Genomic DNA, 461,373 nt, shown 5'->3' with positions numbered 1-461,373 from the left:
TTGTTTTTTCATTTGTATGAATTTCTGAAAACAATCATTGCTCCGTTTGCGGTAGCGATGATCATCTCCTATGTACTTAATCCTGTTGTCAATATGCTGGGCGGTCGCAAGGTGCCTCGAAGCGTAGCTGTGCTGCTCATCTATGCTGTATTTTTGGCCAGTCTCGTTGTGATTCTGATGAACCTGATTCCGATGTTTATTGAACAACTGGATGAGCTGAATGAGCATCTGCCTGAGCTGACCATGCATGCACAGGGATTAATGACGAATATGGATAGCGGCATTTTGCCCCAAGGGGTGCGAACGGGTATGAATCAATGGTTTTTCCAACTAGAGAATCGGATGGCAACCGGAATTTCTACCTTTATGGATAACATCGGCGGGATGATCAACATGCTGTTCAATGTATTCATTGTACCGTTCCTCATTTTTTATATTTTGAAAGATTTTGATGTGTTCGAGCGGACGATTGTGTCTTACCTCCCGCGTTCTCGTCGTAAGGCGATTGTAACGGTACTTAAGGAAATTGATCAGGCGCTTGGCAACTATGTCAGGGGACAATTACTGGTATGCGTCATTATTGGCGTGCTGGCTTATCTCGGATATATGCTGATTGGCATGCCTTATGCGCTGTTGCTGGCAGGAGTGGTTGCGGTTTTTAACATCGTTCCATATTTGGGCCCCTTTTTGGGAGCCGCTCCGGCAGTAATCATGGCTTCTACAATCTCCTTCAAAATGGTGCTTTTGGTCGTGGTCGTTAACACTTGTATTCAAGTGTTGGAAAGCAATGTCATTTCTCCCCAGGTGGTAGGACGAACGCTGCATCTGCATCCGATAGCCATTATTTTCGCTCTGCTAGTGGGTGGTGAAATTGCGGGAATTACCGGCTTGATTTTAGCGGTTCCCGTGATGGCGGTATTAAAGGTAGGACTTCAACATTTTTTTGCTTATTACGTGAAGCGGAAAACGATCTGATTTTGTCCTTACACCGTATGTATCTTGTCTGATATCGCGTTGACACGGCTAAATGACACGGATATACTGAATTGAGTATGTTTAAATGTGTTTATCCAGTAGGGAAAGCTCATTTCGAAGTGCGGGCTGAACCCGCCGGGATGCTCCCGTTACCAGTGAAAACAAGGCGATCGATCGTCCGTTAAGCAAATGTTGGTGTGCAGCTTGCGCATGGGCATTTCGTACAGAGGGGACGGCGTTAACCAGGGTGGTACCGCGATACAATCGTCCCTGATCCGTTCAGGGGCGTTTTTCTGTTTTTTTATGGCCTGTGCCAGGAACCAGTGACACCATAATTAGGAGGCTACTTATATGAAAGCTAGTGAAATCCGCTCCAAATGGCTGGAGTTTTTTGAAAGCAAGGGACATGTGATTGAACCAAGCGCGCCGCTTGTTCCACATAAAGATCCTTCCCTGCTGTGGATTAATGCGGGTATGGCACCGCTTAAGCCTTATTTTGACGGACGTGTGAAGCCAGAAAATCCACGTATCGCCAATTCGCAAAAATGTATTCGGACGAACGATATTGAGAATGTCGGTAAAACGCGCCGCCATCACACCTTTTTCGAAATGCTCGGCAACTTTTCTATTGGCGACTATTTTAAGGAAGAAGTCATTACATGGGCATGGGAGTTTCTGACGGATCCAAAATGGATTGGTTTTGATCCGGAACGTCTGGCTGTAACTGTGTATCCTGAGGATGAGGAAGCGTACAAGCTGTGGAACGAAAAAGTTGGACTTCCTGCCGAACGTATCATCAAACTGGAAGATAACTTTTGGGATATCGGTGAAGGTCCTTGCGGACCTTGTACGGAAATCTTTTATGATCGTGGCGAAGCCTACGGTAGCGACATGACGGACCCTGAAATGTATCCGGGGGGAGAAAATGAGCGTTATCTGGAAGTGTGGAACCTCGTTTTCTCACAATTCAACCATAACAAAGACGGTAGCTATACGCCGCTTCCAAACAAAAATATTGATACAGGGGCTGGATTGGAGCGTTTTGCATCCATTCTGCAAAATGTGGATTCCAACTTTGATACGGATATCTTCCAGCCACTAATTCAAAAAACAGCGGCGATGGCAGGAGTGAAATATAACGAAAATGTGGACAGTGATGTGGCTCTTAAGGTTATTGCTGACCATGTTCGTACCGTAGCTTTTGCAATTGGTGACGGTGTGCTGCCTTCTAATGAAGGACGCGGTTACGTGATCCGCCGTTTGCTGCGCCGGGCTGTGCGCTATGGCAAAATGCTGGGCATGAACCGTCCATTTATGTTTGAGCTGGTGGAAACCGTTGGGGATGTCATGGGTGTGTATTACCCTGAGGTAGTGGACAAGCGTGATTTCATCATCAAAGTGATCAAAACGGAAGAGGAACGCTTCCATGAAACACTGACAGATGGATTGGCAATTTTGTCCGATATCAGTGCTCAGGCGAAGGCAGAAGGTCGCAATGTCATTAGTGGAGCAGATGCCTTCAAACTGTATGATACGTACGGGTTCCCATTCGATCTCACAGAGGATTATGCAGACGAGCAGGGCTTGAAAGTAGACCGTGAAGGCTTTGATGAAGCGATGCAGGAACAACGCAAACGCGCCCGTGATGCACATCAGGACAGCGCCAGCATGAAGATTCAGGGCGGAGCTTTGTCCGATCTGGCGGTTAAAAGTGAATTTGTTGGATATAATGACCTCGTAACTGAGTCTAAAATTGTGGCGATTGTATATGAAGATGTACTGGTGGACACTGTTAGTGAAGGGCAGTCTTGCCAGGTCGTGCTGGATGTGACTCCTTTCTATGCCGAAAGCGGAGGACAAGTCAGTGACCAAGGCTTGCTGCGTGGAGGTACGGTAACCGCGAAGGTCGAAGGATTGTTTAAGGCGCCACAAGGTCAGCATGTGCATCAGGTTGTTGTAGAAGCTGGTGAGCTGAACGTTGGCGATACGGTGAAAGCTGAAGTTGATCAAGCTTCACGTGGAGAAATTGAGAAAAACCATACGGCTACGCATTTGCTTCACAAAGCGCTTAAAGAAGTGCTGGGTGACCATGTCAATCAGGCGGGTTCTTTGGTAGAGCCTGGGCGTCTGCGTTTTGATTTCTCCCATTTTGGAAGCATTACACCAGAAGAACTGGCGGATATTGAACTGCGTGTAAACCGTGCCATCTGGAGCCAACTGGACGTTAATATTGAACTGAAACCGATTGATGAAGCCAAGGCTCTCGGAGCAATGGCGCTGTTCGGTGAAAAATATGGAGATATCGTGCGGGTCGTTAAAGTAGGCGATTACAGCATTGAACTATGCGGTGGCTGTCATGTCAGCAATACTTCGCAAATTGGCTTGTTCAAGCTTGTCAGCGAGAGCGGCATTGGATCAGGTGTACGTCGTATTGAAGCGGTGACCGGACGTTTTGGTTTTGAATATATGGAAGGTCAATTAGAGCTGTTGAAGGTATCGGCTGGACTTGTAAAATCCAAGCTGTCTGAGGTACCAAAGCGTATCGAATCATTGCAGCAACAAATTAAAGACCTTAGCCGTGAAAATGAATCGCTGCAGAGCAAGCTGAGCGTTATTGAGGCAGGCCAGCTGACCGATCAGGTCGTGCAAGCAGGCGGGGTGCAGCTGCTGGCTGCGCGCGTGCAGGCTTCCAGCATGGACGCGTTGCGTGCGATTGCTGATGAACTGAAAGGGAAACTTCCGGCTGCTGTGCTGGTGCTCGGCGCTGCAATGGACGATAAAGTTAATTTTGTCGTAGCAGTTCCGGCAGAGCATACCAAGGCCGGACTTCATGCAGGCAAGCTCGTGAAAGAAATTGCTGCCGTATGCGGTGGCGGCGGTGGCGGACGACCTGACATGGCGCAAGCCGGTGGTAAGGATGCCAGCAAGCTGGATGAAGCACTTCAACGTGCGCATGAACTGGTGGCGGCAGCCTCACAAGGATAAAGTTCGATATTTTTTGCAGATTTTTGGGAAAAAACGGGCTTAGATATTTCCTTGTAGGGCTTTGCTTATGGTATGATGTAAAAGAATAAGCTGGCATAAACATGTACACATGTTTTGTGGAAGCGAGGTGTCAACAATGGATTCCATGGACAAAACGGTCAAATTTAATGTCAAGGCAGATGAAAAGGAAGCTTCTGCTCAGGAGATTTTGTTGACCGTATATGATGCGTTGGTAGAAAAAGAATACAATCCGATCAATCAAATTGTCGGCTATTTGCTATCCGGTGATCCGGCTTATGTGCCACGGCATAATAATGCTAGAAGCCTGGTACGTAAAAAAGAACGCGATGAGTTGATTGAAGAGTTGGTTCGTTTCTATCTTGCTAAGCATCGTTAGGAGACAGGCATGAAAGTAATGGGATTGGATTACGGGGATCGCCGAATTGGGGTCGCCGTAAGTGATGCCTTCGGCTGGACCGCCCAAGGATTGGAAGTCATAGAACGACGCGGTGACGACAGCGAGTTCGGTAAAATTGCAAATTTGGTTCGTGAAAATGAGGTCGGCGAGGTTGTTGTTGGCTTGCCGAAAAACATGAACGGAACCGTGGGTCCACGCGGTGAGATTTGCATCGAGTTTGCGAACCGACTCAAGGAGTTACTGGGTTTACCCGTTCACCTTTGGGATGAACGGCTGACGACGCGTTCGGCGGAGCGTACGCTTCTGGAGGCCGACGTCAGCCGAAAAAAACGCAAGCAGGTGGTAGATAAACTGGCCGCAAGCCTGATCTTGCAAAACTATTTGGACGCACACAGTACAAGGTGAGGGGGATTTCGTAATGGCTGAAAATCAAGTGGGTATGGAAGAAGAGCCGGAAATTATTTATATTGCCGATGACGAGGGCAACGAGGAAGAGTTCGAGGTCATTATGAAGTTTGAGGTAGATGGTTCCGAAGCGAAGTACATGATGGTTGCGCCAGTGGACCCTGAAGCTGATGAGTCCGATGTGTACGCCTTCCGTTACGAGGAAGAAGGCGATGATATTAAATTGTTTGTGATCCAAGACGATGCCGAATGGGAAATCGTCGAAGAGACCTTTAATACATTCGTAGAAGAAGAGGAAGAGGAAGAGGAAGACGGGAAATGACGAGCTATTCACGTGAAGACCTGAGTTGGACCTCTGATTTGAAGGAAACGTTCGACGGCGATGTAGAGTTGCAGGATGAACGGGGCCATGCGATTCGCATGGAATTGGAAGCAGAGTTCAAGGTAGGGGAGCAACGGTACGCCGTATTGCGTAGACCCGGGGCTGCTGTTGGCGAACATGAACTTTACCATGTAAGCTCATCCACAGACGGCGAAATCTCTATCACCACCATTGAAGATGATGATGAGTGGGAAGATATTTCCGAACTGTACGATGAATGTACGTTGCCGGAAGAACTGTAAGTCTGGATAGCGATGAGATCAAACCTGAAAGGGCGGACCAGTCCGCCCTTTTTGGCTGTGAAGGAGTTGGGTGGATGTGAAGCGAAGGACGAGGATGTTTACGTTGTTGCTACTGCTTATCATTATAGCAGGAGGGGTAGCCCTCTATATTTGGAATGCCATGCAGCCTGTTCAGCCCCAAACACAACCCGTTGCTTTTACGGTGGTGCAGGGAACAGGAACATCGGCAATCGCAGATACGCTGGAGCAAAAGGGACTTATACGTAATGCGCTCGTGTTTAAGGCTTATGTAAAATTCAAACAGCAAGGAAGCGCATTTCAGGCCGGAAAATATGAGGCGCAGCCTGGCGCAACCTTTGATCAGTTGATTACTAAGTTATCGGCTGGAGATGTTGTCAAAGAGGAAATGATTCGTTTTACAATCCCGGAAGGTTTTACGATTAGACAGATGGCTGATAAGCTGCAAAAGGAAGGACTGGCAGACCGGCAGCAATTTTTGCAGCTGGCCAACGATCCGTCCGCTTTTGACGTCGCGCTGGTGCGGGACATTCCAAAGCAGGCGGGGCTTCGCTATGCGCTGGAGGGCTACCTTTTCCCGGAAACCTATGAGCTGAAAAAGGGCAGCACGGCCAAAGATATGATACAGGTGATGCTAGAACAGACACAAAAGCGGTTGGAGACTGTTTCCGATCTGGATGCCAAGCTGAAACAGCGGGGTGAAACGCTGCATCAACTGCTGACGGTTGCTTCTTTGGTAGAGCGCGAGGTGGTTGTGGAAGATGAGCGGTCTGTAGTAGCTGGCGTCATTTATAACCGGCTCAAACAGGGTAAGAAGCTGGAAATTGATGCTACGGTTCAATATATGCTGGACAAGCAAAAAGAACGGCTGTATTACAAGGATTTGGCTGTGGAAAGCCCTTATAATACGTATTTGCATCTGGGACTTCCACCAGGGCCGATTGCAAGTCCCAGTCTGAACTCAGTGATAGCGGCTTTACAGCCGAAAGCTACAGATTATTTATTTTATGTGACCAAAAAAGACGGGACACATGAACATTTGTTTGCCAAAACGTATAAAGAACATTTGCATAACATTCAGGTAAGTAACCGTAAGACAAATTAGGAGGTGAGCCTATGGCTTACAAACCCGAACTACTGGCAACTGCCAGCTCTCCGGAGGATGCCCGCCATATGCTGGGGGCTGGAGCTACTGCATTACTTATTGGAGATGACCGCTTTGGAATGCGACTGCCGGGACATTTTACACCGGACCAAATCCGTGAAGTGGTAGAAGAAGCACGCAAGCATGCGGCGCAGGTATATGTATCTATGACGAATTTGATGACGAACGAGCTATTGCCGCTCATTCCCGAATATGTGCAGACCCTAGCTGGATGCGGCATAGACGCCATTGAGTTTAATGATCCCGCAGTGCTTATGGCCGTGAAGGAGTATGCCCCGCATCTGAAGCTGTTCTGGAACGGTGAGATGATCTCTACCAACTTCGCAACCGCCAACTATTGGGGTGAAAAGGGGGCTTCCCGGGTCATTTTGGCTCGTGAGCTGAGTATGGATGAAATTACCGAAATGATACCAAAGTTGAACATAGAAGCACAGGTTCAGGTACATGGCATGACTAATATTTATCACTCCAAGCGTAAGCTTGTTCAAAGTTATATGCTGCACCAGGGACGTAATGTAGAAGGGGATTTGGGTAGAGGACGCGGCTTGTTTCTGATTGAAGCAGAGCGGAAAGAAGAGAAGTTCCCTATTTACGAGGATATAAATGGGACACATATTATGAGTTCAGATGATTTTTGCATCATGGAGGACCTGCATATTCTAATGGAGGCGGGCGTGCATAGCTTTAAGATCGAGGGCTTATTGAAGCCTACGGCTTACAATGAGGCGGTTGTTCGTGCTTATCGTAAAGCAATAGATAGTTATACAGCCGACCCAGATGCTTACGCTTATGATGAAAGCTGGCTGGATGAAGTTCGCCGTCTTCAAGATCCTGAACGGGAACTTTCCTTCGGATTTTTCTATAAAGAGCAGGTTTATTAATTTTAAAATGAATTTACAGAGGGGGGAACGTCATGGGGACGATAACCAAAGCGAGAAAATATATAGGTAAACGGAATCGTTTGGACAAGCCGGAGCTGTTGGCTCCTGCCGGAAATCTGGAAAAACTGAAGTTTGCCGTTCACTATGGCGCGGATGCTGTATATATTGGTGGACAAAAATATGGTCTGCGTTCTAACGCCGATAATTTCAGTTTTGAGGAAATGCGCGAAGGTGTAGAATTTGCGAACAAGTATGGTGCTAAAGTGCTTGTGGCCACCAACATCTATGCCCACAATGAAGATATTGCCGGAATTGAGGAGTACTTGCGCAATCTGTACGAGGCGGGAATTCATGCCGTTATCGTCGCTGATCCGGCTATTGTATCCGTGGCATTGCGCGCTGTTCCTGGATTGGAAGTGCATTTGAGCACACAGCAGTCCACGCTGAACTGGCAAGCGGTAAAGTTTTGGAAAAACGAGGGGTTACCGCGTGTGGTACTTGGACGTGAGACCAGTCTGGAGGAAATCGAAGAAATTAAAAAGCATGTGGACATCGAAATCGAGGCTTTTGTCCATGGTGCGATGTGCTCTTCATTTTCCGGCCGCTGCGTGTTGTCCAATCACTTTACAGACCGTGATTCCAATCGTGGGGGATGTTGTCAGTCTTGCCGCTGGAAATACGATCTGTTTGAGGATGCCCGCCCAGGTGAGGTTTGGATATCTGAAGAAGAGGCACAGGTTAGCAATGCACTGAAACAGTTCCAGCTCGGTGTTAACCAGCTTCCATTGTTTGAAGAGAGTGATAATGCTTTTTCTATGGGTTCCAAGGATCTATGTATGATTGAAAATGTCCCTGATCTGATTGATGTAGGTGTAGACAGTTTTAAAGTAGAGGGACGGATGAAGTCTATCCACTATGTGGCAACGGTCGTGAATGTCTATCGTCAAGCGATTGATTCCTATATGGCTGATCCTGAAAATTATGTGCTCAAACCAGAATGGATTGAAGAAATTAACAAGGCAGCTAATCGTCCGCTGAATACAGGGTTTTTCTACGATACACCGGATCATGAGGATCATATTTATGAGCCGGAAGAAAAGGCAGTCCCTTATGATTTTGCTGGACTAGTCATGGACTACGATGCCGCGAGTGGGATCGCAACTATTCAACAACGGAACCATTTTAAACCCGGTCATGAAATTGAATTTTTCGGTCCGAACGGAACATTCTTCAAACAAACGGTCGGAACGATCTGGGATGAGGAAGGCAACGAATTGGATGCTGCTCGTCACCCGCTTCAACGAATTAGAATGAAGGTAGATCAGCCCGTATCGTATTTTGATATGATGCGTAAAAAGAAATAAATAAGCCTTAAGTCACAGGTGAAAGAATCAAAAGCCTCTCCTATCGGTTGGAGAGGCCTTTTTTTGAATAGTTTTCTAGGAAAAAAGTTTCACAAAATTTAGTCGATGCTCAAAGGAAAGCTACATTCCTTGTCGAATAGTTCCGATAGAAGTTATATAGATAATAGATACATAATGGATGACGTGGAATTAGAAACTAATTATATGGTGGTAGGTGAGAGGAATGGGTTTACGGAAAAAAGAGGGGAATACAGTAAAAAGGCAACCCAAGAAAACGGATCAAATGCAGGGTTTGAAAGGCAGTAAAGCAACGAATAAAGGGGAACAAACGGTTGCGATGTCTTCGAAGGTTGCGCCCTGGTTAGCTAAGGCGATTCGTAAGGGTACACACAATTTAAAGCGTTTACTTAAGCCAGAAAGGTACAGTAAAGATTTCATGCATTTGGTCAAAAACTATAATCCGATACGTTCGGTTGGAATGAAGTTGTTTCTGATCTTTTTTGCGGCAATTATGTTATTTGTGGTCAGCTTGGGGATGCTCTCATACTACAAGGCTAAAAGTACGATTGAGCAAAATGCAGCAACGGCTTATCAGCAGACCGTTCAGCAAACTTCAGAAAAGCTTGACATTATTCTAGAGCGCTTTCAAGACACATCGACACAGGTATTTTTTGATACTGAATTAAGTGATCAGTTGCAAAAGGCTGTAAAGCAAGATAAAAATCCCTTTGCATCTTTTGTTGCTATGGGCGAAGTAAACAAGAAATTAACGAATATTGCTTTTACGAATAAAGCGATTGATTCATTGTATTTGTACCCGGAAGAAACCAAGTTTGCTGCTATGGGCACCGGAACACAAAAGGATGTACGGCAGGAAGCATGGTTTAAGGATATTTTGAAAAACAAGGGAATGGTTTGGCTACCTACGCAGGTGAATGACAATGGCAGCAAGACCTTTCGCCTAGCACGCTCCATGAACAGTATGTCCGGGTTGGGAGGGACTTACGTTCTGGTTATGGATTTAAAGTCCAGTGCGGTGGAGGACGAGTTGAAAGGTGTTAATTTGGGCTCAGGCAGTATGATTAGCCTTGTGACAGACAAGGGTGAGTTTGTAGGCTCTAACAATGAGAGCTTGGCTGGAGGAAAGACAAAGCTGGATTACGTTTCCAAGCTTGAGGGGATCGAAGGAAATCAAATTATGGAGCAGGAAGCAGACGGCAAAGAGCAAAATGTGCTTGCGGTTCATAATACGCTGGGAACTTCCAAATGGATTCTCGTGGGTGTAGTACCTGTATCTGAGCTGGTGAGAGACGCTAAGGGGATTCTAACCACGACCTGGATATTTGCTGCAGTGGCTGCACTCATTGCATTGTTCATTGGCCTATGGATCGTGCGTCTCGTGGCTCGTCCATTGACACACCTGAAGGATTTAATGGTCGAAGGCGCCAAAGGCAACTTGCAAATTCGAACGAACTATAAGGCTGAGGATGAAATTGGGCAGTTGTCAGAAAGCTTTGATATCATGATGGAGCAAATTACATTGCTGGTAGAGCAGACGAATGCCTCAGCTCAGGAGGTTCTGAAAACAGCGACGGAACTAGGCGATGCCTCGAAGAAGACAGCCATTTCAGCCAAAGAAATAGCAGCAGCAACGGAAGAAATTGCTCACGGCGCCGCCAGTTTGGCAACAGAGGCCGAACGTGGCAGCGGACTAACCGGGAATATATCTCAGCAAATGGATACGGTTATGGCTTCCAATCATGAAATGAGTCTGGTCGCACAAGAAGTTGAACAATCCAGTGAACAAGGGACAGTTCAACTGAAAACTCTATTGAGCAAGACTAAGGTTACGGAAGAAACTACGCATGCTCTGGTAGGCAAAGTAGATGAACTGAAGAAGACAACTTCCGATGTCTTTAAGGTGCTGGACGTATTACAGGATATTGCTAAACAAACGAATATTCTATCACTGAATGCGACGATTGAAGCAGCACGAGCGGGGACGGCTGGGCGTGGTTTTATGGTGGTAGCTAATGAGGTTCGGCAGTTGGCTGAACAATCACGTCAAGCTATTCGCACAGCTACGGGTATTACTAATAACATCGTCAATGAGATGAATGAAACGGTACAGGCATTATCTGAGGTGTACCCGCTGTTCCGGGAGCAAATGGGAGCCGTGCAGGAAACAACGGACATTTTCCAATCGGTGCAGCAGCAAATGGGAGAGTTCGCGCTTCGGTTGGGAACGGTCACCGCCTCCATTCATCATCTGAGTGAATCACAGACCACATTGTCCGAGGCAATGACCAATGTAAGTGCAGTAGCTGAGCAATCCTCGGCCACTTCACAGGAAGTCGCTTCACTCAGCACTGAACAGGCCAATATTGGTAATCAACTGGTAGGTTTGTCGGATAAACTGGAAGGAGTATCAGTGAACTTGAAGGAACAGCTTTCGCGGTTTACGGTGTAGATATAACTAAACCATGGGAATCAGGTTTGTCACTGATCTCCGTGGTTAACCCATTCAACGTTAAAAGTTGAGTGGGTTTTCTTTTTCAACTACAGGACATACTACTGGAAAAAAGATGAAAGAAGGATGGGTGTGCCGAGGCGTGGTAGCAGTTTCATACGAAAACGTCGAATTGCATATATGGCCTTGGGGGTGATGGCGCTACTGCTGATTTTATTATTCCGACTGGCTTGGCTTCAGGGGACAGCGGGCATTCATATGTCCGTTTATGGGGGGCATTCGCTTAAGGAAATGTCAGCACGTCAGCGACAGGAGGGCATTTCTATCGACTCTGGACGTGGACAGTTTACGGACCGGCATGGGCGACCCTTGACTGGCGGAGTAGTATGGACGCCAGTACTTTTTCCCGATGTAGATGGCAAAGCGGCTTTACATGGCGAAGAACTGGCCGAGCTACTGCGTACGAATAAGAAGCAACTACTGACACGATGGAAAAGGCTGCAATCCCCGCTCATATGGCGAGATGGGCGCGGAGAGCCCGTACAAATCAATCCGCATGAAGCAGGCAAGCTGCTGAAGTTAGCCCCTTCGCTTATTGAGCTTGTACCTTATGCGAAACGTTACAGGGATTTGCCCAATGGCAGGCAATGGCTTGGCTTTTTGTATGAACGTGCCGACCGAGCGAGTGAACTGCCGATGGGGGCAGCCGGGCTGGAAAGAACGCTGGAGCCGCTACTGAGCGGCGTCGGTGAAACGTTCGTCTCCCGATTTGTAGATGCGCAGCGTCGTCCATTGGCTCATGTACCGCTGCGTGTCAGTGCTCCATCCAATGGTCACTATCCATTACAGGTACAGACTACAATTGATCTACCTATACAGGAACAGATTGAAAAGCTGACGGAATCTAGTCATTTGGCAGAAGGGGCGGTGGTAGTGCTCGATGCAGGCAACGCGGATGTACTGGCGATGGTGTCTCGCCCTTTTTATAATCCCGGTCATGTTGATCCCCAGAAAAAAACAGACTGGTCTAATCGTGCACTTAAGGCGATAACGCCTGGTTCCATTTTTAAGTTGGTTACGGCTGCTGCTGCACTTGAATCAGGTGTTGTCCAACCGCAGGAACAATTCCATTGTCATGGAACTTATGGCAAGTACGGTTTGGCTTGCTGGAAAAAAGAAGGACACGGTACCCTGAACCTGGAGGAAGGGCTTGCCGTATCCTGTAATAGTGTGTTCGCTCATCTCGGTGAACGGCTTAATCCTGAGCAAATTCAGGCCACAGCCTCTGCACTGGGATTGGGCCGAACTGTGGGCTGGCAGGAGAGGAATCTTGCAGGACTACCTCAATTCAGACCGCTGGATCACGAAGAAAAGGGAGCCGTATTCGGCCCCCATACGAACGCGTCTGATCCGGGCGTACGTGTACAGACAGCTATCGGCCAACGTGATGTGCTGGTGACGCCTCTCCAAGCTGCCAATCTCATCGTTACCTTGCTGCATGATGGTCAAGTACATGCACCACGCGTCGTCAAACGCATCAGTTATGCAGATGGTAGCACCTTACTGGAACTACCTACTCACGCTGCACCTTCACCTGAGGGTAGCCGCTTGATTCATACATCGACGGCTCGCACGCTTCGTGAAGCAATGGAAAAGGTTGTGACACAGGGGACTGGTGCCTCGTTGCGTAATAAATCATGGAATCTGGCCGGCAAATCAGGTACGGCCCAAGCTTTGAAGAACGGTCAACCTATAAATCACCAGTGGTTTATAGGTTATGGTCCGATAGAGCGGCCTCGTTATGCGGTCGCCGTCCTTGTGCAAAATGCTTTAACAGATTCTACAAATCAAGCTACAGCACTGTTTGGTCAAGTGATGGATCTGTTAGCTCAATCCTCTTGAGTACCACGAGTAGCTTCACGATCCTCCTCCTGTATTTTAACGATAAACGGAGGCTCGTCAAATTCCTCTGTCGGAAACCGAATCCATTGCTGCAGATAGCCTTGCTGCCACAATTCCTTGAGCAAAATGATCAGAATGGGTGACAGAATTAAGCCGGCTAGTCCAAAGATGGACAACGATATAATGGCAAAGGAAAGCATCAGATAGGCAGATGAAACACCGATGGAATTACCAGTGATTTTAGGCTCTGCCAGCTGGCGGACGATCACCGTGACAGCCATGACAATAAGCAGGCCTACAGCCAGGCCGGTATTGCCTGTGATGAACAGATACACTGCCCACGGAATAAAAATAACAGGCACACCCAACAAGGGCAGGATATCAAACAAAGCTGCCACGAGCGCCAATGAGAGGGCATTATCCACTTGCAAAATGAGTAAACCTATAAATACGAGAACAAAGGTAATCCCTACCAGTAGAGCTTGAGCCTTGAGAAAAGCGGAGATAGCTTTAAGTACGTGGTTTTTCAGAAAAAGATAAGCAGTTTTTAGTGTCTTGGGTGTTTTACTACGGGCAATGCTCTTCCAAAGATTAATTTCCATACTTAAAAAGAACGCTAAAATGATTGCAATGGCAAAGTTGCCCATAAAAACAGTGAAAGAACTGAGGAACTGTATGAAAAAGGATAAGCCTAGCTGTGCCCATTTCGTAGCAATGGTGGTGGCAGTCGCAAAATATTCATTCACACGTTCGGTAACACCCGGAGGTAAAGCAGCGATTTTATCTTGAGAAAGATGAAGATACCGCGTGAATTCCGCTTGGATAATCTGAGTATACTGTGGGAGGTTTTGCGCGACTTTCGTAAATTGCGTAACCAGAATCAGACCCAATCCGAAAAAAATAGCAAGTAAAAGGATAATAAACAGCAATACGGAGAGTGCGGAGGCAAAAGGTTTTTTCATTCCTTTTCGATGAAAATAACGGGCAGCAGGTTCAATGCACCAGAACACGACGAACGAAAGGAACACAGGTGCGGCAAGTTGATACAGTTTGCTGGATACGAACATAATTAAATACACGGTTAATACGATCAAACCGATATCAAAAACGGTACGCCAATATTTTTTGTACAATGGAAGCATATGGATACAACGACTCCTTTTAGATTTTTATTTATTGTACACTAAATTGGACCTCAATGCTGACCATATGAAGTAGCGAAATCTCGGCATGTTTACATCATTGTGATAACATATAAGTAAGTGAGTTTTCCTCAGGAAGCCTGCTTGGGGAGTTCAGAATAGAAAAGTGGGGATAAAACGTGCAGACTTTGCTGTTATGGATGTTTTACATTTCAACTTTTTATGCTTTTATTCCGGCGCTGGTTAGTCGTATATTTGGTTTCCGGGTGTTCAGGCGCGGCAAAAGTGAACAAGAATATGCGCTCACCTTTGATGATGGCCCTGATCCAGTGTATACATCGCAGCTGCTTGATTTACTGAAGTGTTTTGATGCCAAAGCTACTTTTTTTGTTGTTGGGATAAATGCAGAAAAACACCCTGAGCTTCTGAAACGCATGCATGATGAAGGTCATCTAATTGGTATTCATAATTATGTGCACAAATCGAATTGGCTTATGCGGCCTGTTACTGTTAGAAGACAAATTGCCCAGACAGAGTCAGTCATTCGTCGAGTAACTGGCGAGGGAACGACCTTTTATCGCCCACCTTGGGGGATAGTGAACTTCTTTGATATTTCCAACACCAATGGTCGTCGAATCGTATTATGGTCTTCCATGTTCGGGGACTGGAAGGCAAGCATTGGAGCTAAACAATTGGCAGAGAGAATGCTTAAAAAGCTAAGGGGTGGCGAGGTGATGCTGCTCCATGACTGTGGTACGACATTGGGGGCAGACGCGGAAGCGCCACAGAATATGCTAATCGCACTGGAGAAGCTACTGAGGGTCGCCCAAGAACGACAATTACGCAGCGTGCGGGTGGATACATTGTTTTGCCGTCAGTCTGTCAATCAACCTACTGCCTCCGAGATGTCCAGTACGGGTTGGTATAAAAGAACGCTGGTATTTGGATGGCTTCAGTATGAGCGTCTATTTCATGTTTTGTTTCGTCTTCGTCCCGTAAGTCAGGAGGATACGATCTTTTATTATCGTCGCCGTATCTATCATGGGCCAAATGTAAATATGGAGAACAGCAGGTGGCTAAAAAAAGGGGACCCGGTAATCGAACTTCATTTTGATAATAAAAAGTTGTTCCAATTGGGTTCGACGGCAAAGTCGATGGTACATCTAGCTATTCAATTAATTCGGATTGTAAAAAAACAACTTCCTGATCTGACCCAACGCATTGTACATGATTCTGAAATGAAGGGTGTAAAGGCGATCTATGCAGTAAGTATGATTCATCGGGGACCAGAGAAGTTGGGATTTCAAGTTCGAGAGCTTCCCAAAGGATTGTTTAAGCATGTGTCCACTGTATATCTTAAGCTGTTATTTCGTGTTATCCATCCTTCGGGCTTAGAGAAATTGAATGAAAAAAAAGATGTAATGGTACCGAAAATAATTGTGATGCCACTGGATACCTTGTTTGAACGTTTTCATCAGGGAGACTCACACCGCTCAAACGAAGCTCTTGAGCAAACAGCTCAGAGAGATGATGTCCATGCACTCAACAGCGAGCTGACTGAATAGGCTAACCCTGATGACCTAATAAAAAAGCCTCTCGATCCTTTGTTAGGGATCGAGAGGCTTTTTAGCCGTTCATAAAGTAGTCCTATCTTAGCAAAGCATTTAGATTTTCATAATTCCGCCGTTACTTGCGTTCGTCACCAGCTTGGAATAACGCGCCAGGTAACCCGTTTTCACCTTCGGCTCAAAGCCTTTCCAGTTGGCGCGACGACGTTCGAATTCTTCGTCCGTAATCTGGAGCTCAATCTTACGATTGTTCAAGTCCAGCTCGATGATATCGCCGTCCTCAACAAAAGCGATAGGTCCGCCTTCTGCAGCTTCGGGGGAAATATGACCGATGGAGATACCACGGGAAGCACCTGAGAAACGCCCGTCTGTAATCAGACCCACCTTGGCACCAAGCCCCATGCCCACGATTTGTGAAGTTGGAGCGAGCATTTCAGGCATACCAGGTCCGCCCTTTGGACCTTCATAACGAATAACAACAACGTGTCCTTCATTAATTTTACCGTTGGCGATACCTGCCAGTGCATCTTCCTGTGAATCAAAGCAGATAGCAGGACCCTTGTGATAGCCACCAACCGAAGCATCAACTGCACCGACTTTAATGATGGAGCCTTGCGGTGCCAGATTACCGAATAATACAGCCAGACCGCCGCGTTCGGAATAAGGGTTGTCCAGTTTGTGGATGACGTTAGTGTCCAGAATTTCCTGACCCTCTACGTTTTCACGAATGGTTTTTCCGGTTACAGTAATACAGTCTCCATGCAGTGCGCCCGGTTTCTTCAACAATTCATTCAACACTGCGCTTACGCCGCCTGCATTATGAACATCCTCAATATGATAGTCGGAAGCAGGTGCCAATTTGGACAAATGAGGTACGCGGTTTGCGACTTCATTAATACGTTCGATAGGGTAGTCAACTTCTGCTTCATGGGCAAGTGCCAATGTATGCAATACTGTATTCGTGGAACCGCCCATTGCCATATCCAATGCAAATGCATTATCAATAGCTTCTTTAGTCACGATATCACGTGGTTTAAGATCCAGCTTAATCAATTCCATCAATTGGCGTGCAGATTGTTTAACGAATTCTTTACGTTCTTCTGCTACTGCAAGAATGGTGCCGTTACCCGGCATAGCCAGACCCATCGCTTCTGCGAGACAGTTCATGGAATTCGCTGTGAACATCCCTGAACAGGAGCCACATGTCGGACAGCCATATTGTTCTAATTCAAGCAAGCTTTGATCATCGATTTTACCAGCCTGATATGCACCTACGCCTTCGAAGACGGAGGTCAGGGAAATAGAGCGTCCGTTCTTGTCTTTACCAGCTTTCATAGGGCCGCCGCTGACGAAAATAGTTGGAATGTTAACGCGCAATGCGCCCATCATCATGCCAGGGGTAATTTTATCACAGTTAGGAATACAAACCATGCCGTCAAACCAGTGAGCGGACACGACAGTTTCCAGAGAGTCAGCTATAATTTCGCGACTGGGCAGAGAATAACGCATACCGATGTGGCCCATGGCAATGCCGTCGTCTACACCGATGGTGTTAAACTCGAAAGGTACACCGCCTGCGTCACGAATGGCTTGCTTGACAATTTTGCCAAATTCCTGCAAATGAACGTGGCCCGGTACGATATCAATATACGAGTTACATACCGCAATAAACGGTTTGTCAAAATCTTCTTCCTTGACACCCGCTGCGCGCAGCAAGCTGCGGTGAGGAGCGCGATCAAAGCCTTTTTTAATCATATCGGAACGCATTTTCGTCTTAGCTGTCATGATGCTGGTTTCCCCCCAAAGTATAAAAATAGTATGGCGTTCAATGGACGCCGTGATAGCGCAGATGTTTTCTAAAGAGTCTATCATAGATGTGAGCTTTTTTCTACATATATGAAGATATTGAGAAAATACAAGAAGTGTTCTGTAATCAACAATATATAGACATGAGCAGTTTTATTTCTCTATATATTGCATTTAGAAGAGGTTTTAATTTGAATCTATTAGAAATATCTAAACTGATAGGTTTGCGTATCAGGTAAAATATGAAAGGGCCCATTCCGCAATAAAGCGGATGGGCTCAAGCTTGTTTTTATGTTAAAGGAGGGCGGAAGAGGACATTACACCTTAATTTCTGCCGCCTTTACGACCGATGTCTCTGTAGAAATCTTTGTCATGCGACTCAGCTGTAGCATCGCCGCCCTTTTTGCCGATTTCCTGATAAAATTCTTTATCGTGAGAGTTTGCGGTTGCTTCCCCGCCTTTTTTACCAATCTCCTGATAAAATTCCTTATTGTGCTTCTTGGAAGTAGCCTCTCCACCCATACGACCTGCCTCTTCGCGACTCATTTTCCCCTGATTTTGATTACGTGCCATTACAAATCACTCCTTAATAAAAAAGTTGTTTTTTGTTGCGCGCATCCTTTACTTACCACGTCACGCCTGTATGAAACAGGCTCCAAGTGGAGTAAAGAGGGGGTAGACTCGCTTACATGTTGGTCTGTAAGTGGGTTGTGGCGTGTTCAATGTTAAATAAAAAATGGATAAAAAAATTACGCGGACCGTCTAAAGGGATAAGGAGCTGGCTTTAGCATCCACTCTACCTGTGGCTCAATCAGAGGTCGTGTTGCAGTTCGAACCCAAGGCATGGTCAACATACAGCACAGACCAGCAGCACACACTACAATCAACATGACTTCCACTGGAGTGTCTATATATTCGTAGACTCCCTTCGCAACGACGGTACGGACGATCAAGCCATGCAGTAAGAAGACATATAGTGTCCGTCTTCCCATCTCGGTTATACGTCCTGTGACAGCTGGAACAAAGCTTAGGAACGCCATGGATGCTATCCATTGAACTCCATAAATGCCGATGCGGTAAATTCCTGCGTACCATTCGGTATGGCCCAATTCACCGTAAGTCATATTGCCATACAGCCAGCCTGCCGGGATGTCGAAATACGACGTTCCCGCCAGTACCATAAGCAGAAGAGATATAAAGCCAGCGATTATGCGGACTGGAGCTGTGAAGAACCGCCGAACGTCCGCATAATTCAAATGATAACCTGCTACAAAGTAAGGCAAATAAACAAAGGTTCTGCATACGCTCAGCCATATACCATCCACAGGGAGATACCCGACGAGGATACCGAGCAGCACGGATATACCCAATTGGAGGACAGGTGGTATTTTCTGAAAAGACAGCATTAGCAGTCTCCAACAGATATGGCTGGCAAGGAACCAGAGTAGCAAATAAGGAGCAAAGAACGAATGATGGATATGGGGAACGTGGAAGAGCGCAACATCCAAGATCGAATAGAGCGATTGAAAAATAAGATATTGCATACCGATCTGAAGCAGAACTTTTCGGCCTGCAGATCCGGTCAAAGATGTTTGGGCAAAGTAGCCTGTAACGAGTACAAACAACGGCATATGAAACATGAATATCCAGCTGAACCATTGTTGAGCAATATGAAATGAACCGACTAGAGGTTCCAGAGCATTTCCTGCAAATACGCATATGATCAACAGAAATCGCAAATTGAGAAAGAAGCTTTCCCCTTGTACATCATGGCTTGTCGTCATGTGTTTCCCTCCGAGCGGCTTCTGCCGAATAAACTATTTAAAAAATAATTCTTTACAAGGAACAAGGTACGATACTCTGGACTTTATCATTGTGATTTTATTCACAATAGTAAGCGTTATCATAACCTTATTGTGTGGCGAAAGCTTGAACACCAGACAAAGACGGGCTAATACCTGGAAATGTATGCTGATTTGACCCTGTGTGTGCAACGATGTTACCCTAACAAGGCTATAGTTACGCTGAGAATACAGCGGCACATTTTATATTCAAATTACGAATTACGAGGTACGAAAGGCGAAAGGAACTTTTACAATGAGAAGAAGAACAAGAAGATCATACAATTCATATGGGACACGTGGTCCTCGGAGAATATGGAAAGTTCTCTTAGGCATCCTGATTATTATTGCACTGATAGCAGGGTGGGGAGCATGGAAGGTATTTACGCCTTATCAGCCTGACGAGACGGCGGCGGCTGCATTAGCCGAAGTAGCGGATGCTGTGAAAGTAAATGAACAAGAACATTGGGTTGGTTTTGAGCCTGTAAAAAGAAGCGGAGCTGGAGTCATTTTGTATCCAGGGGCGTTGGTGAAGCCCGAAAGCTATGCGCCTTTGGCACGCCGTCTGGCGGAAAAGGGTCATCATGTGATTATTGCAAAAATGCCACTCAACCTTGCATTGATCTCCCCGGATCTAGCGAATGAAGTGCTAAAGGCATATCCGAAAGAAGCGTTTTTTATTGGAGGCCATTCGTTAGGTGGAGTGATGGCGGCCCGATATGCAGCTGCGCATCCTGATCAGGTCAAAGGTGTATTTTTCCTTGCCTCCTACCCGGATAACAAAGGAAATTTAAAGGATAAAAATCTGCCTGTTATTTCTCTACTGGGAAGTGATGATGGAGTCGTCCAGATGGAAAATGTCCAAAGTGGTAGAACTTATTTACCAGCCAACACGCTGTATTTTACAGTCGAAGGGGGTAATCATGCTCAATTCGGCAGTTATGGTGCCCAAAAAGGGGATAATCCTGCAAAAATTAGCGCTGTCGAGCAATGGAATCAGACGGTAACGGCTTTACAGGACTGGATGAAAGAAAGTGTGGATGTGGCTCCTAAGAATCAGTAAAGGAGGTATGCTGCATGTCTGAGCTGATCGTGCAGGGGGAGCGGTACCCATGCCGTGGTATTTTATTGGATAAAGATGGAACGTTGCTGGATTTTATTCAGTTGTGGGGCCCCTGGGCTCGTTCTATACTGGATATGATGGAGCAGCATCTTGCCGTGGCGGGTGCCGGTTTTACGGTGGAAAAAGGTACCGTTCTAGGTACTGTTCACGATCAGGAGGGGCGTGTGATCGGTTACGATCCTTCTGGCCCGCTGGCCATGGGGACGGTGGACGAAAGTACAGGGGTACTGGCTTGGCAGCTTTATACTGCTGGTGTACCGTGGAATGAGGCTGTGCGGCTTGTCCGCGACTTTAATAAAACGGCGATGGCTGATATTCGGCGACATCGGGCAGCGAAGGTGTTTCCAGGATTGCGGACGTTGCTTGAGCAAAGCCGCCATGCCGGGTTGAAGCTGGCAGTTGTGACCTCTGACAGTACCGAGGCTGCACAGGAGCATTTGGAGTGGATGGGGCTGACATCTTATTTTGACGAGATTATCGGACATGATAGGGTTACATACGGTAAGCCTGACCCGGAAATGGCTGAAAAAGCCTGCGCGTTACTAGGACTGTCGCCGGCGGACGTGGTAGTCATCGGAGACAGCAATGGGGATATGCAGATGGGCAAACGTGCCGGAGTGCGGCTCGCTATTGGATTTGCGCCAGAAGCAGAACGTTCTGGTCATTTACTGGATGCGGATAAGGTTGTTCGTGGATATGAAGAACTGGAGGTGCGTAGAGTATGAAAGTTAATACGTTGGCGGAATGGATACAGCAATCGCAGAATGTTGTTTTTTTCGGCGGAGCAGGCACATCGACGGAAAGCGGTATTCCGGATTTTCGTTCGGCAGCAGGCCTGTATCAAAGTGAGGAGAAATTGCCTTATTCCCCTGAGGTTATGCTGAGCCGTTCATTTTTTGTGAAGCATCCTGAGGTGTTCTTCGACTTCTATCGCAGCAAAATGCTGCATCCCGATGCGGAGCCGAACGGTTGTCATCATTTCCTCGCGTCATTGGAAAAACAAGGCCGTCTAAAAGCGGTTGTGACCCAAAATATTGACGGTTTACATCAGGCTGCAGGTAGTGTGAATGTACTAGAACTTCATGGCTCGGTGCATCGCAACCACTGTATGGAATGTGGACGCTTTTACAGTCTAGATGAAGTGATGAACAGCTCTGAGGTTGTACCCAAATGTCCGATAGATGGAGGAATTATCAAACCGGATGTCGTTTTATATGAGGAGGAGCTGAATCAGGATACCCTTATTCAATCCGTTCAGGCTATTTCGCAGGCTGATCTGCTGTTAATTGGAGGAACGTCGCTGACAGTACATCCTGCTGCGGGCTTGATTACTTATTTTCGTGGTAAACATACGGTGCTGTTGAATACAGATCCGACCTCGTATGATCATAAGGCGGATCTTTTAATCACTGATCCAATCGGTAAAGTTATGGAAAAACTTGCTTATCAATTAGGTTTGTAATCGTTTTCTTGTCAACGCCTGGATAAAAGCGCTATGATGATGTTGTGATGGACATTACAATGTTTCGAGAGAGGCTGGGATAGCATGGTTTATTTAGCTGGCGAAGATCGTTATGAAAGTATGAAATATAACCGTACAGGGAGATCAGGTCTAAAACTGCCCGCTATTTCGCTGGGCTTGTGGCACAATTTTGGCGGGATTAACAACGCGGAGAATGGCCGTAGCATGATTACCCGCTCCTTTGATCTGGGAATTACGCATTTTGATTTAGCTAATAACTATGGCCCTCCTGCGGGATCAGCTGAGGAATTTTTTGGACAAGTTTTAGCCAGTGATATGAAACCGTACCGGGATGAGTTGGTCATCTCCACCAAAGCGGGCTACAATATGTGGGCAGGGCCTTATGGAGACTGGGGATCTCGCAAGTATATGATATCTAGTCTGGATCAGAGCCTGAAGCGGATGGGGCTGGACTATGTCGATATATTCTACTCTCACCGATTTGATCCTGATACGCCGCTGGAAGAAACGATGGGAGCACTGGATCATATCGTACGTTCTGGCAAAGCGTTGTATGTGGGTGTGTCCAATTATAGTGCGGAGCAAACAGCGGAAGCAGCTCGCATTCTGAAGGAACTGGGAACACCGCTTCTGATTCATCAGCCGAAATACTCCTTGCTTGACCGCTGGATTGAGAATGGATTACAAGATGTACTGGACGAAAACGGGGTAGGCAGCATTGCCTTTTGCCCGCTGGCGCAGGGATTGCTGACCAATAAATATTTGAACGGAATTCCTGAGGATTCACGTGCAGCGAGTACATCGGTTTTCCTGAATGAGAACCATGTGACGCCAGAGACACTTCGCAAGGTACGCGCCCTGAATCAGATGGCTGCTGCACGCGGGCAAAGTTTGGCTCAATTCTCGCTGGCCTGGGCTCTGCGCGGCGAACGTCTGACCTCTGTCTTGATTGGGGCAAGCCGTGTAAGCCAAATTGAAGAAAATGTTGCTACCTTATCCAATCTGGACTTTACTCAGGAGGAACTGGATCGGATTGATTCGATTCTGAATGCCGGGAACTGACAGGACGGCGGCACAGCCTAATGGCGAAAGTTAATTTGTAGTCATCGGCCTAATTTCGTGTTCTCTTATACAATATAAATTAACAGCCCGTATCCGTTTGAAGGATGCGGGCTGTTTAAGTCTGTTTTACGACTGTGGATACTGCTTAACCTTGCTTCGGTACTCGGTTGGAGACTGACCACAGAAGCGCTTGAATTGACGTGAGAAATATAAGGCATCAGTTAGTCCGACCGAAGCGGCCACTTGCTCTACCGATAGTTCAGGACGCTCACGCAGCAGTTGACGTGATTTGTCAATTCTTAGCTTAAGCAGATAGGTGACGGGGGAGATGCCCGTTTCCTTTTTGAATATCCGGGACAAATACGCACGGTTATAACCAAGTCCTTCAGACATTTGCTCAATGGAAACGGGATGTGCGTACTGAGTGGACATATATTGCACCATCTGCTTGACTGTACGTTGAATTTGCGAATCCGCCCCGGACGGATCAGTCCAGTCGCTCAGGTAATTGCCTGCTTCCCCCATAATCAGATACAAATAGCCCAAGGCTGATAAATGAGAACTAGATTTTCTGCTATAAAAGGCCAATTGCATTTGCTTCAAATAACCGGGGATGGGACTTTGACCGGAAGCATGGAAGACAGGCTGGTGAACACGCAACCCTGCCTCCTGCACCACCTGCTCAGTATGGTGTCCAGTAAACGCAGACCAACGATAACGCCACGGTTCCTCTTCATCAGAGGTATAGCTCACCAGCTGACCAGGATGGATAAGGAAAAAATCGTTTTCTTCAAGCTGATATGTGTGCTGTTCCGTTCGGAAGATGCCTTTGCCCGATTCTACAAAGTGAAGCAGATAGTAATCATAGATTTTCGGCCCTACGGCATGACCGGATTTGGTTTGGCTCTCTCCTGCAAAAAGCACATGCAGTGGGCTATTTTCATAAAACACTGGATTAGAGGCGACAGCATAACTATATGAATGCGCTTGCAAAATAGGGTCATCCTTCCTGCATTTGTGAATAGTTTAGCGTATGCGGTATACTTACATTGTACATATCCAAGTCACATTTATCCATAGCTTAAACACATGGATGCATTACATTGTGTGACGCTTTCATTTATACTGAAATCATAAGAGATGTCAACCTGATTAAGATGTTACAGGGAAATCAGGTGGCCTTTACTAACGGTATACGAGGTGGATGCGGATATGAACTCTACTGAATTAAAGAAACATTTTATTAAAAAATATGGTGAAAGCAGCAATGAACTGCGGATATTTCATGCACCTGGACGTGTCAATCTGATTGGAGAGCATATCGACTATAATGGTGGTTATGTACTCCCGGCTGCGCTGGAATTTGGAACGACGCTGATCCTTCGTGCGCGTAATGATGATGAGATTCATTTTGCTTCGACAAACCTGTCGTATGAAGTATCTATCTCCCGCGGAGAAATAGGTAAAAACAAAACGGATGAGTGGGTGGACTATCCGGTGGGCGTGTTGGTAGAGCTAGCTGATAAGGGAGTTTATCCGTCTAAGGGATATGACCTGCTCTATCACGGAGAAATACCGAACGGTGCTGGATTATCCTCTTCAGCCTCCATTGAGGTTGTTACAGGATACGCGTTCCTCACTATTGAAAAACAGAAAACAGATACGGTCGAAATCGCTTTGTTGTCCCAGCGAGCAGAAAACAATTACGTTGGTGTCAATTGCGGCATTATGGACCAGTTCGCTGTAGCGAACGGAGCAGCTGATCATGCAATTCTACTGATGTGCGATACGTTGGATTACCGCAAAGTTCCATTCCGTACGGGAGATTATAAGTTGGTGATCGGCAATACAAATAAGCGTCGCGGTTTGGTGGACTCGGCCTATAACGAGCGTCGTAGCCAATGTGCCGAAGCACTGTCCATTTTGCAGCAGCAGGAGCCGTCACTGGAATACCTCGCTCAGCTGGATGAGACGCGTTTCGGAGAACTTCAGCACCACATCACGGACGAAACAGTGCGTCGGCGGGCACAGCATGTGGTGGAGGAAAACGCTCGTGTATTGGCCTCTGTCGATGCTCTCGCGGCGAATGAACTTGCAGCTTTTGGTCAGTTAATGAATGCTTCTCATGATTCATTACGCGATTTGTATGAGGTCAGCTGCACGGAGCTGGACGTCATGGTTGAAGAAGCCCGACGCATTCCTGGCACGTTGGGTGCTCGTATGACGGGAGCTGGATTTGGAGGGTGTACGGTTTCGTTGGTTCATGAGGACGATGTTGAACGTTTTGTGAAGGAAGTCGGCGAAGCTTATCAGACCCGCACAGGGCTGGAAGCCAGCTTTTATGTATGCAAGGCAGGAGACGGAGTTAAAGAACTGAAGGAGGACGAATAACATGGCCATTTTAGTAACAGGTGGAGCTGGATATATCGGTTCACATACCGTAGCAGAATTGTTGAATCTGGGAGAAGAAGTTGTGGTGCTGGATAATTTGCAAACAGGGCACAAAGCAGCGTTGCTTGGGGGCAAGTTGTATGAAGGGGATTTGAGGGATAAAGAATTACTGTCCAAACTGTTCTCTGAAAATAGTATCGATGCAGTTATCCATTTTGCAGCCAACTCGCTGGTTGGAGAAAGTATGCAAAATCCTGGTAAATATTACGACAACAATGTATTTGGCACGCTGAGCTTGTTGGAGGCGATGAAAGATGCCGGAGTGCGCCGAATTGTATTTTCCTCTACTGCGGCTACCTACGGCGAACCGGAAAAGGTGCCGATTGAAGAGGGTGACCGTACAGAGCCAACCAACGTGTATGGTGAAACAAAGCTGATGATGGAGCGCATGATGTCGTGGTTTGATAAAGTTTTAGGCATCAAATATGTGTCTTTACGGTATTTTAATGCGGCTGGTGCGCATGAGAGCGGCAAGATCGGCGAAGATCACCGACCAGAAAGTCATCTGATCCCATTGGTGCTCCAGACAGCCTTGAAACAGCGTCCACACATCGCTGTGTTTGGTGAGGACTATGCGACACTTGACGGCACATGTGTTCGGGATTACATTCACGTAAGTGATCTGGCGGATGCTCATGTGCGTGCAGTAAATTATTTGCGCGAAGGCAATGACAGCAACGTGTTCAATCTGGGCAACGGACAGGGCTTCTCTGTGAAAGAAGTAATTGAGACAGCACGCAAGGTCACCGGGCTCGAGATTCCAGTTGTGACAGAACCTCGCCGCGCAGGCGATCCAGCGATATTGGTTGCATCTTCTGACAAGGCTCGTTCGGTGTTGGGCTGGAGTCCAGCGCGTACCCAACTGGAGGATATTATTAGCGGAGCATGGGGATGGCATCAGTCGCACCCTCACGGCTACGGCGACGAATAGACGGGAGACGATGACATATGAGCGAGCGCCAATCTGCAGATAAAGGCCAAGGCCGGGAACATTCCCGGCATCTGGCCCATGACATCGACGAAACTGTACAGCAGTCGGCTCTATATGCGGTGGAGCAACTGGTTGCATTCGCACAAAATAAGGGCTTGGTCGGTCCGCAAGACACAGATTACAGCCGTAATTTGTTATTGGATCAGTTTGGTTTTTCCGAGCCTTATTCAGGTAGGGATGTAGGGGGCATTATGGCCCCTGAAGCCCTCCAGCCTGTGCTTAATGTATTGATAGATTATGGTTTTGCCATAGGCCTTATCCCCGAAAACACAGATACGTATCGTGATTTGCTGGATTCCAAAATTATGGGACTACTGATGGCGAGACCATCTGAAGTCATCCGTGACTTTCATCAAACGGAGGCTGAACGTGGCATAGAGGCGGCGACTGATGCTTTTTATCAATTATCTATCGATTCGAACTACATCCGAATGGATCGGGTTGCCAGCAATGTGTACTGGAATCAGTCGACATCTTACGGAGATATGGAAATTACGATTAATTTGTCCAAGCCAGAAAAAAGTCCCAAGGAAATTGCGATGGCGAAGCTTTTGCCGCCGCCTGTTTATCCCAAGTGTCAATTATGCCGTGAAAACGTTGGATATGCAGGAAGAGTAAATCATCCGTCCCGTCAAAATTTGCGTATCATTCCGGTGGAATTGAATGGGGAACCGTGGTTTTTTCAATATTCACCCTATGTGTATTACAACGAGCATTGCATCGTGTTCCATCATAATCATGTACCGATGAAGCTCACGAAGGATACACTGCGCCGATTACTGGCCTTTACGAAAGCGTTTCCGCATTATTTTATTGGCTCCAATGCGGATCTGCCGATTGTCGGCGGATCGATTCTGACCCATGATCATTTTCAGGGTGGTCGTCATACATTTCCAATTGAAAAAGCGGGTGTGGACGGCGTATACCATAATGAAGCGTTCCCGCAGGTTACAGCAGGGATTGTAAATTGGCCGATGTCGGTCATCCGTTTTACGTCAACAGATGCCGAGGCGCTGTTGGAAGCGGGAAATGCTGCTTTTGAAGCCTGGAAAGCTTATAGTGATCCTGTAGCTGATGTCCTCTCTCATACAGAGCAAGAAGGGGAAACGATTCCGCATAATACTGTGACGCCGATTGTGCGCCGTGATTCCGAAGGCAGGTATCAGATGGATCTCGTACTGCGCAACAACCGAACGAGTGAAGAGTACCCGGAAGGTATTTTTCATCCTCACCGCGAGATGCATCACATCAAGAAGGAAAATATCGGTCTGATCGAAGTTATGGGACTTGCCATATTACCGGGGCGGCTCAAGGATGAACTGGATGGAATTGCAGATATTTTGTGTGGGGATGACAAACTGGCTGTGGCTGTACAGCAAGAAGGACATCCGCTGTTTAAGCATGCAGACTGGATTTACCAGTTAAACACTCGGTTCGGTCGTTTGCCTGACAAGGAGACGGCTGTTCGTACCATACAAAATGAGGTTGGACTGAAATTCAGTGAAATTTTAGAGCATGCAGGAGTATATAAACGGAATCCGTCCGGACAGCAGGCCTTTGGTCGTTTTATGAAACAATTGGGATATACTTTGGGAGAATAAAATTGCTTGCGAAGCACATACTATACTACGAGAACCCTCCCAAGATATGACATGGAACCATGCTCCTCAAGGAGTGTGGTTTTTTTCTGAAAACAAAGCAGATTTGTTTCCTGTAACCGAAAAGGTTATAATAGAGTAGTTTCTTAATATTAAACTTTAGAACTATTGGAGGCGAGCGTTTGCGATGAAAGCATTCGAATTTTATAATCCTACACAATTGATCTTCGGTAAAGGACAATTGGAGGCTCTCAAGCGTGAAGTTCCTAAATATGGTAAACGTGTATTGCTTGTATATGGCGGCGGCAGCATTAAGCGCAGCGGCTTGTATGATAATGTAATAGGTTTGCTTGGTGAAATCGGTGCAGAGGTAACGGAACTGGCTGGTGTGGAACCGAATCCTCGCTTATCTACAGTACATAAAGGCGTGGAATTGTGTAAAACACATCAAATCGACCTCGTTCTGGCTGTAGGAGGCGGTAGTGTGCTGGATTGTTCCAAAGCCATTGCTGTTGGTGCAAAATATGATGGCGACATGTGGGATTTTGCAGAGCGTAAAGCGGCACCACAGGCAGCATTGCCATTAGGTACGGTTTTAACTATGGCAGCCACTGGTTCTGAAATGAATGCGGGTTCTGTTATTACAAATGAAAAAACACAGGAAAAATTGGGCTGGGGCAGCGTATTTGCGTTCCCTGCGTTTTCTATTCTTGATCCAGTGAACACATACTCACTGCCGCAAAATCAAACGGTTTACGGAATCGTAGATATGATGTCACACACGCTGGAGCATTATTTCCATCTGGAATCCAATACTCCGGTCCAACTTGGCTGGTGCGAAACGATTTTGCGTACGGTAATGGACGCGGCTCCAGGTCTGGTCAACGATCTGGAAAACTACGAGCTGCGTGAAACAATTATGTATTGTGGTACGATGGCGCTGAACGGCTTCCTGAACATGGGGCTGACAGGTGACTGGGCTACTCACAATATCGAGCATGCGGTGTCTGCTGTTTATGATATTCCACATGGTGGAGGACTGGCTATTCTGTTCCCGAACTGGATGAAACACAATCTGCATGTGAAGCCTGAACGCTTCAAACAACTGGCTGTCAATGTGTTCCATGTAAACCCAGAAGGCAAGAGTGATGAGGAAGTGGCGCTGGAAGGTATTCAGGCGTTGCGTGATTTCTGGAACTCGATTGGTGCACCAAGCCGTCTGGCTGATTACGAGATTGATGCGTCCAAAATCGATGTTATGGCTGATAAAGCTGTGAAATTCGGATCTTTTGGTGGCTTTAACAAGCTCAATCGCGAAGATGTAGTCGAAATTTACAAAGCATCCCTGTAAAACGACATTTGTATCATTTAAAGCACGTTTGTGCGTCATTAGACGTACGAACGTGCTTTTTTGGGTTTGATTTGGGATATTGGAGGAAAATTTTGAAACTTTTTTAGGTTGAATACGTAAACATAGTTATAGACTGGAAACCAGACTGAAAAGGTACATGGAAGGAGGAGTCGCATGGAAACCATATTTTGGTGGCTATTGGCAGGGGGCGCTATCTTTACCGTGGTCAGTGTGCTGATCGGGGATGTACTCGGTAGTTGGCTGGATGGTGCATTGGAGCTGCCGGGCCTTGATTGGTTCAGACCTGTCGTTTTACTTGGAGCCATGACCGCTTTTGGCGGAGCTGGAGTACTGCTGACAAAGTATACCGGGCTGAGCACGGGATGGGTCGTCGTGCTTGCTTTAGGGATTTCGTTTGTCATCGGAATACTCGTGTTCTTTGCGTTTATCAAACCCATGACGAATTCGGAGGTTTCCAGCGGCTTCTCCATGCGTGAGCTGAATGGCCGGATTGGTGAGGTCACCATTCCTGTTCCTGAGGTTGGTTACGGGGAGGTTATGATCCGCTTGGGTGCAGGCAACACCATACATACAGCATCGAGCTTCGATCACAAACCGCTTGCTGCGGGAACCCGTATCGTCGTGGTTGAGGTCGCAGAGGGCGTCGTCCGCGTAGCGTACCTGGACACCTAGACGGCGCATTCGCTTAACTTGAAGGGAGCGTGATCGGGAGTGTCAAATTTGCAAGATATTGTGCTGGTCCCTGGGATTGTTGTTATCGTTATTGTCATATTAGGGATCGCCTTTTGGGCCCGCTACAAAACGGTAGGGCCGGATGAAGGAATGATTGTGACCGGTTCTTTTCTGGGAAATAAAAATATTTCCGAGGATGACTCTGGACGTAAAATTAAAATTGTACGCGGCGGGGGGGCCTTCATTTGGCCTATTTTCCAGCAGTCCGAATTCATCTCTCTGTTATCCCATAAACTGGACGTAACCACACCGGAAGTGTATACGGAGCAAGGAGTTCCCGTGATTGCGGATGGTGTGGCGATCATCAAGGTCGGCAGTTCTATTGAAGATGTGGCTACAGCAGCCGAACAGTTCATCGGGAAGCCACTGGAGGCTCTTAGGGGAGAGGCTCAGGAAGTGCTGGAAGGGCATTTACGCGCAATCCTCGGCTCGATGACAGTGGAGGAAGTTTATCGTAATCGGGATCGGTTTGCGCAGGAAGTACAGGGCGTGGCTGCTCGTGATCTAAAAAAAATGGGCTTGCAAATTGTTTCATTCACCATCAAAGATGTGCGTGATAAGCACGGATATCTGGATGCGCTTGGTAAGCCGAGAATTGCCGCTGTGAAACGGGATGCTGAGATTGCGGAAGCCGAAGCTGTGCGGGATGCCCGGATTCAGAAGGCGCGTGCGGAACAGGAAGGCCAGAAGGCCGAACTGCTGCGAGATACCAACATTGCCGAGGCAGCCAAAGAGAAAGAACTGAAAGTGGCTTCGTTTAAAAAAGAACAGGATACAGCGAAGGCAGAAGCCGATCAGGCTTATCACATCCAGGAGGCCCGTGCCAAGCAGACTGCCGTCGAGGAGCAGATGAAGGTCGAGCTGGTGCGCAAGGAACGGGAAATTGATCTTCAAACCAAGGAAATACAGGTACGTGAAAAGCAATATGATGCGGAAGTGAAAAAGAAGGCCGAAGCCGATCGGTATGCGGTCGAGCAGGCGGCGGAAGCAGATAAATCGCGTAAAATGCGTGAGGCCGAATCCCTGCAATACTCGATTGAGACCCAGGCTAAAGCGTCAGCTGAACAAAAGCGTCTAAACGGGCAAGCAGAAGCAGATGCAGAACGCGCCAAAGGTACGGCAGACGCAGATGTCATCCGTTTGCGTGGACTTGCAGAAGCGGAGGCCAAGGAAAAACTGGCGGAGGCGTTCCAGAAGTTTGGAGAGGCTGCCGTGCTCGACATTATCGTGAAAATGCTGCCTGATCTGGCTGGACGTATTGCCGAACCAATTGCGTCCATTGATAAACTCACCGTAGTTGATACGGGAAAAGGAGAAGGAGCAGCGCGTGTCAGCAATTATGTCACCGAATTGATGGCTACGGCGCCCGAGATGCTGAAAAGTGTATCTGGTATTGATGTGGAGCAGTTAATCAAGGGGCTGACCACTGGGAAAAAAGGCCTTCATTCCGTGCCGTCCTCCGGTGAAGCGAACAAGCAGCCTCTTCCAGCCTCGGTGGAGGCAGCACTAACAGATAAAGAATAACGATAAGTCTTTGGGAGCTTCTATCCCTAACCAAAAGACCGCTTTTCATCACAGCATTTTCCGGCAATGTGATGAAAAGCGTTTTCTTTTTATTGACCTTTAGCCGAATATTTGGTACTTTAACGTGGATTCCTCTGAGCTTCATGCTATAATTCTTAGGATCAAGGTTCTGATAAAAGAGGTGCGGATGTGAGCAGCCTAAAAGTGGCCAAAGCGCTGAATAACAATGTGATTATAGGAATGCACCCCGAGCATGATGAGGTTGTCGTGATTGGAAAAGGAATCGGTTTCAATCGCAGACCCGGCGATCTTATGCCGTTGGATTCAGTTGAAAAATTATTTATATTAAAAAGCCATGAAGAACAGGAGCAATACAAACGGTTGCTTCCTGAGCTGGATGAAAAGCTCATCGAGGTCATCGGTGAGGTGCTTCATCTTGTTCAGCTTCAAGCAAAGAAGCCTCTAAATGAGCACATTCTGATTGCTTTAACTGACCATATCGCTTTTTCCATCAACCGTCATAAACAGGGAATTACGATTCATAATCCGTTTTTGTATGAGACTAGGGAAATATATCCTCAGGAATACAAGATGGCTGAGCAGGCTGTTGCTTTAATCAGGGATAAGATGAATGTAGATCTGGGAGAAGATGAAATCGGATTCGTGGCCCTGCATATTTATAGCGCCATGACAAACCAGCATATTTCCGAGGTTAGGAAGGATTCTCGTCTGATTGCTGATATGGTTCAGGTTGTCGAGACGACACTGGATTATCGAATTCCTCTCCAATCCCTTGATTATTCTCGACTGCTGACTCATCTGAGGTTTGCGATTGAACGTGTGCGCCGGGGAGAGATTGTGCAGGAAATTTATCGATTGGACAAGCTTTTGAATGAAGAATATCCAGAAATGTATATGCTGTCCTGGAAACTGACGAAGATTATGGAAAAAAGGCTACGTAAACCTGTTTATCCGGCTGAGGTTAGTTATTTGACAATGCATCTGCAGCGGTTGTCCCAACGCAAAGAGCAGGGGGAGCAACAAAAAGTGATAAAACCGGAATAAAAAAGTATTGCCTCGCATTTAGCGGGGTGCTATAATCAATTCTGCAATGAGGAAGACAACAACTGAACATTTAACGTGTTACTGATTCGATCAGGCATGAGTTGTTTTAAGTTATGATTGTTTACAGCCTACTGGGGTAAGCTATATCCCAAGGTTGTTTTCAAACATACTTAAATCGGCTCATGCCTTTTTTGTTGTTTTGCCTCTGTTCTAAATTTCAGAGAAGGATGTGGAAGGTATGTTTAAAAAGCTTTTCGGCGTTTTACAGCGTGTCGGTAAAGCATTAATGCTTCCTGTAGCGATTTTGCCAGCTGCGGGGCTTTTATTGGGTATCGGTAACATGCTGGTCAATCCTGATTTTCTCCAGTACATTCCGGCATTAAATGCGGGCTGGGTTCAATCGGTTGCGACGATCATGATGAATGCCGGACAAATCGTTTTTGATAATCTGGCACTGTTGTTCGCAGTCGGCGTAGCCGTCGGTCTGGCGGGCGGTGAAGGTGTAGCAGGTTTGGCTGCCATCATCGGTTACCTCGTTATGAACATTACTCTGGGTACAGCCGTGGGTGTCACACCTGGTCTGATTGCTCAAAAAATACCGGGTTATGCGAACGTGTTGGGAATTCCAACGCTTCAAACCGGGGTGTTCGGCGGGATAATCATCGGTATACTGGCCGCAGCCATGTACAACCGCTTTTTCAAAATTGAGCTTCCTTCGTATCTGGGCTTTTTCGCGGGTAAGCGTTTCGTTCCAATTGCAACGGCGGTATCCTCACTTATTGTCGGACTAGCACTGGTTCTGATCTGGCCTCCAGTTCAACAAGGACTTAACGCAGTATCTCACTTTATGGTGTATTCCAACCCGACTTTGTCGGCGTTCCTGTTCGGGGTTATCGAACGCGCGCTGATTCCATTTGGTTTGCATCACATTTGGTATTCACCGTTCTGGTTTGAGTTTGGTGAATATGTTAACAAAGCAGGTCAAACCGTTCACGGTGACCAGCAGATCTTCTTCAGCCAGCTTCGCGACGGAGTGGCTTTGACAGCAAGTACGTTCCAAGTGGGTAAATTCCCATTCATGATGTTCGGTTTGCCAGCAGCAGCGCTTGCGATGTACCATGAAGCAAGACCAGAACACAAAAAATATGTAGCAGGTATTATGGGTTCAGCAGCATTGACTTCGTTCTTGACAGGTATTACGGAGCCACTGGAATTTTCCTTCCTGTTCGTAGCTCCACTGCTGTTTGCAGTACACTGTATATTCGCAGGTCTGTCATTTATGACCATGCAAATTTTACATGTCAAAATCGGTATGACCTTCTCAGGCGGATTTATTGACTTCCTGATTTTCGGGATTATTCCAACCCGTACGCCTTGGTGGTATGTAATCATCGTCGGTCTGATTTTGGCAGTTATTTATTACTTCGGATTCCGATTCATCATACGGAAATTCAACTTGAAAACACCAGGGCGTGAAGAAGCCACAGAAAATGTGGATGGCGCAGCAACTGGTAGTAGTGATGAGCTCCCACACAACATTTTGGCAGCTTTCGGCGGTTCATCGAATATCAAGCATCTGGATGCTTGTATCACACGTCTTCGGATCGAGGTTAATGAGAAATCAAACGTTGACAAAGCTCGTCTGAAACAACTTGGCGCATCGGGTGTCCTTGAAGTCGGTAACAATGTACAGGCAATTTTCGGTACACGTTCCGACACCATTAAATCTCAAATGGCTGATATCATGGCTGGACGTACACCTGCACCAGCTCCGGCGCAACCTGCTCCACAAGAGGAGAAGGAAGCTGGAGAAGAACAACAAACCATTATTGTAGAAGATATTGTAATGCCTGTTAACGGCGAATTGGTTGATATCTCGACGGTTCCCGATCCGGTATTTGCAGAACGTATGACAGGTGACGGCTTTGCGGTCGTGCCAAATGATGGAACGATTGTGTCCCCTGTTTACGGCAAAGTATTCAATGTATTCCCGAGCAAGCATGCGGTTGGTATCCAATCCGATGGCGGTAAAGAAGTGCTTGTTCATATCGGGGTGAATACAGTGAAGCTTAAAGGTCAAGGATTTGACGTTTTGGTGAACGAAGGCGATCTTGTGTCAGCTGGCCAGCCTATTATGAAAGTAGACCTGGAATACGTGAAGGCAAACGCTAAATCCATCATCTCACCTGTCATTTTTACTAACCTTCCTGAAGGTTCTTCGGTAACTTTAAACAAAACTGGAGTATTGAAGGCTGGCGAAGATGGTATAATTACGATAAAATAAACTCTATGTGTTTCGGATTAGTTGATTAGGCGGCTTAGGCCGTCTGATCAATTATTCGGTATACTGCGTGTAAACAAATATTATCTTTAGGAAAGTGGGAGGAACAAATTATGCAAACAACTTTTAGAATTACGGATGAAGACGGTATCCATGCACGTCCTGCAACTGCGCTGGTAAATACAGCTAACAAATTCAGCGGTGCTGAATCTTTTGCCGAAGCTAACGGTAAAAAAGTAACTTTGAAATCCATTCTGGGTGTATTGTCTCTGGGTCTGGAACAAGGCGATACTATTAACATTATCTGCGAAGGCGCTGAAGCTGCCGAAGCACTGAAAGCTCTTGAAAATGTAATCGTCAACGAAGGGCTGGGCGAAGTTCATGCTTAAGATTTCTGGGATTGCCGCTTCGGCAGGCATAGCCATTGCCCGGGCGTTTATCTTGGAGCATCCGAATTACGCTGTAGAGAGACGCGCGGTTGGTGATGTTGAAGCTGAAATCGCAAGATTGGATGCGGCTTTGGCACAATCTCAAACCGAATTGGAATCGATTAAGGAGAAAACGCTTAAGGAACTGGGAGAGAAAAAAGCAGAAATTTTTGCATCTCACCTGCTCATTTTGAATGACCCTGAATTGATCGATCCGGTTAAAGCTAAAATCAGAGACGAGCAGCTTAATGCTGACTATGCTTTGAATGAAGTAGCTACACAGTTCATTTCCATGTTTGAAAACATGAAAAGTGCCTATTTGCAAGAACGCGCATCGGACATGCGTGATGTAACCAAGCGGATCCTGAATCACCTGCTTGGTGTTCATTTTGTTAGTCCTGCAGAAATTGCCGAAGAAACGATTGTGCTTGCAGAAGATTTGACACCTTCCGACACAGCTCAGCTGAACCGTGAATTTGTTAAAGGTTTTGCAACGAATATCGGCGGACGTACTTCGCATTCGGCTATTATGGCTCGCTCACTTGAAATTCCTGCAGTTGTGGGAACGAAAAATATATTGTCTCAAGCTAAAAGCGGCGATTTGATTATCGTTGATGGTTTGGATGGTCACGTATTCGTGAACCCTACCGAAGAGATTGTTGCAGAATACCGTGCTAAACAAGTGGCATACGACAAGCAACGCGAAGAGTGGCGCAAGCTGCGCGGCGAAGCTACGGTTTCTGTCGATGGTGTCCATGTCGAACTGGCAGCCAATATTGGTACGCCTAATGATGTAGCTGGTGTCCTGGACAACGGTGGTGAAGGCGTTGGCTTGTACCGTACGGAGTTCTTGTACATGGGACGCGATAAGCTTCCATCCGAAGAAGTACAGTATACAGCGTACAAAACCGTTCTGGAAAGAATGGAAGGTAAACCGGTTGTAGTCCGTACTTTGGATATCGGTGGTGACAAAGAACTTCCTTATCTGGACCTGCCGAAAGAAATGAATCCGTTCCTCGGATTCCGTGCTATTCGCCTGTGTCTGGATCGCCAGGATATTTTCCGCACTCAATTGCGTGCTTTGTTGCGTGCGAGTGTGCATGGTAACTTGCGCATCATGTTCCCAATGATTGCTACGCTGAACGAATTCCGTGAAGCTAAAGCTGTTTTGTTGGAAGAAAAGGAAAAGTTGGTAGCTGAGGGTGTATCCGTATCCGAAGAAATTCAACTGGGCATCATGGTAGAAATTCCTTCTACAGCGGTATTGGCTGACCAATTCGCAAAAGAAGTAGATTTCTTCAGTATCGGTACAAACGATCTGATTCAATACACAATGGCAGCGGATCGCATGAACGAGCGGGTTTCTTACCTGTATCAACCATACAATCCATCCATTCTACGTCTGGTGAAAATGGTTATTGATGCTGCTCACCGTGAAGGACGTTGGGTTGGTATGTGTGGCGAAATGGCAGGAGATACAACAGCAATTCCGTTGCTGCTGGGTCTCGGACTTGATGAGTTCAGTATGAGCGCCACTTCCATTCTGCCAGCACGTAGTCAAATTTCCAAGTTGTCCCGTGCGGACATGGAAAAACTGGCTACAAAAGCTCTGGACATGCAAACAGCAGAACAGGTTGTTGAATTGGTTCAAAGCATCGAAGGCTAAGGAAGGGTATTACATTTCAAAGGTTATATCTTTTTCCAACAAAAAATTGCTGTGTACATACAGCAGCCGGTATCTAATTAGATACCGGCTTTTTTGCATGCTTTAAGTAGAATTTGTTTTAACTGCATGAGCAATTCAGTACAGGTTTGCGGGCTGCGGTAGTTTCGTCCAATCGTGTGACTGGAGTAGTATATGGTGCATTGAGCACCAGCTCAGGGTTCTCTTCTGCTTCCCGCGCAATATGAATCATAGTGTCGACAAAAGCATCAAGTGTTTCCTTACTTTCCGTTTCCGTGGGCTCGATCATGATGCACTCCTCTACATTCAGCGGAAAGTAAATTGTAGGTGGATGGTAGCCGAAATCAAGCAGCCGTTTGGCTACATCAAGCGTGCGCACTCCAAATTTTTTCAAGCCTCGCCCCGACATCACGAATTCGTGTTTGCAATGTCCAGGGTAGGGCAGATCAAAATGTGGAGCGAGCCGATGCATCATATAATTGGCATTGAGTACAGCGCATTCGGACACTCGCTTCAAGCCATCAGGACCGTAGCTGCGGATATAGGCATAGGCTCGGACGAGAATGCCGAAGTTTCCGTAAAAGGCTTTAACCCGTCCAATAGAATCTCCCTGTTCCCGGTCCCAGTGGTACACCCCCTGTGGATCCCGTGCGACAAGCGGCTTGGGCAAATAAGGGATGAGCCGTTGCTTTACGCCGACAGGCCCAGCGCCGGGGCCACCGCCACCATGCGGGGTACTCATCGTTTTGTGCAAATTGAGATGCACTACATCGAAGCCCATATCTCCGGGACGGGTAATCCCCATGATGGCGTTGGAGTTCGCCCCGTCATAGTAGAGCAGACCCCCCGCGTCATGCACGATGGCAGCAATGTCAGTGATTTGCTTCTCGAACAGCCCAAGCGTGTTCGGGTTGGTCAGCATGAGCGCAGCAGTGTCGTTGCCTACGGCTTGACGCAGCGCATCCAGATCCACTAGCCCCTCAGGGGTGGAAGGAAGGGTGACTGTTTCGAAGCCTGCGACGGTTGCACTGGCGGGGTTCGTTCCGTGCGACGAATCCGGCACGAGCACCTTGGTACGTCGCTCACTACGTGCTTCGTGGTATGAGCGAATCATCATCAGCCCGGTCCATTCGCCATGGGCGCCCGCGGCGGGCTGAAGCGTGACGGCATCCATGCCAGTTAACGCAGCCAAATCATTTTGGAGCGTATGCAGCAACTCCATGGCACCCTGGATGCTCTCCTCGGGCTGATATGGATGGATTTTGGCGAAGCCTGTATATCGGGCGACATCCTCATTCACCTTCGGATTGTATTTCATCGTACAGGAGCCGAGCGGATAAAATCCATTGTCCACGCCAAAATTGCGCCGGGACAAGGCGGTATAATGCCGAATAACGTCTACTTCGGATACCTCGGGTAATGCTGCAGGTTCGCTGCGCAGCGCATAGTCTGGCAAAAGCTCTGCCACCGGGCGACGGGGAACGTCGCACTCGGGAAGGGAATAGGCGATGCGACCCGGACGGCTCAATTCAAAAATGAGCGCTTGATCGTGTTCCTTTAACAGCTCTTGTTTCTGATCCTGTCCGGTATGTGTCATAGCAATCCCCCCAAGGTGTGCACAAATTGGTCAATCTCTTCTTTGGTTCTTTGCTCCGTCACGGCAATCAACATGTGACCAGCAAGTTCCTCATAGTCCCGGCCCAAATCGTAGCCAGCGATAAATCCAGCAGCTAGCAGCTCGGCCTGGAGTCTGCTCATATCTGTACCCTCAGGCAGTCTCAGGGCAAACTCGTTAAAGGTCGGTGCGTTAAACGAGGCAGTTACGCCCTTCAAGCTCAGCAATTGCTCTAAAGCATACCGGCTTTTATGCAAATTTAGCTCGGCTACTTCCTTGATCCCCTGTCTACCCATAACAGACAAGTATACAGATGCAGATAAAGCTAGCAACGCTTGATTGGAACAAATGTTAGAGGTGGCCTTTTCGCGGCGGATATGCTGTTCGCGCGCTTGCAAGGTCAGCACGAAGCCGCGTTTACCATTGCGATCAGTGGTCTGACCCACAATACGGCCGGGGATACGGCGCATATGTGCCTGAGAAACGGCAAAGTATCCACAGGTCGGACCGCCGAGAGAAGAGGAGATGCCAAGTGGCTGCGCGTCTCCTACCACAATATCCGCGCCCTGTTTGCCGGGTGTCTCCAGCAAGCCAAGTGCCAGTGGGTTGGCACTGACGACCAAAAGACCTTTGTGTGCATGGATGAGGTCAGCCATCGGCTGTAGATTTTCCACGGCTCCGAAAAAGTTGGGGCTTTGGACCAAAACAGCCGCGGTCTGTTCCGATACGGCCGCCGCTAACGCATCAGCATCCGTTACACCGTCCGAACAGCCGATCTCCACGATGTCCAAATTCAATCCGCGTGCATAGGTTGCCAATACCTGACGTGCCTCTGGATGGACGGACCTCGATACGATAAGCTGTTTACGGCGGGTAGCTGCGGCGGACAGTGAGCCCGCTTCCGCCAGTGCAGTCGCTCCGTCGTACATGCTGGCATTAGCTACAGCCATGCCCGTCAATTCGCAAATATACGACTGAAATTCGAAAATGGCTTGTAGCTCGCCTTGGCTTACTTCCGGCTGATAGGGGGTGTAGGCTGTATAGAATTCCGAGCGTGAAGTGATGTGCTGGATGACCGACGGAATATGATGATCATAAATTCCTGCGCCAAGAAAGCTGGCATGTGTGTCTGTATTGGCGTTGTGTCCAGCCAGCTCGGCCAAGTGGCGGGTTAAGGCTTTCTCATCGAGTCGAGAAGAAAGAGGGAGTTCCCCTTGATATCGAATGGCCTCTGGAATGTCACTGAATAAATCATCAATGGATGATACACCGACCACACGCAGCATTTCGGTTTGATCCTGTTCAGTCATAGGGAGATAACGATGCTGCTTCATAGGTTCTGGCTCCTTTCGAAAAGCAAAATTTTAAATCCGTAAATGAGCTAATAAAAAAGTGTGAGATGAAAACCCGGAAATACATATCTGACATGTTTGCTTTATAGAAATAAGGAGAGTTTAAGATCAGCGTGGGCGCTTATAAAAGGGGGCTGCCACCACCTCGGCACGCAGGCGTTTGCCACGAATCTCAACCTCCAGTGGTGTGGAGAGGGCGCTAAAACGACTGTCCACCAAGGCGAGGCCCAGATTACGCTTCAAGGAGGGCGACTGAGTCCCCGTTGTGACCTCACCGATGTGTTGTCCTTCTGCGAATACCGGATAATGGGCGCGTGGGATACCGCGGTCCATCATTTCTAGCCCGATCAATTTACGAGGAACCCCTTGTTCTTTTTGACGCTGAAGTGCTTCTCTACCGATAAAATCTCCTTTATTCAGCTTGACGAAGAAACCCAGACCGGCTTCGAGTGGTGAAATTGTGGCAGATAACTCCTGTCCGTATAGCGGCAACCGAGCCTCAAAGCGTAGTGTATCCCGAGCACCAAGTCCAGCGGGAATCAGCCCATACGACTCACCGGAACGAAGCAAACCCTCCCATACGGCGGGTGCTTCCGCGGCAGGTACGTAAAATTCAAAACCGTCTTCGCCCGTATATCCGGTTCGTGAGACGAGTGCTTTTGCTCCGAACAATGGCACGTTCTCATGAAAGTGGAAAGATGCCAGATTCGTAATATCCGTATCTGCCACGGCTGCGGCAATACGTGCTGCTTCCGGTCCCTGCAATGCCAGCAATGCTATTGCATCAGACACATTCTCCATGTGAACGGATGCAGGCACATGACGAAGTAACCAATCCCAATCCTTATCAATGTTGGAGGCGTTCACAACGAGCATGTAGCGTTCCGGTCCTTTGCAGTAAACAAGCAGGTCGTCTACTACACCTCCATCGGGGTAACACAGGAGTGAATATTGTGCCTGACCTGGTTCCAACTGGCTGACATCATTCGTGGTCACCCTTTGTAGAAAAGCTTCGGCCTCTTTGCCTTCAACCAAAAACTCACCCATATGCGATACATCGAATAAACCCGCACGTTGCCGGACGGCCTCATGCTCCTTTTGAATGCCGCTAAACTGAACGGGGAGCTCCCAGCCTCCAAAGTCAATACAACGAACCCCAGACTGCGTCCCGTAGGATGAATATAGCGGTGTTTTTCGCAAATTAGTCATGTTTCCACTCCTATCCGGTGTAATCGGCTAAACAAAAAAGACAGGCCGAAAAAAACGTATAGACAGCAGTCTATACTCTTTTTTCAGCTCTGTCCTTGATACCAGAAAGTTACCCCGGTATGTACCGGGTTTCCTCTTGGGTGATCCGCTCCAATAGCGAATGCTCTCCAGAGATGCGTCCGGCAGAGGTCCTTTTGCCTGAGAGATTCACCTGCAATGCAGGCTTACTCCTTCGGCGCTACCTTCGGGATCAGCAGTATATTACCTGGCTTTGCAGATAACAACTTGATCCGATTCGCGTGCACAACTGTCTCACAAGCGGCAACAGCTATGCGAATCTTTTTGGCAGTCTCTCCCTCTGCGTTCATCCGCGTTTGCAGTTGTCGGGTGTTTCCCAAAGTATTTGCTATAACCCATTAATACGCAAATTCATTCAAAATGTCAATAAAAATGTCATCAAAAACAATAGAAAAAACATTTAATATATAAATAAGGATATGTAAGCGTTTGTTATAAATTATTATATTTTTATATAGAGCGCTATAGGAGGTAATATGAAGTATTTTTGTTAGTATTATTGACATGAGTGTTCTTATTGTCATAATCTTAACCTGTCTAATACAGGTGAGCAAATGCGATTTTATTCATATGGAAGTGAGGGGAACAGAATGGGTGAAGTGAAGCAGCAACTTTGGTATACAGACGAACATGAGTGGGTTCAGCGGACAGAGAATGGAACGGTGCGGATTGGTATTACAGACTTTGCACAGCACCAACTGGGTGATATTGTTTTTGTAGAATTACCTGAGGCGGGAGTAACGATTGAGCAGGGAGCGGAGATCGGTACGATTGAATCGGTGAAGACGGTATCCGACCTTTTTGCTCCGGTGACGGGAACCATATTAAAAGTGAATGAAGCGCTGGAAGGTACACCTGAGCTAGTGAATGAATCTCCATATGACAAAGGTTGGATGGTAGAAGTAGAGATGGATAAAGATGTGGAGGAATCATTGGGCAAACTACTGTCGGCGGATCAGTATGAGCAGTTGATTTCGGAGTAATAAATAGAGCAATGCAGCATGAAATAATAGCGTGTTATTCGGAATTTTATATTGATTTTTAATTGAATAAGAGCATCGTTAGTTTGCTCGATTTTTGTATAAAATAGTCGCTATGATTTGACGTAGCGGCTATTTTTTTGTCTTTTTTTGAAAACGTAATTACGTGTGTTGTTCTGATATAGTGGGTTGTCCCCATATAGGAATCATACATAATCCAGCGCGGTTTTTCGACTAATTTCTATAGCTACAGGTCATATTAAGAAGAATTATGCAGGTATAATATCTTCCTGGATAATTTAAATTTAAATGTTGTCATCAACGTTCATGACGAAAGTACGTTTTCATTTCGTTGATGAAGATAGCGCTGTCATTTAGTATGAATTTTAAGAAAAGGTAGTGATGCTTACCTACAAGGAGGATTTGAATATGAGTACATTGGACGCAAAGCCAAGTTCAAAAGGAGGCACTCGTGTCGCCGTACAGCGTTTTGGCCGTTTTCTTAGCGGTATGGTTATGCCCAATATGGGAGCCTTTATTGCGTGGGGGTTGATTACGGCACTCTTTATTCCGACCGGATGGTTCCCGAACGAAGGTTTTGCACAGTTGGTTGATCCGATGAAAAATTATTTGTTGCCGCTGCTGATTGGTTATACAGGGGGCACGATGATTCACGGACAGCGTGGAGGTGTGATCGGTGCCATCATGACGATGGGTGTCATAGTAGGAGCCGATATCCCGATGTTCCTGGGCGCGATGGTAGCTGGTCCGCTGGCTGCGTGGATATTGAAGAAGTTCGACAAGGCCATTGAAGGCAAAGTCAGATCAGGCTTTGAAATGCTGGTCAATAATTTTTCGGCCGGGATTATCGGTGCCATTCTAGCACTGCTTGCCCATGTGGCGATCGGCCCGGTTGTACAAATGATCAGTCAAGTGTTGTCGGCAGGGGTACAGTTCCTCGTGAACGCGGGGCTATTGCCGCTTGTCAACCTCATTATTGAGCCCGGAAAAGTATTATTTTTAAACAACGCGCTGAATCACGGAGTATTGAGTCCGATTGCGTTGGAGGAAGCTGCAAGAACAGGCAAATCCGTACTGTTCATGCTGGAATCCAACCCTGGGCCGGGGCTTGGTATTTTGCTGGCCTACTGTCTGTTCGGTAAAGGCTCTGCGAAGTCGTCAGCTCCTGGCGCAGTCATCATTCATTTTTTCGGCGGGATTCATGAAATTTATTTCCCTTATATTTTGATGAAGCCGATTCTGATTCTTGCAGCTATAGCTGGCGGTGTTGTGGGAACCTTCTGTTTCATGTTGACAGGTGCCGGACTGGTTGCTGCTCCTTCACCGGGTAGTATCATCGCCTATTTTCTAATGACGCCAAAAGGTGGATATTTGCCAATGCTGAGCGGGGTGATCGCTGCTGCGGTCGTATCCTTTGCTGTTGCAGCAGTGTTACTCAAGACAGGTAAGCAACAAGAAGAGGGGCTGGAGGAAGCTGCATCTCGCCTGAAAGATATGAAAAATCAAAGCAAGAGTGCCAGTGCTAACGCCACTGTAATGGAAGATAACCACGAATCTGATCGTGCTGCCGAGATTGTCGCAGATCGAACGCTCAAGGATAAATCCGAAGTGAACAAGATTGTCTTTTCCTGTGATGCAGGTATGGGTTCAAGCGCGATGGGTGCCTCGATTTTACGCAAAAAAATGAAGCAGGCGGGCGTAGGCGTAACAGTTACGAATACGGCAATCAGTGAAATTCCACAGGATGCGGATATTGTCATTACGCAAAAAACGTTGACAGACCGGGCTAAAACAGTAGTCCCGAATGCTGAACACATTTCCATTGACAATTTTCTGAAGAGTCCTGAATACGAAGCGCTGGTTGAACGTCTGAAATCCGATTCTTAATCCCCGTCATAGTCAGGCGGACTGTATGCAGTGTACGTCTCCTGCTGGAGGGATGAGCTTGGGAAGGAACGGTATGCGCTTATGAATATTACGAAACGACAACGTGACATCGTGGAATATCTTCTGGAGCAGTCCAAAGAGGTTACTGCCGGGGAAATTGCCACGAAGATCAATGTCAGCACAAGGACGGTTCATCGGGAACTGGGCGCAGTCGAGCATTGGCTGGCAACTCATGAGGTGAAGCTGGAGAAAAAGTCAGGGATTGGTATCTGTATAGATGCAGACCCAGCTCAGCTTGTATGCCTGCGAAAGCAATTGCTGTATACGAATCCAGACGAATATTCGGCTGAGGAGAGAAAGATCGTGGTTCTCTGCATGCTGCTGGATACACGGGAGCCGATCAAGCTGCTGGCGCTGGCTTCAGATCTGAAAGTCACGGTAACTACGGTCAGTCATGATCTGGACGAATTACAAGACTGGATCGGAGATCGAGGGCTCGTGCTTGTCCGCAGACGGGGATATGGTGTCGAGATTACCGGACGGGAGATAGACAAAAGACGGGCGATTTCCGAGCTGGCCCTCGAACATTTGGATGAATCTGATCTGTTTTCCAGCCAGGGAGAGGTTCGTTCTGTGACTCGTGTCTCCGACAAATTGCTGGAGATGATTGGCAGAGGGAACTTGCTGATCGTGGAAAAGGCCCTCTGGCAGCCCCATGAAAAGTGGCTGGAAAACATGGTGGAAAGCAAATATATGGAGTTGCTGATTCAGATTTGCGTTTCGCTGGCACGTCTACGACTCGGGTATGTTATGGATCCTCTTCTCTCCTATTTAAAAACAGATTCGGATGAGAATATCATGCTGCGTACAGCTATGGTAGAACGCATATGCGCAGAATTGTCAGCGGCGCTGGATATTAACTTTCCGGACCCGGAACGATCTTATTTCAGGCTGCTGTTCCGTGATGCCGAGGATCATTCTACCCGGCTGCTGCCGCTCGATGATCTTGTACTGCTGGAGTCGGTTCATGAGTTGATTCGTCGTGTGGAGGAAGAAACAGGCACGCCATTGGAAGAGGACCGTGTTCTGCGTGAAGGACTGATTGCCCATATGGCTCCGGTATTCAAACGTTTGAAGGAAGGCAAGTCGATTCGTAATCCCCTCCTTCAGCAAATCCGCAAGGATTACAGCAGCTTATTCGACTCAGTGAAAAAGGCTGCGGCGGACATGACAGAAATGAAAGTCCCTGATGAAGAGATCGGATTTCTCGTCATGCATTTCGGCGCTTCGCTGGAGCGGCTGCGACAATTGCGGCGGGAGGTGCGGGCCATCGTAGTCTGCACGAGCGGCATTGGTTCATCCAGACTTCTGGCAACAAGGCTCGCCAAAGAGCTGCCACAGATCAAAATTGTGGATAGGGCCTCATGGTACGAGGCGGCGCGGATCCCCAAGGAGGATTATGATCTGATCATTTCGACAGTAGAGCTACCGCTTGAACCAGATCGCTATCTTAAGATCAGCCCGCTGCTGACGCAGGAGGAGAGTGATCGCCTGCGTCAATTTATCCAGCATATTACACTCAATCATCCTGATGACCATCAGCAGGAACACGTCGTTCAGCCCGGTCAGGACATGGAGTGGCTTACCGGTCTGCGGAAAAGTCTCGATGAAATTGTACACATTGTACAGCAATTTCAAGTGTACCCGCTGGAAAATCAGGAGATGGATATGGCGGCGACCGTAGAGGCTATATGCATGTTGGAGGCGGGGCGGGGGAATGTTACAGAGCCTTCTGCGGTTGCTGCACAACTCATGGAAAGAGAGCGCCAAGGTAGTCAGGTGATCTCTGATACCTCCATTGCTTTAGTTCATACGCGTAGCCACTATATTCGCAAACCTTCGCTTACCTTGTATAAGCTGGCAGAGCCGCTGTTGGCGGATACAGGCGAACAGGTAGAATGCGTGCTGCTCATGTTGGGACCTCGTGAGCTGCCGAGAGAAAGCTTGGAGGTATTGAGCGAGATTAGTGCATTACTCTTGCAGGAAGACATGGTTACGCTACTGGAACACGGTAGCAGGGATCATATTGTCAATTATATATCGAGTGAGCTAGCTGGATTTTTACACAGTAAATTAGGGACAGGGAGGAACCTACCGTGAGTATTATGACGATAGACAAAGTAAAAATGAATGCAACCGCCAAAGACAAATATGAGGCGATTCGTATGGCTGGACAAATCCTGCTGGATGCAGGACATATTTCAAGTGAGTACATTGACAAGATGCTGGAACGCGAGGAGATCGTGTCCACCTATATCGGGAACGGGCTGGCTATTCCACATGGCACCAAGGAATCCAAGACGCTTATTCAATCCACAGGCATTTCCATCGTCCAGTTTCCGCAAGGCGTAGATTTTGGGGGAGAAAAAGCATACATGGTAATCGGCATTGCAGCACAAGGCGGCGATCATATGGAGATTTTGACGAGTATCGCTGTGGTGTGTGCGGAGGAAGAAAATATGGATAAACTTCGCAATGCGGTGACCCCACAGGAAATTATAGATCTGTTCGAAAGTGAGCTGGAGCTATGAGAGCCGTCCACTTTGGAGCAGGAAATATCGGTCGCGGCTTTATCGGATTGATTCTGTCGCGTGCAGGCTATGAGGTTGTTTTTTCAGATGTCAACGACACCCTTGTATCCGAGTTACGCCGTCGTAAACAATACACCGTAGAATTAGCCAATGATACAAAGGATACGGAGCTGGTCACGAATGTGACGGCGATTGACGGCAAGGATGCAGCGGCTGTAGCCGATGCAGTAGACCACGCAGATCTGGTAACGACCGCGGTAGGGGTCAGCATCCTCAAGCACATAGCAGCAGGTATTGCGGAAGGAATCAAGCGGCGGGTAGAGAGAGGAGCGAGGCCGCTGCATGTGATTGCCTGTGAAAATGCAATCGGAGGTAGTGCGCAACTGAAAGAGCATGTTTTTGCGCTATTAGATGAGGCGACCCGTGCCAAGGCTGAGGCTTCGGTGTATTTTCCAAATGCTGCCGTAGACCGGATTGTGCCGATCCAGCAACACGAGGACCCGTTACATGTGCAGGTAGAGCCTTTTTACGAGTGGGTGGTGGATCGTTCGCAAATGGCATCTGAGCATGAAGAAATCGAAGGTATCCTGTACGTGCAGGATCTAGAGCCTTACATTGAACGAAAGCTGTTCACGGTAAATACGGGACATTGCGTGGCAGCTTATCTTGGTTATACCGCAGGTTATGCTACCATTCAGGAGGCCATGAAGGATAGCAAGGTGGTGGATTCGATACAAGGGTCACTGGAGGAAACGGGAGCGGTGCTTGTGAAGCGCTTCGGTTTGGATCAAGAGGAGCATAGGAAGTACATCTCTAAAATTTTGGATCGCTTCCGCAACCCTAATCTAATAGACGATGTTACTCGGGTCGGACGTTCACCATTACGCAAGCTGTCTCCCAATGACCGTCTTGTACGTCCCGCGCTCCAAGCGCAGGAGTATGGCATTCCGACGGATCATCTGGCGTTAGGAATGGCTGCTGCCTGTAAATTTGATATTACGGAAGACCCCGAGGCAGTCGAGCTTCAGCAGGTGATCCGCAACGAAGGGCTGGGTGTGGCGCTGACGCGTTATACTTCCATAACCGCAGACCACCCGTTACATCGGCAGATATTGGAGCAATATGATATTATAAATTCATAAAACAACGGATTACTAACATTAAATTTCGATAATCCTCTTGAAGACAAAGCATCCACATCAACACTAGCGTGTTCTGTAGAGATGTGCTTCAAGAGGATTTTTATATGCGTGATTTACATCACATAACAACCTGCTTAAATTGTTTATATTGATAATGATTATCATTATCTATAAAATGAAACCATTACTATTATAACTATTAGGGAGGATTATAGTGAAACCGATCTATATTACCTTAGGGTTTTTATTTTTAGCGCTTGGAGTTATTGGTGTAGTGCTACCGTTGCTACCGACTACACCGTTTCTGCTGCTCGCGACCTTTTTCTTTATGCGGGGGTCCGAAAGGATTCACCAGTGGTTTTCGAATACCTCTCTGTACCAAAAGCATCTAGAGAGTTTTGTTCAAACAAGGTCGTTGAAGCTGTCTACGAAAATCACGACATTGGGCTTAGCGTCAACGATGCTGATTATAGGCTTTATTTTCACCCCTAATGTGTGGGGCAAAACGCTCATCGTCTTGGTCATCCTTTTTAAATATTATTACTTTATATTCCGAATCGGAACAGTGAGAAACGCTGCAGCAAAAATAACACCATCATCTTCACCTGCACCTACTCCAAAAAAAAAGTCTAAAATGGTCGACAGCCGTCTGCTCGGTCTAGTGGAACATTCTCGAAAATATATCGTATGGGGTGTGCTTGTGCAGTGGATCGGTCTTTTGGGGAGTATAGCCGCTGTGTTGTCTATGGCCTTTGTTATGCAGCAGGCATGGGAAGGACAAGTGACTCGCAAGCTGATTCTATCTATGACGGTCATTGTTATTGCTGCTATTGCAGTTCGCTGCCTGAGCAATTATGCAGCCAGTATGTTATCCTATCGTGCTTCGGTAAATGCTAAAAAAACGCTGCGCTCGCAAATTTACAGCAAGTTGCTGAAGATAGGGCCCGCATATACAGATCATACCTCCACCTCGGGGGTTATTCAGGTTGCTGTAGAAGGGGTAGAGCAGCTTGAAACCTATTTCGGTAGATATATGCCTCAGCTATTTTACAGTCTGCTTGCCCCCGTAACGTTATTCATTACCCTCTCTTTTGTCAGCTTCAAAGCAGCCATTATACTATTGATCTGCGTTCCCTTAATTCCAGTGTCGATCATTGTCATTATGAGGATGGCTAAAAAGCTTTTTCGGAAATATTGGGGTAGTTACGTCAATTTGGGCCACAGCTTTTTGGAGAATGTGCAAGGTCTGACTACGCTCAAAATGTACGGAACAGACCAGGATAAACATCAGGAAATGAACACAGCAGCTGAAGATTTTCGCAAAATGACGATGAAAGTGCTGACTATGCAGCTTAACTCCGTGGCCATTATGGATCTTATCGCATTTGGTGGTGCCGCTGCGGGTGTACTGGTCGCGGTAAGCGAATATTCTTCTGGACGAATTGGCTTGGCAGGAGCAATCATCATTGTTTTGCTGTCGGCAGAATTTTTTATTCCTCTGCGTCTTCTGGGTTCTTACTTTCATATCGCCATGAACGGAATGGCTGCAAGTGACAAAATATTCCAAATGTTGAGCACAGAGGACCTTATCCAAGGACAAAAAAGCATAGAAACCACAGATATTCGTCTGGAACAGGTGAGTTTCGCCTACGACGAAAGAGATACCTTACGAAATGTATCCATGGATATTCCCCAGGGCAGCTTTGTATCCATTGTTGGGGAATCAGGCTCTGGTAAAAGTACGGTAGCCGGATTGATTGTTGGGCATCACGAGGGGTATCGAGGAAGCCTGACGATTGGAGGAACCGAGCTTACCGATATTTCGGAAGAAAGCCGCATGCGTCATATGACCTGGATCGGTTTTAACAGCTATATTTTTAAAGGCACCGTGGAAGCAAATTTAAAAATGGGCAATGAGCACGCGGATGAGCAACACATGCTGGAAGCTTTGCGACAAGTGAAGCTGTATGATTTTATCCTCTCAGAAGGAGGTCTGGAAGCAGAACTGGAAGAGCAGGGAGCCAATCTGTCAGGAGGACAGCGCCAGAGGCTAGCACTAGCCAGAGCATTGCTACATGATAGTCGTGTCAACATTTTTGACGAGGCCACCTCTAACATTGACAGTGAAAGTGAGGAAGGCATTATGGAGGTTATACATGCGCTGGCAGGTCAAAAAACAGTGATTCTTATCTCTCACAGACTGGAAAACGTAGTCCAATCCGACTGTATCTATGTGCTGCAAAACGGTTTGGTGGCAGAATCCGGGACGCACCATGAGCTGTTGAGCCAGCAGGGGCATTATGCGGAGATGTATCTCAGTCAACACCGGGTAGAGCAGTTTGGAAAAGGAGGGGCTGTATATGCGTAGACACGGATTACGGATCATGGGCCAATTATTGGTACTGGCGGGACCTCTTTTACCTGTGCTGCTCATCACGATTGTTACAGGAGTGCTTGGTTTTGTTTGTGCTATTGGCATTATAGTGTTTGGAGCCCTGGCTCTGCTTACAGCAACGGGCATCACGACAGGCTACACCCTATCGTTTTTGCTGACAACGATCGTGGTTTGCGCCGTACTGCGCGGGGTATTCCGTTATGGCGAGCAAATGAGTGGTCACTATCTCGCTTTCAAGCTGCTGGCTGTACTACGTGACAAGATGCTTCAAGCCCTGCGAAGACTCGCTCCAGCCAAATTGGAAGGCAAGGACAAGGGAAATCTGATCTCACTCATTACAAGTGATATTGAGTTGCTGGAAGTATTTTATGCGCATACGATAGCTCCTGTTATGATTGGCATCATCACCTCACTGCTCATGGTGTTTTTTATCGGTTCTTATGAGCCTCTGCTAGGCTGGCTTGCTGCGCTTGCTTACATAACCGTCGGTTTGTTTATTCCCCTACTTACGACACGTATGGGCAAGCGCCAAGGGATGGAATACCGGAGCAGCTTCGGCCAGCTGAGCAGTTATTTTTTGGACAGCTTACGTGGGATGAAGGAAATTGTGCAATATGGGCAAGGGGAACAACGATTAAATGAGATTAACCGTCGTACGGATCAGTTGGATGCCAAGCAGAAGGACTTAAAGCATCATGAAGGCATCACAAGAGCCATCACAGATGCGGCTGTAGTTGGATTCTCATTCTTGATGCTGCTGGCTGGATTGTACGGTATGTCTAATGGTCAGGTTGACTTTACAGGTATGCTGATTTCTGTCATTGCCCTGTTTAGTTCATTTGGTCCGGTCATCGCACTAAGCAATCTGTCCAACAATTTGCTTCAAACGCTGGCGAGCGGGGAACGAGTGTTGAGTCTATTGGAGGAAACCCCGGAGGTAGAGGAAAATATCGAAGGAATGAGTGTCGCCTTTACTGGGGCACAAGTAGACAAGGTGACTTTTGCATACGATGGTCAAACGGTGCTGAATGATGTAAGTCTCATGATACCGCATAAGCAGATTTTAGGCATTCAGGGTAAAAGCGGCTCTGGCAAGTCTACACTGCTAAAGTTGCTGATGCGATTTAGGGACCCGCAGCAAGGTGAAATTTTGCTATCCGGACACGATTTGAAGGAAATTGGGACCCGACATTTGAGAGGCTTACAGAGCTATGTAGACCAGCATACGTTCCTGTTTGATGATTCCATTGCAACTAATATCAAAATCGGAAAGCCTGATGCTACACATGAGCAGGTGGTGGAAGCAGCACGTAAGGCATCCGTGCACGATTTTATTATGACCTTGCCTCAAGGGTATGATAGCCGAGTTGGAGAATTGGGGGACAGGCTGTCCGGTGGAGAACGCCAACGCTTGGGGCTGGCCAGAGCCTTTGTCCATAATGCTCCTCTCTTACTGCTCGACGAGCCTACCAGCAATTTGGACAGCCTGAACGAGGCGATTATTTTAAAATCGTTAAAGGAACAACAGCAAGATAAAACGATTGTCCTTGTTTCTCACCGGAGTTCTACCATGCGGATTGCTGATGATATTTTTCAAATGGATAATCGAAGACTGTCCTGACTTTTCTAACTATTGTTATATCCTAAGGGCAAAAGTTGTAGCCTGTTCATGGTATTGTCATAAAATGGAGTGTGTGTTGAAATGGAAGCGTCATCCTTATTTAAATCATCCAGCTTTTCAAGCTTGTCTTATTTTGTTAGCCTATTAGGTGAAGATTTTATAAAATCCTAAGGTATATTGACAAGTCATAAACATCATAAATGATGGATGAACAGAGGCTGTAAGCCGATGTACAGAAATGGGTGGTGAACAGAAATGTCAGATTTCAATCAGCTTAAAGAGCTTGAGCACACAAAATATCCCATATATGAAGGCTATGATTTGGGTCTTACTTATACGCCTGCGGGCAGCAAGTTCAAGGTATGGGCCCCGACTGCGAAGCAGGTCCATATAGCGTTGTATAGCGATGCGGGGGCGTACGATCAGGAGGGGAACGTTCAGGAGCACGGCGGGGGTCAGGAATTTCTCATGATCCGTGATGATCAAGGGGTATGGTCTATAGAGCTGGAAGGTGACTGGAACAAATATTATTACATGTACAGGCTGGAGTGGGCGGACAACACTGTTCATTATGCTGCCGATCCATATGCCACAGCGGTATCAGCCAACGGGCAACGTACAGCGATCATTGATTTGGCTCAAACCAACCCGGATGGATGGGAATTGGATGCGGGGCCTACCCTTAAGCGGCCGACGGATGCCATTCTCTATGAGGTTCATGTGCGTGATTTTTCGATGGATACCTATTTTAATACAGGGAAAAAAGGCTTATCTGCTGCTCAGGGACGGTTTGAGGCCTTTACGTATACGGGATTGAAGGATCCTGAGGGGAACAGTATCGGGCTGGATCATCTGCTGGAACTGGGCATTACACATGTTCATTTGCTTCCAGTAGCTGATTTTCATACGGTGAATGACTTTGCGGAATTAGATACTGAATATAACTGGGGCTATGATCCCCAGCATTATAATGTGCCGGAGGGGTCTTATTCTTCCAATCCGGCTGATCCGGAGGCACGTATACGAGAGCTGAAACTGCTGGTACAGTCTTTGCATTCTGCCGGCATCGGTGTCATTATGGACGTTGTATACAACCATACGTATTCGGTGGAACAGGGGCCATTTGAGCCTGTTGTACCTGGATATTATTACCGCACGGATGAACAAGGGCAGCTCACCAATGGATCAGGTGTAGGCAATGAGGTGGCAACCGAACGTCCGATGGTGCGCAAGTATATCAAGGATTCACTACGCTATTGGGCAGAGGAATATCATATAGACGGCTTTCGATTTGATCTGATGGGTCTGATTGATACACCAACCGTGGTGCAGCTTACGCAAGAACTTCGCTCTGAAGTGCGTCCGGATCTGCTGATCTATGGTGAGCCTTGGACGGGAGGAAAATCTCCACAACCCTTGCTTACGCTAAAAGGAACACAACGGGACAAAGGCTTTGCTGTTTTTAACGACAACTACCGTTCTGCTATTAAGGGGGATAGCGACGGTACTGGAAGCGGGTTTGCCACGGGGGCAGAACATCAGGAGGAGCAGGTGCTCAAAGGTGCTTTTGGGGCTATTCATGATTTCACAGCTCAGCCATCGGAGACCGTCAATTATGTAACTGCCCACGATAATCTCAATCTGTGGGATAAAATTTTGACGGTAAGACATTTGCGGGAGCACTGTCGTTTTCCACAATGGGAGCAGGGGAAGCCACAGGATGGGAGGACACCTGAACATGCTGTTGCCGAAGCAGATCCGTATGGGGAACTGGATGAAAATAACCTGCTAGAGGACGAAACCGTGCGCAAGTCCCTGTTGGCCAACGGCATGGTACTCACATCTCAAGGTATTCCTTTTATTCATGCAGGGGATGAACTGTTGCGCTCCAAATATGGAGACCACAATAGTTACCGGAGCTCAGATGTGGTCAATGCCATTCATTGGGATAACAAGGCGAGGTTTCGCCCCGTGTTTGATTACTACCAAGGCTTAATTGCTTTGCGACGCAGCCACCCAGCATTCCGAATGGACCAACGTGAGCTGGTGGAGCAGCACATGGAAGTGCTGCAAAGCAGTGGGCATGTGGTGGCCTTTGCTTTGAGGCACCATGCTAACGGCGATGCCTGGAATCATATTGTGGTGATTTATAACGGCTCGGATACGGAGCAGACGATAGTATTGCCTGCGGAATCGGATCGTTGGCATGTGGTCGTGGACGCACACGGGGCTGGTAATGAGACACGGTATGAAGTCGTAGGCCATCGTGTAACTGTATCGCGCTGGTCAATGATGGTGTTATATGATCAGGAAGAACCTGCACGAGTCTCCTTTTTGACTGAACAAGATCAGGCTAATCGTCAGGCGGAGAACGAATTGGAAGACTCGGATGAGGGAACAGATCAAGAAATTGCAGGTACAGCCATGGCTTTGACAGATGTGCAGCTTGGAAACGATAATGAAGTCGCTCCATTTCGTACGATTGAACTGATCTACGAGCGTACGGATCGGCAATACACTGGCTGGAACGTATGGGTATGGGGAACTGGGCATCGCGACGGACATGTCGAATTTCGGGATTTGGATGACGGTCGTGCAATAGCGCGTATTCAGGTGGCTCCTGATATACAGCGAATTGGCTACATTGTCCGGCTTAATCACTGGGATGCCAAGGATGTTGAGGCAGATCGATATATTGATATAGACCAGAACCAGTCTGTGATGCAGGTACTGATTCATAGTGGCAGAGAAGAATATTTGTTACTGGTAAATGATAATCGGGCCGGTTAGACTTGCGTGCTTGGTTGCGTATATACACAAAAATAGCATTTTTCGATCATTTCGAGAAATGCTATTTTTTTATGCAAACGTGTGTCAGTTTCAGAAAAAAGGGGTAAAATAGAATTATGGACTTGTTTAGTTTTGCCAGCTAGCTGGCTTACATCCTGTAGTACGACTGGTAAACAGGCAAGATTCTTGGAGGAAAATCATTTGTAAGGTAACCTGAAGGAGGTTGTATATCATGAGTTCTAATGGAGGAAGTATTCAACTGACCGCCCAGCCGAGAACAGAGAAGAAGGGTTCGGCCATTCGTGGATTGAGGTTAAAAGGACGGATTCCAGCTGTGGTTTACGGCTCTGAGCTTGAAGGAACCCCTGTACATGTCGATGCCAAGGAATTTAATAAAGTAGTCAAAACCGGACGTTCAGAGGTGTTTAACCTCACAGTAGAGGGTGGAGAAACCATTCCAGTTATTATTAAAGATTATCAACAGCGTGATAACCAATGGTTGCATGCCGACTTTCTGAAAATCTCCAAAAACAAACCGCTTCGCGTGCGTGTTTCTATTGATTATCAGGGTACACCTGCAGGTACAAAAACAGGCGGTATTCTGCAAGTTCAGGAAACGGAAGTTGAGGTCGAAGGTCTTCCGGCTGATTTGCCATCTACCATTGAGGTGGATGTATCCGCGCTGGATGTTGGCGACAAGCTGAGCGCTAGCGACTTGAAACTCCCTAAAGGAGTAACACTGCACGTCCCTGAAGAAGAACTGCTTGCTTCTATTATCGTTCCACGTGCAGTTGAAGTAGAAAATGCTGCTGTGGAAGGTGATGCAGCGGCAACCGAAGGCGCTGAAGAGGCTTCTGAAAACAAGGAATCCTAATATTATCAGTGGTACATGAACCTTTTCCAATTGCAAAGATCATCAAAAATGAATTCAAAATCGCTCCCTGTCAGGGGGGCGATTCTTTGCATTCATTTATTTACAATTACATACTCTTTCCCTTTAAGAGTTGTCCTGTTGTAATTTGACGATTAAAGGGAATGTGGAGTGTTTGCATGATTTTCATTCACTACGTGTTCTGATATGACGATATATAAAGTATGGTATTTACATTTTTATTTTATAAATACCTAATATATATTCTAAGGAGCGCGTACACAATCATGGACAGAACGAGTGAATTGTTGTGGCAAAGAAACAAATTGGTGATCATTATTTTTTGGATTATGGCCTTGAGCGGCATCGTCCCGGCATTATCTAATCCCTCGATGTGGGTATCTAATGGTGTAGGATTTGTAGTCGCGGCAGTTTTAACGATCCTGAATGTGAAAAAGAAAGGAATCCGCCTTATTCCGTGGATTACTACGTTTTTTAGCGTATTAATGTGTATATTTTTGAACTTATCTAACGTCGAGGTAGGGACCACCATATTAATTTGCTCTTTGTTTTTGCTGTATCCGTCTTACCGGTATTTTCTGGTAGCTATGACCTTAAATCTCTGTAATATATTTGTGCAAATAACAATCGGTACGCCCCCAATTCCCCCGGCTACCGGTTCTTTGCGCTATGTGCATGAGTTTATTATTGTTTTACTCATTGGTTTGCTACTGTTAGTGGTATCGGTGTTAAATCAAAAGCAGTTTAAGAAAAGTGAAGAGCAAAATAAAGATATCGATGCTACAAGGCAACGAATTGAATTTCTGTTTGAGCAAGTTAGACAAGCAGTGGCTGGATTGCATAGCTTTACAGAACGATTCAGGAATCAAGTAGATGCGACGGGCAGCGTGACAAATGAAGTCGCTATCGGATTTCAGGAGGTTGCCAAAGGGGTAGAAATGCAAGCTTCGAATATCACCGAGGTTACGGATAACTTGGCTCAATCTGACCAGCACGTGCGAGAGGTAGCTGATCATTCCCGAGAACTGAAGCAGCTTTCCGAAGATACGAAAAATGCCGGGGACAGAGGGAGCAGTCAACTGCTTGCATTGACGTCTCAAATTAAGGATTTGGGTCAAGTCATGAGTCGTACCAAAGAAGAACTGGACGAGTTTAGAGTACAAAGTGATAACATGTCTGCCATGCTTAAAGATATTACTCAAATCTCGAAACAAACTAATTTGCTGTCCTTGAATGCATCCATTGAGGCCGCCAGAGCGGGAGAGCATGGAAAAGGATTTGCCATCGTAGCTGGCGAAGTGCGTAATTTGGCTGAAATGGTAGGGAACACCTCGGTGGCGATGGAAGCTATTTTGACTCAACTGAGAACTCAGATGGATTCTGTCGTAAGCCAATTTGACATGGGACAGCACAGGCTACAGCAAAGTATGGAATCGGCACATTCGACCGAAATTGTACTGGAAGACATCCTGCAAAACGCCAATAAAGTGCTGATGCAGGCCGTGGATGTGGAAAACAGTACGAATAGCATGCAGCAGTATTCATCTCAGGTTGTTCAAGAGATGACGGAATTTTCAAGTGTAACGGAACAGGCGAGTGCAGCATCAGAACAAATTTTGGCTGGAGTAGAGGAACAACGAAATATAACCTCCAATATGGTGACCGGGTTTAGTGAGCTAGAGGCGTTGATTATCCAATTAAAAGAACTGGTACATGATCAGAAGGAGTACAACAGTCCTACCGAAATCAGCAAAAGCAAATAACCGACAAGCTTCTTCATCGGACTAGAGAGCCGGGGAGTATCGCTATCAAGCGGTACTCTCCGGTTTTTTTCTGCGTTTGAAGAAGGGAAATGAAGAAGAGGCGATTTCTAGAAGCTATAATTAGATGGAAGTTGATGGTATAATTTGTGGCAGTTTAAATGCTTTGTAACTAAGGGGGGATAAATTCTTATGGAGCTTAAATATTTGTTATTCGGCGTGTTGAGCCTATTGGGTAGCGGAGTGATATATACGATGGAGCGCTTTATAGCGGTCATTCAATGGGCTGCGAATTCCGTACCTGTTAAATTGAATAGTTCGGGCATTTCTATGTCAGAACCTGATATGCCGAGTTTTGTTGACAATATATTTGTTATTATTTTATTCGTATGTGGCTTGATGATACTTGGGTATGGTGTGTATGAACGACGTACACGATAACATAAGCATATTCGTTTTTATTTGGGAGGAACGCAGGTGAACGCCTTGTTGGAAATGCTGATGCAGCTATTTGAGCGCGCAGCGTTGTTACTGATTTGTTTATTTTTTATTACACGTATCCCCCGATTTAAGGAAACCTTGCAAAAGAACAGTCATTCTCCGGCAGAGCTGGCCATACTAACATTGATTTTTTGCACGTTTGCGCTGTTTGGCACCTACACCGGGATTGAAGTCGAAGGTTCGCTTGTTAACGTTCGAATCATAGCAATTATGGCAGGCGGTATTTTGTTTGGACCCTGGGTTGGGATCGTTACAGGTATTATATCGGGTATCCATCGTTATCTGATTGATATCGGGGGAGTGACCTCGATTCCGTGTCTGATTACGAGTATTCTGGCAGGTGTGGTGTCAGGATACATCGGCCGCCGGGTCAATCGTTCCAAGAGATGGCTGGTCGGTATCGCCGCAGGTATGGTCTGCGAAGCGTTGACGATGCTGCTCATTATGGTGATGGCACAACCCCATAGCCTTGGAGTGGACATCGTTTCCAAGATTGGTCTACCGATGATTATCGGAGAAGTCAGTATCGGTTTAATCGTTCTGTTGATCCAGAGTGTGGAGGGGGAAAAGGAGAATATCGCGGCCAGACAGGCCAAGCTGGCACTGGATATTGCCAATAAGACGTTACCTTATTTTCGCTCCATTAATACCGAATCCTTGCATACGATTTGCTCGATTATAAAAGAAGACATCAAGGCAGACGCGGTGGCGATTACGGATACCAGAGATGTGCTGGCCTATGTAGGTTTTGGCGAAGAGCGTTATCACATCGGAGATGAGATCATTAGCGATGTGACTAAATCGACGATCCGCAGCGGTAAAATCACGATCCGCAATCATATTGCAGACGATAAAACACCCCAAATCCAGTCCCTGCTCATTATCCCGTTAGAGGAGCGGGGAGAAGTAACCGGAACGTTGAAGATTTATTATCGCAAAGCTTATAAAATCACGTACCCGTTGCAGACGATGGCGATTGGCTTGTCTCAAATCATTTCCACGTTAATGGAAGTATCGCGTGTGGAGCAAATTAAGGAAGCGGCGAATAAGGCCGAGTTAAAGGCACTCCAGACTAAGATCAATCCTCATTTTCTGTTCAACGCGCTGAACGCCATTGCCTCGACGACACGCACCAAGCCGGATAAGGCACGAGAGCTGATCATTAATTTATCGGGTTATCTGCGCTATAATTTGGAGCTGAATGATGATTTGATTGAAATTCATAAGGAGCTTCAGCAGGTGTCTGATTACGTAGAAATTGAAAAAGCACGCTTCGGCAACCGGCTTCAGGTAGAGTATGTAATGGATGAGGTGTCTGTGCGTATTCCAAGCCTTATTATCCAGCCCCTGGTTGAGAATGCGATTAATCATGGAATCCTCAAGAAAAAGGGGGCAGGTACAGTAACCATTTCTGTAAAGGATCGTGGAGAAAAGGTGCGTATTTCTGTGGCAGATACCGGGGTGGGTATACGCGATGATGTTGTGGATAACCTGTATCATGATCGGGTTCCGGCTAAACAGATCGGCTTGTACAATGTGCACAGACGACTCAAGCTTATGTACGGCGAAGGAGTTATTATTCTCAAGCATGAGCCGGGCACCGAAGTTTATTTTGACATACCAAAGGAGAAGTCATGAAGGCCATAATTGTAGAAGATGAACTTCCGGCGCGTGAAGAGCTGGAGTATCTTATTCAGACTCATAGCAACATTGAGGTGACCGATAGTTTCGAGGATGGGCTAGATGTGTTTCGGTTTCTGCAAGATCAGGAGACGGACGCGATCTTTCTGGACATTAATATTCCTTCATTGGACGGGATGCTGCTGGCACAGAACATTAGCAAATTTGCCAAAAAGCCCTATATTATTTTTACGACCGCCTATAAAGAACATGCGGCGCAGGCTTTTGAACTGGAGGCGTTCGACTACATCCTCAAACCCTATGATGAAAAACGGATCGCATCTATGCTGCGTAAGCTGGAAAATGCTTATGAGCAGCAGAACGTTCCAATACAGGAACCTGTCCAGACGGCGCAACCCCGAGCTGCTGAAGCCAGTGCCGTTGCTGCGCCGGGTCGAATAAATCTGCTTAAAAATGACAAAATTATTGTAACGGATGCGAACGATATTTACTATGCGTGTGCGCAGGAAAAGGTGACTCGTGTCTTTACAAGACATGAAGAATATACGATGCCGATGAGCATTTCGGAATTTCATGCCAGGCTACCACAGCAGGACTTTTTCCGCTGTCACCGATCGTACACGGTAAATCTGTCGCAGATCCGTGAAATTGTACCTTGGTTTAACCATACGTATCTCCTGCGTTTGCGTGGACTAGAAGCTGAAATTCCGGTAAGCCGTAGCAAGGCCAAGGAATTTCGGCAAATTATGCGACTTTAAAGGCATTTCATTCCGCTATATGTGCATTTCATTCCTCAAACGATTTCTGGCTAACATGCAGGGTTATAATAATCCATGTAGAGAGAATCCTTACAGACTTGCTCCTCCTCAGGCGCAAAGCATACTGGATTCCCGGTTATCATAATCACAAATTGACGCTGTAGAGCCGGAATGAAAAGAGGAGATTGAAATGAAAACAAACAGCGGAAATCGTTGGCTTGTCGTACTTGGAACAATAATTGTACAAATGGGATTAGGAACCATTTACACATGGAGTTTATTTAATCAACCGTTGGTGGACCGCTTTGGCTGGAACCTCAGTTCGGTTGCCATTACATTTTCAATTACCAGTTTTGCACTGGCATTTGCTACTTTATTCGCAGGCAAACTACAGGATAAATGGGGACTACGTCGTTTGATTTTGTGTGCAGGTGTCGTGTTAGGAGCAGGACTCATGCTCAGTTCGCAGGTAACATCACTGTCCCTGCTTTACATTTTGGCGGGTATTGTCGTAGGATTTGCGGATGGAACGGCATATATTACATCACTTTCGAATCTGATTAAATGGTTTCCTGAGAAAAAAGGACTTATTTCCGGTATTTCGGTTGGGGCATATGGAACAGGCAGTCTTTTATTCAAGTATATTAATGGTTCGTTGATTCAGTCCGTTGGCGTATCGCAAGCATTTTTATATTGGGGAATGATCGTGCTGATCATGATTGTGGGTGGTTCTTTCCTGGTAAGAGAAGCTGTAGTCGTGAACAAGCCTTCGGTACAAAATGGGGTCGTACAGCGGGACTACACCGTTAAAGAAATGTTGCGCACCAAGCAGGCATACCTGCTGTTCGTCATGTTCTTTACCGCTTGTATGAGTGGTCTCTACCTGATTGGAGTCGTCAAAGATATCGGCGTACGGATGGCCGGCCTAGATGTAGCAACAGCCGCGAATGCGGTCGCTATGGTCGCTATTTTCAATACGGCAGGTCGGATCATTTTAGGTGCGCTATCGGATAAAGTAGGTCGTCTGAAAGTAGTAGCGGGTGCTCTATTAACAACGGCGGTTGCAGTTACAGTGCTGAGTCTATTACCGCTGAATTATGGTTTGTTCTTTGCCTGTGTAGCAGGAATTGCTTTTTGCTTCGGCGGCAACATTACAGTCTTTCCTGCCATCGTAGCTGATTTCTTCGGTCTGAAAAATCAAAGCAAAAACTATGGTATTGTGTATCAAGGCTTTGGCCTCGGTGCGCTGGCGGGATCATTTATCGCAGCCTTGCTCGGCGGGTTCATCCCTACCTTTACTACGATTGCTGTGCTGTGTGTCGTATCGTTCCTAATTGCCCTCACCATTCGCACTCCGGAACAAGGTAAAGGCAAACTGCGCAGTGAACGGAAGAAAAATACGAACAGTGTGCGTAGCATGAAGCCCGGAACAAAACTGGGTTAAAGGATTTGAGAAAAAAGGACCAGATGAATGCCAAAAGACCTGTCATCATTTCTCTGTGGGAGATTATGGCAGGTTATTTGTTTTTCCAATAATCTATTTTACGGTATAATAAAAAGATGTGTAATAAGCCGATATATACAAAAGACATAAGCTAAGAACCTGACAGGAGGACGAGTCATGATCGTGGATACAAGCGGGAATCTGCTTGCCCGCAATACGAAGCTGCGAAATACATATCAAATTCGAAGCGCCTTGTCCCGCAGTGAGCTGGCCATCGTGTATACGGCAAGGCTGTTGGATAACCGAGAAAAGGTCATTGTGAAGGAATTTTTTCCGAACGCACTGGCTTTGCGGGGGATGGATCGAAAAACGGTCACTTGCGGTGCTTCTATGCAATCCAAATACGTGGAGTTTATGCATTATTTTTTGCGTGAAGGGCAAATGTTGAAGGAGTTAAGTCACCCGGGAATTGTCGGTTATATAGATCACTTTGAGGAAAATGGAACTGCCTATCTGGTCATGGAATACTGTGCAGGCAAGACACTGGATCGAATGATGAAAGAAGAGGCTGCGCCAACGTATGACCCCACTTTTTTGTACCATACGCTGCTACCTTTAATTGATGCCATGGAGTACATTCATGACAAAGGAATTATTCATCGGGATATTAAGCCGGGCAACATTATGATTGGGGAAAATGGCAACGTCAAGCTGATTGATTTTGGTTCGGCTGTGCATTTTGAAGGCAAAGAGCATCCGATTTTCACCACGGCGGGCTATTCTCCGCTGGAATTTTACTCTAATCGTTCGCAGCAGGGGCCTGTGTCTGATATCTATAGTTTGGCCGCCACGTTGTACTATTGCCGAAAAGGAACACCTCCGCCAGATGTGCCAGGCCGATTGTTTGCAGATCATGCTGAGCGGATTCAGATTGAAAATGCGGGACTTTCTCTGCTGCCGTATGTCATTCGGCGTGGTCTGGAGGTACAGGCTAACAAGCGCTGCCGCTCACTTCGATGGTTTAAAGCCGCACTACGTGCGGAATATTGGATAAAAAAAGGGAAGCGCCCTACTCTTACGGTTCGTTAATCGTAAGAGACGGCGCTTCTCTTTTTTTACGTTGTGACCGACATTATCCTGTCGGAGCTTGGATATGGTCGGTGTACACTGAAGTATTCGGTTTAATCGCTTTGTATCGCAGCTCGATTTCAGTGACACCATCCTCGAATGTAATGTACAGTTTGTCACTGTACTCCATGACCGCTTTTTTGTTGCGAGCTAATCTGATCTTTCCATGCTGTAAGGCACAGCGTGTATCATGTTTCACGATCAGGCTCCCTTTTTTACCTGCGGAAAATAGGATCCGTTCCGCTTCTGGCAACGGTTCGTGAACGTCAAGCGTACGGAACAACTCCTGCAAGCTGACCTTACGACCCGGAAAGGAGGTGAGCGGCCAGGATTTTACGGGAATCTCCTGCCCACTTGCTGTAGCGAGAAAATATCCTTCGATTCTTCCGGCAAACTGCGGCTTCGGCCGCAAGAACCAATACAGAAGAGCGGCTACCACGATACTGATGGCTACTGTCCATTTAATGGCTGTATACCGAGATTGTACGGTAACGGTTAGTGTAGCGCTGCTGGATGCTCCTTCCGGATCGGTGGCAGTAATCTTTAGCTGAGAGTCACCTGTGCGGAGCTCGGATAGCAGCAGATCATTACCGTTAATCTCAGCATGGATCGCATCCCCAGAGGATTCTGAATCCAACTTATAGTTCAGCTTGTCATGATTCGGGTCAACAATAAAATCCGAAACACTTCGACGGGAATCACCGTCTTCTTTCACCAGGTGAATCGTCAGGTCTTTTAAGACCTGTGGCGCTGCATTGGCCGCGTGAACTTTATGTACAGTTCCCTTACGGTACCATTGCGGACTATCCAGAGATAGCTGCCATGTATAATCCCCGGTTTGAGGGAACGCATATTCGGTATGGAAGGCTCCTGACTTATAGGTCATAGGCACCTTTTTGGCTGTGCCCCCCTTTGGAGTAACAATAATATGGGCTTGGAGAGACGTATATACGGCTTCATCCGTAAGCTTTTGACTGTCGGCTAACAGGAGCTGAGCTTGAAACGGTGTGGCTTGACCTTTCAGCAACTGCACAGGCTTGTCGCCATGAGTGGCTGATGCTTGCTTTCCTCCCATGGTTGCTTCGGCTTCCAGTCGGTAGCTGCCAAGTAAATTGATTTTCACCAAATCCCCGCGTATGCCCCGTAGTTTCAACTTCACTTTGCCTGCCTGTGGATGCTCGATTTTTAAAATCGCATATCGGCTCGACTTGTACCTGCGGACATTTTCTGAATTGGAATATAGCTGTGTTTCCAGAAGGGGATGCTCCGACAAAAGCACCAGATTGGCTTCCTCCATACTGGAATCAGGTAGAGTTACAGTTAATTCCTGCATCTCGCCAGTGGTCGTAATTGCAGCAATTGGAACGAGCTTGGAGCGAATTTGATTGGCGAAAATACGGTTCAGAATTTCCGGCAGATCCTCGGCACTACTCGTAATAAAAGAAGCTCCACCCGTTTGAGAAGCGATCCGTTCGAGTTCTTGTCGGTTCACTGTGCCATCATGGTTCAGACCAATCGTGTACACCGGATATCCTTTGGTCTGTGCAGATTTGATGACAGAGGATACATCGTTATTGGAGTCACCTTTGGATCGGGAACCAGAGGAGGCACCAAAATCAGTCTCTCCATCTGACAATAGAATCATAAAAGGCTGACGCCCTTGGGATGCTCCTGCCGCTAGAAGCTCTGAGCCTTTGCGCAACCCAAGTCCCAAATCCGTATAACCGGAACGGTTAAGTGTTCTGATTTCCTGCTGGATCTGGGATTTTTGCGCTGCCACGGCAATCGAAGTGAGTGGTTTCGAGGCGACCACGTGATGATTGTAGGCAACGAATCCGACGCGTGTGCGGTCTGCATCACTCAAATCCATAAACATATTGATGACTTCCGCGGCAATGCCCTCAGGATCGGTATCCCTCATGGAATAACTGGTATCCAATACAAAAACGGCATCATAACCCTCGATCGGGACAGCACCTAAAGATGCTGCATTAGCCTGATTTACAGTGCAAATGCCCCCATTTAAGCCTATTTGTAAAAATAGTACAAAAGTCATGAAAACGGTAATTCCTAGTTTCCTTATTCTGAACATAAGCTCCTCCATCGCCGAGGCCAACATGGGGGATCAACTCTCCTAATCCTTGGGATATAAGGGATAAAGGATCAAAACAGCTGATAAACCTCACATTAGCCATGAATTTGATTCTTTTACGCTTATCAGAAATATCCAATGGACTTCTATCGGTAATTGAGTTCCATTTGTGAATATTTCCCTGAAGAAACAGGTCTAACATATCATGAAAATTACGTATTCACGCATAAAATGAGTCAAAATGCCCTGTTTCAATCTGAGACTACAGAAATTGACAAAACTGAAGAATGCTTTGTATGATAGCTCTCGTATCAACGGCAAAAATTGGGATTGAAGTTAGGAATACGAAATCATAAATTTAAAATTTCTGTGTTATCTGACTTTGTGATTTTAGAAATACATCTCATTTGCATGCTTTGCCGTTAAAAGCCGAATAACGCTTCGGACCGATTTTCGAGGTTACATGCCTGTACCGTAAATGTGGTATAAGCTCAATCCTTTGACGAATTTAAATGTTAAGTAGGGGGGAGGAGGCAAAAGAACTAAAAATGAGTATTCGTCCGTTTCAAATTGGACATCCCGTGTCCGTATATGGAGCAATGGACCTATAACTCATACTTTATTCATTTGCCGACAGCGATGGAAATCATTTATCAAACCAACCGGACAATGCTTTTTGAAGAGATTAACCCGGAAAAGCTGGACCTGATCACCATTGTAGGTGATGTGAAGGGTATTGACAGCTTGAGCGATGAGAAGATCAAGGAAATTAATCAGCACCTTCTGGTGCGCAGCTTTGACGAATTTTTGGATAAGTTTTCGCCGACTGTGTATTCGTTTTTTAACGCGGCCAATCAAAAAGTCGTCTACACCCTTAAAAAGCCAGAGGGAATTGATGAGGATAGCATTTCTGAAATTCGTGTAAATCAAAGTAATGACTTTCTGAAAATGTTGTTTACGCTCATCGATACCAAGCGGAGTCAAGGAATCACTAATGTAGATTTCAAATTTGAAAATCTGCTGGATATGATTTCACCGAAAAAGGTCATGGATGATATTCGCCAAGTCCGCAAAGAAATTCACTATATGTACGGTGAATACGACAAGCTGGATGATGGTGACCCGAAGAAACTTGACATGGGTGACAAGCTGAATGGCATGTTCGAGGAAGCGAGTCAAAACTACAACAACGTTATGGCTATGCTCCCACTGGCAATTGAGGACATCAAAACCCGCCTTCTGCTCGGTGGCGCCCAAGAGGAAAACTCCGGTGAACTGATCCAGGTGGGCATGCTCTCCATCGGGGAAAGCGGCGAACTGAAAATTATTGAAGCGCCGAAGAGCGACAGCACTGAGCTGATGTTGTTGGATGAGAACAGCACTGGCGATCTCTCTCAAGTATTCGAAGAAGATTATAACTCTATCACAGATACGCCTTCTGATTATGTGAAGGATTTGGTAGTTCGCACGTTTGTGCCACTGCCAGCTGTTCAGACCAAGGTGGATACAGCAGTTGAGGTTCAGAACTACAACACGTATCTGGAGTTCTATAAAAATGCCAAGGATGATTTCGTAAAGGCGGTTAAGCCGCTTGTGGAAAAAATTCTCGGTGTCAAAATGTTCTTCGATCAATATGCAACGAAGAGCAAAGGCATGCTGCCGACAATGCTGGTGGCGAACAACAAGCTGGACATGCTGGTAAAAAGCAGCAATATCCCGCGCCTGGAAACGTACCTGAACACTGTGAATGCTAAGAATGAATTTAGCGACACGATCTGGTTCGGTATCGTTCCATCCGTCGAGCTGGAAGCGGGCGGTAAGGTAAAGGTTTCACGTGAACGCTTCAAGGGCAACGAGAAAGTTGTTAAGCAGGGCGGAAATTCTATGGAATCGCTCTCGATGCTGCTGCAAGTCGTGAAAGATTACAAAATTCAAATGTTCTTTAATTTTGAATCCGGTGAAGAAACGACTTTCAACAGTATGGCAACAGCAGGCATCGATAAATATGTCGATAAATGCGCCAGTCTCGTTCGCAGAGAATATAGCGAATTTGCAATTCCTTGTGTACCGAACTTTACGATTATTCCGAAGGACAAATCGGGTGTCATTATCGACAGCAAAATGCTACAGACCGAAGATGGTGTACAGCTCTCTAAGGAGAAAGAGGATATTCTCAAGCTGTGGATCGAGGGCGTTTATGTAGGTGCAGCCTACGTTGCCGCCGGCTTGGTCGCTTCCTATCAGTGTCCTGAATACCTGCGTGAGACGTTCAAAACGGTCAATAAGAACTTCCCTGGCGTACGCTTCGATATCGAAGCAGGAGACAACAGTCTGCGCACGGTGACGACGATGGCCAAGGAGATCACCGGTTTCACCAACACGATCAAGGATGCCATCAACCGTAAAAACTTCGGCTTTGTATTCTCGTCGGAGAATGCACAGATCCAGGATAAGGATATCCGCCGGATTACCGTCTACAAGGCGAGAAGCATGGCGATGTCCGAGGACGGTTTTGACTCCATCTACAAGACGCTGGTCAGCACGTATATTGAACGTATTTTGCGCTACCAGACAGGGGACTTCAAACACGAAAATATCGTCCGTTTCTTCAGTAACAATCCGAGCAGTCAGAAGAGCAAGTGGCTGAGCAGCAGAGGATCTGTTAACTCGATCATTCAGGACGGAGACGATATGAGCTTCATTATTGATGAGAAAAGCAATATGTGCCATATCGACCTGGTCTTCAACGGTAATGTGAAGAACCTGGAAGTCATGATCACTAAAGGAACCAGCTCGGTCAAATCATGATCCGAGCACTACGAAAGATGTTAGAGGCGTTTCTTTCCAGAACCGCCTTTATACATAAATCGCGAAGAAGCTCTGCTTCTTCCGCCATCATATTACCTAATTTCAAGGAGGCAACACACATGGGATTCAGATTGAAAGTAGAAGGACAAGAAACAATTGAGCTGGGCTTGGATAACATCCAAACGGTTATTTATGACACCGATACACCGGACGATTCCAATGCACGCTCCACTGACGTAGGCTCCACGCTGCGCATCAGCGGCAAAATCATCACAGCAGTAGACGGTGACAGCGCGGATGACACGCTGAAACTGGCTTTGTGGTCTCTGGTTCCTGCTGAAAAAGCAGACAGCTACCGTAAAGTAACACTGGAAGTTATCGCAGCTGATCAAGTTGTGCGTAAAATCCACTTCCCGAATGCTTTCGTTGTAGACTACAACGAGCACTTCGGCGACACAGAAGGTGTAGGTGCATTTACACTCTACATCAAACAAAAGAAAGACAAAACCGAGCTGGCTACAATCGACGGCGGATATCCGGTTTAAGCTTAACGTCTTCACGTTAAGTGCAGCTTAAACACACACTCACCCGGCACATAAGTGCAGGGTGGATAAATATTAAGAGGCCTACGGGTCTCTTAATATTTATTTTTTTCGGAGAGGGGAACATCACACAATGACTAACTACTATGAGCTGCTCGGTGTCAGCCGGGATGCTTCGGAGGCAGAGATTAAGCAGGCTTACCGTAAACTGGCCAAAAAGTATCATCCTGATACCAACCAGGGAAGCGAGGAAGCAACGCGCAAGTTTAAGCTGATTCACGAGGCTTACAATACATTGCGTGACGAAGCATTGCGGCAGGCATACGATGCCGAGCTCATCCGAAAAACCGAGGGAGCTGGCGGGAAACAGCAAGAGAGAGGGAGAGGGGCTTCATCTTCCGGCGGTGCGCGTACGGCAGCCAAAGGATTCAATCCGGCTGATATAGGAACTGATTTTGAGCAATTTTTTGGTTTTCATCCGAAAACGAAGGAAGGCTCACCAGGGAAAAAAACGAAAAAATCCGGTGATCCGACGGATACCTCAGCGATGTTTAACCAATTTTTTGGTATTCGTAAAAAATGATGATTTCAGGATAGAAATGGGGGAAGCAAGCAGTGAAAACGGCGCAGAACAGATGGGTTTTCATCATAGATGTTGCCATGTTCGGGCTGATGCTGGCGATCGCCTTTTATGTGTTTAATCGTACAGGCTACAGCGGTTTGAAAACCGTGGTCGCGACAGGTATTGGAATCGGCGTGCTTGTATACATACTGCGCAATCTGGTGTCCGTTGTACCTGTGGCCAAGTCAAGGGCACAACGTCAGCGGATTGCCAAGCTGGTGTTGATTGATGAAGAGGGCGAGTCCATTAAAGAATGGTATATCGAAGGCGAAACGTCGCTCTTAATCGGCAAAACGACGTCACGTTCGGAGGCGGATATTGATTTGGCAGGTACAGATTATGCCTCCCTGGTAAGTGTGGAACATGCGGTACTCAACCGGGTGAACAGCGACTGGTTTGTGGAAGATGTGGATTCCGGTAATGGTACAGGCTTGCGGTCTGCCAACGAAAGTGTAACCAAGAAATTGGAAAGCGGTGAGCCATACCGGATTTACTCAGGTGACTTGTTATATATTGCCAATACAAGGGTGCTCGTTAAATAGATGAGGATGCTGCAAAATCCTCAGATCGCTGAAAAGACAATCATGACAATGGGGGAAGGAACCGACTATGAGTTTGACAAGATGCCCGAACGGACACATGTTCAGTACACGAAAGCACGGAAATACGTGTCCTTATTGCAACACGGTAGTAAATATAGCTGCACCCAAGAGCGCGGAGCCAGCAGCGAAAACAAACGTCGCGGGAGATAATGACAAAACAATGCCGTATTTGGGTGAGACGGTGGGTATTCATCCGGTAACTGGATGGCTGGTATGCATCGAAGGAGCACAGGTGGGTCAGGACTATCGCATTATGGCAGAGAAGAACTTTATCGGACGCGCAGAGGAAATGCATGTCCGCATTATCGGGGACAACACGATTTCTCGCAGAAATCATGCGGTCATTGTGTATGATCCGAAGAAACGCAACTTTTACTTGCTGCCAGGCGATTCATCAGGTTTAGCGTACCACAATAACGAGGCGGTATATTCACCAGCAGAGCTGGCTGCCTATGACGTGATTCAGCTGGGACACAGCAAATTTATCTTTATCCCGCTGTGTGGCGCCCATTTTGAGTGGGATAACGAAAACTAGGATGGAATTGGGCAATGGTGCAGGGAGGTAACGATATGCAGCCTTATTTTGTTGTAAGTGGAGCTGCGGTACTATTCGCTGTTCTTCTCATGATCCGTATACGACTGACGCGAAGTTCCGGCAGCCGTACCGTAAGTGGAATTGAAATCGGAAATGGTCAAACGGTCGGGAGCCGAAGCGAGCAGGATGATTATTTCTCCAGTATGACGACACCTGTCGGTACGCTGGCTGTTGTCGCAGACGGTATTAGTGGACTGGCCAATGGACGTATGTCCAGTACCTTGGCTGTGACGACTTTTACAAAGGCATTTGCCAAGCTGGAAGATGCAACGAATTTGAACGGATATTTTGCAGAAGCGGCAACTCAAAGCAATCGCGGCATTTTGCAAAATTTGAATGGACAGGGTGGAGGAACGACGCTGGCTGCGGTCATTGTGTGCGGATATCAGCTGCATTACGGAGCGGTGGGTGACAGCCTGATTACGATTTACCGTAATGGTCATTTCCAAACAGTCAATTCCAAGCATACAGCAGAAACACTGCTGGAGGAACGAGTGCTTGCTGGACAAATGACCTCGGAGGAAGCCAAAACGAGTCCAGTGCGCAATCAACTGGTCAACTACTTGGGCTATGAGGGCTTTGAGAGCATGGAACTGGGGAGTGCACCGATTCGTCTGTATTCGGGCGATCATGTGCTGTTGTGCAGCGATGGCATTCAGGAGGCGCTGACGGAGATTGAATTGGAAGAGATTATGCGCAAGGGTGGAACACCGCAGGAAACAGCGGATGCCATGATCGACGCCATTAATGATAAAGGCTTTAAAAGTCAGGATAATGCAACAGTACTTATTTTGGCGATAGGATGAAACAAGAAAGACGGGGGTAGCGATGCGCAAGGACAACAGCGATTTTAGTACCGCCTTTGTGTCGGAAGCGGGCTCTTACATAGACAACCGGGACTATTTTGCATTCATGGAGACGGACGACATGGCCTGTTATGTCCTCGCAGACGGTCTGGATTCGGATCAGGAGCTGCGCAGCGCAGAAATGGTTGTCAAAACGGTGCTGGAAAACTTCATGGAGAAGCCTTCCATGTCCAAGCGGCGCTTGATGAGAGATCTGCGTGAAGCGCAGGAATGGCTGCAATTTGAAAGCCGTCGTGTTCGGCTCAAAGCCAGTCTGCTGATGGTAGTGACCAACTACAACAAAATGGTGTACGTTTCGTGCGGTAATGTGCGGCTATATCATTTTCGCAATGGAAGGCTTAATTTTCGCAGCAAGGATCATAGTCTGGCTCAGTCATTGGCAGATGATGGACGCATTCCAGACGAAGCGACCAGCACACATGAGGAACGAGGTAATCTGCTGGAATACTTGGGAAATCCGAATGGAGTTCATGCCCATTACGCCAAAAAGACCCAGCTTGCAGATGGAGATGTAATCCTGCTCGCCACATCCGGGATGTGGGAGGACGTTGAGCTGGCGGAAATGCTGGGGGCGCTAGAGGAAGCGAAGGATCCGGTCATGCTGACGGATACGTTGGAAGAGGTTCTGCTGAGCAAGCAGCGCCGGACGGTGAATAATTACACGGCTGCGGCCATTTATGTAAATAAAGTTTTCCAGGAAAAGCCTAAAAACCGCCGCAAGCTGATCAAACGGATTTTGCTTGCTTTGCTTATCTTTATTGTTGTGGGCGGGGGAGCATGGATTACACTGGCGCGTATGGCAGCGAACAAGGCGGCTGCGCTGGAAACGATGGTCGAATCGGCACAGGCCGCGGATGATTACGCCAGGGCAGGAGATTATGCGAAGGCACTCAAGTCCTACAGTGAAGCGAAAAACGCGGCGGTTAAAATTAACGATAAGATTCATAAGCGACTATATACAGCCGAGCAGAAACTATCTCAATTACTGGTGGACGGAGACGGCTACGTGGAAAAGGCGGACTTTACCAAAGCTGAAGCCAGCTACGAGAAAGCACGGAAAAGCGCTGGTCTGTACCCGCCTTTCAATGTGAAGGATATTGAGCATAAAATCGACCAACTGGACAGCTATGCTGAGACGGCGAGCTGGATGAAGGACGGAGATTTGAAATTTCAGGGCGGCGATTACACGAATGCACTCAAGCTGTACAAAAAAGCAAATAAGGCTGCGATGGAATCCGGTTATACGTCTGCGCAAAAAGAACTGGAGAAGAAAATTACCGAGGCCAACGATAAATTGACTGCTATTCAGCAGCAGCTCAAGGAGATTCAAGCTGGCAAGCTTCAGGCTAAAGGAGATCGAATGATGAAGGATCTCGATTATGAAGGAGCCATTGATGCCTATAGCGGGGCACAGGAAATTTATCAGGAGATCGATAAGCTCGAAAGTGTTCTGGCATTGGAGCGGAGCATAGCCAAGGCGGAGGAAAAGCAGAGCGCTGAGCAGCAGAAAAACGGTCAGCTTCCTGCTGGATTGGGATTGTCTGACGGAGCGTTGAACGACACGGACGCAGGGGACACAGCGAGCGAAGCTTCGCCTTCCGCTGCTGCAGAATCGCAAACGAAGGCTGCGCCAACGGCTTCAGCGGGTACTACACCCGCGAAGAAGGAAGCCTCTTCGGCTACAAAGAGCAGTGGTACGGGCGATGGAAATGCTTCTTCGGCCAAGGCGGACACCAGCAAAGAGCAAGGAACTGCTGATTCCGCTTCTAAAGCAGCAGGGGCGTCTGATTCAGAGAGCCAAGATCGGGCTGCTGCGAACGGAAGTTAAGTTTTTCATGTTCAATGAATGCTGGAGCCGGAAAGGAGTGAGACGTCGTGAAAGAACTGGTGCAGGACCGTTTGAGCAAGATGGACGATTTAGAGCAGAGACGTTTACTGAAAAATATGATGGCTGGGGTATTTATGAACCTCGTCGAATATCAGGAAGAAATGACCCGCCAGCTAGAACGGCGGGTATTTGAGGAAATTGAGAATACGGAAGAAAAGTTTGATGTGTACGTGTCATTGACATCGCGTGAGGACTATGACCCGATTCATGAATTTTTATATCCTGTGTTACCGTCCGATACAGAGGAAAAACAGGTGGACATCAGTCGTGTGGCAGAGGTGGTACGCGAAGGCGGGGCGATGCCGCTGTTTACGCTTTTTCTCGAGATGGAGACCGAACGAATCTTAGCACTGGTACGCAGCAAGCGAATTTTCTCAGGAATGTTAGTAACGGAAACCGGAAACTATCCGATTCGTTTTCGTCTGGAGCACAACCGTTCTTATATCTTGGAGATTGAGCAGCTATATCATACGTTTATGCAAAATGGCATGCCGTGGAAAACGATTAATCACCCGTACGCTTATAAATTTGTCGATTGTGTATTGATTGGAGGAGACGGCGAGCCAGCCGCCCATGAGGAAATTCATGAAATTACAATTTCATTGGAAGAATTCGACGTTTATAAGAAGGGCGACGTTTTTCCGCTTTGGAACATTGAAAGGCTGGCTCTAAAAAACAGCGGTTTTCCTATACCAGCTATGGATCGTGTGAACTATGAGCATGTGCTGCCTTTGCGTAAAACAGGACCTGAGCATGGGTACCTGATTGACGGGACTGAAGGCGATATCCGGTATATCAAGCGTACAGAAGAGGAACTGACGATTGTCACACCACGTGATAAATCTGGCGAATGGAATGTGTTGAAGGTTACGAAGCCAGTTACGACAAGACTTAGTCGTCAGACTTATCCGGTATTGTCCAATCGGCGACAGGACAGCTTTTTGGGTCGCTATGCTGGAAAACAGGCCGTGATTGTCCGTGCCAAAGCGGAAATCACGCGCATCGTAAATTCTTTTGAAGCAGCGCAGGGGCTGGAGCTGGAACGTGTGGACATCTGGGGAGGTACAGGGAGAAATGATGTAAGCAACCTTTTAACCAAAACCCAGACGTATCCGTTAAATCCGTTTGTCAGCGATAACGTGCGGACTGAGGAGGGAAAGCAGATCATGCGTTTGGCGTTCAGACGTGGTTCTGAGGATGTTTTGCCAGTCGCACCTGCTTATATTTTATCCGATTTGATGAGCTTTCTAGTATCGGAAGTGCAGATGTATTTTCCGGAGTACAAGTGTGAAGGAGAATGGGTGTGAATTACGTCTGGGATTTGCTCATGCGCGCGAGGGAACAGGGGCTGGATGTAGATAAATTCCGCTTCGTACCCGCTGTCAGCTACTCTCCGTATATGGAGCTTAGTCTGGCAGAGTTGAATACTTCCCATTTGGAGCAGGTAGTGGAAATCAATCCGTACTACCGCTTTTATTCTATTTTTCGGGATCTGTTTCCACCGGATGCTGAAGAGTATCTAGAGCTGAGAGAATCGCTATTTGATATTATGATGCATTTCCTGGCGGAAATGGACTTGTATCAAGGGATGAATCGGCGGGAGTACCATATCCGGTTTGTTCAGCGTGATATTGCAGAGGGCATTTTTGGCCCGAAGGTAAAGGAAGGCTTTGGACAATTAAACCGTGAGGATCAGGACGCGATTGCTGAAGGATTGCTGCGCCTGTATGAGACGGGAGAAGCCGTACATTTGCTAAAAGAAACGATGCGGCGCGTCTTTCATCGCTCAATCATTTACACCAATTGTGAGGAAAAAGACGAACTGCTCATCTATATCGGCCAAGAGGAGACACCATTGTCACGGATTAAAGTGGATTTGATTCTGGATTTGTTTCTTCCGGCACGTTTTACGACGGAATTGTATTGGACAAGTCATTTCGGCATTTTGGAGGAAGATCCTACGATGAAAATAGACGCTATCGCCCTCTATTAAGGCTAAATGGCTAAGAAAGGACATGTGAACGATGAACGGACCCTATACATACAGGTTGCTAGACCCGCTCACCGATCGAAAAAGCATACGCTTCACGGCGAAATACACGCGGGCGGAATTGGAGCAAATGACGACCTTTCAGTTACGCGGAATATGCGATAAGGAACGACTGGTCGAGGGCTTTGCCAATCGCCTGGCACGTGAAGAGTTGATTCGCGTGATTTTACGTTTTCGGAGCGCGGAAGAGCATTTACTCATCACAAGGCCAAATCCTGGCGGCTTTGAACGCATGGAATCGGCACTACAGCGAAACTGGAACGACCGTCGGCAGGAGAGCAGCGGCATCCGGGTTCCCGCCAAAATCACGCTGTATCAGGGTGTACGCACAGGTCGCATGGACAACTACCGGATTAAATCCGATTTGCCTTGGCTGAGCTCATCTAATGTGCTGCTGGTGAATGCAACAGGAGAACTGTGCGGTGTTTTGAATTTGGTGAAGGATGAGACACGAACAGGCGTATATTATCTTTCTCGTCATCGTGATGCTGAACTGCGAGAGACGTCCAATCATAGTTATAGCCTGCTGTTTCTGCGAAGACAGGAATCAGAATATTTTTATAACCTCTACTATGGAGATAAGCCAATGCTGCCGCTGAAGCTTCAAGGTCACCGGATTCCGGTGGCAGAGCTGATCATTCGGGGCACGGAAACTACAGATGCGGTACTTGCGATTGATTTTGGCACCTCGAACACCACAGCAGGTGCTTATTTGGATAGCTCCTACGTTACGGCTCCTGATACAGGTATGAGCAGCACAGTAAGGCTGAACGCCATCAATTATGTGTCATTCCCCGGCCCAGAAGGGGCAGAAGGCGACTGGATCGAAGTATTGCCGACTGCTATTCGCGTCGCAGATTGCTCCAATCCAGAACATATCCTTTATGTATTTGGGGAGGATGCACTACGTGGATCTGACGTGGCAGGAAGCCGTGCAACAGTATTGCGGGGGATCAAGCGGTGGGTCAACGATTATAAGCGAATTGAGGAATTAATGGATTCCGAGGGGAATACAGCAACCGCTTCCCGCAGTGATATTTTAGCTGCTTTTATCCGTTATGTGATTGCTACAGCCGAGCAGCAATTTAAGTGTCGGTTCCGCAACCTGCACTTTTCTGCTCCGGTAAAGCTGCAGCCCCAGTTTATAGAGATGTTTAGTGATATTTTGCCTGATTACCAGATTGAAGCGGAGGATGCGCTGGACGAAGGGCTGGCTGTGCTGTACAACACGCTGGCAGACCAGATGGAACGAGGGACTTTTGCGGACGGTGATGAGTACCAGGCACTTGTTATTGATTGTGGTGGAGGCACGACAGATTTGTCTTCCTGCCGATTCCGAATTGAGGACGGACGTATTGCTTACAAGCTGGATATTCACACAACATATGAAAACGGGGATACCAACTTTGGCGGCAATAATCTGACGTATCGGATTATGCAGTTTATGAAAATTGTATTTGCAGGTTATTATGCTGCCGAGACGCGTTTGCCTGACACCGATATTGATGCCCTGATCGGCATTCCTTCGGGAGATTTGTACCGTCATGTGGATGAGTTTGGTGTAGATGCTGTATATGCGGGACTGGAGGAGCGCTACCGAGAGGCAGAGGCCATCTTGCCTACTGCGTTCAAACAGTATGAGCATGCTACACGGGATGAATATCAGCGGGTACTGAGTAATTTTCATCTATTGTGGAGCGCGGCAGAAAATATGAAAAAGGAATTTTTTCTACGTACGGGGATCTTGCGCAGCCGCTTCGAATCCGAGCAGGTATTATCTGCTGAAAGCGACCTGAACATTGCAGTGATGGACCGTTGGCTGGTTTCAGTCATCGAGAACGGACGGTTTCGTGATGAATATGGTTTGCCTGATGTGGTGTTTAACATTCGGGAAATACAGCAGCTTCTTAAGGCGGACATCTACAATATTGTGCGCAAGTTTCTGGATGAGTTTTATCTGGAGGGACGCTTGCAGGATTATTCGATTATCAAGCTAACCGGGCAATCCTGCCGGATTGACGTATTTCGCGAAGCACTCAAGGAATTTGTACCGGGGCGCAGTATTGAGTTTCGTCAAAAGGCAGAGGACCTCAGCCGGGTACCTGAGTTGAAAATGGCCTGTCTGCGCGGGGCTATCCGTTACCTGAACGCTAAAAAAATGGGCACGATTGAGCCTGTCATTACCAATCATATTCCGGCTATTCCGTACACGGTCAGCGCATGGACGCATACGGGACGCGAGAAGGAGCTGATTGCGAGTTTGGAAAGCAATCGGGTACGCGGTTCTATTTCCCGGCCGTCTCATGCGGCTGAGGTGGAGTTCTTCCTGACGGCCGACGGCGGCAAGCTGCGTCAGCGCCATGTGTATCGTAGTCGGCCAGAAGCTTTTGAACCCATGCCGTATGAGGAAATTGCAGTGCTGTACGGGCGGGATATCCCGCAGGATGATACGGACTCCATCCGTAATGGGGAAACGAAATATTTTGTTTTTGTCGGAGATAGCCGCTGGGGCTTTTATGTAGTGCCGATTACTCGCCGAGATGAATTGCTGCATCTGGGACCCAAACGCTTTTTTGCCTTCGAGAATGATCTCTCCGAGCTGGATTTCTTTGACGGCACGAAATAGTAAATTAAGGGTTTTGCAAAATGCTGAAATTAGAAAAGTACACAACACTTGGAGGGGATAACGTGCTGTATGCAGGTTTTTGGAAACGAACTTTGGCTTATATCATCGATGGCCTTATTCTATGGTTTGTATTTTTAATATTTGGATTGATCTGGATGGTAATTCGGACCTTAGGGGATTGGGTACCGTCTCCGGCAGAAAGCTCTTTGCTCTCAGACGGATCGTCTTCTATTGTTACCATGAAAGTAATAGGACAGACCTTGCTGAATTGGGGAGCTATATGGCTATATTATGCGCTTATGGAATCATCGAAATGCAAAGCCACGGTGGGCAAGCTGGCTCTCGGCATCGTTGTAGTAGATGAGTTTAATCACAAGCTCAGCTTTGGACGTGCTAGTGCCCGCTACTGGAGTAAGCTTCTATCAGTCATCATTTTGTTCGCCGGCTTTATTATGGCAGCCTTTACGGCGAGAAAACAGGCTCTCCACGATCTGATTGCCCGTACCTACGTTGTGGACAAACGCGAGCTGAATTATATCCTTCGTGAGCAGGCTGGGCGCGGAGCTGGAATGTAACATTTAGGTTGGCACACAGATTCAAAGATTCTGATGAACAGCAGGCTTTAAACAGGAGGAGCAGTAGGATGTACGCTGGTTTTTGGAAAAGATTTTTAGCCCATTTGCTAGATTATACTATTTTATTTGTGACTATTCGTTTGATTGATACGTTGCCGTTTGTGACGATAGGGTTTGTCTCTGCGTTCGTAAAAATGCCGAATTTTTCGGAGTTTGTTTCACACTTAGACGATGTGTCGGTGAGAATTTTGGGAGCTATTATTATTTTTGGCCCTCTTTTATTGGATTGGCTTTACCACACCATCATGGAATCATCAAAATGCAGAGGAACGGTCGGCAAGCTGGCTGCGGGGATTGTCGTTGCGGATGAAAATAATGAAAAAATATCTTTCGGACGGGCCAACGCCCGCTACTGGGGTAAAATCATTAGCTTAGTCACTATATTTGTAGGCTATATCATGGCAGCTTTCACTGAAAAAAAGCAGGCGCTGCATGACAAAATCGCTCGTACCTATGTGGTGAACAAAAATTGGCTGGACTACTCTGAGTATATTAAGCAAAATCCATCGCTGACAGAGATGCCTGTCCCGGCTCCTGCACCCGGTGTGAATCGGTTGTCCGTTCCCTTGAATAAAGAAGAGCAGTAATGACGTCGCAGAGCGACCCGGCTGGCGCATAACGTTGCTACGCAATGTCATTACTGAGGTGCCGGGCGACACTTGTGCCGAAATCGGCACGGAGAGGAGGAAACCACATGTTAACCCATATCGTGCCGAAGTTCGAGAAAGGCCGTATTCTCAAAACCGAGATGCTAGAGAACCTGCGGGACTACCCCCGCAGCTTTCTCGATATCCGGTATCAGGATTATTCGGATGGCATCATTACAGGAATGAACGTAACTGTCGGGGAGTACACGCTAACCATTGGTAGAGGCATCGTGAAGCACAAGGGTAGATTGTATCTGCTGGAGCAGGAGCAGGAAGTGCCGTATGCGGCCACAGGGCGGCTGTCGGTGTTGAAGCTGCTCTTTTTGGAACAAACAGATCGCCCGGATTTCACAGCCCATCATGCAGATATCGTGCTGGAGGATGAGGCAGAAATCGGTCTGGATGAGATGGAGCTGGGCCGATTCAAGCTCAAAGAGGGAGCCGTGCTTCGCTCGGATTATCAGGATTTTGCCGACATGGCAACGGAATTCAATACATGGAGTGATATCCATGCTCCTTTTGCGGGTTTGAAGCAGAGTACATTGCGCCCGGAGACGATGCGCTACTTCGCATCCGAGCTGCTTAAAAGTGGTGCATCCGATCCGATGGATTGTATGTTTGCCCTCATATGCCTGAACTCAGAAGCCGTAGACAGGGAGTCCATTCAGCATTACATCGCAAACCGAAATGGTGCGGAATACAGAGATTATTCTCATGCTCAGTTGCATAGACAGCTAGTTCTTATTCTAGAAGGCGCCGGACGTGGAAAACGAACAGCAGGCCGTTGGCAGGGCGGCGGAGCCGGACGGATGATTGTGGATTAGAAAATCAGGTAGAGGAGTGTGCATTATGAAATATGAGGATGAAAAGATTTTGGATCAGCTCCGTGAGATGGAGAAGCTGAAGAGGCCTAACAATATTTTAGCAGGACCCATAATCATTGACGGTCAATCCTATGTGTTTGAAGAGCGGTCTTTCTTTAAGGGTCGGCTGAAAATGCATGTCCCCTCTATCTTTACTCCAATGCCCAAGCATTTGCAAAAGATTAAATATCCTCATGAGCAACGTCCAGAAATGATTTTGACGAATGATTTGGGCAGTGTGGATGTTACCCTGAATCGGGTGGACCAGACGCTACAAGATGAATGGGTGGAACAGCTCACTTCTGGCATGAAGGCAATGATGAAAAATATGAATCCTGCCCATGTATTTTATGAAGAAAAAATAGAAGAGGTACATGGTAAGCAGATTGGCTATTTTGACTTTAAAAGTCCTGCGCTGGACCAGCCCATCTACCACAATATGTTCTACTTTGAGCTGGAAGGAAAGACGGTCATGGGAACATTTTGTTGTCCGTATAAGCAGTATGCTGAATGGCGGGATGTCGCCCTACAGATGATACGCACCATTCAAACGGTTGACGAGGCAGAAAAGGAGGGATATGAATGAGTAACCCCATTTACACCACAGCAGATGTTCAGGTGGCCCCTTATCAGTTTCAACGTGTATTAAGTATCCATCTCATTAAACAGTTAAACGAACATGTGAGCTTCTGCATACGTGGAATTGTTTCGGAGGACAAGCTGGATCAATACGTAGAAAAAGCAGATGAAGATGAGCACATCGAAGTCTTCTTAAAAAGTGAAGGCAAGGAGATCCGGCTTTTTCAGGGAATCGTCACGAATATTGCTGTAAAAGCTGTAAACGGAGTACGCGAGCTTACGATTGAGGCTAGCAGTGAAACCTTAATAATGGACATTCGCCCCAAACGTCGTTCATTCCAAAAAACAGCGGAATCATATAACAATCTATTTTCGCATGTTACAAGTTCATATACTGATGCAGAAGTGATTGACGAGGCTTCTCATGGCGCAGCTATCGGTGAATTGTTAGTGCAATACAATGAAACGGACTGGGCTTTTGTCAAAAGAATTGCTTCTCGGCTGCATGCTGCTTTAATTCCAATTACGATGCAACAAGGATTGAAATATGTGATTGGTATCCCCCATTCTAGTGCCCCTCAACCGCTGAACGAACATAACTATTCCATAAAAAAAGACTTGAAGGAGCACAAGCTCATGTCCCGTAACGGACTGCCGGAATACGGTGAGTCTAACAGCTTGAGTTATGAAGTGACCAGCAACAAAGTGCTAGAGCTGGGCAGTTCCGTCATTTTTCATAGAAGAACGCTTTACATAGCTAGGGCGGAGACGACCACGGAAGGAAATCTGATCGTTAATCGTTACATTTTACGGGATGCACATGGGTTAAAATGCCCAACCGTCTATGCCTATGATCTTTCAGGAGCCTCTCTGTTTGGCAAGGTAATTGATATTTCCAAAGAAAAAGTAAAAATCAAGCTGGAAATTGATCAAGGCTCGACTGCATCCGGGGCTATGTGGTTTCCCTATTCTACGGTTTATTCTTCTCCTGATGGCAGCGGTTGGTATGTTATGCCGGAAGCAGGTGATCAAATTCGTCTGTACTTTCCGGATGAACGGGAGCAGCATGCTTTTGCCGCCAGTTCTGTCGATCTTGCCTCCTCTGATCCCGTTAAAAGAAGTGATCCTGCGGTCAAGAGTATCAGCACTAAATACGGTAAACAAGTCGTTTTCAAGCCTGGTGCAGTAGAAATTATCAACAGTGGGCAAATGCTCATGCGTCTCACGGATGAAGGCGGGATCGAAATTAACAGTAACAAAAAAATAACCCTGTCTGCTCAGGAAGATATCCAAATTACAGGGGGAGCGAAAATTATTATGGAGGGGAAAGAAGGCGTAAGTTTTATTCAATCCGGAGCCAAACTCGACATCATGGATGATGTGAGATTAACCGGGGGAAAGGTGAACATTGAATGAAGCTCATGGATCGGGATGCTGCGTTGCAGGATTTGCTGGAAAAGCACGTATTTACGGAATGGATACATGATTTGGCTCTTATTGAAAACAACTTTCTGACGCGCCAGCAAGCCATTGAAGACGAGCTTATAGCAGCTTTAGAGTCGCTATGCCAGCTCGCTACCCTTCAGCACGAGCAAGGTCGTAAGGGGGATATTCGATACATTTATATCTCCTTGCTCAGAACTTGTGTTAGGAAAAATAAAGCGGTTTATCGTATAGATGCCTATGATGAAAATTGGTTTCTGGATGAGACTGAATGCGCTGTGGAATGGTCGGCAGACTTTGTTTTCGAGCCTCTGTTCAATCGCATGACTAAGCTGGAAAAGCTTAAATCAGATTATGCCCGTAAGATCACGACGATGGATATTGAACAAATTCAACAAATTGAGGCGGTCAAATACCATCTGCTCACTGTTGAGTTCTTGAAAAGCCAGATGCCAGTTTTTATTGCTTCCCCTTCGTTAGAAAGGATGCCAAAAGCAAATGTATGCACGATATTTGCTGGAGAATATCGAGATGATAACGAAATATTGTGCCGTTTTACGCGTAGTGAGGGAGCCGAGACACGAGAGGGGGAATCTTCATGGATTATTTCCTCTTAAAGCAGGATGTGCGGTATACCCATGTTCCTACGCTACAAAAGGTGATGGAAACGATTGATCCATGGAAGCTGTATGATTTGCAGCCGGAGGATATTGTCAAGCCATTGATGTTTCACGTGAAGGCAGATGCAGAAAGTATTTTTATTGATTATCTAGAAGGTCCCATTCCACTCATTTCAGATGCTTTAAAGCGCCTTGTCCAGGCCTATGTGCCGGAGATGCCTATGAAATTAACGATACTTACTCAGATCGAACAGAAGATACAGAAGAATTACTATATTCCTTTTGTGGAGCGGCTTGCAGCAGTACATCCAGAAAGCGAATGGAATTTAGATCAAAGTGTGCTTAGAAAGCTGGTATTACGTGCAGATGCTATTCGGGGCCACAAGATATTTAGAATCCAGGAGAGTGCTATCCCGATGATCATCGTCCGTTTGGACATTGCGGAAAGTATATTGCGGCGTGATTATACCGGGATCGCTTTGGAGCAAATTCAGGTGAAATAGGGAGGGAAAGGGCACATGTCAGACAATGAGTATTATGTCGTACGGGGGGCTTGTATGCGTTGCACTTGCGGGACGCATCCTCGAAAGATCAATTTGCCGAACAGCCACGGGGCTTATGTTAACGGTAAACCCATGATGAATGAAGGAGATTATTCTCCTGAGAATGTCCCTCATTTTGGAATTTGTACCAGTCCAGAACAGCCGAGTGCCGAGACTATATATCTGATCGCCGAAGATGGATCCACAATCTCAGGGAAGCCATGCCTACCAATGCTGACGGATAAGTGGAAAAACACAAAAGAACCGACAAAGGTGGAAGGCCAGCCAGCCTTGACGACCTCTTCATTTCAGAGTTGTTTATATCATGGATTTATCGAATTTCATACGAATGGCCAGCAGGAGGAGTAGCTGGAAGGGAGGTTTGAAAACATGATAGGATATGATCAGATTCGAATAGATTCCCCCTACCCCATTCAGGTCTTAAAGGATGTTCAGATCGAGTGGAAGCCGGGTGAGCATGGGCGTATTACACTCACAGGCATTTGTAAGGAGTCGAGTCATGCCACGGCTGCGCTGAATGCGACCTCAGAGGATCAGCTACATGTGTATGCGCAGAATGGACAAGAGGAAATCAGCTTGTTTAAGGGTGTCGTCCATACGGTAGAAGTTGAGAACCATAATGGAGTGTATACACTTACACTGGAAGGAATCAGTGGCTCATTTGAGCTGGATATTGTCAAAAGAAAGCGGTCTTTTCCTGAGGAAAAACAAACATATAAACAGTTAGTGAATAAGCTTGCTCAAGGCTATGAGCGAAGTGATGTCTTGTACCAGACCGGAGAGCAGTCGGTAGGCGAAGCCATTTTACAGTATGATGAAACCGACTGGGAGTTTATGAAACGGATGGCGAGCCGTTTACATACAGTGGTGGTCAGCGACATATGGGAGTCCGCATCGCCGAAGCTGTATTTCGGCATGCCTGCTGGCACCCAGCGAACAATTCGGAAGGATACGCCATATACGGCAAGTAAGGATTTAAAGGGCTATCAGCGGGCAGGCGGAAAGTCAGCCGGGCTACATGATACCGACTTTTTCAAATACGAGATTGAAAGCGGAGAACGGTATGCTCTTGGAGACGAGGTGCAATTTCGCCATAAAATAATGATTGTAACTGAATTGCGAAGCCGCATGGAAAAGGGGCATTTGCTATTCAGTTATGTGTTGGCCCGCGCAGAGGGCATTCGCAGTGATTTCATCCCCAATCCCAAAACAATCGGAATTTCTCTGGAAGGAGAGGTCATTGCGGTACGGGGAGAGGAAGTGAAGCTGCGGCTGGCGATTGATAAGGATGATGGGGTATCCGAGCCGCATTGGTATCCGTTCGCTCCCCCAACGGGAAGTGCGATGTACAGTATGCCGAAGGTGGGAACACAGGCAAGCCTGTACTTTCCAGATGCGTCTGGTTCCAGAGCAATGATTTTGGGTGCGGTTCGTACAAATGGAGACGGTTGCGCGAAAACGAGTAATCCTAATGATCGATATTTTGGAACGGAGCATGGAAGTGAGCTGAAAATGGCACCGGGTCGCATCCATATCATGGGTGATCCGGGTGGGACATTGCAGATGAGTCTGGACGATGCTACTGGGATTGAATTAACTAGTCCCAAGAAGTTATCGTTAGAAGCAGAGCAAGAAATCATTCTGAATACGCCGAAGAAAATCATTATTGATGGAACCAGCCAGGTCATGGCGTATCAAACGGGAGGAAGCACGGGGCTTTCGGTAGAAAACGAATACCACGTGTTGGGAGGAAACGTCTGGGCGGACGGTAGCGACCGAACTGCATACCCGCCGTTTGATGATGAACCGAAGGAAGGCGAGCCACCTCCACCGCCGCCACCCCCTGAACCGTTTAACTGGGGCAAGCTGGGGATGAATATTTTGGGCGGTTTGGCAGTTGTGGCAGCCGTAGCCGTGGTAGCAGCCATTACGGTAGCGACGCTTGGAGCGGGTACGGTGGTCATTGCAGCGGTAGCCGGAGGAGCGCTGCTGGCGGGTGGCTTGGGTGTAGCAAGCTTGGCCGCATCAGATATCGCCCGAGGGGAAGTGAGCGACTTCAGCGACTATGCCCTGACCGGCTTGAAGGAAGCGGGAATCGGGGCGGTATCTGGAGCAATCTTTGGCCCTCTCGGTGTAGGGGGAACCTTACTGAGGAAAGCAGCGATCGGCGGTGTCACAAATGCCGCGGAAAATCTAGCGAGTCAGGTGCTGAGTGGTGAAAAGATCAACTGGGGCTCAGTAGCAAAGGACGCGGGATTGGGTTTTGTCACCGTAGGCGTACTGGATTCCAAAGTAGGCAAGGCCATTGGCGGATTCGCTGAAAAAGTAGGCAGCAAAGTTACACCGCAATGGATTAGCAAAGGTGTAGATGCAGTCGGGGCAGGCTTTGGCAAAGCTGTAACCAAGCTGGAGCAGGCCGGCAGTAAACTGGGCCAGAAGTTCAATGAGCAGCTGAGTAAAATGGCAGAAGGCCTCAGCCCCGGGAAGTTGGCCACAGCCAACGGAGCGCCAGTTCCGCACGTTAATAAGATGGACAGCGGACCACTTCCACAGACGGATGTGCAGAAGAATTACAACAAGGTCATGAAGGAAATGGAAGAGAACGCGGCGAAAAAGGTTGAGGGAACAGTAGGAAGTAAAGAAAAAGTAACTGTTAAGAAGTATGGTGAGTGGAAATATGATAAATCTGGGAAGCAAAAGCATCACCTTAATCAAGATGCTGCATTTAAAAAAGATGGGAATGGCAAACAGGTAATCCCGTCAGATGAAGGATATACTATCGAATTAGAGGGCAATGCATTTAAGGATGTTGGTTCACCACATTTTATGGCACATAAAACTATGGAAGAATTTTTTAATAGATATAGAAAAGGGGATAAAAAAGGTTTAATTCCTACAAATGCTGAATATAACGTAGCATTATATAAATCGTTGAGAAAGGCCGGATTAACCGAAAAACAAACCTTAGATGTAGTGGAGAAAGCTAGAAGCCAACGGTTAAAATATGGTTTACAAGATGATGATCCAATACCAAAAATACCAGGACAAATAAATTCTATATATAAATATTTATTTCAAAAAATAAAACTAAACTGAGGGGAAGAAAATGAACGAAGTAAAGGATTTTTACGATAATACAATATCTAAAATTGACTTTTTCAGTAACTGTGGGGATGCTATTAATGCTACACTCAATGTTAATGTTACGCAAGTACGTAACTGGGTTGATGTTGAAAAAAAAGTTAATTCTACTTGGGATAATGTTAGACTCCAAATAAGAAATCAACTAACTTCGACTCTACATGAGAATTGGCGAGAAGAATACAGACAGTGGAATAATATTACTATGGAGGCTAAATTATTACTTAAGGATGGAGTCCTTAAAAATATTTCTACTTTTATAGAAAGAAATAAATTAAACAATTGTATATATGAGAGCGTTGAGTGGGATTTGCTTACTGCAATGATGGAATATGCCTATAGCACGTATGTAAAACCAGGCTTTCATACAGAATTGTTGGAAATATATAATTCAGGACATATACCTTGTGGTTGGAAAGGGAAGTGGCCTCAAGGAAGCCTATTGGTATTCTAACAGCCTATGGGAGGACTTCAATACAAAGAGATTGCTTATAAGAGGAAGTGATAATATTGGATATAAATAATCAATTATTAGAACATTATAAGAAATACATTGGTGAGCCAGATTTAATAAATATAGAGACCGTTTCAGAAAGTCTAAATATAAACTTAATCATTTTTCGAGCAAACGACCAAAGAGACTTTCATACTATTATAACGTCAGGAATGAGCTTATTACCTGCACAAGTTTCAGAAGATAATAAAGATTGGGAATATACAGAACTTATCATGTATCTTCCGGCATCATGGCCTGTGGCTAAAGAGGATATTAAAGATTTTAAAGATTATTGGCCATTTGGTTGGCTAAGAAAACTTGGCAAGTTCCCGCATGAAAGAAACACATGGTTTTGTTATGGAGACACTATACCTAATGGGGATCCTCCAGAACCAATTGCAAATGACAATAATTTCACTTGTATGCTATTATTACCTCCTATTCGTGAAGATGAAGGGTTTAGCTCGTTAATGTTAAGTAAAGATAAAACAATACAATTTTTAGTTGTTTGTCCAATATATCAGGAAGAAATGGAATTTCAACTATCAAAAGGTTTTGGTGCTCTTCTTGAAAAGTTTGATGAATACAACGTAAATGATATTGTTGAAGTTAATAGATTAAATGCATGTAAATAAAGATATTAATAGCTAATTAAAAGAGCGAGAATAACAGATTGTAAAAAGAATTCACACAATTAATTGGGCCCAAAATTATAATTTATCTTAAAAAACTTATTTCACTCGAACATGAGAGGAATAAGTTTTTTTCTCGTAGAGAATAACCAGTTGTGCGCTATGGTGACACTATAAAATATTGGTGAATAGTCCCTAGTCTCCAAAACAAGCAGTGAACTCTTAGAAGGCTACTCAATGATTAGCTTATTTCTAATTAAATCGACTCTATGAAAGCCTATACATTCTTTTAAATAAAAAAGTTGACATATGTCTAAAAACAGGCAAAAAGTCACTAAGACTAAAGTCTCTTGTTAGATGAATTATGCATTCCTTAATCTGATGAAATTCGACATTTTTTATGCTAGATGGATTGTTCGAAATTAAGCTAGAAGTCAATGGGGTTGTCGTATCAAGGAATAAGCCCCGTTTAGGAATTCATAAGTAGGAAACTGGAACGGAGAAGCAGTGCTATTGCGCAATTGTGCTTGTCCTTTATGAGGTTTTCTAATCGTTCATTCACATTTTATTAATTCAGTTCGATTAGATTAGAATATTTGCATACATATGTATAAAAATGAGTATTAAGTCTCGGAAACTCCCTTTGCTACTGTGAATTGACAAAATATGAAGCAGTGGCTAATATGGTTGGGTACACGGGAGATATTGGAATTTATAAAGGGGTAATGAGTTTTGAACAAGAGACTAGATAACAGATGTAGTAACAAAATGAAATGGGGCCAAACGATTTTTGGAGCGCTGTTGGCGCTTAGTCTGGTGTTACTCAGTGGGGGTAATGCGTGGGCCTCATCCAATGAACAATTAAATTGGATTGAGGGCGGCCGAAAGGTAGATCTGGGAAAAATGGCTACGGTTGAACTGGACTCATCTCTTCTTTTCTTGGATGCAGCTAACACAGCAAAGGCAAGCGAGATGAATCATGATAAGCCATCTGGCAAGGAAATTGGGAGTATATTTCCGAAAGATGAAAATCAAAATTGGGAAGTTGTTTTTGAATACGATGAACTTGGACACATCAAGGATGATGAAAAAGAAGATATCGATGCGGATGCTATTCTAGATAGTTATAAAGAGGGGACGGAAGAGAGTAACAAGGAAAAAGCGGAAAGTGATCGCTTGTATGTTACGGGCTGGGATGTCGAGCCTTTTTATAATGAAGCGACCCATAATCTAACCTGGTCTATGTTGGCGGAGGATGGGAACAAGGAAAAGCTGATCAATTATAATGTTCGCTTGCTCACTCGTCAGGGTTATATCTCTGCAATATTAGTGTCCGATCCTGCGCATTTGGACGCAGATAAGAAGTTTTTGAATGAGAACATATTACCCAAGCTGACAGTCAAATCAGGTGAGCGGTACGAGGAATTTAATGCTTCAACGGACAAAATTTCCGAATACGGCCTAACCGGGTTGATTTTGGGAGGAGCAGGCTTGGCAGTAGCTAAAAAAGTAGGCTTGTTGGCATTACTCATTGCTTTTTTTAAGGGCGCGGGAATTAAGGTTATCCTACTTATTGGTGCTGCTTGTGCAGGTGTGTTTGGCGTGATAGGCAAGTTTTTTGCCAAATTATTTCGCAAGAAAAAATCGGAATCCATGCACAATGAAACGAACGCCCAGGATCAGTCAGAAACACTACAGTAAAGATAAAAAACACTCCATAAAATTGCTGATAAATAGGGGATGATGATTGAGCGCAAAACACAATCTGAGGCAGCCTGATAAGTACACACGAACATGTAGCTTGGGCAGAAAATTATGAACAGATGATCATGGTGACGTTAGACCCGTGAATCATCTGTTTTTCGTTTGTTTTATCCCTTGTAATACTTTCGGTACACCGCGGGCGTTGTGCCTTCATACTTTTTGAATATTTTGATAAAATACCCCGGCTCATTAAAGCCGAGCTCGCTACTGATCTGAGATACAGGAATATCTGTAGCTTCGAGCAACTGCTTCGCCCATCTAATCTTCAAGCGGGAAAGATAGCTGGAAAAGTTCTCACCCGTTTCCTTGGCAAACAGCCGACTAAAATAGCTTGGGCTAATGTGGCACAAGTCAGCCATGGCTTTCAAAGAAAAAGTTTCACCCTTGTGCTCAAAGATATATTCGAAGGCGGGTTTGAGTACGGGATTTCCGCACGGAATATCCACATCTTCTGAGGAATTCAGATAGGCATCTGCTAAGAAATTATTCATTTCTTTCTTAAGGTTTTCGATATGCTCCAGCGAGTAGCCAGGAAGGATCTCGGACAACTGCGGAGTGGAATGTGTGGCCGACGCCTTCTCGAACATTTCCGCGAGAAGATTTTTGTTCATGGCTTCTTCTACAATATAATTACACAATAAGGATAACATGTTGGAGATCGTCTGAATTTCCTGATAGGTCATGGAGGGCAGATCGGCGTAGTCGTTCTTAAGTTCCTCCCATTTGGAACTGTACAGTTTTTCATTTTTTGACGTGAGGATTTGCTCCAGCTGTAGGGCACTCGAAGGATCGGCTAAGCGGACCTGACCTGCCATGACGGCGCCGATGTACTTATCGTCAATAATGATCGGTACCGCGATGTCGACGATGTCATAATGACAGAGATAAATATAAGGTTTGTTGGAACGTACTGCTTCAAGTCCACCGCGAGAGTCACATTTTTGGCAGTAGGGAAGGAGATTCTCATTCTGACGAACCTTCTTGCAGAACGATTGGCATTGGCTGTGGCTAGTTACGGGATTCCCTTTATAATCGACGGTAAGAATAGCTAATTGGGTAACGGATGCTAATGAATCCTGCAACTGCTCCCACTTTTTCAAATCAAAGATTTTCTGGATGCTCAAATGTTCACGTATCAAGATCTCATCCCTTAATAGTAAATTATCCTGTAAGCGATAACAAAAAAGTACAATTCGTGATCCTTAGTGCAAAAAAATACGATTGTAGATTATAATATATTCCTTGATTCCTCCAATGTAAAGTTTACATGGTTCGGTTATAGTTTTAATCAGAACGAAGCCAACACAATCATAAGGAGGAATTATAGATGAGAAAAGCTTTTATCAGCCCAAGCAAATATGTACAAGGTGAAAATGAATTGTTGAATTTGGGTTACTATGTGAGCACCTTCGGCAAATCCGCTTTACTGATTGCGCATCCTGCCGACGTGGCGCGGGTAAAAGATAAACTTGATTCCACTTTGGGTAAATATAACGTGACTTTTATTGAAAGCGGTTTTATGGGTGAGTGTTCCAGACAGGAAGTATCCAGACTTCAGGAAATTGCTACTGCAAGCGGATGCGATTGTATCGTAGGTCTTGGCGGCGGGAAAGCGATCGACGCGGCGAAATGCGTAGCTCAAGGGGAAGCGCTTATCATCTGTCCGACGATTGCTGCGACAGATGCACCGACAAGTCACTCGGCCGTTCTGTACACTCCGGAAGGTGCTTTCGACGATTACGCCTATTTTAGGCAAAGTCCGAGTGTCGTATTAGTCGATACCACCGTAATTGCCAATGCACCAACCCGATTCCTTGTGTCAGGTATGGGTGATGCACTGTCAACTTACTTTGAAGCCCGTGCGACCTCCCGTTCTTACTCCAGGGTCAATGCCGGACTGCCTAATGGAGTACGCGAAGGACAGTGTGCGCCAGCAGTAGGCACAAATGCGGCGATTGCACTTGCAACGCTATGCTATGAAATGCTGTTGAAAGACGGTGCCAAAGCAAAAGCGGCATGTGATGAAAACCAGGTTACGCAAGCACTCGAAAATATCATTGAAACTAATATTTTACTCTCAGGCCTCGGCTTCGAGAGCGGTGGACTTGCGGCGGCCCATGCGATTCATGATGGACTCACGATTTTGGAAGGCACGCATCATTATTATCATGGAGAGAAAGTTGCATTCGGCACGATCGCACAGCTGGTGCTCGAAAACGCACCGACGGAAGAATTACATCAGGTACTTGATTTCTGTTTAGCCGTCGGTTTACCGGTCTGCTTGGCTGATATCGGCGTCGATCATATCAGTCAGGAAGAACTTATGGAAGTAGCTGCAAAGGCCTGCATTTTGGAGGAATCGATTCATTCCATGCCGTTTCCGGTCACAGTGGAGCAGGTTGCAGCGGCAATCGCTGCGGCCAACCGTATCGGGAGCCAGTACAAAGCGGAGGTAAAGTAGCATGAAAAAGGTCATCAACCGTGCGGAAAATTTGGTCCTTGAGATGTGCAGTGGTATTGCGCTCGCGCATCCTGAGTTGGAATTTCTGCCAAAATACAAAGTGCTCAAGAAAAAGGAATTGAACGCGGAGAAAGTAACGCTCATCAGCGGCGGTGGCAGCGGGCATGAACCCGCCCACGCCGGCTTCGTTGGCCAAGGGATGCTCGATGCCGCGGTCTGCGGTGATGTCTTCGCCTCTCCCTCACAAATTCAAGTATATCAGGCCATCCGAGCGACGACCGGGAAAAAAGGTGCGCTGCTGATTATCAAAAATTACAGCGGCGATATTATGAACTTTAGAAACGGCGCCCATCTGGCCACTGAAGACGGTCTGGAAGTGGACTATGTAAAGGTTGAGGACGACATCGCGGTAGAAGACAGCCTATATACAGTCGGACGGCGCGGAGTGGCGGGAACGGTACTCGTCCACAAGATCGCGGGTGCAGCGGCGGAAGAGGGCCGGAGTCTGGCGGAAGTTAAAGCAGTAGCCGAGAAAGCCGCTGCGAATGTACGCAGTATCGGATTCGCATTGACTTCGTGTACCGTGCCGGCGAAGGGCACGCCAACATTAGAGCTCGGGCATGATGAAATCGAGTACGGTGTTGGCATTCACGGCGAGCCTGGGACCAGCCGCGAGAAGCTGACGGATGCAGATACGCTGGCAGCCAGAATGGTAACCGATCTCCTTCGAGACATGCAGATCGAAACTGGATTCAGCGGAGAAATCGCCCTGTTGATCAATGGTTTCGGCGGTACGCCTCTGCAAGAACTGTACCTCTTCAACCATTCGGTCACTCGCGAACTAGCAGCGAAGGGGGTCAAGATTGATCGTACTTTTGTCAACAATTATATGACGAGTATCGATATGGCAGGTATCTCGGTTTCCATCATGAAGCTGGACAAGGAACTGAAAACGCTCCTCTCTCATGAAAGCAACGCGCCTGCGTTCAAGGTGGCTGGACCTGTTGATCATGTCGTATTCACGGATATTTCAACTGTAGCAGACGAAAAGCGGCAAATATCCTTTGAGGTAGAAACGGACCCTGCCTTCGCAGTTATTGAAAACAACAAAATTACGTTGAACAATCTTACCTACCTAGTCGATAAGATGAGTGAGGTTATCATCAAGAATGAGGTACCTTTCTGCGATCTTGACGCTCATGCAGGCGACGGCGACTTTGGCATGAGCGTTGCTAAGGGATTTCGTCAGCTGAAACGGGAATGGAGAGACATCCTGAATCAAGACTCTTTGACGATGGGAGCCTTTCTTCATTCATGCTCGCTCGTCATCATGGAATACTGCGGTGGCGCTTCGGGTCCGATCTGGGGCTCAGCATTTCGCGCAGCGGCACGATCTGCTGGCGAACGAACCGAACTCACCGTTTCCGAATTCGCAGATATGATGCAGGCTGCGGTGCAAGGCATACAATCAACAGGCGAACGTTCTTTCGGCAGAGGAGCCGTTGTTGGCGATAAAACGCTTATTGATGCATTAGTGCCATGTGCAGATAGCTGGTTGGAGAGCGCAAAATTAGATTTTGACGTGAAGACAGCCTTTGTAAGTGGTGCTCAAGCCGCTGTATTAGGGGCCAAAAAGACGGAAGACATCGTGGCGCGTATGGGCCGTGCCGGAACGGTAGGAGAGAGAAGCCTTGGTTATCCAGACGCGGGGGCTTATGCGCTTGGTGTGATTTTTACGGAGCTTGCTGATTGTTTGAACTGATTTTCTATAAATCCAAAATTACTGGCACGAACACTTCGTTTAGATTTCCATTCCTGCCCGTACCACTCGCTAATTCTTAAAAATTCAAGGTTTGTTCATTGCAATTGATGTGCATTAGGTTTATAATTTCAGACGGATTCAACGGGCTTATCCCGGAATCCATGGGAGTTCATCCCATCTGAGCTAGCTTACTGCATGCTCAAATATGAATTAAGCGAGGGATTTACAATGAAAACCTGCTGCACCATCCAAGTTGACGAAGACAGTTTAGTTATTGATTTGCCAGAAGAAGGAACCACGCTAGAGTCCCTGCTCGGTGATATTGAGAGCTGTGGAGGTAGTGAAGAACCTTGGCTGCAACTTATTGACAAGGTAATAGGTAACTCATCTGAGACTGTACTGACAGAGCAAGCGACGGATGGCGGCGATATGAAGAAAGATCAGACGACCAAAGAACCTCAAGCAACTGCTCAGGGGTAATAGGGAGATCATACGTTAAGACGATATTTGTAACATTATTCGATCACATATAAGATCATCTATAAGACTGCTACCGAGCCAAGGCACGGGAAGCGGTCTTTTTTTATTAAAATAACTAAAATTCTCCGAATTTTGCAATTAGTAAATGAGTCTTTTGTCCCTTTAGTACTCCATAGTAGCCAACCAAGTAGAACACATCCCAAAACCGTGACTTCCTGTTCATTTTCTATCATAAAGTCGAAATGTAACATGGAACTAACTATAATAGTAGTATCATCCATATACAGGTAAGTGACATCGATGTTTGGACCTGATCCTCTTGTTGTATAAAGGAGGGGGTAAAAGAGCAGAGAACAACGTACTGATAAGTCTCATCTACTTTATAAAAAGGAAGGAATGTGTAAATGATGAATGGGCAATGGATCCTGTCAAGGATCGCAAAAAGAGTAGCGGTGATGCTAACAGCAGTATTACTATTAACGTTAACGAACGGATTCAACTGGAATACGCAAACAGCAGAGGCTGCTGGGACGACACCTGTGGAACGTTACGGACAACTTTCAGTAAAGAATGGTAAATTGGTGGATAAAAACGGTAAACCTGTGCAACTCAAAGGTATTAGCTCTCACGGCGTCCAATGGTTTGGGGATCTGGTAAATCAGGACTCTATGAAATGGCTACGGGACGATTGGGGCATTTCCGTATTTCGGGTTGCACTGTACACTGAAGAAGGTGGTTATATCGCCAATCCTTCTTTGAAAAATAAAGTGAAAGAAGCGATTGAGGTAGCACAGAAACTGGGCTTGTACGTCATTATCGACTGGCACATTCTTTCAGATGGCGATCCGAACATTCATAAAAATGAAGCCAAAGCTTTCTTTAATGAATTTTCAACTCAGTACGGCCATTTACCTAACGTAATCTATGAACTTGCCAATGAGCCGAATGGAAATGTGAACTGGAACAATCAAATCCGACCTTATGCGTCTGAGGTATCTCAGGTTATTCGCGCTAAGGACCCGGACAATATTATTATTGTAGGAACAGGCACATGGAGTCAGGATGTACATGATGCAGCAGACCATCCACTTCCAGACAAGAATACAATGTATACCGTACATTTCTATGCGGGTACGCATGGACAATTCTTGCGCGATCGGGTCGATTATGCACTGAACAAAGGCGTGGGCATATTTGCTACCGAGTGGGGTACAAGCGATGCTTCGGGTAACGGTGGTCCGTTCCTGAATGAATCCAAAGTATGGACTGATTTTCTGGCTAGCCGTGGAATCAGTTGGACTAACTGGTCGCTGTCAGATAAAAATGAGACCTCTGCTGCGCTGATGTCTGGTGCTGACCGTAAGGGCGGATGGCCTGATTCACAATTGTCCGCTTCTGGAAAATTCGTAAAACAGGCGATTCTGGAAGGCTCCAGCAACATTGGTGGAGGCGGAAACAACGGTGGGGATAACGGCGGAGATGGCAACACTGGCGGTAATAACGGTGGTGGCAACAACGGCGGCGATAACGACAACGGAGGAAGTACACCAGGCAGTAACGATCAAGGAATTGTGCTACAGTATCGCACCGGTGACACAAATGCCAAGGATAACGCAATCCGTCCTGAATTTAATATCAAAAATAAAGGGAAAACAGCTGTGAAGTTGAGCGATCTAAAAATTCGCTACTATTACACAGATGAAAGCAAACAAGCTCAGCAGTTTTTTGTAGACTGGGCCAGGATTGGCAATGAGAAGGTAAAAGCAACTTTTGTAACATTGCCGAATCCAAAGGCCAAGGCTGATAAATATGTGGAGATTTCTTTCACAGATGGAGCCGGAACGATTCAGCCCGGTGGGGAAAGCGGAGAAATTCAACCCCGTATTCATGCTGCAAATTGGAGCAATTTTGATGAGACCAACGATTACTCCTATGGTGCTACCCAAAAAGCATTTGCAGACTGGGACCATGGCACTGTATATCAGCAGGGTAAGCTGGTTTGGGGTATAGAACCTTAGGAACCTTAGAATTTAACCGTTATTAACTTTATCGGAATGAGTAAAGAATGGGACTTTTGGGTGCAATTTTTCCAAGGTTTGGAGTATAGAATATGCGCCTTTGGTATATACGAACTGGAACTTTAGGAGGTAACAACTGGAACTTTAGTTTCGATGTGTATACTACCAAAGTACCATATGGTGTTAGACTTTTGTAGTGCTTGAATTACTTCCATAGTGTAGATGGGTTGGTTCCAATGAACCCTTCTCTACGACAAACCCCCGCTGTTGCCATTATAGGCTGGCGGGGGTTTTTTATGTTTCTGAAGCTCAGCCTCCGTTCAACGGCTGTCTATACCAAATCAAAAGCTTTGGCCAGCAGACGGTAGGACTGAACACGTTTATCAAAGTCATGAATGGATGAAACGACCAGTAACTCATCGGTACGATACTGCTCAGCCAGTCTTAGTAGCTGTTCCTTACACTGTTCAGGGGTACCAACAACACGCCATGCTGCGGACTGACGCAGCCGCTCACGATCCAACTCTGTGTATGGATAGGCCATTGCTGTTTTCACCGACGGAAGAGAACTCATTTCTTTACCTTGCATGAGCAAAAGGAAATACAAACTAGCACTGGACGCCAGCTGCTCAGCTTCTTCTTCGGTTTCAGCGCAGGCCACCGTAACTGCCGCCATGGAATGGGGCTTATCACCCAGGATCGAAGGCTGAAATTGCTCGTGGTAACGTGCAGTAGCTTCTACACCGCCTGGAGTCCCGAAAAATTGGGCAAAGGCATAGGAGGCCCCCATCATCGCGGCCAATCGGGCGCTCTCTCCGCTGGAGCCGAGCAACCATAATTCAGGAACGGTCGATATCATTGGGGAGGCATGAAGACCGGCAAACTGATGATTGTCAGGCACCGAATCATGGAAGTAGTCGATTAAATCGAGAATCTGCTGTGGATATTGTTCGACAGATTGGTACTTGCCTTCCTGCAGGGCGCGAGTAGCAAGCGGTAAACCGCCGGGAGCCCGCCCTATTCCCAGGTCGATACGTCCTGGATGGAGTGCCTCCAGCAAACGGAAGTTTTCGGCGACTTTATACGCGCTATAGTGTGGCAGCATAATACCGCCTGAACCCACACGTATGCGTGATGTGTGAGCAGCCAAATGCGCAATCAGCACCTCAGGGCTGGAATGCGCTAGTGTTTTGGAAGCATGATGTTCGGATACCCAATAACGGCTGTACCCCAGTTGGTCAGCTTCGCGGGCTAAATCTGTTGTATTGGATAATGCATCCTGAGCAGTACCGCCTTCAGGAATATGAGACTGGTCCAGTATACCCAGTTTAAGCATTTATAATCACCTCTTACACAACTCTATCAGACACAACTCACTAGGTCAAAATTCAAAATGGATAGGTTGGAGTTTGGGGACCTTTTCGTTATAATAAAGGATGTGTAAAGGATGAGAGTACATCCTTGCTAATGGAGAGGGGATTGAAATTGTGTTAAGAACACCTTTAGGGCGTGTCCGACTCATGCTCTGGATTCAAGCTATAGCTTATTTGGCGATACTATTCACCCACCAGCCGCTGCAAGCAGCGGGCATGGCCCAGGCGGTTATGGTGATTGGTAACATATACCGGGTGAGCTTTTTGTTGCTCCTCGTTGCTTTGATCTATGGGAAAACAGCACTGCATTGGTCTATACGGCGGCCTCTTTTTATTATGTTTGCCTCCTTCATTCCGTTTGGTCTGATGATTATGGATTTTGTTTGGGTGCGAAAATGGACAGGGGATTCGGCAGCAGAACAGCGAGCTGCATCGTAATCTTAGAAGTTTTGTTTTGTGTGAGTTGTCGAGGAGTTTGTCTGGCGTAAGCGGGACTGGCCCCGATGCAGCAGAAAAGAACATTACGCAGGTTGATGCGTGGTGTTCTTTTTTTGTGCACCGGAGGAATTATGAAAAATGCTGCACTAAAAATTCAACTGTTTTACGTCTTTGAAAGCCTTCAACCCAATGTCCGGTAAACGGATAAATTTCAATCGTTTTCGGTGATTCAATACGGTTATAAGCGGCGAAAATCGTCTCTGGCATACACACAGTATCCTTGAACCCTACCGATACCATGATCGGGATACGAATACGATGAGCAAGATTCATCACGTCAAAATAACTTAATGTATGTAGCACCTGCTCCAAATGCTCCGGAAATCGGTTAGCAAATTCAGCTGCTTCCGTCAGCGAACTGGTAGAATTCATCATACCAAAATCCATATGACACATATTGGGGATATCCGCTACTGTAATAGCAGCTTTATCGCTGAGCGCAGCCACCATTAATGAAAGTCCGCCGCCCTGACTGGCGCCACTGATTGCGATTTTAGCCGAATCGACATCCGACTGCTCCGCTACCCAATCTACGGCTCTAAGGGCATCAGTTGTAATCGTTTTGTAGTAGCAGGTATCTTTGTCCAATATTCCTTTCGTTACCCAGCCTTTAACCGTACCATGAGCATCACCCAGACGGTCTCCCGTTTCTCCACCTTGACCACGTACATCTACTGCCAATACAGCAAAGCCAAGCATAAGCCAGGAGGAATAATCTTCAGGATAGCCTTTTCCGCCTGTATAGCCATGAAACAGAACGATACATGGCAGCTTTTGATCTCCGGCAAATCGGGGGCGTACATACCAGGCATGCAGAGGCGTATCATCGACACCCTCAAAAGTAACCCGGTAGGCAAGGATATGAGGATATGGTGTTTCTACGAGAGTTTTGAACGCATGTACAGGTTTGGCGTGGACTTCTTCCAGTGTTTTGGCCCAGAATAAATCTATATCCTTCGGGGCGGTAAGATCGGGTCGATATTGCTTCAATTCGGCAATTCTTTTTTCAATAACATTCATAATCAAAATTCTCCTTCATATAGAATGAACTTCTCCTTAAGTTTTACCCGGTAAAGTTGACTCCTCTAGCTCTCTCAGTAGCTGATATGCTCTTTCATTAGTGCTTCCGCACGTATCCTCATCAGCATGGAACCCACTGCATACAACTGGGCGCTCAGGTTTGCCAAACAATCGGCAACGGTAATCGGAAGTTAGCTGAGGGCAAGGAACACCAGCTGGTTTTCCATCTGGCATGCCGGGAATAGGGGAAGAAATCGTAATGGCAATGCAGCACGCGGCACATCCTACTCGACACTCCAGTTGGGGTCACTCCTTAATAATCTGTTATTTTTGTAACTTATGCATGAAGTGACATTGATGAAGCCATAATGTGAGGATGGCACAAAAAAAGCAGGAATACAAGGATAAACGCATATGAGACACACTTTTCACACAAGGGGTATAAATAGTCGTAGAGGCACGTAAGATGGTATCAAGTCCCTAAATCAGTGTTCCATACTGTGGTAATATTAACCAATCGTCTTTTGTGTGTTCAAAAGGAGTTCGAGTGGTTAATAATAGAACACAACGATAAAAACTTAAACGAGGTGACGCAAAATGAGTTGGTTATGGGCATTGATTGTTGGTGGTATTATTGGTTGGTTGGCAGGAATTATTGCAGGTCGTGATGTTCCGGGTGGCGTGATAGGTAACATCATCGCTGGTTTTATCGGCGCATGGTTGGGTAGCTTGATTCTGGGAAACTGGGGTCCTGAAATCGGATCATTCTACATCGTTCCTGCATTAATTGGTGCGATTGTGCTGGTCGTGATTGTAAGCTTGATCTTCCGTTCCGTTGGACGGACTAGAGGCTAACTTTACGAATCATTGAATAGACTAGCCCCTATGGGGCACAAGGCTAAAATGGAAAGAAGCTGCTTCCGCAAGGTTCGCAAATGAACCTGTGGGAGCAGCTTTTTTTTGAGGAAAAGTCCTATTGAAAACGCCTGATATGAGGAACACTCAGAACGCCTAGCACGATACACATGCCGATGGTTGCAAACATACCCATGGTGAACATACCACCAAGCTTATCCGCCACAGCACCTACTGCCAGATAGCCGACAGGGAGTAGGGCAAAGGAAAACATTAGATCCAGACTAGCTACACGTCCAAAAGACTCGGCTGGGACTAATTCCTGAAGGCTCGTCTCCCAGATAATCGCAAATATCATAATGCCAAACCCTTCGAGCATCATGCTCATAATCAGTCCTGGCATCCAAGTGACTACAGACAACAGTAGTAAAGCAAGACCGCTGACAAAAGCTCCTAAGTAAGCGAGCAGGCCACGATGCTTCCAATGCTTGCGTGATCCATACACAAAGGCCCCCAACATGGCGCCAATACCGCTACTTGCCATCGCAATGCCATATACGACTGGATTGTAGCCATGATGAACCTTGAACAGCCATGGAATGAGTACAGCGATAATGCCTGAATAACAAATATTAATGAATGAAAAGGCAAGAATCGTAATCCATAGCCAAGGATGGCTTTTGAGAATGGTAAAGCCTGCGATAAAATCCTTGAGAAAATGCTGTCCCCCCTGATCTTGCTGTTCTGGATCTACCTGACCTTTGCCGATGATGGAGGCCAAATGAGCGCTCAGCATCCAAAAACAGGCAAAAGATATCAGATAAGCGATAGAATCCAGCCCAAAGCCCACACCCGGTGAGGAAAAAGATACAATGAAGCCTCCTAACGGAGGACCAAGTAGACGGACGGCTTGTATACTAATCTGGCTAAGCGCGTTGGCTGCATTGCGTATGTCCGGTGTGAACACCTGTGCACGTAAGGCAGAATAAGCGGGATTAAAGATACCGTCCATCAATCCGTATAACGCTAGGCCAACGAATAGAAACGGCAATTTCATCCCGCCCGTAAACATCAGCACGGCCGCAATGAACATCAGCCCAAACCGGGCGATATTCGTAAACAGAAGGAGACGGATTCGGTCAATTCTGTCCACAATCATGCCTGCGAAAGGCAGAATAAGTACGTTAGGCAGCATATAAACCGTCATCGCCAGTCCCATGATAGTAGTCGAGCCTGTTAGGGAATAGATAACCAGTGGCAAAATGACTGTGGTGACTGAGCTCCCCAACATTGCGATCCAATGTCCAAGCCACAACAAGGTGAACGCTTTGGATTGTTTTAAGGGTGAAGTGAAGGTAGCCCAGGCCGAGGGACTGCCTTCAGGTGAAGTAGAGGATAAGGTTGAATTCTGGGTATCCATGATCACACTCCGGTACATATTTCTAAATTGCATATTAAAACCTATTATACGAAATCTCAAACGTGAGGGTACAGAAAAAGTTGCTGTGAGGGGAGTTATAATGAATAACCTGCCAATGAAAGAGTCAACCTAGAATAACTTTAGGCCACAAAAATATATAACTTACCTTTTTCATAGGGATTATTGGATAAAAGCATTGACGCGTGAAAATGAATGATGTACTATTCAATGACCAGCCGCGTGCTAGGTTATCAAGAAAAGGGAAAGAGTGTGGATACCATGAAAAAATTTAGTTTTTTGTCGATTGTACTCATCGTGATGGCATTGCTGGTTTCGGCCTGCGGGAACAACGATAAAGGCGCCAGTACCAATAATGCATCTACCGGAGAAAACGGATCTAATAATGGAAAAGCAGATACCACTGCTACAGCTACTCTTGAATCTGTAAAAGCAAGCGGCAAGCTAAGAATTGGCACGGAAGGCACCTATGCTCCGTTTACCTACCATGATGCTGCTGGTAAACTGACGGGCTTCGATGTCGATATTGCGACTGAAGTGAGCAAACGCCTGGGTGTACAACCGGAGTTTATCGAGACGCAATGGGACGGCATATTCGCAGGGTTGAACTCCAAGCGGTTTGACACAGTGTTCAATGAAGTATCCATTACAGACGAGCGCAAGCAAAAATATGATTTTTCCGATCCGTACATTGTCTCCAAGGCAGTTCTGATCGTAAGCGAAGACAATACAGACATCCATAAATTTGCTGATCTAAAAGGGAAAAAGTCCGGGCAATCCCTGACCAGCAACCTGACTCAAATCGCGAAAAGCAACGGTGCGGAAATTGTGGCAACAGAGGGATTTAACCAAGCCATTGACCTCCTCACTTCCAAACGGGTGGATGCGACCGTCAATGATGGATTATCCTATCTCGATCTGAAAAAGCAAAAGCCAGACGCACCCATCAAAAAGGTGGACGAATCTCCAGATGCTTCACACAGCGCAGCTGTATTCAATAAAGGCAGCGAAGATTTGATCAAGGAAGTAAACAAAGCGCTGGCTGATATGAAGGCTGACGGTACGTATCTGAAAATTTCCGAGAAATATTTTGGAGCCGACGTATCCAAATAATAAATGAAGACCAAACGTTCGCCAAGGCGAACTGAATCTTCTCAAACCTATCTTTTCAAAGGATGTCTGTACAATGGATGATCGCCAAATACAAATCATTATGGATTCATTATTGCCTCTGCTAAAAGCAGGGGTTTCTTTTACGATTCCGCTCACGCTTATCTCCTTTGCTCTGGGACTCGTGCTGGCGCTGATTACAGCGTTAGCCCGTCTGTCCAAATGGAGAATACTCAAGCTGATTTTCGGCTTCTATGTATGGGTGATTCGAGGAACTCCGTTGCTGGTGCAATTGTATATTATTTTCTATGGTTTACCTTCCGTAGGTATTACATTGGACCCGTTTATTGCTTCAGTAATCGGTTTTACCCTCAGCGTAGGGGCTTATAGCTCTGAAATTATACGTGCGGCTATCATATCTATTCAGGAAGGCCAATGGGAGGCGGGATACTCCCTGGGGATGACGCGCTGGCAAGTATTGCGACGTATCGTGCTACCGCAAGCATCCCGTGTGTCCGTACCTCCGTTGGCTAATTCATTCATCAGCTTGGTGAAGGATACCTCACTGGCTGCGACCATCACCTATGTGGAAATGTTCAGAACGGCTAACCAGATTGTAGCTACCACATACGAACCGCTATTGGTGTATACCGAGGCGGGGGTTATTTATCTGCTGTTTAGCACTATTTTGACTGTGCTGCAAAATTACCTGGAGAAGCGACTAGGCCGTTTTTCCGTCAGATAAAGGAGATTGTACCGGTGATCCAAATTCGGAATATACACAAATCGTTCGGCTCGCTGGAAGTGCTTAAGGGTGTTGACGTAACGTTGGGTAAGGGGAAGGTGCTTGTTATCATCGGTCCTTCCGGTTCTGGTAAAACAACGTTTTTACGCTGCTTAAATTTGCTGGAGATTCCTGACCAAGGAGAGATTCAAGTAGGGGATATTGCACTGAATTTTGCGAAAGGAACGAAGCTCCGGCAAGAAAATATTTTGGCGCTGCGCAAGCGGACAGGGATGGTGTTTCAATCCTACAACCTTTTCCCACATATGACAGCAGCACAAAATGTGATGGAGGGACAAGTCACGGTTCAGAAAAAGAGCAAGGACGAAGCGCGCAAACGTGCATTGGAGTTGCTTAAAAAAGTGGGGTTGGCTGATAAAGCCGAATCCTATCCGCATCAGTTATCAGGAGGACAGCAGCAACGTGTCGGTATTGCCCGGGCAATGGCGGTCGAACCTGAGGTACTATTGTTCGACGAGCCGACCTCCGCGCTTGACCCCGAGTTGGTAGGCGAAGTGCTCAAGGTTATAAAACAGCTGGCTGCCGAAGGGATGACGATGGTCATTGTTACCCATGAAATGAAGTTTGCAGCCGAGGTCGCGGACCATGTGATTTTGATGGATCAGGGTGTAATCGTTGAGCAGGGTACGCCGCATGAGGTTCTGGAACAGCCCACCAGTCCACGGGCTATTCAGTTTTTGAATCGTCTGAGCGGGGAAGTGGAATAAAGGGAAATACAGTATTTATTAAAATAAGCGTTTAGACTGAATAAAAGGCAGCTACAGCCGGGCATTTCAAAAATAAAGCCTTGCACCCGTAGCTGCCTTTTGCTCATCAGTTGTCCTCTTTTATTTCATTTTTAATGTAAGCAAAAAAGTAATCAACAGAATACAACAGCCTGCTATAAATGGAGCGAACAGATTTGCATCCAATAAAAAACCCGCTAGAGTAGGGCCTAAAATATTCCCAACACTCATATAGGCATTATTCATACCAGCTACATATCCTTGCTCATTCCCGGCCATCTTCGATAATTGTGTATTAAGAGCTGGACGAAGCATAGCTGTGGCAAAGAAAATAAGGGAAGTGACAAGGAAGATACTCCAGAAATCTTTGGCTAAGAGAAATAAAATATAAGCAACAGAGGTGAAAAGAAGCGATCCTTTGATCACTCTTTGTTCACCAAACTTATTGATTATTTTAGCAACAACTAATGCTTGCATACCGACTCCGATCACAGCACCTGCGGTCAGAATGACAGCAATATTTTGCGGCGAGAATTGGAAGCGGTTCGTTACATATAAACCAAGAACAGATTCAAAATTAGCGAGTCCAAAGGTCATCACCAGGACAAGTACAAAGAGCATTGTATATTTTGACTTCAATGATCTCGCGTATTGTTTATAAATAGATTCCTTCTGAATCATTCTTGCCCGTGCTGCTTTCATTTGCTCTTTCGATAAACTTTCAGGCAAACAAAACACTGAAAAAATAACAGCAGCTATAGCAGCACCTGTCGCTGTGTAAAGCGGCACTCTCGTTCCATATCCTGCAAGAAGACCACCCAATCCAGGTCCAATAACAAATCCGAATGACATGGCTGCGGCGAGCAGGCTGTTCCCTTTGGCGCGTTCTTCGGTTGTTGTAATATCCGCTACATATGCCATCATAGGAGGAACAATCAAGGCTGCTGCCATTCCTTCCAGAAGTCTTGAGGTATACAGCATCCATAATTCATCTCCGATAGCAAAGATAAATTTAGCTACAGCAAAAACAATGACACCTACGAGGATAAAAACTTTTCTCCCATATCGATCAGACAGCTGTCCAGTCAGGGGAGAGAGCAGGAACTGCGTTATGCCATAGGCTGCTACCAATAAACCGATTGCCCGCCCACTGGCTCCAAACTCAATGATCAGTTCCGGCAGGATGGGGGTAATTAAACCCACGCCCACCATAACAATGAAGATATTAATCATTAGAATCCCAAGTATTCTTTTCATGCAAAAAACCTCCTTATCCATTGGTTTCTGGATAGGAGGCAGACATACGAACAAGAAGATACACTGCTCCCGTCAAAGAAGCAATGCTCTTATCGTTAATACCCAAAAGCCTACACTAATCCTATCCAGAAAATTCGTAAGATTACGATTTTTTTCTTTGGTGGAATAGGATTAGTAGATCATTGGCTTAAGGTCACCCTTTCGATACTTTATTGTTTATCAACGTAACATAAATTTCTTGATAAGGCAATGAAAGGATAAATCAGAAGAACCCGACTCGTCCTTCGGCCACATTTTTTAGCCAGTCCTGCTTACGGCTCTTATCGAGCTCGCCTCGCATACCTTTGATAATCAGTTCAATATCGGCTTTTCCCTGCTCATGCCACTCCAGAGCCGTGCTGACATAAAGTTCTCCGAGCTGTGCCAGCGAAAACCCGTCAGTCATGGCTGCCGCCTTCTGTGTACCCGTTTCTCCTGCAAAAACAAGGAAGTTACGCAACTTGAGATATGCCAGTCGCAGCGCTTCGTCAGGCAAACTGATTTCATAAGCCCGGTCGAAACGCCCTGCCCGGTTCATCAGACCCGGGTCGATTTTTTCGGGATAATTGGTCGTTCCGATCAGGAAGATGCCCTCCTTGGATGTAGCACCGTCGAGGGTATTCAGGAAAAAAGAACGCACCTCCTGAGGCATGGAATCAATGTCCTCAATGACCAGCACCATCGGAGCCAGGCGAGTAGCCGCCTCGAACACCTCTTTGACCGATTCACTGGTTGTATACTCCGTAATTTGCCAGTAGGCTGCCGGACCCGGTACACTGCTGGCAATTGATTTTACAAGTGTTGTTTTACCGTTGCCCGGATGGCCGTATAGTAGAATACCGCGCTTGTAAGGAATGTTATAAGTCTGATAGAAGGTACGATCCGCTTCAAAAAACTGATCGAGTGATCGGAAAATATCCCGTTTGATTTCCGCTTTCAAAATCACGTCATCTCGCGTAATTGCGCGGGTTATCGGCTCTGCCTGCCGAGAAAGTCCACGGCTTGTGTCGGTAAACACGGTGACACGCTTCATATTCTGCTTACGTTCACGACCGCGTACTCCCGCGAGGAAGCCTTGCAGCTCCTGGTCGCCTATCGCAAATACGTAATCTTCATTGTACACGCCATTATCACGGAAAAAGGGAACTCGCGCCAGCGCGATGCCCCACTTGGGATAGGCGAATACATTATTACGCATCGACAGATGCACGCCGTATTCAGGAGTCGGCCCGTCATCGTCATACTGGATGGTGCGTTCCTCCAAACGATCGAAGACCCGTGCCACATGCTCCAGGTCGGGACTGCCTGAACGAATATCCTCCTCCAGCAGATCCCAATACTCAATATTGGGATCATCGCTGGCATACAGCACGTATTTTACGCCATAGCGGTTATAGAGTGCTTCACTGATACCGTCGATCAGACGGGCATAAGCGGCATAACCGGTAATGCGTCCATCTGTACGTTCATCAAATTCATAAATAGCTGGGATGTCTATACTCAAATTATTTGGCTCCTTTCAGGGCAGCTAGCGGCTTGCATTTGGCTACAACTACTGCGAGTCCTGCCCCGGTGACACTTTCGATAATATCATCTACATTTTTGTAGGCTTGCGGAGATTCGTCGATAATGCTTTCCAGTGATGCCTGATTGACCACAATTTCGTCGTCTGTCCCTACACCCAGGGCCCCTGCAAAATCGTCCACACTGACGAGTCGTTTGGTCGCAGAACGCGAACGAATACGGCCTGCTCCATGGCAAATGGAGTGGAAGTTATCCTGACCGCCCGGTAAGCCTACCATAATATAAGAGGCTGTTCCCATAGAGCCGGGAATCAGGGCCGGATGCCCTGTCGCCTGATAAGGCCGCGGATTGTCGGGGTGTCCTGCTGGAAGAGCACGCGTAGCACCTTTACGATGCACAAACACACTACCGTGATCCGGATGGGATTCCTCCCAAGCATAATTGTGCATTAGATCGTACAAAGTACGCAACTCGCACTTTGTACCAAAGACATCGCGAAAGGCTTCACGCACGGAGTATGCGATGAGATGTCGGTTCACCACGGCATAATTCAGCGCCGAATACATCATATCGACATAATGTGCAGCTTCGGGATGGTCCAGCGGTGCGAATACCAGTCTCGGGTCAGAGGTACCGAGTCCGAGACGGCTCATCGTCTTGGCAATGGCAGATGAACTAGCCTGGCTGACTGCTCCACCCCAAGCCCGCGATCCAGAATGAATCATCACAGCCACCTGACCGTCGAACATCCCCCAAGCTTCAGCTGTTTCACGGTTTTCCTCCGCGATTTCAATCGCCTGAATTTCGACGAAATGATTGCCTCCACCCAGTGTGCCGAGCTGTCGGTGAGCCCGGTGCCATGTACGGTCTTCGACAAGATTCAGCACCTCCTCGTCAAAGGAGAACTTACTGTGCTCTACATGGGTGAGTGAGGTGGATTTCTTAGGAGTGTAGCTGTCCGGAATATATTTGTTGGGTAAGCCGTGTAGACCCTTGCGTACAATATGCTCCAGTCGGATATCCGAATAATGCCCGCGTTGGTGGGCTTCCATGGGCAAATATTTGTCGATGGTTTTGACCAGCTTACGGCGCAGCTTGGTTTCCTTCAAAGCATCCTTGTGCAGATTGGTCAGGTGTACGCGCATGCCGCAGCCAATATCACTGCCGACGATGGAGGGAGATACGTAACCATCCTCCATTCCCCATACAGCAGTCGTACCGATGCAGGTTCCGACGCCTACATGTACATCTGGTGTGTATCCCATATAGCGGATACCTGGAATTTGTAAATTGTTATTAGCCATCTCGAACACTTTGTAATCCAGTGAGGAGAAAAGTTGCTGAGAAGCATAGACGGTTAGATCACCTGCCGGAAGCTTCATCAGATGGCTGTATGGTCCTTCATGCAAGGACGAGTCGGTTGTATGTTGTATATTCATATAAATGGGTAGTTCCCTTCTTCAAGTAAATTCATAAATACTTGCATAAAAAGATTTAAAAAACAAAAAAAAGCCGCAGACTTGTCGTCTACGGCTTCTTGCACCGAAAGTGTTATTACATTTTATGATCAACACATCATAAATACGTAAAATAACCTGTTCTTCCAATAGCATAAAAAAATAAAAAAGCCCGGCTAATCACGCCGTCAGACAGCGTGATATCACCCATCATGTCGCCCGAACGGGGCCGATGAGACGAAAACTCAAATATGTGGTTGTATCATGCTGCCTGTCTGTCGTTATCATGTAAAGCACGGTCATGTCTGTCGGCCCCCTTTTCTTAAAAGTTAATTGCTATGTTAATGGAAACCTGTGGAAGCTGTCAACCCCTGAAAGGTAGAAGTGTGGAAAAATGTGACTTTACTCATGGTGAAGTGTGAGTAACATCATAGTTCAATTGGCCCGAAGCTGTTATTGTACTAAATATTCAAATATTCAGATATTGTTGATCGTTTATAGGACAATTCTGTGAGGGGGACGGAGCAGGCATGGAAGGAGATCTCCAGAAATTTAAGGCCGACTTTTTCAAAGCATTGGCTCACCCTCTGCGCATCCGCATTTTGGAGGTGCTGAGTGAAGGGGAACGGAATGTGAACGAGCTGCAGACTGCGCTCGGTTCTGAAGGTTCTGCCGTATCGCAGCAATTGGCCGTTTTACGAGCCAAAAATTTGGTGAACAGCTTCAAGGAAGGTACATCGGTTGTGTATTCACTACGTGATCCGCTTTTGACGGAGCTGCTTGCAGTGGCGCGACGGATTTTTGACAATCATTTGGTCGAAGCTATCTCGTTGCTGGAAGGTATACGTAACGAGAAGTAATGCTATTACAGAAAAGAAGGGTTACAGGAATGAAGTGGATAGGAAGGTTCGAAGGCTATAACGCAGGGGCTTTGCGAAAGGATCTCATTTCCGGAAGTATTGTAGCGATTGTGGCGATTCCACTCGGTATGGCGTTTGCCATTGCATCAGGAGTAAAGCCGGAATATGGGCTGTATACGACCATTGTTGCGGGAATTTTGGTTTCGCTGCTGGGAGGATCCAAATTCCAGATCGGAGGACCTACAGGCGCGTTTATTCCGATTTTGCTAGCTATTGTCATGCAATACGGTTATGAGAACTTACTCATAGCCGGTTTTATGGCGGGCATTATGCTCATTTTAATGGGTGTACTCAGGCTGGGGGCATTGATCAAGTTTATTCCCAAGCCAGTAACGATTGGCTTTACGGCCGGAATTGCCGTGACGATATTCAGTGGTCAGATTGCTAACTTTCTCGGCTTGCGCGGGGTAGAGAGGCATGAAACTTTTCTGCCTTCCATGGCAGAGCTCATCCATCGACTTCCTTCACTGAATGTGTATAGTATCCTGACGGCTTGTATCTGTCTTGCCGCGCTTATTTTGGTGCCTAAAAAATGGCCCAAGATACCCGGATCACTGGTTGGTCTACTCTTGTCAACGCTGGTGGCAGCTTTACTTTTTCCAGGGCAGGTGGCTACGATTGGCTCTGCGTATGGCACAATTCCAGCATCTTTGCCTGAGCTACATATTCCTGCGGTGACGTGGGATTTGATCGTGAAACTCTTGCCGCCAGCACTTGTTATTGCAATGCTGGGAGCTATTGAATCTCTGCTTTCAGCGGTGGTAGCTGACGGTATGACGGGAGCCCGGCATAGCAGCAATCGTGAACTGGTTGGACAAGGGATTGCTAATTTGCTGACACCGCTGTTCGGCGGTATTCCTGCGACAGGTGCAATTGCCCGCACCGCCACAAATATCCGTAATGGTGCTGTTTCTCCTATGTCAGGCATCGTACATGGGTTCGTGGTGCTCCTCATTCTGGTGCTTTTTGCACCTTACGCATCTAACATTCCGTTGGCCAGTATGGCTCCGGTGCTGATGGTAGTAGCGTGGAATATGAGTGAGCGCAAGCATTTTGCGCACATTCTCAAAACGCGGACAGCGGATTCTATTGTGCTGGTTGTCACCTTTTTGCTGACGGTTTTTACGACGCTGACAACGGCTGTGGAGGTAGGCCTGATTCTAGCGGTTGTATTGTTTGTTAAACGTATGAGCAGTACACTTTCAGTAGACAAGGTACTTCCTGATCCTTCTGTAAAACATGAAAAAGTAGGCGCCCATATGGTCACAGATCAGCATGATTGTCCACAAGTGGCTATTTACAATGTGGAAGGCCCTCTATTTTTCGGTGCAGCCTCGGTATTGGAAAACTCAGGTGTGGGAGGCCGGACTGATCACCTACAAGGGATTTTGTTGTTACGTATGGGAAAGGTTCCTTTTATGGATATGACGGGAGAAGGTAACTTTACTGCATTAATTCAGAAATACCGGAAGTCTGGCGGGACAGTGCTTGTTTCCGGACTCCAGCCTCAACCGTTGGCATTACTACAGAAAACCGGATGCTACGACATGATTGGACAAAAGCATTTTTTTGAACACACAGGAGAGGCCCTTACGGCTGCCCTTGCACTGGTGAATCAGGATCATTGCTGTGGATGCAGGCAAATGGCTTTCCGAGAATGTACGAGTCTGTGCCGCAGACCGCAGCCAACCAAATCATCCTTTCCAGATGGAGCCGTCTCGGTTCCCATACCTGTAAATAGCGGCAGATAACACTCTTTTAAGTTTCTTGCTGAATGTCGAAAAATCTCTTCTGATCTCCGAAACCAAGTGCACAATGAAGACTTGCATTTGCTTCGAAAATGGAAGAGATTTTTCTTTTTTTCAAGGAAAAAAGGAATAAAATTCAAAAGAATGCTTGAATATCTGATTTTATGACACTATACTAGATTCAAAAGATACCATATGTTTCATTCTTTTGTTTTAAATTGTATTTTAATACTTGCACATTAACCTCCTCGATTACTTCTAAATTTCTTATCCTACCTTTCTCTTCATTTTTTTCACTTATCATTTTCAAACTTGTCCACCTGTTTCTACCCGATGCTCGTTTTTTACGGTCTGCACCAAGGGTTGTTCACCTCAGAATGATGATCTATGGATTTCACCCCGGCGGAATCTATATTTTTTAAAGGAGGTGAGTACCAGAGGCTATTTTGTGAACTTTTGACGTAGCTGTCCGGAAGGTTGTCCTTGAGAATTAAAAAACCAAGTAAAGGGAGATGGAAAGTATTGATTAAGTCGAAAAATATCAAAAAGACACTGTCGGTCAGTTTTACCGCTCTTCTTGCCTTTTCTCTAATTTCCCCGGTATATGGGGATTCCAGCACAACCACCTCAGCAGGAGGATCAACCATTTCCGCCAAGGTTTCAGCCAAGCTGAACCAACAATTCAGTGCCAGTGAGTATGTCACCTGGTTAAATTGAAGGATCAGGTGGATACGGAGTCCGTTGCCAAGCATGCTTTCCAAAAGGCCTCTGCAGAGCAGATTTCACCCGCTGCTGCTAAGCTTTCTGTACGTACAACAGTTGTGAACTCTCTCATGGATACAGCAGAAAAAACGCAACAATCCGTGGAAGAATACTTAAAGAAAGAAGTTAATAACGGAAGCGTCAAAAAGTACAAGAGTTACTTTATTGTGAACGCTTTTGCGGTCACCAGCACCAAAGAGGTCATGGATAATCTGGCCACACTTCCTGAGATCGACAAAATTTTACCGGATGAAAAGCGGGAACTGCAAAAGGTAGAAATAGATAAGGATGCCCAGCCTGTGGTTGAGGAATCTACAGCTGACCAAATGGTTGCAGATCAGGCCGCTGTAGATACGGCTGTGACGGAAGAGAATGCGCAAAAATCGGTGGAAGAATCCGTATATAAGGATGCGGTAACGCCAAGCCGTGTCGAGTGGAATATCTCTAAAATCAAAGCACCACAGGTTTGGGCCAAAGGCATTGACGGCAAAGGCATTGTTGTCGCCAATCTGGATACAGGCGTTGAATATACTCACCCGGCGTTGAAAAGAAAATGGCGTGGTCTGAATGCTTCCGGTCAGGTCGTGAATCCAGAACTGAGCTGGTATGATGCGGTTGATGGAGCATCGCTGCCAACTGATTCAAATGGACATGGTACACATACGATGGGTACAAGCGTTGGCTCGGACAGCAACGGTACGAATGAAATCGGTGTTGCTCCTGGCGCCAAATGGATTGCGGTTCGAGTATTCAATCCAGATACCACCGACTCCATCTTACTGGACGGTGGACAATGGATTCTTGCTCCTGTAGATAAAAACGGTAAAAAGCACCCTGAGCTTGCACCGGATGTGGTGAATAACTCTTGGGGCGGTGGACCTGGCCTGGATGAATGGTATCGTCCAGTCACCAAGGCGTGGAGAGCGGCTCAGATTTTCCCTGAGTTCTCCGCAGGCAACACAACACTGTCCAATCCGGGCGGACCTGGGTCTGTAGCCAATCCGGCAAATCTGCCGGAGGCTTATGCGACAGGAGCCACGGACGTTAACAACAAGCTAGCCAGCTTCTCGCTGCGCGGTCCTTCTCCTTATGGCGAAGTGAAGCCTGAAATTTCGGCTCCTGGTGTAAACATCCGTTCTTCTGTACCGGGCGGAGTGTATGAGGGGGGATGGAACGGTACCTCCATGGCAGGCCCGCATACTGCCGGATTAGCAGCATTACTGCTTCAGGCCAAACCATCTTTGACCGTGGACCAACTGGAGGATGTTATTTCAAAAACAGCAACTCCGCTGACAGACAGCCAGTATCGGACTTCACCGAACAATGGTTACGGATATGGTCTGATCGACGCGCTTGCTGCGGTGAACTCCGTACTTAAGTAAAAATAATCAGACAGGATTAAGAAAGTCTTCCGAAAATCCCTTTGAGCGGCTCGTACAGAGATTGCATACACCTGCTAACCGTGTAATGCACTAATTACGTAGCCGCTAAAAAGGGGTTTTCGTACATAAAAGAATATAAAAGTTATAGAATTTCAAGAAAAATGCAAAAAAATGACTTGTATATCTGTTTTGATAACTTTATACTATTCCATAATATATGATTATATATCAATTTTTAATATAAACTGTAATGATATAACATGTTTTTCTTCGAAGTTCTCCTGCTTTTTCTCCTTGGTTTCTACTGAATTTCATCGCTCTTCTATTGGGATTGTAAACTCACCTATGAAGTACCGCCATCTATGAACAGCCAAATATTTTTGTGCCTCTATATTCTATGAAGGAGGTGGTCGCCAACCACATCATGTTGCGCAACCCGTGTGTTTGATGTGCAAGGCATGAGGTCTTACTCTGTACAGGTTATTTCAGAAACATTAAACCTAGTAAAAGGAGTGGAAAAGTAATTGATTAAACCTAAACGATTCAAGAAACCACTGTCTATCGGACTATCTTTACTAATGGCCTTTTCCTTTGTTCAACCTGCTTTGGCGAATAACACACCGGATGGCTCCAAGCTGGAGCTGAAATCAGCCTCTCACAAGGTCACGACCGCGAAGGTATCTCCGAAACTGACCAAACAGTTTGAGGAGAATAACTATGTTACCTATCTGGTCAAATTAAAAGAACAGGTAGACACCAACAAGGTTTCCAAAAATGCTCTCCAAAAGGCCTCACTTGAGAAAATAACACCCTCCGCTGCCAAAATGGCTGCACGCAGCCATGTGATCAGCTCTCTGCGTGAAACCGCTTCAAGAACCCAATATGGGCTTGAAAATTACTTGGACAAGCAATCAGAGAGCGGCGGAGTGAAGGAATATAAAAGCTATTTTATTGTCAATGCATTGGCTGTAACAAGCACCAAGGAGGTGCTGGATCATATTTCGAAACTACCTGAGGTCGATAAAGTCTTACCGAATGAAACGCGTTATCTGCAAAAGGTGACAGTTGACAAGCAAGCAGAGGGAGCAAGTGCCAAAACGGCTGAAACAGCTGCAACAGCGACAGCAGCAACGGCGAAGTCTGCATCGGTAGAGAAAGCTGTAGAGCTGGAGAAGGACGATGGCAAAACATCGGCTAAGCCTGGCAATGCAGGTAAGAACGCTGTAGACCCATCTACGGTGGAATGGAACATATCCCATATTAACGCACCACAAGTGTGGGAAAAAGGAATCGACGGAACCGGAATCGTGGTCGCCAATCTGGATACAGGTGTAGATTATACACATCCGGCCCTTCATCGCAAATGGCGGGGTCTGGACGCGGCAGGCAATGTCGTGAATCCCGAGCTGAGCTGGTACGATCCGCATAGTCATTCGACGCTTCCGGTCGATCAGGAAGCCGATTCCCATGGTACGCACACGATGGGAACGATGGTCGGCTCTGAGGAAAACGGAACGAACCGAGTGGGCGTTGCACCTGGCGCCAAGTGGATTGCGGTTCGGATTTTTAATCCGGAAACGACGGATGCAATTATACTGGATGGCGGTCAATGGCTGCTTGCGCCAAAAGATGCCCAAGGGAATCTTCATCCCGAGCTTGCTCCAGACGTAGTGAACAACTCGTGGGGGGGCGGACCGGGTCTTGATGAATGGTTCCGGCCTGTGGTTCAGGCATGGCGGGATGCTCAAATTTTCCCCGAATTCTCTGCAGGTAACACCTCTCTTTCCAATCCGGGCGGACCTGCCTCAGTAGCCAATCCGGCGAACTATCCGGAATCCTTCGCTACTGGAGCCACGGATAGCAATGATAATCTGGCCAGCTTCTCATTGTTAGGACCCTCACCCTATGGTGAAGTGAAGCCCGAAGTTTCCGCGCCGGGTGTTAATATCCGGTCATCTGTTGCTGGTGGCGCCTATAAAGGCGGATATAACGGTACTTCTATGGCGGGACCTCATGTTGCGGCCCTTGCAGCGCTGTTGCTGCAAGCGAATCATTCGCTTACCGTAGATCAACTTGAGGAAATTTTGATGAATACGGCTACACCACGAACGGACAGCACATATCCTACTTCACCAAACAATGGCTACGGACATGGTGTCATTAATGCGCTGGATGCGGTCGGTTCGGTCATGCAGGGTCTGGGCTCCGTGTCTGGTAAAGTTGTAACGGGTGGCGACGATCTGGAAGCACCTGTTCTCGAGCATACACCGCCCGCTGCGGCATTCGAGGGTATTGATATACCTCTGACTGCTCATGTAACGGATGATGTCGGCGTGACAGCCGTTGAGGCATTTGCCAAAACAGCGGGTACGTCAAACTATGTATATATTCCGTTGGAACGGACCTCCGGCGACAGCAAAGATGGTACATATCAAGCATCCATCCCGACTTTTTTGGTGGATAGCGCTGGTCTGGAATACTATATTCGTGTAAATGATTACGGTAATAACGGATTTGAAACTGAAGTATATAAGGTGAAAATCTCTAAAGGGGTAAAACCAGGCTACACACAAGACTTTGAAAAAGACATTGCCGGTATTAATATCGGTGGACAGGGCAGTGTTTGGAAATGGGGAACTCCAACAAGCGGCCCTAAAAGCGCACATTCGGGTACAAAGGTCATCGCGACCAATCTCGAAGGCCAATATCAGACCAACTCCAACAGTTATTTTATGGCCCCTCCGATTGATCTGACCGAGAGCTCAAAAGGGGCACTGGTCAGCTTCAAGCATTGGTACGATCTTGAAAACAATTCTGATTTCGGCAAAGTGTACGTAGCAACCACAAACAATCAGAATGCGTTTGAGCAGGTATTATCGTTTACCGGCGCCAGCAACGGCTGGAAAACACAATATCTTGATTTGCGGGCATTCGCGGGTCAAAAGGTATACCTCCTGTTCAACTTTACTAGTGACAATACGGTTGTGAAAGATGGCTGGTATATTGACGATCTGTCGATTCAGGAGCCAGACACCGTTGCACCTGCTGCGCCGAGCAATTTGACTGCTGAAGCAGATACTGTGGGCAACGTCACGCTGGCCTGGAATGCTTCCTCCGATGAAGATGTGAAGCAGTACAAGGTGTATCGTTCTACCCAGTCAGGTAAAAATTATGCTTCCGTCGGTACAACCTCAGCACTGACATTCACAGATACCATCACGGTCGGTGGAGCGACCTACCATTATGCAGTGGCGGCCGAGGATTATAGTGGCAATGAAGGAATCAAGTCGAATGAGGCTTCTCTGAGAGTAGACGTGCCGGATACGCTGTATAGCGATCATTTTGATGGCAGCTCGGATAATGGCTGGACTCATTCCGGCACCAAAGATGAGTGGGAACGCGGCGTTCCTAAGGAAGTAGGACCAGAGAGTGCGGTGTCCAAACCGAATGTGTGGGCAACCGATCTGGATAGCAATTATGAGAACGGAGCTGACTTTTCGCTGGTTTCACCAAAAATTAATTTGCAAGCTGTACGCAACGCAACACTGACCTTCAATCACTGGTTTGAAATTGAGGCTGGCTATGATTACGGTTATGTGGAAGTGTCCAAAAACAATGGTGACACGTGGAGCGAGCTGGGCAAATTTTCTCACAATACGAACGGGAAAAAGTGGGCTCCGGTTTATTACAATCTGGATAGCTACGCCGGCAATGAAATTCAAATTCGCTTCCGTTTGAAATCGGATAACAGTGTGAACAAGAACGGCTGGTATATTGACGATTTCCGTGTGCTTGGCATTCCAGCTACAACAGTGACCAAGGACATCGTACCTGAGTCGAATATCAAGCTGGAAAAAGCGGAAGAACAGTTCCCGCTGTACAAAATTACAAGTACTGAAAAGAGTGAATTCCAGGAGAAAGTGAAGCCGGCAGAAACAACGGTGGAACGTGGACGTGTCGGTCTCGACAGTCTTCCAGCCAGCGCTACGGTTACGGTATTGGAAACCGGACGTTCGGTAAAAACGGATCCGACCACGGGCAAATACAGCTTCACCCATGTAGCCGGCGACTATACGCTGAAGGCTGAAGCCTACGGTTACGTGCCTCAAACGAAAGCAGTCACGATTGAGAATAACAAAGTTATCAGAGCAAACTTTAGTCTTCAGGCCATACCTCACGGTACGATTCACGGGGTCATTACCGACAAGCAATCCGGTGAACCGATCCAAAAAGCGAAAGTGTTGGTGGTGGAGGATGCACGTATTGCTCCGGTAGAAACGAATGAGGCTGGAGAATTTACGCTGGATGTGCTGGAAGGAACATACACCTTGTCCATTGCAGCCGAAAATTATTATAGCGACAGTGTATCCGTTACTGCTCCTCCGAATGGTAGTGTGGCAGCGAATGTCATGTTGAAACCTTTTATCGGGTTCCAAGGAGGCATTGCTTACGATGACGGGACAGGAGAAAATGCTAGAGCCTTTAACGCGGCAGGCAATTCATGGGCAGTCAGAATGACACCTGAGTCGGAAGTGACTCAAGTGACAGGAGCATCGCTTCTGTTCTGGAACTCTGCCTTCCCGAATCCGGGAGGAACGGCATTCCAATATTCTGTCTATGACGCCTCCGGTGTGGCAGGAGCACCTGGACGATTGTTGGCTGGTCCATTCGACGGGACTGCCGTACGGGATGAGACACAATGGACGACGGTGCAGCTCCCAGAGCCGGTGACGGTTCAAGGTGACTTCTACATCGTATATACACAGTCTGCTGTAGGCACACAGTCGCCGGGTCTTGCTACAGATGAAAGCAGTCCCAATGCGCTTCGAAGCTGGCAAGGTGTAAGCGGCACATGGAGCCAATCACCTGAGGAGGAAGGGAACTACATGATCCGGGCTATCGTCAGATATCCGGTGAATGCTCCAACGATTACGACTCCTACGAAGGCTACCTATACGCAGGAAGAGACGATTACCGTAACAGGAACTTCTCCGGCAGAAGGAGCCGATATTCAGCTCTTTAACGGTAAGGAGCTGGCTGGCACAACGAAGGTGAAGGATCGTCAGTTCAGTCTGTCGGTTGATCTTCAACCAGGTGCTAATCCGCTAAGTGTTCAAGCAGCGGTATACGGCAAAATAACGGATCGTTCCGAGCCGGTAGTTGTGACGCTTGACCAGACTAAACCGGGTCTGATCCTGACTTCACCTGATGAAGGGGCGCGTACAAACGCGGGTGTAGTCAGTGTAGTCGGTACTGTGTATGACGAGTTCCTCACCGAATTGACGATTAATGGTGAGCCCGCTGAATTTGGAAGTGACGGCAGCTTTAACAAGCGGTTGCTTATCAACGAAGGTGAAAATCAAATTACGGTGACGGCCAAGGATCTTGCCGAAAACGAAACAACCGTTACGCGCTCGGTGTATGTCGATACAGCTCTGCCGAAGCTTGAAAACATTAGTCCTGCTGAGGATGTGCGTATTACTCCAGGACAGTCGGTACGAGTATCCTTTGACAGTGCATCCGGTTTGGAGGCGTCCTTCCATGTGGAGCTGCCTTTCAACCTGTCCACTTTGGGTCGCAACGATATTCCATTAAATGAAACTTCGTCAGGCCACTATGAAGGTACTTATTTCACTTCATCTTCCCTGAACCTGGAAGGCGGAGTCATCGTGATCCGGGTAAGGGATGCAGCGGGAAATGAAGTGGAGACGGAGGCACCGGGAAGATTGTATGTAACCAATGGTGGAGGACAGAACCCTGATCCGAATCCACCTACATCCAATGAGAAGCCAGTAGCCATTATTCAGGCTAATGAATCCGCTAAGAAGAACAAAAATGTACAATTTAACGCCAAAGCTTCCCGTGATGTAGACGGTGAGATCGTCAGTTACAGCTGGAATTTTGGGGATGGTGATACGGCGGTCGGTTCCAAGGTGAAGCATAAATTCACCACAGCTGGAACGTATACCGTGGAGCTAACGGTGACGGATAATGACGGCGCAAGCGGTAAGACTGTGCATACGATCACGATCCGTTAACACCCAGTAGGAAATGGAATGCTTGTTTTAGAATAACAATGAAGGCCCACAGCAAGCTACGGTTTATAGGCTGCTGTGGGCCATTTTTAAATTGTCGAACTGTTCAAGAAGCGATACAATGAGTAGAACTCTATAAAGTGAATCGTTTCACAATAATATTTTTTAGCAGGAGAGGATCCTATGATTCATTTGCAAAAAGAAAGCGGACGTATCCGTCTTGTACTGGATGCCTATTTTATGGGGGAAGATATCGTTGTACTCATTTCTGGCGGTGATCAGCCCCATTTGGGAACGATTACAGCAGGGGCCAGACTCGAGCCGATTCAAACTGTGCAATTGCAAAATCACAAGGAGTTTTATATTACCGAAGAAATTGCAGTTCGCTTACGAAAAGAGTTTGCGGGCAATTTTGCCATTTGCTGCGGGACACATTTGGACCATGCATCCAAGGACGAAATCCGAGTGCTGACAGATATGGCCATACAACTGGGAAAAGAGCTCATTGGAGAACTCAAGCAGGCACGCTTGTAGAGACTTTTTTAAGTGAACTCCCGAAAGAGCAGATTGCGATAGGGGTACTTACTAAAGGAATACTTAAAAAGCAATGCAAAGCCATCGTCCTCAATTTGTACGGATTTCAGCGCAGAGGATGGAATCAAACTACGGATCATGACATGAACTGCACGCTGGTCTTGTCTGTTGATCGCTTTGGCTAAGGCAGAAGCAAAACATGGATTACGTGCCAATTCGCGATACAGCGGAAAAACGGCTTTTGCGATGGCGCGATGAACTCTCGGCTCAAATGTAAACTGCACAGTCCCCGGTGGAATCGTTGTTCCATTCGTATAATAGAGCATCGGTGGCTGAGCTAAAAAGGAAATAAAGTAGCCGATGCCGTTCGTGCCTAAGCCTTGTTTGGCGGCAAATGGAGCTACTGAGCAGAGAAGGGATTTCATCCGATCCAAATTCGCCTGAACGACAGCTCGTGACCATTGGACGGCAAAAGCACGTCGGGTTGCAATAGCTTTGTAAAATGGCAGCATAGCAGTGGATATTATCCTAAGTGTGTTTGCATTTAAACGTTTGTGAGGCGAGCGCTTTCTGTGGGATGTTGCACGATATAGCATAGCTCCGACCTCCTTGGCAGGATGCTCTCATGGAGCACAATTGATCTGTAACAGGTAAAATACTGTATGCCCAGTTACCTCAAAAAGTGCTAATATCGCTATGTTTCTTCTTTTTAACGTTCTAATTTAAAAATTCGAAATAAGTACTGTCCTGATTTGTAAGATTGTGGTACCCTAGAACTTATATAATTGCTATTTTTCGTATTGGAGTTGAATTTAACAGATGAGTGATTTGTACAAGGAGCCTCGATCTTCCGATCCTTTTCAGGAGACGAACGATTATAACGCCCCATTTAACCCGCCCCCAGTAGTTCCACCTACCAATAGTAAAGCTGTTGCCTCGATGGTGCTCGGGATTTTATCTGTTGTCATTCCCTATCTTGGGTTGATTATCGGAATTGTGGGTATTATTTTGTCCAGTCTTTCCCTGAAGGAAATTAACCGTCATGGCGAGCAAGGCAGAGGTATGGCCATTGCTGGACTGGTATGTAGTATTATCGGTACACTGATTTATACACTGATCATCATTTTTATAGTTATTGTTTTTATTGTAGCGGCCTCCAGTGGCGATCCGGATATTTTTTCAGACATTTAATGAATTGAAGATTGTTTGAGTCAGACAAACCATTCACGATTTGACTATTGGATGCTATGATAAAAGGAGTCCAATGAAGGAGAGTGAAGCCGTATGGCACGTACTCAAACACAAAAAGCGCTAAGCAAGGCAAAACGCGCTGGAATCTATTGCGCGGCACAGAGCCGCAAAACAAATGACCATTATGGCGAGATTTCACAGCACATACGAATGAAGCCGACCAAGCAGGAACAATTACAAAAGGTCAAGCATAAGAAGCGAATCGTTCAGAGCGACGCTTCTTTTTTTGTCTTTAGAGAGAACAGCAGTGTCCTTTTCGGCGTGGATTTATAAAGTAGCAGAGAAATGATTGTATACAAGCGAAAAGCGCTTTTCTGTACCGAAAAAGGACTTGATAATAATTATCATTCTTGTTAGAATATCATAAGAAAGAAGGAACCCGGGCATGGGCTCCTTCATTATAAAGCTAGGCTTGAAATCAAAGATTTACTTGGCTTCGAAGGTTTTGCAGTCTGTTTCTTCAGACTTGTGAGTGTCTTCTGGTCTGTTGCTTACGATGTAAATGGAGCTAGCGCTGCATTTATTCTCTTGGGCCCAGTACGTACAAGAGTTGACTTCACACAGAACGTCTTTTGCCATGTTGTGCACCTCCTTATATGGGTGTGATGGGCTGAGCAAATAGTATCACGGTCAGTCAAGGTAGGACTTGTCCAACTGTGTTTACCCTCTTGTTAGGAAGAGGGATTTTGCTATGCCTACCTGTACAATATCAAATGAAATTTAAAATTGCAATGATAGCATCATTTGCAGTTCAAAGCGGACATAAGTGTCCCTTTTAATTAAAAACAAAAGCTGTCCTCCATGCAGAACGAAATGTTTCTCTGCTGGAGAACAGCTTTTTTTGTTTTTCTAACATAGGGACAGCACTAAAAGACTTAGCGCACGTTAGGAATATTTATGATGGGATCAATATCAGCATCATAGTCCACACCTTCGAACTCAAAGCCGAACAGTTGGAAAAATTCGCGACGATATCCTTCAAGATCTGACAATTCGTAGATATTGTTGGTCGTCAGCGCCTCCCATATCTTCTCAACCTCTGCCTGCACGTCTTCGCGCAGTTCCCAATCATCAATGCGAATACGTCCTTCTTCATCTACAGGAGTTTCTGGTGCGTACAGACGCTCAGCAAACAGGCGGTAGCTCTGTTCTACGCACCCTTCATGCAGCCCTTTTTCCTTCATTACCTTATATAAAGCAGAAATATACAGAGGAACGACAGGGATAGCGGAGCTTGATTGGGTAACGAGTCCTTTGGTGACTGCGACGAAGGCGCGTCCGCCTGTAACTTTCAGCTGATCGTTCAGCTGACGTGCTGTCTCCTCCAGATGATCCTTTGCACTTCCGATACTGCCCTCTCTGTAGATGGCTTGTGTAATATCTGAACCGATGTACGAAAAAGAGAAGGTCGTTGCAGTATCGGCGAGCACGCCGCCAGCACGCAAGGCGTCAATCCACAATTTCCAGTCCTCACCGCCCATAACTTCTACAGTTCCTTGTACCTCTTCTTCTGTTGCGGGTTCGAGCGTCACGCTGCTGACTTCCCCGGTGTGGAAGTTAACGGTCTTGTTTGTGTAAGGCTTACCAATAGGTTTAAGCACGGAATTAAACGTTTCGCCTGTGCGGGGATTTGTACGGCGACCTGAAGCGACACTATAAACCACTAGATCGACTTGTCCCAGTTCTTCGCGAATGGCTTCCACCGTTTTGGCTTTGACCTCATCCGAGAAGGCATCTCCTGTCACGCTTAAGGATTTAAGCCCAGCTTCCTGAGCGGCTTTTTCAAATGCAGCAGAATTGTACCAGCCTGCCGATGCTGTGCGTGTAGCCGTAGCATTGCTAGGACGATACACGCCAATTGTATTGGCACGCGCACCGAAGGCGGCAGTAATGCGAGAAGCCAATCCATATCCGGCAGATGCCCCGATTACAAGTACATTACGGGGGCCTTGGATAGCAGGACGGGCCTGTACATAGTCAATTTGCTCCTGAACATGTTGGGCACAGCCCACCGGATGAGCAGTGGTGCAGATAAAGCCACGTGTTCTTGGTTTGATAATCATGTTATTGTAATTCCTCTCTTCTTGTAGCGATCTTCACCCTTACTATTTTAACTTTTAACTATTTTTTTTCAAACGTGGATTTTAGTAAGTATCCTTTTTACCCAAAAGTGAATCTCTGTACAGGGTGGCAAGTGCCTAAGGGTCTGCATATGATGCTGTAACGATAAACATGAGAAGGGAGAGAGCTGCTTGAAGAACAAGAGCCGAAAAACCAACAGAAACAAAAAGCCGCTCTATCGTGTAATTGACCCGGATATGAATGAGTTAAGTATGATACAACGCTCAAAACCACTGCCTGCGGAGAGGGAGACAGAAGCAAGACTTCATCAAGTTGCTTCTCCGCCTCCCCCAACTACAGAGGAGTCGGAGCTAAAGACAGTTGTCGAGCCTGAAGTCGAGGCTCTGCACGAGAAAGAAATTGAGGTTGCAGATGTTGAGGAGACTCCAGCTTTGATGGAAGAACCCCCACTGCCAGAGCTAGAGCCAGAGCCAGAGATAGAGCTAGAGCCGGAACCAGAACCAGAACCTGATCCAATTGATGTGGAAGAAATTTTGAACAATAAGAAGGCTCCGCATGTAAACAATGCTTTCATCTATACAGACGATTTGAGTGATTTCGCTGTGACAGGTGAAAAGATCGCTCCCGCTTCCATAGATTCCAGCAAGCTGAAACAAGAGAGTATCCAAACGGAATTTCTAGCAGATTATGCTGTTCATACAATTAAAATAGCTGACGGTGCTGTGACTGCTTCGAAGATTGCTCCCGACTCCATTACGGTCGAGCATCTGTCAGACGCATCAGTGGCAGGCAGTAAATTGCAGGATCGCTCTATTAGTGGTGAAAAACTTCGTGATGGCAGCATCACTCCAGAAAAGCTGGCGGATAAAATTATCAGCGGCGATCATATTGCCAATGGCTCGATTGAAAGCCGTCATTTCAAGCAATGGATCGTGTCTTCAGATATGCTTCAAGATCAGTCGGTCACCTCCGATAAAATTCGCAGCGGTACGATTCAATCGAACAATTTGGCGAATGAAGCTGTTGATAGCTCCAAGCTGGGCGATCAGTCTGTGACCACCTCCAAATTGCGGGATGGGGCTGTGGATGGAACTAAAATCCAGGCAGGCAGCATTGAGAGCGCGCACCTGACCGAGCATGCCGTTCATGCAAGGCATTTGGCCCCCGGTTCGATTAATCGCAAGCAGCTATCCGACGGAATTGTGGGCAGGGAACAATTGGAGGAAGGTGTTGTCAGCGGGCGTCATCTGGAGTCTGAGGCAGTCACCAGTACGCACATTCAGGCAGGAGCGATTGAAAGAAAGCATCTCAGTCCTGGCTCCATCGGGGAAGAGCAGCTTGGAACGGGCCAAGTAACAGCCCGGCATATCGCGGATCGGAGTATTCAATCCAATAAACTGGCAGATCAGTCTGTAGGCTCATTGCAGATTGTTGATCAATCCGTCACTTCATCCAAAATATCGGATCAGAGCATTCTCCCACACAAAATTGCCGATGAGGCAGTACTTACCAGACATATTGCAACAGCAGCCATACAAGGACCTCAGATTTCTCCAGAGGCAGTTTCTTCCGTGCATCTTCAATCCGAAATTATTCGGAAAGATCATATTGCACCAGAGGCGGTTACGGAGCAACATTTGCATTCCGGGGCTGTGACAAGCGAGAAAATAGGGAAGGGTGCAGTTCTGGATTACCATGTGGCGAATCAGGCTATCAAGGAAAATCACATCGCTTCGAGCGCTATTAAGTCTGACAAAATCGCTGACGAGGCGGTTATAGAAACTAAAATTGGCACAGGGGCGGTAACCGGAAATAAAGTTGCGTCTCAAGCCATTACCCACGTACACATTGCAACGGGAGTAATCCGTGAAAACCACCTTGCCGACAACAGTGTGGGCGGAAAGGCGTTACAGGCTCAATCGGTGGATTCAACCCATTTGGCCCAGAGCTCTGTACAGAGCAAGCATCTTGGGGAAGACAGTGTCGGAACCGCGGCGTTGCAAGAACAGTCCGTTACCGCAGACATACTAGGCGAAGGCGCTGTTCATACCGCGCATTTGGCCAGTGGTGCGGTATACTCCCACCATTTACAGGATCATGCCGTTACTTCGTTGAAACTATCGCCGGAAAGTGTGGCTACGGATAAAATTAATGATTTGGCGATTACTGCGCCTAAGCTAGCTGAGGGCAGTGTCACTTCCTCCAAGCTGTCTGCTCGTTCGGTGCAGCCATGGCATATTACGGATAAAGCAGTACTGAGCAACCATCTGGCTGTTGAAGCAGTGGAGGCGAATCATCTGGCGCCGGAATCCGTCACCTCCAACCATTTGCAGTCTGCTTCGGTCCAAACCAAACATCTCGCCCCAGATAGTGTGTCCGGCCATGCACTTCAGTCGGAAAGCGTCACTTCCGAGAAGTTAGCGGCTCGGGCTGTGCAGGCTTCCAACCTGGCGGAAAACAGCGTGGGACCTGGGCATTTGGCTGCACAGGCCGTACAAACCAGACATTTGGCCGCAGGATCAGTAGAGGACACGATATTAGCCCAGAATGCTGTGAAGTCTGAGCATCTTACAGCAGAATCCATCCAATCCGAGCATTTGCAAAGCGGGATCATTCAGGGAGAGCATATTGCATTGCAGGCTATAGCGACTCAAGCCATACAGGATGAAGCGGTTACCTCTGCCAAACTATCAGAGGAAAGTGTAACCTCTACCAAGTTGTCAGCCCATGCAGTGCAGTCCGGGCATATTATGGATGAAGCTGTACAAAGCAACCATTTGGCCGTGGCGGTTGTGGACTCGACCCATCTGGCATCTGGAGCGGTCACCTCGGTGCACCTACAGGCCTCCTCGGTGCTAACGAGACATTTGGCTCCGGATAGTGTGTCCGGTCGTGCACTTCAAGCGGAAAGTGTAACCTCGGAAAAGCTGGCAGCCCGCTCGGTACAAGGAATGAACCTTGCAGAAGGCAGTATCGGCCCTTCACATCTATCTGTGCAGTCCGTACACACGCGGCATTTGGCAGCTGGAGCGGTACAGGATAGAGTGCTGGCAGAGGGAGCGGTGAAGTCCGTGCACATTGCCCCGGAATCGATCCAACCACACCATCTGCATACTGAAATCATTCAGGGCGAGCATATTGCATCCCAGGCCATTTCGACCGATGCTTTACAAGATGAGTCTGTGACATCTGACAAATTGGCAGATGAGGGCGTGACTGCCGCCAAGCTGTCGGCCCATTCCGTACAGTCGTGGCACATTACAGACGAAGCAGTGCAAGGAAATCATTTGGCAGCAGAATCCATCCAGTCGAACCATCTGGCACCGGAAAGTGTCACTTCAGCCCACTTGCAGTCTTCGTCAGTGCTCACGAGCCATCTGGCCCCGGATAGTGTGTCCGGCCGTGCGCTACAAGCGGAAAGCGTCACCTCGGAAAAGCTGGCAGCCCACTCGGTGCAAGGAATGAATCTTGCGGAAGACAGCGTCGGCCCGTCACATTTGTCAGCACAGTCGGTACACGCCCGGCATTTGGCAACTGGCGCAGTACAGGATACAACGCTGGCAAAGGGAGCAGTGAAGTCGGTACACATTACCGCGGGGTCAATCCAGCCACATCACCTGCACACAGGAAGCATTCAGGGCGAGCATATCGCATCCCAGGCCATATCGACCGATGCTTTGCAGGATGCGTCTGTTACCTCCGATAAATTGGTGGATGAGGGTGTGACTTCCGCCAAGCTGGCGGTCAACTCGGTACAGCCGTGGCACATTACAGACGAAGCAGTGCAAGGAAATCATTTGGCAGCAGAATCCATCCAGTCAAGCCATCTGGCTTCCGAATCCGTTACCTCTCGCCATTTGCAGGCTTCCTCAGTGCTTACGAGTCATCTGGCGCCAGATAGTGTATCCGGTCGTGCACTACAGGCGGAAAGCGTCACCTCAGAAAAGCTGGCAGCGCGCTCGGTACAAGGGACGAATCTTGCGGAAGGCAGCATCGGACCGTCACATCTGTCTGCACATTCCGTACACAGCCGGCATCTGGTAGCCGGAGCGGTACAGGATAGAGCGTTGGCAGAGGGAGCAGTGAAATCCGTGCATATCGCTCCAGAATCAATCCAATCACACCATTTGCACCCTGGAACCATTCAGGGCGAGCATCTGGCATCTCAGTCGATATCGACTGATGTTTTACAGGATGAGTCTGTGACATCTGATAAATTGGCCGATGAGGGTGTGACTGCCACTAAGTTGTCGGCTCACTCGGTACAGCCGTGGCACATTACAGATGAAGCAGTGCAAGCTAATCATTTGGCAGAAGAGGCCGTTCAATCGAGTCATCTGGCGCCGGAATCTGTCACCTCAGCCCACTTACAGTCTTCGGTGATACTTGCGAGTCATTTGGCGCCGGATAGTGTATCCGGTCTTGCGCTACAAGCGGAAAGCGTCACTTCGGAAAAGCTGGCAGCACGCTCGGTACAAGGGACGAATCTTGCGGAAGGCAGCGTCGGTCCTTCGCATTTATCTGCACAGTCGGTACACACTCAGCATTTGGCAGTCGGCGCTGTGCAGGATACAGCGCTAGCTGAGGGGGCAGTGAAGTCAGTACACATTGCCCCGGAATCCATCCAGCCGCATCACCTGCACCCTGGAACTATTCAGAGCGAGCATCTGGCATCCCTGTCGATATCGACCGATGTATTACAGGATGAGTCCGTTACGTCTGATAAATTAGCGAATGAGGGTGTGACTGCTGCCAAACTGTCGGCTCACTCGGTACAACCGTGGCACATTGCGGACGAAGCAGTGCAAGCCAATCATTTGGCAGAAGAGACCATCCAGTCGAGCCATCTGTCACCGGAATCTGTCACTTCTGCCCACTTGCAGTCTTCGGCGGTACTTGCGAGCCATCTGGCCCCGGATAGTGTGTCTAGCCGTGCGTTACAAGCAGAAAGCGTCACCTCGGAAAAGCTGGCGGCACGCTCGGTGCAAGCGACGAATCTCGCGGAAGGAAGCGTCGGCCCTTCACAATTGTCTGAGCATGCCGTACACCCCCGGCATTTGGCACCTGGTGCAGTACAGGACAGAGCGCTGGCAGAAGGGGCAGTGAAATCCGTGCATATCGCACCGGAGTCCGTCCAGTCGCATCATCTGCAAATGGGAACCATTCAGGGTGTGCATATCGCCTCACAAGCAATACCGACCGATGCTTTGCAGAATGAGTCCGTTACGTCCGACAAACTGGCGGATGATGGCGTGACTGCCGCCAAGCTGTCTGCTCACTCAGTCCAGCCATGGCACATTACAGACGAAGCGGTGCAAGCCAATCATTTGGCAGAAGAGGCCGTCCAGTCGAGCCATCTGGCTCCTGAATCCGTCACCTCTGATCATTTGCAGGCTTCCTCGGTATTTGCGAGACATCTGGCCCAGGACAGTGTGTCAGGTCGTGCGCTTCAAGCAGAAAGCATCACCTCGGAAAAACTGGCGGCACGCTCGGTGCACGCGACGAATCTCGCGGAAGGAAGTGTTGGTCCTTCACAGCTGTCTGAGCATGCCGTACACCCTCGGCATTTGGCACCCGGTGTTGTACAGGACAGAGCGCTGGCAGAGGGGGCGGTGAAGTCCGTGCATATCGCACCGGAGTCTATTCAACCGCACCATCTGCATCTTGGAACTATTCAAGGTGTGCATATCGCCTCACAAGCAATATCGACCGATGCTTTGCAGAATGAGTCCGTTACGTCCGACAAACTAGCGGATGATGGCGTAACTGCCGCTAAAATATCTCCTCATTCGGTCCAGCCGTGGCACATTACAGACGAAGCGGTGCAAGCCAATCATTTGGCAGAAGAGGCCGTCCAGTCGAGCCACCTGGCTCCTGAATCGGTCACCTCTGATCATTTGCAGGCTTCGGCAGTGATGACTCGGCATATTGCGCCGGGGAGTATATCGGTTCACGCGCTCCAGGCAGGCAGCGTGAACGCTGAGAAGCTTGCACTTCGGGCGGTGCGTGCTTCGAATTTGGCAGAAGCCAGCATAAACTCCGTGCATTTAACGGAGCATGCCGTACACGCTCAGCATTTGGCCGAGGGGGCGATCCAAGGGTCCGCACTGGCAGAAGGCGTGGTGCAGTCCAGGCATATCGCGCTGGATTCAGTCCAGTCGGAGCATCTGCAAGCAGGGGCTATTCAACCACAGCATGTAGGCTGGCAGGCGGTGGTTGAGGATGCTATACAAGAAGGAGCGGTAACATCCAGCAAGCTGGCAGATGGAACGGTACAGTCCCGTCATGTGGCTGAGGAGGCTATTGAGAGCCACCACATTGGAGAGGAAGTTATTGATTCGCATCACCTAAAAGCAGGCTCAGTGACACGAGCTCAGCTGTCCACAGATATTCATCTCTCGGGACTTTTGCCAGAGGAAGGTATCAGTGGCGACAGACTTCAGGCAAACAGTATATCTCGAAACCATCTGCAAGCTCAGGCCGTCGACAGCGAGGTGCTGAGCCCGGGAGCTGTGGGAGCAGAGCATCTGCAGGCCGCTGCGGTACAAAGCCATCATGTGGCAGAGCAGAGCATTGAAGGCCATCATCTGGTGGAAGGCACTGTAGGCTCACGTGAGTTGGAGCTGAACGCAGTGAAGCCGGAGCATTTGAGCATCACTCCGGTTCGTACGTGTGCGAATCAGCCCGCATTGCAGCAGTTCGGCAGAGCGCCGTTTCTTTTGAAAGGCAGTGAAGGAGAGACGGAAGTGACCATTGTATTCGGGGAGCCTTTTGTAAACCCGGACTACACATTAGTAGCGATGACGAACCACCCTCTCTTTCATGCGACGCTGAAATCTCAGACGCCGAATGGAGCAGTGATCGTCGTAACCAAGTGGAACGAAACCGCGCATAACTACGGTATTATTTCCTGGATCGCCATTGGCTAGTGAAGCCGGTTATTGTAAAACTCATAGCGTGCAGACTCATGTATTTTCTAAATACAGAGCTGCACACTTTTTCATATACTTTTCACACATTTGCTCCACAATTATGCCGAATTCTCCTGATAAGCTAAAGATACTTTAAAGGAGAGGTGATTCAATCATGAAAAAATGGACTAAAAATGCAGCAGCCGTATTGACCGTAGTAAGTGTACTGGGAGGAGCAAGCAGCGCATTCGCCGCTACAGCAACAACGACTCCAGCGAGCACTGCACCAGTAACCAAAGCTCCTGCGGTTATGACACCAGCTACCAAAACACCGGCAAAAGCACCTGTGACGAAAGCACCTGTGGTAAAAACACCTGTGGTAAAAACACCGGTTAAAAAAGCTGTAACAGCTCATAAAACAACAACCAAAGCAAAGAAAGCCCCTGCCAAAAAATCCGTTGCGAAAAAAGTGGCAAGCCACAAAACAAAAGCAGTGAAAGGGCAGCACCGTACAGTTAAACATCATGCCAAAAAACATAATGTTGTTAAACACAAAGCAACAGCTCATAAAACTCGTACACATCATGTCGTAGCTAAAAAAGTGACCCACAAAACTCCAGTTAAAAAAGCAGTCCCAGCAAAAACAGCTCCAAAAGCAGCAGCCAAAGTAGTAACAACCAAGAAATAAGTTTGATGCGTAGTTAGCACTCAGCTCGCCTGGCATATACAGCAGCGATTCATGATAAGAAAGACGGGACCGGGAACGGTATACCCGTCTTTTGTCTATTCTGCTAGGCTTCTGTTAAGCTTAAAGAGAGGATGGAAGCATCCAGAACAACGGCAAGGGGTTAAGGCCATGACAAAAATAGTAGTAGTGGATGACGATGTGTTCATTCTGCAATTAATATCTGAATATTTGAAAAAAGAATCCTACGAGGTGACTTCCTTTTCCAGCGGTAAAACACTGGTAGAGCATATCCGTATGAACCGTCCGGATTGTCTCGTTCTTGATATTATGATGCCTGGCATTGATGGGCTTTCTCTACTGACTCAGCTTCGTGAGTTTACGGAAATGCCGATCATTATGATCTCTGCCCGTGGAGAAGAGAACGACCGTATTCACGGGCTGGAGCTGGGCTGCAGCGATTTTTTGACCAAGCCCTTTAATCCAAGGGAGTTGGTAGGAAGGGTCAAAGCGATGCTGAGACTGAGCAAGGCCGGAATGTCTGCATCGGACGATAGGCAAGCGGCAGAAAACGCAGATCTATGCCATGCGGGCAATCTGTGTATTTTTGCTGACTTTCGTAAAGTCACAGTGGACGGACAAGAGCTGAATTTAACCTCACGTGAATTCGATCTGTTGCTGTTTCTTGCGAATCATCTGGAAAGACCTTTTGGCAGGGAACATCTGATTCAGCAGGTGTGGAGCTATGATTTTATAGGTGATGTGAGAGTCGTGGATGATCTGGTCAAACGGATTCGTAAAAAGTTAGCTGAATATCACTCTACGCTCGTCATTAACACCGTATGGGGTTTCGGATATAAAGCAACGGTTCAGGAGTTGTAATCATGCGTACGATGAGAGCTAAAATACTGCTTTCCCTGTCCATCGCCATGCTTATTACCGTCTGTATTACGGTGGTTTTATTCGTTAGGCTTATCGACGACATTCTGGTGAATCAAGCCAAATCCAAACTTCATGAGCAGGCACGCAAAGCCGTCCATATTATGAGCGATGGAGGCTTTGATCGACTGGATAATGCTGAATTTAACTATGTTATCAAGGGCGTGCTTTTATCTACCGATTACTTTATTTTAAGCACGGATAACCACATCATCGACTCAAGCGTTTCTGGAATGGAAGGCAAAAAGATCGAACATTTGCTTTTGATCCGCCAGGGATTTTTTGCATCGGTTCATCCGTCTGCCCAGGATCTGACCGCTACACATGAAGGGGTGGCTGTGCTTCAAGGTAAAAAGGTACTGTTTACGAATGAAGAATTGCCCGGACAACCTTTTCGTATTTTTGTATACTCACCTTTATCTTCTTTGAGAGCCCTGTATGTACCGTTAATGAGAACCACATTACTGTCTATCATCGCGGGTTTTTTAGTGATTCTCGTCATTGGTCTGATGGTGGTCTCACGTCTGGTGCGTCCGCTCAAACGATTGAAGGAGGCGGTTGGCAACTATGAGCCGAATCAGCCGCAGGATAGTGATTTTCCGCAGGCGGATAAAAGTGAGATTGGCGAGCTGATCGGCACCTTTCACTCCATGTCCGCCCGTATTCAGCAGCACCATCACGGTCAAATTGAATTTCTACAAAATGTATCTCACGAGCTAAGGACACCGTTAATGTCGATTCAAGGCTATGTATATGCCATACAGGATCAAGTGGTATCCCAGGACGAGGGACTGAGTATCATCAAAGTGCAGTCCCAGCGGTTAATTGACATGGTGGAAAAGCTGCTGCAGCTATCGAGGCTGGAGGCGCTGAATGAAGAGTGGCCTGTCTCTCTGGTTGATCTTAGAAGCATGGCGGAGGATGCTGTTCATCTATTGATGCCGGTGGCTGCTGAACGTTCTATCTCGCTCCGAGTGGAGGGAGAGGGTCTGCATGTGGCCGTTCCGGCCGAGCAATTGTTCCGCATGATATTGAATTTGCTGCAAAATGCAGTTCGGCATACCTCTGCAGAGGTTGTCATTCATTTGGAGACAGGGACAACACCGGAGGTTGTATGGGTTATGCATGTGGATGATGATGGGGAAGGGCTGACCGAACAAGAGGCAACCGAGGTGTTCGGAAGATTCTATGCGGGCTCGAATGGTGTCACAGGTCTTGGATTGGCTATTTGTCGTCAAATTGCTACCCGGTTGAATGGAGAACTACTCTGCACACGTTCGCCATTGGGTGGAGCACGCTTCAGCTATATCCAGCGCATGTTATAAATGAGTACAAAAATGGTTAAAAATGATCGTTTTTTCGGAGAAACATTTCATTTATCTAACATCGAATGGAAGTTTTTCGGTGATATTTGAGATATAGCTTGACTGGTAGGTACTAAACTGAGTAAAATTAATCGTATATACCTTGACTCATGGACGTCGTTTTTTTAGATAGTGGTCAATAATAGTGATGAATAATAAATGAAAGAGTGATGAGATGAACCGCCTTTTGGAAGTGAAGGACTTAACGATATCTTTCAAGACCCGCCAGGGACTAGTGCAGGCCATTCGTGGCGTAAACTTTCATGTCAATAAAGGAGAGACGCTGGCGATTGTGGGCGAATCCGGCTCAGGTAAAAGCGTAACCTCACAAGCTGTTATGAAGTTGATTCCGACCCCTCCGGGCATTTATCAAAAGGGTCAAATTATGTTTGACGGACAAGAGCTGATTAATAAAACGGAAAAGCAGATGCAAAAAATTCGTGGTAAGGAAATTGGCCTGATTTCTCAGGACCCAATGACTTCACTTAACCCGACGATGAAAGTGGGCAAGCAGATCACGGAAGTGCTTTTCAAGCATGAAAAAATATCCAAGGATGCTGCTCGCAAGCGGGGTATTGAGTTGCTGAATCTAGTAGGTATTCCACATCCTGAACAGCGTTTTAACCAATATCCGCATGAATTTAGTGGCGGTATGCGTCAACGTGTCGTCATTGCGATGGCATTGGCTGCTAATCCGAAACTTTTGATTGCCGATGAGCCGACGACTGCGTTGGACGTAACGATTCAAGCTCAAATTTTGGAACTGATGAAAGATCTTCAGAAAAAGATTGATACTTCCATCATCTTTATTACTCATGACCTCGGTGTTGTAGCGAAGATGGCTGATCGCGTTGCCGTTATGTACGCAGGACAAATCGTGGAAACAGGTACGGTTAATGAAATTTTCTACAACCCGAAACATCCATATACATGGGGCCTTCTCGCCTCTATGCCAAGTTTGGACAGCCATGGTCAGAAGCTGGCAGCTATTCCGGGAACACCTCCGGATCTGCTTCACCCACCTGTAGGGGATGCTTTTGCAGCTCGCAGTTCTTATGCTATGAAAATTGACTTTGAGAAAGAGCCTCCACTCTTTCAATTATCCGATACGCATTTTGTAAAATCATGGTTGCTGCATCCAGATGCGCCAGCTGTTGAGCCACCAGATGCGGTAAAGGCTAAGCTTCGCAAGCTGGATAACGCATTTGAAAAGCCGGTTTTGGTAGAACAATACGGTAGTTAATGTGCGCTATAATTTGTAATTAAACAAATGAAAAATAAAAAAAGGGCTGTTCTCTCCGTGTGGAATCATTCTACGGAGGAAGCAGCCTTTTTGGTGTAAAATCGCAGGTTGTATGCGTCTGCGGTTATTTGTGTTAACGGGCAGTGTTTACAGCTTACCAGAGCCAGCTTGGGAAGTGACTTCTGCCTTCACACTGGCGGATGGGGAAATTTTATCGTTCAGCGATGGTTTCCAGCCTACAGAGGAGCTAAGACCCGCACTGGAGCCTGCATTAACAGCCTGTCCATTCAGGATTGTGCCCGTATCTGACAGGGCAGTTCCACCAAAGACAGTCACGATTTTAGCTGCAGATAAACCGGCAACGTCAATAACATTGTTTTCGGCGAAGATTTTGGAGGATTTACCTGCGCCCCATATATACAGTGAAGGATATTCGGAGCGTTTTACATCACCTGTATAGTAATTGTTGTACAGATGGACTTGTCCATACCGCACGCGTGGTGTGCGTTGTACCGTGTTTTCATAATAATTGTGATGCAGGGTTACACGTAAAGTCCCTTCATCTGCTGTTTTACTGTCGCTGTTGCCAATAATCGATGATTTATCATGATCGTAAAAATGATTGTAAGAAACCGTAACCAGATCGCCCTGGTTAATCACATCGAGAAGCCCATCATGATGCTGGTATTCTTGACCGTAAAAGGAGCCGTTTTGGCTATCTGGGTGAGATCCATCATTGAAGGTATTGTGGTCTACCCATACATGTGTGGCGCCGTTAATTGTAATGCTGTCATATTCCGAATTCCAATTGCCTGTGCTGCCGTCCGTTGGGTCCCATTGAGGAAAATAATCGTAGGCATCCTGGAACTCAATATTACGGATAATGACATTATCTGTCCCTTTTTTTAGTTGAAGGTTCGCGCCGTTAATGACGGCATTGCTACCCTGACCGACAATCGTTGTATTAGAAGGAATCTCAATGACGACACGACTGGCCTGATTTTTTTGTGAAGCCTCACGTGCCTTTTCCAATGTGCCGGACGGAGCCTTTTTACCCCAAGTGGATGGGTCATAAGCTTTGAGGTAGGCGTCAAAATCATATTTAGAGTCCTTGTAATCGTTCAATCCCAACGGCTTGTTATTGTCATCGACGTTGGCGTTGATCGTGCCTTTGACATAAATGATTTTAGGCGTACTATTGCTGTTTTTGCCCAAAGCATCGACTAATTGCTTGCGATTCGTTACGGTGAAAATATTAGAAGAAGAGGCTGCAGCTCCGCCTGTTGTGCCTGTAGAAAAGGCTGCCCAACCGTTTTTGTTACCAAGCGTTTCTTTACCAATATCGCTGGCTGCATGAGCAGGTGAACCAAGAGGGGACAGGGTAGTGAATAGCAGAGCTGCTGCAATTCCGAGTGAAAATCTCTTTTTCATAAAATACCTCCGTATATTGGATGAATAGAGTAGACAAACGAAGGGAGTCCCGGGTGCTCCTGTGGTTTCTACATTTTCTATCATACTTCGTGTTCCAGTATTTGTTAATATAATAAAAGTTACATACTAAAATTTTTGTCGAATTTTTTATATAATTCAATAGACCCCTACTTTTTCCAATCAAGACGTATATGTAATAATGAAAACGTTAACAATCACACGGAATAGGAAATGTATATATGAATATATGGAATTGTTTTTGTGTTTTTTCTCAAAATGTTAACGATTTCAATCTATACATTCTGGAAGGTCGATTTATAGATTTTTGCAGAATCCTCAGGTAAAATGGCTTGTAATAAAGCTGAGGAGGAATGGGCATCATGGCAGAGCATTTAGCAGATATCTTGAAGTTGTTGAAGCAAAAAGAGTGGGTAGATTTGTCCCACGCTTTTTATCCTGAAATCCCTCATTTTCCAGTATTCGATAATGTTCAGGTGGATACCCTGTTTACCCACGACGATGGCTTTTTTGTAAAACAATACTGCTTTCCAGGTCAGTATGGGACTCACATTGATGCACCCGTTCATTTTGTGAAGGGCAAACGTTACTTGCATGAGCTTTCATTGAAGGAGCTGGTTTTGCCGCTCGTTGTCATTGACCGTTCAGCAGCCGTTGCAGCCAATTCTGACTATGAACTTACGGTTGCGGATATTTTGGACTTTGAGAAAGAGCATGGACGCATTGCTGATCAGTCCTTTGTCGCTTTTCGCAGTGATTGGAGCAAACGTTGGCCTGATTCAGATGCCTTCTCGAACAAGGATGACGCCGGAGATGCACACTGTCCGGGCTGGTCGCTAGAGGCGCTACGCTTTTTGGTAGAAGAACGGAATGTGGCTGCCATTGGACATGAAACGCTAGATACGGATTCTTCTGTAGCTTATCGCAAAGCTGGCAAGCTGGTAGGGGAATATTACATATTGGAGCAGGATCGGTATCAAGTTGAGGTGCTGACAAATTTGGACAAGTTGCCCCCGACGGGCGCGGTCATATATAATATCGTTCCGAGCATTCAAGATTCCCCCGGATTTCCAGTGCGCTCCTTTGCTATTTTGCCTTAATCATACAGTACCCAGTCATTTGAAAACGATTGTATATTCATCTTGAGCTTAAAAGACCGATTCAGATATCGACATCTGAATCGGTCTTTTCTAGCTTATACGGGGTAATGTACAGTGTGAATGACCGTTCAGTCCATCTTGAATCAAAAGGATGAAACGTCTTAAGTGATAATTGTTACGGTAGGGGCAGAGATGGTGGGCTGAGTTGATATGGTGGAGGTTGTGCCGCTAAAATCAGATATTTCTATGACAGCGGGGACACCTGGTGTAATATCTACAGAGGCAATGACCAGACTTGCCGTGGTCAGGGTGAATAAGGAGCTCTGCTGAATAACTCCATTAATATAATAATTAGCAGAATCAGTAGCCGTTAATGTTGGTAAAGCAACTACTGGAGCGTCGGCGTCATCTACGAAGCTTGCAGCAGGAATAGTTGTTGTTGTTGCTCCGATCATCCCGGCTGTAATTGTTGCAAAAAAACGAGTCACGGCTGGGGTTACAGTCGTGCTTATGGCACCACCAGTTGCTACGGGAGCAGTAGCTACTGCTGTGTACACAGGTTTTATGATGGGCATAGTTTTCATCTCCTTTCTTTACTGGTATGAGCCATTCGGTGGCTCTTAATCAATAAATGATTTCTCAACCTATTCGGAAACGGCATATTAACCTTTCTATTAATAATAGGGTGAATGGAGAAGGCCTATTTTGCTACAAATACAGATGGAAGCGAATACTTGGAATCGGCATCCTACAAATGCCTAAAACCCTAAAGGGGGATATGCATACAATACATAAATAAGCATGTGAGAAGGAGGTGTATACGACTGGTATGAGGAGACGCGATTCATCACTAAGAAGGCAAGGAAAGAGAACCGTACATTGCAAGATCAACAAACGTAAAAAGTGTAAAACAAGTTATTCACTCAAAGGTAGAACAAAAACGGGGTTCCATACCAAAAAGCATCCAAAGCTAATCATGCAACGGAGATGTAGAAATACTCCTACCAAGCGGAGGCGGAGAATGGGCAAGACGGGAAAGCCGGGTGTTCCAGGTTCGGCAGGAGCACAGGGTATTCCTGGTTTGACAGGGAAGCAAGGCGAAGCCGGGTTAACAGGGGTACAAGGTATTCCAGGTTTAGCAGGAGCACAAGGCATACCGGGAACTGCGGGAACACCGGGAGTCCAAGGAATACCAGGAATACAGGGTCCAGCAGGAACACGGGGAGCGCCAGGTCCGGCTGGCGTCCAAGGTAGTTCAGGTGCAACAGGTGCACCCGGCCCTACTGGAGCACAGGGCATAGCGGGCCCAACCGGAGCCCAAGGAATAACAGGCCCAACCGGTCCGGCAGCTGACATTTCAAATATTGAAATTATACCCATAGCCGAGCGATATTTTTATTTTGCACCTGCTACAATTGAGTCTTCAATCACGATTATGGCGGATCAATTTTCTGTAGATGGTGTACAGGAGCCCTTTCAGCGGTTTAATGTCGGAAGCAACAGTTATGCCAATCTATACATTAATGGAATGATACAAGAAAGCACATTGTATAGACTGACACCTGAATCGCTGACGATTCGCCTTAACGAAGGGGAGGCAATTTCCTCCGGCACACCTATTATTGTGGAAATTGTTCAATTTAGTGTGCGAGCCAGTGGATGATACTGTTCGCGGTGAGGCAACCCAGAGGCAGATACAGCTGTTTTTGGGGCAACGAGCCTTTGCGTCCGACATGCCAAAGCTGAAGACCGGCCTTGGAGCCTTGGTTATGGATGGCGTGCACAATTTTTTGCAGCGGGGAAATGTGCTCGTCGCTCATATGCCAAGACTGCCTGAGTCTTTTCCCTGCTGGGTGACTGCATGCACCTTAAGCATAATGAGTCCCGCCTGCCCGAGCGCCCGTTTTATTCGATTACATATCTATTTTATATGAATAAAATGTGGCGATACACGTATCATTAATTGTATTTATGATCATTCACTTATAAAAACATGGTATTTAGGTTTAATACAATATATTTCAAATGAAAGTATGAAGACAGAATGAGCCTGCATAAAAATATAATTTGCATTTTAGTTAGTTATCACTTACTATAATTTTATGAACAAGAAAACACATATAGACAGCAAAAAGAAAGATATTCTGCAGGCAGCGATGTGCTTATTTGCAACCAAAGGAATTGACGGGATTTCAGTCAAAGAAATTGGAGAGGCTGCCGGTGTGACGGATGCCGCGATTTATAAGCATTTTAAGAGTAAAGATGCGATGGCCTTGGAAGTATTTGGGCAGTATTGCAATAGCTACACCACCTTAATTGACTTCTATCGCAAGCAGAGTGGGAACTTCGTTAGTCGTTTCCATCAACTGGTGGATGAAGTGCTGAATATGCATGATGAGGACCAGTATGGTTTGCTTCTACTATCACAGCATCATGAGCTGTATGTTGAAGCAAGCCAGAGCCAGAATGTGCGTCAGCCGCTGGAGGCGTTGACTGAATTCATCGAACAGGGGATTCAACAAGGTGAACTGCCGAAGCAGGATGCTCAGCTATCCGGTGTGCTCATCATTGGAGCTATTACACGCTTGTCCGTATCCAGCCTGGAAGGTGAACTTCCACAGCAGTTGGTTCCATTTGCAACAGAGGTCAAACAACGTTTAACAGCTTTATTAAGTAAAGGTCAGTAGTGACCTTTTCTTTTTAAATATAAAGTTAGTGTTTTCTAACTAAAATCATAATGTGAAGATAGGAAGTGGCTTATATGTCTAAAAAAATATTGGTGATTCAAGGGAATCCAGTCGCTGGCAGTTATGGAGAAGCGTTGGCTCAATCCTATGTAAAAGGAGCGAAGGCTGCAGGAGCAGAGGTTCGTTTGTTGCAGTTATCCGCGTTGGATTTTAACCCAAATCTATTAGGTGGATATCGTAATAAATTGCCGCTGGAACCTGATTTGATCCAAGCACAGGAGTCGATTAAATGGGCAGAACATCTTGTTTTTGTCTTTCCAATCTGGTGGGGCAGCTTGCCTGCATTAATGAAAGGCTTCATTGACCGTACCATTATGCCGGGGTTTGCGTTTAAGTATCAAAAAGGAAAATCCTTGCCTGACAAGCTTCTAAAAGGAAGAACAGCTCGCCTCATTACAACGATGGACGGTCCGCACTGGTACTACCGATTTTTCCAGGGACAGCCTGGGCATCGGATGATGAAGGATTCCACGCTGCATCTATGTGGTGTCAAACCAGTGCGTTCTACGACCATTGATCTTATGAATAAGTTATCGGATCAGCAGCGCAACGATTGGCTGAGCAAGGTGGAGCAGCTAGGTCGAAGCATGAGCTAGGTGTTCCCCTGACCCAAACCCATTGGCCTACAGGTAAACCATAGCGGTATCTGAGCATAATCGACCTGCGAGAAGGAAAAAGACCGCAATGGGAGCAACTAGCTCGCATTGCGGTGTTCGGAATAGCTTATGTTTGCAATCAACGTTAAATAAATATCGATGCAACGATTAAAATAAATCCGATCGCTAGACCGGCAGGGCCCCAATAATGCATAGGGATAAAAAACAGACTGTGCTGGGTTCCCATTCGATAGCGTTGTCCCGTTTCCATATCAACTAGCACTTTGTCCGAGTCGGAGTTGAGTGCTTTTCCCAAATACCAGATAATAACTCCCGACACAATGAACACAAAAGCCATTGGCAGCCGGGAATCTATGGAGTCAAGCCCTAGAGCGGATACTAAACTACCGACAATAACAAATAAAATCCCTGGAATAATAATATTTAAAATACCAAAACCCTTCCAAATAATCACATGAATACTTCCTTTCTAAATTAAAATCCAACATATGTATTTATCGGTTGAAAGAGAGATTTAGTTTACAAAATGGCCCATTCAATGGGGAATTTACAATGTGTAAAACTGGAAGAACAAAAAAAGCCGTTTCTCCACATCTTCATAGCCCAGCATAATCTGGCCTGAAGGAGGAAAATCGGCTTTTTTAATTAAGTGAAGTTGAAGGCCTGTGCCTATTCGGCTGCTGCTTCCGCTTGCTGGGCTACGGAAACAACAGGCTTCATAATTCGACCCAGCATATCTTGCTTCGGACGATTCCAGGTAGTCCAGTCATCCAGCAGCAGACCGCCTGTGTCGCCGCTATTCGGATTCAGGGACCAGTACGTAAAGTACAGGTTGTTGGCACCAATATAGTCAACAAGCGCATTTTGCCATTTCCCCTCAGGGGAGGACAAATCAACATTACGGCCGCCGAATTCACCAACCAGCACCGGTGCTATGTTTTGTTTGCTGATGTAGCCCCAGGTTTGATCCCAGATCGCTGGCAGGTTGGACGGGAAGGCCGGGTCGTTGAACCATGGCTGCGAAGACACACCAGGGCCGTAATCATGTGGAGAATATACGACACGGTTCGGTACGTCCAGAACGACAGGATAGTTGGCTACACCTGTCAGGTTGCCACCCCACCAGTATTGGCTATTGTTGCCTTGTACATTGTGGTCTACACCTTCTACGAGAATCAGCCAATTTGGATTCACGGATAGAATCGCATTCCCTGCACGTTGTGCCGCCAGACGCCAGTCTGTTGAGGCATTGCCTGTACCCCAGCTTGCTTGACCGTGTGGCTCGTTGTGCAAATCCGCACCAATGACGGTGGGGTTGTTTTTATAACGGTCAGCCAACATTTTCCAGTCACTAATCCAGCGAGACTCAGGGTACTGGGATGTGTACCACAGCTCGGATTGCCCGCCTGAGCCTGGACGGTGACGGTCAAGGATAATCTGAATACCGCGTTGTCCAGCTTTTTCGATCAGCTTGTCCATAATTTGAATCGGAGTTAACCCGACTAGATCAGGGTTTTTGTGATAATCAATACTGTCTGGACGGGAACTGGAATCGAACAACTGATTGCTGTAAGGCAGACGAATCAGATTGTAGCCTTCTTTCTTCACCTGATCCAGCATGTCGTCCATTGAGCGACTCCACAGTCCATGCAAGGTGTAATTAGGAGTTTCCAGACCGAACCAGTTCAGGCCGTTAAATGCCGCTTCTTTCCCGGATTCGTCTACAATCTTGTTTCCTTGGGTGTGATAATATCCTTTCACACTGGCTGCATCTGCAGAAACGGGTGTATAGCCATACAGTGTGAAGCCCATTACGAGGGAGGCAATGACGAAAAATGTTTTTTTTAATCCTTTTTTCTTCATAATTCTGCTTCCTCCTTTATTTAAAAGAATTTGTAACCGATTACATTTTTATTTTATGTTCAAATCTTCCATCAAACAAGTTCATAAAATTCGTATATTTCTAAGATTTCGTTCGAAATCAATAGATTTATAACAACGGATTATCAAGCTAAGTAGGAAAGTTCCTCTTGTAAAAGATTCGTGAAGGAGTTTCCACCCCGTATTTTTGGCCGCGCTTGTATATGAGGTAGAGGCACGCTCTAACTCTTTTTTTATTATATTTTCCTGCTGTAAAAGAAGGTATATAATAAAGTGAAATTCACTTTACATACAGGTTGCAGAATATATATATTTGAAAATTAACATGCCTGACATGCAGAAAAAGAAAGGAGGGTAACTATGGTAACAACGATGAAGGAAGTTGCAGAACGTGCCGGGGTGTCGAAGAGTACAGTTTCGCAGTTTCTGCAAAAGAGATACAACTATATGAGTGAAAACACCAAGAAGAAGATCGAGCAAGCGATTGAGGATCTCAGTTATATACCCAATGAGGTGGCACGTAGTCTCAAGCAGAAGAAGACCTTCATTGTGGGGGTTATTTCTTCAACCATTTTATCGAGATTTACAACAGAAGTCGTGCGTGCCATTGAAGATGAATGCCAACTGGAAAATGTCCAGGTCATTGTCTGCAATACCGATGATGATTCGCTAAAAGAGAAAAAGTATGTCCAGTCGATGATTGCTCGGCAAGTGGATGGACTTATCATTTTCCCGACGGAAGAGAACAAGAAATTATATGTTTCCCTTGCCAAGAATGGCTATCCCTTCGTGTTTGTGGACCGAAAAATCGATGAAATCAGCGTAGATACGGTGCTATTGAATAATGAAAAGGCCAGCGAGCTTGCGGTTGAAGCACTCATTGAGCATGGTCATAACAACATTGGGATTATCACGTTCCCCTTAGGCAAAAAAGCGATCACCACACGAAGTGAGCGACTGTCAGGTTATCGAAATACGTTGGGTAAACATGACATACCCGTGAATGAAAACTATATCAAAAGCGGCAGGTTGGATGAAATGCCCAATCTGATTGGACAACTATTTCACATGGAGAATCCGCCCACTGCAATTATTGCTACGAATGACATGATTTTGGAGCAGGTGCTGATTTATGCAAAAAATAATCATCTGACCATACCTAATGACTTTTCCTTGATTGGTATAGATGATGTATCCTTTGCGTCTTTTTATAATCCGCCGATCACAACCGTTTCCCAGCCGAGTTTTGAAATGGGGAAAAGGAGTGCCAGGCTACTGCTGGAGAAAATTGATCAAAAAGAACAGGATCATGAGGAGCTGTCAGAAATCATCCGTATGAATCCGGTCATCAACCACAGAGAATCGGTCCTAAAGCTGAACTGAATGTTTGAATAAGTCCTTTTCTTTTTTTTTGAAAACGTTTTTATGAATTCTATTGTAAAAAGAAAATAAAGAGCTATAATGATCTTATGATTCGAGTCATGAATACCCTTTCATTTATGGTTGTCCTGAATTTAGTGATGATGGTGATTGAAGAGAGGGGAGGAATGGAGCTTAAGCGAATAATGTATGGAGTAATTTGTGATTTAATTCACAAGGGAATGATTCTGCTTCTTTTTACATTCCCGGAAGGGAAATTTTTTTCGAGTATTACTAAATCGATTTAGTAAGAATGGAAAATAATAAAAGAAAGTCGGAGATCACTATGGAAATGTTTATGAGCATTATCAGGGAGCCATCCATCATTATCGCGATTGTGACATTACTCGGCCTTATATTCCAGAGGAAGAAAGTATCAGAAATCATTACGGGAACTACCCTTTCTTTCATGGGCTTCACCATGATCAAGGTCGGCGGCGGCATTTTAGGAGGCGTTCTCACTAACTTCAGCCAAATTTTTTCTTATGCGTTCAACCTTAAAGGTGTCGTACCCAGCAATGAAGCCATTATGGCACTGACCATTGATCAGATCGGGGCGGATGCTGCGCTCATTCTGCTCTTTTCCATGATCCTTAACATCGTGCTTGCACGTCTGACCAAGTTCAAGTACATTTATTTGTCTCTTCACTTGATTTTGTTTATGAGCTTTGCCGCTACAGCCGTTATGAAAGGTCTAGGTCTCAGTTCGCTGACTACGATCATCGTCGGTTCATTGATCATTGGGAGCTATATGGCGGTGTTTCCTTACCTACTCCGAAATGCCAGCAAAAACATTATTAAATCGGATGATTATACGATTGCTCATGCTTCCATGACCTCTTACATTCTGGGCACCTATTTAGGGAAAGTGTTCGGCAACCGTGAAAATGACACCGAAAATGTAAAAATTAATGACCGCATCAGTTTTTTGCGCGACCCCAATGTTGCAACGACCTTGACGATGCTTGTGCTTTTGCTGGTATCCGGACTGGTTGCTGGTTCTGATTATGTCAGCAAATTATCGGATGGCAAAGAATATATCGTCTTTATCCTCGAACAGTCAGCTATTTTTGCTGCCGGCTTGTATATCGCAAAAGCAGGTGTTAAGCTGTTCACAACTGAAATTGTACCCGCTTTCAAAGGATTCTCCCAAGTGTTCGCACCTGGAGCAATCCCTGGTGTGGATGTTCTGGTACTGTTCGATAAATCACCCAATTCCGCGTTGGTAGGCTTCTTGGTCAGCTTCTTCACAGGCGTTGCCTGCGTCTTTCTTTTCCCGTTTGTCGGATTGCCTGTCATTGTGCCAGGGATCATGGCCTGCTTCCTCGCTGGTGGTGCAGCCGCGATATTCGGCAATTCCAGCGGTGGTTTTAGAGGAGCTGTTATTTCCAGTTGTCTTAATGGATTCTTGCTCTGTCTGCTACCAGCTCTCACTTTGCCGCTCTTTTCTTTTTTGGGTGCCGAAGGGGTGACGTTCGCCGATCCCGACTTTACCACCCTTTCTGGAGTACTTTGGCTTATTTTCCGCTGGTTTTAAACTAAATCGATTTATGAATTTTTCAAAAAATAACTTATCTAAATCATTTGTGCTTAAAAAGAGGAGGAATGATCCATGTTTTTTAACGACCAAGATATTCAAATTGATATCGTTGACAGTAATACCACCCGGAAAGTGCTGGCCCACAGCGACCAGCTTATGTATGTCAAAGTGATGTTTGCCAAAGCCCAAACAGGGGAAATCCTGTTGCATAAGCATGTCCATGAACAAGTCACTTATGTAATGAAGGGAAGTTTTAAGTTCATGATTGATGATGGCGAAACAAAGGAAGTGCAGACCGTCAAAGAAGGAGACAGCATCCATTTTCCATCCGATACTCTTCATGGCTGTATCCCACTGGAGGATGGCGGAATTCTGCTAGATGCATTTACACCAGCACGTGCAGATTTCCTGTAACGTCCGATCATTTCATTTTTATCTTTTTTAGAAGAAGACCGGCAAGTATGTTATATTTAACAAACGGCAATCGTGATGAACAGTAATATAGTGATTTTTAGAAAAGGATGAGACAATTTTGGAAAACAACGAAACTCAGCAGGAATTTGCAGAAGTATATGAGCAGCTTAAAGTAGCTGCAAACCGAACCTCCGATTGGAAAACACGCCTAGCTGCGGTAAATGATCTGGGTGCATGGAAGAACCAGCAGACGATTGACTTGCTGACACATCGTTTGAATCATGATACGGTATATGCCGTTCAGGAAGCCGCTTACCGCAGACTTCAGGAATGGGGCGAGAATGTACAGCCGCCTGTGCGCAAAGAGGGTGAGCTTGTTAAGGGCCTGACGAAGATTCTGGTGCGGATTAAAAAAAGCTTGCCAGCCGACCATACCTATAACGATTTTCGCGAGAAGCTGCACAAGATGAGAGTCGATATTTATGACATCTATGAAGGCGACAAGGGCGCTGAATTTGACCAGTGGCTGGAGCAAAAATGGGCTTCATTATCCACAAGGTAATTTCTGAACCCTGTAATTGTATGTATTTTAAGGATGGTTGCAGGTGATACAGACAGAGCCTTAACAAGGATAAGGGATTATCTTTGTTAAGGTTTTTTTGTATATATACTTCGGCAATAGGGTACGATGGGATCGGATTATTTTAGTGTGTACATGGGAGGGACTAACATGAGCAAGGCGAAGCTGTGTTTTATCGGGGCTGGCTTTCACGCTTCAACGAATATATATCCTGCTGTTATTGGGGCAGGTGCTGAAATTCAGGCGATTGCGACTAGAGATTTAAGCAGATCGAAGAAAGCACTTCAGCGGTTTGGAAGTAGTGGCACACCTTATGACAATTACAAGGCTATGCTGGAGCAGGAAGACTGTGATGGAGTTGTCGTGATAGCACAAGCGGCAGATCATCCTTCGCTCGTACTAGACTGCATTAAGGCTGGAAAACATGTCTTTGTAGACAAGCCACTGGGTTGGAATGCCGAGGAAGCGGCCCAAATTGCAGATGCGGCAGAAGCAGCAGGCGTTGTGCTGATGGTCGGTTTCATGAAGCGCTACGCACCTGTATACATAAAGTTAAAAGAATGGATTGAGGGTGGCTCGCTTGGAGCCGCACGCTCATTTCAGGCAAAATTTCTCGTGGACAGTACCCAGTTTTGTAAAACTGGCGAAGACTTCATGAAGCTGGCGGCGGTTCATATGGTCGACCTGGTACGTTATTTGTTCGGGGAAGTGGTACAGGTTACCGGATTTGCGAACGATAACGGTGAGTGTATTTCCCATACGATTGCCTTGAAATTTGAAAATGGTGTAGTGGGCAGCCTATACTTCGCAGGTATGACAGCATGGACACGCGAGAGTGAAGGTATTACGGTAACCTTTGACCACGGTTTTGCGAACGCGGATGAGGTGAATACACTGATCATTCACAAGTCGGAGAGTCATACAGAGCTTCCTTGGAAATCCCTTGCGGAAAATGATACGGTTCTGACACCATCAGCTTCCGCGATGTCGGGCGGATACCGTGATTTGTACTTGCGCGGTTTTGTCGGTGAAATCGCACATTTCATAAACTGCTGCCAAGAAGGACGTACGCCTGATTCAAGTGGACGGGACAACGTGAAAACGATGGAGCTGTGCGACCGCATTTTGGCTGCCCTCTAATAGGATATCTATTTTATATCCAAGCTTCGGAGCCTGGACGGTACCTTAGTTTGGGTGATTTTAAAGAAGCTTCGGTTTAACTGGTCAGTAGATGGCTCCTGCATGTGTCGGGAGTCATTTTTTTTAATAAGTATCGTTATTACGTGTTATTGTCGAACATAATGATTCCAGAGATTGCTGTCCATTTTGATATAATCTCTGCTGAAAATATGCCAACAAAGGAGAATGATGCGCTAGAATAGAAAATAGAAAGCGTTCTCATTATCTACTTTTCTGCGATGGCTCAGGGGGAGATGGCATATGCGTTTAAGGTACCAACCATTAAACACATTACGTAATCAGATTTTTATCGGATTTATACTGGTGATGCTTATTATGATGAGTGTAGCGGGGGCGTTCATTTATCTCAATGTGTCTCACCTGTTAAAAGACAGTGCCGAGCGACATATTGGTCAAACTGCGGTACAAGCAAGCGGTAGGCTGGATGCATTAATCGGCCAGATGGACAGTTTGACGGAGCAGGTCGCTAATCACCCGTCTGTTCAGCATATTTTGCTGGAGGAGCGCAACGGGGGCAAGGTGAATTTTGGACAGCGTCAATCCCTACTGCAAGTGATGCATAGCTATCAGGCATATATGCCGAGTGTCGGCTCACTGGAACTGTATACTGCTGAAGGGAAGATGTTGTTTCCGATTAGAGAGGGCAGTCTGGAGGAACGTATCGGACAGGCAGACATCCGGGAAGCGAATCAGATGAAAGGAAGACTGGTCTGGATCGGCATTGATCCCGAGGACCCCAGGTCACTGCTAGCAATTCGGCAGGTCAGCTTGGTGGATCGCTGGTTCTCACGCGGAGGGTACCTGATTACCCGTATGGAGCGAAGTTATTTTGGACTGAATGGTGCGTCAGCAGTCAATGAAGAAGCGGATGAAACCATGCTGCTTGTAGATCGTCAAGGCCAGCTGCTGTCGGGTGAACCAATGAACCAGACGGATTTGTCAGGTGTACTGCACAGCAAGACACAGACGGTTCATATTGGGGAGCGGGAATATGTGAAGGCGGTTCAGCAGTCGGAGCGGACGGGCTGGTCGCTGCTGATCCTGATTCCGGTTAGCGTCGTCACAGACGGAATTACGGTTTTACGGACTACACTTATCATTTCCGCGTCTCTTGGTGCCGTGCTTTTCCTGTTTATGTCCTTTATGTTGTCTACGTTGATTACAAGACCGATAGGTCACTTGATTCAGGCGATGCGTCGTTCACGGGAAGGGGCGTTGGCTCTGAATCCAGAACCGGCAGCAGCGGTCGAGCTGCGAGAATTGAACGCAGAGTACAATACGATGATTGTCGATATCAATGAATTGATCCATGTCATTTACGAAAAGGAGGTTTTACAAAGCCAGACCGAGCTTAAAGCTCTGCAGGCGCAGATCAATCCGCATTTCCTTTTTAATACGCTGGATGCTTTCAACTGGTCGCTACAGGAGAAGGGAGAGGAGGAGCTTGCCGGGCTGATGGTGTCCATGTCGCGGCTGTTTCGTTATGTTATCGAACCGGCTCACCATGACTCTTGGGTGACCCTCGGGGAAGAAATGGCGCAAATCCGTCGTTATCTGGAACTGATGGAGATGCGTCTGGGTGAACGTCTGAGCTGGCAAATTCATATGCCTTCAGAGGCAGCCAGAATTCCGCTTCCTAAACTGCTGATCCAGCCTATTCTAGAGAATGCTATTTTGCATGGTGTGGAAAATCGCATCGGCAACGGCCGTGTTGAAATCAGTGTCACTCCTTCGACCAGACCGGGGTGGACCAGGATCGCGGTCATAGATAACGGACCTGGAATGACAATGGAAGAACTTGCAGCTGTGCGTACAGCGTTGATGGGGGGAGCAGCCTGCGAGAGCAAGGGAACCGGTATGGGACTGGTTAATGTGCAGCGCAGGCTCGCTCTCTATTATGACAGCGCATCTTATCCAACGGACGGTGTGCTGATACATAGTGCTGAGCAGGAAGGAACGGTGGTCGCTTTTGAAATTCCTGATGAATATGGAGGGCGGTAGCAATGAGTGTTTCATCCAAAACCATTGTCATTGTAGACGATGAACAGCGAACACGTCAGGGGATACACCAGACACTGGAGCAATGGGCAGCCGGGAAATATCGGATTGTGACATTCGGTAATGGTTTGGAAGCACTAAATATACTGCGTGCAGAGACGGTTCATCTGTTGATTACGGATGTCCGGTTGCCGGAATTCAGTGGGCTGGATTTAATCCGCTCTCTGGAACGGGATTCACGACGACCAGCGACCATTGTCATCTCAGGGTATGCGGAGTTTGATTATGTCCAGCAGGCTCTTCGTCTGGGAGCCGTCAATTATTTGCTCAAACCGATTGATAAACAAGAGCTGCTGAATGCGGTCAATGAAGCGCTTCGGCTTGAAGAGGAGCGGCAGCGATACGAGAAGCTGGACAAGCTGGCTGACCCTGTTCTGCTAGAGCTTGATCTCCAGGCGGCTACCCTTAGTGATCCGGTACGACGTGCCTTCACCTATATGGCGGAGCATCTTCACGAATCCATTACGATGGCGCAGACTGCCGCGCATTCACACCTGAATGCGAGCTATTTTAGTGTTTTATTCAAGGAGCAAAGTGGTTTGTCCTTCAGCGAATATCTGCATCGGCTGCGGATGCAACGGGCCAAGGAGCTACTGCTGCATACCCAATTGACGATTGCCCAAATCGGCGAACGATCAGGCTACCGAACAGATAAATATTTTATTAAAGTATTCAAAGCGACCGAGGGGATAAGTCCCAGCCGCTACAGGCAGCAGATGCGTACAGGGCCGGAGAATATCGACTGACAGTAGGCAGATCAAACCCAATAAAAGTGGAATTATACCCAATGAGCGTACCCTGTTGAAAGCAGGAATAGAGTGCTAAACTTACAAATGATAACGGTTACAAAAAATATAAATACAACAAACGGAGGTCTAACGATGTCCAACGAGTATGGTTTACGTAAGCGCTCACATCAAAAATGGCTTGCTGGGTTGACCCTGCTGCTGTCATTCATGCTGGTGCTATCCGGTTGCGGTGCTGGTAAGGATGGTCAAGGCGGTTCCAGTGGAGACGGGGGAAAGGTTACACTCAAAATGATGCACCTCTGGCCAGAGGGAAGCTCGGCACAGCAGAGCAAGCTTGTGACTCAGATTATAGATCAATACCAAAAGGATCATCCGAATGTCGTCATTCAGCAGGAAGTGCTGGAAAATGAACAATATAAAAACAAACTCAAAGTGCTGTCAGCTTCCAATGAATTGCCGGATATCGGCATCACCTGGGCAGCAGGCTTTATGGAGCCTTACGTTAAAGGTGGATTATTTACGCCGATGGATGACCTGCTGCAAGGTTCCAAGCTGAAGGACAAATTCGTACCGGGAACGACCGAAGCTTATGCGCTGAATGGCAAAACGTATGCGCTTCCGATTGAATTGAATATTACACCTATTTATTACAACAAAGCCATATTCCAAAAATACAACTTGAAGGTACCTACGACTTTTGACGAATTTAAGCAGGTTGTGAAAACACTTACGGATCATGGAGTAGCACCGATTGCATTAGGCAATAAGGACCGCTGGACCGGCTCGCTCTGGTATATGTATTTGGCGGACCGTATAGCAGGTAACGAAACGCTGAAAAAAGCGATTGACGGCTCAGGATCGTTCGATGACCCTGGTTTAATTCAGGCGGCCTCCGAAGTTCAGACGCTTGTGGATATGAATGCATTTAACAAAGGATTTAACGGCTTGTCCAATGATGAGGGAAAATCCGAATTTATGAACAACAAGGCAGCTATGTATTTGATGGCTACTTGGGAATTGCCGAATTTTACGACCAATCCCGCAATCCCGCAAGCATTTAAAGATCAAATTGGCTTCTTTAAATTCCCGATGGTTGCAGGCGGCAAGGGCAACGAGAACAGTTGGGTAGGAGGTCCGGGAGTAGGTTTGTTTGTTTCTGAGAATTCCAAGGTGAAAGAAGAGGCCAAAGCGTTCGTTGAATACTTCGTAGTCAAATGGGGAGAGCAATCGGTCACACAGGCGGGCGTTATTCCGGCGACGAAAGTGGACACCTCCAAAGAAAAATTGCCCAAGCTGTATGTCGATTTGCTGAACGGACTGAATCAAGCCAGCAGTATTACGTTGTTCGCCGATGTACAGATGAAGCCGAATGCAGCACAGGTACATTTGAATATGATTCAGGCGTTGTTTGGTAAAGCGGTGACACCGCAACAATTTGCCGACCAGCATAAGGCTGCCATCGAGAAAGGAAATTGAAATTGACCACCTAAGGAGGTCCAACCGTGGAAAAGGTCATGTCCAATAAGCTTGTCATTGCTCTCTATGTATTGCCTTCTCTGCTGCTGTTATTAGCCGTAATATATGTACCCATCGTACTGACCGGCTATTACGGCCTGAATCAGTGGAATGGAATCGGTTCTATGACTTTTGTGGGGCTGGACAATTATCAACATTTGCTCACAGACAGTGCATTCTGGCAAAGTGCCTGGCATTCGCTGCTGCTGGCCTTGTTTTCAGGCATCAGTCTGATCGGTTATCTGGTCATTGCGATGATTTTGTCAGGAAAAATCAAGGGAGCGAATCTGCTGCGGAAAATTTATCTGATTCCCATGCTGTTGTCATCTGTAGCGATCGCACAGCTGTGGCTCAAAATGTATCATCCAACAAACGGAGTGTTCAATTCCATACTGGCGTCGGTCGGAGTTCACAACCCGCCTGAATGGTTAGCTAATCCGTCCTTGGTGCTGTTTGCTTTGTTCATCCCGATTATTTGGCAATATGCAGGCTTTTATATCCTGATCTATTATGCCGGGCTGAAAAACATTCCCGAAACGCTGATGGAGGCTGCCCGGATTGACGGGGCCAGTGCCTGGCAGATTGCGACTCGTATCAAATTGCCCCTGTTGCGCGAGGTGATTAACGTTACGATCATATTGTCCATTGTCGGCTCGCTCAAATATTTTGACCTCATCTACGTCATGACGGATGGTGGGCCGAATGGAGCCAGTGAAGTGATGGCTTCGTACATGTACCACCAGGCATTCCGCAGCTTTGATTTTGGATACGGTAGCGCTACAGCCTTTGCCCTGTTGCTCATCTGTCTGATCGCTACGTGGCTGATCCGCAAGGTTACGGCTACTAGTGACACCATCCAGTATTCATAATACGGTCATGCAAATAGATGAGGGTAACAAAGGACAGGAAGAGGGAGGAACGGATATGAAAACCCAGGCAGCCGCCAACTATCCGCTTGGAGTCGGTACCCGCGGCAAAATGTTAACTCGGGTCGGTTATGCCGCTTTGTATATCATTTTAATCATCTTGGCGGTGACGCAGCTTTTACCGCTGGTGTGGCTGATGCTTTTCTCACTTAAAAATAATCAGGAAGTGTTTAACCTTCCGCCGTTTGCACTCCCGTCCCAGCCACATTGGGAGAACTATATGAATGTGTGGACCAGCGGCAATATCGGGCGGTATTTCTTCAATAGTGTGTGGATTACGGTCATATCCGTGGCGTTAACGGTGCTGCTCGCCAGCTTTGTAACGTTTGCCATTACGCGTATGCGGTGGAAAGGAAGCCAGCTGGTTCTCGGGCTCTTTATGGTCGGACTGATGATTCCAGTCCATTCCACCTTGATTCCGTTGTTCAGTATGTTTCTCAAACTGCATTTAACAGACACTTCACTCTCTATCATCCTGTCGTATGTTGCTTTTAATCTGCCGACAACGATGATGATCTTGCTGGGATTCTATTACGCCCTGCCCCGTGAAGTGGAAGAAGCGGCCGTTATGGACGGATGTTCCGTCAACCGAATGTTCTTCCGGATTGTGCTGCCCATGACAACCCCCGTTATGGCAACGACGTCTATTATTAACATGATCTATAACTGGAATGAGTTTATTTTCGTGAATACGTTTATTAGTTCGGACGAAAACAAAACACTGACCGTCGGCGTTCAAAACTTTATTGGACAATATACGACCGACTGGGGAGCTATCGGAGCAACGCTGATGATCAGCATTTTGCCCATTTTGCTCGTGTTCCTCATCATGAGTGACCGGATTGTGGAAGGGATCGCAGCCGGGTCGGTTAAGGGGTAAAACAAATTCCCCTGGTTAGAAGAGCACCCCCTAGTGTAGACATTGGATCAAACCTCTTGGTTTATCCGGTGAATGCTAGGGGGCTTTATTGTGCGGGTCTGGGTTGAATTGAAGGGAATACTTAATGAAGTATAAACTCCATAAATTTAAGCTTTTTCAGAAATTAAATGGAAAGCAAACGAACGTGTTGATATTTATTTACGGACCAATTGTGTGAATGGATCAGAGGTTATGATGTGGTTGGTAACCCTGATAGGGAGGAAGGGCAAGTTGTGTTATTCATATAGGAATTGGGATTCATTTTGCTAATTGACTGCTTATTTTTGGCATGAAAAAAGCACATTCCTACTCGTGTCTCAAGTTGGACTGTGCCTTTAAAGGGCTATCATGTTTGTGTTAAGATGTTGGTTTGCAAATCTGTTAATATTATAAATTAAATTTGTCCGAAGTTATTAGCAAGCTATTGACATGGCTTATTTGAATCTTTCCAAAGCATGATATGGATTCGAAATATTTTCACCAACTTCATCAATTGTTTCTATAATTTCGTTTAATATTAATTCGTCTATATCCTTATCTTGATTTATTGAATCTTTAATTTTTTGAAAGCAATTTTTCAGTGCGAGGTTTACAACAATTGAAAGAATGATATCTACATCATCATAAGAATCGGTATTCCATAACCTATAAAGAACCATATCTATACTATTTCTTACTTCACTTTCCAATAACTCGTAGGTCATAACTTGTCTATCTGTTAATTGGCTAAGAATTAATAAAAAATCCTTTTTCTCAATTTTACCAGTATTAAATTCATTCAATACGTTTTGAAACATCAATGCTAATGTTTCTGTTGGTAATACATCGGGTAATTTCTCAATTTCTTTAAGATTCATTTTTTTATTTCCCCTCTATTGGAATGTGAACTTCATTTTAAAAATATATTTTTATTAGAAAAAATGTTGGTTTTGTATATAAATTTAAATATTGAAAAAACAATTAATTAAGTATGACAAAAAAATAGGCCAATCATGGTGGTATCTGACCATAATTGACCCTTTTAACATAACGCTATTACGTCAAATAGGATATATTCAATTAGTTGTTATGTAGCACTTCTGTGCGTACATCTCAATTCATGAAAACTTCCTACAGGTAAAACAAAAGTTAGTTGTAATGATGAGGTTAAGTCTTTCGTTCGGCACTGGGTAGCCCCCACGAAAAATACCTAATCTCATAAAAATTTGTCTTCCATCGCTAAATCCCACCACTCTATTAAGCAATCGTTCATAGTGTAACTAACCTTTGTAATAGATATTTACCAAATACATACAATAATTAATTTATTACTCATCAGGTCTTTTAATAATAGTTATAATAGTCTCTTTTTCAACAAACACAACCCCATCCTTAACGACCTGATAAGGCATACCTTCAAAGTGATTATTCAACTTTTTTTTGATTATTTGCAAATTAGACAATTCATTTATATATAAATATAGCTTATTGATAATTAAACGCTGAGCATCAATGTGCATTTCTATCTTAGTTAAATCACCTGCTAATCGCTCAATATTACGTAAGCTCCATACTTTTACACCTCCTTGTTCAACCTCTTCTATTTTTACCAAGCCAAACAAACCGGCCAGTTCCTGGTAATTAGGATTTCCTTCTCGAAAAATTTCTATTAACTCCTTTACTAATTCATCCAATGAATCTTCCCTAAATTTTTTTCTGAGTAAATCTGGGGAATCATCAAAAAGCCAAGAACCTATATCGTTAAAACTATCATTTCCTGAATCCAATACCCCAATTATACTAGGTTTAGTATAAAGAAATTTCTTATTCAATTTTATCATCTTCCCCTTATTGTCGTTTATACTCTCCACCAATTTTTTCTGCTACCTTATCATAAAACATATCCCATGCTTCATCCATTCGCCCCTCTTTATATAACTTATTGAAATTAATATCCGCTCTTAACTCCTCTTGAACTAATCGATACACCATTCGAACCGACTGACCATCAACTTTCCATCCGTCAATTCTTCTAGTCATATTGAACAACTTTCCATTGGGAGTTATTGCTCTCATCTCTAGCATATCAAAGTCCACGGCCACCATTATATCTTCTAAACTAAACGGACCATTGTTAGGATGATTATGTGTAAAAACAGCATCTTTTCCTGTGTGCCTATAATCACTAATATCTATTGCCTTCTCAGTACCGACAACTGTGTCTCCAATTAAATTACCATCCTTGTCAAAAAACTGCCCATGCTCTTTAGATTCATGTCTGATTCGCTCTTCCATTTCTGAAACCTTAGTATAGTCGTACTTAACTTTTACCGGCCCCTTAGTACTCTTACCCGTATACTCCCCTGATTCTAACGCATCAATTTGTTTTTGTCTCTCAGGCGAAATCTTTGCACCGGAACCTTTAGAATGTGGGACGTCAGGACCAGGTTCGTGAAACCGATAATGATCTCCAACAGTTGCGAAGATGGGTGACCTTTTAGTAATACGAATATTCATCTTTCTAGCTACACTTTGCAAGTAACTACCCAAGGATTCAAAATTGTTAGGAAAACGGATGGCATTCGTTTTGAATTTTCCATCTCCAGCCTTGGCAAGGGCAGATTCAGCTTTTGCTGTATCTCCGAATAATCCCGGCGCGCCACCTTTACCGGCATTCTTTTCTCCAGTTTCCTTGGCCCCTTTAGATAAGGTGGCTTCTTCTTTACCCAGCTTTCCAAGATTTTTAACTAACTTTGTGCCACCTTTAAGAACTGTATAAATGTCTGCTGCACGTTCCGCAGCTTTTATACTATCATATCCTGCATCGTAACTTTCCTGTTTGGTATCGGTATAGGGGTTGGGGAAGAAGTTATCCAATTTTTTTACGATAGGTTCTGTGATGCCGTCCCATACAAAGTTGGCATCTTTTTTTACTTCATTTCCAACGTCTTTAAATCCCTGTCCTACACTGGACGAATTTTTAATAACTTCCACATACTTGGTACCTTTCTCAACGCCCAATTCTATACCATGCTGAATACCTTCGAAGGTTTCATTACGTCTCAAGATTCCTTCTGGCAAGATAAAACGTAAAGCAAGAGGAACTGTTACAAGATCCGCTATATCGACAAACGAATCCCACATTCCTTTTGCAAAATCCAAACCCGCATCCCATTCTCCCTTGAGCGTGGCGCCTACGTTTTCCTTAACGCGTGCTCCCATTACGCCTTGAATTCCCTTTTCAACGACTTGCTTCTCAAAGTCAGACAAAATCGGTTCTGGGTAGTATTGATGCAGGGAAGCTTTAAGTTGGATTTCTGAGCTCACGCTATTAACTTCCTGCTCCAGATCCAACGTATCGGTTGTTGTATTCAAGTGTAAGCCGTTGGTTCCTTGCAACTGAATGCTACCTGCCGAAAGACTGAGACTGCCTGCGGCTTGGATTTGTATACGTTGGGTGCTGTTCAGGCTGACACCGTTATGGGTATTCATGGAAATGTACAGTGACCCTTCCTGCGCACTCATCGACAGTTCAGAGTTCCCTAAGGAGATTTCTTTTCCCTGTGGATTTGCAAAGGATTTGACCCCGGGATCGGCTGTTTTGCGCTGGTGGCGTTCTGCAGACGATTCGACCACGGCACCTTGAGCTGCGTGAGATGAAGGGACAGCAACGCTGGATGGTTTTGTTCGAACCGATTGTATGACCATCGCATCGTCTTCGTCTGCACTAGGAAAATACAACTTCACCTGCGCACCTTTTTCCGGCATTAGATACCACACCTGATTCCCTTCAGCAGAATAGGGGAACCATTGGGCATCCTTGGGATTCTGCTGATCGTCTATATCCAAATGCAACCGCACCTGATTCCGGTTGACATCTAGTATTTTTCCTTCAATAGCCGCGCCAATGATGGTACGATTATAGATTTTAGGGACCTTCAAGCCTTGTGACAATGCGCATTCATACGACCAGGTCATTAAACCGCGAACCAACTGTCCTTCACGTTTGGTGATGACGTAGGTTTCGTGATTGCGCTCGACTTCATCTCCCAATTGCAGCATTCGATTCCACTCAAAGGTATACCGGGTGTAATCTCCGATGCTGGCAGATCTCCAGCCATTCGCCTCTTGATCCAGATAGGGAGCAATCTTGCGTTGAAGCGTAAAAGGAACCTCTTTCAAATGAATATGCTGTCTGGCCTGCGGTATACCGATCCAAATTTGAGCATGGTGTGAAACGATATTAGGGACGAGAAGGGCTCCCACATGCGAAGCCAGCCGTTTTAAAAAAGTCCAATCTGTCTCCTGATATTGCATGATGAATTGGCCTGTTTCTTTTTTCTCAAACGCTTCATCAATCTTATCCGAGCCTTTGTAATCGGCCAGCACCGCATCTACAATCTCCGCATACTTTTGATTGATGTGTTGAAAGGAGCGGTTTTTGAGCTGCGTATCTAGTTTAAAACTATGAGAAATGACGTCGAGAGTTACCACGATCTCCTGATGTCTGTGCTCCACATCTACGCAGTACAGTTGTCCCATAAATAAGGGATGCTTTTGATCTTTGGCATCGGAATACCAGAGTTCGACTTTGTCGTCGCTGCTTGCTTTGGTAATGATTGTGTGTGCTTGATCGGCTTCTAGACTACCCGTGATCACCAGTCTAGCATGTTCTCCGAGCTCGTGACTCATATGGACGTTATGAAGACGCAGCTTGCCATAGGGCCAAGTGACATGTAAGTGCTGATAGGTAAAGCGGTCTTTCGCTACGATGTTCATCCTTAATCTCCTTGCTTGATAAAATCAACCATCCTGTCCGTCATCTGTAATGGAGATGATACCTCCACCACCTGATCCCGTGCTGTCTGCACCAAAAAAGGAGGATATCGCCTCTTGTACACCTTGGCAGCTACACATTAAGGTCGAATTGTTGAGTAGGGCGGGTGCCCCCTCAACCAATACGTCTTCTTTCCCACCTGTCCACTTGGACCCAAACGCAATCTCCGGTTCACAGGGAAGACCTTGCTTCAATTTACACAGACCAAAAGCATTGATTTTGCTAATATTGGCTCCACAGATGGCATCGTCTACGTTCAGAACAGGCTTATCTTTAATGAAGACACCGTGGCTGTACATCATATTAAGCACACCAGGATCTGTACCTTGACTGCACTGTAACTTGGCGCCTCTCACCACATAAGAATGTTCTCCGCTGAGCGCACCTTGGGCCAGAGCTTTAATAAGTATAGGTAAAAACATACAAGTACCTCCTTGAATAAAAGGTATAGAATCAAGAAAGCTCCGACCATGTTACGGTGTGCAGCATAGCATAGGTTAACGGAACCCAGAGGGGAGCATCCTCCAGCTTAAATTGACAACTCCCGATCACAGCCTTGCCATGCCAGGAACGCACAAAGACAATCTGATAATAGGGGGAGGGGGAAACTAGAAAAATAGCTTCATAGCAGCCAATGATGGTATCTTGAATAGAAAGAGCCTTTTTATCTACGAGCTTCATACTTGGTTGTGCACAACTCGTTTGCTCAATCATTTGTTGTTGATAGATTTCTATTTGCGTGGGGTCCAGTTCTTGCCTGCTTTGGTGCAGACCGAACAGGATTCCGCCCAGCTTGTCCTGAACAACGAAGCTTTTCGACGGATCTAACGTCTGTCCAGCCCGAACTTCTGGAATAAGAGAGTCAGGTAGGGAAATGGTGAGTTGCTGTTCAAAGACAGGAAGGGTTTGAAACCGGATTTCCTGTTGATCCGATAGGGTTAGCGAGCCTTTTGAAATTCCCTCCATCGCTTCTTCAATAGTTACCATCATCCAGCTTTCATCGTTTTCCGCTGTACTTAATTGCTCTTTCAATATTTGTTGATGATGCAGTTTCAAAAAAAATTCATCCCAATGCTCCGTCAAGTTTGAACCTCCTTATAAGAGTTCTAGCTTTTGTAGCTGAAAACCACTCAAACTCCGCCGCAGTAAGCTTTCAGCAGCCTCCAAGCTAACAATGAAATAAGGTTCCCTTACGTTAGACAGTCGAAAAAAATGGTGTCCATTCACCTTTTGACTATCCAGCACAAGTCGTTTTAAGGTTTGGTCGTGCGCATAAAATTCAGTCTGTTCTGAAATGCCATCCACAGAGGGAAGGGATGAAATCCAATATAATTCTTGACGGCTAGGTTCACGGTTCACGATATACACCTGTTTAAAACGAGCTTGTGTATTGTATAGTTCTAGAATCCGTTTCATAGAATCGGAAAATAGCGGTTGTGAGGGTGAAAACGGTAGCCAGTCCGTGTACTCGGCATCTTCTGTCGCATGAACATCTAAAACCTGAGCCGGAGGCATGCCAACAAATGGCGTTTTAAAAAGGTCTAAATTCATCGGTTTAATGTTTCGGGAAATACGATGATCATCGACCAGCACATAATAATGGCGCATACACATTCCTCCTTATTCCGTCCACACAATAGATTGAAGCTGTGCTTCGCTTAGTTTCCAATGCTGTTGGTACTTTCGTGGGACAAGAGTTCCTTGCATCGAAGCCCCCTCAAAATATGCATGTTCAAACGAATGTACATCCGTAAAATCGGCCCCATCCAGGTTGGCGTGTTCGAAATGAAGCCCACATAGCCCCGGCACCCGAACTCCATGTTCCCGATACGGCTGTCCGCTGGCACTATTGAAGTTAGCACCTCTCAAATCGCTATATCTAAAATCCGTATCGGTCAGTAGACATCCCCCAAAGCTGCCTCCTTCCAGATTGGCTCGTTGCCAGATGCTTCCGATCAATATGCAGCTGTGAAACTGGCTTCCCCGTAAGTCACTGTGGCTAAAATCGTTATAGCGCAAATCCTTTTGCATCAGGTGAAGGTGGGGAAGAGAATGCCGCTTTAGGTTTTCGTAAACATAGGGTTCTTCTTCACTGGAATGTATCAATTGCTCTTTCACATGATCTGCAAGAAGTGCTTCCTGATCTTCGGCATATAGATTCTCGCTGATATCCTTGTACTCGCCCGTTCGGATAGCTAAACGATCAGCTTTATAAATGGCGAGATACTCAGGCATTTGAACCACTTCTGCCATCCCTAAGCGCAGGAGGGAGTTCACAAACTGGTGAAAAAAAGGAGCGGATTCCAACATCAGTCGTTCAACGTCCACTGAAGTGATCGTCCCCATATATATTTTTCGTTCCTGCTCCAAGGTTTCCAACATGGTATTCATTGCTGCGTAAGCCCATGATGCGTCATAGGTTAACTTGCAATCGGAATCATCTTCGTACCATTCAGCAGAGTAAGCCTCGACCATATACAGGTAGGATTGCTCCAGCATCTGAGTGCGCAAGAACGAGTAGTGAATATATCCAATGGGTTGTTTTTGACCTTGTTGCTGCATGCTCAGAATGTGTATACACAAATCCCTGAACGATTCTTTGAAGTCGAAGATCAGTTGAGCTTGGCAACGCTGAAACTTGGCTTCCAGCATGTCCAACTGAATGTCCAGCAAAGGTGTAAAATGGTGCTCTTTAAAATGGTGTAACGCCGCTTGTTTATCCATCTGCTAGTTCTCACCTTCCGTTAGTTCATCTTAATTTCCGTGCCGGAGAAGGTGGTTTTGTCATCCAGCGTAATCGTGTTGCCTTTACCAGACAGCTCAATTTTTCCGGCGGAAAGCTGGATGTTACCGGAACTCATAACAATATCCGAAGCCGCACTAATGCTCACATTTTTTCCGCTTACAATATCAATGCCTGTTTTATCGTTAATGACAATGGACATGCCATTGCCAGAAATAACGATTTGATCCGGGGCGAGCATGATTTCTTTGCCGTATTTGGTTCGCAGCGTCTTAATGGCAGGGTCAGCCATTCGATCTGGGGCAGGAGCTGCTGCGGATAAGGCTGAAGAAGACTTTGATCCGGCAGACAAAGTAGAAGCTGTGGCATGTCCAGAAGTCGCAGAAGATTTTCCCGTGGAAGGCTGCGGTTCTCTTTTAACTGAGCTGATCGCGTATCCTTCTTCTTCCTTATAACTGGGGAAATAGATACGGATGCTATCCCCGTCCTCAGGCATACAATACCAGCCCGTGTTATCCGCAGATGCATAAATGGTAGAGTAGGGAAACCAGTAATCCGTGTTCGGGTCTTGCTGATCGTCCATATCGAGCTGGGCGCGTACTTTGTCCCGACGAACGCTCAGTACCTTGCCATGAATGGAAGCGCCGATAATGGAGCGATTGTAGTCTTTAATTGGACGTAAGCCGCTTCGTGGTGACAGCTTGGCGGTATGGGTCAGCACCCCGTCTTTCATCTCCGTTAGCACCTCAGCTACGATCAGCTTATGACCTTGAAAGGTTACTTCATAGCCAGGTTCCAGTAATTTCTCCGTTTCGACCTCATATTGGATAAAATCAGCATCACGTACGCCGGGGATATGGTTTTCCGAGGCGGTCTGGAAGTCAGCTACTCGTTTGGTTACTTTATAATTCGTAGATTGTATTTCTCCTTTGCTGAGTCCCATAGGCAGGCCAAAATAAAACTTTGGTACTCCGTAGCCCACCGCAGGAATGAGTGGAGAGTAGAAGTGGGAAGCCATTCGTTTCAGAAATTGCCAATCGGTTTCATCATATTGCATGATAAAGGTGCCGATGGGCTTCTTGTGAGATACAACATCCATCGCTTCGGCTTTGGAATAGTCCGATACAATACTTTCAATCAGACCTGTATAGGTGAGCTTGGGGTTCTGGAAAGAGCGTTGATGCCGCTTAATATCTAACTCGTAGGTATGAGAAATGGCTTCGACGGTCAGATAATGAACCCCATGAACGACTTTTTCCTCCACATCCAAGGCAATGCCTCGAAAAAGGGGCTGTCGATTGCCATTTTTGTCTGTAACAAAAGCTTTGACCTGGGTTTCCTCATCCGAAGCACGCACATACAGCTCGCGCTTTTTCTCCGAGATGATACCTGTACAGATCATTCGGGCATGATCATTGACTGTTTTTAGGATTTTAAGTTCATGAAGGCGTACAAATTCATAAGGCATGATTTCGATATGACCGTACGTCACGGTGTTTTCCATAGATGTCTCCTTCTATAGTTGTTTTTGGTAAATGTTATTATGAGATTCTCAGCTAGATATGTTGTTAATGATAAATCCAGCATATGTATTTATCGGTTAAAAGAGAGAGTTAGTTTACAGAATGCCCCATTCGTTGTGGTATTTACTATGTGTATTATTGGAAGTAGGAGATATGGGAGGGGAGTATTGTGCAGAGAAAAGCATATAATAGGTTTTAAGACGGAGTTTCAAAAGATATTTATAAAGATTGAGCTTTAATGAGAGAGGAGGGTTCATGGTATGCCAAAAAACGATAATATGCTGGCGATTCTATGGATGCTGAATTCGGGTGTGAAAATGACTGCAAAACAAATATCCGAAAAGTTAGAAATAAATATAAGGACAGTTTATCGGTATATTGATGCTTTATGCGCCAGTGGAGTGCCTATAATATCCGACACGGGCCATAATGGCGGGTATAGCTTGCTGAATAATTTTATTAGAGCACCTTTACTATTTGATATGGAGGAGAAAAAGGCACTCCTTCATGCTGCTGTTTTTGCAAAAGAAGCTGGATACCCTTTGAGTGAGGCATTAAGCAGTGCGACGTCAAAATTGAAAATGTATTCGAATCAAGAGCAGGAAAGTATACTTAGCCGTCATTTAGCCGGATTTGAAGTGATAAATCGCATGGGAGAACCTTCTCTTCAGCCGATATTGGCAGAATTGGAGCAGGCTGTAGCCAACGAATTCTCTGTAGAAATGGATTATCGCACAAGCCATGAAGAACAACCCAAGAATAGGGTGATAGACCCCTATGGAATGGTTTACTGGAACAGTAAATGGTATACTGTTGCTTTTTGTCACCTACGGAATGAGATCCGTAGCTTTCGGGCAGATCGGATTCTACAAATCAAGCGTACTCCAATCCTATTTAAGCGTCCTGAGGCTTTTTCGGCTCGTGAATTTTTTATGCAAAATCTGTTGCCTGATTTAGTAGGCAAGGACGGTTTAATTTCTTTAATGATCGAAGGCAGGTCGGAGGCATTGGATGACTTATGTCTGCATTGGTTTTTGGGGCATCATCTGAAAGAGCGCACATCCAATCAAGCCATCTTTTTGCTTGAGGAAAAATCACTTCATACATATGTCCCTTATTTGCTCCTAACCTACGGGAAATCTATTCAAGTCATCGAACCACAGAGTTTGAAGAAAAAGCTTGTCGCTGTTGCGTCGGAGTTAATGGAATATTATCAGCGCTAAAAGCTTCACTGACAGCAGATGTCAGTGAAGCTTTTTTATAATGAGGATAATCACGGATTACCGAGGGTTGGTATCACTTGATAAATTATAAAATAAGGAGAACCTGTGAATGAATAGTACGGTATATCTGTATGTATTTGACACTATGGCAGACTGGGAGATTGGTTACTTAACTGCCGAACTGAACTCGGGGAGATATTATAAAAAGGGGCTGTCCCCATCCAAAATTGTTACCGTGGGACTGGAAAAGACTCCTGTAACTACCATGGGCGGATTGACAATACTGCCTGACATCAATCTGGATGAGTGCAGTATTGAAAGCACAGATGCATTGATTTTACCCGGTGGAAATACATGGACAGAAACCATTCATCAACCGATTTTAAAAATCGCTGAGAGGTGCTTAGAGGAAGGGATATGGGTTGCTGCGATTTGTGGTGCGACCATGGGACTTGCCCAGGCAGGATTACTGAATTCACGTTGGCATACAAGCAATGATCTGGAATACCTCAAAATGATCTGTCCCACCTACACGGGCGAAAAGTATTACAAAATGGAGTCTGCTGTAACCGATGGAAAACTAATCACTGCATCTGGAACAGCTCCTTTGGAATTTTCCGTACACGTCTTGAAAGCTCTGGGTGTGTTTTCTTCTAAGACATTAGAAGCCTGGTATAGTCTAAATAAGACTCGTGCATCCAAATATTACTATGAGTTGATGAATTCAATCCAATAAAGGAATAAGCATAAAACTGAACTATTACGATCATTTAAAGGAGGAGTCAAAATGACTGAAAGCAGAGAATATACGGGAGTGTCAGGTAAATATACAAAGAAGGGGATACCCAACGGCTTTACATCTATTACCCCTTTTATTACAGTGAAGAATCCTTCTGAAGCAATTGAGTTTTATACAACTGTTTTCAATGCAAGAGTTAAGGATATTACTGAATTTCCTAATGAGAATGGCAATAAAATTATTGTTCATGCGGAATTAGATTTTGGAAATGGTTTTTTGCAGCTGGGAGCAGCGAATCCGGCATATCAATTGGTCTTGCCGCCAGATGGAGACCATGCGTGTTATTCTTTCGGAATTTACGTAATGAATGTGGATCAGGTCATTGAAAATGCGGTAGAAAGAGGAGCAAAACTAAGGGAATCAGTTGCAAACTTTGTATCAGGGGATCGATTCGGAAGTATACTGGACCCTTGTGGAGTAAGATGGTCTATTATGACCAGGATCGAGGATTTGTCAGAAGAAGAAAGCAGTCGTAGGGTTGCTGAATGGGCCAAAAGCTTGAGTGGAGAATAAATGCAATCACTTTTTAAAAGTATTAAGAGTGACGGTCTGCTGAAATGATGTTAAGGAAAGCTTGAATATATCCCCTCGCCTCTATACTGTAACCCGCTCATTGAGCGGGTTTTTATTTTTAATCATTTGAAAAATGTAGACATGAAATATTTAAGGCATAGAGTTTGATGGAGCTTGTAGACATTCTGCTACGTTTTAATCATGTTGTTTACAAAATCGCTGGCGTAATTCTTCTTGAAACAATCTAGCCAATTTGGCAGGATACATTACTCCTCCTGTGGTATGAGTGTGTGCATGCATGGTAACTCTGATAGAGGGAGGAATGGCAAGTTATTGTTTTCTTCTTTCGATGGTTTATAAAATGAAGCGCGGCACCTGCTGGAATAAGATATAATCCGAAATAATTTTTAATTTTAATTACTAAAAATTTATGTTTATGATTTTTGGCAAGGGAAAATAAGATATAAAATATGGAAGGGAGTGATATAATAAGTAATTATAAGTAATTATATTCAATAATAGTCATAAAAAAAGTTATAAAACTAAGAGATTAAAAATTATTTTGTTACTAACCATCTTAGGAGGAATTATCTATGAAGAAAAAATTAACAATACTTAGTCTGGCTCTAGCCATCACAGCCTTCTCTACTGTAAGTTTAAGCGCTTCTTACGCTTCTGATTATGACGTTTCCTCTGGAAATTCTTCTCCTTTAATTAGCGCGCATGCAAATGGTGCTGCTGTTGAGCCTCAAGCAATAACATCCCTTGCTCGTAAAGCATGGCAAGTTGGTAAATCAGCTTGGGATGCTAACAAGGATGCTTTGAGAGAAGCGACCCGCTTAGGAAGTCTATTAGGTACAGGTGTTTCTAGTAGTGATGTAGAGAATGCAGATGTAATTTTTGATAAATAGCTTAAATATCAGGGAGAGGATCAGATTTTTATATTTCTCTCTCCCTGATGTTATTAAAAAGAGGTGATTGCTTAAATGAAAAAAAGAAGCGAAACGTGTATTTTAAATGCTACGTTATTCTCTTTATCGTTGTTCTTGATGGTTCATTTCTTCTTTATTTTTCTTCACGCTGGACCGCTTAACCCGGTCTCTGTTTCATTGAAATCAGTAACTGATAACTATGTCGGACGGTTTTTTCAACAAAACTGGCATCTATTTGCTCCCCAGCCTATGACTCAAAATCTAAAATTATATGTACGTGTAAAGTATAAGGGGGAGGGCAGTGCCAAAACGGTTATAAGCAATTGGTATGATGTTACTGAACCTATGATCAGGACGAATGAGACGACAATATTTTCACCTTATAATAGGATGCTCAGAATTGGTAGTGGATACATACATCAATTATATATAGGAGGAAAAGATGATCTAACATATAAATTAATGGAGAAAATATCTAAAAAAGATAATGTCGCCAAAGAAATAAATGCTTCTTTAGAAAAGGATTCGGATCAAGTTGAACAAATCATATACCGCTATGCCTCTGCGTTTGCGAAAAGAGAGTTTTTGAAACATGAAATAACCGATGTCCAGTTTATGACCTCAATATCGGATGCAATTCCATATTCAAAGCGAGATGATCTTCATTTTAAAGTGAAAGAAGAGAATGTCGTATATGGTTGGAAAGGAGTTGTAAAGGATGTTGTTGAATTACCGTAATTTTTTTATGAATGAACGCTTTCTTATTGGCACAAGTATCCTTCGGATATGTATCGGGTTGATATTACTTTTCAATTATTTTATTCATTATAAACAGAGATACTTTTTTTGGCACGAATCTGGAATTAATATTTATTCTGCTGGGTACAAGTCATTAACATGGTCTTTATATAATTTGAATTCATCAGCTTTATTTTTTGACTTTATCTATCACCTAGGAATTATAGTTACTATTTTTTATTTAATAGGATATAAAGGCCGGCTTTTTTCAATTCTGGCCTACCTATTTTTTTATTCATTGTATGTTCGTTCTTTTCATATTAGTGATGGAGGAGACAACTTACTTATAGTGAATATGTTTTTTCTGTCGTTCGCCAATAACACTGCCTATTTATCTTTGGATTCTAAAATGAACAACTCATCTGGAAAAGACTTGAAAGACTCTTTACTCTATAAGTTATCTGTGATAATCCACAATTTTGCAGTACTTTTTTGTATTATACAACTGTGTATTGTTTATTTCTTCTCAGGAATGTACCAGCTTATGGGGGAAATGTGGCAAAACGGAACGGCACTTTATTATATCTCTCAGGTAAGAGAGTTTAGCAGACCTATTTTGGATTATATGGTTAACCATTATGTTGGGCTCACCATTTTATTCACTTATTTATCTATAATTGTTAAAATAGCTTTTCCTTTTGCTGTAATTAATAAAAGCCTTAAACCGTTTGTAGTTATTGCTATGATATTGTTTCATGCAGGAATCGGTATAGGCATGGGCTTACTGACGTTTTCACTAATTATGATTGTTATGGAATTATTGTTGTTTACGGATCGAGAATATAAAAAGTTATACTATTTTATAAAGATCAGTTTCCGGAAAATATCAATTATAATTCGAAGAAAAACAAGAAAAATAGGATATGTAAGCTTTCAACACAAACAAATTCTGGTTTTCTATGATGGTTGGTGTCCTGTCTGTACAAATATAAAAGACAATTTGTACAAGCTAGATTATTTTAGACTGCTACGGCTTGTTAGTTTTCGGAATTCTTCATTGGTTCAAGCATACAAATTAGATGTTAATGAATTAGAAAGGCGAATGCATAGTTTCTCAATGAATGATTCCAGTAAAATACAACGTGGAATTGACTCTATTGCACAAATTTGTACAAGAATACCGTATCTTTGGTGGGCGGTTCCCTTTATAATTATTTTCAAAAAAATGGGTATAGGTGGTTGTTTGTATGATTATATAGCTTCTAAAAGAAAGGTGATTCCCGTGGGGAACTGTGACGACTTATGTGAACTTCAGCCTAAGCGTGTCCATTAAGGAGCAAAGTATGAAAATAATTTTATTGTTAGTAGCTATAATTTTAATATTTGTGTTCATATGTATCCTGTTTTTATTCATTGCGAAGCGCCAAAATAATAAGAAAACAGAAATGGATGTTCTAAGCTTTTTGAAGGAAAATCCGAGTAAAGCATCTTTGTTTATGATCAAAAATGGTATGGAGAAAATCAGCTATAACTCAGAAGTTAAAATGCCGCTTGCCAGTACAGTTAAAGTGATTATTGCTATTGAATTTGCTCGCCAAGTTGTGGCGAAAATATTAGATGAGCAGGAACTTGTTCCTTTAGAGGAATTAAATAAATTTTATATTCCTGCTTCCGATGGTAACGCTCATCATAACTGGATCAAATCCATTCGCGCAAACCATAAAGAGGTTCAAGGGAAAATTACGTTATTGGATATTACCCACGGCATGTTAGCATATAGTTCCAATGCCAATACAGAATTTCTGATGGCGAAAATGGGTTTGGATAAGATAAATGAGAATATTATGAAGCTTTCACTTTCTTCCCATGATAAAATCTTTCCTTTTTCATCTGCGGGATTCATGTCTCCTTATATCCAAGAGACCGAAAACATAGGCTTTAAAGAGTCGATACAAAAGATAAGTGAGATGAGCTACGAGGAATATATGAAAAAATCTATTGAAATTCATCAGATTTTAAATCGTGATCAGGGGATAGAATGTATTCAGAAATGGAACACCAGGCAGAATTATGTACGAAAGCTTCAAGTGCTGGAATCGCGCAAGCTTCCTCGTTCAACGACTAAAGAATATGCTTACCTCATGAAGCTCATACACAAGGAGGAGTTGGTTCCTTCTACTATAAATCCATATTTAAAAATGCTAATTCAGCGACAAGTAGATAACTCCAAGTTAATAGAGTTTGGAAACAAAGGTGGATCTACCATTTCTGTTCTAACAGAGGCTTTATATTGTACGGATCGGGAAGGAAATGACATTCAACTAGCCATGTTTATTCAAGATGATTCTGGGGTGGATCATATTTGGCTCAAGCAGAAGCTGGATTTGTTTTTTTACAAATTATTAACGGATACTGCATTTCAAGAAGAGGTAAGAAGCAAATTATCATATGATAAGGGAAAAAATTGATGTTTTTTTATTTTGTGAAAATGCTGTTGATTCCGCTTATACTTTACTGGATCATGGCTTACTTTCCATTTAAAAATCGTATTTCGTGGTATATACACACTTTGTTTACAAGTGCATATACGTTCATAATTTTATTCATAAATGATTGGACAGAAATTAGCTATTATTTACGTCCGGTTTGCATCGCATTGTTTGGATGTTCCTTATTCCGTCAAATGGTTACTTTACGCTCTTTTAAATTTAATGGCTTAAGTAGAAAAACACGAATATCCCTTTCTCTTTATGGTTTATTAGCGATATATCAAGTTTTTATATGTATTTTATTTAGTATTTCATACATTACATCCACTCCTAAACACGAAGATGCAGTCGATTTAGCCTTCCCTTTGAAAGGAGGGGCTTACGAGGTAGTGAATGGTGGAATGAGTTCATCTATGAACTATCACTTTTCGCATCGTACTCTGAAATATGCGGTGGATATAACTAAGCTCACCCCGTTAGGCTCAAGAAAAGGAAAATTTGATAATCCTGAATCTTTAAAATCCTACCCCATTTATAATGATTCAGTATATAGTCCAGTTGAGGGTAGAATTATCGAAGTTGTGGATGGAGTAGAAGATAATGTGCCAAACTCTCTGGGTCGTAGTACTACAAATATGATTATCATCAAACACAAAGGATATAATATTCTGTTGTTACACTTGAAGAAAAATAGTCTGCTAGTTAAGAAAAATGATTTTGTCAAGGTTGGACAAGAAATTGCGAAAGTAGGGAACTCAGGTTACAGCAGTGAGCCGCATCTTCATGTTCATGCTATAAAACATGACAATAAGAGTGATTACTTCAGTGGAACTTCGGTTCCTATTACTTTTAATGGTAATTACTTAAAGAGAAATGATTTGCTATTTAATCAAACGCTTATTTTTCGTTAAAAATGAATACCTTCCTAGAAAGTCGGTTTTAGAATTTGTTTACCAGGTTTTCAGTATCGTATATTGTTCTTCAAAGCAAGTATTTTCAACTTAAGCGAGAGGTATAATCCTTTACATCGTCTCGGCACATGTTGAGCGCTGTTTACTGTCAGTAAGGACAGAATGAATACAGGATGTATCGGTGTTTTAGCTCCTTAATGAGGGTCTAGTTGATAAATGGAGAGAGGTAATAGACCATATTAAGTTGAAGTTGCAGTAAATAACAACACTTTGACCAAATCGGATTATGGTTCCTCTTAGATTTGTTTCAGAAGTTCTGGGGGATACATTAAATACTACGATCAATGGAACATTACATGTTGACATTAAGACATAAAGCTTGATTGCTTTGGAATGGTTAACAAACTAATTGCTCGATTGCTAGTCATTTTTCCCACATTAATTAAATCTTCGTTTGTACAAGGACGCATAGGAATTTTATCAATTTTAAATTGTGAGACAAATTCATTTAAACATTCGATAATTATTTTCCTTATTAAAAAGATGTTTTATTGTACAAAAATAATACTGGTGGCCCTTAAAGATGTGTTAGGAGCCACCAGTAAAAATTCGATACACACTTTTATTTTGATTAAGAATTATTGTCCAATTTGTTCTAAGATTTGTGTGTAAGCATTCCTATAATGATCGGGGTTAGGATCTTCTCCTATTATCTTGGGTACGTCAAAGTCAGACAGCAGGAAATGGTGTTTGGCTTGAACCTCATGTCTTGCTAAGCAGCTCTTGCAACAGGACAAGGGACAGCCGTCAATTGCAATGATGTCACGTCCCGATTTTGCTGTTCTGACAAGCGGTTTGACATCACCACCAACACCAGCAATACAGGACATTTCAGCAACCTTTTCTCGATCCATTTGTATAGCGATCATGTTAGCGGTTTGTGCTGCAGAGGAACATCCAGAACATGAATAGACAAGAGGTAAATCAGTTCTTTTCATCTTTGTACACTTCCTTGTTTTTTCTTTGTGATCGATCACGGTATCTTTGGTTTCAGCTGAAATAAATTTAAAATTGTTTGTATTTTAACTTAAATTTACAGTCTAAACCGTGATCGTGATCACGACATTATTTTTGTGAAATCTGCTATAAGGCTAACTGTGTGTATGTAAATCAGCTAGATCTTTAGAAAAAAAGCTTATCCCAACTCATAGATTTAAGTTGGAATAAGCTTTTGAAATTTTAATATTTAGGTGCAATTAAACTTATCAATTTCCTGGTTGAAGAATTTTAGATAATTTTGTACCATCAAACTTATCACCCCATCCTCTATTTTCTTCTATAGAAAATTTTAGAAATGGGTCGATACTTGGCAATGGAAAATTGTAATCTATCATGAGCTTTATAATTCTCTCTAAAGATTTCAAACTGCTTTCGCCGTATCCTTCGATTACAGTGTACGCATGACTGATACCAAGGTCATAAATACCTCGTAGTAAGGCGTCGACTGATCCATCAATATTTTGATATAAGCTATACAAGTATATGAATTCATCTTTACTCAACTTCTTAAACTCTTCCTCCTCGTATGTTTTGAATTCTATTAAATTCTCAGGAATTAATTCAACGACTATATCGTTCCAATCATCCAAGTATTGTATATTAGTGAATTCCCATAAATAATTTAAAACGATCTTCCAATCATTAACATTATATTTCAAGGCTATAATAGCGTTCTCAAAACAGCTAATACCATATGCAACTCTAGCCCTCATTGAAATATGTCTGAATTTTTCCATGTGCATCATCGCTGGTCTCCTTTATACCATCCGGTTAGTGCGTCAGCAATATTTCTTTTTAAAGTAAATGTGCAGTTTTCGCAGGCTATTTTTGCTGCTCCAAATTCGATGTGGAGTTGTTTTAATAGTATATATATAAATCATTCACATTAGCCTTTTGATTTAGTGCTTGATTCACTGCATCTATTTCTGCGCAATTTCCCACTGCATATTCATTAAGAGAATCTTTTGGCAATAATCCTGCTTTGTCTTTGCTTCCAGATAACACTGCATTCTTTTTGTTATTAGAGGAGGAAGAGGATCAGAAAGAAAAATCAAGGAGCGAGTCGATGAAATCATTCAAGTACTAAGCTCACGGCAAGATATACTGGAACAATTTGATGATAACCTATTTAATGCGTTGGTGGAGAAGATCACGATTCTCTCACCAGCGCATTTTGTTTTTACCTTGAAAAGTGGAATGAGCATAGATGAAATATTGGACTAACAGAATCATAGGCTAATGCGATAAAAAGACTAACGAGTAACTGTAGGGTGTATGACGGGGAGAATCAGTCGAATCCCGTCTTTTACTCCTTCCATATACATGGATTGTTTGTCCTGGCTTAACTGGTAGCCAATTGCTTCTTCCCATTCGGATAGTGGTTGCTGAATATCCTCGTTTTGGTTAATTTTGAATTGATCCATTTGAGTGAATAGATTGTTGTCCTCTGATGAACATGAAGCCTGTTGTTCATTAGCGAGTTCTAAATGATAAAATCGTTGGCGTAATGCTTCGAGAAACCAATCTGGCCAATTTGACATAGCACATTTTCCTTCCCGTTGTTTGAGTGTGTGTATGTTAACTCTGATGGGGAGGAATGGCAAGTCATTATATTGTGTGGAGGGATGTTGAATTATCTTTAAAAATATATTTTTCATTAAGAGAATTTGGGTTTATATGTAGATTAAAATATTGGGTGAAATACCTATTTAAGTAATAAGGATAACAAAAAAAGGTCAATCATAGTAGTATCTGACCATAATCGACCTGTTCAATGTAACGCTATTACGTTATCTAGGTTATACTTTTAAAGCAGTTGATGTGCGTACAACCGAAATGAAGAATTTTTTTTATACGGGTATTACATGGGTTATATGTGTTATTGGTTGAGTGATAGGTTCATTCGTCACCCACCTCCTCCAAATAAACCTTGAAAAGTATTTAACAAATCAAGATTATGACAGTATTCGAGTAGATAGATTAAGATTTTGGAAAAGGATTATCATTTAGGATTTTGCATGATATTTTTTTTGCCACTATGATAATCGGCGGGCTATCAAAACCCTCTACACTTATTTTGAAAATGTAATTCCCAAATTCCACATTGTATTTTTGATTCATTTCCATTGCTTCTTCATCATTTGCCAATTCAATAAATATTTTAGATGTATCCCCATGCCATAAAAACAAAGTAGAAACAAAATACGGTTGTTCAAACTCAATATCAATTGCATACTCATCACTACTTTGATCTATGCTACCTGACAACACAATTTGTCCTGCGTTCATACGACAAAACTCAAAATCCATCCATAAGCATCTACTTAAATAAGTATTAATTTTGTCAATCTCTACATTTACCTCATCTAAATTCATAATAAACACTAGAATCATCTCCTATGGTAAATTTATATGTGTATTTTTTGCTCCAGTGGCATTAAAATTAGGGTTTTTCGTTCCATCCTTAAAGAATTCTTTAAGTTCACTTTCCTTATACCACTTACCATCCGTCCCCAAATACTCAGTACCACTTCCTTGAATTTTAGGATCAGGATTTGGAGCTGACTTTCTTGATACTCTATAAATACTATTCGCATTCGTATGTTGACTATTACCGGGATGTATTCTTACCTCAAATACAAATCCATCTGCTGTCCAAGGATGCTTAAGTCCCTTTGGTATACTCGTCAGACCCTGTTGTTCCAAAGCCTCATCAAGGAAATCCTTAGGATTTGTAGTGTTAAGGAGATTCCTACCACCATTACCCATCCCCTCAAGAGCATTCTTCTTCTCTATTTCTTTAAGTAATTCCTTCTCTTTTCTTAAATATTCATCGTAATTTGAAGTTTCTCGGGCGGCTTTACTTTTCTCAATATTCTCCAATACACGCTTTTTGGTATTCTCTTCTTCTCTCTTTTTATTAGGCTTACCCGTCCCCTCATTTTTAGGAGTTTTCTCCTTGGGTTTACCTGCTTTTGAAGGCATAACTTCTGATGCGTTCTCAATAGGTTCGGATGCATTTTTTGTGGTGATGCTCTTCTGATCTATTCGCTGTTGGATTCCCCTCACATTTTCTCTTGCGAGCCTAGCGTTCTCAGATGCCCCTTCTTTGCTCATTTTGGAGAATTCATTTTTAAAGGCTCTACCTTCACCACCTCGACCGTCGAGTGCAAACGGCTCTGCTGTTAGGTTTGCATAGCTCATCCATCGTTGTTCTTCCGGTGTGATGCCCTCTTGATTAGATAGAACCAAAAAATCTCCTGGATAGTTTTGTTTCCAGTCATCGTAGTATTTAAAATCTGGATCTCCATTCGCCATACGAACCACCCCGTCCTCAGCACGGTAGCTTCCTAGCGGAATTTCAGGTCTGCGATCACCTTCTAATGAAGCCCAATAGACATAATCACTATAAATTCTCTCATACTCTTCATCTGTAAGCTCTGGTGGCGCAGCTTCTTTTTTCGCTTTAAGGGCTTTAGCTCTAGCTTCTTTTTCTGCTTTAAGAGCAGCTTCAGCCCTAGCTTTTTCTTGTTCTTTATATTCCCTCAGCATTCTATCTTTAACACTTTTAGGTACCTGTTGATAGGCATGAACCATGGTTTTCGATGTTGTCAGCAAGTTTTGGATCAGCTCTAATCGGCTGCCGGAATGTACTATTTGACGTGCGCTTGTATACACTTTCCCCAGAATCCATTTGCTATAGTAGGCATGTCTCGCTTGCTCATGTTCATACTGAGTAATTAACCCTTGTAATGCTAGACCAGCCAAGTGTTTCAACGGATGAATACCGTTCCCCTTACTGCCTCCAACGGAAGGGGTTCCTTTGCTCCGAACAGGGATCGCTGCGGTTGCTCTCAGAATCACACCTCCTGCAGGTCCACTTAGCGCTCCTGCAACAACGCCAGCCACTTTTCCCATCACTGGAATGGAGCCTAGTAGCTTGGACACCGTACCCATCAAGGCATTCGCCTGTTTAAGCTCTGCTGGACTTGTGACTTTTGCTTTAGGGGTAGAGGCTTGGCTGCTAGATGAATCCTTGGCTGCTGACTGGGCTGCTTCATAGGCTTTTATGCTCATGAGTGGCGGCTCAGGCACAGGAGGAAGGTCAGCTACGAAAACTGGAGCTTTTACCGTACCTTCTTGATAAATCACTGGGGCTTTGGTGTCTGTCTCACCATCCAATATCATGCTGCTGGCTCCACCTTTTAAGTATAGCGCCGTGCCAGCTTCCAGTGATAGTTCCTCACCTGCACCCAGCTTCACATGACCACCCTGAATCTGCACATTCCCCGGACTGTCGATGGTAATGCCGCTACTTTCATGCAGTGTAATGGAAAATTTACCGGAGGTGGATAGAGTCAGCTTATGCTCAGACATTTCTACACCGCTACCTTGCACATGTTGCCATACCTTCACATTCGGCTGTCCATGGGTGTGGCGTTGTTGTCGCAGCGAATCTGTTACATAGGCATCCTGTTCGCGGTGCGTAGGCAGGTACAATTCCACCTGTTCCCCGATCTCAGGCATATCGTACCAGCCACTATGTTCTTCGGCGACATAACGGGTGGACACCGAAAACCAGCACGCTTTGGCAGGATCTTGCTTCGGGTCAATGTCCAGTTGGAGCTGTACGAAATCCTGTTGTACCTTGAGCACCGTTCCTGTCAGTGAAATTCCAGTAGCCTGATCGTTGTCATACCGGGCATAGCGAATATCCTGTTCAGCTTGAAGATCATAGCGGGTACGTAGTAAGCCATCCGCTAACTGTGTCACTGCTCGAACCACGACCAGTTCTTTTCCTTGCCCGATAGGTAACGAGATAAGGTCGCCCAGCGCATAGTATTGCAGACTTTCAATCATATAGGTGACATATGAGTCAGCACGTTCGCCTGGTTTTTCCGCATCCAACTCATGAAACGTTTTCCGAACTCGATAAAATACATCCCGCTCTACCTTATGCTGCTTGCCTTCAGGCATCCCGAAGAAAACCTTGGGCGAAGCTGCGGTTACCTCTGGCACAAGTACGGAACCAAAGCGAGAAGCGAGGCGTTTTAAAAACGCCCAATCCGTCTCATCATATTGTAAAACAAATGTCTCTAGTTTGGCATAGTGGCTTACCGTATCAATGGCATCTCCGTACTGATATTTTCGAACCAGCGCAGTGACCAAATCATCATAGGTACGATGAATATCTTGGTAGGAGCGTCTTTTACGTTTGATATCCATCTGGTGCGAATGGGAAGCGGCCTCCAGTTCAAACGTATACACGCCTCGCACACAGTGTACGGACATACGTGTAACAATCCCATGGAACAGCCTTCTCAGCGATTGTCCCTGCTCATCCAACTGACGAATCACAATCGGCTCTTGCTCCATATTTTGACCGATACAAGCTGCTCCCTGTTCTTCGGAGAGCATGCCATTGATATGTAAAAAGGCATGATCATTAATGGCGCGTGTTATTTGAAGTTGTTCGATGTGTAATGGCTGAAAGGGACCATAAAAGCGTAGGCTTTCATATCCGATCCCATCTGATAATACGCTCAAGTGAGTTCATGTCTCCTTTCTAGATGCGATGGGTATTTCTAAGTAAAGGACGTCTTCTTGAAATTGCTTTTGATTAAAGAAGCCGCAGATGAGTATAACAGTGAGTCAATATAAATATGTATAACAAGGTTTGTACGCTAAAAAGGGACGAGAGGCGATATTTAATAAACAACCCAGCATATGTATTTATCGGTTAAAAGAGAGATTTAGTTTACAGAATGAACCATTGGTTGGGGGATTTATTATGTTTATTTTTGGAAGTAGGAGGATGAGAGGGAAGTGTAACAAGAGTTAATATAGGAATATGGTAATACGCCACATGGTTTGCTATTTCGATGCTTTTCCATGCTGCCAAAATAGATACTTAAAACCAAAATGATACCCTATCCAAACGATCTAAATTTAAAAATAATGGAGTGATAGAATGATAAGAGGACTTGTGCTTTTAAATAGTGGGAATATTGAAGATTACTTACCAGACTTATATGATTGGAGTCTTACTAAAACCGAAAAAGAGCAACATACTTGCCGACCCATAATCGAACTTCCTCCATATAACAATTATAAAGAGAATGTACTGAAAAGGCTTGCAAATGGGCAATTAATATATATCTTGGTTGATAAAAGTAACAGTAATAAGCGGATAGGAAAGATACAGCTTTTTGACTATAATTCTCGAAATAAAAGTGCCGAGATCGGATACTACTTGCCTCTAAAACATAGAAAACAAGGATATGCGAATGTATTGCTAGAGCTATTTATAGATACCATTTTTGAACGTAAGGATTTAGAGTTGAATAAAATTTACGCGACGGTTGCAGCGTGTAATCAAGCATCCATAAAATTATTAGAAAAATTCCATTTTAAGCTGGAAGGGACTTATCGAGAGCATTACTGGTTTAGTGATGGTTCGGTATGCGATCAATATCATTATTCTTTGCTAAAAAGAGAGCATGCTAGCTTAGCTGAAAAAGAAAAAGAAGGAAATTGAACTATTATTTTTAAAATGGAACGAGTTAATTTCAAGTAAATCCGTTTCATCCTCTCGACACACGTTGAGGCCGTAGTAAAGCTATGTCGAGTCGATATATAGAGGTGCTTAATTGTAGCTTCCTATGTCCTTTACGAGCTGGGGAAAAGTTTATAGAAATAAGGTATGGCACAACAAAATAAATGTTTCGATTTTTTTGGATTTAAAGTGGTTGGACACATCCGATGTATTTAACTGAAAATGTGAGTATTCAAGAGAGCGTCCTTAGTTTGGCGTTCTTTTCTTTGTACGCTACCTGTAAGAATTCCTTAAGCAATAAGGTTATTCCCTTCTGTGACGTGCAATCAACTTGCTGTGTTTAAATAAATGCGGATGCAGGGAAGGTGAACCCCTTGGATAAATTTAAAGATCTGGAGAAATTGATTAAACTTACCGAAGAGACTTTCTGAGATGGATATTGTGAACAGACCTGGATTCTCGGAATGGGAGGATAAGCATCATTACAAGCAAGCATTGGAGAATGAAGCTTTGTACTGGCAGGGCATGAAGTACGGAGCACAGTTTGTATATGTTGTATTAGAGAAGATGCTTCATGATGAAAAAGAGAAAGAAGAATAGCCAATGGAGATTAGATGGTTATAGAGAACATTAAAAAAGATGCTGGGCACCTACCAACCTGGTCATACCCCTGTCAAGTAGACAGGGTATGACCAGGTTGGTAGGTGTTTTAATTTGTCTTACGTTATGGGACACAGGCTCAGGCTTTTCAGTTCAATTCGTCTTGATTGACTATGCTTGCAACTTACCCGCACGAATATCATCTGTCATGCCTGCGTAAGGTGCCTGGGCAATCAACTTCTCGTTGTTCACACCTGCATTTTCAATGAAAGTAATATATGCGAATTCAGGAACTACATGCTTCGGATAAGTCTCATACTTTTCACGCGATTCTTCCATTACAGGGATGAAATCATTTTGATAGCGTACTTTAATCCCTGGATGCACATGCACCCATTTCGGAAAGAAAATAATACCATGCATGGTCAATGAAATGGCTGGATGGGTTCAGTATCGGAGAAGCTTCGCCGAAAGAATCATAAACTTTAAGTCGGTATAAGTCGATTAAATAATTAAGGGCTTATATATACACAAATTTCTATATTAGAACATACCTAGCAGTGAACTTAGGCCCAAGCGTAGAAGCCGTATCTAAAAATAGAATTCATTCCAGGAGGTAAGCTATGAATAAGAGAACAGGCTTTAGATTTTTAGTTGTAATTATGATGATTTATGTATTTACTTTTAATCTGGGTGTGGAAACTGTAAAGGCAAATTCCGTATATTATGTTTCTACAACGGGGAATGACATCACTGGAACCGGTACACTATCAAATCCATGGAAAACCATACAAAAGGCAGCAGATACCATGAAAGCCGGAGATACCTGCATCATACGAGGTGGTACATACCGGGAAACAGTAACACTTCATACTTCCGGAAGTTCTGCAAAACCCATAAACTTTGAGGCTTATACAGGAGAGAACGTAACGGTATCCGGTGCCGATCCGGTTACTGGCTGGAAAAATTACTCCGGATCCATCTATTATGCGGAAATGAAGGGTTCCCTTGGAACAAAAAATCAGATATTTGTTAATAAGCAAATGCAATTTGAAGCCAGATGGCCCAATTCACCAACACTTGATCCCTTAAATTCAACATATGCAACAGTTGATTCCGGTTCCACTACAACCATCAAGGATGGAAACTTAACTCAGGCACCTGGATACTGGGTTGGCAAAACGGTTTGGAGTGTTCCGGGAACAGGCTACAAATCTTATAAAAGTACCATTACCAGCTCAAGTGACGGCTCCATTACCTTTGATCAAATAGATACTGCAGCGACAGGCGGTAACAGCTATTATATTACTGGTAACCTTAAAGATCTTGATAGTGCGGGAGAATGGTATTATGACAGCACTACTGGCAGACTTTATTTATGGGCACCTGGTGGAGTTGATCCGAATACTTTGACAGTAGGAGCAAAGAAGCGGACTTATGCATTTGATTTAAGTTCCCGATCTTACATAAATATTACCGGAATTAATATCTTTGCCTCCAGCATTAAAATGTCGAATTCTAATTACTGTAAAGTTTCTAATATGATTGCGGAATATGTCAGTCATGATTCGGATGTTACGAGACAATACAGTACAGGGATATTTATGTCCGGTACCAATAATGAGCTTAGAGACAGTACTTTGACCTACAGTTCCGGTAATCTGGTGAGTATAGAGGGAACAGGAAATAAGGTAATTAATAATCTTATTCATGAAGCAAATTATTCGGCAGCGGATATTCCGGCAATCTATCTATTGGGGGCAAACCATCTAATCAGTCATAATACGGTATATAACGCTGGGCGTCATCTGATATTTATGCCTACCCAAAACAGCCAGATACAATATAATAATCTGTACAATGCAGGAAAGCTGACAAAAGACTGCGGAATACTCTATGAATTTGCCTGGGATGGGCAAGGGACGGTAATTCATCATAATTACATCCATGATAATCTGGCAAAGAATTATTCCGGCACTGGTATCTATCTGGATAACGGTAGCAAGGGCTATATTGTGCATCATAATGTTGTATGGGGAAACTATACAGGGATAAGATTGAACACACCCAGTAATTTTAACCTGATTTATAACAATACCACCTACAGTAACGGAAATGTAGGATATTGGGGAAGTAATTTTCAGTCAGATATGTACGGCGACAGAATTTTCAACAATATCTTTACTACAGCCTTTACACTGCCTGGTACTCATATAGAGGGAAATAATATTACCTCAGAAACCAATCCGTTATTTGTGAATCCCACAGCATATGATTTCAGGTTGCAGTCTACTTCTCCAGCTATTAATGCAGGGGTTGTAATATCTGGAATCACGAATGATTATGTTGGTGCGGCACCGGATATTGGAGCATATGAGTTCGGTGGAACTGACTGGACTGCCGGGCATGACTTTTCTTCATCTCCGGACCCGGTTTTTGAGAGTGTCAGCTTACTTTATGATAATAACGTAAGGCAATCTGATTTCGAGAAAGGGATAATCTCACCATGGGCAGCAACATATTCAGATACTGCTGCAAGTGTATCGGTACCAAGAAGCGGCTCTAAGAGTGTTAGATTGGGACCCGGAGAAGATGGTATCGAGCAGGTACTTACGGGGCTAAGTCCTAATACCAGCTATATGTGTACCGCCTGGGTTAAGGCAGACATAGGAGAGCGGATTCAGATTGGCGTTAATGGCTTTGAAGGAATGGATGCATCCGCAACATCTGACAGTACATCCTGGACAATGGTAAACATTCCTTTTACAACCGGAGCAGGCGCTACCAGGGCAACAGTGTATGCTTACAAGAATCCTGGTACAGCATATGTTTATGTGGATGATTTTGGGGTAGTTGAGCAATAAATTATTTTACTGGTTTTATGTTTGACAGGATTGTCAGAAAGTCAGAAAAACCAAGACTGCCTTGGGGCAGATGGATCAGGAGGGACACTTTCAGTAGAAAATAAAAAAAGAAAGACATAAAGACTCTGATCTAAATATGATAGATTTTCCGCCAAGGGGCGACCAAGCCTTAGGGTCATCATTTTTGTACACTCAAGGCATGTTAAGTGCGTGGTAGTAATATATCGAGATCATAAACATTGATGTACGAGGGATTAAGAGCAACTTGAATATGTTCCTGCAATCAAAAATTTGCTTAAGGATTGAGTGCGGGAACATTTTTTATTTTCATACATAAGGTTTGTGAAGTCGTTGGTATAGATATATTGTGAGGTATATTGGAGAAGTGGGGAAGGATGCGTATTTAGAAGAGCGAAAATAGGCCTTTCGCTTTTTGGAATAGAAGCATTCGATAATTTGATGTATAATTTTCCCTAAAATAATAGTTATAGAATCAAAAAAACTATATTTTGAAAGGAAGTAGAAGAGTGAGCGGTAATATTGAGAAATACGAGGAGCATTTGAAAATTATAAAAGAAGCATTAGAAATGCAAAATGCTTACTTGTTCATTGGTGCTGGATTTTCGCAGAACGCAGAACCTAAGACAGTAAATACTGAAACTAGCTTCAAAACTTGGCCTGGATTTATGAATCAATTAGCATTAAAGCTGTGGCCAAATGAGACATCAGACCAAATTTCAAGTAGGGTGGCTGGAGACCATCTGTTTATTGCCCAATTGTTTGAGGAAGAGTTTGGTCGAGAGCGGTTCTACCATGAACTTTTAGAGGCGGTACCTTATAAAGACTATGTTCCTTCAGCCATACATAGAGAGGTTATGGAGATTAGTGATTCAGCAAAATGGCGTGGGTTTATTACAACTAATCAAGATTGCCTTATTGAGCAGACATTAGATGAACTTCATATTTTTCATGATGTAATAATCGATGATTTGGACCTGTCTACTAAGCCTTCGCCTGTCAAAGTGTATAAATTGCATGGAAGTATGGAGAGCCCCAGCAGCATAATTTTCACAGAGGAACAATATCGGACATTTGAGAATAATCATCCATTACTACACTTGAAAATAAGGTCGATATTTGCTGAAAACATTGTTGTTTTTGTTGGATTCAGTTTAACAGATCTAAATTTTAAATCTATAGTTGGATGGGTTAGAGACATTTTGACTATAAATTACCAGAAAAAGGCATATGCATTTATTTTCGATAAAGATATAGATGTTTATACCTACAGATACTGGGAAAAAAGAAACATAATACTTCTTCCTATTTCAACCGCAGGTTTTTTAGACCGTGGTAATGCTTATGTAACTGGCTTAAGGGAATATATAAATTTTTTTAAGCAATCAAATTTTCAGAATACAAACAATGAAGCTGCTGAAGTTATTGATATAATAATTGAAAGTATTGATAATTTAATATTACCGGGGACTTGGGAAGATAAAAAAACAGAAGAATTGTTAAAAATTCTGTCCAAATTTAAAAATTACTCTTCTGATATTTTGTTTAGTAGGCTCGTTCCGTTTTTCGCTAATATATTTCCTGATTTAGAGGCAAGCAAGCAACTTGAAATTCTATTAACATTATATGAACCTTCTATAATGTTTAATAAAATAAATGGAACTTCCTTGAGTGATCTTATAATTAGTCTCTTGAAAAATACACAGGAGTTTTATGATAAAGACGTTTTGTACAAACTTTTGGCAGACAAAGCTGAAAAACTGTTTGCCTACGGGAACTATGATGAAGTGAAAGAACATGTTCGAAATAGTTTGAAAGATTATCAAGATATTTCAGTGAGTTATAAAAATGAATTACTGTACTGGCAGATTTGTGCGGAAAAACTGTCTTTTAATTTTAACATGATCAAAACTTTACTACATCAAATAGTTATTGATTGGCATAATCCTCTTTGGCTAAATAGATTAGCTTCTATACATTATTTTAATGGCGATCATGCTATAGCATTGAATTATTATAATAGAGCAATCGAAAGTGGTATGCAGAAAAAAGACGATTGGAGTACCTATACTGCTTTAGCGTCAAAAATACATTTACATTCCAATAACCACTCCGAAAATATGAAGCTATCAAGGCAAGATGAGGAATCTACTATTCGAGTTGCAAATAATCTAAGGAATAAATTAAAAGAATTGAATCATCCAACGTTCAAACAATGGGAAAAAGTAAGGGAGATTAAAGAGAAGTGGTGGACAGTTTATAAAGATTGGAAAGAAGAACTTGTTTCAGAAAGTGGTAGTTTCCATTCATTTAAATCAGAGGCGATTTATAAAGTATACGAAGCCATTTGGTTTCATCAATGCAATGGCCTTCCTGACCAAAGTTTAATGGGGAAAACGTTTGATGTTATAACAGATATCTTCGTAGAAAATAATGATTATGAAAAAGCGGCTTCGTTATCTCTTATCTTTGGTTTTAATAAGAAGGTATCTGCTTTATTTCACTACAAAAAAATATCTGAATTACAAGAGCAAGTTTACAGAAACATTTTTAATCAATCAATAATGTCTGCTAAACATTTAATAGACCATTGTAAGTCGCAACAAAATAGTAAAGACTTATCTATTTTGGAAACATGGATCGAAACTTTACTAAATTTATGGGAAAGAATTTCCCCTTTCTTATTCGATAAAGAAATTTCAGAAATTCAAGGGTGTTTATATCAATTAAAAGATTCTATTACGGGACTTGGTCGTTTTTTTTCGATCAGAGAGAATATAATTCAAGTTATGGTTACGTGTTTGTTTTATCGTAAGGATCAAAAAATTTTAGAAACATTAATACAGTGGATTGCGGAGATGCCCATAAGTTTTAGGCTTATTAGGCCATTACAAAATGTGATTTGGAATGAATTTAGAGGGAGTAAATTGATACCTAACGAGTTTCTCAAAATTGTCCTTTCTACAAATGATAGTTACTGCTGTAGTCTAATTCACACTTGGATCAAAGAGGATATTTTAGAGGACCTTCAAATAAGCAAAGCAATCTATCACATTTTTGAAGAGGGGAAAGGTTCTATTGAAGGGAGACTTTTGCTCTTTCCTTTGCTTAAAGAGAGAGTGGATGAGAATTTAATTATAGAAACTATCACAAGTGGAGTAGCTCAGTTTAGCAAACATTATTCATCAACTGACGTCTCCTTATTATTCTGTTTAGCAGAAGTTGTAAATGAAATGACAGAAGAACAGATAAACAGATTAATAGAGCTTGCAGAAGAAAAAATTGCATATGTTAACGTAGGTAAAACATTCAAATTCGTTCCTGTTTTTTCAAAAGAAGATATGACAGGAGCCTTCCTTCTTTTTTTAAGCAATTTATTATTAAGGAAAAAAATAGGTATAGATGATGTAATTGAAAAAGTCCAAAAATATTCTTTTTGGAACAGACAGGCTTTTTACGCACTAGAAGTCTTTGCAGAATTAGATGGGATGAAGGAAGCGGTACGACAGCAACTTATAAAAGGAATGCAGTCTTTTGACTCTGTGATTCGGAAAGAGTATTGCTTTTTAACTGGGCATTTTATGGGCAAAACTTGGGGGATAGACGAAGAAGACAACAAGATACTCAATCATCTATTTTTTTCCGTATGCGATACAAATGTGGAAGTTTCTAGTGAAGCAATTCGTGGATTTGCAAATATTGCAAAAAGGAATATTTCTGCAATCCCTAAAAGTATGTTGATAGATCTTATCTATATCGTAAAGGACACACTCTCTCGAAAGCATGTTGGATATTTAACCCACTTAGCTTTTTTTCTCAAAGAAATAAGCAAATTAGAAAAACTAGAAGCTGAGCAAACTACTTTAGTAAAAGAGGCTATAAAGAAATTGAAAAACATGCCCTACGCTAATGTTAGGAGAGAATTGTCATAATTTATTTTTATAATAAGCTGCTAAGATTTGTGAAGCTGATTATGTTATAAAGTATAAATAGTATCATAAATTCCTAAATTTGGATTCTGAACAAATTAGGCCCTTTGTATTATTAAAGGGCTTTTTTTATTCCATATATCTCCATGAGTATGCTATAGTGTAAGGAATAAAGAAGATTTTTGCAGGATTTAGTAGAATAATGGGTGAGGATGTTTCGTTAGTCGTGGGTATATAGTCCTTTGATATAAATTGAGATATTTCAATGAGGTGAAAGCGAATGGCTAGAACTTATTAAGTCATAATATTATTTTCTGTTGGTTTGATTACTTTCCAGGACTATTTATAGTGTTATACCAGAACAAACTTTGATGTATTTACTATTACTCTAAATAGAAAGCAAGAAGAAATGAGCATTTTTTATATATAGCGTAATCCTCCATGAATCAACAGAATTTCAGCAACGGACAGCACCGTTCCATCCTCGCAGGATCGGAAATGCTTTGCATGTTATCAATGCAAATGGCTTTTGTTATTTGTTCTTCAGTAAATCTAATATATGATTAAATCCCTTTTTTTGGGATGAATATGTAAAAAAAGTGAGGGGGAAAGCTTCTTGGATAATGAGATTGAACTAGTTTCTATAAACTATATTTTTATTTAAATGAGCGTATAGTCTTAGATCATCTTTGTTTGTTATTCAATAATTCTAGTGTTTTAGGAGGAAGGCATATGGGTATTGAATCAGCAAAAAATGGAAAACTTTTGTATCACTTGACCAAATTAGATAATTTGAAATCTATTGTCGAAAATGGACTTGTTCCTCGAAAAACATTGCTGGAAAGTGGAGTTATCTTTGATGACGTTGCTAATCCTGATATAATAAATAAACGAACACAACTTGGTTTAGATATTTATACTCCCTTCCATTTTCATCCTTACTCATCTTTTGATGTTGCAGTGAAACATACTTATCTGGATGATGAGTTCATATACATTTGTATTACACGTAATAATGCGAGGCATAATAATTTTAAAATACTTCCAAAGCACCCACTGTCAATTAATGAGTGTACCTTGCTCAAGTATGACGAAGGCTTTTCGCAGATAGACTGGTCCGTGTTAGCCCAGAAAGGCCTGACTGATGACTATGCAAAACACGTAAAGATGGCTGAATGTTTAACTGAATTAAGAGTGCCTGCCAAATTTTTTCATTCTATCAATGTGAAAAGTGAACAAACAAAACAAGTAGTCGAGGAAATGTTAAGACGCTATGGCATAAATGAAAATCCGCCATATGTAAATATTCAAAAATGGTTTTGATTTATCTTCTTATTATTAGTTCTATAAGAAAGGAGGAGGTCGAGTGATAACCTATACATCCGGTGATTTATTAAAATCACACACAGAAGCACTGGTTAACACTGTGAATTGCGAAGGCTACATGGGAAAGGGAATCGCCTATCAATTCAAGCTGCAATTTCCAGATAATAATAAAGATTATATAAAAGCATGCCAAAGTGGTAATCTTAAGATTGGAAAGCTACATTATACTGTTGAACAGGGAAAAATCATAATTAATTTCCCAACAAAGGACAAGTGGCGTGCTAAATCTAAAATATCTTATATAGAAATGGGCTTGGACGCTTTAGTTGATCTTATCAAACAACTAAATATTAAAAGTATCTCAATTCCACCCTTAGGGAGTGGTAATGGTGGTCTTGTCTGGGGAGATGTCAAACCTTTAATCGAAAGAAAACTAGAGATAGTTGCTCCTTACACAGAAGTTTACATTTATGAACCATCCCAAAATTACGTTTCTCGTCCCACTACTGAGCCAAAATTAAGTGCCTCGGCGTTGGTTTTAATGGAGATAAAGAATCATCTCCAACAATTTAATAAACTTCGTTTACAAAAGGCTGCCTTTATGGTTGATATTTTTTCAAATAATAAATATTTCAAATTTCAAAAACACTTATATGGTCCGTATGACAATTCGATAACTATTATTAGTCGAAATATTAAAGCTTTTCAAATGTATCACAGTGTAAGGGATACTGAAGAAGCTAAGTCAATTCTTTATAATAAAATTGTTAGTGAAAATGTGGCTTCAAGGTATGCTGTTTTAATGCCGATTATTATAAGAGCATGTACTTTTATTAACTCTATAAAAACCGATCATGAATTGGAATGTCTTACTACCATTCTTTTTTTGATAGACGAAGAGAGTACATTGTCAGAAGAGGATATCGTTTATAAATATTTGTCTTGGTCAGATGACAAGGCTGATCGTTTTTCTAAACAAGAAATCATGCAAGGAATAGAAACATTACTGCAGGTTAACGTGATTGAAAAGAAGCTAGTAGGATACAATATTATGAAAGACAAGACAATAAGCGAATAAACTTGTTTACATTGTAAATGTCACTCTTTGCCGGGTAGCCCTTTGCTTTTTTGCAGAAGAATCATGTCTGCAAAGTCATCCACCCTTCAATAGAAATGGGTTAGCTTATGGTAGAGGCCGGCCAGCTATATTCATGGAGGTAGAGCGAAGCTTGATTATAGAACTTGCCTCCCTCACATCCTCCAAATTTACCTTTTACCCACTGTTCCTTATCCAAGTTAGCTCAAGCGGCTATAGACATGGGGATTGTCAAAAGCATTACAATGGAGTTTGTTCGAGTGATGCTAGAGAAAGCGGAAATTACCTATCAGAACACCAAGACATTGAAACAGTACAATGATTCCGAATTTGAATCAAGTAAGAATAGAATCACTATACAACCATCCGCCCCAATAGTGGACGAGTAACCTCTTTAGATGAATTTGGCCCCTACGCCCTTGCCCAGGAAAGATTGGCGGAAGGAAAAGAGGTCTAAACACCTCTCCTCCGGTCTTTACTCCGACCTATCCTTCCTGGTTGAATTGAATGCCATTTTGCTCCACTGAGTTCTTTTTTTAAATTTTTCAAATCCCACTTTTTTTAAACCCATTGCATATTCTGTATTATATATAAGAATATTTGTTCTTTTTCTTGCACTAAAGATATCGGAGGATAATGTATGATCAAAAAAAAGGCAATACTACATTTGGCAATATCAACTTGATGATGTAACAGAGGAAAATGACGAATATTCGCTGGCCTACACTTTAGCAGGTGCCAAACAAACAAGTGAAACCTTCATGTATTACATTCTGCACGAAAAATAATTAATAAGAAATTCGATGCTACAACAGAGTACATAACAAATCAAGATACTTCTAATCCAAAAACCAATAACAGCAAGCCAATCAGAAAAAAGAAAAATCTCCTCCTAATCATTACCATTGAAACTGGACGTGGACGTAGTGTAGAGGATAATGACAAATTCAAACGTTTGCTGGAAAAGAGCTTTACCGCCATCTATTCAAATACAAACGTTTAAGAGACTGCTCGGCATACCTAAGTATTTTGGGGTAAGGATCAAAAGCTAATGATTACTATTCCTTTTCTTCCATCTCAACCAAATCAATAATCTCGCGAATATCTTCAATATTCATGGCTTCGGCTATTCTTTCGATATGATTAAAATTTATGCTTTCACGTTTACCTGATTGAAGTTCGCTGAGAGCGGCGTGTCGTACATCAGATAAACGTGAGAGTTCTCTTAAAGAGATATTGTGTTTTCTCGTTAATTCGTTTATTTTCACAACTACTTTCTTTGCCATTAGAGTTCCCACCTTATTTTACAAATTTTTCTTGACGATACGCATAAACGTAACATATAATTTTTGTAAAACTGGTACACATATACGTACCAAAAGGTGGGGAATATTTTGACTTCTCAGAGTGACATGGTAGCGGAGTATGAAAAGTTAGTAGAACTTGAAGAGCAATACACAGAGAGGATTCAAACTTGTATTAAATTACTTGGAGATGCGTTTAACATTATCGCTGCCAAAGCAGGAGCGTTGAGCATGGATTCAGTTAAGGAAGCGACCTATTATTTACACTCAACGGAGATTGAACTAAACCATGTTTTGTACTATATCCGTTTAGAGAAAAGCATTTTAACTAATCAGTTAGAAATTGAAACAAAATTAAACAAACCCAAGCATAGCAGCGGAGGGGACGGAATCGTTCTGAAGAAGCAGAGCGTTCGCCTTTGACCCCGGATTTTTACCGTTAAAATATAATCAAAAAAATCTGGGGGCAACAGCGATCGGAAGAATGATCCGTGCACGTAGCGGCCTTACATGCACGTACTTGCTCATTCCGCCCAGTAATCAAAACGCCCAAATAACCCGACATGACCCTTCACGGTCTAATCGGGTTTTCTCATTTCAATCCCTCTATCCCTGTGCATAAATCTCACCCCTCCTCCCAACACTCGCCACCCAGATAGTTACACCCATTCCCAACATCATGTATAGTAAAGTTATGGGAAATAAACATGAACCCGCATATGATCTTGATCGCTTAAACGTACAATATGAAATATGGCAAAAACGAGGAGGAACGTGATGATACATCCAACACAGATTGAGGATATGCTGCAAGCCGCGCTGGAGACGGGCGGGGATTTTGCAGAGGTGTTCGTCGAGGACCGTACCAATGGACAACTGGGCATGACCGGGGGCGTCGTGGATACAGCGCTGTCAGGCCGGGATTTTGGGATTGGCATTCGGATTATGAAGGAGCATTTCTCGGTGTATGCCTACACCAGTGATATGAGCGAACAGAGCCTGATCAGACTGGCCAAATCGGCTGCCAAGGCTATTCGCGGAGGTGGAGTGCCAGGTACACACACCATTACACTCCATCCCCATGCGATCCCTAACCAACATCCGATTGCGATCATTCCTGACGGTTCGCAGAAACGCGCCAAGATTGACATGATGAGACGGGCGCATGAGGCGGCAAGTCAATATGATCCTTCCATCACGCAAACCTCTGTTGGGATTAGCAACTCGATCCAGAACGTCTTGATTGCCAATAGCAACGGGCTGCTGGTGGAGGATACCCGCACGTATACACGCATGAGAATAAGCGCCATTGCGACTGATGGGGAGCATAGACAATCCGGGTTCCGTGGGCCGGGAGCGTATGCAGGGACTGAATTCCTAGAGAATCTGAATATTGAAGGAAATGCCAGACACGCTGCTCGCATTGCGTCCACGATGGTGAAAGCGGGATATGCGCCTAGTGGCAGACTGCCTGTTGTAATTGAGAATGGCTTTGGCGGCGTTCTTTTCCACGAGGCGTGTGGGCATGGGCTGGAATCTACGGCGGTGGCGCATGGAACCTCCGTGTTTGCCAATAAAATCGGGCAGCAGGTGGCTTCACCGCTCGTCACGGCTATAGATGATGGAACGATTCCGAATGCATGGGGCTCGCTCAATATCGATGACGAAGGAGCGCCGACACAGCGCAACGTATTGATCGAGAACGGCATTTTAAAAGGATATCTGATCGACCGCATGGGTTCGCGCCAGATGGGTGTACCTGCGACAGGATCGGGACGAAGACAGTCCTATAAATTCGCACCTGCATCCCGCATGAACAATACGTTCATTGCGAATGGCGAGTCTACTCGTGAAGAGATCATTGCCAATACAGAGTACGGCATCTATGCCAAATCGCTGGGCGGTGGTTCGGTGAACACCTCGACGAGCGAGTTTAATTTTGCAGTTGAAGAGGCGTACATGATTCGCAACGGCAAAATTGCAGAGCCGGTCAAAGGCGCAACGTTGATCGGCAAAGGGATTGAAACCCTGCAAAATATTGATATGGTCGGCAACAATCTGGATCATGGTCAGGGGATGTGCGGCTCGGTTAGTGGAAGTCTTCCGGTCAACTGCGGACAGCCGACAATTCGCGTGTCCGAGATGACCGTCGGCGGACGGAAGGGGGAATAGGCGATGAATATTCAGCAGTTTCAGGAAGCATTGTTCGCCAAAGGCCGGGAAATGGGCTACGCGGATATGGAAATCTACTATGTAAATGGACGTTCTACCTCGGTAAAGGTGCTAAAGGGAGAGATTGACCAATATACCATCGTTGAAAACGGTGGACTTTCCTTCCGTGGTGTCATTAACGGCAAAATGGGCTACGCCTCTACGGAAAAGCTTGAACTGGATGTGATCGACTTTTTATTGGAGGAAGCACGTAGTAACGCGGACATATTGGAGAGCGAGGAGCAGGATGAGCTGTTTGCAGGCTCAGAGAGCTATCCTGAGCAGCCTGCCTATGCCTCAACGCTTGCTGACACAGTTCCTGAGATTCTGATCGAAGCGGCGCTGGAAATGGAGCGTACAGCGCTTGCCGCAGACCCACGGATTGTGATGGCTCGGCATTGCTCGGTCAGCATTCGTGAGAATGAAGTCCTGATTGTGAATACCAAAGGACTGCACTGCCATCGTCGTAAAAGTCTGGCGACCGCATATGTGTATGTGATTGCAGCAGACCATGGCGAGACGGTTACCGGGGGCTGGCATGATTATTCGCTGCGGAGCGTGGAGGAGATCGATATTGCGGATGTGGCGCATAAAGCCGTAAAAGAGGCTGTTTCCAAGCTGGGTGCGCACACGATCCAATCGGATAACTATCCGGTCATTTTCCGTCATGATGCAGCAGCGCAATTGCTGGCTGCGTATACGTCGGTATTTTCAGCGGAATCGGTGGATAAAGGCTTTTCGCGATTAGCTGGGAAACTAGGGCAAAAGGTGGCAAGTGAGCGTATTACGCTGATTGATGATCCGCTGATGGAAAACGTTCCGGCAGGCAGCACGTTTGATGCGGAAGGTAGCGCAACGCATCGTAATGAGATCATCAAGGACGGGGAACTACGAACGTATTTCCATAATCGCAAGACGGCCCGCAAGGCTGGGGTGCAGAGTACCTCTAATGCTTCCAAGGGCAGCTATAACGGTAAAATCGGTGTGTCGTATCATAATCTGTATTTGGAACCAGGCACCTCTACGTTGGAGGACATGATCCGCAAAACGGATCGCGGGTTGATGATCGTTGAGCTGCAAGGACTGCATGCAGGTACAAATACAGCGTCTGGTAACTTTTCGCTAGCTTGTTTGGGATACTGGATTGAGCAGGGGCAGGTGGTCAGAGCGGTCAATCAGATTACGGTATCGGGCAACTTCTTTGACGTACTACAGCAGGTAGAGGAAGTTGGCAACGATTTACGTTTTACGGGAAGCTGCACATCCCCTTCACTCAAGCTGGCTGCACTCTCGATTTCAGGTTCCTAAGCGCTGGGCAGCCTTCTTTTTCAGACTCACGGACTGTTCCTGACGTTCCGATTGCCTAGTGATTACAGATGCCTGATGCATCAGGGTATGGTAAAGTAGGAGAAAGTCTTTGAAATATGAAAAAAAGGCTTGGTTACAGCACCGCGACGGGGTATTATAGACAATAATATATTCGAAAAAAGGTTCGAATTGAATTTTTATTGGGGGATGTATATGAGATATATAAGCACTAGAGGTCGAGTAGAAGCCAAGGGATTTATTGATACCGTGCTCATGGGGTTAGCTGACGATGGAGGTCTGATGGTACCGGAGCAGATTCCAACCGTGTCGGCAGCTACGTTAGAGCAATGGGCTACATTGAGCTACAGAGAGCTACTGCTGGAAGTTTTTGCGCTGTATATCAATGATGAGATTCCTCGTGAAGATTTGGAACAACTGGTGGAGCGCAGTTATGCGAGCTTCCGTCACCCGGAAGTTACGCCAGTGAAGAAGATCAACGATTCCCTGTCTATTTTGGAACTGTTCCATGGACCTACGTTTGCGTTCAAGGATGTGGCGCTGCAATTTATGGGTGAGTTTTATTCCTATGTGTCCAAAAAGCAGAATGAGATCATTCACATTTTGGGTGCAACCTCGGGCGATACCGGGGCGGCAGCGATTCAGGGCGTGCGTGGCAAGGAAGGAATTAAAATCTGTATTTTGCACCCACACCAAAAGGTGAGCAAGGTACAAGAGCTGCAAATGACGACGGTAGACGATGAGAATGTACTGAATCTGTCCGTAAAAGGGAACTTTGATGATTGTCAAAAGGTCATTAAGGACCTGTTTGCCGATCTGGATTTCAAAGCCAAACATCATTTGCGGGCGATTAACTCAATTAACTTTGTGCGCATTTTGGCGCAAACCGTATATTACTTCTATGCTTATTTCCGGGCACAGGAGTCTGCGGGTACGAAGAAGATCAATGTCAGCGTGCCATCCGGCAACTTTGGCAATATCTTTTCCGGCTTTCTTGCGAAGAAAATGGGTCTGCCCATCCATAAGCTGATCATTGCCACGAACGAAAATAATATTTTGGAGCGCTTCGTGAAGACTGGCGAATACCAACCGGGCGATTTCAAAAGCACATACAGTCCTTCCATGGACATTCAGGTGGCAAGCAATTTCGAAAGATACCTGTACTACTTCCTCGGGGAGGATGCGGCCAAGGTATCTGAATACATGGATAAGCTCAAAACCGAGGGACGGATTGTGATCGGTGCAGAGGATTTGAAGCGTGTCCAGCAGGATTTTGAAGCGCTGGGTGCTTCGAATGAGCAGTGTCTGGAGCTGATCAAAAAATACAAAGCCGAGTACGATTATTTGCTGGATCCGCATACAGCTTGCGGTATTGCCGCGTATGAGGCGTATAATAGCGCGGACGAAGTATGTGTGACCTTTGCGACAGCGCATCCAGCCAAATTTGATGAGGCCATTCGTCTGGTAGATATCAAGCAGGAGTTCCCGGCACAAATTGAACAATTGTTCTCGAAATCGCAGCATCAGCAGGTGGTAGAGCATGACGAAGCAGAAATTGTGCGTCAGCTTGAAGCCTTTTATGTGTAACAGAATGGGAAAAGAGGCTACGCCCTGTGCGCAGCCTCCTTTTTTATATCCATATTTTCCAGATATGATGTATGTATTAGTTTGAATTTGTTCACATTATAATGCCATATAGAGTAAGGTGTTGGGGCCTTAGAAATCGTGGAAAAAGCCCGTAAATCAAGGGATTTAGCTTCAGGAAACTAACAGGCAATGAGAGGTTCATAGAGTTATTTAATGAAGGATACAAAAATCTTTTATAGGCGAATTTGCTGTATTATTATAAAAAATCATGTATAGTTAACTAAATTTTATGAATACATAAGGTTCCACTCTCGAAGGTGCAGAATCAAGTCGTTCCGTCATTTAACAGAGGGGCTAATTATAAAAGGGGTGTATTAAGTAATGACCATGATCCGTCCAGAGCAGAGTCAACAAGCAGCAGCCGAATATGTGCAGTCCGTTTTTGAGAAGGTTATCGCGCGCAATCCTCATGAGAATGAATTCCATCAGGCCGTCAAGGAAATATTGGATTCACTAATTCCGGTATTGGCTAAGCATCCTAAGTATATGCAGCAGGGGCTTCTGGAACGGCTAGTGGAGCCGGAGCGAGTCATTACCTTCCGTGTACCTTGGGTGGATGATGCGGGGGTTGTACAGGTCAACCGTGGCTTCCGTGTGCAGTTTAACAGTGCGATAGGGCCTTATAAAGGTGGACTTCGCTTCCATCCGTCTGTCTATCTGGGAATCGTCAAGTTTTTGGGTTTTGAGCAGATTTTCAAAAATGCATTGACGGGTCTTCCCATTGGTGGTGGTAAAGGCGGCTCAGATTTTGATCCCAAAGGGAAATCAGATAACGAAGTGATGCGTTTTACACAAAGCTTCATGACGGAGTTGTATAAATATATTGGTCCGGATGCCGACGTTCCGGCAGGGGATATTGGCGTAGGTGGCCGCGAGATCGGTTACATGTTCGGACAATACAAACGGATTCGCGGAGGACATGAAGGCGGTGTCCTGACGGGCAAAGGGATTCATTACGGAGGCAGTCTCACACGTACGGAAGCGACCGGTTACGGTTGTGTGTACTTTGTAAACGAGATGCTGCAGGCGCAGGGATCATCCTTTGAAGGAAAACGCGTCGTCGTGTCTGGCTCGGGGAATGTATCCATCTATGCGATTGAAAAAGCACAGCAGCTTGGCGCTACAGTCGTGGCATGTAGTGACTCGAATGGCTACATCTATGATCCAGACGGTATCGATCTGCAGCTGGTGAAGCAGCTGAAAGAAGTGAACCGTCTGCGGATTAGCGAGTATACGCAAGAGCGTCCAGGCGCAATCTATACAGAAGGCTGTTCGGGGATCTGGTCGATCCCATGCGACATCGCACTGCCATGCGCCACACAGAATGAAATTGACGAGCAAGCAGCTCAGCTGCTGGTAAGCAATGGCGTAAAAGCTATAGGCGAAGGTGCCAATATGCCATCCTCGTTACAGGCCATTGAAGTGTTTTTGGACAATGGAGTTCTGTTTGGGCCAGCCAAGGCTGCCAATGCAGGCGGAGTAGCCGTGTCAGCGCTCGAAATGTCACAAAACAGCATGCGTCTGTCTTGGACCTTTGAGGAAGTGGATGCCAAGCTGCATGATATTATGAAAAATATCTATGCTAACAGCGTAAAGGCGGCTGAGGAATACGGTGTGCCGGGCAATCTGGTTGTCGGAGCCAATATCGCAGGATTTGTGCGTGTGGCTGATGCTATGCTGTCTCACGGGATTATTTAGCACAACGGAACATAATAAAGTTGAATTGAAGCTGAGCGGCTCTTGTGCGAGTCGCTCAGCTTTTATTTGCAAAGAGCACTTTATTTTTCTCAGGGACTTGATTTATCTTTAAAGAGGATGTATATTACTTGATAGATCAATAATTGATAGATCAAAGGTCGGATCATGAAGCCCAGCGATATGCTTAAGGGAGGAGAGATTGATATCACCCAGACACCATCCGAGCCTGAGTATATTTTTGACATGCTATTGTTGCTGAACAGGCAGATTAGCTCCAAGTTTGAGCGTTGTGCAGGAGTCAGTGCATCCAGATTGCAGCTATTGTGCAAGTTGTATCAAGTGCAGGAGATTAGTCAAACTCTGCTGCAAAAAGAGGTTGGCATTGATGCTGCAGCCGTAACGCGCCATTTGAAACAACTGGAAGCGACAGAAATGGTCACACGACGCACGAAGCCAGAGGACAACAGGGTTACCTTGGTAAGCCTGACCGATTATGGGCGTGCACGCATTGTCATCTTTAAGCAGGAGCGTTCACAGTTTGTAGCTCAGCTGCTACAGAGCTTCGACGAGACCCAGCGGCACCAGCTAGCTGATATGCTGCAAGTGATGAATAGTCATATATCCGATATGGACTGACAACATTTTTTTAACATTACTATACCCACAGAGGGATAAGGAGAGATTGGAATGAATAATACGAATACATCCAGTACTGTAAAAACGAATGATTTTAAAGAAATCGCCCTGGGACGCCGTTCGGTAAAAGTATACGATCCGTCCGTGAAGATCAGCCGTGAGGAAATGACTGAGATTTTGACAGAAGCTACACGCGCACCATCTTCCATTAACCTGCAACCTTGGCGTTTCCTCGTTATTGACAGCCCTGAAGGTAAAGCCACACTGGCACCATTGGCCCGTTTCAACCAACGTCAAGTGGAGACATCTTCGGCAGTGATCGCTGTGTTTGGAGATTTGAACAACTTTGATAATTTCGAACAAATTTTCGGAGAAGCTGTAGAACTGGGCTATATGCCAAAAGACATTAAAGAAATGCAACAGGAAAAAGTAGCAGCTCACTTTGCAGCGCTTGATCCCGTTGTGAACAAAGAAACGGTCTTGATCGACGGTGGTTTGGTATCCATGCAGCTTATGCTGGTAGCGCGCGCTCATGGTTATGATACTAACGCTATTGGCGGTTATGAAAAGGATCAAATTGCTGAAGCCTTTGGTCTGGACAAAGATCGTTATGTCCCTGTTATGCTCATTTCCATGGGTAAAGGAATCAACGATGGTCATCCTTCCACACGTTTACCTATTGATCAAATTGCACAGTGGAAATAAGGGAAACGAACTAACATCTATATGCAACATAAAAAAACAGGCGGACAAAGGAAATTCCTTTGCTTCGCCTGTTTTTTATTTGATTAGGTGCAACGTAGATCGCGTGTGCTTATCACGTTGTCAGTCTTTCGGTTATCATTTCACGGTATTTGCTACCGGCGTCTCTGCCGAATCAGCGGTGTCATTCTGAGGATGATGATAGTGCTTGGGCCATATAATTTGGTGCGAAGTATGGCTAAGCTCCTCATAAAATAACGGAGCTTTCTGGAATAGACGTATGACCAGATGGAAAAAGAACGATCCATTCATCACCAACAACAAAAGGCTGATCAGAACACTTACCCATGGAGAGACTTGAGACCACAGCACGGGTCCGCCCAGTACGTAATTAAGTCCAAAATACAACCAATACAAGACACTGTAACGCTTGATGAGCCCCCACAGGGAAATCCGTTGTCCTGTCCCTACAAGATGAATACGCACCAGCCATTTCCCTGGCGTTCGTCCATTCGTCAGGTAAGGGACCACCATAAAGTAGACCCCACTAGAAACCCAGAAAGCAGCAGGGACATGCAGGGACTCCATGATGCCGAGTAGCCCGGTCCAAACGATAGAATCCACGAAAAAGGCTACACCCCGTCGGGTATAGGACACTCGCTTCGTTGCCATGTCCACATGCTTGTCCAGATGCTCCAATCGAGGCAGGAAGCGTGAAAACCATTCGCCTAATAGAAAGCCTAACATACCGCCCAATGTATTAGCCATTAGATCGTCCACATCGAATACACGATACGCATGGTCAAAAAATCCATATAATCCTGTCAGCTGTGTCACCTCAAAGAAGAGGGACAGGGTGAAAGACAGAATCAGACACCATCCCCATCGTGCACGGAAATAATAACGTAAGAACATACCGAAAGGCATGGTCATCACAACGTTAAAAACGACTTGTAGAAAGGCACGCTCCTTCAGCAAATGAACATAGCTGGAGGGATGAGCGGGTGAGACGGATGTTTCTCTTATAATGTCTTGAACGAACTGCAAGGGCATTAACTGCAACGCTCCCCCGGTTAATGCAGCATTATGACGCGATGCCGGAAGCGGTAATATGACCAGAAAGAAGGCGTTCATCAAGTATAAAAGCATCAGGTAAAGCAGCCATGCTCTAGCCTTGTGAATATAGCCATGCCTGCGATATTGCACGATTAGGAAAGGCAGTGTGAACAATAACGCAGCAAAAGGAAACGCAAGAAAGGCATATGAAACAGGAAATAAGTACGATTGAATCATATGCTGCTTACGCCTGCTTTCTCCGGAACTTCACCAAAGACCAAATGACCAGAAATACCATGAAAGCCACGCACACGCTAATGCTGATGCGATTTTGCGGGTCAAGCAAGAATAGAACCGCGATTATCCATAGGCATCCCACTGTAATCGCCGTTACATAAGGGAATCCCCATATCTTGAAAGTAGGCTCCACTGGATAAGATTTGCGCAATTTCAATTGGGACAGACAAATGCAGCTCCAGACGAGCAGCACGACGAAGCCCGGCACAGCCATCAAAATACGGAAAAGCCCGTCCTGAGCGATATAAGCAACCATGGAACCGACAATCAGGATTACAGCACACAATTTGAGACTATTCACTGGAACCCCATTGGAAGACAGGCGGGCAAGTGACTTGGGGCCTTCTCCATTGACAGCCAGCGAATGGAGCATACGTGTAGCCCCATAAATTCCCGAATTGGCGGCAGACAGTACAGCAGTGATCAGAATAAAGTTCATGACATGAGCCGAGCCTTGAAGCCCTACAGAAGACAATACCTGTACAAACGGGCTGGTATTCGCATCCAGTTGGTTCCAGGGAATCAAGCCACAAATGATGAGAATTGGCAACGTATAGAACAAAACAACGCGAAGAATAAAGCTTTTAACCACTCTAGGCAGTACTTTTTCCGGATTTTCTGTTTCCGTCAACGTCAGTCCAATCAGCTCGGACCCTCCGTATGAAAAGGTTACGACCAGCAGCGCTGAAAAGATAGCCAACCAGCCATTGGGTAGAAATCCGCCGTGCTGCGCGTAGTTGCTTAGATAAGGTGGAGTTTCAGTGGGAATAATCCCGAACAGTATACAGCCACCTAAGGCGATGAAGATAATAATCATGGCAATCTTAATACCTGCAAGCCAAAATTCCAGTTCCCCAAATCCGCCGACACTCAGCATGTTGACGACAATAATGAAAGCCGCACTCACTAAACTGAGTACCCATAGAGGGACATCTGGCAACCAATATTGCAGGAAGCTACCCGCAGCAATGACCTCAATGATACAGACGGCCAGCCACATGAAGCAATACAACCAGCCGATAATAAAGGACAGTCGTTCTCCAAAAGCTTTGCGAATAAAATCCTTCATATTCATGTTGGGATAGACGGTAGCCATCTCGGCAATTGCGCCCATAACGACCAAGAGCAGGAGTCCTGCGAAGACATAGGATAAAATAACTCCTGGTCCCGCCAAGCTAATCGTTTCGGTGCTTCCTTTAAAAATACCCGTCCCGATGACTCCGCCCATAGCCATAAAGGTAATATGCCGTGGGAGCAGCTTTTTGTGCAAAGTGGGTTCATTTGATTTCAATATGAAATCCTCCTTCATATAGTGTATAGCTTCAGCATAGCCCAAACAGGGTTACTTCAATTAGACTTATACTACATGAAAATATCCAATTAGGAAATGAAAGAAATAGGATATGGTAGGGAGATTGAAATCGATAGAGGACAAACTGAAGATAACAGAGGCAGAATGCTGGCGCTGAGGATTGCTTTATCAGCGATCATTGTGCCTCTTATTGCTCTACTTGGTGATATTTAAGTGATCACGCAGGGGGCATGAGGGCGTTAATCTGGTGCAGTATTGGCGTTACGGCGGGAACTAGCTCCGCAATATTCCTTTAGCCCGTACTTGCTTGAGCCAACTAGGAAACTCATTCAGCAGACGGTCGTACAATTCTGCATCTGTCACGGAGTCAATGTCATCCAAGGCAAAGAAATCTGCATTATCTACTACGCGGCCGCGCATCTTATCCAACTTTCGAAGAATTCCGTAATCGGCTTTACCAAGACCTACAAATTGCCAGAAAATCGGAGTGCTTGAGCTTTTAATCAGCAGCTGTTCTATTTTTTTTTGTTCATAAATACCTCCATCACTAAAAAAGATAATGTAGGTCGGGATCATGTCGTTGGGATCTTCTTTTGTGTATTTAAGTATGATATCCTTCATGACTTCTGGCTCGTTATTGCCCCACCCCAGCTCACTATCTTCACTAGGCTCAGCATAATTCCTATGAATGTAATTCTCGAAATTCCTCTCTGTGACGCTTGGAGCACGTTTGGCTTTGTCCGCAAAAAACCATACATCCATTTCACCATCGTCATCCATACAGGCGGCTACAGCCAACACACGTTCGCAGGCTTTTTGCACAGTCCCACCCGTGTACAATTTGAACATAGAAATAGAAGCATCGAATACAACCGCTACACGTGCTTTTTCACGGTCTATTTTTTTCTTTTTCAGTGAAAATTGTACATTCTGCTTGTGCAGATTAATTCTTGCGTTAATGGGGGCAGTCTCTTTTCCGCCAGCTTTAGCACCTACCGCGCTTAAGATCGCCGATGTAGGGATGTTCATCTGAACGGTATCCACTGGCGATTCCGTTTCCTCCACGGTCACACCATGAGCTTCGGCAAGCGGCTTTAGTCCTCCGTTGAAACCACGCCCAACTGCGCGAAGCTTGAAGCCAGACGTATGACGATACACTTCTGCCAGCACAAGCGATGTCTCACTGGTGGCTTCGGTGATGCTGTAGGTGATATGGGATTGCTTGCCTTGAGCAGTAACTGAGCAGCCGACCACATCGGCAAAAGTACCTGGGCCGTCCAGTGTGGCCGCAAACACACATTTTTCCACCCCGGTTCGTTCCAGTTCCTGGAGCGCTACAGTAAACTCAGTGGTTCTGTCATTTGGACGCTGTAACCGTACATGGCCGTGCGGGTCAGCGGGTTGATTGTAAAAAACGAAATAGTCATCTGAGGAAACCTTTCCGTCTGCTCCTACCATAAAACAGCTAACATCCAGTTCGGCAGGTGCATGCTTCCATGTAATGGTGACCCGCACTGTATCTTCCTTACCGAATGGTGCATTAGCTCCTGTACTCAATGCAACGTTGGGACCGCTCATGCTGTCAAACCCCCTATGTATTTTAAATCTTGTATTATACAAATTGTACCATGGAAATGGTATATTCACTTTGTTTCGTGCAGGAATATTTGTCTCATGGTAGACGCAGTAAAAGATGATATATAATGAGGTTGGTTTGGATACAAAGTATGATATTTATGAAGCGGAGGCCTTGACAAGTGAAGCAGGACCGGAAAAAGCAGACAGGTTCCCACACCGGGACGAGTAAGGAGCATGAGGCTGACGAGCTGAACGAGCTGCTGTCCTTATGGCTCCACTCGTCGATCCGTGTCATGGATGTCCGGCATATTCGACTGGAGCCAGAAGAGTTGCTTCAACCGTATCGTCTTCCAGCGCAGGCTTTTGTATTTGTATTGCAGGGTAGCGTGCGTTTGGATGGTGATTGGAAGGATACGCCACATTCAGGGTACGTACTGCATGGCAGCAAAGGCTTTGTACTGAATATAAAGCCCTCACCATGCGGGATAGAATATATCCTTGTACTATATAAAGCGACTTCTCTATCAGGACATACGGTGTATAATCATCCTTCGATAGCTCATGGTTTTGTACCGCCTTATCCGGTTATTCTGTATCAAAAACTGCAACTACTGAAGTACGCATGGCAGGATCAAGAGGCGCTATCCAAGATTCAGGCTCAGGGTCGGTTCTATGATTTTGCATATGAATGTATGAGGCAATTGCAGGAACCGAAGGCTCGAACTTCTGCGCGGGATATCGTGACACAGGCCATTCGATTTATGCAGGATTGTTACGCGGAGTCCATTACGCTGGAACGTTTGGCCGGATTATTGGAATGTAGTCCGCGACACCTGACCCGGTTATTTAAAAAACAAACAGACTGTAGCCCGATTACGTACTTGATTCAACTGCGAATGGACAAGGCGAAGGAGCTTTTGCGGAAGACGGATGCCACTTTGCAGGATATTGCTGTCAGTGTGGGGTACCCGGATGTCTATTTCTTTAGCCGGGCATTCAAAAAATATACTGGCGTATCCCCGGTTCACTATCGGGACAGCCTATATTCATCTGCTTTTATGGGAGATACACGTCTAGATAATCCATTGAGCATGTCCGAATGTTCCATTGATTCGATAAGTGGCGCCCTGCATACTGGTATTGAGGATAATAATCATTATCAAAATTATGGTGAAGGGATTTTACGAATGAATAGAAACGCAAAGCATTCCATGGCATTTATTTTATTGCTTAGTTTTACCCTGCTGCTCAGCGCGTGCTCAGACACATCCAGTCCTACGGCAACCGATGGTGCTTCGCAAGGGAACAATAATACATCAGCGGAACCAACATCACAGGAAAGGGTGCTGAAGGATGCACTCGGGCATGAGGTGAAGATTCCGGCTCAGCCTCAACGTGTGATCGCTTCTTATCTGGAGGATCATCTGGTGGCGTTGGGTGTTAAACCGGTAGCCCAATGGTCGGTGGGTAAAAATTCAGTTCAAGCTTACCTGCAAAAAGAACTGACGGATGTTCCTACCATCGCTTCAGATCTTCCGTTTGAGGCGGTTCTGAACTTCAAGCCTGATTTAATCATTATGGACAGTGCGAGCATGGTGGAAGGCGACAAATATAATCAATACTCTAAAATTGCTCCAACCTACGTGGTAGGCAGTAATATGAACAATGATTGGCGTCAAGAACTGCTGACCGTGGGTGAGGTGCTGAATAAGAGCAATGAAGCGAAGCAGGCATTGAGCAACTACGACAAAAAAGCAGCAGAGGCTAAAGCCAAGCTGAGTCAGACGGTGGGACAAAAAACTGCGGCGGCATTATGGGTAACGGATAAAAACGTGTATGTCGTAAACCAGAATCTATCCAGCGGTGATGTATTGTATAAGGATTTGGGATTCAAGATTCCACAAGTCGTACAGGAGATTTCCAAAACGGCTAAGGCGAACTGGAGTAATTTATCGCTGGAGAAGCTGGCCGAGCTGGATGCGGATTATGTCTTTATCGTGAACAGCAAAAACGTAAGTAAAGAAGATATTGTAAAAGATCCTGTATGGGCGGGAATTCCAGCCGTTAAAGAAGGCCATGTATACGATTTTGGCAAGGATTCCAGCTGGTTGTATACAGGTACAATTGCAAATAGTCAAATGATTGACGATGTTCTGAAAAATGTAACTAAGTAATGTAACTCAATAAACTAGATTATAATAAAACAGCGCTATTCTCACTTAACGGCAGAAGCCACAGTAGGAGAGCGCTGTTTTGTCTTTTTAATTCCGTATGAACTCTTGCCGTGCAACCCGGTTTTATAATAAAAGATGTCTGCATAGAGCAGACATCTGGTTTATTTTCTAAATTAGGCTTGCGGAGATACCAGGATTTTAACCTGATTTTTCTCTTTCAGGAGTCCTTCAAAACCTTGCTCAATCACTTCTTCGAGCTTAATGCGTTTGGTAACCAGCTTGTCGGCTGGGAAATATCCTTTTTCCATCAGGCTGATAACAGCCGGGAATACATCACGGTAGCCGATAATACCCGTCAGATTGCGTTCCTTCATGACAATATTGTTCGGTTTAATCGGAGCTTCTTTTTCAAAAATGCTGACGATCATGATTTGTCCGCTGATTTTAGTAGATTCAATAGCTTGAGTCAGCACAGGAGGTACTCCAGTGACTTCATAGGCTACATCTACGCCGCCGTTGGTCCGTTTGTGCAGTTCTTCCACTACATCATAAGTCTTAGGATCAATCACGATAGCACCCAGCTCTTCAGCTTTAGCTTTACGCTCCTCGGAAAGCTCTACTGCATAAATCTCAGATGCGCCCGAAGCTTTCAACGCTTCAATAACCAGCAATCCGATAGGACCAGCGCCAAATACTACGGCTTTGTCGCCGACTTTCAGTTGGCTTTGACGAACAGCATACAAAGCAACGGCCGAAGGCTCTACCAATGCGCCTTGCTCGAAAGATACGCTTTCTGGAATTTTGTGAACCATGTGCTCGTCAGCTGCGACATATTCAGAAAATCCACCGCCGCCGCCTGCCAGACCGAGGAAGCCCATTTTATCGCAAAGATTATATTTGCCTTGTTTACATGCATCACATTCTCCACATGCAAAAACCGGTTCTACAACGACACGGTCGCCAACCTGAATCTTGGTTACACCTTCGCCGATTTCGACGACTTGTCCAGAGAATTCATGTCCCATTACGATCGGTGCTTTTTCGCCAGTCAATGGATGCTGAGCATCTTGGGGAATAAAGATTGGTCCTGCTACATATTCGTGAAGATCACTTCCGCAAATGCCACACCATTCTACTTTGATTTTTACTTTTCCTGCCAGAGCGGCGGGCTGCTCAATGTTTTCCAATCGTAAGTCTTTTACTCCATGCCATCTCAATGCTTGCATGTTTGTCATCTCCTTGAAGAATATATGATCATTGCCTCTGTAAAAGTGAATGAATTAGGAAACGTTTCCGAAAAATAATATGTCACAAATTTTACACATTGTCAAACCAAATTCATACAAAAAGCACTTGATTTTTTTGTGAATATAATCACTTGTGACTGCAGTGCTATATTCGGCTCGTTGCTTTTATACAAAGATATTTTGTGGATTTTCCAGATGAAGCAAAGATAAGAAGAAAGCGACTTCAATTTTTAGACACTCATTCTGTGGTATAATATCAGTATTAAGACTTTATTTTAGGAAGTCAGAAAACGATTCCGTTCTTGAAAGGATTTTGGGCGTGACAGATCAAAAGAAAGTAACCATAGAGGATGTAGCCAAGCGGGCAGGAGTCGGTATTGCGACTGTCTCCAGAGCTATTAACGATAGTGAGGGCATCAGCCCGAGAACGAAAGCCTTGATTTTGCAAGTGATTGAAGAGATGGGGTTTACGCCCAACACCTCGGCTCAGAGCTTGAAAGTGCGTCAGACACGACAAATCGCGCTGGCCGTGCCGGACATTCGTAACGCGATTATTCCGGAAATCGCTTGGTCCGTAGAGCAGGCCGCCAAGCAGCATGGTTACCGTGTCGTGCAAATCAATACCGCCGGGAATGCCAGAATGGAGCTTGAAACGGTGCGTGAGGTTAAGAAGCTGCATGTAGACGGACTTATCATTATGCCGCTGGCATATCCTAAAATGCTGGTAGACCTGATTAACAAAGCTAGCGTTCCCGTGTCCATTATTAACTATGGCAAGAAGCTGGGCGAAGATGTCAAAGCGGATATCGTCAGTCTGGCCCGGCAAGAGGGAAGACTCGTGATGGAGCATTTGCTTAAAATCGGCAGAACAAGAATTGCCTATGCAGGTGCTGCGAAGGACAAAATCGAGGAAAGATACTTCGCTTATGAGCAGTCTCTCCAGCATGTGGACCCTTCACTCGTTTATTTTGGTGATGATTTCTCCTTTGAGACAGGGTTGCGTGCTGCCGATTATTTTTACAGCTTGAAACATATGCCGGATGCTATTTATGCGGTTAATGATATGGTGGCGATAGGGATCGTCAATCGATTTAAGGATTTGGGCGTAAAAGTGCCGGATGAGGTTGCTGTAGTTGGTATTGATAACAATCTGTGGGCTATGGTAACGACTCCTCAGATCAGCTCAGTTTCCATCATGGGGGAAGAGGTGGCACGATTGGCTGCGGAGCTGCTGCTCAAGCGGATTCAGGAACAGACACCTGGGGATTATGAGCGTGTGCAATTCGAGCCTCGTCTGATCGTGAGGGAATCGAGCGTCTCCGTGATCCGTAAGCCTACGGTGGGACGTGACGCGTAAAAGTCTAGATGGAATCTTCCTATTGTTAGATGGATGAACGGTTGCAGGCGTAGCAAGATAGGAGTGGATTTTGGGCAATTATAACGACCATTGTTTGTTCAGACAGGAGAGTGGATTCATGTTAAAAGGGAATGGGTTCGTTTCTGCAGCTTGTACTGCACTAATGCTGGCTGTAACCATAGGGTGTACTCCCCAGCCAGTGGGACAGGATGCTGAAACTGTGGCGCCGTCCGGAGCAAACCATGGGGAGTCTAAGCAAACTGCAGCCGATACGCAGCATACCCAGCAAAGTAAAGAGGAGCTTGTGCTGTCCTTTTATAAGGATTCTTCCCTCAGTGATGAAGCAAAAGTACGTCATATAACGGACCATTTAGCAGGAATCCAATGGGGAAAGATGAACGAAAACAATGAACATCAAAGCCTGGAAATGATCGAATATTTGTATAGGCAGCGAGCTTTTATTCCATCGAAAAGTTTTCCAAATGTGATCCGAGCTTCTGAAGGTTTGGATGGAGCTTTAAGCGAAAGCTATGCTGCCCTTATGGGAGATTTGTTTACAAGAGACAGAACTGCGATGACTCGAGCATTGGCAAATATGGACAAAACCAACCGCACACAAGGTATAGGAAGCATCGGGTATGCTCTCAGCTATAGAGAACCCAAGGAAGTCAAGAAAGAGATTCAACAATGGCAGGCAGGACAAAAGCTTACTACGGCAGAGAAGGATGTCATTCGAGCTTTGTTCGTCAAGCTGGATAATCCGTATTAATGCATGTATAGAGGAAATATTGAACAGCCGCGTCTCTACCGGAGGAGCGGTTGTTTGTGCTGTTTTTTTACATCCTGCCATCTATGATGGGATAAGCGTTAGTAGGACCATTGGTTTCATATGTTCATCTAACAACGTGCTCAAGTGGTCTGGTGATCCTGATCCGAGCGCAAGCGTTTGATATCACTAATTGGAGGCAGGCCGAACAAGCGGGCGTATTCGCGGCTGAATTGTGAGGGACTCTCGTAACCTACCTGAAAACCTACATCTGCCGCATCCGCTGATTCGGATAACAACAGGCGGCGGGACTCTTGTAGACGTAATTGTTTTTGATATTGCATGGGGCTCATAGCCGTAACCTCTTTAAAATGACGATGTAGTGACGAAGGACTCATATTCGCTAGTTTGGACAATTCTTCAATACGCAACGGCTTATCATAATCCTGCTTAATCCGCTTTATGACTTCTGCAATTCGGTTGGAATGGCTGCCGGCCATGACCAGTTGTTTTAAGGATTCCCCCTGATTACCCTGTAAAATCCTATACAGTATCTCACGAATGACTAATGGAGCCAGCACCGGAACATCTTGCGGGTTTTCCAAAAGATGCACTAGCCTTACCACGGCATCCAGCAGTAGTGAGTTGGTTTGACTTACATACAAGCCTCGTCTGGAATCAGGCATGGGGCTTGTGGGAAAAGCAGATTCCTTGATCAGGTCCAAAACCTGATGCGGATCAAAATTGAGCCGGAGGCACAAATAAGGAGCTTCTGATGACGCTTGGATGACCTGCCCCGAGATCGGCAAATCCACCGACACAACAAGGTAGTCGGATGTGCCGTAATGGTAGCTTTCCTCTGCGAGCATCACGACTTTTCTGCCTTGTGCCACAATACATAAGGCAGGTTCATGGACTTGATGTACCGGAACGGTTGTATTTGAACTTCGGACGAAGTGAAGCGAAGGTATGGCTGTAGTGAGAACTCCGTCCTGATTTGAAAATCGTTCTATAAGCCTTGCCAATTCGGCTTGTTTTTCCATGGTAGAACCCTCTATTTTGGTTGCCCCCATCTTGACACATCCCTTCTTTCAACGTAGCCCGTTTTCATTTTCAGTAGTTTATTACATATTAAGGGTCTTTGGAGGATTAGGCAATAATTTGCTCTGATTCTTCTACCAGCCCGATGGACATTCCTCTCATAATAAGATGCAGATACAACACCTAATGAGCAATTGAGAAAAAAATAGAAGTGCAAAGGAGTGGGAGTCATGGAGAGTAACAAAGCGGAAAAAAGTGTACACGCTTCGCAGCATCCCTGTATAGGGATGTGGGTAACTGAAGACGGAAATATCCGTCACGAACTCTTGCCTAATGGCCGTTATGATGAAGCACGTGGTCAGAGGAAAAGTGCCTACACAGGCAGCTATATCATCGTAGAAGATGACTATATCGAGTATGTGGACGACACCGGATTTACGGCAGATGGCGAATTTAAAGATGATGTCTTGTATCATGCAGGGATGGTTTTTTACAGGGAAGAGAAAAAGTAATCTATTTTATCTTTTTTCAGTGACATTTTAAACTAGAGGAGGAATAAGCATGTTGGATATTAAAGGGAAAGTCGTAGCTATTACGGGGGCAAGCAGTGGGATCGGTGAAGCTACTGCCCGTTTACTTGCTCGCCATGGGGCTCATGTGATATTAGGGGCCAGACGCACAGAGCGACTGGAGGCTCTGACATCCGAGATTCGTTCTAAAGGTGGATCGGCTGATTATCAGCAACTGGATGTGACGAAGAGGGACCAGATGGAAGCGTTCATTAACTACGCGGAAAAAACATTTGGGCGTGTGGATGTCATTTTGAACAATGCGGGAGTGATGCCTCTTTCAAAATTAGAGGCCCTGAAGGTAGAGGAATGGGATCGCATGATTGATGTAAATATACGAGGCGTTCTGCATGGGATTGCGGCAGGGCTTCCGATTATGAAAAAGCAAGGATTTGGTCAGTTTATCAATATCGCCTCTATTGGCGCGTATAGTGTAACCCCGACTGCAGCGGTGTATTGCGCTACGAAGTATGCGGTTCGGGCGATCTCTGAAGGATTGCGCTTGGAGGTGGGGGGAGATATTCGCGTGACGTTGGTATCGCCGGGAGTAACCGAATCTGAGCTTGCTGACAGTATTTCAGATGAAGAGGCCCGGCAAGGAATGAAAGAGTATCGTCGTATTTCGATTTCGCCTGATGCCATAGCCCGTTCCATTCTGTATGCCATGGAGCAGCCAGCGGATGTAGATGTTAATGAAATTATTGTCAGACCCACGGCAAGCCTGAATTAACGCCATGGCATCCACGACGTTTCTCCCTCTATACTCAGTTTTTTTTCCTCCATCCTTTATGGATGGGGGATTATTTATCGGATGAGAAAGACCATCATTCACACCTCAGAGTGTAAAAAAGCTGTACCTTTATAATAAACGGGTTTACTTTTACAAATGTTTGTGATAACTTTATTTCGACAAACATCGAAATTAAGACTGGAACAGAAGGGAGCCGAACAGGGTGAAAGATACAACGGAAATGCAACAAGCTGTAAAAATATATAAAGCACTTGGAGAACCAACTCGTCTCAAGATAGCACTTCTGCTAAAAGAGGAAAGTGGCCAATGCTGCTCTGTGCTGGGCGAGAAGCTGAACAGTGTAGCTATTTCAACGCTATCGCATCATCTGAAGCAAATGGCAGAGTCGGGGCTGCTCACATACCGTAAAGAGGGGACGTTTATCTATTACAGCTTGGATGTGGAAGCAGCGCAGAAATATGCCCCGTTCCTGATGACATAATTTTTTTTAGTCTTAATTTCGATATTTGTAAAAATATAAAAACAATATAAGAAAAGAGGCGTTATTTAAAAATGCAGAGCACGTGGAAAGTGTATATTTTGGCCATTGTTAGTTTTTTGGTAGGCACATCCGAATACATTATCTCAGGCATTTTGGATCAGATTGCGACAACCATGGGGATTACGGTGTCCGCAGCGGGACAGTTGATTACAGTCTTTTCTCTTGCTTACGCGATTGGCACGCCGATTCTGATGGCAGTAACCGCTAAATGGGACAGACGCAAGCTGCTCCTGAGTTCGCTCGGATTATTTGCAGTAGCTAATGCCCTCTCCTTTATTCTGCCGGGTTTTGGAATGTTTATCGCCGCACGTATTCTTATGGCCCTCGGGGCGGGGATGGTTGTGGTTACAGCACTGAGCATTGCTGCGAAGATTGCTCCAGCCGGCAAGCAGGCCAGTTCTATTGCTACGATCACTATGGGTTTTACAGCCTCGCTGATTATCGGGGTGCCGCTTGGAAGAATGATATCTTCTGCATATGGCTGGAAAACCGTATTTCTCGGCATCGCTTTGACAGCGATTATTGCTTTGATCGTTATCGCTATGACAATCCCTCGCTTAAAAGGAGATCAACCGATTCCCTTACTACAGCAATTTGCTCTTCTGAAGAAGCCTGAAGTTGCTTTGGGATTGGCGATTACCTTCTTTTGGGGAGGGGGATATTTCCTCGCGTATACTTACATTTCACCGTACTTGCTGAATGTATCAGGTGTAGGGGATAATATGCTAAGCTCAGTATTACTTGCCTTCGGGATTGCCAGCCTGATCGGGTCGAAAATCGGTGGATACAGCGCAGATAAAAAGGGTATTTCCTTTACATTATTCGGGGGCATGGTGTTGCATGTCTTTTCCTTGCTTTTACTTCCTGCCGCCGCTCATTCCCTGATCGCAGTATTTGCTTTATTGATCCTTTGGTCGTTCGCTGCCTGGACAACTGGACCTACTCAACAATATAACTTGGTCACTCTTGTGCCTGAATCTTCCGGTGTGATGCTGAGTCTCAATCAGTCTACGATGCAGCTTGCCATGGCGGCCGGAGCTGGGATCGGTGGTGTAGTTGTTGGTCAGGTTTCGCTGGCTTCCATCACCTGGTTTGGAGCAGCAGGGGTCGTTATAGCTATTGTGGCTGTATATTTACTTTCACGAAGATCCTCAGTCCACACGGAATTGGGTGTTACGGAGTAAAGCTTATAGATAAGTGAAAAGGAGGCCCAGTGATGAAGGTGACATTGTGGTCTTCTTTGATTTTGAATGAACAATAATATGCTCTCTTGCAGTAGGAGGGCTTATTCAAACGTAATATCAGTGATTTTGCCGGCTTCCTTAAAGCCGATATTTTTATAAACTTGATTGGAAACCGAATTTTTTAAATCTGCATATAGCATGGGTACTAAATGCTCATTTTCCAAAATCGAACATAGCTCGGATACCATTCCGCTGGCAAAACCTTTCTTTCGTAAATTAGGCGGGGTATACACAGCATTAATGCGAGCATGTCTCGGCGAGCGGTGAGCAATATTAGCCATGGACACAGGCATGTTATTTACAATCCAAAGATACAAATTTCCTGTCCCGATGGTCTTCTCCGCAACCGATATTTGACTAACCGGATCAATAAAACTACCTAAAGCTTCTTCTGAAAAACCAGCTAGAAACTGGGCAACTAATTGTACATCCTCTGGGATGGATTGTCGGATCATTCCCTCAACGCCCGAGGGCTTTTTATATTTAGGACAGAAATAAGATTCCATGACCATATGGGTATGTACCTGAGCAGCATGACGACGTTGTGCGTAAGCATTTGCGAACTTCTCGACTGTTTCGGCATCACCACATACACCTGATAGGGTGGTTCCTTTTAAATAACGTAAGAGTTCTCCTATATAGGTCAATTTATGATTATCTGTGATTTGTTGTGAGATCCATAACCAGGCCTTATGTCCGGGTGATTGAGCAAAGACCATATTTTTATCGGACGTTTTGAGGCATGTTGATCCTTCTGACTCACAAATTCGATGGATCAAATGGTATCGAACTTCATCAGCCAAAAATAGATTTTGATTTAATATATCGTCGTTTGGGACTAGTTGCTCAATCATGACTCTGCCTCCTAATGAGCTGTGACCTAAGCACTTGTAAAGTGCTATGAAGCTATGAAGATTCGGTTGTTATATCTACTAGGATTTAAACTTCCGCGCTATACGCTTCTTATTTTTTTGTCGCCAAATCCATCTTTCGATAAAGTTTTTTTCTTTTCTTTCCTGAAGTGTTTCCTTCATACCCTTAATAAGAAATTCGGATCTTCGCTTGTCGTTTCTGCTAATTTCACGTAGTTCCTCAATAAATTTATCGTCCATGTCCGCATCTCCGTTAGTTCAGGATTTTCCAAATTGCTAAGCTAGATTATACAGAACATATGTTCCTTTTTCAAGTCTGCATCGCTCTATTCAATCACATAACCATTTTTAGATGGATGCTGCGAGGCCCGCGCCAATCGGATGGTGAGGCATAAGATAAGTTGAAAGGAGGAATTACAACATGGACAACAAAGCATATGTATCTCAAACGTATCCACGTCTTACAGTTTACAACGAAGAAAATTTTCGGGGTTCCAGGAGAGTATTCAGAGGAAACCTAGGCATTCGTAATACCGATAACATTCTCGACGGCATCGAAAGTCTGCGTTTCTTTTCTACCAGCAGCAATGCTACACTGGTACTCTTTACAGGCACGCGGTTTAGAGGTAACTTCCGTGTGTTTAGAGGCAATCGCAGCATCGCCGACCTGGATGATCTGATTCGTGGGAATGATGTGGAATCTATTATCTCTACCAATCAACGTTTGACGTTGCAACAAATCCGTAATATCCGCAGTAGCGGTAGACTTCCATCTGGCTACCGAATCATCTAACGGCCTTATTTCGACTTCATAACCATTTTACAAGACTGTTTCAGGAGCTTGCAACTTTCGGGCTTTTGGGACAGTCTCTCTATTTGCACACGCGACCCACATATTTGAATGATGAGAGGAACTGTTTGGGAAAATGGGACCTTGTTAGTAGTCAACACCAACTCAATATTTATGAAAATAAATAAAGGAGGACATACGATATGCCCTCCTAATGACGTATATTGTATTTACTTCAGTTCCCAATTCGTTGCTTTGATCACGGCTGCATCTGCGTTCTTAAGATCTGTTTCGCCAGAAGCTAAGAGAGAACTCCATTGTTTCACACGATTCTTACCATTGGGAGGTTGGTTATAATCGTTGGTATCGACAACCAATGTACGCTTAGCATAGAAGCTAGTCATGAAATTCTTCTCATTCATACTACTGCCTGAACGTGAGAGGATTCCTTCAAGACTACCTGAATCACCAGTAGCGCCTTGATTGAGTGCTGTGTCGACAAATGATCCAATCGTTAGAGCAGTATTAAATCCGCGTTTATGTGCTTGCTGTACACTATATTCGATATAGGTGTCATAGAACGTACGCCACATGGCTTCTCTCCAAGCTTCATTGTTTTGGAGAGCGTTGATCTTCTTCTTGATTACACTATCGCTATCGCTGAGCTTTAGAATCGAACCATTCATCTTCCCCTTTAGACCAGCACGTGTTAATCCACCTGCAATGGAAGGGTTGCTAGCTCCACTAGCAGCATCAAAAGCTTTAAATAAGTACGGGCCATCTGGTCCCGTATCATTTGAACCGCCTGTTGTTGCTCCAAAGATACCAATGGTGTACCCACGATTATCGCCGATATCTTCAGCATAGCCATAGAATTCAGTCCATTTCAAAGAATCTTGCTCTGGTTTGTTCACTAGCTTCATAATATTATCCCACTGCTCACCGTCGAGTCCTGTATTAGCCTTCAGGAACTGAAGTGTTGAAGGTGAGAAATTAGCATCATGGTCAATAGCTGTAACCGCTGCTTGGCTAGTAGCTTCTTCGCTGGTAAGGGATAATGGCTGTATACTAGCTTCATTTGAGTTGTCGAAGCCCTCATTTAAATCGATCGTTTTCTGCACCGGAGTCCCATTCTCTTCAGCAAAAGCCTTGCTAGGTGAAGAGCCGGACAAGCTAGAGAAAGAAGCGACTACAGTAAAGCTTAGCAAGATCATAAGGAACTTTATTTTATACATATAACTCCTCCTATAAAATGTAATTGTGAAAGGCTAAAAGCGTAGATTTCCATCTAACTCGAATGGATTTAGCAAGAGTATAGATAAGAAGCATAGGATTGAATAGAGCTTAAATAACCGTTTTCTTCAAAAATTATGATTTATATGTGAATAAATGGACCAAGTTGTTCCTAGATTCCTACAGACCATAAGTGCAAGAATGAGGACGAAACAAAGATAGCCTCTTGATAAAATGAGTTACATCACATATCAGGAGGCTATATTTATGAACAAAATCCAGCAGTTTCATGCACTTCACACATTAGAGGAACTTTTATTTTTAGGGAACGCCTGGGATCTGCTATCTGCGGTGGCTCTGGAGAAAGCAGGTTTTAAGGCGATAGGTACGACGAGTTGGGGGATTGCCAATACGCTTGGATTTTCAGATGGAGAGCTTATTGATTTTGACCAGCACGTAAGTATTATTCGGACGATTGTTGAGCATGTTCAGATTCCAGTGTCGGCAGATATTGAAGCAGGATATGGAGAGGACACGGCAACGATTGTTGAGCATGTTTTAAGGGTAGCCGATGTGGGAGTTGCAGGGATTAATATTGAGGATTCTTTGAAAATGCAAAAGGGACTTCGAGAAGTGGGTCTGCACAGTAACCTATTGTCCAAAATTAGAGCGGCCTTGGATGCGCGTGGGTTTCAGGCGTTTTTTATAAACGCAAGAACGGATACATATTTGCAGATGAATACTCCACTTTCAGAGACCATAGAGCGGGCCAAAGCGTATGAGGATAGTGGTGCGAGCGGAATTTTTGTTCCAGGATTAAAGCGTGATGAAGAGATCAGGGAAGTTGTGTTTAATATACATGCTCCGCTTAATGTTTTATCCCTGCCGGGTCTGACGAATGTCCACCAGCTTCAGCAGTTAGGAGTTAAACGGTTTAGCTTTGGAAATGCATTTTCTGATAAGATAATAGTTGCTTTGCAAAAGAATGCAGAACAGTTGATAGAGCTACAAGATACATCACATTTATATGAGGATTTTGCAAAATCCTTGAGCTAGATGAATATGAACTATAGAAAGGACGGAGCATTCGATCATGGCTAACCTTAGTCTTTCTTTTGAAGAAATGTGGGAGAAAATTATAGCGTGTGATCGTAAGTATGACGGGTTGTTTTTTACCGCTGTGAAAACAACCCACATATACTGCCGACCTTCCTGTCGATCCAAAAAGCCGAAGAAAATAAATGTGGAGTTTTACTTTGATTTGGACAAAGTGGAAAAGGCGGGTTTTCGTGCTTGCAAAAGATGCCAGCCCCATACAGACCATTCGCCGTATATCAGACTTGTGCAGAATGTGGTAACCTTTTTGGTTAATCATTACAAGGAAAAACTTGTATTGCAGGATATTGCGGACCATATCGGAATAAGCTCCTTTTACTTGGATCGGATCTTTAAACAGGAAACCGCCGAAACCCCGCGCACGTATTTGGAAAAAATAAGAGTAGATAAGGCAGCCTATCTTCTTAAAAGTACAAATCTTACGAATCTTGAGATTTGCTATGAGACGGGCTTCCAAAGTCCCTCCCATTTCTATAAGGCGTTTCGTAGCTTGAACCATTGTTCTCCTAGTGAGTATAGAAAGTTGAGCAGGGAATAGAAAAGGAAGGAGGTTGTATCCTTTTATGAGCGAACTATACGTAATGAAGTATGTATCGCCGATTGGAGAGGTAGAGATACAGGGCACAAATGAGGCTGTCTATTCTATTATGTTCTCTAATCGGAATGAGCCCTTAACGAGGGCTATAGAAGAGGTTCCAATCCAAGTATTAGCGGAATGCACTACCCAGCTTGACGAGTATTTTAAAGGTGAGCGCTTTGAGTTTACGTTTCCTTATGCCCTTGAAGGTACGGATTTTCAGCAAAAAGTATGGAATGCGCTGGTGTCCGTGGGGTACGGTAAAACAACAGCTTATAAAGATATTGCTCTTGCTATTGGAAATGAAAAAGCGATCCGAGCCGTAGGCAGTGCTAATGGAAAAAATAAGCTGAGCATTGTGATTCCATGTCACCGAATTATCGGTTCCAATCAGAAACTAACGGGCTATGCAGGAGGGCTATGGAGAAAAGAATGGTTGCTCCAGCATGAAAAGCGTTGTCTGAGGCCCTAAGGAGGGTTCGTAGATGAGAGACATATATTTGAAAGAGTTTAAGCCGGAGAACTGGGCCAACATGGTTCAGGTCTATCAGGAGCGGTATGCACAGGTAGATCCGGCTATAAGAGCAAAAGTGGCCAAAAGTAAAATTCCCAAGGAGATTCAGATTGTGCTGCTGCCCGATATGGGGGAGTATTTGCTGATTTGGATGGATCGAAAAGTCCCCGCACTCGGCAACGAAACACCGTCGGATTATTTGAAAAGCGAAGAAGGGACTAAAGCACTGAAGGCGGCTATATTACGTATGCCACGTTGAAGAAGCGGACCAAGGAGATACATATGAACATTGAACAGAGCGCGAATGATGGAAAAAGTGAGTTCCTATATCCATAACTGTAATCAGATGGAATGAACTTCATCTAACCCTATGCTATGATTTACCGACAAGAATATAGATTTAAAAGGGGAAATAAGAATGAAGCTCAAAAAAATGATGTTCCTACTTTCGTTTTTAACGATATTTGTAGGGTTGATCACTTTGTGCACAGAAAGTGTTCAGGCTGCCAATTCGACAGTATTCAAAGATGGAGATAAGCTTAAGCTTATTCTTGATGATGGTAATGGAGTAAACAGAGTGTTTAAATTTGATCTCCCGTTTACGATTAAGCCTGATACACCAATTCGTCTGTATAGCAACAACATTGAAATTCCTTCTGGTGACTTTACGATCGATTATGCCAACTCCACAATTACGATTGCGGATTCACGACCAGCACCTGGGCCAGGATCAGAAAATCATATAGAACTTCCTATAGCTATAACTATGAAAGGGACTGTGCAGTCAGTCGATGAATCTACAGTAACTCCACTTGCGGAGGAGCCGAAAGTAACGCAGCCTGAGGTGGAGACCCATATAAAAGAGATTCCCACTCCCAGTGAACCCAAAGTTGCTCAACCTGTGGATGAACCGAAAGTAATTGAACCGCAAGTAACCCAGCCGATCGAGGAGCCTAAAGTGGACCAAGCGGTTGATGAGTCACCGGAAATCCCTTTGTCTATCCCATCTGGAGAAAATTTTCCGGGTACATTTACAATCAACTCTTCAAGTACATCATTTTCAGTTCGTTTGAAGATGAAAAATATTCAACCCACGTACACTTCATATGTTATGGTCAAAAATGCGGATGCTCAATTAATTAAACGGATTCAGTTCGATCCGGAAACAACGTTTAGCTACCCTTTGAGTAACCTGAATTTATCTACAGGTGGATATTACTTTTATATCAAAATGATCGATCAGTCGGGAAATTCGGCAGCGTCTGTACCCCAATTTGTTCCTATAAATAATAACAAGGCTCAGCAGGTTGAGGTGTTTATAGACGGTAAACTGCAACAATATGAGCAGCCTGCGACCTCTATTAGCGGAAGTATGCTGGTGCCATTTCGTGCCGTTTTTGAGGCGCTTGGGGCGAAAGTGAAGTGGGATGGAGCTACCAAGACCGTTACTGCAACCAAAGGAAATACAACGATCAAGTTAACTGTAGGCTCCAGGGATGCCTATATCAACGGAAAATTAGTGCGTCTCAATGCGGCGCCAAGACTCATTAACGGCAAAGTAATGGTTCCTATTCGCTTTGTAAGTGAGGCGCTGGGTGCGAAGGTAAAGTGGAATATTGCAGCTCAGAGCGTTGTGATTTTCCTTGCTCCACCGCAGGTTTTGACAACCAGCGAAAGTGAACAATTAATGGAGGAAAATGAAGATGCTTCCGAATCACAATCCAATCCAACGATTCTGAAAAAGATATCCACCACCTTCTCCAAATCTACGGATATTGTGTTCGTCATAGATGTTACGAGTAGTATGACAGGGACGCTGGATTATGTGAGACAGAAGGTGAAAGGCTTTGTTGATTCCGTTCCAGCAGGTTCTCATTTTGCTGTCGTTGCATTTCGGGATATCAATCTGAAGGCAGATAAAGATTTAGAATTTTTGGAGTTTACGACCGATAAAAATAAGTTAAAAGGTAACTTGAATATGCTGCGCCCTTCCGCTGGCGGGGATTTGAAGGAATCGGGATTAGAGGCTATTCAGTTAGCTATAAGTAAATTTCCCAAAAATTCTAATTCCAAAACAATCATATTCATTACAGATGCACCAGTTCATGATAAGAATACAGCCCTGGGTAAAGCCCGTTTTTCTGTGGATGAAATCAACGAGCAATTACAGAAAAATGATGTTATTTTTAATGCAATCGTGCCTGCAAATGGACTAGCCAACAAACAAATGAAAAAGCTTGTAGATTCCAACGAAGGGACTTTGTATGATATCAAGGAGGCCAAGCTGAATTTAGCGAAGTAGGTTTGTCCAAACTCAAATAAAGCCGTTAAATGGAGCCGATGCCAGGCTCCCTTTTGTTATCACAAGCGACCTGTGCTGAAAGAGTTCTAATGGGCTGAAAGCTCACTCTCCGTCACCCATTTATGATTTTTGACAGGCTCTCCCCCTGTAGTCGGCGTATAGTCTACCATATATACGGTCGTTGGCTCGGCGGAATCAATGGTAGCCTTAGCCCCATCCATCCCCTTCATATGATCTGCTGCAAGGATAACCTCTGTGCCCGGTGCATAGGGCTCACTACTTGCATCCTTAATCTCTTCATGAATAACCCACTTATGATTATTCACTCTTTCTCCTCCAGTGGTTGGTGTATAGGAGACTGTATAAGCAGTAGTCGTATAAGCACCCGCAATCGTGGCCGTAGCCCCATTCATGCCGGCCATATGGTCAGCTCGTATAGTCGCTTGACTACCAACTTTGAAGGCTGGATTTTCAGCTTCTTTTAATCCGACAGGAAGCTCACTGGAAGTGGAATGGTTCATCTCCGATGTGTCGTGCTGTTGACTGCTGTTTGCCGTATGCTCCTGGTTCGGCGCGTTACTGTTCCCGCACCCACTCAAAATCATCATGACTGTACCAGCGAGCAAAGCCCATTGCATTCTCATATTTAATAGCTCCTTTAGGGTTTTATTTTCATATTCAATTATACCCATGGGGGGTATAATTGAAACGGAATAATATTACAAACATGTGAAGTGTTTTGCTTTCAAGGTGATCTCCAGTTGTGCCCCTTTTTTTGCTATGCAGAAGATGCGTAATTAAATGTTGTTGACAGTGAATAAAAAATCATTGTAATATCTATAAAACTCATCAAATTACTTGGTATTTTGAGCGACTGTAAACATTTTAACTCACCAAAAGTAGATGATATCAAGGAGCAGGGGGAGACATCAAATGAAGAAACCATGGATTTCATTTATATTGCTGTTGGGAGCAGTCGTGCTTTTTATTTCAGGCTGCGGCAGCAAGAATACGTCGGGCAATGCTGCGGGTGAAGAAAAGAAAACACTGCATATCAGCTTTAATCCTGGTCCATATAGCGATCAGTTTAAGAATGGTGTGGCTCCATATTTGGAGAAGAAAGGATATAAGATTACATATAAAGAGTTTACAGACGGTGTTCAGCCCAATGTAGCCGTGGCTAAGGGGGATATTGATGCTAATGTGTTTCAGCATTCGCTTTACCTGGATTCTATGAATAAGCGGGAGAATATTGATCTGATTGGTGCTGTACAGGTCCCCACTCCTCCAATGGGATTGTACTCCAGCAAGCATACCAGCCTTGACGAAATCGGCGATGGAGCCCAAATCAACCTGCCCAACGAGCCAGTCAATATGCTGCGTGCGCTGAATATTTTGAAGGAAGTAGGCTGGATTACGTTAAAGGACAATATCGATCCATTGCAAACCTCGGTGAACGACATCACCTCTAATCCGCATCATCTGCAATTTGTTGCTACCGATCCGGCACAGGGGCCACGTGTACTGAAGGATGTTGATTTTGCGGCTATACAAGGGAACTTTGCTGTATCGAATGGAATAAAGCTGACCTCGGCATTAAAGCTTGAAAATATGACAGATCCGTTCACGAACGTGGTCGCTGTGGACAGCAAGAACAAGGATAAGCCCTTCGTCAAAGACATTATTGAAGGATATCATTCAGATGAATTCCAAAAGTACATCCATTCGAACCCTGATTATGAAGGCTACAAGTTGCCAAGCTATTTCAAATAATATGGGGCATTATCTTCTGCGGGCTGACGTTGTCAGCCTGTATCTTATGGATAGAAGGTGGATATGAACGTGATTTTTTCATCCTCTGATTTCGTCAAGGCTCTGCCTGACAACTATTTTAGCGCAATAGATGACAAAGTGAATCTGTATAAAAGTAAAGGAATAGATGTAATTAATCTGGCAGCCGGCAACCCGGATCAGCCAACACCGGCGCATATTATCAGCGCTTTGAAGGAAGCGGTTGATCAACCGATCAATCAGGGCTATCCGCCTTTTCATGGAAAAAAAAGCACGCTGGAGGCTGTCGCCGCGTTCTATAAACGGGAGTATCAGGTGGAGCTGGATCCTGACCGGGAGATTGCCATATTCAACGGCTCAGCCATAGGCGTAATGGGGATTCCACAGGCGCTGCTGAATCCCGGTGATTGGTTATTGACCACCGATCCGGCATATCCCCAATATTATTCCGCTGCTGCGCTGGCAAGAGCCCATATTCATACGATTCCGCTTGATGAGAAGCTTGGTTTCTTGCCTGATTATACAACCGTGCCAGAGGAAATCGCAGAGCAGGTCAAATTGCTTATGATTAATTATCCGAACAATCCGACTGGAGCCGTAGCTACTGCAGATTTTCTGACGAAGACGCTGGATTATGCCGCTCGGTATCAGTTTCCAGTTATGAATGATTTTGCTTACGGTGCTCTTGGATTTGACGGGCATAAGCCGATTAGTTTATTGCAAATCCCCGGCGGCAAGGAGTATGGCGTCGAGACGTATACAGCTTCCAAAACGTATAACATGGCTGGATGGCGCTTCGGATTTGCGGTTGGAAATGCGTCCGTTATTGGTGCGCTCAAGCATTATCATACGCATGCCTACAGCACTGTTTTTGGCGCGGTACAGGATGCGGGAGCTGTCGCATTGCTGGGCACCCAGGAGCCAGTACAGGAGCTCGCGAAGTTATATGAGCGGCGCCGTAATGTTCTTATTGCAGCGTTACGAGGTATTGGCTGGGATGTAGCAGCTCCCCAAGGGTCTTTTTTTGCCTGGTTCAAGGTGCCGGAGGGGCATACATCGGCTTCCTTTGCAGACTTTTTATTGGACGGGGCGCACGTTGCGGTCGCTCCTGGAGAAGGCTTTGGTCGTGCAGGAGCTTCTTATGTGCGGGTCAGTCTGGTAAACAGTGAGGAAAGGCTGCTGGAGGCGGTGCAGCGTATCGCAGCGACGGGTGTTTTTCAAGTATAAGCCGGAATACAAGGAAGTTATTTTGCTGCAATCAGGAATTGGCAAAGCGAACGCTGCCTCGACTACGGCCCTGCTGATTGAGCGTTTTAGCCCAGAGCTTGTCATTAATACCGGGTCTGCGGGTGGGCTCGATCCAGCGCTGCTTGCTTTTGCGACAGAAGCGCTGGCGGAGACCAGGATTGAGGGGAAGATCGTCAAGGGTTTGATTACGACGGCAGACTCCTTTATCCGCAGCCAGTTTGGTATTCCATTTTTGGCTGCGGCCAATTCGGCCGCATATGATAGAGACAAGCTTTGATATATTCAATGGCACTATTCAGGAACGTTTTTTCTTCGACTTGCCATGCTGGTTAATGAGAGTTCGAAGTTGTTTCCCGGTTTGGTTCAGCTCTATATCGTTCAACACATAGTCGGTGCTGACTTCCCAGGTGCTGTGGTCATTCAGATGAAAAATAAAGGCGGGAAAGCGAGGGCGCAGCCATTTGCGGATGGAGGCCCCTTCGAATTCGACTTTAGTGATTGCAGCCCACGGGACAGTTCGAATACCATCTGAAATGCTGTGCTCGTCAAAGATGAACAGGTAGGTATCCTTTCGAAGCGTTCTGCTCAAACAAACCACGAGATAGCTACCGAAAAAAGGAAGTCCGACAATGGCGGACGTAATAAAGAAGAAGATTTGTAGAGCTGAGATATCTTCGTCGATAAAAATGAGCAGCAGCAAAAACAGACAAATAAGCACAAACATCAAGCTGCCCATGGCTTTCCAAAATGCCAAAGATCTTCGATATACAATTTTATCCACGGAATACCGCCTCGTCGGGAACAAACGCCTGAATGAAATAAGTTATCCGTTCTATCCAGTCAGCTTCGGTCACACTTTCAATTCGCAGACATGGAGTGGCCTGCATATCCAGTTCTGTATTTCTTACAATCCACACATCATTCTTTCCTTTAAGAACAAATAGCAGATTTGTAACAGAAGGACCATTTTCATCCGTATCCGTGTATACCATTTGGCTCAAATTATCAAGGCTACACTGATTACGATCAAAATCCTCCCGCCAGTCTTGTATCATTTGTTGAGCCGACTCATGAAGCTTCCACGTTGTCATTTGCTGCATGGTGAAGTTGGATGAGGTTAACTCATTCCACTGTTCTTCGGTCAGATCGACGTATCGGCTGTGCGCATTGAAGTTCGGAGCAGACAGGCCGAACAGTTGATCAATGTCGTGATGCCAGTCTTCTGGAGAAGACCAGCGAAAGAAATGGAGTTCATTGTGACTGGAGAAATGATACAGAAAACGTTCATTTCCATGGTGTATCGTTAACGTATTTTGCTTATCTTGTTGCTCCTTAAAGCCACGTAGCATCTGACGACTTTGTACCAGATGAGCTAAAATTTCAACAATGAACGCATCAAATTCGAGCTGTTGTTGCTCGTCATCCCGTTGTTCCATCAAACCCTTGGATATCAGGCTATGCGTTGCGGCATGAAAAAGTAGTTCCCAGCGATCTTCGGTTAGTTCCCCGTAATAAGATTGGAGCAGACCAGAAGCCATATCTTCTGCGCCCAATGCGGTCAAGGCAAAGCCTAGCTCTTCAAGCGTTAAAATTACCGTTTGTTTGTCCATAGTCAGGCTCCTTCTCCATCTGTTAGGTGTGTATATTATTTAAATAATTTGCTGGCCCAGCGTATCCCTTTTTCGGCAAATTTGGCGACTTTTCCGCCTGCCCAGCTTCCCACTGTACCGCCGACGTATGCCCCGACGGCTGCGCCGACCGGACCACCGATAGCACCGCCTATGGACCCCAAAACGACAGCGCCGCCATAAGTTGCGGCGGTTTTAATCGCTACGTTAGAGGCAGATACAGCTACATCCGTTCCGGTAAGCTTCCCGCTTTTCCATTTTCCAGCCAGACTGATGCCCTCGCCCACAATATTCATGGTGGCATTAATAGGGTAGAGCTTTTTGGCAATCATACCGGGAATTTGGCGGGTGGCTATGCCGTAACGTCCTTTTTCCACCCCGGCGATGACGTTCCGTGTCCACTGAGGAAAGCTGTTGGCTTTGTTGAATCCGAGGCCGAGCTTACCCATTTGAAGCTTTCCAACTAATCGATCAAAGCCCTTTAACCCCTTCATCACAATACCGGGTTTGGCGAATTGGCGGTTTAGGCTTTTGCCCAAATTACGCATAAAAGCATTGTTACCCTTGCCTTTCACCCATGCCGCATTATGTATAACCGCTCGAGTGGGATTCTTCAGACTTTTCTTGAATTCTACTGTTTTGGTGAGCACAAGTGTGGAAGCCAGACCGCTATAGATCGCTGTTCCGGCAAATCCTAGTTGCCCGCGCCATTTGTTGGCCTCTGACAGGCTGTTAATGGCTATATCTGCTGGATCGGGTCCTTTTTTCCCGGAAGTTGCCCCTTCGCTGTTGCTGATCTGTCCGCTGTGATCTCCTTTGGTAATCCCCGTGTCTGCTTGGGTATCTGTTTCCTTAAATTTTACTGCAATGGAACGCAGCTCTGTGCTGACAGAACTGACAGTTTGAGTGAAAGCATCCATTTGTCCACGCGCTTTATGAAAATCCTGATAAAAGCGCTGCTGTGTTGTTCCTGCCCAGCTATTTTCCAACATCTGAATATGCTGTGACAGTTGTCCGCAAATTTGTGCCCCCAGCTCACGTGCCTGTGCGAACTGCCTGGAAACCGCTTCTAGTTTCTCAGGAGGAACCATAATTTTAGCCATGATGTCCACCTCGGATGATTAAAATAATTACTTATATTTTAGTGAATCCAGTGGGGGTTAGCAAAAAAAGGAGGGGGTTTTAGTGAAAAATAAGTCATTTGTATGAGTTCATGAGGGTGCATAAGGGAGAATAGTAGGAGGTGTATGATCCGAAGTTCTTATAGTCACTCATAACGAAATGAAAAAAGCCACTCTTTTCAAATGGAGCTTTCCATTAGAAAGAGAGGCCTTCTTGCGTAGAGACTAATACATATTTCGCGTCGGTTTAATTACTTTAGCGGAATCTGCTTGGACAGCTTTTCAAACTGCTGCAAGTGAGGAGTGACCTTGGCAGTAATTCCTTTGAGATACTTAATGGACGCTTGTCTTTGGCGTTCTTTGGTGGCAGTCTCTTCAGGGAACATGGAGTATTCCTTTTGGACAGAGCCATTTTTATAATTTACGGAGAAGAGGTCTCCTTTTTGCCACCTTTGGACCAGATCTTGATTACTGTGCAAGATATTTATTATTTCATTGCTATTTTTATAAGTGAAGCTGTAGTCTGGATCGGCCACGGCGTGGATCACTTGGTAGCCGTTCTGTAATCCATTGTTCTGAAAAGTACCTACTTGGATCTCGTTCGAACGTACGGTTTCATCCATTTGCGTCACTTCTTCAGTCTGCGTACCCTTGCCGCTCATCGTGTCATTGCTCCAAGTTCCGTTGTATACGACTTTATGATTCTGTCCATCTGCATCCGTGTATTGATTTGTATATTTTCCGGTACCTGATCGCTTGCCATTCACAAAATCACCCGAATACTGCTTATATTCGCTCCATTTGATCGTACCACGTCCGTTAGGCTGCCCATTCTCGACCTCTCCATAGTAAGTAGTCTGACCGGATAGCTGAAGCAATTCCTTGGTTGCAGCCGCATTCGCCGCAGGTGTACTTACAGACAGCGCTCCAGATATCAGCGATGCGGACACCATAATAGGCAGTGATAGAGCCTTGCCTTTTTGCCAAAGTTTTTGCATCATGAGTTCTCCCCTTTCGAAGCTTTGAATTTCTAAAAAGTTAAGTTCAACAACCCAGCACCGTTTTTATACTATTTTGTGCTTGGTGATTTATAGTTTAATATATATTGAGAATTATAGGAAACTGTAAAGTGAAAACAGCTAGTTAGGAGAGAGATTCATGAATTTACCCGAACATGGGAGTGAGGATGTATCGAGCATCCTTGCCGTGGAGTTGGAACATGAGCCTGTCAAGACCATAAAAGGAATCCATCAAGTGGAGCCTGATGCTAATATCTATTGGCTGATTGATGTGGAATTTAGTGGTTTTACGTTGTCAGATGAGGATATTTTGCAATTGCTCAAAGGATATATCGTGTATGGGCATGTTCATGATTTACAGGTGTGGACTAGTGTGGGGCGCAGACCAGCAGGCGAATGCCATTTTGATAAAATTTGTGTTTGTATAGATATATTCGATAATGTAGAGATGCAGGTTTGTTTGGATGAAGCCAAGGTTGCAGACTTTATGAACACACTGCCAGCGCGTTTTCAGGAGAAGGGAACTGTTCATGTGCTTCCTCGAGAGGATGCTGCCCATGCACGTGCAAAAGCGGAAAAACTTAAAGCATTTACAGATCAGGAAGGTGAAAGGGAACACGCTGTCATGCTTAGGCTAGTAGCGGATCAAGGCCAATCTTACCGTGGAGCGGATATCTGGGATGTCATGCTGAGTCTCGGAATGGAGTGGGGAGATATGGACATTTTCCATGCACACCATCACGGGACGGGAGGTTATGATGAACTATTTAGCGTACATACGGGAACCGAGCCTGGCTTTTTTTGGTTGAGTACACTCGCAGAGGAGCGCTTTGCAGATTTAATTTTTAGTATGGATGGGGTGCGAACCGCGCAGCCGCAAACGGTGTTTGAGGCGATGTGGAAAAGTGCCGAATATGCACGCACCAGACTCGGCGGGACATTAGTGAATGAACAGGGTCTGCCAGCTGTGCCGGAAGATTATCTACATCAGATTCAAGAGATGGAAGATCGACTAAGAGAGTTTGGATTTAAAGCAGGCGAGGATGTTGTTCTGTTTCTATTCTAGATTAGAAAGGAGTGATTTCGTTGTCCAGCAACGCTATTGAAAAGCTAAGAACGATTCTAAAACGTAAAGCTACTATTTTTCATACAGGGGGTCGTAGACCGTCGGATTCCCTTGAACAAAGCTGGATTGGTAGAGTTACAGTGGCTTTGCCAACGGAGGAACGACCCATTGATGTACAGGGGAATGCTATGGCTCCGATCATGCAATTGTATTTGCCGGGCTTGCCCTTTGTCCCTGAAGCTATGCGTAGCATCAAGCTGTTGACAGTCTTCCTGTCTCCCGATGTACTGGATCATGAGGACATGGAAGGGTATATGTGTATTCGTGAGTATACGTCGGTAGAGGATTTGGTCGAAAAAGATTTTGGTCCGTCATTTATGCAAATCAAAGCATTTCCGCTGTTCCCTGAACTCAAAGAGAATGATTATCCGGTCTGGGACGGTGATGACATCCCTGAGGAATACGGCGATGCCCTTAACCAAATGGACAAGGAGGAACCCGACTATTTTGAGGACATCGTAGAGGAAATATATGCGGTTCACAAAATCGGTGGCTATCCCAGCTTTATTCAATCGGGCATTGACTTTGGCGAGGGCTATGAATTTGTATTTCAGATTGCTTCGGATGCCAAAGCCCAATTGAATATTGTGGATGGAGGCAGCTTTTATTTTGCCAAGCATCAGAATGACGGAGTCTGGCGGGGTTACTTTGATTTTTACTAATAGGCTCATTTAGAGAGCAGTCTGGAACCGATCGTTTTGTAGAGCATGGCAACCCTATATACTCGTAAGTTAGATACTATTGAAGTGGAGTGAAAAGATATGAATGTTTTAGGTCAGCTGGGATCTGCTATCCAGAGTAGTTTATTTATTCAATCCGAACTGAAGAAAGCTCATGCATTTATTCAGGAGCACGATCTGCCTGTAGAGCAGGTAGAACATGATTTTCACAAGCAGATCATCGTGCTGGAGCAATATACGGGAACTCGCGTTTTTCAGCGAGGGCTTGCTAAATACAAAGTAATCAATGTAATACTTATGATCATATCTGTGATCATATTGCTGGCAGCAGGCATCGTTGCGGCAATGGAATATTTACAACCCGAACGACATTTGCTGCAAGTGCTGGCGAATGCCATGTTTGACTATTGGGTTCCCTCTATTACTTTGCTCAGTGTTGTATTCGTGGGTGTGATCGTTCTCGCCATCGTTAGAACTGTTTATGCCAAACAATTACATACGCGCGTGCTAGATCGGGCCTGGCAGGCCATTTTCAATCATGTGGACAAATAAGGGCAGAGAGCAACTGTAGGAGATTGGCATAATAGCTGAAGGAGTGGCAGCAATGAATGACTGGGAATCGGGAATCATTCAGGTCGATGGTGAGCGTGCGATTTACTCATCGTTAACGGAAGATCAGTTGTTAGAGGCCGACTGGTATTCGAAATATTTTCATTCTGTAAGAAAGCTAGGAAATGAGTATATCTGGTATCATTTCGATCAGGTTTCTTTGCTGCGTCGGCATTTTTTTGTGTCTGTATGCTTTAAGGATACCAGCCTAGTTGTCGTGGAGATTTCGCTCCAGGGCAATGAATTTCCAACTTCGTGGGATAATTGGTCTGAAGAAGGGGAGAGAAAGCGGCAAAGGGAGCATGATCGTTTGTTACAGCAACATTTGTCCGTAAAGCCAAGCTATCGTCAAACAAAGCCTTACCCCTATATGGAATATGAACTGAACTGGGGGAAAATCTCTTCTTATTTTGACCCCCGGTCGGGAAATACGGCCATTGCTTTTAAGTATAAAGATGAATAGTGATCTTACATAAAATACACGACAACCCTGCGCTTTGTGCTGGAGGTGAGGGTGTTGGATGAGTAAGGGAGATGTGTTGTGGATAAAAAGGCGAAAAAAATACTGATGAACACATTCTGGTCCTCTAGCGGCTGGAAGCAGGAGCGGGGATCTTTTTCGGGTGAGGATTTTGAATATGCCAAAAGTAAGGGCTTGATGTTCGATCCGATCACCATTACACATAACGAGATTATAAACAGGCTGCATGAGCTGCACCAGCAAAAGGCTACAAAAGAACGAGTGGCAGCAGCATTTTTGCATAGTCTTTCCACGAAAAAGGTTCATTTACGAAGCGCCTTATCGAGCTGGGCATTAACCGCAGGGCTTCCTTTGCACACCTATGGGGAGCGGCCTGTCGTCCTGCCCAATTACAGTAGCTGTGGGGATTGTAATTTTAATAAATTGATGTCCGATAAGGAATACGTCAATAAAGATTTGAATGTACTAAATTTTGAACGAATCAAATGGGGCGGTATTCGTCTGAACCACCTTCTGTATTGCTGGATGGACCTTGAATTGTTCAGTCAAGAAGAGGATGTTCAGGTTTCCGATGAGGATCTAGCTATACTCCATAACATGCTCGAAGCTGTTCAGAACTGTGATGCTCAAAGCAGTGCACGTCAATTGGAAAAGCGCTGGAAGGATGTGTTTCCATCCAGCAAAAACGAGCGTGATGTTGTCATGGAGGTGTGGGGATATGCCGGACTGCTGGTCCCACAGGACACGCCTCGTAAACGACAGCACGGCAATCATGATTTTTATTCCGTAGCAGCCTGGCAAGGAGATGACGGATACTCACAAGAGGCGTTGGACTATTTCTTTGGTACGTTTTTATAGAGAATGTGAATCGTCATGCCACATCTTGATTATGACGGTTGCTCAAACAATAAACGTTCTTCTTCCCGACTATGAATGGCATTGACAACCAGAAGCGCGTGGAACTGTTGAAGAACTTCAGGCGTAAGCCCTTCTTCACGGATCCCGGCTTTGAGCTCTTTTACAATGATTCGGAGCAAATCATGATCTCGTGTAAGTTTAACGACAGCCTCCTGCAGTTCTGGTTTTTTCTCGACCATCTCCTGATAGAATCCTTCCTCTTCTGCATCAGCATGGCTGAGAATGCGGGTTTCCCAATATTCGATCAAGTGGTCGGCAGCCTGGCGCGCCACCTGGAATTCTTTCGCTTCCAATAATTCCTCTACTTCTCTCGTCTTATCTAGAGCGCCAGATAGCCCGCCTTGATGAATGGCATGATGAGCATGCAGTTGACGTAAAGAAGGTCCTCCCATAACAGTTCATCCTTTCTTTGTTCCCTTTTTTAGTACAGTATAGCATAAGAAAATAGCGTTATTTTTCCGGTTAGGATTTTCCCCTCTAAGGAAAAGGGAACTCCCTAATTGGTTCAATTTCATATAATACTTAGAATGAAGTTAGAAGATAAAACTCAATCTTGGGGGAATGGATGATGAATCGATTAACCGAAATAACAGACATAAAAAAGATTGTGAAAAAAGGATCAAGGGTTTGAGGGGGATGAGCAGATACATACCCAATCAACATGGAGCCTGGGCTATGCTCATTCTTCCATTTTTATTCGGTTTAGCTGCTTCTCGAGGGGATCTCATTCATATACCCCTATTTGTGTGCTGGTTTTTTATCTACTTATTCAGTTTTCCTGTCCTCCAATGGATCAAAACAGGCAGCAGTGAAAGATATCGCAAACCCGCCGTTGTATACGGAGTGATATTACTTCCTTTGTTAATTTCACTGATATGGTTTGAGCCTGCCTTGATCTGGTATGGAGTTCTTTTATTGCTCTTTTTTATGGCTAATATTTATTTTGCGAGAACGAAAAATGAACGTGCTTTACTCAATGACATTGTTGCAATTCTACTCTTTTGTTCTTTTATATATCCCGTTATTTATATGGGGGGAGGAGAGGATTGGAGGGTAGCAACAGAGCTATTCTTGCTTTTGGTGCTTTACTTTATCGGAACTGCTTTGTATGTCAAAACGATCATTCGTGAAAGAAAAAATATACGTTACCATTATGCTTCCGTTATCTATCATGTGGTGATTTTGTTGTTTGCCATTTGGTTAAAGTTATTTCTGTTTGTTCCTTTTTTAATTTTTTTGATAAGAGCCATATGGCTTCCTAAACTCGGATTAAAGGCAAAACAAGTTGGCATGGCGGAAATTGGATTTTCAATGATGCTCTATGTTTTTGTGTTGTTTTTATATTTCTAAAAGGAGAGACATCAATGATATCTTTAAAAACGCCGCGTGATTATCATACTGACCCGTTTATAGTCATCTGGGAGGTTACACGAGCTTGTGCTTTAAAGTGCCTTCACTGTAGAGCGGAAGCTCAGTACAAACCTGATCCTCGTCAACTGACATTAGAAGAAGGTAAGAAGCTAATAGATCAAATCGCTGAAATGAATCATCCGTTGCTTGTATTCACAGGCGGAGATCCTTTAATGCGTCCTGATCTGTTTGAACTGGCTCAATATGCAATTGAAGAGAAAAATCTGTCGGTTTCAATGACCCCCAGTGCCACTCCTAAAGTGACACGAACAGCGGTAGAAAAAGCAAAGCAAGTTGGATTATCGCGGTGGGCATTTAGTCTGGACGGTTCATGTGCCGAGATTCACGATCATTTTCGGGGTACAGCGGGTTCTTACGATACGACCATGCGAGGAATTGGTTATTTAAAGGAACTGAACATCCCTATTCAAGTGAACACTACGGTATCCCGGTACAATCTTCATGATCTGGAGCAAATTGCAGAAAGAGTAAAGGAAATGCAGGCTGTGTTATGGAGTTTATTTTTCCTTGTTCCAACTGGACGTGGCATGGAGAAAGATATGATTACTCCTGATGAGCATGAAGCCGTAATGAAATGGTTGTATCAAATACAGCAACAGATGCCGTACGGAGTGAAGGCTACAGAAGCTCCTCACTACCGGAGGGTCGTGCTGCAGCAAAAGCACAGCGCAGGTGAGAACAGTGTAGCAGACGGACAAAAGAGGGCAGATGTTTTAGGACGTGCTCCTAAAGGCGTAAATGACGGAGATGGATTTGTTTTTATTAGTCATATCGGCGAAGTATACCCTAGTGGTTTCCTGCCTCTTATGTGCGGGAATGTACGAAAGGATAGCTTGGCAGACATTTATCGCAACTCTCCGATCATGATGAATCTTAGAGATAAGTCCCTACTTAAAGGTAAATGTGGAGTCTGTGAATTCAAGGCTGTCTGTGGGGGCTCCAGAGCAAGGGCTTTTGCAATAACAGGAGACTATTTGGAGAGTGACCCTTATTGCGCTTATATACCCGGGGTTGGAGAGGAAAAGTGTTTTCATGAAGAAAAGTTCTAAAAAAGTCGTTATTCTCGGTGGAGGAATAAGCGGTTTAAGTGCTGCCTTTTATGTGAAAAAGCTGGCTGAGGATCGGCAACTTGAAGTGGAGATTACACTGGTGGAGAAAAGTGAACGTCTAGGAGGAAAACTGCAAACCGTTCGCCAAAACGATTTTATGATCGAAAAAGGACCGGATGCTTTCTTGGCCAGAAAGACGGCAATATTGGATTTGACTATGGAGTTGGGGCTGGAAGCAGAGCTGGTATCGACAAACCCGAAAGCCAAATCTGCTAGCATTTTGCATAAGGGTAAACTTCATACGATGCCGATGGGCTTCATTCTGGGCATTCCAACAAAGCTCACTCCCTTCATTCGGACAGGACTTATTTCTCCGCTGGGAAAAGCACGGGCAGCCCTGGATTTAATCATTCCGGCAAAGAAAGGTGATGCAGACGAATCTCTAGGTGATTTTATCAAACGGCGTCTCGGCAAAGAAGTTCTGGACCAGATTACGGAACCTCTGCTGTCTGGAATTTACGCTGGGGATACACATTCCCTGAGCCTCATGTCAACCTTCCCTCAATTTAAACTAATGGAACAAAAGCATGGAAGTCTGATTAAGGGTATGTCTAAAGGGGCGGGGAGAAAGCCAGCAGTACAAGACAACCTGCCAGATATCGCTAAGAAAAGTATGTTTCTTTCTTATCGGCTAGGATTATCTTCGATCGTGGAGCGGCTAAAGGAAAGGCTGGATACCGTACGTTTTGTTATGGGGCAAGGTGTAGTTGAAGTAAGGAAAGAAAGCGGTTATCAGGTCATTTTAGAACATGGACAAAAAATAGATGCGGATGCGGTGATCTGCGCTGTTCCAGCTTTTGAAGCGGCTACATTATTCTCCGGCGTTGCAAGCGCTAGCTGGTTACACAAGATTCACTATGTTTCCGTAGCCAATATTGCTCTTGCTTATAAAAACACAGATCTTAATCTTAATTTTGAGGGAACGGGATTTTTAGTACCCCGCAAAGAAGGTAAAAAGATTACGGCATGTACTTGGTCTTCGACGAAGTGGAGCCATACTGCTCCTGAAGGATATACGCTTTTACGGACCTACATTGGACATGCAGGTGCACAGGAGTGGATTCAGATGACAGACGATCAACTTGTGGATGCCGCGCGTAAAGATTTGAAAGATTTAATGGGCCTGGAAGCGGAACCGGAATTCACCGAAGTCAGTAGGTGTGATCGATCAATGCCGCAATATCCGATTGGACACAAAGAGCATATGGCGAAGATCAGACAGGACTTCGCACAGGATTTACCGGGTGTTTTCCTATGTGGTGCCGGCTATGGGGGCGTTGGAATTCCAGATTGCATCGCTCAAGGGAAAGAAGCGGCTGAACAGTTGCTTTCTGATTTTTTATAATCAGGCTCTTTCCACGAATGAAAGAGGGAACCCCCTGATTGGTTCAGCTTTAAGGGAGACGTAGAATGAAAGTTAAGTATAAAATCGAAGTAAGATGGAGGAATGGAAGATGAGCCAGTTAACGGAAGAAACATGGGTGGCGGACATTGTGAAAGCAGTACCCAAAACGGGAGATCTGTTCCGCAAACTGAGGATTGATTTCTGCTGTGGAGGGAAAATATCGCTCCGTGAAGCAGCAGCCAATCAAGGTCTCCACGCTGGTGAACTGCTGACGCAGATACATGAAGTGGAAGAAAAGCAGGCACAGCATAAGCAAATGCAACCTCCTTCACTCGAACCCAAAGAACTAATCGCCTATATTCAAAATGAGTATCATACGAAGCTTCGGGAAGAACTATCGGCGTTAACGCCGTATGTAACCAAACTAACGCGGGTTCATGGCGAACGTTATCCGCATCTAAAGCGAGTTAATGAACTGTTCACCTTGCTTAAACAGGAAATATCGGAACATATTCAATATGAGGAGGACCTTGTGTTTCCGATGATTGAAGCATTTTTACAAGAATCAACAATGGAACGAGCAGATGAGTTAAATCCAATTTTGTCCAAGTTGCAAAACGAACATCAAACGGTGGTGGAATTCCTGAAGGAAATGCGCTTGATCACAAATGGCTTTGAGCCGATGCAGGAAGCTTGTGGTACGCACCGACTCGTATTGAAACGGTTAGAAGACCTGGAAGCAGATATTTTTAATCATATTCTTCTTGAAAATTGTACATTGATCGAACGTACGAAACAGGCACAGCTAATAGCAAAACCCATTAATTAATGATGAACTAACATGAGGAGCCGAACCAATTGCATAAATTAATTAAAAGTAGCACTGTTTTCGTTTTGGTTATTTCCATCATTTTATTACTTTCAGGGTGCGGTGCGGGGCAACAATCAGCTTCAAATGGTAGCAGCACGGCCCAGAACAACGAGGCCTCCAGCCAGGATTCTTCGAAAAAGGCTGAAACTGTTGAGCTTACCATATCCGCAGCTGCAAGTTTAACGGATGCGCTCAAAGAAATTCAGCATTCATACGAATTAACCCATACAGGCATCCAATTGAATTTTAACTTCGGTGGCTCTGGTGCGTTGGAAAAACAAATTGAGCAAGGAGCGCCGTCGGATTTGTTTCTGTCCGCTTCGAAGAAAAACTTGAAGTCTCTCGTAGATCAGCAGTTAATAGAGAGTAATAAACAAAAAACATGGCTGACGAATGAATTGGTCGCGGTTATCCCAGCAGATGGGACGATGAACATTGCGAGTGTAACCGATTTAACAAAAAGAGAAGTGAAGAAAGTTGTGATCGGAATTCCTGAAAGTGTTCCTGCAGGCAACTACGCACAGGAAGCGCTGACGAAAGCGAAGCTTTGGGACACGTTACAGAGCAAGCTGGTTCAAGCAAAAGACGTTAGACAAGTGCTGCAATATGTGGAAACTGGGAATGCTGATGTCGGATTTGTATATAAAACAGATGCATTAACTTCACAAAAGGCAAAAATCGCCTTTGCGGTGGATTCCAAAACCTATTCACCTGTTGAGTATCCAATCGGGATTATCAAAGGTTCAAAGCACATTCAAGAAGCCGAAGACTTTTATGCATACCTACAATCACAAGAATCTCTGAATATTATGGCTAAGTATGGATTTACCATACCGAAGTGAGCATGCAAGATATAGATTGGAATGAATATTGGCCTCCTATCCGCTTATCGTTGCAGGTTGCACTGTTATCCAGCGTTCTAGTAATCATATTAGGTTTGCTTGTGGCATGGTCCATGTCACGGTTAGGTTTATTTAAAGGGAAAACGGTTGTTGAAACTGTGCTTATGCTGCCCTTGGTACTCCCACCGACGGTTGTTGGTTTTTTACTACTAATATTACTAGGACGAAAAAGCGGGTTCGGACGTTTTGTGGAGCAATCGTTTGGAGAACCTATTATATTCTCGTGGTGGGCTGGGGTTATAGCAGCGGTGGTAGTGGCTTTTCCTCTTGTCTATCGGACACTGAAAATGGGATTGTCTTCTGTTGACCAGGACTTGGAAAACGCGGGACGTTCGATGGGTGCAAGTGAATGGCAGGTTTTCCGGTATATCACCTTTCCTTTAATTTTCCCTTCTTTTAAAGCTGCCTTTATACTCGGTTTTGCCCGCGGCCTGGGCGAATTTGGTGCTACGTTGATGATTGCCGGAAATATTCCGGGTAAAACACAAACGATTCCGACGGCCATTTATATTGCGGTGGATTCTGGGCATCTTCCTATGGCCTGGGCCTGGACGTGCTCTATCATACTCATTTCTTTTATCATGCTCCTGTTAACGGGCCAAAAGAACAATTAATCTCTTCATATAAGCTTCCCTTTAGCAGGGGGAGGCTTTTTTGTATCTTTCGATAGAACGAGGGATTTCCTGTAGCGCTATAGGACATTCCCTAATGGGAACAGCGATGAATGAATTACATAATGAGAGTAAGCGAATGAACCTTCCCATGGAACTTGCGTTGGGATGATTTATTCTAAAAAGGAGTGTTGGTCATCGATGAAAAAAAAATACAACCTCAACTTTTTTAAACCGATCGAAAGCTATTCGGGAAATTGGTCAATCCTTGAGGAAAAAAATAGAGAATGGGAAAACGTGTACCGACAGCGTTGGTCTCACGACAAAGTGGTTCGGACGACTCACGGAGTGAACTGCACGGGTTCCTGTAGTTGGAAGGTTTTTGTGAAAAACGGCATCATTACTTGGGAAAATCAACAGATCGATTATCCTTCCTGCGGTGTAGATATGCCAGAATTTGAACCGCGGGGATGCCCGCGTGGCGCTACATTTTCCTGGTATGAATACAGTCCATTACGTGTGAAATACCCTTATATGCGCGGTAAGCTGTTGCGGCTTTGGCAGGCTGCCATCCAGGAACATGCCAATCCGGTGGAAGCATGGGCAAGCATTGTGGAAGATCCGGAGAAAGCCAAGCTCTACAAAGCAGCTCGCGGAAAAGGCGGTCATGTCCGTGTCGCTTGGGACGATGTGCTGCGTCTGATCTCGGCGCAACTCATCTATACCATTCGTAAGTATGGTCCTGACCGGATCGCGGGCTTTACGCCAATACCGGCGATGTCAATGATAAGCTACGCTTCAGGAGCCAGATTCATTTCGCTTATTGGTGGACAGATGTTGAGTTTCTATGACTGGTATGCCGACCTTCCGCCTTCATCTCCTCAAATTTGGGGTGAGCAGACGGATGTACCGGAATCTTCTGATTGGTACAATGCGGGTTACCTGATCATGTGGGGATCGAATGTACCACTTACCCGGACGCCAGACGCTCATTTTATGACGGAAGTACGTTATAAGGGGACAAAAGTTGTATCAGTGGCTCCCGACTTGGCGGAGAATGTGAAGTTCGCTGACAACTGGCTTGCACCACATCCGGGTACAGATGCTGCTGTAGCCCAGGCTATGACACATGTTATTCTGGATGAGTTTTACAAAGAGCGCCAAGAACCGATGTTTATTAACTATGCCAAACAATATACAGATATGCCGTTTATGATTCTGCTTGATCCGCACGAGGGAGCCTGGAAAGGTGGACGTTTCCTACGGGCGAGTGACCTTGGAGATGCTTCGCAGCATGCGGACTGGAAGCCAGTCATATATGACGAAGCAGCGGGGGAAATGCTGGTTCCGAACGGTACGATGGGACAGCGCTGGGAGCAGGATAAGAAATGGAACCTGATTCTGGAGCGGGAAGACGGAACAAAAGTTGAGCCCGCACTCACTGTGGAAGGTCATGGCGAGCAATGGGAAGAAATCGTATTTCCTTATTTTGATAACGCGGGTAATGGAACATTCAAACGTGTAATTCCGGCCAAAAAAGTACGCTTGGCAGATGGCTCGGAACGTTACGTAGCAACCGTGTACGATTTGATGATGAGCCAGTACGGTGTCGCACGCAATGACAGCTCTCATAACGCCAAGAATTATTACGACGAAGCTTCGCATTATACCCCTGCCTGGCAGGAGAAGATCACAGGTGTGAAGGCGTCTGTTGTGGTACAGATTGCTCGGGAATTTGCTCAAAATGCTATCGATACCAAAGGGCGCTCCATGATTATTATGGGTGCGGGTATCAACCACTGGTTCAATAGTGACACCATCTATCGGTCCATCTTGAACCTTGTCGTGTTGACGGCTTCCCAAGGTGTAAACGGTGGAGGCTGGGCGCATTATGTGGGTCAAGAAAAGCTCCGCCCAATCGAAGGCTGGTCAACGATTGCCTTTGCAAAAGACTGGCAAGGAGCAGCTCGACAGCAAAATGCTACATCGTTTTTCTACTTTGCAACAGAGCAGTGGCGTTACGAAGAAAGTGGAACAGACACTTTGAAGTCACCGACTGGCGGGGATGTCAGTTACAGACATCCAGCAGACTACAACGTGCTCGCAGCGCGTCTGGGTTGGCTACCTTCTTATCCACAGTTTAATAAAAATAGTCTGTTGTTCGCCGAAGAGGCAGCGCAATTAGGCAAAAAGTCCAACGAGGACATCATTAAACATTCTGTGGAAGAGATTAAATCACGTAAGACACGCTTCGCTGTAGAAGATCCTGGGGCAGCCGAGAACTTCCCGCGTTCACTCTTTGTTTGGCGGTCCAATCTGATTTCCAGTTCGGCAAAGGGACAAGAGTATTTCATGAAGCATTTACTCGGAGCATCTGATGCCCTGCTTGCCCGGCCGAACGAGGAGCAGAAACCGGAGGAAATCGTTTGGAGAGAAGATGTAGAAGGAAAGCTTGATCTGATGGTTGCACTTGATTTCCGGATGACGACAACCCCATTGTACGCGGATATCGTGCTTCCGGCGGCAACCTGGTACGAGAAAACGGATTTGTCGTCAACCGATATGCATCCTTTCGTACACCCGTTTAATCCGGCCGTTAATCCACTGTGGGAATCTCGTGCAGACTGGGATATTTACCGCCAGCTTTCCGAAGTCTTTTCTAATATGGCGAAAGAGTACCTGCCAGGTATATATAAAGACCTTGTGACCGCGCCGCTCGCACACGACAGTGTGGGTGAAATTTCACAGCCGATGGGTCTTGTAAAGGATTGGACGAAGGGTGAGATTGAAGCGACCCCGGGTAAAACCATGCCGAATTTCAGCATCATCGAACGTGACTATACTAAAATTCACGATAAATTTATCTCACTCGGTCCGAATTTGACTACTGGGAAAGCAGGTGCGCATGGCGTCAGCTTCTCCGTAGCAGAAGAATATGAGGAAATGAAAAAGTTGAACGGAGTTTATTACGATGAGTCCATTAAAGACGGACTGCCAAAAATCCAGACAGCTCGCCAAGTGGCCAATGCAATTCTTCATCTTTCATCCGCGACTAATGGACGGGTGTCGCAAAAGGCTTATGAGCAGGCAGAAGAGCTTCACGGTGTTGAACTTAAAGACATCTCGGCTGATCGGGCAGCGGAAAGAATCACTTTCCAAAGTATCACGGCACAGCCTCGGGAAGTTATACCGACACCAGTATTCACTGGATCGAACAAGAAGGGACGCCGCTATTCACCATTTACAACGAATATTGAACGTCTCGTTCCGTTTCGTACTTTGACGGGAAGACAGCATTTCTATATTGATCATGAGATTTTCCAACAATTTGGAGAATCATTGCCGATCTACAAACCGACGTTGCCACCGATGGTGTTCGGTCCTCGGGATCGGGAAATAAAAGGCGGACAAGATTCACTCGTGCTTCGCTATCTGACACCGCACGGTAAATGGAATATTCACTCCACCTACCAGGATAACCAGCACATGCTTACGCTGTTTCGTGGAGGTCCTACCGTATGGATCAACAATGAAGACGCAGAGGCGCACGATCTTGCTGACAATGACTGGGTAGAGGTATACAACCGTAATGGCGTCGTAACCGCCCGGGCCGTTGTCAGCCATCGGATGCCAAGAGGGACTATGTTCATGTACCATGCTCAGGATAAGCACATTCAAGTGCCAGGCTCTGAAATCACGGATACACGCGGCGGTAGTCATAACGCACCAACAAGAATTCATCTCAAACCAACCCAGATGGTCGGTGGATATGCTCAGCTTAGTTATGGATTCAACTATTATGGTCCAATCGGCAACCAGCGTGATGTGTACGTTGCGGTACGTAAAATGAAGGAGGTTAACTGGCTTGAAGATTAAAGCTCAAATTGCCATGGTCATGAACCTGGATAAATGTATTGGCTGCCATACGTGCAGCGTGACATGTAAAACAACCTGGACGAACCGCAAAGGTGCGGAGTATATGTGGTTTAACAATGTGGAGACTAAACCCGGTATCGGTTATCCGAAGCGCTGGGAAGACCAGGAATTATATAAAGGCGGCTGGCAGCTCCGCAAAGGGAAATTGGAACTGAAGTCAGGCAACAAGCTGTCCAAAATAGCACTGGGTAAGATTTTTTACAATCCAGACATGCCAGAAATGAAAGATTATTATGAGCCCTGGACTTACAATTACGAGCAACTGACCAACGCCGGTGAACAGAAGCATTCACCTGTGGCACGCGCGCACTCTGCGGTAACGGGTGAAAAAATGGATTTGGAGTGGGGTCCAAACTGGGAAGATGACCTGGCGGGTGCGCATGTAACCGGTCCGCTTGATCCAAATATTCAGAAAATCGAAGAAGAGATTAAATTTAACTTTGAGAAGTCGTTCATGGTTTATCTCCCACGGCTTTGCGAACATTGTTTAAATCCGAGCTGTGTCGCGTCCTGTCCTTCAGGTGCTATGTACAAACGGGACGAGGACGGAATTGTGCTCGTGGATCAGGAAGCATGTCGCGGCTGGCGGTATTGCATGACGGGCTGTCCATACAAAAAAGTGTACTTTAACTGGCAGACGAACAAAGCGGAAAAATGTACCTTCTGTTTCCCACGTGTGGAAGCAGGCCTGCCGACAGTCTGCTCCGAGACATGTACAGGACGAATTCGCTACCTCGGTGTTATGCTGTATGACGCGGATCGGGTTCTTGAGGCCGCTTCTACGCAGGACGAGAAAGAGCTTTATAAGGCGCAGTGTGACCTGTTCATGGATCCTAGTGATCCGGCAGTGATCGCTCAAGCGAGAAAAGACGGCATCTCGGAGGACTGGATTGAAGCAGCGCAGAACTCGCCGGTCTACAAGCTTGCCATTGAGCACAAGCTGGCATTCCCGCTTCATCCGGAATATCGTACATTACCTATGGTCTGGTATGTTCCACCACTTAGCCCGATCATGAATTACTTTGAAGGGAAAGACTCGATTGAGAATCCCGATATGATTTTTCCGGCTATCGAAGAAATGCGTACCCCTATTCAGTACCTTGCCAATATGCTGACGGCGGGCGACACCCAAACCGTGAAGGAATCCTTGCAAAGAATGGCTATGATGCGCTCCTATATGCGTGCTCAATCCACAGGACAATCTTTTGATGAAAGCCGTCTTGAGCGCATTGGCATGACACCTCGGCAGACTGAGCAGATGTATCGGCTTCTGGCGATTGCCAAGTATGAGGATCGTTTCGTCATTCCAACGTCGCATAAAGAAGGATATTCGAATCCGTACCGGGCTCAAGGATCTGCGGGTTACGGCGATACCATGGGAAATATGGGTTCAGGATCTGGATGTGACGGCTGTAGTATGGCAAGTTCAATGGGGATGGAAGAGCCTTTGAAAACGGGAAAAGAAATGTATGAAGAAAACTTCTACGGGGGTATTTGGCGTGATTAATGTAGCGAAGCTGTATGAATGCAAGCCATCATTCGGGTTTTTCGCCCAACAACTCATGTACCCGGAAAAGCTGGATTTTCATCCGGCTTTTCTGGAAGCATCGTTTGATCCAAACCATCCGGCATATACGTATGCGAACACCTACTGGTCCCTTATGCAAGAGTTCAGTATGGAAGAGATTCAGGAAATGTATACAGAAACCTTTGATTTTCAAAAAAATTGTGCACTATATATGACTTACTTCAAATTCGAAGATGCAAAAGAACGGGGACAAATGTTGGTCAAGTTAAAGGTGCTATACGAGATGTATGGTCTTGAAATGCCAGATGGTGAGCTGCCAGATTACCTTCCGCTCATGTGTGAATTTCTGTATGCCGCCGAATGGTCGCAAGATCCGAAGACGACAGAAAACTTCCGCATGCCAATCGCGATCCTGGAAGACGGCACATATCATTTACTTAAAGCGCTGGAGAAAATGGAAAGCCCGTATTTTCATCTGGTCAAGGGACTGCGCGAAACGCTTAAAGCATGCGTAGAACAGGAGGCAGCTGCGCAATGATGATGCTAGAGCAGTTTTTATGGGTTATTTTCCCTTATATGTGTGTGGTCGTCTTTATTGTAGGGCATATTTTCCGCTACAGAAATGATCAGTTCAATTGGACAGCGAAATCAAGTGAGTTTATTGAAAAGAAACAATTGATGATCGGAAGTCTCTTATTCCACCTGGGTATTATCCCGGTTATTATGGGTCATGTATCCGGTCTGGGCATACCCAAAACCTGGATGCATGCACTGGGTGTAAACGATCATCTATATCATATTGGAGCAGTTTATATTGGTGGAATATTTGGAGCGATGACGTTCCTCGGTATGTTGATTCTTACCTCTCGTCGATTTACAATACGCAATGTGCGCCATTTAAGTACGGCGTCTGATTTGATAGTAAACGTATTGCTTTTGGCCATTGTATGCATGGGGATGTTTGCGACTCTCGTAACGAATGCGGTACAGCCAGAATTCGATTATCGAGAGACGATCTCAATCTGGTTCCGCGGTTTATTCGTATTCCGTGTCGACCCGACACTGATGAGAGACGTACCGATGTCCTTCAAGCTTCATATTCTTATGGCCTTTGCGATTTTTGCATTCTGGCCGTTTACCCGGCTTGTACATGTGTGGAGTGTTCCGTTGAATTATGTGCGCAGAAGTTATATCCTTTACAGAAGACATAAATCGAATTAGGAAAGCGGGCTCTGCCTTCTTTCCTAATTCTATTAGGAGAGAGCGATGAATAATAGGATGGATTATCAAAGGGAGCTTGAGCGAATACGCGAACATTTCGGTTATGATTTCATGGCGCTTGCTCTGGTTGAACCGGCCGAATATCAATACGTAATTAAATGGAAAAATGCAGCCGGTAATTTAAATGATCGCTTTAAGCGAATTGTACTGCAATCCGGAAAGGGCATAGCAGGAGTCGTGTTCAAAACTGGGAAATCCGTTTTCATTCCATCTGTTCATCAATATGTGGGGGCAGACAACCTGTTTAACTACCCGATCGTTCAATCCGAGAAACTCAAGAGTCTCGGGGCTGTTCCCCTATGGAATGATGCTCGCGTCGCGGGCGTACTGCTTGGTGGATTTCGGGAAGAACTGCTGATGACCGCAGCCATGATGCGTGATTTGGAAGCTTTGGCGCATAGGGGATTTGGAGAGTTGAACGGGAAGGAAGTGATGTAATTGACATTATCTGTAGGGACTGGCTCTTTGAATGCGCTAATGGTGAAGTTGTTTGAGAACAGTACAGAAGCCATTTTCTTTTTTGATGGGCAAGGGAACACCCTAGCTATGAACCCGGCAGCGGAGGAGATTGTGAGCGATGACGTCCTCATTCAACTCTATGAAGGGAAGGAAAAAGCTTTGTGTGGAACATGCAGGGGCTATACAAGCGAAACGGAGCCCCGTACCTGCCTTGATTGTTATTTCAATATGCCAGAATCCAAGGATTTCGCTTCTTTTCAGGTATATCTGGAAACAAAGAGCAACGGAATGATCCCCTATGCCGCTTCTTTTCACACCATTGATTCTGAACATGGAACAAGGGTGTTGATGTTGAGGGACTTGACTCCGCAATTTCAGACGCAGGAAAAATTGTATCAAAACAAAATGATGAAGCATGTCATTGAAGCGCAGGAAAATGAGCGTAAACGGCTTTCCAGGGAACTGCACGACAGCGTCGCCCAGGAATTGATGAGTGCGGTTGTTGAGCTGCGGGTGTTAAAATACATGACGAATGATGAACAGCTCATCAAAAACATGAAGCAGACTGAAGCATCCATGACGCGATTGCTGGATGATATCCGCAACCTGTCTGTGGAACTACGCCCCGCCACACTTGATGATTTTGGGCTTGAAGCGGCATTTCGTTCCCACTTTAAGAGGGTTGAACAAAGCTTTGGTCTTGTCGTTGAATTTGTGTCGGATCTTCCCCAAAAGCGATACGGAAGTGAAAAGGAAACGGTCATTTACCGTGTCTGCCAAGAGGCTGTTCTCAATGCCTTAAAATATGCCCAGGTAGACATGGTTAAAGTTTCTTTGACTGAGCACGATCATACGCTTCGTTTGACTGTAGAGGACGATGGAATTGGCTTTGAAAAGGGGAGCCAGCCTATTGGAACGGGATTAGGTTTATATGGCATGCAGGAGCGAGCAGAGCTGGTAGGCGGAAGTTTTGGCGTCCTATCAAATGTGGGTCAGGGAACCAAGGTCTTTTTGCAAATTCCGATTGGCCAAGAGGAGGAATAGAGACTTGATCAAAATTGTGTTAGCGGATGACCATGCTATTGTACGAAGCGGATTTTCCATGATTTTGAACTTCCAATCGGATATGGAGGTTGTCGGAACGGCTGCGGATGGCATTGAAGCGTATACGATGGTAGCTAAATATCGTCCAGATATTCTAATCATGGACCTCAGCATGCCCCCAGGCGAAAGTGGATTGATCGCCACAGGCAAGATTAAAGAAGACCACCCTGATACTAAAATTCTGATTTTGACCATGCATGACGATGAAGAATATCTTTTTCATATTTTAAAGAATGGTGCTTCAGGATACGTTTTGAAAAATGCTCCAGATGAGGAGCTATTACTTGCCATACGAACCATTCATGGGGGTGGGACTTATATCCATCCTAAAATGGCTACTTCTCTCGTTCGTGAGTTCATCAAAAAAGATACAACGTCACAATCAGAAGATCCTTATGAGATCCTGTCCAAGCGGGAACTGGAGATTCTGCCTCTGGTCGCAAAAGGTTACGGTAACAAGGAAGTTGCGGAAAAGCTGTTCATCTCTGTCAAGACGGTGGAAGCAAATAAAGCGAAGATCATGGAAAAATTGAATTTAAGAAGCCGGCCTGAACTGGTCCAATATGCATTAAAGAAAAAAATGCTGGATTTTTAGCCGATGAATGGAGGAAATCCGCGTGCTGGAAAATGAGAAACTGCGCTTTTCCAAACCTGCCATGCGTATTCTTGAAAATGAGCATCGATATCTAACATATCTGATGGATGAATGGCATGCCATTGTATTGTGGTTTGAGCAGCACAGAATACTAGATTTGGAAGAAGGCCGCAAGCAACTGGAAAAACTGAGAATGCAGATTCTCGACTTTAGGGTACCCCTCAAGAAACATACCGAAAAGGAAGAAGAACACTTCTTTTCTATGCTAGGAACCTACATTGGTTTTGAGCAGGGACCGCTCGTCGGTATACAGGAGGAGCACCGTGAAATAGAGGGCTATATCGATCATTTTCTTCATCAGACGGAGGGCGATTTGAGTTTGCTCACGCTTGATGACATTCAAGAGGCAGCCAAGAACGCGGGAGAGGCCTTTGAAGTGCTGACTGTACATTTTATAAAAGAAGAAACTGTACTTTTTCCTATGGCAGAGCAACAGATCAATCGGAATGATCTAACCAAGTTATGTGACAAATTAAATACACTTATCTCTTAAAAAGACCAAGCCGCTTCCTATAGAAGCGGCTTTTTTATATTTTCAGGGAGTCCCCTGTCGGGTAAAGGGGAGTCCCCTATATTCGAACAGATCGGCTAGCGGCTACAATGGGGACAGAAATTCAATTTAATAATTCGACAGAAAAAACGTTGAAAAGGTGAGTTAAATGATTAGAAAAATGCAGTTACCGTTACAAACATTGAACTTGATTCTTGGATTCATGGTATGGGTTATCATTTCTTCGCTTATGCCGTTCATTACGGAGGATATTGCTATTCCGCCCGGAAAATTGGCCATGGTCACGGCGATTCCGGTCGTGCTTGGTTCGATTCTGCGCATCCCGCTTGGTTATTATGCCAACATCTTCGGAGCAAGAATCGTTTTTCTCGTTAGCTTTATTTTGCTTTTGTTTCCCGTCTACTATATCAGTGAAGCTTCTACGATGACGGATTTAATTATTGGTGGCTTGTTCCTTGGGATTGGAGGAGCTGTGTTCTCGGTTGGGGTGACTTCGCTGCCGAAGTATTATCCAAAGGAAAAGCATGGGTTTGTAAATGGAATGTATGGTATAGGAAACTTGGGAACAGCCGTCACTACCTTCTCGGCCCCTATTGTGGCTACCCAAATCGGCTGGGCCCCTACAGTGAAGCTGTATCTCATTCTGCTGCTTGTTTTTATCGTTTTGAATTTCTTCTTTGGGGATCGTCATGAAGCTAAAGTGAAGACGCCCATTATGGAGCAGATCAAAGGGGTTTATAAAAATGAGAAGCTTTGGTTTTTCTCGCTCTTTTATTTTATTACATTTGGCTCATTTGTAGCGTTCACGGTGTACTTGCCGAATTTCCTGGTATCAAATTTTGAACTGACCAAAGTGGATGCAGGGATGCGTACAGCTGGCTTTATTGCGATTGCTACTTTCTTCCGCCCTATCGGTGGCTGGCTGGCGGATCGGTTTCAGCCTCTGTTCCTGCTGGTAGGCACGTTCTCTGTTTATACGGTCGCTGCGATTCTTTTGGCTTTTTCACCAGGGATCACCCTTTATACAGTAGGCTGCTTGGCGATCGCTGTATGTGCTGGAGTAGGGAATGGCGTCATCTTCAAGCTAGTTCCATTTTATTTTAATAAACAAGCAGGTATAGTTAACGGAATTGTATCCATGATGGGCGGTCTCGGTGGCTTTTTCCCTCCGATCTTGTTGTCGACGATTCATGCCGCTACTGGCCATTACTCCATTGGATTCATGCTGCTCTCCCAAGTGGCGCTGGCTAGCCTGATCCTCGTCATATGGCTGTATTATCAAGGGACACAATCTAATGAATGAGCGTTATTCCAGACAGATCTTATTTAGACCCATTGGTGGCGAAGGGCAGCGTAATCTATCCGCTGCTGTCGTCACCATTATCGGTTGCGGGGCACTGGGTTCTGCCATCGCCGAAACACTGGTAAGAGCGGGCGTTGGGGAGCTCCATCTTGTTGACAGGGATTACGTAGAGATGTCGAATCTGCAACGTCAGCAGCTGTTCACGGAGCAGGACGCCGCGGAAATGCAGCCCAAGGTTATGGCAGCCGAAAAAAGGCTGAAAGCCATACGAGAAGACGTGCGCTTGCACACATATCTCGATAATTTAGATGCTGAGCTTGTTCTAGAACTTGCCAGCAAGAGTATATTACTGATGGATGCTACGGACAATTTCGAAACTCGTCTGCTGATCAACGATGCTGCACTGAAGGCAGGAATTCCATGGATTTATGGAGCCTGTGTTGGAAGCACAGGCGTTGTTTTTCCATTCGTGCCGGGCGAGTCAGCTTGTTTACGCTGCCTTCTGCCATCCCTGCCTGCGATCAATCAGACCTGCGATACGGCTGGAATCATCTCACCCGCAGTCCAGGTGACAGCCGCCCTCCAATGTGCAGAAGCCATGAAGTGGCTGAGCGGCGGACGTGATAAGATGCGTCGCAAGGTTCATCTATTTGATCTATGGGAGAACACGCAGATGGACATAGGGATTTCCCGCATCCGTAACCAAGATTGTCCAGCCTGTGGAGAACATCCTACGTTTCCTGCACTGACAGCATCACGTCGCTCGGCGTATGCTGCTCTGTGCGGACGGAACGTGGTACAGGTTCTTCCAGACCCACAACGTCCGATCACGCTCGATGATGCAGAAAAAATGGGCAGGCTTATAGCAGATCGTGTAAAAAGAACCCCTTATTTCGTTGAATTTTATGCTTTTAAGCATCGAATGATTTTATTCAAAAACGGAAGGCTTCTCATACACGGTGTACGGAGTGTTGCCAACGGTCAAAAACTATATCATCAGCTGTTCGGTTAAATGAGATATAGATACAAAAAGCAGAAATATTTAAAGAGTCTGTCACCGGAGAGTGGATTGTCCGGGGGCTGGAAGGTGGAAAAGATGAGTGTATTTGAAATCGTGACGGAGCCCATTATCCCGCAGGCTTATGCGGATTATGTCCTAAGGCCGGAAGCAGGAGCGGTGACTATTTTTACAGGGCACGTACGAGAATGGACTCAAGGCGTACGGACCTTATACCTTGCTTATGAGGCCTATGTCCCCATGGCCCAAAAAAAACTCACAGAGATTGGTCGCGAAATCGAACAGAAATGGGAAGGGACGCGAGTGGCAATCGCGCACCGCATTGGCGAGCTTCAAATCGGTGATATCGCCGTTGTCATTGCCGTTTCTTCACCTCACCGTTCGGATGCGTATAAGGCAAATGAATACGCGATCGAACGAATTAAAGAAATAGTTCCTATTTGGAAACGAGAGATTTGGGAAGGTGGAACGCAGTGGGTCGGAGATCAAAAGAAAAAGCCGGGGGAGATCAGTCATGATTAAGCTGTACTACTTTGCGGGACTCCGTGAGGTGACGGGAAAAACAGAAGAATTGGCAGATTTGGCGGGCCAAACGGTAGGCGATTTATCCAATTGGATAACAGATCAATATCCAGATATGCCGATCGAGTCTGTGCGAATTGCGATAAACGAGGAGTATGCGTTGTCTACGGATGTATTACAGGATGGAGACATTGCAGCCTTCATTCCCCCAGTCAGCGGTGGCTAATAATAACGATGCTAAACAACTAGAAAGGAGAGGGCGTATGAATTTTTATCCACTGAAAGACACGTTGCAGCGGCCAATTCGTGACCTGCGTATATCGGTTACGGACCGCTGCAATTTCCGTTGTTCCTATTGCATGCCCAAAGAAATATTCGGTGACGATTACGCCTTTCTTCCTCAAAATGAATGTCTGTCGTTTGAAGAGATACACCGGCTAACGAAGCTCTTTGTATCCCTGGGTGTAAAAAAGATCCGACTCACGGGCGGCGAACCATTAATGCGCAGGAATCTATCCGACCTGGTCTCCCAAATCCTGTCCATTGACGGAGTGGAAGATATCGGCTTGACCACCAATGGTGTGCTGCTAGGACAGCAGGCTAAGCCTCTCTATGACGCGGGGCTACGACGGCTTAATGTCAGTCTGGACGCTCTGGACCCTGAGCTATTTGGGCGATTGAATGGGCGGGGGATTAAGCCTGATTTTATTTTGAAGCAGATCGAATATGCAAGAGAAATCGGCTTTGAAATCAAGGTCAATATGGTCGTTCAAAAAGGCGTTAATGACTCGGAGATTTTGCCGATGGCCGCTTATTTTAAGGAGCAGGGAATAACCCTTCGCTTTATCGAGTTTATGGATGTAGGGAATGACAACGGATGGAGCTTCAAAAAGGTACTAACCAAAAAACAAATTGTTGAACGACTTAAGAATGCGTACGAGCTGGAGCCGATGGATCGGGATTACTTTGGAGAAGTGGCAAAACGTTACCGTTATAAAGACAGCGACGCACAGATTGGTTTTATTACTTCGGTTTCTGAATCATTTTGTTCGTCTTGTACACGCGCCCGCTTATCGTGCGATGGCAAGTTTTATACATGTTTGTTTGCTTCAGGCGGATTCGATTTACGCCAGATGCTTCGTAATGAAGCGGATGACCAGGAACTACTCGATGTGATTACTTCAGTATGGGAACAACGTACAGACCGGTATTCCGATGAACGTACGGAGCAGACAGCTAACAACAAAAAAAAGATTAACATGTCCTACATTGGCGGATGACATTTTATACCATGATAGTGTGTTGTATTTGATGTGGTTGCTCCGAAAAAGAAAGCGCAAACATTTTTGTTGGCAAAACTTAAATTCGATGTTATTATGATTTTGGGATTGTTACTGAAAAGGCAAAACCCGAGGCATGGAATTCAATTTCCATGTGTTGGGTTTTGCCTTTTCTTTTTAGAATACATGCTTTGCGATATCCTGCATGATATGAAAATCTGCCCAGCCATAACGCAGAAAGGTGAGTGATATAAAGCCTTACAAGTGCTGAACAACAAAGATGATGACGTCGACCAACGAATCGACATCCGAAAAATGATGTCATGGGACGTGGTTAACCGACTATATCCATTTTCAGAACGGAATATCAGATCGGTTTGGGAGCACTCAAGATCAATGATGGAAAACGTAAGGCTTTGTCTCTTATTATGAATGCGTTTTCATAACACGGAATTGTAAATCAATACATTTGAATTTGATTTACGACGAAGGTTTGATCGGCTATTACCGTCTTGTGACCTATCTGAAATTTCGCCCAGCATCTAAATCCTTTTTTAAATTTGATGGGATAAGGGGGGCAGTTAGATGATCATAACGAAGATCTTTAATAACAACGCCATAATAGCCAAAGATCAAAAAAGAGATGAATTTGTTGTTATGGGTCGTGGTATTGCATTTAAAAAGAGTGCAGGCGAACAAGTAGAAGAGCATCTAATTGAAAAGGTCTTTGTGCTTAAACATAAAGATGCTTCAGAGAAATTTAAGTTATTGTTAGAGGATGTTCCATCAGAATATGTTTCGTTATGCTATGACATCATTGAATATGGAAAAAGCATATTAGAAGTACAATTGAGCGATTATATATATGTTTCGCTTACGGATCATATGAACAATGCATTTAAAATGTTTGATGAAGGGTTTAAAAATGCAAATCCGTTAATTTGGGAGATTAAAAAATTTTATCCCAAAGAATTTGCGGTTGGCTTAAAAGCACTGGAGTTTATTGAAGATGAAATAGGCAAACGATTGTCAGAAGATGAAGCAGGTAATATTGCTCTTCATTTAATCAATGCTCAAGTAAACGGCTCCTGCAACAAGGTAGCAGATGTTGCTCAGCAAACTCAAAAAATACACGACATCTTGAATATTATTAAATACTCTTATAATACCACCATAGATGAACACTCGATCAGTTATGAGCGATTTATTACACATTTAAGATTCTTCTTTCAGCGATTAAATAAAAAAGAAAAAGTAGAACTGGAAGACGATTTTTTATGGAGGCAAGTGAAAGCAAAGTACAAAAAGGCTTATGGCTGCATGCTGAAGATTGAGAAATACTTGGATATGGTATTGTCAGATGAGGAAAAGCTGTATATCACGATTCATATTCAGCGTGTGACCCAAAGACAAAATTGAATAACTCTTGGATTGTTACTGGTAATGCAGGCGAAACCAACCTAGATCGAATTTGATCTATTTTGGTTTCGCCTTTTTTTATAAATACAATTAAAGGGGAAATTACAATGAAGTATGAGACATTAGCAAAAGACATCATCAGAAATGTCGGCGGCAAAGAAAATGTGAATAGTCTAACTCATTGTATTACACGCTTGCGCTTCAAACTAAAAGATGAAAGTAAAGCCAATACAGAGGTTTTGAAAAATATGGATGGTGTTGTCACGGTCGTAAAGAGTGGCGGGCAATACCAGGTTGTTATAGGTAACCATGTGCCTGAGGTGTATGCTGATGTTACTGCTGTAGGCGGTTTTCAGACAGGAGATTCAGAAGAAGCATCAGGTGAAAAAATGAGTTTGTTCAATAGATTTATTGATACCATTTCAGGTGTATTTACACCCACGCTGGGTGTCTTAAGTGCCACAGGTATGATTAAGGGCTTCACTGCCCTATTTGTAGCTTTGGGCTGGCTGACCACTACATCGGGTACCTATCAAATTCTCAATGCTTTAGGTGATTGTTTGTTTTACTTCTTTCCTATTTTCCTGGGGTATACGTCAGCTAAAAAGTTCAATGCCAACATTTTCATAGGTATGGCTATAGGTGCATCGCTTGTGTACCCAACATTTAGCACGATAACAGCCTCGGGCAAACCACTATACACTCTATTTAGCGGTACTATATTTGAGTCACCGGTATATATCACCTTCTTAGGCATTCCGGTCATTCTGATGAGTTATGCGTCAACCGTTCTTCCGATTATCATATCCACCTATGTAGGCTCAAAAATAGAAAACTTCTTTAAAAAGGTAATCCCTAGCGTAGTGAGAACATTTTTGGTTCCGTTTTTCACATTGTTAGTTATTGTACCCTTAGCATTGATTGTGATTGGACCTCTCTCGACTTGGGCAGGTCAACTGCTTGGGGCAGCAACTCTCTTTGTGTATAACTTAAGTCCAATTATTGAAGGCATAATCATGGGCGCTTTCTGGCAAGTGTTTGTTATCTTTGGATTACACTGGGGACTTGTTCCTATCGCTATGAACAACTTAGCCGTGCTTAAATTCGATCCGATTCTTGCGGCTACGCTGGGAGCTTCCTTTGCTCAGACGGGCGTCGTACTGGCAATTTTGTTTAAAACCAAAAATGTAAAACTGAGATCACTTTCCATTCCAGCTGTCATCTCCGGGATTTTTGGTGTGACAGAACCAGCGATTTACGGGATTACATTACCACGTAAGAAACCATTTATTTTAAGCTGTATAGCATCTGCAGTAGGCGGCGGTATTATAGGAATGATGGGAACGAAAGGTTATATCATTGGTGGATTGGGTATTTTTGCTATCCCGAGCTATATCAGTCCGGCAGGAATAGACAGCGGATTTTATGGGGCTGTTATCGGTATCCTGGTAAGCTTGGTATTAGGCTTCTTGCTTATGTTCTTTGGCGGATTTAAAGATGATGAAGTGAAAGAAGCTAAAAAGGAAGATAGCACCTCGAGAGCAGCCAAAGGAGAAGTTTTAGTAAAGCAAGAGACGGTGATGAGTCCATTAAAAGGTGAAGTGAAGTCTTTATCTGAAGTAACAGATGAAGCCTTTTCGACAGGTGCCTTGGGTAAAGGGATTGCCATTGAACCTTCTGAAGGTAAGGTTGTTTCACCTGTAGATGGTGTATTAACATCATTATTTTCGTCAGGTCATGCGATTGGAATTACAAGTGATCACGGTGTTGAAGTCCTCATCCATGTAGGCAAAGATACGGTCAAATTAAAAGGCAAACATTTTTATCCTAAAGTAAAACAGGGGGATGCTGTTAAAAAAGGCGAGCTGCTTATGGAGTTTGATATGGAAGCTATAAAAGAGGCTGGGTATGTTTTGACCACACCTGTTATCGTTGCCAATACTACGAATTACCTGGATGTCATTGAAACAGAGAAAAAGGCAATTGAGTATCAAGAGGACTTATTGACCGTCGTAGTCTAATCCTAATTAATGTTGAGGAGGAATTAAACAATGAAAAATACAACTACATTGGAATTTCCACAAGGATTTTTATGGGGAGGTGCAACGGCTGCCAACCAATTTGAAGGTGGATATAATGAAGAAGGTAAAGGCTTAAGCACTGCTGATGTGATTACGGCTGGAACGCATACGACTTCCCGAAGAATTACACCTATGCTGGAAGAAGGAGTGAACTACCCGAGTCACGAGGCTATTGATTTTTTCCACCGCTATCAAGAGGATATCCGCTTATTTGCAGAGATGGGATTCAAGGTCTTTAGGATGTCCATTGCGTGGTCAAGAATATTTCCTAACGGAGATGATGCAGAGCCGAATGAGCAAGGCTTGCAGTTCTATGATCGTGTATTCGCAGAATTGAAAAAGTACAATATTGAGCCTTTGGTTACAATCTCACATTATGAAGCACCGTTTCATTTGACCCAAAAATATAATGGTTGGTCAGATCGCAGAGTCGTAGATTTTTATGTGAGATATTGTGAAGTGCTTTTTAACAGATACAAAAATGTCGTAAAATACTGGTTAACCTTTAATGAAATCAATATTTTAACCTTGTCATTTGGAGCATTCATGGCTGGAGCTATGATGCCGGAGGGGAATGGAGAGCTAGCCCATGCTACAGTGAAGGATGAGCAGGTTCTGTATCAGGCGTTGCATCATCAATTTATTGCCAGTGCAAAGGCTGTAAAGCTGTGTCATGAAATCAACAAGGACTTTAAAATCGGTTGTATGATTGCTTATATGTGTTCCTACCCACTTACATGTCATCCTGATGATATTCTGCTGGCTCAACAAAAGGATAACTTAAGTAATTTCCTATGCTCAGATGTTCAAGTAAGAGGAGCTTATCCGGGATTTGCCAAACGCTATTTTAGAGATCATAATATTCAGATCACAATGCAAGAAGAGGATGAGGACATCTTAAAAGAAGGCTGCGTAGATTTCTATACTTTCAGCTATTATTCCTCTACTTGTGTCAGTGCCGATCCCAACCAGGAGAAGGTGGGAGGAAATTTATCTATGGGCTTAAAGAATCCTCATTTGAAAGCAAGTGCCTGGGATTGGCAGATCGATCCACAGGGATTGAGATGGTCCCTCAATAACATTTATAACCGATATGAAATCCCGTTAATGGTTGTTGAAAATGGTCTTGGCGCCGTAGATACAGTGGAAGAAGATGGCTCCATTCACGATGATTATCGAATTGATTATCTGAAGCAACACATTGAGCAAATGAAAGAAGCGATTGCTGATGGAGTGGACCTAATAGGGTATACGCCATGGGGATGTATTGATCTGGTCAGTGCGGGAACCGGAGAAATGAAAAAGCGTTATGGATTTATATACGTCGATAAGGATAATGAAGGCAATGGGACACTTGCCAGATCTAGAAAGAAGAGCTTTTATTGGTATAAGAATGTGATCGAAACTAATGGAGAGCAGTTGGATTAGATCTTAATGCCTGTTTCATAAAAGTCATACCATCAGCGCGTGCCAATTTTAATCGGTACGCGCTGCTTCACTAAATACATGGGATGAAAATGACGAAATAGAGGGTAGGGCTGATATCAAAATTTGAGGAAGTGGATACATATTACCTGCTTGGATTAAATGCTGGATTGAAGCTGCTCGGGTGGGTGACGCAGGAGCAGGTTTTGGGATTGTCGCTACAGAAATCTGCAAAATGTCTACGGGCACCAAGGAAGCAACAGGGCGTATTGAACAATCCTTGCAAGCCGTCAGACAACCAGTGTATAAGAAGGGTGGTTACATGTATGAATTTGAATGAGTTGAATGAACAGAGATACACAGAACTAGAGGATTATTGGGTGCGTGTATTTCTAAATGTAGTACAAGATCAGGATAAGGAGAACTGGGTGATTCCTTATTACAATACATCCTTTTCTAATGGTCAGAAAGTCATGGATATGAACCCCATTTTTTCGGCTAAATCAAAAATAAGTCATAAATCCATCAGAATCATTCAAGAAACGGTTAATGAAGAGGATGACGTTCACTATTGGTTAGATACAAATGGGAAAAACGAATTGGTTATTATTTGTTCCTTATCACAGCAACATGTGCACAAGGTAAAAGGGATCATTGAACGCTGGATTTATGAATGAGAGTCATTATCCATAATCGAAACTTTTCCGATATAATAGGGAAGAGAAGCCATAGAACAGATACTACCTCAGAGAGGTGATTCACAATGACCGTTGATATTCTCCTACGTAATAATATAAAAGTGCTAGGCACAGGTAGCCAGACGATTGTGTTTGCTCACGGCTTTGGATGCGACCAGGATATGTGGCGTTATATCGTCCCTAGCTTTATCGACAACTACCAAATCGTCTTATTTGATTATGTTGGTTCGGGAGATTCTCAAATAAAGTACTATGATTCCCAAAAATACAGTGACTTGCAAGGGTATGCCCAGGATGTGCTGGATATTATGGAAGCGTTAGACTTAAGAAATACCATATTCGTCGGACACTCCGTTAGCAGCATGATCGGAATGCTCGCATCCATCCGCAGCCCTCAATATTTTGAACGCATTGTCATGCTCGGTCCTTCTCCACGCTATGTGAATGACCTGCCTTCTTATTATGGGGGCTTCGATAAGAGTGATATTGATGAATTACTGGATATGATGCAAATGAACTTTATTGGCTGGGCTAGTTACATGGCGCCCATTGCTATGCAGAATCCCGAGCGAGGGGACTTAACCGAAGAATTGGAAAAGGCATTTTGTTCAAGAGATCCTCATATTGCACGGCAATTCGCAGAGGTTACATTTTTTTCAGATTGCCGTGTTGATCTTCAGCATGCTTCGGTTCCTACACTTATTCTCCAGTGCTCAGATGATAGTATTGCTCCGATTGAGGTAGGGGATTATTTGCATACCCATCTTAGAAATAGCAGACTTCAGCAGATGAGAGCAAAGGGGCATTATCCTCATTTAAGCCAACCAGGAGAAACGAGCGATTTAATCAAAGAATATTTAGCTAGTGTGTAATATCGAAAGAAAGGCAGTCATTTAATGGATATTCAATTAGATAAAGCTCCTTGTGGTTACTTTTCAATTTCGGATGCCGGGATCATTCAATCTGTAAATCAAACGTTATTGGACATGCTTCTGTATGATCGTAATGAATTGCTCGGACGGCCGATTGAAACAACAATGTCTGTTACGAACAAGCTATTTTTTCATACTTATTTTTATCCCTATATTCAGTTGTACGGGCATGTCGATGAGATGTACTTTTCGTTTCGGACAAGTGATCGACAGGATGTGCCTGTACTTCTGAACGGGGTTCGTCAGGAACGAAACGGAGAAACGGTTATTGATTGTGTCGTGCTTATGATGCGTAAGCGAATTGAACATGAGAGAGATATCCTGCAGACCAAAACCAAGCTTCAGGAATTATATCAGGCCACGAATGAAGCGAATCAGAAGCTTGAACGGTTGCACGAAGAATATGAAATCAAACAGCAGGAGCTAGTAAGGATCAATCTCCAGCTTGAAACGATGGCATCCACGGACCCGTTAACTGGCCTCAAAAATAGAAGGTATTTCCAAGATCAATTACTAGCTAGCCTCGCGTCCTTTCATGAGAGCGGAATATCTTTTTCGCTGCTTATCATTGATATTGATCGTTTCAAAAGCATTAACGACACTTATGGTCATCCGGTGGGCGACCTGGTGCTCACGAATCTGGCAGAATTACTGCAATCCACGTCGCGGGATAGGGACATTGTCGCTCGTTATGGTGGCGAGGAGTTTGTCATTGTTCTTCCGGGCAACGATCAAGAGGAAGCCATTCGTACGGCAGAAAAATATCGTTCCATGACGGCCTCAAGGGATTGGGGAGAATACAGCATTACTGTGAGTATCGGTGTGGCAACGGTTACGCAAGCGGATACGGAACAATCGATAGTTCATCAAGCGGATTTGGCACTGTATGCTTCTAAGAGTGGCGGGAGAAACCAAGTCACGCATTCAGCAAGTCTCGTAAAGAAATAAATGAGGCTTCAATAACCGCATGAAGAGTTGGGGAGTGATAAACATGGGGGAAGCGTACAAGCTGGACTGTGATACCTGTGCTTATACTAAGAACATATTTGTAGGGTTTGGTTTTTCATATATGAGTTTGGAATCCATTGCTTCGTTTGTACAGGATACTGTCCTTAAACGACGTATTGGGGAATTCATAGGCAACCCTTCGACGAGATATGATGCTTATGACGCTATGTATGTGTGTCCTGCCTGTCAGGCCATCCGTAATGAATTGTTTATTGAGATGAAATCGGACTCATCACAGTATAAAATTTCTTATGCTTGTCCTAGATGCGCGAGTGTTATGGAGCAGGAACACATTGAAAACAATGTGCCTGTTCATTTGAGTTGCCCAGCATGTGAGAAGGGCAAATTGAAAGCAACGTTTTATATGGATTGGGATTAATAGATTCCCCGGATATCTTCACAGCATACTCCAATAAGTCTGGTCAAATCGTTCAAATTCAGCTAATATTAATGATAACGATTCTCATTTGAATCATCAAAATGAATGAAAACCTTTGAGGTGGACGCTTGTGAATTCAAATTCGTTATCATTAATATATCAGCATTATTTGGAAAAAACTCCGTTTAGAAAACAAAACGAGCATACGTATATGATGTTACCGGAAGCAGGTGACGGACATATCTACAGAGTTACGACTTACAGCGGTATCGAGATTGTGTATTCGCATATCCAATATCACGAGCCTTACCAGACGAACTTTGCTTCCAAAGGACAAATGATTGAACTTCAATTTGCACTTTCGGGTCAACGTCATGTGAATATAGCTGGTCTGGACTACACGCTCCCGATAGGGTGGGGTGCTCTTATTTTTTTACAGGATTTCAAAGCACGTTTTCATCCTCCGATTAACGAACAATACCAATCCTTTGCACTTGGCATTCCTGTTTCGTTGTTTAATTATGCGGCTTCACAGTTGGCGGCTCGTCGCCAGGTAGCTATTGAATTTAAACAAATTCTGAAGGGTGCTGCGTTCCATCACCTTAGTTTTGAGCTGGATCACAGAAGTATAGTGATGATTGAACATTTGATCAAAGATTTGAAAAGTGTGCATAGATCGCCTTTATTAATGGAAGCAGCGGCACTAGAGATTTTGAATAGGTTTATGATTCAATTATTTGATTTAACTCCCATGCCCGAAGGCTTATCTAAAGAAGATGTCAGAAAGTTGCATATGGCTCGGCAAATCCTTGAATCCAGCATGATTGATCCTCCTTCACTGATCGCATTATCCAAAAGAATTGGATTAAACGATTTTAAATTAAAAAAAGGATTCAAAGCATGTTTTGGAACGACTGTATTTGAATATTTGCGCCAAATTCGTCTTGATTATGCGATGAAGCTGCTTAGAAGCCAGGAAAGCAATGTAACAGAAGCTGCGATGGCTGTAGGATACAGTAATGTGAGTGCATTTTCAGAGCAATTTTTTCGGGAATACGGAGTGAAACCATCATCTTTGAAGAAAGTATTTTAAAAATTCTGTTTTGACCATTTTAAAAAAATATCAAGGTAACAAAAAGCTGGAACCCTGTATAGATAGGATTCCAGCCTTTTTATTTGGTGCTTATTTCACGAAAGTTTCAATGCCATCTGTATTGATGGTTGAAGTATGGGTACGAGACGCTTCTTCAATATTTTTGAATGCCCAGTAATCTGTTGGTACATCCTTCCATGTAGCCTGAATGGTTCCTTCCAGGGGTCCTCGTTTTAAGATCGTGTTCAAAATGGTAACCGTTTCTACTCGTGTTATATATTTATTGGGTTGGAAGCTGTTATCGTTATAGCCGGTAATCCATCCTGCATTAGCTAACGCTACAATGGAATCCCTTGCCCAATGCTTTTCGATATCGGTATAAGGAGACGCTGTGGTTTGCGTTCCTTTAAGCTGCTTCCAGGATGCGAGTATTGCTGCCATTTCTGCACGGGTAATGGGTTGCTCTGGTCGAAATGTTCCATCTGCATATCCATTCATAAGGTGCTGTGTCGTAAGTGCTATAATCGAATCCTTTGCCCAATACGTGCTAGGTACATCTTTGTATGTCGTTGAGCCTTCTTTTGTCTCCAACTTCATAATCCTAGCCATCATCGCGGCGGTTTCAGCTCGTGTAATTGACTGGTCCGGTCGGAATGTACCATCCTGATAACCCGTTATATATTTTTCATGCGCAACCTCGGATTGCTCTACTGGCATGATTTCCGCAGTCGGTAAAACCGTTGAAGAAGCCGATGGTGATGAAGATGCGGTTGTTTCACTTGAAGAAGATGAATCACTGCTATCCGCGTTATCCTTCTTATCTTTTTTATTGCTACTGCTGCTGTCGTTATTGCTAATATCACCCGTGCCTGCATTTCCATTTACAACCTGTATATACGCTTCAGATGTACTCGGAGCAAATCGAGCATCCCCACTGTATATAGCAGTAATTGCGTGACTTCCCACACTTAAGTTGCTTGTAGTGTAGTACGCATTGGCATAGCCATTCGAAATGCCCACTGGCTCCATCGTCAGCGTATCTAATATATTCGTGCCGTCCATAAGGATGACCGTTCCGGTTAAATCGCCCGAAGTTTGTGGGTTTGAGGTTGTCCTCAAGCTAAACCTTACTTCCTGACCTTGATTAGACGGATTCAGCGAACTCAATATTGTAGTTACTGTAGGTCTCAGTGAAGGTGTAGGCGCAGATGCATTTACGACCTGAATGTATGGCTCAGATGTACTGGGGGCAAATCGAGCATCCCCACTATATATAGCAGTAATTGGGTGACTTCCCACACTTAAATCGCTTGTGGTGTAGGTCGCAGTGGCATATCCATTCGCAATGCCATTTGGTCTCATCGTCAGCGTATCTAATATATCCGTACCGTCCATAAGGATAACCGAGCCGGTTAAATCTTTCGTAATTTGTGGGGTTGAGATGGTTTTGATGCTAAACGTTACGGATTGACCTTGTTTAGAAGGATTTGTCCAACTCGTTACCGTGGTTTCAGTAGCATACACCGCATCCGTTACACTAGGTGCTGGTGAGGAGGTTGCATACACAGTACTCTCGGAAAAACTCCATGTCCAGGTTCCAAATAAGACGATAACAGCAAGATAAGATAAACAAAAAGACTTGATTTTACTCATAAATTTCCTCCATAAAATTCCGGTGTCACGATGAACTGACTAAATCCTCCATGATGACTAACCTACTAATATAATTTTCTTTCTTACATTACTGATTTACTATACTAAATGCCTCTGAACCAATTCTGAACCAAATCGACAAAAACCGCGTGCTCAATTCACATCGCTAGAAGGGGATCACGATTTGCGAGCTTTTCCGTAATTTCTCAGAGCAAATGCGAAAAGGGTCAACCAGAAAAAACTGGTTGACCTCATAATATGAATGACAGTTTAGCGTGATATTTTGGAAAGAATTATTCCGTTAGTATTTAAATTTGACCGTCAGATCCTGTAATTTCTGTGACATATCCGACAAGGTCGTTGCCAGGCTGGTGATCTGCTGCATCGAAGCTAGCTGCTCCTCTGCAGACGCTGCAATATTCTGCGAGTTGTCCGCCGCTTGAAGCGCCAGACTCGATACGTTTTCTCCGCTTGCTGAAATTTCCTGGACACTTGCGGTTATTTGCTCCGTGATGCTCGCGAGCTCTTCCGTTTGCTGTGCGATATGATTGGTGGACGTCACAATTTTGTTAAACTGCTGCTCCGTCTCATTAGCAATTTTAATGCCGGAGTCGACATCCTGTTTTACGCGTTCCATGGTCCGAAGCGAATGCTCCATATCTTTGCGCATATTCTGAATCAACTCAGAAATCTGCCCAGAAGACTGGTTCGATTGTTCGGCCAGTTTTCTTACCTCTGAAGCAACTACGGAGAAACCGCGGCCTTCTTCGCCTGCACGGGCAGCCTCAATCGAAGCATTTAAGGCAAGCAGATTGGTCTGCTGTGCGATATCCGTAATGGCATGCAGCATCGTGTCGATCTGTTGAGTACGTTCATCCAGCATCCTCATAACCGCATCGGTTTCATTGACGGAATGGTTAATCAAGTCCATTTGCTTCACCGTATGTTGTACAGCAGTACCGCCAAGGCTCGCCATTTCCATCGCGTCTGCAGACGATTCAGCAATGGTCAAGGAGCTGTCCGTGATCCGCTGCATACCTATTGAAATTTCCTCAAGCGAGCTGGTTGTCTTCTGGAGCATTAGTTGCTGCTCCTTCGCACCAGCCGCCGATTCTTGAATTGCGATGGTGATGTGCTCCGTTGCCTGCCCCGTGTGCTCTGCTCCAAGGGTCAATTCTTTCGAGGAAGCAGCGACCTGCTTTGTGGACAGGTTTACCTCACCGATCAGAAATCTAATATTTTTAATCATATGATTGAAGTCCTGTGCAAGCTCGCCGATCTCATCCTTTGAATGAATTTTGACTTCTTCGACTGTTAAATCACCGTCTGCAACTGCGTTAAGCCGCTTTGCAATCATGATAATAGGCTTCGTAAAACGTCCCGAAACAAAGCTTACTATAATTGCTCCCAGAATAACCGCAGAAGTCGTAATAATCAGGACAATATAAAGGACTTTGGTCGCTCCGCTGTTAAATTCGTTAAAATATGCTCCAGAACCGATGATCCATCCCCAATAAGGATCCCTTTCAACATAAGAAATTTTCGTCTCCACTTGATCTGTGCCAGGTAAAGCCCATTTATAAGTGACGAATCCTCCGCCGTTTGTACCGACTTCTACAAACTCTTTTCCCACATGCACACCGTCTTCCGAAACGGCATTTATTAAACCCTGGCCTTCATTTGAAGGGTTCATCACTGCAACGGCATCTTGATTGACTGCCCACGGATAACCTGTTTTACCTACAGTATATTTAATCTTTACCGGTCTTTTGTTATTAGCATCTTTTACACCGAGCAGCTCGATGCGCAGTTTTTCCTGTGCTTCTTCCAATGTTAAATTACCGACTTCGACTTGCCCATTGAGGAAACTAATCATACCAATTACCATTTGCACACTATTCTTAAGTGCTACTTTGCCTGATTCATTCATTTCATTCTTGGAAACAACATAAGAACTGATTCCAATCACGAATGTGGGTACAATTAAAATAATCAAGCACATTATGGTTAACTTCGTTCTTAACGATCTTACCTTCATGATTGATCCTATTTTTGTTTTCACTGAGATTTCCCCCTTAGACATCGATATACAGACTCAACCCACAGCTACGCTAATTACTAAAGGCAAAAGACTGTACATCATATATCGTAATAACATGCCAGGAAATGAAGCCCTTCCATCCAGTCAGCGATGAAGAGACCGATGTAGTTCATTTCACAACGAAAGAGCGACTCTATAATTAACGACGCCCATTGGGCCATAGAATGCAGGCCATTTTTTACTGTCTGAAGACTGGCTGCTGTTTTATACGCAAAATTAAATCCGTTTAACCGCAAATTTATCCGTCTATAGGCAGTAGCGTTTTGGTATGCTCCGTATACTTCTGCATAGAGAGAATCTTTAACAGAGGAGTGTGCGAGGATGAATAGAATAAAAGGGAGCATCTTTTTCAGTGTATTTGTGGCTATGCTAGGGCTCATGCTCATTGCTCCAATTATGCCGCCCCTTATTCGTGAATTAGGCTTAAGAGAAAGCCATTCCGGATTAATTATATCGCTTGGTTCTATAACGATGGCCTTAATGGCTCCAGTATGGGGAAATCTAAGTGATGCAAAGGGACGCAAGCCGGTGATTCTGCTTGGTTTCATAGGGATGTGTGTAAGCTGCCTGTTGTTTACACTTACTCTTTTTGCAGGATTAAATGGTTGGCTCAGTGGGGGGCTGCTGTTAGTCCTGCTGATTGTTACACGCGGCTTAATTGGCGGCTTTATCCCGGCGGTGTTGTCATCGTCCCAAGCTTATATGGGAGATGTAACGGAAGGAGAAGAGCGTGGAAGTGGTATGGCTATTATTAGTGCGGCGAATGGGCTTGGGCTGGTATTTGGTCCCGCGAATGCAGGTGCCTTTACTTTAATAGGGCTGTTATGGCCCTTATATTTTGGAATTGTCATTGCCGCTGTTGCATTCGTGGTGTCTCTGCTGGCGATTCCGGCGGCCCAGCCCGTTATTCAGCAAAAACCCGCTCGAATTAACCCCCTCCAGCCAGGTCTAAGAATGTATTTGTTTGCAGGCTTGGTTACGATGATAAGTATTGTGACTATTCAGGTTATAGGTGGTTTTTATTTTCAAGATCAGTTAGGTCTTACATCCGAAGAAACAGCAAGAGTCGTGTCCTTTGGACTTATGTTCTCCGGGGCAGCGATGCTGATTGTGCAGATCATCCAGATGAAATGGCTTAAATGGCAGCCTAAGCCGATGATTTTACTTGGTTCTCTATTCCTGATTGCTGGAATGGCATTATTTCTGATTTCAGCCAGCTTGGTCGTTTACTATGCAGCGTTCTTTATGTTTGGCATAGGCACAGGCTTACTGATGCCCGGTTTTATGGCAGGTGCTTCGCTTTCAGTCAGTCAAGAGCAGCAAGGGGGAGCAGCGGGGCTGGTAGCTGCGGTACAGGGAATTTCCGCGATCATTGCTCCTATTTTGACGACCACCTTGTATCGAGTGGACAAATATATTCCCTTTACGCTTATAGCAGTCTTGGTAGCTGTTATGGCTGTTATTATGTGGGTAGTGAGAAAAAGAAACGGGAATAGTGAGCCTGTTCCTCATAAGGCAAAATAAATAAAAGATTGGTTAGATGAATCCATAGGCTTCCGGGGTATACTCACCGGAAGCCTATATCTATTATAATAAGTTATAAGAAATTTCAGGAAAATCAGAAGGAAGTGGGGGGCTTATGGAAATCCAGCAAAAATGGGTGGCACTAAACAAAAGATATAGTTTGTACGCACCCAGTCCCGAGGCTGTACAAGCCATGTACCAATTGAAGGAAGAGCTTGAGGGCTTAGAAAGCGAGCAGGCTGCCAGAATTTTGACAGAGTTGTATCTTCACCTGCATCAATACGAAGAGGCGCTAGAGGTTTTTATGTCCGTCATGAACCGGAAAAATAAAGCAGATTTGAAGAAACAGTGGAGTATTCAAGAGATGATTAATAGCCCGATTCGACTGCCGGTGATTAAGCCTTTAATCAAAGTAGCCAAGCGCAAGAAAACTTCCGATCTCCCTGTGTTTACTTATCATCAAGACCCTGTACGCACTCAGATCCTTAAATCAGGCTTTTTGAAAACGTGTTCCTGTTGTGGACGGCAGACCGATATCTGGTACGCGGGTCCCTTTTATACAGCATTATCTTATGAGGCGATCTGTCCTTGGTGTATTGCGAATGGTAGCGCTGCGAGCATGCTACAGGGAACATTTCATGACCCTGCTTGCTGTGCACAATTGGAGGAACCAAAGCTGGATGAGCTACTGCATCGGACTCCCGGTTATGAGGCATGGCAGACCGCCGCGTGGCTGGATCACTGTGATGACTACTGTGTTTTTATAGATTTTGTGGGCTGGTAGGAGCTTGTCAGTAGAGGGATAGAAAATGATGTCAACCTGATGTTTATGCCTATTCTGGCTTTGTATAATGAAGAAGAGGCTAAGAGTCGAATACGGGAAAGCATGGAACGTGACGGATCGTTTCGGGGTTATTTATTTCAGTGCAGGCATTGTAAGGAATACCTCTTATATGCGGACTATGACTGAATCCAAGTGAATTTCCTGAGGTGAATGAGAAGGTGAAACCCAATTTAGGGGTGGTTCTAATTAAGGAGGAGTTCATAAAATTGGAGGAATGCAGATGGGGTGGGAGTATGGAATTAAGGTCGCAGATGTTAAGGATATTAAAGCACTAATGGAACGCTTAGCTGAAGCATTGCCTAGGATTGACGGATATCGGATGCAAAGGGATGAGGATGGTTTTGTTCTGCTTCAGAATAATTCTGATTGGCCTGAAGCGCTCCAGGTTTCAGTGGAAGAGGCAAGGAATATTGAAGGGTTAGAAGATGATGAACCTTATATCTATTGTCTATTTCATATCGGCGGCGGAGATGCGATGAGGTTGAGGGAAGGAATGTGTAGGGCACTGGAAGAAGAGAAATGCGCTGCGGATTGGTTCGAGTTGTAGCCGAAGAGAGGAGTAAGAGAGAGTGACTAAGAAGGGAAAAACAGAGATTCAGACACTAATCTATCGCTATGGCGGTCCACGAGCCAATATTGGGTATACTTTTGAACCGCTGCGTTATGGGGATACTGATGAACCGAAGCTGGGGGAGATGATCTTCATCTACGCAGATGACTTTGATATCGTGCTGTCTGTGTTAAAGTCCAAATATCCACTTGTCGATCCTGACACGGGGGAAACGTATGAGGATTTTGATGCCTGCTGGGATAATCCGATTCAGGCGTCGGTATGGCATGAAATATTAACAGAATTGGATGCTTGGCCTGCCAAGGAGCCAGAATTACGCATATTTATCGATTCCTTTACAGCATGGGTCAGAGCGCATTTGAAGCAAGCAGATGGTATTATCGTGACCGGAAATCTGTAGAGGAAGGCAATGCACTGCAATCCGTATTTTCGCTGCCCCTCGCTTCGAGGGGCAACTGGAAAGCGAGCTGCTGGGTCAAATGCCTCGTTCTTTACATTGCATGCGACAGGCTCCTTATGGCAACTGGATTATTGACGTTGCTTCCGAATCCTGAGTAACTTTTGCTCCAATTTGGTATCACCCATAAATTTGCTGACAGATACAGCAAGCTGATATTGAATGGTCCCCATATTGTTAGCGGCAGGTTGAAGAACCCCTTTTATCGTTTGCCATAACGAAGTAGCCTGTCGGCTTTTTGCTCCAAAATGCATGATGATGTGGATACAGGCTGTAATTATATTGCGGCCAAGTCCGTACAGGAACCATTCTTTTTCCTTCGTAATAAGCGGAATGATGGTTGCCATCGTTTCCCAAGCTTCATCCCATCGTCCTGTTTCAATGAGCTTTTCTGCCAAGCTGGATGCAGTAGAACAGTAGTTACTAGAATTTTCTTCTATTTTCTCCATTTCGGCCAGCTTTTTGAGGGCTTCAATTTCACCTTCTGGATGGTTGCGCCATCTCTCATGATAAACGAGTGTCCGCAAATTTTCTTTGTCCCAATCCGTCTGCTCTCTGATCCACAAATCAATAAATAATGATAGGTATACATCTTCCCCGAGTTCACTCGCGATATTGATGCAATCTTCAAGATCAGCTGTATCTTTGCTGAACAAATATGTTTCCAAAATCAACTCAGGATCAAACCCGGCGTATGTATCGAAATTGGCTTTCTTGGCCTGCTGGAACAAAACTTGGTCCTGCTCACGCTCATATTTTTGCAGTAAAAAAACGGCGTAGTATAGAGCATCGCCAATCCCCTGAAAACTGTTCGTTTCCCTATCTATAATCTCATTAACGAGCAGCCTTCTCACAATCGGTTCGTAATGCGGGGAATCTCGATCCTCACGATTATACATAGCCAAAAGCACCTTCAAGCGATGGGTATAATTGGCATCACTTTTTCCATATTCCTCACTGTGTTGCTCCAAATAGTCAACCTTCGAAAAATCGGCGTGATCACTTATTAGACTCTGCAGCATTTTATCATAGGGTGCCATCATCTGATCCAGCAGCTTTTTGTAGTTCGTTTCCATTACTGTAATTCTCCTTTCACTGATCGGCTTAATACTACAATCCATATGTACAAAAAACAAGAGTTTTCCTTTTGAGTACTGCGCTGTCACACGTACATATTTTTCTAATAGACCCATTTTAAGATTTGATATGAGGGATGGACATTCAACACCTGTAAATCAAGCATACAACATGCAGGGATACAACATTGCGCACAACTAATGGAAGCGTTTTAATTTGAGTATAGAAACACAAAAGAAGATCTCAGGGAGGACATAAGATGCTAAAAGTGAAAGCGCTTAGATGTGAACATGTAAACAATCCGATTGGACTGGGTTGTCTAAAGCCTCGATTAAGTTGGCAAATTGAATCTGACAACATATATGTTTTCCAAAAACGCTTCCAATTGCAGGTATCCATAAATCCTGTTTTTGAATCGCTGCTCTGGAATCATTTTTCCTATTCGGAACAATCCATTTTGTTTCCCTATGAAGGTCCTCCACTCGAATCAGGACAAAGATATTATTACCGGGTAAAAGTATGGGCTCAGGGAGCGGGTGACACCGAACCCGAGGAATCGGAATGGAGTGAGATTGGCTTTTGGGAAATGGGGCTGCTCCATGAGCAGGACTGGAAGGCACAATGGATTACAGTGCAGGAGCGAAGCATCCATGAAAAGTTTCAGACGAGAGCCCCTTTTGCTGCTTCCAAGTGTTTTTCAGTTGAGGGAAAAGTGAAAAAAGCAGTCATTTATGCCACAAGCCTTGGTCTGTATGAGCTGGAGCTCAATGGACAAAGAGTAGGCGATGCCTACTTTACCCCGGGATGGACAGATTATAACGATCGTGTTCAGGTGCAAGCCTATGATGTGACTTCTACCGTTCGAGAACAACATAACCGCATCACAGCAACGGTGGGAGAAGGCTGGTACAGCGGCTATCTAGGCTGGCAAAAGCGCAAGGATACCTACGGGAACACGAATGCTTTGCTATTTCAAATGAAGATTAGCTATGAAGATGGCCGTTCAGAACTCATTTGCTCTGATTCTTCCTGGGAGGAAACGAGCTGTGCCATTTTGATGTCAGATATTTATAACGGCGAAATCTATGATGCTCGACTGGAGCAGCAGGCAGCCGAACATCGCTTCTTGAACGAACGGAAAATGATGCAGGTCGTCCCGTTTCCGTTAAGTCATCTGGTTGCTCAGGAGAACGAGCCTGTCCGTGTAATGAACCGATTAAAGCCTGTTGAACTGATTTGGACTCCTAAAGGCGAACTAGTACTTAACTTGGGTCAAAATATGGTAGGCTGGCTGGAATTTAAAGTGAAAGCCCCCGAAGGTACGGTTCTGAATCTGGTTCATGGTGAAGTACTGGATCAGCAAGGGAACTTTTACCGAGATAATATTCGTGATGCAGCGCAGCAGATTACGTACATTTGCAGCGGCAAGGGGACGGAGATATTTAGGCCGCATTTCACTTTTCAAGGCTTCCAGTATGTGAAGCTTGAGGGCTTTCCGGCTGGCGTAGCCATTGAAGATTTTACAGGCGTTGTTTTGCATTCAGACATGGCGACAATTGGCTTGTTCGAGACATCCGATCCAAAGCTGAACCAACTCCAGCACAATATTGTATGGGGACAAAAGGGGAACTTCCTGGATGTGCCGACCGATTGCCCGCAGCGTGATGAGCGATTAGGCTGGACCGGCGATGCACAGATTTTTGCCAGAACGGCCAGCTTCAATATGAATAGTGCTTCCTTCTTTCGAAAGTGGCTGAAAGATTTGGCTTACAACCAGCTGGAGAATGGGGCTGTGCCTTTTGTCGTGCCGGATGTCCTCAAAGGAACCTTTGCAGACAATATGGACCAAACGACAGCCGCATGGGGAGATGCAGCAGTTATATGTCCGTGGACGATCTATCAATGTTATGGAGATAAGCAAATTCTAGCTCAGCAGTATGACAGTATGAAAGCATGGGTCGATTATATTCGTGCCCAGGGGACCGAGGAACATCTGTGGGATACTGGTTTGCAGCTGGGAGACTGGCTCGCACTGGATAGCGAGGAAGGAAGCTATTTTGGAGCGACCGATGGAATGCTGGTAGCGACTGCATACTTTGCGTATTCGACTCATATCTTGGCGCAGACGGCCAAACTGCTGAATCGGTATACCGATTACAACAATTATCAAAGCTTGCATGAGGGGATTAGAAGCGCTTTTGCAAACCGTTATTTTGATGATGCTGGCAAACTGACTTCTAATACCCAGACTGCACAGGTTGTGGCTTTGCACTTCGGATTGGTACCAGAAAAATATAAAAAGCAAGTGGTTCAGGAACTCGTACGGCTGATAGAAAAAAATGATATGCATTTGGATACTGGCTTTGTAGGCACACCCTATCTATGCCTGGTTTTATCCGACAATGGCTATACAGATATAGCTTATAAAATTTTATTTCAGAAAGATTATCCTTCTTGGCTCTATCAGGTTGAACGGGGAGCAACGACCATGTGGGAGCATTGGGACAGTATCAAAGTGGACGGCTCGTTCTGGAGCACCGATATGAACTCGTTCAATCACTATTCGTACGGTTCAGTTGGAGACTTTATGTACCAAAATATTGCCGGAATCGATGTGCTTGAAGCGGGCTACAAAAAGTCACGGTTAGCACCCAAACCGCCTGTTAATCTTACTTCGGCCCATGGCAAGCTGGAGACATCTTATGGTGAGGTTGCTGTCCATTGGGAAATCGTGAATGAAGAAATGCGGATGACGGTTCACGTACCACATAATACGACAGCTGAGATTACGCTTCCGGGCGTTCTAGAGCCAGATGCATTACAACAGACCATTACTAAGCAATACCCGTCGATTCAGTATCCGCCTGGTAATGTGCCACAAGAGCTGGCCGGGAAATCAGGTTCTCCCGGAGAACCTGATTTCCAACTGAGTGGAGATCATGAATTGACGTTTACCGTCGGATCTGGACAGTATACGTTCCAGTACAAATACAACCAGAGGCTAAATAACATAGACTAGAGGTGAGAAGCTTGATGAATATTAAAAACAAAATATGGTTTAAAACAGCATTGTTGTCCATTTCCTTAGTCCTGACATCAGCGAGTGCTATTTCAGCTATCATCCCGATGATGCTGAACCAATTACCGGGAGTCTCCAGTTCACTGATTGAAAGCATAGTTACAATCCCATCTTTCTCGATGATGCTGTTTGTGCTGTTGAGTGGCCCGATCTCTTCCCGCTTGGGTAAAAAAAATACAGTCCTGCTAGGACTTTTGCTCGTGGTCATCGGCGGAATACTTCCTATGCTCACTACGAACATTACATGGATTCTCGCGTTGCGTTTGGTGCTAGGTGCAGGTCTGGGGATGTTCAATTCGCTGGCTGTCAGTTTAATTAGTGATTTTTTTGAAGGGGATGAACGTGCTCAATTGGTAGGTTTTCAAAGCGCTGTACAAGGGCTCGGAAGCAGCTTGGCTACCTTTGTGGCAGGACAGCTTGCCCTAATCGACTGGCCGTTTGCCTTTTTGTGCTATGCGATCACGATTCCTATCGCACTGTTGTTCTTTTTTATCATTCCTGAACCAGAGCGTGAGGAGCCTACAGTGAGCACGACAGGAACGGGCCAAAAGAGTGGGGGAATGTCCCTACCTGTACTTGGATTAGGGGCTGCACTTTTCCTGTTTATGACCTTTATCATGATTGTGTATACCAAAACAGGTATTATGATTGCTGAAAAGAGTATGCCTAACGCAGGGTTTTTAGGGACCGCTTTGACGCTGTTCTCCTTATCAACTATGATTGCAGGCTTCTTGTTCGGTAGAATATATAAATGGTTCAGAAATTACGCACCTTTTATCTCCAGTTTATTAACAGCGACAGGTTTTGTCCTGCTGTGGTTTGCTCAGAATGTGACCATGGTTACGGTTGCCATGCTGATCATTGGCTTTAGCTTTGCGCTGTTTATTCCTTATATTTTTACGATACTAACTAAAATCGTACCTAAAGGCAGTGAGACGATATCTATTTCGATTGCAATGGTAGGCTCCAATTTGGGAGCGTTTGCTTCGCCTTATGTTATCAAGTTAGTTGGGGTGTTGTCTGGGAATGAAACTGCCTCATTTTCCTTTCTCGTCTCTGCGATTGTATTTATGATTGCTGCGCTCCTCTGTCTGGGAATCGCTATTAGAGGAAAGGGAAGCAAAACACAGACGGCAGTTCACAGTTAATGGGAGTCTGAAGGAGGAGTCTGTGTTTATGAACCTTCATGAGTTGGATCAGTTGCTGAGAAGTAAAACTGAAATTGAACTTTTACAACAGCAAAACAATCAAGTGATTAATGATCTCTCCAAAGAATCGGAAAATGAGCGATTTTTTGATATAAATCAGAATATGTATCGAATGCCTGCTTTATTTTTCTTCGGAGAACATAATATTTATATTAGCAAGCACAACAGGTTTGCTCCGATGCTGGAGCACATGCATGAATTTATTGAGTTAAACTATGTTTACTCAGGTAAGTGCAACCAAATCATAGCGGGTAAAGAAATTGAGCTTTGTGAAGGCCAAGTGTGTGTCCTCGATAAGGATGTACCGCACAGCATCGCACCTTTGGGAGAAAACGATATACTGATTAATATCCTCCTGCAAAGAGAAACGATTTCATCCCTATTTCTACAGCGGCTATCTAAGAAAAAAAGTTTGATCGGCGAGTTTCTTGCCAATTCAGTCCTCCAGCATCAGCATCATAATCACTTTATTATTTTTGAGTCACAGCATAATGAAAACCTTCAATATATATTGCGTAGAATCTTGATCGAATATTTTTCCAGGCAAGAGGATTCAATGGAGCTGGTCAAGGCTTATTTGCCCATTGTATTTGGGGAATTGGTCCGTGTATTGGAAAGCGAGCATAATATTCACTTAAACCAGCAGGAAAGTAATATTACTTCTATTCTGAATTACATGGAAGAGCATTATCAGCATTTAAGCCTCCAGCAATTATCTACTCATTTTAATTACAATAGTACGTATTTAAGTAATAAGTTGAAAAAAGTAACCGGTCTTACTTACACGCAGCTTATTGCCAACATTAAACTTAATGCGGCCTATTCTTTGGTAGTCAATACCAACCTGCCATTCGAAATGATCTTTAAGCAGGTCGGATATAACAGCATGAGTTTTTTCTATAAAAAATTTAAAACAGCGTATGGTGCCACCCCGCAGAATATCCGAAACAAACAAATGAGGAAATGAAGGATACACAAGGACGTCCAATTCTAACGGGCGTCTATATTTGTTATAATAACTGCAAATTCATAAGCGGATGTTTAATAGGGAGGATACATTTTGGAAGCGGTATTAAGACGGCACTGGCCAGAGTGGGACGGGACACTACAGAGACGAACCGGAGGTTGGAATAATACGACGTATTTTGTTAAGAGCGGTGGGCGAAGTGGGGTACTGCGCATCTACGATACACACAGGGATCGGAACAAAATCGAATTTGAGCATGCGGTTTTGCAGGAACTGAGCAGGCATTCTCTATCATTCAGGGTTCCAATGCCAATCCGAACGATTTCGGGGGAGACACTTGCACAGGTTGAGAAGGATAGTGGCAAATATGTGTGTCTGTTCGAATACATAGAAGGCACATCCCCATCGGAGCAGGATCCTAGCTTTGCCTATTCTTTTGGCGAGACAGCTGGCGAATTATCTGCTGCACTTGCAACACTTAATCTTGATATGACTCCAGTCTATCGGCCGTATTATGCTTTGCAGCAATGCTATCCATTATGTAACCGGGAAGTAATCCAAGGTTTTTGTTTAAACCCGCCGGAGCTTCTAAAAGATTTACATGAGGAGCTGCGTTTGATAGGAAAAGTATATGAAGAGATTATAGATTCACTTCATGCATTGGAAGAGTTGCCGCATCAGCTTGTACATGGAGATTTGAACGCTTCCAATTTGTTGGTAAAGGATTCTGACCCTAGTCAGGTGGCTGCACTGCTTGATTTTGAATTTTGTACGCTGGACGTTCGGGTCATGGATCCGGCGGTCATCCTATCAGGATTTTTGGGACAACCGGAGGAGACGAAAGCTGTTCGTGAGTTTTGCGGGGGCTTCAGCCGCCAGGTTCGTTTGAGTCAATCCGAGGTTGACGCTTTGCCTGTGTTAATGCTGCTTAGGAAGGTAGACGTTTTTCTTCATTTTATGAGTCGCTTTCTGGAAGGAACAGATCAGCCACACGTGCTGCAAGAACAGGTTAAACAGATCACGGCCGACTTGCTCCAACTGTCTACCAGCAGTAGCTGGATTCAGGAGGAGTTGGTCCAAGCTAGAATAATGTATGAATAAACGAGCTACATGCCGTGTTATGTTATAATTTCTGGAATAACAGAAATGAAGTCTACTGAATTGTACTCGGAACAGGAGGAGCAGATGAATAGTTGGTTAACGAACGCGTTACGACCCTATTTTGGGCTGGAGACGCTGGAAGAACATTGGGACGTAGTAGAAATTAAAGAAGGATATTTTATTTGTATGGATGGAGATGTTATTCGCAAGCGAATTTCTTCCAAAGAGGATGCTTATGGAGAAGCTGATGTAGAGATTTTTACTCGTGATCGGGCATTTGTTCTGCCTAAAACGGCTCGTGGCAAAGAGAAAAAACTGAATTATACAAGTGTTTCGAGCATCACAGCAGAAGGTGTGTCCTTTTCAGCAGGCATTCGAAGAGATCGTAATATTAGTTATGTTACTGCTGTGAATAGCAAAACTGGCGTGAGATTGCCCATCACTGGATGTGAGCATTTACATAGTAAAGAAGAGATCATCGATTGGCTTCAACGTTACCCGTCGCTTGTGCCTAACGACTATGATCGTAAGGTGAAACGATTGAAGCATATGAAAAACCTGCGTTATAAAACCATTCCGGGAGACATCTTCCGCGTGGAAATAGACCTTTTTACAGATGGCTATGTACTGGTCGTCGGAGATTTGCGCCAAATGCAAAAGGATCAGTTGTTTGCAAAGGAGAGCATATGGAACAGTGTCATGACAATGCCTTTGTTCGTACGTCCGTATTTGTGTACAAGTCGTGACCGTTCAATAACTTTGGAATCCATCACGGCCGCCCCGTTATCTGATACAACCTGGATTGTCATGGATGATTCCTTTATGCGAGGGTCCTACGAGCGGATAGGGCATAAAGCGTTGGCGGAAGAGGATATTGTGTTTCCGATTGGTTACGGCAGTAGCATAGATAGCAGTAAAGAAAGAATATATAGACTGTCCTGGGGAACGGGCACAATTTCCAAACCGGAAGAAAAGACAGTGTTCAAGTCTTCGCGCGAATTGTTAAATAACGGTGTATATTCAGGTGTCATTGCAGACTGTTTTGGTCCTTGGGAAGAGCGGGAGTGGCACCACACGCTGGATAACCCGTTGTATCGGGAAGAGCGCCGAAAAGCACTGGCCGAATTCGGATTCCCGGAAGACATTTCGTACGATGAGTTCAACCGCCAAACAGGAGGACTGACGCGTTCGGAATATCTCGCATATTTGACAAGGACTTATAGCGGAAAAAGAAAGATGAAATGACACGGTTATACATCCTTTTAGGAGGTACGAATGAAATATCTTAAAGATTGTCCGGAACCAGGCATGGGAACCTGGTATTTTGAAATAGACTCAGACGGCGTAGCCTATCGGCAAATTGTGATCCAAGATGACGGTACTTTTATTGCTTCTAATCGTAAGCACGAGCAATATCATTTCTTGTTAGCAGAGAAAGCGATTGATGATACAGAGCCCTATTATACAAAAATTACAAAAAAAGAGTTTGAAGAAATCTGGTCCAGCAATCTTCACACCTCCAACAAGGAATGGCATCAAGTCAAAACCGCACTGCCGGTTGGGACTAAGGTAACTGGATATATTGAAGCCTTTTTTCCACACGGAACACTAATTCATATTTTCCAGCACAATGCAGTCGGATTGGCAGACACCCATTCATATGCGGAAAAGACACCATCCGAGTGGATGTACCCAAGACATGAGATCACGGCGATTGTCCAAGGCTACGACGAGCTGAATCAGTGGGTGATTTTAGAGCAAACGCAGGTTTTCGAAAATCAGTTCACAGGTTGAAAGATAGATACGGAATACAGGAAGGAGAATGGATATGCATACGTTAACGGTTGATGAGCTAATGGATCAGGACAACCATGCATGGGAAGAGGTCAGAAACATTCTGCAAGAAGGGAATAATCCATATCGCATTGTACTGGCAGAATCGGAATCTGTTAGGGGAGATTCGCTCTACCGTTTGCAAGTGAGCACAAAATCGTACTTGGGAACGGTTGCCTATGAAACAGGAGGAATCATATTTGACCACGGATGGATCACCTTACTGGGTGCAGGTGGGCCTGAAATTTACGGTAGTTTGGCTTCGTGGAACGGGCTGCAAGAGCCAGCGAGCGTTCCTGCACTTGGGGGAATGCTGATTGTGGCCTATGATGCAGCAGGTGGCTTCTTTGGATTGGATACAGGGAAGTTTGGACGTAGCGGCCATATCTACTATTTTGCACCGGATGCATTGGAGTGGGAATCCACTGAGCTGGCCTATTCCGGTTTCTTGAGCTGGTTGGCTGAGGGAGATTTGGGCTTGTTCTACCAGACATTCCGCTGGAATGGTTGGCAGTCGGATATGGAGCAACTTCAGCCAGGAGAGGTATTTGCTTATTATCCGCCGCTATGGACTCAGGAAGGTGGCGGAGAGACCAGCCACAAATCACCTATAGCACTAACAGAAGCGTGGCAGGCGGTGACGGATCGGGAATAGCCGCGAGTGGGGAGGGGGACATAAGATCATGAATCATTCCATTCAATCCAAACTGATGCAGCTGAATGAAATACTTTCTCAAAATAACATTGACCATTACTACATTTATGATTATACAAGTCGCCCCAAGCTGGTACTAGCAGGGAGCTTTGACTTTAGCTATTATCACAACATAGAGATTACATTTTACGAGGTCTCGTTTCTTTCCTGTCCGGGTGGTGTATTTTCAATTGAATGCTTTAGACTGGCTAATGACAAGGAATTGGAAATGTTAAAAACTGTCTCTTACGGATTTCTTGAGGGGCCTGTGATTTGTATGGAGGATCAAACGTTTGGTACCCGATTTTTCATTGCTGCGGAAAGCTTGGATTACGAGCTCAAGACCGTTTTTTACTATAAACGTGAGAACCTTCAACCTCATGAAAGTGTGGCTGAGTGGCTTGGAAAAGATGGAAAAGGTTGAAAAAGGTAGCAAAAACAACTTTTAGAGACGTCAAGGTAGGAGGGTGGTTATTATGTGGAGTATTCACTTTGAACATCAATTTATAAAATGTCCGGAAGCAACTGGTGAACAAATCGCGAATTTTTTGAGCACATGGAACATCAAGCTATCGGAGCAGGAGATTCACGAAATCCAACAAAGACAAGTGAACCCTTTCCCGAAATCGTCTCCATTTTATGATCAATATAAACCGCTAGATCCTGTGGGCTGGCATCTGCCCCAAGGACAATTTCCTGATAGTTACATAGAATTGCTGAAATATTCTAATGGCGGTGAATTTCAGAATGGAGAACGTTATTTCCAGTTTTTCAATACTGAAGATTTGAGAGAAATGAACCTCGCCTACGAGCTGCCAGAGTATATGCCGGGTGCCGTGTCGTTTGCGATGGATGGTAGCGGAAACCACTATATGTTTGATATGAGAGAGGAAAAAAGTAACAACGAATATCCCATTCTTTTTGCTCATTCTGGTAGCTTGGGGTATGACGAATGTGAACAGGTTGCCCATTCATTTATAGAGCTGTGTACGGAAAAATGGGCATTGTATTGATATCTTGACTAAACATACGCTTTATTCCCCCTAATTCATCCAGTAGAAAATGTAAAACCCGCAAGCTGGACCCTTTTTGCCAGGTCTATTTTGCGGGTTTTTAACGCTACTTATTTTCATTTATCATTTCCATTAAAACTTGAGAGACGATCGGTAAGGTGGTAAAGCCGTCACTTTGTAAAAAGTGTCCTCCATGATCTAATTCGTGAAAATCAGCCTGGATATCTTCCGCTAGTTTCTTACTAAGTGCAAAGGGGACAATCGCGTCGTCCTTTGAAGCTATAACTACACGCGCTTTTAGCGAATCCATGATCTGCTGATGATCCAAATGGTCATTTGTAAATTCATCTAATGACGGCAGGCTTGGCAATGGATCAGTAAAACCGGAAACGAAAACGGCACCACCTAGTGGTTCCGGGATATTGACTTGCTGCAGGTACCTTAATATGGATACACAACCCAAGCTATGACCAATAAAATAGGTGTCTTTATGTAAAGCTTTAATATTTTGCAATAGATGCTCAATCCACTCATTAAGTTTGGGGGCTTGCGAGTTGGGCATATCTAGTATATTTACCGAAACCCCGTCTTCCTGTAATTTGTCTTGTAACCAAGGAAACCAATGATCTGTTGGCGAAGCTGTGTATCCGTGGATTATATATACTTGTTTTTGATTTTGTATGTTTGTCACCATACGTTCTCCCCCATCATCCAGTGTTTAGATCTTAGTTTGCATATGTGTCCCACTTCATGTAAAAATCCCTCTCTAGTTTACCAAACATCCAATGCTTATGAGTACCTAAAATTGTTGATTCATGTAGCAAGCCTATGTATGAATTTGCCTATTATAATATTCATTATTTTTGCAGTACTGTAATTTGGCTAATAAATTTAAGCGCTTTCTACCGATATATATAGCATCACGTTTTGTAATCTGCTTCATTTTGTTGTATGGAGGGCAGCATCAAGAGGAAGACCAGAGTACTCGTGAAAGTTGAGAGCAGCGTGAACTATTATCCATAGACGAGCTGGAGGGGTTTGAATGAGTAACCAACTATCGGACAGGACTAAAAAAGGAAAAGGTTTTAGAGATTTAAAGATCACGACAACGATGATCTCCATGATTATGATCAGCTTAGTGGGTTTGCTCATTGTATCGTTGGTAGGAGTTATCGGTATGTATCAAGCTAAAGAGGGTCAAGGTATTTTGTATACAGATCGCTTTCAACACCAGACGAATATTCTTGAGGTCAAAAGTGACTTTTATAACATGCGAGCCAATTATACAAAAATACTCGACAATAAGGAGTATACAGATAAACAGTATAAGCAGGTGCAGAAAGGAAAAAATAGCGTTACAACTGGGCTAAATGAATTTTCACAAAGGACATTGGATACTAAGGAACAGAAATTGTTTGAGGAACTACAGAGGAGTATAGACACGTATTTTCAGGACATCGAACAGATCATGGCCGTCAAAAAGAATACTGGAACCTATGACACAGAAGAGAGAGGCCGGATCAATAAATCTAGTACGGCCATTGTTACGATGCTGACTACGATTTCAGATTATAACAATGAGCAATCCGCCAACCTATATCAAAATACGCAAAACGAGATCAAAATGCGCACAATTGTTTTAATCACAGTTCTTGCTCTCGTGTTGGCTGTTCTGATCACAATCTCCTTTGCAGCCATTCGAAATATCCGTTCCCGGATGAGCACCATTACGAAATACTGTGAAGAGATTACCCAAGGAAATTTAACGACAGCACTTGATCCTGCCTTGCTCAAAGGAAATAATGAGATCGCTGTTATAGCTCGTGCCATTCAGCAAATGACAGATTCAACCTCAATGGTCATCACAGGGGTAATCAATGAGTCACGTCAAATTAACCAACTGAGTGATCAGACGAATCATAATATGACAGATCTCAATGAGCGGATTCGCGATGTATCAGCCACGGTCGAACAGCTGTCAGCAGCTATGGAAGAGACTTCGGCATACACCGAAAATATGAACCATTCTGCGGAAGAAATGCAGCGGGCAGCAGAGTATATCTCGGTCAAAACTCAAGAAAGAGCTCAGTCTGCCTATGATACAAGTGTAAAAGCTGAAACATTGAAGCAGGCGGCTAGTCAATCCAATAAAGCGGCCAAAGAAATTTACCAAAAAGCTAATGAAAAGATGACGGAAGCGTTAGAGCGAGCCAAGGCAGTAGACCAGATTCGTATACTTTCTCAGTCTATCTTGGAAATTACGGCACAGACCAATTTGCTGGCTCTAAATGCATCCATTGAAGCAGCTCGTGCCGGTGAGTCAGGTCGAGGGTTTGCGGTTGTAGCTAACGAGATTCGTAAGTTGGCGGACGGCTCCAAACACGCGGTAGACCAAATTCAGAGTGTTACTCAAGAGGTTGTGCAGTCTGTAGAAAATCTGACTACCAATGCCGAAGAATTACTGCACTTCTTGCAAGCCCAGGTGGGCAAGGATTATCAGCTGCTTGAGGATACAGCAGGGCAATATTACAATGATGCCGTGGAGCATACGAACACAGTCAATGATTTGAACGCCACCTCTAAGCAGGTAAATGAAACCATCCAAACCATGGTGAGAGCGATCCATGAGATTGCTACCGCCAGCGAACAGTCCGCCATATCTACCCAACACATTGCTGAGAATATGGTGTCTTCAACGGAAAAATCTCGTGAAGTGGCATACCAGTCTGATCAGGTGAAGGAAAGTGCAGCTCGACTAAATGAACTGGTTGCAGGCTTTAAAATTTAACGATGACCAATACCCATAGACTAGGGGAAACATTACATCAAAGAAAAACAGTTGGGGAGTCGTAAGAAGGCTCCCTTTTTTTGTACTTACTAAGATAGCAACCTGATTTAGTTCATGAGTTTAATATAATATAATTTAATTTAATCTTTCCAATTAATAATAATGAAAAGGAGTTGCAGTATGGCAACTAATTTTGAAGAGGTAAGTGTACTGTCGGTAGTCATAAAGAGCTACATAATTTTTGAGGATGAAGAGGAAGGATTAGGCTATGAGATTGAAATAACAGATAGTTTAAAACATCCATTTTCTGATTTTAAGGATAGGGTATTAAATACTAGAAAAGAATGGAGGGATAAGGAGCCTGGTCCAACAATATTTCTGAATGTTGGGCACAGAGAAGAAGTGGAATTATATAATGAAGTATGGAAAAGAAAAATAAAAAAAATTTTTCAAGAAGCTACAGAAAACGAGAACTTCTTAGATTCACTTGATAGGGAAATAAAGGAGCCGCATAATGTAATATCTCAGAATCTCTTCTTTCTCTTTTATGTTAATGAGCTTTTTAACAACGAGGTTTTAAAGGCTCCATACGGAGGAATAAAAGAATTAGAAGAAGACGATTTATCAATTTCATTTTTTTATGGGATTGAGGGATACGAAAATTATGAATCGGACTTTGTAAATGACATAATTAATTTATGGATAGTAAAAGAAAAACCCTTTTTAAAAGGCTATCAATGTTTTACCCGTTCATTTGTCTTGGGGGAAAGTATTAAAGGAAGAAGGATAACAACGATGATTGGAAATCCAGAATCTGATCATGTAAGTCTTCTAGTCGAAGGAGGACTACTTATCCCTCTTAATGAAGATGGCTACAAGAACCTATCTTATATAGATAGCCAATATATTAACCAATGGACGGTTAAAGATGTAGAAATGATTCTTAAAAATCCTGTATATGCTTATGGAGTACAGTTTGAACCAGCAGAATTATTCTATGATTGGCAATATGTTTTATTATACGGATTGGCAACATTACCGATTAAAAAGTATCCTATACAAAAACTAGAGATAGTGTACGAAAGTTTTATGGAGAAAGTAAAACAAAACATATGTTACTTTTATAAAGCTGAAGTGATTTTACCAGACAAAACTGAATTCTTGAAAGTAGTGCAGAAAGGAATAGATCAGTTAAGATCTTATCTAACTGGTAGCGAAGAAGAAGGAATCTCCAAAAATATTATCTTCCTTATGAAAAATAGATATGCTTTTTTGCCGATCATTTATAACTTTTTAGAAACATTTTTTTGGAAAGAAGTTAATGAACGGTTTGAAAAATTAGAATTTAGCATGAAAGAGTTTGGTGATTTACTAGATGAAGCTAAAAATTTAATGAGTGGTTATGAGAAAGGGTTACTATTTGAAGAGGTGGCAAGTTATTTTCTACGCAGTGTGTATGGCTTGAAACTTATGGGTCACCGCATTAAGGAAGAGAGAGAGGAAGTTGATCTTTATTTTTGTAACGTGTCTCTTGATTCGTTTCTTTGGAATTTAGGGGCTCTAATCTCTGTTGAATGTAAAAATAGAAAAGAAAAAATTAAGGTTTCAGATATCAGAAATTTGGTTCCTGTAATGGATTCTAAAGGGATTAAAACATGTATTGTTTTTAGTATGGCAGGTTATACGCAGATTTCATTAAAAGAGATTGAGCATCAGTTTGTAAATGGAAGAAACATAATTCCACTTAGTATGGAGGATCTTGAAAAAGTGTGTTGCAATTATCCTCCAAATAAATTGTTAGCAGATAAAATGAAGGAATTATTCACAGCTACTGAGAATGATCACAGATTACTGTATTAAATTAAAAGCATGAAGTATAACACATTCATAGGATTCAAAGATGAATATATCAGTCTTAGAAAGATGGGAGATTATGAAAAACAATTATGATTTTCACGCATTATTAGATGACGTTGAATTTGAGGCGTTGGCAATAGATATTGTTCGAGTTCGAGAAAATTTAGAACCCAATGTATTTCGCAGATATCCTAAAGGTAGGGATGGAGGCATTGATGGGTATAGGTACAGTGATAATACTATTATTCAAGCAAAATGCTATAAAAATGATTTTAACATTTTGAAAGGAAGTTTGAAAAAAGAAGTATTAAAGTTGCGTAATTTGAAGCCGAGTCGATATATTTTAGTAACATCAGTTGGATTGAATAAAGAACAACAAAGGGGAATAATGGATTTATTTAAAGGATACATCCATTCTGATGAAGATATAATTGGTAGAATAGAACTAAATGAGTATCTTGCTGACCCAAAGTTTTCTATTATTCAATTAAAATACAATAATTTATGGACGCCTAGTACAGTAGTTTTTGAACATATTTTAGAAAATATTATTTTGCGTGGACCCAATAATTTTAATCAATTTCACTTAAATGAAATGAAAAATAACGTTGAGTACTACATAAAAACGAAAGCTTATCATGAATCACTTGATATTATGGATTCACATAATTGTTTATTGGTATATGGTGAACCGGGAATTGGGAAAACGATGCTAGGTTTTAATATAGCGTTCCATTATTTGATGCAAAATGAGGAGCTTGATCTTTTTTTTACAGATACTATTGAAGATGTGTATAAATTTTATCGCTCAGATAAAAAGCAATTATTTATAGTAGATGACTTTTTAGGTGTAAATTACGTCAATAATCAGATCCAAAATGGTGAATCTAAAATTTATCGAATGCTTAAGAGCATTATTAGTGGAAATAATCATAAAATTGTATTGATTTCGAGAAAAAATATTCTTTTTGAAGGTATGAAATTATTACATGAGTTAAAGGTAATAATTCAAAATATGAGTGTTGAGTTATCTTCAACTAGCTTAGAAAGCTCAGACAAGATGAGGATATGTTGGAGTATTCTAAAAAAGTCAAACTTACAGTACAGTCTTTTGCACAGCATTGTAATAGTTTCTGACAAAATTATTAATCACGATAATTATAATCCCCGATTTATTAATGATGCGATCCATCTTCTTTCTAAAATAAAGCATGATGGTATGTATCCGGGAAAAATACTGTTGGAAACATTGAAGAATCCCAATGAAATTTATGAGAGAATGTATAATCACCTTCATGAGACTTCAAAAAGTGCAGTTTATCTTGGTGTATGTATGGCGATCTTTGGATATCCGGTTGAATTAAATATTTTAAGAAAATGCTACGGGAACTTACAAGAAAGTCTTCCTTGGGAAGAGTGGCAAAGTTTTGATGATGCTTTAGATCAATTGTCCGCCCCTTTTTGTTTCGTTAGAGATATGAATTTTATCAGAACATTGACAGGTATTGACTTTGAAGCAAAAAAAACAATTATAGGATTTAACAATCATAGCATGATGGAATTTTGGAGGCATTTAATATCGAAAAATTTGTCACTGTATGGGCTGAATCTTATTAAGAGTATTAATTTAATGAATCCTATTTTGTTTTTCGCTCACAATTTACTTTTACTAAATTTAATTGATGAACATAATAATATGGAGTTTGAGCAGACAATTATTCCAGGAATTATTGATAGAATCGCTAAAGACTACGAACGTTTAGATTTTATCTACTCCAATGGAATCGAGGAATACTGTACAGATGATAGATTTACAGACTTTTATTTCTCTTCAGATTATACCAACAGTTACAATCTTAAATTAAGACAAATATTAGATTTGAATGAACAATATAACTCTCAAAAATTAAGGGATGTAATAGAAAAGTTAAAGGCGTTTTTTATTAATAGTTTGTTAAAAGATGACCGTCATGCACTTTCCGATGAAGAGAAGTATGGCGTTCCTAAGATTGTCAATAAGTTATTAAAGCAAGGGTTCGAAATCCCTGCTATGAAAGAGTTATTAGATGGCTATCGCTCTAAAATAAATTTTTTGAAATTTTACATCGTCTTTTATGAATTCAGAGATATATATGGTCAAGACTTTGACTGCTATCTCCAGGAAAACTACAATGAAATTTCTGATAAAATTATTTGGCTTATTGGGGATGATTATGACTTTTATGCATCCGATTATTTGGAAATTGAGATCGAGAATTTGTTATTCGGAGACGCTCCTGAAGCGATCCAATTATATAACGTACAGGTTAAAAAGGAATCCCTTAAGGCCATGAGAATATTGGAGAAAACTCTAAATTGGGACGGATATTCAGTAAAGTGGAATAGAATTCATTCTAACTTTGAAGAGACTACAAATCGTAATCCTAATAAAAGCCAAGTCGAATTTCATGAAGATGATGATATCTTTGTAGAAGAAACAAGTGAAAGGGATTTTATGGAGGAGTTGCTTCCCTATATACATAGGGATGATCAAGATAGTTGGGATTCTTTAATTAATTTAGCTGGAATAGTAAGCTGTGAAATTACTATCATGGATCGAGTTCAAGAAGATTTGTTCATGGGAAAATCTAAATGGAAAGGAACATATTATTCTACTGATCCGCTTTTTCTCGCGAAAATTGTTGATGAATATAAACGAGGTAATAGAATAGAGAATCAGATTCGCAATTTCTTCGACAACATGTTTAGTTCAATTGATTGTTCCGAATATGAAATTCTTACCAAGATTGCAGTTGCAGCGCAGGAACATAGTGAAATGTATTTTAATCGGGATAATTTGAAACAATGGCTCAATATATCAAATGAAGAATGGAACTTGATTAAAGAGAGTAGCTACTTGGGGCATAATAATGGATGGTGTTTATAGCCTCTGAGATTCAAGTTTATCTATTATGTAAGAATATTAATGACCATTCATATAATAAAGTCAAAATTTTGAGCTTGATTGACTGGATTATTAACGAGTCCGAATTTCATACTTATATTTATAATGTATTTTGTATTCTTGTTGAGTTTTTTGCGGATGAAAGTAAAAATTATTTTTTGGAAAGCATTCAATCTTTTATTGAGCACATAAAGGAACTGAATGGTACAGAACAATTGGCATTTGGTTTATCTTCTGTCTATACACTTCAAGAGATGAACGATAAAAAAGAAGTATCGAGTACAATTAAAAATTGGACTTTACTTAGGTTTTTAGAAATGTTAGAAGTAGAGTTTAATGAAGTGACTTCTGATTTGTCTTATGATTTATTTCAGAAGATCGCCACAAATAAGTATGAGACAGAATGTGCAATTGATTATGAATATTGCATAGCGCACCCAGAAAAGTTGGCTCCATTGCTTAACACTTCTTCAGTTGAACAAATTATAAAGGATGATCTAACTAAGATTGATAATTTCATCGAACAATATTTTTGATGAGTTTTCTTTATTTAAACAGCCAGCACCTTTGTAATAAGATGTTGGCTGTTTAATCACTATTTTGTCTAGCCCTATTTAAACAAGACTACAGTCATGCGTCCAAAGCCTGCAACTCTTCCTGTTCAGCCATTTGCATCAGCTTATAAATCTGCCGTGCTGTGTTCACATTCCGTACCGTCATTTGCTGATACAGCTTAGTGCCTACTAATTTTGTTAACCCGCTTTTTGTGACTTGTTCTTTGCTGACAGAAAACAGAATGGCTCCGGTCGTATAGATGACATGTCCAATTCCCGGTTTTAAAGGAAGGTTGTCCAGAACGGAAATATCGTTAATTTCATCCCACAGAAACATTACATCACTTTTCATCTGTGTATCATTAGCCCATTCATTCGGCAGTGCCTCCATAATGCTCTGAATCTCCTTCATATTACGGACGATGACGCGGATGGGTAAGCTAAAATCCTCCAGAATCGCCTGTTCCAGTATGAGCGATAGCTCCTGGTTGGGCCGCTCCTGACTGGAAAAAATAATGTTTCCAGAATTAATGTAAGTCGTCACATGCCCCATACCTGCATGTTCAAACGTTTGCTTGAGCTTCTTCATCTCGATTTTGTTATTGCCGCCAACATTGATGCCCCGCAGTAATGCGATATAGATCATAAAAAGCCCCACCTCTCTTTAACAAATAGGATTTCTAACAAAAGGATAGGTAATTCAGCAAATACGTGGTTTGGTTTTCGCCCAACAAATGATGTAGCAATGGTTTTACGTGCTCGATATATGCTGCTTTGGTTTCGTATGTATCTTCATCTATCAATTCTCCCTTAAAGGTACAGGCACCTTCAATCAGGATGGAAAAAGCCGTAAAGAAGTTAGCTAAAGAGTCAGCAACTTGCTGCGCTGCGCCACCTTCAATTGCAGCATATACAGGGGAAGCAGGTGCGCTAGTATCGACAATGACTGGATCATCATTAAACGTGGCAATTACAACATGGTGGGAGGGCCACGAAGATGACTCATGAACAAGCTCTCCAGATGTAATGAAGCGATAGCCCAGCTGTTGGCGATATAAATGTTCTGGTGCGACAAAAAAGAGAACAGCAGCATCCCCGATTTCAACGGCTGCATTTTTTAATTTGTGTGTTCCCGCTGCCTTAGCATCGATCATTTCATAATGGCTATATAGGTACTCCAGCTCAGGGGATAGAGGAATCCGCTTGTCCCAGCAATCTGTTATACTCTCTGAACGGGGCTGGATATAGTGGTCTTGGAACAGCCCGTAGGCTACATTATATAAGTTTTGCTGGTGTACAAACCGGGTAATCGCTTCGCTTAACTGTTTCATAGGTGTGTATTCCTTTCTAATCGTAGACTATGACCTGTGACATCACGTTTTACTTTTAGCATTAAGATATCATAATATAGAAATGAAGAACATATGTTTCTGTAATTATGCTACCTTGTCAGTCGATCCAGAATAATTTTACAATATAGGAGTTCGAAAATAAGGTGCATGGAGGAGAGAAATGTCTTTTTCTATAATATACGATTACAAATTAAGAGCCTACTTTAATGAGCGCATTTCTGATTTGAATCATGAAGATCTATTTTATTCCTATCCTGATCAAGAGCAAAATTTAAGAATACTAACTCTGAATATAAATGAGCAGAGTCATATTTCTTTAGTGCGATGGCATGATCTGTTTGATAGGTCGCTATTTACAAAAATGAATCATCCCATTCTAAGCTTAGCGGATGCTGAACGTCTGATTCGATTGCTTGCACTCATTTTTAACGTTTTTGATATACATAAAGATGCTGTTTATAGCCGAAAAAACTTATGTTGTTTTTATTATCAATATCAAGTTTCACATCTAGCAGAGAGAGGCAATGAATTCTCGCTTACTCAGGACAGACTATTTTTCCTTCATCATCTCTTATTTGAATTGGGTTTAGGGGATGACATTTATGATCGTCTAACGATTGAAAATAATAAGATGATGTACAGGATGGAAGACGCACAACAGTATGATATGCATATTCTAATTGACATGTTGCATGAGCATATTAACAAAAATGAGATGGATATGGATACCCGGGCAGCGCTAGGAAAAATAAAAATTTTGCAGGGTCAGTTGGTCAGCTTCATCCTGGGCAGTCATGATGTATATGATTTTCCGTATGACGATTTCAACAAGCCGTTTGCAGAAGCAACGAGGTTTATACATGCCTATAACTCTAATAAAAATAGGGTATTAGAGGTGCTGATCGACTGTATCAATGAGCATCAATCTCCAACAGAGCAGTTCATCTCCAATTTGATCATGATGAATTATTCCTATTTTGTTCTCAAAAGTAATCCTAGCGAAATTACATATCTTAAATGTTTTTGCAAGAAAAAACCGGGAGTTTTTATAAAAGTATTGTCTGCATTGCTTGAACTCAGATTTTTTATTGATAAATCCAGCTTCACAAATACGGGTATAAATTATTATTTATCCAGATTAAAAGGGGTTAAATGATGCCATTCTCTCACGTTTCTTTACCCGATTTACCACAGACTATCGGACGTCTTACGGCCATTCATCCTGTAAAAGGTGGCTCTCACGGAAGCATAACCTTGCTGGCATTGAACACACAGGCAGAACTGTGGAGGTTAGAGCTTCGCTCTGGCAGTGCAGAATTGTGTACACATATTTGTATTCCTGATTTTAATCCCCTGCAACCTGTCCAAATGGTTACCAGTCCTGAAGGCAAGTACGTGGCGATCTCCAATCGATTTGGCCGACATGCGGCAGTGTATGATTTAGTCCATGCTCAAGAAAAAATGCAATTATCACGGGACGAATACCACTACGATAAAAGTATGTTTCCCCTGGATTTTGTATATCAAGACGGTGCGTGTATTCTTGTTCATGGAACGGAATGGAACCGATTGGATCTGACGGATGTAGAAACGGGGAGGCTTTTGACAGCAAGACCTACCCCAGTTTATAACAGCGAAAATAAAGATGAGCATTATCTAGATTATTTTCATGGGAGGCTCCTGACTTCTCCAGAGGGAAAGTGGATTGCGGATACGGGATGGGTATGGGCTCCATTAGGAGTAGTCCGAACTTGGTCCTTATCTAATTGGCTGCTGAACTCATGGGAATCGGAGAATGGTCCGTCAGTTCGCCATCTTTGGCAAACCATAGATTGGGATGGGCCAGTGTGCTGGACAGGACCTGATACATTGGCGGTTTGGGGACAGATGGATGCCGATTTACTGGAGGAGGAAGATTGGGGAGAGGAAGGAGTGGAACCGGCGGTTGTCCTATTCGACATGACTCAGCCTGGGTATCGACGAGTGCTTCCTGCGATCCCTCCACTAAATTGTAAGCCTGAAGAAGACGGGATTTATCCATATCCCCAAGCGGATATGGTCGTTTCTGGCGACCGATTATTCTTATGGGGGAAAGGAGTCCCGCTTCAGGTATGGCGGCTTTCAAGAGGTGTGCGTGAAGATGTAGATACGGAGCGATTTCCACTCATTTACCATCAAGAGGCAGGAATTTTCATTGAATTAAAACCGGATAGCGGTTGTACAGCCTTAAGCTACGAATAAATGGCGTTACCGGATTTTCTTCCTTCCAGTGATATGGAAATATATGCATTAGCTATAACAATTATTAAAGGAGTGTACATCAAAATGGCACTGATCAAGGATCGTTTTTATGGAAGTCTCGCTGGACTGGCCGTGGGTGATGCTTTGGGAACCACTGTGGAATTCAGCAGTCCAGGTACATTTGAACCTGTAACGGATATCGTGGGCGGCGGTGTCTTTGGGTTAAAGCCGGGGCAGTGGACCGACGATACGTCTATGGCACTTTGTTTAGCCGAGAGTATGGTGCAAAAAGATAGCTTTGATCCAGCGGACCAAATGCGCCGTTACACGAATTGGTACCACCTAGGATATATGAGTAGCACGGGAACGTGCTTTGATATCGGTGGTGCGACGAGAGCAGCACTGCATCGCTTCGAAGCCACTGGAGAGCCGTATAGTGGGTCCGTTGACCCCATGACTGCTGGTAATGGCTCGATTATGAGGCTTGCACCTGTTGCCATGGCCTATGCGAACCGTCCGGAAGAGGCAGTGATGTACGCCGAGCTGAGCTCGCGAACCACCCATGGAGCAGTCGAAAGTGTGGAGGCCTGTGCCGTGCTTGCTTCAATTCTTGTGGCGGGTCTGCGGGGAGCGGACAAAGAATTCATGTTATCATCCGACATCTGCTATAAGTGGCGGCGGCAGGAACAGCCAGCTTATTCGGCAGCCATTGAAGAAATCATTCAGGGATCTTACAAGGTTAAGGAACCGCCTGAAATACAAGGAACTGGCTATGTCATTCGTTCCCTTGAGGCTGCGCTGTGGGCATTTCACCATTCGGCTTCATTTGAGGAGGGGGCACTGCTGGCCGTAAATCTGGGGGATGACGCCGATACGACCGGGGCGGTGTACGGACAAATTGCAGGAGCTTATTACGGGCTAAGCGGTATCCCGAATCACTGGCGTGAGAAGCTGGCGATGAAGGAGACGATCGATGAGCTGACTGAGGCTTTATGGCAGAAGGCCGACAAGGGCCAGACACTTTAAGAGGGACATCTATAAAGATCAAGCTGGGTTGCTTTTATTATGAGCAGAACCCGGCTTTTTTTGTTCCCAATATTTTTGCCGATGCCTCATCTCTTGGGATCACTATCCATATCGCCATACTTCCGCCCTCCTCAGTAGCATGTTGTTATGACAAAATGAAGTCCAGTACAAATCATACTTCACTTTACTGATCTTTCAGAGGAGGAACTACATTGTCGCATCTAAATAAACAGCTTCATTCATTTGTCGATATTTCCAAATATACTAAAGGGTTTGAGATCGTTTCGACCCAATTTGGCCCTGATGGGCGCGTGTATATTTTGCTAATTGATAAAGTCCCAGAACGAGTGCGGGGGATGTTCCCGCCTGCCTCTCTTAAAGAGAGACGTACTTACAAGATACTCATTCTAGACGATCATATTGAAGAAATGTATGTGGAGGGACAGCAGTTTAACTATCATTATGTACAGCCTCTACATCATCATTTGTTACTCGTCGGAGCGCGTTGTCATTATTATGGACCCGGCCAATACGATCTAAATGGTAAAATTATTGATTATGAAGGCCGTACTGTGAATGAACTGCTGCTTGGAGACGGTATCCAGAGTGTTCAGGTTACAGAAGAAGGTACGATCTGGACCAGTTATTTTGATGAAGGTATATTTGGGAATTATGGTTGGAATGAGCCTGTGGGGTCCTCCGGCCTTGTCGCCTGGAATAAAGAAGGACACAGAATATATGAAAACCAAGCGGCAGACATTCATGATTGCTATGCTTTGAACGTGGTCAGCGAACAGGAAATCTGGTTTTATTACTATTCAGACTTTTCATTAGGGCGTATTTCCGGTAGCGACCGTACGAATATTACGTTTATGAATCCGAGGATTTCCGGCTGCTCCGGGGTGGCTACAGATGGGTATCACTTTTTGTTCGATGGCGGGTATGGAAAGAACGGACAATATGTCTTGAAAAAGAATGTGAAGCCAGACAGCTTAAGCAAAGGACAGCACATTCGTTTTTTAAATGGCGATCAAGAGTTCCTTCAGCCGCACGAACAGGATTTCAGAAAAGACCGCCTGCTGCTCCGAGAAGGTTCTCTGCTGTATCAGGTGACTATAGGAGAGTTAGCGTAAAAACCCACGTCAGACGTGGGCTTTTCTTTAACACCAAAAATGCTTATTCATACGTTTTTACAAGCTCATTCAGGGAGGTAATGGTGCTTCCTTCTCCAATAGCACCGAATTTCCACTCCCCTCCATAGCGGTATACTTCACCTACACGGATACTACACATCCCTTTATAGTCCTCTGTCAAGTTGTATCGGAGAATCTCTTCATCTTGGGACGCATCCAATACTCGAATATAAGCATTGTTCACCATACTGAAATCTTTACGTCTACCAAAGCTGAAAAAACGGAATATATTCACAATAAATACGACTCTATGCACTTCCGGTGGTAGTTGCTGGAGGGAGACGGTAATGACTTCATCATCACCGTCGCCATGTCCTGTCAAGTTGTCACCACTATGTACGACGGCCCCACAAGGGCTATTTTTGTTTCCGAAATATACTAGATTTTTCGTCTGGGTCAGCTTGCCGTTCTCATTAAGAAGCAGCGCTGACGCATCAATATCCATGCTTCTACCCTTCATAGGGTCCCATCCAAGGCCTACTTTTAGCACGGATAAGTATGGATTATTTTTGGTTAGGTCTACCTTCTGTCCTTTAACTAGACTAATACTCAACGTTATGCCTCCCTATCATTATTTTCGTTCTACTCTGAAATTGTAGCATATATATAGAAGGATATAATCTATTCGTAACTTCACAGACTTTATTCCGTATAAAGATAAAAACATGATCCAAATTCGTTCCCTCAGGGAGAAATGCAACCATGTTTAACAAAATGAGAAGTTGAGGTAATGCATCATATGAATGAAAAATTTCAAGCCGATACAGGATATCAGCTGGCTGAACAGAAGGCGCTTCAGTATTTTGCATCACTCTATAATCAGGTCAAGGATAAAACTTATGTAACCTCTATCACAAAAGATATCCATATATGGAAAAGGAATCATATCCATTCTTCTTCATGGTTATCCTTCTTTTCGCGGAATAAGAGAAAGCCGGATACCCGGGATGACTACAGATATATTCAATGGCTGAGTTACACAGGGAAACTGGATGATTATCTGAAGCGGAGTGTCTCTTATATTTACATGAGGGATCTAGGCAAGGCTCTAGATTCTGTCGACACACAGACCCGGATTCAGCGCGTCATTGCTGACGTAAAAAGATATTTGCTTCAACCCACCCATGCTAACAGGAGAGATCAACCGGATTTTATGAATTTAGCAGGGGTGTATCGGTGGTCTCAAAAGGAAGGGATCGAAACCACTGTAATCTGGCTAATCAACAAGCTTAACTCTGTATCTTCTCATATTCCTGAGGAAATGGATGCAGAGCATGCCCAGCGCAAACTGATTAAAATCATCATTGGGGTTATTCTGCATGTGATGGAAGAAATGGACGAAGCCGTGTCACCTGTTGAACGTTCGCGCAGGCTGGATGAAGCCATCAGGCTTGGGTATTCCTATGGGCTGACCTATCCTTTTATTGATGATCTGCTCGATTCTCAGCTGTTGACCGTTCAAGAGAAAGAACAATATTCCCATATGATACGTACCGCGCTTCTTACCGGATCTGTGCCAGAACTGGGCGACTGGACCGGCGATCATATGAAGTTCATTCGCTATATCCATTCGGAGCTCTCGGATGCTTTTGAGTATATTAAGGCACATCAGCGGCCAGACACACAGCAAACCTTTTTCGAGCAGTCCTATGTTTTCTTTCATTCTCAAGATACCGACCGGGATAAGGATCTAAAACAAGCTAATTACACCAATGAAGAGCTTTATATACCTGTTATTTTAAAATCTGCTTCTTCCCGTTTGATTGTCCGTTCCGTGATTAGTGCTCCTGAGGATGGAGGGTTTGAGCAACGAACATTCTATTATGGTATTTATAACCAGCTTGCTGATGATTTTGCAGATATGGCCGACGATATGAGGGACGGTGCGGTAACACCCTATACCTATTATTTAAAATATCATCATCAAAGATCGGATTTGATCAATCCCTTCGAACTATACTGGGCGGTCATTTCGAATTTGATCCATAACGTATATGACTCGGATGCTATGGCTCGCGAGGTGATACTGGACCGTGCAATAAATGGACTCAAACGTTATAAAGAACGGGTAGGTGTAGAAAAGTACAATGAAATAATGGGGATTTTTGGATCCGGAAATCCGGAATTTAATCGTCTCATCCAGAAGATGGTGGGCAAAGCAGAGGATGTAGATTTTTTGGATAAGCTGCTTCGGGACCAGATGATTACCCATTTGAAGAACGATTCGAGGGAAAAAGAAGACTTTATGAATACGGTCAAAACCGTCCGTGACCAGATTAATAACCAATTGAAGATTACCAAACCTCATGGGATCGAGGCCATGAAAGAACAACTTATTGATGCTGCCAATTATAGTCTTGAGGGGGATGGGAAAAGGATACGTCCTATATTGACCTGGGTCATGGGTGTGAATGAATATGGCTTAGACGCTTCGGCAATCGTGCCTCTTCTAAGATCATTGGAATATATGCATACAGCCTCCCTGATTTTTGATGATTTGCCTTCCCAGGATAACGCGTCTACCCGTAGAGGGCGTCAGACATTACATCAGGTGCACAATAGCGCTACTGCGGAATTAACCGGACTATATCTGATCCAGAAGGCCATCGGGGAGCAATCGTCACTGAACCAATTCAATGCTGAGACTGTACTTGCCTTGATACAATATTCGGCTCGTAAGGCAGAGGATATGTGTATGGGGCAGGCGATGGATCTGGATTCCAAAGGAAAGGCTTTGACATTGGAACAGCTGAATATGATGTGCTTTTACAAAACAGGAGTGGCGTTCGAGGCTTGTCTCGTTATGCCAGCCATGCTCGCACAGGCCGAGGAGCTGGAGATTGCTGCTTTGCAGAAATTTGCCTATCATATGGGAATTGCTTTTCAGATTAAAGATGATTTGCTTGATGTGGAAGGAGATACGCTGTTACTTGGAAAACCTGTGGGTCAGGATTCAGATAACAATAACTCGAATTTCGTGTCCATCCTTGGTTACGAAGGTGCCAGTCAAGAGATGTGGGAGCACTACTGCCTTGCCATGGAAGCATTAAAAGAGGTACCCCGCAATATCGCTTTTCTGAAGCACTTAATGAATTATATTGTGAACCGGGATCGTTAAAAAGAATTGTGCCCCATAGCTCCATAGGAGTGGTGGGGTGTTTGTACGTTGAGACAGTAGAGTTGCTCATACTTCCTTGCCCCTCTTTGGTGATCATCTAATGTAACGCAGATACGTCTGGATAAACAAGCAAAGATGTGAATATCTGGTGACTTCAGTACCGTATTTTGTCCGTTACGGCGCGTTCTACATTATAATGTTTAAAAACGGACAAGGAGATGAACTCCAGATGAAAAAAGGAATCTTGGTCGCTTCAGGGTTGGTTGTTGCGGCATTGGGCACGTACCTGATTGCAGGAAATATGCAGAAAGAAGGAGCGGACAAGCTCGGGACAACAGATATCAAGCAATTGGTGCATGATTTCAGCGCAGGCAAGGGAACAGGTCAATCCGCTTCCATTAATTCCAGTCAGTTAATTGTTAATGGAGACAATACCCAACCCATAACTTATAATTTGCCTGACAACGAGTTTTTTGTTTCGATTGCGCCATATGTAGAAGAGACCCACCCTTGTGCAACTCATAGTCTAACCGGCTGCCAAGGCGAAATAAAAAACGGAGAATTCAATGTGACCATTCACGACTCCGAAGGGAATGTCATCATGGAGAATGCTGCCATGAAATCACAACCCAATGGTTTTATTGATCTATGGCTACCGAGGGATAAAACCTACCGCATTAGCGTGAATCATGAAGGTAAAACGGCTGAAACTGAATTCTCTACAAATGAGAAAAACGATACGTGTATCACAACGATGCAGCTAGGCTAATGATAGAGAATAATGGGGTTGAGCTTACTGATCGCTCGTACACTTTAAGTCCACATAACCCTGCGTTCATACATAGCTTTTAGTAAAGAGCCTACGTCTGACGGAGGCTCTTTGTGCTGCCCTAATCTTTTGCTGGAGTTGCGGAACAGGTTAGGTGGGAATCTATGAGGAATCAGATAGCGAAACTTTAAATTGTATATACTAAAAACCTATTGAAATAGCTGCAAACTTCCGACATATTATCTAAGAGCTTTTCGCTCAATATTCCTCGGGGAGATGGCAGCATGTCACAAAATATGAAGAAGCGCGTATCCAGATCATCCAGCATCGCGAACACATTGGCCATGGTCTTGTTAGTTATTATCGTTGTCGTCTTTGCAATCTTGGGGACGTTCATGTTTGCAAGCACGCGAAGCATACTTGTCAAGCAGCAAGAGGCCATGCTCCAGACCAAGACGCAGGCCACCGTTAGTCAATTCGATGCGTTGTTTAAGGAAAAGGGTTCGCTAGTCAAGCAAATGTCAACCAACACTTTGTTTAGACAATATATAGAAACCACCGAATCAGCAGAGATGGCGAAAACTTCTCCACATGCTGCGGCAACTCAAGCGACTCTGGCAGCGATTGTCAAGGAAGAGCCATCTTTTGCCGACGCCTGGATTGCAGGAATACATGGTAAAGGCTTCTTTCTTCAGAACGATGGTGCTGCTTCCAAGCCGGATTTCGATATCCATTCGCGTCCGTACTTCAAGCCAGCTGTTGAAGCAGACGGTTTGTACTACTCAGAACCCTATAAGGACGTCAATACAGGGAATGTGGTCATGGGCATCTTCTATCCGATCAAAGATAGCAGCAACCAATTAATCGGCTTTGCAGCTGTGGATATTGCATTCAAAGACATCCCCGCCGTTATGCAAAGCTATTCGCTTGGAAGCACAGGTTATTCGATTCTTGCATCCAAAACAGGTGATATTTTGTATCACCCTGATCAAAATAAAGTGCTGAAAGAAAAGATTAACGAAAGCACAGGTGATCTTGGCGAGATCGGTAAGAAAATGATTGCTGGCGAGTCTGGAGTACAGCTCATTAATGATAATGGCGAACGTCGCTACATTGGGTATGCAACCAGCAAAGATACAGGATGGTCCGTAGGCTTAACCATTTCTGAACAAGAGGCGCTCTCAGAATTAAGAACCTTTACCTGGATTACGATTGGCGGTTTTGCCGCAGCCACTATTCTGTTGGTTGTAATCTGTTATATAACGCTCCGTTACCTGTTGAGATCCATTCCGAAATTGCTTGCCAAAATCAAGCTGATTGAAAATGGAGATTTGACCGTTCCGTTTGATACGAATTCCCATAACGAAATCGGGCAAATTTCTCAAGGGGTTCACAATATGGTTCAAAAAATTCAAGGCATGCTCCAAATGGTAGGCGGCTCAGCTCAAGTCTTGAATCAGTCTTCAAATGATTTGCAATCCATTTCTTCCAGAACCGCAATCACGATGAACGATACGGCGACAGCAATTAATGAAATAGCCAATGCAACGAACTACCAATCCATCGAAACGGATAACATTTTACAAAAAACTGGAGCCTTATCCGGCCAAATTGACGAAATTGCCAATGATGCCAAAACCATCGAAACGATGGTGCAAACCTCTGCCGAACAAAGCGGACAAGGGCTTGCAGTAGTTGATCAGCTATCCAAATGGGCGGAAGAAAATCATAACTCCACCCAAGCGATGTCGGCTATCATTCAGGATATCGATCTGAGCCGTCATGAGATTTCAGGCATTGTGGATACGGTCAACCAAATTGCAACACAGACCAACCTACTGGCGCTCAATGCTTCTATTGAAGCTGCGCGTGCAGGAGAACAGGGCAAAGGGTTTGCTGTGGTTGCCGGGGAGGTTCGCAAGCTGGCTGAGCAGACGGCACTAGCGACACAGGAAATCTACAAGAAGGTCCGTGTGATTGAAGAAAAAACCAGTGTATCGGTTGAGCATACCGTTCATGGTCTGAAAATCGCAGAAGAAAATGCGAGATCGGTGGAGGACACCAAGCAAGTATTCTTTAGCATTAACAAAGATTTGGAAGATTTGAAATTGCGAATGATCCAGATCAGCACGAACACCTCCAAAGTCCACAAGCACAAAGATGAGATTTTACAGGCGTTGGAGATCATCTCTTCCACCACAGAAGAGAATTCCGCTTCAACCGAAGAGGTCAGCGCTAGCACACAGGAACAATTGGAGAGCTTCGAACAGGTTGCTGAACTATCCAAACAATTAAACCAATTGTCCACTAAGCTGCAAGACGAATTAAAACAGTTTAAGGTGGAGTAACAAGGTAGGTGGCGGCGATGCTATGGGATGATGTGACGGAAGAACTGGACAAGTAAAGGCAAGACACTTTATGATGATGAAAATCGGACTTAATGGATCAATAATTCACTCTGAAAGAATCAGGGACTTAAGATGAATATCCATCTTAAGTCCCTTTTTTTGTGTAAAATTAGATTTCCAATTTTTTGAACGGCTGATATACTAAGGAGGCAAGTGAGATGAAGATAAACCTACTTTATCGGGATGAAAAAACGATTGGCGTACGGTTGGAGCGATACGGAGTCAAAGAAAGAGAAGGGATTCGATCCATACCGGGCAGGAAATGGGTTCCAGACGAAAAAATCTGGGCGATTCCGTACAGTATCTCGGCTGTAGAAAGCCTGTTGGAAGCGTATCGGAGTTGTAAGTTTGAGTGCGACGAGCGATTGAATAAAGAGCTGCCGTACATCCTGGAGTGGCTGGATCGTCGGGACGCGCAGGCTAATGTGGTTCCCTCATCTTCGGAACGAGGTGAATGGAATTCGGATCAGCGGCAAGAAATGCGCGATGCATTGGTGGCAAGGGGCTACAGCAGCAAGACGATTAAAGCATACATATCGCAAACGGAACGTTTTTTTGCCGGATTGCAAGGGACCGAAGCAAGCATAAATGATGCGGCGGTGCAAAAATATGCGTTGGCGCTGCTCGAAAAAGGCCTTTCGCACGCTTATGTTAACCAAGCGATCAGCGCGCTGAAATTTTACTTTCGCCATGTGCTAAAGCAGCCCAAATCCGCCGCCTATGTTCGTCCGAAAAAGGAGAGTAAACTGCCAGATGTGCTGTCCCTGAATGAGGTTATGCGTCTGTTGAAAGCAGTGAAAAATCTAAAGCATAAGGCTATTCTGTACCTGACGTATACATCCGGGCTGCGGGTAAGCGAAGTGGTGAGGTTGCGTCTTGAAGACTGCGACCGTGAACGGAAAGTACTGAAAGTTCGTCAGGGAAAGGGCAGGAAGGATCGGCAAACGCTGCTATCCGAAGCGGCTTTTGCGGTGGTCGAGCAGTATATAGGGGTGGAGCAGCCAGCAGACTGGCTGTTTCCAGGGCAGAGGGAAGGCCGCCACCTGACGGAACGTTCAGCGCAGAAAGTGTTTGAAAAAGCGCTGGCTGAAGCGGGCATTCGCAAACAGGTGAGTATCCTTTCGCTAAGGCATTCCTTTGCGACCCACTTGCTGGAGAATGGGATTGATCTTCGCTATATTCAGGAACTGCTAGGGCATCAGAGTGTGCGAACGACGGAGCGGTATACACATGTGAGCAGACGGGACATTGGGCGGATTCAAAGTCCGTTGGATCGGATGAGCGGGCTGGAGGATTGAAACGCAGAAAGTGCGGGAAGAAGGAGAAAAGTGCAGGATTCACGAAGTTCGTGAATATGACAAAGAGAGTATTCTTTCGGAAGTTCGTAAATAAGACGTTATACGACAGAATCAAAATGAAAAAGAGCCAGAAGGCTCTCAATCTAAAGATATATGTAATTCGTTATGCAGGTGAAGAGCGTCCTTAAAACCTTGCAAATAAATTTCACGTTCTAAAATAGCTTGAACAGAAAGCTCAGCATCATCGTAAAGGAATAGGGTCTTCTGTATATTCTCCGGTACTTCTTCATGTAACTGCTTGAAGTAGAGATTCCGCTCGGATGAGAACTGGTTGTAGCTGGAGTTGTTTTTGATAAGCTCGCCATATAAAGATTCAATTCGAGTCTGAATCAGTGAATCAAGTAAGACTTCTAAAGAATTATGCATTTTGAACACCATCCAATGTATTTGATTTTATGAATAAAAGTTCAAGTTATTAAATATAATTTTAACATAACAAATAATTGAGTCAATGCATGTTGAAGATGTTTTTGATAAAGAAAATATACTTTCATATAATTAAAGAAAAATTCACTTGATGTGTGAAAGGAATATCAGATGATTAGTTATAAACCTTTTCAAAAATTATTGATCGACAGGGAGATTAAGAAGCAGGATTTATTGAAAATGACAGGTATCTCGTCTGCAACAATGGCGAAACTCAATACGAACGAATATGTGTCATTAGAAGTGATTGATAAATTATGTACGGCTTTAGGTTGTCAGCCAGGAGATTTATTGGAACATATAGCAGAACAATGACAGAATAGAATCAAGAATGAATGTTGGGTAATTGAAGAAGTGATTCCATCGTATAACATAATATTCAAGCAGCGGCTCCTTTGGAGCCTTGGTCTGCGAGAAGGATTTCAGGGAAGCATTTCAGCAGACAACCCCTTCGGGGTTCATGAATACAGGAACGTTATGTGAAACTCCAAAATGAATATTTAGAGGTGTAAGCATGAAACAAGAGGATATAAAAATACTTTTAATGAAGAAGAAACTAATTAACACACCTCTCGTTGGTTGTACTGAAGAAGAGATAATTAAATTAGAGGATAAGGTTGGTTTTAAGCTACCGGGAATGTATAAAGAATTTTTGTTTGCGGTTGGACACGAATCAGGCAGATTATTTCAAGGAACAGTTGTTAATTATATTAATCTTATTGAAATTCAAGGATGGGCAAAAGAATTATTAGAAGAGAATAATAACCCTATTACTTTACCAAATACTTCATTTGTCTTTTCAATGCACCAAGGGTATGAAATTAGATTTTTTGATGTCAATATGGGCGAGAATCCACCTGTATTTCTTTGGTACGAAGGAATGGAAAACCCGGCATCAGCTATTAAGTTATTTGATACATTCGAGGAATTCTTGTTACAAGAGATTGAAGATCATTCCAGTGTAAGTTGGAGAGATTAATAGAGTAGGATAATTCGAAGAGGTCTGGAGCATCACATAACAATATATTCACGCTGCGGACATTCGTCCTTGGTCCGGCATTCGCCGGACACTCGACATACGTCGAGTCGTGAATACAGGAACGTTAACTGAAATTCCGACAAGTTCATGATTGAAGGAAATATCAAAGGAGGAATTAATTTGCCTTGGCCTATGGTACACTTTGCAATTTCAGAAAACCTTTCTATTAATGACCCCTCACCCAATTTTTTATTAGGCAGTATTGCTCCGGATGCGATTCATATGAGAGGGAAGGTATCCAGGGAAGAAAAAGGTGTGACTCATCTCGTACATAACGATAAATTACCAGCCAAGGAATTGATCATGGAGAAGTGCAAGGAATATTTACTGAAGCAAGCGGGACCAGAATGGAAGGACTTTGTTATAGGTTACTTTTCACATATTTATACAGATTTAAGGTGGACAGATACCGTCTATTTCGATTTTGAGAAAAACTACAGAGGCGAAAAGAATGATATTAGAAAGACATATAACCTTGAAGTTAGCCAAGTAGAATTTGATCTCTTAAGATCAATGGGAAGTACTGAAAAACTGTTTACAAAACTCTTAAAAGCTAAGGGATATACAATAAATCCTTACATTACGCAGCTTGAAGTCAATCAGTATAGGGATAATAAGGTGAGATGGCTGCAAGATCTAAAGAATGAACCTCATATAGCACCTATCTATTTTAAAGCAGAAATTATTAAGATCTTTGTTAGTGAAACATCAAGGGAATTGAAAGAACTATTTAAAGACCAGAGTATTGATTATTTCGAAGGAGGCCGGAACATTAGTTAACATCGTATATACGCTGCGTCCTGACGGCCTTGGTCTGCAAGAGGGATTTTGAGGAAGCCTATTCACCAGACAACCCTGCACCACCTAACCGCATCGCGGCCGGACCTACGGTCCTTAAGGTGGTGAGGGTTCGTAGATACACAAACGTTATCAGAAATTAATGCAAATCTGAAATGTTCAAATATAAATATCTACTAAGAGAAGGTGCCTTCATGGACAAGAATTCATTAAATAGAAGAAGCATTATTGTTGACGGGGAAAATGGTGTCGGCAGCTCGGAAGACTTAAAAAAGAATGTTGTTCATAAAACAAACAGCCTATATTGGGATACCAAAGGCAATGACTTCTTAAAAGCAATCGTGCTCCCTTATTATGGAGCATTTATCTCAGAAGAAAATTGCCAGCTCTTTGGTGATATCTCAGGAAAAAAACTGCTGGAGATCGGCTGCGGAAATGGTCAATCCTTGCAATATCAAGGGGAACGAAACGCATCTGAACTATGGGCTGTGGATATTTCAGAAAGACAAATTGAAAAGGCAGCGCAACATTTGAAGTCATGTGGAATAGCAGCAAAATTGATATGTTCTCCCATGGAAGAAGAATGCGGCATCCCGACGGATTATTTTGACTATGTTTATTCAATTTATGCCATAGGTTGGACCACCGATCTTGAGGGTACCTTTCGACGAATATCTTCTTACCTTAAAAAAGACGGGCTATTTATTTTCAGTTGGTCTCACCCTATACACAGATGGGTTACTACAGAAAATGATAGGTTTGTAATTAATAAGAGTTACTTTAATGAAGGTTGGTATCCGGTGGCAGTTGATGAAGGTGAGCTATTGTTAGCGGACCGTATGCTGTCAACTTATGTAAACGCACTTGCAAAAGCTGGGTTTGTAATTGAGCTAATGATTGAGGAATGTGATTATGAGTTTATGCAATTGCGGGATGATAACAGCGATATGGCAAAGAGAGCAAAAATGCTTCCAGTAACTTTTGTGATAAAGGCAAGAAAACTATAAGATATAAAAACAAAAGCGAAACTGACTCCAAGATTTTTAGAGGTTCGAGGAAGGTATTGACATCCGATAACAAAACATTCACGCTGCGGGTCGCTGTCGCGCCTCTTGGTCCGCCCGAGGATTTTCAGGGAAGATTAACAGGCGGACAACCCTGCACTGCCTAACCGCATCGCGGCCGCTCCCGTTGGTCGCTTAAGGCAGTGAGGGTTCGTGAATGCCTGAACATTAAGTGAAATTACCAAAGAGAGGGTAAGAACTTGATTCTAGATTACTTAAAAAAACACGCTGAGAAGGCATACCGAGAAATCACTAAAATAATTACTTCGCCAGTTTTTTTATTTTCAAATGATCCTAAGCTAATTGGCATTGAAGAAAGTCATAATTTTATTTATATTCATGGATTTAATAGGCTTATAAAGAAGGATAGAGTACCATCAGATAAATTATTAGAAGCGTTTTCTTTTCTTGAGAAAGAAGTAGAGTTATATCTTAAAAAGCATTATACAGATAAGGAATTTGTATTTTACTTAAGTGCCGACGCTCTGGCGCCGACATTTATAATTACATTAGCTTCTTACTATGAAGATACGAGTGTGGTAGAACAAAGTATACCACTATTTGAATTAATTGAATGGTACAAAGAAAACGCATGTTTTAATGGGCTACAAATAATTGAAAATAAAACAAATGATAAAAATATTGAGGCTGAGTCTGATTCAGTAAGGACATATGTAAAGATAATAAGGACTTAGATAGAATTTCAAAGAGATCGGTAACTTCAACTTAACATAATATTCACGCTGCGGGCATGCGCCCTCGGTCCGGCTGAGGGGTTTCTGGGAGGCAGGAACAGTCGGACACACCCAGCATTCGCTGGGTGTCGTGAATACAGAAACGTTAGCAGAAATCCACGAAACAATAAAACTATAAAACCAAAAGACGAAGGAGACGATTGTTGTGGAGCTTTTCAGACAAGTACCACTGTATAGATTTTTAGCTTTATGTAATGAAAGCGGTATGGAAAGAACGGTATTGGACTGCGGGGCGGGAGGTGATTCCCCTCCATTAAGTCTATTTGTCCATTATGGATACAAAACTATTGGAATAGAAATGAATGTTGAACAGTTTCAAAAAGCGAATCGATTTGCAGAAATGAGAGGACAGAATTTAAATATACAACATGGTGATATGAGATCTTTATCATTTAGTGACGAGTCGATTAGTTTTGTGTATTCATATAACTCGGTGTTTCATATGAGAAAAGAAGATGTGAAACAATCAATCAATGAAATGAAACGGGTATTGAAACCCAATGGAGTATTATTTGTGAATTTCCTAACCGTTAAGGATTTTCGGGTTGGAGAAGGTGTTGATTTAGGAGATAACCAATATGAACAGATTGAAGATAATGAGCCAGTTATCCATTCGTATTATGATTACAATGAAGCTGATGCGATGTTTGATGATATGAAATTAATCTATAAAGAAGATCGAGTTTTGGAAAGAATCTATGAGGGCAAAAAAATACGACAAGGATTTATTGATTACATATTAAAGAAATGAATATATAAAGATTTATCGTATGTAATTCGAAGAGGTCGTGGACATCTGTTAACATCGCATTCAACGCTGCGTGGCGGGTCAAGTCCGCCACTTGGTCCGGAAGAGGCATTTCGGGGGAGTGAATTCACCGGACACATCCCACCGCCTAACTGCCGCAAGCTGCAGCCGGCCCTATACGGGCCTTAAGGCGCTGAGACGTCGTGAATGCGGGAACGTTATATGAAAGATCGGTAGACCTTTAAAAAGAGAAGAATTAGAAAAGGGGGATAATAAAAATGGATGAAATTTACTTTTTAAGACATTACCTCTCGTCTCTCAGGTATCGATGTTCTAAAGCAATTCTAAATGCTCCAAGTAATTACCCGAATTATGAGCTCGGTAACGGTGTAAGAACTCCAATTGAAATTTTGGCACACATGTCTGATGTCATAAGATATGCCCAATCCGTTTTTGATAACCAAGTACAACTTAAGAAAGAATCAGGAAACTGGAATGACGAAGTACAGACGTTTTTTAATGAGCTGCATAACTTAGACAATTTAATGAAATCAAATGGAATACCAAACAAAGATAGAATTATCGAAAAACTGATTCAAGGACCATTATCAGATGCAATGACACATGTTGGTCAATTGTCAATGATAAGAAGAATGGCTGGAGATTCAATACCTGGAGAGAATTTCTTTATTGCTGAAGTAAAGGTTGAATAGTTATTGATAGTAGTTCAAGCAGACCGATCCTTCAGATAACAAAATATTCACGCTTCGGGCCCTTCGGCCCTCGGTTCGCCCGATGAGGCAAAGCTGAAAGTGGATTCAGGCGAACACACCCCCACCACCCAACCGCGCTGCGGCCAGTCACCTCGTTCCTTTAAGGTGGTGGGGCGTCGTGAATACAACAACGTTATATGAAGGGCTGCAAGTGTTATAAAACAAAGAGGACTATACAATTTCCAGAAAGTACTTTATTCTGTAAAGTAAAATATTTCAATAAAGGAATGACACAGATGGATGAAAGCAATGCAAGAAAAGTTAATTGGTTTGTGAGAGGGTTACTTATTGTCTTCATCTTATATCTATTAGGGATAATTACAACTGGATTTTTAATAGGGAATCCCTCCTATAGCTTGACTCCTGAATATATTACTTTGTTTATATTAATTACAATTTTGATCCTATCAGAGTCATTTGATAATTTAAGTATGGGTAAATACTTATCTCTTTCTAGAGAGATTAAGAAGAAGAAAGAAGAGGTAAATGAAATCAAACAGGAGAATACTGACCTCAGGGAACATATTATAAAGATGACAACCCTTATTAATCAGAATCAACATCAATCCAATACTACAATTAATGGTCTAACACCTGAACTATTACATATGCTTGGAGTAATAAAAGCAAAAGATAATAAAGACGACGAAATCGATATTGGTAACATCTCTATTAGTGAAACACCTACTAATACTGATATGCTAAGTTCGATAACAGTGAGTGATCCAAAGATGCCACAATACAATAAACGTGATTTTTTTAGATTTGCTGAGAAAGAGTCTATAGACAATTACCTAGAAAAGCACCTGATTCCCGAAGGAAACATTATCCGAGATGCACAATTCACTCCGGCTTTTCAGGGTTTAGATCCAATAATGGAACGGAGAATAATTTTTGATGCGTACTTCAAGACTGAATTTAAAGAATATTTCTTCGAAGTTCTTTTATCTATTAATCCAATGACTTTAGATCGCTTATATGTACAGCTATCAAAAATAAATTTTTACAATCAAGCAAAGCACGTAAAAGGACAATTGATAGTATTGATTGTAGAATTTCCCAATGAGTTAGATAGTACTTCTGTTCGTCAACCTTTCCGACCAGAAAGAATCATTGAAGCTTTCCAACCTGCAATTTCAAATGATTTATTAACGATAGAGTTGGTACCTTTCAGTATAGAGGATATTGAAAGGTGGAAAAAAGAACTGAATTAAGTAGTATTAAGAACCAGCTCTAATACTGGTTCTTATCTTTTTTGTTTGTATTTCAAAGAGGTCATCCCATCATATAACATCGTTTTCACGTAACGGGTCTAAGGCCCCTAGTCTGCTAGAGGGATTTCGTGGAGGCATAATCAGCAGACAACCCTGCGAGACTAAGTGGCGGAGCCACCCGACAGCAAGCTGTCTTAAGCCTCTCCAGGTTCGTGAACACACAAACGTTATAGGAAATAGCCGTAAAATACTCAATTAGAGGTGGATTCAATGAAGCTAGAGTTTAGAGAAGAAATGCTTATTCCTCAGATCAATGGAGAAATATACTATTCCGTTTATGACCTTGAAAATTGGCTTAGAAGAATTTGTTTGACTGTATATATGATCGAGTATGGTGCCGATTGGGTAAATCATGTTCCAAAAAAAATAAAGGACGGATTAGTATATAGAATTTCTAAAAGTCAGGAATTAATTTATTTAGATGCTGATAGCGAGGAGAATATAATATGGTCACTTACACAAGGTGAGCTAGCTCAGATGTTATTCAATCCAAATGTATGGGGTAGGATTCAAGAGTTAACAGGATTTACTCAGGAAAGACTCTCTCAAAAGTTGAACGAGTTAAGAGAGATTAGAAATCTATTAGCTCATAATAGAGCACTTTCAGAACGAACATCAATAATCGCTAAAGGAATAATTGAATCACTGCACCTCTTGATTGATCGTTTTAAGAACAACTTTTTATACTCTAATGACATGGAAATAATTGAAGATGATTCTAATGATGAAGTCTGTGTTTACTTTTCGAGCAAGATGAAGGACAACGATTGGAGTAAGTTTCAGGCTTTTATAGAAGGTGATGAATCTTTATACTCGCTAGTTTGTTTGCCTGTTGCGCGAGATTGTCGCTATCCAAGTGCTTATAAACTTTTAAATAAATTTAATGAAGTAATGGAGAATATTCTTTCAATACAAGTAAATAAAACGGCAGATGAATTTATTATATTGATCCCAAAAAAGATCCCCCAAAATAAGTGTCTTGAAATAATAGATATTTTTCTTGAGAAACATGACTTATTCACTCATAAGGAATTTGAAAGTCAGCATCCAAAATATATTTGCAATCCGAAGATATGGTTCTATGAGAATAGAAGGCCAATAAATGAGTAGTGAAGATTAGTCGGAGAAGACGTCCACATCCTATAACATAATATTCACGCATCAGGCATATGCCTTCGGTCCGGCAGTCGCCGGACACCCAGCATGCGCTGGGTCGTGAATACAACAACGTTATACGACAGAATCTAAATAGCAGATATATAACACACAGATGTAATCGTGTTTAACAATCCATTAAATATAAACTATGCGCTAAATATAGGGAACTAATTTAAGCTTAAGGTAAAAAAATGTTTATTAAGGAGATTTTATGATTAGATTCGAAGAAATCGAGGATGAAATTATAATTCGATACACACCAAGGGATGGGGTATATTGGATAGAAAAGAAATTTGAAGATAACAAGGAGATAGCTATACATAAAACCTTTTACTTCGAAAAGAATGATTTATATAAGGAGATCGGTTCAGAAGAATTTACTATAATAGAAGAGGCACAATTTTCTTTTGCAAAGTTAGAAGGCGACTATTTTAGAGTCAAGAAAACTGCAATTGGGATAGAGAAGGAGTTATTGATCCATAAAAGTATAAAATTCCAACTAAATATATTTAAGACATGGAACAATATATCTATTTTCAAAAGGGTTTTTGATGTGATAGAAGGGGATTTGTCAATTGGACCAAAAGAGTCGGATTTACCTATAGAAGAATTCAAGAAAATATTAGAGATATTCCCCAAATCCACTGAACTACGGAAATATTCGAATGCAAGGATTAGCCATATATTAAAGGAATATGTAGATATGAAACGAGATTTTGTATCGGACTATAATTCCTACATGTCTAAAAAGTCAGTTGCTAATAGTGCTAGGTCTAGCTTAAGTGCTTCATTTGCCGAATATGAAATAATGAAGTATCAGATAGTGCTAAATCGTCTTAAAGATATGCTGAAAAATGAAAAAGGCTATTCTGAATCAGACTGGCAAAACGAAATTATTGATGTTTTAATATTGATTTATCCTAAATATATCACAGTATTCAAAGAAGTAATCGTCTACGACGATTACGATTCGAAAGAAAGAAGATTAGATTATATGCTAGTTGACTCAAATGGAAATGTTGATGTGGTTGAAATAAAAAAACCTAATGCTAATGCTTTAATTTCGACAAGAACATATAGAGACAATTATGTCCCTGTTAGAGAACTCTCGGGTACTATCATGCAAGTAGAAAAGTATCTGTTTCATTTAAACAAGTCGGGTAGACAAGGTGAATTGAAGCTAACAGATAAATATAAGGATTTGCTTCCGGATGGTTTCAAGATTAACATAACAAATCCTAATGCTATATTAATTCTTGGAAGAGAAGAAGATCTTGGGATTGAACAACTTCGAGATTTAGAAGTTATTAAACGAAAGTATAAAAATGTGATGGACATTGTTACATATGATGATCTTATTAGAAGATTAGAAAGAATTATTGGAAAATTTCAAAGTCAATTGCCGAAAACCCATTCAAGAAGTGATTCCGTTGTATAACATAATATTAACGACTCAGCGCATGCTGAGTCGTTAATAAAGGAACGTTAGATGACATAAAGGAGAATACAGATGGAAAAAATAGTTTTCAGTCAGATTACATATGCTTATGAATTTACCAATATAGAGATCTTCTTCAAATATAAAAATATGACTTTTTTAGTACTGATAATCTTACAAGCGTTTATACAGATAATGGAGCTTCTCAAGCAAGGGAGTTCCAATTGAATTGCATTACCAGTATTGAAATGCACGAAGGAATAAAATGAAAGTAACAGATACAATAGAGCAAGCATACTTACAGTACTTGGAATTGTTTCTTTTTTCGTGGGAATCCCATTAACGGTTTATCATAAAATAAAAGGAGAAGATACAATAATACCGAATAATTTAATTAATGAGGGACCTTTAAAATTAACTATTGAAAATGAAGATTATACGGAACAATTAAAATCTGTGTTGGAGAAGTTAGAATCCGATGAAGAGGTTGTAGTATCTTTATTAGACCGTTGGAGAAAAGCAAACTACTTAGTAAATGAAAGCGTTGATGCAAATCTCTACCATGATGAAGCTATTCTTAATTATTTTCATATTATAGAACTAATTTGTGAAATCTACTCAAAAGATTTACGAATAGATTTGGAAGAAAATATAAAAGGGTATGTTGAAGAATTTTATAAAAAACATTTCTTTTTCAATGAAAATCAACTTGAGTCACAAGTCAATTCAGTAAAAAAAGTCTTTACTGAAGTTTTGATTGGTAGGGACTTAGCATTGTCACATAAAATTAAATTTGTTCTAACTAAATTCAATATGTTGAATCCTTTTGTTGAAAATTTTATAGACTCTGTAATAAAAACAAGAAATGCTATTGCTCATGGGAGATTTACATACCAAGAAAAATTATCTTGGCCTTTACCACCGTTTTTTTTCATGTCTAATGAATCGTTCGAAATATTAGACTCCTTAAACTTTCTTACAGCTAGATTGATTAGCTGTTATTTAGGGATTGAATGTTGGAAAAAGGAATGGGAAGAAGTAGATAAAGATTTAATGCCTCCTGATAAATTGCTAGAAAAATTTTTGACAAATGTTTCGGAATTTCCCGAGTTGAATTGTGTAAGTATTAATGAACCAAATCAGTATCATATCACATGGAGGTCAATTTTCAAACACTATGTAAGTAATCCTAAAAAATTCAAAATAGAAAAAATTGAAACTGTTTTAAAAAGCTTCTTTATGGAATGTACAGTCGACGAGTCCAGCGCCGGTGATTTATTTAACATGTCTGTGATTTTAAGTGACTCAAAGGATGAGGAAATTCAAAATACAGCTATAAAGAACATAGATTTGATAATTCAGAATAGGTGGTATCTTTGGTCTAATAAAAGAGATATTTATAGTTATTTAGAAAAAATGAATGTTCCACCTATCTGGTATCTGAGTTATTTAAAGCAGCAAAGATCATTATTGCGTTATCTAACATAATATTTAAGCGGCGTCTCCTGACAAAGCCTTGATCTTCTGAGTGAATTTCGGAGAGAGATTTCAGTAGAAAGCTCCTTCGAGGTTCACGAATACAGAAACGTTTTACGACAGAATAAAATACAATAGAAAAGAGGATCAGATGATCCTCTAAATGCTAGAGTTTTGCAATTCACTAAAGAGTTGTAGAGCGTCTTTGAAACCTTGTATGTAGTTACTTCTTTCTAGGATGGATTGAAGAGAAATTTGAGCGTCTTCGTAAAGAAAAACCGTATGTTGAAGTTGATCGGGCAAAGCATCACGAAGTGTTTTAAAGTATTGATCTGTCTCAGAAGAAAGCCGAGTGTATTCTGCATGACAATCCAAAAGCTCAGTATAGAGTAATTCTAGACGTATTCTTATCAGTGGTTCTGTTAGCGATTCTAATGTATTAACCATATCCTGTTCCTCCTTTGATTAACTCTATAGAGTTATTATATAACCTCTTAAAGTTAATTACAAGGTGAATATTTGACTTTGTAGAGTTAAAACTTCGCTTTTAATTGATGATTACTAATGTGGAAGATAAGATAGAAATATGGAGGGGAAAAGATGAACGTAATCAAGTGTAATATACGAGAGCTCATGGCAGAACATCGAATAGATGATATAACAGAATTGATGGTGAGATCAGGCTTAAGTCGTAACTCAATCAACAAGTTATATCGGGAGACGAATATAGAAACAACAAAGCTAGAAACTTTATTTAAACTATGCGATACATTTAACTGCAAATTATCGGATTTAATTGAATATGTACCTGAAGAAGAAAATTAGTGAAGGTATATTCAAGGAGTGATTCCGTCCTATAACATAATATTCAAGCTGCGGCTCCTTTGGAGCCTTAGTCTGCTGGATGAATTTTGTGGAAGCGTTTCAGCAGACACATCCGACTTCGTCGGACGTCTTGAATACAGGAACGTTATCGGAAATCAGTGGGGGATAATTATTTTAAACCGGATACTATTTTCAATAGATTGTTTGTAGAGAATTATCTATAGATAACATATAAAATGCTTGATCAACTTTAATACGATAAGGAGATCACTATGGAGAACAAATTATTGAATAGGGTTTTACCCTACGTGGGATGGACATTCAATATTAGATACACTAATGAAGATATTTCTATACTTGTTGATTTTTGCAACGAAATTGAGACAGACATTACATATTCAAAGTAAGCTAAATTTAGATATGAGACAAGATTATGCCTTGAAAATATATAATGTTATTTCATTTCAGTTATTAAGTGTGCAGGAAAGTGCGGATCTTATGAGTACTGTATATGTGAATTCCACTCACTTAAAATGCATTCTAGAATTACTGGACGAGGCATATTTGAGTTTTTATAGAGGATATTATACTGCGGCATTATCAGTACTTTTTATTGCTTTAGAAAAATATCTTAGATCAATTTATGGCTGGAAACCAGGAGACAAAAATCCTACATTTCGTGAACTGAAGAACTGTATTTGCGACTTACCAGAGCCTGAATCGGCACAGTTAGCAAAAACGATTGTGGATAATATTTATTCAAAGTACGATTCTCTCAACCCGAACGATTTTTATTTTAATCGTCATTCATTATTGCATGGTTTGTATCGAAAATCAGATTTTGATGAAATGAATTGTGCTCGATTATTTAATTTATTTTCTATATTTGCAAAAGCTGAAGGAATTAATAGAAAGGCGTATGGTGAAAATATGGAAATGTTTAAAATTAGGCATTCAATATTTGGGGATTGCACAAGGAATAAGAATGAACAGATGTTTCTTAACATTAATGTAATTCAAGGAAGTCGCTGACATCCGATAACATAATATTCACGCTGCGGGCATACGCCCTTGATCCGGCATTCGCCGGATACCCGACATATGTCGGGTCGTGAATACAGGAACGTTATATGAAAGATCGGTAGACCTTTAAAAAGAGGAGAATTAGAAAAGGGGATAATAAAAATGGATGAAATTTACTTTTTAAGACATTACCTCTCGTCTCTCAGGTCTCGATGTTCAAAAGCAATTCTAAATGCTCCAAGTAATTACCCGAATTATGAGCTCGGTAACGGTGTAAGAACTCCAATTGAAGTTTTGGCACACATGTCTGATGTCATAAGATATGCCCAATCCGTTTTTGATAACCAAGCACAACTTAAGAAAGAATCAGGAAACTGGAATGACGAAGTACAGACATTTTTTAATGAGCTGCATAACTTAGACAATTTAATGAAATCAAATGGAATACCAAACAAAGATAGAATTATCGAAAAACTGATTCAAGGACCATTATCAGATGCAATGACACATGTTGGTCAATTGTCAATGATAAGAAGAATGGCTGGAGATTCAATACCTGGAGAGAATTTCTTTATTGCTGAAGTAAAGGTTGAATAGTTATTTTAAGGTGGTGGGGCGTCGTGAATACAACAACGTTATCTGAAACCAATGCTCAATGCAAATAAAAGACAAAAATTAAGGAGCCAATAATGCAATTATCTCAGAATAGTATGAGTGGAATTAAAGGCTGGCTGCTTCTCTTTGTGATCTATTCTTTTTATCTACTTATAAGTAATTTAATAGGTCTTTATTTCGAATTTTATATTTATATGTTAGTTGGAACAATTGGTTGGAATCTTGCTAGAACTATTTCTGTCGGAATATATTTATTTTCTGAAGTCTTAATTATTGTTTCTCTAGTGCTTATATTGAAGAAGAAAAGGAAAGGACCAAATATAATAATTCAAATTGAAATAATCACTATAATATTTGGATTTTTAAACTTCATTCTCACAATTAACAAAATAGATGAACTCCCAAGTTTAATCTCTACAATTATTTTTGGATCAATATGGATTTTGTATTTTAAAAACTCAAAACGAGTCAAAGCAACATTTGAAAGTTAATCAAGAAGGCATTGGCATCAGATAACAAAATATTCACGCATCGGGCCATTCGGCCCTCGGTCCGGCAGAGACATTTTGGGGGAGTGGAAGCAGCCGGACAACCCTGCACTGGCTAAGTCCGTCGGACCCGGCGCGTTCGCTCCTTAAGCCAGTGAGGGTTCGAGAATACAAGAACGTTAAGTGAAATCACCTAAATACTAAATTGGAGTTGATCTTATGGAATTTTCTGAGGTGATTGATTTTCTAAGTAATGATAATAGTTATTGGAGTTCTCGTGGACATGAAGAAATAGATATACCATTTGATGTTACGCCTTCAGAATACTTGTCCTTTGCTGAATTTGATTTAGAATCGGGAACTGAAAAACACAGTTTAATAAATGCTCTCTCAAATGCAAAGAGATCTCTTGACTGCCAAATTGATTGTTTGATGATTGCATTTGGTTTTTTTTGGAAATTCAAAAAAATGGAATGTACCTAAGAAGATAGAGACTTTAAAAAACTTAGGAATTACTGCTCCTAGAATATTAAATAAAATAAATTCTGTAAGGAATTTAGTTGAACATGAATTTGTTGTTCCAAATAAAGAACAAGTGTCAGACTTTATAGATATTGTTGCACTATTCAATGCAAGTACAGAAAAACATATTTTTAATTTCCCGGGAGATAGTCAAATAGAACACGATTTAATAAAAAAAGTTTTTCTAGATATCAAGTTTAAACGTAACCAAAGAAACATAAAAATAGAAGTAAGAGAGAAAGGTGTAACAGATAGACAGATATTTAATATTGATTCAAGTCATGATAATTATATAATTTTTATGAAACATTATATTGAGAATTTTTCTAAATCGTGACGAATATAACTCGAAGATAAGTGACTTTACTTAAACAATATACTCACGCACCGGGCATGTACCCTCGGTCCGGCAGAGGCCAGACATCCCAGCATTCGCTAGGGTTGTGAATACAGGAACGTTAAGTGAAATTCTAATTAAATGATATAATGTAACCATAAAAGGACAGGAGGGATTAATGTGAAGTGGCAAGAAGTACAACAAATCTTCCCGAATCAATTTGTAAAGTTTGAAATTCTTCATTTCGAAGAGACAGAAAATAAAGAAATCATAGATGACGTCGCTGTGATTGGTCCTGTAAGTGACGAAGAAGCAACAAGAGAGTTGTTGAATAGCCGAGACAAAACCTTGGTTTATCATACTTCTAAGGACCAGGTCATTGTGAAGGTTCGGAAGAATGTTGGTTTAAGGAGAAATCTATAAATGAAAATTGAATATAGGGATGGGCTGTTGTTCACCGAAATAACAGTCCATTTTAATGGAGAAAAGAAAGTCATAAATAACATAGTTATTGACACAGGAGCAAGCCATACATTGATTTCACAGGATGAAGTAGATGATATTGGGATTCAGGTCGGGATGGATGACGAAATCATAACAAGTTACGGAATTGGAGGGAAAGAACACGCATTTTCCAAACGGGATCAAGGGAATACAGGTAGGAGATTTTATTTTAAGAGATGTACTCATAGATTTTACTTCATTTAAATATCACAATATCAACGGATTATTGGGATTAGACATATTGGTAAAAGGCAAATTCAATGTAGATCTAGAGAACTTTAAACTCTCTCGTTCATAAAGCCATTAAATTTAAAAAGGTTATTCAAAAAAAAGTTGAACTTCACTTAACACAATATTTACACTATGTTTTCGATGGAACCTTGGTCTGCGGGATGAGTTTCGGAGAGGAATTTCAGCAGACACCCCCTAACGGGTTCATAAATACAAGAACGTTATAGGAGATACTTGATAAAAGGAGAAAGCAAAATGTTTTAGAAATATCTGCGGACGAAAGGGTATTAAAGATAGATGTTTCACCGAATATGGCTTATGAATCCAAAGGAACATTTTATGAGTTTCCACATTCAGAATTTAATGAAGAGCATCCACAAATTTATCATACAAACCTCTGTTGTAGTTTCAATGGAACAAATGGATATGGAATGTACATTGACGCAAGAGGTAGAAATCAATGAAAAGAAAAATATTCTTTTGAAGAAAATGAAGATCAAATAGTTGTTGCTAGATTAGAAATAACGGAACTCCCAAATGAATGGAAAGAAAAAATGGGAGATTCTTGGTTTTATTGGCTTGATACATTAGACGATGATTATGCAGTAATTAGTAAAAGAGCTGATAGAATTGTAAATGAAGATATAGCGGTTTACATGTCGCATTAGTCCGGCTGAAATGTCGCAAAAGTACATGGTAACGCGATGTGGAGATATATTATACTCGCCTTATATTTCGATAATGAAAATCATTATCATACATAAGGAGGATTCACCATGAATAAAGGAACAAAGAGGCAAGCTGCCGGAAGCATGGCACATGCTAACCATAAATCACGATTTTTAATGGGCTGGATGCTGGCCCTTGTTCTTGTACTGACGGCTTGCGGTGCCGGAGCAGGTACAAATGGCGGCAATGAGTCTGCTACAACTCCAACGGACACGCCTTCGAATGGAGCGTCTCAGACTGCCGGAGCCTTCCCGGTTACGATCTCGCATATGAAGGGTCAGTATACGCTTAACGAGAAACCAAAGAAAATTGCTGTGCTTGATGTCAAATTTCTGGATCAATTGCTAGCCGTTGGCGAGCAGCCGGCAGGCAGTGTTATCGCTGAAGGCAATACCACATTTCCGGAATATTTAGGCGATAAGCCGGGTGACGTACAGGTTTTAGGTACACGGGACAAGCCCAATCTGGAAGCGATTGTAGCATTGGACCCGGATCTTATTTTAATGACTGATTTTCAAGAGAAAGAGTATGAGAGTGTAAGCAAAATAGCACCCACAATCGTACTTGACTTCTACGAGGATTGGCGAGATACGTTAGCTACGGTGGCTGCGATCACAGGTAAGCAGGCAGAGGCAGAAACTGTGCGTAAGGCTTATGAGGACAAAATTGCAGGACTGAAGGAGAAGCTGTCGGAGAAGTTGGGAGAGGAAACGGTAGCACTTATTCGTCCGAGAAAAGAAGGCATTCGTGTTCATGGTCTTGAGCATCGAACAGGCGGCATTCTGTATGAGGATTTGGGCTTAAAAATGCCTGCATTAGTCCAGAAGATCAAAGATGATACCTCCGTTGAAATCTCGATGGAGAAAGTTCCTGAGATTGGTGCAGATCATTATTTTGTTCTGTCTGATGAGTTGTTTGCGGCAGAGGCAGAGGCTTTGGATAGCAGTTCAGTATGGAAATCCCTTGATGCAGTCAAAAATAACCGTGCATATGATGTTAATTCTACACTTTGGATCGCTTATTATGGCCCACTTGCAATTAATATTATTGTAGATCAGGCATCGGAAGCACTGTTGGGATCGAATTAAAATGGACCATTATCTATCGACTGACTTATGGCAGCAAACGGTGGAAGAACACTCGATTCGGCTTGGTGAGCCGTCTGAAGATAATGTCCGTATTATTGCTTTGAGTCAACTACATGAAGAAGCTGCATGCCGAGAGTATTTAAGCTGGCTTCAAGAGTATATTGGTGCGCCTGACATGAGGGTAGCTGCTTCGATGTTAGCTAAGCGAATCGGCTACCTGTGGATTGCTCCGTTGCTGACCGCGATGACCGTTCATCATCAGCATGTTTCTTTTCGGCTAGACAACAGCTTTCTCTATCATCCGACGCTCACAGCTAATGAGGGGGGGACGCATTTTCCTTTTCTAGCTATGAACGGGCTTCGGGCAGAAGCACTAACTGGAGACAGGGAAGTGTGGCGGGAAAAGGTGGTAAAGGAGATGTTTGCGTTACACCTTGCACCGCTGTTAAAGACGCTTGCTGCAATTGCTCCTCTTTCGATGAGTATCCTTTGGGAGAATATCATGATACGCATTGTCCCATTATATACTCCTGAAGTAGACAATGCTGAGCAAGAAAGTCAGCACATCCAGGCAGATTTTTTATATCTGACGCAAGGAGCGCCCGGGCATTTGTTCGGTGTAAAAAGAAATCCGTTCACCCGGTTCACAAAAAATAAGGACAGCTTTCCAGCCGTGAAAAGCAAGCGTACCACCTGTTGTTTTTATTACCAGATGTCAGGGGAATATTGCAGAAAATGTCCGAAAATTGACAATGAGAATAAATCTCAATTAAAATGACAACAGCAACAATTTTACTTTTGCTGACAGGCCTGGTTGTAGTTAATTGGTTAAGCCCAGTCATGCGAGTCACTCTAGCAAAGGATGCTATTGTCAGGAGATGAGAGAAATGCCGCTACAAGAACAGACAAGTCTATGGAGTGATACAACGATCAAGATGCTTGACGAGTATAGCGGTACTTTGCAGACAGGCAGTGTTCTTCGCGAAACGGAATTAACTTCGAATGTGTTGTTGCTGGCATACGGAGGGGAAGGGGAGCTTGCAATGAATGGTGAGGTTTGCCACATTGGAGCTTCTTTTGCTGGTCATGTTGTTAAGGGGACATCCTTAACGCTGACGGCCAGATCAGACGACATTTATTATATCGTGATCATGTACAAGGCTTCTTCTATGGAGGGAGCCTCTCTTGTTTTGCCTTCATATCGAAAACATCCGTTGCGCACTTCATTTGTGCAAAATTCGGTAACCCAAGCAGAATGGATCGAGAATGCAGAAAAAATCGTTGCCAAATGGCGTCGTGGCGAAGGGATGGAACGTTTTCATGCCAATGCGTTGCTTCAGGGCATGATCTACGAACTGATCATGGATTACGAACGTGATCAGGGAGGAGAAGCGTCTGACATGGTGGATGTTGTCGCTTCATATATAGCGTCGCATTATCGCCAGAATCTGGAGCTTAAAGAGCTGGCAGCCCTTGCTGGATGCAGCTTAAGACAGCTGCAGCGACGATTCAAACAAGAGAAGCAGCTCGGACTGACTGAGTATGTCATTCAGTTGCGCATGGAGAGTGCATCGCGGATGCTGCGTCACACGGATGCTCCCATCGGTGAAATTGCTGACAGAATGGGCTATCGCGACATGTATTATTTCAGTAGGGCGTTTAAGAAATATTATGGCATCCCTCCGCTGCGTTATAGGCTTGATGCCGCTTCGAAAACAGATATAGACTATGCTCATTCCTTGCAGCGGAACCGCACAGCTTCTTCATATGAGTCGGCCCAAGGCTCGGTGATATGCCATATGCGAGGGGAATACTATGTTATCGGATCTCCGAAGCGTATCGCTGTACTCGATGTGCAATATGCTGATCATTTGCTTGCGCTGGGGCTCTCTCCAGCAGGTAGTGTAGGACTAGGCAATGCAGTGTTACATTTCCCTCAAACGATCAGGGCAGGACTTCAGAATACTGAATTACTCGGAACATATGAGTACCCCGACCTGTTTGCAGTGGAGCGACTGTCTCCGGATCTAATTATTTGCACCGAGGTACATGAGCCGCACTATGAACAGTTAAGCCGGATCGCTCCAGTTCTCATGTTTAAGCGCAATGAAAACTGGCAGACTATTTTGACTCTTTTCGGTGAACTGACAGGCAAACGAGAAGAGGCAAAGCGTATTATAACGGATTATCACCGACGAACCACATTGCTGTCCGAAGAACTTGCTCCCGTTCTGGCAGGCAAGAGCGTGGCACTGATCCGTCCGCTGGATTCTCTGGTTCGCGTGCATTCTGCCTCTCATCGTACAGGGGCTGTGCTGTACCATGATCTAGGTCTGCCTGTTCCGTTATTTGTGGCAGATACCTCCGACACGGCCTATCACATCTCAGTTGACAGACTACCGGCTGTACACGCCAGCCATTACTTCTTGCTTAGCCATGAACTCATGCAGGAGGGAATATCCGCAACAGAGCAACGTGTCTGGGGAATGCTTGATACCGTTGAGCGCCAGCACATACACTCGGTCGATGCCGCGACATGGATTGGCTGTTATGGACCCACAGGCATCAATGGCATTGTGGATCAGATCGCTCAGGCTTTGTTGGCTTGATGGGAGAAGAAGTTGCTACTTGTGCGCATAGAGATTTTAACAGGAACTAAAGACAGTTCATCTTTGCCTTATGTCATAGAGGGAAAGTTGAACTGTTTTTTTATGGCCAATCCATCAGATAACATCATATCCACGCATCGGAGCCTGGCGGTTCCTCGGTCCGGCAAAGAGGATTGCCAGGAAGTGGGGGCAGGCGGACACAAACGCACGGCGGCCGCTCATTTCGTTCGCATAAGTCAGAGGGACATCGTGAACACATAAGCGTTATATGCTAGAAATGATGGACAACAGATAGAATAAAGAAAAATGCAAGAAAATAGATGAGAACACTTGTTTGCAGGAGTGAACACAGGTAAAATATAGATACAATTGACTCTTGGGTGGGTATGGTTTTCCTTCGAAAGTGAGACCATGGAAGTAAAAGATGCGATGACTCTAATGTTACTATTTTGGACATCTATTCTTGCACTTTTAACATGCATCAATAACAACAAGAGAAGGTAAAAAATCACCTAAAGGTTAAGAGCCGAAGGTGGGTTTTTATTATCTGAGACTTAGAAGGGAATAAACCCTCCAAGCCAATTGTAATGACCAGATGTTGACCGTAATTGGTCTTTCTTTAAGTGTGCTAACAGATGAAAAAAGATGAATTAAAGAAAAAATAAGATAAGTGAAGTGAAAAGCAAGTTAGTAAGCAAACTCATATGCGAAATACTATGCAACAATTTTAAAAATCTATTAAAACAAAAACAAGAAAATGAGGGATGTGCCCAATGACATTACAGGACCTATTTAATGAAAAACCAACTCAATTGTAAAAACAAAAGAATGGTTGAATACGGAGATGACCTTTTTACAGAAGTGAGATTATTAATGTGTGATAAAGTCCTTGATAACTATCTAAACCAATTAATATTATTACAAGAAACTAAACATCCTGAAAGTATTATGAAGGCTGTAGAAGAAATTGTAATTACGTTTAATGAATTGAATGAAAAGAACACTATTTTATTGAAACGATGGAACGTGAAGAACTGGCTGAATTTATAGATAAGGCAGCAAGACTAGCTGGATTAGAAATTGAGGAGGATCAAGATATTACAGAAGAATGGAGAGAATGGTGATGGTGAATTAAACAGGATTTCTAAGTAGATTCAATGAATTCATGGTACCTCTGTATAACATCACATCCAAGCATCGTCGCATTCGCTCCTCGGTTCGGCAGAAGTTGAGAAGCCATGAAGTAGAATCAGCCGAACATATTCGGCATACGCCGGACGTCTTGAATACAGAAACGTTATGTGAGATCAGCTAGGAATAAAAAGGCTATATTTAGGAGCAAGTACTATGAAGCGAATTTACAAGCATATCGAAGAATACACAGATCAGGAAATAAAAGATATTTTAACTCGCCGAGAAGTAGAAAAACTTATATATTTACCACTTTCAGTTGGAATGTATCATCACAATTGGAAGTTTGCTCAAGATATATGTCTTAAATCAGCGCAACATGATAATCCAAATGTAAGAGCGAATTCTGTATTGGGATTAGCACATATAGCAAGAACTAAAAAACAGTTAGATAAAAGACTAGTAAAACCAATCATTTTGAAAGAATTAAAAAATAATATAGAACATAAAGGAATAATATTAGATGCTATAAGTGATATAAATTTATTTATGAAGTGGAAACTAGCAAGGAAGCATAATTATTAGTTGACTCGAAGAAAAGCTGACCTCATATAACATCGCATCTACGCTGCGGGCGTTGCCCTTGGTTCGCTAGAAGTGGAAAGCAGAGAGAGAAGCGGGATCAGCTCACAACCCTGCGAGGCTAAGTCCGATGGACCCGGCGCTTTGCGCCTTAAGCCTCTCGGATTCGTAGATACAAGAACGTTATGCGAAACTGCTTAGAGATGGAGGAATACCAGATGTTTTTGAATTCTCATGTCTTTGAGTTAGCCAAAAAATTAAATACAGAAGAGAATCATAAGCAATGGACAGGCTTAAGAAGAAATTCTGTATTCTATGGCTTGGTCTGCTATATTAACAATTCAATTTCTTTATGTCTAAGTGATAATTATACAAGTTCAATATTGTTTTTAAGAAGAGCACGTAAAGAAATCATTAATATTGAAACCAATTCAAATAAGATTCAATATCAATATGGAGATAAATATATCAAACTCTGTAATAATTATTTGAATGAGTTAGAGACATTTATAAAAGATAATCATTTAGTGTCTGATGAAGATTTTGAGTTTATTTTAAACAAAGAATTGTAGACATCGGTTCAAAAGTTTTCGAAGAAGCTTCGCATAACATAATATCGGAGCCTAGGCCAGCGAGTTGGGGTTCATGCATACAGGAACGTTATTAGAAAGACTATGAGGAGGAAAATAATGAAGCTATTTCATGGAGAACAAGTCTTAATTAAAGAAAACAATCTCTTACAGCCACAAATACATACTCCTCTTGGAATAATTGAATTTTCAATCACAGTCTCTGATAACTTCTATTATCCAGAAAAAAGTTATAAACTCAAAAATGGTGGATCATTATATAAATATTATTATGATTCATTTGATTGTGAGCTAGTTGTCTGTAGACCCAAGCTCAATCTCGCTTTACATCTGACAGTAGAAGAATGTTGGGGAGCAGTTTTTAGAATAAAGCCTCATGCGAACACTCAAATAAGTACGTGCAGCTTTTCTGCTTCTTGGAAGGAGGGTTACAGTTGGACAGATTATGGATCTAATACTGGGGAAGATCTTGAAGCTGTCGAATACGAGAATCAGATATACCGTTTACACTTGGGGACACAAGACGGGGATATGTTAATGGCAAGAAGAAATCAAGGAGATATGATTCCTAAATCGCTATGTTTAAACTCTGACTTTGAAAAGCACGGTTTTATCCTAAGTTCTGATAAAGGCATTAAAATTCCTATGACACTAATTGATTCTAATGAGATATGCCAAGTACATTTTTTAGTTGCTTGGAATAAGAATATCAAAGAGGATGTTTCGACGTGGTTGGCTGTGGACCAGTTCTCAAATGAAATATTAAAGGGAGAAGAAATTTTGTAGATACCCTCAAAATTGTCATAGTTCATCTGATAACATAGTATCACACATCGGCATACGCCCTCGGCCCGGCAGAAGGATTTCGGAAAAGGAGATCACTGTAGGACACCTGAGCACTCGCTGGGATCGTGAATGTAGAATCGTTAGATGAAAGCCCCCGAATAAATAAAACCATCTAAAAAGGATGAAAAGAAAAAGTGATAAAATCTATTAGTATTGATGAATGGATTGGGACCACATTCAATGAAGAAATAGTTATGAATCCTACGTGGGCAGACACTTTAAGTTTTTTTTAAAAACTCGATGGAGATAAATTTACATTAGTTTTTTTTGAGGTATCAGATACAGATTCAGCATTGGTTGGAGGCGGACCGGAATATTTTATAGTGTCTATTACAATTGATGGTAATATATATACTCTTATGAACAATAAACAGGGAAACGGTGAAATTCATCTGGTTGCTGGTGGCCAGTTAGGCAATTATTGCGATAACATTTGTATAGAATTAATTCCTATGCTTGAAGTAATGAAGTATTTTTATGAAACTGGAAAACTACTCGAACACATAAATGGAAACGAGAATAATAATTACTTAACTCGAAAAAAGTCAACGTTATTTAACATAGCATTCAACTCATCTGGCCGGGACAAGCCGACCCTTAGCCCGGAAGATGCATTTCGGAAGGGCGGATTCAACGGAAACATTCAACCGGCTAAGTAGCAGAGCCACCCGGACTACGTGCCTTATCCATTGACGAAAGTAGATTTTAGAAGTGAATCCGTCATATAACGTTAAATTCAAGCAGTGGCTCCTAACGGAGCCTTGGTCTGTTGAAGGATCTCAAAGGGGCGTGAAGAAATTGAATTACATAAGAGAATTAAGAGAGTTAGTAGGTACCCGACCTATAATTATGGCAGGAGCATGTGTGATTCTCATAGATGATGAGGGACGATTACTATTGCAGCAAAGAACTGACAATGGTCTATGGGGATTACCAGGAGGTTCAATGGAGCCTGGTGAGAATATGAAGGAGGTTGCAAGCCGGGAACTTTTTGAAGAGGTAGGCTTAGAAGCCGAAGAGTTAGAATTACTTGATATATTTTCAGGCCCGGAACTCTACTATCGATATCCGCATGGAGATGAAGTATATAACGTAGTTGCAGCTTATATATGTAAAGAATACAGTGGAATAATTAAAGGTGATAAAGCTGAAGTACAAGATATACGATTTTTTGATTTAAACAAGATACCTAATCAAATAAGTCCTCCCGACCTACCGATAATAACAAGATTTTTAAATGAAGTAAGATCATGAAAACATTTTTTACGTAAATCGAGGATGTCCCCGATATCACCTAACAAAGGGCTGTTTGAACTTCGGCAATTCCCTACATTATGTGAAATCAACGAAATTATTTAAGAGGTAAACATGGGTGTGGCCGCTTGGCGCTTTTTCTTATTCCACGTGCAAGTTGCAGTAAAATGAACATGAAGTAGACGGAGATGAGTGTTTACTTCATGCTCGCTTAAATTTTTAAAAACTGAATTACAGATGGATCAATGGATCTTTGGAGGTTCAGAATTCATCAAATCGTTAAGCTGGGTCACAAAAACACCTTCGTTCGGGCCAGGGTTATTTCGAAACATTTTCGCTTCTTCCACCAGAACTTCGTCTGTATCCGTGCCAAGTATCTTTATTGTTTCATCAATGAATGAAGCAAGTGGCATCGCCCGTGGTTCATCGTTGTTGCTTTGAACCCATGGGGGTACAATTTCTATTACTTTTACCGATGTGTCTTTAAGCATGTACCTTTGGGACAGCGTATAGGTATGAAGTGCTGCCTTCGTCGCGGAATATACAGCAGTTGTCGCTAACGGTACAAATCCAAGTATTGAAGTCGTGTTGATGACAACCGCTTCTTCTTTGGACTTCAAATGCTCGATGAATGCAGAAGTCAACCGAATGGGACCTAGAAAGTTTGTCGTGACAGTCGAAATCAAAACATCCTCATCGATCACGCCTGCCGCGTTATCAGACTGTATGATGCCGGCGTTGTTAATCAAGACATTAACATCCGGGTATTCTTTGATTAACCGCTTGGCGGCCGCCTTTATGCTGGCAGGGTCTTGTACATTCAATTCCACTGCGGACATGCCGGGATTCGCTTTGATCGTCTCCTCCAGACGCTCTTTACGTCGACCGGCGATAATAACTTTGTTTCCAAGATTGTGGAGAGCTTCTGCTAACGCACGTCCAATTCCCGAACCGCCGCCTGTAATAAAAATCGTGTTTCCTGTAAGTTTCAATTTTTAAACCCTCCTAATTCAATGTGATTTAAATAATTCCAAAGATTGTAAAACAATAGATTTCATGATTACAGCTCCACTAAAATTGAACATATGTTGAATCATCAACATAAATTTTATAAAGTGAATGTATCAGAGCGGTATATGGGGTTCAATGGTTAAAACAAGCGTGGTTGTTGATTTTTCAACAGAGGACTTCGAAGTGTTCATTTTTTCGGATAGCACAAAGGGGAGAAGGATATGGACAGGCGTATTCAAAAATCGAGGCAAGCCATTATTGATGCTTTTATGAGGCTGATGTCAGAAAAGGAATTCGAGAGAATTACGATCAATCAAATTGCTGAGGAAGCGAATGTCAATCGCGGAACGGTTTATTTGCATTTTGCTGATAAGTACGATCTGCGCGATCAATGCATGGAAGCTCAAATTAAAGAGTTACTACGCAATTGTATGTCTGAAGATAACTTCTTTCATCTCCCTTCCAAAACCGCACTACTGCGTACGTTTGAATATTTGGAGCAGCATGCTTCATTCTACTCAATAATGCTGACGAACAAGGGAAGTACGGTTTTTCGAAACCAAATAGAGACAATGTTCCGGCAAAGTCTGTGCGAGCATCTGGATTCGATCAACCTCGATCAGGATATGAACAGGGACATTACGGTGCAATTTTTAATTTCAGCGGCAGTGGGGGTATTGGAATGGTGGATTACCCGTTCAATGCCATATCCGGCATCGGTCATGGTCGAACAATTTTGGAATTTGCTGAACCGTGGTGTCGAGGGACACGAACAATAGTGGTTCAAATGATAGAAATAGAAATAACAGAAGAAGAGTCACTAAAAGCTCAAAAAAGTGAAAGAGATGCAGATGAACTAATAATCAAATTACAAAATAAAAAAAGACCATATAAGAAAATTCGCTGATAAAAAAATTGCAGATTGATTTTGAATGCATAATGAAGAAGTTCGGTAACTTCTGATAACATAATATTCAAGCATCGAATCCTTACGGAGCCTTGACCTGCTGGTATAGAGTTTGGGGGGGGCATTTTAGCAGACAACCCTGGAAAAAATAAAAAGATAATGGAGGTATGTTTGGTGCTGACATTAGAAAAAGCTGGAAAAAATGATGCGCAAAGACTTGCTGAAATACAAAAGGCCAGTTTTGAGGATGAATCAAAGCATTTTAATAATAACGAAACCGTTGGGCCCATAGGATATGACTCCATAAGTTGGCAAGAAGAGATGATGCAAAATTGCGAATATTTCAAGGTGCTCTTTAATGGAGAAATAATCGGGGGAGCTATGATATTTGTAGAATGTAATCAAGTGCATAATCTAGGAAGAATTTTTATTGATCCGAATTTTAAAAATCAAGGAATCGGAACGAAGATGATGGAGAAAATTGAAAGTAAATTTCCAGACAGCACTGAATGGTGGCTGGATACTCCTAGCTGGAGTGTGAAGAATCATCACTTCTATTCAAAGTGTGGGTTTACTAAAGTTAGAGAAGAAGGTGACTTATACATTTTTAAAAAGACTTTATAAACTTATGTAATGTACAAACGTTATGAGACATCAGTGCTGAGTGTTACCAAGAAGATATTCGAAGAAAAGAGTGAAAGGGAGAATTTACAATGAAGATTGATTTTGCGATTGAATCAGATTATGAGTACATCTTGTTAAGAGACAAGCACATACATAAGACACTTATAAGACCAAAAATAAAAGAAAATGAAATCCTAATAATCAGAGAATCCAATCAAGAAATAGGTTGGATGAGATACGGATTTTTTTGGGACAACACACCATTTATGAATATGATATGGATAGATGAGGAGTATAGAGGAACAGGTATTGGTAAAAAAGTTGTCCACTATTGGGAGGAATTAATGAAACAAAAAGGTTTTGAAATGGTTATGACCTCAACACTTTCGAATGAAGAAGCTCAACATTTTTATAGGAAGCTTGGATATAGAGATGCTGGATGTTTAATGTTTGAGAATGAACCTCTGGAAATAATACTGACAAAGGTTTTAAACAAAAATTGACGTTGAGGAAATCAATGTAAAAAGCATTTTAAGAAGAGAGTGCTAATAATATGTGGTGTATTTCTTCCAATATAGAACTAAAAAAGGAATTGACTTTAGACTACAGAGATTTTTCTAATAGAGTAATCTAGAATAGACGAGACCAAATAATATTAAACAAGGATTGAAGAATATATTAAATAAGAACTAGAGGTATCACATAACATCGTTTTCCTGAAAGTGAAAGTCAGGTAGACAATCCTGCGAGGCTAAGAACCGAAGCTAGCCGGTCGCTACGCTTCTTTAAGCTTCTCGGGTTCAGGAACACAAGAAAGCTATTAGACATAATTGCTGATAAAGTAATGTTGAGGTGAATGATGAAAGTATTTCAAAAAAAAGCAATCCCAATCATTGTTAGACATTATCAATTTATTTGCATTGTTGACGAGAAACCTTATGAGGTATTGTTTAGAGCTTATTCAAGGAAGTATAAAACTTCTTTTATTGAAATTTCGTTCGACTGGAAAGAATGTTATTACATTAACTTATATAGACCTTTAATAAAATCCATATTAATTGAATATTGTATAAAGCTTGGTTGGATATATGATAAACCGAAGCAAATTCTAAGAATAAAGGACAGTAGAAAAATTGTTCAAGAACTATCATTAAGGGATTATGATTACAAATAAATGTTGGCATTTTCATGCGAAGCAATTTTGTCTACGATTAAGAGAATTGCTTATAGATATTTTATTGAGAATTATAAACAGCTCGAAGGCGAGGATCATAAAGGGCTGATTTTGTAAGTGAATCGAAGAAGTTATGTTTCGTTAGCTCCTATGGAACCTTGGTCTGCGAGCTGGATATCGAAGAGAAATTTCAGCAGACAACCCCTGACGGAGCTCATGAATACAAGCGTTATAGAAAAGGGACGCAAACCATAAAAAGAAGGTGTTTAAGTTGTTTGGTTTATTTAAGAAGAAGAAGATAATATTTGAAGATCAACTAAACAAACTTTCTGAATTGGGCATCTTCATGAGTGCAGATTTAAAAAAAGAATTACTTTTGGAGGAGTTTTCATAGATGACAAACAATGATTATAAAATTCAAGTCGAAAAAGAACATGGGAAAATACTTAAAGAAATAATGTATTTTGAAAGTAGTCCAAAGTACCGTCATATAACATCATATTCAAACAGCGGCTCCTGACGGAGCCTTGGTCTGATAGGTCGATTTCAAAGGGGAATTTCAGCAGACACCCCCTTTTGGAGTTCATGAATACAGGAACGTTATGCGAAACCTCAGTAAGTTAAATACGGTATGGAAGTGAATTGATGGAGGGACCAATCATAACTTGTATGAGTATAGGCGTTTATGCTCATGCACTTACACGAGGCAATAAATACATCGTAAAAAAAGAAGATAGGGACAAGTATAGAATTATTGGAAACCATGGAAAAGCAGTTTGGATATCAAAAGCTCATTTTATTGAAGGAAATATAGAAGTGCCTTATTTAGAAAGATGGAAGTTTGATGATGATCCAAAGGAGTTTGATTTGGTGGAGGTGACCCTTACTTTTTCGGATGGAAGTGAACGATGGAGTTTGGTGACAACCCCTCAAAAATTAGTAAATCACTTTAAAAAAGAAATGGAACCACCAGGATTTAATATTAAACATCTAATTATAACGAAAACAATGGACCACGACGATATTGAAAAAACATTGAAATATTTAGAGGTAAATGATGAATTAACAGAAGCAAGCCAATCTTTGGAACGTTGATTCGGAGAGGATGGAGGAATTGCATAACATAATATTCAAGCTACGGCTTTTATGGAAAATACAGAAACGTTAGGTGAAACCTTTGAGAATCTAGAAATGAGGTAACTTCAATGATGCAATACAGAATTCGACCAATAATAGAAGATGATGTGTTTTTTTTATGGGAGATGTTATATGAATCATTATTTGTCCCAGAAGGTCAAGAGCCATTCGATAAAGCGATAATAAAAGACCCTTATATATCAAAGTATATTGAAGGTTGGGGAAGGGATGGGGATTTTGGATTTATAGCAATGAACCATGAGGGTGAACCCGTCGGATCAATAACAGTTCGATATTTTAACGAGGATAATAAGGGATTTGGATTTATTGATAATGATGTACCCAAACTAGGAATGGCTTTGTTAAAAGAATACAGGGGAAGAAAAATCGGAATGGCCTTAATGGATGAATTATTTAAAGAAGCTAGGAAGAGGAATATAAAAAATTATCCCTCAGTGTTGATCCGAGTAATGCAGCGGCAATGAAACTCTACGAGAGATTCGGATTTAAAGAAGTTGGGAAAGTTGATTCATCAATCACGATGGTTGTCGATTTGAGAAGTTAAAATACAGTATTAATAAGGATTATTTTAAGGAACTCAAAAGAGATCAAGGGTATCGCCTAACATCATATTCAAGCAGCGGTCCTTACGGAGTATGGGTCTGAGAGGATTTCGGAGAAGCATTTCAGCAGACAACCCCTTAGTGGTTCATGAATACAAGAACGTTAGCTGAAATATGACTAAAAAACAAAAAGGGGCCAAAACAATGAGTGAATTGACTTCAGGAAGCTTATCACTATTGAAATATAAAGAAGCAATTCTTGAGCATGATCCTATATACGCGGAGGATTTAAATGACAAATGGTTTGTTTTCATAACCAAAGATACAGAAGAAAGTGAAGAAATTCCAGAAAGTTTATTTCAAATTTCAGAAAAAATCCCAGTGTTATATTTTTATAATTTTGAAGATCACTGTTGGGGATACCGGGTAGTTTACAATTCACAAGAGATAGCAAGTCTTCATATATCATATGTGTTATTAGATACTTCAATTATTAAGCTTGCTGAAGAAAGATATCCAGAGGAAGATCACATTGAATTTCTATATGTCGACCCTAGAGGGGACAAAATCAGAACTGAATTAATTGAAGAAGTTCTAAGATCTAATGAATACAATGAGAAAATAGCAAAACAGTTTACAAATTGCAATCTAAAAACATTTAGATTTTTTGAATTAGATAATGAGCGAATAAAACAATTAGACGATATTTTGAATAATAATTATTATACACAACTGGAATCTAAGCATCAGTTAGTAGAAGAGTTTAAAGAATTATTAAGCATTGAGGAAATGAGTTGGATACGAGCAGATAGAATGAATGAAGATTAGAAGCTAATAGATGGTGAGGGCTCGGAGATACAAGAACGTTAGATGAAATGCGGAGTGTTAGGAGGTTTGCATGAATTACGATGAAGTAATGAATGAAGTATTCTTTAAAGATGGAAGTCTAAGGGATATTTATGTATTGGATACAGACATCCAAGTATGGGCTTTAATTTTTGATTATTTGGAAAGTGATAGAATTAATTATCGAGTGACTATAGATGGGCTAATAACTAAAATTAGGGATATTGCTGAGTTGTTAAGAATTAAAAAAGAAGCAAGTATTGGAATAACTATTGAATATAGTGAAATTGATATTTGTGGATATTTTTATGAAGGAAGCGTTATTGAATTTGATGTTTCACCAATACAGATAAATTCAGAGAAAAAAATAGATGTACTCATGAACTTCCTAAAAGACCTAAGTCGAAAACTAAACAAAACGATAATTATAACTCCAGAAATGACTATGGAAGAATTATTAGTTCAAGTAGAGCCCTGAAGGGAAGTTGAATTGAGTAACTTAAAGAAACGGGAGAATCCATCGGATGGTTGTTGTTCAGGAATAAAAGACGAGCTTCCAGCAACCAATAGAGAAATCATGTATGGTATCTCAAAAGATTATAGAAGTAGAGGATATACGACTCAAGCGGTTCAGGGAGTAATACAGTATTAATTTGAAAATACGGGATTAAAGAATTAAACGCAATTGCATTACTTGAGAATGCAGCATCAAATAAGTTATTCAAAAAAGTAATTTTAAGTTTGTAGGAGAGATAGAAATAGATGCTGAAAGATATAATTATTATAGAATTCATAAAAAGATTTTCAGAAGGCAACCCCTTTGGGGTTCATGAATACAAATACGTTATTCTAACTAACTCAAATTTGAAAAGAGGAGTCGGAAACCATGAATGAGAGGTCGCGGTTACTAGAGGAGTTCAAGGAATGGATACGTTTTGTTTCTGAGATTCGTGAAATGGATTGGAAAATAAAGATTGCTGAAGATAAATGGTCAGTTCACGATATCGTAAGTCATATATTACTGTGGGATAAATACTTTTATGAAGTAGCCATAAATCCGATATTAAACGATGCGCCTTTGACATTAACACATATGGATTTTGAACAATTTAATCAGGATGCTGTTGAATATGGAAAAACAAAAACGAAAGAAGAATTATTTAAAATGACTATTCAGTACCGTAACATGATATTGGAGAGTATAGAGAGTTTTGAAGACGACAAGTTTACTAAAGAATATGCTGACGGGAAGTTTACTGTAATATCATATTTAAGAGATTTTATCTGGCATGATCAACATCATATCAGACAGATTGATGAGCTTAAAAGAAGAGCTATGTGAGTATATAGGCGGGTGAATCATATGGGGGATTATTGGAACAAAAGATTTACTGAAGAAGGAATGATTTGGGGTTGTGAACCAAGTCAAACTGTAATCCAAGCTATAGATTTGTTCAAAAAAAATAATGTACATGATATTTTGGTTCCTGGTGCTGGATATGGAAGAAATACGAAGGCGTTCTCTTCTTATTTTCAGGTTGATGGAATTGAGATATCTAGTTCAGCTATAAATCTAGCAAAAGAATGGGATTTAAAAACTAATTTTATTCAAGAATCGGTATTAGAGTTTACTACAAGCCAAAGGTATGATGGAATATATTGTTATGATTTATTACATTTATTTTTGTTAGAAGACCGAAAAAAACTGGTACAGAATTGCGTGAAGCATTTGAAGGAATCGGGAGTGATGTATTTTACGTGTTTTTCTGATCGCGATTTTAATAATGGTGTGGGTAGGGAAGTTGAGGAAGGAACATATGAATACAAGAAAGGAAAATATGCTCACTTCTTCACTGAAGAAGATTTAATAGAACATTTTAATGACTTGAATATATTAGAAACAGGTTCCATAAGAGAAACTCTGATATATGCTGAAAAACGACAGAAAGAATATGAATTAAGATATATATTTGTTCAAAATATTGGATAGCTATTATAAGAAGCGAGCAACTTCAACTACATCGTTTTATTGTTTCACTCGGCTCAAGTTGACTTTTTGTGTACTTTTGACCAAAAGCAAACACACTGCCTAAGCCTAGTCGCTTAGGACAGTGTATTTGTCTTTAGAGTCTGTATATCCGCTGAAAACTTTTTATTCCTCCCCGGTCGCCACCGGATTCTCCTCGTAACTGATCCAGTCGCTCCAGCTTCCCGGATATAAACGCACCTTATTAAATCCAGCTTCATTCAGGGCCAGTACATTCGGACAGGCGGATACGCCTGATCCGCAATATACGATGATCTCAGCGTTCTGATCAAGGTCTGAGAAATGCTGTTTCAACTGCTCTGCGCTTTTAAATGTACCCTTTTCGTCTAAGACCTCTTTCCAGAAGAAATTCACTGCACCGGGGATATGCCCCGCTGCTTGATCTATAGGCTCTTCCAGTCCCAGGTAGCGCGGCCGCTCTCTGGAATCGATCAATATAGGTGAAAAACCGATATAGGAGCCAACAGGAACAGAATCTTCGGATATACGTCGTACTTCTTTCATACTTGTGAGCATTTGTGGCTGAATATTTGCCACAAAGGTCGAGGGAATGCGAATCGGCTGGTCTGCCGTAACGGGGAACTTCGCTTCCTTCCAAGCGCTGTAGCCTTCTTCCAGCACATATACCTGCTCATGTCCGAGATAGCGCAGGAGCCACCAGAAGCGGGAAGCCATCATACCGCCTTGGTCATCATAAGCGACGATGCGTGAAGCGGAGTTGATCCCGGCACGACTCAGACGTGCGGCAAGTGTATCCACATCAGGTAATGGATGGCGACCACCATGCTCGCCAAGAGGAGCGGTAAGGTCTTCTTCCAAATCGAAGTGAACCGCCCCAGGAATATGGTCTTCATTAAATTGAGTCCGTCCAGCCCCGGCTTGTCCGAGCAGGGAACGGCAGTCGGCAATGATCATGTCCGGCTCATACAATCGGGCCAGCAGCCAGCGTTTGGATACGATGGATTTCATAGAGAATTCCGCCTTCCTTTTTTTAGAAGTGAATTTAATTCATTGAGTATGGTTTATGAAAATGGGGTAAATAAGTTAAGAGCTGGTCTTCAGGGGGTGCTCAGTGTCGGGCAACTCACTTTGATGGACAACTTTCTTTTTAAAATCCGTTCCGTATCGGATAAAAATCCATACCCCGAACAGGATGAAAAAGCCTGCACCAAATTGTAAAGTAGACAACCTTTCCCCGAGCAGCACCCAAGCTAGCAAGGAAGAAATAACGGGCTCGCCGAGTACCGCCATCGACACCGCAGTTGCGTTAATGTATTTGAGCAGCCAGTTAAATAGGTAATGTCCGAACAGCGTAGGTACAATGGCTAACAGCAGGAACAGTCCCCATTCCCGTGGAGCGTATCCGGTAAAAGGAATGGCATTGACCACATTATACAGCGCAAGTGATGTGGCTGCGATGGCAAAAACCCAAAAATTATACACAAACGCGCTCAAATGCTCGCGCAGATGCTTGCCCATCAGCATATGGATGGACACGGCTACCATACCCAAGAAGGACAGTGCGTCCCCGAGCAGGGCTTGTCCTGAGACATGGAAGTCTCCAGCTCCGATGGCCAGCGAGCCGATAAAAGCCATACCCATCCCGATGAGCATAGCGCGATTCGTGCCCGTCCGGAAAAACAAAAATGAACCGAGCATGACAAGGATCGGCTCCAATGTCATAATAACGGTAGAGCTTGCAACGGTGGTCAGTCGCAGTGAGCCCATCCAGAGCAAGAAATGCAGCCCCAGCGCAATACCGGACCAGAGGATCAGCATCCACTGCTTGCGGGTCAGGCTAAACAGCTCAGTGCGGTACTTCCAGACCAAAGGCAGCATGATCAGATTGGTTAGGTACAAACGGTACATAGCGATGACGGACACCTCGGCTTCAGACCATCTTACGAAGATCGAGGAGAACGAAATAGCGATAATACCTATGATGTACAATAATTCAAAGGAAAACGACGGTTTGTGTGCTTGATTCACGTGGCAGCTCCATCCGTATGGGGGAAAATAAATACGTCTATGTTCCTTCCAAGCGGTATCTCGAAGATTAGGTTAATACAGCCCATTATACCGTACCTAACATTCCCGTGGTATTAGGATTTTGCAAAATCCTGAGAATATAATAAACGGGAGCAGGAGGTAGGATTTTGGATTTTAAGTGAGATGCTGCGTAGAACTTTTGCTGCACAAGCTCGTCTATCATAGTGGAGGTGGATTTTATGAAAAAACAAAACACAATTTCAATCATACTACTGACTGTAGTGGCAGTGCTGGCTCTGTCAGCCTGTGGAACGAAACCGCAAACCAATAACACCGCACCTCAAGGGTCAGACCAACCGCAAACGCAACAGCAGCCGCAAGTTAAACCGGAGACAATCGCTGAGTCGGAGGTTAAAAAAGGCACAGGTGTATACAATGGAGCTGCTGACCCGCATACGGTAGAGATTGAAACCAATGGCGAAGCCCAATCCTTCCAATTGGGGGACGGACTGGACACGGTAATAGCTGGACTTAAGGAAGGCGATACAGTAGCGTTTGAATACACCGAAAAAGCAGTAGAGGGCGAAGCGACGGCGAAGCAACTGACTTTAACGAAAATACAAAAAACAGAGGCTGCAACAGATGGCAATCAAAACGGAAGTGCTGGTCAAGCAGTAGGCGGAGAACGCACAAAGACTCAAACTTTTGATCTCACCCTTGAGGGAAAAAAGGAAAAGCAGACTGCGACATTAGCAAAAGGAGAGGGATATTCGCTGTATGTGTTTGATCCGATGTCCCTGTTTCCTGATCAAAACCGTGTTGCCTTGGCTGTAGATGATAACTATTATGCTGAAATTACGAAGCTACCCTCCGATTTTAATCTGGACGAACTTCAAAAAGAAGGCGAAAAGGATCTAGCTTCCATCGGTAAGGTGCAAAAGCTGGACAAAGCAGCCATACCTGAAGCGTTATCCAGTAGCCGTCTGTTCTTACAAGCGAGCAGTTCGAAGATGACACAGCAATATATAGTTGTAGAAAATAAAACAGGCGGTTTCATCGTGAAAGTGAACATTCCACAAGGTGAACCTGCTGAAGGATTCCAATCCTACATTTATACATCGCTGGAGAGCCTGCAAGCTAATAAATAACCCTACTTTGATGCGGGATGATCGGCGGCTTACAATCATGAATTTAAGGCAGTCATGCCGCTGAAAATGGTTATTTTAAGGGTTAGGTTAGAGCTATAAGGGTCTAATCTATAATTGCGAGACCTGCACTTTTGTGCTATAAAGGATGAGAGAATAAGATCATTCCGGCTTGCGAAGTCGTATGAAGCGATGAAGGAGTTGTTAGATTTACTATGTCCATCGAAATGAATACACAAGAAGTCATCAACGTGATTAAAAACAGCAAGAAAAAGACGCCTGTTAAAGTATATGTAAAAGGAGCTTTGGCTTCCGCATCATTTGGCGAGAATGTTCAAGCTTTTATTTCTGGAGACAGTGGTGTTGTATTTGGTGATTGGGCTGATATCAAGCCGGTACTGGATAGCGCAAACGCTAAAGAAGAAGATTATGTGGTGGAAAATGATCGCCGTAACTCCGCTGTTCCAATGTTGGATCTGAAAGGCATTAATGCACGCATTGAGCCAGGCGCATATATCCGTGATATGGTTGGCATCGGTAACAACGCAGTCATCATGATGGGTGCAGTGATTAACATCGGTGTCACCATTGGTGAAGGCACGATGATTGATATGAATGCTGTGCTGGGCGGTCGTGTTAAAGTAGGCAACATGTGCCACATCGGTGCAGGCGTTGTCCTGGCGGGTGTCATTGAGCCACCGTCCGCACAGCCTGTTATCGTAGAAGACGAAGTATTGATCGGTGCGAACTCGGTTGTACTGGAAGGCGTACGCATTGGTAAAGGTGCAGTTGTTGCAGCCGGAGCGGTTGTAACTGAAGATGTGCCTGAATACTCCGTAGTGGCGGGTACACCTGCACGTGTGATCAAACAGGTCGACGATAAGACCAAATCTAAAACTGAGATTTTGAAAGAACTGCGCGTTCTGTAAGAATGCAGAAGTTTTTTATGTACCAAAGGTGAACGATTCCTTGTCAGAAGCATGATGCACTGACAGCATAACTTAGGGACGAAGCACAACGGACAAGGCTCGGCGGCTGCGCCGGGCTTTTGTCCTTTTGTTCTTTTGCCCGATAAGAGCTGATGAGCTATAAAGAGGAGGCGTGGCAGCAATGAGTACGGTCGACTATCGTTCTTTTGTCCAAATACGAAGAGATTTACACCAAATTCCCGAACCGGGTTTTGAGGAGTACAAAACACAACAATATTTGCTGGATTATTTGGAAACGCTCCCTCAGGAGCGGTTGGACATTCGTACATGGCGTACGGGCGTGTTAGTGTTCATTCATGGATCAGCTCCTGAACGCCGCTATGGATATCGTTGTGATATGGATGGTTTACCGATTGAAGAAGAGACAGGTTACGATTTCCGTTCGACCCATCCCGGCTATATGCATGCTTGTGGACACGATTTACATATGACGATTGGATTGGGAATTGTTACTCACTTTGCAAGCCATCCGATTAAGGATGATCTGGTTGTATTGTTTCAACCGGCTGAGGAAGGGCCGGGCGGAGCCTTGCCTATGCGGGACAGCACAGAGCTGGCAGACTGGATACCCGATGAAATTGTCGCGCTGCATGTTGCACCTGAATATCCTGTCGGTACAATTGCGACTCGCCCGGGCATCCTATTTGCCAATACGTCGGAGCTTTTCATCGACCTGAAGGGTACGGGCGGGCATGCTGCGTATCCACACAAGGCGAATGATATGGTAGTGGCTGCTTGCCAACTGGTGGGACAATTACAAACGGTTGTAGCCCGTAATGTGAATCCACTCGATGCAGCAGTCATTACTGTGGGTAAGGTTAGCGGAGGCACGAAGCAAAATATTATCGCAGAAACCGCCCGGTTGGAGGGTACGATCCGAACGTTGTCTGCCGATACGATGGCGCTGGTTAAATCGCGGATCGAAGCGCTGGTGCGCGGTGTGGAAGCTGGGTTTGAATGCCATGCCGAGATTCATTATGGCTCCAATTATTTGCAAGTGTACAATGAAGCTCAGGTGACCGAGGAATTTATGAACTGGGTCAGTAACCGGCAGGATGTGCAGCTTATTGAATGCGGAGAAGCGATGACCGGAGAAGACTTCGGGTATTTTCTGGAGCGAATTCCCGGTCTGATGTTCTGGCTTGGCGTTGATACGCCTTATGGTTTGCATCATGCGAAGCTGGAGCCTGCGGAAGAAGCGATTGGTGTAGCCATTCGTGTGCTGACAGACTACTTTACATGGAAGTCTCAAGGCTAAATGATGCGCCCTGAATAATTATGTTTAATGAGAAGAATGAAATGGAATGAAGTCGAATTTTTGAAGGAGGGTGTTATGGGAGAGCAAACCATCATCCGATTTGAACGGGTGACCAAGCAATATGACAACGATCCCCCAGTGCTGGCGGACGTCAGCTTTGAAATTGAGCGTGGTAAATTTTATACACTGCTGGGGCCTTCCGGCTGTGGTAAAACGACGATTCTGCGTATGATTGCAGGTTTTGCGGAGCCGACAGAAGGCTCTATTTATTTAAATGGAAAACTCATTAATCGTGTTCCAGCCAATGAGCGGCAGGTCAATACGGTTTTTCAAGATTATGCGCTATTTCCGCATCTGAATGTGTTTGAAAATGTAGCCTTTGGTCTGCGAATCAAAAAGATGAATAAAAAGGACATCCAAGAGAAGGTGACACAGGCGTTGTCCTTTGTCAATCTGGAAGGCTACGGCGAGCGGGAAATTTCTGAGATGTCCGGAGGACAGCGTCAGCGTGTTGCCATCGCACGGGCTATCGTTAATGAGCCTGACGTTCTCTTGTTGGATGAACCGTTGTCTGCATTGGATTTAAAGCTGCGTACTGAAATGCAGTACATTTTGCGCGAAATGCAGCAGCGCCTTGGAATTACCTTTATTTTCGTTACGCATGATCAGGAGGAAGCACTGGCCATGTCGGACGAAATTTTTGTCATGAACAAAGGTAAGATTGAGCAGAGTGGTACGCCTAATGATATTTATGATGAGCCGATCAATCGGTTTGTTGCTGATTTCATCGGCGAATCCAATATTGTCCCAGGACGGATGATTGCGGATTACCAAGTGGAATTTAACGGCCGACAGTTTGAATGTGTCGACGGAGGCTTACGTCCGAACGAGCCCATTGAAATCGTGATCCGACCGGAGGATCTGGAGATTACGAGTGTTGTTGAAGGCAAGCTGCGTGTAAAAGTGGATACCCAATTGTTCCGTGGTGTTCACTATGAAATAAGCTGCTATGATGATTCGGGACAGGAATGGCTCGTGCATTCTACCAAAAAGGCGGAGCTGGGCAGTGAAATCGGTCTGCGATTTGACCCGGAAGCGATCCATGTGATGCGGTTCGGGGAAACAGAGGAAGAATTTGATCGGCGTCTGGAAGCCTATGAAGAGGTGGATCAGCATGTCCGGTAATACAAGAGCAGCGTATCTGCTGCCTTATTATTTATGGATTGTGCTGTTTGTGGCGGCTCCGGTTGTACTTGTGTTTTACTATTCACTATTTGATGTGGATGGTCATCTCACATTCAACAACTATGCTCAGTTTCTGACACCTGTTTATTTGAGCATGACGCTTAGCTCGTTTTGGTATGCATTTCTGATCACTGTATTTTCACTGTTAGTTGCTTACCCGGCAGCCTATTTACTCACACGCACCAAGCATAAGCAACTGTGGCTGTTGCTCATTATTTTGCCGACATGGATTAACCTGTTACTCAAAACGTATGCTTTTATTGGGATTTTCGGAACCTATGGTCCGGTGAATGCGGTGTTAGGTATGGTTGGGTTGGGAGGTCAGCAATTATTATTTACCAGCTCCAGCTTTGTGTTTGTGTCGGTTTATATTTTTGTGCCTTTTATGATTTTGCCCATCTATAACGCGTTGGAAGGGTTAAACCCTTCATTGCTGGACGCAGCCCGTGATTTGGGAGCCTCCAAGTGGACTGCGTTTCGCAGGGTTATTTTTCCGTTAACGCTTGCGGGTGTGCGATCTGGTTGCATGGCTGTGTTTATTCCAGCGTTGTCGCTGTTTATGATTACCCGCCTGATTGCAGGTAACCGTGTGATTACACTGGGGACGGCGATAGAGCAGCATTTTCTGGTTACTCAGGATTGGGGTATGGGCTCTACGGTTGCCGTGTTCCTGATTTTGGCGATGGGGATCATTATGCTGCTCACCTCGGGAACGAAACGGAGGGTGCGGCATGGTAAATAAAAACCGATTCGGAAATATTTATTTGGTGATTATTTTTCTCGTTTTGTACGCGCCTATTTTGTATTTGATGTACTATTCCTTCAATAGTGGCGGGACGATGCATGAGTTTGAGGGTTTTACACTCCAGTATTACAAAGAGGTGTTTGCAGACACTCGCTTGATCATTATTGTCATTAACACCTTGGTGATTGCTTTGCTGTCATCTGCGTTGGCTACGATTATTGGCATTATGGGTGCGCTGGCTATCCATCAGATGCAGAACCGTCGAGTCAAAAATACGCTGCTGTCGCTCAATAATGTATTGATCGTGAACCCGGACGTCATTATTGGTGCTTCCTTCCTCATTTTGTTCACGATGGTCGGGATTAAGCTGGGTTTCTACTCCGTTTTATTGTCCCATATTGCGTTTAGTGTGCCGATTGCGGTCATTATGATTTTGCCGCGCCTTCAGGAAATGAGTCCATCCCTGGTGGATGCTGCGCGTGATTTGGGTGCCAGCCGGCTGGATGTACTGACCAAGGTGATTTTGCCCTTTATCAAGCCAGGGATTTATGCGGGCTTTTTTATGGCGTTAACGTACTCGCTGGATGATTTTGCGGTGACCTTTTTTGTGACAGGCAGTGGCTATTCGACTTTATCGGTGGAAATATACTCACGTGCCCGTCAAGGGGTTTCCTTGTCCATCAATGCGCTATCTACGCTCATATTCCTGTTTACTGTACTGCTGGTGGTGGGTTACTACTTTATTATGCGCAAAGCGAATCGTAATGATAAAAAGGAGCCTGCGGCAGAAATGGGGGTGCCTAGATGAAGTCACTTGTGCGCGTGTTTCTGTCGATTTTCATCATCTCGTTTGGGCTGATGGGAGTGGCGGCATGGCTGAATTCCAGTCAAGGCTACTCCGGTGGCAACACACTGACGGTGTACAACTGGGGAGACTACATTGACCCTGAGTTGTTGGAACGGTTTCAGAAGGAGACGGGGATTACTGTCATTTATCAGACCTTTGATTCCAATGAGGCGATGCTGACGAAAATCGAGCAGGGAGGAACTTCGTTTGATGTAGCGGTTCCCTCGGAATATGCTTTGGCTAAAATGAAGCAGGAGCACTTGTTGGTCCCGTTGGACCATAGCAAGCTGCCGAATTTGAAGCATGTAGATTCACATTATCTAAACCTTTCGTTTGATCCGAATAACCAATATTCGGTTCCGTATTTTTGGGGTACAGTCGGGATTGTGTTTAACCCGGAGCTGACGAAAGGCATTGATTTTCATAGCTGGGATGGCCTGTGGGACCCGAAGTTACGTAATAACCTGTTGCTGGTTGATGGAGCTAGGGAGATTATGGGCATGTCGCTGAACAGTCTCCACTACTCCTTGAATGATACGAATGAGGCACATTTGCAGCAGGCTTTGACGAAGTTGGAGAAATTAGCGCCCAATGTCAAAGCGGTTGTTGGTGACGAGATTAAAATGCTGCTGGCAAACGAGGAAGCTGCTGCCGGGGTTGTATGGTCCGGTGATGCGTCTGAAATCATGGATGAGAACGATAAGCTCGATTACATCGTGCCGGATGAAGGTTCCAACCTGTGGTTTGATAATATAGTTATTCCAAAAACCGCTACCCATGTGGATGCGGCCCATAAGTTCATCAATTTCATGATGCAGCCCGATGTAGCCGCTCAAAATGCCGAATTTGTAGGATACTCCACGCCAAACAAGGATGCAAAGAAATTGCTGCCTAAAGATATCTCTGGCGACGAGCGTTTTTACCCTCCGTCCGACATTACAGATAAGCTGGAAGTATACAACAATTTGGGCAAACGCATGCTCGCTCATTACAATGAATTGTTCCTTCAATTCAAAATGCATTTAAAGTAGGGGAGTGGCGTGAGGATTCAGGTTTGCGCTTTAGATGTCGCTGCGGAGGCGGATGGTGCTTACCATCGCTGTTAAATTCCGATTTTTATGATTACCGCATAAAGGTGGAAATCGGAATTTAAAGGCGACCGCTTCGCTTGTCCAGTACCATTCCGCCCCCTCCGCTGCACCGTGCTTAAAGCTAGTCACCCATGAATCCCTACGCCGATAGCGCGTGGGAGTAGTGGAAGAATAGGCCTCTGAGCCACCCGTAGGGGTGCCTCAGAGGCCTATTCTGTTTACTCACCGTGTAAAGCGGTGAGTATTCTTTTATCCTGCTGCTCCACACACACGTTAGAGAATTTTGGGACTTTAAGGTGGGCAGTGAGCGAAGCGGGTCATTTGAATCTGGAGAAGCGGCAGCGTTCGCTTTTGTGGCGGGATTCTTACCTATAAATGTTTTATCCAATTCAAGAATCCCCCAGCAACAGCGATCGGAAGATCAAATGGACTGCGTAGCGCCTCTAACCACCTTAACCCCTCACCATTCCTCTAACAAACTTCTCTATTTTATCCAATCCTTGCTCCAGCACATCCTGTCCGTAAGCATAGGACAAGCGAATGTATCCTTCGCCATAGGAGGAAAAGGCATCTCCAGGTACGACAGCCACTCCATGCTCTTCCAGTAGCTTCAAGGTAAAATCCATCGAGCTTAATCCAAAATGGGCGATGGAAGGAAAAAGATAAAAGGCTCCCTCAGGCTTCTCCAGTGGAATTCCCATATCAGTCAGTCTTCCGTGTACATAGTCGCGACGTCGGCGGTACTCCTCGCGCATCGGAAGTGCATCATCCACCCCGACGGTCAGTGCTTCCAGTGCTGCATATTGGCTAATTGAGCTAGCGCAGGTCACGTTGTACTGATGGACTTTGACCATGTGCTGTGTAATTTCAGCGGGTGCAAGTGTAAAACCAATACGCCATCCCGTCATGGAATGTGATTTGGACAGACCGTTAATGACGATGGTGCGCTCACGCATACCTGGTAGAGCTGCAATGGACACGTGGGGTGTATCGTAAATCAGTTCGCTGTATATTTCGTCCGAAATGATAAACAGATCGCGCTCCTTCAGTAAATCGGCGACCGCTTCCAGTTCTTCGCGGCTCATCACTCGTCCGGTTGGATTCGAAGGATATCCGAGAATGACTGCTTTTGTCCGTTCGGTCAGATAAGGCTCCAGCACCTCGGCTGTGAGCTTGAATCCGCTACTGCGGGTATCGGCAAACACAGGAATGCCGCCTGACAAACGGATCAATGGCTCGTACCCTGGGTAGATTGGCACGGGTAGAATGACTTCATCACCGGGTGACAAAATCGTGCGTAAGGTAATATCCAGCGCTTCACTGGCTCCGTTCGTTACGATAACCTCATCCTGTCCACGGTAATTGAGGCCGTATTTACGGGCTACAAACGCTGCTGCGGCTTCTCGTAATTCCAGCAGTCCCGGATTAGGTGTATAAGTGGTCCGGCCTTCATCAATCGCCCGATGGGCAGCTTCCATAATATGCGCAGGGGTAGGGAAATCCGGCTGTCCTATCGTTAAGGAGAGCGTTCCGGGTAATGCGGCAACTTTATTTGCGATTTTGCGTATGCCGCTGATTTGAATATTTTTGACCTGATCGTTAAGCAAATGCTCCATAGCGTGTGTGCCACCTTTTTCTGTATTAGAACAAGTTTACAATAATATGATCTGATTACGCTACGGCAAGAAGAATTCATTTTTACATAATTTAAGTACTAAATTGGCTAATTTGTGGTATCTTAAATATAGGATATGTATGTAAGCGTAATCATGGCTAAATTGGGGAAGGGAACAGCTTCTAAATCCAAGAGTGGATGATCAAGTGGATCAGGATGAAAAAACATCTGAAGCCATTTTGTTGTACAAGCCTATTCTTGGTGTAAAGCAAGCTAAGGGACAAGGTAAGAGTTGTTAGTTTAATTGCAAATGTCAGATTGATTGACTTTGTGAGGTAGTTAAGTTATCTTTTGTGGAGAAGTCGTATGATAAAGTAGAATGAAGAGGTGAAGCATCGTGGGAGTAACAGCTAAACAAATTTTTGTGAATTTACCAGTTAAAAACCTACAGCACTCCATTGATTTTTTCACTACAATTGGATTTGAATTTAACGCTCAGTTCACTGATGAACATGCAACCTGCATGGTTGTTAGTGAGCATATTTTTGTCATGCTATTGGTTGAAGAACGTTTTAGAGCGTTCACTACAAAGGAAATTTCAGATGCCACGAAAAGCACAGAAGCGATTGTTGCTCTATCGGTGGAGAGCCGAGAAAAGGTGAACGAGATCGTTCGCAAGGCTTTGGAAGCAGGCGGCCAGCCCTCGAATGAACCTCAAGATCATGGTTTTATGTATGGATGGAGCTTTCAGGATTTGGATGGTCATTTGTGGGAGTTCTTTTATATGGCAGAGCAGTAATAGAAGTAAGGGTGATTAAGTAGTAAACAAAGTACCATGGAAAGTAAGCTATCCTAAAAAGATAGTTTACTTTCTTTATTGTATGTTATCGAACTCACCGGGAGGAATCACAATGTCTAACGAAGTGAGAGTTTACCCTGTTCAAGCTCTGAACGAAGCCCTGACAGATTCACTGAGTCGACTGTTAATCGACGTGGTTGCAGACGGTGCATCTATAGGTTTCTTACCTCCATTAGGTTATCAGGAAGCAGCAGCTTATTGGAATAATGTACTTGAGGATGGCGTAGTTCTGTGGATTGCCGAGAAGGACGAAGTACCTGTAGGGACGGTCCAGCTTCATTTGGCTCAAAAAGCTAACGCTATTCATCGTGCGGAAATTGCAAAGCTTATGGTACATCCGTCCGGGCGCAGGCTTGGGATCGCACGTCAGTTAATGAAGGCAGCGGAAGAAGAGGCACTAAGTCAGGATAGAACGTTACTGGTGCTAGATACGCGGGTGGGTGATCCCTCCAATGGACTATACGAGTCGATCGGGTTCGTGGAAGCTGGTGTTATTCCGGATTACGCTCAATCAGCCGATGGTCAACTGCATGCCACTCGATATTATTATAAGCCATTAAATCCGTATTCCAGTCATAGCGGAGCATTTGCCGAATAACCCTGGTATATACGGGTAATCATAACTTGTCATAGGATTACATAACCTTTTTCCGCGTTTATTCGACTGGTAAAGCACGGGAATCGGAACGTATAATGAAGAGGGGATCAGAAGAGGTCTTTTTATGTCAATTTGGCTGTACTGAATTGAAGAACGTAGCAAACACAGCGGAGGAATCAGAGAATATGAGGTTGGAGCATGATTTTTTAGGTACCAAGGAAGTACCATTAGATGCCTATTACGGTGTACAAACGCTGAGGGCAAAAGAAAATTTTCCAATTACAGGCCAACGACTGCACCCTGAGTTGATTAAAGCCATGGCGATCGTGAAAAAGGGAGCAGCGACGGTAAATATGGAACTAACCCGTTTACACCGCCCCAAAGCAGAGGCCATTATTCAGGCTGCTGATGAGATTATACAAGGACAGTTGCATGATCATTTCATCGTCGATCCCATTCAGGGCGGCGCAGGCACGTCCATTAATATGAATACAAATGAAGTGATTGCGAACCGCGCGTTGGAGCTGATTGGCAAGCAACGCGGAGATTATCAGGAGATCAGTCCTAATAATCATGTTAATATGGCGCAATCGACGAACGATGCTTTTCCTACAGCCGTACACTTGGCTGTATTAAGCATGATTGATAAACTGTTGGATACCATGAGTGAGCTTCAGGAGGCATTTTCCCGCAAGGCCAATGAGTTTGATAGTGTGATTAAGATGGGTAGAACCCACTTGCAGGATGCAGTGCCAATCCGATTAGGACAGGAGTTTCAGGCTTATGCGCGTGTGCTGGGTCGTGATATCGGACGCGTGCGTGCGACCAAGCAGCACCTGCTAACGATTAATATGGGTGCAACTGCGGTGGGTACTGGCCTGAATGCAGACCGTCGTTATATTCAGCGTGTTGCAGAGGTACTGGCAGACGTCAGTGGCTTCCCTGTGGAAGCTGACGAAAATCTTGTAGATGCCACACAAAATACGGATGCTTATACCGAAGTGTCTGCCGCCTTGAAAATTTGTATGATGAATATGTCTAAGGTGGCAAATGACATCCGCTTAATGGCTTCCGGACCTCGTGCAGGTCTGGGAGAACTGAGTCTGCCTGCTCGTCAGCCAGGGTCATCCATTATGCCAGGCAAGGTAAATCCGGTGATGTGTGAGGTCATTAACCAAATTGCATTTCAGGTCATTGGTAATGATCATACGATCTGCCTGGCTTCAGAGGCGGGTCAGCTGGAGCTGAACGTGATGGAGCCTGTGCTTGTCTACAATCTGCTGCAATCGCTGGAAATTATGAAGCAGGGCTTCCACGTTTTCCGTATACATTGTGTAGAAGGAATTGAAGCAAATGTGGAGCGGTGCCGTGAATATGTGGAGAACAGTGTAGGTATTATTACAGCACTCAATCCCCACCTTGGATATGAGGTAGTATCACGCATTGCCCGCGAAGCAATTACGACGGGGAAATCGGTGCGCGAGCTGTGCCTGCTGTATAATGTACTGACCGAGGAAGAGTTGGACATTATATTGGACCCGTACCAAATGACTCAGCCTGGTATTGCCGGAGAATCTTTACTGAATCGCGAATAATGATACGGAGTATGGAATTTAGATAGCTTTGAGGCAAGACGAAGATAGCCCCGTCGAATCTGGCGGGGCTATTGTTATGGTGATAAGAGAGATGTAATACGGGAGCCAGCGTGCATAGGGGAGTTCCCTGTTAAGGATGATACGGCTACGCTTACGGTAGAAAAGGGAGAGTTGGGTGTTGCTAGAAAAATTATTGGCATACAAGGAATTAGGAATAGGACTCATTGTACTTTTGGTGTTGTTTGCGCTCATCATCAGAGGACTGATACGTGGTCGCAGAAATCGGATTTTACGTGATCTGGACCCACGCAAAATTGGAATTCAGGATATAGATCGTATGGAGGATGGCTCGGAATTTGAGCTTTATTTGCAACGGTTATTATCCGCGCTTGGCTATAAGGACATCTATAAAACAACCAGTAGCCGGGATTTTGGAGCGGATCTGGTTTTTACAGACCGTGAAGGCGTCAGAGTTGTCATACAGGCCAAACGTTATGGCGTACAACATCCGGTGGGCTTGGGAGCAGTACAGGAAATTTACACCTCTATGCGTTATTATGCGGCCGACAAGTCTATCGTTATCACCTCCGGCCGTTATACGGAATCTTGTAAAACACTTGCTGCTGTCAACGGGGTTAAATTATTAGATCGTAACGACTTGATCGACATCATAGATTTATTCAAGGCTAGGCACCGCGAGGAGGTTATGGACCTATTAGAAAGTAGAGTAGATGTGATTGCTTCCAAATGGAGTGAAAGATAATCATAAAAGGGACTGAACTACTGGCGACGAGTTTGAAGGCCAGTAATCAGTCCCTTTTATTTTTTAACATGGTGCTTGTTCTTATACTGTTATCATTAGATGCCTGTCCAGACATCCTTGGCATAGCGTTTTTCCTGTTGGAGACGATCCAACCATTGCTGTGCTTCTTCTTTACTGGTATGGTGTGCTTCCGCGTAAGCAGCACAAAGGGTGTTTTCTACATCGGGAGCCATCCGGCTACCATCACCGCATACATATAGATGCGCTCCTTCATCAAGCAAGTGAATCAGAGTGTCCGCATCTTCTTTCATGACATGCTGCACGTATCTTTTGGGTTGATCGGGCAGACGTGAAAAGGCTGTATGAAGCGTAACGATTCCTTCCTGCTCCCAGGCTTGCAGCTCTTGCTTGTACAGATAGTCAAGCTTAGGATTACGGCAGCCATAGTATAGATGAGCCTGGCCGAGCTGTTCCCCTCTTTCTTTAAGTACATGGCGGGTTTGGAGGAATCCGCGGAATGGTGCCACTCCAGTACCTGGACCGACCATGATGACAGGCACCGTCGGATCTTCCGGCAAACGGAAGCCCGACTGAGGCTTACGCACAAAAATGACAATTGGATCATCTGGTTGGAGCTGCGCCAAATAGTTGGAGGCAATTCCCAGGTATTCGCCCTGTCCGCTACGGGCTGGTCCACGCACGACGCCCACGGTTATACTCGCTGAATTCTCCGATTCAAGCGGAGAGCTTGAGATGGAGTAGTACCTAGGCTTGAGTGGAGGTAACAGCGAGATAAAGTTTTCAAATGGCAGCTCGCAGGCTGGATACTTCTCCAGAATATCCAGCATCGTGACGTGCTTCTGTCGTATCTCTTGATCAAAGGTAGCATCCTCTAGCAAAGCTTCGATTTCTTTCTTGTGCGGTGGACACACTGTAAAGGATGCTAGTTGCCGTAGCTGGGCTCTCGTTGCCGGTTCTTGCAGTTCCACACTGAGAGTGAGCAAATCTCCTACGCTGACAGGCCGATCTAAGGGGAGATGCGCCGCATCCCGGTCACTGCCTCTCAATACGATGTAGTCTTGATCCTGTAACTTAAAGCGTTGCATTACTCTATTCGCCAACGAAGCAGGATTACGCGGCAAAACACCCAGATGATCACCCTCGCGATAGGACAATCCGGTTGGTAATTGGATCTCCAGATGCCGTGTACTGCGTTCACTTTCAGCAGCGTGCAATTCACGATTCGCGGTAACAACGGCAGTAGTTGCCTCATAGTTGGCCGCCAGAGGAGCGCTAAGTACGTCGCTTACAAACTCTATGCTCAGACTGCTGGTGTCCTGTGGTTCTGTATCACTGTGCTCTATGCCGAAAGCATTCAGCAATTCCGGCCATAGGCCGCGATTCCAGACTTCCCAATCCTTCTCGAAGTCACCACTGGCGTCGCCCTCGCCCCGATCATACAGTCGCTTTGCCCCTTTGGCAGCCATTAGCTCATCAATCATCCTTGGAATGCGCTGATACGTGCTGGCCCAATTCCGGTCACCGCAACCAAAGACAGCGTACCTTATGCCTGCCAGTTGGACCTCGTCTACCTGCTTCAACCATTCTACAAAGGCATCAGCATTATCAGGCGGATGTCCGTTATAAGATGCAGTCGTAATAAGTACCACGCCTTCTTTAGGCAAATGGTCCACATGTTCATTCAGAGTTGCTATGCTACTGTTAAAACCCCAATTCCGACCTAAATCGGCTAGTTCACCCGCAAGTCCCTCAGCTGTACCCAGATTCGAGCCGTACAAAGACAGCAAAGAAGTATCATGTTTTTCGGCATGAGGAGCTGCAACTTTTTGTTCCTCCTGTTCATGAAGTTCTTGAGCGGCACCCGGCAGTATGACGGCAGTCTGTGTGCTACGCGGTCGTACTTGAATGGTGAAGCCCTCAGGCTTGAGTGTGAGCGTCTCTTTGACTTTCAACTCATAATGAGTATGATCAATCAGCTCAAAATGTTTCAGTACCATACCCAGCACAAGGGTGGCCTCCTGTAAGGCAAACTGTTGTCCAATACAGGCCCGTTGACCGTTGCCAAACGGTTTATAGGCATCTTGTGGAATGGCGGATGGGTCCCCAAAGCGTTCTGGTCTAAATTCCTCAACATCTTCACCCCAAGCCTCGGTATCACGGTGCAGTTTCGGGATGAGTACATTTACACTGTCGCCCTTTTTAAGCGGATAGGTTCCGTCGAGCAGTGTATCTTCTTTGGCGAAGAGCGAGAAGGCGGGCGCTGTCGGCCATAGCCGCAGAGCTTCATTCAGTATCATCCTTATGTACTTGAGCTCACGCACCTGAGTATAGGAAGGCAGCGAATCGGTGAGCACGCGATCCACTTCTTCATAGGCTTTAGTTAGCATTCGTGGATTTTTAAGCAAATAGTAAATGGCAAAGGATAAAAGCCCACTGGTCGTTTCATGACCGGCGATGAGGAAGGTGATGATCTGATAACGGATATTTTCATCATCCAGCGTTTCACCTGTTTCCGGGTCCTTGCCTTCCAGCATACGCGCCAGTAAATCCTCTTCACCTTGGTTGCCCAGGGTTTTGCGTTCTTGAATAATGCTGTCCACCAGAGAGAACATCGTTTCGATGTCGTGTTTAAACTGTTTTTTCTTCGATAACATCAGCTTGTTTTGCAAATTGAGGCGTTGCAACTGACCCATTGCTTCATCCAGTGCGCGTGTCATACTGGTCACGAACGGATGGGGCTGGTCGCGGTAAAAGCTGTTAAAACGATAATTAAAGCCGCATAATCCGATGGTATCCAAAGTCAGCCGGGTCATATCTTCCGGTACCTCTACACTTTCATCTGGATTGAGCCGAGACCATTTCTGCACCAGCTGAACCGCAAGATCAAGCATCATATTGTGGTAACCCTTCATAGCCCGCTGGCTAAAGCTTGGTAGCAATATTTGGTGGGCCTTGCGCCAGTTCGGTTCCTCAGTCCAGCTTGTGAATAGTCCGTCTCCAGCAAAAGCTCGTACTTTTTGTAAGGGAGCCCACACCTGCTTATCGAAACGGGATTCATCACAAGCATCTGCCACCAGCTTATGATCGGAAATATAAATGTTCGTTCCTTCAGGCAGATCCATGCGAAAGATGGGACCGTACTCATTAGCAAGCTTAACCAGAGACTGGACAGGGGCATGTGTATCAATCAAGGGCAGATTTCCTAAGGGACCATATGTTTTGGGTTGTGGAATTAAATGGGTCGAAGTCATTTTAAATGTTGCTCCTTTCAGATTGAAATAGGGTGATGGTTTCAAAGTACCTATGTTTTCCAAATTACACTTTATTCTTCCGGTATAAACGAAAATAAATGAATTTGGACAGTTCGTATAATAAAAACAAAGCAAAATATACATTTTCTACATAATAAACAAAGACATCACACTTATCACACTTCTATTAACAATGAATTTACAGAAACTCTTATGAAAAAATATGCTTTTATAACCGATATAAAGATGTTGGGGATTTGCATTTTATGTTGAGGTGATATGTCATGAAGAAACGAGCTCTATTATTAACTTTTAGGTGGATTCCCATTGTCACGATCTTTGCATTATTGGTAAGTGCATGTGGGCAATCAGACGTACAAACCAAGGCCGAACCCATTAAGGTGGGAATCGTATTGTCAGATATTGGTCTGGGTGACCAATCTTACAGCGACGCGGCATTTCGGGGTTTGGTCAAGGCAAGGGATGAGGGGAAGATTGTTTTTGAGTACCGGGAAATAACGGAGACCAAGACGTATGATGCGGCTTTTGAGCAGCTTGCTCAAGAAAAAGCGGATTTAATCATTGGGTTGGGTTATATGGTGAAGGACAGTATGGAATCCATTGCCAAAAAATACCCAGACCGTAAATTTTTAATCGTGGATGAGAAATCAGATTTACCGAATGTGGCCTCTATTAGCTTCAAAGCAGAAGAGGGCAGTTTTATGGCTGGGGTCGTTGCCGGTTTGACGAGTCGCACCGAACAGGTGGGTTTTCTTGGAGGTGCGGAATCTCCTCTGTTGAAAAAATTTGAAATTGGGTACCGCGCAGGGGTGCAATCAGTCAAGCCTAATGCCAAAGTTACTGCAACGTATGCAGGAGATTTTGGAAAGCCGGAACTGGGTACGAAAATTGCAGATGACATGATTAATCAGGATCAGATTGATGTTATCTTTGCAGCCGCAGGTCTCACGGGCGTAGGTGCGCTACAGGAAGCGCAAAAACAGCAAAAATTAGCCATCGGGGTCGATAGCGACCAGTTTTTTATTGCGGAAAAGGCGGTAGTGACCTCGATGTTTAAAAATGTAGACATTGCAATTTATACAGCAGTCAAAGGCTTTGCAGATCATCAAAGAAAATTTACGGAGAAGGATATGGTGTTTGGTCTTGCAGAAGATGGCGTAGGTTTAGCGCCTATTCGTGTCGTGACACTGAGTCCGGATCAGCAAAAGTTGTTGGATGATTTAAAGGAAAAAATCAAATCCGGCACACTTACTGTTCCCACCCAATAAATTTTCGCAAACGGAGGATGAAAGCTGATGAAACTGCAAGGTAAACTGGTGCTGAATGCGATGATTTCCTTGATCGCTTGTCTGGCTTTAGTGGCATATATCATTTTTGAATTAATTCGTATTAACTCGCAAAGTAGTAATTTGGTTCCGGCTATGTTGAATGTACAGCAGCTCAATGCCTATTTGATTCAGTCGGGACAGGCGTTGCAAAATTATTCTGCTTCCATGACAGAGAGCAACAAAGCTGATGTGCAAAATCAACTGACTCAGTCTGAAAAGACGATTGCTTTGCTTTCACAGGGCATGATGCAGACCGAAGAACAGCAAAAACGACTGAATACGATTAAAACAAAATTCAGCCAATTGAAAGTAGCAACGGAGAAAGCAATGAGTACCCAAAACAGTCCGGAGTCCAAGCGGGAGGCCATGCGCGCCCAGGGGATTCAGAACGATGTTTTTATGCTGGATCTGCTGACCAAGGCACGTTATGACCAATACACAGAAGATTTGACCAAGAGCATTCGTTTTACTTGGCAATTGGCCTTAGCAGGTGCAGTTTTACTTCTGGTGGCAGTTGGGCTATATAATACATACACCTCCAGGCAGCTTGCCCTTAGAACACGTAAGTTAACGGATGCCGCAAAGCAAATTGCCGAGGGGAATCTGACCGTTCAGCTCGCACAAACGAAGGGACGCGATGAGCTGGACGAGCTCAATGAATCTTTCCGGGTAATGATCGGGAACTTGCGCAGCATTGTACTCTCCATTGATCAGGCGGGTAATCGTGTCGATCTGATGGCTCGGGATATTGATCACCATAATGAGGCCATGAAGGAAATTGTGACACAAGTCAGCACGTCAACAGAGGAACTGGCGATAGGCAGTCAGAAAATTGCTGAGGATCTGTCGTCGACAGTTGGTGTTGTGGACGAGATGCAGCAAAAGTTTGAATCGAATCTGCTGGAGACCACTCAATCGACCGCGTATAGTGAGGATGCTTTGCGTGTCATTGAGCAGGGTACGCGGGTCATGAGCGATCAACTGCGTATTGTTGCAGAAAATCGTTCAGCCATGTCCGAAGTGGAGCAGACAGTCAAGGAGCTGGAAGCTAATGCAGCCGAGATTACAACCATGACTGGATACGTATCCGAAATTGCGAGCCAAACATCGCTGTTGTCCTTGAATGCTTCTATTGAGGCTGCACGTGCGGGTGAAGCAGGAAAAGGTTTTGCTGTGGTTGCCAATGAAGTGAAAAAGCTGGCGAATCAATCAGAGTCTGCTGTAAAGAAAATTTATACCGCAGTTGACGGTATTACGCAGGCTATGGATAAAGTGAAGACTTCTGTGGCGCAAAGTCAGGAGCTGTTCCGTGAGCAGGAGAAGGCAACCTCCTCGACCGGAGAATCGTTTACAGAGATTAGTGGCAAAGTGCAGCAAATTGCCGGCCAAGTCAGCAAGCTATCAACGGACATGAATGTATCGCGAGAATTGAGCGTACAGGTGCAGCAAGCTATCGAAAATATCAGCGCAATCACTCAGCAATCCGCCGCAGGCAGCGAAGAGATTACAGCTTCCACGGTAGAGCAGAAGCGTTCATTTGAGGAATCGGCTGAGAAGGTAAAAGAGCTTCGTCAGATTCGCGAGGAAATGCAGCGGGAACTGGATCGTTTTCAGGTGGAAAAGACAAGCTAAAACCTGTGAAGCGAGTATCTGTTTTTGCTGAATAATGAATATAAGCAGCCAAAGAAGAAGTTCTACCTAACACAGGGAGACTTCTTCTTTTTTTATTTTAATGATGTACTCATATGAAGTTTTATTAAGTTTGATTTACATAGGCAGGGAATTCCAACTCTTACGTCAAATAGATTTAGGGAGAATATGTCACCACGTATATGGGCAAGAGGAAGATGGACAACGAAGTCCGGAAGGATGAAGTTACGGGAATGTTGCGACTTAAGCTTCAATTGATACTGAAAAATAAACAGACAAGACTGATTCTACTGCTCACTTTGTGTGTGTCGCTCGTGATTAGCGTGATCGGCTTGCTATCGTATTCAGGATACCGTGAAGGTTTGGATACCGAGCTGAACACACCCAATATAGAATTATTGCAAATCAATCTGGATGTAACCAATCGGGCTTTTCGTGAGTCTGATAACAAGGCGCTGGATGCAGCATATCATCCGGATGTAGAGGCTTTTGTACGTGCCCAAACGGATAGGAAATCGCTGGAAGATAACGCCTCCGTCATAGATCGGCTTCAGAAATACTTGAAAACCCTTTCTTCACACGAAGAAATTTATTCGGTTGAAGTGATTTCTTTGGACAATCATGCTCTCGTATCCAGCAATTATGGTTACATGCCTGATTGGAAGCAGGCACCGGATACCACATGGGTTCCCTGGATTCAGGACATTCAAAAAAAACCGTTGTTGATTAAGCGGAGATGGTACGGCACCGATCGTGAGCAGGGGACGTTAGAGCTGCTTTCGCTGGCCAGGCCCATAGTAGAGAATGGTCAGGTCATGGGTGCGGTGCTAATCAATCTGGATTACGACCGTTTTTTCTCCAAACTATATATTCATTTATCCAACTCGCAATACGTGTATGATCTGGAGGGCGAGTTGATCTATCCCAAGCTGAGATTGTCCTTACCCTTAAATGATATGGGCAGGGTTTTGAAAGAGCTGGATGTGAGCCCCTATGCTTATGTGGAGATAGGGAATATGGAATATATGGCGAACCAAACCTTTTCTGATGTAACGGGCTGGCGTCTAGTCTCGCTCGTTCCGATGGACAAGCTGCTAAAAAATGTAAAGCTGGCGCGCAATATGATGCTGTGGCTGGCCTTTATCTCCATACTGGCTGGGTGCTCAGCAGTTTACTATTACAACTATGCAGCTTTTCGCCCCATGAAAAAAATTAATAGCCTATTGAATTCGGGTAATAAGGGAACGCGCCAAGGAGGATTGTATGACCTGGAACCTGTGATTAGCAAACTGGTTGGAGAGTTTCATCGCAAATCATTGGTGGTAGAGCGAAGCCTGCCGGAGCTGCGTTCCAAATATATGGAAGATGTCATCCAGCGTAGAATGGGCATACAGGAAATGCGTATGAAATGGGAACAGTATTTTTCCGATTGGGACGGTAATTCTTTGTTTGTCATAATCGTGTCCATCGACCGATATTCTGCGTGGGCTGCAAGCTTTCCAGAAGAGGATAAAATGCTGCTCAAGTATGCGCTGAACAATATTTTGCTAGAGATGCTCGAACCTTACTGGAAAGCAGTATGCTCGCCGGAAGAGGAAAGTGGTTTTATTGTGCTGTTACAGTACAGCGAGAGTTCGAATGAAGTTGAAGTTGGTTCGGAGACTGCCCTCCAAGAGAGTATTTTGCTTCACAAAAGCGTTGATAGACTGATTCAGGTTGTCGGTGAGTATCTTCCTTTGACCATTTCTATAGGGATTGGTCATATGGTCACGGATATTCAAGAGGCACGGGCATCTTTTATAAAAGGAAAAGAGGCCCTTAATTTGCGTTTGTATGAGGGGTATGGACGTTCATATACGAATATGGACAGCCATATAAGTGTGAAAAAGGATAATACAGTGGATGAACAGTCAAAGGAGCAAATTCAGGATTCAACATTGTTGGACGATCGGCGTGTGGAAATAATTCATGCCCTGGAGTCGCAGGAACCGGGTGCAAGTGTAAAGCTAATCAGCCACTGGGTAGAAGAACTTCGACTCCACAGAACATCCCCAGCCCAGGTCTACTTGTTTGTTCATGAATTGCTGGAAGATTTGCTGAAATGGTGTGCCACTCAGAGTGTGACGCCGCCGGATCAGCTTGCTGATTACCACTGGAATCAGATTCTGACGCTAGACCTTCAAGACATTGAGGTATTGCTGGTCACTATGTTGACTGATATTGAAGAAAAATGGCACGGACGTATTCAGTCCAAAGATTTTGTGCGTGTACAAGAGATGATCGAATATATGGAACATCATTTGCATTTGAACATCGGGCTTCAGGAAATTGCGGATCATGTTCACATGAGCGTGTCCTCGGTGAGCAGTATGTTCAAGGAAGAAACAGGGACCACCGTTTACGATTATTTGACTGGATTACGCGTAAAAAAGGCATGCACATTACTATGTGAAACCCATTTGAAAATCGGAGAAATTGCAGAGCAGGTTGGATACCGAAATGAGAACAGCTTTATTCGGGTATTCCGCAAGCATAAGCAAGTGACCCCAGGGAAATTCAGACAAATCAGCAAATCTTCCAATGAATATGCAGATCGGTCAAAAGGTTGATACTTGGCGAAATAGAAGATAAATACGAAGATTAAGCGATAGCTGTAGCCCTTCACGTTGCGGTACATTGACTTCATGTAAACGCAAACAACAAGACCGAAAACGTTGGAGGTGAAAACGGGCGCATGACGGGCCCAGTTCATTTTTGAGAAGAGGAAACGTAATGAAGAAAAAGCCATGGCAAAAATATGTGCTGGTTGCGGCGGGAGTAGCTATGCTTTCTGCCTTGAGTATCAGTGAATATGTGGATCACCGCACCCTGCAGGATCACAGCCGTATATTTCCTACGAAGCCAATAACCCTCGTCGTTCCCTATGCAGCCGGAGGCGGTACAGATATTACCGCGAGAGCGTTGGCGAAAGCCGCCGAAAAGCATCTCGATCAGCCGATCATCGTCGTTAATCGAACGGGAGGAGGCGGTTCTGTCGGGCTGATGGAAGGGGCTGAGGCGCAGGCGGACGGTTATACCGTAACGTATCTGGTCGCTGAGCTGACTACGTTGCCTTATCTGGGACTGCTACCGCTCACCTATGAGCGATTTAAGCCGCTGCTTCAAACCAATATGGACCCTTCTGCCATTACGGTCCGGGCGGATGCACCATGGAAGACAGCGGAGGCATTTCTGGAGGATGCTGAGGCCCATCCCGGCAAACTCAAAATGGGGAATGCAGGCACAGGGAGCATATGGCACCTTGCTGCCGCAATGCTGGAACAGAAAAGTGGAGTCCGCTTTACCCATATCCCTTATGAGGGAGCAGGCCCAGCCGTCTCCGCTTTAATGAGCGGATTTGTGGATGCTGTACCCGTCAGTCCCGCAGAAGTGAAGAAATACGTGGACGAAGGGAAACTTCGCATACTGGCGATCCAGTCAGACACTATTTCGGAAGCGTTTCCAAAAGTGCCGACACTACAGCAAGCCACTGGGCTGCGTGTACATTTTATCGGCACTTGGAGAGGGCTGGCTGTGCCTAAGGATACACCGGATGCAGTTGCTCAAACGCTAACGGATGCACTGATCAAGGGAACGAAAGACGAGGAATTCAGGGAGGAAATGCGTAAGCATGGGTTGGGATTGCGTGTCCAGGATGCAGACGCATTCGCGCGACAACTGAAGGAGAGTCATGATACCTTCGCGAGACTGATTCCCGAGCTCGGTTTGAGCCGCAAGTGACACGGCCTTGTTTTTGCATTGGCAAAAACGAAAGGATTGAACGAAGTTATGAAAATCAAACAAAACATTGATAAAATTCCAGGGGGCATTATGCTGGTGCCGCTGTTTATTGGCGCGCTTTTTCATACATTTACTCCATGGGCAGGCGACTATTTTGGATCTTTTACCAAGGGGCTGATGACAGGTACGGTACCCATTTTAGCAGTGTGGTTTTTTTGTATGGGGGCTTCTATAGATGTGCGAGCGACGGGTACTGTATTGCGTAAATCAGGAACGCTCGTATTGACTAAAATCGCGGTCGCGTGGGTAGTGGCGATCATTGCATCCAGATTGCTGCCTGTTGGGGGTGTAGAAAGTGGGCTATTTGCAGGTTTGTCGGTGCTGGCGCTGATCTCGGCTATGGATATGACGAACGGCGGGTTATACGCCTCCATTATGCAGCAGTATGGCTCCAAGGAAGAGGCGGGAGCATTTGTACTGATGTCACTGGAATCGGGTCCATTAGTGACCATGATTATTTTGGGTAGCACCGGACTGGCCGTTTTCGAACCGCAGACATTTGTGGGGGCGGTATTACCATTTTTGATCGGCTTTATGTTGGGCAATCTGGATCATGATTTCCGAAAGTATTTTGGGAACGCAACGCAAGCCTTAATTCCATTTTTCGGTTTTGCACTTGGTTGTTCCATTGACTTGAGTGTCATTGTCCAGACAGGTATGCTCGGTATTTTATTGGGTATTTTTGTCATTCTCGTTACAGGTATTCCACTAATTTTGGCGGACAAATATATCGGTGGTGGCAACGGTACAGCAGGAATCGCAGCTTCCAGTACAGCAGGTGCAGCAGTAGCGAACCCAGTCATTGTCGCCAATATCAAGCCTGAGTTCCTGCCTGTTGCGCAATCTGCAACGGCCTTAGTTGCCGCTTCGGTCATTGTGACCTCGATTTTGGTACCTATTCTGACGGCATACTGGGCCAATTATATGAAGCGTAAGGAGAAATCCCGAGGAGCAGGGCCTGTAAATCCAGGGACGAATGTACCTAAATAAAGTTTGGATGATGATGGCTCAACTTATTATGGATCTTTCCATTACCCGGGAAATGCTTTTGCAGGTATACCTTCAATCCTAACATCACAAAACTTGTCCTAAAACACTTCTGCAAACATACATATGTAAGCAGAGGAGCGTGATGGGATTGGAAAACAAGGTGCGCCGATACTACCAGTTAAAGCAAAAGCAAAAAGAAATTGAAGGTGAACTGACTGATTTGCGTAATGACATTACCGCTCATTGTGCGCAGCAGGAAGTGTCAGATTGGGAAATTGGCAACTATCGGGTCAAGATTGTGCAGCAGCACCGTAAGGAATACGATCATACAAAGCTGTATGATTCACTGCCTGATCCGCAGCTATGGCGCTTGTTTTCCAAGCCGGATACGTCGAAGATTGCCAGTTTGCTTAAGCTCAAGGTCATCGCAGAGGAGCAAATAAAAGATGCTGTTTCTCTTAAAACGGTGACGCTATTGCAAGTGGATAAAAAATAAATAAAAAGAGCTGCCCCCGTTTTCGGAGCCAGCTCTTTTTATTGTCATTGTTACTAGTCTTCAACCCTCACGCTCTATAAGTTATTTATCTGACAAACTTTTTCCCACTCCTTTGAGAAAATGAATGCCAAATCCCATTGCACGGTTTACATCTGGATCATTCATCGCCTTCATAAGATCGCGCAGACGAGTCTTTTTATTCTGTTTTAGATGTTCATTGGCTTCGTTCAGGCCATTAGTAACGCTGTTTGTCAGCTTTTTCATCAGCTCGGGGTCTACCTCAGACAGCATTCCGGCTGCTCCCATGAGATTATTGATGATGTTCGTCACAGGCTTACGCGTCGCTTGTCCTACAGCGATTTTGGCGATGCTTTCTTTAGCCTTTAGCATAGACTGGGCTGCTTCGAGAAGACCACTATCGTGCAGCTCACGTACGATTTCAAGTGTCTTCTGCAGTGCCGCTCCATTGTCCGCCAGATCAGCAGTAAGCTGATCCAGCGATTGTTTTTGGCGTTCTTCTTCTGTCAAAACACGTTTTCTCACAATTGAAATAGGCTTAGCCACGGCTTGACCTCCTTATTTTTGATCCACCAAATCGACGTAACCGGGACGATTCCACTTGCGGTCCACTTCAACCCCATTTTGCGGATGACGCTTTTTGTAACGCGGATTGATACGTGGCAGTGGATTTTGACCGTCTACCTCCAAAATTTGCATCCGTACTTTGGCTTGTTTATAGGCCGGTGTGCGGGTGACCACATCGAACGCTCCTCCAGTTAACAGATTGACCGCACTATCATGGCTGGTAGAGTGCATCGGCACATAAATTTCAGTTCCTTGCACCCGGTCTGTCACCAGAACTCGTAGCTTGACCGCACCATAAGGGGATTCCAGTCGAACCAGCGATCCATTATGGATTCCGCGCTCCTCAGCCAATTCAGGTGACACTTCCACAAATACTTTTGGGAGTTTGAGCTGAATGCCTGCCGATTTGGTCGTCATATTTCCCTCATGAAACTGTTCGAGCAGTCGACCATTATTTAAGGTCAGATCGAATTCAACAGGGTACTCTTTTGGTGGTACATATTCGAAAAGTCCCAAACGCGCTTTTTTATCTGGAAAGTTAAAGCCGTTGGTGTGCAGCAGCGGTGTATTGCTACCATCCGGCGATCCCCAGTGGAAGCTGTTCCAGCCTTCCAATACGTCATAATTACATTGGGAGAAAAATGGAGTGAGCGACGCCATTTCCTCAAAAATTTCACTTGGATGGCTGTAATCCCAATCAAATCCCATATGCTTGGCAAATTGGCTGAAAATCCACCAATCCGGTTTACTGTCTCCCATAGGGCGGAGTGCTTCGTATAAACGCTGGACACGACGTTCAGTGTTCGTAAAGGTTCCGTCTTTTTCGAGTGAAGGTACGGCTGGCAAAATGACGTCAGCGAATTCAGCTGTCTTGCTCAGAAATACATCTTGAACGACAAGGAAATCCAAATTCGCCAGCATTTCTTGGGTATGGTTGGAGTCGGCATCCACCCATGCCATCTCTTCTCCAGCGATATACATCGCTTTGAGCTTACCTGTTTCAATGGCTTCTAGCATCTGAATGTTGTCCAGTCCGCGCTGACCTGGGATTTGTACACCGTAGGCCGCTTCAAACTTGGCACGAATGTCATCGTTCGTCACGGGCTGATAGCCCGGGAAAATATCCGGCATCGTACCCATATCGGCAGCACCCTGAACATTGTTATGTCCGCGAAGCGGATATGCGCCTGCACCCGGACGCATAAAGTTTCCAGTCACCAGCAGCAGATTGGCAATCGCAATCGAAGTGTAAGAGCCTGCGATGTTTTGCGTCACACCCATGCCCCAGCAAATGGCAGTGCCGTCGGCTTCGTGAATCATAGTCGCTACCTGAATCAGTGTCTCTTTGGAAATACCAGTTTCCTGTTCGGCAAAGTCCAGGGTGAATCGCTCTAGCAATTTCAAATATTCAGGATAGAAGTTTACATGCTCTTCAATGAATTTTGCATCATGCCAGTTTTGCTCAATGATGTATTTGGCTACAGCGGATAACCATACATAATCAGTACCTTGCTTCGGACGAATGAACAGATCAGCGCGTTCTGCCATTTCATGCTTGCGCAGGTCGACCGAGATTAACTTTTGACCGTGCAGCTTATGCGCACGTTTGATACGCGTAGCCAGCACGGGATGACCTTCTCCCGGCGCGCAACCGACCAGCATGACCAAACCTGCTTTGGCAATATCTTTAATCGTACCGCTGTCTCCACCGATGCCTCCGGTGTATTGCAGCCCCCATGACGCAGGAGATTGGCAATACCGTGAGCAATTATCGACGTTATTCGTTTGGAAGACCTGACGAGCCAACTTCTGCATCAAATAGTTTTCTTCATTGGTAAATTTGGACGAAGAAATAAAGCCGAGTGCTTCGCCACCGTAAGTTTCTTGAATAGCTCCCATTTTACTGGCCATCAGGCTCAGTGCTTCTTCCCAGGTTGCTTCCACAAATTCGTCACCTTGACGAATTAAAGGGGAGGTCAGACGCTGATCGCTGTTTACAAAATCCCAGCCGAATTTTCCTTTTACGCATGTCGAGATACCGTTAACAGGTCCCTCAGAGGTAGGTTGTACCTTCAAAATTTTGCGGCCTTTGGTCCAAACCTCAAAGCTGCAACCTACACCGCAAAACGTACAGACGGTTTTCGTTTTTTGCGTACGGGTTTCGCGCATCGCTGCTTCGGCTTCGGAAATAGCAAAAATCCCACTATAGCCCGGTTCCACTTCCTTTATTAAATCCACCATCGGATTTAATAAATCCTTGCTCATGCCACTCATGAAGCCTGCTTCTCCCAGCATAGATTTCTCCATCAAGGCATTACATGGACAGACGGTTACACACTGACCACAGCTAACGCAGGAGGATTCGTTAATCGCAACCCGGTCATCCCATATGACGCGAGGACGTTCAGCCTCCCAGTCGAGGGACAGCGTTTCATTAACCTGAAGGTTTTGGCATACCTCTACGCATTGGCCGCATGCAATACATTGATTGGGGTCATATCGGTAGAAGGGATGAGACATATCTACTTCTGTTGGGTCAACTTTCGGTTGATATGGATATTTTTGATGTTCAATTTCCATAAGCTCTGCTGTATTATGCAAAGTACAATTACCGTTGTTATTATCGCATACGGTGCAGTAGAGGAGATGATTTTCCAGCAATCGGTCCATAGCCTCGGTTTGAGCTGCTTTCGCGCGATCCGAATGTAAATGAATATTCATTCCATCCGAAGCCAATGTCGAGCAAGAACGCATAAGTTTTCCGTCCACTTCCACGATACATGTGTCACAGGTACGGATCGGATCGACTTCGGGAACGTAACACAGCTGGGGATGGGCGATATTGTTTTCGTTAATCACTTCAAGAATCGTTGCGCTGCTCTTCGTTTTCAGTTCCTGTCCGTTTAATGTAATTTTGATCGTACTATCAGTCACGGTTCAGGCTCCTTTCAGATTTTAAATTTAAAAATTAGGAATAAAAAAACTCCACCATAAACACAAGTGCTCATGTTCCAGCACTTGTGTTTATGGTGGAGTAGTGACCAAGCTCTAGGTCCTGGAGGCCAATCCGCCATTTGAATATGTATTAATAACAAACAGTACGCACCGTCTGTATATCAATAACTTCTGAATAACTTAGATATGTCATTTTCTGCATGTTATCTCGTGTAACTATAACGTAAAATTTAAGATAGTTCAACGGTACTTACTAATTTTTTAATTGATAATGATTATCGTTTGAGAAAACGAAAAATCATTGACAAACGTTCCAGGATTGCTAACAATAGGAATGTAGTCTATTTCTGAGCAATCGTAAATGGAGTGTGCGTGGGAATCGCGTATATTTTATTTGTCGCAGCGCTTGTTAGTTTGATTTTTCTATATCGCATGATGTAGGATTTGTAAAATCCTGATGTAGATAAATTAACCGGCATTTAGCAGATTCTTCGATATTCATAAGCGAAGAAGTTGTTGTGATGCCGGTTTTTTGGTTCAGTATAAAATGAATGGAAATACCGTTCCGATTTAAAGGGTAAAGAGTTTTATTAATGAAGACGGATTGAGGTGAACAGGATGGCGAACCGGAGCGACGATCAATGGAATCGTCCGTTACGGGACTTAAGAATATCCGTCATAGACCGATGTAATTTTCGGTGCCGATATTGTATGCCGGAAGAAATATTTGGCCATGACTATCCGTTTTTGCCAAAAGAGAAAATATTGACCTTTGAGGAAATCACACGCCTTTCCCGTATTTTTGTCTCGCTGGGCGTTACGAAGCTGCGTATTACTGGTGGTGAGCCGTTGCTGAGGAAAAATTTGTCCTCGCTTATTCATTCGTTAACTCAACTCGATGGGGTTGAAGATATTGCAATGACGACAAACGGCGTATTTTTGCCTAAATATGCTGCAGCACTGCGAGAGGCGGGACTGAAGAGAGTGACGGTTAGTCTGGATTCGCTCGATGATGATCGGTTCCGCCAAATGAACGGGGGCAGAAGCAGCGTAAAGGCGGTGCTGGATGGTATTGAGGCTGCGGATCAAGCAGGGATGCAGGTGAAAATAAATATGGTCGTGCAAAAGGGCTTTAACGATCAGGATATTGTTCCCATGGCCGACTATTTCCAAAAGAAAAAGCATATTTTACGTTTTGTTGAGTTTATGGATGTAGGCAACACCAATGGCTGGAAATTGGATCAGGTCGTTTCCAAGCAGCAGATCATCGAAGCCATTCACGAGCATATGCCGTTAGAGCCTGTCGCACCCCAGTACAAAGGTGAGGTGGCGACGCGCTACAGGTATCAGGATAGTGACGGGGAAATCGGTATTATTTCGTCTGTTACGGACGCCTTCTGCTCCACATGTACACGAGCGAGAATTTCTGCTGAAGGCTCCTTGTACACGTGCCTGTTTGCCTCTCAAGGGTACAAGCTTCGCGCGATGCTACGTTCCGAACAGTCCGATGACGAGATTAGAGCTTACATTGAGCGTGTTTGGAGAGACCGTACCGACCGCTATTCAGAGGAACGGCTGAATCATACACAGCAAGCAACGTCTAAAATTGAAATGTCACACATCGGCGGGTGAGCCGGAGAGCCAGCCTGTCAGAAATGAGGGAGTGGAGCACATGGAAAAGCCAGCTGAGGTGAAACGTGAGATTTTCCGTTATCGTGACGGTCAGATCAAGCGTTTTGAAGACACGGTGGTGACGGAGCATCCGGTGACCATCAAAATCAATCAGCAGGAATTTGCTACCATGGTTTGTACACCGGAGTATGTGGAGGATATGGCAGTAGGTTTTTTGGCCTCTGAAGGCGTCATTCAACGGTACGATGATATCGAAGATATTTGGGTTCAGGAAAAAGAAGGCTTTGTTCATATTAAAACCCGTCGAATGAATGAGTTTTATCAAAACTTTCATTCCAAACGGTACATTACCTCCTGTTGCGGAAAAAGTAGACAGGGCTTTTATTTTATAAATGATGCCAAAGTGGCAAAAAGAATGAATGACACCCATGTTACGCTGTCTTTTGACGATTGTTTCCGTTTGATGAATTTAATGCAAAACTCGGCACTTACGTTTCAGGAGACCGGTGGTGTTCATAATGCAGCGCTGTGTGATAAAAACGGGATGATCCTATCCAGAATAGATATCGGCCGACACAATGCGCTAGATAAAATCTATGGGCATTGCCTAAAACATGATATTGTATTACAAGACAAAATCATAGTATTCAGCGGACGCATTTCGTCTGAAATTTTGTTGAAGGTTGCGAAGATTGGCTGTGAAGTTGTTTTGTCCAAGTCAGCTCCCACAGAGCTTGCACTTGAGTTGGCTGAGGACCTGGGGATTACGACCGTTGGCTTTATACGCAGTCGTTCTCTGAATGTATATACGCATACCGAACGGATTGATGAACTGGTTGAATCTAAAATATAATATAATAATCTTCAATGTACACCGTCATAGTTAACCAGCATGGAATAAAACCTTTCGAGGTATTCATTCATGTTGGTTTTTCTTGGTACATATGTGGTGGGCAGTCACTGTACTGAAAAGGAGGGGATGTTAAATGAACTATCATATTCAAGTATTTGCTGGACTTGCGGAACAGATGGGAGGGCCTATAATTATGGTGCCTACTGAGCAAGAAACGATGACCGTTGCCGCATTAAAAGACTTGCTATCCGAGCGTTTCCCTGAATCAGCAGCTCAGTTGCAGGGTTCTTTTGTTGCCAGAAATCAAGCCTACGCCGCTCCTGAGGACCTCGTGAGTATACATGATGAGATTGCGATTATTCCTCCGGTTTCAGGAGGGTAGATTTTATTTAATAGGATAGGTGAATTCGATAGAATAGGTGCAAGGGGGCAGATCATATGCAATATCGTATTCAACTATTCGCAGATATGGCGGAGCAACTTGGTGATGTGATCACGGTAGAACTTTCACAGGAAGCGGTGACCATTGCAGACATTCGAAAAAGGCTGAATGAGCTGTACCCGGAAGTGGCTTCACAACTGCCAGGTTCTTTTTTTACCCATCATAAAAAGCTGGCTTCTCCAAATGAACTTGTGCTTCCATCAGATGCAATTGCTCTTCATCAGTCAGCATCCGGGATGAAGACGGTCGTTTCAAAATGTGGTTTATTTGCCATTACGTACGACCCGATTGATGCCGATGAAGTAACCTCAAAGGTACTCGACCCTTCTCATGGCGCCTCGCTGACCTTTAATGGTACGACTCGGGAATTTACGCAAGGTCAGCGAACGGTGTTGCTTGAATATGAGGCGTATGTCCCGATGGCCATGAACACGATGAAGCAGATTGGTGACGAAATTGCAGAACGTTGGCCTTCCACACGTACTGCGATTACACATCGGCTTGGCACGGTAAGAATTGGAGAGACGAGTGTGGTGATTGCTGTCTCAGCTGCACACCGCGATACTTGCTATGAAGCCAGCCGCCATGCCATTGAACGGTTAAAGCAAATCGTACCGATTTGGAAAAAGGAAGTGTGGGAGGACGGCTCAGAATGGAAGGGGCATCAGCTGGGTGGCTGGAACCCTCAAAGTACCCCAAAGCTTTCAAATAAGGGCGAGGACATCTAAGCTTTTAGCTTGTCTGATCAACTTGTAGCTATCAATGGATAAGTATGGAGGCGTAAATCAACGATGTCAGAAATGGACAAGATCCAGAAAATAGAAGTTGCTGCACATGCGCATGCGTCTCATGCCCGTTATTCTAGACAGGAATTATTCTCGAAAATTGGACCGACAGGCCAGCAAAATATCCGTAGTAAGCACGTGCTGATGGTGGGGGCCGGCGCACTGGGCACTGCCAATGCTGACATGCTGGTGCGAGCGGGCATCGGACGGCTGACGTTGGTAGACCGTGATTATGTAGACTGGAGTAATTTGCAGCGCCAACAGCTCTATGACGAAGCGGATGCCCGTAATCAGATCCCCAAGGCAGTGGCCGCGCAGAAGCGATTGCAGCAAACCAATTCGGACGTGGACATTCGTGCGCTAGTCCGGGACGTCTCGCTGGAGGAAATCGACGATATCGCAGCAGGGGTGGATCTCATCGTAGATGCCACTGACAATTTCGATACACGTTTGCTTATGAACGATTATGCGGTCAAGCACAGAATACCCTGGATTTACGGGGCATGTGTAGGTAGTTATGGGACAACCTTTACCATCGTGCCAGGGCAGACACCGTGCCTGCATTGCCTGCTCGGAACTGTACCGCTCGGCGGTGCAACCTGTGATACGGTCGGTGTGATTAGCCCGGCTGTACAGATGGTAGCGGCTTATCAAAGCGCCGAGGCATTGAAGCTGCTCACAGGGGACGATTCGGCTTTGCAAAATAAGCTGATTTCTTTCGATCTGTGGAACAATCAGCATCAGGCAATCCAAATCAGCGCCATGAAGAAAGCCGATTGTCCAACGTGTGGTGAGCACCCAGTGTATCCTTTTTTACAATCGGAGCATCAGGCTAAAACGGCTGTCTTGTGCGGACGAGATACGGTTCAAATCCGCCCGGCTTCGGGTGCTGTACGTGATCTGAATGAAGCGGCACGTTTGTTATCCCGTCAGGGGGGCAAAGTGGAGCATAATCCATACCTGGTATCCGTTGTTATCGGGACGCATCGAATCGTTCTTTTTCAGGATGGTCGCGTCTTAATTCATGGCACGAAGGACATCGCCGAGGCGAGATCAATTTATCACAAATATTTGGGTTGACCCAATAGATTCGACCCGTTATGAGATGTACAATGCTTCCTTATTTTCGCTATCTCATTTTGGAATTTATAGGATAGGGGAAGAACAAGTTGAAAAAGAAATTTGGGTACATATTCACGTTCGTTGGATTGTTGGCATGGGTTCTGGCTGGGTGTTCGTCTCCGGCTGCTGTACAATCGGCACAGTCCGCACCCAAGACAGAACTAGTCGTATCTGCCGCTGCAAGTCTTCAAGATAGTCTGAATACGCTCAAGGGCCAGTATGAGAAACAGCACCCAGATATCAAACTTACCTTTAACTACGCTTCATCTGGTACATTACAAAAACAAATTGAGCAAGGTGCACCTGTTGACGTATTTATTTCGGCAGGCATGAAGCAAATGAAGGCATTAACCGATGCTTCATTGGTGGAAAAGGATAACGTGCTGCTTCAAAATAAACTGGTTGTGGTTGTTCCGCAAGATAAGGCGAAAAGCACAGATAACAAAAGCATTACGCTCAATGACTTGATGGGTCCTTCTTTCCTGAAAGTGGCTGTTGGGGAGCCTACTACCGTTCCCGCCGGACAGTATTCTAAAGAATCGTTAACGAAGGCTGGACTATGGGACAAGCTGGAACCTAAGATGGTATTCGCCAAGGACGTAAGACAGGTATTAAATTATGTTGAAACAGGCAACGCCGATGCAGGACTCGTCTATCTAACGGATGCCAAATCATCCGATAAAACGGTCATAGCACTGGAAGTGCCCGAGGAATTGCATGCACCCATCCTGTATCCTGAAGGCATTGTAAAAGCAACCAAACACAGCCAGGAAGCAGGCGAGTTTCTTAATTTCCTACGGACAGATGAAGCTATGAGTGTGTTCAGTAAAGATGGATTTTCAGCCCCTACAGAAATGACGGGAAAATAGAATTCGCAGATAAAGGAGGGGGTCCCGTTGGATTGGTCAGCTTTTCTTCCTCCGGTTATCGTATCTGTTAAAGTCGCTGTCGTCGCCAGCATCATCGTCTTTTTATTAGCTACTGTGGTAGCGCGGATGATGGCGAACTGCACGCCGCGGAGGGGAACCAGCGTGATCGAGACCGTCCTAATTCTTCCGCTCGTATTGCCGCCCACTGTTGTCGGCTTTATTTTGCTCATCTTGCTGGGAAGGAAAAGCTGGATTGGCACTGTCTTCGAAAGCCTGTTCCAGCAGACGATTGTATTTACGTGGGGATCTGCAGTGGTGGCGGCCGTAGTTGTTGCTTTTCCACTGGCTTACCGCACCATTAAAGCAGGTTTTGAAGCTGTAGACCCGGAGGTAGAGCAGGCTGCACGTGCGCAAGGTGCCAACGAATGGCAAGTGTTTCGCCACATTACGATGCCCCTTGCCTACCGACCCCTCATTTCAGGATACATTCTCGGATTTGCCCGAGGGTTAGGGGAATTTGGTGCTACGCTGATGCTCGCAGGTAATATTCCTGAACAGACCCAAACCCTGTCTACAGCGATTTACACCGCGTCCGAGGTCGGAAATATGACACTCTCTTGGAGCTGGGTAGCTGTTATCATTTTATTCTCTTTTATCATGTTGATGCTTTCTAATCGATTAGTAAAGGATTAGTCCGTTGGAGTAAGAACGTGCGTAGTTTGCCGATAGGGCAGTAGCGGCAACGTTAGCAGCTTTGATCACCAAGAAACCTTGCGATTACTAAAACGCAGGGTTTCTTGTTTCTTTCGACAGCGATTACGGTGAGCTCCTGGTCTTTGGTATGGCGCATAGGTTGCACTAATGGCCGATGCCAAAGAACAGATTTACTGGAATTAGGGTACAATTTACAAGAAAAACAAAAGGGGATGAGGAAGATGAAGAAATTCGGGCAAATGTTTCTGGTAGGTTTAGCCATGGTTTTCGGGCTTGGTCTGGTGACCGGAAATGTGCAACCTCCCGCTGCTTCCGCGGCTGGTACAGAATATTATGTGGCTACGAGCGGCAGCGACTCCAACGCTGGAACGAGCGACGCGCCGTGGAAGACGCTGCAGCACGCGGCCGACGTGGTTCCTGCGGGCAGCACGGTTTACGTCCGGGGCGGCGTGTACAAGCAGAAAGTAAAGATTACCCGCTCTGGCTCCGCTTCGCAGGGTCCCATTGTGTTCACCAACTATGGGACAGAGACCGCCATTATTGATGGCAGTGGACTTTCGGTCAGCGGGAACGAAGGGCTGATCGAACTGGCCGATGTCAATTACGTTACTGTTCAGGGGTTTGAAATCCGCAATTTTACCACTGCTTCCAAGAACGTGGTGCCTGTAGGTATTTATGTCCACGGTTCGGGCGGCTTCATTAATCTGTCCAACAATAAAATCCATGACATCAAAAACACGGTCACTCCGACCGGCAAAAATCGGCTGGGCCGGGATGCTCACGGTATCGCTGTTTACGGCACGAAAGCTCCGGCTTCGATTCACGATCTTACGATCAGCGGCAATGAGCTGTACAATCTCGTACTGGGCTCCAGCGAATCGCTCGTTTTAAACGGCAACGTGGATGGCTTTGCGGTGACCGACAACCTCATTCACGATAATGACAACATCGGGATTGATTTGATCGGCTTTGAGGGCACCGCGCCGAATACGACTTACGATCAGGCGCGGAACGGGTTGGTGAAGGGCAATCGGGTGTATAATAATTCAGTTCAAAATAACCCATCTTACAAGAGCGATGACAACTCGGCCGGGGGCATTTATGTAGATGGGGGCAAGGACAGTATTATTGAGCAGAACTACAGCTACAACAACGATATCGGCGTCGAAATTGCCTCCGAGCACGCCGGTAAAGCCACCAGCAATATTACGGTCCGCAGCAACGTGATATATAACAACCGACTGACCGGCATTGCCATGGGCGGTTACAATGAGGAGCGTGGCTCCACGGTAAACTGCAAGATCGTGAACAATACACTATACAAGAACGATACATTTGAAGATGGAAGCGGCCAGTTTTTGGTTCAATATGATACGCGAAACAACGTGATCCAAAACAATATTTTCGTGGCCAGCTCCACGGATATGCTGATCTCCAATGGATACACCAAAAATTCCGGCAATGTTGTGGATTATAATTTATATTTTGCTCCGAGCGGCAGCTCGGAAGCGAATTGGATCTGGAAAAATAAGGAGTATACGGGTTTCTCCGCGTACAAATCGGGGACCGGCAACGATACGCATTCTCTATTTGCCGATCCTAAATTCGTGAGTGCCGCGAACAGCGACTTCCATTTGCAGTCTTCGTCACCTGCGATCGATGCCGGGAACACGGACCTTGCCATCATTGGAACACTGGATATCGACGGGAAGCCAAGAGTACAGGGAGTCGCTGTGAACATCGGTGCCTACGAGTAAGCCGTATATTTTATGACAAACAGTGCAACCGAAACGATGTGAGGCCACTGCTTGTACGTTTTTACAATGTTCCTTGCAATTAAAACACCTTCAAAGTGAAACCCCATGTCGTAAGATATGGAGATAACCTTGGAGGTGTTTTTGCGTTGGCAACAAGATTAAGCTATCTTCGGAAAGTAAAAATGAAAGTCATATAAATGAGATTAGAAAGTTGTTCCTGTTCGATAGGCTCCGATTAACATAGTTGTTGCACACCTTTGAACCATACGGATTTGATCGACAAAGTATCAGAGATGTTGGTTGTCGGATCACCGTTTACTAGTATAAGGTCAGCGAGCGAACCTTCGGCAATACAGCCGCGATCGTTAAGCCCAAAGCAACGGGCCGGTTTCGCGGTAGCCGACTGAAGCGCTTCTATGGGAGTAAATCCGGCCTCAACCAGCAATTGCATTTCATGATGAACGCTGGCTCCATGAGCAAGGCCGCCAAGATTGGGAACAGGAACGGGAGCGACATCCGTCCCGACCAGAATATCCACACCGGCACGGTGGAGATCCATCACATTTTTAAAGCTATTCTCCAAATTGCCTTGCGGGAAAGTATGGAAGCTTGATTTCAAAATATCGATCCATTCCGGACTTAATTTGGAATAAACACGTGAATCATTCGCCAATTCTGATGCTGGATTCCCCAGAATGGATGAGTTCAATACTAAGCACGGTATAACAAATGCGCCTGAATCCGCTATGGATTTCACCAACTCAGATGTGTATTCGGGCCTGTCGAGAAATAAGTGACCCAATCCGTCGACTCCAATATCGATGGCAGTTTGCGAAGAATGAGCCGTCAAGACGTGGGCTATGACTATTTTATCGAACTTATGGGCTTCTACCACAGCTGCTTTTAAAATCTCGTCGCTTAAAATAGGCAGTCCAGGGGCACCCAAGACCGTCCCTTCTTCAATCATGATTTTAATAAAGTCGGCGCCACTCTCCACTTGGGTATGCACATGTTTGATCGCTTCTTCCACTGTCGTCACTTGGGGCACTTTTTCGTGATCGTGAGCGTAAGCGGCTAGCATAGCTTCCCGGTCTTTCTTGGGTAACTTCTCCAATTCCTTTAATACGAACTCAGGAATTTCATCCTCATCCTGCAATAATTCATCCGGATGACCACCTGGAGCAGTGATCGCTGTGCCGGCGGAACGGACTTCAGCGGCATCATTCACGTTTTTCAACTGGATTTTGCGCCCTCTTTCTGTAAAACTGCCGTTCATTTCGAGTTCTGTCGTGACGCCGAATTTTAAAGCATCTCTTAACCCTCCGATTGAAGTGTGAACATGCGCATCAATCAAGCCGGGTAATAATGTCCCATTTTCCCCATCGATGATCGTTGCATGCGTCGGAAGGTCTCCGCCTACCGAAATAATAGTTTCCCCCTGGATGATAACATTTCTGGGCTCAATAACTTTTTCTCCATCGAAAATACGTACATTCGTAATCGCTGTAACTTTTTCTACCGTAGAGCTTTGAGTTACATTCTTCATGTCGTTCCTCCTTAGTGTTCATCTTCAAACAATTAGAATTCTAACTGTTAGTTATATAACTGTCAATAAACTGATTTTCATTTGACAAACAGTTTAGAGATTTATATAGTTTATTTACTGACAATTAGACTTCTAATAATTTGAGGAGGTACGATGATGAAAACCCAAAAGGATACGGTTTTTCTGGATTTGTTTCAGGTTATCGGTCTTAAGCTAAAGAAAAGAGCGGACGAGAGCATAAAAGAGTTGGGATTAAATGCTCAACAAGGAAAAATGATTAGATATATCTACGAGAATCAAGAAAATAATTTAATTCAGAAGGATCTTGCCGATCGGTTTCATCTGCGCGGAGCCAGCATTACAAGCATACTTCAAGGTCTTGAGCAAAAAGGATTCATCGAGCGCAAAATCCCGGCCAATAATGAACGGCAAAAAAATATTTATGTTTTACCAAAAGCCATTGAATTGATTGAAGCTTTTAGTGACTCTTTCCAAAAGGTGGAGGACGAAGTTGTTCAGGCCCTGACCGAAGAGGAGAAGCGAATTTTAGAGGGAATGTTAAATAAAATTAATGAACGACTATAATTGCGTAAAATCATGTTCCAAAAATCACTTTCGCTAGTCTCTGTTTTATATGATAGGAATCGGTTATGATGGAAATAGTAATAGGGATTTTAGTAGATTTTAGGAGAGCGGTGCGATATGAGAAGGGAAACGGGTTTTAACGAAATTATTCGAAAAGTACGTAAAGAGCTATTTGGGAAAGGCCCGGAGCGCATACATACAACCTTTGTAGATAATATGGCCATCACGATGCTATATGGAAATTTAACCCCATCCGAAAAGTTTCTGGCACAAGAAGAATCCGGGAAAGAGATGGTGCATGCAGCCCGAACCAAAATGGTTCAAAAAATATATCCCACACACTTCAATAAAGAACTGGAGGATTACATGGATTCTCGGCTGCTGCACCTCTTTTCAGATATTAAAGTGGAGGAAGATATAGCCATATCCGTTTTTGTATTTGAAGATAATATTACTGCAAAATAAAAAAGAAAGCGGAACCGACATCGAATCCATATTGTTGGAGAGTTCGGCTTCACCCTCGATTTAATTAACGATGTCATAACCCAAGCGACCAACAGAAAAAAGACGGCAAGAAGCTGATTAAACCTTTGCTGTTCTCGGTCCTCCTGCACATACGAGGAGGGACTTTTCTTCAAGAAAAGCTTGGCTATCCGCACCCCATATCCCCTGTACTGCGTACGTAAATCACGGATCATGAAAGGAACCTACATAGTTTATGAAAAAAAATGATTTTGGAAATAGGATGAAGGAATATGAAAATGCCTATAGATTAAGCCTACCACGCCGTTTACCAGTAATCATCAGAATTGATGGTGCGCATTTTCATACCTTTACGCGTGGGATGACGAAACCTTTTGATGAGAAACTAATTTTTGCATTATGGGAGACGTGTAAATATTTGGCCTATAACATTATGGGATGTAAATTGGTGTATCATCAGAGCGATGAAATCTCACTGCTTCTTACGAATGATGACAAATTAACGACGCAATCCTGGTTTGAAAATAATCTTCAAAAGATGGTGTCCATATCTGCCTCTCTGGCTACAGCCAAATTTAATGAGGAAATCCAAAAGGTTTACCCAGGTCAGACTTTAGCCACTTTTGATGCGAGAGCTTGGGTTTTGCCTCAGGATGAGGTTACAAACTACTTCCTATGGAGACAACAAGATGCTACTAAAAACAGCATTTCTATGGTTGCTCAAGCCCATTTCAGGCATTCAGATCTAGAAGGATTGAACGGAAATCAGCTCCAAGACAAGCTTTTTGTGGAAAAAGGGCTAAACTGGAACGACCTTCCGGTCTGGCAAAAGCGGGGAATTTGCATTACCAAACAACAATACAACAAAGGCGAAGCCGTTAGAAGCAAGTGGGATGTTGATCATGAGACACCGATTTTTTCGCAGAATAGAGATTATATTAACCAATATGTATACTTGGACAAGGATGTGTAGATTTGGAGTGTGTTATTTTTATAGGAATTCAGGCTTCGGGCAAGTCGACTTTTTATAAAGAACAATTCTTCAAAACACATATGCGAATAAATCTGGATATGCTTAAAACACGAAATAGAGAAAATATTTACCTTCAGGCCTCCATCGAAGCAATGCAGCGCTTTGTTGTAGATAATACAAATGCCACTGTTATCGAACGGAAGAAATATATAGATGCTTGTAAAAATAAGGCGTTTAAAATTATTGGCTACTATTTTGAGCCCGATTTTGTAGAATCTATTAAACGTAATGAGCAACGTACAGGCAAAGAGTATATTCCTGAAATCGGTATTAAAAGTGTTATGCGTAAACTAGAGGTTCCGAGCTACGAAGAAGGATTTGATGAACTCTATAGCGTGATTTCCATGGAAGGAACGTTTCAGATTAGAAGGCTACCGGAAAACTATACAATATAGGGGGACTACCATGAACATACCTGAGAGATTCATCAAACGTTTTCCAGCATACGAGGACGTATTTGCCAGCGATCTTGAACATCATCGCAAGCATTTTCTGCCGATTTGCTCGATTAATCTTCAGTTCTTATTTCCAGAGCAGGACGAGTGGTTGCATTTTGTTTCCGTAAAAGAAATCTACGAAGGCTGTGTGGGTGAAAATACTCAGGACTTTCATACCTCATATACCAAGGAAGATATGCTGGGATTCGATGTAGTTGACGGCAAATACAAGTTCGAAGCAGACTGGAATTATTTTAGTCTTCATCAGAAGGAGCAATTGGAAGCTACCTATGAAGCGCTGAAATCAACCGGGGATAAAGCGTACCTACGTATGAAGAGAGAAGTCATGGCGTTGGGCGGACTGGAACAGGTGTATATGAATAATGAACAAGACTACCAAGCTCGCAAAGCGTTTTTCCTGGAAAATAATAAAATTTATCCATATTCCTCCTTTGGAGAGGCTAAAAAGTCTGTTGAAGAACTCACCCGTGATTTTGAGGAAAAGCAATCCAGTGGTTGGGGGCTGAGTTACCCTGAAGTTAACGGAATTTTAGATGATATCGCTTTTCAGTCTGACAAGGCTCAAAGTTACATCAAGGAATATCATGAATCTCTGGAAGAGATGCTCCAGTTCGAGCAAACCAATCTGCTTCATGTGCCTAAGCGTCCCAATGGTGAGACTTTTACCTATATCGGTTCCATTACCGGGTATTATTTTCAAGCGTGTGGGGCGGATACCGTCTATTTATTTTACGACCAAGAATTAAGTAAAGCGGTAATTTGCTTCGAATATTCATAAGTGTGGATTTTGCAAAATCCTGAAGTGAAAAAACTCCCATAATGGGAGTTTTTTTGTTTATTTCTTATTCAAAGTCACATCATGCTCTTTAGCAAGTGTGTTAACCTGTTCGCCAAAATCTCTGAATAGCTTTCTACCTTCGCTTAGCTTGGTGTTACTTTCATTAATTAAGTTCAGATCCCCTTTTTCCAACGCATCGAGCATCGTAATGAATGCTTCCTTTTGAGTGCTAACCGCCTTGACGTAGGTTTCGTGGACAGCTCGCACCTCAGGGGTTTCCGTCTTTACTGCTTCAACTTTATCAAGGTATTTGGTGTATTGTGGGATAATTTCGTCTCGTAACGTATTATATAGTGTTTCATCATCTGTGAAGTTATCACCGGTCACGGATCCATATTTTTCAGTTACTGTTTTTTCATCTTGTGCTAACGGAAGCATTCCATCATTCACATAGGTAATTAAATCTTTTTTAACCGGATCGGTAGAGCAGGCTGCCAAAATGGAGAAGCAACATAATACTAACATAAACACGCTAAGTTTTTTCATCATTAAGTTAATTAACCTAAACCCTATTCATACGGATTACAAATAAGAATATTTTAAGAATTATATTCCATTGAAACCAGAATTCCTTTATGACAGAAAAGGACATCCTAGAATTTCCCTGCATATATTTAGGAATAGCTGTATTTCTTTAATCATTTGAGAGGAGATTTCAGTATGATAAGGTTTAAAAAGGTGGTTTCAGTTACACTAAGCTCAATGCTCCTGCTATCATTCGGGATGACGGCGAACGCGAGTGCAAGCCCAGAGGTGAAGACGGATCAAGCGATTCAAATAGTTTCCAATGTGCAGCTAACAACTGATAAGGGAAGTGTCATTGAACAATTAACACGCGCGGACAAGCCTGCCAGTATCACAAATTCGGTGTACACCATTACAGAAAATATTAACTTGGCGACACCACAGAAATCTGTATTGAAAAAGAAAGTTACCCCTTCGCTCAAAGCCAGCACAAAATCAGTATCAGCTAAAGCTGCAGCGACCGTAGCGACAGCGTCTACTGCTACATATTCCGGCACGATTACAGAAGAGGGAGGCACACAGTTTTTATATCCGATTTATTTGCAACCGGGTGAATTGTTACAGGCTCAGTTGGATGGTCCGTCTTCAGCCCAGCTAGACTATGACTTATACCTGTATGAGTTTGATATGGCGACAGGTGATATTAATTCCAATCCTATAGATGTTTCCAACTACGGGACTTATGTTAACAATTATGAGCAAGGAGCTGCTTCTCTTCCAGAAAACGTAGGAACTCGCAACTCAATCGGAGCCGAGAAGGCATACGCGCTTGCAGTTCATGCCAAGAAGGGGTCTAGCATTAATGATCTTTTTTATTTAACTGTAGCAGTAAGCTCCAACTATGATGCCTATGAGCCGGATGACAGTGCCTTTCATGCTTATGATTTTACGGTTAACGACAAAGGCTCCTCGATTAACTTCCGTACCATTCATTCCGCTATAGATAACGATTGGTATCTAGTTACAGTACTAGCCAGCCGTAATTATGATGCATTAAATGTGAAGCTGGACAGCACTTCGGAAAGCTATGGGTACAAAGCGGAAGTATATGCAGCTCTTGCTGGCAACCAAATGGTGCTTCTACCGCAAACCAATCATAATGTTACCTTAAGCACAGGGACCTACTATGTACGAGTGTACTGCACAAGTCAGTATTCAGCCGACCATTTGTATACACTAGCGATTAAACCGGTGCTTCGAGCTGGCAAAATTGAAATTACCGGCTATAACTCCAATGGCTATTATGATTATCCGACGTATTCTTACGGTCGTCATTATCGTATTAACGGAGGCAGCAGTCTGATCGTGAACGGTGTTGTGAAAACAACAGATGGTCAAATGGTTCCCAATGCTCCTGTCACGGTCGTTTGGCTGGATAAGAACTGGAGCGAGAGTAGCGGTAACCGTACGAGAACGGCTTCTACGTACACCGATGATAGCGGTAAATTCAGTGTGACCCTTTCTCTTCCGCAATCGACAGGAAAAAATGTAGAATATATAAGTGAAATTGGTTCCACACACTATTTTGATCTTACAGGAGTAGCGGCTCAGGTCGATGGAACTTCGATTAGTGCGACGGACATTATTTATCTATTTGCTTACAGCTTGAGAAACTAAGAAATGCTTTAATGTCATTTTGATCATGAGAGAGTCGCTTTTTCTGAAGGGTTAGCCGAGGCTTTCCATTTCTGAAAGAGCGACTTTTCATGTTTATTTATCAAGGATAAGAAAATAGTCTTGTTTTCATAGATTACAAATAGAAAATGTTTTGCATAATATATTCCAATAGAACCAAAGATGATTTATGATAGAGCCATGCAGCCTAGAAATCACCCTGGTTTATCCGGGGATAGCGGGAATTCCTTAAACCATTTGAGAGGGGATTTCAGTATGAAAAGGTTCAAAAAGGCTATTGCAATGATGTTAAGCATGATGCTTCTGTTTGCTTTCGGAATGACTGCGAACGCGAGTGAAAGTAAGGAGGCTGCATCGGATCAAGCGATTAAGTCAGAACCCAAGATTCAGATAACAACTGAAAATGGAGACTTAATTAAGCGTTTAACGCGGGCAGACAAGCCAGACAGCGTTACGTCTTCGGTTTATGTCATGCAAGAAAATCTCAACTTCAAGACATCAGAGACAACCTCATTGAAAAGGGAATCCATGTCTTCGCTGAAAGAAAGCCCAATGGTTGCTTCAGCCACAGCTTCTTCTGCTACGTATTCCGGTACGATTACGCAAGAGGGAGGTACACAATTTTTATATCCAATCTATTTGCAGCCTGGTGAATTGTTGCAGGCCCAGTTGGATGGTCCATTTTCAGCCCAGCTTGACTATGATTTATACTTATATGAGTTTGATATGACGACAGGGGACATTAATCCTAATGCCATTGACGCATCCACCTATGGTACTTATTTTAACAATTATGAACAGGGGGCTGCCTCACTTCCTGAAAACGTAGGAACCCGCAACGCTTCTGGAAATGAAAAGGCATATGCGATTGCTGTCCATGCCAAAAAAGGTTCCAGTATCAATGATCCTTTCTATCTAACGGTCGATACAAGTTCCAGCTACGATGCATATGAACCAGATGAGAGTGCTTTCCATGCCTACAACTTTACCTTTAGTACGGGCGGTTCATCGCTTAATTCACGCTCCATTCATTCAGGCATTGATAATGACTGGTACCAAGTTACGATCCCAGCCAGCCGCAATTATGACGCTTTGAACGTCAAGCTTGACAGTGTTTCGGACGGTTATGGCTACAAAGCGGAAGTCTACGGAGTCCTTACCGGAAACCAAATGGTGCTTTTGCCGCAAACGAACCATAATGTTAGCTTAAATACAGGAACCTACTATGTGCGAGTGTACACAACCAATCAGTATTCACCCAATCATTTGTACACACTTACACTGAAGCCGGTGCTTCGGGCTGGCAAAATTGAAATTACCGGCTATGATTCTGCTAATGGCCCTAATGATTATCCGAACTACTCATATGGTCGTCATTATCGGGTTAATCAACGCAGTAACCTTACCGTGAATGGTGTAGTTAAGACAACTGATGGTTATCCAGTGGCAAATGCACCTGTTGATGTGACATGGTTGAATCAGAACTGGACTGAAGGCAGCGGGAATCGTACTCGTACAGGCACAGCTTATACGGACCAGAATGGAGCCTTTAGTGTGACTCTTTCCCTGCCATCTTCCACTGGAAGTATAGCGGAATACCTGTCTGGAGCCATCAGTTTTACACACTACTATGATCTATCAGGGGTAGCCGCTCAGGTGTCAGGTACTTCGATTATAGATACGGATATTGTATATCACTTTGCCTATAGTATTTATGGCGGTTGATAGATAGGTTATTAAGCTAACCCTAAGGTAACTTGTTGCTTGAGTATTTTATATTTGAATCAAAAGTAGTTTGCTTCAATATTTGTTCATTTTTGGGACAAAGCATATATTCATTCCATATATGCTTTGTCCGATATATATAGAAACAGGGTCACATTACACTATACATACGCCTTAGATTGCCTGTTACAAACATGACAGGAGGAAATAGGATGAATTTTGGGCCTCTTAGAGCACAGCAAGCGATTCTTAATGCGAGTAGCTTACGGATCAATCCGACAAGTAAGCAAGTTCCATCATCCCAGCTTCATGAAGAAAAGGTCTCGGGATTCGTAATTCAAGACTCCGTGGAGATCAGTGAAGCCGGCAGACAGTTGGCCGAAGGAGCTATTGTATCACAGGCTGCCAAGTATTTCGGTACAACCCAAATCAATGATTCATTAAACCGGGTTTTGGAAGGTCAGTCAGAAGAAGTGTCTAATGCAGTGTACAGTATGATTGAATCTAATTTTATCGTCGACGGAACAGTAACCGATGAGAGTCAGCGAGCTGTGCTGCTGGAGATGGGAGTTACCCAATCCAAGTATATTGCCGATCATTACATGGAAGGCGACAAGGCCAAAGAATTTCTGGAAACCATGAACCAGATCGCTGGTATTGCTTTAACACGATCCACTGATCCAGAGACCGGAGATATTAGCTACACGACTCCAATGGATCGTCCGTCAGGTGCTCCTGAGGATTATGTCAAGCTGTCGGATGTGATGAAGCAGGTCGATCCTCAAAAATATACGGCGTACATGAATGATATTAAAGGTGGAGGAAATGGGTTGAGCCAACTGTTAAATTTTGCGCAAAAGGTTCCTCAACATCCTGATTGGATTGAGAAATACAAGGAACGTATGGGACAGAATACAGAGTTGCTAAATAACACACCGTTAAACAATCGCTTTGACAAAGCGGATACGACATCAGCTTCTGCTTTTATGAACAGCATGCAAAATCTTCTTAAGGAATCTTCCGCTACTCAGGATTCTTACATGCAGAATATGCGAGGATTTTTTCGGAGCTTAGGCGTTCAAGTTCATTAACACCCTTAAATAATTTGTCAGTTCTGTTTACATCCTGCTTGGAACGAAGTATAATAGCTTCAAAACATACTCGTGATATAGAGGAAGCACCTCAAACCTAGGCATTAACGCCTTCGTTTGAGGTGCTTTTTCTATTTTACTCGAAGCGAGTTTGTAAAACTCTTTGAAAATAAAATAAAGTAAGGAGAAGTGTATGTATCGAAAAACTAAGCGAAAGGTAAGGAAGTATAGGAAGTGGGTGTATGGATTTTTGGCTGTAGTCCTACTATTAACGATGATTCCCATATTTCCGGAAAGGGTATCCGCTGCTGCTCAGGAGATCATTGGGGGCCCTTTTTGCCAAAACAATTTGCCGGGTGGGGGCGATAGTTGGGGTTCTTGGTCAGGAAATGGGATAGGAGCAACAGAAGTATACACTGGCACGGGTTCGGCGAGGTATAAATGTGATGGGACTACACAGCCGACAAATCGTTTTATTGATATTGGAAGATCTATTAAGGCTTCGGATTACAAGATTTTTGTTTATATTGAAGGGTCTTATCATACCGATATATATACGTCTAATGCCGCCGCAGGCGACAGTTGGGGGCCTAACGGAACGAATCTATATACATGGATTAATGTAAGGAAATTCTATGCTGATAGCTATTACCAGGGAAAATGGATAGATATCACCGACTCAATTACATTAAGGGATGTTCGCTATTTCAGAGCGATGGGAACTAACCAACAGACAAGTAATGAAATATCCAAGTTTGGGGTCCGTGTTATTCCCAAATCGGACCTCATGCCTAAACCACCCCAGATTCACGCAGACGCAGAGGGACAAGCTGTTACAGGGTGGACCAAAGACCCTGTAACCGTGTGGATCGATGGAGATGTGGCTCCTGAAGGATTAAAATACTATGAATATAGTCTGAACGGAGGAGCATTTCAGCAATACACCGGGCCTTTCACTGTCTATGACCATGGTGTAAATACAATCTATGCCCGGACAGTGGATGTGAATGACCAGTATAGTGGCCTTTCTTCCGGGAATGTTCGAATAGACAAGATGCCACCAACTCCCCCTAGCATAGAAGCAACAGGGAATAGTAATGACTATACGATTTCATTACAACCAGGTGTAGACGATTATTCTGGACTAGCCCATACTCAATTTCGTATGACAGGCGTTGTGAATCAGGATTGGCAGGATTATAGTGAAGCGTTTCATGTGAATAAAGATGGTAAAAGCACGGTACATGCACGCTCCATTGACAGCGTCGGTAATGTGAGCCGAGAAGTAAGCAAGGAAGTCACTATTGATAAAAAGGGACCGACGGCTCCTGTCATCCGGGCTAGTGAAACAGGCCCAACGAACCGTGATGTGAATATTACCATTGATTCAGGAAGTGACCCTATAAATGGAATTAAGATGACACAGTATCGCTTGAATCCATCTGGGGAGTGGTTGACCTACAAGGGTACTTTTACATTAAACACAGAAGGAATTTACGAATTATCAGCACGGACGATCAATAATCTTGATGTGTCTAGTTCAATCGTAACTCAATCGGTTATGATTGATCGAACCAAGCCAACGGCTCCAAAAGTTACGTTTTCCGAGGTGACGATACCTACTCGATATACCAATAAGCCAGTTCAGTTTGCTCTATCGGGTGCGACGGATACTACAGCAGTACATTATGAATATCAATTAGGTTCTGGCGCTTATGTGTCTGGTTCATCGGGAATATTAAAGGGTTCGGGGGTCATACAATTGACTGCACAAGCTGTAGATGCAGCTGGAAATCGAAGCGATCCGGTGTCCGCGGTGTCTTATATTGATTTGGAACCACCGACGATCCAACTGACGCCGGATTCGCGTGAATGGAAAGATACTCATATTCCTGTAAGGATACGATATGCCGATCAGCATTCGGGGATTGAGTCATCCACAATGCAGTATAAAATCACGAACAGCCCTGATTCACCCGAAAACTGGGATGCTGCAGCTGACACAACAATCCAGATGGATCTTTCAAATGAAGGTGAATGGTATGTTCATGCCAAGGTCAAAGATAGGGTGGGTAACATTTATGAAACGGTTAGCGGTGCACTTCGCATTCAAAACCAGCCCCAGTCGGTTGTGCTCTCTGCGACATCCGTACGAAATACAGAAGCTGATTTGCAGTGGACACTCCCGTCGGGCCTTGACGATGGTTACGTCTATACAGTCCGAAATATAACAACTAATGAGGTTTGGGATGTTACGCATCCGACAAATTCTTTTACAGATAGAGGGCTACAAGGAGGACGACAATACGAATATGAAGTGCGTTCTAGTAATCATGTAGGAGGCAATGCGTATTCCAATCGAGTCCATGTATTAACGTTACCTGATGCTCCTGATCATATCCAGTTACGACCTGTCTCTCGTCATTCTACAGAAATCATGGCTGACTTTACGCCAGTTTCATCAGCTAACAGATATAATATTACAGCAGCAGACGTAAGTACGGGAGAAATCATATTTAAGGATACGGTTACACAGGATGTGTATAATCCAATTACGGGAATGAAGCCTGGTAAATATTACGATATTTCTGTATCAGCTATTAATGACACTGGAGAGGGTACAGCAAAGCATGTATCTTTTCTAAGCCTACCAGACAGCCCGAACGGATTCCGGAATGTAACTGTAAGAGAAAATGGAATCGACTTGAAGTGGAATTCTGTAATCACTGCCACCTACTATGCCCTAGAACGTAATGAAGTATCGGTTTATAACGATGTGTATACAGAATTCACCGATACTGATCTTCAGGCGGGAACAGAGTATGATTATAACGTTTCCGCTGAAAATGCAACAGGATTCGGAGACTATGCTCATCTGGGAGTCATCACTTTACCTGATCGAGTAACTACATTATCGGGTGTGACGAAGGATGTGTATGCTGTCAGTGTTGAGTGGCAGGATGTGCAGGGGGCTGAAGGATACATCTTGAATGTTAACGATGAACCGAAGGTCCGGGTTGCGCGTGGTATTCATTCTTATACTTTTGAGGGCTTGCCAGCGGGCAGGTCTGCCAATATTAAAATACGAGCCTACAATCGAAGTGGTACGAGTAAAGATACTTCTATCAACGCATTAACACTACCAATTTCGGCTGTACAACTTGCAACTGTAGATGTTCGCGAGCACGATGCCATATTGATATGGGCCTCGGTTGATGGGGCAACTCAATATAAGGTGACGATCAACGGTCAAGATTATTATAGTACGGAACCACGTGTGGTTATAGCTGGTTTAACAGGTGGGAGTAACTATGATTTTCAAGTGAGCAGTGGGAACAGTAGTGGTTTTAGCCAGCCAGCGTTGGGTGAGCTGCTGACACTTCCTCCTGAAGTACAAAATGTGAATGTTACAGAACATGAGGCTGGCCAGATTTCACTGAGCTGGGATGAAATCAAGAGCGCTTATCAATATACTGTAACCCGTAAAGATACGGGGGAAGTTTTTAACACCAGAGATGCCCATATTAAGCTTTCAGGTATCCAGCCTGGTATGATTTACTCGTTTGGTATACAGGCCGTGAATACAACGGGGGCAGGTAATTTAGCTCCGTTTACGTATCGCGCTTTGCCAGGTCAGATATCAGACAGTAGATTGACTGTGAAAAAAGTAACAGATACCGATTTGGTTGTTACGTGGAAAGAAGCTCCGGGTGCAGATGCCTACAATGTCTACCAAAACGAGATGCTTATCGGTCATACGACCACCCATGAATTTAAAGTAGATGGATTGGATAGTTCTACATTGTATCGTATTACCGTCAAGCCATTGAACACAAGTGGTGAGGGTAAGCAGACAGAAGGTGAAGTGGAGACGCTGCCGTCTCCAGCATTTGCGTTTTCGAAGATGGAAACAACGAATAGTGAGTTTATCATCCATTGGGAATCTGACCATGAGAATGATATTTTCGTCCTCGCCAGTGAAGGAGGAACAGAGCTATATCGTGGTAAGGATCGAGGCTATATCTGGAGACAGCTTAAAGAGAAGCGGTTGTATACCGTTCAACTTTGGGCAGAAAATAGTCAAGGAAAACGCACAGAGGCAAAACAAGCGAATGGCAAAACAACGGGTAATACTGTGGAAGCAGGTGGCGGAGCAGGAGGGGCGGAGAGTGTAAAACCGATTCAGCCTGTTATAAAGGAACCGATAGAAACAGAGCACATTCAAGATTCAACCGTTGAAAAGAAGCCAAATCATTTTAGTGACATTGATCGGATATTTAATAGAGAAAAAATAAATGTGCTTGCTGATTTGGGTGTAGTAAAGGGAACAACCCACACGCTATTTGAGCCGAACAGACCTGTAACGCGTATGGAGTTCACTTCTATGCTGGTCCGTTCCTTGAAATTACCGCTCGAAACGGATGTGACTTTAGGCTTCGAGGATATCAATCCATCGGCGTGGTATGTGGATCTGCTCAAAACGGCGATTAAAGATCAGGTCGCTCGCGGGTTTAGTAATAGAGAGTTTGGCCCAGATCGTGTCATTAACCGTGAGCAGGCGGCTAAAATGGTGAATAACATTATCAAAGCTATACCACAGCAAGAAAGCAGTGCATACTCGGATTCCTCTCAAATTGTAGAGTGGGCCAGAAAGGATGTACTTGGTCTAACCGAAATTAATTTAGTACAAGGATATCCAGATGGTAGCTTCCGTGCCAAGCAGGAGGTCACACGTGCAGAAGCAGCAGAGATGATTTATAACATGCTTCAAATGAAATAGAATGAATCAAGGGGCGGCGTTGGCCAGCCCCTTTTTTGTGTATACTAACTTATTCCGCAATAGCGGGGTTTAGATTGGATGCTCTGTAGGCAGGAACGCCATTAATGAGTGCGGTTCTTAGCTGAACATATCGTAAACCATAATAGGAGGTTGTACTACTCATTCCCGATGAAAGTACAGTTATTTTATAATATGAAAAAGGAATCTCATTACTAAATTGATAGGTTGTTTTTACAGTGGTTGGCAAAGTTTCGACTTCACCTAACCTAAACCAATTTTCTCCGTCTCTAGAGCCGTGAAAAGAAAATGAAAGTATAAAAGCTCGAGAAGATGGCTGAGCTAAAAGAATATCATTGATCGTCTTACCTGTATCTAATTTAAAGATGATTTCTCCACCTTTACCGTTTAAGCTGCTTTCCCAATAGAGATTATTATCAATTAAAACATTTTTCGGAAAAGTATTTTTGGAATCTCCGTTGGTTGATACATTTTCCTCTGCTATAACAACAGGATCCATGGAAAAAGTATAGTTGTCTGGATTTTGACTGAATTTTGCCATGTTGAAATTCCTCCTTAAGTTTAATTTTTGAATGTGTTGAAAAGGTTGATATATATCATTTATATGAAACTCTCTATGAATATATTCCTTGATCATGGAATGCATACTAGTGTTTAAGCGGTCTGACATCATAATAGCAAACTCATTTGCGGGCGGGGAGTTGCATGTTTAGAATATAAATAACTAAATGAGGTGCGAGAAAGGAAATGGATCGAATATGAAAATATACACTTATTATTTGGGAAATGGCATATTCCCTTTGGATTGGGAAGTTTGTTTTAGTACTGTTGAGGAATATAAAAGAAAATTATTTGAGAAGTACACCGCTTCCCAAGAATACAATGATTTTGTAATAGGCGGATTTAATGTGCTTACCGACAAAATAGATGCGATTTTGAATTATGCTTTAGAGAACTTTCGAAAAGAATTTCCTCATAATTATGAGTTGCGTTGTCCGGCTATGATATTCCCGTTGCCAAGAGGTGATGAAAGTAATGGTGCTGAGTTTGCTATTGTTTTAAAACGTGATGAAGATGGAGATACAATGGTCTATTCTCCACTCCCATTGTCATATTTAGAAAGAAGTTAATACTCTGCTGAGAGAAAATGGGAAACCAATTGTTGGATAATGTAAGGCTATTCCGGGTTTTCCTCTGGCTATATGGAGTGCGTTGATTTGTGTCGAAGAGATCTCTATGTTTCGAATTAAGTATTGGAGGTTGCTCCAGCAAGATATTCCGGCAAATTGTTACGGAGCAGTTTTCGGAGTACAGGCACGGATGGGCACTTGCCTACATACAATAAACAGACCGCAAGCCCGGTAAGTAACAAAGGCCGGTAAGTTCGCAACTACCTCAGGAGGTGTCATCCGTGCCCGGACTATTTAGCGCTATCGCTCTGTTCATCAAGGAATTGACGCTACTCGTTTCCTACGTGAAAAACAACGCCTTTCCGCAGCCATTGACTGAGAAAGAGGAAGCTCGACACCTAAAGCTTTTTGCCGAAGGCAACGCACACTCTCGTAACACACTCATTGAACATAACCTACGGCTGGTGGCCCATATTGTGAAAAAATTCGATAACACCGGTGAAGATTTGGAGGACCTTATATCCATCGGCACCATCGGACTGATCAAGGCCATCGAAAGCTTTCAGACCGGGAAAGGCACCAAGCTGGCAACATTTGCAGCCCGTTGTATAGAAAATGAAATCCTGATGCATTTACGATCCCTGAAAAAAACACGCAAAGACGTATCACTTCACGATCCTATAGGGACTGATAAGGAAGGCAACGAGATTACTTTGATTGATATCCTCGGCACCGAGGCGGACGATATTGTAGATAAAGTACAGCTCAAAATCGAGAAGAGTAAAATCTATCGCAACCTGGATATTTTAGATGAGCGTGAAAAAGAAGTAGTTATTGGTCGATTCGGCCTAGAAGCCGGAGGTGAAGAACGTACACAGCGGGAAATCGCCAGAGAGCTGGGGATTTCGCGTTCGTATGTGTCCCGCATTGAAAAGCGTGCATTAATGAAGCTGTACCATGAATTTTACAAGCAGAAGGGGTAATGGATAAGGAGATATATGAACCCACTTGAGGCCCTTTACAGGGCCTTTTTAGGTCTTTTTCATAATTCAATTACTTGCTTCTTTACGCTGAAAAGCGCTAGGGAATTTTCCTATAAGTGTGGTTACTCGTTCAGCTAGTTGGCTCTCTTGGATTGAATTTATTTCCCTACATATTCATCCAAAAAGTGATCTACTCTTTTGAAATATTCAGTGGGGTAATGGTTGATGGCATCGATGTGCTCCGTATTTTGCGGGTACCATACTTCTGCTTTTGGGTTATCTTTTAAGGACTCGTAAATAATTTCTGTATTTTTATAACTAATTTGCTGATCTCCAGTACCATGAATGAGCATAACTGGCTTGTCTTGCATCTTTTTTACCGCATCCATAGGAGATATGGAATCAAGATCAACCTTAAAGGCCCAATTTGCCATCCATGTCGATGTATAACTGAATGGAAACGCAGGTAAACCTGAAAAGAAGGGCAAACCCTCTCTCAGAAATAGACCAGCATTACGAAAAGGACTATCCGCAATTACGGCTTTGATGTCATCACTTTCACTTGCGGCTAGCAAAGAAGTAGCAGCACCCATTGAAAAACCGATAACTCCAATGTTATCACCCGTATGGTCTCTCGATTTTAAATAGCTTACAGCTCCTAGCAAATCATATTTTTCATTGAGGCCCAGCGTAATCAAATCACCATCGGACTTACCTTGTGAACTGAGGTCAAATGCCAATACATTGTAGCCTTTCGGAACGAAGTGCTCTACTAACTTTTGGGTCCGCCCTTTGACTAAACGATTGCTCGTATATCCATGGACGACAATAATCGTTTTACTACTTGATTTACCAGAAAGACCACTTGCAGGAAAGAAGGAACCTCTAATCGTATTATCATTTTTTTCACTCTTGAACTCGACCTCTTCATAGGGAGTTTTATCGATATTTAATCCGTAGCTGACATTAGTGTCTCTAGGATGGTGCAACAAGGTGTCTACTACTTTATAAGATATAAAAAATACAAGAGCCGTCACAAGCAAAAGCACGATCCCTAGGCTCCATAAAATTTTCTTTCGTTTTTTCACACGAACGTTAAATGTCAGATCGGGTTGTAATGATGCTTGACTCATTCAGACTCCTCCAGTTTTTCTTTAGGTTGTATGGGTGCGAACAAATAAAAGGCATGCCCCTTCAGATTTTCCCACTCGGGATGATGAATAATACTTTCTCCAAGAGTTAAGCCCACTCCATTTAAGAAAGAGATATAGGCACGAGAGATCATTGCTGGAGAAAAGCTTTTGTTGAATTCTCCCATTAACTGTCCCTTGGCATAGACGCATTCGATCGCATCTGTCATTACCTTTATACTTTCAAGGACCTTCTGTGTAAGTTCGGGGAATTTTACTCGTTGTCCTAAGACAGATTGAACAAGTCGCAATTCATTTATATAGGAGTAGATATGGTTGAATTGTTCTGCCACCATGCTTTTAATCAATACGCCCGGCGTCCCCTCTTGTTGTAGACAAGCAAGTGATTTCGCCTGAATATCAGCAAGCGGCTCAAGGACAGCAGCGTAGTATAAAGCTTCTTTGCTGGGGAAATATTGAAAAATGGTTCCAGGAGTCACTCCCACACTCTGCGCAATGATCGCCGTTGTGGTATTAGAATATCCACTTTCTGCGAACAGGACAACAGCTTCTTCTAGAATACGTTTACGCCGCTCCAGTCTTTTTTCTTCATTGATGGGTCTTGCCAAATGTATTCTCCTCTCTTTAAACTAAACTTCAATTAATTAAATGAATGATTATTTAATTAATAATATATCTTAAATTATGACTTATAGCAAGAGTGAAATTTATCTTACTTACGAGCAGGATGAACCTCAACATATAAAAATAAGCCGAAGGCTGCCCAACATGCGCCTCCGGCTTGTTTTATCAGGTTATTTTGGATGAGTACACGCTCCACCTTCCTTAAATGAATAAAACAATGAATATTTGGAGGATCTCATACCCTTCGGTACCATCGGCCTGATGAAGGACATTGAAAGCTTTCAGACTGGGAAAGGCACCAAGCTGGCAACATTTGCAGCCCGTTGTATAGAAAATGAAATCCTGATGCATTTGCGATCTCTGAAAAACATGCAAAGACGTATCACTCTTACGGAACGCAGACGTAGAGGCGAGTCAAAATTTTCGCACGATGACTCTACGAGAAAATTTGTTTATACTTTAACTACTTAATAGTGAATGTAATGGATATGAGGTGGAACTAATGATTCTGGTAAGTTCGTGTTTGGCGGGCATGAAGGTACGATATAACGGGACGGATAGCCTGGATGTATATATACAGAAGTTGGTAGAGGAAAAGAAAGCTGTGACAATCTGTCCTGAGCTTTTGGGGGGCTTTGTGACTCCGAGAGAGCCTGCTGAGATTGTTGGAGGGACAGGCGAGGATGTGCTGAACGGCACAGCCAAGGTGGTCGAGTTTTCAGGCAACGATGTCAGCGATATGTACATTAGGGGTGCGTACGAAGCCTTGAATATAGCCAGAGAGGTTAACGCAACGCATGTTGTTTTAAAAGAAAACAGCCCGTCCTGCGGATCAGCAGCAATATATAATGGGTCATTCGAAAATCGTAAAATAGCTGGTAATGGGGTAACCTCGGCTTTGTTAAAAAAGGAAGGCTTTAAGGTCATATCGGAAGAACAAATTTCGGATATTTTCTTGGATTAGAATATGTAATGGTAAATCAAGCGCCTTGCTAGCTTACAGGCTTATACCTGCAGAGCGTAAGACGCTTGTTTGTGCTGTATGCCGCTATATGATATAGACATCACATTATTTAAGCTTTAATGCAAGAATCCCCAAGTATTCCTTGAGGGCTGTTCCGGTTGTAGACATGGCTCCAGCAGACGGCGAGAGTTTGCCAGCATACAGTGACAGCTTTTCACTTGCCAGATAGTCGGTAGGATAAGCTACGACCTGCATGTCTGCACGCTGAAATTCCAGTGCAGCACGGGGCATATGGAAAGCGGAGGTCACCAGAACAGCTCTAGTGAGTTGATGTTTTTTTAAAATTTGCGATGTATATACGGCATTTTGCTGTGTGTTCAAAGAACGGTTTTCGATCAGAATGTCCTTTGCCGGAATACCGAGTCCCAGTAACTGTCTTTGTGCAATATTCGCCTCATTACCACTGTCTCCAAACACTTGCCCGCCGGAGAAAAGAATGGGTAAGCCTGTTGCTTCATGCAATCTGGCCGCAGTGAGCAGTCGATTAGCCGCAGATCCTAGCAGATTGCCTTGTCCATTGATGTCGGGGGTTCCCTGTGTGGCTCCGCCCCCAAGCACAACAATGACATCGCCTTGAACAGTACGGGGTTGTGGGTACTGTTTTTCCAGGCTACTGATTAACAAATCTCCAGCCAGATTGGTCGAGGAAACATACAGCAGCAATGTGACAAGAAGCAGTACGACCGCAGGTATACGCGCCCTTTTCCATAGCCAAATCACGAGCCCTGCCATCACGAGGATGAACAAACCGGGAGGGAGCACAAAGCTGTACAAAAATTTGATGATATAAATCAAGTGCAGACAACCTCCTATCCTTATAAGCTTTATCTGTCTTTTTGGTATATTGTAACATAGGCAACTGACTGGATTCCTCTGTCCGAAGACATACCTCGATGAAAAAACGGGCATGAAAGTTGGAGCTTTCCAATACATATTTTTTGTTTGATAAAGTTGTTCTGTAGGCGTAGTATATAAAGTCTAGTGATTTTTTTCATAGAGGAGCGATAGCGTCATGGGAGAGTTAACGACAGCCAAGCGGATGATGATGATCGCGCTACTGGTTGTGTTGTGGGGCATTTCTTGGCCCATTTATAAAGTTGCATTGGAATTCACACCTCCACTATTGTTTGCAGGACTACGTACACTGCTGGGCGGTCTGCTATTGGGAGTGATTTTAGTACCGAGATGGAATCGCATTCGTTGGAAAGAAAATTGGCGGGTGTATGCTATTTCAGGTATTTTTAACGTGGTATTGTTTTATGGTCTGCAAACGGTGGGGCTGATGTACGTCCCCTCTGGCTTGTTTTCTGTGCTGGTATATCTCCAGCCTGTACTGGTCGGCATTTTTGCATGGATGTGGCTAGGGGAAGCGATGTCCAGACTTAAAGTGCTTGGATTGGTCATCGGATTTTTGGGCGTTGCGGCTGTCAGTGTCGGCGGATTTTCAGGACATGTGGCTGTGGCAGGTGTAATCCTCGCCATTATTACAGCCGTGAGCTGGGCATTGGGAACGGTATATGTGAAAAAGGTAAACCAGCGTGTGGATTCGCTGTGGCTGGTTGCATTTCAATGTACACTGGGAGGCATCGTGCTGACGGGAGCTGGAACGGTGACGGAAAGCTGGTCGGATATCGTATGGAATGTCCCGTATGTGTCAGGGCTGATATTCGGCACGGTGCTGGGAATTTCACTTTCCTGGTTGCTGTATTTCACACTTGTTAATTCAGGGGATGCGAGCAAGATTGCGTCTTATACGTTTTTGGTGCCTGTGATCTCGGTGTTTGTCAGCTCGTTGGTGCTGGGCGAAGCGATTACGGCTTTCCTGCTGATCGGGTTGATCTTAATCGGGCTTAGCATTTATTTGGTGAATCGCAGAGTGAGAGTAGTACGGCAAGCTTGAAAATAGGATATGGTACAAGCAAGGACTCTGCGCAGGTAGCAGGGTCCTTTTTTAGAGGATTTTAACACCTGTCCGGCGAATTTTTAGGAAGAATGAAACGGGTTCGGCTGAAACGAATTTGATCTATAAGGAGGGGTTCAAGCATGATCCAGCTTCAAAATGTCAAACGGTATAAGTCTGCCAAGCGGATAATAGTTGCATTTGTTTTATTGGCAAGTGTGGCAATCGGACTGAACGATGGAGAGTTTGCTCAGGCAGCGGGAACTTCTGCATCTATAAAGCAAGGTCAGAGAACTGCAAGTGTCCGTGTTTATTTTAACGGAAATATGATGTCGTTTCCCAAAGGAGAGTCATTCATAAACAAGGGACAGGTCATGATTCCTATTACAGATGCTGCTCTGCCAGGAATAGCCACGGATTATGACCCCAAAACACAGACGCTTACACTTACCAATGGTATAGCCAGTCTGGGTTCCGGTCGAATAAAGGCTAACTCCAATATAGGTTTTGTACATAACAGGAAGGTTACTTACGACGTTTCAGCCAGTAGCATTCGTGGAACGCTTTATGTTCCTCTGGCATTTATCAGTGATGTGGTCGGAGGCAAGCTCGAATGGAAGAAAAACGAACGAATGGCTAGCATAAGCTATCCTCAGTTGGTTGGGGAATCGGAGGAAAGCAAGGGCTATTTGCTGGATGCAAGCAGCGGAGTATTGTACCGTAAAGAGGATGGCGGCCGTATCCGTGCGCTCAGTCCAACAAATATTAAATTGAAAGAAGATTATTTTGGCATGACGAAAATCATTTCAACCAAGGTTACGGAGGATGCAGATTTGGTTACGGTATGGCAAGCGTATGGCGAGCCCATGATTAATGACGATTTTTATACGCTGTTCGTCCAGAAAGGAGAGGTACTTCGTCAGGCAAAGGCTCATTATTGGAATTTTAATGCCAACAATATCAAGCTTTATAATGGTAAAGCAGTCATGAACGATGGACAGACCGTTCGTCTGATTGACGCTAATGGTTCTGTAAAAGAAATATGGAATATGGGGAAGCTTTCCGGTCGTTTGAAGGACAGCTTTGCGGTGGAAGGCATGGGCGAGGGGTTTATTCTTGCCAGATCGAATGATGAGGGCTTTTTAATATTAATTAATCTTAAAACCCACCAGTCATTGTTGGTGTATGAGTTGCTTCAATTAGCTCCTGAGCAACTGAACGGATTCAGGGAAGATGGTATTAAGTTTATCGGTCAGAACAAAAATGACGGTGAACTGCGCTTCGAGCTACATGATAGTAAAGGACGGCCTCAAACGTTCAAATATGCTTTGTGAATGGGTTTAAGGCGTCGATCAGACGCCTCATATTACATAAAACTTCACAAATATCCGAATTGTTCACTCCTCAGGTCACTCCTTTGTTCATGAAGCATGAGAGGCTTCACTTTTTATTTTGAATGCGCTTACATAAAATATAGCTATACGGCGGCAGTGCTACAAACCTTGCTGTCGGCAACGTATACAGAGGGGGAGTGACTCACATTGAATCAGCCTATGCCCAAAAATTCTGCAATGCTTACAGCGGATTCCCGCCTGAACGGTAAGAGGCTGGGAACGGGTAGAAAACACGGTTTTTTCTATGAACTGTTCCGCAATCGAGTATTATTTCTGATGCTGTTGCCCACTTTAATTTTTTTCTTCATTAATTCTTACATTCCTATGGTGGGTATTTATTATGCATTTACCCAGTTCGACTTTAATACCAGCCTGTTTGATGCCAAGTTCGTCGGACTCCAAAATTTTCGCTTCTTATGGCAGTCCGGCACGTTGACAAAACTAACATTGAATACGGTCGGATACAACGCAGCGTTTATTTTACTTGGTAACGTGTTAGCAATTGTTCTCGCTATTTTACTAAATGAGCTGCGAGGCCGCTACTTTAAAAAGATCGCTCAATCTGTGATGTTCCTGCCTTATTTTGTTTCTTTCGTTATTCTAAGTGTCATCGTGTATAACATATTTAATTATGATAATGGTTTTCTGAATACGCTGCTGCTGCAACTTGGTGGTGAACGCGTGGATGTATACAACAAACCATGGGTATGGATTTTCCTGATTATCCTGTTCTATTTATGGAAAAATCTTGGCTACAGTATGGTGATCTATCTAGCAGCGATTACAGGTATCAGTGACGAATATTATGAGGCAGCTAAAATGGATGGAGCCAACATTTTTCAGCGAATCTGGTACATTACCGTTCCGATGCTTAAATCGACATTCGTTGTGCTGCTGTTGTTTGCGCTTGGTAGTATTATGAAAGGACAATTTGATCTTTTCTATCAATTAATCGGCAACAATGGGGTGCTGTACAATACGACGGATATTTTGGACACTTATGTGTACCGTTCGCTGAAAGTGACTTTTGATGTGGGTATGGCTTCAGCGGCAGGCGTGTACCAATCCTTGTTCGGCTTTGTACTGATCATGACCGTGAACTACATCATCCGCAAGTTGAACGACGAATATGCCTTATTCTAGAAAGGAGGACCCAAACGGATGACGATCAAAGAGGATGTATACACTCGAATTTTTAAAATTATCTCTTATGTGATTATCATTATGGCTTCCATTGCTTGTTTACTCCCGTTCCTACTTATTATTTCGGCTTCACTGACCAGTAATGAATCGATTATCAGGGATGGATATCACTTTATACCACAGCAATTCTCACTGGAAGGTTACCGGACGGTGTTCACCTTTCCTGAAGAGGTGTTAAGGGCGTACGGGGTGACGATTTTTACCACGGTTGTAGGTACGACGTTGGGCCTGTTCCTGATGACGATGGCAGGATATGTGCTGGCACGCAAAGATTTTAAATACCGCAATGCGTTTTCCTTCTATATTTACTTTACGACGCTGTTCGGGGGCGGGTTGGTACCTTGGTACATTATGCTGACGAAGTATTTAGGATTGCTTGATACGTATACAGTGCTTATTTTTCCGGGATTGATGACTCCGTTTCTGATCATTTTAATGAAAAACTTCATTCGTTCTTCCATGCCGGAAGAGCTGTTCGAGTCCGCTAAAATAGATGGTGCAGGTGATTTTAAAATTTACTATCGAATTGTACTGCCTTTATCCACACCGGGTATTGCCACTGTGGGGCTGTTTCTGGCCTTGGCTTACTGGAATGACTGGTTCTCATCCTCACTCTTTATTAACGATCCGCATAAATACCAGTTGCAATATTATCTGTATAATGTAATTAACTCCATGCAATTTATCGCTCAAATGGGTGCAGGTACTGGCGTATCCCTTTCAAGTGATATGCCGACAGAATCGACGAAAATGGCAATGGCGATCGTGGTTACTGGACCCATTTTGCTGCTGTACCCGTTCATTCAGCGTTACTTTGTCAAGGGGCTGACCATTGGCGCGGTAAAAGGCTGAAGCGACACTAACGGGCTTAGATGGCATAACGTGCTGACGGTATGCCATCAAAGCAGCACTTTTTATAAGCGTTTTATTTAAACAGACTACCATTTCAAAGGGAGGATTCACATGACATTCACAAAGAAAAGAAAACAACGCATGTCCATCCTGATTGCAGTAATGGTCATCATGGCGCTATTAGCCGGATGTGGAGGCGGTAGCGGAAACAGCGCACAAAAAGCAAATGGAGAGGATGATAAATCCCAAAAAGTGCAGCTGCAATTTTATATGCTGGGTGATGCTCCTAAGGATCTGTCTACCATTGAGGCAGAGATTAATAAGTTGGCGGAAAAAGATCTGAATGCCACCGTCAAATTTAACTATACGACGTGGACAGACTGGGATCAAAAATATAAGCTGTTATTGTCTTCGGGTCAGCCTATCGACCTGATATTCACTGCAGATTGGACGCAGTATCAGGCCTATGCCAAGAAGGGCGCATTCCTGCCGCTAGACGATCTGCTGCCTAAGGCCGCACCTGCCCTGCAAAAATTTGTGCCTCAGGACATGTGGGATGGAGTTAAAATCGGAGGCAAAATTTATACCGTGCCTGGCACGTATAAAGAGTATGTCACTAACGGCTTTGTATGGCGTGAGGATTTACGAGAGAAGTACAATTTGCCTAAACCGACAGATATCAAAAGTTACGAGGCTTATATGGATGGGATACGTCAGCATGAACCAAATATGAAAACCGTATCTCTGAACAGCGATATCAAGGGAAATCTACATGACCGATATACCGAATTAGTAACGAAGAGTATAGGTGCCTTGCCTTTTGGCATTGGTATTAAATATGAAAAACCAACAGAGGTTTATAAATTTTGGGGCTCGGATGAGCAAAAAGAAGAGCTGAATACTTACAAACGCTGGGCCGATAAAGGATTCATTCCCAAAAATGTATTAAACGTAAAAGATACGCTTCAGGATCAAGTGACTTCTGGTAAAGCAGCGAGTATTTTCGGTGACAATCCAACCCGGTTTAATGATATGGTCATTAAGCTCAAAGCATCTCACCCGGACTGGAAGCTCGAGTATTACCCATTCCCTTTGACGACAGGTTATGCAACTCCAGTGCATCCGATTCATAACGGCTTTGCAATTCCAAAAAGCAGCCCAAATCCGGCGCGCGCATTAGCTTTTTATGAAAAGCTTGTGACGGACAAACGCTATAACTTGCTCACGCAATATGGTATTGAAGGCAAAAACTACGAAGTCAAAGATGGTTACTACCATATGATAGGTAGCGGCAGTTCTAATGGATTTTCACGCGAAGGTATGAACAGTTGGGCTTGGCGTAACCCGGAATATATGCTGTTTGATTCAGGCTTTGACCGTGTGAAAAAGATTTTTGCTGAGCTGGATAAAATTCAGAAGCCTGACCTGTTTACCGGCTTTGCAGAGGACTACACAACCTACCAAGCAGAAAAAGCAGCTCTAGAACAGGTTGAGAAGCAATATCTGTATCCACTCCAAGCTGGACTGATCGACAATGTAGATCAAGGCTTGCAGACCTTCTTGCAAAAGGCAAACCAAGCTGGTTTGGAGAAAATTCAAACCGAATATACAAAACAATGGGAAGCTTATGTAAAGGAGAAGGGGATTAAATAAAACCTAAAGAATTGTGATAAAGAAGAAAAGCAAGTCTCCAGAAAGTTGGAGGCTTGCTTTTTTTATGTCAGTTTACTTATTGCGCATTTGCTCTAGAACGGCGAAAATCTGTCGGTGTTACGCCCAAGCTACGTTTGAACATGCGATGGAAATAAGAGCTGCTTGCAAATCCGGTTTGTTCTGCTACGTCAGCCACGGACCAGTCGGTCTGTTCCAGTAACTCACAGGCCTTGCGAATACGGAGTTGTTGGATAACGTCCACGATAGTAGACATGGTCTGTTGCTTATATAGCCTGCTGACATAGATCGGCGACATATCCAGCTCTTCCGCAATCTGATTGAGACAAAAATTGGGATCCGTATAGGCCTGCTCCATTCGTTCATTAATTTGTCGCACCAAACGTTCCTGTTTCGTGTTTCGTTTTTCCGATAGACTGGAGCGAATATGATCAAAGACCAATTGATAATGATCAATAAGGTTTTCAGAGGTCTCTAACCGATCTGCGGATGGTAATTCAGGTTTAGATTCTATAGCAAATCCATTGAGCTCACTGATATGCCGAACAGCATTATTCACACTCATGATGAGCCGGGATATCGCCTCTCGAACAGAGGAAAACGGATATTTTTCCATATGCATCAATAATTCTTTGATCATACTGTGTGCATCCTCCGTATGACCAGACAGTAGCATATCCAGCATTTTTTTCTCTTTATCGGCTGGATATACGTAAGTATTTTGGATATCTTCATCTGTAGTGTTTTGCGCATTAATAATGCAGCCATGTCCCTGAAAAAATCGGTGCATAGATGCGTTTTGTACCTGGCGGTACAGCAAATGTAGCCGTTCTGGTTGACTCGTGATGGCACTGTAAGTCAGTGAAACGCTCAGCTTCAAATATTCAAAGCAAGCTTCGCGTATTTGGCGTAATAAAGTTTCTAGTAGTACAGTGTCTGTATGTTCTGCGGGATCGAGAATGTTAAGCATCAGCAGTACACTGTCCTCATCCATATCAACAGTCTCCACCCGGTACGTCTGTCCGCATATTTCAGAAGCAATGTTCATAATTGCAAACTTATAGGGTAGCAGATCAGGTCCACGTTCGCTTTGCCATCGGGTATATTCATCTATGCGTAGCAGCACAAGGCGGTAGTCTTTGTCGAACTGGAACGTAATCCCAAGCTCGCGCAATCGTTCCGGTTCTTCACTGGCAGGGATATTTTGAATTCCCCGAATCACATTTCTTAAAATGTTTTGCCGGATCGTGTACATACTGTTTCGTTTCTCCGATTCCAGTGAATTCATATGCACAACGATTTGGCCAATAGGCGTATACAGCATTTTGGACAGCAGCCACGAAGCCACGAATCCTGCCAATGCAATGATGGCGGCTATCAGTAACATCGCATTACGAATAACACTTGCCATTTTGATAACGCTTTCATATGGTGTGACACTAATATACTGCCAACCTAGTCCGTCCGGGGAGGTGTAGGAAATGAGTGATCTTTTACCATGAAAGTCTTCTACAAAATAGCCTGTTTCTTGTTTTTTGACTCTCGTATGCAACCATAGCTGCTCTTTTTCGTTCAAAGTTTCGTCTGTCAATGTTGTACCAGACAACAGCCTGCCCTGATCGTCTAAAATATAAGCGGTCCCGCCTGAGATTGGATTCGCCGCCATTTCCTTGTTCATCCAGGCCGCCGACACATTCACCATCACAGCCGAATTTATCGCTTCGTTCGAGTTAATTGCGTCATAACATAAATACGTATAGGCTGCGATATCTGGGCTTGCTTGCTCTACTCCAGCTCTGGAGTCTGAGGCAGTCAGCAGCGGATACGTGCGTGGAATAGGCGTAAAGGGTTTATAGTCCTGATAATGATCCAGTACGCGAATGATATCTGTATCAGCCAGTTCATGTTTGCTGAATAACCCGTTTTGACCTTGTGAAGACGCAATGTAGAAAGTGCCGCTTTTAGGGTTAAACACGTAGATGGATTCGATATACGGCATGGAGTTAAGATAATTGTTCAATTCGGTCATGGTAGCGGTTACATCATATACATTAGGTTTGGGATAATACAACAACTTGGATAGGGTACTGCTGCGATACATTTGGAATGCCAACGATTGAGCGATAGATGTCATGTTAATAACCTCTCTGCTTCTCAACGTCAAGCTGTTGTGATTGGCCTCGAATGCCTGCTCCTTTTCCACACGAATATAGTAAAAATAATACACAGTGGTGGATACCAGCAACGTTAGCGTAATACATAACGTAATGCTGACCAGCAATTTGCTGTGAAGCTTATGATGCTTTTTGAAATTGCTCATTTGAACAGGCCTCCTGTCTGTGTGCACGTAGCTGTAAAGTACACCCTATTTATGTATTCATTATACGTGTGATCTTGTGAACAGAACAGTGAACAAACCGATTCTTTGTGAAAAATAATGATTTTTCGTTAAGCAGCTAACCCGTTGGTCAAGTACCGATTTCTAGGTTGAGCCGGAAATCCGCCAGCTAATCTCTTGTTATTTGCATGCCAATGTTTTATATTGACATAAGAGTAGGTCAAAAATAAAAGAGGTGAACGGACGAGATGAGTCCACGTACGAAGGAACAAAACGAAGAGATTCGACTGCGGCGTCTGGAGCAAATCCGGAAAGCTGCTGCCGATGTGTTTTTGAATAAAGGGCCTTTACTGGAAATCCGCGATGTGGCCGCGCAGGCGGGACTCGGCTATGGCACGGTATACCATTATTACAGCAATAAGGGCAATTTGCTCTACGATCTGCTATGGGATGCGTTGGAGCGGGCCGGGGGATTGCTGGAGGCCTCGTTAGAGGCTCCGCTGAAGGTTCCGCCGGAGGTCCCGCACGTTTCGGCTTCGGGGGAGGAGCCGGCGGGCGGGCATTTTGGCTTGGCTGATGCGGCGGACACTGGGAACTTGGCTGTCGCAGAGCTTGGCCCCGTTGCCGCTGCCAGCGTCCGGCTGCTGCAGCTTTGGGCGGAGGACCACGCCCTGTACCTGCTGCATAAGCTGGCCGGTGAGGGCTTTGCCTCGCTGCCTGAAGCGCGCTCGGTCCCGCTCTCGGCCGCCTTTCGCCGGGAGGTGCTCGCGCCGTTTGCCGCGCTGCTGGAAACCGGGTGTGTGGCGGGCGGGTCTACCGCTTCCGGCGAAAACGCGACGGAGCCGTCGTATCGGCTACAGCGCGCGGAAATGCTGCTGGCCGCTTTGGTCGGTTGCGCCGCGCTTTCGCTTCGCCGCGGAAAGCTGCACGAGGAGGCCAGGGATATCGTCCGACTTTTAAAATTATAGAATGGATAAGGAGCGAACAAACAAAGATGATTATTTTAAAATCACCTAGGGAAATCGAAGAGATGAAGCCGGCGAGCCAAATCGTTGCGGACTGCTACCGCGAGGTGGCCAAACTGATCGAGCCTGGGATCACCACCCGGGAAATCAATGACTTTGTTGCCAGACACATCACCAAGCTGGGCGGCAAGCAGTTTACGAAAGGGTACAACGGTTTCCCCGCCGAAACCTGCATTTCGGTCAATGATGTGGTGGCTCACGGCATTCCTTCGAACCAGATGCTTATGGACGGCGACTTGCTGAAGCTCGACATCGTCGTGGAATACGGCGGATGGTTCGGCGATTCGTGCTGGTGCTATGCGGTGGGCAATATCCGGCCGGAGGCGCAAAAATTAATGAAGGTGACAAAGGAATGCTTGGATCTGGGGATCGCCCGGGCCCTCCCTGGGGGCCGGCTCGGCGACATAACGTCGGCGATTCAACAGCATGCGGAAGCGAACGGGTTTTCGCTCGTACGCGATCTGCTGGCCCACGGGATCGGACGGAGCCTGCATGAGGAGCCGAGCTACGAGCATATCGGCGTAGCCGGCAAAGGCATTCGGTTAAAGGAAGGCATGGTGTTTACGATTGAACCGATGGTCAACGAAGGTACGTTTCGTATCACGATCGACGACGATCAGTGGACGGCGAGGACGGCCGACGGCAAGTTGTCAGCGCAATATGAGCATACGATCGCAGTCACGCCGGACGGACCGCTGATTTTAACGGCCCAGTAAGAATAAAGGCGAACGGACGGGAATGCGTCATTTCAGGAAATAAGTCGCCAACCCGGCCTGTTTGGCCTGACGAAAGTTCGTAATCCGAAACCACGAAAAAGCGCTGGGCCTACCTGGATCAGCGCTTTTTTTGCCTGGTTTGAAACTTTTACCGATTTACGGAAAACCGTTTCCCCGGGGAAAATGGCCTAGAAGTAAAACACTCCCATTAGCCTAGGGGATCGATCCTGAAATAACGTAAGCAAAGAGAGGCAGTACTTCATCAGTCTGGAAATTGAACGTTACCTTTAACGATATAGGCTTGGCCTGTGCCACTTTCCGCTAGAGCTGGGATGGTATCGTTGAGCACGGCACCACGAATGTCCGTAATCCTTATTTTCAGAGGCTGTTTTCCTAAGTTGGTACCCAAAAAGTGGTTGTAATCCTGTTTTTCGAGATTGAGCCATTGTCCGTTTTGTTGGACTTCCATCTTCAAGACCGGATATTTATGATTGCGTACTTGAATGGCTGCCCACCATTGGCTGCTGCCTTCTTTAATACGGTAGGAGACATTGCCGCTAACAGGAGCTTTGACAACTTTCCACGAAATATTAATTTTTCCGTCTAATTGATTGCCAATCAGGTTGAACGCGTTCGGGGACAGATCGAGTGCGCCACTTGGACCTTCGGGGTAAAGATCAGTTACATATACGGTTGTTTTCCCTTTGGGACCTTGAACTTCCAAATAGGCTCCGGCTAATGCAGCTTTGATTCCGTTATAATTCAGTTGTGTGCGGTTAAGCGCTGTGATTTTGGCATCCGAAGGGATGGGATCAAGTAGTAATGCCCCTCCAGAGTAACCTGATCCCGTATATGTGGCGTAGCCTGTGTATGTATCATTCCAAGCAGCTGAAGCGGGAAGGGCGAATAATACAAGACTTAACAACGATGTCAGACCGAGGGTTTTGAACTTTCGGAACGTCGATTTTTTTTGCATAATCATTTCCTCCTTATTCATTTAATAGATTCATATAGTAAATATAAACACTATATTACCTAATATTTCAAATTGTACAATAGGACTTTAAGGCAAAAAGAAAATATTGAAGATGTTTGTCAACTTACTCATAGGCCATATGTCTTGTTTTTTTGAATATGGTTGAACAGTGCTCTTTTTCGCAGAAAGTTTGCAGGGCAGCCGATAAGTTCAGGAAGATGTATCCTTATAACACAGGACAGGGCTGACTGGAGAGTAAGGACAGAGGAGGGGGTTAATAATAAGGACGAATGTCTTCTATGCACCGCCAGTAAAATACTTTAGAGCGATTAAACTAGGACTTTTGAATGAAGTCTTTTAAATAGAATAAGCGAACTATTGTTCTCCTTTTGTTTGTCGTATACAATCGAATCATGCTGATTCAAATGGAGTGATGTTGAACTCTGTTGTATGCTGCAACGAAAGGATGTTTTGCACCATGATGGGAAGAGCCCATTTGATTATTGGAACCGGGGTCTCCCTGTCGGTATTAGCTCTAAGTGGATACGAAGTGACCCCGGCTGCCGTGGCAGCTGCTGTGGTCGGTTCACTGTTGCCGGATATTGACGAGCCTAACTCCATGCTCGTGAGCCGTGCGCTGCCAACCAAAATGCTTAGATTCGTACAGCTTCTAATGATTGGGGCTGCTGGTTGGGTATTTTTCACCCGTTTGGCTCCGCCGCCATGGAATCTTGTTCTGGCTTTGCTGATGATTAGTGCTTCTTTTATGCCTTCACGATCCATGCGCAAGGTTATTATCTTTCTAATTGGTATCGGCCTCGCCTGGTATGGAGAATCATATGCACCGTGGAATTATATCGCTGGGTGTCTGCTGATCATTTGTACGCTAGTCCCACACCGGGGGTTAACTCATACGGTATACGGGACAGTCGCATGGACTGCGCTGCTTTATGGTACAACACGTTTGCACGGTGACAGCATATGGCTGGCTGGAGGTATGGCGTACTTGCTGCATTTACTGGCAGATTCCTTGACGAATAATGGAATTAAACCTTTGCCGCCGTTCAAATGGAAGCTGCGATTTAAATTGATGAGTACCGGAACCCGGAAGGGAGCTAAGGTAGAAAACGTCTGCATTGCTCTAACTGCTGTACTTGTAGTGATTGCTTTGCTTCGTTATAAGCATTTGATTTGAAATGTTCTATCTTTTGTTTCTATTAAATTAAAAAAACAGTCAATGCACGTTGTACGTGTCTTGACTGTTTTTTATAGATAGCGATTCTCTATTACACCTTAAGCTCGTTCAATAATGGTATTCAGCGTTGTACGATCCAGGTTTTGAACCAGCTTGATGATCAGCTCTTTGGCTGCATCATAATCATCAGTGTGAATAATAGACGAGGAAGTATGGATGTATCGTCCACAGATGCCTATGACGGTGGATGGCACGCCAATTCCGCTCAAGTGCACTTGGCCTGCATCGGTTCCCCCTGTGGAGATGAAATATTGATACTTGATTTTGTGAGTTTCCGCCATGTCTTGCACGTATTCCACAATCCCGCGGTGTGTAATCATACCCGGATCAAATACCCGCAGCAGTGCGCCTTTACCGAGGTGTCCGTAAGCATTCGGGTCACCGCCCATATCATTGGCTGCACTGCAATCCAGTGCAAAGAAAATATCGGGCTGAATCAGATTGGCCGCTGTGCGTGCACCGCGCAGTCCTACTTCCTCCTGAACAGTGGCCCCCGCATACAATGTATTGGGAAGCTTGTCTTTTTCTTTATGTAACGCTTCAAGCAGTTCAATAGCCAAGCCTACACCGTAGCGGTTATCCCACGCTTTAGCCATGATTTTTTTAGGATTTGCCAGTGGTGTGAAATCACAGATTGGCGCTATGGCTGTTCCTGGTACGATCCCCAGATCCTGAGCTTCCTGTCTGCTGTCTACGCCAATATCCAGATACATATGCTTGATGTCCATAGGTTTACTGCGTTGCGATTCATCCAGCAAATGAGGCGAGATAGAGCCAACTACACCGATAACTGGGCCTTTTGGAGTCAATACTTGAAGACGTTGTGACATGATGGCTTGACTCCACCAGCCTCCAACCGGCTGAAAACGAATCATTCCATTTTCCGTAATACCATTCACGATAAAACCGACTTCATCCAGATGGCCTGCCACCATTACACGTGGTCCACTCTCTTGACCGCGTAGCACCCCAAAAAGACTGCCCAATCGATCTTGCACGATTTCATCGGTATAGCCGGATATCCGTTCCTTAACCCATGCCCGTAACTCTCGCTCATGCCCAGGAATGGAAGGAAACTCCGTTAAGGTTTTAAACAATTCCAATGTTTTTGATTCCATGATGTATACCTCACTCCTTATTAATTAACCAGTGGTCGTCATGTATTTAGTATGAATGGATTTGTACGGAATGTCCACGATATCATTTTCCTGACATAACATTTCTCCAAAAAGCTCATAATGAAAAAGACCCAAGCAATTCGAACCGCCAAGCGCGAAAACTTACAGATAAGGGGTGGTGAATGATGCCAGCTAAATCCGGGCAGCGCGGTTTTCGTACCAATACGTCGCCGCTGTCCATAAATGAGAAGGACTATCAGAATATTTCACAAAAGCATGAGCCCTCGAGAAAAGTATTTGCCAATTGTGTGCGCGCTTTTCTGGTTGGAGGCGGGATCTGTGTGATTGGACAGGCGATTCAGGAGGCTTTTATGGCAGGGATGCACATATCAGCCAAGGAGGCCGCCCCGCCGACCTCATCTATGATGATCTTGCTGGCGGTCATATTAACCTGTATCGGGGTTTACGATAAGGTTGCCCAATGGGCGGGAGCGGGAACCGCTGTGCCAATTACAGGCTTTGCTAACTCCATGTGTTCGGCTGCATTGGAATATCGTTCTGAGGGGCTGGTGCTCGGAGTGGGCGCGAATATGTTCAAACTGGCAGGCTCGGTTGTCGTATTCGGGGTGGTGGCTGCATTTATCATAGGCGTTATATATGCCATCCTTGGTGTAGGAGGCAATCACTTATGAGAAGACAGGGAGGACAAACCTGGAAGTTTGAATCGAGACCACGCATCATTGGAAGTGCCACTGTTGTGGGCCCGGATGAAGGAGAGGGGCCGTTGTCCACAGATTTTGATTATATTTATGACAATATAGAAATCAACGAGAAAACGTGGGAAAAAGCGGAACGTAGATTGATTGAGCACTCTACAGAGCTGGCGCTAATTAATGCCAATTTGAACAAAGAAGAAGTGCAGTTTTTTATTAGTGGTGATCTGATGAATCAGATTGTCAGTAGCTCCTTCTCGGCTAGCAAGCTGGCCATTCCCTATTTGGGTGTTTTTGGAGCATGCTCAACATCCATGGAAAGCTTAGCCTTAGCCGCACTTATTGTGGACTCAGAGGCCGGTGACTACGTGATGGCGGGTACGACTAGCCATAATTGTACTGTGGAAAAACAATTCCGCTATCCTAATGAATACGGATCGCAGAAGCCTCCTACGGCTCAGTATACTGTTACCGGTTCCGGCGCCGCAATAGTGGGCCATGCCAAGTCAGGGACGGTGGTGGATTGTGCTACCATTGGACGTGTAATGGACATGGGCATTAAAGACCCCTTTAATATGGGTGGAGCCATGGCTCCCGCGGCTGCGGATACGCTGTTGTCTCATTTTCGAGATACTGGCCGTGACCCTAGTTACTATGACCTCATTGTAACGGGCGATTTAGCCTCTGTGGGGCTGCCGATTGCCAAGGAGTTGCTCAAAAAAGATGGGTTTGATATGAATCAGACGGAATTTAATGATTGCGGTTTACTGATTTACGACATTAATAAGCAAAAGAAAGTCATTTCAGGAGGCAGTGGTTGTGGCTGCTCGGCTGTTGTAACCTACGGGCATTTGTTGAAGCGGATCGAAAAAGGAGAGCTACAAAAGGTACTGGTGGTGGCGACTGGAGCGTTATTATCTCCTTTGACTACACAGCAGGGTGAGAGCATTCCTTGTGTTGCACATGCTGTAGCTTTTGAGGCGGGAGGAACAGTATGATATTTCTATGGGCTTTTTTAGTGGGTGGTGCCATTTGTGTCGTGGGCCAATTGATGATGGATGTGTTCAAAATGACGCCGGCACATACGATGAGTACGTTGGTAGTTGCAGGTGCAATTGCTGATGCTGTTGGGATATACGATCCGCTTATTAAATTTGCAGGGGCGGGTGCGACCATTCCAATTACCAGTTTTGGTAACTCACTTGTACACGGCGCATTAACCGAATTGGAGAAGGACGGATGGTTGGGTGTCATTACAGGGATTTTTAGTCTGACAAGTGCAGGGATTTCCTCTGCGATTATTTTCTCTTTTCTGGCATGCTTGTTTGTTCGTCCAAAAGGAAGCATATAAAAGCAGCGTACTTTAGATTTGACATCGTAAGATAAATAATTGTATACATGTGCCCTTCGGATCTAATGACCGAAGGGTTTTTAATTGTTCTGCACATGAGAGATCGAAAGAAGGATGGAGTTTGAATAATATGGGCAGGGGGTTAAGTGTACTCTGTGCCTACCTTCATGTACAATAATAGGAAACAGGTTGCTATCTAGGAGGTTTACAGAGCTATGCCCGTACGTCAAGAATCTGTGCAGATTGTATCTGCAATCCGTTCTAATCTGGAATCATGTATATTAGGTAAATCCTTTGAAATAAAATTACTGCTTACGGCTATGCTGGCGGGTGGACACATTCTGATCGAGGATGTTCCGGGTACGGGAAAAACGCAAATGATCAAGGCTCTTGCCAAATCCATGCGCGGTGATTACCGCCGTGTTCAATGTAATCCTGATATTCTCCCGAGTGATATTACAGGGGTATCCATATTTCATCCACGGGACGAGCGTTTTTATTTCCGTCCGGGTCCTGTGATGACTAATATTTTGCTGGCGGATGAAATTAACCGAGCGACGACGAAAACCCAGTCAGCTCTGCTGGAGGTTATGGAGGAACGCAGTGTGACGGTGGATGGGGACACTCATATGTTGCCTCATCCTTTTATGTTGTGTGCGACACAAAACCCGATTGATTTTGAAGGCACTTATATGCTGCCGGAAGCACAGTTAGATCGTTTTATGCTCAAAATCAGCTTGGGTTATCCTGATATGGAGACGGAGCGAAACATGCTGCTCCATCATCAGGCAGGCCAGCCAGCAGATCGTCTGGAGGCTGTAGCTCATATGGAGCAGATTGCTGACATCCAGCAGGAAATTAGAGGGATTTATATGGACAAAGCAGTGACGTCCTATTTACTTGATATCGTACGTGCGACAAGAGAACATCCATCTGTGCTGCTGGGAGCTAGCCCTCGGGCGGCGCTTGCTTTTGTAATGGCTGCGAAGGCATACGCTTTTCTGGACAACCGTGACTATGTGCTGCCTGATGATGTGAAGGCGCTGGCACCTTATGTGCTAACGCATCGTTTGTTGCTGCGTCCCGAGGCGCGCCTGGATAGTTCCAATGCCCAGTCCGTGCTGGAGGCTGTCCTTCGGCAGGTACATGTACCCGTACGAATGGAGCGTCCTTAGGTAATGAATATGGTCAAAAGGAAGCGCAGGCTTCCCCGGCTGTCAGGCCGCATCTGGCTTCTGATGGTCATATGGGTGGTGTGCCTGCTATATTTGTTGTTTCAGGGCGGCAAGACGTCGGTCATGCTGTTGTCTATGGTTACGCTGTTAATCGTTTATTTATGGATCGTTGGTCTGAGCGGAGTTCGCCGTGTGCAAGGCTCCCGGCAGCTTTCGCAAGGCTCGGATTTTGGAGAACTGCTGCATGCAGGAGATCAGGTGCATGTAAAGCTGAGCCTCAGCATTCCTGGATTTCTTCCGTTACCCTATGTCATTGTCCGTGAGGTCCTTAAGCGACATACAGGTGAGTCCTGGTCGTTTGAGGATAGTGTCATTCCCAATCTAAAAGGGGGCGGTAAGCTTACATTTCAGACTCCCGCTTTAGAGCGAGGAAGCTATCACTTTGAGGAAACGGAATGTGTGAGTGAGGACATCTTCGGTCTGTTGGAGCACAAAGGCAGCTTGAACGCACGCGGTGAATTTCGGGTTCTGCCCCGAACGGTATTCATTCCGTATTGGCAGATGAATGACCGTCGCTCAAGGATGTCTGGACCGCAGACCGTTCAAACTCGTACGCGGCGTGAAACGACACAAATTAACGGTGTACGGGATTATGTATATGGAGATCGGTTTTCGCGCATCCACTGGAATGCGACGGCGCGTACAGGTAGCTGGAAATCCAAGGAATTTGAGCATGAGACCGTTCCTAAAACGATGCTTGTGCTGGACGTACACATGAAGCATTATGTGAACGCCGAACAGTTTGAGCTAGCTGTATCCTCTACCGCTTCATTGCTGGAATATGGTGGACGGGAGCGAATGGGGGTTGGATTGTGCACAGCTGGAGAGAAAGGCACCGTCTTTCAACCAAGTGAGCAGACAATGGAACGACAACGAATGATGCATCACTTGGTAGACATACACACCACTTCACAAGGTAGTTTGAAATCCGCTGTAGAAAGCAGTGTGCGCCAGTTTCCGCAAGGCTGTTATTTTATACTGATTAGTCCGCTGAAGGATTATCAGGCGATGGAGCTTCTTCGCTGGGCCGATACCCGGGGGATGACTCCGTGCCACGTTTATATCGGAGAAGGTTCTGCTGAGGGAGAAGTTGAAGAATGGATGAGCATGCTTCGTGCAAGGGGAATTAAGGGCTACGATGTTGAGAGCCTTGAAGAGCTCCCGGCTGTAATGGGGGGAGGGACACTATGAAGAGCTGGTTACAATCGTTAAAGGGTTCCTGGGTCCCCGCTTTTACATTTTTATGGATTATTATTATTGCCATGCAATGGGTTTCTTTTGCTTCCGAATTATGGTTGGAAGAGACAAGAGCACTCGTACTAATGACCATTACAATGCTGGCTCTGGTGAAGATTGTACTACCAGTTCGTCCCTGGATTGAATTTATTGTTAAGGCGGCGGCGCTGTTTTTTATTTTGTATCGGACATTGGTGTCTTATTCAATCATTATCCCCTTCGGAGGGGTAGCCAATCGCCTGGACCAGTTTATTTCCAATATGTCACCTTATATTTGGTTTTCCCTCATTGCTTGGCTAGTTATTGAAATGGTGCCGCTCATCGTTACAACGAAGCAGCGGATTCTTGTTTTTGTGGGTATTAACATTGCCGCGCTGGCAGTACTTGATTCCTTCACGCCAACTGTGCTGTGGGAGGAGGTTGCTTGGATCGTCTTTGCTGGTATGGGTTGGCTGGTGACACAGCATCTGCAGTATTTTCGGCAGCATTATCCTCAAGGATGGAAGCATATTCGGCGCTATCCATATAAAATAGCAGCCAATATTGCGGTCATTTTTGCGCTCATTATTATGGCTGGTGTCAATATGCCCGAGGTACAGCCCGCTTTGACGGATCCCTATACAGCGTGGACCCAGAGAAATAGCTCAACTACCGCCGGGATCAACAATGGATCTGGGGCACTGGATCAGCGGATGAACACTGCATCGGGTTATAGTCGCCAGGATAATCGGTTGGGGGGAGGTTTTAATTTTGACTATTCTCCTGTCATGACCATCACGACCACTCAACGAAGCTATTGGCGGGGGGAAACGAAACGAACCTATTCCGGTACAGGCTGGAGTGACAAGGGCAACGATGATCAAACGTTAAATGATGTTCCAATGACCGCAGAGCTTGAAAACACACAAGAAACGCGGCATTCGACTGAGCAGGTCGTTCAGACCATTACGATGCAAAACGACCAAAGCTATCCTGTTCTATTTGGCGCTTATTCGGTGCAGCGTGTTCAATCGGTGGACAGAGATTCACGGGCAGACGGGTTACGTTGGAAGCCGGAACAGGCGGAACTGCTTTGGAATCCATCCTCCCGAAGAACTGCTTATCCTAAAACGTATACTCTGGTATCGCATGTCCCTGTGATCCCTGAGAAAGAGCTACGCACAAAAACTTTTAATGAGTTGTACGGAAAAAACAAACAGGAAGCCTATCTACAAATTCCAGATGAGTTGCCACAGCGGGTTCGTGATTTGGCTCAGAACGTAACGTCAACGGCGAAAACGCCATATGAAAAAGTCGGATTACTACAGCAGTATTTGCAGCAAAATTATGCATATACGAACAATCCGGATCTCTCACGGAAAAGAAGCAGAGATTTTGTGGATGCCTTTCTGTTTGAGATTCGGGAGGGCTATTGCGATTATTATTCCACCTCATTAGTCATGATGGCTCGCTCCGTTGGGGTTCCGGCCCGTTGGGTTAAAGGGTATGCACCTGGTCAGCAGACGTTTTCAGATGATGCAACAACGGGTGAAGGTGACGAAAATATGTCCTCTTACTCCGTGACAAATGCGGATGCTCATTCCTGGGCGGAAGTATATTTAGGTGAATACGGTTGGGTTCCTGTAGAAGCAACGCCTGGCTTTGATATGCCGCTGCTTACGGAACAGGAGGATTCAAAGACTCCAGAAGCCCCAGAGGTTAAAGATCAGTCTGAACCGGAACAGCCTGAGCAGACCCCGCAGACTAATCCGGAGGAAGCTTCAAAGATTCATCCTGTAATTATAGGTTCTGCTGCTGCAATTCTGCTGTTGTGGGCTGCTTATGTCGTCTGGCGTAATCGGGCAGACCTTCACTTTTACCTGCTGCGTTTACGCAGAGGTAAGCCGTTGACTCCGGATGAAAAGGTGGTCGTCGAAACTGAGCACTGGTTAAGGTACATGCGAAGAAGGGGATTTGTCCGCGCCAGTCACGAAACACTGAGGGAATCAGTTGATAGATGGTCGCTAGAAGTACCGGAACAGGCTTCAATTTTACATCAGCTGCTTGGACGATTTGAACAGGCGCGTTATAGTCCCTCATCCGTAACCGCAGAAGATTGGCATATGGTTCGCAAGCAAGCCTCTCTGTTACACAAAGAAGGCTGGATAAAACGTCTATTTTAATCTTTAGCTATATATTTAGTGAAAAAGCTGTCCGTTTGTTGCGGATAGCTTTTTACTAAGCCATAGTAATATGGTATAGTTTGTCGTATGAAACTGAGGTGACCGACGTTGTTTGAAATGCTGATGCCCAAATTACGGGTGAATACCGTCTTTGATATTGATCTTGAAGGCTTATATGCTCAAGGATATCGCGGCATTATTACGGATCTGGATAACACGCTGGTCGGCGCAAAAGCGCCGAATGCAACTCCCGAGCTGGTGGCCTGGTTTGAGAAGGTCAAACAGGCGGGTTTTAAGCTTGTCATCGTGTCTAACAACAATATGGACCGTGTATCCGTGTTTGCTACGCCTTTGGACATTGAATTTATACATGCCGCACGGAAGCCCTCCAACTCGTCTTTTCGTAGAGCCATCCGTATGATGGGGCTGACTCCGGAAGAAACTATTATGGTCGGAGACCAAATGTTGACGGACGTATTGGGAGGTAACCGACTGGGGTTGCATACGGTGTTGGTGCTACCGATATCCATTCATGATGAAGGAGTCATGACTCGATTTAATCGGCGGTTGGAGCGAATCGCGCTCACAAGGTTACGTAAGAAAGGCTTATGGCTTGAGGAGGAAAAGAAGAATGACTGAAAGACCTGACGGCGGCACTGCCGTCAAATGTAGTGGTTGCGGTATAACCGTGCAGACCACTAGCCCGGAGCTTCCGGGATTTATTCCTGAAAAATTGCTTACTCGCGAACCTGTCATCTGTCAGCGTTGTTTCCGAATCAAAAACTATAATGAGACGTCTTCAGTGACGGTGGATCAAGATGAGTTTTTGAAGCTGCTCAGCCAGATTGGCGACAAGGATGCACTCGTTATCCACATTGTAGATATTTTTGATTTTGAAGGCAGCTTGATTTCCGGTCTGCAACGCTTTGTAGGCTCTAATCCGGTTATACTGGCTGTAAACAAGACCGATTTGCTGCCTAAGGTAACGAATTGGAACAAGATACGTAACTGGGTACAAAAGCAAGCGAAGGAGCAAGGGCTTCGCACGGAAGAAATCGTACTGTGCTCAGCTAAAAAAAATCAGGGCTTTGACCGTCTTTTGGATGTGGTATCTGAGCTCCGTGGTAACCGCGATGTATATGTGGTTGGAGCGACAAATGTGGGTAAATCCACGCTCATTAACCGTTTGATTCGTGATTATAGCGACATGGAGCAGGAGCTCACAACGTCCCGTTACCCGGGAACTACACTCGATATGGTGAATATTCCGCTCGACGACGGCAAGCACATTATTGATACTCCGGGTATTGTATACCCTTGGCGATTCAGTGAGATCGTCTCCCGTCAGGACTTGAGCGCTATTATGCCGGACAAGCCGCTGAAGCCTGCTGCGTATCAGCTTGATGCCGGACAAACATTGTTTTTCGGCGGTATGGCCCGATTTGATTTTGTCGACGGTCAGCACCAATCTTTTACCTGCTACATTAACGGTGGTCTTAAGATACATCGCACGAAGCTGGAGCGAGCTGATCAGTTGTTCGCTGATCATGCCGGGGAATTGTTATCTCCGCCAACACGCGATCAATTGGCAGAGATGCCGGAATGGACAAGACATGAGTTCCGCGTGCCACGCAAGTCTCCATCGGACATCTATATTTCCGGCTTGGGATGGATCAGGGTAAATAGCGAGAACGGAGCTCTGGTTGCGATTCATGCTCCTCGGGGAGTCCGTGTGCTTTTGCGGCCTGCGTTGATATAACGTTGCTGTAACCATGTTATAGGGCGGCAAGGAACAGGTACTGTACTGGTTCCTGCCGCCATTCATGTATTTGTGCGGCCTAATATTTTGCAATATGGGGGAGAGCGACGATGAACAGCGGGGAGTCTGAAGCGACTGAACAAGGTCTTGTACTATTGGGCGTATTGGGTGATCCAATCAAGCACTCCAAATCGCCTCTTATGCATAAAATAGCTTTGCAGGCAGCGGCGATTGAAGGAGATTTTGTACCTCTTCATGTAAAACCGGATCAGCTGGAAGATGCCATGAAGGGGATTCGCGCTTTGCATTTCCGCGGAGTCAATGTGACGATTCCCCATAAAGTCGAGGTTATGAAATATCTGGATGAGATTGATGAAGGTGCCAGACTCATTGGCGCTGTCAATACGATAGTAAATGATAATGGACGGCTTAAGGGGTATAACACGGACGGAATTGGCTACGTACGTTCCCTCAAAGAAGAGACTTCTGTTGAGTTGAAGGGAGCAAGAATTGCTGTGCTTGGAGCCGGAGGGGCTGCTCGTGGCGTGATTCATGCTCTGTTGGAGGAGCAGCCGGAATCGGTCATTATTTTGAACCGAACACGTGACAAAGCTGAGCAACTGGCATTAGAGTGGACGACGGAAGCGATCCCAGTGAGGGGTTATTCCAACGAGGATGCCAAGAGCGTGCTCGCCACAGTGAATGTTTTGATTAACACAACCTCGGTGGGAATGTCTCCTTTATCGGATGAACTTCCACTGGAAACGAGCTTGATTCCGGAGGGAATCATTGTGAGTGATTTGATCTACAACCCGTTGGAAACGAGACTTTTACAGGAAAGCCGTGAACAGCGCGGCTGCACTGTACATGGGGGCTTGGGCATGTTCGTGTACCAGGGGGCTGTGGCTTTTGAGTATTTTACAGGGGTTGTCCCTGCTGTAGAGCAAATGAGAGCAGCTGTGCTGAGTAGCCTGTCGTAAGTAAGAGGGTACATTAAAATTATGGAAATGCTGCATTGCATATGTGGCGACGAAGGGGTTAAATATACATGTTAACAGGTAAACAAAAAAGATATCTGCGCTCAATGGCGCATCATTTGGACCCGGTTTTTCAAGTAGGCAAAAACGGTACGAATGAGCATCTTATGCGTCACATCAACGATGCGATTGAAAAGCGTGAGCTGATGAAAGTACAAATTTTGAACAACTGTTTGGACGACAAGCATGAAATTGCGGAAGAACTGGCCGCGGAGACAGGTTCTGAGCTTGTACAGATCATCGGGAGCACTATTATTTTGTACAAAGAATCCCGTGACCATAAGGAAATTGAGTTGCCTAGAGGATAACATGCGGGGAGAAAATTATGAAAATCGGTATTATGGGTGGTACATTTGACCCGATTCATATTGGACATCTGCTGGCTGGAGAAGCGGCAAGAGATGCCTATGGGCTAGATCAAGTATGGTTTATGCCTTCTCATATTCCTCCGCACAAGCATCAGGCGGGGGCGAGCGGTAAAGAGCGTCTGGAGATGACGAGTGAAGCGGTGGCGGGTCATCCTGCTTTTGAAGTGCTGGATATTGAAGTGCTTCGCGGGGGAGTATCCTATACCATTGACACGATCAAGGAGCTTCAGGAGTTGCATTCTGCTGTGGATTTTTATTTTATTATTGGTGCGGATATGGTGAACTACTTGCCTCATTGGCAGGGAATTGAGGAACTGGCGCAGCGAATTTGTTTCATTGGTGTTCGGCGCCCAGGATTCCAGCTTGCAATGGATGAGTTGCCACAATATTTGCAGGACAAGGTACTGCTGGCAGATATGCCAGTGGTGGACATTTCGTCCACGGATATTCGAGAGCGTGCTGCGGAAGGGCGCACTATCCGTTATCTTGTGCCTGATCGAGTGCATGACTATATTACAAGGGGCGGTTTGTATGAAGTACAGCCGTGAGCAATTAATGGAAGCCGTATCTGGTCAAATGCCTGAAAAACGCTGGAAGCACACACTAGGTGTTATGCATACCTCAGTGGAGCTTGCGAAGCGTTATGGAGCAGATCCGGATAAGGCCGAACTGGCGGCTATTTTGCATGATTTAGCGAAATATTGGCCTGTTCAGCAGATGGAAGAGGTGATTCGCAGTCATCCCGAATGTGATCAGGAGCTTTTGGAACATGACAAGCAGCTCTGGCATTCAGAGGTAGGATACTGCGTTGCAGCAAGAGATTACGGAGTGGATGATTCTGAAATAAGGAATGCGATCCGCTGGCATACGTCAGGACGCGTAGGTATGAGCCTGCTGGACAAAGTCGTGTGTCTCGCTGATTACATCGAACCGGGACGGGATTTTCCCGGGGTTGAGCATATCCGTAAACAGGCAAAGAAAAGTTTGGAGCAGGGCCTTGTCGCTGGATTTGACTCCACAATTTCATTGTTGCTGGAGAAGAAAAAGGTTATTTTTCCACTGACAGTCTTGTCGCGCAATGACTTGATTCAACAACTAAAACAGAGAAAAACGGAGGTTCATGAATGACCCTAACTAATGAGCAATTAATGCAAACAGCGGTTGATGCCGCAAATGATAAAAAAGCAATGAATATTGTCGCACTGGATTTGCGGGGAATATCACTTGTAGCTGATTATTTTGTCATCTGCCACGGTAATTCGGATACACAGGTACAGGCGATTGCAACAGAAATTCGCAAACGCGCTCATGATGAAGGTGTAACTATCAAAGGAATCGAAGGAATGGATTCCGCCCGTTGGGTTCTAATGGATTTGGGGGATGTCGTAGTGCATGTCTTCCATCGCGACGAGCGCGAATATTACAACATTGAACGACTCTGGTCGGATGCTAAGGTTGTGGAAAAGGTATGAGTTTGATCGCCGGTACTTATGTCACCATTATGGTGGATCGTGAGGTATCTCCTTTCGGCTACTTTCTCACTGTTGGTGAGCAGGATGTGCTGCTGCACTATACGGAGCTGACACGTGAAATTGAAGTTGGTGAACGGTTGGAGGTATTTATTTTTCACGATACAGAGGACCGTTTGGCTGCAACCATGAAAAAGCCGTTCTTGTCGTTGGGCGAAATGGCTAAGCTTGAGGTGGCCGATGTGCATCCGCGTTTGGGTTGTTTCCTGGAGATGGGATTGGGTCGTCAGCTTTTGCTGCCGATTCGTGAGTTGCCAGAAAACCGAGATTTGCATCCTCGGGTGGGCGACTACGTGTATGCCATTATGGAGCATGACAAGCAAGGCAGATTGCGGGCTAAGCTGGCAGGGGAACAGGAACTGGCTCCGTTGTGCTTCCACGCCCCTGATTCGTGGCTGAATACGTGGGTGCAGGCGACTGTGTACAAGCCGCTTCAAATGGGCACATTCGTTCTGGTGGACGGAGGGGTGCTTGGTTTTGGCGCGATTGGGATGATTCACTCCTCAGAACGCAACCGGATGCTTCGCTTGGGCGAAGAGGTTAAGGTACGGGTCACGCTTGTTCGCGAAGACGGTCGGGTCAATCTGGCAATGTCGCCACGCAAGGAAGTGGGCCGTGATGAGGATGCGGATCGATTGATTGCTTTTCTGAAAGAGCGTCCGGGCGGCGGTATGCCTTACTCCGACGCAACACCGCCGGATATTATCAAGCAACGGTTTGGTATTAGTAAATCCGCCTTCAAGCGTGCGATGGGCAAGCTGATGAAGGAAGGAATGGTTACACAAAAGGAAAACTGGACCTACCTGGTGGAGAAAATGCCGAAACCGAAGGACGGGAATGGGGAATAAAAAATGGCTTCTTACCGGAAGTTTGCCTATGTGTATGATGAGCTGATGCAGGACATGCCGTACCCGGACTGGTTGCGCTTTGCACGGCAGGCTTGGGATCAGTACGGGATGCCGCATACGGTGGCCGAGCTGGGCTGCGGAACGGGTTCAATTACGATTCCCCTGGTTAACTCAGGGTTCGAAGTGGCTGGAATCGACTTATCCTCTGACATGCTGGCAGTAGCCCGTCGCAAAATGGAAACCACTCCACAGGGACAGCGATTGTTTCGTGAGGGAAGCGTTCGCTGGATACAGCAGGATATGAGAGAATGGATTTTACCCGAGCCTGTGGATTCTGTAATTTCTTTTTGCGATTGTCTGAATTACTTGTTGGAGGAAGAAGATATCATTTCTACTTTTCGCAGAACGCATGTTGGTCTGAAGCCTGGCGGAACCTTTTTGTTCGATGTGCATCATCCCCAGACGTTTTTACGTTATGATGAAGAGCAGCCTTTCGTACTGGACGAACGCTCTATCTCATATATCTGGACATGTGCGTTGGACACTCCCCGTTGTGAAATTGAGCATCATCTTAGTATCTTTGCGAAAGCAGAACATGAAGGACGCGATCTATACCAGCGTTTCGAGGAAATACATGTACAACGTGCCTATGACCCAGACTGGATGAAGGCAGAATTGTCCAAAGCGGGTTTTCGCGATGTGAAGGTATATGCGGATTTTGAATGGGTAGAAGCAGAAGATGACGCGGCGAGACTGTTTTATGTTGCTGTAAAATAGCAAAGATTCATTGAACGAATATGGGAAAAAAAAGACGCTTTTCATGATGACATGAAGGGCGTCTTTTTGCACTTATATATTCACTTTATAGTTCAACTGAAGCTCATCACCCGGTACACCCCGAATGCCCCAGTTCTGTTTGGGTGTTTCAAATATAGTAATCTCAAGATCCTGTGGAGAAATACCCAAAAGATCGTTAATTCTTTGGAATAACAGGCTAATGAGTTGCTTCTTAGCTTCTATCGTTCTGCCTTCAAAGATACTGATTTCAATAATGGTGTACGCCTCAGAGCGACCATCGGCATATATAAAATCTTCCTGATCCATAGGAAAAAAACGATGAAACCTCTTGTCAGGAGGATATTTGAACGCATCCACCACAGCAGAATGAATCACCTCTGAAAGTTGCTTTTTGATTGGATTTAGAGTCTCTTTTATTCCGTAAATTTTAATTTGTGCCATGTCTCAGCTCACCTTTCTTATCTCAACTCATCTCAGCTTGAAGCGATTTAACTCGGAATTATTATAAAACATTCGTATGCATGTGTCATGAAAATTTAGTATGGAGAGGGCTCTTAACACCAAAGGTAGTCCTTATTTGACTTTTTTCGCGGTTTTCAATATAATAGTGCCATTATTAACGGTTAAACAATCGCTGATGAGGAGTAGTAGCTTTGTCTGGACATGTAGAGAGCCGGCGGGTGGTGCAAGCCGGTTGACAGCACAAAGTGAACTCGCCTCGGAGATATGCGTCCAACGCAGGAACGCCCTATACTGGTGCTTGTATCCTGTTATTAACCCGCATCGGATCACCTCCGTTATCAGGTGCAAAGGGAGTAGAACGCGAAGAACGCTTTCTGCTAACTAGGGTGGTACCACGGGAATATAACCTCTCGTCCCTAGCGCTGACACGCTACGGGATGCAGAGGTTTTTTTGTTGCATACCGTTTGAGGAGGAAAAGACAATGACAGACACACAGCCGAAGCACGGCTATCAACCGCAAAGTATTGAACCAAAATGGCAGAAATATTGGGATGAGAACAAGACGTTCCGCACCGGGGAAGAACCGGGCAAACCGAAGTTTTATGCTTTGGATATGTTTCCGTACCCATCTGGAGCCGGCCTGCATGTAGGCCACCCGGAGGGCTACACAGCTACGGATATTGTTTCACGTTATAAAAGAATGCGCGGCTACAACGTACTGCATCCGATGGGTTGGGACGCCTTCGGTCTGCCTGCGGAGCAGCATGCGCTGGATACAGGGGAGCACCCACGCGAAATTACGGTGAAAAACGTAAATAACTTCCGCCGTCAAATCAAATCGCTCGGCTTCTCCTACGACTGGGATCGTGAAATCAGCACGACGGATCCTGATTATTACAAATGGACACAATGGATCTTCATCCAGCTGTACAAGCGCGGCCTTGCATATGTAGCTGAAGTACCTGTGAACTGGTGCCCAGCGCTGGGAACGGTGCTGGCGAATGAAGAAGTTATTGACGGTAAGAGTGAGCGTGGCGGTCATCCGGTCGTCCGTAAACCAATGCGTCAATGGATGCTGAAAATTACGGAATACGCGGATCGTCTGCTGGATGATCTGGAGGAACTGGATTGGTCTGAGAGTATTAAGGATATGCAACGGAACTGGATCGGTAAGTCTACCGGGGCAGAGGTTCGTTTTCCGATTGAGGGCTATGACGAGCAACTCACAGTATTTACAACTCGCCCAGATACACTGTTCGGCGCAAGCTACTGTGTGCTGGCACCAGAGCAGGAATTGGTGGATATTATCACTACGCCTGAGCAAAAGGATGCTGTACAACAGTACCGTGAACAAGCTGCTCGTAAAAGCGATCTGGAGCGTACGGATCTGGCCAAGGATAAAACAGGCGTATTCACAGGAGCTTATGCAGTGAACCCAGTGAACGGCGAAAAGCTGCCGATCTGGATTGCTGACTATGTACTGGCAGGCTACGGAACTGGAGCGATTATGGCTGTACCTGCTCACGATACGCGTGACTGGGAATTTGCCAAGCAATTCGGATTGAATATCATTGAGGTTGTCCAAGGTGGAGATGTGGCTAATGAGCCATATACTGAGGATGGACCACACGTGAATTCAGGCCCGCTGAATGGACTTACCAACGAGGACGCGATTCCGAAGATGATTGAATGGCTGGAAGCCGAGGGCAAAGGACACGGCAAAGTCACCTACCGCCTGCGTGACTGGCTGTTCAGCCGTCAACGCTATTGGGGCGAGCCGATTCCGGTAATTCATCTGGAGGATGGAACGATCAAAACGGTTCCTGAGGACCAACTTCCGCTCGTACTGCCGGAGATGGACAATATTAAGCCTTCAGGTACAGGTGAATCCCCGCTGGCGAACGCAACAGATTGGGTGGAAACCATTGATCCTGAGACAGGTATGAAAGCACGTCGCGAGACGAATACAATGCCGCAATGGGCAGGAAGTTGCTGGTATTACCTGCGCTTTATTGATCCGAAAAATGACAAAGAGCTTGTATCCAAAGAGAAACAACGTGAATGGATGCCTGTTGATTTGTATATTGGCGGAGCTGAACATGCGGTTCTTCACTTGCTGTATGCCCGTTTCTGGCATAAGGTATTGTATGATATCGGCGTAGTGGAAACGAAAGAGCCTTTTTATAAGCTGGTCAACCAGGGTATGATTTTGGGCAACAACAATGAAAAAATGAGTAAATCACGCGGTAATGTCATTAATCCTGATGATATTGTCAATACGTTTGGCGCCGATACGCTGCGTATTTATGAGATGTTTATGGGGCCGCTGGAAGCGACCAAGCCATGGAATGAGAATGGGGTAGAGGGAGCACATCGTTTTCTGTCCCGCGTATGGCGCCTGTTTGTTTCCGAGGATGGTAGCCTGAACGATAAAATTACAAATGACGGCGGTAGCGATGAGTTCAATCGTACTTGGCATAAAACGCTGAAAAAAGTAACTGAAGATCTGGATGCACTGCGCTTCAATACAGCGATCAGCCAGCTGATGATCTTCACCAACGATGCATATAAAGCAGACCTTCTGCCGCGTGCAGCAATGGAAAACTTCGTGCAAATGCTGTCGCCGCTTGCACCCCATCTGGCCGAGGAATTGTGGCAGCTGCTGGGGCACAATGATAGCATTACCTACGCGGCTTGGCCTGCTTATGATGAAGCATGGACGGTGGACGCCGAAGTGGAAATTGTTGTGCAAGTGAATGGTAAAATTGTGCAGCGTGCAACGATTGCCAAGGATCTTGATGCTAAAGCGATGGAAGCATTCGCTGTGTCGTTGGACAATGTTCAGCAGGCACTGGCCGGCAAAACGATCCGCAAGGTAATTGCTGTTCCAGGTAAGCTGGTTAATATTGTTGCCGGTTAATTGGCTTTAATCCGAAGGAGACATCTATCTTTTGCATGTCCTCTTCATATTTGTTGTGCGTTACCTGTATCAGCTCGGGAAAGACACTATGCAGGCTGATGTCCAACAGTGCGAGAGCTTCGGCGGTAATACCTCCGGGAACCGCTACTCTGGCCTGTAACTCGGCTGGTGTCATCCCGCCTTCCGTGAGCAGCTTTCCAGTGCCGATGATCATTTCACCGGCCAGAGCGCATAGCTCCGTACGGTCCATACCTGTAGCTTGAACTGCGGCTTGAATCCACTGGTCCATAAAAAAGGCCAAGAAAGCAGGACCGCAACTCGAAAAATCCGACGTGATCCGAGTATAAGATTCTTTAACCCGAATCGGCCTGCTGATGTGGGACATAAGCTCTTCCAGAAGGAAGCGGTCCTCCTCTGTAATCCGGCTTCCATGGATGCATAATGAGGCTCCGCTGCCTACTTGGTGGGTGATACTGGGGATAATTTTGGACACTTTAGCTTTCAGTGCATGCTCTAAAATACGAATCTGCACCGGGCTTGTGATAGATACGACGATTTGCTCTTCTGTAATGACGTTGCGTATTTCATCCGTTACGGCTTTTGATTCCAGCGGCTTCACACAGATAAACAGAACATCGCTTTCCGCTGCCGTTTCACGGTTGCTTTGGACTGCATGCAAACCTGGATAACGACGGGCTAGCTCGGTTACCTTGGAATGCGTTCGATTACTTGCTGATATTTGCTGCGGCTTGAGTGCGTTAGAATGAATAAAAGACTGAATTAGCAGACTTCCCATGCTGCCAGTCCCGATAAATCCAACTTTCATTGTTCAACGTCCTCCTTTCATACTTTGCGGTATAGACGCTGTGCTGTCAGCTGTCATTCTTCTTAGTGTATGCGCCTGGTCTTGGCCGACATGACGAATTTTATGTCTGAGCATGTTAGATCGTGCCCGGGGTCGTACCACTTTATTGTAAAAATGCTCACAGCGAGACCGTATGGAGGTTGTTTACACCCTCCGGCTAAACGGGAATTGGACAGACGTGCTCTGTTTGATAGAGGCGGTGTTTTCAGTCGGCTCAATTTCTCGAATCCATGTGGAGTAGGGGACGATACGGAAATGAAACGCGTATGGACAGGAACAGCGATAACGCTTGCTGTAATCGGCAGTGGACTTATTTTATTTGCCGGAGGACAGCGTTCTGAGCCGCAAGAAGAGTGGACTTTACTTAACCATAAGGTGGAGCAGGCTGTGGCGATGGATTCAGAGCCAAATGAGTCGCAGCGCAGCAGTGACTATGCCCAGGAAAAGCCTGCTGTAAAAGAACCTTCAGACAAAGCTGAGCGCAGTAGGAATGCCGAAGCCGCTTACAAAGTGAAAAGTGATACTGTGCAGATATCTACTGGTATATCTGCTGCTCTGAGCGGAAACTCTATTGCGGGAAATTCGAGTGCCGTAAAGCAGTCAGGTGTTGCGGATCCGACCTCAGACACAGGTATTGTCAGTTCGAGTGGTGCAACGACGAGTAGGACCAATACGGTAAGTGATTCGGTTACTACACCCCTTTCCGGCGAAAAGAAGGTAAACATCAACACGGCGACTGCTGCCGAGTTAATGGAGCTACCAGGGGTTGGGTCTAAGAAAGCCGAGGCTATTTTGAACTACCGCAATCAGCACGGGGCGTTCAAACGTGTGAATGATTTGGATCATGTAAAAGGAATCGGAGCTAAAATGTTGGCGAAAATGAAGCCGTATGTCAGCTTGTAAATTATGTAATAATTACAATGCTTATACCCTGAGAACGGCGGTAGCGGATATGGTTTACGTTTTAACTTGTTTATACGGGAGAGATGGAAATGAGTGCAGATGTACGCAAGGACTGGGACACCTACTTCATGGATATCGCTTATATGGTATCCACCCGTTCGCGCTGTGCGCGGCGTCATGTTGGAGCCGTACTTGTACAAGGTAAAAAGCTCTTGGGGACGGCCTATAATGGAGCACCATCGGGGGTGCCTGACTGTTCGGAGGCAGGCTGTATGATTTCAGAGGAGTATGAGGTCGTTCACCGTGATGGGCACGAGGAAATGGTTAAAAAGCAGCGTTGTATTCGCACTATTCATGCGGAGCAGAACCTGCTGCTGTTTACTGACCGAATTGATCGTGAAGGCTCTTCAGTATATGTCACCGATCAGCCGTGCTGGACGTGTGCCAATATGTTGGCGAACAGCGGTATTGTGGAGATTGTATACCACCGACCTTATCCCAAAGATGCCGACAAGGTTCGTGCTATGATGGAGGAAAAGGGCATCGCTTTTCGTATGCTGAAGACCTATCATCCACCAAAAGAAACGCTGATGGATGTTATGAATTAAAAAGTAAACGAGGAAGAACCTCTGACGAATGCTATTTTGTCAGAGGTTCTTTTTGTTTTGTGTTTGTGAACAGAAAGCAATGTTTGCTACCGGAAGGTGATCGTATTCAAGCTAAGCTTGTGTTAACTAGACCTATATTGACCCTTACTGTTTGTTGGATTACAGGAAGTGCGGGAGCATGTCTGTATTCTGGACGTATGCTTTTGTTACTCTGGGCGGGGATTACTCTGATCTTTCCGCTTATAGCTTTATTGATGAAAATCCCCATCCGGCATATGGTGTTACTTTGGCTTGTATTCAGCGGAGGTGGATTTCATTGGTTTTGGCATGATATGCATAATGTTAGCAGTATTCCCGATGCTCTTCATGTATCGTCTTCTATGGTGGAAGACATGCCTGTTCAAGCAGCAGGGTTTATCGCTTCTGAAGTACAGGTAGATGGTGATCGAACACAGTTTGAGATGAGAGTTACTTCAATCAATCACTTCGGAAATCATTCAAACAAGGACGAGAATCGTGCACCAATTTCTGAACAGGTCATTGTTCATATCAAGTTGGCTGCCAAGCAGGAACAGCAACTTGCGGCAGCATGGCAACGTGGAGATGCGATCCTACTGCGTGGCACCTTAAAGGCTCCTGCAAAAGCGGGGAACTTTGGTGGCTTTGATTACAGTGAATACCTGCACACACAGGAAATCCACTGGCTTTTCAAAGGCGATGGGGCAGCCTCGTTACAGAAGCAGGATGCTTCACTATGGAACCGCTACACTTTGTTCAGGTGGAATGACCAGCTTAGGGAGCAGCTAGGACAGAGAATGGAACTGGCATTTACATCGTTTCATCACGCAGGATATATGAAAGGACTGGTACTTGGGGTAACAGATGAGTTGGACCCAGCAACCTATAACGAGTTTACGCAGCTTGGTTTAACGCATATTTTAGCAATATCGGGCATGCATGTGGCGGTATATGCAGCTACACTATTATATCTACTCAGGCTGTTACGAGTTAGCCGCGAGACATCTCTTACGGTCGTGATGATACTAATTCCGGCTTATGTCCTGCTGACTGGTGCTTCTGCCTCTGTTGTGAGGGCAGGAATTATGGCGATGATCGGCTTGTTTGCAGCCCGACGAGGGTTGCTCAAAGACGGACTTAATATTCTAAGTATATCTGCGCTGCTCATGCTGATTTGGAATCCATATTATCTACTTAGCGTCAGCTTTCAGCTTTCCTTTTTGGTGACAGGTGGGTTGCTCATTTATATGCCGCTTATGAAGCCGTTTTTCGCCAAATGGCCTTTCCTGATCGGCGGTGAAGTTGCGATTACAATTACGGCACAGCTTGTTTCGTTTCCAATGACGGTATTCTACTTTAATCAATTTTCGCTGCTATCATTTGCGGCCAATTTTGTGCTTGTACCCCTTATTACATATATCGTCCTTCCATTGGGTACGGTGGCGATGGGAGTTGCCTTTTTGTGGGGGGATGGGGCTCGCATTTTTGCTTGGCCGGCAGAGCAATTGAACGATTTGACCTTTTTACTAGTAAAATGGCTGAATGTGGATGATGCTTATGTGAGTATTTGGCCGTCTTCCTCCATTCTGTGGGTCATAGCGTATTACGTAGCTTTGTACAGTGTTTTGTACTGGCTCACAACGTGGCTGACATCCCGCAGAAAAACGAACGACATTACCGTCTTGGACTCTACTCCCAATTCATCAACTATCTATACAGGATTAGCAGCTTCTTCAGAGTGGGCGGCTATATTGCATACGGCTCTTGAACCTGAGGGAGCAGGGAGATTTGCGCGTCGACAGTGGAATGGTTATCGTCATTTGGCACTGGCTCTAAGTGTTATTGCTTGGCTTGGAATATTGTATACAGGTTACCAATCTCATGGTGAGGGTAATACGGGAATTGTTCAATATCTGGATGTGGGCCAAGGTGACAGCATTTTAATCACAACGCCGGGCGGGAAACATATCTTGGTTGATGGCGGGGGGACAATGGACTTTGCAACAGGGAAAAATGCTTGGCGCAAGCGTGCAGATCCCTACGAGGTAGGTAAAGATACGCTTGTACCCTTACTAAAGCAACGAGGTGTGCATCGACTAGATGCTGTCATTTTAACACACGGAGATCATGATCATGCCGGAGGATTACAAGCTGTGCTTGACCAGATTCCCGTATCTACCTTGTTTTTTAATGGTACCCTGACAGATAAAGCTCCATTCCGTAAGCTGTTGAACACGGCTTTAGATAAGCAGATCAAGCTGTACGGGGCACATCATAGCATGGAATGGGAACCAGACCAGGCTACGAAAATCCGCTTTCTCTATCCGTTTACGCTACCGGATAACGAATCTGAACAGCTGCCTGTTATGAAGGAACAAAATCATTACTCTGTTGCCATGATATTGGAGATGGAGGGAGCCTCCTTTTTGTTCACAGGAGATATGGATGATGCAGCAGAGTCATTGTTGCTTGCTGAATTAACCCCTTCTTCATTCCGTTTGAAAGATGAAGGAGCAACGGGAGGGGCAAGGAATGCTATAGATGTCATGAAAATAGCACATCACGGCAGCAAGTATTCTACCTCGGAAGAGTGGTTATCCTACTGGCGACCGAGAGTATCTGTCATTTCGGTCGGTGCGACCAATACTTACGGACATCCGAATGAAGCGGTATTGGAACGTTTGTCAGCAGTTGATTCTGCTATATATCGAACCGATACGATGGGAGAGATACAGATTCGAGCACAGCAAGGAAAACTGAGTGTGCGGTACCAACGCAAACAGTACAAAACAGATACGAATACAACAACACACTAAAACGGGTGCTCACTCTTAGGAGTGTGTTGTTTGCTTTGAATCCAATCTACATGGACAGTAGCTGTAAGCTTTGATAGAATCAAATGATTTATGAAAATGAGAATCATTATTAATAGGGGAAATATTGTGAGTTATTTTAAATTTAGAGCTTCAGCTTGTTTGTTCATCATTTCGTTAATGCTGGTATTGAGCGCAATGCTACAAGTGGGGGTGAGACTGCAACGGAAAGCGGTCAATCGGCTGCTGCCAAGACCACATCAACTGGAGATGAAGCTGCCACGCGTACATATGAAAGTGATAAAGGTACAATTACTCTTCTTATTTAATGTTGGGTATTAGAGGTGATGGAGCAGCCAAGGAAAAGATATTTTATCTAAAAGCGTGTGAAGAACCTTTCTGCCGTTAAATCAGGTAAAGTATATCAATACTCAATCGAAGATTTTTATTTTCAAGATCCGATTGCTCTGACTTATCAATTAGAATGCATATCGGATTTTTTGATTTCCAAGAAGTAACAATATGATCTTGCAGCTCGATAGGCTAGCATTTAGATGTAGTAGGAGCTAAGGGAAGGTGACTACCTTCCCTTTTTCTGTTATTCTAAGGGAGGATACGCTGGGGATTCTGGGCTTTTTGGTATAATTTTTTTTGTTGAAAAAATAAAATTAGTGTCAGACGTCTATCCTGCAACAATTTGTAAAAGGGATACGTCTGTAATATTGCAGGGAGAGGGGGATCCTTTGTGGTAGAGCAGGGACTCATTCGAGCCGCTCAATCGGGCGATCGCGACGCTCTCATTACCCTATTAAGAGAGATAGAACAGCATGTGTACCGTACGGCATATTACATTCTAAACAATGAGCAGGACGCCATGGATGCTTCACAAGAAGCCCTCATACGGATCTATTCCAAAATTAACTCTTATGAGGAAAAAGCGCAGTTTAAAACCTGGGTCCAACGCATTGTAACGAATATATGCATCGACAAATTCAGAAGAACGAAGCCCTCGGTTTCCATTGACGAGCACGACATGATATTCAACGATCCCCAAAATGTGGAGGTTGAGGTGTTGACCTCTTACATGGCACAGGATGTTCGTGAGGCTATACAACAGCTTCCGGAGCACCACCGGACGGTAATTGTCTTAAGATATTTGCAGGATTTCTCCTATAACGAGATTGCAGATTCTCTGGATTTGCCGCTAAATACGGTCAAGTCATACTTATATCGTGCAAGACAGCAATTGCAAGGGCTACTTCAGGAATATCAGAAAGGTGGTGTATCAGGATGAAGTGTGGGGAAGAGGTGATGGATTGGATGCAGCGTTATGTGGATCATGAGCTGGGCGAAGAAGAGACGTCCCAATTAATGAACCATATTGCGACTTGCCCGGACTGTGCGGAAAAATTTCTTATTCTTCAGACACTCTCTCGCGAGCTGGAGGAATTGCCTGCGGTTTCCCCGGCGTTCAGCCTGGTGGATTCCATCCTGCCTCAGCTTGATGCCATTGACCGCGCACGTGAAGAGCAGGGAAGTGCGCTTCAGGAAATGCAGCCTGTGGCTGTAGAGCCTGGACCAGTGCCTAGACAACGTACCCAGCCTATACCTTGGTGGAATCGAATGGCTGGGCGCGCTGCTATAGGCGTGGCTGCCGCTGCTGTTGTACTGGGGATTGTAGTATTTAACTTCGAGCCTAAAACAGTACAAGATGCGGAAGGCATACTTACTACCCAGTCGCCCGAAGTGACGAATCCGCAGAATCAGACGGAAACTCTTCCAGGTACAGCCAATGGCAGTGGAGGACATGATACAGCCATTGGTTCGGATTCTACAAAGCAGCCGTCAGAGCAGGGGCAAGAAACGGATGCATCTCAGCCACCTGCGGATAAAGATCCTGGCCTGAGCAAACAAGGTGCAACTAATGCAGACGATGAAAAGAACTCTTCCAAACGGGATGCTGGGGAACGTGACGATCAGCGAGCTGGGGAGGAAGATTCGACGAAGTCTGCACCAGCCGAACATTCTTCTCGTCAGGATGAAGGGCAGGGACAGCTACGTACGGATCGTCAGGTGACAAAGGAAAATCCGTCTGCTGGAGATGCTCCTAAATCTGAGGACAAACAGCTAAGTCAGGAAAAATCTGATCAATCCACGATTGCTCCTGATGAACAGTTGGAACCGAAAATGGAAAAAGCACCCTTAGCGGGTACGGGTACTGCTCAGGACGATAATAATGGTAACACAAGTACGAATGATTCATCCTCGTCGCTTAGTCAGGATTTGAAGGTACAGGATCGAATTGCGTCAAATGAAACGTCGAAAGAAGCGACTTCCAGAAGCATCACCAAGGATTCGGGCAATGCCTTGGGAACGGATAGCAGCAATGCAGCTTCTAATGATCAGCAATCATCCGTGTCACAAGACCCGGTTCGTAAAGAAGGCTTTGTATCTAATTCACTGGTCTCTCCGGACAACAATAATGCTTCCAACTATAGTGCCCAATCTGCCTCTACAGATCAGCTCAACTCGCCTGATGGTAGCTATGCGGTGGCTATTGAGGGCAAAAAGCTGAAAGTGTATAAGCTTTCCGATAACGGTGTAGACCGAACAACACTGGAAGTCCGTACTCTAAAAGGTGCCTGGGTCAAAGGAAGCTGGTCGGAAGACAGCCAGACCTTTATGTATGAGACGGAGCAGGATGGGACTGCAAGTAAATATACGTACACCGTTCCGCGCAGCACTGGAAAATAGTTTCCGTAAGTTGACACACTTTTAAAAACAGGGAATAAACTATATGAACCGACGTCGTATCCCGACGGCCGAAAGTTTCTAGAGCTTTCTGCTGCCGTGTTGATATAGATGGTGGTGAAGGGATCCTGCCTATAGGTAGGGTCCCTTCGTTTGTGTCATGACTTGCCTTCCGCTCGGATGTCAGGTACGATCAGTGGGTGGGGGGAACGGAAAATGGATGTAAAAACAGCCTCTAAGGCTATTCGCAAAGGTGACATTTCGCCAGTGTATTTGCTATACGGTAGTGAAAAATACCAAATGAAGCAGTTTGTTGAGATGCTTAAAGAGAAAGTGGTGGAAGAGGAGCATCGTGACTTCGCCATCATTCCTTATGATTTAACCGAAACGCCAATTGAGGTGGTCGTGGAGGAGGCGGAAACAGCGCCTTTTCTTGTGCCAAAGAAGCTGATTATTGTACGGGATACCAGTGTATTTGCAGCAGGCAAAGATAGCGGTAAGATAGAGCACCGGCTTGAGACGCTGTTGACTTATATGGATAACCCGACTGACTATAGCGTCATCGTTTTTACGGTTCAGGCTGAAAAGTTGGATGAACGGAAAAAGATTGTCAAAAAGCTAAAAAGTGATGCTTCGGTTATTGCCTTTGCTCCAATGGGTGGAGATGATCTTGTGGCTTGGATCCATAAGCGTGCAGGAGAAAGAGAAGTGCAATTGGCTGCAGGAGCTGCTGAAAGCCTCATTCAATTCACAGGTACCGGACTACAATCTTTGGCTGCCGAGATAGACAAGCTCTGCTTGTACGCAGGAGCACAGGGAACGATCTCATCCGCTGATATAGAATCTCTGGTGCCTCGTAACACAGAGCAAAACGTATTTGCGATGGTTGAGGATCTGGCTAATTTGCGGCTAGATAAGGCGCTCAGTATTTTTTATGAGTTGCTTAAGCAAAAAGAGGAACCGATCAAGATTGCCGCTTTGATCACGCGACAGTTCCGTATTATGTTGCAGGTCAAAGAGCTGGCAGGTCAAAGCTATTCCCAGCAACAAATTGCGAGTCAGCTTAGTTTGCATCCTTATGGGGTGAAAGTTGCAGGGGACCAAGCGCGGAGGTTTCGCCCTGAGCAGCTACGTCAGCTTCTCTACGAATTGGGCGAGCTGGATTATCATATGAAAACAGGTGTCGTTGACAAGGTACTGGGATTGGAGCTGTTTTTGATGAAAATGGGTGCGGGGGCTTCGATCTAATTCCACTCATGTGCTGCTAATAGAGTCAGCTTATGTAGCGCAGAACGCTGATGCTGTAAACAAATAAAAGTTATAAACTAAAAAAACCTGATCAGCCAAGGCTGGTCAGGTTTTTTTCATTAACGTATGAAAGTAGCTCTTGCTTACGCTTGAGCTGTAAGAGCGTTAAGTTTTTTCGCCAAGCGAGATTTCTTGCGAGCAGCTGCGTTTTTGTGGATCAGACCTTTAGTTACAGCCTTGTCCAGCTTTTGGGAAGCTACTTTGAAAGCAGCAGCAGCAGTTTCAGCTTCGTTACCTACCAACGCTGTATCGGCAGCTTTTACTGCTGTACGAAGCGCGGATTTTTGGGAAGCGTTCAACGCACGGCGTTTGTCGCTAGTTTTAACGCGTTTGATAGCGGATTTGATGTTTGGCATTACATTCACCTCCTGTAAAGGCATTACTTATGAACACAAACGTTTCACAACTTAAAATATTTTAGCATGCCACACCTCAAATTGCAATAAGAAAACATTCTGAGGCGATGCGAATTACAGGATGAAAATGGATGTGCATAAACCTGTTGGGTGTCTCGCACACTATAGTCAAAGATGGCATCCAAGGAGGCTCAAAAGATGGATCTGGATTTGCAGAAGTACGCGGTACGCACGGATTTGGCATTAGAGGCAAGAGAATTGGCCGAACGGGATCAGCCTGTACCTCTGGCGGGCATAAGTGAGAACGTGGAGGAAGATGACGGAATCAAAATCACACGGCTGGATGTACTGAATGAAGAAGGAGCCAACCGTATCGGGCGGGTACAAGGGCATTACGTTACACTGGAAGTACCCGGCTTGCGTGAAGGCGATACGGGGCTCCAGCAACGTGTAGCTATTGCATTTGCAAAAGAAATGGAGCATTTTATACAAAAAATAGGGATTTCTAATACGGCAAAGGTACTGGTGGTAGGTCTGGGCAACTGGAACGTCACTCCCGATTCACTGGGTCCGCTTGTCGTTGAGAATTTGATGGTGACTCGTCAATTTTTTGAACTGACACCTGATCAAATCAACCCGGGCTATCGGGATGTGAGCGCAATTGCGCCGGGTGTCCTGGGTATTACGGGGATTGAGTCCAGTGAAATCGTTCAAGGCATCGTGGATCGCACAAAGCCAGAACTGATTATTGCCATTGACGCACTGGCGTCACGTTCACTGGAGCGTGTCAATACGACCATTCAGGTGGCCGATATCGGGATACATCCGGGTTCAGGTATTGGCAACAAGCGGCGCGGTATCACCAAGGATATTATGGGTGTTCCGTGTATCGCTATCGGCGTTCCAACGGTATGCTACGCTTCGACCATTGTCAATAACGTAATTGAACTGATGAAAACACATTTTACCAAAGAAAAGGCTTCTACAAAAGCAATCCTGGGGATGCTGGACGATATTTCAGAACCTGAGAGACTTGGGCTGGTGAGAGAGGTACTGCAACCGCTGGGACATGATCTGATTGTGACTCCTAAAGAAATTGATGAATTTATTGAAGATATCGCGAACATCATTGCTACTGGATTGAACGCTGCTCTGCACGAAGCTGTGGATCCTGGCAATGTCGCCGCATATACGCATTAATCAAGGGTTGATAAAATCGTATTTCCCACAAAAGTCTCTATTTAACAGGAATCTAATCTCTTTCAAAAAGGGAGGTGATATACCTGTGGTAGAGATTTTTTGTGTTCTAGTAATTGTTCTCCGTTCATAGAGTTGAAATATAAGAGATTTCCGCAGCAGATAGGAACCCTATGTTCCAAGTATAAAGCGGGTTTCGACGGGACGAAGGAGGACAAGGCTCACATGAAAAAAATTCAGACCTGGAACGTCGGAAGATGGAGAAGAAAAGGGATCGAAATTTTGGCGATGGGACATACGCTTGTGCTGCTGATCATGGGCTCGGCGCTTTTATTTGTCATTTTGGGGCTAGGGGGATTGGCAGAAAATCGTCTACAAACATCTCCTGTTTCTTCGATGAAAGGATTGGCAGGCTCGGTGTCCAGCGGTTTTTTTGCGGATATGCTAGGTATGGAAGTACCTCATTTGGCACAAAAGAAGCAGCAATCTTCGTTGTCGGGTGAACAATGGTCGCCTTTTGTTTTTCAGATGCTTACAGGCATTAATCCGCAGGATCCCAAAAGTCTCATTTCTCGTGAGATTCCTGGCATGTCTGCAGGAGCACCTGTCTTGCTGCGCAAGGGTTCGGGGAACATCAAGGTAGAGGGTCCTACGGATTATCAGCCCGATCAGGGAACGACGGATGCTCCTGGTGGCTCAGATGCATCTGAGAACCCACCGACTAACACGCCGAATATTCCGACAACGCCGGAAACAGATCCGGTACGTGAGGATCATCCAGGTGATACGGCCAAAGGGGACAAGCGCATATTAATCTACCATTCTCATCCCAGAGAAGCATATAACCCACTACTCAGCAAAACTAGTTCCAATCCCAATTCAGGTTCTAAATCAGCGAATGTGTCAAGGGTAGGGGACTTTGTAAAGAAGAGGCTGGAAAAGCAAGGGATATCCACACTGCATGTAAACAAGGATTATGCTACTACAGTTCAAAATTACAATTGGAACTATTCCTATAAATATTCACGCGAAACGGTTAAGGAAGCTTTAGCTGGAAATAAAGGTTTAACTTATTTGCTTGATATCCATCGGGATTCACAACGTCATGGAAAAACAACAGCAACCATTAATGGACTTTCTTATGCCAAGGTGTATTTTATTATCGGACATGACAACAAAAATTGGCGCGAAAATGAAGCTTTTGCTGCTCGTATTCATGAAAAGCTGGAAAAATCGTATCATGGCGTATCACGTGGTGTATGGGGGAAAGATGGTGGCAAAGGCAACAACGGTGAATACAATCAAAGCTTGTCTTCGCATAGCATTTTAATTGAAATCGGGGGTATTGATAACACCGAGGAGGAGTTGAAACGGACCTCGGACGTTTTGGCGGACATGATCGGTGAAGTGTATTGGGAAGATCAGAAAGCTCAGAAAGCGGGCACTAATGTATCGGATACAAAAAAGAGCAACAGCGATAATTAAATGAGGTAGCAGTAAGGGGGGAAGGTAATGTCTGGACATTTTCGTAAGAAAGCACTTGGATTTGTACTGCTTATGGGGGCAGGTATTCTTCTTGGTATGCAACTGGCAGGATCTGGTCTGCGTTCAGTGTATGGGCCGGAATGGAACGGAGGGAATACGATTCAATCGGTAAATCAACAGAAAGTTGGATATGAACAGACGATTATTGAGGACACACCCGCAGCTAACACTCGTGCATATAGCGGTACGTATAGCACAAGTGGAGAAGTTAAGGTTGAGCCGAAAACGGAAGCGGGTATAAATGAAGCTGGTGGAAGGGAAGAAAATGAGGAACAGACGCAGCTCGGAGCATCCAGATGGTATTCGACGACTGCGCAACATGTCAATACTCAGGGTCTGGAGACACCGCGTGAACTGCTAGCCGTCAAGGGACAGCAAGCCTCGGTGGATACTATGGCGGACAAAACAGCTGGGTTGCTTCAAAACCTGTCGAGACAGGGCATTCGATGGGTCGTATCTGTATTTGATGGAGTAACAGAATAGAAATATTGCTGACCCCCCTTACAACTGCTATAATAAGCTGATTGACACTAGGCATTGTGTGGGGGTAAGGCATGACTGACATTTTGGCAAGACAACGTAAAATTCGGAACTTTAGTATCATTGCACATATAGACCATGGTAAATCCACGCTGGCTGACCGGATTCTAGAATATACCGGTGCACTCACTTCCCGTGAAATGCAGGAGCAAGTGCTTGACCAGATGGAGCTGGAACGGGAGCGCGGAATTACGATCAAGCTCCAGGCAGTGCGACTCACTTATAAGGCCGATGACGGCGAAGAGTACATTTTGAATTTGATTGATACACCGGGACACGTCGATTTTACGTATGAGGTATCCCGTAGTTTGGCAGCCTGTGAAGGTGCTTTGCTGGTAGTAGACGCCGCGCAGGGAATCGAGGCACAGACGTTGGCTAACGTATATTTGGCGTTGGACAACAATCTGGAGATTTTGCCTGTGCTTAACAAGATTGATTTGCCAAGTGCTGATCCTGAGCGGGTAAAGCAGGAAATCGAGGATGTTATCGGCTTGGATACGAGCGAGACCGTACATGCCTCAGCCAAAGCTGGAATCGGCATCAAAGAAATTTTGGAACAGGTGGTCAGAAGTGTGCCTGCTCCGCAAGGTAATCCGGATAATCCGCTCAAGGCACTCATTTTCGATTCGCACTATGATCCTTATAAAGGCGTTATCGTATATGTTCGCGTTGTGGATGGTAGTATCCGAGCCGGTTCAAAAATTAAAATGATGGCGACTGACAAAACGTTTGAGGTTATTGAAGTTGGTGCTTTTATGCCGCGTATGAACATCGTGGACGAGCTGAACATCGGTGATGTTGGCTTTATCGTTGCCGGTATCAAGCATGTGGGTGATACGCGTGTCGGGGATACAGTGACAGATGCAAAAAATCCAACATTAGAACCGATGCCAGGTTATCGGAAAATTAATCCGATGGTATATTGTGGCTTGTATCCAATCGAAACATCGGAGTATAACGATCTACGTGAGGCGCTTGAAAAGCTACAACTGAACGATGCTTCGCTCAGTTTTGAGCCGGAAACATCAAGCGCGTTGGGTTTTGGCTTCCGTTGCGGCTTCCTTGGTCTGCTTCATATGGACGTTATCCAGGAACGGATTGAACGTGAATTTAACATTCCGCTGATTACAACGGCACCAAGTGTTATTTACCGCATAAAGTTGACGAATGGGGAAACGATCCAGATCGACAATCCATCGAATTATCCGGAAATCGGACGGATTGAACATGTGGAAGAGCCCTATGTAAAAGCAGGCATTATCGTCCCTAATGATTACGTGGGTACGGTGATGGAGCTTTGTCAAACCAAACGTGGTGAGTATGTAAATATGGAATACCTGGATACGACACGGGTAACCATTACGTATCAAATTCCACTGTCTGAAATCGTATATGATTTCTTCGATCAGCTTAAATCAAGTACCAAAGGCTATGCTTCCTTTGATTATGAGATTTCAGGCTATCGCCAGTCCAACCTGGTGAAAATGGATATTTTGTTGAATGGCGAGCAGGTCGATGCACTGTCGTTCATCGTGCATAGAGATCGGGCTTATCATCGCGGACGTATTATCTGTGAGAAGCTGCGCGAGCTAATTCCGCGTCAAATGTTTGAGGTGCCGATCCAGGCATCTGTAGGAACAAAGGTTGTGGCGCGTGAAACCGTTAAGGCGATGCGTAAAAACGTCTTGGCCAAATGTTATGGCGGCGATATTTCTCGTAAACGGAAGCTGCTTGAAAAGCAAAAAGAGGGCAAAAAGCGTATGAAGCAGGTCGGTAACGTAGAAGTACCTCAGGAAGCATTTATGGCGGTACTGAAAATAGATGAGTAAAGTTGTTTGAAGTATTCGTCCATTCTTTCATGGGGCATTTGCCGTGCATGGAGAATGGACGTTATTTATTTGAGCAAGCTATCCAGAGATGGAGTGTTTGTTATCTCAGTTGCAAAAATAGTATAACAACAGTATCTTTAGCGTATTTCTATAGATGCTTTACTCTTACTGCAACACCTACACCACAAAAAAATGATCGATGGTGGTAGGCAGCAGCGGAGTGGTCCATTTGAATCTGGAGTAACAGCGATCAGAAGATCAAATGGAACACGAAGCGGTTGTCGAGACCTCGACGCATTTTTTCACTATTCCCTGAATTGACAAGGAGGATCGGCATGACCGCATCCATACAAAAACATGAACATTCATCCGCGCCTCAAGCGGTTTACCTGCATATACCTTTTTGCACGAATAAATGCTTTTACTGTGATTTCAACTCTTATGTGCTCAAGGATCAACCTGTTATGGAATATCTGTATGCACTGGAACGGGAGATGGAACATACAGTTAAGCTTCACCCACCAGGAGAGATTAAAACCATTTTTGTGGGGGGTGGAACACCAACTACCCTAAATCCGAAAGAAATGGAATATTTCCTGAAGAGCGTCCGAACCTACTTCCCGCATTGGGCGGAAGATATTGAGTTCTCCATGGAAGCTAATCCAGGTACCACTGATTTTGAAAAACTCTCTGTGATGAAAGAAGGCGGCGTCAATCGACTCAGCTTTGGCGTACAGGCTTTTCAGAATGAGCTACTCACAGGCATAGGTCGTATTCACAGTACAGATGACGTATATCGTAGTTTGGAAAACGCACGTAAGGTTGGCTTGGACAACCTGTCGATTGACCTGATGTTTGGTTTGCCGAATCAAACGGTGGAGATGCTGCATGAAAGCGTCAGTAGAGCGCTAGAGCTGGAGCTTCCTCATTACTCTATCTACAGTTTGAAGGTTGAAGAAAACACGCTTTTCCACACGCTGTACCAGAAAAATCAGCTACCGCTTCCACATGAGGATGACGAACTGGAAATGTACTTACTCCTCATGCGTCGCATGAAAGAAGCGGGCTATGAACAGTATGAGATTAGTAATTTCGCAAAACCAGGCTTGGGGAGCAAGCACAACATGACCTATTGGCGAAATGAGGACTATTACGGTCTCGGAGCTGGGGCACATGGATATGTTGGCAGAGAGCGCCATATGAACATTAAGGGCATTAACCCTTATGTGGAGGCTAGTCGTAATGGTTTGCCACGTCTGGATAGCTTTGAGGTGCCAGTAGCGGAAGCTATGGAGGATTTTCTTATGGTCGGTTTGAGAATGCTAGAGGGCGTTTCCAAGTCTCGCTTTGAAGCTCAATTCGGTCAGGCGTTGGAGGATACGTTTACTGCTCCTCTTGGAAAAATGCTCAATGCGGGGTTAATCGAATCGATTGAGGACGGTTATCGTTTGAGTGAACGTGGCATTTTATTCGGAAATGATGTATTTGCAGAGTTTATTGGTTCAATCACGGTAAATTCATAAGTTGTAGGCTTCAATACAGCACGTTTCAACTTCGTAAGCTGGGACCATCATTTTATTACACCATTCTGTCACAGCAGGGGAAATGGAGTATTGCGATTCTATGCGTGATGTTGTATATTTATTCATTATATGCGGCAAGCGATAGGAGGAGAGCAAGATGGCTTCAGTGTGTAAAGATGTATTGTGCAGAAGTGCGGTTCCTGAGGATGTGGAGCCTTTATATCAAATGATTAGCGGCTATGCAGAGCGGGGGATTATGCTGCCACGTTCGAGGGAAGTGCTAACGCGCCAACTGGAGCTGTTTATTGTTGCAGAGGTGGACGGCGAAGTTGTTGGTTGTGGTTCTTTATGCAAATTGGGCGCTGACCTGGTAGAGATTCGCTCCCTTGGCATCTCTGAGGGACATAAAGGTATGGGTATTGGCTCCAAGCTCGTGGAGGGCCTTATAATAGAAGCACGGCGGCAACGAATTCCTAAAATTATGGCATTGACCTACGAGGTCTCTTTTTTCATAAAAAACGGTTTTGATGTAGTAAGTAAAGAAATTTTTCCTGAAAAGGTGTGGACCGACTGCATTCACTGTAGTAAACAAAACAATTGTGATGAAATCGCAGTGTTGAAAGTACTGAACTGACCTGTCAATAATGAGGTCAGTTCTTTTTTCATCAGGACCTAATCATGCGTATATTATACAGCCTACATTGTTTAATGCGGGTTTATTTCTCATATGTTTTGAGTAACCACCAAATGAATTGATGATGAGGCTCCAGCTCGGAAGGTATTCCATTCAGGCTTCTTATGGGATGGTCCTTATGATAATCAGTATCATTATAAAAATATGCAGTGCCGTCTAATGGAACTCGGTGTTTATATTTATACAAGGCGACAACATATCTTTCAGACTCTCCGCTTCTGCTTGGACTATGTGTATATCCTTCCCAATCGGCTAGTGTTAAATCATCGTAATGTTGTATTGCCGATCTGAAACATACAAATTGTAGGTAAAAGTGCGATCGATGCGTATAAAAGGTTGCGGCGATTAGTTCTCAAATTTAATTCCTCCTCAAGGACAAAGAAGTTATAATGGTATGGAGACATAGTCTCGAATTTTTCTATTTTCTGTGTCACTATACATAAATACGGTTTTTATACGCTGGATATTGAGGTTTTTCGTGAAAAAGTGTAAACGTTCTGGATTCATTCCAGTAAACTAAACTGTTGTGATAAATCTTGTTTATTGAAAATACTGATCTGACTTGACAATGATCAGGTCGGTTTGGTATTTTTGTATTATCGGTTAGCACTCAACGCGAACGAGTGCTAATGATTCCATTTAACAATCATGCTATTATGGATAAACAACAAGGGGGGATTCGCTTGTTAACCGAACGTCAGAGACTCATTCTGAATGCGATTATTGATGACTACATTCGTTCGGCTGAGCCAGTGGGTTCCCGCAGCATATCCAAAAGGCAGGATGTCGGATTCAGCCCGGCCACGATCCGTAATGAAATGTCGGATTTGGAGGAACAGGGCTATCTGGAGCAACCCCATACTTCTGCGGGACGCATCCCGTCTCATAAAGGCTATCGTTATTATGTGGACCATCTGGTACCACTGAATACACTGAAGCCTATGGAAATGCGGGAACTGAAAGCCTTTTATGCCGAAAAGCTGAATGTAATGGAGCAAGTGATCCAGCATGCGTCAGGCATTCTGTCCCATATGACCAATTATACTTCCATCCTGCTTGGGCCGGAGGTTTTTCATACTTCATTGCGTCATTTTCAGCTACTGCCGCTCAACGAAACGACGGCTGTGGCGATAATCGTGACCAATACCGGTCAGGTGGAGAATAAAACGGTAGATATTCCACCGGGAATTTCGATTTCCGAGATGGAGAAGGTTGTGAATTTACTGAACAGCAAGCTGGTCGGTGTGCCGATTTATCAGCTTAAATCACGCCTTTACACCGCACTTGGTCAGGAGATGGAGAAGCATGTGTCTCATTTTGAGGACGCTATGAAGGTGCTGGATAAAGCACTGGATAATGAATCGGATCAGCGCTTGTATTTGAGCGGTGCGACAAACATGCTTAATCAACCTGAATTTAAAGATGTAGAAAAGGTTAAACATATTCTCGATCTGCTGGAGGAAACACCAACGCTGCTTAAACTAATGACACCTGTTGTCGGGGCACCTGAAATTCAAGTCCGCATCGGCACTGAAAATGATCATGAGGCGTTTGCCAATTGCAGCCTGATTACTGCTACGTATGCAGTAGACGGAGAAGCGTTGGGCACTATAGGCATACTGGGTCCGACACGGATGGAATATGCGAGAGTTATTAATATTTTGGGTATCCTGTCTAAGGATTTGACCGCAATGCTAACGCAGCGGTTTAAATAGAACAAAGCCGCATAGGTTGCGGTATTACATGTTCCGCGTCGGGATACGGCTCGTATCCTGCGCGGGTGCATTGTTGCGTGTTTTTGTAAAGGTGTTATGACTTGAAGGAGGTGAAACATTTTGAAGGAAGAACAAGCGTTCCAAGAAGAAAAACAACAAAATGTAAGCACAGAGGAAGCCGCCGAAGCGAGCCAGCAGGAAGAGCCGGTTAATGAAGCGGCGGCACTGGAAGACCAAGAAAGCGAAACAGAGCTGAATAAGCTTCGCGCTCAGGCGGAAGAGCATCAGCAACGGTTTTTACGCGCTCAGGCGGATTTTGATAATTTTCGCCGTCGTACGCTGAAAGAAAAAGAAGACCTTGCCAAATATGCATCTATGAAGCTGGTTACCGAGTTGGTGCCTGTTTTGGATAACTTCGAGCGTGCGCTGGCAACGGCACCGCAAGGAGCGGAGTCTGAGTCATTCAGCAAAGGCGTGGAAATGATTTTCCGCCAGTTTGAGAGTGTGCTTCAGGCAGAAGGAGTAACGGCCATGAATTCGGTGGGACAACCGTTTAATCCTGACTTCCATCAGGCTATTATGCAGGTGGAGAGCGAAGAGCATGAGGAAGGCATTGTTGTTGAAGAGGTACAAAAAGGGTACATGCTGAAGGACAAGGTGCTTCGTCCAGCGATGGTAAAAGTGAGCATGTAGCTTTTTCAATATACATGAGGATTTTGCAAAAATCCCATAAGCGACTTTCAATGAACAATATTGCACTTTGGAGCGACTGGAATCGAATTTTGCAAAATTATGACATTAGAAATACATCATTTTGATTCAACCATTCTGGCCTGCGGGCCTCGTATATACAGAAGGAGGAATTGTCCGATGAGCAAAGTAATCGGTATTGACTTAGGTACAACCAACTCTTGTGTGGCTGTTATGGAGGGCGGCGAAGCAGTCGTTATTCCAAATCCGGAAGGCGCACGCACAACCCCTTCCGTTGTTGGTTTCAAAAAAGATGGAGAACGTACTGTAGGGGAAACAGCAAAACGCCAAGCAATTACAAACCCGGATCGTACAATCATGTCCATCAAGCGTCACATGGGTACAAATCATAAAGAAAGCATCGACGGCAAAGAATATTCCGCACAGGAAATTTCCGCTATGATTTTGCAAAAGCTGAAATCCGATGCTGAAGCTTACCTGGGACAAACCGTTTCTCAAGCTGTTATCACTGTTCCAGCTTACTTCAATGACGGTCAGCGTCAAGCAACCAAGGATGCAGGTAAAATTGCCGGTCTGGAAGTTCTGCGGATTGTCAATGAGCCGACAGCAGCTGCATTGGCATATGGTATGGAAAAATCCGAAGACCAAACGATCCTGGTATATGACCTGGGTGGCGGTACATTCGACGTATCCATTCTGGAACTGGGCGACGGTTTCTTCGAAGTTAAAGCAACAAGCGGCGATAACAAGCTGGGTGGCGATGACTTTGACCAAGTGATTATTGATTACCTCGTAAATGAGTTCAAAAAAGATCAAGGCATTGACCTGAGCAAAGATAAAGCTGCTGTACAACGTCTGAAAGACGCAGCGGAAAAAGCGAAAAAAGAACTGTCTGGCGTACTGACAACGACGATTTCTTTGCCGTTTATCACAGTAGCTGATGGCGTTCCACAGCATTTGGAGTTGAACCTGACTCGTGCGAAATTTGAAGAATTGTCTGAAGGTCTGGTAGAACGTACTTTGGGACCTACTCGTCAAGCGATGAAAGATGCAGGCATGAGTGCCAGCGACATCGACAAAATCGTTCTGGTCGGCGGTTCCACACGTATTCCGGCTGTACAAGAAGCAATCAAAAAGCTGACAGGTAAAGAGCCTCACAAAGGCGTAAACCCTGATGAAGTGGTAGCTTTGGGCGCGGCAGTTCAAGCGGGTGTACTGACTGGTGATGTGAAAGACGTCGTTCTTCTTGACGTAACTCCACTGTCCCTCGGTATTGAAACCGCAGGTGGCGTATTTACTAAAATGATTGATCGTAACACGACGATCCCTACGAGCAAATCGCAGGTATTCTCGACATATGCCGACAATCAGCCTAGCGTAGAAATTCACGTGCTGCAAGGTGAACGTGAAATGGCAGCAGGCAACAAAACACTGGGTCGCTTCCAATTGGGAGATATCCCTCCAGCACCACGTGGTGTACCGCAAATCGAAGTTACCTTTGATCTGGATGCGAACGGTATCGTGAACGTATCCGCTACAGATAAAGGCACAGGCAAAAGCCAAAAGATTACGATCACATCTTCCAGCGGCTTGAGCGACGAGGAAGTAGAACGTATGATGAAGGATGCCGAGTTGCATGCGGAAGAAGATAAAAAACGCAAAGATTTGGTAGAAGCGAAAAACGCTGCGGATCAACTGATCTACTCTGTAGACAAAACGATTAAAGATCTGGGCGAAAAAGCGGATGCAGGCGAAGTCGAAAAAGCAAATGCAGCAAAAGAAAATCTGCAAAAAACGCTGGAAACCGACAACCTGGAAGATATCAAAAAGGCTACTGAAGAACTGACTGAAATCGTTCAGCAATTGTCTGTAAAGCTGTATGAGCAAGCTGCTCAAGAAGCACAGGCTCAACAAGGCCAAGACGGCGCAGCAGACAGCAAAGGCCGTGACAATGTGGTTGACGCGGACTATGAAGTTGTTGACGAAGACCAGAAGAAAGACTAAGTTACGGATCGGGTAGTGGTAGCTTTACGGTACACCGATGCGTTATGATATACTGAATAGTAATTGCAGCGTAGCTGCCTTGATAAATAACAATTAGCCGAAGGGTAACAGTTATTTCCAAGATAAATAAGCATATTACGGGTTGTACTGCCTTGAAATGATGGGAAGGTCAAAGCCGGGTCATCCCGTGCCTTTGGCTTTCCTTTTATATGTAGTGCAGACACGTTGTAGGCATGGGGGTGGAACATTGGCTGATAAGCGTGATTATTATGAGGTGCTGGGCGTCGCGAAGGGCGCTTCGGATGATGAAGTCAAAAAGGCTTACCGTAAGCTTGCGCGTCAGTATCATCCGGACGTGAACAAGGCTGCGGACGCGGAAACTAAATTTAAAGAAGTCAAAGAAGCTTACGATGTTCTCAGCGATGGTCAGAAGCGGGCAAGATATGACCAGTACGGACATGTAGACCCGAACCAGGGCATGGGAGGCGGCTTCGGTGGTGGTGCCGACTTCGGTGGCGGATTTGGCGATATTTTTGATATGTTCTTTGGTGGCGGCGGCAATGGTCGACGTGATCCGAATGCACCGCAGCGTGGGAACGATCTTCAATATACGATGACGATTGAGTTCAAGGAAGCGGTGTTCGGTAAAGAAACCGACATTCATATTGAACGTACGGAAACATGTGATACGTGTCACGGTACGGGAGCCAAAGCGGGTACTCAACCACAAACCTGCTCCGTCTGCCACGGCAGCGGACAGGAAGAAGTAGTGCAGAATACACCGTTTGGTCGTATGGTTAATCGACGCGCCTGCTCTAATTGCGGCGGTTCAGGTAAAATCATTAAAGAAAAATGTACGACTTGTAGCGGTTCCGGTCGGGTACGCAAGCAACGTAAAATTCATATTCGCATTCCAGCGGGTGTGGATGACGGCGCACAGATGCGTATTAACGGTGAAGGCGAAGGCGGTGTCAACGGAGGACCGGCAGGTGACTTGTACGTCGTGTTCCGTGTGAAATCGCACGACTTCTTTGAGCGTGAGGGAGACGATATCTACTGCGAAATTCCGCTGACGTTCTCACAGGCAGCATTGGGAGATGAAGTCGAGATCCCGACGTTGACCGAGAAAGTGAAGTTGAAAGTTCCAGCAGGTACGCAAACAGGTACTTACTTCCGTCTTAAAGGAAAAGGTGTGCCAAAACTGCGTGGCGTTGGTCAGGGTGACCAGCATATTAAGGTAGTTGTGATAACGCCTAGCAAGCTGAGTGAGGAACAAAAGGATTTACTGCGTCAGTTCTCTTCGCTTAGCGGAGAACAGACGCATGAGAATGAGCAGTCTTTTTTTGACCGTGTGAAGCGCGCCTTCCGAGGCGACTAAGCCCAATTAGAAATCGCGGAGCTTCAACCATGAATCAAAGGAAACTATTCCGCAATTGCGGGGTAGTTCCTTTTTTTATATTCAGGTAAACACATACATAACCATTTTTGTATAGGCATGTTGAACTATCGAGACTTAATATCAAGTAGAAAGGGGTGAGTTCCATCGGAAATGTACAGCTCAAGCTGCGTCGGGGTAAACCACTATTAAAGCTCAGAGGCCTAATTACACTGCTAGTATGTCTAGTTATGGCACTTGTGCTTCTGCCTGTAACCCTGTTATTTGCGGAGAGAGTGGAGCAGGAAACTGAGAAGGGACTGGAAGAAAAGGCAATGTCCATCGCGCGTACACTCGCCCATACGCCGCTTATTGTCGAGCAATTGCAAGGGACAGGTTCGTCTCTTTCCATGCAGGAGTATGTAAAGAGGGTCTCAGTAGCAAATCACATCCAGTTCATCGTGGCTATGGATATGAAGGGAATTCGTAAAACGCACCCGGATGCTAGGATGATCGGCAAAGCTTTTGTCGGTGGAGACGAGTATACTGCACTTCATGGCCATGAGAGCGTGTCCGTTGCGAAGGGTACATTGGGCTTGTCCATGCGAGCCTTTTCCCCCGTGTTCAGTTCAACGGGGAAGCAGGTAGGGGCGATTGTTGTTGGTATATCCATGCAAGATGTACAGATGGCTCAGGAAGGCAACAACCGTCTTATTGCTATCGCCCTTGGCATCGGAATATTGATCGGCACTGGAGGTGCGGTAGTGCTGGCTCGTAAAATCAAAAATATGCTGGTCGGTCTGGAGCCGCCGGAAATCGCACGCTTGCTGGAGGAACGCAGCGCTATGCTGCAATCCATCAAGGAAGGAGTTATTGCGGTAGATGAATTCGGTCGCGTCATGCTGATGAATGCAGAAGCGATTCGTCTACTTAGACAAGCGGGGATTGAAGATTTCTCATTCTCCGGACAGGAAATTACCGTTTATCTATCCGCTTTTCGATTGCAAGAGGTCCTGGAAGCGAGTACTCCACAAATGGATGAGGAAATGGAGCTGGGTGGAATAACTTTGCTGACTACCAGTGTTCCGATACGGGTCAAAGGGGAAATTGTGGGAGCAATTGTAACCTTTCGAGATAAAACCGAAATGAACCAGCTGGCAGAACGTTTGACAGGAGTGTCCCTGTACACGGAAGCACTACGTGCGCAGGCTCATGAATTTATGAACAAGCTGCATGTCATTATGGGGATGGTGCACTTGCAAATGTATGATAAACTGGAGCATTACATTATGGATGCCGTCGAGCATCATCAAGTGGAAATTGGCTCTATCACCCGGCAGATTAGGGACCCGGTTATGGCAGGGTTTGTGTTGGGAAAATTAAGCCGGGCCAGAGAGGTAGCGGTAAGTTTTGAACTGACTCCAGGTAGTTACTTGCCCGAATCCAGTCAAACTCAAACGACGCATGAACTGATTACTATTCTTGGCAATCTGTTTGATAATGCGGTGGAGGCGATGGAATCTTTCGAGCACAAGCGGATTACCCTTTCACTTTATTATGAGGAAAGCCAGAAGAACGGTTATCTGACCTGTATCATGTGCGACAATGGTCCAGGTATACCGGAAGGGCTTGTGAAGGCTATATTTGAAAAAGGTTTTTCGACCAAGGGAGAGTCACGAGGGATGGGTCTTTATCTGGTGACGCAAAGCGTAAAAAGATTACAGGGAAGTATAAAGTTGATCCCAGCCGAGCAAGGGTGCTGTTTTCAGATTACGATTCCATACATTATAGCGGGGAATGATGAACATGATTAATGTCCTGATTGTAGAAGATGATCCGATGGTTGCGGAATTTAACCGAAAATATACGGAGCAGGTGGAAGGTTTTCGATGTGAGGGTTGGGCTTCTTCTGTGGAAGAGGCGAAGAAATATATAGCTGAACAGGCCATTGATCTGATATTGCTAGATGTGTATATGCAGGAAAACAATGGCCTCGATTTACTGTCATTCATACGGGAGACAGGTGTAAATATAGATGTCATTGTCATCTCGGCTGCAAGTGACATGAACAGTGTCAAAAAAGCAATGAACTTCGGCGCGGTGGATTACTTAATTAAGCCGTTCCACTTTAACCGTTTTTTGGAGGCCCTCACGGGGTACCGAGAGCACATTAGCATCGTGCGTGAGCGCAGTCTACTTTCTCAGGAGGAGTTGGACCGACTGATTTATCATAAAAGCTTGACTAAAGACTTGGCACGATTGCCCAAAGGCATAACTAAATCCACGCTGGCTATGATATGGAATTGTATCCAGCGGCACAATAATAAGGTACTATTTTCCACCGAGGATATTGCGGAGAGTGCAGGGATATCCAGGGTGTCTATGCGCAAGTACCTGGCTTTTATGACAGAGATTGAGGCTCTTTCCATGGAAACCATATACGGAACCATAGGACGCCCTGTTTACCAATACCGAATATTGCCACAGGCAGAAGACATCATGAATAGTTTTATTTAAGTCTTCTTTCCGATTACTTTAATTACAAAAGTGAATGATTAGTTTTAAAACCAAATAAAGCGTTTTCCAAGGTGTAGAATGGAAACATGATCATCATTCTTCACTTTTTGGAGGGAGACTTATGGAAAATGCTACGAATCAGCCTGTCATTCAGAAGGGGCAAAGATGGAGTAAAAATTTTGTAGATGGCATCAGAATGCTGGGCAGGGTAAAGGTGGGGGTTATTCCTCTTCCGCTCTATGCCGTGATCGCGCTGATTGTTTATGCAGCTGCAATTACTGAAAGACTTCCGAACGATCTGTTAGGCGGGTTTGCCGTCATCATGATTTTAGGTATACTGCTCAGTGATCTAGGGGCCAAACTTCCGTTGCTTAAGCATATTGGCGGGCCGGCCATTTTATCTCTTATGGTTCCATCGTTAATGGTATTTTGGAATATGTTCAGTCCATCTGCGATGGGTGCTGTACACACGCTTATGAAAACCTCGAATTTTCTTTACTTCTACATCGCATGTCTAGTAACGGGTAGTATTCTTGGTATGGATCGGAAAATGCTGATGAACGGAATTGTCAAGATTTTCGCCCCCATTATTATAGGATCTATTGCAGCAGTTGCCGTGGGGATGATAGTGGGTATGGCTTTTGGCTATAGCGCCTATCATACATTTTTTTTCATCATCATTCCGATTATCTCCGGTGGGATTGGGGAAGGCATTTTACCGTTGTCCATTTCGTATGGATTGGTGCTGGGCAAGGATTCGGCAATATTCGTGTCTCAATTTATCCCCGCTGCAATTATCGGGAACATTGTTGCAATCATAGGTGCGGGTATTCTGAAGAGATTAGCGGAGAAAAATCCAAAAACTTCGGGTAACGGGATGTTATTGAAACTGGAGAAAGGTGCAGAAAAGCTAGCCCCGGCAAGTCTGGAACAATCGATTTCTTTTCCATTGATGGGAGGAGGTCTGCTGTTAGCTTGCACTTTCTTTATTGTGGGTAAGTTGCTGGAGCCGTATCTCCATATTCCAGGTCCGATCCTCATGATTCTGGCGGCTGCGTTAATTAAGTGCATTCAGATTATGCCGAACACATTGGAGCAGGGAGCTTTTCACTTATACAAGTGTATAACGGCAAGTCTGACATGGCCCTTGATGGTGGGATTGGGTATTTTGTATGTACCTTTGGATAGTGTGGTTGGGATCTTAACGGTTCCTTATGCCATCACCTGCGCATCTGTTGTAGTTGCATTGATTGTTACAGGATACTTCACAGGAAAATGGATTCACATGTATCCCGTAGAAGCTGCTTTGGTGACCAGTTGTCGCGGTGGATTAGGGGGCACGGGAGATGTAGCCATTCTGTCTGCGTCCAATCGGATGGAACTGATGCCTTTTGCGCAAATTGCAACACGTATTGGTGGGGCAGGCACGGTCATTTTAGCAACTTTGTTACTCCAATTATGGAGCTGATGAGTTTTATACACAGGATTGAGTTTCATATCCAAATAGAGACATGAAAGGATGGAGAAAAATATGAGCAGTTTAATAGATGAAATTAGAGAATTACACGCAGGTGGCAAAATGGAGACCTTACCAAAGAAGCCAATTGAAACGATGGAAGGGTTGTCCAAAGTGTATACGCCGGGTGTAGCTGAAATTTGTATGGAAATCGCCAATGACCCAGCCAAAGCGTATCAATTAACGATCAAAAAGAATACAGTAGCAGTCGTTTCAGACGGAACCGCGGTACTTGGATTAGGAGATATCGGACCGGAGGCCGCTATGCCTGTAATGGAGGGTAAAGCGGTGTTGTTCAAACAATTTGCAGGTGTCGACGCCTTTCCGATTTGTCTCAACACGAAGGACGCTGATGAAATTGTTCAAATTGTTAAAATGATTGCTCCTGCTTTTGGCGGCATTAATTTGGAGGATATATCTTCGCCACGCTGTTTTGAAATCGAGAGACGGTTGAAGCAGGAACTGGACATTCCAGTATTTCATGATGATCAACATGGTACGGCAGTCGTTGTGTTAGCGGGTCTGGTCAATGCATTAAAGGTATGTGGCAAAAAAATGGAGGATGTCAAAGTCGTATTTGCAGGAATCGGTGCAGCGGGTATGGCCTGCTCCCGTATGCTGCTTAAGGCAGGTGTGCGCAATCTGATTGGCGTTGATCGACAGGGAGCTATTCACCGTGATGTGGAGTACAGTAATCCGCATTGGACAGAGTATGCGAACATGACTAATCCGCACAATTTAAGTGGGAGTTTATCCGAGGTGATTGTGGGAGCTGATGTATTCATCGGTGTGTCAGGCCCGAACATACTGACTGTAGAGGATATACAGAGCATGGCAACTGATCCTATTGTGTTCGCCATGGCGAATCCGATTCCGGAAATCGATCCGGCTGTAGCTGCACCTTATGTACGTGTGCTCGCTACTGGCCGCTCCGATTTTCCAAATCAGATTAACAATGTGCTGTGCTTCCCGGGAATTTTCCGGGGTGCTCTAGATTGTCATGCTACGACGATTAATGAGGAAATGAAACTAGCTGCCGGACTTGCCATCGCTGATGCGATCTGTCCTGAGGAGCTAAGTGAAACTTATATCATACCGAATGTCTTTAATCCGAAGGTGGTTCAAAAGGTACGGGATGCAGTTATTCGCGCTGCTTGGGAGACAGGAGTAGCTAAGTCAGGTGAAGCTCCAGCAGCTGTTTTACACCCGTAAAAGTTATGCTCTTCACAAACTCTGGTTCACTGTCTTGGCCTACTGTTCTTGATATCGTCTGCATCCGTCGGAATATAAAATCGTGCCAATGAGCAGGATATAACAAAGCGTAACGCTCTATGCTCTTGAAGAGCAGTTGCGCTCAATACTACACAGGGAGATTTTGAGATGGGCGAAAAAAATATTTTGGCGTATTTCAAAAGTCCTGAGGAAGCACAGGGAGCTGCTAGAAAACTGGAAGCTCTCCGGGCAGCCGATGTGTCGATAGACCGATTTAGCCGGTATCCGCGGCAGTCTACTGGCAACGCCGGATTGCCTGTATTTTCAGGACAGATTAGCAGCTTGTCCTCATTGACACAGGGCGTGGACTTTACAGATGCAACTCCAGCAATACTGGCTGCGGCTGATCCGTCCGCCAGTGGCATGAGTGATGGAGGACAGGGCGGACCGACAGGCCGCGATATTTTGTTGACTGCTGTGGTGGATGAATCCATTCATCATCAGGCAATGTCCATCGTGGAACAAGCGGGTGGAATGCTGTGAAAAGTTTGGAAGGGGCAGTGACCGATGTCTAAAAACAAACGGTTTGATAAAGTGCTAACCAAAACAGAGAAAATCAAACGCATGCAATCTGCTAAAAATGAAGATGTTGAGTTCTCAGCAGATCAGGCAGATGCTGAGGATCTGGAAGCGATCCGGCGTAGCGAAGGAGCTGACCGTCGTCAGCAGCGTATCATAAACGACAATGAGTAGAATTTAATAAGACGGGTTATCTCCATCAATAGGATGATTTGTGGGATAGCCCGTTTTATTTGTGTTCTTTCCTTTTTCTATTCATTATCCGCTGTATGCTGTTGCACTAAAAACAAGAGGACCGGCGACGAAAGCAGTAGTCGCAGGCGTTTGATTTTCAATAATTAGTTGGTAGTTTTGCACGCCCAGAGGCGCAACGTCTACCGTTTCGACATTAAGAATAATATTGTTATCGAAGACATTGGATTCCAGTCCGTAATAAATTTCCTTGCCGGCTCTCCATATACGTACAAGTACTCTAATGTTGCCGACACCGACGAAACGTAGTCCAATCGAGGCTTTTAACTCTACACGGTTGTTGACAGCACCAGAAATAGCAGGATCAATAAATACAGATGTCGTAGCAATTCCAAGTCCGGCTGGAGAAATCGGAAAAGGACGATTACCAGCTTTTTTGAACTCCTGTGCATGTATATAGTACAATGTAATGTATGCATGTGAAATGAGGAGGAAATGAAAACCATGTTGTGGAATGAAATTACAATACATACAACCGAAGAAGCCATCGAAATGATTTCGAATTTTCTGCACGAAGCAGGTGCAGGAGGGGTTTCCATTGAAGAATCCGGTTCGCTCAACAAGCCGCGGGATACGTCCTATGGACAGTGGTATGATCGACCTTTGAACGACATACCTGAAGGACAAGCGATCATCAAAGGCTATTTTGCCGAAGAAGTGGACATGGATAGTATTCGTTCGCAAATTGAGCCGCGCGTCAAAGAATTGAGAACTTTCGATATTGACCCTGGTGAGGTTCAGTATGAACTGAAAACAGTTGATGAGGATGACTGGGCAAATGCTTGGAAGCAATATTTCAAGCCTTTGCGTGTGTCGGACCGTCTGACGATTAAACCTACTTGGGAGGACTATGAGCCTGCGAGTGAAGAGGAAAAAATCATTGAGCTGGACCCTGGTATGGCCTTCGGGACTGGAACGCATCCTACGACATCCCTTTGTCTGAGAACGCTGGAATCTGTGATTAAGGGCGGGGAAGAAGTCATTGATGTCGGCACGGGTTCCGGTATTTTGGCCATTGGAGCTGTAAAGCTGGGAGCGAAGCATGTACTTGCCTTGGATCTGGATCCGGTGGCAGTATCCAGTGCGCGGGAAAATACGCGTCTGAACGGGCTGGAGGAACGCATTACCATTAAAGAAAGTGATTTGCTATCGGTGCTTAATGCAAGCGATCCAACGCTGGGTATCCAGTTACCCGTCAAGCTAGTGGTAGCTAATATATTGGCAGAGATTATTTTGCTGTTCATTGACGATGTATATAAAGCCCTGGAACCAGGTGGTATTTATATTGCTTCAGGGATTTGGAAGAACAAAGAAGAAGTTGTCGAAACTGCGTTGAAGGCAGCTGGCTTTGAGATTGCCGAAATAAGCCGGGATGAAGATTGGCTGGCGTTTGTGGCGAGAAAGAGGTAAGTATGGATTTTTTACAAAATATTTTTCGTGTAAATTTAAATGTTCTTCCATTTTATTTGCTGGCCGTGATCATATCGTTCACGGTTCATGAGTTTGCACATGCATTTTATGCCAATAAATTTGGTGACCCTACAGCCAAGCTACTTGGGCGCGTGACTTTAAATCCGGCAGTGCATATTGACCTGCTGGGTACGCTACTGCTGCTGATCGGAGGCTTTGGCTGGGCCAAGCCAGTTCCGGTTAATCGTGATAACTTTAGTCGTCCGCGCCTCATGGGCATTATTGTATCGGCTGCGGGTCCGCTCAGCAATCTGCTGCTTGCATTTGTTACTACTTTAATCTATGCCGTGCTCCTTCATTTTCAAGTATTGCCGGGGATGGAGAACCAACGGGTGGCTCAAGCAATCTATTTGTTTATCAATGCTTTGATCAATTTAAATCTGTTTTTGTTTATCTTTAATTTGATCCCACTGCCTCCACTGGATGGATACCGGATTGTGGAAGATGTGGCCCCCACTCCTGTACGTCGCAAACTCCAGCAGTTTGAACAGTGGTCGATCTTTATTTTTCTGCTTATCCTGGTCATTCCACAGGTTCGAGTTGTAACGATTGAACCTCTTTACACGCTGGCCCAGATGATTTATATACAGTTTTTGCAGTTCTCTTTTTATATCACTGGATTGTTCGGAGCCTAAGGGCTCCTTTTTTTACGAGAATGGTAGGTATACCTTGAATAGAAGAGTGAACAGACTGGTCATACAGGCGCAAAAGATGATATGATGTTGCTTGGTGATTTATTCGGATTTTGTACGGAACATTAGTGGATAACAGTTATTTTTAGAATGAGGATTTTTGCAAAATCCAGGAATAGGTGTGAGAGAGAATGCAGCGTTATTTTATTCCGGCAGAGCAATTTCTAGAAGATCACGTGATTGTTGCGGGTGAGGACGCGCGGCATATCGCTAAAGTCATGCGGGGCCGTAGTGGTGACAAAATTATAGTCAGTGACGGGGTATCTAGGGAAGCACTGGCTGCATTGGATACGATAGAGCAGGATCATGTTACGGCGACGATTATTGAGCCGCTGAAGATGACCTCTGAACCGCATGTGCAGGTCACCATCGCTCAGAGTCTTCCTAAAGGAGACAAGATGGAGACGGTGATGCAAAAATGTACAGAAATCGGAGCAACCGGGTTTGTACCGTTTTTGTCCGAGCGTACGGTCGTGCAGTATGATGCCAAAAAAGAAGGCAAGCGACTGGAGCGTTGGCGCAAGATTGTGAAGGAAGCGGCTGAACAAAGCCACCGTAACCGGATTCCAGAAATTAGTGCGCCAATGACGTGGAAAGAACTTCTGGCTTCTTTTGCTGGGTATGATTTGATATGTTATTGTTATGAAAAAGAGCAGGGTCAGCAGCTACGGGATGTAATCCAGCCATTGGTAGGACAATGGGCGTCGACGGACATGCCGCGTGTTCTGCTGGTGGTAGGCCCGGAAGGCGGCTTTACTGAAGCGGAAAGCCTGGAGGCCGAGCAGGCTGGGGCCCAGTCTACAGGACTGGGAAGACGTATTTTGCGTGCTGAGACCGCAGGAATGGCTGCATTGGCTTGCATTTTATATGAGACAGGAGAAATGGGAGGGGTTTAATATGCCGTCAGTGGCATTTTACACATTGGGCTGTAAGGTAAACTTTTATGATACAGAAGCGATCTGGCAGCTGTTTAAAAATGAAGGTTATGAACAGGTGGACTTTGATGAGCAGACCGCGGATGTCTATCTTATTAATACATGTACCGTTACGAATACCGGTGATAAAAAGAGTCGTCAGATCATTCGCCGCGCGATTCGCCGGAATCCAGATGCCATTGTTGCAGTGACGGGCTGTTATGCCCAAACTTCTCCTGCCGAAATTATGGATATTCCTGGCGTTGATCTCGTTATCGGGACTCAAGATCGGGACAAAATCATTCCGTTCGTGCAGGAAATTCAAGGGACGCGTCAACCAGTGAACGCCGTGCGCAATATTATGAAAACGCGTGTATTTGAGGAAATGGATGTGCCTGATTTTGCTAATCATACTCGGGCCTTTTTGAAAATTCAGGATGGGTGCAATAACTTCTGTACCTTCTGCATCATTCCATGGTCGCGGGGGCTATCCCGCAGTCGTGACGCTGCGAGCATTATTGCACAGGCGCGTCAACTGGTACACGCAGGCTACAAGGAAATAGTACTCACTGGTATCCATACTGGCGGTTATGGTGACGACATGGATAATTATGACCTATCTGATCTGCTGTGGGATCTGGAGAAGGTGGAAGGGCTGGAGCGTATCCGCATCAGTTCGATTGAAGCCAGCCAGATTGATGAAAAAATGCTTGATGTACTGAACCGTTCCACCAAGCTGGTTCGTCATTTTCATATACCGCTTCAGGCGGGGGACGACACTGTATTGAAACGGATGCGTCGTAAGTACACCACAGAAGAGTTTTATAACAAAATGCTTATGATTCGCAAAGCAATGCCCGATGTTGCGATTACAACGGACGTAATTGTCGGCTTCCCTGGGGAGACGGATGAAATGTTCCGCAATGGCTATGAGCTGATGAAAAAAATCGGTTTTTCGGAAATGCATGTGTTTCCGTACTCCAAGCGTAGTGGAACTCCTGCGGCGCGTATGGAGGATCAGGTGGACGAAGACGTGAAAAATGTACGAGTGCATGAGCTGATACAACTGTCAGAGCAAATGCAACTGGCGTATGTTGAGAAGTTTGTAGGTCAGGTGCTGGAGGTCATTCCGGAAGTTGCGCCGAAAGGGACCGAAGATAGCGGCATACTCCATGGATATAGTGACAATTATATTCAACTGGCGTTTGAAGGTACTGAGGATCTGGTTGGCAAGGTATGCCGCGTGAAGCTAACGAAGGCAGGCATTAATGAAAGTGAAGGCCAATTGGTTCGCGTACTGGAGAATGGGCTGCAAACAGCTCTGTAAGAACAAAAAAAGCCTGAAAAGGCAATAGAGATGGCAAACAAGGATTTCGCCTTTCCTTACAGAGAGGACGGAATCCTTGTTGCGCAAGGAAGGGAGATTACAGGATGGCAGCAAAAAAGGAAATTTCCGCAGGCGGTGTTGTGTTTCGCAAACAGGGGGAGCAGCTTGAAATTCAGCTCATTACTGACCGATATGGCAAGGTATCCTTGGCTAAAGGAAAAATGGAGTTGGGAGAAACAATCGAACAGACGGCTTTACGTGAAATTCGCGAGGAAACAGGGTTGAACGGGCGGATTATCCAGCATGTAGATATGATTGCTTATACGTATCAGCATCCGGAATTTGGGGAAGTGGATAAAGAAGTACACTATTATCTTGTAGAGGCACTAGATGGGGATTTACAGGCACAAATCGAAGAAATTAAGGGAGTTGCATGGCATAAGCCTGAGGAAGCATGGCTTCTCCAGCGCCAGGGCGGATATGACAATAATGATGTCATTTTGAGCAAGGCGCTGTCCATGCTAGGAATTAACGTTTGATTCTGTGGGGAGATATACGATCCTCTAAACGCGTCCATACAGGTAGGTAGCACAGAGGCAAGACCAGCAGAGAGCTAATGACGTTAAACAGGGTTTGGGCATGGGCTACCTTGGCTCCGGGCTCGGTAGATATCCAGGCGGCGGCCATTTCTAGCCCAGGGATCAACGGCATAAAGAGCAAGGCTCCGCCTACGTTCAGCAGCACATGGGACCAGGCTACAAATTTGCCGGACACGCTGCCACCAACAGCGGCAATCAGGGCGGTTACGCAGGTGCCTACATTGGAGCCGATGACGATGGCGATCCCCACATCGGCTGGCAAGGCACCCGCAGCGGCAAGGCTGATCGCCATGCCAATAACGGCTGCGCTACTGTGAACCAGTGCGGTCAGGCAGGCACCCGCAGCGAAGGCCCACCACATGTTGGCCGCAGCGTGATCAAGAAACCAGCGGAATAGTCCGGCCTGCTCAATCCATGGGCCGACCGTTTGCATTACGCGGATACCCGCCAGAATCAGCGAAAATCCAGCAAATACGAGGCTGATATATTGTACAGCCTGCGGAGGGCTAAGCCCATTGGAGCCGGGTGAAACTCCGGCAGACGCGTACTGGCGAACGGAGATTGATTCTCCCCACAGTACGGCGGCGCTCCAGCAGAGCAGTGAGCCGCAGAGCAGCGGAACAGCCAGCTTGCCAAGCTGGAGCCCCATCAGCTCGGTGGTGAGACAGGTACCGATATTGGTGCCAAGAATGATGCCGAGCGTACGGCCATAGGTCAATAGCCCGGCGTTGACCAGTCCGATCGTCAGCACCGTTACAGCGGTGCTGCTTTGCAACAGGGCGGTAATGCCTGAACTGAACAGCATACCCCGCCAAGGGGAAACGGTGGCGCGGTTCAGCCAACGGGTGAGGAAGGGGCCAGCCAAATGCCGGAGGGCTGCTTCCATCAGCTTCATCCCGCCCAAAAAAATAAACAGTCCGCCGCACAGCGGGAGTATAACATGTATAAGCACGGGCATAGCCCCCTTTTCTAGGTGAAAATACTTATGTAACAGCCTATGATCTGTCGAGGACAGCCATGACAAGCATGGCTAAGCTCTTTTTAGGAAAACGATAATTTTTGTAGTATCTTCACAAGCTTTAAAAGCGTGACGCCGATATACAGGCGGGCAGTAGCGAAGCGGATCATTTGAATCTGGAGAAGCGAGAGCGTTCGCCTGAAAGCTTTCCAAAGGAAAGCTGCTTCGGAAGTATAAACCTAGGGGGATTCTTACCATTAAAATCATTTATAAAATCCAAAGAATCCCCGTGCAACAGCGATCGTAAGATCAAATGATCCGCAGAGCCGCGCCCCTATCGAACAACGTTTTAACACTTTGAGTAATCCAAGAATGGGAGTGAAGGATTTTGCCTTCAGTAATATTAGAACGCAGCCGTAAAAAAAGGCTGGAGCACGCACACCCTTGGGTGTTTAAAAACGAAATAGCCAAGATCGAAGGAGACCCAGAGGCAGGCGATTTGGTCAGTATTGTTAACCATCAGGGGCGTTATTTGGCGACAGGTTACTATAATCCGGCTTCACAAATTACAGTGCGTGTGATGTCCTATGAGCCGCTGGAAGCGATGGATCAAAACTTTTTTGCCCAACGCTTTCGCAAATGTCTGGAGCACCGCGAACGTTTTGTGACCGGGGGAGACGCTTATCGGTTGGTGTACGGCGAGGCTGATTTTTTGCCTGGACTGATTGTAGACCGTTTTGGTGATGTGTTGGTTGTGCAGCTGTTAACGCTTGGCATGGATCGGCGCAGGGAAGAAATCAGGGATGCGCTCGTTGAAGTAGTGGGTCCTGTTGGTATATATGAGCGCAGTGATGTATCCATCCGAGAGCTGGAAGGATTGAAACAAACGAAGGGTCCTTTGTACGGTGATTGCCCGCGTCATGTAGTGGTGACGGAAAATGGCCTGCATATCAAGGTTGATATCGTAGAGGGCCAGAAGACGGGTTATTTCTTTGACCAGCGTGAAAATCGTGCGGCCATAGCACCGTTGATGACAGGTTGGGGAGCACGTAGTGGAATTACGCTACAAGAAGTTGCTACAGACTCAGGGGACGCTGCCACAACGGTCATGAAGCCAGTGAATAAAAGTGGTAAGGTTGTTGAATTCCCATTCTGGGACGGCGCAACCGTATTGGAATGTTTTTCACATACGGGAAGCTTTACGCTCAATGCCTGTAAATATGGTGCTAAAAAAGTAACTTGTCTTGATATTTCTGAGCATGCGATTGAAAGTGCGCGGGACAATGTCAAGCTGAACGGTTTTGAGGAACGCGTCGAGTTTGTCGTCGACGATGCTTTTCAATATTTGCGCAATCAGGTGAAAGGTGTAGAGGAACGCAATGCACGAGCCGGGGGCAAAGGAGATACGTCTAAGCCGCTGACAGCGGGTGGCGGACGCACCTTTGACGTGGTCATTCTTGATCCGCCAGCCTTTGCCAAAACGAAGAACGCTGTCAAAGGGGCTACACGTGGATATAAAGATATCAACCTGCACGGGATGAAGCTCGTTAATGAGGGCGGCTATCTGGTGACAGCGAGTTGCTCGTTCCACATGCGGCCGGAGTTGTTTTTGGACACCATTAAGGAAGCAGCGGCAGATGCCGGCAAAATCCTTCGTCTGGTAGACTGGAGAGCAGCTGGTAAGGACCATCCTCAAATTTTGGGTGTGGAGGAAGGCCATTACTTGAAATTCGCCATCTTTGAGGTGCGCAGCCGGACACAGTTGTAGTTTCATACAAAGTCAAAGTCAATCGCCCTTTTGGTGATTAAATAGGTAAAATAAAACTCGTTTTAGGTATAAATCAGTCCTGTAGAGAAGGCGTGCACCAAGCCAATCTGCGGGACTGATTTATTTTTTAGAGGGAGAAAGAATTGCTACAACATGGCAAACGTACGTTCTTTTCTCTCTTGCCTGATATGCTATACTGTTTAATAGAATGTTGTTCGTTGGAAAGGAGGCCGCATCATGTCGGTCCGTTTGTTGATTGGCCGCTCTGGGAGTGGTAAAAGTACGTTAATCCGCAATGAAATGACGTCTTTGTTACGCGAGGAGCCGCTAGGTAAGCCTATGCTGTTACTTGTACCGGAGCAATCGTCATTTGCTTCTGAGCATGCGTTACTTACAGAAGCCGGAAACGGTATTCAGGGGTCGGTGCGCGCCCAAGTGATGGGATTTCACCGTCTTGCCTATTTAGTTATGCAGGAAACCGGGGGTTCAGCGCTGGTGCCTGTAACGGAAGAAGGCAAGAAGATGCTTTTATATAAAATTATTCGTCGTCGCAAGGATGAACTGAGTTTGTTTAAGGATTCGGGAGACCAGCTCGGCTTTGTGGATCGGTTGAATACATTGTTCACGGAGCTAAAGCAGTATGGAAATGATACTCGGTCTGTACCCGAGCAACTGGAGCGAATGAACGCTGCTGGAGAGTCAACTCCGATTTTGCGCGGCAAGCTCAAAGATATCAGTCTAATCTACGAGGATTTTGAACGAGAGCTGACGCTTAAATATATTGACGGTGAAGATACGCTGCGCATGCTGGCAGAACAGATTGCAGAGTCTTCCCTTGTGCGTGGAGCAGACATTTGGATGGATGGCTACCGTAGGTTTACACCACATGAATATAAAGTGGTGGAGCAACTTATGCTGCATGCCTCTTCGTTGACAGTGGCGCTGACTTGCAACCGCAGCTACGAGAGCGGACAGCTTCCGCATGAGCTGGATTTGTTTCATCCTTCGGCCGCTACGTATGTAAAGCTCAAAGGAATGGCAGACGAGCTGATGATAGAGACGCAGACACAATTACTTCGCCCTGATCCGCCGCCGAGATTTAAGGAGCGTCCGGCGTTGGCGTATTTGGAGGCTAACTTTGAATATCGTACAGGGTTACGGAATCAGGAACAACGGATGCGGCTGCAGCAGCTACGAGAGCAGTGGACAGAAGAACAGCCGGAAGGCATAAAACTGTATGCTGCGGCGAATCGCCGCGCTGAGTTGGAAGGTGCTGTACGCGAAATGCGTCGTTTAGCCCGAGATGAGGGCGCGCGTTATCGGGAGATGGCCCTGTTTGTGCGTCATATTGAAGATTATGAGTCATGGGTGGAACCGATATTCAAACAATATGAGGTTCCAGTATTTCTGGATCAGCGGAGAAGTGTATTGCATCATCCCTTAGTGGAATTGATTCGGGCTTCACTGGATATCGTGCAGCGACGCTGGCGATATGAGGATGTATTCCGTGCGGTCAAAACAGATCTTCTCCTGCCGCTGGATGGTCGGGTGAGCCGCGAGGAGATGGATCGTCTGGAAAACTATGTACTGGCCTGCGGAATACAAGGTAGCCGTTGGACAGACGGTCGCCCGTGGCAGGCTGTGCCCAGCTTGTCACTGGAGCTAGAGGAGCAGGAACGGAACCGTAGGCGGGATGAAACGTTGGATTTGATGGAGCTGTGTCGGGATGTAATCGTGACGCCTTTACGTGCGTTTGAGAAACGTGTGGGCAAGGCACGAACTGCACTTGAGAAGTGTGAAGCGGTATATCTGTTACTGGAGGATGCAGAAATTGGCCACAAGCTGGACGCCTTCATTCATCAGGCAGAGGAAGCAGGAAATCCTGAGCAGGCCAAGGAGCATCGTCAGGTATGGGATGCAGTGCTTGAACTACTGGATCAAATCGTCGAAATGATGGGTGACGAGAGGCTGGATACCTCTTTGTTTGCGGGTGTGCTGGAAACGGGATTGGCTGAATTCCGTATGGGACTTGTTCCGCCAGCTCTGGATCAGGTTCTAGTCGGAAACACGGATCGTACACGTGTGACCGGTATTCAACATGCTTTTGTGCTAGGTATGAACGAAGGTGTGATGCCGGCTGTGTTCCATGAGGACGGTGTGCTGAATGAGCAGGAGCGTACGGCATTAAACGAACGAGGCGTAGAGCTGGCGCCGGATATGACAAGACGTCTGCTGGACGAACGTTTTCTCGCTTATACGGCCCTTACTTCAGCCGGTAGAAGCCTGTGGATGAGCTATGCCGTGACTGATGAAGAAGGCAAGTCATTGTTGCCGTCTGAGTTAGTACGACATGTGCGGCAATTGTTTCCTAGTCTGGACGAACGCCCACTGGCTGGATACCCTTTGCCTGGGGATGCTTGGACGACGCAATGGGAGTATGCTTCTCATCCGTCCGAGGCTTTGCCGCAGCTTATTGCGCAATTACGACAATGGCGACGTGGCGGTGACATTTTATCTCCTTGGTGGGAGGTATATAACTGGTATGCCAGCCAGCAAGGGCGTGAGAAGGACAAGCTGCGTCAGCTGTTGACCTCACTTTTTTACGAGAACCATGCCGAAATGCAGAAGGAAACGAGCCGTCGTCTGTACGGCAGCAAGCTGCGTACCAGCGTATCTCGTATGGAACGTTTTGTGGCATGTCCATTTTCGCACTTTGCCTCTCATGGTCTTCGTTTGAAGGAACGTCAAATGTATCGCCTGAAGGCCCCGGATATCGGACAATTATTCCATGCAGCGCTTGGAGAGATGGCGATCAATCTGCGTAATCGCAATGTCAGCTGGGGCAGTCTCAGCACGGAGGAATGCCGCCAAGAGGCGGAAAGTACAGTGGAGCGTTTGGCTCCTCGTCTGCAAGGCGAGATTCTAATGAGCTCCAAGCGGTATGGGTACATTTTGCGCAAATTGAAAGATATCGTGAGCCGTGCTTCGTTGATTTTAGGTGAACATGCGCGAAGAGGTAGTTTTGAGCCGATTGGGCTGGAGTTGGACTTTGGGCCGGGTCAGCAGCTTCCTCCGTTAAGCTTCCGGTTAGATAACGGTGTTGTGATGGAAATTGTCGGACGGATCGACCGTGTAGATGTGGCAGAGGGAGAAAAAGGTTTACTTTTGCGTGTCATCGATTACAAGTCCAGCCAAAAGGATCTCAAGCTGCATGAAGTGTACTATGGCTTGTCCTTGCAAATGCTCACGTACCTGGATGTGCTGCTGAATGCGGCGGAGGAATGGTTGGGCGAGACTGCTTATCCGGCGGGTACGCTGTATTTTCACGTCCACAATCCGATGTTACAGTCGCCTAACGGTCTTAGCGAAGAACAGGCCCGTCAGGAGCTTTTGAAACGCTTCAAGATGAAGGGATTGTTGCTCGCGGATCGGGATGTAGTTGGGCAGATGGATACATCATTGGACAAGGGATATTCTTCTATTTTACCTGTTGCGGTGAAAGCAGACGGTAGTTTTTATAGCAGTGCCTCGGTTGCTTCGCCGGAACAGTGGGACAGCCTGCTAGCTTCGGTGCGTAATAATATTCGGACGATTGGTACACGGATGACAGAGGGCGATGTGGCCATTGAACCGTATCGTATCCAGCAAGAGACGGCATGTACCTTCTGCTCTTTTAAGCCTGTTTGTCAATTTGACGACAGTCTGGAGGGCAGTGGCTACAATCAATGGGGTAAACCCGGTAAGGATCAGATCTGGAATCTGCTGGGTCATACACAGGAAGGGAAAGGAGGAATGGACCAATGATAGGCATGTCAAACATTAAAGGTTTACCGAAGCCGGAAGGCAGTATGTGGAGCGATGACCAGTGGCGTGCCATTTCGGAATCTGGTAACAACATGCTGGTTGCGGCAGCGGCAGGGTCTGGTAAAACAGCGGTGCTTGTAGAGCGTATTATTCGTAAAATTGTCGATCCCCAGCTTGGCTTCAGTGTGGATCGGTTACTGGTAGCGACCTTTACGAAGGCAGCCGCCGCCGAAATGCGTCAACGGATACGCGAAGCGTTGGAACGTGTATTGGAGCAGGAACCGGAAAGTGAACATGTACGCCGTCAGCTATCGTTGCTGAATCGGGCCTCGATTACGACGCTTCACTCATTTTGTATGGAGGTCATCCGCAGGCATTATCAGGCCATTCCCCTTGATCCTGGTTTTCGGATTATGAATGAGCATGAGACAGAATTGCTGCGCCAGGAGCTTCTAGAAGAACTGTTTGAGGAGAAATATGAGGCTCATGATGAAGGCAGTACATTCCGCAGACTAGTCGACTGGTTTAGTGGAGAACGCACCGATGATGCGATGTATGTGCTTGTTCAGCGATTGTATGATTTTTCTCAAAGTCATCCTTGGCCGGAGCATTGGCTGCGGGAGACAGCAGCTGCATTTCGTGTGCAGGATGTAGCGGCTCTCGGAGAGACGCCTTGGGTTCGCAGCATTTTGGCGGATGCTGCACTTTCATTGCGCGGAGCAGCGAGCTTGCTGGAACAGGCGCATGAAACTGCTATGCAGCCCGGCGGTCCTGCACCTTATACAGTGACGCTGCAAGAGGATACGGCGATGGTGAAGGGATTGCTGCAGGAATTGGAGACACAGCCGTGGGCATCTCTATATGATCATTTTCAGGCAGCTGCCTTCGGTAAGCTCAAGCCGGTCAAAAAAGATCAGACTGAGCCTGCATTGCAGGAACGGGTTAAGACGCTGCGCGAAGCAGCCAAAAAAATGATTACAGATATGAAGGCTTCCCTGTTTGGCAGGAGAGCAGAAGCCTATTGGGAGGAGCTACACGCCGCAGCTCCGTTGATGGACGAATTGGTAGAAACCGTGATTGTATTCGGGGAACGTTTTCAACAGCACAAGCAGTCAAAAGGGTTGGTGGATTTCGGGGATTTGGAACATTATTGTCTGAAAATATTACGACATCCCGATTCTACTCCGTACAAGCTACTACCTTCCGACGCTGCGCTCGAATACAAGGCGCAATTCGACGAGGTGCTGTTAGATGAGTATCAGGATACGAATACCGTACAGGAAGATATCGTTAGGCTGGTATCACGGGAGGAACCAGGTAACCGTTTTATGGTGGGCGACGTGAAACAGAGTATTTATCGGTTTCGGCTGGCGGAGCCGGGTCTGTTTTTGAATAAGTATCAACGGTACGGCATGCAGGAGCAGGAAGATGGATTTTTAATTGATTTGGCGCGTAATTTCCGCAGTCGGGAGGAAGTTGTCGATGCGGTCAATTTGGTGTTCCGCCAGATTATGAGTGTGGATGTGGCGGAAATTGAGTACGATGAACGAGCGTGGCTGGTACACGGCGCATCCTATCCCGACCCGTCGGATCAAGACACCGCATCTGTATACGCACCTGAGCTGCTGTTAGTAGATAAGGGTGGCCATGGTCTTTCCGAGGCTTCGGAGCTGTCCGAAACGGAGGACGAATCTGTTTTTCAGGAAAGTGAGCTGGCTGAGCTTGTGGAACTGGAAACGGCACAGTTAGAGGCTCGTGCGATTGCGCAACGGATTAAAGAACTGACCGGAGATACCGGACAACCACTGTTGATTTACGACAGAGGATTAAAAGCGATGCGCCCGGCAATCTACGGCGATATCGTCATTTTGCTTCGTTCGGCAAGCGTGTGGGCCCCCCTAATTGTAGAGGAACTGCGGCTTGAGGGCATTCCGGCCTCCGGGGAGCAGACGACAGGCTTTTTTAAAGCAACGGAAGTTGAGGTAATGTTGTCTCTGCTGCACATTATTGATAATCCACAGCAGGACATCCCGCTTGCATCCGTGCTTCGTTCGCCGATTGTCGGCTTGACCGAAGATGAACTGGCACAAATTCGGTTGGAAAAGCCGGATGGATTGTTTTATGGCGCATTGCTGGCGGCGGCAGAGGCGGACCCACTGAAGGAGAGCGAAAAAGGGACCACTGCTGACATCATGGAGTTGGATCTTTTCCCTGAGGACTCTTTATCTTCATCTGACTTTGGTAATAGAAATAACGGGAATACGTTGTCTGCCCGACTACGTTCATTTTTGCATAATTTGGAAGCCTGGCGGCAGGAAGCCCGACAAGGTAGCTTAAGTGCATTGATTTGGAATGTGCTGGAGGAAACAGGGTATCTGGATTGGGTCGGTGGACTGCCTGGCGGCTCACAGCGTCAAAGCAATTTGCGGGCGCTATATGACCGAGCGAGACAGTATGAGACTTCAACGTCCAACCGAGGATTGTTCCGATTTCTGACCTTCATTTCCCGTCTACGGGAGCGAGGCGGTGATTTAGGATCCATTAGCGGGGGGACC

General features: G+C 44.5%; 401 protein-coding genes, 9 pseudogenes, 1 riboswitch and 1 other annotated feature (2 of these 412 running past the window's edge). Of the genes and pseudogenes, 325 read left to right on the top strand and 85 right to left on the bottom strand.

Going from position 1 to position 461,373, the window contains the following annotated elements; translation table 11 throughout:
- Positions 1–975, top strand: partial view of an AI-2E family transporter gene (locus NSS94_RS18320; RefSeq protein ID WP_029515726.1) — the 3' portion only. 93 nt of this gene lie to the left of the window's left edge; only the last 975 of its 1,068 coding nucleotides appear in the window; its start codon lies off the left edge, out of view; it ends in the stop codon at positions 973–975.
- A gap of 81 nt (positions 976–1,056) precedes the next feature.
- On the opposite strand, the gene NSS94_RS18315 is transcribed toward NSS94_RS18320, so the two are convergent.
- The gene (locus NSS94_RS18315; protein ID WP_142657862.1) at positions 1,057–1,239 is read right to left on the bottom strand and encodes a hypothetical protein; all 183 of its coding nucleotides are present in this window, start codon (positions 1,237–1,239) and stop codon (positions 1,057–1,059) included.
- A gap of 87 nt (positions 1,240–1,326) precedes the next feature.
- On the opposite strand from NSS94_RS18315, the gene alaS reads away from it, so the two are divergent.
- The 10 genes from alaS to NSS94_RS18265 all read left to right on the top strand — a co-directional run bounded on the left by alaS (position 1,327) and on the right by NSS94_RS18265 (position 13,207).
- Positions 1,327–3,960, top strand: coding sequence for an alanine--tRNA ligase (gene alaS, locus NSS94_RS18310; protein ID WP_029515725.1), 2,634 nt, complete (start codon positions 1,327–1,329; stop codon positions 3,958–3,960).
- Between the two features lie 136 nt (positions 3,961–4,096).
- Positions 4,097–4,357 carry an IreB family regulatory phosphoprotein gene (locus NSS94_RS18305; protein ID WP_007431624.1) on the top strand — a complete coding sequence of 87 codons (261 nt, stop codon included), beginning with the start codon at positions 4,097–4,099 and terminating at the stop codon, positions 4,355–4,357.
- A 9-nt stretch (positions 4,358–4,366) separates the two neighbouring features.
- Positions 4,367–4,783: a Holliday junction resolvase RuvX gene (gene ruvX, locus NSS94_RS18300; protein WP_029515724.1), complete on the top strand. Its 417-nt coding sequence runs from the start codon at positions 4,367–4,369 to the stop codon at positions 4,781–4,783.
- 13 nt (positions 4,784–4,796) lie between these two features.
- The gene (locus NSS94_RS18295) at positions 4,797–5,105 is read left to right on the top strand and encodes a DUF1292 domain-containing protein (protein WP_241113411.1); all 309 of its coding nucleotides are present in this window, start codon (positions 4,797–4,799) and stop codon (positions 5,103–5,105) included.
- A complete protein-coding gene (locus NSS94_RS18290) occupies positions 5,102–5,407 on the top strand; it encodes a DUF1292 domain-containing protein (protein ID WP_341039868.1) in 306 nt (101 codons plus the stop codon). The genes NSS94_RS18295 and NSS94_RS18290 overlap by 4 nt, the downstream gene beginning before the upstream one ends.
- A gap of 94 nt (positions 5,408–5,501) precedes the next feature.
- Positions 5,502–6,530 (top strand): endolytic transglycosylase MltG, encoded by a 1,029-nt coding sequence (mltG, locus tag NSS94_RS18285; protein ID WP_069012469.1) that lies wholly within the window; start codon positions 5,502–5,504, stop codon positions 6,528–6,530.
- A gap of 11 nt (positions 6,531–6,541) precedes the next feature.
- Positions 6,542–7,471: a peptidase U32 family protein gene (locus NSS94_RS18280; protein WP_318627537.1), complete on the top strand. Its 930-nt coding sequence runs from the start codon at positions 6,542–6,544 to the stop codon at positions 7,469–7,471.
- Between the two features lie 32 nt (positions 7,472–7,503).
- A complete protein-coding gene (locus NSS94_RS18275) occupies positions 7,504–8,835 on the top strand; it encodes a peptidase U32 family protein (RefSeq protein WP_069012471.1) in 1,332 nt (443 codons plus the stop codon).
- A gap of 223 nt (positions 8,836–9,058) precedes the next feature.
- A complete protein-coding gene (locus NSS94_RS18270; RefSeq protein WP_341039867.1) occupies positions 9,059–11,305 on the top strand; it encodes a methyl-accepting chemotaxis protein in 2,247 nt (748 codons plus the stop codon).
- 126 nt (positions 11,306–11,431) lie between these two features.
- Positions 11,432–13,207 (top strand): peptidoglycan D,D-transpeptidase FtsI family protein, encoded by a 1,776-nt coding sequence (locus NSS94_RS18265; protein ID WP_341039865.1) that lies wholly within the window; start codon positions 11,432–11,434, stop codon positions 13,205–13,207.
- Here the strand turns inward: NSS94_RS18265 and NSS94_RS18260 are convergent.
- Entirely contained in the window at positions 13,195–14,349 is a 1,155-nt protein-coding gene (locus tag NSS94_RS18260; protein ID WP_069012474.1) for an AI-2E family transporter, read from the bottom strand. The genes NSS94_RS18265 and NSS94_RS18260 overlap by 13 nt on opposite strands.
- A gap of 179 nt (positions 14,350–14,528) precedes the next feature.
- On the opposite strand from NSS94_RS18260, the gene NSS94_RS18255 reads away from it, so the two are divergent.
- Positions 14,529–15,914: a polysaccharide deacetylase family protein gene (locus tag NSS94_RS18255; protein WP_069012475.1), complete on the top strand. Its 1,386-nt coding sequence runs from the start codon at positions 14,529–14,531 to the stop codon at positions 15,912–15,914.
- A gap of 99 nt (positions 15,915–16,013) precedes the next feature.
- Here the strand turns inward: NSS94_RS18255 and ilvD are convergent, their stop codons facing one another.
- The 3 genes from ilvD to NSS94_RS18240 all read right to left on the bottom strand — a co-directional run bounded on the left by ilvD (position 16,014) and on the right by NSS94_RS18240 (position 19,507).
- Positions 16,014–17,702, bottom strand: a complete 1,689-nt coding sequence (gene ilvD / locus NSS94_RS18250) for a dihydroxy-acid dehydratase (protein WP_341039864.1) — start codon at positions 17,700–17,702, stop codon at positions 16,014–16,016.
- 345 nt (positions 17,703–18,047) lie between these two features.
- Positions 18,048–18,296: a KGG domain-containing protein gene (locus NSS94_RS18245; protein ID WP_165149659.1), complete on the bottom strand. Its 249-nt coding sequence runs from the start codon at positions 18,294–18,296 to the stop codon at positions 18,048–18,050.
- A 176-nt stretch (positions 18,297–18,472) separates the two neighbouring features.
- Positions 18,473–19,507 (bottom strand): acyltransferase family protein, encoded by a 1,035-nt coding sequence (locus tag NSS94_RS18240; RefSeq protein ID WP_039272871.1) that lies wholly within the window; start codon positions 19,505–19,507, stop codon positions 18,473–18,475.
- 313 nt (positions 19,508–19,820) lie between these two features.
- Here NSS94_RS18240 and NSS94_RS18235 point away from each other — a divergent pair, with 313 nt between their 5' ends.
- From NSS94_RS18235 to mgrA, 4 genes are all read left to right on the top strand, one after another.
- Positions 19,821–20,627: an alpha/beta fold hydrolase gene (locus NSS94_RS18235; protein WP_341039863.1), complete on the top strand. Its 807-nt coding sequence runs from the start codon at positions 19,821–19,823 to the stop codon at positions 20,625–20,627.
- A gap of 14 nt (positions 20,628–20,641) precedes the next feature.
- Complete coding sequence (locus NSS94_RS18230; protein WP_039272874.1) at positions 20,642–21,412, top strand: HAD family hydrolase; 771 nt, start codon at positions 20,642–20,644, stop codon at positions 21,410–21,412.
- The gene (locus tag NSS94_RS18225) at positions 21,409–22,149 is read left to right on the top strand and encodes an NAD-dependent protein deacylase (protein WP_341039861.1); all 741 of its coding nucleotides are present in this window, start codon (positions 21,409–21,411) and stop codon (positions 22,147–22,149) included. Before NSS94_RS18230 ends, NSS94_RS18225 begins: the two co-directional genes overlap by 4 nt.
- Positions 22,150–22,233: 84 nt before the next feature.
- Positions 22,234–23,232, top strand: a complete 999-nt coding sequence (gene mgrA / locus NSS94_RS18220; protein ID WP_340956533.1) for an L-glyceraldehyde 3-phosphate reductase — start codon at positions 22,234–22,236, stop codon at positions 23,230–23,232.
- A gap of 126 nt (positions 23,233–23,358) precedes the next feature.
- Here mgrA and NSS94_RS18215 read toward each other — a convergent pair whose 3' ends face one another.
- Complete coding sequence (locus NSS94_RS18215; RefSeq protein ID WP_341039859.1) at positions 23,359–24,225, bottom strand: AraC family transcriptional regulator; 867 nt, start codon at positions 24,223–24,225, stop codon at positions 23,359–23,361.
- 219 nt (positions 24,226–24,444) lie between these two features.
- Here NSS94_RS18215 and NSS94_RS18210 point away from each other — a divergent pair, with 219 nt between their 5' ends.
- The 10 genes from NSS94_RS18210 to ptsP all read left to right on the top strand — a co-directional run bounded on the left by NSS94_RS18210 (position 24,445) and on the right by ptsP (position 37,340).
- The gene (locus tag NSS94_RS18210; RefSeq protein WP_029515710.1) at positions 24,445–25,623 is read left to right on the top strand and encodes a galactokinase; all 1,179 of its coding nucleotides are present in this window, start codon (positions 24,445–24,447) and stop codon (positions 25,621–25,623) included.
- Between the two features lies 1 nt (position 25,624).
- Entirely contained in the window at positions 25,625–26,614 is a 990-nt protein-coding gene (galE, locus tag NSS94_RS18205) for a UDP-glucose 4-epimerase GalE (RefSeq protein ID WP_341039856.1), read from the top strand.
- 17 nt (positions 26,615–26,631) lie between these two features.
- A complete protein-coding gene (locus NSS94_RS18200; protein ID WP_029515708.1) occupies positions 26,632–28,275 on the top strand; it encodes a UDP-glucose--hexose-1-phosphate uridylyltransferase in 1,644 nt (547 codons plus the stop codon).
- 184 nt (positions 28,276–28,459) lie between these two features.
- A complete protein-coding gene (locus NSS94_RS18195; protein WP_069012479.1) occupies positions 28,460–29,623 on the top strand; it encodes an iron-containing alcohol dehydrogenase in 1,164 nt (387 codons plus the stop codon).
- 174 nt (positions 29,624–29,797) lie between these two features.
- Positions 29,798–30,316, top strand: a complete 519-nt coding sequence (locus NSS94_RS18190; RefSeq protein WP_341039854.1) for a protease — start codon at positions 29,798–29,800, stop codon at positions 30,314–30,316.
- Between the two features lie 48 nt (positions 30,317–30,364).
- Positions 30,365–31,900 carry a flotillin family protein gene (locus tag NSS94_RS18185; RefSeq protein ID WP_134904679.1) on the top strand — a complete coding sequence of 512 codons (1,536 nt, stop codon included), beginning with the start codon at positions 30,365–30,367 and terminating at the stop codon, positions 31,898–31,900.
- 189 nt (positions 31,901–32,089) lie between these two features.
- Entirely contained in the window at positions 32,090–32,965 is an 876-nt protein-coding gene (glcT, locus tag NSS94_RS18180; RefSeq protein WP_029515704.1) for a glucose PTS transporter transcription antiterminator GlcT, read from the top strand.
- Between the two features lie 238 nt (positions 32,966–33,203).
- Positions 33,204–35,249 carry a glucose-specific PTS transporter subunit IIBC gene (ptsG, locus tag NSS94_RS18175; RefSeq protein WP_029515703.1) on the top strand — a complete coding sequence of 682 codons (2,046 nt, stop codon included), beginning with the start codon at positions 33,204–33,206 and terminating at the stop codon, positions 35,247–35,249.
- A 110-nt stretch (positions 35,250–35,359) separates the two neighbouring features.
- A complete protein-coding gene (locus NSS94_RS18170) occupies positions 35,360–35,635 on the top strand; it encodes an HPr family phosphocarrier protein (protein ID WP_013372579.1) in 276 nt (91 codons plus the stop codon).
- Positions 35,628–37,340, top strand: coding sequence for a phosphoenolpyruvate--protein phosphotransferase (ptsP, locus tag NSS94_RS18165; protein WP_029515702.1), 1,713 nt, complete (start codon positions 35,628–35,630; stop codon positions 37,338–37,340). The genes NSS94_RS18170 and ptsP overlap by 8 nt, the downstream gene beginning before the upstream one ends.
- A gap of 118 nt (positions 37,341–37,458) precedes the next feature.
- Here the strand turns inward: ptsP and gcvPB are convergent, their stop codons facing one another.
- From gcvPB to gcvT, 3 genes are all read right to left on the bottom strand, one after another.
- The gene (gene gcvPB / locus NSS94_RS18160) at positions 37,459–38,955 is read right to left on the bottom strand and encodes an aminomethyl-transferring glycine dehydrogenase subunit GcvPB (protein WP_341039853.1); all 1,497 of its coding nucleotides are present in this window, start codon (positions 38,953–38,955) and stop codon (positions 37,459–37,461) included.
- Entirely contained in the window at positions 38,952–40,307 is a 1,356-nt protein-coding gene (gcvPA, locus tag NSS94_RS18155) for an aminomethyl-transferring glycine dehydrogenase subunit GcvPA (protein WP_029515700.1), read from the bottom strand. The genes gcvPB and gcvPA overlap by 4 nt, the downstream gene beginning before the upstream one ends.
- Positions 40,308–40,433: 126 nt before the next feature.
- The gene (gcvT, locus tag NSS94_RS18150) at positions 40,434–41,534 is read right to left on the bottom strand and encodes a glycine cleavage system aminomethyltransferase GcvT (protein ID WP_340886200.1); all 1,101 of its coding nucleotides are present in this window, start codon (positions 41,532–41,534) and stop codon (positions 40,434–40,436) included.
- A gap of 176 nt (positions 41,535–41,710) precedes the next feature.
- Positions 41,711–41,810: riboswitch (glycine riboswitch) on the bottom strand.
- 392 nt (positions 41,811–42,202) lie between these two features.
- Between gcvT and gcvH the strand changes: the two genes are divergently transcribed.
- From gcvH to NSS94_RS18075, 15 genes are all read left to right on the top strand, one after another.
- On the top strand, positions 42,203–42,595 hold the full coding sequence (gene gcvH / locus NSS94_RS18145) for a glycine cleavage system protein GcvH (RefSeq protein WP_069012484.1): 393 nt from the start codon (positions 42,203–42,205) through the stop codon (positions 42,593–42,595).
- Between the two features lie 426 nt (positions 42,596–43,021).
- Positions 43,022–44,500: a PTS mannitol transporter subunit IICB gene (locus NSS94_RS18140; RefSeq protein ID WP_340956525.1), complete on the top strand. Its 1,479-nt coding sequence runs from the start codon at positions 43,022–43,024 to the stop codon at positions 44,498–44,500.
- Between the two features lie 81 nt (positions 44,501–44,581).
- Positions 44,582–46,660, top strand: coding sequence for a BglG family transcription antiterminator (locus NSS94_RS18135; RefSeq protein ID WP_069012486.1), 2,079 nt, complete (start codon positions 44,582–44,584; stop codon positions 46,658–46,660).
- On the top strand, positions 46,657–47,091 hold the full coding sequence (locus NSS94_RS18130; protein WP_069012487.1) for a PTS sugar transporter subunit IIA: 435 nt from the start codon (positions 46,657–46,659) through the stop codon (positions 47,089–47,091). The genes NSS94_RS18135 and NSS94_RS18130 overlap by 4 nt, the downstream gene beginning before the upstream one ends.
- Positions 47,088–48,233, top strand: coding sequence for a mannitol-1-phosphate 5-dehydrogenase (locus tag NSS94_RS18125; protein WP_069012488.1), 1,146 nt, complete (start codon positions 47,088–47,090; stop codon positions 48,231–48,233). Before NSS94_RS18130 ends, NSS94_RS18125 begins: the two co-directional genes overlap by 4 nt.
- Before the next feature lie 214 nt (positions 48,234–48,447).
- Positions 48,448–50,601 carry a DUF454 family protein gene (locus NSS94_RS18120; RefSeq protein WP_341039852.1) on the top strand — a complete coding sequence of 718 codons (2,154 nt, stop codon included), beginning with the start codon at positions 48,448–48,450 and terminating at the stop codon, positions 50,599–50,601.
- A complete protein-coding gene (locus tag NSS94_RS18115) occupies positions 50,594–52,249 on the top strand; it encodes an amino acid ABC transporter ATP-binding/permease protein (protein ID WP_341039851.1) in 1,656 nt (551 codons plus the stop codon). Before NSS94_RS18120 ends, NSS94_RS18115 begins: the two co-directional genes overlap by 8 nt.
- Positions 52,250–52,504: 255 nt before the next feature.
- A complete protein-coding gene (pulA, locus tag NSS94_RS18110) occupies positions 52,505–55,039 on the top strand; it encodes a type I pullulanase (protein ID WP_341039849.1) in 2,535 nt (844 codons plus the stop codon).
- Between the two features lie 232 nt (positions 55,040–55,271).
- Positions 55,272–55,913 (top strand): 50S ribosomal protein L25, encoded by a 642-nt coding sequence (locus tag NSS94_RS18105; protein WP_029515690.1) that lies wholly within the window; start codon positions 55,272–55,274, stop codon positions 55,911–55,913.
- A gap of 284 nt (positions 55,914–56,197) precedes the next feature.
- Complete coding sequence (locus NSS94_RS18100) at positions 56,198–57,694, top strand: methyl-accepting chemotaxis protein (protein WP_029515689.1); 1,497 nt, start codon at positions 56,198–56,200, stop codon at positions 57,692–57,694.
- 189 nt (positions 57,695–57,883) lie between these two features.
- Positions 57,884–58,132, top strand: coding sequence for a hypothetical protein (locus tag NSS94_RS18095; RefSeq protein WP_029515688.1), 249 nt, complete (start codon positions 57,884–57,886; stop codon positions 58,130–58,132).
- A gap of 36 nt (positions 58,133–58,168) precedes the next feature.
- Complete coding sequence (locus tag NSS94_RS18090; RefSeq protein ID WP_341039847.1) at positions 58,169–59,830, top strand: sensor histidine kinase; 1,662 nt, start codon at positions 58,169–58,171, stop codon at positions 59,828–59,830.
- The gene (locus tag NSS94_RS18085; RefSeq protein ID WP_322252129.1) at positions 59,827–60,591 is read left to right on the top strand and encodes a LytR/AlgR family response regulator transcription factor; all 765 of its coding nucleotides are present in this window, start codon (positions 59,827–59,829) and stop codon (positions 60,589–60,591) included. The genes NSS94_RS18090 and NSS94_RS18085 overlap by 4 nt, the downstream gene beginning before the upstream one ends.
- A 190-nt stretch (positions 60,592–60,781) precedes the next feature.
- Entirely contained in the window at positions 60,782–62,035 is a 1,254-nt protein-coding gene (locus tag NSS94_RS18080; RefSeq protein ID WP_341039842.1) for an L-lactate MFS transporter, read from the top strand.
- A 177-nt stretch (positions 62,036–62,212) separates the two neighbouring features.
- The gene (locus NSS94_RS18075) at positions 62,213–63,124 is read left to right on the top strand and encodes a serine/threonine protein kinase (RefSeq protein ID WP_029515684.1); all 912 of its coding nucleotides are present in this window, start codon (positions 62,213–62,215) and stop codon (positions 63,122–63,124) included.
- Positions 63,125–63,167: 43 nt separating this feature from the next.
- Here the strand turns inward: NSS94_RS18075 and NSS94_RS18070 are convergent, their stop codons facing one another.
- Positions 63,168–65,255 carry a vWA domain-containing protein gene (locus NSS94_RS18070; RefSeq protein ID WP_341039840.1) on the bottom strand — a complete coding sequence of 696 codons (2,088 nt, stop codon included), beginning with the start codon at positions 65,253–65,255 and terminating at the stop codon, positions 63,168–63,170.
- A 639-nt stretch (positions 65,256–65,894) separates the two neighbouring features.
- Between NSS94_RS18070 and NSS94_RS18065 the strand changes: the two genes are divergently transcribed.
- The 22 genes from NSS94_RS18065 (at position 65,895) to NSS94_RS17960 (ending at position 89,174) form a co-directional block, all read left to right on the top strand.
- A complete protein-coding gene (locus NSS94_RS18065; RefSeq protein ID WP_340957592.1) occupies positions 65,895–68,063 on the top strand; it encodes a transcriptional regulator in 2,169 nt (722 codons plus the stop codon).
- Positions 68,064–68,182: 119 nt separating this feature from the next.
- A complete protein-coding gene (locus NSS94_RS18060) occupies positions 68,183–68,608 on the top strand; it encodes a hypothetical protein (RefSeq protein ID WP_013311475.1) in 426 nt (141 codons plus the stop codon).
- Positions 68,609–68,738: 130 nt separating this feature from the next.
- Positions 68,739–69,188, top strand: a complete 450-nt coding sequence (locus tag NSS94_RS18055) for a J domain-containing protein (RefSeq protein ID WP_029515682.1) — start codon at positions 68,739–68,741, stop codon at positions 69,186–69,188.
- 32 nt (positions 69,189–69,220) lie between these two features.
- Positions 69,221–69,769 (top strand): FHA domain-containing protein, encoded by a 549-nt coding sequence (locus NSS94_RS18050; protein ID WP_029515681.1) that lies wholly within the window; start codon positions 69,221–69,223, stop codon positions 69,767–69,769.
- A 67-nt stretch (positions 69,770–69,836) separates the two neighbouring features.
- Positions 69,837–70,364: an FHA domain-containing protein gene (locus tag NSS94_RS18045; RefSeq protein ID WP_028542470.1), complete on the top strand. Its 528-nt coding sequence runs from the start codon at positions 69,837–69,839 to the stop codon at positions 70,362–70,364.
- A 35-nt stretch (positions 70,365–70,399) separates the two neighbouring features.
- Positions 70,400–71,230, top strand: coding sequence for a PP2C family protein-serine/threonine phosphatase (locus tag NSS94_RS18040; RefSeq protein ID WP_341039838.1), 831 nt, complete (start codon positions 70,400–70,402; stop codon positions 71,228–71,230).
- A 22-nt stretch (positions 71,231–71,252) separates the two neighbouring features.
- Positions 71,253–73,118, top strand: coding sequence for a serine/threonine protein phosphatase (locus NSS94_RS18035; protein WP_341039837.1), 1,866 nt, complete (start codon positions 71,253–71,255; stop codon positions 73,116–73,118).
- A 47-nt stretch (positions 73,119–73,165) separates the two neighbouring features.
- On the top strand, positions 73,166–74,485 hold the full coding sequence (locus tag NSS94_RS18030; protein WP_341039835.1) for a normocyte-binding protein: 1,320 nt from the start codon (positions 73,166–73,168) through the stop codon (positions 74,483–74,485).
- Complete coding sequence (locus NSS94_RS18025; protein WP_134902813.1) at positions 74,482–75,171, top strand: iron-dependent peroxidase; 690 nt, start codon at positions 74,482–74,484, stop codon at positions 75,169–75,171. The genes NSS94_RS18030 and NSS94_RS18025 overlap by 4 nt, the downstream gene beginning before the upstream one ends.
- A gap of 31 nt (positions 75,172–75,202) precedes the next feature.
- Positions 75,203–77,854: a molecular chaperone gene (locus NSS94_RS18020; RefSeq protein WP_341039833.1), complete on the top strand. Its 2,652-nt coding sequence runs from the start codon at positions 75,203–75,205 to the stop codon at positions 77,852–77,854.
- A 62-nt stretch (positions 77,855–77,916) separates the two neighbouring features.
- Entirely contained in the window at positions 77,917–78,429 is a 513-nt protein-coding gene (locus NSS94_RS18015) for an RDD family protein (protein WP_029515675.1), read from the top strand.
- Positions 78,430–78,497: 68 nt separating this feature from the next.
- Entirely contained in the window at positions 78,498–79,076 is a 579-nt protein-coding gene (locus NSS94_RS18010) for an RDD family protein (protein ID WP_029515674.1), read from the top strand.
- Positions 79,077–79,183: 107 nt separating this feature from the next.
- Positions 79,184–79,960, top strand: coding sequence for a hypothetical protein (locus NSS94_RS18005; protein ID WP_029515673.1), 777 nt, complete (start codon positions 79,184–79,186; stop codon positions 79,958–79,960).
- Between the two features lie 25 nt (positions 79,961–79,985).
- Positions 79,986–80,585, top strand: a complete 600-nt coding sequence (locus tag NSS94_RS18000) for a hypothetical protein (protein ID WP_341039831.1) — start codon at positions 79,986–79,988, stop codon at positions 80,583–80,585.
- Entirely contained in the window at positions 80,582–81,994 is a 1,413-nt protein-coding gene (locus NSS94_RS17995; RefSeq protein WP_318627527.1) for a phage tail protein, read from the top strand. Before NSS94_RS18000 ends, NSS94_RS17995 begins: the two co-directional genes overlap by 4 nt.
- Complete coding sequence (locus tag NSS94_RS17990; protein WP_341039828.1) at positions 81,991–82,638, top strand: hypothetical protein; 648 nt, start codon at positions 81,991–81,993, stop codon at positions 82,636–82,638. The genes NSS94_RS17995 and NSS94_RS17990 overlap by 4 nt, the downstream gene beginning before the upstream one ends.
- Complete coding sequence (locus NSS94_RS17985) at positions 82,620–83,144, top strand: hypothetical protein (RefSeq protein ID WP_341039826.1); 525 nt, start codon at positions 82,620–82,622, stop codon at positions 83,142–83,144. Before NSS94_RS17990 ends, NSS94_RS17985 begins: the two co-directional genes overlap by 19 nt.
- Before the next feature lie 15 nt (positions 83,145–83,159).
- Entirely contained in the window at positions 83,160–83,552 is a 393-nt protein-coding gene (locus NSS94_RS17980; protein WP_069012500.1) for a DUF4280 domain-containing protein, read from the top strand.
- 21 nt (positions 83,553–83,573) lie between these two features.
- Complete coding sequence (locus NSS94_RS17975) at positions 83,574–86,300, top strand: hypothetical protein (protein WP_341039824.1); 2,727 nt, start codon at positions 83,574–83,576, stop codon at positions 86,298–86,300.
- Positions 86,301–86,310: 10 nt separating this feature from the next.
- Complete coding sequence (locus NSS94_RS17970; protein ID WP_029515665.1) at positions 86,311–86,799, top strand: hypothetical protein; 489 nt, start codon at positions 86,311–86,313, stop codon at positions 86,797–86,799.
- Positions 86,800–86,855: 56 nt separating this feature from the next.
- Complete coding sequence (locus NSS94_RS17965) at positions 86,856–87,476, top strand: suppressor of fused domain protein (protein WP_051718019.1); 621 nt, start codon at positions 86,856–86,858, stop codon at positions 87,474–87,476.
- 765 nt (positions 87,477–88,241) lie between these two features.
- A complete protein-coding gene (locus NSS94_RS17960; protein ID WP_340933956.1) occupies positions 88,242–89,174 on the top strand; it encodes a DUF2167 domain-containing protein in 933 nt (310 codons plus the stop codon).
- A 170-nt stretch (positions 89,175–89,344) separates the two neighbouring features.
- Here the strand turns inward: NSS94_RS17960 and NSS94_RS17955 are convergent, their stop codons facing one another.
- On the bottom strand, positions 89,345–90,376 hold the full coding sequence (locus NSS94_RS17955; protein WP_322252139.1) for a PocR ligand-binding domain-containing protein: 1,032 nt from the start codon (positions 90,374–90,376) through the stop codon (positions 89,345–89,347).
- Between the two features lie 188 nt (positions 90,377–90,564).
- Here NSS94_RS17955 and NSS94_RS17950 point away from each other — a divergent pair, with 188 nt between their 5' ends.
- The 4 genes from NSS94_RS17950 (at position 90,565) to NSS94_RS17935 (ending at position 95,958) form a co-directional block, all read left to right on the top strand.
- Positions 90,565–91,698, top strand: a complete 1,134-nt coding sequence (locus NSS94_RS17950; protein ID WP_341039822.1) for a glycerol dehydrogenase — start codon at positions 90,565–90,567, stop codon at positions 91,696–91,698.
- A 1-nt stretch (position 91,699) separates the two neighbouring features.
- A complete protein-coding gene (dhaK, locus tag NSS94_RS17945) occupies positions 91,700–93,460 on the top strand; it encodes a dihydroxyacetone kinase subunit DhaK (RefSeq protein ID WP_341039821.1) in 1,761 nt (586 codons plus the stop codon).
- A 228-nt stretch (positions 93,461–93,688) separates the two neighbouring features.
- Positions 93,689–93,940 (top strand): hypothetical protein, encoded by a 252-nt coding sequence (locus tag NSS94_RS17940; RefSeq protein WP_039273050.1) that lies wholly within the window; start codon positions 93,689–93,691, stop codon positions 93,938–93,940.
- Between the two features lie 404 nt (positions 93,941–94,344).
- Positions 94,345–95,958 (top strand): cellulase family glycosylhydrolase, encoded by a 1,614-nt coding sequence (locus tag NSS94_RS17935; RefSeq protein ID WP_340886173.1) that lies wholly within the window; start codon positions 94,345–94,347, stop codon positions 95,956–95,958.
- Between the two features lie 331 nt (positions 95,959–96,289).
- Here NSS94_RS17935 and NSS94_RS17930 read toward each other — a convergent pair whose 3' ends face one another.
- Entirely contained in the window at positions 96,290–97,294 is a 1,005-nt protein-coding gene (locus NSS94_RS17930; RefSeq protein ID WP_341039819.1) for an LLM class flavin-dependent oxidoreductase, read from the bottom strand.
- Positions 97,295–97,445: 151 nt separating this feature from the next.
- Between NSS94_RS17930 and NSS94_RS17925 the strand changes: the two genes are divergently transcribed.
- On the top strand, positions 97,446–97,769 hold the full coding sequence (locus tag NSS94_RS17925; protein ID WP_029515655.1) for a DUF3817 domain-containing protein: 324 nt from the start codon (positions 97,446–97,448) through the stop codon (positions 97,767–97,769).
- 129 nt (positions 97,770–97,898) lie between these two features.
- Here NSS94_RS17925 and NSS94_RS17920 read toward each other — a convergent pair whose 3' ends face one another.
- Positions 97,899–98,849: an acetylxylan esterase gene (locus tag NSS94_RS17920; RefSeq protein WP_069012508.1), complete on the bottom strand. Its 951-nt coding sequence runs from the start codon at positions 98,847–98,849 to the stop codon at positions 97,899–97,901.
- Between the two features lie 36 nt (positions 98,850–98,885).
- Entirely contained in the window at positions 98,886–99,149 is a 264-nt protein-coding gene (locus NSS94_RS17915; protein ID WP_238437904.1) for a YkgJ family cysteine cluster protein, read from the bottom strand.
- Between the two features lie 297 nt (positions 99,150–99,446).
- Between NSS94_RS17915 and NSS94_RS17910 the strand changes: the two genes are divergently transcribed.
- Entirely contained in the window at positions 99,447–99,704 is a 258-nt protein-coding gene (locus NSS94_RS17910) for a GlsB/YeaQ/YmgE family stress response membrane protein (protein ID WP_013311445.1), read from the top strand.
- Between the two features lie 118 nt (positions 99,705–99,822).
- On the opposite strand, the gene NSS94_RS17905 is transcribed toward NSS94_RS17910, so the two are convergent.
- On the bottom strand, positions 99,823–101,124 hold the full coding sequence (locus NSS94_RS17905; RefSeq protein ID WP_069012509.1) for an MFS transporter: 1,302 nt from the start codon (positions 101,122–101,124) through the stop codon (positions 99,823–99,825).
- Positions 101,125–101,403: 279 nt separating this feature from the next.
- On the opposite strand from NSS94_RS17905, the gene NSS94_RS17900 reads away from it, so the two are divergent.
- The 3 genes from NSS94_RS17900 (at position 101,404) to NSS94_RS17890 (ending at position 103,764) form a co-directional block, all read left to right on the top strand.
- Positions 101,404–102,255 (top strand): amino acid ABC transporter substrate-binding protein, encoded by an 852-nt coding sequence (locus NSS94_RS17900; protein WP_341039817.1) that lies wholly within the window; start codon positions 101,404–101,406, stop codon positions 102,253–102,255.
- A 73-nt stretch (positions 102,256–102,328) separates the two neighbouring features.
- Entirely contained in the window at positions 102,329–102,997 is a 669-nt protein-coding gene (locus NSS94_RS17895; RefSeq protein ID WP_029515651.1) for an amino acid ABC transporter permease, read from the top strand.
- A 14-nt stretch (positions 102,998–103,011) separates the two neighbouring features.
- The gene (locus NSS94_RS17890) at positions 103,012–103,764 is read left to right on the top strand and encodes an amino acid ABC transporter ATP-binding protein (protein ID WP_340886171.1); all 753 of its coding nucleotides are present in this window, start codon (positions 103,012–103,014) and stop codon (positions 103,762–103,764) included.
- A 120-nt stretch (positions 103,765–103,884) separates the two neighbouring features.
- Here the strand turns inward: NSS94_RS17890 and NSS94_RS17885 are convergent, their stop codons facing one another.
- From NSS94_RS17885 to NSS94_RS17875, 3 genes are all read right to left on the bottom strand, one after another.
- On the bottom strand, positions 103,885–105,039 hold the full coding sequence (locus NSS94_RS17885) for an MFS transporter (RefSeq protein WP_069012512.1): 1,155 nt from the start codon (positions 105,037–105,039) through the stop codon (positions 103,885–103,887).
- A gap of 262 nt (positions 105,040–105,301) precedes the next feature.
- Positions 105,302–106,582: an AAA family ATPase gene (locus NSS94_RS17880; protein ID WP_029515648.1), complete on the bottom strand. Its 1,281-nt coding sequence runs from the start codon at positions 106,580–106,582 to the stop codon at positions 105,302–105,304.
- Between the two features lies 1 nt (position 106,583).
- Complete coding sequence (locus NSS94_RS17875; protein WP_341039815.1) at positions 106,584–108,041, bottom strand: RtcB family protein; 1,458 nt, start codon at positions 108,039–108,041, stop codon at positions 106,584–106,586.
- Positions 108,042–108,589: 548 nt separating this feature from the next.
- Here NSS94_RS17875 and NSS94_RS17870 point away from each other — a divergent pair.
- Entirely contained in the window at positions 108,590–108,919 is a 330-nt protein-coding gene (locus tag NSS94_RS17870) for an ArsR/SmtB family transcription factor (protein WP_013311437.1), read from the top strand.
- A gap of 29 nt (positions 108,920–108,948) precedes the next feature.
- Positions 108,949–110,730: a SulP family inorganic anion transporter gene (locus NSS94_RS17865; RefSeq protein ID WP_341039814.1), complete on the top strand. Its 1,782-nt coding sequence runs from the start codon at positions 108,949–108,951 to the stop codon at positions 110,728–110,730.
- Between the two features lie 341 nt (positions 110,731–111,071).
- Here NSS94_RS17865 and NSS94_RS17860 read toward each other — a convergent pair whose 3' ends face one another.
- Positions 111,072–111,395 (bottom strand): hypothetical protein, encoded by a 324-nt coding sequence (locus NSS94_RS17860; protein WP_341040439.1) that lies wholly within the window; start codon positions 111,393–111,395, stop codon positions 111,072–111,074.
- Here NSS94_RS17860 and NSS94_RS17855 point away from each other — a divergent pair.
- The 3 genes and pseudogenes from NSS94_RS17855 to lpdD all read left to right on the top strand — a co-directional run bounded on the left by NSS94_RS17855 (position 111,280) and on the right by lpdD (position 119,440).
- A pseudogene (locus tag NSS94_RS17855) lies at positions 111,280–112,871 on the top strand (S8 family serine peptidase). The gene NSS94_RS17860 and the pseudogene NSS94_RS17855 sit on opposite strands and share 116 nt — an antisense overlap.
- Positions 112,872–113,395: 524 nt before the next feature.
- Complete coding sequence (locus NSS94_RS17850; RefSeq protein WP_341039811.1) at positions 113,396–118,909, top strand: S8 family serine peptidase; 5,514 nt, start codon at positions 113,396–113,398, stop codon at positions 118,907–118,909.
- A 180-nt stretch (positions 118,910–119,089) separates the two neighbouring features.
- Positions 119,090–119,440 (top strand): prenylated flavin chaperone LpdD, encoded by a 351-nt coding sequence (lpdD, locus tag NSS94_RS17845; RefSeq protein WP_341039809.1) that lies wholly within the window; start codon positions 119,090–119,092, stop codon positions 119,438–119,440.
- Positions 119,441–119,448: 8 nt separating this feature from the next.
- On the opposite strand, the gene NSS94_RS17840 is transcribed toward lpdD, so the two are convergent.
- Positions 119,449–120,036 carry a hypothetical protein gene (locus NSS94_RS17840; RefSeq protein ID WP_029515643.1) on the bottom strand — a complete coding sequence of 196 codons (588 nt, stop codon included), beginning with the start codon at positions 120,034–120,036 and terminating at the stop codon, positions 119,449–119,451.
- A 223-nt stretch (positions 120,037–120,259) separates the two neighbouring features.
- Between NSS94_RS17840 and NSS94_RS17835 the strand changes: the two genes are divergently transcribed.
- Complete coding sequence (locus NSS94_RS17835) at positions 120,260–120,631, top strand: DUF4190 domain-containing protein (protein WP_029515642.1); 372 nt, start codon at positions 120,260–120,262, stop codon at positions 120,629–120,631.
- Between the two features lie 93 nt (positions 120,632–120,724).
- The gene (locus tag NSS94_RS17830) at positions 120,725–120,964 is read left to right on the top strand and encodes a hypothetical protein (protein ID WP_318627513.1); all 240 of its coding nucleotides are present in this window, start codon (positions 120,725–120,727) and stop codon (positions 120,962–120,964) included.
- Between the two features lie 153 nt (positions 120,965–121,117).
- Here the strand turns inward: NSS94_RS17830 and NSS94_RS17825 are convergent, their stop codons facing one another.
- Together NSS94_RS17825 and fabV are read right to left on the bottom strand one after the other, a co-directional pair.
- Positions 121,118–121,270, bottom strand: a complete 153-nt coding sequence (locus tag NSS94_RS17825; protein ID WP_013311427.1) for a DUF1540 domain-containing protein — start codon at positions 121,268–121,270, stop codon at positions 121,118–121,120.
- Positions 121,271–121,566: 296 nt separating this feature from the next.
- A complete protein-coding gene (gene fabV / locus NSS94_RS17820; protein ID WP_029515641.1) occupies positions 121,567–122,754 on the bottom strand; it encodes an enoyl-ACP reductase FabV in 1,188 nt (395 codons plus the stop codon).
- Between the two features lie 189 nt (positions 122,755–122,943).
- Here fabV and NSS94_RS17815 point away from each other — a divergent pair, with 189 nt between their 5' ends.
- From NSS94_RS17815 to NSS94_RS17795, 5 genes are all read left to right on the top strand, one after another.
- Entirely contained in the window at positions 122,944–129,702 is a 6,759-nt protein-coding gene (locus NSS94_RS17815) for a WIAG-tail domain (protein ID WP_341039807.1), read from the top strand.
- Between the two features lie 157 nt (positions 129,703–129,859).
- Entirely contained in the window at positions 129,860–130,372 is a 513-nt protein-coding gene (locus NSS94_RS17810; protein ID WP_341039805.1) for a hypothetical protein, read from the top strand.
- A gap of 168 nt (positions 130,373–130,540) precedes the next feature.
- Complete coding sequence (locus tag NSS94_RS17805; RefSeq protein ID WP_039272977.1) at positions 130,541–131,251, top strand: response regulator transcription factor; 711 nt, start codon at positions 130,541–130,543, stop codon at positions 131,249–131,251.
- A 2-nt stretch (positions 131,252–131,253) separates the two neighbouring features.
- The gene (locus NSS94_RS17800; protein ID WP_340932890.1) at positions 131,254–132,633 is read left to right on the top strand and encodes a HAMP domain-containing sensor histidine kinase; all 1,380 of its coding nucleotides are present in this window, start codon (positions 131,254–131,256) and stop codon (positions 132,631–132,633) included.
- Between the two features lie 214 nt (positions 132,634–132,847).
- Positions 132,848–133,915 carry an ABC transporter ATP-binding protein gene (locus NSS94_RS17795; RefSeq protein ID WP_029515635.1) on the top strand — a complete coding sequence of 356 codons (1,068 nt, stop codon included), beginning with the start codon at positions 132,848–132,850 and terminating at the stop codon, positions 133,913–133,915.
- 147 nt (positions 133,916–134,062) lie between these two features.
- On the opposite strand, the gene NSS94_RS17790 is transcribed toward NSS94_RS17795, so the two are convergent.
- Positions 134,063–135,346: a pectate lyase family protein gene (locus tag NSS94_RS17790; protein ID WP_029515634.1), complete on the bottom strand. Its 1,284-nt coding sequence runs from the start codon at positions 135,344–135,346 to the stop codon at positions 134,063–134,065.
- Positions 135,347–135,726: 380 nt separating this feature from the next.
- Here NSS94_RS17790 and NSS94_RS17785 point away from each other — a divergent pair, with 380 nt between their 5' ends.
- On the top strand, positions 135,727–136,464 hold the full coding sequence (locus NSS94_RS17785; RefSeq protein WP_023989797.1) for a cyclase family protein: 738 nt from the start codon (positions 135,727–135,729) through the stop codon (positions 136,462–136,464).
- 161 nt (positions 136,465–136,625) lie between these two features.
- Here the strand turns inward: NSS94_RS17785 and NSS94_RS17780 are convergent, their stop codons facing one another.
- Complete coding sequence (locus tag NSS94_RS17780; RefSeq protein ID WP_013311418.1) at positions 136,626–137,039, bottom strand: DUF4183 domain-containing protein; 414 nt, start codon at positions 137,037–137,039, stop codon at positions 136,626–136,628.
- Between the two features lie 446 nt (positions 137,040–137,485).
- On the opposite strand from NSS94_RS17780, the gene NSS94_RS17775 reads away from it, so the two are divergent.
- Entirely contained in the window at positions 137,486–138,127 is a 642-nt protein-coding gene (locus NSS94_RS17775; protein WP_080658569.1) for a DUF4183 domain-containing protein, read from the top strand.
- Here the strand turns inward: NSS94_RS17775 and NSS94_RS17770 are convergent.
- A complete protein-coding gene (locus tag NSS94_RS17770; RefSeq protein ID WP_341039803.1) occupies positions 138,105–138,284 on the bottom strand; it encodes an oxidoreductase in 180 nt (59 codons plus the stop codon). The two genes, NSS94_RS17775 and NSS94_RS17770, sit on opposite strands and share 23 nt — an antisense overlap.
- 282 nt (positions 138,285–138,566) lie before the next feature.
- Between NSS94_RS17770 and NSS94_RS17765 the strand changes: the two genes are divergently transcribed.
- Together NSS94_RS17765 and NSS94_RS17760 are read left to right on the top strand one after the other, a co-directional pair.
- Positions 138,567–139,151 carry a TetR/AcrR family transcriptional regulator gene (locus tag NSS94_RS17765; protein ID WP_029515631.1) on the top strand — a complete coding sequence of 195 codons (585 nt, stop codon included), beginning with the start codon at positions 138,567–138,569 and terminating at the stop codon, positions 139,149–139,151.
- 74 nt (positions 139,152–139,225) lie between these two features.
- Positions 139,226–139,807 carry an NAD(P)H-dependent oxidoreductase gene (locus NSS94_RS17760; RefSeq protein WP_029515630.1) on the top strand — a complete coding sequence of 194 codons (582 nt, stop codon included), beginning with the start codon at positions 139,226–139,228 and terminating at the stop codon, positions 139,805–139,807.
- Positions 139,808–139,952: 145 nt separating this feature from the next.
- On the opposite strand, the gene NSS94_RS17755 is transcribed toward NSS94_RS17760, so the two are convergent.
- Together NSS94_RS17755 and NSS94_RS17750 are read right to left on the bottom strand one after the other, a co-directional pair.
- Positions 139,953–140,282, bottom strand: coding sequence for a hypothetical protein (locus tag NSS94_RS17755; protein ID WP_029515629.1), 330 nt, complete (start codon positions 140,280–140,282; stop codon positions 139,953–139,955).
- A 215-nt stretch (positions 140,283–140,497) separates the two neighbouring features.
- Positions 140,498–141,691 (bottom strand): glycoside hydrolase family 5 protein, encoded by a 1,194-nt coding sequence (locus NSS94_RS17750; protein WP_165149591.1) that lies wholly within the window; start codon positions 141,689–141,691, stop codon positions 140,498–140,500.
- A 378-nt stretch (positions 141,692–142,069) separates the two neighbouring features.
- Between NSS94_RS17750 and NSS94_RS17745 the strand changes: the two genes are divergently transcribed.
- The 10 genes from NSS94_RS17745 to NSS94_RS17700 all read left to right on the top strand — a co-directional run bounded on the left by NSS94_RS17745 (position 142,070) and on the right by NSS94_RS17700 (position 152,990).
- Positions 142,070–143,092 (top strand): substrate-binding domain-containing protein, encoded by a 1,023-nt coding sequence (locus NSS94_RS17745; protein WP_341039801.1) that lies wholly within the window; start codon positions 142,070–142,072, stop codon positions 143,090–143,092.
- Positions 143,093–143,426: 334 nt separating this feature from the next.
- Positions 143,427–144,665 (top strand): PTS ascorbate transporter subunit IIC, encoded by a 1,239-nt coding sequence (locus tag NSS94_RS17740; protein ID WP_318627507.1) that lies wholly within the window; start codon positions 143,427–143,429, stop codon positions 144,663–144,665.
- Between the two features lie 75 nt (positions 144,666–144,740).
- Entirely contained in the window at positions 144,741–145,082 is a 342-nt protein-coding gene (locus NSS94_RS17735; protein ID WP_341039798.1) for a cupin domain-containing protein, read from the top strand.
- A 118-nt stretch (positions 145,083–145,200) separates the two neighbouring features.
- On the top strand, positions 145,201–145,644 hold the full coding sequence (locus NSS94_RS17730) for a HEAT repeat domain-containing protein (protein ID WP_029515623.1): 444 nt from the start codon (positions 145,201–145,203) through the stop codon (positions 145,642–145,644).
- 168 nt (positions 145,645–145,812) lie between these two features.
- Positions 145,813–146,802: a Gfo/Idh/MocA family protein gene (locus tag NSS94_RS17725; protein ID WP_341039797.1), complete on the top strand. Its 990-nt coding sequence runs from the start codon at positions 145,813–145,815 to the stop codon at positions 146,800–146,802.
- 300 nt (positions 146,803–147,102) lie between these two features.
- Positions 147,103–148,863, top strand: a complete 1,761-nt coding sequence (locus NSS94_RS17720) for a cache domain-containing sensor histidine kinase (RefSeq protein WP_029515621.1) — start codon at positions 147,103–147,105, stop codon at positions 148,861–148,863.
- A 2-nt stretch (positions 148,864–148,865) separates the two neighbouring features.
- Entirely contained in the window at positions 148,866–149,666 is an 801-nt protein-coding gene (locus NSS94_RS17715) for a response regulator transcription factor (protein ID WP_029515620.1), read from the top strand.
- Between the two features lie 135 nt (positions 149,667–149,801).
- The gene (locus NSS94_RS17710) at positions 149,802–151,145 is read left to right on the top strand and encodes an extracellular solute-binding protein (RefSeq protein WP_341039795.1); all 1,344 of its coding nucleotides are present in this window, start codon (positions 149,802–149,804) and stop codon (positions 151,143–151,145) included.
- Between the two features lie 26 nt (positions 151,146–151,171).
- Positions 151,172–152,053: a carbohydrate ABC transporter permease gene (locus tag NSS94_RS17705; RefSeq protein WP_029515618.1), complete on the top strand. Its 882-nt coding sequence runs from the start codon at positions 151,172–151,174 to the stop codon at positions 152,051–152,053.
- A gap of 55 nt (positions 152,054–152,108) precedes the next feature.
- Positions 152,109–152,990 carry a carbohydrate ABC transporter permease gene (locus NSS94_RS17700; protein WP_069012544.1) on the top strand — a complete coding sequence of 294 codons (882 nt, stop codon included), beginning with the start codon at positions 152,109–152,111 and terminating at the stop codon, positions 152,988–152,990.
- A 473-nt stretch (positions 152,991–153,463) separates the two neighbouring features.
- Here NSS94_RS17700 and NSS94_RS17695 read toward each other — a convergent pair whose 3' ends face one another.
- From NSS94_RS17695 to NSS94_RS17660, 8 genes are all read right to left on the bottom strand, one after another.
- Positions 153,464–153,886, bottom strand: coding sequence for a hypothetical protein (locus NSS94_RS17695; protein ID WP_341039794.1), 423 nt, complete (start codon positions 153,884–153,886; stop codon positions 153,464–153,466).
- Positions 153,887–154,336: 450 nt separating this feature from the next.
- Entirely contained in the window at positions 154,337–154,840 is a 504-nt protein-coding gene (locus NSS94_RS17690; RefSeq protein WP_341039792.1) for a hypothetical protein, read from the bottom strand.
- A 16-nt stretch (positions 154,841–154,856) separates the two neighbouring features.
- Positions 154,857–157,787, bottom strand: coding sequence for a contractile injection system protein, VgrG/Pvc8 family (locus NSS94_RS17685; RefSeq protein ID WP_341039790.1), 2,931 nt, complete (start codon positions 157,785–157,787; stop codon positions 154,857–154,859).
- A 24-nt stretch (positions 157,788–157,811) separates the two neighbouring features.
- A complete protein-coding gene (locus tag NSS94_RS17680; RefSeq protein ID WP_029515612.1) occupies positions 157,812–158,267 on the bottom strand; it encodes a DUF4280 domain-containing protein in 456 nt (151 codons plus the stop codon).
- A gap of 31 nt (positions 158,268–158,298) precedes the next feature.
- Positions 158,299–158,928, bottom strand: a complete 630-nt coding sequence (locus NSS94_RS17675; protein ID WP_029515611.1) for a hypothetical protein — start codon at positions 158,926–158,928, stop codon at positions 158,299–158,301.
- A gap of 12 nt (positions 158,929–158,940) precedes the next feature.
- A complete protein-coding gene (locus NSS94_RS17670; protein ID WP_241113407.1) occupies positions 158,941–159,453 on the bottom strand; it encodes an imm11 family protein in 513 nt (170 codons plus the stop codon).
- 12 nt (positions 159,454–159,465) lie between these two features.
- A complete protein-coding gene (locus NSS94_RS17665) occupies positions 159,466–160,569 on the bottom strand; it encodes a pentapeptide repeat-containing protein (RefSeq protein ID WP_241113406.1) in 1,104 nt (367 codons plus the stop codon).
- A 20-nt stretch (positions 160,570–160,589) separates the two neighbouring features.
- Positions 160,590–162,092: a hypothetical protein gene (locus NSS94_RS17660; RefSeq protein ID WP_069012528.1), complete on the bottom strand. Its 1,503-nt coding sequence runs from the start codon at positions 162,090–162,092 to the stop codon at positions 160,590–160,592.
- A 279-nt stretch (positions 162,093–162,371) separates the two neighbouring features.
- Here NSS94_RS17660 and NSS94_RS17655 point away from each other — a divergent pair, with 279 nt between their 5' ends.
- The 8 genes from NSS94_RS17655 (at position 162,372) to NSS94_RS17620 (ending at position 169,716) form a co-directional block, all read left to right on the top strand.
- On the top strand, positions 162,372–163,334 hold the full coding sequence (locus NSS94_RS17655; protein ID WP_340956454.1) for a helix-turn-helix transcriptional regulator: 963 nt from the start codon (positions 162,372–162,374) through the stop codon (positions 163,332–163,334).
- 109 nt (positions 163,335–163,443) lie between these two features.
- Positions 163,444–164,070: a type 1 glutamine amidotransferase family protein gene (locus NSS94_RS17650; RefSeq protein ID WP_318627503.1), complete on the top strand. Its 627-nt coding sequence runs from the start codon at positions 163,444–163,446 to the stop codon at positions 164,068–164,070.
- 51 nt (positions 164,071–164,121) lie between these two features.
- Positions 164,122–164,646: a VOC family protein gene (locus NSS94_RS17645; RefSeq protein ID WP_341039786.1), complete on the top strand. Its 525-nt coding sequence runs from the start codon at positions 164,122–164,124 to the stop codon at positions 164,644–164,646.
- Between the two features lie 593 nt (positions 164,647–165,239).
- The gene (locus NSS94_RS17640; RefSeq protein ID WP_039273018.1) at positions 165,240–165,557 is read left to right on the top strand and encodes a hypothetical protein; all 318 of its coding nucleotides are present in this window, start codon (positions 165,240–165,242) and stop codon (positions 165,555–165,557) included.
- Positions 165,558–165,632: 75 nt separating this feature from the next.
- A complete protein-coding gene (locus NSS94_RS17635; protein ID WP_039273020.1) occupies positions 165,633–166,316 on the top strand; it encodes a DUF5819 family protein in 684 nt (227 codons plus the stop codon).
- Between the two features lie 544 nt (positions 166,317–166,860).
- Entirely contained in the window at positions 166,861–167,649 is a 789-nt protein-coding gene (locus NSS94_RS26265; protein WP_245231612.1) for a DCC1-like thiol-disulfide oxidoreductase family protein, read from the top strand.
- 10 nt (positions 167,650–167,659) lie between these two features.
- A complete protein-coding gene (locus NSS94_RS17625; protein ID WP_069012534.1) occupies positions 167,660–168,784 on the top strand; it encodes a serine hydrolase in 1,125 nt (374 codons plus the stop codon).
- 53 nt (positions 168,785–168,837) lie between these two features.
- On the top strand, positions 168,838–169,716 hold the full coding sequence (locus NSS94_RS17620; RefSeq protein WP_241081081.1) for a M23 family metallopeptidase: 879 nt from the start codon (positions 168,838–168,840) through the stop codon (positions 169,714–169,716).
- 638 nt (positions 169,717–170,354) lie between these two features.
- Here the strand turns inward: NSS94_RS17620 and NSS94_RS17615 are convergent.
- From NSS94_RS17615 to NSS94_RS17595, 5 genes are all read right to left on the bottom strand, one after another.
- A complete protein-coding gene (locus NSS94_RS17615; RefSeq protein ID WP_029515604.1) occupies positions 170,355–170,714 on the bottom strand; it encodes a putative zinc-binding protein in 360 nt (119 codons plus the stop codon).
- Positions 170,715–170,981: 267 nt separating this feature from the next.
- Positions 170,982–171,521, bottom strand: a complete 540-nt coding sequence (locus NSS94_RS17610) for a hypothetical protein (RefSeq protein WP_341039781.1) — start codon at positions 171,519–171,521, stop codon at positions 170,982–170,984.
- A 507-nt stretch (positions 171,522–172,028) separates the two neighbouring features.
- Positions 172,029–172,316 carry a hypothetical protein gene (locus NSS94_RS17605; RefSeq protein ID WP_341039780.1) on the bottom strand — a complete coding sequence of 96 codons (288 nt, stop codon included), beginning with the start codon at positions 172,314–172,316 and terminating at the stop codon, positions 172,029–172,031.
- 439 nt (positions 172,317–172,755) lie between these two features.
- Positions 172,756–173,160: a hypothetical protein gene (locus NSS94_RS17600; protein WP_199767821.1), complete on the bottom strand. Its 405-nt coding sequence runs from the start codon at positions 173,158–173,160 to the stop codon at positions 172,756–172,758.
- Between the two features lie 12 nt (positions 173,161–173,172).
- The gene (locus NSS94_RS17595; RefSeq protein WP_341039778.1) at positions 173,173–176,322 is read right to left on the bottom strand and encodes a contractile injection system protein, VgrG/Pvc8 family; all 3,150 of its coding nucleotides are present in this window, start codon (positions 176,320–176,322) and stop codon (positions 173,173–173,175) included.
- Between the two features lie 424 nt (positions 176,323–176,746).
- Between NSS94_RS17595 and NSS94_RS17590 the strand changes: the two genes are divergently transcribed.
- Both NSS94_RS17590 and NSS94_RS17585 read left to right on the top strand, forming a co-directional pair.
- Positions 176,747–177,313, top strand: coding sequence for a GNAT family N-acetyltransferase (locus tag NSS94_RS17590; protein ID WP_341039776.1), 567 nt, complete (start codon positions 176,747–176,749; stop codon positions 177,311–177,313).
- A 450-nt stretch (positions 177,314–177,763) separates the two neighbouring features.
- On the top strand, positions 177,764–177,931 hold the full coding sequence (locus tag NSS94_RS17585; protein WP_165264056.1) for a hypothetical protein: 168 nt from the start codon (positions 177,764–177,766) through the stop codon (positions 177,929–177,931).
- Between the two features lie 171 nt (positions 177,932–178,102).
- Here NSS94_RS17585 and NSS94_RS17580 read toward each other — a convergent pair.
- Positions 178,103–178,354, bottom strand: a pseudogene (locus tag NSS94_RS17580) (phenolic acid decarboxylase); the annotation flags it as partial.
- Positions 178,355–178,554: 200 nt separating this feature from the next.
- Between NSS94_RS17580 and NSS94_RS17575 the strand changes: the two are divergent.
- The 4 genes from NSS94_RS17575 (at position 178,555) to darG (ending at position 187,146) form a co-directional block, all read left to right on the top strand.
- On the top strand, positions 178,555–180,795 hold the full coding sequence (locus tag NSS94_RS17575) for a right-handed parallel beta-helix repeat-containing protein (RefSeq protein ID WP_341039772.1): 2,241 nt from the start codon (positions 178,555–178,557) through the stop codon (positions 180,793–180,795).
- Positions 180,796–181,322: 527 nt separating this feature from the next.
- Entirely contained in the window at positions 181,323–184,745 is a 3,423-nt protein-coding gene (locus tag NSS94_RS17570) for an SIR2 family protein (RefSeq protein ID WP_341039771.1), read from the top strand.
- A 729-nt stretch (positions 184,746–185,474) separates the two neighbouring features.
- Positions 185,475–186,065 carry a DarT ssDNA thymidine ADP-ribosyltransferase family protein gene (locus tag NSS94_RS17565; RefSeq protein WP_341039770.1) on the top strand — a complete coding sequence of 197 codons (591 nt, stop codon included), beginning with the start codon at positions 185,475–185,477 and terminating at the stop codon, positions 186,063–186,065.
- Between the two features lie 43 nt (positions 186,066–186,108).
- Positions 186,109–187,146, top strand: a complete 1,038-nt coding sequence (gene darG / locus NSS94_RS17560; protein WP_341039769.1) for a type II toxin-antitoxin system antitoxin DNA ADP-ribosyl glycohydrolase DarG — start codon at positions 186,109–186,111, stop codon at positions 187,144–187,146.
- 1,076 nt (positions 187,147–188,222) lie between these two features.
- On the opposite strand, the gene NSS94_RS17555 is transcribed toward darG, so the two are convergent.
- Positions 188,223–188,450 carry a helix-turn-helix domain-containing protein gene (locus NSS94_RS17555; protein WP_341039768.1) on the bottom strand — a complete coding sequence of 76 codons (228 nt, stop codon included), beginning with the start codon at positions 188,448–188,450 and terminating at the stop codon, positions 188,223–188,225.
- 108 nt (positions 188,451–188,558) lie between these two features.
- Between NSS94_RS17555 and NSS94_RS17550 the strand changes: the two genes are divergently transcribed.
- The 7 genes from NSS94_RS17550 (at position 188,559) to NSS94_RS17520 (ending at position 196,691) form a co-directional block, all read left to right on the top strand.
- Entirely contained in the window at positions 188,559–188,891 is a 333-nt protein-coding gene (locus tag NSS94_RS17550) for a hypothetical protein (protein ID WP_341039767.1), read from the top strand.
- A gap of 354 nt (positions 188,892–189,245) precedes the next feature.
- Complete coding sequence (locus tag NSS94_RS17545; RefSeq protein ID WP_341039766.1) at positions 189,246–190,640, top strand: TldD/PmbA family protein; 1,395 nt, start codon at positions 189,246–189,248, stop codon at positions 190,638–190,640.
- 3 nt (positions 190,641–190,643) lie between these two features.
- Positions 190,644–191,987: a TldD/PmbA family protein gene (locus NSS94_RS17540; RefSeq protein WP_341039765.1), complete on the top strand. Its 1,344-nt coding sequence runs from the start codon at positions 190,644–190,646 to the stop codon at positions 191,985–191,987.
- A 213-nt stretch (positions 191,988–192,200) separates the two neighbouring features.
- Positions 192,201–193,592 carry a threonine synthase gene (gene thrC / locus NSS94_RS17535; protein ID WP_208332658.1) on the top strand — a complete coding sequence of 464 codons (1,392 nt, stop codon included), beginning with the start codon at positions 192,201–192,203 and terminating at the stop codon, positions 193,590–193,592.
- Between the two features lie 381 nt (positions 193,593–193,973).
- Complete coding sequence (gene gdhA, locus NSS94_RS17530) at positions 193,974–195,350, top strand: NADP-specific glutamate dehydrogenase (RefSeq protein WP_165149692.1); 1,377 nt, start codon at positions 193,974–193,976, stop codon at positions 195,348–195,350.
- 243 nt (positions 195,351–195,593) lie between these two features.
- Complete coding sequence (locus NSS94_RS17525; RefSeq protein WP_341040419.1) at positions 195,594–195,986, top strand: MarR family winged helix-turn-helix transcriptional regulator; 393 nt, start codon at positions 195,594–195,596, stop codon at positions 195,984–195,986.
- A 51-nt stretch (positions 195,987–196,037) separates the two neighbouring features.
- Positions 196,038–196,691 (top strand): nitroreductase family protein, encoded by a 654-nt coding sequence (locus tag NSS94_RS17520; RefSeq protein ID WP_069010473.1) that lies wholly within the window; start codon positions 196,038–196,040, stop codon positions 196,689–196,691.
- A 135-nt stretch (positions 196,692–196,826) separates the two neighbouring features.
- On the opposite strand, the gene NSS94_RS17515 is transcribed toward NSS94_RS17520, so the two are convergent.
- Positions 196,827–197,981 (bottom strand): VanZ family protein, encoded by a 1,155-nt coding sequence (locus NSS94_RS17515; protein ID WP_341039764.1) that lies wholly within the window; start codon positions 197,979–197,981, stop codon positions 196,827–196,829.
- 7 nt (positions 197,982–197,988) lie between these two features.
- Positions 197,989–199,332, bottom strand: coding sequence for an amino acid permease (locus NSS94_RS17510; RefSeq protein WP_029515552.1), 1,344 nt, complete (start codon positions 199,330–199,332; stop codon positions 197,989–197,991).
- Positions 199,333–199,428: 96 nt separating this feature from the next.
- Here NSS94_RS17510 and NSS94_RS17505 point away from each other — a divergent pair, with 96 nt between their 5' ends.
- Entirely contained in the window at positions 199,429–199,566 is a 138-nt protein-coding gene (locus NSS94_RS17505; protein ID WP_208332661.1) for a hypothetical protein, read from the top strand.
- A gap of 60 nt (positions 199,567–199,626) precedes the next feature.
- On the opposite strand, the gene NSS94_RS17500 is transcribed toward NSS94_RS17505, so the two are convergent.
- The gene (locus tag NSS94_RS17500) at positions 199,627–200,931 is read right to left on the bottom strand and encodes a VWA domain-containing protein (RefSeq protein WP_069010475.1); all 1,305 of its coding nucleotides are present in this window, start codon (positions 200,929–200,931) and stop codon (positions 199,627–199,629) included.
- Between the two features lie 179 nt (positions 200,932–201,110).
- On the opposite strand from NSS94_RS17500, the gene NSS94_RS17495 reads away from it, so the two are divergent.
- Positions 201,111–203,105: an AraC family transcriptional regulator gene (locus tag NSS94_RS17495; RefSeq protein WP_341039763.1), complete on the top strand. Its 1,995-nt coding sequence runs from the start codon at positions 201,111–201,113 to the stop codon at positions 203,103–203,105.
- 173 nt (positions 203,106–203,278) lie between these two features.
- Here NSS94_RS17495 and NSS94_RS17490 read toward each other — a convergent pair whose 3' ends face one another.
- Positions 203,279–204,331, bottom strand: coding sequence for a 2,3-butanediol dehydrogenase (locus NSS94_RS17490; RefSeq protein ID WP_028542246.1), 1,053 nt, complete (start codon positions 204,329–204,331; stop codon positions 203,279–203,281).
- A 340-nt stretch (positions 204,332–204,671) separates the two neighbouring features.
- On the opposite strand from NSS94_RS17490, the gene NSS94_RS17485 reads away from it, so the two are divergent.
- The gene (locus NSS94_RS17485; RefSeq protein WP_013311372.1) at positions 204,672–205,709 is read left to right on the top strand and encodes a LacI family DNA-binding transcriptional regulator; all 1,038 of its coding nucleotides are present in this window, start codon (positions 204,672–204,674) and stop codon (positions 205,707–205,709) included.
- Positions 205,710–205,827: 118 nt separating this feature from the next.
- A complete protein-coding gene (locus tag NSS94_RS17480; RefSeq protein ID WP_029515548.1) occupies positions 205,828–206,478 on the top strand; it encodes a hypothetical protein in 651 nt (216 codons plus the stop codon).
- A gap of 140 nt (positions 206,479–206,618) precedes the next feature.
- Here the strand turns inward: NSS94_RS17480 and NSS94_RS17475 are convergent, their stop codons facing one another.
- A complete protein-coding gene (locus NSS94_RS17475) occupies positions 206,619–207,548 on the bottom strand; it encodes an AraC family transcriptional regulator (protein ID WP_029515547.1) in 930 nt (309 codons plus the stop codon).
- A 198-nt stretch (positions 207,549–207,746) separates the two neighbouring features.
- Between NSS94_RS17475 and NSS94_RS17470 the strand changes: the two genes are divergently transcribed.
- The 4 genes from NSS94_RS17470 (at position 207,747) to NSS94_RS17455 (ending at position 210,561) form a co-directional block, all read left to right on the top strand.
- Positions 207,747–208,028 (top strand): Atu4866 domain-containing protein, encoded by a 282-nt coding sequence (locus NSS94_RS17470; protein ID WP_340932842.1) that lies wholly within the window; start codon positions 207,747–207,749, stop codon positions 208,026–208,028.
- A gap of 49 nt (positions 208,029–208,077) precedes the next feature.
- The gene (locus tag NSS94_RS17465) at positions 208,078–208,815 is read left to right on the top strand and encodes an SDR family oxidoreductase (protein ID WP_340886129.1); all 738 of its coding nucleotides are present in this window, start codon (positions 208,078–208,080) and stop codon (positions 208,813–208,815) included.
- 223 nt (positions 208,816–209,038) lie between these two features.
- Entirely contained in the window at positions 209,039–209,317 is a 279-nt protein-coding gene (locus NSS94_RS17460; RefSeq protein WP_029515545.1) for an ArsR/SmtB family transcription factor, read from the top strand.
- A gap of 71 nt (positions 209,318–209,388) precedes the next feature.
- The gene (locus tag NSS94_RS17455; protein WP_340886128.1) at positions 209,389–210,561 is read left to right on the top strand and encodes an MFS transporter; all 1,173 of its coding nucleotides are present in this window, start codon (positions 209,389–209,391) and stop codon (positions 210,559–210,561) included.
- 101 nt (positions 210,562–210,662) lie between these two features.
- On the opposite strand, the gene NSS94_RS17450 is transcribed toward NSS94_RS17455, so the two are convergent.
- A complete protein-coding gene (locus tag NSS94_RS17450; RefSeq protein ID WP_029515543.1) occupies positions 210,663–211,475 on the bottom strand; it encodes a GNAT family N-acetyltransferase in 813 nt (270 codons plus the stop codon).
- Between the two features lie 439 nt (positions 211,476–211,914).
- On the opposite strand from NSS94_RS17450, the gene NSS94_RS17445 reads away from it, so the two are divergent.
- Positions 211,915–212,286, top strand: a complete 372-nt coding sequence (locus NSS94_RS17445; RefSeq protein ID WP_029515541.1) for a hypothetical protein — start codon at positions 211,915–211,917, stop codon at positions 212,284–212,286.
- A gap of 227 nt (positions 212,287–212,513) precedes the next feature.
- On the opposite strand, the gene NSS94_RS17440 is transcribed toward NSS94_RS17445, so the two are convergent.
- Positions 212,514–213,518, bottom strand: a complete 1,005-nt coding sequence (locus tag NSS94_RS17440) for a chitosanase (RefSeq protein WP_340886126.1) — start codon at positions 213,516–213,518, stop codon at positions 212,514–212,516.
- A gap of 265 nt (positions 213,519–213,783) precedes the next feature.
- Here NSS94_RS17440 and NSS94_RS17435 point away from each other — a divergent pair, with 265 nt between their 5' ends.
- The 5 genes from NSS94_RS17435 to NSS94_RS17415 all read left to right on the top strand — a co-directional run bounded on the left by NSS94_RS17435 (position 213,784) and on the right by NSS94_RS17415 (position 218,025).
- On the top strand, positions 213,784–214,572 hold the full coding sequence (locus tag NSS94_RS17435) for an isocitrate lyase/PEP mutase family protein (RefSeq protein ID WP_341039762.1): 789 nt from the start codon (positions 213,784–213,786) through the stop codon (positions 214,570–214,572).
- Between the two features lie 37 nt (positions 214,573–214,609).
- A complete protein-coding gene (locus NSS94_RS17430) occupies positions 214,610–215,170 on the top strand; it encodes a bifunctional transcriptional activator/DNA repair enzyme AdaA (protein ID WP_029515538.1) in 561 nt (186 codons plus the stop codon).
- Between the two features lie 25 nt (positions 215,171–215,195).
- Positions 215,196–215,681, top strand: a complete 486-nt coding sequence (locus NSS94_RS17425; protein WP_341039761.1) for a methylated-DNA--[protein]-cysteine S-methyltransferase — start codon at positions 215,196–215,198, stop codon at positions 215,679–215,681.
- A gap of 13 nt (positions 215,682–215,694) precedes the next feature.
- Complete coding sequence (locus NSS94_RS17420) at positions 215,695–215,982, top strand: antitoxin Xre/MbcA/ParS toxin-binding domain-containing protein (protein WP_039274373.1); 288 nt, start codon at positions 215,695–215,697, stop codon at positions 215,980–215,982.
- A gap of 159 nt (positions 215,983–216,141) precedes the next feature.
- Positions 216,142–218,025 carry a stalk domain-containing protein gene (locus NSS94_RS17415; RefSeq protein WP_069010485.1) on the top strand — a complete coding sequence of 628 codons (1,884 nt, stop codon included), beginning with the start codon at positions 216,142–216,144 and terminating at the stop codon, positions 218,023–218,025.
- A gap of 86 nt (positions 218,026–218,111) precedes the next feature.
- Here NSS94_RS17415 and NSS94_RS17410 read toward each other — a convergent pair whose 3' ends face one another.
- The gene (locus tag NSS94_RS17410) at positions 218,112–218,669 is read right to left on the bottom strand and encodes a YdhK family protein (protein WP_341039760.1); all 558 of its coding nucleotides are present in this window, start codon (positions 218,667–218,669) and stop codon (positions 218,112–218,114) included.
- A gap of 289 nt (positions 218,670–218,958) precedes the next feature.
- Between NSS94_RS17410 and NSS94_RS17405 the strand changes: the two genes are divergently transcribed.
- From NSS94_RS17405 to NSS94_RS17395, 3 genes and pseudogenes are all read left to right on the top strand, one after another.
- Positions 218,959–219,798, top strand: coding sequence for a MetQ/NlpA family ABC transporter substrate-binding protein (locus NSS94_RS17405; protein WP_341039759.1), 840 nt, complete (start codon positions 218,959–218,961; stop codon positions 219,796–219,798).
- A gap of 69 nt (positions 219,799–219,867) precedes the next feature.
- Positions 219,868–221,043, top strand: coding sequence for an aminotransferase class I/II-fold pyridoxal phosphate-dependent enzyme (locus NSS94_RS17400; RefSeq protein WP_341039758.1), 1,176 nt, complete (start codon positions 219,868–219,870; stop codon positions 221,041–221,043).
- Positions 221,044–221,047: 4 nt separating this feature from the next.
- Positions 221,048–221,185 (top strand): annotated as a pseudogene (locus NSS94_RS17395) (phosphorylase family protein); the annotation flags it as partial.
- Positions 221,186–221,359: 174 nt separating this feature from the next.
- On the opposite strand, the gene NSS94_RS17390 reads toward NSS94_RS17395, so the two are convergent.
- From NSS94_RS17390 to NSS94_RS17375, 4 genes are all read right to left on the bottom strand, one after another.
- Entirely contained in the window at positions 221,360–221,845 is a 486-nt protein-coding gene (locus NSS94_RS17390) for a DUF5381 family protein (RefSeq protein WP_069010490.1), read from the bottom strand.
- Positions 221,838–222,674, bottom strand: a complete 837-nt coding sequence (locus NSS94_RS17385) for a hypothetical protein (RefSeq protein WP_341039757.1) — start codon at positions 222,672–222,674, stop codon at positions 221,838–221,840. The genes NSS94_RS17390 and NSS94_RS17385 overlap by 8 nt, the downstream gene beginning before the upstream one ends.
- Positions 222,675–222,709: 35 nt before the next feature.
- Entirely contained in the window at positions 222,710–223,795 is a 1,086-nt protein-coding gene (locus NSS94_RS17380) for a WXG100 family type VII secretion target (protein WP_341039756.1), read from the bottom strand.
- Between the two features lie 269 nt (positions 223,796–224,064).
- On the bottom strand, positions 224,065–224,811 hold the full coding sequence (locus NSS94_RS17375) for a hypothetical protein (protein ID WP_341039755.1): 747 nt from the start codon (positions 224,809–224,811) through the stop codon (positions 224,065–224,067).
- Between the two features lie 160 nt (positions 224,812–224,971).
- On the opposite strand from NSS94_RS17375, the gene NSS94_RS17370 reads away from it, so the two are divergent.
- The 5 genes from NSS94_RS17370 to NSS94_RS17350 all read left to right on the top strand — a co-directional run bounded on the left by NSS94_RS17370 (position 224,972) and on the right by NSS94_RS17350 (position 228,586).
- Positions 224,972–225,898 carry a cell division protein ZipA C-terminal FtsZ-binding domain-containing protein gene (locus NSS94_RS17370; RefSeq protein ID WP_341039753.1) on the top strand — a complete coding sequence of 309 codons (927 nt, stop codon included), beginning with the start codon at positions 224,972–224,974 and terminating at the stop codon, positions 225,896–225,898.
- 20 nt (positions 225,899–225,918) lie between these two features.
- Positions 225,919–226,620: a DUF1963 domain-containing protein gene (locus tag NSS94_RS17365; RefSeq protein ID WP_165149720.1), complete on the top strand. Its 702-nt coding sequence runs from the start codon at positions 225,919–225,921 to the stop codon at positions 226,618–226,620.
- Between the two features lie 99 nt (positions 226,621–226,719).
- Positions 226,720–227,190 (top strand): DUF6097 family protein, encoded by a 471-nt coding sequence (locus tag NSS94_RS17360; RefSeq protein ID WP_039274393.1) that lies wholly within the window; start codon positions 226,720–226,722, stop codon positions 227,188–227,190.
- Positions 227,191–227,242: 52 nt separating this feature from the next.
- Complete coding sequence (locus NSS94_RS17355; protein ID WP_341039751.1) at positions 227,243–227,710, top strand: hypothetical protein; 468 nt, start codon at positions 227,243–227,245, stop codon at positions 227,708–227,710.
- A 78-nt stretch (positions 227,711–227,788) separates the two neighbouring features.
- Positions 227,789–228,586: a hypothetical protein gene (locus tag NSS94_RS17350; protein ID WP_069010496.1), complete on the top strand. Its 798-nt coding sequence runs from the start codon at positions 227,789–227,791 to the stop codon at positions 228,584–228,586.
- Between the two features lie 29 nt (positions 228,587–228,615).
- Here NSS94_RS17350 and NSS94_RS17345 read toward each other — a convergent pair whose 3' ends face one another.
- On the bottom strand, positions 228,616–229,038 hold the full coding sequence (locus NSS94_RS17345) for a hemerythrin domain-containing protein (RefSeq protein ID WP_029515522.1): 423 nt from the start codon (positions 229,036–229,038) through the stop codon (positions 228,616–228,618).
- Between the two features lie 169 nt (positions 229,039–229,207).
- Between NSS94_RS17345 and NSS94_RS17340 the strand changes: the two genes are divergently transcribed.
- The 28 genes and pseudogenes from NSS94_RS17340 to NSS94_RS17205 all read left to right on the top strand — a co-directional run bounded on the left by NSS94_RS17340 (position 229,208) and on the right by NSS94_RS17205 (position 257,547).
- Positions 229,208–229,996 (top strand): YwiC-like family protein, encoded by a 789-nt coding sequence (locus NSS94_RS17340; protein WP_049816889.1) that lies wholly within the window; start codon positions 229,208–229,210, stop codon positions 229,994–229,996.
- A 14-nt stretch (positions 229,997–230,010) separates the two neighbouring features.
- Entirely contained in the window at positions 230,011–231,126 is a 1,116-nt protein-coding gene (locus tag NSS94_RS17335; RefSeq protein ID WP_069010498.1) for a TIGR04053 family radical SAM/SPASM domain-containing protein, read from the top strand.
- Positions 231,110–232,531: a protoporphyrinogen oxidase gene (gene hemG, locus NSS94_RS17330; RefSeq protein ID WP_208332668.1), complete on the top strand. Its 1,422-nt coding sequence runs from the start codon at positions 231,110–231,112 to the stop codon at positions 232,529–232,531. Before NSS94_RS17335 ends, hemG begins: the two co-directional genes overlap by 17 nt.
- Before the next feature lie 109 nt (positions 232,532–232,640).
- The gene (ric, locus tag NSS94_RS17325; RefSeq protein WP_029515518.1) at positions 232,641–233,360 is read left to right on the top strand and encodes an iron-sulfur cluster repair di-iron protein; all 720 of its coding nucleotides are present in this window, start codon (positions 232,641–232,643) and stop codon (positions 233,358–233,360) included.
- A 29-nt stretch (positions 233,361–233,389) separates the two neighbouring features.
- Positions 233,390–234,244 (top strand): molybdate ABC transporter substrate-binding protein, encoded by an 855-nt coding sequence (gene modA, locus NSS94_RS17320; RefSeq protein WP_341039750.1) that lies wholly within the window; start codon positions 233,390–233,392, stop codon positions 234,242–234,244.
- The gene (modB, locus tag NSS94_RS17315) at positions 234,241–234,918 is read left to right on the top strand and encodes a molybdate ABC transporter permease subunit (RefSeq protein ID WP_341039749.1); all 678 of its coding nucleotides are present in this window, start codon (positions 234,241–234,243) and stop codon (positions 234,916–234,918) included. The genes modA (NSS94_RS17320) and modB (NSS94_RS17315) overlap by 4 nt, the downstream gene beginning before the upstream one ends.
- Before the next feature lie 198 nt (positions 234,919–235,116).
- Positions 235,117–238,791, top strand: a complete 3,675-nt coding sequence (locus NSS94_RS17310) for a nitrate reductase subunit alpha (RefSeq protein WP_341039748.1) — start codon at positions 235,117–235,119, stop codon at positions 238,789–238,791.
- Positions 238,781–240,358, top strand: coding sequence for a nitrate reductase subunit beta (narH, locus tag NSS94_RS17305; protein WP_028542275.1), 1,578 nt, complete (start codon positions 238,781–238,783; stop codon positions 240,356–240,358). The genes NSS94_RS17310 and narH overlap by 11 nt, the downstream gene beginning before the upstream one ends.
- Complete coding sequence (gene narJ, locus NSS94_RS17300; protein WP_029515514.1) at positions 240,351–240,917, top strand: nitrate reductase molybdenum cofactor assembly chaperone; 567 nt, start codon at positions 240,351–240,353, stop codon at positions 240,915–240,917. Before narH ends, narJ begins: the two co-directional genes overlap by 8 nt.
- Positions 240,917–241,600 (top strand): respiratory nitrate reductase subunit gamma, encoded by a 684-nt coding sequence (narI, locus tag NSS94_RS17295; RefSeq protein WP_029515513.1) that lies wholly within the window; start codon positions 240,917–240,919, stop codon positions 241,598–241,600. The genes narJ and narI overlap by 1 nt, the downstream gene beginning before the upstream one ends.
- Before the next feature lie 45 nt (positions 241,601–241,645).
- Positions 241,646–242,098: a GAF domain-containing protein gene (locus tag NSS94_RS17290; protein WP_029515512.1), complete on the top strand. Its 453-nt coding sequence runs from the start codon at positions 241,646–241,648 to the stop codon at positions 242,096–242,098.
- Complete coding sequence (locus tag NSS94_RS17285) at positions 242,099–243,163, top strand: PAS domain-containing sensor histidine kinase (RefSeq protein WP_029515511.1); 1,065 nt, start codon at positions 242,099–242,101, stop codon at positions 243,161–243,163.
- A 7-nt stretch (positions 243,164–243,170) separates the two neighbouring features.
- The gene (locus NSS94_RS17280) at positions 243,171–243,818 is read left to right on the top strand and encodes a response regulator transcription factor (RefSeq protein ID WP_023989699.1); all 648 of its coding nucleotides are present in this window, start codon (positions 243,171–243,173) and stop codon (positions 243,816–243,818) included.
- A gap of 22 nt (positions 243,819–243,840) precedes the next feature.
- On the top strand, positions 243,841–244,371 hold the full coding sequence (locus NSS94_RS17275; RefSeq protein ID WP_029515510.1) for a hemerythrin domain-containing protein: 531 nt from the start codon (positions 243,841–243,843) through the stop codon (positions 244,369–244,371).
- 166 nt (positions 244,372–244,537) lie between these two features.
- Positions 244,538–245,692 carry a nitrate/nitrite transporter gene (locus NSS94_RS17270; protein ID WP_029515509.1) on the top strand — a complete coding sequence of 385 codons (1,155 nt, stop codon included), beginning with the start codon at positions 244,538–244,540 and terminating at the stop codon, positions 245,690–245,692.
- Complete coding sequence (locus NSS94_RS17265; protein ID WP_069010503.1) at positions 245,685–246,704, top strand: ThiF family adenylyltransferase; 1,020 nt, start codon at positions 245,685–245,687, stop codon at positions 246,702–246,704. The genes NSS94_RS17270 and NSS94_RS17265 overlap by 8 nt, the downstream gene beginning before the upstream one ends.
- Positions 246,705–246,788: 84 nt before the next feature.
- Positions 246,789–247,232: a molybdenum cofactor biosynthesis protein MoaE gene (locus tag NSS94_RS17260; RefSeq protein WP_318627437.1), complete on the top strand. Its 444-nt coding sequence runs from the start codon at positions 246,789–246,791 to the stop codon at positions 247,230–247,232.
- Positions 247,225–247,458 (top strand): MoaD/ThiS family protein, encoded by a 234-nt coding sequence (locus NSS94_RS17255; protein WP_029515506.1) that lies wholly within the window; start codon positions 247,225–247,227, stop codon positions 247,456–247,458. Before NSS94_RS17260 ends, NSS94_RS17255 begins: the two co-directional genes overlap by 8 nt.
- Before the next feature lie 37 nt (positions 247,459–247,495).
- A complete protein-coding gene (moaA, locus tag NSS94_RS17250; protein WP_029515505.1) occupies positions 247,496–248,512 on the top strand; it encodes a GTP 3',8-cyclase MoaA in 1,017 nt (338 codons plus the stop codon).
- Between the two features lie 585 nt (positions 248,513–249,097).
- The gene (gene licT / locus NSS94_RS17245) at positions 249,098–249,931 is read left to right on the top strand and encodes a BglG family transcription antiterminator LicT (RefSeq protein ID WP_165149749.1); all 834 of its coding nucleotides are present in this window, start codon (positions 249,098–249,100) and stop codon (positions 249,929–249,931) included.
- A 107-nt stretch (positions 249,932–250,038) separates the two neighbouring features.
- Positions 250,039–251,952, top strand: a complete 1,914-nt coding sequence (locus tag NSS94_RS17240; RefSeq protein ID WP_341039747.1) for a beta-glucoside-specific PTS transporter subunit IIABC — start codon at positions 250,039–250,041, stop codon at positions 251,950–251,952.
- Between the two features lie 30 nt (positions 251,953–251,982).
- Positions 251,983–253,440: a glycoside hydrolase family 1 protein gene (locus tag NSS94_RS17235; RefSeq protein ID WP_165149753.1), complete on the top strand. Its 1,458-nt coding sequence runs from the start codon at positions 251,983–251,985 to the stop codon at positions 253,438–253,440.
- Positions 253,441–253,586: 146 nt separating this feature from the next.
- A pseudogene (locus tag NSS94_RS17230) lies at positions 253,587–253,744 on the top strand (methyl-accepting chemotaxis protein); the annotation flags it as partial.
- A 19-nt stretch (positions 253,745–253,763) separates the two neighbouring features.
- A complete protein-coding gene (locus tag NSS94_RS17225) occupies positions 253,764–254,114 on the top strand; it encodes a hypothetical protein (protein WP_341039746.1) in 351 nt (116 codons plus the stop codon).
- Positions 254,115–254,200: 86 nt separating this feature from the next.
- Positions 254,201–255,007 carry an alpha/beta fold hydrolase gene (locus NSS94_RS17220; protein ID WP_069010507.1) on the top strand — a complete coding sequence of 269 codons (807 nt, stop codon included), beginning with the start codon at positions 254,201–254,203 and terminating at the stop codon, positions 255,005–255,007.
- A gap of 24 nt (positions 255,008–255,031) precedes the next feature.
- Positions 255,032–256,015 carry a sensor domain-containing diguanylate cyclase gene (locus tag NSS94_RS17215; protein ID WP_341039745.1) on the top strand — a complete coding sequence of 328 codons (984 nt, stop codon included), beginning with the start codon at positions 255,032–255,034 and terminating at the stop codon, positions 256,013–256,015.
- Positions 256,016–256,058: 43 nt separating this feature from the next.
- Positions 256,059–256,454 carry a hypothetical protein gene (locus NSS94_RS17210; protein ID WP_340886107.1) on the top strand — a complete coding sequence of 132 codons (396 nt, stop codon included), beginning with the start codon at positions 256,059–256,061 and terminating at the stop codon, positions 256,452–256,454.
- 130 nt (positions 256,455–256,584) lie between these two features.
- Entirely contained in the window at positions 256,585–257,547 is a 963-nt protein-coding gene (locus NSS94_RS17205; protein WP_165149763.1) for a helix-turn-helix domain-containing protein, read from the top strand.
- Positions 257,548–257,637: 90 nt separating this feature from the next.
- On the opposite strand, the gene NSS94_RS17200 is transcribed toward NSS94_RS17205, so the two are convergent.
- Entirely contained in the window at positions 257,638–259,200 is a 1,563-nt protein-coding gene (locus NSS94_RS17200) for an S-layer homology domain-containing protein (protein WP_029515496.1), read from the bottom strand.
- A gap of 301 nt (positions 259,201–259,501) precedes the next feature.
- Positions 259,502–261,238 carry a methyl-accepting chemotaxis protein gene (locus NSS94_RS17195; protein WP_341039743.1) on the bottom strand — a complete coding sequence of 579 codons (1,737 nt, stop codon included), beginning with the start codon at positions 261,236–261,238 and terminating at the stop codon, positions 259,502–259,504.
- Between the two features lie 384 nt (positions 261,239–261,622).
- Between NSS94_RS17195 and NSS94_RS17190 the strand changes: the two genes are divergently transcribed.
- From NSS94_RS17190 to NSS94_RS17175, 4 genes and pseudogenes are all read left to right on the top strand, one after another.
- Positions 261,623–262,825, top strand: a complete 1,203-nt coding sequence (locus NSS94_RS17190) for an MFS transporter (protein ID WP_341039742.1) — start codon at positions 261,623–261,625, stop codon at positions 262,823–262,825.
- A 115-nt stretch (positions 262,826–262,940) separates the two neighbouring features.
- A pseudogene (locus tag NSS94_RS17185) lies at positions 262,941–263,795 on the top strand (CbrC family protein).
- Positions 263,796–263,889: 94 nt separating this feature from the next.
- The gene (locus tag NSS94_RS17180; protein ID WP_341039741.1) at positions 263,890–264,216 is read left to right on the top strand and encodes a hypothetical protein; all 327 of its coding nucleotides are present in this window, start codon (positions 263,890–263,892) and stop codon (positions 264,214–264,216) included.
- A gap of 22 nt (positions 264,217–264,238) precedes the next feature.
- Complete coding sequence (locus tag NSS94_RS17175) at positions 264,239–264,640, top strand: hypothetical protein (protein WP_341039739.1); 402 nt, start codon at positions 264,239–264,241, stop codon at positions 264,638–264,640.
- Between the two features lie 128 nt (positions 264,641–264,768).
- Here NSS94_RS17175 and NSS94_RS17170 read toward each other — a convergent pair whose 3' ends face one another.
- Positions 264,769–265,773, bottom strand: coding sequence for a hypothetical protein (locus tag NSS94_RS17170; protein WP_341039738.1), 1,005 nt, complete (start codon positions 265,771–265,773; stop codon positions 264,769–264,771).
- 260 nt (positions 265,774–266,033) lie between these two features.
- On the opposite strand from NSS94_RS17170, the gene NSS94_RS17165 reads away from it, so the two are divergent.
- The 9 genes from NSS94_RS17165 (at position 266,034) to NSS94_RS17125 (ending at position 275,669) form a co-directional block, all read left to right on the top strand.
- On the top strand, positions 266,034–268,793 hold the full coding sequence (locus NSS94_RS17165) for a family 78 glycoside hydrolase catalytic domain (protein WP_341039737.1): 2,760 nt from the start codon (positions 266,034–266,036) through the stop codon (positions 268,791–268,793).
- Between the two features lie 14 nt (positions 268,794–268,807).
- Positions 268,808–270,001 carry an MFS transporter gene (locus NSS94_RS17160; RefSeq protein ID WP_029515488.1) on the top strand — a complete coding sequence of 398 codons (1,194 nt, stop codon included), beginning with the start codon at positions 268,808–268,810 and terminating at the stop codon, positions 269,999–270,001.
- Positions 270,002–270,029: 28 nt separating this feature from the next.
- Positions 270,030–271,028 (top strand): AraC family transcriptional regulator, encoded by a 999-nt coding sequence (locus tag NSS94_RS17155; protein ID WP_341039736.1) that lies wholly within the window; start codon positions 270,030–270,032, stop codon positions 271,026–271,028.
- A gap of 93 nt (positions 271,029–271,121) precedes the next feature.
- A complete protein-coding gene (locus NSS94_RS17150) occupies positions 271,122–272,129 on the top strand; it encodes a phosphotransferase (RefSeq protein WP_341039735.1) in 1,008 nt (335 codons plus the stop codon).
- Positions 272,130–272,213: 84 nt separating this feature from the next.
- A complete protein-coding gene (locus NSS94_RS17145; RefSeq protein ID WP_341039734.1) occupies positions 272,214–273,374 on the top strand; it encodes an immunity 26/phosphotriesterase HocA family protein in 1,161 nt (386 codons plus the stop codon).
- Positions 273,375–273,404: 30 nt separating this feature from the next.
- Positions 273,405–273,923, top strand: coding sequence for a hypothetical protein (locus NSS94_RS17140; RefSeq protein ID WP_341039733.1), 519 nt, complete (start codon positions 273,405–273,407; stop codon positions 273,921–273,923).
- Between the two features lie 34 nt (positions 273,924–273,957).
- Positions 273,958–274,617 carry a DUF2625 domain-containing protein gene (locus tag NSS94_RS17135; RefSeq protein ID WP_341039732.1) on the top strand — a complete coding sequence of 220 codons (660 nt, stop codon included), beginning with the start codon at positions 273,958–273,960 and terminating at the stop codon, positions 274,615–274,617.
- 28 nt (positions 274,618–274,645) lie between these two features.
- Positions 274,646–275,080, top strand: coding sequence for a hypothetical protein (locus NSS94_RS17130; RefSeq protein ID WP_069010520.1), 435 nt, complete (start codon positions 274,646–274,648; stop codon positions 275,078–275,080).
- 52 nt (positions 275,081–275,132) lie between these two features.
- A complete protein-coding gene (locus NSS94_RS17125; protein ID WP_069010521.1) occupies positions 275,133–275,669 on the top strand; it encodes an SMI1/KNR4 family protein in 537 nt (178 codons plus the stop codon).
- A 106-nt stretch (positions 275,670–275,775) separates the two neighbouring features.
- Here NSS94_RS17125 and NSS94_RS17120 read toward each other — a convergent pair whose 3' ends face one another.
- Positions 275,776–276,363: an RBBP9/YdeN family alpha/beta hydrolase gene (locus tag NSS94_RS17120; RefSeq protein ID WP_341039731.1), complete on the bottom strand. Its 588-nt coding sequence runs from the start codon at positions 276,361–276,363 to the stop codon at positions 275,776–275,778.
- 348 nt (positions 276,364–276,711) lie between these two features.
- On the opposite strand from NSS94_RS17120, the gene NSS94_RS17115 reads away from it, so the two are divergent.
- From NSS94_RS17115 to NSS94_RS17100, 4 genes are all read left to right on the top strand, one after another.
- Positions 276,712–278,457 carry a methyl-accepting chemotaxis protein gene (locus tag NSS94_RS17115; RefSeq protein WP_341039729.1) on the top strand — a complete coding sequence of 582 codons (1,746 nt, stop codon included), beginning with the start codon at positions 276,712–276,714 and terminating at the stop codon, positions 278,455–278,457.
- A 180-nt stretch (positions 278,458–278,637) separates the two neighbouring features.
- Positions 278,638–280,317 carry a hypothetical protein gene (locus NSS94_RS17110; RefSeq protein WP_341039728.1) on the top strand — a complete coding sequence of 560 codons (1,680 nt, stop codon included), beginning with the start codon at positions 278,638–278,640 and terminating at the stop codon, positions 280,315–280,317.
- Between the two features lie 73 nt (positions 280,318–280,390).
- Positions 280,391–283,240: an nSTAND3 domain-containing NTPase gene (locus NSS94_RS17105; protein ID WP_341039727.1), complete on the top strand. Its 2,850-nt coding sequence runs from the start codon at positions 280,391–280,393 to the stop codon at positions 283,238–283,240.
- A 68-nt stretch (positions 283,241–283,308) separates the two neighbouring features.
- Positions 283,309–283,794 carry a hypothetical protein gene (locus NSS94_RS17100; protein WP_341039726.1) on the top strand — a complete coding sequence of 162 codons (486 nt, stop codon included), beginning with the start codon at positions 283,309–283,311 and terminating at the stop codon, positions 283,792–283,794.
- Between the two features lie 94 nt (positions 283,795–283,888).
- On the opposite strand, the gene NSS94_RS17095 is transcribed toward NSS94_RS17100, so the two are convergent.
- Positions 283,889–284,458, bottom strand: a complete 570-nt coding sequence (locus NSS94_RS17095; RefSeq protein ID WP_069010525.1) for a DUF1697 domain-containing protein — start codon at positions 284,456–284,458, stop codon at positions 283,889–283,891.
- 34 nt (positions 284,459–284,492) lie between these two features.
- Positions 284,493–285,143: a hypothetical protein gene (locus NSS94_RS17090; RefSeq protein ID WP_341039725.1), complete on the bottom strand. Its 651-nt coding sequence runs from the start codon at positions 285,141–285,143 to the stop codon at positions 284,493–284,495.
- A 181-nt stretch (positions 285,144–285,324) separates the two neighbouring features.
- Here NSS94_RS17090 and NSS94_RS17085 point away from each other — a divergent pair, with 181 nt between their 5' ends.
- From NSS94_RS17085 to NSS94_RS17070, 4 genes are all read left to right on the top strand, one after another.
- Positions 285,325–286,320, top strand: coding sequence for a hypothetical protein (locus NSS94_RS17085; RefSeq protein ID WP_341039724.1), 996 nt, complete (start codon positions 285,325–285,327; stop codon positions 286,318–286,320).
- Positions 286,320–287,405 carry a hypothetical protein gene (locus NSS94_RS17080; protein WP_341039722.1) on the top strand — a complete coding sequence of 362 codons (1,086 nt, stop codon included), beginning with the start codon at positions 286,320–286,322 and terminating at the stop codon, positions 287,403–287,405. The genes NSS94_RS17085 and NSS94_RS17080 overlap by 1 nt, the downstream gene beginning before the upstream one ends.
- An 84-nt stretch (positions 287,406–287,489) precedes the next feature.
- A complete protein-coding gene (locus NSS94_RS17075) occupies positions 287,490–288,431 on the top strand; it encodes an ADP-ribosylglycohydrolase family protein (protein ID WP_341039721.1) in 942 nt (313 codons plus the stop codon).
- A 212-nt stretch (positions 288,432–288,643) separates the two neighbouring features.
- Positions 288,644–289,564, top strand: a complete 921-nt coding sequence (locus NSS94_RS17070; protein WP_341039720.1) for a hypothetical protein — start codon at positions 288,644–288,646, stop codon at positions 289,562–289,564.
- Between the two features lie 43 nt (positions 289,565–289,607).
- Here NSS94_RS17070 and NSS94_RS17065 read toward each other — a convergent pair whose 3' ends face one another.
- Positions 289,608–290,177 (bottom strand): TerD family protein, encoded by a 570-nt coding sequence (locus NSS94_RS17065; protein WP_069010531.1) that lies wholly within the window; start codon positions 290,175–290,177, stop codon positions 289,608–289,610.
- Between the two features lie 177 nt (positions 290,178–290,354).
- Between NSS94_RS17065 and NSS94_RS17060 the strand changes: the two genes are divergently transcribed.
- The 4 genes from NSS94_RS17060 (at position 290,355) to NSS94_RS17045 (ending at position 297,217) form a co-directional block, all read left to right on the top strand.
- Positions 290,355–292,742 (top strand): polyprenyl synthetase family protein, encoded by a 2,388-nt coding sequence (locus NSS94_RS17060; protein ID WP_341039718.1) that lies wholly within the window; start codon positions 290,355–290,357, stop codon positions 292,740–292,742.
- A 229-nt stretch (positions 292,743–292,971) separates the two neighbouring features.
- On the top strand, positions 292,972–293,511 hold the full coding sequence (locus NSS94_RS17055) for a CueP family metal-binding protein (protein WP_341039717.1): 540 nt from the start codon (positions 292,972–292,974) through the stop codon (positions 293,509–293,511).
- Between the two features lie 284 nt (positions 293,512–293,795).
- Complete coding sequence (locus NSS94_RS17050; RefSeq protein WP_341039716.1) at positions 293,796–295,859, top strand: methyl-accepting chemotaxis protein; 2,064 nt, start codon at positions 293,796–293,798, stop codon at positions 295,857–295,859.
- A 218-nt stretch (positions 295,860–296,077) separates the two neighbouring features.
- Positions 296,078–297,217, top strand: coding sequence for a tyrosine-type recombinase/integrase (locus NSS94_RS17045; protein ID WP_341039713.1), 1,140 nt, complete (start codon positions 296,078–296,080; stop codon positions 297,215–297,217).
- Positions 297,218–297,355: 138 nt separating this feature from the next.
- Here NSS94_RS17045 and NSS94_RS17040 read toward each other — a convergent pair whose 3' ends face one another.
- Positions 297,356–297,643: a hypothetical protein gene (locus NSS94_RS17040; protein ID WP_341039712.1), complete on the bottom strand. Its 288-nt coding sequence runs from the start codon at positions 297,641–297,643 to the stop codon at positions 297,356–297,358.
- Between the two features lie 171 nt (positions 297,644–297,814).
- Between NSS94_RS17040 and NSS94_RS17035 the strand changes: the two genes are divergently transcribed.
- The 11 genes from NSS94_RS17035 to NSS94_RS16985 all read left to right on the top strand — a co-directional run bounded on the left by NSS94_RS17035 (position 297,815) and on the right by NSS94_RS16985 (position 308,238).
- Positions 297,815–298,018: a helix-turn-helix domain-containing protein gene (locus NSS94_RS17035; protein WP_019686344.1), complete on the top strand. Its 204-nt coding sequence runs from the start codon at positions 297,815–297,817 to the stop codon at positions 298,016–298,018.
- A 199-nt stretch (positions 298,019–298,217) separates the two neighbouring features.
- Positions 298,218–298,682, top strand: coding sequence for an SMI1/KNR4 family protein (locus tag NSS94_RS17030; protein WP_341039711.1), 465 nt, complete (start codon positions 298,218–298,220; stop codon positions 298,680–298,682).
- 147 nt (positions 298,683–298,829) lie between these two features.
- The gene (locus tag NSS94_RS17025) at positions 298,830–299,522 is read left to right on the top strand and encodes a hypothetical protein (RefSeq protein WP_290415792.1); all 693 of its coding nucleotides are present in this window, start codon (positions 298,830–298,832) and stop codon (positions 299,520–299,522) included.
- A 212-nt stretch (positions 299,523–299,734) separates the two neighbouring features.
- Positions 299,735–300,547 carry a class I SAM-dependent methyltransferase gene (locus NSS94_RS17020; RefSeq protein ID WP_013372320.1) on the top strand — a complete coding sequence of 271 codons (813 nt, stop codon included), beginning with the start codon at positions 299,735–299,737 and terminating at the stop codon, positions 300,545–300,547.
- A gap of 257 nt (positions 300,548–300,804) precedes the next feature.
- The gene (locus NSS94_RS17015) at positions 300,805–301,299 is read left to right on the top strand and encodes a hypothetical protein (RefSeq protein ID WP_058711397.1); all 495 of its coding nucleotides are present in this window, start codon (positions 300,805–300,807) and stop codon (positions 301,297–301,299) included.
- 205 nt (positions 301,300–301,504) lie between these two features.
- Positions 301,505–302,110, top strand: coding sequence for a class I SAM-dependent methyltransferase (locus tag NSS94_RS17010; RefSeq protein ID WP_013372319.1), 606 nt, complete (start codon positions 301,505–301,507; stop codon positions 302,108–302,110).
- 275 nt (positions 302,111–302,385) lie between these two features.
- The gene (locus tag NSS94_RS17005) at positions 302,386–302,820 is read left to right on the top strand and encodes a hypothetical protein (protein ID WP_016324600.1); all 435 of its coding nucleotides are present in this window, start codon (positions 302,386–302,388) and stop codon (positions 302,818–302,820) included.
- A 296-nt stretch (positions 302,821–303,116) separates the two neighbouring features.
- The gene (locus NSS94_RS17000; protein ID WP_341039710.1) at positions 303,117–304,094 is read left to right on the top strand and encodes a hypothetical protein; all 978 of its coding nucleotides are present in this window, start codon (positions 303,117–303,119) and stop codon (positions 304,092–304,094) included.
- Between the two features lie 270 nt (positions 304,095–304,364).
- Complete coding sequence (locus tag NSS94_RS16995) at positions 304,365–305,264, top strand: hypothetical protein (protein WP_341039709.1); 900 nt, start codon at positions 304,365–304,367, stop codon at positions 305,262–305,264.
- A gap of 259 nt (positions 305,265–305,523) precedes the next feature.
- Entirely contained in the window at positions 305,524–306,750 is a 1,227-nt protein-coding gene (locus NSS94_RS16990; RefSeq protein WP_341039708.1) for a Shedu immune nuclease family protein, read from the top strand.
- 327 nt (positions 306,751–307,077) lie between these two features.
- Positions 307,078–308,238 carry a hypothetical protein gene (locus NSS94_RS16985; RefSeq protein ID WP_341039707.1) on the top strand — a complete coding sequence of 387 codons (1,161 nt, stop codon included), beginning with the start codon at positions 307,078–307,080 and terminating at the stop codon, positions 308,236–308,238.
- Positions 308,239–308,385: 147 nt separating this feature from the next.
- On the opposite strand, the gene NSS94_RS16980 is transcribed toward NSS94_RS16985, so the two are convergent.
- Positions 308,386–308,673 (bottom strand): DUF6809 family protein, encoded by a 288-nt coding sequence (locus NSS94_RS16980; RefSeq protein WP_341039706.1) that lies wholly within the window; start codon positions 308,671–308,673, stop codon positions 308,386–308,388.
- A 153-nt stretch (positions 308,674–308,826) separates the two neighbouring features.
- On the opposite strand from NSS94_RS16980, the gene NSS94_RS16975 reads away from it, so the two are divergent.
- The 17 genes and pseudogenes from NSS94_RS16975 to NSS94_RS16890 all read left to right on the top strand — a co-directional run bounded on the left by NSS94_RS16975 (position 308,827) and on the right by NSS94_RS16890 (position 321,600).
- Positions 308,827–309,051 carry a helix-turn-helix domain-containing protein gene (locus NSS94_RS16975; RefSeq protein ID WP_220029949.1) on the top strand — a complete coding sequence of 75 codons (225 nt, stop codon included), beginning with the start codon at positions 308,827–308,829 and terminating at the stop codon, positions 309,049–309,051.
- 378 nt (positions 309,052–309,429) lie between these two features.
- Entirely contained in the window at positions 309,430–310,083 is a 654-nt protein-coding gene (locus tag NSS94_RS16970; protein WP_341039705.1) for a hypothetical protein, read from the top strand.
- Between the two features lie 153 nt (positions 310,084–310,236).
- On the top strand, positions 310,237–310,671 hold the full coding sequence (locus tag NSS94_RS16965) for a hypothetical protein (protein ID WP_341039703.1): 435 nt from the start codon (positions 310,237–310,239) through the stop codon (positions 310,669–310,671).
- 113 nt (positions 310,672–310,784) lie between these two features.
- Positions 310,785–311,180 (top strand): DUF2569 family protein, encoded by a 396-nt coding sequence (locus NSS94_RS16960; RefSeq protein WP_208332677.1) that lies wholly within the window; start codon positions 310,785–310,787, stop codon positions 311,178–311,180.
- Positions 311,181–311,396: 216 nt separating this feature from the next.
- Positions 311,397–311,660 (top strand): hypothetical protein, encoded by a 264-nt coding sequence (locus tag NSS94_RS16955; RefSeq protein ID WP_341039702.1) that lies wholly within the window; start codon positions 311,397–311,399, stop codon positions 311,658–311,660.
- Complete coding sequence (locus NSS94_RS16950) at positions 311,614–312,036, top strand: hypothetical protein (protein WP_341039701.1); 423 nt, start codon at positions 311,614–311,616, stop codon at positions 312,034–312,036. The genes NSS94_RS16955 and NSS94_RS16950 overlap by 47 nt, the downstream gene beginning before the upstream one ends.
- Before the next feature lie 180 nt (positions 312,037–312,216).
- The gene (locus NSS94_RS16945) at positions 312,217–312,459 is read left to right on the top strand and encodes a hypothetical protein (protein WP_013372314.1); all 243 of its coding nucleotides are present in this window, start codon (positions 312,217–312,219) and stop codon (positions 312,457–312,459) included.
- Positions 312,460–312,838, top strand: a pseudogene (locus tag NSS94_RS16940) (retropepsin-like aspartic protease).
- Between the two features lie 709 nt (positions 312,839–313,547).
- Positions 313,548–314,588 carry an ABC transporter substrate-binding protein gene (locus tag NSS94_RS16935; protein ID WP_069010396.1) on the top strand — a complete coding sequence of 347 codons (1,041 nt, stop codon included), beginning with the start codon at positions 313,548–313,550 and terminating at the stop codon, positions 314,586–314,588.
- Between the two features lies 1 nt (position 314,589).
- Positions 314,590–315,366 carry a (2Fe-2S)-binding protein gene (locus NSS94_RS16930; protein WP_069010397.1) on the top strand — a complete coding sequence of 259 codons (777 nt, stop codon included), beginning with the start codon at positions 314,590–314,592 and terminating at the stop codon, positions 315,364–315,366.
- Between the two features lie 109 nt (positions 315,367–315,475).
- Complete coding sequence (locus tag NSS94_RS16925) at positions 315,476–317,197, top strand: helix-turn-helix domain-containing protein (protein WP_264216042.1); 1,722 nt, start codon at positions 315,476–315,478, stop codon at positions 317,195–317,197.
- Positions 317,198–317,970: 773 nt separating this feature from the next.
- Positions 317,971–318,321, top strand: a pseudogene (locus NSS94_RS16915) (hypothetical protein).
- 223 nt (positions 318,322–318,544) lie between these two features.
- Positions 318,545–318,913 (top strand): hypothetical protein, encoded by a 369-nt coding sequence (locus NSS94_RS16910; protein WP_029515456.1) that lies wholly within the window; start codon positions 318,545–318,547, stop codon positions 318,911–318,913.
- Between the two features lie 215 nt (positions 318,914–319,128).
- Positions 319,129–319,482, top strand: coding sequence for a hypothetical protein (locus tag NSS94_RS16905; RefSeq protein WP_069010400.1), 354 nt, complete (start codon positions 319,129–319,131; stop codon positions 319,480–319,482).
- A gap of 117 nt (positions 319,483–319,599) precedes the next feature.
- The gene (locus NSS94_RS16900; RefSeq protein WP_069010401.1) at positions 319,600–320,286 is read left to right on the top strand and encodes a hypothetical protein; all 687 of its coding nucleotides are present in this window, start codon (positions 319,600–319,602) and stop codon (positions 320,284–320,286) included.
- A 419-nt stretch (positions 320,287–320,705) separates the two neighbouring features.
- Positions 320,706–321,005 carry a hypothetical protein gene (locus tag NSS94_RS16895; RefSeq protein WP_341039698.1) on the top strand — a complete coding sequence of 100 codons (300 nt, stop codon included), beginning with the start codon at positions 320,706–320,708 and terminating at the stop codon, positions 321,003–321,005.
- 139 nt (positions 321,006–321,144) lie between these two features.
- The gene (locus tag NSS94_RS16890) at positions 321,145–321,600 is read left to right on the top strand and encodes an NUDIX hydrolase (protein WP_029515453.1); all 456 of its coding nucleotides are present in this window, start codon (positions 321,145–321,147) and stop codon (positions 321,598–321,600) included.
- Between the two features lie 242 nt (positions 321,601–321,842).
- Here the strand turns inward: NSS94_RS16890 and NSS94_RS16885 are convergent, their stop codons facing one another.
- Positions 321,843–322,592 (bottom strand): SDR family oxidoreductase, encoded by a 750-nt coding sequence (locus NSS94_RS16885; RefSeq protein WP_341039697.1) that lies wholly within the window; start codon positions 322,590–322,592, stop codon positions 321,843–321,845.
- Between the two features lie 240 nt (positions 322,593–322,832).
- On the opposite strand from NSS94_RS16885, the gene NSS94_RS16880 reads away from it, so the two are divergent.
- The 10 genes from NSS94_RS16880 to NSS94_RS16835 all read left to right on the top strand — a co-directional run bounded on the left by NSS94_RS16880 (position 322,833) and on the right by NSS94_RS16835 (position 329,852).
- A complete protein-coding gene (locus NSS94_RS16880) occupies positions 322,833–323,390 on the top strand; it encodes a TetR/AcrR family transcriptional regulator (protein ID WP_029515451.1) in 558 nt (185 codons plus the stop codon).
- Positions 323,390–323,518, top strand: a complete 129-nt coding sequence (locus tag NSS94_RS16875; protein WP_277884421.1) for a hypothetical protein — start codon at positions 323,390–323,392, stop codon at positions 323,516–323,518. The genes NSS94_RS16880 and NSS94_RS16875 overlap by 1 nt, the downstream gene beginning before the upstream one ends.
- A gap of 174 nt (positions 323,519–323,692) precedes the next feature.
- Positions 323,693–324,142: a GNAT family N-acetyltransferase gene (locus tag NSS94_RS16870; RefSeq protein ID WP_341039696.1), complete on the top strand. Its 450-nt coding sequence runs from the start codon at positions 323,693–323,695 to the stop codon at positions 324,140–324,142.
- An 89-nt stretch (positions 324,143–324,231) separates the two neighbouring features.
- Positions 324,232–324,645, top strand: coding sequence for a GNAT family N-acetyltransferase (locus tag NSS94_RS16865; protein WP_165149851.1), 414 nt, complete (start codon positions 324,232–324,234; stop codon positions 324,643–324,645).
- Positions 324,646–325,985: 1,340 nt separating this feature from the next.
- Complete coding sequence (locus NSS94_RS16860) at positions 325,986–326,411, top strand: hypothetical protein (protein WP_341039695.1); 426 nt, start codon at positions 325,986–325,988, stop codon at positions 326,409–326,411.
- Between the two features lie 110 nt (positions 326,412–326,521).
- Positions 326,522–326,938 carry a GNAT family N-acetyltransferase gene (locus NSS94_RS16855; RefSeq protein WP_238438010.1) on the top strand — a complete coding sequence of 139 codons (417 nt, stop codon included), beginning with the start codon at positions 326,522–326,524 and terminating at the stop codon, positions 326,936–326,938.
- A 252-nt stretch (positions 326,939–327,190) separates the two neighbouring features.
- Positions 327,191–327,844, top strand: a complete 654-nt coding sequence (locus tag NSS94_RS16850; RefSeq protein ID WP_341039693.1) for a hypothetical protein — start codon at positions 327,191–327,193, stop codon at positions 327,842–327,844.
- Positions 327,845–327,914: 70 nt separating this feature from the next.
- Complete coding sequence (locus tag NSS94_RS16845; protein ID WP_340956250.1) at positions 327,915–328,340, top strand: protein export chaperone secb; 426 nt, start codon at positions 327,915–327,917, stop codon at positions 328,338–328,340.
- A gap of 408 nt (positions 328,341–328,748) precedes the next feature.
- Positions 328,749–329,204 carry a DinB family protein gene (locus tag NSS94_RS16840; RefSeq protein ID WP_318627383.1) on the top strand — a complete coding sequence of 152 codons (456 nt, stop codon included), beginning with the start codon at positions 328,749–328,751 and terminating at the stop codon, positions 329,202–329,204.
- Positions 329,205–329,225: 21 nt separating this feature from the next.
- A complete protein-coding gene (locus tag NSS94_RS16835) occupies positions 329,226–329,852 on the top strand; it encodes a class I SAM-dependent methyltransferase (RefSeq protein WP_340956248.1) in 627 nt (208 codons plus the stop codon).
- A 162-nt stretch (positions 329,853–330,014) separates the two neighbouring features.
- Here NSS94_RS16835 and NSS94_RS16830 read toward each other — a convergent pair whose 3' ends face one another.
- Positions 330,015–330,878, bottom strand: coding sequence for a sulfurtransferase (locus NSS94_RS16830; RefSeq protein WP_341039691.1), 864 nt, complete (start codon positions 330,876–330,878; stop codon positions 330,015–330,017).
- A gap of 75 nt (positions 330,879–330,953) precedes the next feature.
- Positions 330,954–331,898, bottom strand: coding sequence for a DMT family transporter (locus NSS94_RS16825; protein WP_029515438.1), 945 nt, complete (start codon positions 331,896–331,898; stop codon positions 330,954–330,956).
- Between the two features lie 239 nt (positions 331,899–332,137).
- Here NSS94_RS16825 and NSS94_RS16820 point away from each other — a divergent pair, with 239 nt between their 5' ends.
- The 7 genes from NSS94_RS16820 to NSS94_RS16790 all read left to right on the top strand — a co-directional run bounded on the left by NSS94_RS16820 (position 332,138) and on the right by NSS94_RS16790 (position 339,158).
- Complete coding sequence (locus NSS94_RS16820; protein WP_340932750.1) at positions 332,138–333,046, top strand: hypothetical protein; 909 nt, start codon at positions 332,138–332,140, stop codon at positions 333,044–333,046.
- Between the two features lie 212 nt (positions 333,047–333,258).
- On the top strand, positions 333,259–333,972 hold the full coding sequence (gene dapD / locus NSS94_RS16815; protein WP_029515436.1) for a 2,3,4,5-tetrahydropyridine-2,6-dicarboxylate N-acetyltransferase: 714 nt from the start codon (positions 333,259–333,261) through the stop codon (positions 333,970–333,972).
- 181 nt (positions 333,973–334,153) lie between these two features.
- Complete coding sequence (locus tag NSS94_RS16810; RefSeq protein WP_209950162.1) at positions 334,154–335,290, top strand: N-acetyldiaminopimelate deacetylase; 1,137 nt, start codon at positions 334,154–334,156, stop codon at positions 335,288–335,290.
- Positions 335,291–335,365: 75 nt separating this feature from the next.
- Positions 335,366–336,475, top strand: coding sequence for an ABC transporter ATP-binding protein (locus NSS94_RS16805; protein WP_029515434.1), 1,110 nt, complete (start codon positions 335,366–335,368; stop codon positions 336,473–336,475).
- Positions 336,465–337,277: an ABC transporter permease gene (locus NSS94_RS16800; protein ID WP_023989586.1), complete on the top strand. Its 813-nt coding sequence runs from the start codon at positions 336,465–336,467 to the stop codon at positions 337,275–337,277. The genes NSS94_RS16805 and NSS94_RS16800 overlap by 11 nt, the downstream gene beginning before the upstream one ends.
- Positions 337,267–338,088 (top strand): ABC transporter permease, encoded by an 822-nt coding sequence (locus NSS94_RS16795; RefSeq protein ID WP_341039690.1) that lies wholly within the window; start codon positions 337,267–337,269, stop codon positions 338,086–338,088. The genes NSS94_RS16800 and NSS94_RS16795 overlap by 11 nt, the downstream gene beginning before the upstream one ends.
- Positions 338,085–339,158: an ABC transporter substrate-binding protein gene (locus tag NSS94_RS16790; RefSeq protein ID WP_341039689.1), complete on the top strand. Its 1,074-nt coding sequence runs from the start codon at positions 338,085–338,087 to the stop codon at positions 339,156–339,158. The genes NSS94_RS16795 and NSS94_RS16790 overlap by 4 nt, the downstream gene beginning before the upstream one ends.
- Positions 339,159–339,670: 512 nt before the next feature.
- On the opposite strand, the gene NSS94_RS16785 is transcribed toward NSS94_RS16790, so the two are convergent.
- The gene (locus NSS94_RS16785) at positions 339,671–340,834 is read right to left on the bottom strand and encodes an aminotransferase A (protein WP_341039688.1); all 1,164 of its coding nucleotides are present in this window, start codon (positions 340,832–340,834) and stop codon (positions 339,671–339,673) included.
- Between the two features lie 396 nt (positions 340,835–341,230).
- On the opposite strand from NSS94_RS16785, the gene NSS94_RS16780 reads away from it, so the two are divergent.
- The 4 genes from NSS94_RS16780 (at position 341,231) to NSS94_RS16765 (ending at position 344,648) form a co-directional block, all read left to right on the top strand.
- A complete protein-coding gene (locus NSS94_RS16780; protein ID WP_341039687.1) occupies positions 341,231–341,632 on the top strand; it encodes a VOC family protein in 402 nt (133 codons plus the stop codon).
- A gap of 112 nt (positions 341,633–341,744) precedes the next feature.
- A complete protein-coding gene (locus tag NSS94_RS16775) occupies positions 341,745–342,290 on the top strand; it encodes a GNAT family N-acetyltransferase (RefSeq protein WP_341039686.1) in 546 nt (181 codons plus the stop codon).
- 185 nt (positions 342,291–342,475) lie between these two features.
- Positions 342,476–343,885: an aspartate ammonia-lyase gene (aspA, locus tag NSS94_RS16770; RefSeq protein ID WP_029515429.1), complete on the top strand. Its 1,410-nt coding sequence runs from the start codon at positions 342,476–342,478 to the stop codon at positions 343,883–343,885.
- 175 nt (positions 343,886–344,060) lie between these two features.
- Positions 344,061–344,648, top strand: coding sequence for a restriction endonuclease (locus NSS94_RS16765; RefSeq protein ID WP_341039685.1), 588 nt, complete (start codon positions 344,061–344,063; stop codon positions 344,646–344,648).
- Between the two features lie 95 nt (positions 344,649–344,743).
- Here NSS94_RS16765 and NSS94_RS16760 read toward each other — a convergent pair whose 3' ends face one another.
- Positions 344,744–347,920, bottom strand: a complete 3,177-nt coding sequence (locus NSS94_RS16760) for a bifunctional cytochrome P450/NADPH--P450 reductase (RefSeq protein ID WP_341039684.1) — start codon at positions 347,918–347,920, stop codon at positions 344,744–344,746.
- Between the two features lie 284 nt (positions 347,921–348,204).
- Here NSS94_RS16760 and NSS94_RS16755 point away from each other — a divergent pair, with 284 nt between their 5' ends.
- From NSS94_RS16755 to NSS94_RS16730, 6 genes and pseudogenes are all read left to right on the top strand, one after another.
- Entirely contained in the window at positions 348,205–349,209 is a 1,005-nt protein-coding gene (locus NSS94_RS16755; RefSeq protein ID WP_029515426.1) for a BMP family lipoprotein, read from the top strand.
- A gap of 27 nt (positions 349,210–349,236) precedes the next feature.
- Complete coding sequence (locus NSS94_RS16750; RefSeq protein ID WP_029515425.1) at positions 349,237–350,901, top strand: methyl-accepting chemotaxis protein; 1,665 nt, start codon at positions 349,237–349,239, stop codon at positions 350,899–350,901.
- Positions 350,902–351,116: 215 nt separating this feature from the next.
- Positions 351,117–353,563, top strand: a pseudogene (locus NSS94_RS16745) (AraC family transcriptional regulator).
- Positions 353,564–353,691: 128 nt separating this feature from the next.
- A complete protein-coding gene (locus NSS94_RS16740; RefSeq protein ID WP_341039682.1) occupies positions 353,692–354,699 on the top strand; it encodes a tripartite tricarboxylate transporter substrate binding protein in 1,008 nt (335 codons plus the stop codon).
- Positions 354,700–354,747: 48 nt separating this feature from the next.
- Positions 354,748–355,749, top strand: coding sequence for a 2-keto-3-deoxygluconate transporter (gene kdgT, locus NSS94_RS16735; RefSeq protein WP_039274496.1), 1,002 nt, complete (start codon positions 354,748–354,750; stop codon positions 355,747–355,749).
- Between the two features lie 142 nt (positions 355,750–355,891).
- Positions 355,892–356,245 carry a hypothetical protein gene (locus tag NSS94_RS16730; RefSeq protein WP_029515421.1) on the top strand — a complete coding sequence of 118 codons (354 nt, stop codon included), beginning with the start codon at positions 355,892–355,894 and terminating at the stop codon, positions 356,243–356,245.
- Between the two features lie 81 nt (positions 356,246–356,326).
- On the opposite strand, the gene NSS94_RS16725 is transcribed toward NSS94_RS16730, so the two are convergent.
- Positions 356,327–356,809 carry a DUF1641 domain-containing protein gene (locus NSS94_RS16725; protein ID WP_209950168.1) on the bottom strand — a complete coding sequence of 161 codons (483 nt, stop codon included), beginning with the start codon at positions 356,807–356,809 and terminating at the stop codon, positions 356,327–356,329.
- A 12-nt stretch (positions 356,810–356,821) separates the two neighbouring features.
- The gene (gene fdhF / locus NSS94_RS16720; protein ID WP_340956221.1) at positions 356,822–359,764 is read right to left on the bottom strand and encodes a formate dehydrogenase subunit alpha; all 2,943 of its coding nucleotides are present in this window, start codon (positions 359,762–359,764) and stop codon (positions 356,822–356,824) included.
- A gap of 639 nt (positions 359,765–360,403) precedes the next feature.
- On the opposite strand from fdhF, the gene moaA (NSS94_RS16715) reads away from it, so the two are divergent.
- The 8 genes from moaA (NSS94_RS16715) (at position 360,404) to NSS94_RS16680 (ending at position 367,959) form a co-directional block, all read left to right on the top strand.
- A complete protein-coding gene (moaA, locus tag NSS94_RS16715) occupies positions 360,404–361,417 on the top strand; it encodes a GTP 3',8-cyclase MoaA (RefSeq protein WP_341039681.1) in 1,014 nt (337 codons plus the stop codon).
- A 40-nt stretch (positions 361,418–361,457) separates the two neighbouring features.
- The gene (gene fdhD, locus NSS94_RS16710; protein ID WP_039274507.1) at positions 361,458–362,270 is read left to right on the top strand and encodes a formate dehydrogenase accessory sulfurtransferase FdhD; all 813 of its coding nucleotides are present in this window, start codon (positions 361,458–361,460) and stop codon (positions 362,268–362,270) included.
- 133 nt (positions 362,271–362,403) lie between these two features.
- Complete coding sequence (locus tag NSS94_RS16705) at positions 362,404–362,652, top strand: MoaD/ThiS family protein (RefSeq protein ID WP_039274509.1); 249 nt, start codon at positions 362,404–362,406, stop codon at positions 362,650–362,652.
- A gap of 56 nt (positions 362,653–362,708) precedes the next feature.
- Positions 362,709–363,440: a molybdenum cofactor biosynthesis protein gene (locus NSS94_RS16700; RefSeq protein ID WP_340956219.1), complete on the top strand. Its 732-nt coding sequence runs from the start codon at positions 362,709–362,711 to the stop codon at positions 363,438–363,440.
- A 63-nt stretch (positions 363,441–363,503) separates the two neighbouring features.
- Positions 363,504–364,577, top strand: a complete 1,074-nt coding sequence (locus NSS94_RS16695; protein WP_340956217.1) for a thiazole biosynthesis adenylyltransferase ThiF — start codon at positions 363,504–363,506, stop codon at positions 364,575–364,577.
- Between the two features lie 89 nt (positions 364,578–364,666).
- The gene (modA, locus tag NSS94_RS16690; protein ID WP_029515413.1) at positions 364,667–365,488 is read left to right on the top strand and encodes a molybdate ABC transporter substrate-binding protein; all 822 of its coding nucleotides are present in this window, start codon (positions 364,667–364,669) and stop codon (positions 365,486–365,488) included.
- A gap of 27 nt (positions 365,489–365,515) precedes the next feature.
- Positions 365,516–366,181 carry a molybdate ABC transporter permease subunit gene (gene modB, locus NSS94_RS16685; protein WP_029515412.1) on the top strand — a complete coding sequence of 222 codons (666 nt, stop codon included), beginning with the start codon at positions 365,516–365,518 and terminating at the stop codon, positions 366,179–366,181.
- Between the two features lie 242 nt (positions 366,182–366,423).
- The gene (locus NSS94_RS16680) at positions 366,424–367,959 is read left to right on the top strand and encodes a choice-of-anchor Q domain-containing protein (protein ID WP_209950171.1); all 1,536 of its coding nucleotides are present in this window, start codon (positions 366,424–366,426) and stop codon (positions 367,957–367,959) included.
- 235 nt (positions 367,960–368,194) lie between these two features.
- Here NSS94_RS16680 and NSS94_RS16675 read toward each other — a convergent pair whose 3' ends face one another.
- On the bottom strand, positions 368,195–369,505 hold the full coding sequence (locus NSS94_RS16675) for an amidohydrolase family protein (RefSeq protein ID WP_209950172.1): 1,311 nt from the start codon (positions 369,503–369,505) through the stop codon (positions 368,195–368,197).
- A 156-nt stretch (positions 369,506–369,661) separates the two neighbouring features.
- Here NSS94_RS16675 and NSS94_RS16670 point away from each other — a divergent pair, with 156 nt between their 5' ends.
- The 5 genes from NSS94_RS16670 to NSS94_RS16645 all read left to right on the top strand — a co-directional run bounded on the left by NSS94_RS16670 (position 369,662) and on the right by NSS94_RS16645 (position 372,842).
- Positions 369,662–370,090, top strand: coding sequence for a MarR family winged helix-turn-helix transcriptional regulator (locus NSS94_RS16670; protein ID WP_318627369.1), 429 nt, complete (start codon positions 369,662–369,664; stop codon positions 370,088–370,090).
- 117 nt (positions 370,091–370,207) lie between these two features.
- On the top strand, positions 370,208–370,555 hold the full coding sequence (locus tag NSS94_RS16665; protein ID WP_013311231.1) for a DUF2294 domain-containing protein: 348 nt from the start codon (positions 370,208–370,210) through the stop codon (positions 370,553–370,555).
- Positions 370,556–370,808: 253 nt separating this feature from the next.
- Entirely contained in the window at positions 370,809–371,546 is a 738-nt protein-coding gene (locus tag NSS94_RS16655; protein ID WP_341039679.1) for a tRNA(His) guanylyltransferase Thg1 family protein, read from the top strand.
- A 2-nt stretch (positions 371,547–371,548) separates the two neighbouring features.
- Positions 371,549–372,001 carry an AAA family ATPase gene (locus NSS94_RS16650; RefSeq protein ID WP_069010428.1) on the top strand — a complete coding sequence of 151 codons (453 nt, stop codon included), beginning with the start codon at positions 371,549–371,551 and terminating at the stop codon, positions 371,999–372,001.
- A 10-nt stretch (positions 372,002–372,011) separates the two neighbouring features.
- Positions 372,012–372,842: a siderophore biosynthesis protein gene (locus NSS94_RS16645; RefSeq protein WP_069010429.1), complete on the top strand. Its 831-nt coding sequence runs from the start codon at positions 372,012–372,014 to the stop codon at positions 372,840–372,842.
- A gap of 57 nt (positions 372,843–372,899) precedes the next feature.
- On the opposite strand, the gene NSS94_RS16640 is transcribed toward NSS94_RS16645, so the two are convergent.
- The gene (locus NSS94_RS16640; RefSeq protein WP_245249047.1) at positions 372,900–373,391 is read right to left on the bottom strand and encodes a hypothetical protein; all 492 of its coding nucleotides are present in this window, start codon (positions 373,389–373,391) and stop codon (positions 372,900–372,902) included.
- A 171-nt stretch (positions 373,392–373,562) separates the two neighbouring features.
- On the opposite strand from NSS94_RS16640, the gene NSS94_RS16635 reads away from it, so the two are divergent.
- From NSS94_RS16635 to NSS94_RS16620, 4 genes are all read left to right on the top strand, one after another.
- A complete protein-coding gene (locus NSS94_RS16635; RefSeq protein WP_341039678.1) occupies positions 373,563–375,044 on the top strand; it encodes an Ig-like domain-containing protein in 1,482 nt (493 codons plus the stop codon).
- A gap of 273 nt (positions 375,045–375,317) precedes the next feature.
- Positions 375,318–376,787 (top strand): hypothetical protein, encoded by a 1,470-nt coding sequence (locus NSS94_RS16630; RefSeq protein WP_341039677.1) that lies wholly within the window; start codon positions 375,318–375,320, stop codon positions 376,785–376,787.
- Between the two features lie 212 nt (positions 376,788–376,999).
- Positions 377,000–377,878: a hypothetical protein gene (locus NSS94_RS16625; protein ID WP_340956205.1), complete on the top strand. Its 879-nt coding sequence runs from the start codon at positions 377,000–377,002 to the stop codon at positions 377,876–377,878.
- 193 nt (positions 377,879–378,071) lie between these two features.
- Entirely contained in the window at positions 378,072–382,658 is a 4,587-nt protein-coding gene (locus NSS94_RS16620) for a fibronectin type III domain-containing protein (RefSeq protein ID WP_341039676.1), read from the top strand.
- Between the two features lie 49 nt (positions 382,659–382,707).
- Here NSS94_RS16620 and NSS94_RS16615 read toward each other — a convergent pair whose 3' ends face one another.
- Complete coding sequence (locus NSS94_RS16615; protein ID WP_165148903.1) at positions 382,708–383,217, bottom strand: discoidin domain-containing protein; 510 nt, start codon at positions 383,215–383,217, stop codon at positions 382,708–382,710.
- 238 nt (positions 383,218–383,455) lie between these two features.
- Between NSS94_RS16615 and NSS94_RS16610 the strand changes: the two genes are divergently transcribed.
- Positions 383,456–383,806, top strand: coding sequence for a hypothetical protein (locus NSS94_RS16610; RefSeq protein ID WP_318627832.1), 351 nt, complete (start codon positions 383,456–383,458; stop codon positions 383,804–383,806).
- A gap of 281 nt (positions 383,807–384,087) precedes the next feature.
- On the top strand, positions 384,088–384,789 hold the full coding sequence (gene sigK, locus NSS94_RS16605; RefSeq protein ID WP_013311218.1) for an RNA polymerase sporulation sigma factor SigK: 702 nt from the start codon (positions 384,088–384,090) through the stop codon (positions 384,787–384,789).
- A gap of 158 nt (positions 384,790–384,947) precedes the next feature.
- Here the strand turns inward: sigK and NSS94_RS16600 are convergent, their stop codons facing one another.
- Together NSS94_RS16600 and NSS94_RS16595 are read right to left on the bottom strand one after the other, a co-directional pair.
- A complete protein-coding gene (locus NSS94_RS16600; protein WP_029515398.1) occupies positions 384,948–385,922 on the bottom strand; it encodes an alpha/beta hydrolase in 975 nt (324 codons plus the stop codon).
- Positions 385,919–386,548: a TetR/AcrR family transcriptional regulator gene (locus NSS94_RS16595; RefSeq protein WP_209949463.1), complete on the bottom strand. Its 630-nt coding sequence runs from the start codon at positions 386,546–386,548 to the stop codon at positions 385,919–385,921. Before NSS94_RS16595 ends, NSS94_RS16600 begins: the two co-directional genes overlap by 4 nt.
- A 235-nt stretch (positions 386,549–386,783) precedes the next feature.
- On the opposite strand from NSS94_RS16595, the pseudogene NSS94_RS16590 reads away from it, so the two are divergent.
- A pseudogene (locus NSS94_RS16590) lies at positions 386,784–386,954 on the top strand (sigma factor); the annotation flags it as partial.
- Between the two features lie 112 nt (positions 386,955–387,066).
- Positions 387,067–387,528: a DUF523 domain-containing protein gene (locus NSS94_RS16585; protein ID WP_039272334.1), complete on the top strand. Its 462-nt coding sequence runs from the start codon at positions 387,067–387,069 to the stop codon at positions 387,526–387,528.
- Between the two features lie 105 nt (positions 387,529–387,633).
- Here NSS94_RS16585 and NSS94_RS16580 read toward each other — a convergent pair whose 3' ends face one another.
- Positions 387,634–388,383 carry a YdcF family protein gene (locus NSS94_RS16580; RefSeq protein ID WP_318627835.1) on the bottom strand — a complete coding sequence of 250 codons (750 nt, stop codon included), beginning with the start codon at positions 388,381–388,383 and terminating at the stop codon, positions 387,634–387,636.
- A 217-nt stretch (positions 388,384–388,600) separates the two neighbouring features.
- On the opposite strand from NSS94_RS16580, the gene NSS94_RS16575 reads away from it, so the two are divergent.
- From NSS94_RS16575 to NSS94_RS16555, 5 genes are all read left to right on the top strand, one after another.
- The gene (locus NSS94_RS16575; protein ID WP_318627836.1) at positions 388,601–389,488 is read left to right on the top strand and encodes a DMT family transporter; all 888 of its coding nucleotides are present in this window, start codon (positions 388,601–388,603) and stop codon (positions 389,486–389,488) included.
- 143 nt (positions 389,489–389,631) lie between these two features.
- Entirely contained in the window at positions 389,632–390,822 is a 1,191-nt protein-coding gene (locus NSS94_RS16570; RefSeq protein WP_341039674.1) for a copper amine oxidase N-terminal domain-containing protein, read from the top strand.
- Positions 390,823–391,029: 207 nt separating this feature from the next.
- The gene (locus tag NSS94_RS16565) at positions 391,030–392,025 is read left to right on the top strand and encodes an ABC transporter permease (RefSeq protein WP_029515393.1); all 996 of its coding nucleotides are present in this window, start codon (positions 391,030–391,032) and stop codon (positions 392,023–392,025) included.
- An 18-nt stretch (positions 392,026–392,043) separates the two neighbouring features.
- Positions 392,044–392,937: a carbohydrate ABC transporter permease gene (locus tag NSS94_RS16560; protein ID WP_165148921.1), complete on the top strand. Its 894-nt coding sequence runs from the start codon at positions 392,044–392,046 to the stop codon at positions 392,935–392,937.
- A 111-nt stretch (positions 392,938–393,048) separates the two neighbouring features.
- Positions 393,049–394,590, top strand: coding sequence for an extracellular solute-binding protein (locus NSS94_RS16555; protein ID WP_341039672.1), 1,542 nt, complete (start codon positions 393,049–393,051; stop codon positions 394,588–394,590).
- 76 nt (positions 394,591–394,666) lie between these two features.
- Here NSS94_RS16555 and NSS94_RS16550 read toward each other — a convergent pair whose 3' ends face one another.
- A complete protein-coding gene (locus tag NSS94_RS16550; RefSeq protein WP_341039671.1) occupies positions 394,667–396,928 on the bottom strand; it encodes an AraC family transcriptional regulator in 2,262 nt (753 codons plus the stop codon).
- A 266-nt stretch (positions 396,929–397,194) separates the two neighbouring features.
- Here NSS94_RS16550 and NSS94_RS16545 point away from each other — a divergent pair, with 266 nt between their 5' ends.
- On the top strand, positions 397,195–397,914 hold the full coding sequence (locus NSS94_RS16545; RefSeq protein WP_341039670.1) for a TetR/AcrR family transcriptional regulator: 720 nt from the start codon (positions 397,195–397,197) through the stop codon (positions 397,912–397,914).
- A gap of 26 nt (positions 397,915–397,940) precedes the next feature.
- The gene (gene map, locus NSS94_RS16540; protein ID WP_029515388.1) at positions 397,941–398,687 is read left to right on the top strand and encodes a type I methionyl aminopeptidase; all 747 of its coding nucleotides are present in this window, start codon (positions 397,941–397,943) and stop codon (positions 398,685–398,687) included.
- A 262-nt stretch (positions 398,688–398,949) separates the two neighbouring features.
- Here the strand turns inward: map and NSS94_RS16535 are convergent, their stop codons facing one another.
- The gene (locus tag NSS94_RS16535; protein WP_029515387.1) at positions 398,950–399,663 is read right to left on the bottom strand and encodes an expansin EXLX1 family cellulose-binding protein; all 714 of its coding nucleotides are present in this window, start codon (positions 399,661–399,663) and stop codon (positions 398,950–398,952) included.
- Positions 399,664–400,141: 478 nt separating this feature from the next.
- On the opposite strand from NSS94_RS16535, the gene NSS94_RS16530 reads away from it, so the two are divergent.
- A complete protein-coding gene (locus NSS94_RS16530; protein WP_209949476.1) occupies positions 400,142–400,858 on the top strand; it encodes a metal-dependent hydrolase in 717 nt (238 codons plus the stop codon).
- 98 nt (positions 400,859–400,956) lie between these two features.
- On the opposite strand, the gene NSS94_RS16525 is transcribed toward NSS94_RS16530, so the two are convergent.
- Entirely contained in the window at positions 400,957–402,036 is a 1,080-nt protein-coding gene (locus tag NSS94_RS16525; RefSeq protein ID WP_069010446.1) for a M42 family metallopeptidase, read from the bottom strand.
- Positions 402,037–402,221: 185 nt separating this feature from the next.
- Between NSS94_RS16525 and spoVAC the strand changes: the two genes are divergently transcribed.
- The 15 genes from spoVAC (at position 402,222) to NSS94_RS16450 (ending at position 415,051) form a co-directional block, all read left to right on the top strand.
- On the top strand, positions 402,222–402,728 hold the full coding sequence (gene spoVAC / locus NSS94_RS16520) for a stage V sporulation protein AC (protein ID WP_029515384.1): 507 nt from the start codon (positions 402,222–402,224) through the stop codon (positions 402,726–402,728).
- A complete protein-coding gene (gene spoVAD / locus NSS94_RS16515; protein ID WP_029515383.1) occupies positions 402,725–403,747 on the top strand; it encodes a stage V sporulation protein AD in 1,023 nt (340 codons plus the stop codon). The genes spoVAC and spoVAD overlap by 4 nt, the downstream gene beginning before the upstream one ends.
- Positions 403,744–404,100: a stage V sporulation protein AE gene (spoVAE, locus tag NSS94_RS16510; protein ID WP_013311204.1), complete on the top strand. Its 357-nt coding sequence runs from the start codon at positions 403,744–403,746 to the stop codon at positions 404,098–404,100. The genes spoVAD and spoVAE overlap by 4 nt, the downstream gene beginning before the upstream one ends.
- Before the next feature lie 215 nt (positions 404,101–404,315).
- Entirely contained in the window at positions 404,316–405,275 is a 960-nt protein-coding gene (locus NSS94_RS16505; protein ID WP_039272322.1) for an AAA family ATPase, read from the top strand.
- A 3-nt stretch (positions 405,276–405,278) separates the two neighbouring features.
- The gene (locus tag NSS94_RS16500) at positions 405,279–406,526 is read left to right on the top strand and encodes a DUF58 domain-containing protein (RefSeq protein WP_029515381.1); all 1,248 of its coding nucleotides are present in this window, start codon (positions 405,279–405,281) and stop codon (positions 406,524–406,526) included.
- Complete coding sequence (locus NSS94_RS16495; RefSeq protein WP_029515380.1) at positions 406,523–408,733, top strand: transglutaminase TgpA family protein; 2,211 nt, start codon at positions 406,523–406,525, stop codon at positions 408,731–408,733. Before NSS94_RS16500 ends, NSS94_RS16495 begins: the two co-directional genes overlap by 4 nt.
- Before the next feature lie 108 nt (positions 408,734–408,841).
- The gene (locus NSS94_RS16490; RefSeq protein ID WP_013311200.1) at positions 408,842–409,372 is read left to right on the top strand and encodes a YqeG family HAD IIIA-type phosphatase; all 531 of its coding nucleotides are present in this window, start codon (positions 408,842–408,844) and stop codon (positions 409,370–409,372) included.
- The gene (yqeH, locus tag NSS94_RS16485) at positions 409,365–410,492 is read left to right on the top strand and encodes a ribosome biogenesis GTPase YqeH (RefSeq protein ID WP_069010449.1); all 1,128 of its coding nucleotides are present in this window, start codon (positions 409,365–409,367) and stop codon (positions 410,490–410,492) included. Before NSS94_RS16490 ends, yqeH begins: the two co-directional genes overlap by 8 nt.
- 110 nt (positions 410,493–410,602) lie before the next feature.
- The gene (gene aroE / locus NSS94_RS16480) at positions 410,603–411,472 is read left to right on the top strand and encodes a shikimate dehydrogenase (RefSeq protein WP_029515378.1); all 870 of its coding nucleotides are present in this window, start codon (positions 410,603–410,605) and stop codon (positions 411,470–411,472) included.
- Between the two features lie 68 nt (positions 411,473–411,540).
- Positions 411,541–411,837, top strand: a complete 297-nt coding sequence (yhbY, locus tag NSS94_RS16475) for a ribosome assembly RNA-binding protein YhbY (RefSeq protein ID WP_013311197.1) — start codon at positions 411,541–411,543, stop codon at positions 411,835–411,837.
- 17 nt (positions 411,838–411,854) lie between these two features.
- Entirely contained in the window at positions 411,855–412,445 is a 591-nt protein-coding gene (nadD, locus tag NSS94_RS16470; protein ID WP_341039669.1) for a nicotinate-nucleotide adenylyltransferase, read from the top strand.
- Positions 412,429–413,025 (top strand): bis(5'-nucleosyl)-tetraphosphatase (symmetrical) YqeK, encoded by a 597-nt coding sequence (gene yqeK / locus NSS94_RS16465; protein WP_341039668.1) that lies wholly within the window; start codon positions 412,429–412,431, stop codon positions 413,023–413,025. Before nadD ends, yqeK begins: the two co-directional genes overlap by 17 nt.
- The gene (rsfS, locus tag NSS94_RS16460) at positions 413,022–413,369 is read left to right on the top strand and encodes a ribosome silencing factor (RefSeq protein ID WP_013311194.1); all 348 of its coding nucleotides are present in this window, start codon (positions 413,022–413,024) and stop codon (positions 413,367–413,369) included. Before yqeK ends, rsfS begins: the two co-directional genes overlap by 4 nt.
- The gene (locus NSS94_RS16455) at positions 413,366–414,274 is read left to right on the top strand and encodes a CvfB family protein (protein ID WP_029515375.1); all 909 of its coding nucleotides are present in this window, start codon (positions 413,366–413,368) and stop codon (positions 414,272–414,274) included. Before rsfS ends, NSS94_RS16455 begins: the two co-directional genes overlap by 4 nt.
- A 3-nt stretch (positions 414,275–414,277) precedes the next feature.
- On the top strand, positions 414,278–415,051 hold the full coding sequence (locus tag NSS94_RS16450; protein WP_029515374.1) for a class I SAM-dependent DNA methyltransferase: 774 nt from the start codon (positions 414,278–414,280) through the stop codon (positions 415,049–415,051).
- Positions 415,052–415,123: 72 nt separating this feature from the next.
- On the opposite strand, the gene NSS94_RS16445 is transcribed toward NSS94_RS16450, so the two are convergent.
- The gene (locus NSS94_RS16445; protein ID WP_029515373.1) at positions 415,124–415,513 is read right to left on the bottom strand and encodes a tautomerase family protein; all 390 of its coding nucleotides are present in this window, start codon (positions 415,511–415,513) and stop codon (positions 415,124–415,126) included.
- 184 nt (positions 415,514–415,697) lie between these two features.
- Positions 415,698–415,955: a binding site (T-box leader), on the top strand.
- A gap of 61 nt (positions 415,956–416,016) precedes the next feature.
- Between NSS94_RS16445 and leuS the strand changes: the two genes are divergently transcribed.
- Positions 416,017–418,455 carry a leucine--tRNA ligase gene (leuS, locus tag NSS94_RS16440; RefSeq protein ID WP_069010451.1) on the top strand — a complete coding sequence of 813 codons (2,439 nt, stop codon included), beginning with the start codon at positions 416,017–416,019 and terminating at the stop codon, positions 418,453–418,455.
- On the opposite strand, the gene comER is transcribed toward leuS, so the two are convergent.
- Positions 418,436–419,281 (bottom strand): late competence protein ComER, encoded by an 846-nt coding sequence (gene comER / locus NSS94_RS16435; RefSeq protein WP_029515371.1) that lies wholly within the window; start codon positions 419,279–419,281, stop codon positions 418,436–418,438. The two genes, leuS and comER, sit on opposite strands and share 20 nt — an antisense overlap.
- A 294-nt stretch (positions 419,282–419,575) precedes the next feature.
- Here comER and NSS94_RS16430 point away from each other — a divergent pair, with 294 nt between their 5' ends.
- From NSS94_RS16430 to holA, 7 genes are all read left to right on the top strand, one after another.
- Positions 419,576–420,223 (top strand): ComEA family DNA-binding protein, encoded by a 648-nt coding sequence (locus NSS94_RS16430; protein WP_341039667.1) that lies wholly within the window; start codon positions 419,576–419,578, stop codon positions 420,221–420,223.
- An 89-nt stretch (positions 420,224–420,312) separates the two neighbouring features.
- Positions 420,313–420,831, top strand: a complete 519-nt coding sequence (locus tag NSS94_RS16425; RefSeq protein WP_069010453.1) for a deoxycytidylate deaminase — start codon at positions 420,313–420,315, stop codon at positions 420,829–420,831.
- A 203-nt stretch (positions 420,832–421,034) separates the two neighbouring features.
- Entirely contained in the window at positions 421,035–423,665 is a 2,631-nt protein-coding gene (locus tag NSS94_RS16420; RefSeq protein ID WP_341040418.1) for a ComEC/Rec2 family competence protein, read from the top strand.
- A 126-nt stretch (positions 423,666–423,791) separates the two neighbouring features.
- Entirely contained in the window at positions 423,792–424,004 is a 213-nt protein-coding gene (locus tag NSS94_RS16415) for a hypothetical protein (RefSeq protein WP_069010454.1), read from the top strand.
- Between the two features lie 403 nt (positions 424,005–424,407).
- The gene (locus tag NSS94_RS16410) at positions 424,408–424,956 is read left to right on the top strand and encodes an RNA polymerase sigma factor (RefSeq protein ID WP_013311184.1); all 549 of its coding nucleotides are present in this window, start codon (positions 424,408–424,410) and stop codon (positions 424,954–424,956) included.
- The gene (locus tag NSS94_RS16405; protein WP_341039666.1) at positions 424,953–426,416 is read left to right on the top strand and encodes a zf-HC2 domain-containing protein; all 1,464 of its coding nucleotides are present in this window, start codon (positions 424,953–424,955) and stop codon (positions 426,414–426,416) included. The genes NSS94_RS16410 and NSS94_RS16405 overlap by 4 nt, the downstream gene beginning before the upstream one ends.
- Positions 426,417–426,629: 213 nt before the next feature.
- Positions 426,630–427,661 (top strand): DNA polymerase III subunit delta, encoded by a 1,032-nt coding sequence (gene holA / locus NSS94_RS16400; RefSeq protein ID WP_029515366.1) that lies wholly within the window; start codon positions 426,630–426,632, stop codon positions 427,659–427,661.
- 143 nt (positions 427,662–427,804) lie between these two features.
- On the opposite strand, the gene rpsT is transcribed toward holA, so the two are convergent.
- The gene (rpsT, locus tag NSS94_RS16395; protein ID WP_013311181.1) at positions 427,805–428,077 is read right to left on the bottom strand and encodes a 30S ribosomal protein S20; all 273 of its coding nucleotides are present in this window, start codon (positions 428,075–428,077) and stop codon (positions 427,805–427,807) included.
- A 198-nt stretch (positions 428,078–428,275) separates the two neighbouring features.
- Between rpsT and gpr the strand changes: the two genes are divergently transcribed.
- The 16 genes from gpr (at position 428,276) to NSS94_RS16315 (ending at position 447,208) form a co-directional block, all read left to right on the top strand.
- Positions 428,276–429,277, top strand: a complete 1,002-nt coding sequence (gpr, locus tag NSS94_RS16390) for a GPR endopeptidase (protein ID WP_029515365.1) — start codon at positions 428,276–428,278, stop codon at positions 429,275–429,277.
- Positions 429,278–429,499: 222 nt separating this feature from the next.
- Positions 429,500–430,759: a stage II sporulation protein P gene (locus NSS94_RS16385; RefSeq protein WP_029515364.1), complete on the top strand. Its 1,260-nt coding sequence runs from the start codon at positions 429,500–429,502 to the stop codon at positions 430,757–430,759.
- Positions 430,760–430,786: 27 nt separating this feature from the next.
- The gene (locus tag NSS94_RS16380; protein WP_029515363.1) at positions 430,787–431,302 is read left to right on the top strand and encodes a hypothetical protein; all 516 of its coding nucleotides are present in this window, start codon (positions 430,787–430,789) and stop codon (positions 431,300–431,302) included.
- A gap of 71 nt (positions 431,303–431,373) precedes the next feature.
- On the top strand, positions 431,374–433,188 hold the full coding sequence (lepA, locus tag NSS94_RS16375; protein ID WP_029515362.1) for a translation elongation factor 4: 1,815 nt from the start codon (positions 431,374–431,376) through the stop codon (positions 433,186–433,188).
- Between the two features lie 335 nt (positions 433,189–433,523).
- Positions 433,524–434,711, top strand: a complete 1,188-nt coding sequence (hemW, locus tag NSS94_RS16370; protein WP_340956161.1) for a radical SAM family heme chaperone HemW — start codon at positions 433,524–433,526, stop codon at positions 434,709–434,711.
- A gap of 157 nt (positions 434,712–434,868) precedes the next feature.
- Positions 434,869–435,345 carry an N-acetyltransferase gene (locus NSS94_RS16365; RefSeq protein WP_013311174.1) on the top strand — a complete coding sequence of 159 codons (477 nt, stop codon included), beginning with the start codon at positions 434,869–434,871 and terminating at the stop codon, positions 435,343–435,345.
- Between the two features lie 743 nt (positions 435,346–436,088).
- Complete coding sequence (gene hrcA, locus NSS94_RS16360; RefSeq protein WP_029515358.1) at positions 436,089–437,120, top strand: heat-inducible transcriptional repressor HrcA; 1,032 nt, start codon at positions 436,089–436,091, stop codon at positions 437,118–437,120.
- A 120-nt stretch (positions 437,121–437,240) separates the two neighbouring features.
- Positions 437,241–437,813 carry a nucleotide exchange factor GrpE gene (gene grpE / locus NSS94_RS16355; RefSeq protein WP_029515357.1) on the top strand — a complete coding sequence of 191 codons (573 nt, stop codon included), beginning with the start codon at positions 437,241–437,243 and terminating at the stop codon, positions 437,811–437,813.
- A gap of 177 nt (positions 437,814–437,990) precedes the next feature.
- The gene (dnaK, locus tag NSS94_RS16350) at positions 437,991–439,835 is read left to right on the top strand and encodes a molecular chaperone DnaK (RefSeq protein WP_029515356.1); all 1,845 of its coding nucleotides are present in this window, start codon (positions 437,991–437,993) and stop codon (positions 439,833–439,835) included.
- A 247-nt stretch (positions 439,836–440,082) separates the two neighbouring features.
- Positions 440,083–441,213, top strand: a complete 1,131-nt coding sequence (gene dnaJ / locus NSS94_RS16345; protein WP_029515355.1) for a molecular chaperone DnaJ — start codon at positions 440,083–440,085, stop codon at positions 441,211–441,213.
- A gap of 155 nt (positions 441,214–441,368) precedes the next feature.
- On the top strand, positions 441,369–443,024 hold the full coding sequence (gene dcuS / locus NSS94_RS16340; RefSeq protein ID WP_340885965.1) for a DcuS/MalK family sensor histidine kinase: 1,656 nt from the start codon (positions 441,369–441,371) through the stop codon (positions 443,022–443,024).
- Complete coding sequence (dcuR, locus tag NSS94_RS16335; RefSeq protein WP_341039664.1) at positions 443,017–443,727, top strand: two-component system response regulator DcuR; 711 nt, start codon at positions 443,017–443,019, stop codon at positions 443,725–443,727. The genes dcuS and dcuR overlap by 8 nt, the downstream gene beginning before the upstream one ends.
- Positions 443,728–443,848: 121 nt before the next feature.
- Positions 443,849–445,195 (top strand): 2-hydroxycarboxylate transporter family protein, encoded by a 1,347-nt coding sequence (locus NSS94_RS16330; protein WP_341039663.1) that lies wholly within the window; start codon positions 443,849–443,851, stop codon positions 445,193–445,195.
- A gap of 63 nt (positions 445,196–445,258) precedes the next feature.
- The gene (locus tag NSS94_RS16325) at positions 445,259–446,455 is read left to right on the top strand and encodes an NAD(P)-dependent malic enzyme (RefSeq protein ID WP_029515351.1); all 1,197 of its coding nucleotides are present in this window, start codon (positions 445,259–445,261) and stop codon (positions 446,453–446,455) included.
- A 168-nt stretch (positions 446,456–446,623) separates the two neighbouring features.
- The gene (locus NSS94_RS16320) at positions 446,624–446,998 is read left to right on the top strand and encodes a hypothetical protein (RefSeq protein WP_069012560.1); all 375 of its coding nucleotides are present in this window, start codon (positions 446,624–446,626) and stop codon (positions 446,996–446,998) included.
- Positions 446,999–447,022: 24 nt separating this feature from the next.
- Positions 447,023–447,208 carry a YfhD family protein gene (locus tag NSS94_RS16315; protein ID WP_029515349.1) on the top strand — a complete coding sequence of 62 codons (186 nt, stop codon included), beginning with the start codon at positions 447,023–447,025 and terminating at the stop codon, positions 447,206–447,208.
- Positions 447,209–447,292: 84 nt separating this feature from the next.
- Here the strand turns inward: NSS94_RS16315 and NSS94_RS16310 are convergent, their stop codons facing one another.
- A complete protein-coding gene (locus NSS94_RS16310) occupies positions 447,293–447,691 on the bottom strand; it encodes a hypothetical protein (RefSeq protein ID WP_141695525.1) in 399 nt (132 codons plus the stop codon).
- A gap of 39 nt (positions 447,692–447,730) precedes the next feature.
- On the opposite strand from NSS94_RS16310, the gene prmA reads away from it, so the two are divergent.
- The 5 genes from prmA (at position 447,731) to NSS94_RS16285 (ending at position 452,228) form a co-directional block, all read left to right on the top strand.
- The gene (prmA, locus tag NSS94_RS16305; protein WP_165148997.1) at positions 447,731–448,696 is read left to right on the top strand and encodes a 50S ribosomal protein L11 methyltransferase; all 966 of its coding nucleotides are present in this window, start codon (positions 447,731–447,733) and stop codon (positions 448,694–448,696) included.
- A gap of 2 nt (positions 448,697–448,698) precedes the next feature.
- Positions 448,699–449,391 carry a site-2 protease family protein gene (locus tag NSS94_RS16300; protein ID WP_029515346.1) on the top strand — a complete coding sequence of 231 codons (693 nt, stop codon included), beginning with the start codon at positions 448,699–448,701 and terminating at the stop codon, positions 449,389–449,391.
- 188 nt (positions 449,392–449,579) lie between these two features.
- Positions 449,580–450,344, top strand: coding sequence for a 16S rRNA (uracil(1498)-N(3))-methyltransferase (locus NSS94_RS16295; protein WP_029515345.1), 765 nt, complete (start codon positions 449,580–449,582; stop codon positions 450,342–450,344).
- 1 nt (position 450,345) lies between these two features.
- The gene (gene mtaB, locus NSS94_RS16290; RefSeq protein ID WP_341039662.1) at positions 450,346–451,689 is read left to right on the top strand and encodes a tRNA (N(6)-L-threonylcarbamoyladenosine(37)-C(2))-methylthiotransferase MtaB; all 1,344 of its coding nucleotides are present in this window, start codon (positions 450,346–450,348) and stop codon (positions 451,687–451,689) included.
- A gap of 104 nt (positions 451,690–451,793) precedes the next feature.
- Positions 451,794–452,228 carry an NUDIX hydrolase gene (locus NSS94_RS16285; protein WP_029515343.1) on the top strand — a complete coding sequence of 145 codons (435 nt, stop codon included), beginning with the start codon at positions 451,794–451,796 and terminating at the stop codon, positions 452,226–452,228.
- On the opposite strand, the gene NSS94_RS16280 is transcribed toward NSS94_RS16285, so the two are convergent.
- Positions 452,218–453,240, bottom strand: coding sequence for a Na/Pi cotransporter family protein (locus NSS94_RS16280; RefSeq protein ID WP_341039661.1), 1,023 nt, complete (start codon positions 453,238–453,240; stop codon positions 452,218–452,220). The genes NSS94_RS16285 and NSS94_RS16280 overlap by 11 nt on opposite strands.
- A 394-nt stretch (positions 453,241–453,634) precedes the next feature.
- Between NSS94_RS16280 and NSS94_RS16275 the strand changes: the two genes are divergently transcribed.
- The 3 genes from NSS94_RS16275 to addA form a co-directional block, all read left to right on the top strand.
- Entirely contained in the window at positions 453,635–455,014 is a 1,380-nt protein-coding gene (locus NSS94_RS16275; protein ID WP_341039660.1) for a class I SAM-dependent rRNA methyltransferase, read from the top strand.
- 237 nt (positions 455,015–455,251) lie between these two features.
- Positions 455,252–458,818, top strand: coding sequence for a helicase-exonuclease AddAB subunit AddB (gene addB / locus NSS94_RS16270; RefSeq protein WP_069010255.1), 3,567 nt, complete (start codon positions 455,252–455,254; stop codon positions 458,816–458,818).
- A protein-coding gene (gene addA, locus NSS94_RS16265) for a helicase-exonuclease AddAB subunit AddA (RefSeq protein WP_341039659.1) crosses the window boundary here: on the top strand, positions 458,815–461,373 show its 5' portion. Its footprint extends 1,461 nt past the window's final position; only the first 2,559 of its 4,020 coding nucleotides appear in the window; the start codon lies at positions 458,815–458,817; the stop codon falls past the right edge of the window. Before addB ends, addA begins: the two co-directional genes overlap by 4 nt.

Origin of the sequence: Paenibacillus sp. FSL L8-0644, from assembly GCF_038008165.1 — a bacterium.
Classification (GTDB): Bacteria; Bacillota; Bacilli; order Paenibacillales; family Paenibacillaceae; genus Paenibacillus; species Paenibacillus polymyxa_D.
The sequence above is the reverse complement of the archived record's forward strand: the minus strand, read 5'-3'. Positions and strand labels throughout refer to the sequence as shown.

Excerpts from the sequence above, each read along its gene's own strand:
- alaS (WP_029515725.1), top strand. The coding sequence starts at position 1,327 with ATGAAAGCTAGTGAAATCCGCTCCAAATGGCTGGAGTTTTTTGAAAGC.
- NSS94_RS18305 (WP_007431624.1), top strand. The coding sequence starts at position 4,097 with ATGGATTCCATGGACAAAACGGTCAAATTTAATGTCAAGGCAGATGAA.
- ruvX (WP_029515724.1), top strand. The coding sequence starts at position 4,367 with ATGAAAGTAATGGGATTGGATTACGGGGATCGCCGAATTGGGGTCGCC.
- NSS94_RS18295 (WP_241113411.1), top strand. The coding sequence starts at position 4,797 with ATGGCTGAAAATCAAGTGGGTATGGAAGAAGAGCCGGAAATTATTTAT.
- NSS94_RS18290 (WP_341039868.1), top strand. The coding sequence starts at position 5,102 with ATGACGAGCTATTCACGTGAAGACCTGAGTTGGACCTCTGATTTGAAG.
- mltG (WP_069012469.1), top strand. The coding sequence starts at position 5,502 with ATGTTTACGTTGTTGCTACTGCTTATCATTATAGCAGGAGGGGTAGCC.
- NSS94_RS18280 (WP_318627537.1), top strand. The coding sequence starts at position 6,542 with ATGGCTTACAAACCCGAACTACTGGCAACTGCCAGCTCTCCGGAGGAT.
- NSS94_RS18275 (WP_069012471.1), top strand. The coding sequence starts at position 7,504 with ATGGGGACGATAACCAAAGCGAGAAAATATATAGGTAAACGGAATCGT.
- NSS94_RS18270 (WP_341039867.1), top strand. The coding sequence starts at position 9,059 with ATGGGTTTACGGAAAAAAGAGGGGAATACAGTAAAAAGGCAACCCAAG.
- NSS94_RS18265 (WP_341039865.1), top strand. The coding sequence starts at position 11,432 with ATGGGTGTGCCGAGGCGTGGTAGCAGTTTCATACGAAAACGTCGAATT.
- NSS94_RS18260 (WP_069012474.1), bottom strand. The coding sequence starts at position 14,349 with ATGCTTCCATTGTACAAAAAATATTGGCGTACCGTTTTTGATATCGGT.
- ilvD (WP_341039864.1), bottom strand. The coding sequence starts at position 17,702 with ATGACAGCTAAGACGAAAATGCGTTCCGATATGATTAAAAAAGGCTTT.
- NSS94_RS18245 (WP_165149659.1), bottom strand. The coding sequence starts at position 18,296 with ATGGCACGTAATCAAAATCAGGGGAAAATGAGTCGCGAAGAGGCAGGT.
- NSS94_RS18240 (WP_039272871.1), bottom strand. The coding sequence starts at position 19,507 with ATGACGACAAGCCATGATGTACAAGGGGAAAGCTTCTTTCTCAATTTG.
- NSS94_RS18235 (WP_341039863.1), top strand. The coding sequence starts at position 19,821 with ATGAGAAGAAGAACAAGAAGATCATACAATTCATATGGGACACGTGGT.
- NSS94_RS18230 (WP_039272874.1), top strand. The coding sequence starts at position 20,642 with ATGTCTGAGCTGATCGTGCAGGGGGAGCGGTACCCATGCCGTGGTATT.
- NSS94_RS18225 (WP_341039861.1), top strand. The coding sequence starts at position 21,409 with ATGAAAGTTAATACGTTGGCGGAATGGATACAGCAATCGCAGAATGTT.
- mgrA (WP_340956533.1), top strand. The coding sequence starts at position 22,234 with ATGGTTTATTTAGCTGGCGAAGATCGTTATGAAAGTATGAAATATAAC.
- NSS94_RS18210 (WP_029515710.1), top strand. The coding sequence starts at position 24,445 with ATGAACTCTACTGAATTAAAGAAACATTTTATTAAAAAATATGGTGAA.
- galE (WP_341039856.1), top strand. The coding sequence starts at position 25,625 with ATGGCCATTTTAGTAACAGGTGGAGCTGGATATATCGGTTCACATACC.
- NSS94_RS18200 (WP_029515708.1), top strand. The coding sequence starts at position 26,632 with ATGAGCGAGCGCCAATCTGCAGATAAAGGCCAAGGCCGGGAACATTCC.
- NSS94_RS18195 (WP_069012479.1), top strand. The coding sequence starts at position 28,460 with ATGAAAGCATTCGAATTTTATAATCCTACACAATTGATCTTCGGTAAA.
- NSS94_RS18190 (WP_341039854.1), top strand. The coding sequence starts at position 29,798 with ATGGAAACCATATTTTGGTGGCTATTGGCAGGGGGCGCTATCTTTACC.
- ptsG (WP_029515703.1), top strand. The coding sequence starts at position 33,204 with ATGTTTAAAAAGCTTTTCGGCGTTTTACAGCGTGTCGGTAAAGCATTA.
- NSS94_RS18170 (WP_013372579.1), top strand. The coding sequence starts at position 35,360 with ATGCAAACAACTTTTAGAATTACGGATGAAGACGGTATCCATGCACGT.
- ptsP (WP_029515702.1), top strand. The coding sequence starts at position 35,628 with ATGCTTAAGATTTCTGGGATTGCCGCTTCGGCAGGCATAGCCATTGCC.
- gcvPB (WP_341039853.1), bottom strand. The coding sequence starts at position 38,955 with ATGACACATACCGGACAGGATCAGAAACAAGAGCTGTTAAAGGAACAC.
- gcvPA (WP_029515700.1), bottom strand. The coding sequence starts at position 40,307 with ATGAAGCAGCATCGTTATCTCCCTATGACTGAACAGGATCAAACCGAA.
- gcvT (WP_340886200.1), bottom strand. The coding sequence starts at position 41,534 with ATGACTAATTTGCGAAAAACACCGCTATATTCATCCTACGGGACGCAG.
- gcvH (WP_069012484.1), top strand. The coding sequence starts at position 42,203 with ATGGGTGAAGTGAAGCAGCAACTTTGGTATACAGACGAACATGAGTGG.
- NSS94_RS18140 (WP_340956525.1), top strand. The coding sequence starts at position 43,022 with ATGAGTACATTGGACGCAAAGCCAAGTTCAAAAGGAGGCACTCGTGTC.
- NSS94_RS18135 (WP_069012486.1), top strand. The coding sequence starts at position 44,582 with ATGAATATTACGAAACGACAACGTGACATCGTGGAATATCTTCTGGAG.
- NSS94_RS18125 (WP_069012488.1), top strand. The coding sequence starts at position 47,088 with ATGAGAGCCGTCCACTTTGGAGCAGGAAATATCGGTCGCGGCTTTATC.
- NSS94_RS18115 (WP_341039851.1), top strand. The coding sequence starts at position 50,594 with ATGCGTAGACACGGATTACGGATCATGGGCCAATTATTGGTACTGGCG.
- pulA (WP_341039849.1), top strand. The coding sequence starts at position 52,505 with ATGTCAGATTTCAATCAGCTTAAAGAGCTTGAGCACACAAAATATCCC.
- NSS94_RS18105 (WP_029515690.1), top strand. The coding sequence starts at position 55,272 with ATGAGTTCTAATGGAGGAAGTATTCAACTGACCGCCCAGCCGAGAACA.
- NSS94_RS18100 (WP_029515689.1), top strand. The coding sequence starts at position 56,198 with ATGGACAGAACGAGTGAATTGTTGTGGCAAAGAAACAAATTGGTGATC.
- NSS94_RS18095 (WP_029515688.1), top strand. The coding sequence starts at position 57,884 with ATGGAGCTTAAATATTTGTTATTCGGCGTGTTGAGCCTATTGGGTAGC.
- NSS94_RS18085 (WP_322252129.1), top strand. The coding sequence starts at position 59,827 with ATGAAGGCCATAATTGTAGAAGATGAACTTCCGGCGCGTGAAGAGCTG.
- NSS94_RS18080 (WP_341039842.1), top strand. The coding sequence starts at position 60,782 with ATGAAAACAAACAGCGGAAATCGTTGGCTTGTCGTACTTGGAACAATA.
- NSS94_RS18075 (WP_029515684.1), top strand. The coding sequence starts at position 62,213 with ATGATCGTGGATACAAGCGGGAATCTGCTTGCCCGCAATACGAAGCTG.
- NSS94_RS18070 (WP_341039840.1), bottom strand. The coding sequence starts at position 65,255 with ATGTTCAGAATAAGGAAACTAGGAATTACCGTTTTCATGACTTTTGTA.
- NSS94_RS18065 (WP_340957592.1), top strand. The coding sequence starts at position 65,895 with ATGGAAATCATTTATCAAACCAACCGGACAATGCTTTTTGAAGAGATT.
- NSS94_RS18060 (WP_013311475.1), top strand. The coding sequence starts at position 68,183 with ATGGGATTCAGATTGAAAGTAGAAGGACAAGAAACAATTGAGCTGGGC.
- NSS94_RS18055 (WP_029515682.1), top strand. The coding sequence starts at position 68,739 with ATGACTAACTACTATGAGCTGCTCGGTGTCAGCCGGGATGCTTCGGAG.
- NSS94_RS18045 (WP_028542470.1), top strand. The coding sequence starts at position 69,837 with ATGAGTTTGACAAGATGCCCGAACGGACACATGTTCAGTACACGAAAG.
- NSS94_RS18040 (WP_341039838.1), top strand. The coding sequence starts at position 70,400 with ATGCAGCCTTATTTTGTTGTAAGTGGAGCTGCGGTACTATTCGCTGTT.
- NSS94_RS18035 (WP_341039837.1), top strand. The coding sequence starts at position 71,253 with ATGCGCAAGGACAACAGCGATTTTAGTACCGCCTTTGTGTCGGAAGCG.
- NSS94_RS18020 (WP_341039833.1), top strand. The coding sequence starts at position 75,203 with ATGAACGGACCCTATACATACAGGTTGCTAGACCCGCTCACCGATCGA.
- NSS94_RS18010 (WP_029515674.1), top strand. The coding sequence starts at position 78,498 with ATGTACGCTGGTTTTTGGAAAAGATTTTTAGCCCATTTGCTAGATTAT.
- NSS94_RS18005 (WP_029515673.1), top strand. The coding sequence starts at position 79,184 with ATGTTAACCCATATCGTGCCGAAGTTCGAGAAAGGCCGTATTCTCAAA.
- NSS94_RS18000 (WP_341039831.1), top strand. The coding sequence starts at position 79,986 with ATGAAATATGAGGATGAAAAGATTTTGGATCAGCTCCGTGAGATGGAG.
- NSS94_RS17995 (WP_318627527.1), top strand. The coding sequence starts at position 80,582 with ATGAGTAACCCCATTTACACCACAGCAGATGTTCAGGTGGCCCCTTAT.
- NSS94_RS17990 (WP_341039828.1), top strand. The coding sequence starts at position 81,991 with ATGAAGCTCATGGATCGGGATGCTGCGTTGCAGGATTTGCTGGAAAAG.
- NSS94_RS17985 (WP_341039826.1), top strand. The coding sequence starts at position 82,620 with ATGGATTATTTCCTCTTAAAGCAGGATGTGCGGTATACCCATGTTCCT.
- NSS94_RS17980 (WP_069012500.1), top strand. The coding sequence starts at position 83,160 with ATGTCAGACAATGAGTATTATGTCGTACGGGGGGCTTGTATGCGTTGC.
- NSS94_RS17975 (WP_341039824.1), top strand. The coding sequence starts at position 83,574 with ATGATAGGATATGATCAGATTCGAATAGATTCCCCCTACCCCATTCAG.
- NSS94_RS17970 (WP_029515665.1), top strand. The coding sequence starts at position 86,311 with ATGAACGAAGTAAAGGATTTTTACGATAATACAATATCTAAAATTGAC.
- NSS94_RS17960 (WP_340933956.1), top strand. The coding sequence starts at position 88,242 with ATGAAATGGGGCCAAACGATTTTTGGAGCGCTGTTGGCGCTTAGTCTG.
- NSS94_RS17950 (WP_341039822.1), top strand. The coding sequence starts at position 90,565 with ATGAGAAAAGCTTTTATCAGCCCAAGCAAATATGTACAAGGTGAAAAT.
- dhaK (WP_341039821.1), top strand. The coding sequence starts at position 91,700 with ATGAAAAAGGTCATCAACCGTGCGGAAAATTTGGTCCTTGAGATGTGC.
- NSS94_RS17940 (WP_039273050.1), top strand. The coding sequence starts at position 93,689 with ATGAAAACCTGCTGCACCATCCAAGTTGACGAAGACAGTTTAGTTATT.
- NSS94_RS17935 (WP_340886173.1), top strand. The coding sequence starts at position 94,345 with ATGATGAATGGGCAATGGATCCTGTCAAGGATCGCAAAAAGAGTAGCG.
- NSS94_RS17930 (WP_341039819.1), bottom strand. The coding sequence starts at position 97,294 with ATGCTTAAACTGGGTATACTGGACCAGTCTCATATTCCTGAAGGCGGT.
- NSS94_RS17920 (WP_069012508.1), bottom strand. The coding sequence starts at position 98,849 with ATGAATGTTATTGAAAAAAGAATTGCCGAATTGAAGCAATATCGACCC.
- NSS94_RS17910 (WP_013311445.1), top strand. The coding sequence starts at position 99,447 with ATGAGTTGGTTATGGGCATTGATTGTTGGTGGTATTATTGGTTGGTTG.
- NSS94_RS17905 (WP_069012509.1), bottom strand. The coding sequence starts at position 101,124 with ATGGATACCCAGAATTCAACCTTATCCTCTACTTCACCTGAAGGCAGT.
- NSS94_RS17900 (WP_341039817.1), top strand. The coding sequence starts at position 101,404 with ATGAAAAAATTTAGTTTTTTGTCGATTGTACTCATCGTGATGGCATTG.
- NSS94_RS17895 (WP_029515651.1), top strand. The coding sequence starts at position 102,329 with ATGGATGATCGCCAAATACAAATCATTATGGATTCATTATTGCCTCTG.
- NSS94_RS17885 (WP_069012512.1), bottom strand. The coding sequence starts at position 105,039 with ATGAAAAGAATACTTGGGATTCTAATGATTAATATCTTCATTGTTATG.
- NSS94_RS17875 (WP_341039815.1), bottom strand. The coding sequence starts at position 108,041 with ATGAATATACAACATACAACCGACTCGTCCTTGCATGAAGGACCATAC.
- NSS94_RS17870 (WP_013311437.1), top strand. The coding sequence starts at position 108,590 with ATGGAAGGAGATCTCCAGAAATTTAAGGCCGACTTTTTCAAAGCATTG.
- NSS94_RS17865 (WP_341039814.1), top strand. The coding sequence starts at position 108,949 with ATGAAGTGGATAGGAAGGTTCGAAGGCTATAACGCAGGGGCTTTGCGA.
- lpdD (WP_341039809.1), top strand. The coding sequence starts at position 119,090 with ATGATTCATTTGCAAAAAGAAAGCGGACGTATCCGTCTTGTACTGGAT.
- NSS94_RS17840 (WP_029515643.1), bottom strand. The coding sequence starts at position 120,036 with ATGCTATATCGTGCAACATCCCACAGAAAGCGCTCGCCTCACAAACGT.
- NSS94_RS17835 (WP_029515642.1), top strand. The coding sequence starts at position 120,260 with ATGAGTGATTTGTACAAGGAGCCTCGATCTTCCGATCCTTTTCAGGAG.
- NSS94_RS17830 (WP_318627513.1), top strand. The coding sequence starts at position 120,725 with ATGGCACGTACTCAAACACAAAAAGCGCTAAGCAAGGCAAAACGCGCT.
- NSS94_RS17825 (WP_013311427.1), bottom strand. The coding sequence starts at position 121,270 with ATGGCAAAAGACGTTCTGTGTGAAGTCAACTCTTGTACGTACTGGGCC.
- fabV (WP_029515641.1), bottom strand. The coding sequence starts at position 122,754 with ATGATTATCAAACCAAGAACACGTGGCTTTATCTGCACCACTGCTCAT.
- NSS94_RS17810 (WP_341039805.1), top strand. The coding sequence starts at position 129,860 with ATGAAAAAATGGACTAAAAATGCAGCAGCCGTATTGACCGTAGTAAGT.
- NSS94_RS17805 (WP_039272977.1), top strand. The coding sequence starts at position 130,541 with ATGACAAAAATAGTAGTAGTGGATGACGATGTGTTCATTCTGCAATTA.
- NSS94_RS17800 (WP_340932890.1), top strand. The coding sequence starts at position 131,254 with ATGCGTACGATGAGAGCTAAAATACTGCTTTCCCTGTCCATCGCCATG.
- NSS94_RS17795 (WP_029515635.1), top strand. The coding sequence starts at position 132,848 with ATGAACCGCCTTTTGGAAGTGAAGGACTTAACGATATCTTTCAAGACC.
- NSS94_RS17790 (WP_029515634.1), bottom strand. The coding sequence starts at position 135,346 with ATGAAAAAGAGATTTTCACTCGGAATTGCAGCAGCTCTGCTATTCACT.
- NSS94_RS17785 (WP_023989797.1), top strand. The coding sequence starts at position 135,727 with ATGGCAGAGCATTTAGCAGATATCTTGAAGTTGTTGAAGCAAAAAGAG.
- NSS94_RS17780 (WP_013311418.1), bottom strand. The coding sequence starts at position 137,039 with ATGCCCATCATAAAACCTGTGTACACAGCAGTAGCTACTGCTCCCGTA.
- NSS94_RS17775 (WP_080658569.1), top strand. The coding sequence starts at position 137,486 with ATGGGCAAGACGGGAAAGCCGGGTGTTCCAGGTTCGGCAGGAGCACAG.
- NSS94_RS17770 (WP_341039803.1), bottom strand. The coding sequence starts at position 138,284 with ATGAGCGACGAGCACATTTCCCCGCTGCAAAAAATTGTGCACGCCATC.
- NSS94_RS17765 (WP_029515631.1), top strand. The coding sequence starts at position 138,567 with ATGAACAAGAAAACACATATAGACAGCAAAAAGAAAGATATTCTGCAG.
- NSS94_RS17760 (WP_029515630.1), top strand. The coding sequence starts at position 139,226 with ATGTCTAAAAAAATATTGGTGATTCAAGGGAATCCAGTCGCTGGCAGT.
- NSS94_RS17750 (WP_165149591.1), bottom strand. The coding sequence starts at position 141,691 with ATGAAGAAAAAAGGATTAAAAAAAACATTTTTCGTCATTGCCTCCCTC.
- NSS94_RS17745 (WP_341039801.1), top strand. The coding sequence starts at position 142,070 with ATGGTAACAACGATGAAGGAAGTTGCAGAACGTGCCGGGGTGTCGAAG.
- NSS94_RS17740 (WP_318627507.1), top strand. The coding sequence starts at position 143,427 with ATGAGCATTATCAGGGAGCCATCCATCATTATCGCGATTGTGACATTA.
- NSS94_RS17735 (WP_341039798.1), top strand. The coding sequence starts at position 144,741 with ATGTTTTTTAACGACCAAGATATTCAAATTGATATCGTTGACAGTAAT.
- NSS94_RS17725 (WP_341039797.1), top strand. The coding sequence starts at position 145,813 with ATGAGCAAGGCGAAGCTGTGTTTTATCGGGGCTGGCTTTCACGCTTCA.
- NSS94_RS17720 (WP_029515621.1), top strand. The coding sequence starts at position 147,103 with ATGCGTTTAAGGTACCAACCATTAAACACATTACGTAATCAGATTTTT.
- NSS94_RS17715 (WP_029515620.1), top strand. The coding sequence starts at position 148,866 with ATGAGTGTTTCATCCAAAACCATTGTCATTGTAGACGATGAACAGCGA.
- NSS94_RS17710 (WP_341039795.1), top strand. The coding sequence starts at position 149,802 with ATGTCCAACGAGTATGGTTTACGTAAGCGCTCACATCAAAAATGGCTT.
- NSS94_RS17700 (WP_069012544.1), top strand. The coding sequence starts at position 152,109 with ATGAAAACCCAGGCAGCCGCCAACTATCCGCTTGGAGTCGGTACCCGC.
- NSS94_RS17695 (WP_341039794.1), bottom strand. The coding sequence starts at position 153,886 with ATGAATCTTAAAGAAATTGAGAAATTACCCGATGTATTACCAACAGAA.
- NSS94_RS17685 (WP_341039790.1), bottom strand. The coding sequence starts at position 157,787 with ATGAACATCGTAGCGAAAGACCGCTTTACCTATCAGCACTTACATGTC.
- NSS94_RS17680 (WP_029515612.1), bottom strand. The coding sequence starts at position 158,267 with ATGTTTTTACCTATACTTATTAAAGCTCTGGCCCAAGGTGCGCTCAGC.
- NSS94_RS17670 (WP_241113407.1), bottom strand. The coding sequence starts at position 159,453 with ATGCGCCATTATTATGTGCTGGTCGATGATCATCGTATTTCCCGAAAC.
- NSS94_RS17665 (WP_241113406.1), bottom strand. The coding sequence starts at position 160,569 with ATGGATAAACAAGCGGCGTTACACCATTTTAAAGAGCACCATTTTACA.
- NSS94_RS17660 (WP_069012528.1), bottom strand. The coding sequence starts at position 162,092 with ATGGAAAACACCGTGACGTACGGTCATATCGAAATCATGCCTTATGAA.
- NSS94_RS17655 (WP_340956454.1), top strand. The coding sequence starts at position 162,372 with ATGCCAAAAAACGATAATATGCTGGCGATTCTATGGATGCTGAATTCG.
- NSS94_RS17650 (WP_318627503.1), top strand. The coding sequence starts at position 163,444 with ATGAATAGTACGGTATATCTGTATGTATTTGACACTATGGCAGACTGG.
- NSS94_RS17645 (WP_341039786.1), top strand. The coding sequence starts at position 164,122 with ATGACTGAAAGCAGAGAATATACGGGAGTGTCAGGTAAATATACAAAG.
- NSS94_RS17640 (WP_039273018.1), top strand. The coding sequence starts at position 165,240 with ATGAAGAAAAAATTAACAATACTTAGTCTGGCTCTAGCCATCACAGCC.
- NSS94_RS17635 (WP_039273020.1), top strand. The coding sequence starts at position 165,633 with ATGAAAAAAAGAAGCGAAACGTGTATTTTAAATGCTACGTTATTCTCT.
- NSS94_RS26265 (WP_245231612.1), top strand. The coding sequence starts at position 166,861 with ATGGGGGAAATGTGGCAAAACGGAACGGCACTTTATTATATCTCTCAG.
- NSS94_RS17625 (WP_069012534.1), top strand. The coding sequence starts at position 167,660 with ATGAAAATAATTTTATTGTTAGTAGCTATAATTTTAATATTTGTGTTC.
- NSS94_RS17620 (WP_241081081.1), top strand. The coding sequence starts at position 168,838 with ATGGCTTACTTTCCATTTAAAAATCGTATTTCGTGGTATATACACACT.
- NSS94_RS17615 (WP_029515604.1), bottom strand. The coding sequence starts at position 170,714 with ATGAAAAGAACTGATTTACCTCTTGTCTATTCATGTTCTGGATGTTCC.
- NSS94_RS17610 (WP_341039781.1), bottom strand. The coding sequence starts at position 171,521 with ATGATGCACATGGAAAAATTCAGACATATTTCAATGAGGGCTAGAGTT.
- NSS94_RS17605 (WP_341039780.1), bottom strand. The coding sequence starts at position 172,316 with ATGTCAAATTGGCCAGATTGGTTTCTCGAAGCATTACGCCAACGATTT.
- NSS94_RS17590 (WP_341039776.1), top strand. The coding sequence starts at position 176,747 with ATGATAAGAGGACTTGTGCTTTTAAATAGTGGGAATATTGAAGATTAC.
- NSS94_RS17585 (WP_165264056.1), top strand. The coding sequence starts at position 177,764 with ATGGATATTGTGAACAGACCTGGATTCTCGGAATGGGAGGATAAGCAT.
- NSS94_RS17575 (WP_341039772.1), top strand. The coding sequence starts at position 178,555 with ATGAATAAGAGAACAGGCTTTAGATTTTTAGTTGTAATTATGATGATT.
- NSS94_RS17565 (WP_341039770.1), top strand. The coding sequence starts at position 185,475 with ATGGGTATTGAATCAGCAAAAAATGGAAAACTTTTGTATCACTTGACC.
- NSS94_RS17555 (WP_341039768.1), bottom strand. The coding sequence starts at position 188,450 with ATGGCAAAGAAAGTAGTTGTGAAAATAAACGAATTAACGAGAAAACAC.
- NSS94_RS17545 (WP_341039766.1), top strand. The coding sequence starts at position 189,246 with ATGATACATCCAACACAGATTGAGGATATGCTGCAAGCCGCGCTGGAG.
- NSS94_RS17540 (WP_341039765.1), top strand. The coding sequence starts at position 190,644 with ATGAATATTCAGCAGTTTCAGGAAGCATTGTTCGCCAAAGGCCGGGAA.
- thrC (WP_208332658.1), top strand. The coding sequence starts at position 192,201 with ATGAGATATATAAGCACTAGAGGTCGAGTAGAAGCCAAGGGATTTATT.
- gdhA (WP_165149692.1), top strand. The coding sequence starts at position 193,974 with ATGACCATGATCCGTCCAGAGCAGAGTCAACAAGCAGCAGCCGAATAT.
- NSS94_RS17525 (WP_341040419.1), top strand. The coding sequence starts at position 195,594 with ATGCTATTGTTGCTGAACAGGCAGATTAGCTCCAAGTTTGAGCGTTGT.
- NSS94_RS17520 (WP_069010473.1), top strand. The coding sequence starts at position 196,038 with ATGAATAATACGAATACATCCAGTACTGTAAAAACGAATGATTTTAAA.
- NSS94_RS17515 (WP_341039764.1), bottom strand. The coding sequence starts at position 197,981 with ATGATTCAATCGTACTTATTTCCTGTTTCATATGCCTTTCTTGCGTTT.
- NSS94_RS17505 (WP_208332661.1), top strand. The coding sequence starts at position 199,429 with ATGAAAGAAATAGGATATGGTAGGGAGATTGAAATCGATAGAGGACAA.
- NSS94_RS17500 (WP_069010475.1), bottom strand. The coding sequence starts at position 200,931 with ATGAGCGGTCCCAACGTTGCATTGAGTACAGGAGCTAATGCACCATTC.
- NSS94_RS17490 (WP_028542246.1), bottom strand. The coding sequence starts at position 204,331 with ATGCAAGCATTGAGATGGCATGGAGTAAAAGACTTACGATTGGAAAAC.
- NSS94_RS17480 (WP_029515548.1), top strand. The coding sequence starts at position 205,828 with ATGTTAAAAGGGAATGGGTTCGTTTCTGCAGCTTGTACTGCACTAATG.
- NSS94_RS17475 (WP_029515547.1), bottom strand. The coding sequence starts at position 207,548 with ATGGGGGCAACCAAAATAGAGGGTTCTACCATGGAAAAACAAGCCGAA.
- NSS94_RS17470 (WP_340932842.1), top strand. The coding sequence starts at position 207,747 with ATGGAGAGTAACAAAGCGGAAAAAAGTGTACACGCTTCGCAGCATCCC.
- NSS94_RS17465 (WP_340886129.1), top strand. The coding sequence starts at position 208,078 with ATGTTGGATATTAAAGGGAAAGTCGTAGCTATTACGGGGGCAAGCAGT.
- NSS94_RS17455 (WP_340886128.1), top strand. The coding sequence starts at position 209,389 with ATGCAGAGCACGTGGAAAGTGTATATTTTGGCCATTGTTAGTTTTTTG.
- NSS94_RS17450 (WP_029515543.1), bottom strand. The coding sequence starts at position 211,475 with ATGATTGAGCAACTAGTCCCAAACGACGATATATTAAATCAAAATCTA.
- NSS94_RS17445 (WP_029515541.1), top strand. The coding sequence starts at position 211,915 with ATGGACAACAAAGCATATGTATCTCAAACGTATCCACGTCTTACAGTT.
- NSS94_RS17440 (WP_340886126.1), bottom strand. The coding sequence starts at position 213,518 with ATGTATAAAATAAAGTTCCTTATGATCTTGCTAAGCTTTACTGTAGTC.
- NSS94_RS17435 (WP_341039762.1), top strand. The coding sequence starts at position 213,784 with ATGAACAAAATCCAGCAGTTTCATGCACTTCACACATTAGAGGAACTT.
- NSS94_RS17430 (WP_029515538.1), top strand. The coding sequence starts at position 214,610 with ATGGCTAACCTTAGTCTTTCTTTTGAAGAAATGTGGGAGAAAATTATA.
- NSS94_RS17425 (WP_341039761.1), top strand. The coding sequence starts at position 215,196 with ATGAGCGAACTATACGTAATGAAGTATGTATCGCCGATTGGAGAGGTA.
- NSS94_RS17420 (WP_039274373.1), top strand. The coding sequence starts at position 215,695 with ATGAGAGACATATATTTGAAAGAGTTTAAGCCGGAGAACTGGGCCAAC.
- NSS94_RS17415 (WP_069010485.1), top strand. The coding sequence starts at position 216,142 with ATGAAGCTCAAAAAAATGATGTTCCTACTTTCGTTTTTAACGATATTT.
- NSS94_RS17410 (WP_341039760.1), bottom strand. The coding sequence starts at position 218,669 with ATGAGAATGCAATGGGCTTTGCTCGCTGGTACAGTCATGATGATTTTG.
- NSS94_RS17405 (WP_341039759.1), top strand. The coding sequence starts at position 218,959 with ATGAAGAAACCATGGATTTCATTTATATTGCTGTTGGGAGCAGTCGTG.
- NSS94_RS17385 (WP_341039757.1), bottom strand. The coding sequence starts at position 222,674 with ATGGACAAACAAACGGTAATTTTAACGCTTGAAGAGCTAGGCTTTGCC.
- NSS94_RS17380 (WP_341039756.1), bottom strand. The coding sequence starts at position 223,795 with ATGGCTAAAATTATGGTTCCTCCTGAGAAACTAGAAGCGGTTTCCAGG.
- NSS94_RS17375 (WP_341039755.1), bottom strand. The coding sequence starts at position 224,811 with ATGCAAAAACTTTGGCAAAAAGGCAAGGCTCTATCACTGCCTATTATG.
- NSS94_RS17370 (WP_341039753.1), top strand. The coding sequence starts at position 224,972 with ATGAATTTACCCGAACATGGGAGTGAGGATGTATCGAGCATCCTTGCC.
- NSS94_RS17360 (WP_039274393.1), top strand. The coding sequence starts at position 226,720 with ATGAATGTTTTAGGTCAGCTGGGATCTGCTATCCAGAGTAGTTTATTT.
- NSS94_RS17355 (WP_341039751.1), top strand. The coding sequence starts at position 227,243 with ATGAATGACTGGGAATCGGGAATCATTCAGGTCGATGGTGAGCGTGCG.
- NSS94_RS17345 (WP_029515522.1), bottom strand. The coding sequence starts at position 229,038 with ATGGGAGGACCTTCTTTACGTCAACTGCATGCTCATCATGCCATTCAT.
- NSS94_RS17340 (WP_049816889.1), top strand. The coding sequence starts at position 229,208 with ATGGATGATGAATCGATTAACCGAAATAACAGACATAAAAAAGATTGT.
- NSS94_RS17335 (WP_069010498.1), top strand. The coding sequence starts at position 230,011 with ATGATATCTTTAAAAACGCCGCGTGATTATCATACTGACCCGTTTATA.
- hemG (WP_208332668.1), top strand. The coding sequence starts at position 231,110 with ATGAAGAAAAGTTCTAAAAAAGTCGTTATTCTCGGTGGAGGAATAAGC.
- ric (WP_029515518.1), top strand. The coding sequence starts at position 232,641 with ATGAGCCAGTTAACGGAAGAAACATGGGTGGCGGACATTGTGAAAGCA.
- NSS94_RS17310 (WP_341039748.1), top strand. The coding sequence starts at position 235,117 with ATGAAAAAAAAATACAACCTCAACTTTTTTAAACCGATCGAAAGCTAT.
- narI (WP_029515513.1), top strand. The coding sequence starts at position 240,917 with ATGATGCTAGAGCAGTTTTTATGGGTTATTTTCCCTTATATGTGTGTG.
- NSS94_RS17290 (WP_029515512.1), top strand. The coding sequence starts at position 241,646 with ATGAATAATAGGATGGATTATCAAAGGGAGCTTGAGCGAATACGCGAA.
- NSS94_RS17270 (WP_029515509.1), top strand. The coding sequence starts at position 244,538 with ATGATTAGAAAAATGCAGTTACCGTTACAAACATTGAACTTGATTCTT.
- NSS94_RS17265 (WP_069010503.1), top strand. The coding sequence starts at position 245,685 with ATGAATGAGCGTTATTCCAGACAGATCTTATTTAGACCCATTGGTGGC.
- NSS94_RS17260 (WP_318627437.1), top strand. The coding sequence starts at position 246,789 with ATGAGTGTATTTGAAATCGTGACGGAGCCCATTATCCCGCAGGCTTAT.
- NSS94_RS17255 (WP_029515506.1), top strand. The coding sequence starts at position 247,225 with ATGATTAAGCTGTACTACTTTGCGGGACTCCGTGAGGTGACGGGAAAA.
- moaA (WP_029515505.1), top strand. The coding sequence starts at position 247,496 with ATGAATTTTTATCCACTGAAAGACACGTTGCAGCGGCCAATTCGTGAC.
- licT (WP_165149749.1), top strand. The coding sequence starts at position 249,098 with ATGATCATAACGAAGATCTTTAATAACAACGCCATAATAGCCAAAGAT.
- NSS94_RS17240 (WP_341039747.1), top strand. The coding sequence starts at position 250,039 with ATGAAGTATGAGACATTAGCAAAAGACATCATCAGAAATGTCGGCGGC.
- NSS94_RS17235 (WP_165149753.1), top strand. The coding sequence starts at position 251,983 with ATGAAAAATACAACTACATTGGAATTTCCACAAGGATTTTTATGGGGA.
- NSS94_RS17225 (WP_341039746.1), top strand. The coding sequence starts at position 253,764 with ATGAATTTGAATGAGTTGAATGAACAGAGATACACAGAACTAGAGGAT.
- NSS94_RS17220 (WP_069010507.1), top strand. The coding sequence starts at position 254,201 with ATGACCGTTGATATTCTCCTACGTAATAATATAAAAGTGCTAGGCACA.
- NSS94_RS17215 (WP_341039745.1), top strand. The coding sequence starts at position 255,032 with ATGGATATTCAATTAGATAAAGCTCCTTGTGGTTACTTTTCAATTTCG.
- NSS94_RS17210 (WP_340886107.1), top strand. The coding sequence starts at position 256,059 with ATGGGGGAAGCGTACAAGCTGGACTGTGATACCTGTGCTTATACTAAG.
- NSS94_RS17200 (WP_029515496.1), bottom strand. The coding sequence starts at position 259,200 with ATGAGTAAAATCAAGTCTTTTTGTTTATCTTATCTTGCTGTTATCGTC.
- NSS94_RS17195 (WP_341039743.1), bottom strand. The coding sequence starts at position 261,238 with ATGAAGGTAAGATCGTTAAGAACGAAGTTAACCATAATGTGCTTGATT.
- NSS94_RS17190 (WP_341039742.1), top strand. The coding sequence starts at position 261,623 with ATGAATAGAATAAAAGGGAGCATCTTTTTCAGTGTATTTGTGGCTATG.
- NSS94_RS17180 (WP_341039741.1), top strand. The coding sequence starts at position 263,890 with ATGGGGTGGGAGTATGGAATTAAGGTCGCAGATGTTAAGGATATTAAA.
- NSS94_RS17170 (WP_341039738.1), bottom strand. The coding sequence starts at position 265,773 with ATGGAAACGAACTACAAAAAGCTGCTGGATCAGATGATGGCACCCTAT.
- NSS94_RS17165 (WP_341039737.1), top strand. The coding sequence starts at position 266,034 with ATGCTAAAAGTGAAAGCGCTTAGATGTGAACATGTAAACAATCCGATT.
- NSS94_RS17160 (WP_029515488.1), top strand. The coding sequence starts at position 268,808 with ATGAATATTAAAAACAAAATATGGTTTAAAACAGCATTGTTGTCCATT.
- NSS94_RS17155 (WP_341039736.1), top strand. The coding sequence starts at position 270,030 with ATGAACCTTCATGAGTTGGATCAGTTGCTGAGAAGTAAAACTGAAATT.
- NSS94_RS17145 (WP_341039734.1), top strand. The coding sequence starts at position 272,214 with ATGAATAGTTGGTTAACGAACGCGTTACGACCCTATTTTGGGCTGGAG.
- NSS94_RS17140 (WP_341039733.1), top strand. The coding sequence starts at position 273,405 with ATGAAATATCTTAAAGATTGTCCGGAACCAGGCATGGGAACCTGGTAT.
- NSS94_RS17135 (WP_341039732.1), top strand. The coding sequence starts at position 273,958 with ATGCATACGTTAACGGTTGATGAGCTAATGGATCAGGACAACCATGCA.
- NSS94_RS17130 (WP_069010520.1), top strand. The coding sequence starts at position 274,646 with ATGAATCATTCCATTCAATCCAAACTGATGCAGCTGAATGAAATACTT.
- NSS94_RS17125 (WP_069010521.1), top strand. The coding sequence starts at position 275,133 with ATGTGGAGTATTCACTTTGAACATCAATTTATAAAATGTCCGGAAGCA.
- NSS94_RS17120 (WP_341039731.1), bottom strand. The coding sequence starts at position 276,363 with ATGGTGACAAACATACAAAATCAAAAACAAGTATATATAATCCACGGA.
- NSS94_RS17115 (WP_341039729.1), top strand. The coding sequence starts at position 276,712 with ATGAGTAACCAACTATCGGACAGGACTAAAAAAGGAAAAGGTTTTAGA.
- NSS94_RS17110 (WP_341039728.1), top strand. The coding sequence starts at position 278,638 with ATGGCAACTAATTTTGAAGAGGTAAGTGTACTGTCGGTAGTCATAAAG.
- NSS94_RS17105 (WP_341039727.1), top strand. The coding sequence starts at position 280,391 with ATGAAAAACAATTATGATTTTCACGCATTATTAGATGACGTTGAATTT.
- NSS94_RS17095 (WP_069010525.1), bottom strand. The coding sequence starts at position 284,458 with ATGATCTATATCGCATTACTGCGGGGCATCAATGTTGGCGGCAATAAC.
- NSS94_RS17090 (WP_341039725.1), bottom strand. The coding sequence starts at position 285,143 with ATGAAACAGTTAAGCGAAGCGATTACCCGGTTTGTACACCAGCAAAAC.
- NSS94_RS17085 (WP_341039724.1), top strand. The coding sequence starts at position 285,325 with ATGTCTTTTTCTATAATATACGATTACAAATTAAGAGCCTACTTTAAT.
- NSS94_RS17080 (WP_341039722.1), top strand. The coding sequence starts at position 286,320 with ATGCCATTCTCTCACGTTTCTTTACCCGATTTACCACAGACTATCGGA.
- NSS94_RS17075 (WP_341039721.1), top strand. The coding sequence starts at position 287,490 with ATGGCACTGATCAAGGATCGTTTTTATGGAAGTCTCGCTGGACTGGCC.
- NSS94_RS17060 (WP_341039718.1), top strand. The coding sequence starts at position 290,355 with ATGCATCATATGAATGAAAAATTTCAAGCCGATACAGGATATCAGCTG.
- NSS94_RS17055 (WP_341039717.1), top strand. The coding sequence starts at position 292,972 with ATGAAAAAAGGAATCTTGGTCGCTTCAGGGTTGGTTGTTGCGGCATTG.
- NSS94_RS17050 (WP_341039716.1), top strand. The coding sequence starts at position 293,796 with ATGTCACAAAATATGAAGAAGCGCGTATCCAGATCATCCAGCATCGCG.
- NSS94_RS17045 (WP_341039713.1), top strand. The coding sequence starts at position 296,078 with ATGAAGATAAACCTACTTTATCGGGATGAAAAAACGATTGGCGTACGG.
- NSS94_RS17040 (WP_341039712.1), bottom strand. The coding sequence starts at position 297,643 with ATGCATAATTCTTTAGAAGTCTTACTTGATTCACTGATTCAGACTCGA.
- NSS94_RS17035 (WP_019686344.1), top strand. The coding sequence starts at position 297,815 with ATGATTAGTTATAAACCTTTTCAAAAATTATTGATCGACAGGGAGATT.
- NSS94_RS17030 (WP_341039711.1), top strand. The coding sequence starts at position 298,218 with ATGAAACAAGAGGATATAAAAATACTTTTAATGAAGAAGAAACTAATT.
- NSS94_RS17025 (WP_290415792.1), top strand. The coding sequence starts at position 298,830 with ATGATTGAAGGAAATATCAAAGGAGGAATTAATTTGCCTTGGCCTATG.
- NSS94_RS17020 (WP_013372320.1), top strand. The coding sequence starts at position 299,735 with ATGGACAAGAATTCATTAAATAGAAGAAGCATTATTGTTGACGGGGAA.
- NSS94_RS17005 (WP_016324600.1), top strand. The coding sequence starts at position 302,386 with ATGGATGAAATTTACTTTTTAAGACATTACCTCTCGTCTCTCAGGTAT.
- NSS94_RS17000 (WP_341039710.1), top strand. The coding sequence starts at position 303,117 with ATGGATGAAAGCAATGCAAGAAAAGTTAATTGGTTTGTGAGAGGGTTA.
- NSS94_RS16995 (WP_341039709.1), top strand. The coding sequence starts at position 304,365 with ATGAAGCTAGAGTTTAGAGAAGAAATGCTTATTCCTCAGATCAATGGA.
- NSS94_RS16990 (WP_341039708.1), top strand. The coding sequence starts at position 305,524 with ATGATTAGATTCGAAGAAATCGAGGATGAAATTATAATTCGATACACA.
- NSS94_RS16980 (WP_341039706.1), bottom strand. The coding sequence starts at position 308,673 with ATGGTTAATACATTAGAATCGCTAACAGAACCACTGATAAGAATACGT.
- NSS94_RS16975 (WP_220029949.1), top strand. The coding sequence starts at position 308,827 with ATGAACGTAATCAAGTGTAATATACGAGAGCTCATGGCAGAACATCGA.
- NSS94_RS16965 (WP_341039703.1), top strand. The coding sequence starts at position 310,237 with ATGGATGAAATTTACTTTTTAAGACATTACCTCTCGTCTCTCAGGTCT.
- NSS94_RS16960 (WP_208332677.1), top strand. The coding sequence starts at position 310,785 with ATGAGTGGAATTAAAGGCTGGCTGCTTCTCTTTGTGATCTATTCTTTT.
- NSS94_RS16955 (WP_341039702.1), top strand. The coding sequence starts at position 311,397 with ATGGAATTTTCTGAGGTGATTGATTTTCTAAGTAATGATAATAGTTAT.
- NSS94_RS16935 (WP_069010396.1), top strand. The coding sequence starts at position 313,548 with ATGAATAAAGGAACAAAGAGGCAAGCTGCCGGAAGCATGGCACATGCT.
- NSS94_RS16930 (WP_069010397.1), top strand. The coding sequence starts at position 314,590 with ATGGACCATTATCTATCGACTGACTTATGGCAGCAAACGGTGGAAGAA.
- NSS94_RS16925 (WP_264216042.1), top strand. The coding sequence starts at position 315,476 with ATGCCGCTACAAGAACAGACAAGTCTATGGAGTGATACAACGATCAAG.
- NSS94_RS16910 (WP_029515456.1), top strand. The coding sequence starts at position 318,545 with ATGAAGCGAATTTACAAGCATATCGAAGAATACACAGATCAGGAAATA.
- NSS94_RS16905 (WP_069010400.1), top strand. The coding sequence starts at position 319,129 with ATGTTTTTGAATTCTCATGTCTTTGAGTTAGCCAAAAAATTAAATACA.
- NSS94_RS16900 (WP_069010401.1), top strand. The coding sequence starts at position 319,600 with ATGAAGCTATTTCATGGAGAACAAGTCTTAATTAAAGAAAACAATCTC.
- NSS94_RS16895 (WP_341039698.1), top strand. The coding sequence starts at position 320,706 with ATGAACAATAAACAGGGAAACGGTGAAATTCATCTGGTTGCTGGTGGC.
- NSS94_RS16880 (WP_029515451.1), top strand. The coding sequence starts at position 322,833 with ATGGACAGGCGTATTCAAAAATCGAGGCAAGCCATTATTGATGCTTTT.
- NSS94_RS16865 (WP_165149851.1), top strand. The coding sequence starts at position 324,232 with ATGAAGATTGATTTTGCGATTGAATCAGATTATGAGTACATCTTGTTA.
- NSS94_RS16860 (WP_341039695.1), top strand. The coding sequence starts at position 325,986 with ATGAGTATAGGCGTTTATGCTCATGCACTTACACGAGGCAATAAATAC.
- NSS94_RS16855 (WP_238438010.1), top strand. The coding sequence starts at position 326,522 with ATGATGCAATACAGAATTCGACCAATAATAGAAGATGATGTGTTTTTT.
- NSS94_RS16850 (WP_341039693.1), top strand. The coding sequence starts at position 327,191 with ATGACTAAAAAACAAAAAGGGGCCAAAACAATGAGTGAATTGACTTCA.
- NSS94_RS16845 (WP_340956250.1), top strand. The coding sequence starts at position 327,915 with ATGAATTACGATGAAGTAATGAATGAAGTATTCTTTAAAGATGGAAGT.
- NSS94_RS16840 (WP_318627383.1), top strand. The coding sequence starts at position 328,749 with ATGAATGAGAGGTCGCGGTTACTAGAGGAGTTCAAGGAATGGATACGT.
- NSS94_RS16835 (WP_340956248.1), top strand. The coding sequence starts at position 329,226 with ATGGGGGATTATTGGAACAAAAGATTTACTGAAGAAGGAATGATTTGG.
- NSS94_RS16830 (WP_341039691.1), bottom strand. The coding sequence starts at position 330,878 with ATGAAATCCATCGTATCCAAACGCTGGCTGCTGGCCCGATTGTATGAG.
- NSS94_RS16820 (WP_340932750.1), top strand. The coding sequence starts at position 332,138 with ATGAAAAAACAAAACACAATTTCAATCATACTACTGACTGTAGTGGCA.
- dapD (WP_029515436.1), top strand. The coding sequence starts at position 333,259 with ATGTCCATCGAAATGAATACACAAGAAGTCATCAACGTGATTAAAAAC.
- NSS94_RS16810 (WP_209950162.1), top strand. The coding sequence starts at position 334,154 with ATGAGTACGGTCGACTATCGTTCTTTTGTCCAAATACGAAGAGATTTA.
- NSS94_RS16805 (WP_029515434.1), top strand. The coding sequence starts at position 335,366 with ATGGGAGAGCAAACCATCATCCGATTTGAACGGGTGACCAAGCAATAT.
- NSS94_RS16800 (WP_023989586.1), top strand. The coding sequence starts at position 336,465 with ATGTCCGGTAATACAAGAGCAGCGTATCTGCTGCCTTATTATTTATGG.
- NSS94_RS16795 (WP_341039690.1), top strand. The coding sequence starts at position 337,267 with ATGGTAAATAAAAACCGATTCGGAAATATTTATTTGGTGATTATTTTT.
- NSS94_RS16790 (WP_341039689.1), top strand. The coding sequence starts at position 338,085 with ATGAAGTCACTTGTGCGCGTGTTTCTGTCGATTTTCATCATCTCGTTT.
- NSS94_RS16785 (WP_341039688.1), bottom strand. The coding sequence starts at position 340,834 with ATGGAGCATTTGCTTAACGATCAGGTCAAAAATATTCAAATCAGCGGC.
- NSS94_RS16775 (WP_341039686.1), top strand. The coding sequence starts at position 341,745 with ATGTCTAACGAAGTGAGAGTTTACCCTGTTCAAGCTCTGAACGAAGCC.
- aspA (WP_029515429.1), top strand. The coding sequence starts at position 342,476 with ATGAGGTTGGAGCATGATTTTTTAGGTACCAAGGAAGTACCATTAGAT.
- NSS94_RS16760 (WP_341039684.1), bottom strand. The coding sequence starts at position 347,920 with ATGACTTCGACCCATTTAATTCCACAACCCAAAACATATGGTCCCTTA.
- NSS94_RS16755 (WP_029515426.1), top strand. The coding sequence starts at position 348,205 with ATGAAGAAACGAGCTCTATTATTAACTTTTAGGTGGATTCCCATTGTC.
- NSS94_RS16750 (WP_029515425.1), top strand. The coding sequence starts at position 349,237 with ATGAAACTGCAAGGTAAACTGGTGCTGAATGCGATGATTTCCTTGATC.
- NSS94_RS16740 (WP_341039682.1), top strand. The coding sequence starts at position 353,692 with ATGAAGAAAAAGCCATGGCAAAAATATGTGCTGGTTGCGGCGGGAGTA.
- kdgT (WP_039274496.1), top strand. The coding sequence starts at position 354,748 with ATGAAAATCAAACAAAACATTGATAAAATTCCAGGGGGCATTATGCTG.
- NSS94_RS16730 (WP_029515421.1), top strand. The coding sequence starts at position 355,892 with ATGGGATTGGAAAACAAGGTGCGCCGATACTACCAGTTAAAGCAAAAG.
- moaA (WP_341039681.1), top strand. The coding sequence starts at position 360,404 with ATGGCGAACCGGAGCGACGATCAATGGAATCGTCCGTTACGGGACTTA.
- fdhD (WP_039274507.1), top strand. The coding sequence starts at position 361,458 with ATGGAAAAGCCAGCTGAGGTGAAACGTGAGATTTTCCGTTATCGTGAC.
- NSS94_RS16705 (WP_039274509.1), top strand. The coding sequence starts at position 362,404 with ATGAACTATCATATTCAAGTATTTGCTGGACTTGCGGAACAGATGGGA.
- NSS94_RS16700 (WP_340956219.1), top strand. The coding sequence starts at position 362,709 with ATGCAATATCGTATTCAACTATTCGCAGATATGGCGGAGCAACTTGGT.
- NSS94_RS16695 (WP_340956217.1), top strand. The coding sequence starts at position 363,504 with ATGTCAGAAATGGACAAGATCCAGAAAATAGAAGTTGCTGCACATGCG.
- NSS94_RS16680 (WP_209950171.1), top strand. The coding sequence starts at position 366,424 with ATGAAGAAATTCGGGCAAATGTTTCTGGTAGGTTTAGCCATGGTTTTC.
- NSS94_RS16675 (WP_209950172.1), bottom strand. The coding sequence starts at position 369,505 with ATGAAGAATGTAACTCAAAGCTCTACGGTAGAAAAAGTTACAGCGATT.
- NSS94_RS16670 (WP_318627369.1), top strand. The coding sequence starts at position 369,662 with ATGAAAACCCAAAAGGATACGGTTTTTCTGGATTTGTTTCAGGTTATC.
- NSS94_RS16665 (WP_013311231.1), top strand. The coding sequence starts at position 370,208 with ATGAGAAGGGAAACGGGTTTTAACGAAATTATTCGAAAAGTACGTAAA.
- NSS94_RS16655 (WP_341039679.1), top strand. The coding sequence starts at position 370,809 with ATGAAAAAAAATGATTTTGGAAATAGGATGAAGGAATATGAAAATGCC.
- NSS94_RS16645 (WP_069010429.1), top strand. The coding sequence starts at position 372,012 with ATGAACATACCTGAGAGATTCATCAAACGTTTTCCAGCATACGAGGAC.
- NSS94_RS16640 (WP_245249047.1), bottom strand. The coding sequence starts at position 373,391 with ATGATGAAAAAACTTAGCGTGTTTATGTTAGTATTATGTTGCTTCTCC.
- NSS94_RS16635 (WP_341039678.1), top strand. The coding sequence starts at position 373,563 with ATGATAAGGTTTAAAAAGGTGGTTTCAGTTACACTAAGCTCAATGCTC.
- NSS94_RS16630 (WP_341039677.1), top strand. The coding sequence starts at position 375,318 with ATGAAAAGGTTCAAAAAGGCTATTGCAATGATGTTAAGCATGATGCTT.
- NSS94_RS16625 (WP_340956205.1), top strand. The coding sequence starts at position 377,000 with ATGAATTTTGGGCCTCTTAGAGCACAGCAAGCGATTCTTAATGCGAGT.
- NSS94_RS16620 (WP_341039676.1), top strand. The coding sequence starts at position 378,072 with ATGTATCGAAAAACTAAGCGAAAGGTAAGGAAGTATAGGAAGTGGGTG.
- NSS94_RS16615 (WP_165148903.1), bottom strand. The coding sequence starts at position 383,217 with ATGGCAAAATTCAGTCAAAATCCAGACAACTATACTTTTTCCATGGAT.
- NSS94_RS16600 (WP_029515398.1), bottom strand. The coding sequence starts at position 385,922 with ATGAGTCAAGCATCATTACAACCCGATCTGACATTTAACGTTCGTGTG.
- NSS94_RS16585 (WP_039272334.1), top strand. The coding sequence starts at position 387,067 with ATGATTCTGGTAAGTTCGTGTTTGGCGGGCATGAAGGTACGATATAAC.
- NSS94_RS16575 (WP_318627836.1), top strand. The coding sequence starts at position 388,601 with ATGGGAGAGTTAACGACAGCCAAGCGGATGATGATGATCGCGCTACTG.
- NSS94_RS16570 (WP_341039674.1), top strand. The coding sequence starts at position 389,632 with ATGATCCAGCTTCAAAATGTCAAACGGTATAAGTCTGCCAAGCGGATA.
- NSS94_RS16560 (WP_165148921.1), top strand. The coding sequence starts at position 392,044 with ATGACGATCAAAGAGGATGTATACACTCGAATTTTTAAAATTATCTCT.
- NSS94_RS16555 (WP_341039672.1), top strand. The coding sequence starts at position 393,049 with ATGACATTCACAAAGAAAAGAAAACAACGCATGTCCATCCTGATTGCA.
- NSS94_RS16550 (WP_341039671.1), bottom strand. The coding sequence starts at position 396,928 with ATGAGCAATTTCAAAAAGCATCATAAGCTTCACAGCAAATTGCTGGTC.
- NSS94_RS16545 (WP_341039670.1), top strand. The coding sequence starts at position 397,195 with ATGAGTCCACGTACGAAGGAACAAAACGAAGAGATTCGACTGCGGCGT.
- map (WP_029515388.1), top strand. The coding sequence starts at position 397,941 with ATGATTATTTTAAAATCACCTAGGGAAATCGAAGAGATGAAGCCGGCG.
- NSS94_RS16535 (WP_029515387.1), bottom strand. The coding sequence starts at position 399,663 with ATGCAAAAAAAATCGACGTTCCGAAAGTTCAAAACCCTCGGTCTGACA.
- NSS94_RS16530 (WP_209949476.1), top strand. The coding sequence starts at position 400,142 with ATGATGGGAAGAGCCCATTTGATTATTGGAACCGGGGTCTCCCTGTCG.
- NSS94_RS16525 (WP_069010446.1), bottom strand. The coding sequence starts at position 402,036 with ATGGAATCAAAAACATTGGAATTGTTTAAAACCTTAACGGAGTTTCCT.
- spoVAC (WP_029515384.1), top strand. The coding sequence starts at position 402,222 with ATGCCAGCTAAATCCGGGCAGCGCGGTTTTCGTACCAATACGTCGCCG.
- spoVAD (WP_029515383.1), top strand. The coding sequence starts at position 402,725 with ATGAGAAGACAGGGAGGACAAACCTGGAAGTTTGAATCGAGACCACGC.
- spoVAE (WP_013311204.1), top strand. The coding sequence starts at position 403,744 with ATGATATTTCTATGGGCTTTTTTAGTGGGTGGTGCCATTTGTGTCGTG.
- NSS94_RS16505 (WP_039272322.1), top strand. The coding sequence starts at position 404,316 with ATGCCCGTACGTCAAGAATCTGTGCAGATTGTATCTGCAATCCGTTCT.
- NSS94_RS16500 (WP_029515381.1), top strand. The coding sequence starts at position 405,279 with ATGAATATGGTCAAAAGGAAGCGCAGGCTTCCCCGGCTGTCAGGCCGC.
- NSS94_RS16495 (WP_029515380.1), top strand. The coding sequence starts at position 406,523 with ATGAAGAGCTGGTTACAATCGTTAAAGGGTTCCTGGGTCCCCGCTTTT.
- yqeH (WP_069010449.1), top strand. The coding sequence starts at position 409,365 with ATGACTGAAAGACCTGACGGCGGCACTGCCGTCAAATGTAGTGGTTGC.
- aroE (WP_029515378.1), top strand. The coding sequence starts at position 410,603 with ATGAACAGCGGGGAGTCTGAAGCGACTGAACAAGGTCTTGTACTATTG.
- yhbY (WP_013311197.1), top strand. The coding sequence starts at position 411,541 with ATGTTAACAGGTAAACAAAAAAGATATCTGCGCTCAATGGCGCATCAT.
- nadD (WP_341039669.1), top strand. The coding sequence starts at position 411,855 with ATGAAAATCGGTATTATGGGTGGTACATTTGACCCGATTCATATTGGA.
- yqeK (WP_341039668.1), top strand. The coding sequence starts at position 412,429 with ATGAAGTACAGCCGTGAGCAATTAATGGAAGCCGTATCTGGTCAAATG.
- rsfS (WP_013311194.1), top strand. The coding sequence starts at position 413,022 with ATGACCCTAACTAATGAGCAATTAATGCAAACAGCGGTTGATGCCGCA.
- NSS94_RS16455 (WP_029515375.1), top strand. The coding sequence starts at position 413,366 with ATGAGTTTGATCGCCGGTACTTATGTCACCATTATGGTGGATCGTGAG.
- NSS94_RS16450 (WP_029515374.1), top strand. The coding sequence starts at position 414,278 with ATGGCTTCTTACCGGAAGTTTGCCTATGTGTATGATGAGCTGATGCAG.
- NSS94_RS16445 (WP_029515373.1), bottom strand. The coding sequence starts at position 415,513 with ATGGCACAAATTAAAATTTACGGAATAAAAGAGACTCTAAATCCAATC.
- leuS (WP_069010451.1), top strand. The coding sequence starts at position 416,017 with ATGACAGACACACAGCCGAAGCACGGCTATCAACCGCAAAGTATTGAA.
- comER (WP_029515371.1), bottom strand. The coding sequence starts at position 419,281 with ATGAAAGTTGGATTTATCGGGACTGGCAGCATGGGAAGTCTGCTAATT.
- NSS94_RS16430 (WP_341039667.1), top strand. The coding sequence starts at position 419,576 with ATGAAACGCGTATGGACAGGAACAGCGATAACGCTTGCTGTAATCGGC.
- NSS94_RS16425 (WP_069010453.1), top strand. The coding sequence starts at position 420,313 with ATGAGTGCAGATGTACGCAAGGACTGGGACACCTACTTCATGGATATC.
- NSS94_RS16405 (WP_341039666.1), top strand. The coding sequence starts at position 424,953 with ATGAAGTGTGGGGAAGAGGTGATGGATTGGATGCAGCGTTATGTGGAT.
- holA (WP_029515366.1), top strand. The coding sequence starts at position 426,630 with ATGGATGTAAAAACAGCCTCTAAGGCTATTCGCAAAGGTGACATTTCG.
- rpsT (WP_013311181.1), bottom strand. The coding sequence starts at position 428,077 with ATGCCAAACATCAAATCCGCTATCAAACGCGTTAAAACTAGCGACAAA.
- gpr (WP_029515365.1), top strand. The coding sequence starts at position 428,276 with ATGGATCTGGATTTGCAGAAGTACGCGGTACGCACGGATTTGGCATTA.
- NSS94_RS16385 (WP_029515364.1), top strand. The coding sequence starts at position 429,500 with ATGAAAAAAATTCAGACCTGGAACGTCGGAAGATGGAGAAGAAAAGGG.
- NSS94_RS16380 (WP_029515363.1), top strand. The coding sequence starts at position 430,787 with ATGTCTGGACATTTTCGTAAGAAAGCACTTGGATTTGTACTGCTTATG.
- lepA (WP_029515362.1), top strand. The coding sequence starts at position 431,374 with ATGACTGACATTTTGGCAAGACAACGTAAAATTCGGAACTTTAGTATC.
- hemW (WP_340956161.1), top strand. The coding sequence starts at position 433,524 with ATGACCGCATCCATACAAAAACATGAACATTCATCCGCGCCTCAAGCG.
- NSS94_RS16365 (WP_013311174.1), top strand. The coding sequence starts at position 434,869 with ATGGCTTCAGTGTGTAAAGATGTATTGTGCAGAAGTGCGGTTCCTGAG.
- dnaK (WP_029515356.1), top strand. The coding sequence starts at position 437,991 with ATGAGCAAAGTAATCGGTATTGACTTAGGTACAACCAACTCTTGTGTG.
- dcuR (WP_341039664.1), top strand. The coding sequence starts at position 443,017 with ATGATTAATGTCCTGATTGTAGAAGATGATCCGATGGTTGCGGAATTT.
- NSS94_RS16330 (WP_341039663.1), top strand. The coding sequence starts at position 443,849 with ATGGAAAATGCTACGAATCAGCCTGTCATTCAGAAGGGGCAAAGATGG.
- NSS94_RS16325 (WP_029515351.1), top strand. The coding sequence starts at position 445,259 with ATGAGCAGTTTAATAGATGAAATTAGAGAATTACACGCAGGTGGCAAA.
- NSS94_RS16320 (WP_069012560.1), top strand. The coding sequence starts at position 446,624 with ATGGGCGAAAAAAATATTTTGGCGTATTTCAAAAGTCCTGAGGAAGCA.
- NSS94_RS16315 (WP_029515349.1), top strand. The coding sequence starts at position 447,023 with ATGTCTAAAAACAAACGGTTTGATAAAGTGCTAACCAAAACAGAGAAA.
- prmA (WP_165148997.1), top strand. The coding sequence starts at position 447,731 with ATGTTGTGGAATGAAATTACAATACATACAACCGAAGAAGCCATCGAA.
- NSS94_RS16300 (WP_029515346.1), top strand. The coding sequence starts at position 448,699 with ATGGATTTTTTACAAAATATTTTTCGTGTAAATTTAAATGTTCTTCCA.
- NSS94_RS16295 (WP_029515345.1), top strand. The coding sequence starts at position 449,580 with ATGCAGCGTTATTTTATTCCGGCAGAGCAATTTCTAGAAGATCACGTG.
- mtaB (WP_341039662.1), top strand. The coding sequence starts at position 450,346 with ATGCCGTCAGTGGCATTTTACACATTGGGCTGTAAGGTAAACTTTTAT.
- NSS94_RS16285 (WP_029515343.1), top strand. The coding sequence starts at position 451,794 with ATGGCAGCAAAAAAGGAAATTTCCGCAGGCGGTGTTGTGTTTCGCAAA.
- addB (WP_069010255.1), top strand. The coding sequence starts at position 455,252 with ATGTCGGTCCGTTTGTTGATTGGCCGCTCTGGGAGTGGTAAAAGTACG.